The 461,373-nt window shown below is 64.6% G+C and carries 362 protein-coding genes, 9 tRNA genes, 1 other RNA gene, 20 pseudogenes and 1 riboswitch (1 of these 393 only partly in view); of the genes and pseudogenes, 165 read left to right on the top strand and 227 right to left on the bottom strand.

Annotation, left to right across the window (positions count from 1 at the left end):
- Window positions 1–1,211 carry the 3' end of a discoidin domain-containing protein gene (locus ACCQ00_RS11800; protein ID WP_039571197.1) on the top strand. Its footprint begins 1,927 nt before the window's first position, so 1,211 of the gene's 3,138 nt are visible here — the last part of the coding sequence; the start codon falls outside the window, past its left edge; the stop codon is at window positions 1,209–1,211.
- 62 nt (window positions 1,212–1,273) lie between these two features.
- Window positions 1,274–2,188 carry an endonuclease/exonuclease/phosphatase family protein gene (locus ACCQ00_RS11795; protein WP_039571195.1) on the top strand — a complete coding sequence of 305 codons (915 nt, stop codon included), beginning with the start codon at window positions 1,274–1,276 and terminating at the stop codon, window positions 2,186–2,188.
- 249 nt (window positions 2,189–2,437) lie between these two features.
- On the opposite strand, the gene ACCQ00_RS11790 is transcribed toward ACCQ00_RS11795, so the two are convergent.
- The 6 genes from ACCQ00_RS11790 to ykgO form a co-directional block, all read right to left on the bottom strand.
- Entirely contained in the window at window positions 2,438–3,658 is a 1,221-nt protein-coding gene (locus ACCQ00_RS11790) for a TraB/GumN family protein (protein ID WP_039571193.1), read from the bottom strand.
- Window positions 3,655–4,194, bottom strand: coding sequence for a GNAT family N-acetyltransferase (locus tag ACCQ00_RS11785; RefSeq protein WP_017159565.1), 540 nt, complete (start codon window positions 4,192–4,194; stop codon window positions 3,655–3,657). Before ACCQ00_RS11785 ends, ACCQ00_RS11790 begins: the two co-directional genes overlap by 4 nt.
- A 3-nt stretch (window positions 4,195–4,197) precedes the next feature.
- Window positions 4,198–5,082 (bottom strand): carbon-nitrogen hydrolase, encoded by an 885-nt coding sequence (locus tag ACCQ00_RS11780; protein WP_039571190.1) that lies wholly within the window; start codon window positions 5,080–5,082, stop codon window positions 4,198–4,200.
- A 125-nt stretch (window positions 5,083–5,207) separates the two neighbouring features.
- Window positions 5,208–6,242: an agmatine deiminase family protein gene (locus tag ACCQ00_RS11775; RefSeq protein ID WP_039571188.1), complete on the bottom strand. Its 1,035-nt coding sequence runs from the start codon at window positions 6,240–6,242 to the stop codon at window positions 5,208–5,210.
- A gap of 233 nt (window positions 6,243–6,475) precedes the next feature.
- On the bottom strand, window positions 6,476–6,817 hold the full coding sequence (locus tag ACCQ00_RS11770; protein ID WP_039571185.1) for a hypothetical protein: 342 nt from the start codon (window positions 6,815–6,817) through the stop codon (window positions 6,476–6,478).
- Window positions 6,818–7,061: 244 nt separating this feature from the next.
- Window positions 7,062–7,187: a type B 50S ribosomal protein L36 gene (gene ykgO, locus ACCQ00_RS11765; protein WP_005913193.1), complete on the bottom strand. Its 126-nt coding sequence runs from the start codon at window positions 7,185–7,187 to the stop codon at window positions 7,062–7,064.
- A gap of 172 nt (window positions 7,188–7,359) precedes the next feature.
- Between ykgO and cmk the strand changes: the two genes are divergently transcribed.
- The 9 genes from cmk (at window position 7,360) to ACCQ00_RS11720 (ending at window position 17,674) form a co-directional block, all read left to right on the top strand.
- Window positions 7,360–8,043 (top strand): (d)CMP kinase, encoded by a 684-nt coding sequence (cmk, locus tag ACCQ00_RS11760; RefSeq protein ID WP_017157597.1) that lies wholly within the window; start codon window positions 7,360–7,362, stop codon window positions 8,041–8,043.
- Window positions 8,044–8,225: 182 nt separating this feature from the next.
- Entirely contained in the window at window positions 8,226–9,911 is a 1,686-nt protein-coding gene (gene rpsA / locus ACCQ00_RS11755; RefSeq protein ID WP_039571182.1) for a 30S ribosomal protein S1, read from the top strand.
- Between the two features lie 88 nt (window positions 9,912–9,999).
- A complete protein-coding gene (locus tag ACCQ00_RS11750) occupies window positions 10,000–10,311 on the top strand; it encodes an integration host factor subunit beta (protein WP_003489651.1) in 312 nt (103 codons plus the stop codon).
- A 66-nt stretch (window positions 10,312–10,377) separates the two neighbouring features.
- Window positions 10,378–10,683: a lipopolysaccharide assembly protein LapA domain-containing protein gene (locus ACCQ00_RS11745; RefSeq protein WP_017157595.1), complete on the top strand. Its 306-nt coding sequence runs from the start codon at window positions 10,378–10,380 to the stop codon at window positions 10,681–10,683.
- Window positions 10,684–10,689: 6 nt separating this feature from the next.
- Window positions 10,690–11,868 (top strand): lipopolysaccharide assembly protein LapB, encoded by a 1,179-nt coding sequence (gene lapB / locus ACCQ00_RS11740; RefSeq protein ID WP_039571179.1) that lies wholly within the window; start codon window positions 10,690–10,692, stop codon window positions 11,866–11,868.
- Window positions 11,868–12,836: an MraY family glycosyltransferase gene (locus ACCQ00_RS11735; protein WP_039571177.1), complete on the top strand. Its 969-nt coding sequence runs from the start codon at window positions 11,868–11,870 to the stop codon at window positions 12,834–12,836. Before lapB ends, ACCQ00_RS11735 begins: the two co-directional genes overlap by 1 nt.
- A 13-nt stretch (window positions 12,837–12,849) precedes the next feature.
- Window positions 12,850–14,757, top strand: coding sequence for a polysaccharide biosynthesis protein (locus tag ACCQ00_RS11730; RefSeq protein WP_039571176.1), 1,908 nt, complete (start codon window positions 12,850–12,852; stop codon window positions 14,755–14,757).
- The gene (gene galU / locus ACCQ00_RS11725; protein ID WP_039571175.1) at window positions 14,757–15,650 is read left to right on the top strand and encodes a UTP--glucose-1-phosphate uridylyltransferase GalU; all 894 of its coding nucleotides are present in this window, start codon (window positions 14,757–14,759) and stop codon (window positions 15,648–15,650) included. Before ACCQ00_RS11730 ends, galU begins: the two co-directional genes overlap by 1 nt.
- A gap of 173 nt (window positions 15,651–15,823) precedes the next feature.
- Entirely contained in the window at window positions 15,824–17,674 is a 1,851-nt protein-coding gene (locus ACCQ00_RS11720; RefSeq protein ID WP_039583563.1) for a monovalent cation:proton antiporter-2 (CPA2) family protein, read from the top strand.
- Between the two features lie 592 nt (window positions 17,675–18,266).
- Here ACCQ00_RS11720 and ACCQ00_RS11715 read toward each other — a convergent pair.
- On the bottom strand, window positions 18,267–18,587 hold the full coding sequence (locus ACCQ00_RS11715; RefSeq protein WP_039571171.1) for a DUF1244 domain-containing protein: 321 nt from the start codon (window positions 18,585–18,587) through the stop codon (window positions 18,267–18,269).
- 49 nt (window positions 18,588–18,636) lie between these two features.
- Here ACCQ00_RS11715 and folD point away from each other — a divergent pair, with 49 nt between their 5' ends.
- The 4 genes and pseudogenes from folD to ACCQ00_RS11695 form a co-directional block, all read left to right on the top strand.
- Window positions 18,637–19,548, top strand: a complete 912-nt coding sequence (folD, locus tag ACCQ00_RS11710; protein WP_039571166.1) for a bifunctional methylenetetrahydrofolate dehydrogenase/methenyltetrahydrofolate cyclohydrolase FolD — start codon at window positions 18,637–18,639, stop codon at window positions 19,546–19,548.
- A 177-nt stretch (window positions 19,549–19,725) separates the two neighbouring features.
- Window positions 19,726–21,183 (top strand): IMP dehydrogenase, encoded by a 1,458-nt coding sequence (guaB, locus tag ACCQ00_RS11705; protein ID WP_007963221.1) that lies wholly within the window; start codon window positions 19,726–19,728, stop codon window positions 21,181–21,183.
- A 128-nt stretch (window positions 21,184–21,311) separates the two neighbouring features.
- Window positions 21,312–22,877, top strand: a complete 1,566-nt coding sequence (gene guaA / locus ACCQ00_RS11700; RefSeq protein ID WP_017157587.1) for a glutamine-hydrolyzing GMP synthase — start codon at window positions 21,312–21,314, stop codon at window positions 22,875–22,877.
- 307 nt (window positions 22,878–23,184) lie between these two features.
- Window positions 23,185–24,207, top strand: a pseudogene (locus ACCQ00_RS11695) (tyrosine-type recombinase/integrase); the annotation flags it as partial.
- A gap of 37 nt (window positions 24,208–24,244) precedes the next feature.
- Here ACCQ00_RS11695 and ACCQ00_RS11690 read toward each other — a convergent pair.
- Window positions 24,245–25,332, bottom strand: a protein-coding gene (locus ACCQ00_RS11690; protein ID WP_087944778.1) for an IS3-like element ISXac2 family transposase whose coding sequence is annotated in 2 segments (ribosomal slippage) — window positions 24,245–25,080 and window positions 25,080–25,332 — 1,089 coding nt in all. Because the reading frame shifts where the segments join, the coding sequence is not laid out codon by codon here.
- 196 nt (window positions 25,333–25,528) lie between these two features.
- On the opposite strand from ACCQ00_RS11690, the gene ACCQ00_RS11685 reads away from it, so the two are divergent.
- The 8 genes and pseudogenes from ACCQ00_RS11685 to ACCQ00_RS11650 all read left to right on the top strand — a co-directional run bounded on the left by ACCQ00_RS11685 (window position 25,529) and on the right by ACCQ00_RS11650 (window position 33,967).
- Window positions 25,529–26,350, top strand: coding sequence for a type IV toxin-antitoxin system AbiEi family antitoxin domain-containing protein (locus tag ACCQ00_RS11685; RefSeq protein WP_039575253.1), 822 nt, complete (start codon window positions 25,529–25,531; stop codon window positions 26,348–26,350).
- The gene (locus tag ACCQ00_RS11680) at window positions 26,334–27,278 is read left to right on the top strand and encodes a nucleotidyl transferase AbiEii/AbiGii toxin family protein (protein WP_039575252.1); all 945 of its coding nucleotides are present in this window, start codon (window positions 26,334–26,336) and stop codon (window positions 27,276–27,278) included. Before ACCQ00_RS11685 ends, ACCQ00_RS11680 begins: the two co-directional genes overlap by 17 nt.
- 34 nt (window positions 27,279–27,312) lie before the next feature.
- On the top strand, window positions 27,313–27,474 hold the full coding sequence (locus tag ACCQ00_RS11675) for a transcriptional regulator (RefSeq protein WP_099770692.1): 162 nt from the start codon (window positions 27,313–27,315) through the stop codon (window positions 27,472–27,474).
- A gap of 167 nt (window positions 27,475–27,641) precedes the next feature.
- A complete protein-coding gene (locus ACCQ00_RS11670; protein WP_157926028.1) occupies window positions 27,642–27,797 on the top strand; it encodes a hypothetical protein in 156 nt (51 codons plus the stop codon).
- A gap of 64 nt (window positions 27,798–27,861) precedes the next feature.
- A protein-coding gene (locus ACCQ00_RS11665) for an IS3-like element ISXac2 family transposase (RefSeq protein WP_087944778.1) occupies window positions 27,862–28,949 on the top strand; the annotation gives its coding sequence in 2 pieces (ribosomal slippage) (window positions 27,862–28,114 and window positions 28,114–28,949; 1,089 coding nt in all).
- 38 nt (window positions 28,950–28,987) lie between these two features.
- Window positions 28,988–30,067: pseudogene (locus ACCQ00_RS11660) on the top strand (IS256-like element ISXax1 family transposase); the annotation flags it as partial.
- A gap of 454 nt (window positions 30,068–30,521) precedes the next feature.
- The gene (gene thrA, locus ACCQ00_RS11655) at window positions 30,522–33,029 is read left to right on the top strand and encodes a bifunctional aspartate kinase/homoserine dehydrogenase I (protein ID WP_039572534.1); all 2,508 of its coding nucleotides are present in this window, start codon (window positions 30,522–30,524) and stop codon (window positions 33,027–33,029) included.
- Window positions 33,026–33,967, top strand: coding sequence for a homoserine kinase (locus tag ACCQ00_RS11650; RefSeq protein ID WP_039572531.1), 942 nt, complete (start codon window positions 33,026–33,028; stop codon window positions 33,965–33,967). The genes thrA and ACCQ00_RS11650 overlap by 4 nt, the downstream gene beginning before the upstream one ends.
- A 129-nt stretch (window positions 33,968–34,096) precedes the next feature.
- Here ACCQ00_RS11650 and ACCQ00_RS11645 read toward each other — a convergent pair whose 3' ends face one another.
- Window positions 34,097–34,291, bottom strand: a complete 195-nt coding sequence (locus ACCQ00_RS11645) for a hypothetical protein (protein WP_039572528.1) — start codon at window positions 34,289–34,291, stop codon at window positions 34,097–34,099.
- A gap of 230 nt (window positions 34,292–34,521) precedes the next feature.
- Between ACCQ00_RS11645 and ACCQ00_RS11640 the strand changes: the two genes are divergently transcribed.
- Entirely contained in the window at window positions 34,522–36,177 is a 1,656-nt protein-coding gene (locus ACCQ00_RS11640; RefSeq protein WP_039583530.1) for a tannase/feruloyl esterase family alpha/beta hydrolase, read from the top strand.
- A 745-nt stretch (window positions 36,178–36,922) separates the two neighbouring features.
- Here the strand turns inward: ACCQ00_RS11640 and ACCQ00_RS11635 are convergent.
- On the bottom strand, window positions 36,923–37,237 hold the full coding sequence (locus tag ACCQ00_RS11635; RefSeq protein ID WP_039572526.1) for an EthD family reductase: 315 nt from the start codon (window positions 37,235–37,237) through the stop codon (window positions 36,923–36,925).
- A gap of 155 nt (window positions 37,238–37,392) precedes the next feature.
- Between ACCQ00_RS11635 and thrC the strand changes: the two genes are divergently transcribed.
- Together thrC and ACCQ00_RS11625 are read left to right on the top strand one after the other, a co-directional pair.
- On the top strand, window positions 37,393–38,703 hold the full coding sequence (thrC, locus tag ACCQ00_RS11630; protein ID WP_173644143.1) for a threonine synthase: 1,311 nt from the start codon (window positions 37,393–37,395) through the stop codon (window positions 38,701–38,703).
- Window positions 38,704–38,803: 100 nt separating this feature from the next.
- Window positions 38,804–39,547 (top strand): murein L,D-transpeptidase catalytic domain family protein, encoded by a 744-nt coding sequence (locus ACCQ00_RS11625; RefSeq protein WP_372353933.1) that lies wholly within the window; start codon window positions 38,804–38,806, stop codon window positions 39,545–39,547.
- A gap of 85 nt (window positions 39,548–39,632) precedes the next feature.
- Here the strand turns inward: ACCQ00_RS11625 and ACCQ00_RS11620 are convergent, their stop codons facing one another.
- Window positions 39,633–40,298: a Crp/Fnr family transcriptional regulator gene (locus ACCQ00_RS11620; protein ID WP_172955836.1), complete on the bottom strand. Its 666-nt coding sequence runs from the start codon at window positions 40,296–40,298 to the stop codon at window positions 39,633–39,635.
- A gap of 203 nt (window positions 40,299–40,501) precedes the next feature.
- Here ACCQ00_RS11620 and hisS point away from each other — a divergent pair, with 203 nt between their 5' ends.
- From hisS to ACCQ00_RS11565, 11 genes are all read left to right on the top strand, one after another.
- The gene (hisS, locus tag ACCQ00_RS11615) at window positions 40,502–41,914 is read left to right on the top strand and encodes a histidine--tRNA ligase (RefSeq protein WP_022559048.1); all 1,413 of its coding nucleotides are present in this window, start codon (window positions 40,502–40,504) and stop codon (window positions 41,912–41,914) included.
- Window positions 41,915–42,531: 617 nt separating this feature from the next.
- Window positions 42,532–42,855, top strand: coding sequence for a YerC/YecD family TrpR-related protein (locus ACCQ00_RS11610; RefSeq protein ID WP_007963919.1), 324 nt, complete (start codon window positions 42,532–42,534; stop codon window positions 42,853–42,855).
- Between the two features lie 9 nt (window positions 42,856–42,864).
- Window positions 42,865–43,779 carry an ATP phosphoribosyltransferase gene (gene hisG, locus ACCQ00_RS11605; protein ID WP_022559049.1) on the top strand — a complete coding sequence of 305 codons (915 nt, stop codon included), beginning with the start codon at window positions 42,865–42,867 and terminating at the stop codon, window positions 43,777–43,779.
- Window positions 43,776–45,071, top strand: coding sequence for a histidinol dehydrogenase (gene hisD, locus ACCQ00_RS11600; RefSeq protein ID WP_022559050.1), 1,296 nt, complete (start codon window positions 43,776–43,778; stop codon window positions 45,069–45,071). Before hisG ends, hisD begins: the two co-directional genes overlap by 4 nt.
- Window positions 45,068–46,159, top strand: coding sequence for a histidinol-phosphate transaminase (gene hisC, locus ACCQ00_RS11595; RefSeq protein ID WP_372353932.1), 1,092 nt, complete (start codon window positions 45,068–45,070; stop codon window positions 46,157–46,159). Before hisD ends, hisC begins: the two co-directional genes overlap by 4 nt.
- Window positions 46,156–47,283, top strand: coding sequence for a bifunctional histidinol-phosphatase/imidazoleglycerol-phosphate dehydratase HisB (gene hisB / locus ACCQ00_RS11590; RefSeq protein WP_007963926.1), 1,128 nt, complete (start codon window positions 46,156–46,158; stop codon window positions 47,281–47,283). The genes hisC and hisB overlap by 4 nt, the downstream gene beginning before the upstream one ends.
- Window positions 47,280–47,882 (top strand): imidazole glycerol phosphate synthase subunit HisH, encoded by a 603-nt coding sequence (hisH, locus tag ACCQ00_RS11585; protein WP_007963930.1) that lies wholly within the window; start codon window positions 47,280–47,282, stop codon window positions 47,880–47,882. The genes hisB and hisH overlap by 4 nt, the downstream gene beginning before the upstream one ends.
- A complete protein-coding gene (gene hisA, locus ACCQ00_RS11580) occupies window positions 47,879–48,613 on the top strand; it encodes a 1-(5-phosphoribosyl)-5-[(5-phosphoribosylamino)methylideneamino]imidazole-4-carboxamide isomerase (RefSeq protein ID WP_039583526.1) in 735 nt (244 codons plus the stop codon). Before hisH ends, hisA begins: the two co-directional genes overlap by 4 nt.
- Complete coding sequence (hisF, locus tag ACCQ00_RS11575) at window positions 48,607–49,383, top strand: imidazole glycerol phosphate synthase subunit HisF (protein ID WP_017155312.1); 777 nt, start codon at window positions 48,607–48,609, stop codon at window positions 49,381–49,383. The genes hisA and hisF overlap by 7 nt, the downstream gene beginning before the upstream one ends.
- Complete coding sequence (hisIE, locus tag ACCQ00_RS11570) at window positions 49,373–49,993, top strand: bifunctional phosphoribosyl-AMP cyclohydrolase/phosphoribosyl-ATP diphosphatase HisIE (protein ID WP_039572508.1); 621 nt, start codon at window positions 49,373–49,375, stop codon at window positions 49,991–49,993. The genes hisF and hisIE overlap by 11 nt, the downstream gene beginning before the upstream one ends.
- Window positions 49,994–50,161: 168 nt before the next feature.
- Window positions 50,162–51,748 (top strand): calcineurin-like phosphoesterase C-terminal domain-containing protein, encoded by a 1,587-nt coding sequence (locus ACCQ00_RS11565; RefSeq protein ID WP_039572505.1) that lies wholly within the window; start codon window positions 50,162–50,164, stop codon window positions 51,746–51,748.
- 447 nt (window positions 51,749–52,195) lie between these two features.
- Here the strand turns inward: ACCQ00_RS11565 and ACCQ00_RS11560 are convergent, their stop codons facing one another.
- The 6 genes from ACCQ00_RS11560 to ACCQ00_RS11535 form a co-directional block, all read right to left on the bottom strand.
- The gene (locus ACCQ00_RS11560) at window positions 52,196–53,272 is read right to left on the bottom strand and encodes a C13 family peptidase (RefSeq protein ID WP_039572502.1); all 1,077 of its coding nucleotides are present in this window, start codon (window positions 53,270–53,272) and stop codon (window positions 52,196–52,198) included.
- Window positions 53,273–53,455: 183 nt separating this feature from the next.
- Window positions 53,456–54,154, bottom strand: coding sequence for an acireductone synthase (gene mtnC / locus ACCQ00_RS11555; RefSeq protein ID WP_017155309.1), 699 nt, complete (start codon window positions 54,152–54,154; stop codon window positions 53,456–53,458).
- A gap of 2 nt (window positions 54,155–54,156) precedes the next feature.
- Window positions 54,157–54,723 carry a 1,2-dihydroxy-3-keto-5-methylthiopentene dioxygenase gene (locus ACCQ00_RS11550; protein WP_017155308.1) on the bottom strand — a complete coding sequence of 189 codons (567 nt, stop codon included), beginning with the start codon at window positions 54,721–54,723 and terminating at the stop codon, window positions 54,157–54,159.
- Window positions 54,724–54,758: 35 nt separating this feature from the next.
- Window positions 54,759–55,412, bottom strand: coding sequence for a methylthioribulose 1-phosphate dehydratase (locus ACCQ00_RS11545; RefSeq protein WP_017155307.1), 654 nt, complete (start codon window positions 55,410–55,412; stop codon window positions 54,759–54,761).
- Window positions 55,413–55,501: 89 nt separating this feature from the next.
- Entirely contained in the window at window positions 55,502–56,932 is a 1,431-nt protein-coding gene (locus ACCQ00_RS11540; protein WP_039572496.1) for an amino acid permease, read from the bottom strand.
- 76 nt (window positions 56,933–57,008) lie between these two features.
- Complete coding sequence (locus ACCQ00_RS11535) at window positions 57,009–58,481, bottom strand: amino acid permease (protein ID WP_372353931.1); 1,473 nt, start codon at window positions 58,479–58,481, stop codon at window positions 57,009–57,011.
- A gap of 142 nt (window positions 58,482–58,623) precedes the next feature.
- Between ACCQ00_RS11535 and ACCQ00_RS11530 the strand changes: the two genes are divergently transcribed.
- Complete coding sequence (locus ACCQ00_RS11530; RefSeq protein ID WP_039572493.1) at window positions 58,624–59,214, top strand: NUDIX hydrolase; 591 nt, start codon at window positions 58,624–58,626, stop codon at window positions 59,212–59,214.
- Window positions 59,215–59,359: 145 nt separating this feature from the next.
- Here the strand turns inward: ACCQ00_RS11530 and serA are convergent, their stop codons facing one another.
- Entirely contained in the window at window positions 59,360–60,601 is a 1,242-nt protein-coding gene (gene serA, locus ACCQ00_RS11525; RefSeq protein ID WP_039572491.1) for a phosphoglycerate dehydrogenase, read from the bottom strand.
- A gap of 208 nt (window positions 60,602–60,809) precedes the next feature.
- On the opposite strand from serA, the gene ACCQ00_RS11520 reads away from it, so the two are divergent.
- Genes ACCQ00_RS11520 through ACCQ00_RS11510 form a run of 3 tightly spaced genes read left to right on the top strand, consistent with a single transcriptional unit; the run spans window position 60,810 to window position 64,421 of the window.
- Window positions 60,810–62,228, top strand: coding sequence for a D-2-hydroxyglutarate dehydrogenase (locus ACCQ00_RS11520; RefSeq protein ID WP_039572488.1), 1,419 nt, complete (start codon window positions 60,810–60,812; stop codon window positions 62,226–62,228).
- 34 nt (window positions 62,229–62,262) lie between these two features.
- Complete coding sequence (locus ACCQ00_RS11515; protein WP_039572485.1) at window positions 62,263–62,562, top strand: DUF2388 domain-containing protein; 300 nt, start codon at window positions 62,263–62,265, stop codon at window positions 62,560–62,562.
- Window positions 62,559–64,421, top strand: coding sequence for a DUF7844 domain-containing protein (locus ACCQ00_RS11510; protein ID WP_039572482.1), 1,863 nt, complete (start codon window positions 62,559–62,561; stop codon window positions 64,419–64,421). The genes ACCQ00_RS11515 and ACCQ00_RS11510 overlap by 4 nt, the downstream gene beginning before the upstream one ends.
- Before the next feature lie 454 nt (window positions 64,422–64,875).
- Here ACCQ00_RS11510 and ACCQ00_RS11505 read toward each other — a convergent pair.
- From ACCQ00_RS11505 to ACCQ00_RS11480, 6 genes and pseudogenes are all read right to left on the bottom strand, one after another.
- Window positions 64,876–65,261 (bottom strand): annotated as a pseudogene (locus ACCQ00_RS11505) (hypothetical protein).
- The gene (gene yeiP / locus ACCQ00_RS11500) at window positions 65,261–65,827 is read right to left on the bottom strand and encodes an elongation factor P-like protein YeiP (RefSeq protein ID WP_039572480.1); all 567 of its coding nucleotides are present in this window, start codon (window positions 65,825–65,827) and stop codon (window positions 65,261–65,263) included. Before yeiP ends, ACCQ00_RS11505 begins: the two are co-directional and overlap by 1 nt.
- 121 nt (window positions 65,828–65,948) lie before the next feature.
- Window positions 65,949–66,719, bottom strand: a complete 771-nt coding sequence (locus ACCQ00_RS11495; RefSeq protein ID WP_039572476.1) for an SDR family NAD(P)-dependent oxidoreductase — start codon at window positions 66,717–66,719, stop codon at window positions 65,949–65,951.
- Between the two features lie 136 nt (window positions 66,720–66,855).
- A complete protein-coding gene (locus ACCQ00_RS11490) occupies window positions 66,856–67,752 on the bottom strand; it encodes a hydroxymethylglutaryl-CoA lyase (RefSeq protein WP_039572475.1) in 897 nt (298 codons plus the stop codon).
- Between the two features lie 106 nt (window positions 67,753–67,858).
- Window positions 67,859–68,248 (bottom strand): VOC family protein, encoded by a 390-nt coding sequence (locus ACCQ00_RS11485; protein WP_039572473.1) that lies wholly within the window; start codon window positions 68,246–68,248, stop codon window positions 67,859–67,861.
- Window positions 68,245–69,042 (bottom strand): enoyl-CoA hydratase-related protein, encoded by a 798-nt coding sequence (locus tag ACCQ00_RS11480; RefSeq protein WP_039572471.1) that lies wholly within the window; start codon window positions 69,040–69,042, stop codon window positions 68,245–68,247. Before ACCQ00_RS11480 ends, ACCQ00_RS11485 begins: the two co-directional genes overlap by 4 nt.
- 114 nt (window positions 69,043–69,156) lie before the next feature.
- Here ACCQ00_RS11480 and ACCQ00_RS11475 point away from each other — a divergent pair, with 114 nt between their 5' ends.
- The 13 genes from ACCQ00_RS11475 (at window position 69,157) to recJ (ending at window position 83,604) form a co-directional block, all read left to right on the top strand.
- Entirely contained in the window at window positions 69,157–69,405 is a 249-nt protein-coding gene (locus ACCQ00_RS11475; RefSeq protein ID WP_003486267.1) for a FeoA family protein, read from the top strand.
- Window positions 69,402–71,261 carry a ferrous iron transporter B gene (gene feoB / locus ACCQ00_RS11470; RefSeq protein WP_017155295.1) on the top strand — a complete coding sequence of 620 codons (1,860 nt, stop codon included), beginning with the start codon at window positions 69,402–69,404 and terminating at the stop codon, window positions 71,259–71,261. Before ACCQ00_RS11475 ends, feoB begins: the two co-directional genes overlap by 4 nt.
- Before the next feature lies 1 nt (window position 71,262).
- A complete protein-coding gene (locus ACCQ00_RS11465; RefSeq protein ID WP_039572469.1) occupies window positions 71,263–71,517 on the top strand; it encodes a DUF6587 family protein in 255 nt (84 codons plus the stop codon).
- Window positions 71,518–71,577: 60 nt separating this feature from the next.
- Window positions 71,578–72,078 (top strand): autotransporter outer membrane beta-barrel domain-containing protein, encoded by a 501-nt coding sequence (locus tag ACCQ00_RS11460; protein WP_039572465.1) that lies wholly within the window; start codon window positions 71,578–71,580, stop codon window positions 72,076–72,078.
- A gap of 227 nt (window positions 72,079–72,305) precedes the next feature.
- Entirely contained in the window at window positions 72,306–73,508 is a 1,203-nt protein-coding gene (locus ACCQ00_RS11455; RefSeq protein ID WP_039572463.1) for an aminotransferase-like domain-containing protein, read from the top strand.
- Window positions 73,505–74,224, top strand: a complete 720-nt coding sequence (locus ACCQ00_RS11450) for an MOSC domain-containing protein (RefSeq protein ID WP_017155292.1) — start codon at window positions 73,505–73,507, stop codon at window positions 74,222–74,224. The genes ACCQ00_RS11455 and ACCQ00_RS11450 overlap by 4 nt, the downstream gene beginning before the upstream one ends.
- Before the next feature lie 408 nt (window positions 74,225–74,632).
- The gene (gene dapB / locus ACCQ00_RS11445; RefSeq protein ID WP_017155291.1) at window positions 74,633–75,349 is read left to right on the top strand and encodes a 4-hydroxy-tetrahydrodipicolinate reductase; all 717 of its coding nucleotides are present in this window, start codon (window positions 74,633–74,635) and stop codon (window positions 75,347–75,349) included.
- A 239-nt stretch (window positions 75,350–75,588) separates the two neighbouring features.
- On the top strand, window positions 75,589–76,764 hold the full coding sequence (gene carA / locus ACCQ00_RS11440) for a glutamine-hydrolyzing carbamoyl-phosphate synthase small subunit (RefSeq protein WP_039572460.1): 1,176 nt from the start codon (window positions 75,589–75,591) through the stop codon (window positions 76,762–76,764).
- Complete coding sequence (locus ACCQ00_RS11435) at window positions 76,764–77,207, top strand: DUF6973 domain-containing protein (RefSeq protein WP_039572457.1); 444 nt, start codon at window positions 76,764–76,766, stop codon at window positions 77,205–77,207. The genes carA and ACCQ00_RS11435 overlap by 1 nt, the downstream gene beginning before the upstream one ends.
- A gap of 8 nt (window positions 77,208–77,215) precedes the next feature.
- Window positions 77,216–80,458 (top strand): carbamoyl-phosphate synthase large subunit, encoded by a 3,243-nt coding sequence (carB, locus tag ACCQ00_RS11430; protein ID WP_017155288.1) that lies wholly within the window; start codon window positions 77,216–77,218, stop codon window positions 80,456–80,458.
- An 8-nt stretch (window positions 80,459–80,466) separates the two neighbouring features.
- On the top strand, window positions 80,467–80,931 hold the full coding sequence (gene greA, locus ACCQ00_RS11425; RefSeq protein WP_170922320.1) for a transcription elongation factor GreA: 465 nt from the start codon (window positions 80,467–80,469) through the stop codon (window positions 80,929–80,931).
- Window positions 80,932–80,947: 16 nt separating this feature from the next.
- The gene (locus ACCQ00_RS11420; protein WP_039572448.1) at window positions 80,948–81,868 is read left to right on the top strand and encodes a phosphoglycerate mutase; all 921 of its coding nucleotides are present in this window, start codon (window positions 80,948–80,950) and stop codon (window positions 81,866–81,868) included.
- Window positions 81,865–83,604 (top strand): single-stranded-DNA-specific exonuclease RecJ, encoded by a 1,740-nt coding sequence (gene recJ, locus ACCQ00_RS11415; protein WP_039572445.1) that lies wholly within the window; start codon window positions 81,865–81,867, stop codon window positions 83,602–83,604. The genes ACCQ00_RS11420 and recJ overlap by 4 nt, the downstream gene beginning before the upstream one ends.
- Window positions 83,605–83,928: 324 nt before the next feature.
- Here recJ and ACCQ00_RS11410 read toward each other — a convergent pair whose 3' ends face one another.
- Window positions 83,929–85,143, bottom strand: a complete 1,215-nt coding sequence (locus tag ACCQ00_RS11410; RefSeq protein WP_017159453.1) for an acyltransferase family protein — start codon at window positions 85,141–85,143, stop codon at window positions 83,929–83,931.
- Between the two features lie 159 nt (window positions 85,144–85,302).
- On the opposite strand from ACCQ00_RS11410, the pseudogene ACCQ00_RS11405 reads away from it, so the two are divergent.
- From ACCQ00_RS11405 to rpfC, 6 genes and pseudogenes are all read left to right on the top strand, one after another.
- A pseudogene (locus tag ACCQ00_RS11405) lies at window positions 85,303–86,250 on the top strand (LytTR family DNA-binding domain-containing protein).
- Between the two features lie 251 nt (window positions 86,251–86,501).
- Window positions 86,502–87,627, top strand: a protein-coding gene (prfB, locus tag ACCQ00_RS11400) for a peptide chain release factor 2 (RefSeq protein WP_099770689.1) whose coding sequence is annotated in 2 segments (ribosomal slippage) — window positions 86,502–86,576 and window positions 86,578–87,627 — 1,125 coding nt in all. Because the reading frame shifts where the segments join, the coding sequence is not laid out codon by codon here.
- Window positions 87,628–87,833: 206 nt separating this feature from the next.
- Entirely contained in the window at window positions 87,834–89,351 is a 1,518-nt protein-coding gene (gene lysS / locus ACCQ00_RS11395; protein WP_017155281.1) for a lysine--tRNA ligase, read from the top strand.
- 140 nt (window positions 89,352–89,491) lie between these two features.
- On the top strand, window positions 89,492–90,628 hold the full coding sequence (gene rpfG / locus ACCQ00_RS11390; RefSeq protein WP_372353930.1) for a cyclic di-GMP phosphodiesterase response regulator RpfG: 1,137 nt from the start codon (window positions 89,492–89,494) through the stop codon (window positions 90,626–90,628).
- A 10-nt stretch (window positions 90,629–90,638) separates the two neighbouring features.
- On the top strand, window positions 90,639–91,259 hold the full coding sequence (locus ACCQ00_RS11385) for an RpfH protein (RefSeq protein WP_017159452.1): 621 nt from the start codon (window positions 90,639–90,641) through the stop codon (window positions 91,257–91,259).
- A 7-nt stretch (window positions 91,260–91,266) separates the two neighbouring features.
- Window positions 91,267–93,447, top strand: coding sequence for a sensor histidine kinase RpfC (gene rpfC / locus ACCQ00_RS11380; protein WP_017159451.1), 2,181 nt, complete (start codon window positions 91,267–91,269; stop codon window positions 93,445–93,447).
- A gap of 12 nt (window positions 93,448–93,459) precedes the next feature.
- Here rpfC and rpfF read toward each other — a convergent pair whose 3' ends face one another.
- Window positions 93,460–94,329, bottom strand: a complete 870-nt coding sequence (gene rpfF / locus ACCQ00_RS11375; RefSeq protein ID WP_039572442.1) for a diffusible signal factor synthase RpfF — start codon at window positions 94,327–94,329, stop codon at window positions 93,460–93,462.
- A gap of 176 nt (window positions 94,330–94,505) precedes the next feature.
- Window positions 94,506–96,188 carry a fatty acyl-CoA ligase RpfB gene (gene rpfB, locus ACCQ00_RS11370; RefSeq protein ID WP_372353929.1) on the bottom strand — a complete coding sequence of 561 codons (1,683 nt, stop codon included), beginning with the start codon at window positions 96,186–96,188 and terminating at the stop codon, window positions 94,506–94,508.
- Window positions 96,189–96,285: 97 nt separating this feature from the next.
- Between rpfB and ACCQ00_RS11365 the strand changes: the two genes are divergently transcribed.
- Window positions 96,286–96,735, top strand: a complete 450-nt coding sequence (locus tag ACCQ00_RS11365) for a hypothetical protein (RefSeq protein ID WP_039572438.1) — start codon at window positions 96,286–96,288, stop codon at window positions 96,733–96,735.
- A 35-nt stretch (window positions 96,736–96,770) separates the two neighbouring features.
- Here ACCQ00_RS11365 and ACCQ00_RS11360 read toward each other — a convergent pair.
- Window positions 96,771–96,967: pseudogene (locus ACCQ00_RS11360) on the bottom strand (hypothetical protein).
- Between the two features lie 180 nt (window positions 96,968–97,147).
- Window positions 97,148–99,916, bottom strand: a complete 2,769-nt coding sequence (gene acnA / locus ACCQ00_RS11355) for an aconitate hydratase AcnA (RefSeq protein WP_039572434.1) — start codon at window positions 99,914–99,916, stop codon at window positions 97,148–97,150.
- A gap of 147 nt (window positions 99,917–100,063) precedes the next feature.
- On the opposite strand from acnA, the gene ACCQ00_RS11350 reads away from it, so the two are divergent.
- The 4 genes from ACCQ00_RS11350 (at window position 100,064) to ACCQ00_RS11335 (ending at window position 104,401) form a co-directional block, all read left to right on the top strand.
- Entirely contained in the window at window positions 100,064–100,312 is a 249-nt protein-coding gene (locus tag ACCQ00_RS11350; protein WP_016903180.1) for an AbrB/MazE/SpoVT family DNA-binding domain-containing protein, read from the top strand.
- Window positions 100,309–100,719 (top strand): type II toxin-antitoxin system VapC family toxin, encoded by a 411-nt coding sequence (locus ACCQ00_RS11345; protein WP_017155271.1) that lies wholly within the window; start codon window positions 100,309–100,311, stop codon window positions 100,717–100,719. Before ACCQ00_RS11350 ends, ACCQ00_RS11345 begins: the two co-directional genes overlap by 4 nt.
- Window positions 100,720–100,771: 52 nt before the next feature.
- Window positions 100,772–103,363, top strand: a complete 2,592-nt coding sequence (acnB, locus tag ACCQ00_RS11340; RefSeq protein ID WP_017155270.1) for a bifunctional aconitate hydratase 2/2-methylisocitrate dehydratase — start codon at window positions 100,772–100,774, stop codon at window positions 103,361–103,363.
- A 195-nt stretch (window positions 103,364–103,558) separates the two neighbouring features.
- Complete coding sequence (locus ACCQ00_RS11335) at window positions 103,559–104,401, top strand: alpha/beta fold hydrolase (RefSeq protein WP_039572432.1); 843 nt, start codon at window positions 103,559–103,561, stop codon at window positions 104,399–104,401.
- 521 nt (window positions 104,402–104,922) lie between these two features.
- Here ACCQ00_RS11335 and ACCQ00_RS11330 read toward each other — a convergent pair.
- The 32 genes and pseudogenes from ACCQ00_RS11330 to ACCQ00_RS11175 form a co-directional block, all read right to left on the bottom strand.
- Window positions 104,923–107,208 (bottom strand): EAL domain-containing protein, encoded by a 2,286-nt coding sequence (locus ACCQ00_RS11330; protein ID WP_039572429.1) that lies wholly within the window; start codon window positions 107,206–107,208, stop codon window positions 104,923–104,925.
- Between the two features lie 72 nt (window positions 107,209–107,280).
- Window positions 107,281–108,357 (bottom strand): protein-glutamate methylesterase/protein-glutamine glutaminase, encoded by a 1,077-nt coding sequence (locus ACCQ00_RS11325; RefSeq protein ID WP_003486327.1) that lies wholly within the window; start codon window positions 108,355–108,357, stop codon window positions 107,281–107,283.
- The gene (cheD, locus tag ACCQ00_RS11320) at window positions 108,354–108,950 is read right to left on the bottom strand and encodes a chemoreceptor glutamine deamidase CheD (protein WP_003486330.1); all 597 of its coding nucleotides are present in this window, start codon (window positions 108,948–108,950) and stop codon (window positions 108,354–108,356) included. Before cheD ends, ACCQ00_RS11325 begins: the two co-directional genes overlap by 4 nt.
- Window positions 108,951–108,952: 2 nt before the next feature.
- Window positions 108,953–109,813, bottom strand: a complete 861-nt coding sequence (locus ACCQ00_RS11315) for a CheR family methyltransferase (protein WP_017159447.1) — start codon at window positions 109,811–109,813, stop codon at window positions 108,953–108,955.
- Window positions 109,814–110,053: 240 nt separating this feature from the next.
- Window positions 110,054–112,435, bottom strand: a complete 2,382-nt coding sequence (locus ACCQ00_RS11310; RefSeq protein ID WP_039572426.1) for a methyl-accepting chemotaxis protein — start codon at window positions 112,433–112,435, stop codon at window positions 110,054–110,056.
- A gap of 83 nt (window positions 112,436–112,518) precedes the next feature.
- Window positions 112,519–112,902 (bottom strand): hypothetical protein, encoded by a 384-nt coding sequence (locus ACCQ00_RS11305; protein WP_003486337.1) that lies wholly within the window; start codon window positions 112,900–112,902, stop codon window positions 112,519–112,521.
- A 455-nt stretch (window positions 112,903–113,357) separates the two neighbouring features.
- Entirely contained in the window at window positions 113,358–113,840 is a 483-nt protein-coding gene (locus ACCQ00_RS11300; RefSeq protein WP_003486339.1) for a chemotaxis protein CheW, read from the bottom strand.
- A gap of 134 nt (window positions 113,841–113,974) precedes the next feature.
- A complete protein-coding gene (locus ACCQ00_RS11295) occupies window positions 113,975–114,760 on the bottom strand; it encodes a flagellar brake protein (RefSeq protein ID WP_007963584.1) in 786 nt (261 codons plus the stop codon).
- 671 nt (window positions 114,761–115,431) lie between these two features.
- On the bottom strand, window positions 115,432–118,101 hold the full coding sequence (locus ACCQ00_RS11290) for a methyl-accepting chemotaxis protein (protein WP_372353928.1): 2,670 nt from the start codon (window positions 118,099–118,101) through the stop codon (window positions 115,432–115,434).
- A 650-nt stretch (window positions 118,102–118,751) separates the two neighbouring features.
- On the bottom strand, window positions 118,752–121,013 hold the full coding sequence (locus ACCQ00_RS11285; protein ID WP_039572419.1) for a methyl-accepting chemotaxis protein: 2,262 nt from the start codon (window positions 121,011–121,013) through the stop codon (window positions 118,752–118,754).
- 207 nt (window positions 121,014–121,220) lie between these two features.
- Complete coding sequence (locus tag ACCQ00_RS11280; protein ID WP_039572416.1) at window positions 121,221–123,482, bottom strand: methyl-accepting chemotaxis protein; 2,262 nt, start codon at window positions 123,480–123,482, stop codon at window positions 121,221–121,223.
- Window positions 123,483–124,066: 584 nt separating this feature from the next.
- Window positions 124,067–126,541 (bottom strand): methyl-accepting chemotaxis protein, encoded by a 2,475-nt coding sequence (locus ACCQ00_RS11275; RefSeq protein ID WP_039584298.1) that lies wholly within the window; start codon window positions 126,539–126,541, stop codon window positions 124,067–124,069.
- Window positions 126,542–126,648: 107 nt separating this feature from the next.
- Window positions 126,649–128,895 (bottom strand): methyl-accepting chemotaxis protein, encoded by a 2,247-nt coding sequence (locus ACCQ00_RS11270; RefSeq protein WP_372353927.1) that lies wholly within the window; start codon window positions 128,893–128,895, stop codon window positions 126,649–126,651.
- Window positions 128,896–129,084: 189 nt separating this feature from the next.
- Window positions 129,085–129,384, bottom strand: coding sequence for a hypothetical protein (locus ACCQ00_RS11265; RefSeq protein WP_039572538.1), 300 nt, complete (start codon window positions 129,382–129,384; stop codon window positions 129,085–129,087).
- Window positions 129,385–129,546: 162 nt separating this feature from the next.
- Window positions 129,547–129,783: pseudogene (locus ACCQ00_RS11260) on the bottom strand (DapH/DapD/GlmU-related protein); the annotation flags it as partial.
- The gene (locus ACCQ00_RS11255) at window positions 129,771–131,882 is read right to left on the bottom strand and encodes a methyl-accepting chemotaxis protein (protein WP_039575018.1); all 2,112 of its coding nucleotides are present in this window, start codon (window positions 131,880–131,882) and stop codon (window positions 129,771–129,773) included. The pseudogene ACCQ00_RS11260 and the gene ACCQ00_RS11255, both read right to left, overlap by 13 nt.
- 575 nt (window positions 131,883–132,457) lie before the next feature.
- Window positions 132,458–134,716 (bottom strand): methyl-accepting chemotaxis protein, encoded by a 2,259-nt coding sequence (locus ACCQ00_RS11250; RefSeq protein WP_039575016.1) that lies wholly within the window; start codon window positions 134,714–134,716, stop codon window positions 132,458–132,460.
- A 500-nt stretch (window positions 134,717–135,216) separates the two neighbouring features.
- Window positions 135,217–137,475, bottom strand: a complete 2,259-nt coding sequence (locus ACCQ00_RS11245) for a methyl-accepting chemotaxis protein (RefSeq protein ID WP_039575015.1) — start codon at window positions 137,473–137,475, stop codon at window positions 135,217–135,219.
- 186 nt (window positions 137,476–137,661) lie between these two features.
- A complete protein-coding gene (locus ACCQ00_RS11240) occupies window positions 137,662–140,034 on the bottom strand; it encodes a methyl-accepting chemotaxis protein (RefSeq protein ID WP_039575012.1) in 2,373 nt (790 codons plus the stop codon).
- Between the two features lie 13 nt (window positions 140,035–140,047).
- A complete protein-coding gene (locus ACCQ00_RS11235; RefSeq protein WP_039575010.1) occupies window positions 140,048–140,809 on the bottom strand; it encodes a transporter in 762 nt (253 codons plus the stop codon).
- Window positions 140,810–141,109: 300 nt separating this feature from the next.
- Window positions 141,110–143,899: a methyl-accepting chemotaxis protein gene (locus tag ACCQ00_RS11230; protein WP_039575009.1), complete on the bottom strand. Its 2,790-nt coding sequence runs from the start codon at window positions 143,897–143,899 to the stop codon at window positions 141,110–141,112.
- A gap of 74 nt (window positions 143,900–143,973) precedes the next feature.
- Window positions 143,974–146,151 (bottom strand): methyl-accepting chemotaxis protein, encoded by a 2,178-nt coding sequence (locus ACCQ00_RS11225; protein WP_017155253.1) that lies wholly within the window; start codon window positions 146,149–146,151, stop codon window positions 143,974–143,976.
- A 538-nt stretch (window positions 146,152–146,689) separates the two neighbouring features.
- Window positions 146,690–147,223 carry a hypothetical protein gene (locus tag ACCQ00_RS11220; RefSeq protein WP_039575007.1) on the bottom strand — a complete coding sequence of 178 codons (534 nt, stop codon included), beginning with the start codon at window positions 147,221–147,223 and terminating at the stop codon, window positions 146,690–146,692.
- A gap of 321 nt (window positions 147,224–147,544) precedes the next feature.
- On the bottom strand, window positions 147,545–149,818 hold the full coding sequence (locus ACCQ00_RS11215) for a methyl-accepting chemotaxis protein (protein WP_372353926.1): 2,274 nt from the start codon (window positions 149,816–149,818) through the stop codon (window positions 147,545–147,547).
- A gap of 302 nt (window positions 149,819–150,120) precedes the next feature.
- Complete coding sequence (locus ACCQ00_RS11210; RefSeq protein ID WP_046830608.1) at window positions 150,121–152,412, bottom strand: methyl-accepting chemotaxis protein; 2,292 nt, start codon at window positions 152,410–152,412, stop codon at window positions 150,121–150,123.
- Window positions 152,413–152,656: 244 nt separating this feature from the next.
- Entirely contained in the window at window positions 152,657–154,666 is a 2,010-nt protein-coding gene (locus tag ACCQ00_RS11205) for a chemotaxis protein CheA (RefSeq protein WP_039574998.1), read from the bottom strand.
- A gap of 33 nt (window positions 154,667–154,699) precedes the next feature.
- On the bottom strand, window positions 154,700–155,065 hold the full coding sequence (locus ACCQ00_RS11200; RefSeq protein WP_002806565.1) for a response regulator: 366 nt from the start codon (window positions 155,063–155,065) through the stop codon (window positions 154,700–154,702).
- A complete protein-coding gene (locus ACCQ00_RS11195; RefSeq protein WP_003489692.1) occupies window positions 155,062–155,370 on the bottom strand; it encodes an STAS domain-containing protein in 309 nt (102 codons plus the stop codon). Before ACCQ00_RS11195 ends, ACCQ00_RS11200 begins: the two co-directional genes overlap by 4 nt.
- A 102-nt stretch (window positions 155,371–155,472) precedes the next feature.
- The gene (locus ACCQ00_RS11190; protein WP_046830607.1) at window positions 155,473–156,747 is read right to left on the bottom strand and encodes a chemotaxis protein CheW; all 1,275 of its coding nucleotides are present in this window, start codon (window positions 156,745–156,747) and stop codon (window positions 155,473–155,475) included.
- On the bottom strand, window positions 156,744–157,526 hold the full coding sequence (locus tag ACCQ00_RS11185; RefSeq protein ID WP_017155249.1) for a ParA family protein: 783 nt from the start codon (window positions 157,524–157,526) through the stop codon (window positions 156,744–156,746). Before ACCQ00_RS11185 ends, ACCQ00_RS11190 begins: the two co-directional genes overlap by 4 nt.
- A 1-nt stretch (window position 157,527) precedes the next feature.
- Window positions 157,528–158,502 carry a flagellar motor protein MotD gene (gene motD, locus ACCQ00_RS11180; protein WP_011347247.1) on the bottom strand — a complete coding sequence of 325 codons (975 nt, stop codon included), beginning with the start codon at window positions 158,500–158,502 and terminating at the stop codon, window positions 157,528–157,530.
- A 6-nt stretch (window positions 158,503–158,508) separates the two neighbouring features.
- Complete coding sequence (locus ACCQ00_RS11175) at window positions 158,509–159,249, bottom strand: flagellar motor protein (protein WP_005914940.1); 741 nt, start codon at window positions 159,247–159,249, stop codon at window positions 158,509–158,511.
- An 837-nt stretch (window positions 159,250–160,086) separates the two neighbouring features.
- On the opposite strand from ACCQ00_RS11175, the gene ACCQ00_RS11170 reads away from it, so the two are divergent.
- The 5 genes and pseudogenes from ACCQ00_RS11170 to ACCQ00_RS11150 all read left to right on the top strand — a co-directional run.
- Complete coding sequence (locus ACCQ00_RS11170) at window positions 160,087–163,242, top strand: TonB-dependent receptor (protein ID WP_372353925.1); 3,156 nt, start codon at window positions 160,087–160,089, stop codon at window positions 163,240–163,242.
- A 142-nt stretch (window positions 163,243–163,384) separates the two neighbouring features.
- A complete protein-coding gene (locus ACCQ00_RS11165; protein ID WP_039574994.1) occupies window positions 163,385–163,795 on the top strand; it encodes a hypothetical protein in 411 nt (136 codons plus the stop codon).
- 138 nt (window positions 163,796–163,933) lie between these two features.
- Window positions 163,934–164,482 (top strand): hypothetical protein, encoded by a 549-nt coding sequence (locus tag ACCQ00_RS11160; RefSeq protein ID WP_127446478.1) that lies wholly within the window; start codon window positions 163,934–163,936, stop codon window positions 164,480–164,482.
- Between the two features lie 53 nt (window positions 164,483–164,535).
- A pseudogene (locus ACCQ00_RS11155) lies at window positions 164,536–165,339 on the top strand (IS5-like element ISXfu1 family transposase); the annotation flags it as partial.
- Between the two features lie 54 nt (window positions 165,340–165,393).
- A pseudogene (locus tag ACCQ00_RS11150) lies at window positions 165,394–165,743 on the top strand (transposase); the annotation flags it as partial.
- Window positions 165,744–165,780: 37 nt separating this feature from the next.
- On the opposite strand, the gene ACCQ00_RS11145 reads toward ACCQ00_RS11150, so the two are convergent.
- Window positions 165,781–167,007 carry an IS256-like element ISXax1 family transposase gene (locus tag ACCQ00_RS11145; protein WP_011345585.1) on the bottom strand — a complete coding sequence of 409 codons (1,227 nt, stop codon included), beginning with the start codon at window positions 167,005–167,007 and terminating at the stop codon, window positions 165,781–165,783.
- Between the two features lie 64 nt (window positions 167,008–167,071).
- Here ACCQ00_RS11145 and ACCQ00_RS11140 point away from each other — a divergent pair.
- Together ACCQ00_RS11140 and ACCQ00_RS11135 are read left to right on the top strand one after the other, a co-directional pair.
- A pseudogene (locus ACCQ00_RS11140) lies at window positions 167,072–167,818 on the top strand (IS3-like element ISXac2 family transposase); the annotation flags it as partial.
- A gap of 35 nt (window positions 167,819–167,853) precedes the next feature.
- Window positions 167,854–168,459: pseudogene (locus ACCQ00_RS11135) on the top strand (IS3 family transposase); the annotation flags it as partial.
- A gap of 42 nt (window positions 168,460–168,501) precedes the next feature.
- Here the strand turns inward: ACCQ00_RS11135 and ACCQ00_RS11130 are convergent.
- From ACCQ00_RS11130 to ACCQ00_RS10995, 28 genes and pseudogenes are all read right to left on the bottom strand, one after another.
- Window positions 168,502–168,636 (bottom strand): hypothetical protein, encoded by a 135-nt coding sequence (locus ACCQ00_RS11130; RefSeq protein WP_256359346.1) that lies wholly within the window; start codon window positions 168,634–168,636, stop codon window positions 168,502–168,504.
- 210 nt (window positions 168,637–168,846) lie between these two features.
- Entirely contained in the window at window positions 168,847–170,505 is a 1,659-nt protein-coding gene (locus tag ACCQ00_RS11125; RefSeq protein ID WP_039573489.1) for a chemotaxis protein CheA, read from the bottom strand.
- A 2-nt stretch (window positions 170,506–170,507) separates the two neighbouring features.
- Window positions 170,508–171,134, bottom strand: a complete 627-nt coding sequence (locus tag ACCQ00_RS11120) for a protein phosphatase CheZ (RefSeq protein ID WP_017154802.1) — start codon at window positions 171,132–171,134, stop codon at window positions 170,508–170,510.
- Window positions 171,134–171,526 (bottom strand): chemotaxis response regulator CheY, encoded by a 393-nt coding sequence (cheY, locus tag ACCQ00_RS11115; protein WP_002813536.1) that lies wholly within the window; start codon window positions 171,524–171,526, stop codon window positions 171,134–171,136. The genes ACCQ00_RS11120 and cheY overlap by 1 nt, the downstream gene beginning before the upstream one ends.
- Before the next feature lie 35 nt (window positions 171,527–171,561).
- Window positions 171,562–172,329: an RNA polymerase sigma factor FliA gene (locus tag ACCQ00_RS11110; protein WP_008576048.1), complete on the bottom strand. Its 768-nt coding sequence runs from the start codon at window positions 172,327–172,329 to the stop codon at window positions 171,562–171,564.
- Window positions 172,326–173,210 (bottom strand): MinD/ParA family protein, encoded by an 885-nt coding sequence (locus tag ACCQ00_RS11105; RefSeq protein ID WP_005918202.1) that lies wholly within the window; start codon window positions 173,208–173,210, stop codon window positions 172,326–172,328. Before ACCQ00_RS11105 ends, ACCQ00_RS11110 begins: the two co-directional genes overlap by 4 nt.
- On the bottom strand, window positions 173,197–174,888 hold the full coding sequence (flhF, locus tag ACCQ00_RS11100) for a flagellar biosynthesis GTPase FlhF (RefSeq protein WP_039573484.1): 1,692 nt from the start codon (window positions 174,886–174,888) through the stop codon (window positions 173,197–173,199). Before flhF ends, ACCQ00_RS11105 begins: the two co-directional genes overlap by 14 nt.
- Before the next feature lie 751 nt (window positions 174,889–175,639).
- Window positions 175,640–177,712, bottom strand: coding sequence for a flagellar biosynthesis protein FlhA (gene flhA / locus ACCQ00_RS11095; protein WP_017154938.1), 2,073 nt, complete (start codon window positions 177,710–177,712; stop codon window positions 175,640–175,642).
- Window positions 177,713–177,729: 17 nt separating this feature from the next.
- A complete protein-coding gene (gene flhB / locus ACCQ00_RS11090; protein WP_039573479.1) occupies window positions 177,730–178,860 on the bottom strand; it encodes a flagellar biosynthesis protein FlhB in 1,131 nt (376 codons plus the stop codon).
- A gap of 340 nt (window positions 178,861–179,200) precedes the next feature.
- Entirely contained in the window at window positions 179,201–181,288 is a 2,088-nt protein-coding gene (locus ACCQ00_RS11085) for a putative bifunctional diguanylate cyclase/phosphodiesterase (protein ID WP_039573476.1), read from the bottom strand.
- Window positions 181,289–181,556: 268 nt separating this feature from the next.
- A pseudogene (locus ACCQ00_RS11080) lies at window positions 181,557–184,477 on the bottom strand (diguanylate cyclase).
- Window positions 184,478–184,721: 244 nt separating this feature from the next.
- The gene (locus ACCQ00_RS11075) at window positions 184,722–185,705 is read right to left on the bottom strand and encodes an IS5-like element ISXfu1 family transposase (protein ID WP_022557821.1); all 984 of its coding nucleotides are present in this window, start codon (window positions 185,703–185,705) and stop codon (window positions 184,722–184,724) included.
- 315 nt (window positions 185,706–186,020) lie between these two features.
- Window positions 186,021–188,941: pseudogene (locus ACCQ00_RS11070) on the bottom strand (diguanylate cyclase domain-containing protein).
- A 230-nt stretch (window positions 188,942–189,171) separates the two neighbouring features.
- A complete protein-coding gene (gene fliR, locus ACCQ00_RS11065) occupies window positions 189,172–189,963 on the bottom strand; it encodes a flagellar biosynthetic protein FliR (RefSeq protein ID WP_008572484.1) in 792 nt (263 codons plus the stop codon).
- A 13-nt stretch (window positions 189,964–189,976) separates the two neighbouring features.
- Entirely contained in the window at window positions 189,977–190,246 is a 270-nt protein-coding gene (locus ACCQ00_RS11060) for a flagellar biosynthetic protein FliQ (protein ID WP_005917968.1), read from the bottom strand.
- Window positions 190,247–191,171: 925 nt separating this feature from the next.
- The gene (fliP, locus tag ACCQ00_RS11055) at window positions 191,172–192,017 is read right to left on the bottom strand and encodes a flagellar type III secretion system pore protein FliP (protein ID WP_033483637.1); all 846 of its coding nucleotides are present in this window, start codon (window positions 192,015–192,017) and stop codon (window positions 191,172–191,174) included.
- Window position 192,018: 1 nt separating this feature from the next.
- Window positions 192,019–192,426, bottom strand: coding sequence for a flagellar biosynthetic protein FliO (fliO, locus tag ACCQ00_RS11050; RefSeq protein WP_039575627.1), 408 nt, complete (start codon window positions 192,424–192,426; stop codon window positions 192,019–192,021).
- Window positions 192,423–192,761 (bottom strand): flagellar motor switch protein FliN, encoded by a 339-nt coding sequence (gene fliN, locus ACCQ00_RS11045; RefSeq protein WP_039575625.1) that lies wholly within the window; start codon window positions 192,759–192,761, stop codon window positions 192,423–192,425. The genes fliO and fliN overlap by 4 nt, the downstream gene beginning before the upstream one ends.
- A complete protein-coding gene (gene fliM / locus ACCQ00_RS11040) occupies window positions 192,758–193,771 on the bottom strand; it encodes a flagellar motor switch protein FliM (protein ID WP_039575621.1) in 1,014 nt (337 codons plus the stop codon). Before fliM ends, fliN begins: the two co-directional genes overlap by 4 nt.
- Before the next feature lie 10 nt (window positions 193,772–193,781).
- Window positions 193,782–194,333, bottom strand: coding sequence for a flagellar basal body-associated FliL family protein (locus ACCQ00_RS11035; protein WP_017158026.1), 552 nt, complete (start codon window positions 194,331–194,333; stop codon window positions 193,782–193,784).
- 166 nt (window positions 194,334–194,499) lie between these two features.
- On the bottom strand, window positions 194,500–195,792 hold the full coding sequence (locus ACCQ00_RS11030; protein WP_039584193.1) for a flagellar hook-length control protein FliK: 1,293 nt from the start codon (window positions 195,790–195,792) through the stop codon (window positions 194,500–194,502).
- Window positions 195,789–196,244, bottom strand: a complete 456-nt coding sequence (fliJ, locus tag ACCQ00_RS11025) for a flagellar export protein FliJ (protein ID WP_017158028.1) — start codon at window positions 196,242–196,244, stop codon at window positions 195,789–195,791. The genes ACCQ00_RS11030 and fliJ overlap by 4 nt, the downstream gene beginning before the upstream one ends.
- Before the next feature lie 3 nt (window positions 196,245–196,247).
- Window positions 196,248–197,624, bottom strand: coding sequence for a FliI/YscN family ATPase (locus ACCQ00_RS11020; RefSeq protein ID WP_005918170.1), 1,377 nt, complete (start codon window positions 197,622–197,624; stop codon window positions 196,248–196,250).
- A complete protein-coding gene (locus tag ACCQ00_RS11015) occupies window positions 197,621–198,241 on the bottom strand; it encodes a FliH/SctL family protein (protein ID WP_011347268.1) in 621 nt (206 codons plus the stop codon). Before ACCQ00_RS11015 ends, ACCQ00_RS11020 begins: the two co-directional genes overlap by 4 nt.
- Complete coding sequence (gene fliG, locus ACCQ00_RS11010; protein ID WP_017158030.1) at window positions 198,238–199,227, bottom strand: flagellar motor switch protein FliG; 990 nt, start codon at window positions 199,225–199,227, stop codon at window positions 198,238–198,240. Before fliG ends, ACCQ00_RS11015 begins: the two co-directional genes overlap by 4 nt.
- A gap of 10 nt (window positions 199,228–199,237) precedes the next feature.
- Window positions 199,238–200,962, bottom strand: coding sequence for a flagellar basal-body MS-ring/collar protein FliF (fliF, locus tag ACCQ00_RS11005; RefSeq protein ID WP_039573936.1), 1,725 nt, complete (start codon window positions 200,960–200,962; stop codon window positions 199,238–199,240).
- 13 nt (window positions 200,963–200,975) lie between these two features.
- Window positions 200,976–201,347 carry a flagellar hook-basal body complex protein FliE gene (gene fliE / locus ACCQ00_RS11000; RefSeq protein WP_017159591.1) on the bottom strand — a complete coding sequence of 124 codons (372 nt, stop codon included), beginning with the start codon at window positions 201,345–201,347 and terminating at the stop codon, window positions 200,976–200,978.
- Window positions 201,348–201,795: 448 nt separating this feature from the next.
- Window positions 201,796–205,290 carry a glycosyltransferase gene (locus ACCQ00_RS10995; RefSeq protein ID WP_039584192.1) on the bottom strand — a complete coding sequence of 1,165 codons (3,495 nt, stop codon included), beginning with the start codon at window positions 205,288–205,290 and terminating at the stop codon, window positions 201,796–201,798.
- Window positions 205,291–205,736: 446 nt separating this feature from the next.
- Between ACCQ00_RS10995 and ACCQ00_RS10990 the strand changes: the two genes are divergently transcribed.
- On the top strand, window positions 205,737–205,982 hold the full coding sequence (locus ACCQ00_RS10990; RefSeq protein ID WP_039573930.1) for a hypothetical protein: 246 nt from the start codon (window positions 205,737–205,739) through the stop codon (window positions 205,980–205,982).
- Window positions 205,983–206,085: 103 nt separating this feature from the next.
- Here ACCQ00_RS10990 and ACCQ00_RS10985 read toward each other — a convergent pair.
- The 16 genes from ACCQ00_RS10985 to ACCQ00_RS10910 form a co-directional block, all read right to left on the bottom strand.
- Window positions 206,086–207,068, bottom strand: a protein-coding gene (locus ACCQ00_RS10985; RefSeq protein ID WP_022557821.1) for an IS5-like element ISXfu1 family transposase whose coding sequence is annotated in 2 segments (ribosomal slippage) — window positions 206,086–206,723 and window positions 206,723–207,068 — 984 coding nt in all. Because the reading frame shifts where the segments join, the coding sequence is not laid out codon by codon here.
- A gap of 1,302 nt (window positions 207,069–208,370) precedes the next feature.
- Complete coding sequence (locus tag ACCQ00_RS10980) at window positions 208,371–209,114, bottom strand: FkbM family methyltransferase (protein ID WP_236493330.1); 744 nt, start codon at window positions 209,112–209,114, stop codon at window positions 208,371–208,373.
- Window positions 209,111–209,860 (bottom strand): 3-deoxy-manno-octulosonate cytidylyltransferase, encoded by a 750-nt coding sequence (locus tag ACCQ00_RS10975; protein WP_039584542.1) that lies wholly within the window; start codon window positions 209,858–209,860, stop codon window positions 209,111–209,113. Before ACCQ00_RS10975 ends, ACCQ00_RS10980 begins: the two co-directional genes overlap by 4 nt.
- Before the next feature lie 43 nt (window positions 209,861–209,903).
- Window positions 209,904–211,178: a hypothetical protein gene (locus ACCQ00_RS10970; protein ID WP_039584291.1), complete on the bottom strand. Its 1,275-nt coding sequence runs from the start codon at window positions 211,176–211,178 to the stop codon at window positions 209,904–209,906.
- A gap of 113 nt (window positions 211,179–211,291) precedes the next feature.
- Entirely contained in the window at window positions 211,292–212,602 is a 1,311-nt protein-coding gene (locus ACCQ00_RS10965; RefSeq protein WP_372354133.1) for an FkbM family methyltransferase, read from the bottom strand.
- Window positions 212,603–212,703: 101 nt separating this feature from the next.
- On the bottom strand, window positions 212,704–213,321 hold the full coding sequence (locus tag ACCQ00_RS10960) for an LbetaH domain-containing protein (RefSeq protein WP_039575464.1): 618 nt from the start codon (window positions 213,319–213,321) through the stop codon (window positions 212,704–212,706).
- Complete coding sequence (locus ACCQ00_RS10955; RefSeq protein ID WP_039575462.1) at window positions 213,318–214,448, bottom strand: aromatic ring-hydroxylating oxygenase subunit alpha; 1,131 nt, start codon at window positions 214,446–214,448, stop codon at window positions 213,318–213,320. Before ACCQ00_RS10955 ends, ACCQ00_RS10960 begins: the two co-directional genes overlap by 4 nt.
- 37 nt (window positions 214,449–214,485) lie before the next feature.
- Complete coding sequence (locus ACCQ00_RS10950; protein ID WP_039575460.1) at window positions 214,486–215,133, bottom strand: acetyltransferase; 648 nt, start codon at window positions 215,131–215,133, stop codon at window positions 214,486–214,488.
- Window positions 215,134–215,142: 9 nt separating this feature from the next.
- Window positions 215,143–215,910, bottom strand: a complete 768-nt coding sequence (locus tag ACCQ00_RS10945; protein ID WP_039575458.1) for an SDR family NAD(P)-dependent oxidoreductase — start codon at window positions 215,908–215,910, stop codon at window positions 215,143–215,145.
- Between the two features lie 34 nt (window positions 215,911–215,944).
- On the bottom strand, window positions 215,945–216,985 hold the full coding sequence (locus ACCQ00_RS10940) for a ketoacyl-ACP synthase III (RefSeq protein ID WP_039575456.1): 1,041 nt from the start codon (window positions 216,983–216,985) through the stop codon (window positions 215,945–215,947).
- Between the two features lie 5 nt (window positions 216,986–216,990).
- Window positions 216,991–217,215 (bottom strand): acyl carrier protein, encoded by a 225-nt coding sequence (locus tag ACCQ00_RS10935; protein WP_039575455.1) that lies wholly within the window; start codon window positions 217,213–217,215, stop codon window positions 216,991–216,993.
- Window positions 217,216–217,279: 64 nt separating this feature from the next.
- Window positions 217,280–218,389 carry a DegT/DnrJ/EryC1/StrS family aminotransferase gene (locus tag ACCQ00_RS10930; protein ID WP_039575454.1) on the bottom strand — a complete coding sequence of 370 codons (1,110 nt, stop codon included), beginning with the start codon at window positions 218,387–218,389 and terminating at the stop codon, window positions 217,280–217,282.
- Window positions 218,390–218,506: 117 nt separating this feature from the next.
- Entirely contained in the window at window positions 218,507–219,991 is a 1,485-nt protein-coding gene (locus tag ACCQ00_RS10925; protein ID WP_017154660.1) for a sigma-54 dependent transcriptional regulator, read from the bottom strand.
- The gene (locus ACCQ00_RS10920; protein ID WP_016904817.1) at window positions 219,984–220,367 is read right to left on the bottom strand and encodes a response regulator; all 384 of its coding nucleotides are present in this window, start codon (window positions 220,365–220,367) and stop codon (window positions 219,984–219,986) included. The genes ACCQ00_RS10925 and ACCQ00_RS10920 overlap by 8 nt, the downstream gene beginning before the upstream one ends.
- An 8-nt stretch (window positions 220,368–220,375) precedes the next feature.
- Window positions 220,376–221,779 carry an RNA polymerase factor sigma-54 gene (gene rpoN / locus ACCQ00_RS10915; protein ID WP_039575453.1) on the bottom strand — a complete coding sequence of 468 codons (1,404 nt, stop codon included), beginning with the start codon at window positions 221,777–221,779 and terminating at the stop codon, window positions 220,376–220,378.
- A 216-nt stretch (window positions 221,780–221,995) separates the two neighbouring features.
- Window positions 221,996–222,574, bottom strand: a complete 579-nt coding sequence (locus tag ACCQ00_RS10910) for a response regulator (RefSeq protein WP_229014455.1) — start codon at window positions 222,572–222,574, stop codon at window positions 221,996–221,998.
- Between ACCQ00_RS10910 and ACCQ00_RS10905 the strand changes: the two genes are divergently transcribed.
- Window positions 222,494–222,670 (top strand): hypothetical protein, encoded by a 177-nt coding sequence (locus tag ACCQ00_RS10905; RefSeq protein WP_229014464.1) that lies wholly within the window; start codon window positions 222,494–222,496, stop codon window positions 222,668–222,670. The two genes, ACCQ00_RS10910 and ACCQ00_RS10905, sit on opposite strands and share 81 nt — an antisense overlap.
- 26 nt (window positions 222,671–222,696) lie before the next feature.
- Here ACCQ00_RS10905 and ACCQ00_RS10900 read toward each other — a convergent pair whose 3' ends face one another.
- The 5 genes from ACCQ00_RS10900 to ACCQ00_RS10880 all read right to left on the bottom strand — a co-directional run bounded on the left by ACCQ00_RS10900 (window position 222,697) and on the right by ACCQ00_RS10880 (window position 226,925).
- On the bottom strand, window positions 222,697–223,263 hold the full coding sequence (locus ACCQ00_RS10900) for a PilZ domain-containing protein (RefSeq protein WP_039575452.1): 567 nt from the start codon (window positions 223,261–223,263) through the stop codon (window positions 222,697–222,699).
- Window positions 223,263–223,556, bottom strand: coding sequence for a hypothetical protein (locus ACCQ00_RS10895; RefSeq protein WP_039575451.1), 294 nt, complete (start codon window positions 223,554–223,556; stop codon window positions 223,263–223,265). The genes ACCQ00_RS10900 and ACCQ00_RS10895 overlap by 1 nt, the downstream gene beginning before the upstream one ends.
- 8 nt (window positions 223,557–223,564) lie before the next feature.
- Window positions 223,565–223,978, bottom strand: coding sequence for a flagellar export chaperone FliS (gene fliS / locus ACCQ00_RS10890; RefSeq protein WP_014090121.1), 414 nt, complete (start codon window positions 223,976–223,978; stop codon window positions 223,565–223,567).
- 150 nt (window positions 223,979–224,128) lie between these two features.
- Entirely contained in the window at window positions 224,129–225,454 is a 1,326-nt protein-coding gene (fliD, locus tag ACCQ00_RS10885) for a flagellar filament capping protein FliD (protein WP_039575449.1), read from the bottom strand.
- Window positions 225,455–225,725: 271 nt separating this feature from the next.
- Window positions 225,726–226,925, bottom strand: a complete 1,200-nt coding sequence (locus ACCQ00_RS10880; RefSeq protein ID WP_017154654.1) for a flagellin — start codon at window positions 226,923–226,925, stop codon at window positions 225,726–225,728.
- A gap of 187 nt (window positions 226,926–227,112) precedes the next feature.
- Between ACCQ00_RS10880 and ACCQ00_RS10875 the strand changes: the two genes are divergently transcribed.
- Window positions 227,113–228,096, top strand: coding sequence for an IS5-like element ISXfu1 family transposase (locus ACCQ00_RS10875; RefSeq protein WP_503291517.1), 984 nt, complete (start codon window positions 227,113–227,115; stop codon window positions 228,094–228,096).
- A 312-nt stretch (window positions 228,097–228,408) separates the two neighbouring features.
- Here the strand turns inward: ACCQ00_RS10875 and flgL are convergent, their stop codons facing one another.
- The 12 genes from flgL to ACCQ00_RS10815 form a co-directional block, all read right to left on the bottom strand.
- A complete protein-coding gene (gene flgL / locus ACCQ00_RS10870; RefSeq protein ID WP_039575589.1) occupies window positions 228,409–229,614 on the bottom strand; it encodes a flagellar hook-associated protein FlgL in 1,206 nt (401 codons plus the stop codon).
- On the bottom strand, window positions 229,614–231,488 hold the full coding sequence (gene flgK / locus ACCQ00_RS10865) for a flagellar hook-associated protein FlgK (RefSeq protein WP_017154652.1): 1,875 nt from the start codon (window positions 231,486–231,488) through the stop codon (window positions 229,614–229,616). The genes flgL and flgK overlap by 1 nt, the downstream gene beginning before the upstream one ends.
- Window positions 231,489–231,499: 11 nt before the next feature.
- On the bottom strand, window positions 231,500–232,678 hold the full coding sequence (gene flgJ / locus ACCQ00_RS10860) for a flagellar assembly peptidoglycan hydrolase FlgJ (RefSeq protein ID WP_039575587.1): 1,179 nt from the start codon (window positions 232,676–232,678) through the stop codon (window positions 231,500–231,502).
- Window position 232,679: 1 nt separating this feature from the next.
- On the bottom strand, window positions 232,680–233,798 hold the full coding sequence (locus tag ACCQ00_RS10855; RefSeq protein ID WP_039584006.1) for a flagellar basal body P-ring protein FlgI: 1,119 nt from the start codon (window positions 233,796–233,798) through the stop codon (window positions 232,680–232,682).
- Window positions 233,799–233,808: 10 nt separating this feature from the next.
- Window positions 233,809–234,501 carry a flagellar basal body L-ring protein FlgH gene (gene flgH / locus ACCQ00_RS10850; RefSeq protein ID WP_017154649.1) on the bottom strand — a complete coding sequence of 231 codons (693 nt, stop codon included), beginning with the start codon at window positions 234,499–234,501 and terminating at the stop codon, window positions 233,809–233,811.
- Between the two features lie 38 nt (window positions 234,502–234,539).
- On the bottom strand, window positions 234,540–235,325 hold the full coding sequence (gene flgG / locus ACCQ00_RS10845; protein ID WP_003482961.1) for a flagellar basal-body rod protein FlgG: 786 nt from the start codon (window positions 235,323–235,325) through the stop codon (window positions 234,540–234,542).
- A gap of 754 nt (window positions 235,326–236,079) precedes the next feature.
- Window positions 236,080–236,835 (bottom strand): flagellar basal-body rod protein FlgF, encoded by a 756-nt coding sequence (flgF, locus tag ACCQ00_RS10840; RefSeq protein ID WP_019300290.1) that lies wholly within the window; start codon window positions 236,833–236,835, stop codon window positions 236,080–236,082.
- A 140-nt stretch (window positions 236,836–236,975) separates the two neighbouring features.
- Entirely contained in the window at window positions 236,976–238,199 is a 1,224-nt protein-coding gene (flgE, locus tag ACCQ00_RS10835; RefSeq protein ID WP_003482957.1) for a flagellar hook protein FlgE, read from the bottom strand.
- 31 nt (window positions 238,200–238,230) lie between these two features.
- Entirely contained in the window at window positions 238,231–238,896 is a 666-nt protein-coding gene (locus ACCQ00_RS10830; RefSeq protein WP_003482955.1) for a flagellar hook assembly protein FlgD, read from the bottom strand.
- Window positions 238,897–238,933: 37 nt separating this feature from the next.
- Window positions 238,934–239,341 carry a flagellar basal body rod protein FlgC gene (gene flgC / locus ACCQ00_RS10825; RefSeq protein ID WP_005914451.1) on the bottom strand — a complete coding sequence of 136 codons (408 nt, stop codon included), beginning with the start codon at window positions 239,339–239,341 and terminating at the stop codon, window positions 238,934–238,936.
- Window positions 239,342–239,344: 3 nt separating this feature from the next.
- On the bottom strand, window positions 239,345–239,746 hold the full coding sequence (flgB, locus tag ACCQ00_RS10820) for a flagellar basal body rod protein FlgB (RefSeq protein WP_003482950.1): 402 nt from the start codon (window positions 239,744–239,746) through the stop codon (window positions 239,345–239,347).
- Window positions 239,747–240,061: 315 nt separating this feature from the next.
- A complete protein-coding gene (locus tag ACCQ00_RS10815) occupies window positions 240,062–241,006 on the bottom strand; it encodes a chemotaxis protein (protein ID WP_017154647.1) in 945 nt (314 codons plus the stop codon).
- Between the two features lie 386 nt (window positions 241,007–241,392).
- On the opposite strand from ACCQ00_RS10815, the gene flgA reads away from it, so the two are divergent.
- From flgA to ACCQ00_RS10795, 4 genes are all read left to right on the top strand, one after another.
- The gene (gene flgA, locus ACCQ00_RS10810; RefSeq protein WP_017154646.1) at window positions 241,393–242,037 is read left to right on the top strand and encodes a flagellar basal body P-ring formation chaperone FlgA; all 645 of its coding nucleotides are present in this window, start codon (window positions 241,393–241,395) and stop codon (window positions 242,035–242,037) included.
- Window positions 242,038–242,103: 66 nt separating this feature from the next.
- A complete protein-coding gene (gene flgM / locus ACCQ00_RS10805) occupies window positions 242,104–242,415 on the top strand; it encodes a flagellar biosynthesis anti-sigma factor FlgM (protein ID WP_003482943.1) in 312 nt (103 codons plus the stop codon).
- Window positions 242,416–242,430: 15 nt separating this feature from the next.
- Window positions 242,431–242,763: a flagella protein gene (locus ACCQ00_RS10800; protein WP_003482942.1), complete on the top strand. Its 333-nt coding sequence runs from the start codon at window positions 242,431–242,433 to the stop codon at window positions 242,761–242,763.
- Between the two features lie 166 nt (window positions 242,764–242,929).
- Window positions 242,930–244,156, top strand: a complete 1,227-nt coding sequence (locus ACCQ00_RS10795) for an ATP-binding protein (protein ID WP_039569870.1) — start codon at window positions 242,930–242,932, stop codon at window positions 244,154–244,156.
- Window positions 244,157–244,316: 160 nt separating this feature from the next.
- Here ACCQ00_RS10795 and ACCQ00_RS10790 read toward each other — a convergent pair whose 3' ends face one another.
- Both ACCQ00_RS10790 and ACCQ00_RS10785 read right to left on the bottom strand, forming a co-directional pair.
- Window positions 244,317–246,038 (bottom strand): EAL domain-containing protein, encoded by a 1,722-nt coding sequence (locus ACCQ00_RS10790; RefSeq protein WP_017154643.1) that lies wholly within the window; start codon window positions 246,036–246,038, stop codon window positions 244,317–244,319.
- A gap of 3 nt (window positions 246,039–246,041) precedes the next feature.
- Window positions 246,042–248,174: a sensor histidine kinase gene (locus ACCQ00_RS10785; RefSeq protein ID WP_039569868.1), complete on the bottom strand. Its 2,133-nt coding sequence runs from the start codon at window positions 248,172–248,174 to the stop codon at window positions 246,042–246,044.
- Between the two features lie 120 nt (window positions 248,175–248,294).
- On the opposite strand from ACCQ00_RS10785, the gene ACCQ00_RS10780 reads away from it, so the two are divergent.
- Window positions 248,295–251,081, top strand: coding sequence for a sensor domain-containing protein (locus ACCQ00_RS10780; RefSeq protein ID WP_017154641.1), 2,787 nt, complete (start codon window positions 248,295–248,297; stop codon window positions 251,079–251,081).
- 961 nt (window positions 251,082–252,042) lie between these two features.
- Here the strand turns inward: ACCQ00_RS10780 and ACCQ00_RS10775 are convergent.
- The 6 genes from ACCQ00_RS10775 to ACCQ00_RS10750 form a co-directional block, all read right to left on the bottom strand.
- Window positions 252,043–252,327, bottom strand: a complete 285-nt coding sequence (locus ACCQ00_RS10775) for a hypothetical protein (RefSeq protein ID WP_039569866.1) — start codon at window positions 252,325–252,327, stop codon at window positions 252,043–252,045.
- Window positions 252,328–252,413: 86 nt separating this feature from the next.
- Window positions 252,414–253,691, bottom strand: coding sequence for a methyl-accepting chemotaxis protein (locus ACCQ00_RS10770; protein ID WP_014090132.1), 1,278 nt, complete (start codon window positions 253,689–253,691; stop codon window positions 252,414–252,416).
- Between the two features lie 60 nt (window positions 253,692–253,751).
- Window positions 253,752–254,366 carry a high frequency lysogenization protein HflD gene (gene hflD / locus ACCQ00_RS10765; protein WP_017158324.1) on the bottom strand — a complete coding sequence of 205 codons (615 nt, stop codon included), beginning with the start codon at window positions 254,364–254,366 and terminating at the stop codon, window positions 253,752–253,754.
- Window positions 254,366–255,502: a tRNA 2-thiouridine(34) synthase MnmA gene (gene mnmA, locus ACCQ00_RS10760; RefSeq protein ID WP_039569865.1), complete on the bottom strand. Its 1,137-nt coding sequence runs from the start codon at window positions 255,500–255,502 to the stop codon at window positions 254,366–254,368. Before mnmA ends, hflD begins: the two co-directional genes overlap by 1 nt.
- Entirely contained in the window at window positions 255,499–255,957 is a 459-nt protein-coding gene (locus ACCQ00_RS10755; RefSeq protein ID WP_039569862.1) for an NUDIX hydrolase, read from the bottom strand. Before ACCQ00_RS10755 ends, mnmA begins: the two co-directional genes overlap by 4 nt.
- On the bottom strand, window positions 255,954–256,106 hold the full coding sequence (locus ACCQ00_RS10750; protein WP_162292270.1) for a hypothetical protein: 153 nt from the start codon (window positions 256,104–256,106) through the stop codon (window positions 255,954–255,956). The genes ACCQ00_RS10755 and ACCQ00_RS10750 overlap by 4 nt, the downstream gene beginning before the upstream one ends.
- 101 nt (window positions 256,107–256,207) lie before the next feature.
- Between ACCQ00_RS10750 and clpS the strand changes: the two genes are divergently transcribed.
- Both clpS and clpA read left to right on the top strand, forming a co-directional pair.
- Complete coding sequence (clpS, locus tag ACCQ00_RS10745) at window positions 256,208–256,528, top strand: ATP-dependent Clp protease adapter ClpS (protein ID WP_017158321.1); 321 nt, start codon at window positions 256,208–256,210, stop codon at window positions 256,526–256,528.
- Between the two features lie 142 nt (window positions 256,529–256,670).
- Complete coding sequence (gene clpA / locus ACCQ00_RS10740) at window positions 256,671–258,953, top strand: ATP-dependent Clp protease ATP-binding subunit ClpA (RefSeq protein WP_039569859.1); 2,283 nt, start codon at window positions 256,671–256,673, stop codon at window positions 258,951–258,953.
- Window positions 258,954–259,237: 284 nt separating this feature from the next.
- Here the strand turns inward: clpA and infA are convergent, their stop codons facing one another.
- The 4 genes from infA to trxB all read right to left on the bottom strand — a co-directional run bounded on the left by infA (window position 259,238) and on the right by trxB (window position 262,696).
- The gene (gene infA / locus ACCQ00_RS10735; RefSeq protein ID WP_002813418.1) at window positions 259,238–259,456 is read right to left on the bottom strand and encodes a translation initiation factor IF-1; all 219 of its coding nucleotides are present in this window, start codon (window positions 259,454–259,456) and stop codon (window positions 259,238–259,240) included.
- An 80-nt stretch (window positions 259,457–259,536) separates the two neighbouring features.
- On the bottom strand, window positions 259,537–260,286 hold the full coding sequence (gene aat / locus ACCQ00_RS10730) for a leucyl/phenylalanyl-tRNA--protein transferase (RefSeq protein ID WP_039569857.1): 750 nt from the start codon (window positions 260,284–260,286) through the stop codon (window positions 259,537–259,539).
- A 265-nt stretch (window positions 260,287–260,551) separates the two neighbouring features.
- Window positions 260,552–261,670: a GNAT family N-acetyltransferase gene (locus tag ACCQ00_RS10725; protein WP_039588113.1), complete on the bottom strand. Its 1,119-nt coding sequence runs from the start codon at window positions 261,668–261,670 to the stop codon at window positions 260,552–260,554.
- Between the two features lie 57 nt (window positions 261,671–261,727).
- On the bottom strand, window positions 261,728–262,696 hold the full coding sequence (gene trxB, locus ACCQ00_RS10720) for a thioredoxin-disulfide reductase (RefSeq protein WP_039569853.1): 969 nt from the start codon (window positions 262,694–262,696) through the stop codon (window positions 261,728–261,730).
- A gap of 283 nt (window positions 262,697–262,979) precedes the next feature.
- Here trxB and ACCQ00_RS10715 point away from each other — a divergent pair, with 283 nt between their 5' ends.
- From ACCQ00_RS10715 to lolA, 3 genes are all read left to right on the top strand, one after another.
- On the top strand, window positions 262,980–265,337 hold the full coding sequence (locus ACCQ00_RS10715) for a DNA translocase FtsK (RefSeq protein ID WP_017158316.1): 2,358 nt from the start codon (window positions 262,980–262,982) through the stop codon (window positions 265,335–265,337).
- A 150-nt stretch (window positions 265,338–265,487) separates the two neighbouring features.
- Window positions 265,488–267,416, top strand: a complete 1,929-nt coding sequence (locus tag ACCQ00_RS10710) for a DUF3857 domain-containing transglutaminase family protein (protein WP_039569848.1) — start codon at window positions 265,488–265,490, stop codon at window positions 267,414–267,416.
- Window positions 267,417–267,480: 64 nt separating this feature from the next.
- Window positions 267,481–268,152: an outer membrane lipoprotein periplasmic chaperone LolA gene (gene lolA / locus ACCQ00_RS10705; protein WP_039569846.1), complete on the top strand. Its 672-nt coding sequence runs from the start codon at window positions 267,481–267,483 to the stop codon at window positions 268,150–268,152.
- A gap of 126 nt (window positions 268,153–268,278) precedes the next feature.
- Here lolA and xopZ read toward each other — a convergent pair whose 3' ends face one another.
- Complete coding sequence (gene xopZ, locus ACCQ00_RS10700; protein WP_039569845.1) at window positions 268,279–272,514, bottom strand: XopZ family type III secretion system effector; 4,236 nt, start codon at window positions 272,512–272,514, stop codon at window positions 268,279–268,281.
- A 164-nt stretch (window positions 272,515–272,678) separates the two neighbouring features.
- Here xopZ and ACCQ00_RS10695 point away from each other — a divergent pair, with 164 nt between their 5' ends.
- Entirely contained in the window at window positions 272,679–274,052 is a 1,374-nt protein-coding gene (locus tag ACCQ00_RS10695) for a replication-associated recombination protein A (protein ID WP_039569843.1), read from the top strand.
- A 2-nt stretch (window positions 274,053–274,054) separates the two neighbouring features.
- Window positions 274,055–274,123: riboswitch (Fluoride riboswitch) on the top strand.
- Window positions 274,124–274,231: 108 nt separating this feature from the next.
- Window positions 274,232–274,633 carry a fluoride efflux transporter CrcB gene (gene crcB / locus ACCQ00_RS10690; RefSeq protein ID WP_039569841.1) on the top strand — a complete coding sequence of 134 codons (402 nt, stop codon included), beginning with the start codon at window positions 274,232–274,234 and terminating at the stop codon, window positions 274,631–274,633.
- A gap of 359 nt (window positions 274,634–274,992) precedes the next feature.
- On the opposite strand, the gene ACCQ00_RS10685 is transcribed toward crcB, so the two are convergent.
- The 3 genes from ACCQ00_RS10685 to ACCQ00_RS10675 form a co-directional block, all read right to left on the bottom strand.
- Window positions 274,993–276,198, bottom strand: a complete 1,206-nt coding sequence (locus tag ACCQ00_RS10685; protein WP_003482893.1) for an acetyl-CoA C-acyltransferase — start codon at window positions 276,196–276,198, stop codon at window positions 274,993–274,995.
- A 156-nt stretch (window positions 276,199–276,354) separates the two neighbouring features.
- A complete protein-coding gene (locus tag ACCQ00_RS10680; protein WP_039569838.1) occupies window positions 276,355–278,727 on the bottom strand; it encodes a 3-hydroxyacyl-CoA dehydrogenase/enoyl-CoA hydratase family protein in 2,373 nt (790 codons plus the stop codon).
- 24 nt (window positions 278,728–278,751) lie between these two features.
- On the bottom strand, window positions 278,752–279,384 hold the full coding sequence (locus ACCQ00_RS10675) for a TetR/AcrR family transcriptional regulator (protein ID WP_039569836.1): 633 nt from the start codon (window positions 279,382–279,384) through the stop codon (window positions 278,752–278,754).
- Between the two features lie 218 nt (window positions 279,385–279,602).
- Here ACCQ00_RS10675 and ndk point away from each other — a divergent pair, with 218 nt between their 5' ends.
- The 8 genes from ndk (at window position 279,603) to ACCQ00_RS10635 (ending at window position 287,770) form a co-directional block, all read left to right on the top strand.
- Window positions 279,603–280,028 (top strand): nucleoside-diphosphate kinase, encoded by a 426-nt coding sequence (ndk, locus tag ACCQ00_RS10670; protein WP_039569834.1) that lies wholly within the window; start codon window positions 279,603–279,605, stop codon window positions 280,026–280,028.
- Window positions 280,029–280,046: 18 nt separating this feature from the next.
- The gene (rlmN, locus tag ACCQ00_RS10665) at window positions 280,047–281,252 is read left to right on the top strand and encodes a dual-specificity RNA methyltransferase RlmN (protein ID WP_017172769.1); all 1,206 of its coding nucleotides are present in this window, start codon (window positions 280,047–280,049) and stop codon (window positions 281,250–281,252) included.
- Window positions 281,253–281,262: 10 nt separating this feature from the next.
- On the top strand, window positions 281,263–282,051 hold the full coding sequence (gene pilW / locus ACCQ00_RS10660; protein ID WP_039569832.1) for a type IV pilus biogenesis/stability protein PilW: 789 nt from the start codon (window positions 281,263–281,265) through the stop codon (window positions 282,049–282,051).
- Window positions 282,048–282,908 (top strand): helix-turn-helix domain-containing protein, encoded by an 861-nt coding sequence (locus tag ACCQ00_RS10655; protein WP_039569831.1) that lies wholly within the window; start codon window positions 282,048–282,050, stop codon window positions 282,906–282,908. The genes pilW and ACCQ00_RS10655 overlap by 4 nt, the downstream gene beginning before the upstream one ends.
- Before the next feature lie 70 nt (window positions 282,909–282,978).
- Entirely contained in the window at window positions 282,979–283,617 is a 639-nt protein-coding gene (locus tag ACCQ00_RS10650) for a YfgM family protein (RefSeq protein WP_039569829.1), read from the top strand.
- Complete coding sequence (gene bamB, locus ACCQ00_RS10645) at window positions 283,617–284,834, top strand: outer membrane protein assembly factor BamB (protein ID WP_017158303.1); 1,218 nt, start codon at window positions 283,617–283,619, stop codon at window positions 284,832–284,834. The genes ACCQ00_RS10650 and bamB overlap by 1 nt, the downstream gene beginning before the upstream one ends.
- Before the next feature lie 10 nt (window positions 284,835–284,844).
- Window positions 284,845–286,242, top strand: coding sequence for a ribosome biogenesis GTPase Der (gene der / locus ACCQ00_RS10640; RefSeq protein ID WP_017158302.1), 1,398 nt, complete (start codon window positions 284,845–284,847; stop codon window positions 286,240–286,242).
- 307 nt (window positions 286,243–286,549) lie between these two features.
- On the top strand, window positions 286,550–287,770 hold the full coding sequence (locus ACCQ00_RS10635; RefSeq protein WP_039584015.1) for a molybdopterin molybdotransferase MoeA: 1,221 nt from the start codon (window positions 286,550–286,552) through the stop codon (window positions 287,768–287,770).
- Between the two features lie 379 nt (window positions 287,771–288,149).
- Here the strand turns inward: ACCQ00_RS10635 and moeB are convergent, their stop codons facing one another.
- The gene (gene moeB, locus ACCQ00_RS10630; RefSeq protein ID WP_180301698.1) at window positions 288,150–289,355 is read right to left on the bottom strand and encodes a molybdopterin-synthase adenylyltransferase MoeB; all 1,206 of its coding nucleotides are present in this window, start codon (window positions 289,353–289,355) and stop codon (window positions 288,150–288,152) included.
- A gap of 187 nt (window positions 289,356–289,542) precedes the next feature.
- Here moeB and ACCQ00_RS10625 point away from each other — a divergent pair.
- The 5 genes and pseudogenes from ACCQ00_RS10625 to ACCQ00_RS10605 form a co-directional block, all read left to right on the top strand.
- Window positions 289,543–289,922 (top strand): annotated as a pseudogene (locus tag ACCQ00_RS10625) (TonB-dependent receptor); the annotation flags it as partial.
- Window positions 289,923–290,134: 212 nt separating this feature from the next.
- Window positions 290,135–290,350 carry a hypothetical protein gene (locus ACCQ00_RS10620; protein WP_039569875.1) on the top strand — a complete coding sequence of 72 codons (216 nt, stop codon included), beginning with the start codon at window positions 290,135–290,137 and terminating at the stop codon, window positions 290,348–290,350.
- Between the two features lie 573 nt (window positions 290,351–290,923).
- Window positions 290,924–291,502, top strand: coding sequence for a DUF4142 domain-containing protein (locus tag ACCQ00_RS10615; protein ID WP_039569827.1), 579 nt, complete (start codon window positions 290,924–290,926; stop codon window positions 291,500–291,502).
- A gap of 3 nt (window positions 291,503–291,505) precedes the next feature.
- Window positions 291,506–292,036: an SRPBCC family protein gene (locus ACCQ00_RS10610; RefSeq protein WP_039569825.1), complete on the top strand. Its 531-nt coding sequence runs from the start codon at window positions 291,506–291,508 to the stop codon at window positions 292,034–292,036.
- Window positions 292,037–292,048: 12 nt separating this feature from the next.
- Complete coding sequence (locus ACCQ00_RS10605) at window positions 292,049–293,218, top strand: zinc-dependent alcohol dehydrogenase (protein WP_039569824.1); 1,170 nt, start codon at window positions 292,049–292,051, stop codon at window positions 293,216–293,218.
- A 203-nt stretch (window positions 293,219–293,421) separates the two neighbouring features.
- On the opposite strand, the gene ACCQ00_RS10600 is transcribed toward ACCQ00_RS10605, so the two are convergent.
- Window positions 293,422–294,192: an OBAP family protein gene (locus ACCQ00_RS10600; RefSeq protein WP_372354132.1), complete on the bottom strand. Its 771-nt coding sequence runs from the start codon at window positions 294,190–294,192 to the stop codon at window positions 293,422–293,424.
- Window positions 294,193–294,336: 144 nt separating this feature from the next.
- Between ACCQ00_RS10600 and xth the strand changes: the two genes are divergently transcribed.
- Entirely contained in the window at window positions 294,337–295,332 is a 996-nt protein-coding gene (gene xth / locus ACCQ00_RS10595) for an exodeoxyribonuclease III (RefSeq protein ID WP_039569821.1), read from the top strand.
- A gap of 37 nt (window positions 295,333–295,369) precedes the next feature.
- Here the strand turns inward: xth and ACCQ00_RS10590 are convergent, their stop codons facing one another.
- Window positions 295,370–295,645 (bottom strand): PQ-loop domain-containing transporter, encoded by a 276-nt coding sequence (locus tag ACCQ00_RS10590; RefSeq protein ID WP_039569819.1) that lies wholly within the window; start codon window positions 295,643–295,645, stop codon window positions 295,370–295,372.
- Between the two features lie 200 nt (window positions 295,646–295,845).
- Here ACCQ00_RS10590 and ACCQ00_RS10585 point away from each other — a divergent pair, with 200 nt between their 5' ends.
- The 4 genes from ACCQ00_RS10585 (at window position 295,846) to ACCQ00_RS10570 (ending at window position 299,361) form a co-directional block, all read left to right on the top strand.
- Complete coding sequence (locus tag ACCQ00_RS10585) at window positions 295,846–297,099, top strand: molybdopterin molybdotransferase MoeA (protein ID WP_039569817.1); 1,254 nt, start codon at window positions 295,846–295,848, stop codon at window positions 297,097–297,099.
- Window positions 297,100–297,136: 37 nt separating this feature from the next.
- Window positions 297,137–297,706: a molybdenum cofactor guanylyltransferase gene (gene mobA, locus ACCQ00_RS10580; protein WP_007970069.1), complete on the top strand. Its 570-nt coding sequence runs from the start codon at window positions 297,137–297,139 to the stop codon at window positions 297,704–297,706.
- Window positions 297,690–298,052, top strand: a complete 363-nt coding sequence (locus ACCQ00_RS10575) for a hypothetical protein (RefSeq protein WP_007963788.1) — start codon at window positions 297,690–297,692, stop codon at window positions 298,050–298,052. Before mobA ends, ACCQ00_RS10575 begins: the two co-directional genes overlap by 17 nt.
- Window positions 298,053–298,278: 226 nt before the next feature.
- Window positions 298,279–299,361 carry an AraC family transcriptional regulator gene (locus ACCQ00_RS10570; RefSeq protein WP_039569812.1) on the top strand — a complete coding sequence of 361 codons (1,083 nt, stop codon included), beginning with the start codon at window positions 298,279–298,281 and terminating at the stop codon, window positions 299,359–299,361.
- 111 nt (window positions 299,362–299,472) lie between these two features.
- On the opposite strand, the gene ACCQ00_RS10565 is transcribed toward ACCQ00_RS10570, so the two are convergent.
- The 3 genes from ACCQ00_RS10565 to ACCQ00_RS10555 all read right to left on the bottom strand — a co-directional run bounded on the left by ACCQ00_RS10565 (window position 299,473) and on the right by ACCQ00_RS10555 (window position 303,145).
- Window positions 299,473–300,399, bottom strand: a complete 927-nt coding sequence (locus ACCQ00_RS10565; RefSeq protein WP_039569809.1) for an SDR family NAD(P)-dependent oxidoreductase — start codon at window positions 300,397–300,399, stop codon at window positions 299,473–299,475.
- Window positions 300,392–301,825, bottom strand: a complete 1,434-nt coding sequence (locus ACCQ00_RS10560) for a flavin-containing monooxygenase (RefSeq protein WP_372354131.1) — start codon at window positions 301,823–301,825, stop codon at window positions 300,392–300,394. The genes ACCQ00_RS10565 and ACCQ00_RS10560 overlap by 8 nt, the downstream gene beginning before the upstream one ends.
- A 342-nt stretch (window positions 301,826–302,167) precedes the next feature.
- Window positions 302,168–303,145, bottom strand: coding sequence for an NAD(P)-dependent oxidoreductase (locus tag ACCQ00_RS10555; protein ID WP_039569804.1), 978 nt, complete (start codon window positions 303,143–303,145; stop codon window positions 302,168–302,170).
- A gap of 82 nt (window positions 303,146–303,227) precedes the next feature.
- Here ACCQ00_RS10555 and ACCQ00_RS10550 point away from each other — a divergent pair, with 82 nt between their 5' ends.
- From ACCQ00_RS10550 to ACCQ00_RS10515, 8 genes are all read left to right on the top strand, one after another.
- A complete protein-coding gene (locus tag ACCQ00_RS10550) occupies window positions 303,228–303,800 on the top strand; it encodes an ANTAR domain-containing response regulator (protein ID WP_039569802.1) in 573 nt (190 codons plus the stop codon).
- A 4-nt stretch (window positions 303,801–303,804) separates the two neighbouring features.
- The gene (locus tag ACCQ00_RS10545) at window positions 303,805–304,893 is read left to right on the top strand and encodes a CmpA/NrtA family ABC transporter substrate-binding protein (protein ID WP_039569800.1); all 1,089 of its coding nucleotides are present in this window, start codon (window positions 303,805–303,807) and stop codon (window positions 304,891–304,893) included.
- 914 nt (window positions 304,894–305,807) lie between these two features.
- The gene (locus tag ACCQ00_RS10540) at window positions 305,808–306,977 is read left to right on the top strand and encodes a nitrate/nitrite transporter (RefSeq protein ID WP_180301696.1); all 1,170 of its coding nucleotides are present in this window, start codon (window positions 305,808–305,810) and stop codon (window positions 306,975–306,977) included.
- Between the two features lie 58 nt (window positions 306,978–307,035).
- Complete coding sequence (nirB, locus tag ACCQ00_RS10535) at window positions 307,036–309,453, top strand: nitrite reductase large subunit NirB (protein WP_236493360.1); 2,418 nt, start codon at window positions 307,036–307,038, stop codon at window positions 309,451–309,453.
- The gene (gene nirD, locus ACCQ00_RS10530) at window positions 309,450–309,815 is read left to right on the top strand and encodes a nitrite reductase small subunit NirD (protein WP_017158280.1); all 366 of its coding nucleotides are present in this window, start codon (window positions 309,450–309,452) and stop codon (window positions 309,813–309,815) included. The genes nirB and nirD overlap by 4 nt, the downstream gene beginning before the upstream one ends.
- Window positions 309,812–312,622: a nitrate reductase gene (locus ACCQ00_RS10525; protein ID WP_039569794.1), complete on the top strand. Its 2,811-nt coding sequence runs from the start codon at window positions 309,812–309,814 to the stop codon at window positions 312,620–312,622. Before nirD ends, ACCQ00_RS10525 begins: the two co-directional genes overlap by 4 nt.
- A gap of 81 nt (window positions 312,623–312,703) precedes the next feature.
- The gene (cobA, locus tag ACCQ00_RS10520) at window positions 312,704–313,450 is read left to right on the top strand and encodes a uroporphyrinogen-III C-methyltransferase (protein ID WP_180301694.1); all 747 of its coding nucleotides are present in this window, start codon (window positions 312,704–312,706) and stop codon (window positions 313,448–313,450) included.
- 787 nt (window positions 313,451–314,237) lie between these two features.
- Complete coding sequence (locus ACCQ00_RS10515) at window positions 314,238–314,495, top strand: KGG domain-containing protein (protein ID WP_005916070.1); 258 nt, start codon at window positions 314,238–314,240, stop codon at window positions 314,493–314,495.
- 123 nt (window positions 314,496–314,618) lie between these two features.
- Here the strand turns inward: ACCQ00_RS10515 and ACCQ00_RS10510 are convergent, their stop codons facing one another.
- Complete coding sequence (locus ACCQ00_RS10510; RefSeq protein ID WP_162292271.1) at window positions 314,619–314,768, bottom strand: hypothetical protein; 150 nt, start codon at window positions 314,766–314,768, stop codon at window positions 314,619–314,621.
- A 370-nt stretch (window positions 314,769–315,138) separates the two neighbouring features.
- Here ACCQ00_RS10510 and ACCQ00_RS10505 point away from each other — a divergent pair, with 370 nt between their 5' ends.
- The 4 genes from ACCQ00_RS10505 to ACCQ00_RS10490 all read left to right on the top strand — a co-directional run bounded on the left by ACCQ00_RS10505 (window position 315,139) and on the right by ACCQ00_RS10490 (window position 317,763).
- On the top strand, window positions 315,139–315,648 hold the full coding sequence (locus ACCQ00_RS10505) for a ferritin-like domain-containing protein (RefSeq protein ID WP_039569790.1): 510 nt from the start codon (window positions 315,139–315,141) through the stop codon (window positions 315,646–315,648).
- Window positions 315,649–315,749: 101 nt separating this feature from the next.
- Entirely contained in the window at window positions 315,750–316,670 is a 921-nt protein-coding gene (locus ACCQ00_RS10500; RefSeq protein ID WP_039569788.1) for a M14 family metallopeptidase, read from the top strand.
- 75 nt (window positions 316,671–316,745) lie between these two features.
- A non-coding RNA gene (locus tag ACCQ00_RS10495) (sX9 sRNA) lies at window positions 316,746–316,817 on the top strand.
- A 247-nt stretch (window positions 316,818–317,064) separates the two neighbouring features.
- Window positions 317,065–317,763, top strand: coding sequence for a DUF1349 domain-containing protein (locus tag ACCQ00_RS10490; protein ID WP_039569787.1), 699 nt, complete (start codon window positions 317,065–317,067; stop codon window positions 317,761–317,763).
- A 136-nt stretch (window positions 317,764–317,899) separates the two neighbouring features.
- Here ACCQ00_RS10490 and ACCQ00_RS10485 read toward each other — a convergent pair whose 3' ends face one another.
- Window positions 317,900–319,711 (bottom strand): EAL domain-containing protein, encoded by a 1,812-nt coding sequence (locus tag ACCQ00_RS10485; protein ID WP_039569785.1) that lies wholly within the window; start codon window positions 319,709–319,711, stop codon window positions 317,900–317,902.
- A gap of 743 nt (window positions 319,712–320,454) precedes the next feature.
- Between ACCQ00_RS10485 and ACCQ00_RS10480 the strand changes: the two genes are divergently transcribed.
- Complete coding sequence (locus ACCQ00_RS10480; protein WP_039569782.1) at window positions 320,455–330,648, top strand: autotransporter-associated beta strand repeat-containing protein; 10,194 nt, start codon at window positions 320,455–320,457, stop codon at window positions 330,646–330,648.
- Window positions 330,649–330,942: 294 nt separating this feature from the next.
- On the opposite strand, the gene ACCQ00_RS10475 is transcribed toward ACCQ00_RS10480, so the two are convergent.
- The 6 genes and pseudogenes from ACCQ00_RS10475 to ACCQ00_RS10450 all read right to left on the bottom strand — a co-directional run bounded on the left by ACCQ00_RS10475 (window position 330,943) and on the right by ACCQ00_RS10450 (window position 341,599).
- Window positions 330,943–331,554: a response regulator transcription factor gene (locus tag ACCQ00_RS10475; protein ID WP_039569779.1), complete on the bottom strand. Its 612-nt coding sequence runs from the start codon at window positions 331,552–331,554 to the stop codon at window positions 330,943–330,945.
- Window positions 331,551–332,573 carry a sensor histidine kinase gene (locus tag ACCQ00_RS10470; RefSeq protein WP_039583811.1) on the bottom strand — a complete coding sequence of 341 codons (1,023 nt, stop codon included), beginning with the start codon at window positions 332,571–332,573 and terminating at the stop codon, window positions 331,551–331,553. The genes ACCQ00_RS10475 and ACCQ00_RS10470 overlap by 4 nt, the downstream gene beginning before the upstream one ends.
- A gap of 118 nt (window positions 332,574–332,691) precedes the next feature.
- Window positions 332,692–334,176, bottom strand: a pseudogene (locus tag ACCQ00_RS10465) (efflux transporter outer membrane subunit).
- The gene (locus tag ACCQ00_RS10460) at window positions 334,173–337,265 is read right to left on the bottom strand and encodes an efflux RND transporter permease subunit (RefSeq protein WP_372354130.1); all 3,093 of its coding nucleotides are present in this window, start codon (window positions 337,263–337,265) and stop codon (window positions 334,173–334,175) included. Before ACCQ00_RS10460 ends, ACCQ00_RS10465 begins: the two are co-directional and overlap by 4 nt.
- Entirely contained in the window at window positions 337,258–338,373 is a 1,116-nt protein-coding gene (locus tag ACCQ00_RS10455) for an efflux RND transporter periplasmic adaptor subunit (protein ID WP_039569770.1), read from the bottom strand. The genes ACCQ00_RS10460 and ACCQ00_RS10455 overlap by 8 nt, the downstream gene beginning before the upstream one ends.
- Before the next feature lie 490 nt (window positions 338,374–338,863).
- Window positions 338,864–341,599: a S8 family serine peptidase gene (locus ACCQ00_RS10450; RefSeq protein ID WP_039569766.1), complete on the bottom strand. Its 2,736-nt coding sequence runs from the start codon at window positions 341,597–341,599 to the stop codon at window positions 338,864–338,866.
- Between the two features lie 1,123 nt (window positions 341,600–342,722).
- On the opposite strand from ACCQ00_RS10450, the gene ACCQ00_RS10445 reads away from it, so the two are divergent.
- Window positions 342,723–342,998: a hypothetical protein gene (locus ACCQ00_RS10445; protein WP_039569764.1), complete on the top strand. Its 276-nt coding sequence runs from the start codon at window positions 342,723–342,725 to the stop codon at window positions 342,996–342,998.
- 350 nt (window positions 342,999–343,348) lie between these two features.
- On the opposite strand, the gene ACCQ00_RS10440 is transcribed toward ACCQ00_RS10445, so the two are convergent.
- Both ACCQ00_RS10440 and ACCQ00_RS10435 read right to left on the bottom strand, forming a co-directional pair.
- Window positions 343,349–344,575, bottom strand: coding sequence for an IS256-like element ISXax1 family transposase (locus ACCQ00_RS10440; protein WP_011345585.1), 1,227 nt, complete (start codon window positions 344,573–344,575; stop codon window positions 343,349–343,351).
- 49 nt (window positions 344,576–344,624) lie between these two features.
- A pseudogene (locus ACCQ00_RS10435) lies at window positions 344,625–345,275 on the bottom strand (IS256 family transposase); the annotation flags it as partial.
- 443 nt (window positions 345,276–345,718) lie between these two features.
- Between ACCQ00_RS10435 and ACCQ00_RS10430 the strand changes: the two are divergent.
- The gene (locus ACCQ00_RS10430) at window positions 345,719–346,039 is read left to right on the top strand and encodes an SEC-C metal-binding domain-containing protein (RefSeq protein ID WP_039584204.1); all 321 of its coding nucleotides are present in this window, start codon (window positions 345,719–345,721) and stop codon (window positions 346,037–346,039) included.
- Window positions 346,040–346,574: 535 nt separating this feature from the next.
- Here the strand turns inward: ACCQ00_RS10430 and ACCQ00_RS10425 are convergent.
- A complete protein-coding gene (locus tag ACCQ00_RS10425) occupies window positions 346,575–347,060 on the bottom strand; it encodes a DUF3693 domain-containing protein (RefSeq protein ID WP_372354129.1) in 486 nt (161 codons plus the stop codon).
- Between the two features lie 127 nt (window positions 347,061–347,187).
- Between ACCQ00_RS10425 and ACCQ00_RS10420 the strand changes: the two genes are divergently transcribed.
- The 11 genes from ACCQ00_RS10420 (at window position 347,188) to ACCQ00_RS10370 (ending at window position 352,842) form a co-directional block, all read left to right on the top strand.
- Window positions 347,188–347,460 (top strand): hypothetical protein, encoded by a 273-nt coding sequence (locus ACCQ00_RS10420; RefSeq protein ID WP_372354128.1) that lies wholly within the window; start codon window positions 347,188–347,190, stop codon window positions 347,458–347,460.
- The gene (locus ACCQ00_RS10415; protein WP_372354127.1) at window positions 347,457–347,702 is read left to right on the top strand and encodes a hypothetical protein; all 246 of its coding nucleotides are present in this window, start codon (window positions 347,457–347,459) and stop codon (window positions 347,700–347,702) included. Before ACCQ00_RS10420 ends, ACCQ00_RS10415 begins: the two co-directional genes overlap by 4 nt.
- The gene (locus ACCQ00_RS10410) at window positions 347,699–347,872 is read left to right on the top strand and encodes a hypothetical protein (RefSeq protein WP_218503189.1); all 174 of its coding nucleotides are present in this window, start codon (window positions 347,699–347,701) and stop codon (window positions 347,870–347,872) included. The genes ACCQ00_RS10415 and ACCQ00_RS10410 overlap by 4 nt, the downstream gene beginning before the upstream one ends.
- Window positions 347,865–348,044, top strand: a complete 180-nt coding sequence (locus tag ACCQ00_RS10405) for a hypothetical protein (protein ID WP_372354126.1) — start codon at window positions 347,865–347,867, stop codon at window positions 348,042–348,044. The genes ACCQ00_RS10410 and ACCQ00_RS10405 overlap by 8 nt, the downstream gene beginning before the upstream one ends.
- Entirely contained in the window at window positions 348,037–349,143 is a 1,107-nt protein-coding gene (locus ACCQ00_RS10400; protein ID WP_372354125.1) for a replication initiation factor domain-containing protein, read from the top strand. The genes ACCQ00_RS10405 and ACCQ00_RS10400 overlap by 8 nt, the downstream gene beginning before the upstream one ends.
- A complete protein-coding gene (locus ACCQ00_RS10395; RefSeq protein WP_005918136.1) occupies window positions 349,140–349,436 on the top strand; it encodes a single-stranded DNA-binding protein in 297 nt (98 codons plus the stop codon). The genes ACCQ00_RS10400 and ACCQ00_RS10395 overlap by 4 nt, the downstream gene beginning before the upstream one ends.
- 3 nt (window positions 349,437–349,439) lie before the next feature.
- The gene (locus ACCQ00_RS10390; RefSeq protein ID WP_015471907.1) at window positions 349,440–349,691 is read left to right on the top strand and encodes a hypothetical protein; all 252 of its coding nucleotides are present in this window, start codon (window positions 349,440–349,442) and stop codon (window positions 349,689–349,691) included.
- 27 nt (window positions 349,692–349,718) lie between these two features.
- On the top strand, window positions 349,719–349,847 hold the full coding sequence (locus ACCQ00_RS10385) for a hypothetical protein (protein ID WP_015471906.1): 129 nt from the start codon (window positions 349,719–349,721) through the stop codon (window positions 349,845–349,847).
- A 131-nt stretch (window positions 349,848–349,978) separates the two neighbouring features.
- Window positions 349,979–351,175, top strand: a complete 1,197-nt coding sequence (locus tag ACCQ00_RS10380; protein ID WP_372354124.1) for a hypothetical protein — start codon at window positions 349,979–349,981, stop codon at window positions 351,173–351,175.
- Between the two features lie 10 nt (window positions 351,176–351,185).
- Window positions 351,186–351,506, top strand: a complete 321-nt coding sequence (locus ACCQ00_RS10375) for a hypothetical protein (protein ID WP_015471904.1) — start codon at window positions 351,186–351,188, stop codon at window positions 351,504–351,506.
- 1 nt (window position 351,507) lies between these two features.
- Entirely contained in the window at window positions 351,508–352,842 is a 1,335-nt protein-coding gene (locus ACCQ00_RS10370; protein WP_372354123.1) for a zonular occludens toxin domain-containing protein, read from the top strand.
- A gap of 19 nt (window positions 352,843–352,861) precedes the next feature.
- On the opposite strand, the gene ACCQ00_RS10365 is transcribed toward ACCQ00_RS10370, so the two are convergent.
- From ACCQ00_RS10365 to ACCQ00_RS10350, 4 genes are all read right to left on the bottom strand, one after another.
- Window positions 352,862–353,173 carry a chloride channel protein gene (locus tag ACCQ00_RS10365; protein ID WP_372354122.1) on the bottom strand — a complete coding sequence of 104 codons (312 nt, stop codon included), beginning with the start codon at window positions 353,171–353,173 and terminating at the stop codon, window positions 352,862–352,864.
- Window positions 353,174–353,239: 66 nt separating this feature from the next.
- Window positions 353,240–353,566 carry a DUF3653 domain-containing protein gene (locus ACCQ00_RS10360; protein ID WP_372354121.1) on the bottom strand — a complete coding sequence of 109 codons (327 nt, stop codon included), beginning with the start codon at window positions 353,564–353,566 and terminating at the stop codon, window positions 353,240–353,242.
- Between the two features lie 1,187 nt (window positions 353,567–354,753).
- Window positions 354,754–355,737, bottom strand: coding sequence for an IS5-like element ISXfu1 family transposase (locus ACCQ00_RS10355; RefSeq protein WP_022557821.1), 984 nt, complete (start codon window positions 355,735–355,737; stop codon window positions 354,754–354,756).
- Window positions 355,738–355,921: 184 nt separating this feature from the next.
- Window positions 355,922–356,092 carry a hypothetical protein gene (locus tag ACCQ00_RS10350; RefSeq protein ID WP_157926051.1) on the bottom strand — a complete coding sequence of 57 codons (171 nt, stop codon included), beginning with the start codon at window positions 356,090–356,092 and terminating at the stop codon, window positions 355,922–355,924.
- Between the two features lie 319 nt (window positions 356,093–356,411).
- On the opposite strand from ACCQ00_RS10350, the gene ACCQ00_RS10345 reads away from it, so the two are divergent.
- Complete coding sequence (locus ACCQ00_RS10345; RefSeq protein ID WP_039575861.1) at window positions 356,412–357,440, top strand: hypothetical protein; 1,029 nt, start codon at window positions 356,412–356,414, stop codon at window positions 357,438–357,440.
- A 42-nt stretch (window positions 357,441–357,482) separates the two neighbouring features.
- The gene (locus ACCQ00_RS10340; protein ID WP_011345585.1) at window positions 357,483–358,709 is read left to right on the top strand and encodes an IS256-like element ISXax1 family transposase; all 1,227 of its coding nucleotides are present in this window, start codon (window positions 357,483–357,485) and stop codon (window positions 358,707–358,709) included.
- A gap of 22 nt (window positions 358,710–358,731) precedes the next feature.
- Here ACCQ00_RS10340 and ACCQ00_RS10335 read toward each other — a convergent pair.
- The 9 genes and pseudogenes from ACCQ00_RS10335 to ACCQ00_RS10295 form a co-directional block, all read right to left on the bottom strand.
- Window positions 358,732–359,550 (bottom strand): annotated as a pseudogene (locus ACCQ00_RS10335) (GMC family oxidoreductase N-terminal domain-containing protein); the annotation flags it as partial.
- Window positions 359,547–360,911, bottom strand: coding sequence for an alpha/beta hydrolase (locus ACCQ00_RS10330; protein ID WP_039575197.1), 1,365 nt, complete (start codon window positions 360,909–360,911; stop codon window positions 359,547–359,549). The gene ACCQ00_RS10330 and the pseudogene ACCQ00_RS10335, both read right to left, overlap by 4 nt.
- Window positions 360,912–361,205: 294 nt before the next feature.
- The gene (locus ACCQ00_RS10325; RefSeq protein ID WP_039575199.1) at window positions 361,206–361,874 is read right to left on the bottom strand and encodes a glycosyltransferase family 2 protein; all 669 of its coding nucleotides are present in this window, start codon (window positions 361,872–361,874) and stop codon (window positions 361,206–361,208) included.
- Window positions 361,871–362,473: a class I SAM-dependent DNA methyltransferase gene (locus ACCQ00_RS10320; RefSeq protein ID WP_039575201.1), complete on the bottom strand. Its 603-nt coding sequence runs from the start codon at window positions 362,471–362,473 to the stop codon at window positions 361,871–361,873. The genes ACCQ00_RS10325 and ACCQ00_RS10320 overlap by 4 nt, the downstream gene beginning before the upstream one ends.
- The gene (locus ACCQ00_RS10315) at window positions 362,470–363,228 is read right to left on the bottom strand and encodes a PIG-L deacetylase family protein (protein WP_039575203.1); all 759 of its coding nucleotides are present in this window, start codon (window positions 363,226–363,228) and stop codon (window positions 362,470–362,472) included. Before ACCQ00_RS10315 ends, ACCQ00_RS10320 begins: the two co-directional genes overlap by 4 nt.
- Window positions 363,216–363,734, bottom strand: a complete 519-nt coding sequence (locus ACCQ00_RS10310; protein ID WP_039575205.1) for an acyl-CoA dehydrogenase family protein — start codon at window positions 363,732–363,734, stop codon at window positions 363,216–363,218. Before ACCQ00_RS10310 ends, ACCQ00_RS10315 begins: the two co-directional genes overlap by 13 nt.
- 932 nt (window positions 363,735–364,666) lie before the next feature.
- The gene (locus tag ACCQ00_RS10305) at window positions 364,667–365,893 is read right to left on the bottom strand and encodes an IS256-like element ISXax1 family transposase (protein WP_011345585.1); all 1,227 of its coding nucleotides are present in this window, start codon (window positions 365,891–365,893) and stop codon (window positions 364,667–364,669) included.
- A gap of 53 nt (window positions 365,894–365,946) precedes the next feature.
- On the bottom strand, window positions 365,947–366,516 hold the full coding sequence (locus tag ACCQ00_RS10300) for an O-methyltransferase (RefSeq protein WP_039574580.1): 570 nt from the start codon (window positions 366,514–366,516) through the stop codon (window positions 365,947–365,949).
- 272 nt (window positions 366,517–366,788) lie between these two features.
- On the bottom strand, window positions 366,789–367,268 hold the full coding sequence (locus tag ACCQ00_RS10295) for a BLUF domain-containing protein (RefSeq protein WP_017156640.1): 480 nt from the start codon (window positions 367,266–367,268) through the stop codon (window positions 366,789–366,791).
- A 328-nt stretch (window positions 367,269–367,596) separates the two neighbouring features.
- Here ACCQ00_RS10295 and ACCQ00_RS10290 point away from each other — a divergent pair, with 328 nt between their 5' ends.
- Window positions 367,597–368,013, top strand: coding sequence for a hypothetical protein (locus ACCQ00_RS10290; protein WP_039574597.1), 417 nt, complete (start codon window positions 367,597–367,599; stop codon window positions 368,011–368,013).
- A gap of 148 nt (window positions 368,014–368,161) precedes the next feature.
- Here the strand turns inward: ACCQ00_RS10290 and ACCQ00_RS10285 are convergent.
- Both ACCQ00_RS10285 and ACCQ00_RS10280 read right to left on the bottom strand, forming a co-directional pair.
- A pseudogene (locus tag ACCQ00_RS10285) lies at window positions 368,162–369,094 on the bottom strand (epoxide hydrolase family protein); the annotation flags it as partial.
- An 18-nt stretch (window positions 369,095–369,112) separates the two neighbouring features.
- Window positions 369,113–370,027, bottom strand: coding sequence for an NmrA family NAD(P)-binding protein (locus ACCQ00_RS10280; RefSeq protein ID WP_039574581.1), 915 nt, complete (start codon window positions 370,025–370,027; stop codon window positions 369,113–369,115).
- A 178-nt stretch (window positions 370,028–370,205) separates the two neighbouring features.
- Here ACCQ00_RS10280 and ACCQ00_RS10275 point away from each other — a divergent pair, with 178 nt between their 5' ends.
- Entirely contained in the window at window positions 370,206–370,847 is a 642-nt protein-coding gene (locus ACCQ00_RS10275) for a TetR/AcrR family transcriptional regulator (RefSeq protein WP_039574584.1), read from the top strand.
- A gap of 216 nt (window positions 370,848–371,063) precedes the next feature.
- Here ACCQ00_RS10275 and ACCQ00_RS10270 read toward each other — a convergent pair whose 3' ends face one another.
- Window positions 371,064–372,884 (bottom strand): hypothetical protein, encoded by a 1,821-nt coding sequence (locus ACCQ00_RS10270; protein WP_039574587.1) that lies wholly within the window; start codon window positions 372,882–372,884, stop codon window positions 371,064–371,066.
- A gap of 13 nt (window positions 372,885–372,897) precedes the next feature.
- Window positions 372,898–373,497, bottom strand: coding sequence for an NfuA family Fe-S biogenesis protein (locus tag ACCQ00_RS10265; RefSeq protein ID WP_011408965.1), 600 nt, complete (start codon window positions 373,495–373,497; stop codon window positions 372,898–372,900).
- Window positions 373,498–373,585: 88 nt separating this feature from the next.
- Here ACCQ00_RS10265 and ACCQ00_RS10260 point away from each other — a divergent pair, with 88 nt between their 5' ends.
- The 4 genes from ACCQ00_RS10260 (at window position 373,586) to ACCQ00_RS10245 (ending at window position 377,553) form a co-directional block, all read left to right on the top strand.
- Window positions 373,586–373,942 carry a 4a-hydroxytetrahydrobiopterin dehydratase gene (locus tag ACCQ00_RS10260; RefSeq protein ID WP_017156633.1) on the top strand — a complete coding sequence of 119 codons (357 nt, stop codon included), beginning with the start codon at window positions 373,586–373,588 and terminating at the stop codon, window positions 373,940–373,942.
- Window positions 373,939–374,361, top strand: a complete 423-nt coding sequence (locus ACCQ00_RS10255) for an energy transducer TonB (protein ID WP_017156632.1) — start codon at window positions 373,939–373,941, stop codon at window positions 374,359–374,361. The genes ACCQ00_RS10260 and ACCQ00_RS10255 overlap by 4 nt, the downstream gene beginning before the upstream one ends.
- Window positions 374,362–374,625: 264 nt before the next feature.
- On the top strand, window positions 374,626–375,444 hold the full coding sequence (gene zupT / locus ACCQ00_RS10250; RefSeq protein WP_039574590.1) for a zinc transporter ZupT: 819 nt from the start codon (window positions 374,626–374,628) through the stop codon (window positions 375,442–375,444).
- A 291-nt stretch (window positions 375,445–375,735) separates the two neighbouring features.
- The gene (locus ACCQ00_RS10245; protein WP_039574592.1) at window positions 375,736–377,553 is read left to right on the top strand and encodes a DUF3300 domain-containing protein; all 1,818 of its coding nucleotides are present in this window, start codon (window positions 375,736–375,738) and stop codon (window positions 377,551–377,553) included.
- A gap of 32 nt (window positions 377,554–377,585) precedes the next feature.
- Here ACCQ00_RS10245 and ACCQ00_RS10240 read toward each other — a convergent pair whose 3' ends face one another.
- Entirely contained in the window at window positions 377,586–378,572 is a 987-nt protein-coding gene (locus ACCQ00_RS10240; RefSeq protein WP_039574594.1) for an RluA family pseudouridine synthase, read from the bottom strand.
- Between the two features lie 409 nt (window positions 378,573–378,981).
- Between ACCQ00_RS10240 and ACCQ00_RS10235 the strand changes: the two genes are divergently transcribed.
- Together ACCQ00_RS10235 and ACCQ00_RS10230 are read left to right on the top strand one after the other, a co-directional pair.
- Window positions 378,982–382,641, top strand: a complete 3,660-nt coding sequence (locus ACCQ00_RS10235; protein WP_039574596.1) for a ribonuclease E/G — start codon at window positions 378,982–378,984, stop codon at window positions 382,639–382,641.
- A gap of 101 nt (window positions 382,642–382,742) precedes the next feature.
- Complete coding sequence (locus tag ACCQ00_RS10230; protein ID WP_022557821.1) at window positions 382,743–383,726, top strand: IS5-like element ISXfu1 family transposase; 984 nt, start codon at window positions 382,743–382,745, stop codon at window positions 383,724–383,726.
- A 601-nt stretch (window positions 383,727–384,327) separates the two neighbouring features.
- Here the strand turns inward: ACCQ00_RS10230 and ACCQ00_RS10225 are convergent.
- The 3 genes from ACCQ00_RS10225 to ACCQ00_RS10215 form a co-directional block, all read right to left on the bottom strand.
- Entirely contained in the window at window positions 384,328–384,975 is a 648-nt protein-coding gene (locus ACCQ00_RS10225; RefSeq protein WP_003489223.1) for a response regulator, read from the bottom strand.
- Between the two features lie 224 nt (window positions 384,976–385,199).
- Window positions 385,200–385,961 (bottom strand): sulfurtransferase, encoded by a 762-nt coding sequence (locus tag ACCQ00_RS10220; RefSeq protein ID WP_039574225.1) that lies wholly within the window; start codon window positions 385,959–385,961, stop codon window positions 385,200–385,202.
- 99 nt (window positions 385,962–386,060) lie between these two features.
- On the bottom strand, window positions 386,061–386,426 hold the full coding sequence (locus tag ACCQ00_RS10215; protein WP_039583896.1) for a DUF6164 family protein: 366 nt from the start codon (window positions 386,424–386,426) through the stop codon (window positions 386,061–386,063).
- 59 nt (window positions 386,427–386,485) lie between these two features.
- Between ACCQ00_RS10215 and ACCQ00_RS10210 the strand changes: the two genes are divergently transcribed.
- Both ACCQ00_RS10210 and ACCQ00_RS10205 read left to right on the top strand, forming a co-directional pair.
- Window positions 386,486–386,917, top strand: coding sequence for an FKBP-type peptidyl-prolyl cis-trans isomerase (locus ACCQ00_RS10210; protein WP_017156625.1), 432 nt, complete (start codon window positions 386,486–386,488; stop codon window positions 386,915–386,917).
- 10 nt (window positions 386,918–386,927) lie between these two features.
- The gene (locus ACCQ00_RS10205; RefSeq protein WP_039583895.1) at window positions 386,928–388,190 is read left to right on the top strand and encodes a TIGR03862 family flavoprotein; all 1,263 of its coding nucleotides are present in this window, start codon (window positions 386,928–386,930) and stop codon (window positions 388,188–388,190) included.
- Here ACCQ00_RS10205 and ACCQ00_RS10200 read toward each other — a convergent pair.
- A complete protein-coding gene (locus ACCQ00_RS10200) occupies window positions 388,174–389,466 on the bottom strand; it encodes a nucleotide sugar dehydrogenase (RefSeq protein ID WP_039574233.1) in 1,293 nt (430 codons plus the stop codon). The two genes, ACCQ00_RS10205 and ACCQ00_RS10200, sit on opposite strands and share 17 nt — an antisense overlap.
- A gap of 138 nt (window positions 389,467–389,604) precedes the next feature.
- On the opposite strand from ACCQ00_RS10200, the gene ACCQ00_RS10195 reads away from it, so the two are divergent.
- Window positions 389,605–389,688, top strand: a tRNA-Leu gene (locus ACCQ00_RS10195).
- Between the two features lie 373 nt (window positions 389,689–390,061).
- Here ACCQ00_RS10195 and ACCQ00_RS10190 read toward each other — a convergent pair.
- The 13 genes from ACCQ00_RS10190 to ACCQ00_RS10130 form a co-directional block, all read right to left on the bottom strand.
- Window positions 390,062–390,137, bottom strand: a tRNA-Gly gene (locus tag ACCQ00_RS10190).
- A gap of 78 nt (window positions 390,138–390,215) precedes the next feature.
- Window positions 390,216–390,289, bottom strand: a tRNA-Cys gene (locus ACCQ00_RS10185).
- Between the two features lie 67 nt (window positions 390,290–390,356).
- Window positions 390,357–390,432 (bottom strand) — tRNA-Gly (locus ACCQ00_RS10180).
- Window positions 390,433–390,468: 36 nt separating this feature from the next.
- Entirely contained in the window at window positions 390,469–391,101 is a 633-nt protein-coding gene (gene pgsA, locus ACCQ00_RS10175) for a CDP-diacylglycerol--glycerol-3-phosphate 3-phosphatidyltransferase (RefSeq protein WP_039574235.1), read from the bottom strand.
- Window positions 391,098–392,957 carry an excinuclease ABC subunit UvrC gene (gene uvrC, locus ACCQ00_RS10170; protein WP_017156622.1) on the bottom strand — a complete coding sequence of 620 codons (1,860 nt, stop codon included), beginning with the start codon at window positions 392,955–392,957 and terminating at the stop codon, window positions 391,098–391,100. Before uvrC ends, pgsA begins: the two co-directional genes overlap by 4 nt.
- Window positions 392,954–394,372 carry a nhl repeat protein gene (locus ACCQ00_RS10165; protein ID WP_039574238.1) on the bottom strand — a complete coding sequence of 473 codons (1,419 nt, stop codon included), beginning with the start codon at window positions 394,370–394,372 and terminating at the stop codon, window positions 392,954–392,956. Before ACCQ00_RS10165 ends, uvrC begins: the two co-directional genes overlap by 4 nt.
- A 23-nt stretch (window positions 394,373–394,395) precedes the next feature.
- Entirely contained in the window at window positions 394,396–394,860 is a 465-nt protein-coding gene (locus tag ACCQ00_RS10160; RefSeq protein ID WP_039574241.1) for a low molecular weight protein-tyrosine-phosphatase, read from the bottom strand.
- The gene (gene kdsB, locus ACCQ00_RS10155) at window positions 394,857–395,636 is read right to left on the bottom strand and encodes a 3-deoxy-manno-octulosonate cytidylyltransferase (protein WP_039583894.1); all 780 of its coding nucleotides are present in this window, start codon (window positions 395,634–395,636) and stop codon (window positions 394,857–394,859) included. The genes ACCQ00_RS10160 and kdsB overlap by 4 nt, the downstream gene beginning before the upstream one ends.
- A 307-nt stretch (window positions 395,637–395,943) precedes the next feature.
- On the bottom strand, window positions 395,944–396,981 hold the full coding sequence (gene lpxK / locus ACCQ00_RS10150; protein WP_039574246.1) for a tetraacyldisaccharide 4'-kinase: 1,038 nt from the start codon (window positions 396,979–396,981) through the stop codon (window positions 395,944–395,946).
- Window positions 396,978–398,747 (bottom strand): lipid A export permease/ATP-binding protein MsbA, encoded by a 1,770-nt coding sequence (msbA, locus tag ACCQ00_RS10145; protein WP_017158537.1) that lies wholly within the window; start codon window positions 398,745–398,747, stop codon window positions 396,978–396,980. Before msbA ends, lpxK begins: the two co-directional genes overlap by 4 nt.
- Window positions 398,744–399,208 (bottom strand): ExbD/TolR family protein, encoded by a 465-nt coding sequence (locus ACCQ00_RS10140; RefSeq protein WP_017156616.1) that lies wholly within the window; start codon window positions 399,206–399,208, stop codon window positions 398,744–398,746. Before ACCQ00_RS10140 ends, msbA begins: the two co-directional genes overlap by 4 nt.
- Before the next feature lie 3 nt (window positions 399,209–399,211).
- Window positions 399,212–399,874, bottom strand: a complete 663-nt coding sequence (locus tag ACCQ00_RS10135) for a MotA/TolQ/ExbB proton channel family protein (protein WP_039574250.1) — start codon at window positions 399,872–399,874, stop codon at window positions 399,212–399,214.
- On the bottom strand, window positions 399,765–402,311 hold the full coding sequence (locus ACCQ00_RS10130) for a DNA internalization-related competence protein ComEC/Rec2 (RefSeq protein WP_372354120.1): 2,547 nt from the start codon (window positions 402,309–402,311) through the stop codon (window positions 399,765–399,767). Before ACCQ00_RS10130 ends, ACCQ00_RS10135 begins: the two co-directional genes overlap by 110 nt.
- A gap of 295 nt (window positions 402,312–402,606) precedes the next feature.
- Here ACCQ00_RS10130 and ACCQ00_RS10125 point away from each other — a divergent pair.
- Window positions 402,607–403,672, top strand: a pseudogene (locus tag ACCQ00_RS10125) (SDR family oxidoreductase).
- Between the two features lie 208 nt (window positions 403,673–403,880).
- Here the strand turns inward: ACCQ00_RS10125 and lolD are convergent.
- The 10 genes from lolD to ACCQ00_RS10075 form a co-directional block, all read right to left on the bottom strand.
- Window positions 403,881–404,615 carry a lipoprotein-releasing ABC transporter ATP-binding protein LolD gene (gene lolD, locus ACCQ00_RS10120; RefSeq protein WP_039574255.1) on the bottom strand — a complete coding sequence of 245 codons (735 nt, stop codon included), beginning with the start codon at window positions 404,613–404,615 and terminating at the stop codon, window positions 403,881–403,883.
- Window positions 404,608–405,849, bottom strand: a complete 1,242-nt coding sequence (locus ACCQ00_RS10115; RefSeq protein WP_017156611.1) for a lipoprotein-releasing ABC transporter permease subunit — start codon at window positions 405,847–405,849, stop codon at window positions 404,608–404,610. The genes lolD and ACCQ00_RS10115 overlap by 8 nt, the downstream gene beginning before the upstream one ends.
- A 23-nt stretch (window positions 405,850–405,872) precedes the next feature.
- The gene (locus tag ACCQ00_RS10110) at window positions 405,873–406,325 is read right to left on the bottom strand and encodes a hypothetical protein (protein ID WP_039574259.1); all 453 of its coding nucleotides are present in this window, start codon (window positions 406,323–406,325) and stop codon (window positions 405,873–405,875) included.
- Window positions 406,276–406,524, bottom strand: a complete 249-nt coding sequence (locus ACCQ00_RS10105) for an FAD assembly factor SdhE (protein WP_017156609.1) — start codon at window positions 406,522–406,524, stop codon at window positions 406,276–406,278. The genes ACCQ00_RS10110 and ACCQ00_RS10105 overlap by 50 nt, the downstream gene beginning before the upstream one ends.
- Window positions 406,525–406,634: 110 nt before the next feature.
- On the bottom strand, window positions 406,635–407,417 hold the full coding sequence (locus tag ACCQ00_RS10100) for a succinate dehydrogenase iron-sulfur subunit (RefSeq protein WP_003482787.1): 783 nt from the start codon (window positions 407,415–407,417) through the stop codon (window positions 406,635–406,637).
- Window positions 407,418–407,433: 16 nt separating this feature from the next.
- On the bottom strand, window positions 407,434–407,637 hold the full coding sequence (locus tag ACCQ00_RS10095) for a hypothetical protein (RefSeq protein WP_039574276.1): 204 nt from the start codon (window positions 407,635–407,637) through the stop codon (window positions 407,434–407,436).
- A gap of 9 nt (window positions 407,638–407,646) precedes the next feature.
- A complete protein-coding gene (sdhA, locus tag ACCQ00_RS10090) occupies window positions 407,647–409,437 on the bottom strand; it encodes a succinate dehydrogenase flavoprotein subunit (RefSeq protein ID WP_039574263.1) in 1,791 nt (596 codons plus the stop codon).
- 33 nt (window positions 409,438–409,470) lie between these two features.
- Window positions 409,471–409,857: a succinate dehydrogenase, hydrophobic membrane anchor protein gene (gene sdhD, locus ACCQ00_RS10085; RefSeq protein ID WP_003482790.1), complete on the bottom strand. Its 387-nt coding sequence runs from the start codon at window positions 409,855–409,857 to the stop codon at window positions 409,471–409,473.
- On the bottom strand, window positions 409,854–410,249 hold the full coding sequence (gene sdhC / locus ACCQ00_RS10080; RefSeq protein ID WP_372354119.1) for a succinate dehydrogenase, cytochrome b556 subunit: 396 nt from the start codon (window positions 410,247–410,249) through the stop codon (window positions 409,854–409,856). Before sdhC ends, sdhD begins: the two co-directional genes overlap by 4 nt.
- 56 nt (window positions 410,250–410,305) lie before the next feature.
- Window positions 410,306–410,476, bottom strand: coding sequence for a DUF1674 domain-containing protein (locus ACCQ00_RS10075; RefSeq protein ID WP_005929790.1), 171 nt, complete (start codon window positions 410,474–410,476; stop codon window positions 410,306–410,308).
- Between the two features lie 39 nt (window positions 410,477–410,515).
- Here ACCQ00_RS10075 and ygfZ point away from each other — a divergent pair, with 39 nt between their 5' ends.
- Window positions 410,516–411,388, top strand: a complete 873-nt coding sequence (gene ygfZ / locus ACCQ00_RS10070) for a CAF17-like 4Fe-4S cluster assembly/insertion protein YgfZ (RefSeq protein ID WP_039583890.1) — start codon at window positions 410,516–410,518, stop codon at window positions 411,386–411,388.
- Between the two features lie 130 nt (window positions 411,389–411,518).
- On the opposite strand, the gene ACCQ00_RS10065 is transcribed toward ygfZ, so the two are convergent.
- Window positions 411,519–412,607 (bottom strand): ABC transporter ATP-binding protein, encoded by a 1,089-nt coding sequence (locus ACCQ00_RS10065; protein ID WP_372354118.1) that lies wholly within the window; start codon window positions 412,605–412,607, stop codon window positions 411,519–411,521.
- A gap of 421 nt (window positions 412,608–413,028) precedes the next feature.
- Between ACCQ00_RS10065 and zwf the strand changes: the two genes are divergently transcribed.
- From zwf to ACCQ00_RS10040, 5 genes are all read left to right on the top strand, one after another.
- The gene (gene zwf / locus ACCQ00_RS10060) at window positions 413,029–414,459 is read left to right on the top strand and encodes a glucose-6-phosphate dehydrogenase (protein ID WP_025990624.1); all 1,431 of its coding nucleotides are present in this window, start codon (window positions 413,029–413,031) and stop codon (window positions 414,457–414,459) included.
- On the top strand, window positions 414,456–415,463 hold the full coding sequence (gene glk / locus ACCQ00_RS10055; RefSeq protein ID WP_017156603.1) for a glucokinase: 1,008 nt from the start codon (window positions 414,456–414,458) through the stop codon (window positions 415,461–415,463). Before zwf ends, glk begins: the two co-directional genes overlap by 4 nt.
- A complete protein-coding gene (pgl, locus tag ACCQ00_RS10050) occupies window positions 415,460–416,179 on the top strand; it encodes a 6-phosphogluconolactonase (RefSeq protein ID WP_039574274.1) in 720 nt (239 codons plus the stop codon). Before glk ends, pgl begins: the two co-directional genes overlap by 4 nt.
- Before the next feature lie 134 nt (window positions 416,180–416,313).
- Window positions 416,314–418,230: a phosphogluconate dehydratase gene (gene edd, locus ACCQ00_RS10045; RefSeq protein ID WP_017156601.1), complete on the top strand. Its 1,917-nt coding sequence runs from the start codon at window positions 416,314–416,316 to the stop codon at window positions 418,228–418,230.
- A gap of 52 nt (window positions 418,231–418,282) precedes the next feature.
- Window positions 418,283–418,942, top strand: coding sequence for a bifunctional 4-hydroxy-2-oxoglutarate aldolase/2-dehydro-3-deoxy-phosphogluconate aldolase (locus ACCQ00_RS10040; RefSeq protein ID WP_017156600.1), 660 nt, complete (start codon window positions 418,283–418,285; stop codon window positions 418,940–418,942).
- A gap of 913 nt (window positions 418,943–419,855) precedes the next feature.
- Here the strand turns inward: ACCQ00_RS10040 and ACCQ00_RS10035 are convergent.
- The 3 genes and pseudogenes from ACCQ00_RS10035 to ACCQ00_RS10025 all read right to left on the bottom strand — a co-directional run bounded on the left by ACCQ00_RS10035 (window position 419,856) and on the right by ACCQ00_RS10025 (window position 427,578).
- Window positions 419,856–422,942, bottom strand: a complete 3,087-nt coding sequence (locus tag ACCQ00_RS10035; protein ID WP_039583482.1) for an efflux RND transporter permease subunit — start codon at window positions 422,940–422,942, stop codon at window positions 419,856–419,858.
- Window positions 422,939–426,448 (bottom strand): annotated as a pseudogene (locus tag ACCQ00_RS10030) (efflux RND transporter permease subunit). Before ACCQ00_RS10030 ends, ACCQ00_RS10035 begins: the two are co-directional and overlap by 4 nt.
- Window positions 426,445–427,578 (bottom strand): efflux RND transporter periplasmic adaptor subunit, encoded by a 1,134-nt coding sequence (locus ACCQ00_RS10025; RefSeq protein ID WP_039567505.1) that lies wholly within the window; start codon window positions 427,576–427,578, stop codon window positions 426,445–426,447. Before ACCQ00_RS10025 ends, ACCQ00_RS10030 begins: the two are co-directional and overlap by 4 nt.
- 204 nt (window positions 427,579–427,782) lie before the next feature.
- Here ACCQ00_RS10025 and ACCQ00_RS10020 point away from each other — a divergent pair, with 204 nt between their 5' ends.
- The 6 genes from ACCQ00_RS10020 (at window position 427,783) to ACCQ00_RS09995 (ending at window position 429,887) form a co-directional block, all read left to right on the top strand.
- Window positions 427,783–428,175, top strand: coding sequence for a c-type cytochrome (locus ACCQ00_RS10020; protein WP_033473913.1), 393 nt, complete (start codon window positions 427,783–427,785; stop codon window positions 428,173–428,175).
- 8 nt (window positions 428,176–428,183) lie between these two features.
- Window positions 428,184–428,645, top strand: coding sequence for a c-type cytochrome (locus ACCQ00_RS10015; protein WP_039567510.1), 462 nt, complete (start codon window positions 428,184–428,186; stop codon window positions 428,643–428,645).
- Between the two features lie 91 nt (window positions 428,646–428,736).
- Window positions 428,737–428,812 (top strand) — tRNA-Ala (locus ACCQ00_RS10010).
- A 47-nt stretch (window positions 428,813–428,859) separates the two neighbouring features.
- A tRNA-Glu gene (locus tag ACCQ00_RS10005) sits at window positions 428,860–428,935 on the top strand.
- A gap of 753 nt (window positions 428,936–429,688) precedes the next feature.
- Window positions 429,689–429,764, top strand: a tRNA-Ala gene (locus tag ACCQ00_RS10000).
- A gap of 47 nt (window positions 429,765–429,811) precedes the next feature.
- Window positions 429,812–429,887 (top strand) — tRNA-Glu (locus tag ACCQ00_RS09995).
- 290 nt (window positions 429,888–430,177) lie between these two features.
- Here the strand turns inward: ACCQ00_RS09995 and ACCQ00_RS09990 are convergent.
- Window positions 430,178–430,354, bottom strand: coding sequence for a hypothetical protein (locus ACCQ00_RS09990; protein ID WP_017157544.1), 177 nt, complete (start codon window positions 430,352–430,354; stop codon window positions 430,178–430,180).
- 388 nt (window positions 430,355–430,742) lie between these two features.
- Window positions 430,743–430,829, bottom strand: a tRNA-Leu gene (locus tag ACCQ00_RS09985).
- 138 nt (window positions 430,830–430,967) lie between these two features.
- Between ACCQ00_RS09985 and ACCQ00_RS09980 the strand changes: the two genes are divergently transcribed.
- On the top strand, window positions 430,968–431,348 hold the full coding sequence (locus tag ACCQ00_RS09980) for a response regulator (RefSeq protein ID WP_017157545.1): 381 nt from the start codon (window positions 430,968–430,970) through the stop codon (window positions 431,346–431,348).
- A 191-nt stretch (window positions 431,349–431,539) separates the two neighbouring features.
- The gene (locus ACCQ00_RS09975; RefSeq protein WP_372354117.1) at window positions 431,540–434,935 is read left to right on the top strand and encodes a PAS domain S-box protein; all 3,396 of its coding nucleotides are present in this window, start codon (window positions 431,540–431,542) and stop codon (window positions 434,933–434,935) included.
- 739 nt (window positions 434,936–435,674) lie between these two features.
- Here ACCQ00_RS09975 and ACCQ00_RS09970 read toward each other — a convergent pair.
- Both ACCQ00_RS09970 and ACCQ00_RS09965 read right to left on the bottom strand, forming a co-directional pair.
- A complete protein-coding gene (locus ACCQ00_RS09970; protein WP_039567823.1) occupies window positions 435,675–438,038 on the bottom strand; it encodes a Tex family protein in 2,364 nt (787 codons plus the stop codon).
- Window positions 438,039–438,140: 102 nt separating this feature from the next.
- Entirely contained in the window at window positions 438,141–438,368 is a 228-nt protein-coding gene (locus tag ACCQ00_RS09965; RefSeq protein ID WP_039567825.1) for a hypothetical protein, read from the bottom strand.
- A gap of 192 nt (window positions 438,369–438,560) precedes the next feature.
- On the opposite strand from ACCQ00_RS09965, the gene ACCQ00_RS09960 reads away from it, so the two are divergent.
- Window positions 438,561–439,772, top strand: a complete 1,212-nt coding sequence (locus ACCQ00_RS09960) for an NAD(P)/FAD-dependent oxidoreductase (RefSeq protein WP_039567826.1) — start codon at window positions 438,561–438,563, stop codon at window positions 439,770–439,772.
- On the opposite strand, the gene ACCQ00_RS09955 is transcribed toward ACCQ00_RS09960, so the two are convergent.
- The 5 genes from ACCQ00_RS09955 to ACCQ00_RS09935 all read right to left on the bottom strand — a co-directional run bounded on the left by ACCQ00_RS09955 (window position 439,730) and on the right by ACCQ00_RS09935 (window position 443,544).
- A complete protein-coding gene (locus ACCQ00_RS09955; RefSeq protein ID WP_039567828.1) occupies window positions 439,730–440,206 on the bottom strand; it encodes a hypothetical protein in 477 nt (158 codons plus the stop codon). The two genes, ACCQ00_RS09960 and ACCQ00_RS09955, sit on opposite strands and share 43 nt — an antisense overlap.
- A gap of 8 nt (window positions 440,207–440,214) precedes the next feature.
- Entirely contained in the window at window positions 440,215–440,412 is a 198-nt protein-coding gene (locus tag ACCQ00_RS09950) for a PspC domain-containing protein (protein ID WP_017157551.1), read from the bottom strand.
- A 115-nt stretch (window positions 440,413–440,527) separates the two neighbouring features.
- Window positions 440,528–441,604, bottom strand: coding sequence for a class III poly(R)-hydroxyalkanoic acid synthase subunit PhaC (locus ACCQ00_RS09945; protein ID WP_039567829.1), 1,077 nt, complete (start codon window positions 441,602–441,604; stop codon window positions 440,528–440,530).
- On the bottom strand, window positions 441,601–442,827 hold the full coding sequence (phaE, locus tag ACCQ00_RS09940; RefSeq protein ID WP_039567831.1) for a class III poly(R)-hydroxyalkanoic acid synthase subunit PhaE: 1,227 nt from the start codon (window positions 442,825–442,827) through the stop codon (window positions 441,601–441,603). The genes ACCQ00_RS09945 and phaE overlap by 4 nt, the downstream gene beginning before the upstream one ends.
- Before the next feature lie 54 nt (window positions 442,828–442,881).
- Entirely contained in the window at window positions 442,882–443,544 is a 663-nt protein-coding gene (locus tag ACCQ00_RS09935) for a CDP-alcohol phosphatidyltransferase family protein (RefSeq protein ID WP_016849130.1), read from the bottom strand.
- A gap of 84 nt (window positions 443,545–443,628) precedes the next feature.
- Between ACCQ00_RS09935 and ACCQ00_RS09930 the strand changes: the two genes are divergently transcribed.
- The gene (locus ACCQ00_RS09930) at window positions 443,629–444,387 is read left to right on the top strand and encodes a 3-hydroxybutyrate dehydrogenase (RefSeq protein WP_039567833.1); all 759 of its coding nucleotides are present in this window, start codon (window positions 443,629–443,631) and stop codon (window positions 444,385–444,387) included.
- A 360-nt stretch (window positions 444,388–444,747) separates the two neighbouring features.
- Here the strand turns inward: ACCQ00_RS09930 and ACCQ00_RS09925 are convergent, their stop codons facing one another.
- From ACCQ00_RS09925 to ppsR, 3 genes are all read right to left on the bottom strand, one after another.
- Window positions 444,748–445,236 carry an NUDIX hydrolase gene (locus ACCQ00_RS09925; protein WP_039567836.1) on the bottom strand — a complete coding sequence of 163 codons (489 nt, stop codon included), beginning with the start codon at window positions 445,234–445,236 and terminating at the stop codon, window positions 444,748–444,750.
- Window positions 445,237–445,306: 70 nt separating this feature from the next.
- Window positions 445,307–445,816 carry a DUF1249 domain-containing protein gene (locus ACCQ00_RS09920; protein WP_008573198.1) on the bottom strand — a complete coding sequence of 170 codons (510 nt, stop codon included), beginning with the start codon at window positions 445,814–445,816 and terminating at the stop codon, window positions 445,307–445,309.
- A 229-nt stretch (window positions 445,817–446,045) separates the two neighbouring features.
- A complete protein-coding gene (ppsR, locus tag ACCQ00_RS09915) occupies window positions 446,046–446,867 on the bottom strand; it encodes a posphoenolpyruvate synthetase regulatory kinase/phosphorylase PpsR (RefSeq protein ID WP_017168777.1) in 822 nt (273 codons plus the stop codon).
- A 142-nt stretch (window positions 446,868–447,009) separates the two neighbouring features.
- Between ppsR and ppsA the strand changes: the two genes are divergently transcribed.
- A complete protein-coding gene (gene ppsA / locus ACCQ00_RS09910) occupies window positions 447,010–449,388 on the top strand; it encodes a phosphoenolpyruvate synthase (protein WP_039567845.1) in 2,379 nt (792 codons plus the stop codon).
- Window positions 449,388–450,364 (top strand): annotated as a pseudogene (locus tag ACCQ00_RS09905) (mechanosensitive ion channel family protein). Before ppsA ends, ACCQ00_RS09905 begins: the two are co-directional and overlap by 1 nt.
- 214 nt (window positions 450,365–450,578) lie before the next feature.
- On the opposite strand, the gene orn reads toward ACCQ00_RS09905, so the two are convergent.
- The 3 genes from orn to mntR all read right to left on the bottom strand — a co-directional run bounded on the left by orn (window position 450,579) and on the right by mntR (window position 452,214).
- On the bottom strand, window positions 450,579–451,163 hold the full coding sequence (orn, locus tag ACCQ00_RS09900) for an oligoribonuclease (RefSeq protein WP_017157561.1): 585 nt from the start codon (window positions 451,161–451,163) through the stop codon (window positions 450,579–450,581).
- A 71-nt stretch (window positions 451,164–451,234) separates the two neighbouring features.
- Window positions 451,235–451,750: a tRNA adenosine(34) deaminase TadA gene (gene tadA, locus ACCQ00_RS09895; protein ID WP_017157562.1), complete on the bottom strand. Its 516-nt coding sequence runs from the start codon at window positions 451,748–451,750 to the stop codon at window positions 451,235–451,237.
- Window positions 451,747–452,214, bottom strand: a complete 468-nt coding sequence (gene mntR, locus ACCQ00_RS09890; RefSeq protein WP_017159578.1) for a manganese-binding transcriptional regulator MntR — start codon at window positions 452,212–452,214, stop codon at window positions 451,747–451,749. The genes tadA and mntR overlap by 4 nt, the downstream gene beginning before the upstream one ends.
- Before the next feature lie 142 nt (window positions 452,215–452,356).
- Between mntR and ACCQ00_RS09885 the strand changes: the two genes are divergently transcribed.
- Together ACCQ00_RS09885 and ACCQ00_RS09880 are read left to right on the top strand one after the other, a co-directional pair.
- Window positions 452,357–453,691 (top strand): Nramp family divalent metal transporter, encoded by a 1,335-nt coding sequence (locus ACCQ00_RS09885; RefSeq protein WP_039567853.1) that lies wholly within the window; start codon window positions 452,357–452,359, stop codon window positions 453,689–453,691.
- A 778-nt stretch (window positions 453,692–454,469) separates the two neighbouring features.
- Window positions 454,470–455,294 carry an alpha/beta fold hydrolase gene (locus ACCQ00_RS09880; protein WP_039567872.1) on the top strand — a complete coding sequence of 275 codons (825 nt, stop codon included), beginning with the start codon at window positions 454,470–454,472 and terminating at the stop codon, window positions 455,292–455,294.
- A 303-nt stretch (window positions 455,295–455,597) separates the two neighbouring features.
- Here ACCQ00_RS09880 and ACCQ00_RS09875 read toward each other — a convergent pair whose 3' ends face one another.
- From ACCQ00_RS09875 to ACCQ00_RS09845, 7 genes are all read right to left on the bottom strand, one after another.
- The gene (locus ACCQ00_RS09875) at window positions 455,598–455,756 is read right to left on the bottom strand and encodes a XapX domain-containing protein (protein WP_017157566.1); all 159 of its coding nucleotides are present in this window, start codon (window positions 455,754–455,756) and stop codon (window positions 455,598–455,600) included.
- Window positions 455,753–455,983, bottom strand: coding sequence for a DUF1427 family protein (locus ACCQ00_RS09870; RefSeq protein ID WP_017157567.1), 231 nt, complete (start codon window positions 455,981–455,983; stop codon window positions 455,753–455,755). Before ACCQ00_RS09870 ends, ACCQ00_RS09875 begins: the two co-directional genes overlap by 4 nt.
- 5 nt (window positions 455,984–455,988) lie before the next feature.
- The gene (locus ACCQ00_RS09865; protein ID WP_039567856.1) at window positions 455,989–457,617 is read right to left on the bottom strand and encodes an MFS transporter; all 1,629 of its coding nucleotides are present in this window, start codon (window positions 457,615–457,617) and stop codon (window positions 455,989–455,991) included.
- A gap of 94 nt (window positions 457,618–457,711) precedes the next feature.
- Window positions 457,712–459,559, bottom strand: coding sequence for an amidohydrolase (locus ACCQ00_RS09860; protein ID WP_180301688.1), 1,848 nt, complete (start codon window positions 459,557–459,559; stop codon window positions 457,712–457,714).
- Window positions 459,560–459,672: 113 nt separating this feature from the next.
- The gene (locus tag ACCQ00_RS09855) at window positions 459,673–460,107 is read right to left on the bottom strand and encodes a DoxX family protein (protein ID WP_039567859.1); all 435 of its coding nucleotides are present in this window, start codon (window positions 460,105–460,107) and stop codon (window positions 459,673–459,675) included.
- A complete protein-coding gene (locus ACCQ00_RS09850) occupies window positions 460,104–460,760 on the bottom strand; it encodes a hydrolase (protein WP_039567862.1) in 657 nt (218 codons plus the stop codon). Before ACCQ00_RS09850 ends, ACCQ00_RS09855 begins: the two co-directional genes overlap by 4 nt.
- The gene (locus tag ACCQ00_RS09845; RefSeq protein WP_099770610.1) at window positions 460,757–461,197 is read right to left on the bottom strand and encodes a helix-turn-helix transcriptional regulator; all 441 of its coding nucleotides are present in this window, start codon (window positions 461,195–461,197) and stop codon (window positions 460,757–460,759) included. Before ACCQ00_RS09845 ends, ACCQ00_RS09850 begins: the two co-directional genes overlap by 4 nt.
- Window positions 461,198–461,373: the final 176 nt, after the last annotated feature.

Here is a 461,373-nt window from a genome sequence, read left to right as displayed (position 1 = left end):
CGCCGTATCAGTTCGCCGACGGCATGGTGCCTTGCTGCGTGGACGACCGTGGCAGCGACCCGGTGCCGGAAAACGACAGCCACGGCGAGCTGATCTACAACATCGCCGAGTACTACCGTTATACCGGCGATAAGGCCTTCCTGGAAAAGATGTGGCCGCATGTCAGCGGCGCCTACGACTACATGGAAACGCTGCGCGCCAGCGAGCGCACCGAAGACAACTTCATGCGCAACCCGGCCTTCTACGGAATGATGCCGGTGTCGATCAGCCATGAGGGCTATTCGGCCAAGCCGGTGCATTCGTACTGGGACAACTTCTGGGCACTGCGCGGCTACAAGGACGCGGCGATGCTGGCCGGGGTGCTGGACAAACCGGAGGAGGCGGCACGCTTCAGCGCCGCGCGCGATGAATTCAGCGGCGATCTGGTCGCATCGTTGGGCGCGGCCGTGCGTCAGCACAACCTGGATTTCCTGCCGGGCTCCGCAGAACTGGGCGACTTCGATGCGACCTCGACCACCATTGCGTTGACGCCAGGCGGCGAGCAGCAGCGTCTGCCGCAGGATCTGCTGACCAAGACCTTCGAGCGTTACTGGAAGGAATTCTCTGACCGCCGCGACGGCAAGCGCGAATGGAAGGATTACACGCCGTACGAGTGGCGCAACGTGGCCGCGTTCGTGCGTCTGGGCTGGCGCGACCGCGCCTGGGATGCGACTGCGTTCTTCTTCAAGGACCGCGCGCCACAGCCGTGGAACCAATGGGCCGAAGTGGTCTCGCGCACGCCGCGCGCACCGTTCTTCGTCGGCGACCTGCCGCATGCCTGGGTCGCCTCGGACTTCGTACGCTCGGTGCTGGACATGTTCGCCTACGGTCGCGAATCCGATGCCAGCCTGGTCATCGCGGCCGGCACCCCGACGCGCTGGTTCGAAGGCAAGGGAATCGGCATCGCCGAACTGCGCACACCGTACGGGCGCCTGAGTTACACCTTGCAGCGCACCGACAAGCAACTGGTGCTGCAGCTGCAGCCTGGGCTGATCCTGCCGCCGGGCGGCGTGGTGCTGCCGTGGCCGTATCAGGGCGCCCCCGGCAAGGCGACCATCAACGGCGAATCGGCCGAGTGGCAGAACGGCGAACTGCGCATCCAGCAACTGCCGGCCAATGTGCAGATCGATGTGCCCAGTGCGGTGCGGCGGGCCGAGCGCGCCACGCAATGAGGCTGGCGTGGCGGCCGTCCCGGGCAGCGCCAGTACGGCGACATGCCGGATGGCCGGTCGCGGTGCTCGTGCTGCTGCTGTGCTCGACTGGCGCGCGGGCCGGGCAGCTGGCTCAGGGCGTCAATCCTGCGCAAGCCATGCAACGCGGCAAGACCGATCGGTCACTGCCAGCTGTCGGGCAGTCACCGAGTGCGGCGTTGCGTGAAATGACCCTGGTCACGCTCAACCTGCATCACGATCGCGAAGACTGGCCGGCACGACGCGCTTATATCGCCAGGCAACTCAAGCAACTGGCGCCAGATGTGATTGCGTTGCAGGAAGTGATCGAGCGCCGCGGCAGCGTGGAAAATCAGGCTGCCTGGCTGGCGCGCAAGCTCGGCTACGACTACACCTTCGCCTCGGTCGATCCGGTCGGCGCGCCCAAGCGCTACGGCAACGCGTTGCTGAGTCGCCGCAAGGTGCTGGCCACGCACCAGCGCCTGCTGCAGCCGCTGGACGACTACCGTGTCGCCGCGCATCTGCAGATCGATGTCGACGGCCAGCCGGTCAACGTCTACGTCACCCATCTCAATGAACGCGCCGACCCACGCGGTACCGGCATCCGCACGCGCCAGGTAGCCGATCTACTGGACTTCATCGCCTCCAACAGCGCGCAGGCGCCGGTGGTGATCGCCGGCGATTTCAATACCGCCGCCGACACGCTCGATCTGCAAGCGCTACGCAAGGGCTACGGCGACAGCTATGGCAGCGTGCATCGCAATAGCGATGCCACGGTCAGCACCTTGAACATGCACGTCTTCGACAGGCCTGCGCGTATCGACCATGTGTTTTTCCAGCAGAACCGCCTGCTGGCCCGCGAAGCCCGCATCCTGTTCGAGGCGCCTTATGCCGAAGGCCGCTGGGCATCGGATCACTATGGGGTGTGGGTACGCCTGCAGCTCGCGCCGGAGCGTCCGGCAATTAACCGCATGCCCTAGGAGCGCACCCGGGCGCGACGGGGATTGACCGGGAAAGCCTCATCGCGCCCAGGTGCGCTTCTACCAAGAAGCATCGACGCCCCCCGTGCATCTCCGCACGGCGCCTGTGTACACCTGCAGCTCGCGCCGGGCATCCACCAACCCACCGTATGTCGTAGGAGCGCACCCGGGCGCGACGGGGATTGGCTGGGAAAGCCTCATCGCGCCCAGGTGTGTTCCTGCGAACGGCCTGGACCAAGCGGCTTAAGCTCACCCATGCAGACGGTTGAAGATCTGCACCCCGGCCAGCCATACACCGGCCATGCTGCCGAAATTGGTCAGCAGGAATGTCAGCACCACCCGCGAGACGCGGTTGCGATACCAGCCGCGCAGCGTCTGCGCATCGTCGCGCAGCGACAGAAAATCGCCGTAGGCCGGCTTGCGCATATGCACTTCGACCAACGCCGCGAATGCGCCTGTCGGCACGCTCAGGCGGAATGGTTTGAACGGCGCGACGACCGCGGCGGTGAGAATGCTCAACGGGTGGCTACCGGCCAGCAAACAGCCGAGCGCGGCCATGCCGCCGGTATACATGGCCCACTGCAGCAACAGGTCCGCGCCCATGCTCAGGCCGCCACGCCAGAACCCGATGCCGATGCCGGTGATGATGATCGCCAGGATGCCCAGCGTGATCCACGGAATGCGCTTGCGCTGCTGCACGTATTCCAGCGATTCGCGCAGCGGGCCGGGTGCTGCGGTGTCCTGTTCCAGATGGCGCGCAAGCCCGGCCAGATGCCCGGCGCCGACGACCGCCAAGATCTCGCGCTGATCTGCGCCGACTTCTTCGCGCAGGCGCGTGGCCATGTATTGATCGCGCTCGGCAATGACGGTCTCGTACAGTTCCGGGCTTTCGCTGGCGAAATCGCCGAAGCTTGCCTCCAGCATGTCGCCTTGCTTGAGCTTTTCGATTTCCTCTTCGCCGACCTCATCGGCAGCGAACAGGCCGCCGAGCAATCCGCCGGCCAGTTTCATCTTGCCGAAGAAGCCCAGGCGCCCGGACGCACGTTTGAAGGTCAGGCCAACCTCGCGATCGATCAGATGCACCGGCAAGCCCTGCGCGCGTGCCAGGTTCACCGCCTCTTTCAGTTCTGCACCCGGCTCGATGCCCAGTTGCTTGGCCAGGCGGCGTTGGTACGCGGCAAGCGCCAAATTCGCCGCGAACAAGGCCACGCGTCCTTTGCGGATCACCTGTACCAGGTCCAGGCGGGCGAGGGCATCCGGGTCGCTGAGCGCCTGCAGGCGCTGCGCATCCAGTTCCACCGCCACTGCGTCGTAACGCCCGCTGCCGATCGCCCGTTGCACGGCGGCAACGCTGGCCAGCGACACATGCGCGGTGCCGAGCAAGGTATAGCGCACGCCGTCGCGTTCGACGATGCGATGCGGCTGGCCGGACAGCGCATCGTCCAGAACGTGGGGGGGCTGCTCAGTCATGTGGCTTTTTTTTCATCAGAAGGAGGGGCGGTGTCGCCGGAGCCGAGCGCGCGTTGCATCTGCACGCCGTCCAGCCAGCGACCGTGTTTGCGGCCGATTCCGTTGAAGACTCCGACCGTGCGAAATCCAAAACGTTCATGCAAGCGGCGCGACGCCAGATTCTCGGCATCGCCAATCACCGCGATCATCTGCCTGAAGCCGCGCTGCTCGCACACCGCGATCAGCTCGCCCAGCAGCGCTTTGCCGATGCCGCGGCGCTGCATCGCGGCGGCCAGGTAGATCGAGTTCTCCACCGTCCAGCGATATCCGGCACGCGCGCGAAATGCGCTGGCATAGGCATAGCCCGCGACCACGCCATCGAGCTCTGCCACCAGATAGGGGTAGCCCGCATCCACGATCGCGCTCACCCGCGCGCGCATCTCGTCGAGCGACGGCGCGTTGTATTCGTAGGTGTTGACCCCGGCGATCTGCTCCGCGTAAATCGCAGTGATCGCCGGAATGTCCGCATCGCGGACTGCACGCAGCTCCAATGGCATGCGTCAGTCGATGTAGCGCTTGAGCAGATCGCCGTACGCATCGATGCGGCGGTCGCGCAGGAACGGCCAAATGCGGCGCACATGTTCGCTGCGCTGCAGGTCGACATCGCAGATCAGCACGGTCGGGTCCTGGCCGGCTTCGGCAATGAACTCGCCCTGCGGCCCCAGCACATGGCTGTTGCCCCAGAACTGGATGCCCGATGCGCCCAGCGGGGAGGGCTCATGGCCGACGCGGTTGCACGACAGCACCGGCACGCCGTTGGCGACCGCATGGCCGCGATGGCTGAGGATCCAGGCATCGCGCTGGCGCTCCTGCTCGGCCTGTTGGTCGTCCGGATCCCAACCGATCGCCGTGGGGTAGAGCAGCAGTTCCGCACCGGCCAGCGCCATCAGGCGTGCCGCTTCCGGATACCACTGGTCCCAGCACACCAGCACGCCCAGGCGGCCCACTGAGGTATCGATCGGCGTAAAGCCCAGGTCGCCCGGAGTGAAATAGAACTTCTCGTAGAAGCCCGGATCGTCGGGGATGTGCATCTTGCGGTACTTGCCGAGCAGCCGGCCGTCCTTTTCGAACACCACCGCGGTGTTGTGATACAGGCCGGCCGCGCGACGTTCGAACAGCGAGGCGACCAGCACCACGCCGTGCTCCTTGGCCAGCGCGCTCAGGCGCTCGGTGCTGGGACCGGGAATCGGCTCGGCCAGGTTGAACTCGTCCACCGACTCGTGCTGGCAGAAATACGCACCGTTGTGCAGTTCCTGCAGCAGCACCAGCTTTGCGCCCTGCGCGGCGGCTTCGGCCACGCGCGATGCGATGACGGCCAGGTTGGCCTCGGCGTCGCCGTGGTTGCGCTCCTGGATCAGCGCGACGGGAAGGAGATGACGGGTCATGGCAGCATCCAACGTAAGTGGCGCACTAAGGTAGCGCGCCATGGCGTAACACCGGCCTGCCGGCCGGAACAGGAAGCCACGCGCGGTCGGCGCGGCCGCGACGCAGGCGAGGTTTGCGACTGCGCTTAGGCCGCGAGCAGGCCGGCCGGCAATTGCATGGTCAGGCAATGCAGGCTGCCGTTCTGCCAGATCAGCGCACGACACGGCACCGGCACGATCTCGTGCTGCGGAAACGCCTGCGCCAGCACTGCCTGCGCGGTTGCGTCGGCGGCATCGCCATAGGCCGGCATCAACACCGCGCCGTTGACGATCAGGAAATTGGCATACGACGCAGCCAACCGGCGGCCTTCGTCGAGAATGGGCTGTGCCCACGGCAGCACGAACAGCCGATACGGTTGCCCGTCGGCGGTGCGCAGCGCGGCCAGTTCGGCCCCCATCGCCTGCAGCTCGGCGTAATGCGAATCGCTGGCCACATCGCAGCCCTGATAGACGATCGCATCCGGGCCGGTAAAGCGCGCCAGCGTATCGATATGAGCATCGGTATCGTCGCCTTCCAGGTAGCCGTGATCCAGCCACAGCACGCGCTCCTGTGCCAGCCACGCGGCCAGATCGCTGCTGAGCGATTCGCGCGTGCGCTGCGGATGGCGCTCATGCAGGCACTTCCAGGTGGTCAGCAGGGTGCCGGCACCATCGGTCTCGATTGCGCCGCCTTCCAGGGCGAAGTCGACCGTCTCCACCTGCGCCGGCACGAACACCTGCGCGGCATCCAGCGAGCTCACCAGCTGATCGTCCAGGCTGGCTTCGAACTTGCCGCCCCAACCGGTGAAACGGAAATCCATCAACCGGAAGCCGGCGTCCTGGCGCAGCGTGATCGGGCCCGAATCGCGCAGCCAGGTGTCGTTGTAGGCGGCGATCACGAAACGCACCCGCGTCATGTCCACCCGCGCCGAACGCAGCCGCGCCTCGGCATAGATCTGCAGGTCGTCGTCGGCCACGCAGACGACCACCGGTTCGAAGCGGGAGATCGCCGTGACCAGCGCGATGTAGGTTTCCTCTACATCGGCCAGGCGCTCGGCCCAATCGGTACCGGCGTGCGGCCACGCGAGCAACACGGCGGATTGGGGTTCCCACTCGGCGGGAAAGCGAAGACGGTCGGTCATGCCAGGCAAATACTCATCTAGGTGTGCGGGCCATCGCCCGCACGTTCATCGATATCCCGCGTATTGCCGCGGGCTCTTGCGATCCAGGCGCCGCTCGCCGCGCCCGGCTTTGTGACAGCATTGCAGCAACGCATGTCCGGCTGCTGACGGACCCGGTCCAGCTTGCGATGCGAATCGTGACGGCCGGCGTGCGATGACCAGATGCCACTTTCGGCCGAGCCGTCGCCGACGCCTCAGCGGATCGGCGGCTTGGGCCCGATCTCGTTGGCATCGGCCTTGTTGGCCACCACGTCGATCACCTTGCTCTTTTCGAAGTACACGGTGAAGGCCGGATACGCCCAGCGATGGATGGTCGGCCACTGGCGCTTCTGGCCGCCGCGCGGGTCGAGCTTTTCCTGCGGCGCGCCGTAGCGGCCTTCGACCTGGCTCATGCTCTCGCCGCGCAAGGGCAGGGCAGCGGCAGGCTTCTGCTGTGCGCGGTCGACCAGCAGCGTATCGGCCGAAGCGACGGCACTGATCCCCATCAGCGCGATTGTCAGCACGACCGGCGGCATCACAAACAAACGGTTACGCATGTCATCTACTCCCCAGTGGACAAGATTTCAGATGGTGATTACAGCAAAAAACGACGACAGGCGCTGTTGCGACACGGCTGACCTGGCGGGGCCGCGATTGCCCGGGCGCCCCGGCCCAGTCACGACAATGTCCTGACTGGGTCGGCCGGCGGCAGGGACGTAGGGCAACCAGTGCTGTGAAGCAGCGGCCAAGAAAAAACCGCCCGGAGGCGGCTTTCTCGGGTCTTGCGCACGCCGCAGGGGCTTAGCGCTGACGCGCCTTGAAACGCGGATTCGACTTGCAGATCACGAAGACCTTACCGCGGCGGCGGACCACCTTGCAGTCGCGGTGACGGGTCTTCGCAGACTTCAGGGAGGACAGGACTTTCATGGCACACCTCGGCGTAAACGGTTGGATTCGATGGAAGAGTGCCCGCAATCGAGGGTGCACCCGGAATGAAGCCGGCGATTCTAACCGGCTTTTCGTCGTGCTTTCAAGTGGTTGCGGCGCAATCGCTGCGAGCGGCGCTACACTACGGCCTGATGACCTTCCGGAAACCTGAATGACCGACCTGTCGCCCGTTCTCACCATCGATGGCCCCTCCGGCGCCGGCAAGGGCACCGTGAGCCGGATCGTGGCTGCCCGGCTGGGCTGGCACTACCTCGATTCGGGCGCACTGTATCGCGCTGTCGGGGTTGCGGCGAGCTGGGCCGATCTGGATGTCTCCGATCCGGCCGCGCTGGTGCGCTGCACCTTCGACACCAAGGTGGAATTCGACGATGCGGGCGAGGCAGGGCTGCGCGTGCTGGTCAACGGCGCGGATGCGACCAGCGAGTTGCGGCTGGAAACGACCGGAGCGCTGGCCTCGGCCATTGCGGCCATTCCCGAGGTGCGCAGCGCCCTCAAGGAGCGCCAGCGCGCATTCAGGCGCTCGCCCGGGCTGGTGGCCGATGGGCGCGACATGGGCACGGTGATCTTCCCCGACGCTGCCTACAAGGTGTTTCTGACCGCCAGTGCCGAAGAACGTGCGGGCCGTCGCCATAAACAGTTGATGGAAAAGGGTGTTTCGGTTATCTTTGACGACCTGCTGCGCGAGATCATGGCCCGTGATGCCCGTGATGCGCAGCGGGTGGTGGCGCCATTGCGGCCGGCCGAAGACGCCGTGCTGATCGATACCAGCGGAATGGGAATCGAAGATGTCGTCCAGCGTGTGGTCGGGTTGCTCGCAGACCGCGCACCGTCGTAAGCGTTTCGCAAGCGGGTTTGTCCCGCCGACCGTAAGGCGTTCCAAAGCTCCGTCGCGCATCCTGCGTGGCGGTTCTATGACTTCCAACCGACTCGCTGTGTGGAGTCGACCAACAGGCTGGGCGGTTCGCATCTGTCGCACTCCGACGATCGGCGCCCGTGTGTTCAACTGAGTAAATTCAAATGACAGAATCTTTTGCAGAACTGTTCGAAGCCAGCCAAGCCAATCTGGCGAAGCTGAAGCCGGGCTCCATCGTCACCGGTACCGTCGTGGAAGTTCGCGGCGACGTGGTGGTGATCAACGCTGGCCTGAAGTCCGAAGGCATCGTGCCGATCGAGCAGTTCCGTAACGACGCTGGCGAGATCGATGTCGGCGTAGGCGACCAGGTCAAGGTCGCCCTCGATTCCATCGAGAACGGCTTCGGCGAAACCGTGTTGTCGCGCGAGAAGGCCAAGCGCGCGATGGTGTGGGACGAGCTGGAAGAAGCGTTGGAAAAGAACGAAACCATCACCGGCCGCATCAGCGGCAAGGTCAAGGGTGGTTTCACCGTGGACATCAAGGATGTCCGCGCGTTCCTGCCTGGTTCGCTGGTGGATGTGCGCCCGGTGCGCGACCCGGCCTACCTGGAAGGCAAGGAACTTGAGTTCAAGCTGATCAAGCTGGACCGCAAGCGCAACAACGTCGTTGTTTCGCGTCGTGCAGTGGTCGAGAGCGAGCACTCGGAAGAGCGCGAGCAGCTGATGGACAAGCTGCAGGAAGGCGCCATCCTGAAGGGTGTCGTCAAGAACCTGACCGACTACGGTGCGTTCGTGGACCTGGGCGGCATCGACGGCCTGCTGCACATCACCGACATGGCCTGGAAGCGCGTGCGCCATCCGTCCGAAGTGGTCAACGTCGGCGACGAGCTGGACGTGCGCGTGCTGAAGTTCGATCGCGAGCGTAACCGCGTCAGCCTCGGCCTGAAGCAGCTGGGCGAAGATCCGTGGGACAACATCGCCCGTCGTTACCCGGCCAACAGCCGCGTGTTCGGCAAGGTCTCCAACGTCACCGATTACGGCGCATTCGTCGAGATCGAGCCGGGCGTCGAAGGTCTGGTGCACGTCTCCGAAATGGATTGGACCAACAAAAACGTCAACCCGTCCAAGGTTGTGCAGGTCGGTGACGAAGTCGAAGTCATGGTCCTGGACGTGGACGAGGAGCGTCGCCGCATCTCGCTGGGCATGAAGCAGGTTGCCGCCAATCCGTGGGAAACCTTCGCTGCGACCCACAAGAAGAACGACAAGGTGTCCGGTCAGATCAAGTCGATCACCGACTTCGGCATCTTCATCGGTCTGGACGGCGGCATCGACGGTCTGGTCCACCTGTCCGACATCAGCTGGAACACCACCGGCGAAGATGTCGTGCGCAGCTACAAGAAGGGCGACACGCTGGAAGCCGTCGTGCTGGCAGTGGACCCGGAGCGCGAGCGCATCAGCCTGGGCGTCAAGCAGCTGGAGCAGGACCCGTTCGGTCAGTACATGGCGTCCAACCCGAAGGGTTCGAAGGTCGAAGGCGTGGTGCGTGAAGTGGATGCCAAGGGCGCCACGATCGACCTGGCCGATGGCATCGAAGGCTACGTCGCTGCACGCGACATCGCCAACGAGCGCGTGGACGACGCCACCCAGCACCTGAAGGTCGGCGACAAGATCGAAGCCAAGTTCGTGGGCATGGACCGCAAGGGCCGCACCCTGCAGCTGTCGATCAAGGCCAAGGACGATGCCGAAATGCGCGAAACGTTGGAGGACTACCAGTCCGCCTCCGCGTCGGGCGGCATGACTCAGCTGGGCGCGCTGCTGCGTGCGCAGTTGAACAACAACAAGTCCGAGTAAGCGCGTAGCGCTCGCAAGAGCGTAACGGGTCGGCCCGGGCTTGCCCGGGCCGATTCCGATGTGTCAGTCGAAAAAAGCAAGTCTTCCCATGACCAAGTCCGAATTGATTGAAATCCTGGCGCGACGCCAAGCGCATCTGAAGTCGGACGACGTGGATCTGGCAGTCAAGTCGCTGCTGGAAATGATGGGGCAGGCGCTCTCCGATGGTGATCGGATCGAAATTCGCGGGTTCGGCAGTTTTTCGCTGCATTACCGTCCGCCACGGTTGGGACGTAACCCCAAGACCGGCGAGTCGGTCGCGCTGCCGGGCAAGCATGTTCCCCACTTCAAGCCGGGCAAGGAATTGCGTGAGCGTGTCAGCTCCGTGGTGCCTGTGGATGTGGCCGATACGGCAGACTGAAGCCATTCTGGCGCTGCGTTTATGTGGTCTCGGTTAAGCTAGTCCGCCTCCCGACGGAGTCTCGCCATGAAGGTGCTTCGCTTGCTGGTGATGTTGGCCTTCCTGCTGGTCGGTCTGATCATCGGTGCGGTCAATTCCCAGGACGTCACGCTCGATTTCCTGTTCTCCAGCGTGCATACCAGTTCAGGCGTCGCGATCATCGTCGCGCTGCTGGTCGGTGTGTTGATCGGTGCCGGCATGGTGCTGGTCAGTGTGGTCATTCCCCTCTATTCCAAACTGCGCCAGGCCAACAAGGCTGTTGCGGTCAGTCGCGCCGACGCCAGGGCTGTCACGCCTGCGACCGTCGAGCCGCGCCCCATCGATGGACTGTAACGACGTATGGACTTTCTGACCGAGTGGATCTGGTTCTTCCTGTTCGTGCCGCTGGCTGCGTTAGGCGGCTGGATCGTCGGCCGTCGTGGCGGTCAACGCCATGGCGACACGCAGGTCAGTCGTCTTTCCAGTACCTATTTCCGCGGGTTGAACTATCTGCTCAACGAACAGCCGGACAAAGCGATCGAGCTGTTTTTGCACATCGCCGAACTAGACAAGGAAACCTTCGAGACCCAGGTCGCGTTGGGGCATCTGTTCCGCCGCCGTGGTGAAGTGGACCGTGCGATCCGCCTGCACCAGGGCCTGGTGCAGCGCGGCGACCTGACCGATCAGCAGCGCGTCCAGGCCTTGCTGGCGCTCGGCGAGGACTACATGAAGTCGGGTCTGCTGGATCGTGCCGAAACGGTCTTTACGGAGTTGGCGCAACTTGACCAGCGCGCGCCGCAGGCGCTGCGTCACCTGATCGGTATCTATCAGGCCGAGCGCGATTGGGAAAAGGCGATCGACAACTCCACCCGCTACGAAGAGGTGACCGGCGAGCCGATGGGCAAGCTGATCTCGCAATTCGAATGCGAACTGGCTGATCGCTATCGCGGCCTGGGCAAAACCGACGATGCACTGCAAGCGATCGCACGTGCCTACCAGGCCGATGGCACCTCCGTGCGTGCCGGCATTCTGGAAGGACGCATCGAAGCCGAGCGCGGTCACGACGAAGCGGCGGTGCGCGCGTTCGAACGGGCTGCCCGGCATGATCCGGAATATCTGCCCGAGATCATTCCTGCATTGATGGCCGCGTATCGACGGGTCGGCGATATCGCCGGCGCGCGCAACTTCCTGTCGGAGATGACCGAGCACTATCGCGGCATCGCTCCGGTGCTGGCGCTGACCCAGTTGATGGAAGCCCAGGATGGCGTCGCGCCTGCGCTTGCCTATCTCGGCCGCCAGCTCAAGGACCGCCCGTCGGTGCGCGGTGAGTCGGCGTTGATCGATCTCACCCTGGCCGAGGGGAGCGACCCGGTCGGCACCTTGCAGGACCTCAAGCACATCACCGACCAGTTGCTGGTGCGCAATCCGAGCTATCGATGCACGCGCTGCGGCTTCGGTGCCAAGACGCATCACTGGCAATGCCCGAGCTGCAAGGAATGGGGCACGGTCAAACCGCTGTTGAACTACGCGGTGGTCTGATGGCGTGGCTGTGGTGCGCGCTGCACCTGCTGGTCGCAGCACTGGGCACCTTTGGGCTGCGGCGCTATGCCTTGCACCGGCGCCTGCTCGATCATCCCGGTGAACGGCGTAGCCACCTGGTGGCGACCCCGCGCGGCGGCGGCATGGCGATTGTGGCGGCGATCTTGCTGGGCTGCGTTGCGGCGTGCGCGCTATGGCCGACATCCCGGTTGACGGTCTGCTGGTTCGCAGCGGGCTTGGTCGCAGTGGCCGGCGTGGGCTGGTGGGACGACCACCGTCCGCTCTCGGCAAGGCTGCGGTTTTCGATTCACCTGGCCGCATCGGCGGCATTGGGCGCCGTGGTTTGGCACGCGACGGGCAGCGTGTGGGATGGATTGCTGACTGCCGCTGCATCCGTGGTGCTGATCAATGTCTGGAATTTCATGGATGGCATCAACGGGCTCGCCAGCACCCAGGCGGCGTTGGCCGCGCTGGGATTCTCGCTGGTAGCGCCTGCCGGTTGGTCGTGGGCAGGTCTGGCGGTTGCAGCAGCGTGCCTCGGGTTTGTGCCGTTCAATTTCCCACGTGCGCGCATCTTTATGGGCGATGGCGGCAGCGGCGCGCTCGGCTATGTGCTGGCGGCGCTGCTGGCGCTGAACGTGGCAAGTGGTCAGGTGAGCTGGTGGATCAGCTGGTTCCCGTTGACGGCCTTTCTTGTAGATGCCGGCTTCACGCTGCTTGCTCGCATGCTGTCCGGCCAACGCTGGTGGGAGCCGCATGCTCAACACCTCTACCAACGTCTGGCGCGTCGTCTTGAGACGCACGTCCCGGTAACGGGCGTTTATTTCGCTTTCAGCCTCATTGCCGTCTGCTTGTACCTGTTAATCCGTCATGATCCGTTCTGGCTGCAGGTGTCCGGCGCGCTGGTGTGGGGCATGGGCGCCACTGCAATCTGGCTTTTTCTGCGCGATGGACTGCGCAATTCCTGAGTAATGGACTTTTATGATTTCCTGGCGTGACCGTTTGACCAAGGCCCTGCCGCAGATAGCGGTCGTGGTGCATGACCTGCTGATGGTGTGGGTGTGCTGGCAGTTGTTGCATGCCGGCCGCTACTCGATGCTACGCGACGCGCCGGATCTGCCGCTGTGGGACTGGCGCACTGCGGTGGTGTTGGTGGCGCAGGGCCTGGTGTTCTGGAAGATGGGGTTGTACCGCGGGTTGTGGCGCTTCGCCTCGGTGCCGGACCTGTGGAACATCTTCAAGTCGAGTTTTCTTGGGCTGGTCACGATCGTGCTGGCGTTGGCGTACGACCGTCTGGATGGCGTGCCGCTGTCGGTGCTGGTGGTCTATCCGTTTGCGTTGTCGGCACTGCTTGGAACGCCACGGCTGTTGTATCGCGCCTGGAAGGACTACCAGATTGCGCATTCCGGTGACGCGGGGCAGCGCGTGCTGATCCTCGGCGCAGGGCGCGCTGCTGAAGGGTTGGTGCGCGATCTGCGCCGTACCGGCACATTCGTGCCGATCGGCTATCTGGACGATGCCAGCAACCTGCATGGCGCCAAGATCCAGGGTCTCAATGTGCTGGGCAATCTGGATCAGGCCGCCGCGATTGCCAAAGAGACCGCTGCCAAATTGCTGGTGATCGCGATCCCGTCGTTGGACGCTTCCGGCATGCAGCGCGTGGTGGCGATCTGCGAAAGCACCGGCCTGCCGTTCCGCATGGTGCCCAAGCTGATCAACGTGCTGGAGGGGCGCTCGTTGCCGGGCGAGTTGAAGGAGGTCGCGATCGAGGACCTGCTCAACCGCAAGCCGGTCACGCCCGACTGGCGCCTGATCCGCAATTGGCTGACCAACAAGACCGTGATGGTGACCGGCGCCGGTGGATCGATTGGTTCGGAAGTCTGCCGTCAGTGTGCGCGCCACGGCGCGCGCCGGATCGTGCTGCTGGAAATCGACGAACTGGCGCTACTGACCATCGACTCGGATCTGCGCCGGCTGTTCCCGGATATCGAGGTCGTGCGCGTGCTCGGCGACTGCGGCGATCCGGCGGTCGTGGCGCATGCGTTGAACACCGCCACGCCGGACGCGGTGTTCCATGCCGCCGCGTATAAGCAGGTGCCGTTGCTGGAAGAGCAGTTGCGCGAGGCGGTGCGCAACAATGTGCTGGCGACCGAGAACGTGGCGCGCGCCTGTCAGCGTGCCCGTATCGAGACCTTCGTCTTCATTTCCACCGACAAGGCGGTGGAGCCGGTCAACGTGCTGGGCGCGAGCAAGCGCTATGCGGAAATGATCTGCCAGAGCCTTGACGCGCGCGATGCGCCGACGCGTTTCATCACCGTGCGCTTCGGCAACGTGCTCGATTCGGCCGGCAGCGTAGTGCCGTTATTCCGCGAGCAGATCCGCCAGGGCGGCCCGGTGACCGTGACGCATCCGGATGTCACGCGTTACTTCATGACCATCCCCGAAGCCTGCCAGTTGGTCATCCAGGCGGCCGCATCCGCGTCGCATGGTGCGATCTATACGCTGGACATGGGCGAGCCGGTGCCAATTCGATTGCTTGCCGAGCAGATGATCCGTCTGGCCGGCAAGCAGCCCGGCAAGGACGTGGCGATTCTCTACACCGGCCTGCGGCCGGGCGAGAAGCTGCATGAGACGCTGTTCTATTCCGACGAAGACTATCGTCCCACCGCGCACCCCAAGATCCTGGAAGCCGGTGTGCGCGAGTTCTCGCATGAGCAGGTGCTGCAGCTGGTGACGCGCTTGCGCGAGGCCGTTAACCGCTATGACATCAAAGCGATGGAGACTGTCTTGGGTAGCCTGATGCCGGATTTCGCGGCTGCTCGACGGAAAGTCGACGCGCGATCTGATACGGTCGTTCCATTCCCCGCACGTGAGGTCAGAAGACTGTAATGAGTCAGCGTATTCGCAAGGCCGTATTCCCCGTCGCAGGTCTTGGGACCCGCTTTCTTCCGGCTACCAAGACGGTGCCGAAGGAAATGCTGCCAATCATCGACAAACCATTGATCCAATACGCTGTCGACGAGGCCATCCAGGCTGGCTGCGATACGCTGATCTTCGTCACCAACCGCTACAAGCACTCCATTGCCGACTACTTCGACAAGGCCTACGAGCTGGAGCAGAAGCTCGAGCGCGCCGGCAAGCTGGAGCAGCTGGAGCTGGTCCGTCATGCATTGCCGGAAGGCGTGCGCGCCATTTTCGTGACGCAGGCCGAAGCGCTGGGCCTGGGGCACGCGGTGTTGTGTGCCAAGGCGGTGGTCGGTGATGAGCCGTTCGCCGTGCTGCTGCCCGACGACCTGATGTGGAACCGGGGCGACGCCGCGTTGACCCAGATGGCCGATGTGGCCGAAGCATCCGGCGGCAGCGTCATCGCCGTGGAAGATGTGCCGCACGACAAGACGGCCAGCTATGGCATCGTCTCCACCGATGCCTTCGACGGCCGCAAGGGTCGCATCAACGCCATCGTCGAAAAGCCCAAGCCGGAAGTGGCGCCGAGCAATCTGGCGGTGGTTGGCCGGTACGTGCTCAGCCCGAAGATCTTCGAATTGCTGGAGTCCACTGGCGCAGGCGCGGGCGGCGAAATCCAGCTGACCGACGCAATTGCCGAGCTGCTGAAGCAGGAGCAAGTTGATGCCTTCCGTTTCGAAGGCCGACGTTTCGATTGCGGCGCACATATCGGCCTGATCGAGGCCACTGTGCACTTCGCGCTCGAGCACGAGAAGCATGGCGGCCCGGCCAAGGAAATCATCCGCGAAGCACTGGCCAAGGCCGACGCGCACGGTTGATTGTTGCCTGATCGCTGTTTCCACGAACGACGCCAGCTGGCGTCGTTCGTCGTTTTCGGGGCTCGCCGTACGCATTGCCGCGCCTGCAGAGCCCGGCTTGGCAACGCCAAGCAGGGGTAGGGATGCGCACCCTGATGCAGGCCGGGCCGCGCAAGTGCCGCTAGACTCGGCCCATGAGTCAACCTGGCCAATCCAGTGAACTGATCAACGTGGTGGTGCTGCTCGGCGCTGCCGTGGTTGCGATCCCGTTGTTCCGGCGTCTGGGCCTGGGCTCGGTGTTGGGTTATCTGGCGGCGGGACTGGCAATTGGTCCGTTCGGGCTGGGCCTGTTCAACGAGCCGCAAGCCATCCTGCATGTGGCCGAGTTGGGCGTGGTGATGTTTCTGTTCGTGATCGGGCTGGAAATGCGTCCCTCGCACCTGTGGAGTTTGCGCAAGGACATCTTCGGACTCGGCACGCTGCAGATCGCGGTCTGTGCGCTGGTGTTGACCGGCATCGGCCTGTTGCTCGGCTTTGCGCCATCGGTGGCGTTCGTGGCGGCGTCGGGTTTCGTGCTGACGTCCACTGCGGTGGTGATGCAGCTCTTGGCAGAGCGTGGCGACGTCGCCTTGCCGCCCGGGCAAAAGATCGTGGCGATCCTGCTGTTCGAAGATCTGTTGATCGTGCCATTGCTGGCGATCGTGGCCTGGATGGGCGCCAGCGGCGACCCGCAGGCCGCATCGCAGCGTTGGCAGGGTATCGGCCTCGGCCTGGCTTGCATCGTCGGATTGCTGGTGGCCGGGCGTTGGCTGCTCAATCCCTTGTTCCGCATCCTGGCCGCGTCCAAGGCGCGCGAGGTGATGACGGCAGCAGCATTGCTGGTGGTGCTGGGCGCGGCACTGTTGATGCAAGTGGGCGGGCTGTCGATGGCGATGGGGGCGTTCCTGGCGGGCGTACTGTTGTCCGAATCCACGTTCCGGCATCAGATCGAAGCAGATATCGAGCCTTTTCGCGGCATCCTGCTGGGGCTGTTTTTTCTCGGCGTCGGCATGAGCCTGGACTTGCGCGTGGTGGCGGCAGACTGGCGCCTGATCGTGCTGGGCGTGCTGGCCCTGATGGTGGGCAAGGGCGTGTGCATCTACGCGGTGGCGCGGCTGATGCGCAGCGACCATCGCCAGGCGCTGGACCGTGGCGTGCTGATGGCACAAGGCGGCGAATTCGCATTCGTGCTGTTTGCCGCCGCGTCGGCCTCCGGGGTCATCGATGCCCAGGTCAATGCCAGCCTGACCGCCATCGTGGTGTTGTCGATGGCACTGACGCCGTTGTTCGTGCTGCTGCAGCGGCGGCTGACGCCGGCCGCGGCGGTTTCGCTGGATGGCGTGGAAGCAGCCAGTGGCCAGACCGGCAGTGTATTGATCATCGGCTTCGGGCGCTTTGGGCAGGTGGCCAGTCAGTCGCTGCTGGCGCGCGATGTGGATGTGACCATCATCGATAACGACATCGAGATGATCCAGAGTGCGGAAGAATTTGGTTTCAAGATCTACTACGGCGACGGCACCCGGCTCGATGTGTTGCATGCCTCCGGCGCGCACAGCGCACGTGCGATTGCGGTGTGCGTCGACAACCAGGAGGCGGCCAATCGCATCGTCGAGCTGGCAACGCGCGAGTTTCCGCATGCCAAGCTGCTGGTGCGTTCGTACGACCGCCAGCATTCGCTGCAGTTGGTCGCGGCGGGAGTGGATTACCAGATCCGCGAGACCTTCGAGTCGGCGGTAATCTTCGGCAAGGTGGCGCTGATGGAGCTGGGGGTGGACGAGGACGAAGCCGGCATGATTTCGCGTCAGATCCGCCGCCGCGATGCCGAGCGTTTCGAACTGGAGATTGCTGCCGGCGATGCACGGGCCGGAGCCGGGCTGATGTATGGCAACACCCTGCCGCCCGCACCCCGGCCCACGCCATTCACGCGGCCGCGTCGCGGCAGTCGCACGTTGAATCCCGATGCGGTGCCGCAGGCTGAGCAAGTAGAGACACAGACACGCGACTAGAGCGGGTCATGCACGTTGAGTTGAGTGCCAGGCGCGCCATAGGGCACAGGGCGCTTGCCGGAGGGTTGGCCCCCAGCGGCACGCAACGCGCGCCGCGCGGCGTGCCTTGGCACCACAGCCAAGCTGGAGCCACCCAGCACCCGCTCCGCACCGCTGGCGGACAAGGCATCTCATCTCAACGTGCACGACACGCTCTGAGGGGGCCGACACACGCGCTGTGCAGAAGCCAAGCCGGCGCTACCCAGCACCCGCTCCGCACCGCTGGCGGACAAGGCATTTCATCTCAACGTGCACGACACGTTCTGAGCGCGGCCGATACACGCGCTGTGCAGACGCTCAGCGGCATGGCCAGTGCGCGATGCGTGCGCCATTAGCACAGTACGATGGCCGCGACCGGACGACTGCTCGCCATTTCGTGTTGGCCGCTAGCAGCGGGCACACGCGACTGCGTGGGCGTCGGGCGCGCCACACATGCTCGATGCGTTACGGATCGCTGCGGTACGGATCGCTCTTGCCGTCCGGCTCCTCGGCGCGCCTACATCCCGCCGAAGATCGCTCGGGACGTCCTGGCGGCCGCGCCCACTGATGCCTACTAGCCATGCTTGCGCTGGGCGGCGGCGAAGGCTTCCAGTTGCTCGGGCGTGGCGTCTTTCTGATGCTGCTGTTTCCATTGGGCAAATGGCATGCCGTACACGGCTTCGCGCGCCTGTTCCTTGGTCATGGTCTGGCCTTGCGCTTCGGCCGCTTCGCGGTACCAATCGCCCAGGCAGTTGCGGCAGAAGCCGGCGAGAATCATCAGGTCGATGTTCTGCACATCGGTGCGGTCCTGGTTGAGATGCTGCAAGAGACGGCGAAATGCTGCCGCTTCGATCGAAGTGGTGCTCGTATCGGTGCGTGAGGTGGTGTCGGTCATGGCGGAATCGGGGACAATAGACGGCCTTCGACTCTACACCTGACGCCCCATGACCGCTTCTGCGCCAGCTGCCTCCGCTTCGGCCCGCCTTCTCGATGGTCGCCGCATTGCCGAGGAATTGCTCGACGGATTGAAGCTGCGGGTGGATGCGCGGCTGGCCGCCGGCAAGGCGCGCCCCGGGCTGGCGGTGGTGCTGGTCGGTGGCGATCCGGCATCGTCGGTGTATGTGCGCAACAAGCGGCGCGCGGCCGAGAAGGTCGGCATCGAAGCCTTCGATTACGACCTGCCGCAGGGCACCAGCGAAGCCCAGTTGGCGTCGCTGATCGATGAGCTCAATGCCGACCCCAAGATCCACGGCATCCTGATCCAGCTGCCGCTGCCGGGCATTCCCGATGCCAACCGGCTGATTCAGCGCATCGACCCGCGCAAGGACGTGGACGGATTCCATCCGCAGAATGTCGGGCATCTGGCCTTGCGCGAATTCGGGCTGCGACCGTGCACGCCGCGCGGCATCGTGACCTTGCTCGGGCACACCGACCAACCGGTGCGCGGCCGCAATGCCACCATCGTCGGGGTAAGCAACCACGTTGGCCGGCCGATGGGGCTGGAGCTGCTGATCGCCGGCTGCACGGTCACCAGTTGCCACAAATTCACCCCGCCCGATGTGCTGGAAGCGAGCGTGCGCAATGCCGACATCCTGGTGGTGGCAGTCGGGCGCCCGGGGCTGATTCCGGGCGAATGGGTCAAGCCGGGCGCGGTGGTGATCGATGTCGGCATCAACCGGCTCGATGATGGCCGCCTGGTGGGCGACGTCGGCTTCGACGCCGCCGCGCAGCGCGCGGCCTGGATCACCCCGGTGCCGGGCGGGGTAGGGCCGATGACGGTGGCCACGTTGATGCAGAACACCATCGAGGCCGCCGATGCGGCCGGGATTGGGGATTCGGGATTGGGGATTCGTTAAAGGCAGCGGCCAAGCGCACGTGTCGGCCGATCCGGATTGCGTCCGGGATCAGCTGGCCACCGGCATCCTGGCGAACGGCGGGTGCTCGGCGGCGCCTTGGCCACTCCCGAATCTCGACTCCCCACTCCCGGCGCCAATGCGTTAAAATATCGCGCTTCCCCACACTCGGGTCCGCCGATGCTACGCATCCAGGCTGAAGCTCTCACCTACGACGACGTTTCGCTCGTCCCCGCTCATTCGATCGTCCTGCCCAAGGACGTCAGCCTGGAAACCCGGCTGACGCGCGACCTGCGCCTGAAACTGCCGATCCTGTCGGCGGCAATGGACACAGTGACCGAGCACCGTCTTGCGGTGGCCATGGCCCAGTTGGGCGGCATCGGCATCATCCACAAGAACCTGACCCCGCAGCAGCAGGCCGGCGAAGTGGCACGGGTCAAGAAGTTCGAATCCGGCGTGATCACCGAACCATTCACCGTCAGCCCGGACACGACCATCGGCGAAGTGCTGGCACTGACGCGCGCGCGCAACATCTCCGGCGTGCCGGTGGTGGATGGCAGCGAACTGGTCGGTATCGTCACCAGCCGCGACATGCGTTTCGAAAAGAAGCTCGACGATCCGGTCCGCCATATCATGACCAAGAAGGACCGGCTGATCACCGTGCGCGAGGGCGCCAGCGACGAGGAAGTGCTCGAGCTGCTGCATCGCAACCGGATCGAAAAGGTCTTGGTGGTCAACGACAGTTTCGAGCTGCGTGGCCTGATCACGGTCAAGGACATCCAGAAGAAGACCGACAACCCCAACGCCGCCAAGGACAGCGCCAAGCGGTTGCTGGTGGGCGCGGCAGTGGGCGTGGGCGGCGATACCGAACAGCGCATCGAGCTGCTTGCCGCAGCCGGCGTGGACGTGGTGATTGTCGATACCGCGCATGGCCATTCGCAGGGCGTGATCGATCGCGTGGCGTGGGTCAAGAAGACCTATCCGCAGCTGCAGGTGATCGGCGGCAACATCGTGACCGGCGATGCGGCATTGGCATTGATGGATGCCGGTGCGGACGCGGTCAAGGTTGGCGTGGGCCCGGGCTCGATCTGCACCACGCGCGTGGTTGCTGGCGTGGGCGTGCCGCAGATCACTGCGGTGGACATGGTGGCCGAAGCGCTGCAGGACCGCATCCCCTTGATCGCCGACGGCGGCATCCGCTATTCCGGCGACATCGGCAAGGCGCTGGTGGCCGGTGCCTCGACGGTCATGGTCGGCGGCCTGTTGGCCGGTACCGAAGAAGCGCCGGGCGAGGTCGAACTGTTCCAGGGCCGCAGCTACAAGAGCTACCGCGGCATGGGCAGCCTGGGTGCGATGGAAAAGGGGTCCAAGGACCGCTACTTCCAGGATGCCTCCGATGCCGACAAGCTGGTTCCCGAAGGCATCGAGGGCCGCGTGCCGTATCGCGGGCCGGTCGGCGGCATCATCCATCAGCTCATCGGTGGCCTGCGCGCGACCATGGGCTACGTGGGCTGCGCCACCATCGAAGAGATGCGCAGCAAGCCCAAGTTCGTCAAGATCACCGGCGCCGGTCAGCGCGAAAGCCACGTCCACGACGTACAGATCACCAAAGAGCCGCCGAACTATCGCGCTGGATGATCGGGAATGGGGAATCGCGAATCGGGAATCGGGAATCGTAAGAGCCCGCCGCTTCCTCGTCCGATAGCGGCTGGTGCTGCGTTTGCTGTTGCGATTCCCCAATCCCGATTCTCGATTCCCGGCTCTCAATGACCAACATCCATACCGACAAGATCCTCATCCTCGATTTCGGCGCGCAGTACACCCAGCTGATTGCGCGGCGTATCCGCGAGATCGGGGTCTATTGCGAGATCTGGGCGTGGGATCATGATCCGTCGGAGATCGCCGGTTTCGGTGCCAAGGGCATCATCCTGTCCGGCGGCCCGGAGTCGACCACGTTGCCGGGCGCACCGGTGGCGCCGCAGGAAGTGTTCGATAGCGGCCTGCCGGTGTTCGGTATCTGCTACGGCATGCAGACGCTCGCCGCGCAGTTGGGTGGGGCGACCGAAGCGGCGGATCAGCGCGAATTCGGCCATGCCGAAGTGGATGTGGTGGCCGCCGATGCGTTGTTCTCCGGTCTGACCGACCACGCCGGCGCGTCGCGTTTGAACGTGTGGATGAGCCACGGCGACCACGTGTCGCAGGTGCCGCCGGGCTTCACCATTACCGCCACGACCGACCGCATTCCGGTCGCGGCGATGTCCAACGAAGCCAAGCGTTGGTACGGCGTGCAGTTCCATCCGGAGGTGACGCATACCTTGCAGGGACAGACCTTGCTGCGTCGCTTCGTGGTGGATGTCTGCGGCTGCCAGACGCTGTGGACCGCGGCCAACATCATCGAGGACCAGATCGCGCGCGTGCGCGAACAGGTGGGCGATGACGAAGTGATCTTGGGCCTGTCCGGTGGCGTGGATTCGTCGGTGGTGGCCGCGCTGCTCCACAAGGCGATCGGCGACAAGCTGACCTGCGTGTTCGTCGACACCGGCCTGCTGCGCTGGCAGGAAGGCGACCAGGTGATGGCGATGTTCGCCGAGCACATGGGCGTCAAGGTGATCCGCGTCAACGCCGCCGACCGTTATTTCGCCAAGCTGGAAGGCGTGAGCGACCCGGAAGCCAAGCGCAAGATCATCGGCAACCTGTTCGTGGACATCTTCGACGAAGAGTCCAGCAAGCTGGCCAATGCCAAGTGGCTGGCACAGGGTACGATCTACCCGGACGTGATCGAGTCGGCCGGCAGCAAGACCGGCAAGGCGCACGTGATCAAGAGCCATCACAACGTCGGTGGCCTGCCCGAGCACATGAAGCTGGGCCTGGTCGAACCGTTGCGCGAATTGTTCAAGGACGAAGTGCGACGCCTGGGCGTCGAGCTTGGCCTGCCGCGCACGATGGTGTATCGCCACCCGTTCCCGGGCCCGGGCCTGGGCGTGCGCATCCTCGGCGAAGTAAAGCGCGAGTACGCCGAGCTGCTGGCCAAGGCCGATGCGATCTTCATCGACGAACTGCGCAAGGCCGATCTCTACGACAAGACCAGCCAGGCCTTCGCGGTGTTCCTGCCGGTGAAATCGGTCGGCGTGGTCGGCGATGCACGCGCCTACGAATGGGTGATCGCCTTGCGCGCGGTGGAGACCATCGACTTCATGACCGCGCACTGGGCGCACCTGCCGTACGACTTCCTCGGCACGGTGAGCAACCGCATCATCAACGAACTGCGTGGTGTTTCGCGGGTGGTCTACGATATTTCCGGCAAGCCGCCTGCGACGATCGAGTGGGAGTGATCGGGAGTCTGGCACTGGCTGGCACCTAGTGGCACGAAAACACATCTAAGCCCGCGTCACCGCGGGCTTTTTTGTGATTTTATTCGGCACTGCCTGGCAACATTTGGCATCGCCAAGCACCGTTTCTTCATGGCATGATGGATGGCATTGAATGCTTCTATGCCATGAGAAGTCGCCGATACCATGCAACCACCTTGCGGATGTTCATGGTATTGAGATGGCGTAACACAATGATTTTGTTGTTGTTTTACGCCATGATAGACCGATTTTCGGATCATGGTATTTGAGCTGAATCAGGGCGAGAACCATGCTGACCGATACCAAGCTGCGCAACCTCAAGCCGAAGGACAAGCTTTACAAGGTGAATGACCGTGACGGCCTCTATGTAGCCGTGACGGCCGCCGGAGCGATCTCATTCCGCTACAACTACTCGATCCACGGTAGGCAGGAGACCATCACCTTCGGCCGCTACGGTGTCGGCGGCATCACCCTGGCGGAAGCCCGCGAGCGGTTGGGCGAGGCCAAGAAGATGGTCGCGGCCGGGAAGTCACCGGCCAAGGAGAAGGCGCGGGATAAGGCCCGCGTCAAGGACGCGGAGACATTCGGGGCCTGGGCGGAAAAGTGGTTGCGCGGCTACCAGATGGCCGAGTCCACCCGGGATATGCGCCGCTCGGTTTACGAGCGCGAGCTAAAGCCCAAATTTGGTAACCACAAGTTAGCGGAGATTACCCACGAAGACCTGCGAGCGCTGACCGATGCCATCGTGGAGAGAGGCGCACCGGCAACGGCAGTGCATACAAGAGAGATTGTCTTGCAGGTCTACCGCTGGGCTATCGAACGCGGCCAGAAGGTCGAGAACCCGGCCGATTTAGTGCGTCCCACGACCATCGCAAAGTTCGAGCCGCGAGATCGAGCGCTGACACCCGCTGAAATCGGCTTGATGTACCAGTACATGGAACGCATTGGCACTACGCCTTCCATCCGAGCAGCCGCCAAGCTGCTGTTGCTGACGATGGTGCGCAAGAGCGAGCTGACCAACGCCACGTGGAGCGAAATAAATTTCACTGAGGCACTCTGGACGATCCCCAAGGAGCGGATGAAGCGTCGCAATTCCCATTTGGTGTTCCTATCTAAGCAGGCGCTGGACATTTTCATTGCCCTGAAAACCTTCGCGGGCGGCTCGGAGTACGTGCTGCCATCTCGCTATGACTCGGACTTGCCGATGAGCAGCGCCACGCTCAATCAGGTGCTAACGCTGACCTATCGTCTGGCTCAGAAGGAAGGGCTGTCTCTTGGCAAGTTCGGCCCGCACGACTTACGGCGCACAGCGGTAATCCCCCCACTTCTAGCGGTCGCCAGAAGTGGAGCTAAGCGGCCATCGCCAACTTCATGGCAGGCGTGATGCCGCCGAGCGCCATATTCGGACGCTCGTGGTTGTACGTCCATAGCCAGCGGGTGGCTTTGTCCTGCACCTGGTCGATGGTGTCGAACAGGGTTTGGGCGAGCCAGGCGTAGCGGATGGTGCGGTTGTAGCGTTCAACGTAGGCGTTCTGCTGTGGCTTGCCCGGCTGGATGTGCTCGACCCGGATACCATGCCGCTGCGCCCAGGACAGCAACGCGCCACTGATGTATTCAGGGCCGTTGTCGCAGCGGATCACGGCGGGCTTGCCGCGCCACTCGATGATCTGCTCCAGCGATCGGATCACACGGGCTGACGGCAGCGACAGATCCACCTCGATCCCCAGCCCCTCGCGATTGAAGTCGTCGAGCACATTGAACAGCCGGAAGCTGCGGCCGTCGGCCAACTGGTCGTGCATGAAGTCCATCGACCAGACCTGGTTGATAGCCTCCGGCACCGCCAGAGGCTCGGGCCGCTCACGCACCAGCCGCTTCCTCGGCTTGATCCGCAGGTTCAACTCCAGCTCGCGGTAGATCCGGTAGACCCGCTTGTGATTCCAGCCAAAGCCCTTCACGTTGCGCAGGTACAGGTAGCACAGGCCAAAGCCCCAGTCGCGATGGGCGGTCGTCAGGCGGACCAGCCAGTCGGCGATCCGGGCGTTCTGCTCGCTGGCCTTGGCCTGGTAGCGGAAGCAGGTCTCGCTCACCGCGAAGGCCTGGCAGGCGTGGCGGATGTTCGTACGCCCGCTCGTGACTGCCGATTGGGCCATCTCGCGTCGCTGAGATGGCCTCACCATTTTTTTGCGAGCGCTTCCTTCAGCAGGTCGGTACTGAGCTGCGCCTCGGCGTACATCTTCTTGAGCCGGCGGTTCTCCTCCTCCAGCTCCTTCATGCGCGCGACCATGGACACGTCCATGCCGCCGAACTTGCTGCGCCACTTGTAGAACGTGGCCGAGCTGATGCCGTGCTCGCGGCACAGCTCCGGCACGGGCGCACCGGCCTGGGCCTGCTTGAGCACGGCGATGATCTGGCTGTCGGTAAAGCGGGACTTCTTCATGGAACCTCCTCGGGAAAGGGGACGAGAAAATTCCACTTCTGGCGTCTGCTAATGGGCGGGGGGATTACCAATCGCTTCTGGTGGGCAGACCGGGGTTTGCATTTGTCAAAAAAAGATCACTCTGGATGATCTTTTCACCGAAGTTTCAAACTCATGGTCCTTGGCGGCGGTTTATAAAACTGATATTTTGAACACTATGGATGCTCAAAATTCAGGAAAATTGAACCGGTTGCTGGCTGAACTGGGCGATACGCGCCTGGTGTCCAGCCGCTGGCTGCGCGCGCATGACTACTCCAACAGCCTGGTCGCGCGCTATGTCGGCAGCGGCTGGCTGGTGTCGCCGGCGCGTGGCGTGTACATGCGCGCCGGCGGGCGGCTGCAATGGGATGGGGTGGTCCGCAGCCTGCAGGTCGGGGAGGGCATGCCACTGCATGTCGGGGGACACTTTGCGCTTGCCTTGCAAGGGCACGAGCACTACTTGCGCCTGGGCGATGCCGGGACGATCACGCTTTACGGACCGACGCCTCCGCCGGGCTGGGTCGGCAAGCTGTCCATGGAGCAGCGCTTCGAATACCAAGGCAAGGGGCCGTTCGATCTGCCAGTTGTGTCCTTCACTGCGGAAGTCTCCGAGACGGCGCTATCCAAGGTGGGTCTGGCCTTGCACTCTGCTGCACCTGGTGTCGATGCCTTGGTCTGCTCGACGCCCGAGCGGGCCATGCTGGAGTTGTGCGATGGCGTACCGGATGCGGCAGGGGTCTACGAGGCCGATGCGCTGATGCAGGCCATGACGACACTGCGACCACAGCGCGTCGCTCTGCTGCTACGCCACTGCGGCAGCATCAAGGCCAAGCGGCTGTTCCTGGCGCTGGCCGATCGCCATCGGCATGCATGGCTGCCGCATGTGCCGTTGGATGGCGTCGATCTGGGCCGGGGCAAGCGTGCGCTGGTGCCCGGCGGGCGCCTGCATCCGACCTACCAGATCACCTTGCCAGGAGACCTCGATGAGCACCTGGCTTGACCACTGGGACCGGCGCTACACCGACCGTGTGCGGCTGCTGGTCGAGATCCTGCCGGTGCTGGCCCAGGAACCGCGCTTCGCTCTCAAGGGCGGTACCGCCATCAACCTGTTCGAACATGACCTGCCGCGCCTGTCGGTGGACATCGACCTGGCCTGGCTGCCGGTGCATGACTATGCCGAGGATGCGAAGCTGATCGCCGAAGCACTCGGACGACTGGCCGAAGCGATGCGCGCCCGGCCTTTGCAATTGCAGGTTCAAGCTTCAGCGGGCGAAGGCGGGGCGGTCACCCGGCTGGTGGCCAGTCGCGGCCGCGCGCGGGTGCAGATCGAGACGACGCCGGTGATGCGCGGGACGGTCCATCCAGTGCGAACCATGGTCGTGCGGCCACGGGTGGAGGAGGCGTTCGGCTTCGCCGAAGTCCAGGTGCTGGATTTCGCCGACCTGTATGCCGGAAAGCTGGCGGCGGCGCTGTCGCGGCAGCATCCGCGCGATCTGTTCGACGTGGGTCTGCTGCTGGAGGATGAGCGGGCGGATGCGCACCTTTGGCGGACCTTTCTCGTGTACCTGACATGCAGCCCCAAGCCAGCATGGGAGATGCTGGCGCCACGTGTGCCCACGGATTTCGAGGCCACCTTCGAGGCCCACTTCAAGGGCATGACCACCGAGTCCATCAACGCGGTGGCATTGCTGGAGAGCCGCGAGCGCCTGTTGGCGCGCGTGGCGCATTGGCTGGATGCGCCGTCGCGCGCCTTTCTGCAATCGGTCGAGGATGAGCAGCCGGATTTCGGGTTGATCGGCTTTGCGCATGCGGCAGATCTGCCCGGTGTGCGGCGCAAGCTGCATAACCTGGCGCAGCGCACGGCGGCCAAACGCGCTGCTGATCGTGGTCAGTTGGCGGAAGTGCTGGCGCGCATCAAGGTGCGATGACGTGGCGGCAATACAAGCGGATGGAGCGATCGCGATGGTTCACGACTTCACATTGGTCTATGCGCTGAATCCCGAACTGGATTCGCAGGATGAGGTCCTGCGCCGACTGGCCGGCAGCGACTGTGCCGACGCCACGGTGGGCTGGGGTCGGCCTGGACACGTCGCGCTGGCCTTTAGCCGGGAGGCACGAGACTGAGAAGTGACGGTCACGTTTGCTGTAGCTCAGATGGCACGAGTGCTGCCCGGGGCAAAACTGGTCAGGGTGGATGCCGGGTAGTCGCCGTGGACGCCAGATGGGGGCGTGTCCTAGATTTTGTGTAACCGGGCCACAGGCAGGAGACTGCCACCTAACCCGGAGACACCATGAGCCCACGCACACATGAGGTACCCGACGAGCTGCTTAGCAGCCTGTTGGTCAACTACACCAAACCCGAGGATCTGATCGGCGAGAACGGCCTGCTCAAGCAGCTGACCAAGCGGTTGGTGGAGCGGGCGCTGGACGCGGAGATGACCGGGTAATCCCCCCGCCCATTAGCAGACGCCAGAAGTGGAATTTTCTCGTATCCTTTCTCGAGGAGGTTCCATGAAGAAGTCCCGCTTTACCGACAGCCAGATCATCGCCGTGCTCAAGCAGGCCCAGGCCGGTGCGCCCGTGCCGGAGCTGTGCCGCGAGCACGGCATCAGCTCGGCCACGTTCTACAAGTGGCGCAGCAAGTTCGGCGGCATGGACGTGTCCATGGTCGCGCGCATGAAGGAGCTGGAGGAGGAGAACCGCCGGCTCAAGAAGATGTACGCCGAGGCGCAGCTCAGTACCGACCTGCTGAAGGAAGCGCTCGCAAAAAAATGGTGAGGCCATCTCAGCGACGCGAGATGGCCCAATCGGCAGTCACGAGCGGGCGTACGAACATCCGCCACGCCTGCCAGGCCTTCGCGGTGAGCGAGACCTGCTTCCGCTACCAGGCCAAGGCCAGCGAGCAGAACGCCCGGATCGCCGACTGGCTGGTCCGCCTGACGACCGCCCATCGCGACTGGGGCTTTGGCCTGTGCTACCTGTACCTGCGCAACGTGAAGGGCTTTGGCTGGAATCACAAGCGGGTCTACCGGATCTACCGCGAGCTGGAGTTGAACCTGCGGATCAAGCCGAGGAAGCGGCTGGTGCGTGAGCGGCCCGAGCCTCTGGCGGTGCCGGAGGCTATCAACCAGGTCTGGTCGATGGACTTCATGCACGACCAGTTGGCCGACGGCCGCAGCTTCCGGCTGTTCAATGTGCTCGACGACTTCAATCGCGAGGGGCTGGGGATCGAGGTGGATCTGTCGCTGCCGTCAGCCCGTGTGATCCGATCGCTGGAGCAGATCATCGAGTGGCGCGGCAAGCCCGCCGTGATCCGCTGCGACAACGGCCCTGAATACATCAGTGGCGCGTTGCTGTCCTGGGCGCAGCGGCATGGCATCCGGGTCGAGCACATCCAGCCGGGCAAGCCACAGCAGAACGCCTACGTTGAACGCTACAACCGCACCATCCGCTACGCCTGGCTCGCCCAAACCCTGTTCGACACCATCGACCAGGTGCAGGACAAAGCCACCCGCTGGCTATGGACGTACAACCACGAGCGTCCGAATATGGCGCTCGGCGGCATCACGCCTGCCATGAAGTTGGCGATGGCCGCTTAGCTCCACTTCTGGCGACCGCTAGAAGTGGGGGGATTACCACCGAACACCTCGGTCATGACAAGCATGAGCCGGTCGCCAACGCGGCCGGCAACACGCGCAACGGACGCAGCCGCAAGACGCTCAAGGGCGAGTTCGGCGAGCTGCCGATCGAGATTCCGCGTGATCGCCACGGCAGCTTCGCGCCACAGCTGATCCCCAAGCACCAGACCCGCTGGGCCGGCTTCGATGACAAGATCTTGTCGTTGTACGCGCGCGGCATGACCGTGCGCGAGATCCAGTCGCACCTGGAGGAGATGTACGGCACCGAGGTGTCGCCGAGTCTGATTTCCTCAGTCACCGATGCGGTCGTCGAGGAGGTCAAGGCGTGGCAGGCGCGGCCACTGGATCCGGTCTATCCGATCGTCTATCTGGACTGCATCCACGTCAAAGTGCGCGAGGGCGCGGTGCGGGTCAAGGCGGTGTACCTGGCCATCGGCATCACCATGGGCGGCGAGAAGGAAGTGCTGGGCCTATGGCTGGCGCAGGCCGAGGGTGCCAAGTTTTGGCTGCAAGTCGTGACGGAGCTACGCAACCGCGGGGTGCAGGACATCTTCATTGCCTGCGTCGATGGCCTGAAGGGGTTTCCCGAGGCGATCGAGGCGGTGTTCCCGCAGACCACCGTGCAGCTGTGCATCGTGCACATGGTGCGGCACAGCCTGAACTACGTCTCGTGGAAACGCCGCGCCGAGGTTGCCGCCGATCTCAAGCGCATTTACGCCTGCGCCACCGTCGAGGAGGCCGAGCAGGCACTGACCGAGTTCGAGGCCAAGTGGGACGCCCAGTACCCGCCCATCAGCCAGTCATGGCGGCGCAATTGGTCACGACTGATCCCGTTCTTCGACTACCCACCGGAGATCCGCAAGGTGATCTATACGACCAACGCCATCGAGTCGGTCAACATGAGCCTGCGCAAGCTGACCAAGAACCGCGGCGCGTTCCCCAGCGACGAAGCCTTGATGAAACTGTTCTACCTGGCTCTGCGCAACATCACCAAGAAATGGACGCTGCCGATCCGCGACTGGAAGGCTGCGCTGAACCGCTTTACGATCCAGTTCGAGGGGCGACTTCCTCAGCGGTAACCCAAACCACGGTTACACAAAATTCTGCACACGCTCGACAGGTGTGCCAAAGCTGCGCACGGCGATCCGCCAAGGTCGCCGTAAAAGTTTCCATGGCAATCAATTGCTTGCGAGCGCGGCGGCTAAATCCCTGAGCGGCAAGGTTTTCTGTTCCGTGCGCCCAACGCATGCGCCTGCCCATTCACGCAATGCTTGACAGGTCTCGGCCAGGTGATGTCTTTTGCATGCATGGGTAACGCCTCCGCCACCGTCTCGCCTCTCTGCCGGCCGCTGTTGCGGGCCGGTGCGGGCGCGGCCGGCATTACCACCATCATTACTACCGCCACCATTCGCCCGGTGCGGCCCGTCGTCTTCGCGTAACTTCCGAAAACAACGGCCCCGCACCCGGATCAGGATGCGGGGGTTTCCCTCTCTCATCCGATACGGACGGGGCCTCCCTCAACGAGGTCTGTCGATGTCATCGCCCGCTGTTTCGTTTGAACCCGCTGCTGTCCTTGCGTCCTCTGCGCGCACTGTCGTGCACAAATTCGGCGGCACCTCGGTGGCCGATGCCGACCGGTATCGGCATGTGGCGCAGTTGCTGCTTGCACGCGACGAGACGGTGCAGGTCACCGTGGTCTCGGCAATGAAGGGCGTCACCGATGCCTTGATCGAACTGGCCGAACTGGCGGCGAAAAATCGTTCCGAATGGCGCGAGCGCTGGCACGAAACCCGCGCACGCCATCGCGGTGCGGCGGTCGCCTTGCTCGGCGAGCATTCCGGGCCGACGGTGGAATGGCTGGACGAACGTTTCGAACACCTGTCGCAGATCCTTGGTGCACTGGCGGTGATCGGCGAATTGCCGCGCGAAGTGCTCGACCGCGTGCAAGGCCTGGGCGAGGTGTATTCGGCGCAGTTGCTGGGCGATCACTTTCGCGCCATCGGTGAAGACTGCGCGGTGCTGGACGCGCGCGATGTGCTGGTGGTCAACCGCGGCGAACTCGGTGTGGATGTGGATTGGGAGGCGAGTGCGCAGCGCCTGGCAACCTGGCGGCAGGCGCATCCGCAAACGCGTGTGGTGGTCACCGGCTTCGTGGCGCGCGACCGCGCCGACCGCATAACCACGCTTGGGCGCAATGGCAGCGACTATTCCGGTGCGATCTTCGCGGCGCTATTCAATGCCGACGAGCTGCATATCTGGACCGATGTGGATGGTGTGCTGTCGGCCGACCCGCGCGTGGTGCCAGAAGCGGTGCAACTGGAGACGCTGAGCTACGACGAGGCGTGCGAGCTGGCGTATTTCGGCGCCAAGGTGGTGCATCCGCAAACGATGTCGCCGGCGATCGAACGCGGCTTGCCGATCATCATCCGCAATACCTTCCAGCCCGAACACCCGGGCACGCGCATCACCGCCAGCAGCGCGGTGAGCGGGCCGATCAAGGGGCTGACGCTCAGTCCGGATCTTGCCGTCCTCAACTTGGAAGGCACCGGCCTGATCGGCGTGCCCGGTACGGCCGAGCGCGTGTTTGCGGCGCTGCGCACCGCGAAGGTGTCGGTGGTGATGATCTCGCAAGGGTCGTCGGAACATTCGATCTGCTGCGTGGTCAAGCAGCACGAGTCCGAGCGTGCGCGCAATGCGTTGTTGCAGGCGTTCGCGCATGAACTCACGGTCGGCCAGGTGCAGCGCGTGCAACTGACCACCGGCATCAGCGTGCTGGCAGCGGTGGGCGATGGCATGGCCGGGCAGCCGGGCGTGGCTGCGCGCTTGTTCGAATCGTTGGGGCGAGCCCAGGTCAATATTCTGGCAATTGCGCAGGGCTCTTCCGAGCGCAATATCTCGGTGGCCATCGATGCAGCGCATGCGACCAAGGCGTTGCGCGCGGCGCATGCCGGTTTCTGGTTGTCGCCGCAAACCTTTTCGGTGGGCGTGATCGGGCCGGGCAATGTGGGTGCGGCGTTGCTGGATCAACTGCGCATCGCGCAACCGCAGTTGCTGGGCAAGGCCAATCTGGACCTGCGCCTGCGTGCGGTGGTCTCGCGCGGTCGCATGCTGCTGGACGAGCGTGGCCTGGTCGGCGATTGGCGCGATGCGTTTGCATCGGCGTCCGCGCCCACCGATCTGGAGCGTTTCACCACGCATCTGCTGTCTGCGCACCTGCCGCATGCGGTGATCATCGATTGCAGCGGCAGCGCCGAAGTGGCCGACCGTTATGCGGGTTGGCTGGCCGCTGGCATCCATGTGGTGACGCCGAACAAGCAGGCCGGGTCCGGCCCGCTGGCGCGTTATGAGGCGATCCGCGCGGCGGCCGACGCCAGCGGTGCGCGCTTCCGTTATGAAGCCACCGTGGGCGCCGGTTTGCCGGTGATCACCACGCTGCGCGACCTGGTCGATACCGGCGATACGGTGACCTCGATCGAAGGCATCTTCTCCGGCACGCTCGCCTGGCTGTTCAACAAATACGACGGCAGTGTGCCGTTCGCCGAACTGGTGACGCAGGCGCGCGGCATGGGCTATACCGAACCGGACCCGCGCGACGATCTGTCCGGTGTGGACGTGGCGCGCAAGTTGGTGATCCTGGCGCGCGAAGCGGGGCGCGCGATCAGCCTGAAAGACGTGCAGGTTGAAAGCCTGGTGCCGGAAGCGCTGCGCCAGGCCAGCGTGGACGATTTCATGGCGCGGCTTTCCGAAGTGGATGCGGTGTTCGCGCAGCGCCTGAGCGACGCACGTGCGCGCGGCAACGTGCTGCGCTATGTGGCGCAGCTGCCGCCGGACCGCGCGCCCAGCGTGGGCCTGGTGGAATTGCCCGCAGATCACGCCTTCGCCAATCTGCGCCTCACCGACAACGTGGTGCAGTTCACCACGCGTCGCTACTGCGAGAATCCGTTGGTGGTGCAGGGCCCGGGCGCGGGGCCGGAAGTGACCGCGGCAGGCGTGTTCGCCGATCTGCTGCGCGTGGCGGCGGGCGAGGGCGCGCGACTATGAGCCATACAGGCGTGTCCTCGCTGCGCGAGGCGCGAGCGTTCGCTCCGGCCTCGGTGGCCAACGTGGCGGTCGGGTTCGATCTGCTCGGCTATGCGCTGGAAGGAATCGGCGATACGGTGGCCGTGCGCCGTATCGATGCGCCGCACGTGCGCATCGCCGCGATCCGTGGGACCGCCGTCGCGCTCCCGCTGGAGGCCGAACGCAATACTGCTGGCGCGGCATTGATTGCGCTGCGCACCTCATTGGCATTGCCGTTCGGCTTCGAGTTGGAGATCGACAAGGGGATTGCGCTCAGTTCCGGCATGGGCGGGTCTGCGGCATCGTGCGTGGCGGCGCTGGTGGCGGCCAACGCGCTGTTGGATGTCCCGCTGTCGCGCGATCAGCTCTATCTGCATGCGCTCGACGGCGAGGCGGTGGCCAGCGGCAGCCGGCATGGCGACAACCTTGGTCCGATGTTGCTGGGCGGTCTGGTGCTGTCCACGTTGGAGCGCATGGTGCCGGTGCCGGTACCCTCGGCGTGGCATAGCCTGGTGGTGCATCCGGATGCGGTGCTGGAAACGCGCCGTGCGCGTGCTGCTCTGGCTGGCGACTATCGTCTCGATGAATTCGTCGCGCAGAGCGGCAATCTTGCACTGGTGTTGGCGGGCTCCCACGCCGGCGACGAATCGCTGGTGCGCGCAGGCTTGCGCGATGTGCTGATCGAGCCGCGGCGTGCGCCGTTGATCTGCGGCTTCGACGCAGCCAAAGCCGCCGCGTTGGCTGCGGGGGCGATGGGTGCGGGCATTTCCGGAGCTGGCCCCAGCGTGTTTGCCTGGTTCGCCACCCGCGCGGCAGCCGAGGCAGCCGCAGTGCCTGTACAGGCGGCATTCGCAAATGCCGGCTTCGGCAGCCAGAGTTGGGTGTCTGCGCTGAACTGCCCGGGCGCCAGGCTGCTGTAGCGCCCGCCGGACCAGTTGGGGGCGCGCCACGTCTGCGGCGTGCGGTTACTGCAATGCCGTCGGCGCGGCAACGTGATCGAGCGCGCGTTCTGCACGCAAGGGACCTGAGTTGACCTGTGCATGCAGACCCTACGCTGGCACCGATGCATGCGTGCGGCAGCTGCGCATGCCGATGATCTGTGACCCGGACATCGCTTTGAATTGCGAGTCCACTGCACTGTGCGTACAGACATTTGCGCGCTTCGTTTCCACATAGCAGCGTTCGTTTCTGCCTTCTGGCATTTTGCGGTCGCCGCTAGCATCCAAGCCCACGTCCATGCCCATGGGCATTGCGATCGATCGACAGGCAAAGCTGTGTCACCTGCGGCGGACAGGGGCTTACATCCCGACGCAGGGCGACATCGTGATGTGCGCGCCGTGAGATGCCATGTGGAGTGTTCGGTGTCCCGACCGCCCGGTCGAGACGGTAAATCCGCTTCTGACCTGACGAGGAATTGTTCATGGCTCGATTGGACTGGCCGAGGGTGCTCGGCCCAGTGGTGGTTGCAACCGGTTTGTACTTCGCGGCGACATCGGCGTTTGCTTCCTGCGCGGATCTGCTGAAATTGTCGGTGCCGTCGACGACGATCAGCACGGCCGACGATGTGCCTGCAGGCAATTTCACCGCGCCCGATGGCACCGTTCTCAAAGGATTGCCGGCGTTCTGCCGCGTGGTCGGCGTTGCGCGGCCAAACAGCGATTCGGAGATCGGTTTCGAAGTCTGGATCCCTTCTTCCGGCTGGAACGCAAAATATCTGCAGGTCGGTACGGTGGTGTTTGCCGGCACGATCCAGTACAACTCGCTAGGTTTCGCCTTGCGCCGTGGCTACGCCACCGCCACCACCGATGGCGGTCATCGTGCGACCGTCGGCGATGCAAGTTTCGCGCTCAACCACCCCCAGAAAATCATCGACTGGGGATACCGTGCGCTGATCAAGACGGCCGTCGACAGCAAGCAGATCGTGTCTGCGTATACGCAGAGCGCACCGCGCTATTCCTACTTTTTTGGCTCCTCCAACGGTGGCCGCGATGCGCTGATGGCCGTGCAGCGCTATCCGAATGCGTTCGATGGCGTGATTGCCGATGCGCCGTCCGCCGACTGGACCCACAACGCATTTTCCTGGCTGTGGTCCGAAGATGCCGAGTTCGGCAATCCGGCGGCCACCATCACGATGGCCAAGCTGCCGGCGATCCAGGCCGCGGCACTTGCCCAATGCGATGCCAAGGATCTGACCGCAGACGGGGTGGTCAACGATCCGCGCCTGTGCCACTTCGATCCCAGCGTGCTGCTGTGCGCTGCCGCCGAAACCGACAGTTGCCTGACTGCAGACCAGATCATGGCACTGGATTCGATTCTGGGCGGTCCGGTCAATCCGCGGACCGGACAGCGCATTTACTATGGGTTCGAGCCATTCGCCGTCGCCCTGCCGACCTTCTGGGACCGTTGGGTCACCGGCAACGCCACGATACCGGGCGGTGGGCATGCGCTGCTGGCCAATCAGTTCTTCGCCAACATGGTGTTCAACACCGCTAGCGCCTCGTTCGACCATACCAAGGTCAACTTCGACAGCGATGTCGCCCTCACCAACCGTACCTCCATCGCCGGTCAGCGGCTGGCCCACGTGATCAACGCGACCTCGCCGGATCTGAGCCGGTTCCGTGCGCGCAACGGCAAGCTTCTGCTGTATATCGGCTGGGAAGATCCCGTGGTGCCGCCGCGCGGAATGATCGCCTATTACGAATCGGTCGTTGCAAAGCTGCGTGCGGACAGCGCATCTGCAATCAGCGACGACCAGGCATTGCAGCAGACGCAGCAGTTCTTCCGCCTGTTCATGGTGCCCGGGATGGGCCATTTCACCGGTGGCCCGGGCGCGACAGCGTTTGGCGCGCTGTATGGCGCACCCGGGTTGGCGGTCGATCGCCAGCACGATGTGTTGTCGGCGATGGAAGCCTGGGTCGAGCAGGGCGTCGCGCCCAATCGCATCATCGCCGCCAAATACATCAACGACGACCAAACCCAAGGCGTGTTGCGTACGCGCCCGCTGTGCAGCTATCCGCAATCGGCGCAGTGGACCGGCCAGGGCGATTCCAACCAGGAGCAGAACTTCGTCTGTCTCGATGGTCCCCGCGGCGCGTACCCTGACAGTGCGGAGGCTGGACTGTCGCGCTGAGCAGACCGATCTGTTCGTCGCTTCCATAGCGCGCGCATGGTCGAGCATGCGCGTGGGCGAGCACGTCGATCAGACGTGCAGGCAGAAAGTCCGCACTGGTTAGGGTGCGCATTGGCCTGTGTTGGCGTCCCCACTCCTGCTGTCTTGCCGGCGTCGAGCTGCCGTACTGCAGCGGTAGCTCGCGCTGGTTGTGTGACTGCGCAGGCGGATCAGGCGCGCAGGAAGTTCAGAAGGGCCTGGCCGCAGCGGATCGTTCGCTCGCTGGCGCCAGATGCCGATGCGCGTCTCATCGCGAAGCGATGCGTCGCAAGCACGGCGCGTATGCGCTCGTCATCTGGTAACGTTCGTGGTCGAACGCGCGCGGATGGCGCCGCTGCGAAGATGCGCTTGGCGGCGGACGGATCCCGATGGCCGGCGTCGGTGGATTGGGCGCGCGGCGCATGCCGGACCGGCTGCTGCGCTCGCTGAGTCGAGCCGTGCCAGCCCTTAGAGAAGATGAGTCAGAACAAGTGATGTGTGGATCGAGTCATTGTCGTCCTGGATCGACGACGCACCGAGCACAGTGGCGTCATCCGGGCTGTACGGGTCGCCTCGTCGTGCATGCGATTTCGGCGTGATGCCATCCGGTCGCTGCGCGTCGGGTGTAGTTGCTCGACAGTGCGCTGCCGCGGCACGGCGCCTGCGACGTGGTGTGGGCGCAGGGCCGTGCGATGCACGGCATGTTGCACTGCACGCGCCGCGCGGCTCAGCCCACCATGACCTCGCTGATCTGCATTACCGGGGTCAGGTCGGTGTAGTTGGCGATGTCGCCCAGGATCTCGGCCGCATGCGGCCCGAAGCCGGCGTTGAAGGTCTCCACCGACCCGCAAAAGATGTGGCACATGCCGATGAACGCCGGCGGGCTGCCGGCCTCCCCGCCGCTGATGCCCTTGTCCACGGTGTATTTCAAACAGGCCGCGCCCATGCGCGCGCTCACCAGCGGCATGTGCTGGTCGCGGTAGTAGGCGTGATCGAAGCGGGCGCCGTCGCGGTACGGGTACATCACACTGACCTTGATCATCTGCCGACTCCACGGAAGGGTGCGCGCAGCATAGCCCCGCGCCATCGACCGTACGCAACCCTTCGGCCGAACGCCGGTGCAACGCGACGCCCGGCTACCTCACACGCGGCACCCCTTGTCATGGGTGCCGCCCAGCCTTCGCTTTATCTGGAGTCATGCTGATGTTTATCTCCACCCGTGGCGGTGCCCCCGCTGCAAGCCTGAGCCAGGCCATTGCCGCCGGGCTGGCGCCCGATGGCGGCCTCTACGTGCCGCAGACCCTGCCACCTGCCCGTACGCTGGTTGCGGGCGCCGGCCTGGCCGACACCGCCACTGCGCTGTTGCAGCCATTTTTCGAGGGCGACGCACTGGCGGCCGAACTGCCTGCCATCTGTGCCGAAGCCTTCGATTTCCCGGCGCCGTTGGTGGCGCTGGGTACGCCGGGCGATTACGCGCTGGAGCTGTTTCATGGCCCCACGGCCGCGTTCAAGGATTTCGGTGCGCGCTTCCTGGCTACCTGCCTGACCCGCTTGCGCCGTGCTGAAGACCGCCCGCTCACCATCCTGGTCGCCACCTCCGGCGACACCGGCGCCGCCGTGGCCGCCGCGTTCCATCGCCAGCCCGGCCTGCGCGTGGTGGTGCTGTATCCGGACAGCCGCGTGTCGCCGCGGCAGGCGCATCAGTTGGGGTGTTTCGGCGACAACATCCAGGCCCTGCGCGTGGCCGGCTCGTTCGACGACTGCCAGGCAATGGTCAAGCAGGCCTTGAACGATGCCGCGTTGCAGACGCAGGTGCCGCTGAGTTCGGCCAACAGCATCAGTCTGGGCCGGCTGCTGCCGCAGATGAGTTACTACGCGCATGCCGCGCTGGAGCACCATGCAGCGTCGGGTAGCGTGCTCAATCTGGTGGTGCCCACCGGTAACCTGGGCAATGCCCTGGCGGCGATCATCGCGCGCGCGCTCGGGGTGCCGTTGGGCCGCATCGCGCTGGCGTCCAACGCCAATCATGTGTTGCCGGACTATTTCGCGGGCGATGCCTACGTACCGCAGCCCAGCGTGGCCACGCTGGCCAATGCGATGGACGTGGGGGCGCCGAGCAATTTCGAACGGCTGCGCTGGCTCTACAACGGCGACGACGCCGCCTTGCGTGAGGAATTCCGGGCCTTGTCCGTGGACGATGCGGCGATTCGCCACACCGTGCAGCAGCGCTTCGCGCGCTACGGCGAGGTGCATTGCCCGCATACCGCCACCGCGGTGCATGTGCTCGAACAACTGCGTGCAGAAGGCGCGGAGGGCGGCACTGGCGACTGGGCGGTAGCGGCCACCGCGCATCCGGCCAAGTTCGAGGGCGTGGTGGAGCCGCTGATTGGCCGTGCCGTAGAGGTTCCGCCGGCACTGGCTGCACTGCTGCAGCGCCCAGCGCAGGCCGAAGCACTGGCGGCGGACTACGCCGCCCTTCGGCAGCGCTTGCTTGCCGATGCCGCCTGACCCAACGCGTTCAGCCACCGGGGTTGGAAAGTGGCCCATATGCGGCTATTTCTAGGGGGTGCGGCCCCGCTGTGGCGCCGCGTCCGCTGTGGGTTGTTGCATGTCTGATCGAATGATCGCCGTTGCCGCCGTCTTGTGCGGGTGGGCAGCGGCCGGTGCGGCCAATGCGGCCGAGGCATTGTCTGCGTCACCGGTGCCGCCGCTGGGCGCCCCGCGTGTGGGTCTGGTCGAGGCGCTGGCGCGCCAGGCGCCGTCGCTGGACCGCCAGGTGCTGGCCCTGGCCACCGAGGCACTGCAATGCGCGCGACAGCGCCAGCAGGTGGGTGCCGAACGGGTGCTCAGCGTCATCGACTACAGCCGCCCCTCGACCGAGCGCCGGCTCTGGGTATTCGATCTGGACAAGCAACGCCTGTTGTTTCGCGAATGGGTCGCGCACGGGCGCAATACCGGCGAGAACCTGGCGGCGAAGTTCTCCAATAACGACGGCAGCTTCCAGTCCAGCCTGGGCGCATTCACCGCGCAGGAGTCGTACACCGGGCACAACGGTTACTCGTTGCGGCTCAAGGGTCTGGAGCCCGGTTTCAACGACCACGCGCGCGACCGTGCCATCGTGATCCACGGCGCACCCTATGTCAGCGAAGCCATCATCCGCACCCAGGGCCGGCTCGGCCGCAGCCTGGGCTGCCCGGCGGTGCGGCCAGCGGTGGCCAAGCAGTTGATCGATACCTTGCGCGACGGTGCGTTCGTGTTCGCCTACTACCCGGATCGCGCCTGGCTGCGCCAATCGCGGCTGCTGAGCGGTGGCTGTAGCGGTGCGGCAGCGCGTTCAGTGGCCGGGCGCTGAGCGATTGCGCGTCACCGACCCGACCGACTGCTTCGACAAGCACGCACCGACGCATCAATGAAATCCATCAATCAGCCGCCAATCCTCACACCGTATCGCCGGCCAGACGGCGCAGTGCGGCGTAATCCAGGATCTGCACCAGATGCAGTTGCGGCAGCGCGATCAATTGCTGCTGCCGCAGTTTGGTGAAGGTGCGGCTCACCGTTTCCACGGTCAGCCCCAAGTGGTCGGCGATGTCGCTGCGGCTCATCGGCAGCGCCACCGTGTCGCCGCTGGCGCCGGGTTGGGTGGAGCGGGCGGCCAGCCGTAGCAGGAAATGCGCCAGCCGTTCGCTGGGGTGCAGGCGCGCCAGCAACAGGCCGGTGTCCTGCGCGGCGGCGAGCTCCATGCTGGCGCGTTGCAGCAGCTTGCGTTCCAGCTGTGGGTAGCGCTCGCGTAGCTGGCGCATTTGCGCCATCGGCGTGCGGCACACCCGGCTGTCGACGATGGCTTCGATATCGTGGCGGTGCTGCGCGGTTTCGGTGAGCCCGACGTAGTCGCCGGGCAGCACGAAGCCGGTGATCTGGCGGCGTCCGTCGGCCAGCGTGCGCACCATGCGCAACGCGCCGGAGGTCACGGTATAGACGTTGTGCCGGGTCTCGCCCGCACGCACCAGGGTGCTGCCGGGCGCGTAGGCCGCCGCGTGGGTGACCTGGTCCAGCGCGTCCATTTCCTGCGCCGAGAGCGCCGCACAAATGGCCCGGCCGCGCACGGTGCAAAGGGCGCAATCTGAGTTGGGCGTTCCGCTGGCGGATGCCGCGCTGGGCGCCGGGCAGGTCGCGCTGGGGTCGGAGAGCTGCCGGTACATGGGCCACGCACTGCTGGGACGCATTGAATGATACGCCATGCGGTCAGCGTGGCCGCCCAGCCGTTAGAATTGTGCGTTCGCCACATTGTCCTGCAGGAGTTTCGCTCGTGATCAAGCCCCGTACGCCGCCCGGCATCATGGAATTGCTGCCGCGCGAGCAGATCGCGTTCCAGCGCATGCTGGACGTCATCCGCCGCAACTACGAGCGGTTCGGGTTCCTGCCGGTCGAGACCCCGGTGTTCGAGCTCTCCGATGTGCTGCTGACCAAATCCGGCGGCGAGACCGAGCGCCAGGTGTATTTCGTGCAGTCCACCGGCGCGCTGGCCAATGCCGCCGCTGCGGCCGATGAGGGCGCCGAGAACGGCGGCTTGCCGGAGCTTGCGCTGCGCTTCGACCTGACCGTGCCGCTGGCACGCTACGTCGCCGAGCACGAGCATGACTTGAGCTTCCCGTTCCGTCGCTACCAGATGCAGCGCGTGTATCGCGGCGAGCGTGCGCAGCGTGGGCGATTCCGCGAGTTCTACCAGTGCGACATCGACGTCATCGGCAAGGATGCGTTGAGCATCCGCTACGACGCCGAAGTGCTGGCAGTCATCCATGCGGTGTTTGCCGAGCTGGGCATCGGCGACTTCAAGGTGCAGTTGAACAATCGCAAGCTGCTGCGCGGCTTCTTCGAAAGCCTGGGCGTGGCCGAAGGCGAGTTGCAGCTGGCGGTGCTGCGCGAGGTCGACAAGATCGACAAGCGTGGCGCCGATTACGTGCACGACACGCTGGTGGGCGAGGGCTTCGGCATTCCTGCCGAGCAGGTGGCCAGGATTCTCGCCTTCGTAGCGGTGCGCTCTGAAGGGCATGCCGATGCGCTGGCGCAATTGCAGGCGCTGGAAGGCTCGGTCGGGACCAGCGCGACGCTGGGCGAGGGCATCGCCGAGTTGCGTGAAGTGCTGGAGCTGGTCAAGGCGCTGGGCGTGCCGGAGAGCGCGTACTGCCTGAATTTCTCCATCGCGCGCGGGCTGGATTACTACACCGGCACCGTCTACGAAACCACGCTGACCGACCACCCGCAGATCGGCTCGATCTGTTCGGGCGGCCGTTACGAGAGCCTGGCCAGCCACTACACCAAGTCCAAATTGCCCGGTGTGGGCATTTCGATCGGCCTGACCCGCCTGTTCTGGCAGCTGCGCGAGGCCGGCCTGATCCAGGGCATCGCCGAAAGCAGCGTGCAGGCGATGGTGGCGCTGATGGACGAGACCCGCCTGGACGACGCGCTGGATATCGCGCGCCGGCTGCGCATCGGTGGCATCAACACCGAGGTGCAGATGGAGCCGAAGAAGGTCGGCAAGCAGTTCCAGTATGCCGCTCGTGCCGGCATCCGCTTCGTGGTGCTGGCCGGCGACGACGAACTGGCACGCGGCGTGGTGGCGGTGAAGGACCTGGTCCGCGAGCAGCAATTCGATGTCGCCCGCGACGAGCTGGCCAGCACTTTGCTGGTTGAGCTGGAACAGGCCAAGGCGATGCCGTGAGGCGGAGCTGGTCGTTTCTGATTGCCTGATTTGAAGGGCGCTACAGTTGCTTGCCGTGCGAGTCCGGCGGGCATGCTTTGTGTCATCCATGTAAGAGCGGCGGCGCATCGGATGTGTGCCGAAATGGTGAACATCGTGCCTCTGCGCCACGTTGCCGCTTGCGACAAACCGGAGCGGGCCTGCCTGGGCTGATGGCTCGCGGCTCTCTGGCGGCGACGGAAGAACCCAACGTGCGCAGACCAGCCCTTGGTCCTTCTCCCGTCAACGGGAGAAGGTGGCGCGTAGCGCCGGAGGAGTGGCTTCGGAGCTTCCCGGCAGCGCAGTTGAGAAGTGTGGCGCAGCGTTCGGCTAAGGCTTCGTTGCTGGCTTTGCGATGGAAGGGCGCGCAATCCACATATGAAGCGGTGTGTTGCTGTACGAGATCCCGCCCCCATCCGCCCTTCGGGCACCTTCCCCGCAGGCGGAAGGGAGCCGCCTGCTTTTCTTCGTCCGCCTGCGGAGAGATGGCGCGAAACGCCGGATGAGGGCCACCCGAACGAGCGCTCTCCACACCATTCGAACAGGTGACAAGTCCCGTCGTTTGCGTTAATGTACTAACACGCTATTACATTAACGCAATGAAACAACGATCTGCCCCCGAAACTACCGACGTCGCCGCCTCGCTGACGATGCTGGCCGACGCACTGGCATGCCTGCGCGAGCCTGGGGCCGTCGAAGCGTTTCTGCGTGACCTATGCACGCCCGCCGAGCTGGAAGCCATGGCCGACCGCTGGCGGGTGGTGCCGCTGCTGGTCAAGGGCGTGCCGTATCGCGAAATCCACGAGCTGACCCAGGTCAGCGTGACCACCATCGGGCGCGTTGCACGCACCCTGGACCACGGCGCCGGCGGCTATGCCGCGGCCCTGCGCGAGCAGTCGTCGCGCCCTGACGACTCCCACTGAGAGAACAAGATGAGTGCTTCCACGGCAGCGCCGGCACGTGACCGGTTGCGTATCGCCATCCAGAAGAGCGGCCGTCTGGCCGAGCCGGCGCGCAGCCTGTTGGCCGCCTGCGGGCTGAGCTGGCGGCAGAGCCGCGACAAGCTGTTCTGCTACGGCGAGTCGTTGCCGGTGGACCTGCTGCTGGTACGCGACGACGATATCCCCGGCTTGATCGCCGATGGCGTCTGCGACTTGGGCATCGTCGGCCAGAACGAGCTGGAAGAGCAGGCCGCCGAGCGCCGCCGCAATGGCTTGCCGGCCGCCTACCACGCGGTACGTGGGGTGGGCTTCGGCCAGTGCCGCCTGATGCTCGCCGTGCCGGAAGAATGGGACTGGCACGGCGTGGCGCAACTGGCGGGCAAGCGTATCGCCACCAGCTACCCGGCGATTTTGGCCCATTGGCTGGGGCGGCAGGGCATCGACGCGGCGGTGGTGGAGTTGTCCGGCTCGGTGGAAATCGCCCCGCGCCTGGGCACCGCCGATCTGATCTGCGATCTGGTCTCCAGCGGCGCCACCCTGGCCGCCAACCAGCTCAAGCCGGTCGAACTGGTGATGGAAAGCGAAGCGGTGCTGGCCGGCGCGGTGCGCGAACCTGCCGATGCGCGTGCCGGCCTTCTGGCAATGCTGCTGCGGCGCATGGACGGCGTACTCAAGCTGCGCGACAGCAAGCTGCTGATGTTCCGTGCCGAGCACGGCAACGTGGATGCGCTGCGCCGCCTGCTGCCCGATGCCGATCCGCTGGTGCAGTTGCCCGACGACGGCAACGGCGCGCTGCGCTTGCAGACCATGTGCCACGGCGCGGTGACCTGGCAGCGCCTGGAAGAACTCGAACGCGCAGGTGCGCAAGGCTTGATGGTGTTGACGGTGGAGCGCTCGCTGGCATGAAGATTCTCGATTGGTCCCAACTCGACGGTGCTGCACGCACCGACGCATTGACCCGCCCGGTGCAGACCGTGGCCGCACGAACGCGCGATGCGGTCGCCGCGTTGATTGCCGACGTACGCACGCGCGGCGATGCGGCGTTGCGCGAGATCACCGCGCGTTTCGATGGCGTGTCGCTGGACAGCTTCGCAGTGAGCGAAGCCGAATTCGTCACCGCCGAAGCGGCCGTCCCACCGGAGCTGCGCCAGGCAATGCAGGATGCGGTCGCACGCATCGACACCTTCCACCGCGCCGGGATGAGCCAGGGCTATGCGGTGGAAACCGCGCCCGGGGTAGTGTGCGAAAAGATCGTGCGGCCGATCGGCCGTGTGGGCCTGTATGTGCCTGCAGGCAGTGCGCCGCTGCCATCGACGGCCTTGATGCTGGGCGTGCCGGCGCGTCTGGCCGGATGCCGCGAGGTGGTGTTGTGCACGCCGCCGCGCAAGGACGGCAGCGTGGACCCGGCGGTGCTGGTGGCCGCGCAACTCACCGGCGTGCGCCGCGTGTTCAAGCTCGGCGGTGCGCAGGCGATCGCGGCGATGGCGTATGGCACCGAATCGCTGCCCAGCTGCGACAAGCTGTTTGGCCCGGGCAACAGCTATGTCACCGAAGCCAAGCAGCAGGTGGCCCAGTCCGGTGCGGCGGCGATCGACATGCCGGCCGGCCCCTCGGAAGTCTTGGTCATCGCCGATGCGGGTGCGCAGCCGGCGTTCGTGGCTGCTGATCTGTTGTCGCAGGCCGAACACGGCCCCGATTCGCAGGTGCTGTTGCTCTCCGACAGCGACGCGTTGATCGATGCGGTGCAAGCGCAGCTGGAAGTTCAGCTGGCGCAACTCTCGCGCGCGGACATTGCGCGCCAGGCGCTGGCGCAATCGCGGCTGATCAAGGTGCAGACGCTGGATGAGGCGTTTGCGATCAGTAATCGCTATGCGCCGGAGCATCTGATTCTTGCGCTGCGCGAACCGCGCGCGTGGTTGGAGCACGTCGAAGCGGCCGGTTCGGTGTTTCTCGGCGATTACACGCCCGAAGCGCTGGGCGACTACTGCAGCGGCACCAATCATGTATTGCCGACCAGCGGTGCGGCGCGCGCCTACAGCGGCGTGAGCGTGGCCAGCTTCCAGAACATGGTCAGCGTGCAGGCGGCCAGCAAGGCCGGCATCGACGGCATCGGCGAATGCGCGTTGCTCCTCGCGCGGGCCGAGGGGCTGGATGCCCATGCCAATGCGGTGGCGCTACGCATGGGAGCGGCAGCATGAGCACGTCGTCGATTCTGGATCTGGTGCGCGAAGACCTGCGTGCATTCGCGGGCTATTCGTCGGCGCGCACCAGTGCGTTGCAGGGCGATGTGTGGCTCAACGCCAACGAGTCTGCCTGGGCCAATCCCGCCGATCCCGCTGCCAGCACGCGGCGCTATCCCGACCCGCAACCCAAGGGCCTGCGCAGCGCGCTTGCGGCGCTGTACGGTTGCGCCTCGGAGCAGCTGTTGATCGGTCGCGGTAGCGACGAGGCGATCGATTTGCTGGTCCGTGGCCTGTGCGTGCCAGAGCGCGACGCGGTGCTGGTCACGCCGCCGGTGTTCGGCATGTACGCCGTGTGCGCACGGCTGCAGAACGCGCCGCTGGTGGACGTGCCGCTGGTCGACGGGCCCGACGGTTTCCATGCGGATATCCCGGCGATCGTGGCAGCGGCATTGTCTTCGAACGCCAAGTTGGTGTTCCTGTGTTCGCCGTCCAATCCTGCTGGTTCGGCCATTGCGCTGGACGAAATCGAACAAGCGCTGCAGGCTTTGCAATGCAAGGCGCTGGTGGTGGTGGATGAGGCCTACGGCGAATTTTCCGATGTGCCTTCGGCGGTCGGCCTGCTCGGGCGTTACGACAATCTCGCCGTGTTGCGCACGCTTTCCAAAGCGCATGCATTGGCGGCGGCGCGTATCGGCACGCTGATCGCCAATGCCGATCTGATCGCCTTGCTGCGCCGCTGCCAGGCGCCGTATCCGGTGCCCACACCATGTGCAGCCATGGCCGAGCAGGCCTTGTCTGCGCCAGCGCTGGAGGTTACACGCCGCCGCATCGCCGAGGTGCGTAGCGAACGCGAACGTGTGCACAAGGCGTTGGTGCAGCTGCCTGGCGTGCGTCAGGTCTATCCCTCGCAAGGCAACTTCCTGCTGGTGCGTTTCGACGACGCCGAAGGCGCATTCCAGGCGCTGCTGGAGGCCGGGGTGGTGGTGCGCGATCAACGCGCAGTGCCGCGCCTGGCCGACGCGTTGCGGATCACGCTGGGCACGCACGAACAGAACCAGCGCGTGCTGAGCGCGCTGCAACGCACGCAGGAGGCCGCCGCATGACCCCGATTCTTTTTGTCGACCGCGACGGCACGCTGATCACCGAGCCGGCCGATTACCAGATCGACGCCTACGAGAAATTGCGCTTTGTCGATCATGTGATTCCGGCGATGCTCAAGCTACGCGATGCCGGCTATCAGTTCGTCATCGTCAGCAACCAGGATGGGCTGGGCAGCGAGAGCTACCCACGCGCGTCCTTCGACGGCCCGAACAATCTGATGCTGCAGATCTTCGCCAGCCAGGGCATCGTATTTCGCGAAGTACTGATCGATTGCAGCTGGCCTGCCGACAATGCGCCCACGCGCAAGCCAGGTGTCGGCCTGATGGTGCCGTATCTGCAGGACCGCAGCATCGACTGGGCACGCTCGGCAATGGTGGGCGACCGCATCACCGACATCCAGTTCGCGCAAAACCTGAATATCCGCGGGTTTCAGCTGCGCACCGATGAGTTCGGCGGCGAGTGGGACTGGCCAGGCATCGCCCACGAGCTGGCCGATGCGCCGCGCCGCGCGGTGGTCCAGCGCAACACCAAGGAGACCAAGATCCGCGTGGAACTGGATCTGGACCGTGTGGCCGAGCCGAAAACCGCCACCGGTCTGCCGTTCTTCGACCACATGCTGGAACAGATCGGCAAGCACGGCGGTTTTGCGCTGGAGATCCGCGCCGAAGGCGATCTGCATATCGATGAGCATCACACCATCGAAGACACCGGCCTTGCACTGGGCCAGGCGCTGCGTGAAGCGCTGGGCGACAAGCGCGGCATCGGCCGTTACGGCTTCGATCCGGAAAGCAGCCCATGGCAAGTTGCCGGCGACACTGCGCAACATGGCTTCACGTTGCCGATGGACGAAACCATCGCCAGTGCGGCGCTGGATTTCAGCGGCCGCCCGTATTTCGTCTTCGACGGCGAGTTCAAGCGCGAGCGCGTCGGCGACATGCCCACCGAACTGGTGCCGCATTTCTTCCGCTCGATCTGCGATGCGTCCGGCTTGAATCTGCATCTGACCGTGCGCGGTGAGAACGATCACCACAAGGTGGAAGCCTGCTTCAAGGCCTTGGCGCGTGCATTGCGCCAGGCGATTCGCCGTGAGGGCACTGCGTTGCCGACCACCAAGGGCGCGCTATGACCGACGTTGCGCTGATCGACGCCGGTGGCGCCAACCTGGGCTCGGTGCGCTATGCGTTGGAGCGCTTGGGCGTCGACGCACGCGTGGTGCGCGATGCGGCTGGCCTGCAGGGCGCGCAGCGGGTGATCCTGCCCGGCGTCGGGGCGGCGCCAGAGGCGATGTCGCGTCTGCGCGCGCAGGGCTTGGTCGAGCCATTGCGGGAATTGCAGGTGCCGTTGATCGGCATCTGCTTAGGGATGCAGTTGCTGTTCGAACATTCCGAAGAAGGCGATGTCGAGTGCCTGGGCCTGCTGCCGGGCATCGTGCGGCACATGACGCCGGCACTTGGCATTCGCGTGCCGCATATGGGCTGGAATCAGCTGGTGCCGATGCGCGATTCCGCGTTGCTGGCCGGTCTGCCCGAGCGTGCCAGTGCGTATTTCGTGCACGGCTATGCGGCGCCGGTGACCGCCGACACCGTTGCCGCCTGCGATCACGGCGGATTGTTCACTGCCGTCGTGCAGAACGGGCTGCGCTGTGGCGCGCAATTCCACCCTGAGCGTTCGGCCGATACCGGTGCACGCATCCTGCGCAATTTTCTTGAGATGAGCTTCCCATGAGTTTTACCGTTTACCCGGCGCTGGATATCCGCAACGGTCGTGTGGTGCGCCTGCTGCAAGGCGATTACGCGCGCGAAACGCAGTACGGCGACGACGTGCTGCCGCGTGCGCAGGCATTCGCCGCTGCCGGTGCGCAGTGGATGCATCTTGTCGATCTGGATGCTGCCAAAGCAGGCGGCTACACCTTGGCCAGCACACTCGGAGAGATTGCGCGAGCCACCGGCTTGCGCGTGCAGACCGGCGGCGGTGTGCGCTCGCGCGAGGATGTGGCGCGCATCCTCGACGCAGGCGCCGCACGCGTGGTGATCGGCTCGTTGGCAGTGCGCGATAGCGAGATGGTGATTGGCTGGCTGCAGGAATTCGGTGCCGATCGCCTGACGATCGCGCTGGACACGCGCCAGGACGCCGAGGGCATCTGGCAGTTGCCGGTGCACGGCTGGACCGAAACGGCAGACGCCACGCTGGACCAATTGGCCGTGCGCTACGCACAAGCCGGGCTGCAGCATCTGCTATGCACCGACATCGCCCGCGACGGCATGCTGTCCGGCCCCAACATGGCGTTGTACGCGCATCTGCGCGCGCTGACGCCGCAGCTGCAGGTGCAGGTCTCCGGTGGCGCGCGCAATCTTGCCGATGTCGCCGCGGCCAAGGCGGCAGGCTGCGCCGGCATCGTGCTCGGCAAGGCCTTGCTGGAAGGCCACCTGGATCTGGACGAGGCACTGGCATGCTGAGCCGTCGCATCATTCCGTGCCTGGACGTACGCGATGGCCGCGTGGTCAAGGGCGTCAAGTTCCGCGACCACATCGACATGGGCGACATCGTCGAACTGGCCTTGCGCTACCGCGCGCAGGGCGCCGATGAGCTGGTGTTCTACGACATCGGTGCCAGCCCGGAAGGGCGTTCGGTCGACTACACCTGGGTCGAGCGGGTGGCACGATTGATCGATATTCCGTTCTGCGTTGCCGGAGGCATTGGCGATGTGGAAACGGCCCGTGCGGTGCTACACGCCGGTGCCGACAAGATATCGATCAACTCGCCTGCGTTAGGTCGCCCGCAACTGATCTCCGAACTGGCCGATGCCTTCGGCGTGCAGTGTGTCGTGGTCGGCATCGATTCGATCCGTGAGGAAGATGGGCAGTGGCGCGTGCGCCGCTACACCGGCGACCCGAGCAAGACCCAGGCGCTGCCAATGCGCACGCTGGATTGGGTGGCCGAAGCGCAGCGCTTGGGCGCAGGCGAGATCGTGCTCAATTGCATGGACAACGATGGGGTGCGCCGCGGCTACGATATCGCCCAACTGCGCCAGGTGCGCGCATTGTGCCGGGTGCCCCTGATCGCTTCCGGCGGTGCGGGCCAGATGCAGCACTTTGCCGACGTCTTCGACCAGGCCGATGTGGATGGCGCACTGGCCGCCAGCGTGTTTCACAGCGGCGCAATTCCGATCCCGGAACTCAAGCAATTCTTGCGCGCGCAACAGATCGAGGTACGCGATGGGCAGTAACCAAGTGGCGACGGGCGAGACGCTCGCAACGCTGGATTGGAGCAAGGGCGATGGTCTGTTGCCGGCAATCGTGCAGGACGCCGACACCCTGCGCGTGCTGATGCTGGGCTACATGAATGCCCAAGCGTTGGCCGTGACCCAGCAGCGCGGCGAAGTCACGTTCTTCAGCCGCAGCAAGCAACGCTTGTGGACCAAGGGCGAAAGTTCGGGAAACGTGTTGCGCGTGGTCTCGATCGAAACTGATTGCGATGCCGACACCCTGTTGGTGCAGGCACGTCCGCATGGCCCGACCTGTCATCTGGGCCGCACCAGCTGTTTTCCGAGTGCGCCTGGGCAGTTCTTGGGCAGCCTGGATGCACTGGTGGCCGAGCGCGAGCGTGAGCGCCCGCAAGGGAGCTACACCACCAAGCTGTTCGAACAAGGCATCCGCCGCATTGCGCAGAAGGTGGGCGAGGAAGGCGTTGAAACCGCGCTGGCCGGCGTGGTGCAGGACGATGACGCGTTGCTCGGCGAATCTGCCGATCTGCTGTACCACCTGATCGTGCTGCTGCGCGCACGTGGGCTGGGCCTTGGCGATGCGGTGGCGTTGCTGGAGTCGCGACATCGATAACGTAGCCGCGTAGGCGCGCACCCGGGCGCGACAGGCGTTATTGGGATGCCCCGTCGCACCCAGGCACGTGTCCACGGATGTGTCGCCGTGTTTTGCTACCTTCGTACACGCGCCGTGCGTCTTGCGATGGCATGTACAATTTCCGCTGATCTTCGCGCGGGAACACGCATGTATCGTCGCTTCGCTTTGTTGGCACTGGGCTTGCTCACGGCAAGCGCATACGCGCGCGCGACCACGGTCGACGGCATCGTGTACGAAGAACGCGATGGGCGTGCCGGCCGCAGCGCGGATGAGCCGGGCGTGGCCGGCGTGTCGGTTTCCAATGGCGAGCAGATCGTGCGTACCGATGCGCAGGGCCGCTACCGACTGCCGGTACGCGACGGGCAGACGGTCTTCGTGATCAAGCCGGGCGACCGCGGCTTTTTGCCCGCCGCCGACGGCCTGCCCGCATTCTGGCGCCACTACGCACCGCGTGGTTCTGCCAAGCATCGCTACAGCGGCGTCGCCGCGACCGGCCGCAACACGCGCAACTGGGATTTCGCGCTGACGCCGCGCGCAGACACCGCGGCCGATGGCTTCCAGATGCTGGTATTTGCCGACAGCCAGACCGCCAGCCTGGCCGACGTTGGTTATTACCAGCGCGACATCGTGGAGCCGATCATCGGCAAGACCACCGCCAGGCTGGGCACCACGCTGGGAGATATCGTCAGCGACGATCTAAGCCTGTATCCGGCCTTGAACAAGGTCACCACGCAGCTGGGCGTGCCGTGGTTCCATGTGCCGGGCAACCACGATCTCAACCTGGACGCGCACGACGATGCGCAGTCGCTGGACACTTGGCACGCGGTCTACGGTCCGGACACCTATGCGGTGGAAGAGGCCAATGCCAGCTTCGTGTTCCTGGACGATGTGATCTACACGCCCGGCGGAAAGCAGGCCTATATCGGTGGACTGCGCGAAGAGCAATTTGCGTTCCTGCAGAATTACCTGGCGCAGCTGCCACGCGAACGGCTGTTGGTGCTGGGCATGCATATCCACCTGTTCGATGCAGTGCCGGGGCAGGACACCTTCCGGCATGCCGATCGCCGCCGCCTGTTCGCATTGCTGAAAGAATTTCCGCATGTGTTGGTGCTCAGCGGCCATAGCCACACGCAGCGCCAGGTGGAGCATGGTGCCGACGAAGGCTGGCAAGGCGCACGCCCGCTGCACGAATACAATGTGGGGGCGGCCTGCGGTGCGTTCTGGTCGGGCGCCAAGGATGCCGAGGGCATTCCCGATGCGACCATGAGCGACGGCACTCCCAATGGCTATGCGGTGCTGCAGGTTGCCCCCAGCGGCAACTACACGCTGGCTTATCACGCTGCGCGCTCGGCCGACGATGCGCAATTGTTGCTGCACGCGCCCAAGGTGCTGCGCAAGGGCGCGTATGCGGCGTGGGGCGTCTACGCCAATGTTTTCATGGGCCAGGACGACACCGTGGTCGAGATGCGCATCGATAACGGCGCATGGCAGCCGATGAAGCGGGTAGAGCGTGGCGATCCGCGGGTGCTGGCAGAGAACGTGCGCGACGATGCGGCCGACGCACTACGCGGTTACGACCGCTCGCCAGAGGCTACGCCGTCCACGCATCTGTGGCGCGGCGCATTGCCGACCACGCTGGCGGTGGGCGAACACACCGTCCAGGTGCGCGCGACCCTGCCCACCGGGCAGTACAGCGCCAGCACCGTGTACCGCCTGCAAACTGCTGAGCCGTGAGCCGGGCCACAGCCACGCCTCGCCCAGCGCCCTTCTCCCACCGGGGAGAAGGGGCCGCCATGGGGCGAGGGTGCGCACAATGCCTGACATCACCCAGTCCCTGAAGCACCTTGCGCCAGGGGAATCCGGCTTGCACCAAACGATTGCTTGTGACCGTGTGTAGCGGCGTTTGATGCAGCGATAGGGAGCCGGCTCGTCGTGATAGCCAGCAGACAGAAGCGCGGGTGCGAGATCGCGACGTTGAAGCATGCGTCGGCTGCGGCGCAGTGGCCTGATCGCCAAAAACACAAACGCCTCCACACGGGAGGCGTTTCGGGATCCGGGCTGGCAGGCGTTGGCGCGCTGGCGAGGATCGGTGCTGGCTGGCGGTTGCTGGCTGGCTGGGCGAGTGTAGCGAGCCCTGGTTGAGGCTGACGAAATGAGAATTAGTCTCAGCACTAACCGTGGTTATCGATTGGATGCTGCAGGTGCGGGCGGGGTGTGCCTCGACGGGGTTGCGGTTGCCGGGGCATTTGAACGCGGCACGTCGCTCACCGGCGCATCGCCCGTCGAGTCGGTCGAATCCACGCCCTGGTCCGGCTCCGCATCCATGTCCACCGGCGGGTACGGATACGCAACCGCCGGCCCCAGATGCACGCCGGCACGCCAACGCGCCAGCACCGGCGCGATGCGCTTGCCCAGCGATTGCTGCGGCAACGAGGGAAGCTCGCCTTCCTGCTTTTCGCGTGCGGTGATGGCGGCTTTGGCAATGTCGAATGCCGCCAACGGGTCATTGCTCTGGTTCATTGCATCGATCAACCATGCCTGCCCGAAATAGGTGACATTGGAGGTATTGCCGCAGCCGAACGAGGGCCGATCGGCACGCGCAGCGGTGAGAATCAGCGTTTGCGGCGAGCGCAGTGCGGGAATGAAACCTCCCGAATAGCAGGCCGACAGCACGATGATGCGATTGTCGATGCCGGCATCGTCCAGCGCCTTGCGCAGATCCTGCGGGCTGATGAAATCCTCTTCCTTGTCGTCGACCTGCACGTACAGGCTATGGTCTTCGGTACCGTGGGTGGTGACGAACAACAGCAGCGCGTCTTCCGTGCGATCCATGCGCTTGCCGATTGCGGCAAGCGTGTCGTAGAGATTGTCGTAGGTTGCCAGCGGCGCGTACGGATGCTCGCCCAGGTTGTCCGGGTTGTTGACCAGCGTGACCACGCGCCCACGCGCATCGAAGCGTTGCTCGAACAGCTGTTTGAGGTAAAGCGTCTCGTTGCGGAAGACATCGTCGCTGGCATCGCCGGCAAAACCCACCACGTACAGATCGGTGACGCCGGGGCGCTGCGGTTGCAAGGTCTTCAGCGCCTGCGCCAGGGCGGCCCGATCGACCGGATCGACCGCATCGTGGTTCTCGGCAGGCTGAGCCTGCAACGCCGCACCAGCGTCCGGGTGGCAGCCGGCCATCAACGCCACCACGACGATCAGCGTGGAAAGGCGTCGCCATACTGCATGTGGCGCAAAAGGGGAGTGCAGCGACATGGCGCGCGCAGAGGTCCAGGAAAGACGGGGTAAGTGGCGGAGCGCGGTGCCCGCAGCGCAGACCACTATCCCGTCGGATAGATGCAGGCGGCGCGTCGCAGCTGGAACAGAGCAGCTGCATGGGTAGCGCAAACCACCGATTGCGCTCAACGGCAAGGAGCGCAATCGGCTTGCGGATCGTGCTTACAGCACCAACTGGCTAAAACTCTCCACACGCTGGTGGCTGCCGACATCCTCGGCCGAACGCGGCGTGGGATAGTCCTCCCGGCGGTCCAGAAGCGCGGTGCGCATGCCAGCGCGCTTGGCGGCATCGAGCTCTTCGATCACATCCGACAGGAACAGGATCTCCGGCCCCGGCACGCCAATGCGTTCAGCGATGCGGCGGTAGCTGGCGCTTTCGCGCTTGGGGCCGACTTCGGTGTCGAACCAGTCGGTAATCAGTCCGCTCAGGTCGCCCGCGTCGCTGTGCGCGAAGAACAGTTTCTGCGCCGGCACCGAGCCGGACGAATACACATACAGCGGAATGCCGGCCGCGTGCCAGGCTTTGAGCTGGATCGCCGCATCGGCGTAGATATGCGCAGTGAAGTCGGCCGTCTTGTAGCCGTCGCCCCAGATCAGTCCCTGCAAGGCCTTGAGCGCGGTGTGCTTGCGATCCTCGTCGATCCAGGTCTGCAGCGTGCTGATCAGCACCTCGTCCGGCACGTCCTCGCCGATTTCATCGGCCACCTGGTTGAGCCAGTGACGCACCTGCGGATGATTGCCGTGCTCGCGCACGTACGCCGGCATGGCGCGGCGCGCATACGGGAACAAGACGTCCTTGACGAACGAAATGCTGCTGGTCGTACCTTCGATATCGGTGAGGATCGCTTGCGGTCGTGTCATCGTCAGCTGGCCTTGTGAGGTTTCTCGGGGGCGTAGCGGGGGAATTGTTTGGCGATTTCGGTGCCGGTGAAATGTCCGACCCAGCCGTCCGGCTCGGTGAAGAAACGGATCGCCACGAAGTGCGGCTCCGGCCCCATGTCGAACCAGTGCAAGGTGCCGTCGGGCACGGCAATCAGGTCGTCCTTGACGCATTCGATCTCATAGACCTTGGCATCGACGTGCAGCGTGAACAGGCCCGAGCCGGCGACGAAAAACCGCACCTCGTCTTCCTTGTGGAAGTGCTCGTCCAGAAACTTGGCGCGCATTTCCTCGCGCTTGGGGTTGTCCGGCGCGATGCTGACCACGTCCACGGTCTTGAAGCCGCGCTCGGCGCTGATGCGGTCGATATCGGCGCGATAGGCCGCCATCACCTGCTCGGGCGTGGCGCCCGGTTCGACCGGCGCGCTGGCATGCCAGCGTTCGAAGGTCACGCCAATCTTCTGCAACTGGGCGGCGATCGCATCGCCGTCGCGGCTGTCGAACTCGGGGGTGGCGGGATTGGTGTCGGCGAAGATACGCAGTCGGCTCATGGCGGTCTGGCTCACGAATGGGGGACGGACAGTGCTCAGCGCATGCCGCGCAGTTTCAGCAGTTCGAGTTCGCAATGCAGCAGGAATTCGAACGCTTCCAGATGACGACGTGCCTCGGCCATGTTGCGGCCCCAGGCATACAGGCCGTGTCCTTCGATGAGATACCCCCACATGCTCTGTTTGTCCAGCAAGGCCTCGACCTGCGCGGCCAGCACCTGCATGTCCTGGGTATTGGCGAAGACCGGCACGTCCACCGCGGTTTCGTGGGTGGTGTTGCCATCGAAGGCCTTGAGCAGTTCGTAGCCTTCGAGCCGGATCACACCGCTGCCTGCATACAGGCGGGAAGCAATCGTCTGCACCGGCGAGTGCGTATGCAGCACGCAACCGATCTCCGGAAACCGGCGATACAGCTGGGTGTGCAGCAGGGTTTCGGCAGACGGGCGCAACGGGCGGCCGACGGCCAGGCCATCGAAGTCCACCACCATGATGTCTTCTTCGACCAGACGACCCTTGTCGCGGCCGGAGACGGTGATGGCCGCGTGCTGTTCGTCCAGCCGATGGGAAAAATTGCTGCTGGTCGCAGGCGTCCAGCCGGCATGGGCCAGCTCGCGGATATTGGCGATCAGCAGGTGCGCCAGCTCGTGTAGCCGCGTGGTGCTGTAGGGCAGGGGGGCAGTGGTCGCATTCATGGACCTATTCTACTGCGCCCCCGGTGCATGGGCAGGTGCAGCGCAGCAGGCGTCGTCCTGCCGCGCCCGACACCGGATCATGCGTGGGCTCAGCGGCCGTCGCGCACACGGCTGTGGCGATACCCGTAGCCGAAGTAGATCACCAGCCCGACCAGCGTCCACAAGCCCATCAGCATCCAGTTGTGCAGCGTCATCGCCGACAGCAGCGCAAGGCAGCTCAATACGCCGGCGCTGCAGATCAGCCAGGCGGCCGGCATGCGGAACGGACGCGGCAGTTCCGGGTGGGTGCGACGCAGGATCAGCACGCCGGCGCAGACCGCCGCGAAGGCGATCAGCGTGCCCATCGAGGTCAATTCGCCCAGCACATCCAGCGGGAACACCGCTGCCAGCAGCGCGATGCCGACACCGGTGATGACGGTATTGACATGCGGGGTGCGGTACTTGGGGTGGATGCGGGTGAAAATCGACGGCAGCAGGCCATCGCGCGCAATGATCATGAAGATGCGCGGCTGCCCGATGATCATCACCAGCACCACCGACGACAGCCCGATCAACGCGCCCACTTCCACGACCACGCGTAGCCAGGCCAGCTGCGGATGCGCCGCCACGGCGGTCACCACCGGCTCGTCGGTGCCGAGCAGGGTGTACGGCACCAGGCCGGTCATGACTGCCGCCATGGCGATGTAGAGCACGGTGCAGATCACCAGCGACAGGATCATGCCGATCGGCAGGTCGCGTTGCGGGCGATGCGATTCCTGCGCTGCCACCGACACCGCTTCGAAGCCGATATAGGCGAAGAACACCATCGCCGCGCCGCGCAGCACGCCCTCCATGCCGTACTTGCCCGGGCCTTCGTTGGACGGAATGAACGGGTGCCAGTTGGCCGTGTCCACGTATTTCCAGCCCACCGCGATCACCAGCAGGATCAGGCCGGTCTTGAGGATCACCATGGCCATGTTCATTGCCGACGACTTGCGGATGCCGACATAGCACAGCCAGGTCAGCAGCAGCACGATGCCGGCCGCCGGCAGGTTGGCGATCGCCCCGGTGGGTTGCAGCTTGCCGTCCAGCGGCGCGCTGACAAGTGCGGCCGGCAGGTGGATGTCGAAATGCTCGAGCAGGCTCAGGAAGTAGCCGGTCCAGCTGACCGCCACTGCCGAGGCGGACACGCCATATTCCAGCACCAGCATCCAGCCGATGAACCACGCGGCCAGCTCGCCGAAGGTGGCGTAGGTGTAGGTGTAGGCGCTGCCGGAGACCGGCACCATCGCAGCGAATTCTGCGTAGGCCATCGCACAGAACGCACAGCACACCGCTGCGAGCACGAACGAGAGCATGATCGCCGGTCCGGCATGGTCGGCCGCCGCCTGGCCGGTGATGACGAAGATGCCGCCGCCGATCACCGCGCCGATTCCCAGGGCGGTCAGCCCCCATGGGCCAAGCGCGCGTTGCAGGCCCAGCCCGTCGGCCGCCTCATGGCTGGCGTGCGGGTGTTTGGTGGCCCAAAGTTGTTTGAACATGAAGCGGTTCCGGCTTGGCGCTACGCGCGATCATTGAACAAGAAGACCGGCGTCGCGCGCCGGTCTTGAGAGAAGCTTAGGCCCGTTTCGCGAGGCGACTGTGGTGGACGCCGTAGCCGAAGTAGATCGCCAGGCCGATCACGGTCCAGCCTACGAACACCTTCCAGTGTTCCTGGAAGGCCTGGAAGAACAGGAACAGACAGGCCAACGCGCCCAGGGGACAGATCACCATCGCCAGCGGCACCCGGAACGGGCGCGGCAGGTCGGGCTTGGTGAAGCGCAGCACCAGCACGCCGGCGCAGACCGTGGCGAAGGCGAGCAGGGTGCCCATCGAGACGAGTTCGCCCAGTACGTTCAACGGGATCACCCCGGCCAGCAGCGCGGCGACCACGCCCACGAAGAGCGTGCCGACGTAGGGCGTGCGGAATTTCGGGTGCACCTTGCCGAACAGCTTGGGCATCAGCCCATCCTTGGCCATGGTGTAGAAGATGCGCGGCTGCGCTATCAGCATCACCAGCACCACCGACGACAAACCGGCGATGGCACCGATTTCCACCGCGGTCTTGAGCCAGGTCAGTTGCGGGTGGGCCTCCAGCGCGGTGGCCACCGGCTTGGCGGTGCCAAGCTGGGTGTAGGGCAGCAGGCCGGTCAGCACCGCGCAGACGATGATGTAGATGACGGTGCAGATGGCCAGCGACACCAGGATGCCGATCGGCATGTTCTTCTGCGGATCCTTGGTCTCGCCGGCGGAGGTGGAAACCGCGTCGAAGCCGATGTAGGAGAAGAACACGATGGACGCGGCGCGAAACACCCCGTCCCAGCCGAACTGGCCGGGGCCGGTGTTTTCCGGGATGAAGGGGTGCCAGTTCGCCGGGTCGATATAGGAAATGCCAAAGCCCACGAACAGGCAGATCACCACGACCTTGATCGCCACCACGATCGCGTTGGCGAACGCCGACTGGGTGACGCCGACGTAGCACAGGATGCTCACCGCCGCGACGATCAGCACGGCCGGCAGGTTGACCAGATTCCCGGAGCTGACAAAGCCGTGGCCGTCCCAGGCCAGCGGCGCACCCGCCAACTCGGCGGGGAACGGCAACCCGAGGGTGCCGGTGATGAAGCTGATCAGGTAGGCAGACCAGCCGACTGCAACGCTGGACCCGGCGAACAGGTATTCCAGCACCAGACACCAGCCGATGAACCAGGCGATGCCTTCGCCGAGCGTGGCGTAGGAATACGAATAGGCGCTACCGGAGACCGGCATCATCGCGGCGAATTCGGCATAGCACAGGCCGGCGAAGGCACAGGCGATACCGGCGAACACGAACGACAGCATCACCGCTGGCCCAGCATGGTTGGCAGCCACCTGGCCGGTCAGCACGAAGATGCCGGCGCCGATCACCGCGCCGATACCGAGCATGATCAGGTGCTTGGCTGTGAGGGTCCGTTGCAGCGTGGCTTCGCCTTGCAGGCTGCCTTCGACCGGTTCGCCCGCATCGACGTGGCCGGCGGGCTCGATCGGTTTGACCCTCAACAGAGACTTCAGCATTCGGTACATCCCGTAAGTGGCAAAGCGCAGGCGCATGCGCCCGGACGAATTGGTGCGCCGCATCCCGGTGGGACAGGCAAGCGGCCTACCTTGCCAAAGCTACACGCTCACGACAAGCGCGTACGCAGCATGAATGGCGATAATGGCCGCCTGGCCCGCACCGGGCGACCGAGAACGCGCGATGGTAGATGCAACCCTGCAGCAGCAATTGGCGGCGTACCGCCTGCGTTGGCCGGAGGAGGCCGCGCTGGCAGAGCAGTTCGCACAATTGCTGGACGATGCCACCGATCCGTTCGTGCGCGAGCGTGTCGAAGGTCATTTCACCGGCTCGGCGTGGGTGGTCAGCGCCGACGGCACACGCACCTTGCTGACCCATCACCGCAAGCTGCAGCGCTGGCTGCAGCTGGGCGGGCACGCCGATGGCGACCGCGATCTGGCGCAGGTGGCGCTCCGCGAAGCTGAAGAAGAATCCGGTTTGCCTGGCCTGAGGCTGGCGGATGCAGACCTATTCGATCTGGACCGCCACTGGATCCCGGCACGCGGCGAGGTGGCAGGCCACTGGCACTACGACGCGCGCTACGTGGTGGTGGCCGGCGCGGACGAAGACTTCCAGGTCAGCGAGGAATCGCTGGCCCTGGCCTGGCGCCCGATTGTTGAGCTGCTTGCAGAACCGGAGCTGGACCCGTCGCTGCGGCGCATGGCGGAGAAGTGGTTGGAGAGCCGGGAGGCGTGATTCGGGATTCGGGATTGGCAGAAGCTGGCGGCCGACGCCGATCCACCTAGGGCTTGTCTGCTTCCCACAGCGTGGTTGGACCGACGAACCCACCGGTTGCGGCGAAGCGCTGTACGAATCCCGAATCCCGATTCCCAAATCCCGCTTAATAAAGTACCCGCGTCCGCAAGGTGCCGGTGATCTGTCCCAGCTCGTCCTTCAGTACGCCGGCAAGCTCCTCGCTGGCGCTGACATCGATGACCACATAGCCCACCTTGGGGTCGGTGCGCAGGAACTGGCCGTCGATGTTGACGTTATGGCGCGAGAACAATTCGTTGATCTGCGACAGCACGCCCGGCACGTTGCGATGGATATGCAGCAACCGCAGGCTTTCGGCGTGCTCGGGCAGGGTGACCTCCGGGAAGTTCACCGCCGACAAGGTGCTGCCGTTGTCGCTATAGCGCACCAGTTTGGCGGCGACCTCGATCCCGATGTTGTCCTGCGCCTCCAGCGTGCTGCCGCCCACGTGCGGGGTCAGGATCACATTGTCGTGCGCAGTGAGCGGCGATTCGAACGCGTCGCCATTGCCCTTGGGCTCGATCGGGAACACGTCCACCGCCGCGCCGCCGATCTGGCCGGAGGTGAGCGCCGCATCCAGCGCGTCGATGTCGATGACGGTGCCGCGCGAGGCGTTGATCAGGTGCGCGCCAGGCTTCATGCGGGCGATTTCGGCTGCGCCGATCATGTCCTTGGTCGACGGCGTTTCCGGCACGTGCAAGGTGACCACGTCCGAGCGCGCCAGCAGGTCGTCCAGGTCGATGGCCGCGCGTGCGTTGCCCAACGACAGCTTGGTTTCGATGTCGTGAAAGATCACCTGCATCCCTAACGATTCGGCCAGCACGCCGACCTGGGTGCCGATATGCCCGTAGCCGACGATGCCCAGCACCTTGCCGCGCGTTTCGTGGCTGCCGGCGGCCGATTTCGACCAGCCGCCGCGATGGCATTGCGCGTTCTTCTGCGGAATGCCACGCAGCAACAGGATCGCCTCGGCGATGACCAGTTCGGCCACGCTGCGGGTGTTGGAGTAGGGCGCGTTGAAGACCGGGATGCCGGCCAGCTCGGCCGCGTCCAGGTCCACCTGGTTGGTGCCGATGCAGAAACAGCCGATGGCGATCAGGCGCTTGGCGTGGGCCAGCACTTCGGCGCTCAGCTGCGTGCGCGAGCGGATACCGACGATATGCGCGTCGGCGATGCGGGCGATCAACTCGTCTTCCGGCAGCGATTTGGCGTGCAGTTCGATCTGCGAGTAGCCGGCGGCGCGGAACACGTCGACGGCGGTCGGGCTGATGCCTTCCAGCAACAGCACGCGGATGTCCTGCTTGGGAAACGAGGTTTTCTTCGGCGACATGGGGGAACGCAATGCAGCAATCGGGTCGGCAACTATGCCAGATGGGGTGCGCGATTGGGTGGCCGCCACGCGATGTTCGCGCCGGCAAAGCCCTTGCGGCGCAACGGTTTCAGCTGAATCCAACGCGGCGTCGGCCACGCGTGCGCCGGCTGGACGAGCCGGGCCGGCACTGGCACGCTGTGCGGTTCCTACCGCAGCGCCGCGTGCCATGACCGATCCCCGCATCCTTTCGTTGCAACAGGCCGTGCCTGCGTTGCGTTTGAAGACCGAGCCGGCCGACCTGGAGCATTACGGTCGCGACTGGACCCGCCGCTGGACGCCGAACCCACTCGCGATCGCCTTGCCGGGCTCGGTGGAGGAAGTGCAGGCGGTCGTGCGTTGGGCAAATGCGCAAGGCGTGGCGGTGGTGCCGTCGGGCGGGCGCACGGGCTTGTCCGGCGGCGCAGTGGCGGCCAACGGCGAGTTGGTGCTGAGCGTGGAGCGCTTGAACAAACCGCTGGATTTCAACGCAGTGGATCGCACGCTCACCGTGCAGGGCGGCATGCCGCTGGAAGCGGTGCACAACGCCGCGCGCGAGCATGGGCTGGTGTACCCGGTGGATTTTGCCGCACGCGGCTCGTGTTCGATCGGCGGCAACATCGCCACCAATGCCGGCGGCATCCGGGTGATCCGCTACGGCAATACGCGCGAATGGGTGGCCGGGTTGAAGGTGGTCACCGGTGGCGGCGAGTTGCTGGAACTCAACAATGCGCTGGTGAAGAATTCCAGCGGCTACGACTTCCGCCACCTGATGATCGGCTCCGAAGGCACGCTCGGCATCATCGTCGAGGCCACGCTGCGGCTGACCGACCCGCCGCCGCCCAGCAACGTGATGTTGCTGGCATTGCCATCCTTCGACGTGCTGATGCAGGTGTTCGCCGCGTTCCGCGCGCAGCTGCGCCTGGAGGCTTTCGAATTTTTTACCGATCGCGCGCTGGAGCATGTGCTTGCGCATGGCGCGCAGGCGCCGTTCGCGCAGGTGCACCCGTATTACGTGGTCACTGAATTCGCTGCAGGCGATCAGGCGCAGGAAGCGGCCGCGATGGCGGCCTTCGAGACCTGCATGGAGCAGGGCTGGGTCAGCGATGGCGTGATCAGCCAGAGCGATGCGCAGGCCGCGCAGCTGTGGCGTCTGCGCGAAGGCATCACCGAGGCGCTGGCGCGCTACACGCCGTACAAGAACGATGTGTCGGTGCGCATTTCGGCGATGCCCGCCTTCCTGGCCGAAACCCAGGCCTTGCTGCACGATGCGTATCCGCATTTCGATGTGGTGTGGTTCGGGCATATCGGCGATGGCAACCTGCACATCAACGTGCTCAAGCCCGATGGCACCAGCCAGGCCGATTTCGTTGCAGCCTGCGATCAGGTCACCAAGTTGCTGGCGCAGGCCTTGCAGCGTTTCGACGGCAGCATTTCCGCCGAACACGGCATCGGCCTGGTCAAGAAGGCGTATCTGTGGAGCACGCGCTCTGCCGAGGAAATCGCCTTGATGCGCGGCATCAAACATGTGCTCGATCCTCATCTTTTGCTGAATCCCGGCAAGCTGTTCGAGATGCATGACGCACCTGCCGACACGCGCGCCGGTTAGTCTTCCAGCACCTTCACACGGAATCGATCAGCCCATGATGCGCTCCCTCGTGTTCTGCGCTTTGACGCTGCTGCCGCTGGCAGCGTTCGCATCCAGCCTGGCCGGGACGTCGGCAGGTGCCTCGTCGGCTGGCTCGTCCAATTCGTCCGGCAGCAGCTCCGGCGACGACAAGGTGGTGGCCGACGCCCGCGAAGATGCGGCCGGTTTTGTCGCCAGCGGCGGCGTCATTCGCGGTGCGCGTCTGGAAGCGGCGTTGGTGCAGTTGCGTAGCCGTAGCGACGCGGCGCGGCTGGCCAGCGACCTGGAGCTGGCGCAGTCCATCCTGGCCCAGTGAGTCTGCGCCGGCGGTGCGGCTGGCTGCTGCCGGCGGCCTTGATCGCCCCGCAGGCGCAGGCCGAACTGTTGGTCGAGGTTGTTCCGTCGGACTTGCCTGCGGCGGAGATCGAAGCGAGCAATGCGCTGGTGCAGCTGGTTGCACGGCGATTGCCGCAGGGCTGGACGCAGCGGATGACCGCCCCGATCCAGCTGCAATGGCGCACCGATCTGCCGGCGCAGGTACATGGCCGTGCCATCGGCAATCGCATCCTGCTCGATCGCGCGCTGTTGCAGGCGTGGAGCGCGCAATCGGACGAAGCACGTTCCGATCGCAACGCAGCTGCCACGCGCGCGGCGATGGCAGCGCTCATACACGAACTGGCGCATGTGCTCGATCGCGGCGCAGGCAGCGCGTTGTCGCGCGATCGGCGCCTGCGCGATCTCGCCGGCTGGCAGGTGCGGCCGTGGCGGCTGGGGCGCGGCGCAAACCGGTTTAGCGACCGCAGCCCGGACGGGTACGAGCGCCGCAGCCCGGCCGAGTTCGTTGCGGTCAATCTCGAGCATTACGTGCTGGACGCCGACTATGCGTGCCGGCGCCCTGCGCTGGCGGCGTGGTTTGCGCAGCGCCTCGGGCCGCCGCAGGGCGCTGTGCGCTGCGAGAGCGCATTGCCGTACCTGCAGGCCGACAACGATGCCGGTGCGATGTCGTTGCTGTCGCTGGATCCGGCACGCGTGTACGCGGTGGATTATCTGCTTGCCGAGGGTAACGAGCAGCCGATGAGCCGTTGGGGCCATAGCATGTTGCGCCTGGTGATCTGCGCCCCCGGCCGTGCGCCGGGCCCGGCATGCCGGCTGGATCTGCAATATCACCGCGTGCTGTCGTTCCGCGCCTTCGTGGGCGATGTGCAGATTTCCAGCTGGCGTGGGCTCACCGGTTCGTACCCGTCGCGGCTGTTCGTGCTGCCGTTGAACCAGGTCGTCGACGAATACACCAAGGTGGAATTGCGCGCCCTGTCGTCGGTGCCGCTGACGCTGGCGCCCGATGAGATCGCGGCCCTGCTCAAGCGCGCCGCGCAGGTGCATTGGAGTTACGACGGGCGCTATTACTTCATCAGCAACAACTGCGCGGTGGAAACCTACAAGTTGCTGCATGACGGGGTGCCGCGTCTGGCTGCAGCGAACTTGTCTTCGATCATGCCGCGCGGTCTGCGGCAACGATTGCAGCGTGCCGGCATCGCCGATCTGCGGGTGCTGGACGACCCTGCACACGCCATCCGCCAGGGCTATTACTTCGAATCGGCGGCAGCGCATTACCAGGCCATGTTCGATGTGCTTCGGCGTGGCATCGCAGTGCCGCAAACTACTGTCGCGCAGTGGCTGGATGCCGCGCCCGAGGTGCGCGCGCAATGGTTCGACCGCGGTGGTCTGCGCGAAACTGCAGCGGCGCTGTTGCTGGAACAGGCGGCCCTGCGTCGTCAGGAATTGCTGGCGCGCGATGCGCTCAAGCGCCTGGTGCAACAACCGGGCATGGCCGCGCGCGACGCGGTGCAGGGCCAGCTGCAGGCGCTGTTCGCACGGCAGGCGCAACTCAGTCATCCGGCGGTGCTGTCGGGCAGCACGGGGTATGGCTTGCCGCAAGCGGAGGAGCAGCAACGGCTGAGTGCGCGCGTGGCGCAGGAAAGCGCGGTGTTGGTCGATGGCTGGAAGCAGCTGCAGCGGGCTGGACGCCAGCAATTGCCCGCCGACGTACGCAATGGCTTGGAGCAGGGCGAAGCGAATGTGGAACGTTTGCGTGCGCACCTGCGTGTGCTTGCGCGCGGCGATGCGGCGGCCGACAACGTGCAGCCGGACATGCGCATGCCTTTGCAGGTGCAATAGCGATCGGGCGACGCGAGGGGCGCAGTGGGAGCCTCTCTCCCGCCGGGGCGAAAAGGCAGGGCTTGCGCGGCACTGGCACGCAGGCCTTCGTGCGCCCGCATTGCAGGCGCGGGTAGGGGTGCGGGGTAGTGCGTGAAGCCGTCGGTGATTCACCTCTGACGACGCGTGGCGACACGTTCATCATCGCGGCTACTGACAGTTCTCTGCGGCGCCCCTCATCTGGCGCTACGCTCCATCTTCTCCCTTATCAAGGTGATGGGAGACGGGATACACCGCGCGCACCTCAGTACGTGCGGCGAGCGCTTCTCCCGTCGGGAGAGGGGGTGGGGTCAGGGTACGGCTCGACGCTATCGTGCAGGTCCAACTGCACGAGGCTTCGCCTTACTTTCATACGGCGCTAAGCGCCACCGTCTCCCCATGAAGTGACCAATGTCCCGAGTGGAGAAGGGATACCTCAGCCGGCGGGTTGCAGCTCCGCTTGCACCGCATACTGGCGCAGCCACTGGCTGATGTGCGCATCGTTGCGGTACTGCTGCATCAGCTTGGCCAGACGTGCCGGTGCAGGCGTGCAGAACTGCGCAACTGCCACTTCGATCTCGTGGCGGCGATCGGCGTCGTAGGTTCTTCGCCAGCGAAATGCACGCAGGTGTCGTAGTCGTCCACCAGCGCGCGTACGTCGTCGGGCATGCCGCACAGGCCGGCCGGGTGCTGCAGCCATTCTTCCTCCACCTTGGGGTCGGTGCAGGTTGCCGCAGCCGGCGCCGCCGCGGGCGTCGGTACCGGTCTGGCGGTGCAGGCAGCCAGCAGCCCCAGCGACAGGGCTGCGAGCAGGCGACGCATCAGTCGGCGCGACCGGCAAATTCGCCCGTGGTGGTGTTGACCAGCACGCGTTCGCCGTTGGTGATGTACTCGGGCACCATGATTTCCATGCCGGTGTTGAGCTTGGCCGGCTTGGGCCGTTTGGTGGCGGTGCCGCCCTTCAATTCCGGCGGAGTCTCCACCACTTCCAGCGTCACCGTCTGCGGCAGTTGCACGGCTACCGGCTGGTCGTCGATCACTTGCACATAGATGCCGGTCAGGCCATCGGTGATGTAGCCGGCGTCGGTGCCGATCACGTCCGCATCCAGCGTGTACGGGGTGAAGTCTTCATCGTCCATGAACACGAACGCTTCGCCGTCCTTGTACGAGAACGTGGACTGTCGGCGCAGCAGCTCGACTTCCGGCAGGTTGTCGTCTGCATCGAAGCTGGCGTCGGTTTTGATCCCGCCCGGCACGCTGTACATGATGAAACGAAAGCGCACATTGCCGCCGCGGCCCTGCGGCGAGCTGCGTTCGATGTCGCGGATCTGGTAAATGCCGCCGTTGTATTCGACGACGTTGCCTTTCTTGATGTCGTTGGCTTTCATGGGCTGAGTCAGAGATTAGGGATTGGGGATTTTGGGATTGGCAAGAACAGGATTGCAGGAGGCGGGGAGGGCACGGGGTTCTCGCTGTGACGAATCCCCACTCCCGAACCCCCAATCCCGGCTACTTCGGTGCCAACCGCACGCCGCCGTCCAGGCGGATCACTTCGCCGTTGAGGTAGCGGTTGCGCAGGATAAAGGCGACGGTGTCGGCGTATTCGTCGGGCTGGCCGAGGCGCGAGGGGAACGGGATGGAGGCGGCCAGCGATTGCTGCACGGCCTCGGGCATGCCGTCGACCATCGGGGTCCAGAACACGCCCGGCGCGATCGTCATCACGCGGATGCCGAAGCGCGCCAGTTCGCGTGCCATCGGCAAGGTCATGCCGACCACGCCGCCTTTGCTGGCCGCATACGCGGCCTGGCCGATCTGGCCCTCGAATGCGGCGACCGAGGCGGTATTGACGATCACGCCGCGTTCGCCGTCATCGCCGGTGGTGTTGTGTTGCATGACATCGGCCGCAGCCTTGGCCACATTGAAGCTGCCGACCAGATTCACCAGCACGGTGTTGCGAAAGGTGGCCAACGGCATCGGCGCTTCCTTGCCCAACACGCGGCCGGCGCCGAGGATGCCGGCGCAATTGACCACCAGATTCAATCCGCCCAGCGCCTGCGCAGCTTGCGTCACATTGGCCGCGACCTGGGCCTCATCGGTGACGTCGGTGGCGAGGTAATGCGCGTTGCCGGCACCGAGCAGCGCCAGCGCCGCCTCGGCCCTGTCGGCGTTGACGTCGAACAGCGCGACCTTGCCGCCGTCGGCCACCAGGCGCTGTGCGACGGCCAGGCCGAGGCCGGAAACGCCGCCGGTCACGATGGCAAGAACAGAAGATGGCTGCATGCGGTGGTTCCCTGAGTAACGTTGATGGCCGGTGGTAGCGGCAAACGAACGAGCGGCGGAGCGGGCGGCAATTCTAGCCGAAGCCCCTGCGTGATCGCGGTGGTAGGTGATGCACGATTGCGCGGGCAGCAATCCCTCAGTCGGCGGCAGCCAGCGCCTTGCCGACCTTGCTGCCGGTGTCGCGACCGAGCAGCTGCGCCAGCCAGCGGCCGGTGCGGGCCAGGGCGGGCAGGTCGATGCCGGTGGGCATGCCCAGCCCGTGCAACAGGTACACCACGTCTTCGCTGGCAACGTTGCCGCTGGCGCCCTTGGCATACGGGCAGCCGCCCGCACCGGACACGGCCGCATCGATCACGCGGACGCCTTGCTCCAGGCATGCAGCGATATTGGCCAGCGCCTGCCCATAGGTATCGTGGAAATGCACCGCCAACGCCTGCATCGGCACCGCCTGCGCCACTGCGGCCAGCATCTGACGCGCCTTGAGCGGCGTGCCCACGCCGATGGTGTCGCCCAGCGAGATTTCATAGCAGCCGAGCGCGTGCAGACGTTGCGCCACATCGACCACATCGGCCACCGGCACCTCGCCCTGGTACGGGCAGCCCAGCACGGTGGAGACGTAGCCGCGCACGCGCACACCGTCGAGCGCGGCCTGCTGCAGGATCGGCCGGAACCGTTCGATCGATTCGTCGATGCCGGCGTTGGTATTGGTGCGATTGAACGCCTCCGACGCGGCGGTGAAGACCGCCACTTCCTGCGCCCCGGCCGCGCGTGCGCGTTCGTAGCCCTGCAGGTTGGGCACCAGCACCGGATATGCGATGCCCGGCACCTGCGCGATGCCGGCAAACACCGCGGCGGCGTCGGCCAGCTGCGGTACCCAGCGTGGGCTGACGAAGCTGGTCGCTTCGATCGTGCGCAGCCCGGTGGCCGAGAGTTGATCGATCAACGCGATCTTGTCGGCAGTGGCGATCGGTTGCGCTTCGTTTTGCAGGCCATCGCGTGGGCCAACTTCGACAATGCGGACGAAGTGGCTCATGCGCTTACATCGCTGTGCGCATGACGGCGTGCAGACATCGCCGCAACCTCATGCAAGGTGGCGGTCGAATGCGCGAACAAGGAAACCAGGGACATCGGAAAGAGACTCATGCGGGGAGGTGGCAGACCGCTTCGCAATTGTTGCCGTCAGGGTCGAGCACGAAAGCGCTGTAATAGTGGGCGTGGTAATGCGGGCGCAGGCCGGGTGCACCGTGATCGCGGCCACCGGCGGCCAGCGCAGCGCGATGAAACGCATCGACGCTGTCGCGGTCGGTCGCCGTCAGCGCGACATGGGTGCTGCCCGGCGTCTGCGCGTGGGAGCCCAGCCAGAGAAACGGGCGCTCGGTGCCGAAACCGGCATGCGCGTGGCCGCCGGTTTGCGCGGCCGTCAACTCCACCAGCAGCGTGATGCCCAGTGGCGCAAGCGCGGCCCGGTAGAAGGCGGTGCTGGTTTGCAGATCGCTGCAGGCCAGGCCGATATGGTCGATGGCGCTCACGCCAGGCTCTCCGGCATCCACGCGGCGCTGCGCTTGTCGAGAAACGCATCCAGGCCTTCCTGGCCTTCGGGGGACACGCGCAGACGGGCGATCAACGCCGCATTGGCGGCATCGATGGCATCGCGGTCGGCAGCTGGCAGCACCGAGCGCACCAGCGCCTTGGCGTTGCCAGCGGCCAGCGGCGCCGCAGCCAGCAGCAGGCGAACCTGGCGCTCCACGGCGATATCCAGCTGATCGGCAGCCACCAGCTGGTGCAGCAGACCCAGCAACTGCGCGGTGCCGGCATCGAAGATCTCGGCGGTGGCGAACCAGCGCCGCGCCTGGCGCGCGCCGATTGCTGCAACCACATAGGGCGAGATGACCGCCGGCAGCAGGCCGAGCTTGCTTTCGGTCAGTCCGAAGCGCGCCTCGGTACAACCGATGGCGATATCGCAGCACGCCACCAGGCCGACACCGCCGCCGAAGGCGGCGCCGTTGACGCGCGCGATGGTGGGCTTGGGCAGTTCATCCAGGGTGCGCATCAGCTGCGCCAGCGCCAGTGCGTCGGCGGCGTTCTCGGCTTCGCTGGCGCTGGCCATGCCACGCATCCAGTTCAGGTCTGCGCCGGCCGAAAAGGCCGCGCCATCACCGGTCAGCACGACCACCCGGGTCTGGGACGCCCGGCCCGCCTCGCGTAATGCATCGGTCAGCGCGGCGATCAGCGTCGCATCGAAGGCGTTGTGGATTGCGGGGCGACGCAATCGCAGGGTACGGACCGCTCCGTGGTCTTCGACGATCAAGCCGGTGTCCTGCATTGCGTACGTCCATGAATGGGATGCGAACCATGATAGCGGGCCGGGTCGCCGGAGCCATGACGCGGTGCGTCGATGCTAGAATTGAGAACCATTCCTAACAATCAGGCCGTCTTTGTGACGCTGTCCGACATGCCTTTGCATCGCGCCGCCATCGTGGACTCCGTGGAGGATCGTCTCCCCAACGACACGATCGCCCGGCGCTTGCGGGAGCTGGGGTTCGTCGCTGGCGAGGAAGTCACGGTGCTGGCCACCGGGCCGGTCGGCCGCGAGCCGTTGTTGGTGCAGGTGGGCTATACGCGCTTTGCCCTGCGGCGCAGCGAGGCTGCGCGCGTACAGGTGCGCCATGCAGGAGGATCGGCATGAGCGCGGCCACCGTCCCGCTGCGCCTGGCGCTGGTCGGCAACCCCAACAGCGGCAAGACCGCACTGTTCAACCAGCTGACCGGCAGCCGGCAAAAGGTGGCCAATTACACCGGCGTCACCGTCGAGCGTAAGGAAGGGCACTTCCGCGCACCCTCCGGACGCGAGTTTGCGGTGCTGGATCTGCCCGGCGCCTACAGCCTGCAACCGGCGAGCCTGGATGAGGCGATCACCCGCGACCTGTGCCGTGGCTTCTATCCGGGCGAGCCGGCGCCGGACGTGCTGGTCTATGTAATGGATGCGACCAATCTGCGCCTGCATCTGCGCTTTGCGTTGGAGTTGCGCGAGCTCGGCCGGCCGATGATCGTGGCGCTGAACATGATGGATGCCGCGCAGCGGCGCGGCATCGTCATCGACCTGCCGGCACTGGAGCAGGCGCTCGGCGTGCCGGTGGTCGAAACGGTGGCGGTGCGGCGCGGTGGTGCCAAGGTGCTGGTCGAGCGGCTCGATGCACAGGCGGCACGCCTGGCGGCGCCCGCCGCCAATCCGCCGGCCGACGGTAATTATCACGCGCTGGTGCGGCAGATCCTCGGCGCAGCGGTGACCATGCCCACCCGCACCTCGCGGGTGGACGACGCGCTGGACCGCTGGCTGCTGCATCCGGTCTGGGGCCTGGTCACCCTGGCGGTGGTGATGTTCCTGATCTTCCAGGCGGTCTATGCCTGGGCCGCGCCGGTCATGGACCTGATCGACGGCGGCACCGCTGCCCTGGGCGATTGGGTCGGCGCGACGTTGCCGGAAGGTCCGCTCAACAGCTTGCTCAAGGATGGCGTCATCGCCGGGCTGGGCGGGGTGATCGTGTTCCTGCCGCAGATCCTGATCCTGTTCGCCTTCATCCTGGCATTGGAAGAATCCGGCTATCTGCCGCGTGCGGCGTTTCTGCTTGATCGCATGATGTCGGTGGCCGGTTTGTCGGGGCGCTCGTTCATTCCGCTGTTGTCGAGTTTTGCGTGTGCGGTGCCGGGCATCATGTCCACGCGCAGCATCCAGGACCCGCGCGACCGGCTCGCCACCATCATGGTCGCGCCGCTGATGACGTGTTCGGCGCGGCTGCCGGTGTATGCGTTGTTGATTGGCGCCTTCATTCCGCAGAAGACGGTGTGGGGCATCTTCAACCAGCAGGGGCTGGTGCTGTTCGGTCTGTACGCTGCGGCCATCGTCAGTGCGCTGCTGGTCTCGTGGACGATGAAGAAATGGCGGCGCGACAAGAGCGAGCACCCGTTGATGCTGGAGCTGCCGTCCTACCGCGTGCCGCAGGTACGCGACTTGGCGCTGGGGCTGTGGGAGCGCGCCTGGATCTTCCTCAAGCGCGTGGGCGGCATCATCCTGGCGCTGACCATCCTGCTGTGGTTCCTGCTGTCGTTTCCCGAGGCGCCGGCCAACGCCACCTTGCCGCCAATCGACTACAGCTTCGCCGGTCGTATCGGCCACGCAATGGCGGTGTTCTTCGCACCGCTGGGCTTCAACTGGCAGATCTGCATCGCGTTGATTCCCGGCCTGGCCGCGCGCGAAGTGGCGGTGGCCTCGCTGGCCACGGTGTACGCGTTGTCAGCAGCCGACGATGACGCGGCAGCGCAGGCGTTGTCGCCGCTGATCAGCGACGGGTGGTCGCTGGCCACCGCGTTGTCGCTGCTGGTCTGGTACATCTACGCACCGATGTGCATTTCCACGCTGGCCACGATCAAGCGCGAAACCAACTCGTGGAAACAGATGACCATCAGCGCGGTGTACCTGTTCGCGCTGGCCTACCTGGCCTCGCTGGTGACCTACCAGCTGGCCGTGCTGCTGGGAGCTGGCTGAGATGACGCTTTCGCTCACGCTGCAATACCTGGTGATCGCCATCGCCGTGCTGGTCAGCCTGTGGGTGGTGATGAAGAAACAGTTTCCCGGTGTGCTGCGTCGCCTGCGTGGCGCGCTTGCGCTTGGGCTGGTGCGTCGCGGGCGACCGGCGTGGATGCAGGCGCTGGGGCGCCGGGTGGCACCGCCGGCCAGCCAAAACGTCTCGGCCTGCGGCGGTTGCGACAGCTGTGGCCCGACCCCGCCCCGCAGCCACTGACATACGTCGTCTGGTCTACACTTGCGCGGCCGCAGGACGCGGCAAGACAAGGGGGCGGTGATGCGATTGCTGGTGTTGTTGGCGGTGCTGGCCGCCGTTGCGGGCCTTTATAACTATGGCGGCAACGCGCTCGACGAGAAGCAGGTGCGCGATTTCTATGCCGCGCACGACAAGGCGATGTTGAGCCAGGACGGCGAGGCGCTCTGCGCGATGACCGCGCCGGAATTCGAAATGGTGGTGCTGTACCGCATGGATTCGCATCAGCAGCGGCAAACCGCCACCCGCGAGAAATATTGCAAATCCAACGGCGAATGGGCACAGGTGCTGCGGCAGATGAGCCACGTGGCCGATCCGGAAGAGCTGATCGACTACAAGCAGTCGATCACCAAGATCGACATCGCCGCAGACGAACACTCGGCGATGGTCGAAACCCGCGTCACGCTCGGTCTGCCGGGCGTGCGCATGACCTTTCGCACCCGCGACAAGGTGATCCGCAAGCGCTGGAAGACGCTCATCGCCCACAGCGAAGGCACCGCCTGGGTCGGCCCGGCGTACCAATAAGCGCCGCTAGCCAGGCGTCTGCGCTTGCTGCCCGGCGGCGCGGTCGGCGCTGGGTGCGGCCTGTGCGATGCGGACAGGACAGGTGCAGTGCGCCCTCCACGGTTGGCTGATGATTGCCGGCGACGTGCCGCTGGCCTCTGGACTCCGTACCGGGCAAGACGGGCGGCCAGCGATGCGTCGCTGCATTGCACAGCGCCGCAACCACTGGCGTTCGCTATGCTTGCGCCATGACGACCTCCTTCCAGATCTCCCGACGTGCGCAGGCGCTGACCAGTTCGGCGATTCGCGAAATTCTCAAGGTGACCGAACGGCCGGAGGTCATTTCCTTCGCCGGCGGCCTGCCGTCGCCAGCTACCTTTCCGGTGGAGCGCATGCGCGCTGCCAGCGACCAGGTGCTGCGCGACGCCCCGCAGGCGGCCTTGCAATACGGCCCCACCGAGGGTTATGCGCCGCTGCGCGAATGGGTGGCTGCGCGGCTGAGTCGCGATGGCGCCAGCATCCGCCCCAGCCAGGTGCTGATCACCACCGGCTCGCAACAAGGTCTGGACCTGCTCGGCAAGGTCTTCATCGACGAAGGCAGCAAGGTGTTGGTGGAAACGCCGAGCTACCTGGGCGCGTTGCAGGCATTTTCGTTGTTCCAGCCGGCATTCGTCGGCATGCCCTCGGACGCGGATGGCGTGGTGGTGGATGCGCTGGATCCGTCGTTGCTGGCCGATGCGCGCTTTCTGTACTGCCTGCCGAATTTTCAAAATCCCACCGGCCGGCGCTTGCCGTTGGCGCGTCGCCAGGCCTTGGTGGCGCGTGCGGCCGAGGCAGGCGTGCCGGTAGTCGAAGACGACCCGTACGGCGAGCTGTATTACAGCGGTGAGCCGCTGCCGAGCCTGTTGTCGATGAACTCCGAAGGCGTCATCTACATGGGCTCGTTTTCCAAGGTGCTCGCGCCCGGCCTGCGGCTGGGTTACGTGGTGGCGCCCGAGGCAGTGCTGGGCAAGCTGATCCAGGCCAAGCAGGCAGCCGATCTGCATACGCCATCGTTCACCCAGCGCGTGGTGTACCAGACCTTGCAGGACGATTTTCTCCAGACCCATATTCCGCAGATCCGGGCGCTGTACGCGCGTCAGTGCAGCCTGATGCTGGAGGCACTGGACCGGCACTTCCCGGCGCAGGTGCAGTGGAATCGCCCGGAGGGCGGCATGTTCTTGTGGGTGACCTTGCCACCGGGGCTGGATGGAACCGCGTTGCTGGCGCGAGCCATCGCACGCAATGTCGCGTTCGTACCCGGCGCGCCGTTCTACGCCACCTTGCCGCAGACCAATACGCTGCGCCTGTCGTTCGTCACCGTCCCCGGCGAGAAGATCGATGCCGGCATCCAGGTGCTGGGCGAGTTGCTGCGCGAGGCGCTGGCCGAATTGCCAGGCCAGGGCGCGTGACAGGGGCGACGGCGGAGCAGGGTGCGCCGATGGCGATCAGGATCGACCACGTCGCCATCGGCAGCGCGCGCGACTTCACGCGCCCTGGCAGCCGCAGCGCGATCGACAAACGTCCGCTGCAGGGGGCGGTGCAGGTGGGCATCGAAGGCCTGGAGGGCGACGAGCAGGGCGACCGGCGCGTGCATGGCGGGCCGGACAAGGCCATCCATCACTACCCGCGCGATCACTACGCTGCCTGGCGCGAGGAACTTGGTCCGCACATGTTGCTGGAGGCGGCAGGTGCCTTCGGCGAAAACCTCAGCAGCGTGGGCGTGACCGAAGCCGATGTCTGTCTCGGCGATCGCTTCACCTTGGGCACGGCAGTGGTGGAGGTGTCGCAGTTGCGACAACCGTGCTGGAAGCTGTCGGACCGCTTTGGCGTGCGCGAGCTGGCGCGGCGCGTGCAGGAAACCGGCCGTACCGGCTGGTATTACCGCGTGTTGCAGCCGGGCAGCGTTGCGGCGGGCGACCTGCTGACCCTGCAGACGCGGCCGCATCCGGATTGGCCGCTGTCCCGTCTGCAGCAGGTACTGTACGCGCGCCAGGTCGACGTTGCAGCCGTCACCGCGGTACTGCAGCTGCCGCTGGTGCCGTCCTGGCGCACGCTTTTCGAACGCCGCCTGCAGCGCAGCGAAGTGGAAAGCTGGAGCAAGCGGCTGGAGGGTATCGGCGATTAAGCGCGGCAAACAAAGCTGCTGCGCAGTGCCAGGCGGATGTGGTCGCTGCTTGCGTCGGCTGGTGCGGCACGTATAGGCGCTTGCGCCGGGCGTCTCCCACGCCGGGATGAAAGATGTACGCTCCTTGCGATAGCCATGCTTAGAGCGGCCGACATCACTGCTTTATATAGGTGGGCGTGCAGCTCGCGAAGTCGGCAGAGTCCAGTTGCATTCCTGCGGCTCTCCACTCCTCGCTACCTATCCAAGAACCCTTCGCCACGCCTCGTCGCCCGCCACGAAAGCGACCAGTCGCGCGACCCCGCAACGCCGCATCGTGCGCAGTGCGGCACTGCGGCGACGAATCGCTAATCCCAACTCCCCAATCCCGGCTATCGTGTACCCCCCCACATCGCCAAGCCAGCCGCCGCCATGACAACCTCTGCTGTGAAAGTTCTGATCCACGGCGCCTCCGGGCGGATGGGCAAGGCCTTGCTGCGATTGGCCGCCGAAGACCAGGCCTTGCAGGTGGTCGGGGCCGTGGTGGGTCGCTCGCCCTCCCAGCGCGTGGTCGATGGGGTGCCGTTCTTCGCTGCCAGCGAACTCGGTGGCGCGCCTGCGTTCGATGTGGCCATCGATTTCAGTTTGCCGCAGGGCTTTGCACCGATCCTGGCGTTGTGCGCGCAGCGGGGCAAGCCGCTGGTGTCCGGCACCACCGGGCTCGACGAGGCGCAGCGTGCGGCCTTGCGCGATGCCGCCCAGCAGATTGCGCTGGTGTGGGCGTCCAACTTCAGTCTCGGCGTTGCGGTGCTGACGGAGCTGGTGGAGCGCGCGGCCGGCACCTTGCCGGGTTGGGACTGCGACATCCTCGAAGCGCATCACGTGCACAAGCAGGACGCGCCCTCCGGCACCGCGTTGACGCTGGGCGAAGCGGCGACCGGCAGCGGCGCACAGCCGCGCTATGTCAGCCTGCGCGCCGGCGACATCGTCGGCGAACACACCGTGCAGTTCACCGGGCTGGGCGAGCGGGTCGAGCTGGTGCATCGCGCGACCAACCGCGACATCTTCGCGCGTGGTGCCTTGCATGCGGCCAAGCGGCTGATCGGCAAGCCGGCAGGCAGCTACCGCGTGCGCGATCTGGTGCTGTAAGCACGCCCGCAGCCATGCATGAACGGTAGCCGCACGTCGCGGCCATTCATGCCTCGGCGTTGACGCCGCGCCTGCATCCGATGCTCTTCAGACTGGCATGGCAGGGCAGTTGCCTTTACAATTCTCGCTTGCCCGAACCAGCGTCGGACCGGTCCCCAGCACCGCGTCCGCGCTTTGCTGCAACCGGAATTTGGCCGGGAGCGCATCGGAGTCCCAGGCAGCCAGAGCGAGACCCCCACGTGACCCAACCCGCAATCCTTGTCCTCGAAGACGGCACCGTGTTCGAGGGCGAATCCGTAGGCGCCAACGGGCTTTCCGTCGGTGAAGTGGTGTTCAACACCGCCATGACCGGCTATCAGGAAGTCCTGACCGATCCCTCCTACGCCCGCCAGATGGTCACGCTGACCTATCCGCATATCGGCAACACGGGCTTTACCGATCAGGACGACGAAGCCCGCAAGATCTGGGCGGCCGGCCTGATCGTGCGCGATGTGCCGCGCCGCCCCAGCAACTGGCGCAGCCAGGTGGCCTTGCCGGAATGGCTGCAGGCCCGCGGTGTGGTTGCCATCTCCGGCATCGACACCCGCAAGCTGACCCGCCTGCTGCGGCAGAGGGGCGCCCAGAACGGCGCGCTGATGGCCGGGGAGATCGACGTCGAAAAAGCGCTGGAAGCCGCACGCAAGTTCCCCGGCCTGAAAGGCATGGACTTGGCCAAGGTGGTCTCGACCGAGAGCAGCTACAACTGGAAGGAAGGTTCGCTGGATCTGAACTCGGACAGCTTTCCGGGTCTGGGTGCGTTGAATAGTGGAAAGTCCGCGCAGGGAAGTACCGGCTCTGGCGAGGGACTCGCATTCAAGGTCGTGGCCTACGACTACGGCGTCAAGCTCAACATCCTGCGCATGCTGGCCGAGCGCGGCTGCGATGTCACCGTGGTGCCGGCGCAGACCCCGGTGGCAGAGGTGCTGGCGATGAACCCGGATGGCGTGTTCCTGTCCAACGGCCCGGGCGACCCGGAGCCGTGCGACTACGCGATCGCTGCGATCAAGGAGTTGGTGGCGCACAAGGTGCCGACCTTCGGCATCTGTCTGGGCCATCAGTTGCTGGCGCTGGCTGCCGGCGCCAAGACGCTCAAGATGACCACCGGCCACCACGGCGCCAACCACCCGGTGCAGGATCTGGACGGCGGCCGGGTGATGATCACCTCGCAGAACCACGGTTTTGCAGTGGATGAAAGCACCTTGCCGGCCAATGTGCGGGTCACTCACCGCTCGTTGTTCGACGGCACCAACCAGGGCATCGCGCTCACCGACGCACCGGCATTCTCGTTCCAGGGCCACCCGGAAGCCTCGCCGGGACCGCGCGATGTGGGGCCGCTGTTCGACCGGTTCGTGGATCTGATGGCGGCACGCGCCTGATGAAAACAGGGCTGGCCTCGCTGCCGCGCGCACGCCACTGGCGGGTGTTTGCGTTGGCGATGCTGGCGCTGCTTGCGTATCCGGCGTTCGTGTTGATTGCGGTGTATTCGCAGTGGTTGGGTTCGGGCCTGCCCGGCGGGCGCAACGGCCCGGCCGATGCCTACCGGCACAGCCTTGCGAGTGCCATCGTCGCCTACAACTTGTCTCCGCGTTGCGTGGATTGGGTGACTGCCGTGATGGAACGCGGTGGCGTTGGCACGCCGAGCCGCGCGATGGATGCGCATAACAACCGGATCGGCGCGCGCATCGGCGCCGCCGCTCCCAGCTGGGCCGCGATGCAGCGAGAGGTTCGCGCCGCGGTCGACCATGGCGCGATCGATGCCCGATCGCCCGACCAAATCACCTGGCTCGCCGCTACGGCGTGGCAGGACCGACTTTACTGAGGACCCCCATGCCAAAGCGCACCGACCTTAAGACCATCCTCATCATCGGCGCCGGCCCGATCGTCATTGGCCAGGCCTGCGAGTTCGACTACTCCGGCGCGCAGGCGTGCAAGGCGTTGCGCGACGAGGGCTACCGCGTGGTGCTGGTCAACAGCAACCCGGCCACCATCATGACCGACCCGAACATGGCAGATGCCGTGTACATCGAGCCGATCAACTGGCAGACGGTCGAAAAGATCATCGCCAAGGAACAGCCCGACGCGCTGTTGCCGACCATGGGCGGGCAGACCGCGCTGAACTGCGCGCTGGACCTGGCCGACCACGGCGTGCTGGAGAAGTACAACGTCGAGCTGATCGGCGCCAAGCGCGAGGCCATCCGCATGGCCGAAGACCGCGAGCTGTTCCGCGTGGCGATGGGCGAGATTGGCCTGGAATGCCCGAAGGCCGCGGTCGCCCACACGCTGGAAGAAGCGCTGGAGATCCAGACCCGCGTCGGTTACCCGACCATCATCCGTCCCAGCTTCACCCTGGGCGGTAGCGGTGGCGGCATCGCCTACAACCGCGAAGAGCTGATCGAGATCGTCGGTCGCGGCCTGGAACTGTCGCCGACCACCGAAGTGCTGGTGGAAGAGTCGGTGCTGGGCTGGAAGGAATTCGAGATGGAAGTGGTCCGCGACACCGCGGACAACTGCATCATCGTCTGCTCGATCGAGAACCTGGATCCGATGGGCGTGCACACCGGCGACTCGATCACCGTGGCCCCGGCGCAGACCTTGACCGACAAGGAATACCAGCGCCTGCGCGATGCCTCGATCGCGGTGCTGCGCAAGATCGGCGTGGACACCGGCGGCTCGAACGTGCAGTTCGGCATCAGCCCGACCACCGGCCGCGTGGTCGTCATCGAAATGAACCCGCGCGTGTCGCGCTCCTCGGCGCTGGCCTCCAAGGCCACAGGCTTCCCGATCGCCAAGGTCGCCGCCAAGCTGGCCGTGGGCTACACGCTGGACGAATTGAAGAACGAGATCACCGGTGGCCTGACCCCGGCCTCGTTCGAACCGTCGATCGACTACGTGGTCACCAAGATTCCGCGTTTCGCCTTCGAAAAATTCCCGCAGGCTGATGCGCGCCTGACCACGCAGATGAAGTCGGTCGGCGAAGTGATGGCGATGGGCCGCACCTTCTCCGAATCGCTGCAGAAGGCGCTGCGTGGCCTGGAAACCGGCAAGATCGGCCTGGACCCGACCGGCCTGGACCTGGGCAACGAGGACGACATCGCCACGCTCAAGCGCGAGCTCAAGGCACCGGGCCCGGAACGGCTGTTCTACGTGGCCGATGCCTTCCGCGCCGGTATGACGGTGGCCGATGTGTATGCGCTGTCGTTCATCGACCCCTGGTTCCTGGACCAGATCGAAGAAATCATCAGCCACGAACAGCAGCTGGCCGACGACGGCATGGCGGCGCTGGATGCGCCGCGCCTGCGCATGCTCAAGCGTGCCGGCTTCTCCGATGCGCGCATGGCGCAGCTGATCGGCAGCAACGAAGAATCGGTGCGCACCTTGCGCCGCGCGCTGAAGGTGCGCCCGGTCTACAAGCGCGTGGATTCGTGCGCGGCCGAATTCGCCACCAGCACGGCCTATCTGTATTCGACCTACGAGGACGAATGCGAGGCGCTGCCGACCGATCGCGACAAGATCATGATCCTGGGCGGTGGCCCCAACCGCATCGGCCAGGGCATCGAGTTCGATTACTGCTGCGTGCACGCGGCACTGGCGCTGCGTGACGATGGCTTCGAAACCATCATGGTCAACTGCAATCCGGAAACCGTCTCCACCGACTACGACACTTCCGACCGCCTGTACTTCGAGCCGCTGACGCTGGAAGACGTGCTGGAAATCGTCGAGCTGGAAAAACCCAAGGGCGTGATCGTGCAGTACGGCGGGCAGACTCCGCTGAAGCTGGCTCGCGCGCTGGAAGCTAACGGCGTGCCGGTGATCGGCACCTCGCCGGACTCGATCGACCTGGCCGAAGACCGCGAGCGTTTCCAGCAGCTGGTCGACAAGCTTGGCCTGAAGCAGCCGCCGAACCGCATCGCGCGCAATGCCGAAGAAGCCTTGGTGCTGGCGCGCGAAATCGGCTACCCGCTGGTGGTGCGCCCGAGCTACGTGCTGGGCGGCCGCGCAATGGAAATCGTCTACGGCGAATCCGACCTGGCGCGCTATGTGCGCGATGCGGTCAAGGTCTCCAACGATTCGCCGGTGCTGCTGGACCGCTTCCTCGACAACGCGGTGGAAGTGGACGTGGACATCATTGCCGACAAGGACGGCAACGTGCTGATCGGCGGGGTGATGGAACACATCGAGGAGGCCGGCGTGCATTCGGGCGATTCGTCGTGCTCGCTGCCGCCATATTCGCTCTCGCCGCAGACCCAGGCCGAGCTGCGTCGCCAGGTGGTGATGCTGGCCGAAGGCTTGAACGTGGTCGGCCTGATGAACACCCAGTTCGCGGTGCAGGTCAACGAGGCGGGCGACGACATCGTGTACCTGCTGGAAGTGAACCCGCGTGCCTCGCGCACGGTGCCGTTCGTGTCCAAGGCGATCGGCATGCCGCTGGCCAAGATCGCCGCACGTTGCATGGCCGGCAAGACGCTGGCCGAGCAGGGCGCCACCAAGGAAATCGTGCCGGACTATTACTCGGTGAAGGAAGCGATCTTCCCGTTCGCCAAGTTCCAGGGCGTGGACCCGATCCTCGGGCCGGAGATGCGCTCCACCGGTGAGGTGATGGGCGTGGGCCGCAGCTTCAGCGCCGCGTTCGCACGCGCGCAGGAAGCCGGTGGCATCAAGGCGCCGCCGGTCGGCAAGGCCTTCGTCTCGGTGCGCGACCCGGACAAGCAGCGTGTGTTGCCGGTGGCGCAGGCGCTGGTGGAGCGTGGCTTCACGCTGGTGGCCACGCGCGGTACCGGTGCCTGGCTGCAGCAGAACGGGCTGAGCTGCGAAATCGTCAACAAGGTGGCCGAAGGCCGCCCGCACATCGTCGATTCGATCAAGAACGGCGAGATCGTCTACATCGTCAACACCACTGAAGGTCGCGCTGCCATTTCGGATTCGTTCTCGATCCGCCGCGAAGCGCTGCAGCATCGCGTGACCTATTCGACCACTGTCGCCGGCGCCAAGGCGCTGGTGCAATCGCTGGAATTCCGCGGCACCGGCCCCGTGTGGTCGCTGCAGGAACTGCACAAGGAGCTGGAAGCATGAGAGCACCCATGACATCGAAGGGCGCGCAGCGCCTGCGCGAAGAGCTGGAGCATTTGAAGTCGGTCAAGCGCCCGGAGGTGATCAATGCCATCGCCGAAGCGCGTGCGCACGGCGACCTGAAGGAAAATGCCGAATACCACGCTGCGCGCGAGCAGCAGAGCTTTATCGAAGGCCGCATCAAGCAGCTGGAAAGCGAGCTTTCGCATGCCGAAATCATCGACATCACCAAGTTGTCGGCCGGTAACAAGATCGTGTTCGGCGCCACGGTGACGCTGGCCGATACCGAAACCGACGAAGAGAAGCGCTACCAGATCGTCGGCGACCTGGAAGCGGACATCAAGATGGGCCTGATCGCGATCTCCTCGCCGCTGGCACGTGCGTTGATCGGCAAGCTGGAAGGCGATTCGGTCACCATCGATGCGCCGGCCGGCCAGCGCGAGTACGAAGTCGTCAGCGTCGCCTACCTGGACTGACCGGCATCACTGCGCGATGACCACCGCCACGCTGCTGCTGCCGGAAAAACGCCGCCTGCCCGGAACCCTGGGCGACACGGCAGTGGCGCGTGCGCTTGCGCGCGCCGACGGGCACACCGCCGATGCCGGCGAAGTGGCGCAATTGCAGCGCCATTTCAGCCTGACCCCGGCGCACTGGCCGGTGGCCGCGTTGACGCGCCAGCTGGATGCCGGCGATGCCGCCGGCGCCACCTGGGTGCGCGCGGATCCGGCCTACGTGGTGCCGGACATGCAGGGTGCGCGGTTGATGGGCTACGGCGAGGCGCTCGGTCCCACCGCCGACGATCTGGCGGTGCTCTTGCCCATCCTCAAGCCGATGTTCGGCGATGCCGGCTTTTTGCTGGATGCGCCCACGCCGTCGCGTTGGTATCTGCGCCTGTCGCCAGATGCGAAATTGCCGGACTTCGCACCGCCCGATGTCGCCATTGGCGACGACTTGTTCGAGCACCTGCCGGCCGGCGACAGCGGGCGCCGCTGGCGCGCCTTGCTGACCGAAGCGCAGGTGCTGCTGCATCAACATCCGTGGAACGAGGGCCGCGTCGCCAGCGGCAAGCCGGCCATCAATTCGCTGTGGTTCTGGGGCGGCGGCGTGCTGCCGCACGCGGTGAGTTCGCCGCATCGGCAGGTGCGCAGCCGTGAATCGCTGCTGCGGGCGCTGGCGCTGGCGGCAGGCGCCGATGCGCAGGGCGAACAACGCGTCGATGCGCTGGTGGATCTGCGTCATCTGCGTTCGCTGCAGCAGTTCAGCGACGATGCGGTGGCGCCGCTGTTGGCGGCGATGGCGCGCGGCGAACTGGATCGGCTGGTGTTGGACTTCCAGGACGGCGAGAGCGTAGCGCTCACCCATGCGCAGCGCTGGCGTTTCTGGCGCACGCCGCGGGTGCAGCTGGCGCAATGACGTCGCCTCCACGGATCGTCCGGCGCCCCGCCGGGCAGGCCGGCAGTTGGCCCGAGACCATGTTGCCGCTGCTGCGCCGCATCTATGCAGCGCGTGGTGTCACCGATGCGCAAGGCGCGCAGCCGCGACTGGCCCAGTTGTTGTCGCCGGAATTGCTGCACAACAGCGGCGTGGCCGCCGAGCTATTGGCCGATGCGATCGCGCAGCAACGGCGCATCCTGGTGGTGGGCGATTTCGACTGCGATGGCGCCACTGCCTGCGCCGTCGGCGTGCGTGGCTTGCGCATGCTCGGCGCGCTGGATGTGCACCACGCCGTGCCCAATCGCATGGTGCATGGCTATGGCTTGTCGCCTGCGTTGGTCGACGAACTGGCAGCGTTGCAGCCGGATGTGCTGGTCACCGTCGATCACGGCATCGCCTGTCACGCCGGCGTGGCCGCAGCCAAGGCGCGCGGCTGGACGGTGCTGGTCACCGACCACCATCTGCCGGGCGAGGCGCTGCCGCCGGCCGATGCGATCGTCGACCCGAACCTGGCCGAAGACACCTTCCCCAGCAAGACCCTGGCCGGGGTCGGGGTGATCTTCTATGTGTTGCTGGCGCTGCGGAAAGTGTTGCGCGCGCGCGGCGCCTTTGCCGAGCGCGCCGAGCCTGACCTGCCGGTGCTGCTGGATCTGGTCGCAGTCGGTACCGTTGCCGATCTGGTACCGCTGGATACCAACAACCGTGCGCTGGTGTCGGCCGGATTGCGTCGCCTGCGCGAGGGCAAGGGCTGCATCGGGTTGCGTGCCTTGATCGATGCCAGCGGCCGCGATGTGGCGCGTCTGAGCGCCAGCGATATCGGGTTTGCGCTCGGGCCGCGCCTCAATGCGGCCGGTCGGCTCGAGGACATGGCGCTGGGTATCGAACTGTTGCTCAGTGAAGACTGGAGCCAGGCCCGCGAGATCGCCGGCACGTTGGAAGAGATCAACGCCGAACGCCGCGCGGTGCAGCAGTTGATGACCGACGATGCCGAGCACGCTGTCGCCAAGGTGGTGCTGGATGGCGATGGCGCATTGCCGATCGCCGCATGCCTGTTCGATGCCGAATGGCACCCGGGCGTGATCGGCCTGGTGGCCTCCAAACTCAAGGACCGCCTGCACCGTCCGGTGATCGCGCTGGCGCCGGCCGAGCCGGGCAGCAGCCAGTTGCGTGGCTCGGCGCGCTCGATTCCCGGCCTGCATATCCGCGATGTGCTGGCGGCGGTGGATGCGCGGCATCCCGGATTGATCCAGAAGTTCGGCGGCCATGCGATGGCAGCCGGCTTGAGTATCGAGCATGCGGCATTGGCCACGTTCGAGCAGGCCTTCCAGGCGCAGGTGACGGCGATGGTGGATGCCTCGCTGCTGCATGCCCAATTGCACAGCGACGGCGAACTGGCCGCGCACGAACTCGATCACCTGCATGCCGAAGCGCTGCGCGTGGCCGGTCCGTGGGGGCAGGGCTTTCCCGAGCCGCTGTTCGATGGTCAGTTCGAGGTGCTGCAGCACCGCGTGCTCAAGGAACGCCACCTCAAGTTGACCCTGCGGTGCCCCGGACGCGCGGAACCGCTCAATGCCATCCAGTTCAATGGCTGGCGCGGCAGCGACCCCGCGCGCCTGGTGCGGCTTGCGTATCGGTTGGTGGCCGACGACTACCGCGGCGGCACGGCGGTGCAGTTGATCGTCGAGCATTGCGAGCCGGCGACAGTCACCGACTGATCTGCGGTCCTGGCGCCGCCCAGGTTGGTGACATTCGTACTTGACGTTATCCCCATGCAAATACGCTGGAGGCTGCCGAACGCGATCGCTGGGCAACTCGATAGCGGATCAGGCATCGGCCCAGCGTTTCGAGCGCGCCTGCTGCTAGCCACTTGATCAGCGAAGCAGTGCTCGGGGCAAGCAGTACGGCGGCGCGAGCAGGGCGGGGCAAGTGGTGGTTCCAAGCGCACCGCGACGCGCAACCTGGATTGCGCCAGATGGCGCGTCCTGAGATGGCCCGCCGAATGAAGCGCACGTTGCAAGCGACGTGCGTCCCGCAGATTGTTACGACGCAACGGCCATAGCACCGAGCCGGCGGCTGACCGCTTGCGTGCGTCCACGCAAGCCGAACAACGGCCGCAGCCAACCCACCCGCCGAATCACGTACTCATGCAGTGCCAGGCAGCCGACCACCGTGGCGGCAATCACCAGCGCCGGTTCCAGCCAGGCGTTCAACTGCAACGGCATCACCCAGTACAGCGCCACGATGATCAGGCTCTGATGCAGGATGTACCAGGGAAACACCGCGTCCGTGCAATAAGGCAGCCAGCGGAACGGCCGGTTCAAACGCTGCTTGGCCCAGCCCAGCAGGGTCAGCAGCGCCAGCCAGGTATAGGCCGCGCGTGCGACGTGTTCCAGGTTTTGCCATGGCAGTGCGGCCAGTGCCGGCGGCAGCTGCGCCGGCTGCACCTGCATGCCCAGAAAACGAATGCCCAACTCGGTGGTGATGGCCAGCACCGCAGTGACCAGGGTGAGCCAGCGCAGTTGCACGGCCAACTGCCAGAAGCGCTCGCTGCGTGCCAGCAGGTAGCCCAAGAGGAAGAGCGGGAACGATTCGGCATGCACGAACCAGTCGCCGACCAACGCATGGGTCGGCGGATGGCGCGGCATCACCCACATCACGCAGAACGCTTCCCACAAGATCGGCACCACCAGCAGGGCCGGCACCACCACTGTGGCGGGAAGCGGCGGTAAGGCCGGCAGCCGCACCAGCTTGGCCAGCGACACCAGCGCCATCAAGGCCACGGTGTAGGGCAGCAGGTAGGCCAGGTACCACAGGTGATTCCAGGTGATGCCGTGTTCCCAGCCATCGAAACTGCCGGCCGGCCACGGGCGCACCTGCCAGTAGCGCAGCAGGAAGCTGCCGAAGCCGGTGGCGACCTTGCCGTTGCTCACGCCCTGGCAGTAGGCCTGCACCGCCACCACCACGAACATGCCGAACAGCAGGGGCGGCAGCAACCGCCCGCAGCGACGCAGTGCGAAGCGCCAGGGCGCGGCTTGCGGCTGCGACAACCCGATCGCAATGCCGGAGATCATGAACAGCAACGGCATTCGCCACCGGTTGAGCACGATCATCGGCCACTGCAACCACTCGGCCGTGTGCACGCTCTTGAGGTGGAACCCCCAGTCGGCCACATAGGCCATGCCCACGTGGTAGAGGATCAGCAGGGCGAAGGCGAAAACGCGCAAGGCATCGATATCGTGGCGGCGCTCGGTCATGGTCGGTGGCTGGTGAAGGAGTGGCTGCATCCTGCTCGCGGCCCCGCTCCAGCAGTGGTGTCAGGGGCGGAAAGCCCGGCCCGCGGTGACCAGTTGTGCCCACCCAGGGACGAATGGGGCCGGCAGGGATGGCGGTTTCGCCTTGTAGCGCAGGCCTCTATGATCGGCAGCTGCCAACTGCGGACGTGTGCCATGCAATCGACCGGGACGCGCCCGCCAATCCTCCACGACAGCGCCAGCCGCGCTGCCACACGCTGGGCGGTGGTGATCTGGTCGCTGGTGTTCTATTTAAGTGCGCTGGGCAATGTCTGGACCGCCTGGCTTGCCGCACGCCGCGATGGCCAGCCCGTCGTGGTGTGGCAGGTGCTGAGCTGGGAGCTGAGCAGCGCCACTGCAGCGCTGCTGCTGTTGCCGGCGGTGGTGTGGCTCTGCGCACGCTGGCCATTGCATGCCGACGTCTGGGTGCGACGCCTGCCGGCGTATGTGATGGCTGCACTGGGCTGGTGGCTGCTGCATGTCGCCGGCATGGTGGTGCTGCGCATGCTGGTCTATGCCCTGGCCGGCGCACACTACGATTTCGGCGGCTGGCTGCAGTGGGTCTATGAGCTGTCCAAGGACCTGCGCACCTTTGCGTTGCTGGTGGCGGTGCAGCACACAATGGCCTGGTAAGCACGGCGCCGTCAGGGCGAGGCACATCTGCTCGCCGCACCTGACGAAGGACCGCCAGTGGAGCCGCTGGATCGCCCGGAGCGTTTTCTGGTGCGCAAGCTGGGACGCGATTTCCTGGTCGCGACCGCCGATATCGAGTGGATCCAGGCCTCGGGCAACTACGTCAACCTGCATGTGCGCGGCCACGATTACCCGTTGCGCAGCACCATGGCGGCAATCGAGGCCAAGCTGGATCCGGCCGTATTCGTGCGCATCCACCGCAGCTATCTGGTCAATCTGGGGCAGGTGCAGGCGATCGAACCGTCCGATTCCGGCGACGCGCGCGTGCACCTGCGCGATGCCAGCGTGTTGCCATGCAGTCGCAGCCACCTGGCTGGTTTGCGTACCCATGCCGGGCAGGGCGCCGCTGCGCCCAGACCTGACGCACTGGTGGCGTAACCCCCTGCTGCGTGCCCGTTGGTCACCGGCGTCTGGTCCCAAATTCGTCCCTGGCCCAGGCGCCGCCGGGTCGCAGCTGCTGCGATATCGACGCGCAACGGTGGCCATCGGCGGAACCTGCGGTCGCGCGTGGCAGCCAGGCGCCTGGCGTGCCGCAGGTGTTGCAGCACGCGCGGCCACGGCTCCACCGCGTTCCGCCGCCGCCGCCGCCCGCTTGCTAAACTAGCCCGCTTGTTTGCCGGAAGTCCGTCATGATCGAAACCAATCCGATCCGCCAGCGCATCACCGATCTGAACGATCGCGTGCTCTCGCTCAGGGGGTATCTTTGACTACGACGCCAAGAAAGAGCGTCTAGAGGAAGTCAGCCGGGAGCTCGAAAGCCCGGATGTGTGGAACGATGCCGAACGCGCGCAGGCCCTGGGCCGCGAGCGTTCGATGCTGGAAAAGACCGTGATCGGCATTGCCGATGTGCTGTCGGGCCTGGCCGATGCGGGCGACCTGCTGGAGCTGGCCGAGAGCGAACAGGACGAAGACACTGCGGTGGCGGTGATCGCCGATCTGGACAGCTACCAGGCGCATGTCGAGAAGCTGGAATTCCAGCGCATGTTCTCCGGCCAGATGGACAGCGCCAACGCGTTCGTCGACATCCAGGCAGGCGCTGGCGGCACCGAGGCGCAGGACTGGGCCGAAATCCTGCTGCGCATGTACCTGCGCTGGGCCGAGTCGCGCGGCTGGAAGACCGAGCTGATGGAAGTTTCCGGTGGCGAAGTGGCGGGCATCAAGTCGGCCACCGTGCGCATCGAGGGCGAATACGCCTACGGCTGGCTGAAGACCGAGATCGGCGTGCACCGGCTGGTGCGCAAATCGCCGTTCGACTCGGACAACCGCCGGCATACCAGCTTCACCTCGGTGTTCGTGTCGCCGGAGGTGGACGACAACATCGAGATCGACATCAACCCGGCCGACCTGCGTACCGACGTGTATCGCTCCTCGGGTGCCGGTGGTCAGCACGTCAACAAGACCGAATCGGCGGTGCGTATCACGCACATCCCGACCAACACCGTGGTCGCCTGCCAGACCGGCCGCAGCCAGCACCAGAACCGCGACAACGCGATGAAGATGCTGGCCGCCAAGTTGTACGAGCTGGAAGTGCAGAAGCGCAACGCCGAGAAGGACGCCCTGGAAGCGACCAAGTCCGACATCGGCTGGGGCAGCCAGATCCGCAACTATGTGCTCGACCAGAGCCGCATCAAGGACCTGCGTACCGGCATCGAACGCAGCGATACGCAGAAGGTGCTGGACGGCGACCTGGACGAATTCGTCGAGGCCAGCCTGAAGGCCGGCCTGGCAGCAGGTTCCAAACGCCTGGATGCCTGACCGCCGCGCCAGGACGCCGTCGCGACGGTATCCTGGCGCATCGCTGCGGTGCCTGTGACGCAGCCGTGGTGATGGACTGCGGCTCTCGGGTAACCCGGTGACCGCGTGCCTTCGTCACATCGTCGTTGTAAATCAGCGTGCCGGCACCGCCGGTTCCTCATTCCCCACCGGGCATCCGCCCGACCCACAGCAGATCGACTCCCGCCATGACCGAGCAGACCCCCGCGCCGCAGATCCCCGCCGACGAGAACAGCCTCATCGCCGAGCGTCGCGCGAAACTGGGCGCGTTGCGCGGGCAGGGCATCGCCTACCCGAACGACTTCGTGCGCGAACACTTCGCCGGCGACCTGCAGGCCGAATTCGCCGACGCCGACACCTGGACCCCTGAAGCACTGGAAGCCAGCGGGCGCACGGTCCGGATGGCCGGCCGCCTGATGGCCAAGCGGGTCATGGGCAAGGCCAGCTTTGCGCAGATCCAGGACGAGTCCGGGCGTGTGCAGCTGTTCCTGCAGGGCAATGTGCTGGGCGATGCCTATGCCGCGTTCAAGGGCTGGGATGTGGGCGACATCGTGGCGGTGGAGGGCGGGCTCACCCGCACCAAGACCGGCGAGCTGTCGGTCAAGGCCAGCGCGCTACGGCTGCTGACCAAGTCGCTGCGTCCGTTGCCGGACAAGTGGCATGGCCTGTCGGACGTTGAGCAGCGTTACCGCCAGCGTTATGTCGACCTGATCGTGACCCCGGAAGCGCGCGAGGTCTTCATCAAGCGCTCCAAGATCATCCGCGCCATGCGCGCCTGGCTGGATGCGCGCCGCTTCCTGGAAGTGGAAACGCCGATGATGCATTACATCCCCGGCGGCGCCACCGCCAAGCCATTCACCACCCACCACAACGCGCTGGACCTGGACCTGTACCTGCGCGTGGCACCGGAGCTGTATCTCAAGCGCCTGGTGGTCGGTGGCCTGGAGCGCGTCTACGAGATCAACCGCAATTTCCGCAACGAAGGCGTGTCGACCCGGCACAACCCCGAGTTCACCATGCTCGAGCTCTACGAGGCGTATGCCACGTACCACCAGATCATGGACCTGACCGAGCAGGTGATCCGCGACACCGCGCAGTCGGTGCTGGGCACCACGCAGGTGAGCTGGGATGGTGCCGACATCGATCTGGCGCCGGCTTTCCGGCGCTGGCGCATGGATGAGGCCGTCCGTCACCACAACCCGGAGATCAGCGCCGCCGACTGCACCGACCGCGCCGCGCTGCTGCGCCATTGCGAGCGCCTCAAGATCCGGGTCAAGCCATCCTATGGCTGGGGCAAGCTGCTGCTGGAGATTTTCGAGGCCACCGTGGAACACACCCTGGTGCAGCCGACCTTCATCACCGACCACCCGGTCGAAGTGTCGCCGCTGGCGCGTTCCAGCGACACCGAGCCGGGGTACACCGACCGCTTCGAGCTGTTCATCAATGGCAAGGAGCTAGCCAACGGCTTCTCCGAACTCAACGATCCCGAGGACCAGGCCGCGCGTTTCCAGGCGCAGGTGCAGGCCAAGGACGGCGGCGACGACGAAGCGATGCATTTCGATGCCGACTACATCCGTGCGTTGGAGTACGGCATGGCGCCGACCGGCGGGCTGGGCATCGGGATCGATCGTCTGGTGATGCTGCTGACCGGCAGCACCTCGATCCGCGATGTCCTGCTGTTCCCGTATATGCGCCCGGAAGCCTGATTTTTTTGCGTCGGCGGCGTGCCGGCGGCACAGATACTGCATATGCTAGGGCGGAGCCCCGGACGGCGTATCGTTCGGGGGAGTCGGCACAGGGGCCGGCGTCATCGCTTTTCCGTTCTCGAGATAGAGGAGCAACGGCTATGCAGGATGTTTTTGGGGGTCCGGGCGGCGCATTGTCGACGGATACATGGGGAAGCTGGGCGGAAAAGGCGGATCTGGGATTGAACATCGTCATTGTCGATGACCAGATGTCCGCGCGGACGATGCTGCGCCATGTCATCGAGGACATTGCGCCGGAGCTCAAGGTCTACGACTTCGGCGATCCGCTCGACGCCCTGGCCTGGTGCGAGGCCGGGCGCGTGGACCTGTTGCTGCTGGACTATCGCATGCCGGGCATGGACGGCCTGGAATTCGCACGTCGGCTGCGCCGGCTGCCCAGCCACCGCGATATTCCGATCATTCTGATCACTATCGTGGGCGACGAACCGATCCGTCAGGCGGCGCTGGAAGCCGGCGTGATCGACTTCCTGGTCAAGCCGATCCGTCCGCGCGAGTTGCGGGCGCGCTGCTCCAACCTGCTGCAGCTGCGCCAGCAGAGCGAAAGCGTCAAGCAACGCGCCTTGTCGCTGGAGCAGCGCCTGCTGGCCAGCATGAACGAGGTCGAAGAGCGCGAGCGCGAAACCTTGTCGCGGCTTGCGCGCGCGATCGAATATCGCGATTCGGGCACCAGCGCGTTCCTGGAGCGCATGTCGCACGTGGCCGGCCTGATCGCCGAGCAACTGGGGCTGTCGGAAGAGGAGGTGCGCATCATCGAGATGGCCGCACCGCTGCACGACATGGGCAAGATCGCCATTCCCGATTCGGTGCTGCTCAAGCCCGGCAAGCTCACCGATGACGAAATGAGCGTGATGCGGCGCCATCCGCGCATCGGCTATGAGCTGCTCAGCGGCAGCCAGAACCGTTTCATCCAGGTCGGCGCGTTGATTGCGCTGCGTCACCACGAACGTTATGACGGCACCGGCTATCCGGATGGCCTGGTCGGCGAGGCGATTCCGCTGGAAGCGCGCATCGTCGCAGTGGCGGACGTGTTTGACGCCTTGCTGTCGCCGCGCCCGTACAAGGAGGCCTGGACCATGGACGCTGCGTTGGCCTATCTGTATGCCCAACGTGGCCGCCTGTTCGACCCGCGCTGCGTGGACGCGCTGTTGCGCGGCCGTGCGCAGTTGGAGCAGATCTGCGGCGAGTTCTCCACCGCATCGGCGCGGCCCGGGGTGTGAGGTGAGGGCCGTGCTTGCCCAGCTGCGTCGGCGACTCGCACGGCGCCCCGACAGCGAGCACGGTCAGGCGTTGGTGCGCATCGTGATGCTCTGGCTGATCCTGGGTTACACGCTGGTCTGCGCCTCGCAGTGGCAACTGGGCGATGGCCATCTGCAGCGATTGCTGCGCCTGATCGCGATCGGGCACGCTGGGGCATTGCTGCTGTTTGCGTGGATCGTTGCAAGGCCGCGGCCCTCGCACCTGCGCCGGACGCTCGGCATGCTGTCGGACTACGGCCTGCTCAGTCTGGCGATGACCTGGTTCGCCGCGCCGATGGCCTGCCTCTACGTCGTGGTGATGTGGGTCACGATCGGCAATGGTCTGCGCTTTGGCAGGCATGCACTGCACACGGCGGTGGCCATGGCCGTGCTCAGTTTCGGGGCGACGCTTGCCAACAGTCCGTACTGGCAACAGCGGATCGAGCTCGGGATCGCCCTGCTGGCGGCGCTGGTGGTGATTCCCCTGTCGTTGCTGCGGCTGATGCGAGACAGTGCCGATGCCGCTGCGCGTATCGCCGCATACGCCCCTGGCGCCGATGCTGCAGTACCGCGCGGCCCACTTTCATCCCCATCGAAGCGACCGCAGGTCTGAGGCGTCTATGAAGTCTCCATTGCCATGGTTGAAGCGGCGTCTTTCGGGGCGGGCGGATTCGGAACACGCGCAGAACCTGATCCGCATCATCATCACCACGCTGTTCATTTCCTACCTGGGGTGGCGCTACCACCACACCCATGGCGACACGTTGATGGCCACCTGGTTGATCCTGGTGGGCGAGCTGGTGGTGTCGCTGGGACTGATGGTGGCCATCCTGCTGCGGCCGCACGTGTCGCACACGCGGCGCCTGATCGGCATGGTGCTCGACTACACCTGCACCGGCGCAATCATGGCAATCCAGGGCGAACCGGCTTCGCCGCTGTATGCGGTCTGCATGTGGGTGACCATCGGCAATGGCTTGCGCTACGGCAGTCCCTATCTGCGTGCCGCCACCGCGATGGCCAGCCTGAGTTTTCTCAGTGCCATCCTGATTTCGCCTTACTGGAAGGCCAACCCCTATCTCAGCTGGGGTTTGTTGCTGGGCTTGATCGCCGTGCCGCTGTACTTCGACTCGTTGTTGCGTGCGATGACGCGCGCGGTACGCGAGGCCCGGCATGCCAACCAGGCCAAGAGCCGCTTCCTGGCCAATATGAGTCACGAATTCCGCACCCCGTTGAATGGGTTGTCGGGCATGACCGAAGTGCTGGCCACCACGCGCCTGGATGCAGAGCAGAAGGAATGCCTGAATACCATCCAGGCCTCGGCGCGCAGCCTGCTGTCGCTGGTGGAAGAGGTGCTCGATATTTCGGCGATCGAGGCGGGCAAGATCCGCATCGATCGCCGCGATTTCTCGCTGCGCGAGATGATCGGCTCGGTCAACATGATTCTGCAGCCGCAGGCCAAGACGCGCGGTCTGGATTACGGCACCGAGGTCGCCACCGACGTACCGGACCTGCTCAAGGGCGACACCGGTCATCTGCGCCAGGTGTTGCTCAACCTGTTGGGCAATGCGGTCAAGTTCACCGAGCACGGGCATGTACTGCTGCGGGTCGCGCGGGTCTCCGGCAATGGTGCCGACACGATGCGGCTGCGTTTCGAGGTCGAGGACAGCGGCATCGGCGTGCCGATGGACATGCGTCCGCGCCTGTTCGAGGCGTTCGAGCAGGCGGACGTGGGCTTGTCGCGCCGTTATGAGGGCACCGGCCTGGGCACCACGATCGCCAAGGGCCTGGTCGAGGCCATGGGCGGCGCGATTGGCTTTGCGCCCAATCAAGCCGGCGGCAGCGTGTTCTGGTTCGAGCTACCGCTGGAGATCGGCGTATTGGAGACCGCGGCGCCGGCTCGCTCGCCGGTCGGGGCGCTGCTGGAGGCTCCCGACGAGCTGGAAGCCTCCAACGTCATCGCCTTTTCCAACCCGTTCCTGCGTCACCGCGCGCGCGTGCGCAGCATGCGCATGCTGGTGGCCGACGACCATGAAGCCAATCGCATGGTGTTGCAGCGATTGCTGGAAAAGGCGGGGCATAAGGTGATGTGCGTCAACGGCGCCGAGCAGGTGCTGGACGCGATGGCCGACGAGGATTTCGATGCGGTGATCGTGGATTTGCATATGCCAGGCATGAGCGGTCTGGACATGCTCAAGCAGTTGCGCGTGATGCAGGCCAGCGGCATGCGCTACACCCCGGTGGTGGTACTCAGTGCCGACGTTACGCCTGACGCAATCCGCGCCTGCGAACAAGCTGGCGCACGCGCGTTCCTGGCCAAGCCCGTCGTGGCTGCCAAGCTGCTCGATACGCTGGCCGAACTCGCGGTCAGCACCCGTGCGTTGGCAACGCCGGCCACGGTGGTGCAGGCATCGACCAGTTTCGAGGGCGTGCTCGATGCCAGCGTGCTGGACGAACTCGCTGCGTTGGGCATGGGCGAAGAATTCGAACGTCAGTTCGTCCGGCAGTGTCTGGATGATGCGCACAACTGCGTGAGCGCGATCGAGCGCGATGGCACGCGCTCGGATTGGGAACAACTGCGCGAAAGCGCCCACGCATTGCGCGGGGTTGCCAGCAATCTGGGGCTGGCGCAGTTGGCTGGCAGCGGCGGTGAGCTGATGCGCATGGCCGATTGGCAGTTGCAGGCCGAATGGCGACAGCGGCTGTCGGCGTTGCGCGACCAATTGCAGACCGGAAAGGACGCACTCGCCGCGCGCGTACAAGGCGCCAACGACGACGAGCGCTCCCCCCGGAGTAGCGAATAGCCCGCCGACCCATCAGCCGGCGTCAAGCCCTGAGCGGCGCGATTGCGCGCGGACCAGGCGGTCCATGGTGCGCAACGACTTTTCGCCCAACTGCATCGCCGTATCGACCCAGATTTCGGTGATGCGCATCATTTCCTCCAGCGGTACCGCCGTGGTCATTTCGCGCACTTGCTGCATTGCCGCCCAGGCATGCGGCGTGCGCTTGCTTTCGCGGATCACTTGTTCGACGGCCGCCGCGCCCTGACCGCGCGGCACTACGCGATCGACCAGGCCCATGCCAAGCAATTCTTCGGCGGAGTACAGATTGCCTTCGAGCATGATTTTTTGCGCCAGTTGCGCACTGACACGCTGGCACATGAAAGAGTAGGCGCCCATCCCCGGGAACAGGTCGAACAGCACTTCGGGCAATCCCATCATCACCCCTTCCTCGGCGACGATGGTGTGGCAGCTCAACGCCGCTTCGAATCCGCCGCCGAGCGCATTGCCCTGCACCAGGGCGATGCTGTGCGCGCGTGCGCCGAGGCCGACATGGAACGCGTGCACGCCGCGTACACAGCGTTGGGCGTATTCAAGCAGTCGAGCACGGTCGCCTTCGCGAATGAGTTGGCAAAACAACGCCAGGTCGCCGCCCAGGTTGAACACGTCGCTGTCGGATGCCAGCACCACGTGCGGGGCCAGCACGCCGGCGTTGTTCAGGCGTTGACCCAGGTTGGTCTGGTAGCCGGTGATGTCGTCGACCAGGCGCGTCGAAAAGCAGGCACGCCCCGGGTTGGTGGCCAGGTCGGCATGCATATGGATCCAGTACACGTCACGCTGCGGTTCTTCGATGATGCGTAGGGTCGAGCCGATGTTGGTGCGAATGAAGGGTTGAACTGCAGACATGGTGGTTCTCCGTGATGACCGTCCGGCCGGCCGCCTTTCGGACGGAGATGAGGTTGAACGCGTGAGCGTGCGCCGACACCGGATTCTATGCGTGCAAAAGCGAACGCCCGCAAGGCCTTGCGGCAATGCGGGCGTCGAAGAAGGCTGAACGCCTTCGGGCTGCGGCATAAGCGGTATTACGTCTTCGGCGCGTCCCGTAACTCACGGCGCAGGATCTTGCCGACGTTGGTCTTGGGCAACTGCTTGCGGAATTCGATCACGCGCGGCTGCTTGTAGCCGGTGAGGTTGGCGCGGCAATGTGCCTTCACATCCTCGGCCGTCAGGGCCGGGTCCTTCTTCACGATGACCGCCTTGACGATCTCGCCAGACTTGTCGTCCGGCACGCCGACCGCCGCCACTTCCAGCACGCCGGGCATCTCGGCAATCACGTCCTCGATCTCGTTGGGGTACACGTTGAAGCCGGACACCAGAATCATGTCCTTCTTGCGATCGACGATGTAGACGAAGCCCTGTGCGTCCATGCGCGCGATGTCGCCGGTATGCAGCCAGCCTTCGGCGTCCATGACCTTGGCGGTTTCATCGGGTTTCTTCCAGTAGCCCTTCATGACCTGCGGGCCCCTGATGCACAGCTCGCCGATCTCGCCCAGGGGCAGTTCCGCGCCGGCGTCGTCCTTGATACAGGCATCGGTGGACGGAATCGGCAGGCCGATCGAACCGTTGTAGTCCTTCAGGTCCATCGGGTTGATGCATGCGGCCGGCGAGGTTTCGGTCAGGCCGTAGGCTTCGACCAAGGTCAGGCCGGTGACTTTCTTCCAACGCTCGGCGACCGAGCGCTGGACGGCCATGCCGCCGCCAAGGGTCATCTTGAGCGAGGAGAAATCCACCTGATCGAATCCGGGCGTGTTGAGCAGCCCGTTGAACAGCGTGTTGACGCCGGTGAACGCGGTGAAGCGGGTCTTTTTCAGCTCCTTGACGAAGCCCGGCATGTCGCGCGGGTTGCTGATCAGGTGATTGCAGCCGCCGATCTTCATGAAGACCAGGCCGTTCGCGGTCAATGCGAAGATGTGGTACAGCGGCAGCGCGGTGATCACCACTTCATGGCCTTCTTCCAGCTTGCCGGTGCCCGCCAGCCACTGGTGCGCCTGCTGCATGTTGGCGACCAGATTGCGGTGGGTCAGCATGGCGCCCTTGGCCACGCCGGTGGTGCCGCCGGTGTACTGCAGGAAGGCGATGTCGTCGGGTTCGATCTGCAGCGTCGGCACGCGGTGCTTGCGGCCCAGCGCCAGCGCCTCGCGGAAGCGAATCGCACCGTTGATGCGGTAATCGGGCACCAGCTTCTTGACGTACTTGACCACGAAGTTGAGCAGCGCCGCCTTCGGGAAGCCCAGCATGTCGCCCAGGCCGGTGGTGATGACTTGCTTGACCGGCGTGTCGGCGATGACCTGCTGCACGGTGGTGCCGAAGTTGTCGATGACCACCAGCACGCTGGCGCCGGAGTCGATCAACTGATGCTTGAGTTCGCGCGGGGTGTACAGCGGATTGACATTGACCACGGTCAGGCCGGCACGCAGCACGCCGAAGGTCGCGATGGGGTATTGCAGGCAGTTGGGCATCATCAAGGCGACGCGGTCGCCTTTCTTCAACTGCAACTCGCCAAGCAGGTAGGCTGCGAATTGCTCGACCAGCTGATCCGCCTCGCGGTAGGTGATGGTCTTGCCGAAGCTGTGGTACGCAGGCCGGTCGGCGAAGCGTTTCACGGAGGTGGCAAACACCTCGGCCACCGTGCGGAACTGCTCAAGATCGATTTCGGCGGCAACGCCGGCCGGATAACTTTGCAACCAAGGACGTGCCTGATTCATCTGCCCCCCTCCAGGGTGTTCTCGACGCGCCGCAGTGTGTTCCACGGCGCTACAACAGCTGGCAGCATACCGTCATGCATGGAAAAGGCGAAGCGTGATGCAGAGCAGCATTCAAGTGCCGTGGCGCGTGGTGTGGGTGGGGTTTTGCATGCTGGTCTTGCTCGGGTGCACACGTGCTGCGCCCGAGCAACGTCTGCGCGCCACGCTGGAGCAGATGCATCAGGCAATCGAAGCGCGCCAGATCGGCGATGCAATGGCGCCGGTGGCCGAGGATTTTGTTGGCGAAAACGGGCTGGACGCCGCCGGATTACGGCGCTTGATGCAAGTGCAGATGTTGGGCAACCAACAGGTCGGCGTGACCATGGGGCCAGTCGATGTGGCACTGCGCGGCGATACGGCCACTGTGCGCTTTACCGCGTTGTTGACCGGCGGCAACGGGCGTTGGGTGCCCGATCAGGCGCAGACCTATCAGGTCACCACCGGTTGGCGATTGCAGGACAGCGACTGGCAGCTGTATCACGCGCAATGGGTGCCGGCAGCGCGTTGACCGCGCCGATGCGGTGGGGTGCGGCTGGCTGCTTGTTACGGCCGGACGCATGGCGCCAGTGCATGGATGGGGGGCGTCAGGCATTTGGCCGAAGCGCGGGTTGCCCGGTGATGACGGTGCATGGCGCTGAGTTAGCGGGTGGCGCATCCGGCTGGCCGCCGTTGGCTGGGTAATACGGCGTGTTGCCGCCTTCTTTTCCGCCACCCATCTTGGTGGTGGGACCGATGTCCATGGTGCCGGAGATGGCATGCTCGCCACCAACGGCCGGAAGCCAGGTAATTCCGTTCGACGTCGGGATGCACGCGCCCTTTGTTCGCTAGGGCGTAATCGCCGTTGTCCAAGAGGCCGGAAATGCCACTCCCGCCGAGCGGCGGGAGTGGGGTGCATCGTTGCAGCGCGATGCGCGCTACGGTCAGGCCGCCTTGCGGGCCGCCAACTGCCGCAGCACATACTGCAGCAGGCCGCCGTGCTTGAAGTACTCCACTTCCTTGGGTGTCAGCAGCAGCACCTTGACCTGGAACTGCTTGACGCTGCCATCGGACTTTTTCGCATTGACGGTGGCACGGCGGCTGGCACCGTCCTGCAGGCCGGTGATGTCCAGCACTTCCGAGCCATCGAGGCCGAGGCTCTGCGCGTTCTCGTTTTCCAGGAACTGCAGCGGCAACACGCCCATGCCCACCAGGTTGGAACGGTGGATGCGCTCGAAGCTCTCGGCGATCACCGCCTTGATCCCAAGCAGGTTGGTGCCCTTGGCCGCCCAGTCGCGCGAGGAGCCGGTGCCGTATTCCTTGCCGGCCAGCACCACCAGCGGCACGCCGTCGGCCTTGTACTTCATTGCGGCATCGTAGATGGCCAGCTTTTCGGGCTGGCCGCCGCCGGCTGGGTAGTAAAGCGTGTTGCCGCCTTCTTCGCCGCCGAACATCAGGTTCTTGATGCGGATGTTGGCGAAGGTGCCGCGCACCATCACATCGTCGTTGCCGCGGCGGCTGCCATAGCTGTTGAAGTCGGCCGGCTGCACGCCGCGTTCCTGCAGGAAGCGACCTGCCGGCGAATCCTTCTTGATGTTGCCGGCCGGCGAGATGTGGTCGGTGGTGATCGAGTCGCCGAACAGGCCCATGATGCGTGCACCGTGCACATCGTCCACGTTGCCGACCTGCATGGTCATGCCATCGAAGTAGGGCGGGTTCTTGATGTAGGTCGAGGCTTCGTCCCACGCGTAGAGCGCGCCATCGGGCGAAGCGATGGTGTTCCAGCGCGTGTCGCCCTTGAACACGTCGGCATAGTTCTGCTTGAACATTTCCGGGCCGACGGTGGCGGCGATGGTGTCGCCGATTTCCTTGTTGCTCGGCCAGATGTCGCGCAGGTAGACCGGTTGCCCGTCGCTGCCGGTGCCCAGCGGCTCGGTGGTCAGGTCGATGTCGGTGGTGCCGGCGATGGCATAGGCCACCACCAGCGGCGGCGAGGCCAGATAGTTCATCTTGACCTCGGGGTGCACGCGGCCTTCGAAGTTACGGTTGCCCGACAACACCGAGGTCACCACCAGATCGTCCTTGGCGATGGCCGCAGACACGTCTTCCGGCAGCGGGCCGGAGTTGCCGATGCAGGTGGTGCAGCCGTAGCCGACCACGTAGAACCCGAGCTTTTCCAGGTCGGTGAGCACGCCGGCCTTTTCGAGGTAGTCGGTGACCACGCGCGAGCCCGGCCCGAGCGAGGTCTTGACCCACGGTTGCGCCTTCAGCCCCTTGGCCGCCGCGTTGCGCGCGAGCAGGCCGGCGCCCAGCATCACTGCCGGATTGGAGGTGTTGGTGCACGAGGTGATCGCGGCGATGACCACCGAGCCATCGCGCAGCTGCCAACCGGCGCCGCTGGCGTTGGCGCTTTCTGCCTGCGACGCCTTCGCACCGACGGCGGTGCCGCCGCCGCCTTCGTTCTTGAGGCGGTCTTCCTGCTTGAGATCGGCCAGCTTCTTGCTGCGCGCCTCGGCAAACGGCTTGAGGCTTTCGCGGTAGTTGGACTGCATGTCTTCCAGCAGCACCCGGTCCTGCGGGCGCTTGGGGCCGGCCAGCGACGGCTTGACCTGGCCCATATCCAGTTCCAGCGTCGCGCTGTACCGGGCGGGTGGGGTGGCGGCGTCGTGCCACAGGCCCTGCGCCTTGGCATAGGCCTCGACCAACGCAATCTGCTCCTCGCTGCGGCCGGACAGGCGCAGGTAGGTCAGCGATTCTTCGTCGACCGGAAAGATGCCGCAGGTGGCGCCGTATTCCGGTGCCATGTTGCCGATGGTGGCGCGGTCGGCCAGCGGCAGGTGTTGCAGGCCGTCGCCATAGAACTCGACGAACTTGCCCACCACGCCGGCCTTGCGCAGCATCTGGGTGACCGTCAGCACCAGGTCGGTGGCAGTGGCGCCCTCGGGCAGCTTGCCGGTGAGCTTGAAGCCGACCACCTGCGGAATCAGCATCGAGGAGGGCTGGCCCAGCATCGCGGCCTCGGCCTCGATGCCGCCCACGCCCCAGCCCAGCACGCCGATGCCATTGATCATGGTGGTGTGGCTGTCGGTGCCGAACACGGTGTCGGGGTAGGCGACCAGCGTGCCGTCCTTGTCCGCGCTCATCACCACGCGGGCGAGATTTTCCAGATTGACCTGATGGACGATGCCGGTGTTGGGCGGCACCACCTTGAAGTTCTCGAACGCCTTCTGGCCCCAGCGCAGGAAGCCGTAGCGTTCCTGGTTGCGCTGGAATTCGATCTTGCCGTTGAGGTCGAGCGCGTCCGGCTTGCCGAATACATCGACCTGCACGGAGTGGTCGATGACCAGTTCGGAAGGAATCTGCGGGTTGATCTGGTCGGCGTTGCCGCCCAGCTTGACTACCGCATCGCGCATTGCGGCCAGGTCCACCACGCAGGGCACGCCGGTGAAATCCTGCAGCACCACGCGTGCGGGCATGAAGGCGACTTCGGTATCGGGCTCGGCAGTGGGGTCCCACTTGGCGACTGCTTCGATGTGGTCCTTGCCGACGGTCACGCCACCGTCTTCATGACGGAGCAGGTTCTCCAGCAGGATCTTCATCGAATAGGGCAGGTGGCCGATATCGAAGCGCTCGCCCAGCTTCGGCAGGCTGTAGTACGCGTAGTGCTTGCCGTGGACCTCAAGTGAGGTGCGAGTGGAAAAGGAATCGCGCATGCATCACTCCTATGGCATCGAAGGCTTTAGGTAGGCGCACATTCTGAGCGATTCAGTGTGTACGTACGGTGTGTCCAGGCCGATCTGCCGACTTGAGTAGGACGGCGCAAGTACGTATCATGCGTGCATACTTTCTGGAGCATGCTCATGGAAGCCACCGTTGCCGAACGTGGACAGATCACGCTGCCAAAGGCCGTGCGCGATGCCCTGGGCCTGACCAAGGGCACGACGTTGAAGATCGAACTCGACGGCGGACGCATCATCTTGCGCAAGGACGTCAGCGAAGCGCTGCGCAAGGTGCGCGGCAAGTTCAAGTTGGTCGACGGCCTGACCAGCACCGACGAGGCCATGCGCGCCATCCGTGGCCGCGCCCCCGGAGACCCGTTCGACCCATGATCGCCCTGGATTCCTCGGTTCTGCTGGACATCCTGATCGGCGATCCGGTCTATGGCGAAGTGTCGGAGGTCTGCATCGGCGACGCCCTGGCGCGCGACGAAGTGGTGGTCTGCGATGCGGTGGTGGCCGAGGTTCTGGCCATGCTCGACACCCAGGTCGACCTGATGGAAACCCTGGCCTCGATCGGCGTGCGCTACGAAGCCACCCAGGAAGCGGCCGCAGTCCGCGCCGGCCATATGAACAAGCGCTTTCGCGCGCGCGGCGGCAAGCGTGAGCGGGTGGTGGCCGACTTCCTGATCGGCGCCCACGCCATGCTCCAGTGCGACGGGTTGATCACCCGTGACGAGGGCTTCTTCCGCGATTACTTCAAGGGTTTGAAGATCGTCGTTCCCAAACCCGCACCCTGATCCACGTTTCGCGCTTTATCACCTTCACCGCTGTTTTTTTTGGAGAACCCGCATGTTGGAAGCCTATCGCCACCACGTTGCAGAGCGCGCCGCGCTTGGTATCCCGCCGCTGCCGCTGACCGCGCAGCAGACCGCCGAGGTCATCGAGCTGCTCAAGGCGCCGCCTGCCGGCGAAGAGGAGTTCCTGGTCGAACTGCTCAGCCAGCGCGTACCGGCCGGCGTCGACGATGCCGCCAAGGTCAAGGCCTCGTACCTGGCCGCGGTGGCCTTCGGCACCGAGACCACCGCGCTGATCAGCCCGACCCGCGCCACCGAACTGCTCGGCACCATGCTGGGCGGCTACAACATCCAGCCGCTGATCGACCTGCTGGACAACGCCGAGCTGGGCGCTACCGCCGCCGAAGCGCTCAAGCACACCTTGCTGGTGTTCGATGCGTTCCACGACGTGCAGGAAAAGGCGCAAGCCGGTAATGCGCACGCCAAGGCCGTGCTGCAGAGCTGGGCCGATGCCGAGTGGTTCACCAGCAAGCCGGAAGTGCCGCAGAGCCTGACCGTCACCGTGTTCAAGGTGCCGGGCGAAACCAATACCGACGACCTGTCGCCGGCGCCGGACGCCACCACCCGCCCGGACATCCCGCTGCATGCGCTGGCGATGCTGAAGAACAAGCGCGATGGCGCGGCGTTCGAGCCGGAAGAAGACGGCAAGCGCGGCCCGATCCAGGCCATTGCCGACCTCAAGGACAAGGGCCACCTGGTCGCCTATGTGGGCGACGTGGTCGGTACCGGTTCCTCGCGCAAGTCGGCCACCAACTCGGTGCTGTGGTGGACCGGCGAAGACATTCCGTACATCCCGAACAAGCGCTTCGGCGGCGTGTGCCTGGGCAGCAAGATCGCCCCGATCTTCTACAACACCATGGAAGACGCCGGCGCATTGCCGATCGAGCTGGACGTGTCGCAGATGGAGCACGGCGACGTGGTCGAACTGCGTCCCTACGACGGCAAGGCGCTGAAGAATGGGCAGGTGATCGCCGAGTTCGCGATGAAGTCGGACGTGCTGTTCGATGAAGTGCGCGCCGGTGGCCGCATTCCGCTGATCGTTGGCCGTGGCCTGACCGCCAAGGCGCGCGAGCTCCTCGGCCTGCCGGCCTCGGACCTGTTCCGCCTGCCGATGGACCCGCCGGACACCGGCAAGGGCTTCTCGCTGGCGCAGAAGATGGTCGGCCGCGCCTGTGGGCTGCCGGAAGGCCAGGGCATGCGCCCGGGCACCTACTGCGAACCGAAGATGACCTCGGTGGGCTCGCAGGACACCACCGGCCCGATGACCCGCGACGAGCTGAAGGACCTGGCCTGCCTGGGCTTCTCGTCCGACCTGGTGATGCAGTCGTTCTGCCACACCGCCGCCTATCCGAAGCCGGTTGACGTCAAGACCCACCACACCTTGCCGGAATTCATCTCCACCCGCGGTGGCGTGTCGCTGCGTCCGGGCGATGGCGTGATCCACAGCTGGCTCAATCGCATGCTGCTGCCCGACACCGTGGGCACCGGCGGCGACTCGCACACCCGCTTCCCGATCGGCATTTCGTTCCCGGCCGGCTCCGGCCTGGTGGCCTTCGCCGCCGCCACCGGCGTGATGCCGCTGGACATGCCCGAGAGCGTGCTGGTGCGCTTCAAGGGTGAAATGCAGCCGGGCGTGACCTTGCGTGACCTGGTCAACGCGATCCCGCTGTACGCGATCAAGGACGGTCTGCTGACCGTGGCCAAGCAGGGCAAGAAGAACATCTTCTCCGGCCGCATCCTGGAAATCGAAGGCTTGCCGAACCTGAAGGTGGAGCAGGCGTTCGAATTGTCCGATGCCTCGGCCGAACGTTCGGCGGCCGGTTGCACCGTGCACCTGGACAAGGCGCCGATCATCGAATATCTGACCAGCAACATCACCCTGCTGCGCTGGATGATTGCCGAGGGTTACGCCGATGCGCGTACGCTGGGCCGGCGCATCAAGAAGATGGAAGACTGGCTGGCCGACCCGCAGCTGCTGCAGCCCGATGCCGACGCCGAGTACGCGGCGGTCATCGAGATCGACCTGGCCGACATCCATGAGCCGATCGTGGCATGCCCGAACGACCCGGACGACGTGAAGACGCTGTCGGACGTGGCCGGTGCGGCGATCGACGAAGTGTTCATCGGTTCGTGCATGACCAACATCGGTCACTTCCGTGCCGCTGCCAAGTTGCTGGAAGGCAAGCGCGACATCCCGACCCGCCTGTGGGTGGCACCGCCGACCAAGATGGACGCTTCGGAGCTGACCAAGGAAGGCCATTACGGCACCTTCGGCGCGGCCGGCGCGCGCATGGAAATGCCCGGTTGCTCGCTGTGCATGGGCAACCAGGCGCAGGCACGCGAGGGCGCCACGGTGTTCTCCACCTCCACGCGTAACTTCCCCAACCGGTTGGGCCGCAATACCAATGTGTACCTGGGCTCGGCGGAACTGGCGGCGATCTGCTCGCGCCTGGGCCGGATTCCGACCAAGGAGGAGTACATGGCCGATGTGGGCGTGATCAAGACCAGTGGCGAGCAGATCTACCGCTACATGAACTTCGATCAGATCCAGGAGTATCAGAACGTGGCAGAGACCGTCGCCGCCTGATTCGTCCAGCAGGTTTGTTGCCCCCGAAATGCCCGGCACTGCCCGGCATTTCGCTTTTCGGGCAATAGCTTCGCGTTGTAGTCACGATGCCCGGCGTTAAAGCAAATACCAGCTGACTGGATTGTGGCATTGCAACAAAAATCTGAAGTCGGCAGGTCTAGAGTCCCGCCGCTCCACCACTGCCCGTTGATGCCCATGCCCACTTGCACAATCTCCGGTCAAACCCTGCATTACACGCAACATGGCCGCGGTTTCCCGGTCCTGCTTGGCCACAGTTATCTCTGGGACGCTGCGATGTGGGAGCCGCAGATCCAGGCACTGTCGCAGCACTACCAGGTCATCGTTCCCGAGCTGTGGGGACACGGGCAGTCAGGCCCGTTGCCGCACGGCACGCAGCAGATCGGCGATCTTGCCCGGCACATGCTGGCCCTGTTGGACGCACTGAAGTTGCCGCAGTGCGCGGTGGTCGGCCTGTCGGTGGGCGGCATGTGGGCCGCCGAGCTTGCCCTGATGGCGCCGGAGCGCGTGCGCAGCCTGGTGTTGATGGACACCTTCCTGGGTGCCGAGCCGGCCGCCACGCGTGCGCGTTATTTCGGCTTGCTCGATGCGATCGAGACGGCCGGGCAGGTGACGCCTGCGCTGATCGAGGCGATCGTTCCGATCTTCTTCCGCCCCGGCATCGACCTGGGATCGGCATTGCCGGCCGCCTTTGCGCAGCGTCTGGCGGCGATGTCGGCCGAGCAGTTGCGCGCGTCCGTCGTGCCACTGGGCCGGCTGATCTTCGGTCGAGCCGATCGACTGGATGCCCTGTCTGGACTGGATCCGGCCAACACGTTCCTGCTCGGTGGCGCCGAGGACATTCCGCGCCCGCCCGAAGAGGTGTGGATGATGGCCGAGGCCATCTGCTGCGATTACGAGCTGATCCCGGACGCAGGCCATATCGCCTCGCTGGAAAACCCGGCCTTTGTCAATGCGCAGTTGCTGGGCTGGTTGAAGCGGACGGTAGCCGAGGCCGAGGTGGAACTGATGCGTGCGTGATGAGGGTAGTGGGCTCGCCTGACGTGGGATTAGGTGCGTGGTTCCCTCTCAACTTCTCACTTCTTTACTGACAGGAGAGGAGCTTGAGGCACTCTCTTTCGCAAGGAGGACTCTCGCAGCGGAGGAGCTCGAAGCGCTCTCTCGTGGGAGAGGGGCTGAAGCGCTGCAGTTGTCAGGATGATGTTTCCCTTTTCCACCGGGATCTTTGTTCTCCTTTGTGGAGGAGAGGGTGCCTGCAGGGGGGATGATAATTCGGGCGCGGCCACGTGCTGTTTGACGTGTGATTGGCTTCGCCACCGTGCCCTCACCCCAACCCCTCTCCCGCTGGGAGAGGGGCTTGAAGCACTTTCTCGCAGGCTAGGGGCTTGAAGCACTGTCCTCGCAGGCGGGGAGCTTGAGGCGCTTTCGGGGGAGCGCTTGCTGCGTTGCTCTCCGCATGAGGGGCGCATGACTTGCCACGTCGTGGCCCGCCTTTCCTGGATGGAACGGAGTTCGACGCTGTGATCGTGCGGCGGTTGCGTCTACGGTTGCGTGCCCAGCCAGGCTTCCAGTGCCGGGGCCGGTAGGGGCCGCGAGAACAGGTAGCCCTGCAGCACCTCGCAGCCCAGGTCGGCCAGGAACAGGCGCTGCGCTTCGTTTTCCACACCTTCGGCGACCACGTGCTTGCGCAGGTGCTCGCCGATGCGCAGCACGGAGGTGGTGAGTGCGCGCGCGTCTTCGCTGTGTTCGATGTCGCGCACGAAGCTCATGTCCAATTTGAGTTCGTCGATCGGCAGGCGATGCAGATGGCTCAGGCTGGAATAGCCGGTGCCGAAATCGTCCAGCGACAGCGAGATGCCGGCTTCGCGAATGGCGTGCAGGTTTTCCAGCACGCCTGGTTGCCCGGACAGCATCACGCTTTCGGTCAGTTCCAGGGTCAGGTCGGAGGGCTGTACGCCCATCTCGGCGATGAGCCGGAGCAGGTCCGACAGCATGCGCGGACTTTCGAAACCGCTCGCCGACAGGTTCACCGACACGCGTGCGACCGGCACGCCACGCTGGCGCCAGTCGGCAACCTGCTGGCACGCGCTGCGCAGGACCCATGCGTTGATCTGCGGCATCATGCCTTGCTCTTCGGCCACGGGCAGGAACCGCGCCGGCGACACGGCGCCCAACTGCGGGTGATTCCAGCGCAGCAGCGCTTCCACGCCATAGAGCGTGTGCGGGGCGGCGCTGTGCATCTGCGGTTGGTAGTGCAGTTGCAGCTGATTGCGTTCGATGGCCTGGCGCAGTTCTGCTTCCAGCGCAACGCGTTCTTGCGCCATGCGGTTCATGTCTGAACTGAAGAAACGAAAGCGCCCGCCGCCTTCCTTCTTGGCGCGATTCATCGCCAGGTCGGCATGGCGCAGCAGGATGTTGATGTCCTGCCCATCTTCGGGAAACATCGCCACGCCGATACTGGCCGAGGGATGCACGGTCATATGGCCGACCGGCAGCGGGCTGGCGATGCTGACCAGCAACCGCTCGGCGGCGGCGCTGGCCTGCTCTGCGCTGCATTGCGGCAGCGCGAGCGCGAACTCGTCGCCGGACAGTCGCGCCAGCATTGCCGTGGCGCTGACCTGCTCATTGACGCGCAAGGCGATATCGCGCAGCAGGCCATCGCCTGCGGCGTGACCCTGGCTATCGTTGATGAGCTTGAAGCGGTCGATGTTGATGAACATCAACGCGGCCGGTTCGCCCGCGTATTCGGCCTGCGTCAGCGCCTGCTCGGCGCGGGCGCTGAACATGATGCGGTTGGGAAGGCCCGTGAGCGTGTCGTAGAACGCCAGTTGATGCACGCGCTGGCGGATCTGCTCGCGTTCCAGCGCCAAGGTGCACAGCTGCTGGCACAAATCGGTGAGCCGCATATGCCAGGCATCTGCACGTTGCGGCTTGCGGTAGTACAGCGCAAAGGTGCCGAGCACGCGCGCGCTGTTGGAGCGGATCGGTGTGCTCCAGCAGGCGCGCAGGCCCCATGGCAGGAGCGTGTCTCGATACGGCTCGAACAAGGGGTCGGTGGCGATGTCTTCCACCATCACCGCGCGACCGCGCCAGGCCGCGGTGCCGCAGGCGCCTGTGCCCGGGCCGATCTTCAAGCCGTTGACCGCATCGGCGTATTCGGGCGGCAGGCTGGGCGCAGCCAGCGAATGCAGGCGGCCTTGATTGTCCGCACTCATCACCGTGGCCAGCACGTCCGGTGCGATGCGTTCGACCTCGGTGCAAATCAGGGTCATCACCTCGATCAACGGGCGTTCCTGCACCAAGGCCTCCAGCACGCGGTGCTGCAATACCTCGTGCATCTTGGTGTCGGTGATGTCGGTCAATACCGCCACGTAATGCGAGGGAGCATTGTTGGTGTCGTAGATCGGGTTGAAGTTGAGCGAGATCCACAGCGGGGTGCCGTCCTTGCGATAGACCAGCAAGTCGGCGCGGGTGTGCTGCAAGGCGTCTGCGCGATCGCGAACGCGGGCAACCTCGTTTTGGTCGCTTTGCGCGCGGGTCAAGACATCGGAAGGACGCAGACCGACCAGCTCGGCTTCGGTGTAGCCGAACATGCGCTGGAAGCCGTCGTTGGCGTACAGCAGGCGTGATTGCAGGTCGCAGATGAGGATGGCGCTGCTACTGCCATCGAGTGCTTCTGCGAGCAGGCGCGCACGGCGCTGCTCGGGTTGCTCGCCGTCCTTGGCCATGCCGGCGGTGACCGGGCCGGGCCTGATCTGCCCGGCGCTTGGTACGTCGGCATGGATCGGCTCGGACGTCAGCGGCGTGCGGTCCACCGCTGCATCCACGCCAGCGCCCGTCGCGCTTCCTGGAGGAAGCGTTGGGTTGGTCGGGTGCGAGGGATGCGCGGCCATGCCGGGTCAGCGCGCCTGCGCCGACAATGCGAGCAAGCGCTCGGCCACGCGGTCCAGCGGCACCACTTCCTGTGCGGCGCCAAGTTTGTACGCCGCACCGGGCATGCCCCAGACCACGCTGCTGGCTTCGTCCTGCACCAGCGTCGGCGCGCCGGCCTGCAGCATTTCCAGCAGGCCGCGCGCGCCGTCGTCGCCCATGCCGGTGAGGATGGCGCCCACCGCATTCGGCCCGGCATTGGCGGCAACGGAACGAAACAGCACGTCCACTGCCGGCTTGTGGCGATTGACCGGCGGGCCATCGTCGATGCGGCAGCGCCAACGCGCACCGTCGCGAATGATGCGCAGATGCTGGCCACCCGGCGGTAGATACGCATGACCCGGCAGGATCGCCTCGCCATCGGTGGCTTCGCGCACCGACATGGCCGAATGGCGGTTGAGGCGCTCGGCGAATGCGGTGCTGAAGCTGGCGGGCAGATGCTGGGTCATCACCACCGCGGGCGCATCGGCAGGCATGTGTTCAAGCACCACGCGCAGCGCTTCGGTCCCGCCGGCCGAGGCGCCGATGGCGATCAGGCGGTCGGTGGTGCGAAAGCGCAGCGCGCTGCCGGCCACCGGTGCCGATTGCATATCCAGCGTGACTTTGGGCGCGCTCGGGCGATTGAGTGCGCTGACCTTGGCTTTGGCGGCCATCTTGACCTTGCTGACGATCTCTTCGGCGTAGCCTTCCAGCCCGCGTGCGACGTCGATCTTGGGCTTGGACACGAAGTCCACGGCGCCCAGCGACAGGGCCTGCAAGGTGGTGTCGGCGCCGCGCTCGGTCAGCGACGAAATCATCACCACCGGGGTAGGGCGCAGGCGCATGAGGTTTTCCAGAAACACCAGGCCGTCCATGCGCGGCATTTCCACATCCAGCGTAATGACGTCCGGATTGAGGCGCTTGATCTTTTCGCGCGCCAGCAACGGGTCGGCGGCCGAGCCGACCACTTCGATGCCGGCGTCGCGCGACAAGATTTCGGTGAGCATCTGACGCACGACCGCCGAATCGTCGACGATCAATACACGCACAGGAGTTTCCAACGTCATTCGAACAACTCCACTCCACCGGTAACCGGTGCTTTGGACAGACGGGCGCGCACGGCCGATTCGGTGGCGGCGACTTCGGCTTCGTGCGCGTGCGGCAAACGCTGCACGACGACGCGGCCAGTCGTCGCGAAGAACCATACCTTGCGCGGATGGATGCCACACAGATCTTCAGCGATGATGGGAATATGTTCGGCCTGCAGGTACTGGCGCACGAACTCGGCGTTGCGGGTGCCGACCGGGTTGCTGGTGAAGCCCTTCAGCACGTTGGCGCCGCCAAAGACCTTGGCCTCGATGCGTTTGCGGTGCGCGCCGCGCTTGAGCATGTCGTTGATCAGCAGCTCCATGGCATAACTGCCGTAGCGCGTGGGTGCGCCATCGCCGACCTGGCCTTCGGGCAGCAGAAAGTGGTTCATGCCACCAATCTTGAGCACCGGGTCGCGCAGGCAGGCTGCAACGCACGATCCCAAGGTGGTCGTCAATGCGGTGTCGTCGTCCACCACCAGGTATTGGGTGGGCAGCAGTTTGGCGGCAATGGTCTGGAACCGCGAATCGCGGTAGCGCATGACGTCGTCGACTTGCACGGCAGTACTCATGCTCAGGCTCCTGCGCGCGGTGCGCGCCGATACAGCGTGCGCCCGCACGGCTGGATCAGGTCGGCCGCGTGCAGGTAGTTCTCCGAGTGCCCGGTGTAGAGCAGACCGTCCTCGCCCATGTGGCTGACCAGGCGCGACAGGATGCCGCGCTGGGTGGGCTTGTCGAAGTAGATCATCACGTTGCGGCAGAACAGTGCCGCATACGGACCGCCGACGTCGTAACGCGGCGCCAGCAGATTCAACTGGCGGTATTCGATGAGCTGGCGCAGCGCCGGAATGACCCGGCATTTGCCTTCGTTGGGGCCGCTGCCGCGCTGGAAGTACTTGCGCTTGATCGCTGCATCCAGCGAGGCGACGCGGTCGATGGCATAGACGCCGCGCGATGCGGTTTCCAGGACCTGGGTGTCGACGTCGGTGGCCACGATGCTCACCGGCGGGGTCAGCGTGCCGAAGGCTTCGCAGGCGGTGATGGCGATAGAGTAGGGCTCCTCGCCGGTGGAGGCGGCGCACGACCAGATCTTCAACGGCGCCTGCGAGGCGCGCTTTTGCAGTTCTTCGCGCAGCTTGTCGAAATGGTGCGGCTCGCGGAAGAACGAGGTCAGGTTGGTGGTCAGCGCATTGGTGAACGCCTGCCATTCTTCTTCATCGTTGCCGGCTTCGAGCTGGTCGAGGTAATCGCGGAACGAGCGCAGGCCGAGCACGCGCAGACGACGCGACAGGCGGCCATACACCATGTCGCGCTTGGCTGGCGCCAATGCGATGCCGACACGCTGGTAGATCAGGTCGCAGACGCGCTTGAAGTCGCGGTCGCCGAAATCAAATTCGCGTGTGTCTGAAGCGGGAATCGTAGTCGTCATATCCATACGCGTCGTGAGCTATAACTGGATATCGGCCACGGAGTCGCGCAACTGAAGCGCCAATGCGTGGATTGGAAGCGGTTGGGTTCGCTGGCGCGTGCGATGGGGCGGCGGCTGGTGGTGGGCCGCTCAGAGGGCAAGGACGACCGCCAGGTGTCCCGGCATCTACCTACGAGGATCACCCCAGGTGCCTGGCCAAAATGCACAACGCCCCGGCAAGCCGGGGCGTTGGGTGACAGCGGTGAATCAGAACTCTTGCCAGTTACCGTCGGCCAGCGCGGCCTGGGATTGGGCTGGCCTCGACGCGCTTGCCGCTGCGCGTGCCACCGGCTTGGCGGCGCTTTTGACTGCAACCGGGCGCGAGGCGATCGGCCGGACGCGCGCACTCTGCGGCGCCTGCGTCGCCGAGTCGTCCAGCTTGAACACCGACACCGCTTCGGCCAGATGACCCGCCTGCTCTTCCATCGAGCGGGCGGCGGCAGTGGCTTCTTCCACCAGCGCGGCGTTCTGCTGGGTGGTTTCGTCCATCTGGGTGATGGTCTGGTTGACCTGCTCGATCCCGGATGACTGCTCCTGCGAAGCGGCAGAGATCTCGCCCATGATGTCGGTCACGCGCTGCACGCTGGCCACGATGTCGGCCATGGTGGCGCCCGCCTTGCGCACCAGTGCCGAGCCCTCGGCTACCTTGTGCACGGAGTCGTCGATCAGGCCCTTGATCTCCTTCGCCGCACCGGCCGAACGCTGGGCCAGCGTGCGCACCTCGGAGGCCACCACGGCAAAACCGCGACCCTGTTCGCCGGCACGTGCCGCTTCCACTGCGGCATTCAACGCCAGGATATTGGTCTGGAACGCGATGCCGTCGATGACGCTGATGATGTCGGCGATCTTCTTGGACGAGGCTTCGATGCCGGACATGGTGGTGACCACCTGCGACACCACTTCACCGCCTTGCGAGGCCACGCCGGTGGCGCCGATGGCAAGCTGGTTGGCCTGACGGGCGCTTTCGGCATTCTGCTTGACGGTGGAGGTGAGCTCCTCCATCGAGGCGGCGGTTTCTTCCAGGTTGGCGGCCTGCTGCTCGGTGCGGTGCGACAGGTCGCTGTTGCCCGACGCGATTTCGCCAGCGGCCGAATTGATCGCAGTGGACGACAGCTTGATGCGTCCGACGATGTCGGCCAGCTGCTCGGCGGTGGCATTGGCATCGTCACGCATCTGCGCGAACACGCCGCTGAACTCGCCATGCATGCGCACGGTCAGGTCGCCACGCGACAGCGCGGACAGCAGGGTCGAAATCTGTTCCAGGCTGCCGGCATTGGCATCCAGCAAGCCGTTGAGCTGCTGCGCCAGCTGCAGGAAGAAGCCCTGCTTGCCATCGGTTTCCACACGCCCGCTCATGTCGCCACTGGCGGCGGCGCGCACGATGCGGGCCACTTCTTCTTCCACCTGCACTTCGATGGTGCGGTCGCGCCATTCGCAGACTTCGCCGCTGGTCTCGCCCTGTTCGTTCTTGATGGAGGTGACGGTCTGCGCCAGCACCACTTCGCCAAAACGCTCTTCGAAGCTGGTGACGCCATCGCGTTCCAGTGCGGCAATGGCCTTGCGCACGGTCGCATCCGACAAACCCAGGTAGCTGATGTGCTGGCCGATGACCTTGCTCGCATCGAACTCGGGCGATGCCAGGCGGATGCTGCTTTCGTACTGCGCCACGATCTTCTTGAAGGCGTCGTTGGCGTAGATCATCACGCGCTCGGGATCGGTGATGAAGGTGCCGGTCGAGGACTTGTCCAGCGCGGTGCGGATGCGCAGGTTTTCGTCGGCAATCTCCTGGTCGCGTTCGATGCGTTCCTTCAGGTCGCGCTGCATGCGCTGCATGGAGCGCATCAATTCGCCTACTTCGTCCTGGCCCTGCACGTTGATCTGGCCGTCCAGCTTGCCGCCGGCAATTTCGGTGGCCGTGGTGACCGCACTGCGCATGCTCTTGACGATGGAACGGGCGAACAGGAAGGCCAGGCCCAGGCCGCCGGCGATGCCGATCAACAGCACCACCAGGGTCAGCGTGACGGAGGTGGCGTGGACCTTTTCGGCCTTGGTCTTGGCAGCCTGCGCGAGCAGGTTGTCTTCGGCGATCAAGGCAGCCAGCGAATCCTTGGCCTTGTTATGCAGGGTACGGGTCTCGCCGACGAAGGTGTCGATGGCGTCGTCGGGCAGGTTCAGCTCCATCATTTCGTCGACGCTGGCATAGGAGGCCGACGCCTTCTTCCAGTCCGCCACGAACACATCGAACAGCTTCTTCTGTTGCGGGCTTTCGATCAGGCGCGGGTAGCCCTTGATGGTGGCTTCGATCTCGCCATTGAGCCTCTTGGCGCGGACCTTGGCTTCCTGCTTGACCGAGTCGCTGGCGCGCACCAGGTTCTGGTAGGCCGCATTCCGGTATTCGCCGAGCATGCCGCGCAGATCGCCTGCCTCGCGCACGCTGGACATGGTGTTGCCAGCCAGGTCGCGGGTGACGTTATTGAGCGAGGCCAGGCCCGAATAGGCGATGACGCCCTGGACGAGCATGATCAGCAGCACGATGCCGAACGCCAGCATCAGCTTGGGCATCAGTTTCAGATTGTTGATCCATTGCATTGACACGATTCCCCATAGAAGTCAGTCCGCATAGCCGCAACAGCACATCGCCACGCGCGAGGGCGTGGCGATGTGCGAAGCGATTACTTGATGGTGGCGAGCTTCAGGCTGGCCGGGGAGCTGACTTCGATTTCGGCGCGCGAACTGTCGCGCTGGATCTTGCCCAGGACGCAGACGTCCTTACCTTCGAGCGTTTCCGGGGCGAAGCTGAACTTGCCGCGGTTGGCGCCGTCGATGCGTGCGGAGAAGGTGTGGCGCGGGAACATGCCGCCCATGTACAGGAAGGTGGGTTCGCCTTCAGAGCTCTGCGCGTACTTGGCCTTTTCGACCTTGCCGCACACCATGCCGTCCTTGCCGACGAAGCGCGTCGCCATTTCCGGCGGAATCATTTCCTGCGACTGGGCCGACAGCGTGGGAGCAACGATCACGAGAGCAGCGACGGGGAGGAGCGAGAGCAGGAACTTCATAGGATTCTCCAGAAATCAAAAGTCGAACGGTGACCCGTTGTGTGGACGCGGGCTTCATTCAGCTATCGGCTAGCCGCCGTTCAACTTGAATCCGGAAAACGTGATTTTTATCTCAGTTCTATCGAGTGGTGCGTCGCGTGTCGGGAGCATCCCGACACGCGATGGTCGTAGATGCGGTTGCACAGACGCGTTGCGGCCGCCGGAGCGGTGCAATGGGTGCAGGAACATGCCGCATACGCCCAAAAGCGGCTACCGAAACGGAGCAAGTCGGCCACCAGGTGGGGCGCGGGGCACAGAAGCCGGAGTGCACGCATGCGACATCAGGATTCAGTGCGCCGACCACGCGCCTTCTGGCGGCTTGGCAGTCGTTTGGTAGCCGCCTGTCGTAGACGGCGGCTCCTGCATTCCTCTACACCTCTCCGGCGACCGCAGGCGAGGCAACGCAGCCGTTTGAATCAGGCGGCTTCTTCCACCAGCTGCTGACCCAGCTCGGTGCTGTCGAGCAAGGTTTCGATATCCAGCAGGATCAACATGCGATCGTCCTGGGTGCCGATACCGGAGATGAAGCGGGTGTCGACCGACGCACCGAATTCGGGGGTGGGGCGGATCTGGTCGTCGTTGAGCGGAATCACGTCGGACACGCTGTCCACGACGATGCCGACCACGCGGTCTTCGACGTTGAGCACGATCATCACGGTGAAGGCGTCGTAGCGCGCCTCTTTCAGGCGCAGCTTCAGGCGCAGGTCGATCACCGGCACGATGGTGCCGCGCAGGTTGATCACACCCTTGATGTAATCCGGCGCGTCGGGCAGGCGGGTGACCGAATCGTAGCCGCGGATTTCCTGCACTTTCAGGATATCCACGCCGTAGTGTTCTTCGCCCAGGGCGAAGCTGAGGAATTCACCACCGGTGCCGGTGGCAGTGCTTTTGTCGTTCATGGAAACTCCGGGCGTTGCGGCTAAGTGTCAGGTTAGGCAGGACTGCGGCAGCAGAGACGGATGCGGGATGCCCTAGCAACATCGGCGGGGTCGGCGGCAACTTTAGGTGCCGGCCCCGCGTGGTAGATGAGGGTTCAGAACACGCCGCTCTTGCGCGCATTGCGCTGGCGGTCGACACGGAAAATGTAGCGCTGGATGGTTTCGTCGGCGCCGCGCGGCAGGTCGCTGAACTGCATGCCGATCCGGAAGCCTTCGCTGCCGTTGGGCAGGGTCTGCTTGTGCTGGCTGCATACCGTCAGCGGCAGCGTGATCGGGGCGGTGTCGGGCAATTGCAGGATGCAGTTGCGGTAGGTGCGTTGCGGTTCGAGCAAGGGCATGCCGTCGGTGAGCGACACCGCCAGGCCGCCGCTGCTGATGTCGATCACGCGCAGCTGCAGGTTGAACTCGTTTCCCTGCGCGGCTTCCTGGCGGATGGTGCAGACGGGCGAATCGGTGATCGGCGTTTCCAGCCGGTACGATTCGCGCCGCTGCATGTGGTACATCGCAGCAGGCAGGTCGACGCGGAAGGCGACGTGGATGTCGCGCTCGATCCGTTCGGCCTTTTCCAGGCGGAAGCGGATGTTCACCCGTTCCAGTTGGGCGTAGCACAGCAGGTATTTGGCGCCTTCGATGGCGCGGTTGGAGGCGTCGTTATGGCTGCCGTCCAGGATCACGCAGTCGTCGTCTTCGTCCACTTCCAGCACGGCGGTGGGCACGGCCATGTCGCGGCCGGCCACATGCATGGTCACGATGGCGCGTTGGTCGAGCAGCTGGCGCAGCAATCCACGGATCTGCCGCTTGTTGCGCAGCAGGTAGCGCTCGTCACCTTCGGCGAGGTGATCGGCGTCGTGGTCCAGCTCTGAGGTATCGCCTTGGGACATGGGCACAAGCACAGTGGAAGCGGGAAGGCGCCTGGCGGGTTGTCCTGGCGTCGCCTTGATATCGGCGGCAACGCCAAATCTTTAAGGCGGCTGACGAAACTCGTCTGCGTGCCCCGCGAGCGTGTGCGGGCAAGTGCCCGTCGCGTTGGTCGGTGTGCGGCGTTTCGACAGGCGACCAGCAGGCCACGGGCGCGGTCCGCGTTGTTCAGTCGCGCCACCAGACAGCTGTGTGGGGCGGTGTCCTCGCCGCTTGTGCGATCGATGGACGGGTCTACGGCGCCTGCGGCGAGCGGTGCGCCTACGACGTCTTCGCGCTTGCTGCAAGGCCTTGCCCGCCCACCATCGCAGGACACGCTGCAAATACGTCCATGTCAGCTCCCTGGCGGCATGCATGCCGCCAAGGGTCCCGCGACGGTGGGCAGGCAAGGACCATTCGCCTTGGTCGGTGCAGGGGTTTCAAAGCAGCCAACATCCGCCGACGCGGTGTTCCTCGCTCGTCAACACACCGCCAGCCAGCGCTTTGGTGCGGTGTCCTGGCTGCTTGCGCGACCGTTGGCGGCATGGATGCCGCCATCGAGCCCCATGGATGGCTTCACGGCGTATCCCGCGGGCGGCGAGGGCACCGCGCCCTCACCGCTGTGAATAGGCTGCAATGCGTCGCCGTTGCCGTCTCAGCTGTAGGCGTGGCGTGCGTTGGCCAGCAAGGTGCTCAGGCGGTCCTGCGGCTCCAGGCGGAACACTGCGACCGCATCGACCAGCTGCGCGGCCTGGTCTTCCATCGAGCGTGCGGCGGCGGTGGCTTCTTCCACCAGCGCAGCGTTCTGCTGGGTGGTTTCGTCCATCTGGGTCACGGTCTGGTTGACCTGGGTGATGCCTGCGGCCTGTTCGCGCGAAGCGCTGGTGATTTCGCCCATGATGTCGGTGACGCGCTGCACCGAGGTCACCACCTGCTGCATGGTGCTGCCGGCTTCGGAAGCCAGTGCCGCACCGTTGCCGATGCGGGTCACCGAGTCTTCGATCAGGTGCTTGATCTCCTTGGCTGCGCCGGCCGAGCGCTGTGCCAGCGTGCGGACCTCCGAGGCCACCACGGCAAAGCCACGGCCCTGCTCGCCGGCGCGCGCCGCTTCCACCGCCGCGTTCAATGCGAGGATATTGGTCTGGAAGGCGATGCCGTCGATGACGCTGATGATCTCGGCAATCTTTTTCGACGAGGCGTCGATGTCGGCCATGGTGGTGACCACGCGGTTCACCACGTCGCCGCCCTTTGCCGCGACACCGGCAGCATCCAGCACCAGACGATTGGCCTGGTCGGCATTGTCGGCGTTCTGCTTGACGGTGGCAGTGAGTTCTTCCATGGAGGCTGCGGTTTCCTCCAGCGCGGCCGCCTGCTGTTCGGTGCGACGCGACAGGTCGCCGTTGCCGGTGGCGATTTCGGTGGCGGCCGAATTGATCGTCAGCGAGGAGTCCTTGATACGACGCACGATGCCGGCGAGCTGGTCGGCGGTGGCGTTGGCGTCGTCGCGGATGGTGGCGAAGACGCCCTGCAGCGCGCCGTCCATGCGTGCGGTCAAGTCGCCTTGCGACAGCGAGGAGAGCAGGGCGGAGACGCGCGACAGGCCGTCGGAGTTGTTGTCCAGCAGCGTGTTGAGCTGTTGGGCCAGCAGCAACAGGAAGCCCTGCTTGCCGCGCACGTCGATCCGCTCGCTGAGGTCGCCGGCCGCGGCGGCTTCCACCACGTGCGCGACTTCCTGTTCCACCTGCACTTCCTGGGTACGGTCGCTCCATTCGACCACGTAGCCCATGCGCTCGCCGGTGGCAGCCACGACCGGGCTGACCACTTCCTGCACGATGCGGCCACCGATTTCGATCTGTGCGGTGTGCGCGTTCTTGAGTTGATCCAGCAGGCGCGCGTGCTCGGGATTGCGATGGAACTGGTCGATGCGGGTATTGCCCAGTGCGGTGGCATCGAAATCGGGCAGGTCGTGCCGCAGGACGTCCTGCATTTCCGACAGCATGCGTTGCAGCGGGCGATTGACGTAGATGATGCGGCGCTCGGCGTCGGCGATCATCACATTGGTGCTGACGTCGTCCAAGGCGGTGCGCACGCGCAGTGCTTCGCTGGCGATCAGGTGGTCGCGTTCCAGGCGCGCGCGCAGGTCATCGCGCATGGTGCGCGCGTTGAGCAGCAGGCGGCCGAGTTCGTCATGCCGGTCGATTTCAATCGGGTTGTCCAGGCGACCGGCCGCCACGTCGCCAAGCACGCGTTCCACTGCCAGCAACGGGCGGGTGACCATCTTGCGCGCGGCAATGAACACCACCGCGATGCACAGTGCAAGCACCACCAATGAGAACAGCAGCATGCTGCCCATCAGTGCATCCAGCGGGCCGTCGATGGCGCTGCGCGGCTGCGCGCCGATCACCGCCCACTGCCACGGCGCGTAACGTTGTGCGGTGACTTCGAACGCCTGGCTGGCGCCCTTGGCATCGCGCAGCTGCAGGTTGGCGCTGGGCTGCTTGCCGTCCAGCACCGCCTGCAACAGGGCCTGCTGTTCGGCCGGCACCAGTGCCGCCAACGTGGCCGGGGTGCCGGCCGGGGCCGCAATGATCTGGCCCTGGTGATCGCCCGGCGCCATGTCGACGATGACGAAATAGCCGTCCTGGCCCAGTTTGGTGGTGCTGACCTGGGCCTTGAGCGCGGCCAGGCCTTGGGTATAGTTGCGCCCGACGAACAGCGCACCGATGACCTCGCCGGCGGCATCGCGCAGCGGCTGGTAATGGGTCATGTATTGCTCGCCGAATAGCTGCGCCTGGCCGGTGAAGCTCTTGCCCTGCGACAGGGCGGCGTAGGCCTTGCCCTTGCGATCGAGCAGGGTGCCGATGACACGTTCGTTCTGCTTGTTACGCAGCGAGGTGGTGATGCGCACGAAGTCGTCGCCGGTACGGGCGAAGATCGTGGCAACGCCGCCGGTCGCCTTGGCAAAGCGGTCCACGGCGTCGAAATTGAGATTCAAGGCCTGCTTGCCGGCACGCAGCGACGGCGTGTTCTGTTCGCCGATGGTGACCGTGCTGGCGCTATCGAGTTCGCGCGTCCCGGCCGGGAGCATGTCGTCGAACACGCTGCCCAAACGTTGGGTGCCTTCGCTGAGGGTGACGTCGTACATCGCCACCGACTGCTGCATCAGCCGGGTACTGGAGCGCAGCTCGGCCTTGACCTGCGATTCGATATCGCCAGCGGACTGGCGGTAGATGGTCAGGGCCAACAGACCCAGCGAGATGGCAATGACCAGCGTGAGCAGTGCGGAGAGCCGCGTACCGACCGAAAGGCGGTTGAAGGAATGCATGAGGAATCGACCTTGCCCGGGGGAGGGCGTTACGAATGCGTGAGCTTGGTAGCGGCCGTTTATGCTCGAAATTGATTGTTGCCGTTGAAATCAGCACAAAATTGGGCGTTTCATTCAGCAATCGGTGGCTGAAAGCGGTTTCACAACGCTCGCGTGATCGCTAGCGATTGTAAATATCGGGTGAAATTTGGCGCGCCCACGAGGCGAGTAACCCGTTGCGTCAGGCGGGCGAAAAGCATGCCTTGCTGCCGCCCGATCGCAGCGAAATCTTGGCCAGCCAATGCGATGGCTGCGCAGCCGCCAAGCGCTTGCAGCCGGAGTCGGCGTTCGCACCTATCCTCGGGGTGGACGCAACGTTCTGCCTGAAGATCGCGCGTGCGGTCTGTGTGTCGTGCCCGGGACTGCAGCAAAAAAAAAGGGCCGCTTCCCCTCGCAAGGGAAGCGGCCCACAAGATCTGCGGAGCGCGGATCAAAGGCTCTCGAAACGTGTGTGTTGCTGGACAACGGTGTTGCGTGAAACGCGCATGGGCAGCTGCGATCGGGTGACGATGCGCAAGGCGGCCGGTTGCACTACAGGGACCAAACACGATCCCGGTGTCTGTACCGGTCGCCCGCCACTGCCGGCGACCGGTGGGCGCGGGCGCCGCCGCTTAAAACTCCTGCCAATGGCCATCGCCAACGGTCGACGTGGTTGCACTGACTGCCACGCGCTGCGGTGTCGCCGCGGCCATGGCGGCACGTGCAACTGGGCGCGTTGCCGGCCGCTGGTGGCGCGCGGCGCCGGCGATGGCCGATAACCTGCGTGCCACCGGCGCGTTCGCATCGACCTTGAAGACCGCCACCGCTTCGGTGAGTTGCTGTGCCTGTTCTTCCATCGCGCGCGCGGCGGCAGTGGCTTCTTCCACCAGGGCCGCGTTCTGTTGGGTGGCTTCATCCATCTGCGTCACGGTGAGGTTGACCTGTTCGATGCCGGCCGATTGCTCCTGCGAGGCGGCGGAAATTTCGCCCATGATGTCGGTGACGCGCTGCACCGACGAGACGATTTCGGCCATGGTGCGGCCAGCCTGGTCCACCAGCTGCGAGCCGTCGGTGACGCGCTGCACCGAGTCGCCGATCAGATCCTTGATCTCCTTGGCGGCGGCCGAGGAACGCTGCGCCAGCGTGCGCACTTCACTGGCCACCACGGCAAAGCCGCGGCCTTGCTCGCCGGCACGTGCCGCTTCCACTGCCGCATTCAAGGCCAGGATATTGGTCTGGAAGGCGATGCCGTCGATGACGCTGATGATGTCGGCGATCTTCTTCGACGAAGCCTGGATGCCAGCCATGGTGTCGACGACCTTGCCGACGACCTCGCCGCCTTGCGAGGCCACACTGGCCGCACCGATCGCCAGTTGATTGGCCTGGCGTGCACCTTCGGCATTCTGCTTCACGGTGGAGGTGAGCTCTTCCATCGAGGCCGCGGTTTCTTCCAGGTTGGCGGCCTGCTGTTCGGTACGTTGCGACAGGTCGTTGTTGCCGGCGGCAATTTCGCTGGCAGCCGCATTGATCGAGACGGCCGAGGTCTGGATGTGCCCGACGATACCGGCCAGTTGCGTGACCGTGGCATTGGCATCGTCGCGCATCTGCGCGAACACGCCCTGGAATTGGCCTTCCATACGCGCAGTAAGATCGCCCGCAGCAATGGCCTGCAACATGCCCGACAACGCCTGCAGGCTGCCATCGGCGGTGGCCATCAGCTGGTTGAGGCTCTCGACCATGATGCGGAAGTCGTACTGGAACTGCGCTGCGTCGCCGCGTGCACTGAAGTCGCCGGCCGCAGCGGCCTGCGCCAGCTGCTTGATCTGCCGATTCATCGCGGCCAGGTTGTGTTTGACCTGCGCCATGGTCTGAGTGAGTTTGGCCTGTTCGCCGGGCAGGGCGTCCATGTCGTCGCTGAGGTCGCCGATCGCATAGCGGCCCATGATCTGCGCCAGGCGCGCGGTGACCTGGATGTGGCTGTCGACCAGCGCATTGGTGTCGCCGGCCATGCGGCCATAGTCGCCCGGAAACGTGCCGGCATCCATGCGAAAGCTCACCTGGCCGGCATCGTGGCGCTTGGCCATGTCCAGCTGGGCGGTGATCAGGTTGCGCACCTGCGACTGCATCGTGTCCATGGCCTGCAACAGGCGGCCGGTTTCGTCGCCGGCATCGCTATGCACGGCGTTATCGAGCTTGCCCTCGGCAATCGCTTCGGCGGCGCGGGTGGCGCGGCTCAGTGGCCGGGTGAGGCTGCGGGTGATCAGCAAGCCCAGCGTGCCGCTCAGCATTACCACCAGCAGCGAACCGCCGACCAGCAACTTGCGCGAATCGTCCATCGACTGCAGCGCCACTTCGGCTGCTTCGGAGGCGAGCTTGTCCTGAAGGGCAATGTTCTCGCCGATCTTGTCCTGCCATTTCTGCATCGCAGGTGCGGCCTGGGTGAGCATCAGCGGCAATGCTTCATCGCTGTGGCCAGACATCACCAGGTTGACGACCTTGTTGTTCAAGTCGCGCACGGGCTGCCCGAGGCGATCGATCTCCTCACGGATGCCAACGCCCTGCGGCGAAGAAGGAATGGCGTACAGCGCATCGCGCGCTTTGGTGTAGTCGGCGCGTGCCTGCTTGATGGATTCTATGAATCTCAGGTTGTCTTCGGCGCTGGTCGGCAAAACGACATTGCGCAGCTCCGAGGCGATGACGTAATTGGCATTCATCATGTCGTTGGAGAGGCGGATCTTGGTCATGTTCTGGTGCACCAAGGCATCCACAAGCGCACGTGCAGAGGTCAGCCCCCGGTAGCCGATGAAGGCGATGAACCCGGACAGCAAGATCAGCACAGTGAAGGCAGCAGCCAGGCGCGGCCCGACGTTGAAACGCAGCAAAAGAGAGTTCATGAAATCGCTCGGCTCTGAAGGTTGGATTGCGGTTGTGCTGACAGGCTGGAAAGACGCATGGCGCTCACTTTGCTTGCCGCCAAAGCAGCGTTATCGGCGCTGCCTGCAATCGATTGAGTGAGCTCGGATGTTTGATACAGTTGGGTCTCAGGAATAAACACGACAGTCGTTCGCAACCGACTGTCGTGCGTGACGCTGTCTTTGCGATCAGAACTCCTGCCAATCGCCCAGATCTGCGGCCGATGTGGCGTTGCTCGCAGTACTGCGAGGTGGTGACGCGGCCGCTGGAGTGACGCGTGCTGCCTGGCGCGGTGCGAAGCGGGCATTGGCCGGTGCCCTGGCAATGGCCGACAACTGGCGCGCCACCGGTGCCTGCGCAGCCACCTTGAAGACCGCCACCGCTTCGGTCAGCTGCTGCGCCTGTTCTTCCATCGCACGTGCGGCGGCGGTGGCTTCTTCCACCAGCGCGGCGTTCTGCTGGGTGGTTTCGTCCATCTGGGTCACGGTCTGGTTGACCTGCTCGATACCCGCATACTGCTCTTGCGAGGCCGAGGAAATCTCGCCCATGATGTTGGTGACGCGCTGCACGCTGGCGACGATATCGGCCATGGTGGTACCGGCCTGATCGACCAGGGTTGCGCCTTGCGCGACCTTTTCGACCGAGTCGTCGATCAGGTGCTTGATCTCTTTGGCAGCAGCGGCCGAACGCTGCGCCAGTGTGCGTACCTCAGAGGCGACCACCGCAAAACCGCGGCCCTGTTCGCCGGCACGCGCCGCTTCCACCGCTGCGTTCAAGGCCAGGATATTGGTCTGGAACGCGATGCCGTCGATGACGCTGATGATCTCGGCGATCTTCCTGGACGAGCCCTGGATGTCGGACATGGTGGTGACCACCTTTGCCACCACATCGCCGCCTTGCGAGGCCACCGCAGCGGCGCCGATGGCGAGCTGATTGGCCTGGCTGGCGTGTTCGGCGTTCTGCTTGACGGTGGAGGTGAGCTCTTCCATCGATGCGGCAGTTTCTTCCAGGTTGGCGGCCTGCTGTTCGGTGCGCTGCGACAGATCCTGATTGCCGGAGGCGATTTCGCCCGAGGCCAGGCCGATCGCGTCGGCCGCGACCTGGATGCGGCCGACGATGCTGGCCAGTTGTTCGGCAGTGGCATTGGCGTCGTCGCGCATCTGCGCGAACACACCCAGGTACTGGCCGCTCATGCGTGCGGTGAGGTCGCCGGCAGCGATCGACTGCAACAAGCCCGAGAGCGATTGCAGGTTGCCGTCGGCGGTGGCCATCAAGGTGTTGAGGCTTTCCACCATGACGCGGAAATCGAACTGGAACTGCTCGGCATTGCCGCGCGCGGTGAAGTCGCCATTGGCCGCCGCGTGCGCCAGCTGCTTGATCTCGGTGTTCATGGTCGACAGATTGTGCTTGACCTGGCTCATCGCCGCGGTGATGGCCGCCTTCTCGCCGGGCAACTGCTGCATATCTTCGGAGAGGTCGCCGATGGCATAACGCTCGATCAGGTGGATGGTCTGCATCTTCACCTTGATGTGCGCGGCCACCAGCTCGTTGGTGTCGTTGGCCATGCGGCCGAAATCGCCCGGGAATGCGCCGGCATCCATGCGGAAGCTGATCTGGCCTTCTTCATGGCGCTTGGCCATGCCCAGCTGTGCGGAAATCAGGTTGCGCAGCTGGCCCTGCATGCCGTCCATGGCGTGCAACAGGCGGCCGGTTTCGTCGTTGGAGTGCGTGCTGACGTCGTTGTCCAACTTGCCTTGGGCAATGGCTTCGGCGGCGCGGGTGGCGCGCGTCAGCGGAACCACCAGGCTGCGGGTGATCAGCCATGCAAGCACGCTGCTGATGAGCACCACCGCCAGGCCGCCACCGATCAACATGGCACGGCCGCGGGCCATCGCCGTGGTGGCCAGCGCATTGGCTTCCTGGGCGCGCTGGCGCTGCAGCGCCGAATATTCCAGCAGTTTGTCCTGCCATGCCTGCGTGGCCGGTGCGGCACGCTGCAACAGCAACGGCATGGCTTCTTCGTTCTTGTTGGCAAGACCCAGGTCGATCACCTGTTGGTTGAGCGCGCGGGCCGCCTTGTTGTTCGCGTCGATGCTCTCACGCAGCGCCTGGGCCGCAGGCGTTGCCGAGAAGGTGTAGAGCTTGTCGCGTGCTTCCTTGTAGATGCTGCGCTGCTCTTCGATGATCGCAGCGAAGCGGCGATTCTCCGCATCGCTGGTCGGCAACACGATATTGCGCAACTGCACGGCAATCACCGACACCGCGTTGTTCATTTCCTGCAGCCGCTGGACGATCACCATGTTGCGGTTGGTGAGCGTATCCAGGGTCTGGCGCGCCTGCGCCAGCGTGTACAGGCCAGCGACGACCAGCGCGCAGGACAGCAGGATCAGCGTGCCGAAGGCAAAGCCCAGGCGCTTGCCGACGTTGTAGCGTTGAAGAAGAGCAGTCATGTTGGGATCTCGAGAGCGATGGGCAGGAAAGGGGCAGTGCGCTGAGCGGCGAGGCGTACGGAGTACGCGGATGGCGCCGAAGCGGGCGCGCGTCGAGCCGATCCATCGAGCGTTGCGACATCCAAGGTCGCAACGCCAGCGATTGCAGGGCAGGTACGCGTGCTTGAGGTTGGTAACGGCGCACCGACACTGCTGCTGAACTCGCTAGGCCCCACGCGTATGGTTCGGCGTCACCGAGGTGAGCCTGGCGTGCACAACCGCCTGGAAATGCCTGTCAGCAGGGGCATCCCGATGGCTCCGGAAGATCGCGTCTTCACTTCCTGCTCACGGGCGTGACAGCCGCTCAGGCAGTTGGATACAGGACGGATGCCTTGGCGTGTGGTTGCATCCGCGCCATCGCGCAGGGCCGATCGATACCGGCGCACTCGCGGGAGAGCTGCTGATGGCACTGGGCCAAACGCGTGCGCGTTGGTGATGTGCAAACGCTACGCCGTTGCCTGACAGATGCAGGCAGCGGGGACTGAATCAGGTGGGACGCGGGCGTGCGCGCCGCGTCCCAGGCAGGCCTGCCGCCAGGCGTTGCCTCAGGCGGCGTGGCCCAGGCGGCTGCGCGCAGGCTCGGCCTGCAACTGGAACACCGAAACGGCATCGCGCAATTGCTGCGCCTGCTCTTCCATCGAACGGGCGGCGGCGGTGGCTTCTTCCACCAGCGCGGCGTTCTGCTGGGTGGCCTGATCCATCTGCGCGACGGTCTGGCCAACCTGTTCGATGCCTTGCGACTGCTGCTGCGAGGCCTCGCTGATCTCATGCATGATGGTGGTGACGTTCTGCACCGAATCGACGATGTCCTGCATGGTGCGACCGGCCTGGCCCACCAGCTGGCTGCCGTGTTCGACCCGGCTGACCGAATCCTCGATCAGTTGCTTGATCTCTTTTGCCGCACCGGCCGAGCGTTGCGCCAGCGTGCGCACTTCACTGGCCACCACGGCAAAACCACGGCCTTGTTCGCCGGCACGTGCCGCTTCCACCGCTGCGTTCAGGGCCAGGATATTGGTCTGGAAGGCGATGCCGTCGATGACGCTGATGATGTCGGCAATCTTTTTGGATGCTGCCTGGATGCCGGCCATGGTGCCCACGACCTCACCCACCACCGCACCGCCTTGCGAGGCGACCGTGGCCGCACCGACCACGAGCTGGTTTGCGCGGCGCGCATGTTCGGCGTTGTTGCGCACGGTGGAGGTGAGTTCTTCCATCGAGGCAGCGGTTTCTTCCAGATTGGCCGCTTGCTGCTCGGTGCGCTGCGACAGGTCCTGATTGCCGGTGGCAATTTCGCTGGCGGCGTCGTTGATGGCATTGGTGGACTGCTGGATGCGCCCGACGATATTGGCCAGCTGGGTCACGGTGGTATTGGCATCGTCGCGCATGCGCGCGAACACGCCATGGAAGTCGCCGTGCATGCGGGCGGTCAGGTCGCCCGCCGCGATGGCCTGCAGGACCGTCGAGAGCGCGTGCAGGTTCGCATCGGCGGTGGCCATCAACTGATTGAGGCTGTCCACCATTGCGCGGAAATCGTACTGGAAGCGCTGTGCGTCGCCGCGTACGCTGAAATCGCCATTGGCGGCGGCCTGCGCAAGCAGCTTGATCTCGCTGTTCATCGCCGACAGGTTGGCCTTGACGGTATCCATGGTGTCGGTGAGCACGGCCTTTTCGCCAGGCAGGCGCTCCATGTCCTGGCTCAGGTCGCCGATGGCGTAGCGCGACATGATCTGCGCAAGCTTCATCTTGACCGCAATGTGCGAGCCCACCAGCGCGTTGGTGTCGTGCACCATGGTGGCGTAGGCACCGGGGAAACTGTCTGCCTGCATGCGGTAGCTGATCTGGCCGGCATCGTGGCGCTGCGCCATTTCACTTTGCGCGCTGAGCACGCGCTGCAGTTGCCCCTGCATCTGGCGCATGGTGTCGAGCAATTGACCGGTTTCGTCGCGGCCGGCGGCACTGACCTGATCGTCCAGCCGACCCTGCGCGATATTGGCGGCCACCGTCGCGGCGCGGCGCACATTGCGCGTCAGGCGCGACAAGGTGTACCAGCACAGCGCGGCGATCAGCAGCGCCAGCACCGACAGGCCGGCGATCGCTTGCCACATCGCGTTGCGTGCGTCGACCAGGTGACGTTCGGATTGCCGCTGCAGCGCCTGCAGCGAGACATTGCTGAGGTCACGCATGGTCTGGCCCAGCGCATCGAGCGCGGCATTCCACTGGGCGTCCGCCTTGGCATCGCTGCCGTGCAGGGCGGACCCCAGTGCGGCCAGTGCGGCGCTTGCCTGGGTGGCTTCGGCCTTGGCGGCATCGGCCAGCGCGGGGTCGGGCTGTTCCAGCAAGCCCATCGCCTTGTCCAGCTCATGGCGGAAACGCACATGGTTTCGAGCAAGTTGATCGAGCTGCTCGCGCAGCATGGCGCGGCTGTCGCCCGCCTGCGAGGGGTCGCTGGCGGCGTCCAGACGGGTCAGCGATTCGGTGGTCTCGGGGCTGTAGATCAGCGTGGACACCACCAGGTGGTAACTCTCGATGTACGGGGTGTAGACCAGCTGGCTGTCGTCGCGCAATGCATCGAGCGCGGCAAAGGCCTGTTCGCTCACGGCGGCGTAGCCCTCCGCGGCGGCCCCTGATACATGGCGCTGCTGCAGGGCCAGCAATTGCTTCTGGCTGCGCTCGAAGCCGGGCATGCCGGCCGTGGTGGCGAGTAGTTGGGCGAGATCGCGCTCGGCGCGCTGCGCGGCGTCTTTGGCGGCGCTGCCGCGATCTACGTGGGCTGCATGCAGGTCGGTGATCAGGCCCAGCATTTGGCCAAGCGGCGCATAGCTGCGCAATTCGTTGCTGCTGATGGCAACGCTTTCGTTGAGCTTGCCGCTATAGAGCAGCACCGGAATGACCAGCCCCACCAACGCAAGCACGCCGATGCTGCCGAGTTTCCTGGCGATGGCCAGGTCGTCCCAACGGCTGGTCCAGCGGCGTGGCGAAGCTGGAATGGTCTGCGGCGACAGCGCGGGTGAGGTGGTCATTGATGCGTCTCATGGATGTAAGCAGGCTATCGGCTAACGACGTGCACGCCTTTAGCGGGCCGGCAGCGCTGCCGACCCGTCCGGTTCAGTCAGTGCTGGCGATCTGTTCAGAACTCCTGCCAACTGCTGTCGTTGCCTGGCGCGGCGACCACGGCGCGCAGCTTGGCGGGAGCGCGGCCGGTTGCCGTCGCCTCGGCCGCAAGCGCGGGCGTTGCTGCCGGGCGCCGTGATGCTGCACGCGATGCCTGCGATGCGTCGCTGCTGTCGGTCTTGAAGACCGCCACTGCCTCGGTCAATCCGAGCGCCTGTTCTTCCAGTGCGCGTGCGGCGGCGGTGGCTTCTTCCACCAGCGCGGCGTTCTGCTGGGTGGTTTCGTCCATCTGGGTCACGGTCTGGTTGACCTGCTCGATGCCGGTCGACTGCTCCTGCGAGGCCGCGGAGATCTCGCCCATGATGTCAGTGACGCGCTGCACGCTGGACACGATCTCGGCCATGGTGGTGCCGGCACTGTGCACCAGCAGCGAGCCTTCGGCCACGCGTTGCACCGAATCGTCGATCAGGCTCTTGATCTCCTTGGCCGCCGCGGTGGAGCGCTGCGCCAGCGTGCGCACTTCGCTGGCCACCACGGCAAAGCCGCGGCCTTGTTCGCCGGCGCGCGCCGCTTCCACCGCGGCGTTGAGTGCCAGGATGTTGGTCTGGAACGAGATGCCATCGATGACGCTGATGATGTCGGCGATCTTCTTGGACGACGACTCGATCCCGCTCATGGTCTGGACCACCTTGCTGGCGATCTCGCCGCCCTGCGACGCCACGCGGGCGGCGCCGATGGCAAGCTGGTTGGCCTGGCGTGCGCTTTCGGCGTTCTGCTTGACGGTGGAGGTGAGCTCTTCCATCGAGGCCGCGGTTTCTTCCAGGTTGGCGGCCTGTTGTTCGGTGCGCTGCGACAGATCCTGGTTGCCGGCGGCGATTTCGCCGGTGGCTGCGCTGATGTTGCCGGCCGCGCCCTGGATCCGCATCACGATGCGCGTGAGCTGTTCGGTGGTGGCGTTGGCGTCGTCGCGCATCGTGGCGAACACACCGTGGAAGTTGCCGTGCATGCGGGCGGTGAGATCGCCGGCGGCGATCGACTGCAACAGCGCCGACAAGCTGCCCAGGCTGGTGTCGCTGACCTCCATCATCGCGTTGAGGTCCTGCACCATGCGCAGGAAATCGTGCTCGAAGCGCTGCGCATCGCCGCGCGCGCTGAAGTCGCCGGCCGCTGCCGCGCTGGCCAGGCGCTGGATCTCGGTATTGATCGCCAGCAGGCTGGCCTTGGCCGCATCCATCGATTCGTGCAGTACCGCGCGGCTGCCCGGCAGGCGCCGTGCATCGCGGCGCAGATCGCCGCGGGCGTATTCGTTGAGCACTTCGATGGCATCGACGATGGCGTCCAGGTGCTCGAACATCATCGTGTTGATGCCCTTGCTCAGCTCGCCGTACACGCCGGGGAAGTCCTGCGGCATACGGTGCGTCACGTCCTTGTCGGCGTGCAGCGCGATCATCCGCGTGGTTTCGCCGGAGAAACGCTGCAACTGGGCCTGCATCCTGGCCATGGCGCTGAGCAGCCGGCCGGGCTCGTCGGTGGCGGTGGTGTGCACGTCGCTGTCCAGGCGGCCTTCGGCGATGGCCTCGGCGGCACGGGTGGCACGGCTCAACGGCTGGGTCAGGCTGCGGGTGATCAACCAGGCCAGCAGGCTGCTGATCACCACGACCGCAATGCCGCCGGCGATCAGCAATGCCCGGCCACGCTCCATTGCGGCGTTGGCGTCGGCATAGGCTGCCGCGCCACGGCTGCGCTGGCGCGCGGCATACGCATCGAGCGCGTCCTGCCACTGCTGGTTCGCCGGTGCGGCCTGTTGCATCAGTGCCTTGAGCGCCTCGTCGGGCTTGTAATTCATGCCCAGGTCCAGCACCTGCTGATTGGCGACACGCGCCTTTTCGCGGGCAAGATCGATCTGCCGACGCATTGCTGCACCATTGGCGTCGGATGGCGGGATGGCGTACAGCTTGTCGTGGATGTTGCTGTAGTACTGCCGCTGCTGCTCGACGATTTTTGCGAAACCGATGTTCTCTTCCTGCGTGGTCGGCAGCACGATGTTGCGCAGGTTGATTGCGATGTCCGCACTGGCGCTGCGCATCTCGCCGACATATTCCAGGATCGTCATGTTGCGCTTGACGATCGAGTCCATGCGCCCGCGCGCTTGCGCCAGGGTCATCAGGCCCGCGACCACCAGGCCGCAGGACAGCAGGATCAGAAAGCCGAACGCGGCCGAAAGGCGGGTGCCGACGTTATAGCGTTGGAGAAAGCCCATCATGAAACATACCTGCCGGGAAGGAGGAGAAGGAGGCGGTTGGAGGCACGACGGCGGGCGGCCTTGCGATCACAGTCGGCATCCGCTGCAAGCGAGGGACGGCCGCACGACGCTTGGCGCGGGTAGCGCGTCGGCTCCTTCCCGATTGCAGGGCAGGTAGCGGCGGCCTGGCCGTATACTTGAGCTCGCTATTTAGCTTTTGTTATAGCTGCCATCGTTCAAGGAAGCAGGCAACGCCGCTTGCCGATGCAAGGCCATGCCGGGTGCAGCGGCGATGGATGCGCGTGCGCAGGGGAGGGCGCCCGACATGCAGGCCGGTCGTGGCGCCAGTGCCACCTCGCGGCTGGCGTTCCAGTTGGTCTTTGCGAAGCGACCGATCAGACAGGGGGCAGGTGAGCGGATGCGTGCCGGCGGGATCGGCTGCGGCCGAGTGTCGCCTTGGCGGTTCGAGTTGGAAGTCGACGCCAGCCAGGGCGCGGCGGTCTGGCCCATCGTCAGCGGGGCCGCCAATGCAATGAGGGCCCAAGCTCGCGCATGCGGGTTGCATGTGCTGGCTCGGGCCCTGCGTGTTGCAACGACTGATGTGTGGAGCGGTTGCCTGGCGCACTGGCGTCGGTGAGCTTCCCACCGACGCCAGTGCGTTACCCCGCGGCACTACGGCGACTTCTTGGTCGGCCGCTTCCAGCCTTCGATCACGGTCTGACGCGCACGCGTCACGGTGAGTTGGCCCGCGGGCGCATCGCTGGTGACCACCGCCCCGGCACCGATGGTGGAATTGGCGCCAATCTCGATCGGCGCCACCAACGCGCTGTTGGAGCCGACAAACGCACCATCGCCGATGGTGGTCTGCGACTTGTTCACCCCGTCGTAGTTGGCGGTCAGAACTCCTGCCAGCTGGTCTCGACGGTCGTCGATGCCGCAACCGCGCGCGGCTTGGCGGCAGCGGTACCGCCGATCGAGGTCAGCTTGGCGCGCACAGCCGGCGCCGCCTTGGCGAGTGATGCCGTGCGGGCAGTGCTGGTGGTGCCTTGCTCGGTCTTGAACACCGCCACGGCTTCGGTCAACCCAACCGCCTGTTCTTCCAGCGAGCGCGCGGCGGCAGTGGCTTCTTCCACCAGCGCGGCGTTCTGTTGGGTGGTTTCGTCCATCTGGGTGACGGTCTGGTTGACCTGTTCGATTCCGGCCGACTGTTCCTGCGAGGCCGCGGAGATCTCGCCCATGATGTCGGTGACCCGCTGCACGCTGGTCACCAGCTCGCCCATGGTCTTGCCAGCGGTGTTGACCAGCACCGAACCGGCGGCCACTCGTTCGACCGAGTCGGCAATCAGGTCCTTGATCTCCTTGGCGGCGCCGGAAGAGCGCTGGGCCAGCGTACGCACTTCAGACGCCACCACGGCGAAGCCGCGACCCTGCTCGCCGGCACGTGCCGCTTCCACCGCCGCGTTCAAGGCCAGGATATTGGTCTGGAAGGCGATGCCGTCGATGACGGAGATGATGTCGGCGATCTTCTTGGACGAAGCTTCGATCCCGGCCATGGTCTCGACCACCTGACCGACAATCTCGCCGCCCTGGGTGGCCACGCCGGCCGCGCCGATGGCGAGCTGGTTGGCCTGGCGTGCGCTTTCGGCGTTCTGCTTGACGGTGGAGGTGAGCTCTTCCATCGAAGCGGCAGTTTCTTCCAGGCTGGCGGCCTGCTGTTCGGTGCGCTGCGACAGGTCGCTGTTGCCGGCAGCGATCTCGCTGGCGGCGCCCTTGATCGAGATGGCCGATGCCTTGATGCCGGTGACGATCTCGGCCAGTTGCACGGCGGTGGCATTGGCATCGTCGCGCATCTGCGCAAACACGCCGTGGAACTCGCCGCTCATGCGTGCGGTGAGATCGCCGGCCGCGATCGCCTGCAACAGGCCCGAAAGCGACTGCAGGTTGCCGTCGGCGGTGGCCATCAGGGTATTGAGGCTTTCCACCATCACGCGGAAGTCGTGCTGGAAGTTGTCGGCATCGCCGCGGGCGCTGAAGTCGCCATTGGCCGCGCATTGGGAAAGATGCTTGATGGCGTGATTGACCGAAGACAGGTTGCCCTTGACCTTGGCCATGGTGTCGCTGAGCACGGCCTTGTCGCCGGGCAGCGCTTCCATGTCTTCGCGCAGGTCGCCGATCGCGTATTGGCCCATGATCTGCGCCAACCGCATCATCACGGCCACATGCGAGGCGGCCAGGTCGTTGTTGCCACGCACGATGGTGGCGTAATCGCCAGGAAACGCTGCCTCGTCCAGGCGGAAGTTCAGCTCGCCCTGATCGTGCCGGCGCTTCATTTCCTGCTGGCCATGCAAGACCTTCTGCAACTGCTGCTGCATCTTGCTCATGCTGGCGAGCAGACGGCCGGTCTCGTCGGTGCCGCTGCCGTCCACGCTGATCGACAGATTGCCAGCCGCGATGGAATCGGCCACCTGCGAAGCGGTGCCGAGGCGGTTGATCAGGCGACGACGGATCAACCCGCCGCTGACCAGCGCCGCCAGCACGGCGATGCCGCTGCCGACAATCATCGACCAACGGCTGCGGGCCTTTGCGGCGGCCAATGTCGCGCTGCGCTTGACCAGCAACTGGTTTTCCTGCGCTTCGAAGTCGGCCAGGTGCTGGCGGATCTGCCCCATCGCCACGCGTTCATGGCCGGCCTTGAACTGCGTGAGCAAGGCGGACAGATCGGTGTCGCTGGTTTTGCCGCGCAGCGCGATCAGATTGTCCTCAAAGCCCATGAACTGCTCGTATGACGCATGCAGGCGCTGCAGGCGTTCCTGCTGCACCGGGTTGTCGGCGGTCAACGTCTTGGCGTTGGTGAATTCCTGTTCGAACTGCGCCTTGCCCTTGTTGTAGGGGGTGAGATGCGTTTCCTGCCCGGACAGCAGAAAGCCGCGCGCGCCCGTCTCGATATTGACCGTGGCAATGGACATGGCGCGGCCGGTGCCGATCACCTGGTAGGTGTGGTCGTTCATGGCCACCGCGTCCGACAGCTGGGACTGCCCATGAAGCCCTACTGCTGCGACGATCAAGAGCACAAGAACAACTGTGCCAAAGCCCAGTGCCAGTTGTGTCGAAAGACTTAGCTGTTTCATCGAATGTGCCTTGAGCTGATAACAATCTGAATAGTGGAAGCCACCCGTTCGGCCCCCCGAGATCGGCCGTGCGATGGCGCGGTGCAGTGAGGCGTCTTGGCGCTCGCATGGGTGCCTCGTTGCTGACATAGCTAGCGGCGCAACCACGCTCGACTGAAGGGTTTCGTCACACACTCATCACGCAATTTCGATGGCGTTTATGTTGGAGAAAAACCGGGCTCTACTGGTGTGGGCTGCTGGTGAGGGCAGCACGGTCCGATAAGGCGCATGCAACGCCGGGGCAGGTGTCAGTGCAGGCTCCGCCAAAGGCTGTTGCGCGCGTGCGCAAGACCGATGCCGTCATGCTGCAGCGACCCGCGCCGCACCCGGCGATGCGCCTGGTGCCGGCAGCACTGCACGTAAAAAAAACCGCGCTCGTTGCGAGCGCGGTGTCCAGTGCGGTTCCTGGGCCGATCCTAGAACTCGGCCCAATTGGACGCGTCGGCTGCGACCGACACGGCAGCGGGGCGCGCCGTCGGGCGTGCGACAGGCGGCTTGATCGCAGGCTTGCTGGCCGCAACCGGACGCTTGGCGGCAATCTGGCGCACCGCCGGTGCGGTGCGGGCTACCGTTTCCATGTCGGCCGACAGCCGGAACAGCGCCACCGCTTCGGTCAGTTGCTGGGCTTGTTCTTCCATCGCGCGTGCGGCGGCGGTGGCTTCTTCCACCAGCGCGGCGTTCTGCTGGGTGGTTTCGTCCATGCTGGTCACGGTCTGGTTGACCTGCTCGATCCCGGCAGACTGCTCCTGCGAGGCCGCGGAGATCTCGCCCATGATGTCGGTGACGCGCTGCACGCTGGACACGATCTCGCCCATGGTGGTGCCGGCGCTGTGCACCAGCACCGAGCCTTCGGCCACCCGCTGCACGGAGTCGTCGATCAGGTCCTTGATCTCCTTGGCTGCGCCGGAGGAACGTTGCGCCAACGTGCGCACTTCAGACGCCACGACCGCAAAGCCGCGGCCCTGTTCACCGGCGCGTGCGGCTTCCACTGCCGCGTTCAAGGCCAGGATATTGGTCTGGAAGGCGATGCCGTCGATGACGGAGATGATGTCGGCGATCTTCTTGGACGAGGCTTCGATCCCGCTCATGGTGCCGACCACCTTGCTGACGATCTCGCCGCCCTGCGAGGCGACGCTGGCCGCGCCGATGGCGAGCTGGTTGGCCTGGCGTGCGCTTTCGGCGTTCTGCTTGACGGTGGAGGTGAGTTCCTCCATCGAGGCCGCGGTTTCTTCCAGGTTGGCGGCCTGCTGTTCGGTGCGCTGCGACAGGTCTTGATTGCCGGCGGCGATTTCGCTTGCCGCGCCCCTGATCGACGTGGCCGAGGCCTTGATGCCGCTGACGATTTCGGCCAGCTGGGTGGCGGTGGCATTGGCGTCGTCGCGCATCTGCGCAAACACGCCGTGGAACTCGCCGCTCATGCGGGCGGTGAGGTCGCCGGCAGCGATCGACTGCAACAAGCCAGAGAGCGACTGGAGGTTGCCGTCTGCGGTGGCCATCAAGGTGTTGAGGCTTTCCACCATCACGCGGAAGTCGTACTGGAAACGCTCGGCATCGCCGCGGGCGCTGAAGTCGCCATTGGCCGCCGATGTCGCCAGGTGCTTGATCTCGGTGTTCATCGCCGACAGATTGGATTTGACCTGTGCCATGGTGTCGGTGAGCACGGCCTTTTCGCCGGGCAGCTTGTCCATGTCCTCGCTGAGATCGCCGATGGCGTAGCGACCCATGATCTGCGCAAGCTTCATCTTCACCGCGATATGCGATGCGACCAGATTGTTGGTATCGCTGGCCATGCGGCCGTAGTCGCCCGGGAACGCCTCGGCATCGATGCGGTAGCTGATCTGGCCCTCATCGTGGCGACGGGCCATGTCGGTCTGCGCGCTGAGCAGGTTGCGCAACTGCTGTTGCATCTTGCTCATCGCCTTGAGCAGGCGCCCGGCTTCGTCGTTGAAATGGGTGTCGACGTCGTTATCCAGCTGGCCGCCGGCGATGGATTCTGCAGCGCAGGTCGCGCGGCGCAACGGCTGGGTCAGGCTGCGAGTGATCAGCACGCCCAGGGCGCCGCTCAACAGCACGACTAGTAGCGAGCCGCCGATCAGCAGCTTGCGCGAGTCGTCCATGGATTTGAATGCCACAGCCGATGCATCGGCTGCCTGCTTTTCCTGCAGGGCAATGTTTTCGGCAATCCGGTCCTGCCAGCCCTGCATGGCGGGCGCCGCCTTGTTCAGCAGAAAGGGAAGTGCTTCGTCGCTGTGACCGGTCATCACCAGATCCATGACCTTGTCATTGAAACCCTTGACCTCGGCGCGGCGCGCATCGATTTCTGCACGCAGGATCTTGCCTTGCTCCGAGGCCGGCATGGCATACAACGCCTCGCGCGCTTTGGTGTAGTCGGCACGCGCAGACTGGATCTTGGCGACGAACTGGCGATTCTCTTCATCGCTGGTCGGCAAGACCAGATTGCGCAGCTGCGTGCCGATAATGAAATTGGCGTTCATCATGTCGTTGGACAGGCGGACCTTGGCCATGTTCTGGTTCACGATGTCGTCGACCAACGCGCGTGCCGAGGTCAATCCGCGATAACCGATCAAGGCGATCAGGCCCGACAGCACGATCAGGACAGCGAAGGCGGCCGCTAGCCGTGGGCCGACGTTGTAACGTTGAAGAAGTGAGGTCATGACAGGGTTCCTGGCAAGCGTTGCGCGATAAAAGCAAGCGATGCGGTGCCGCCAGTCAAGTGCAGTCTGACGTCCCGCTATGCCCAGTAACGGCGCTTGAACGCATCTGCTGAATACCTCGATATCAAAAAAAATATAACTCAATTTAGGATCGTGAAATAAACCATTGAATTATTGAATCGAGGTCATCCGGATATTCAATGGATAATGCGGGCGCTACTATTAGCCTATTTATACATTTGTAAAATGTATACCGATAATCTGTTTGATGCGTTGATGGGTTTATCTGGTCCTGCGACGCAATAAAAAAGCCGCGCTCCAGAGAGCGCGGCTTGCATGGGGGCGACTATTCGGCGCAGGTGGCGTTCGAGACGATGGCGAGTTCCCCACCAGCAGGTGCCAGCCGCGGAAGGGCGCTGCACCCGCAGCGCACATGGAGCATTGCCATCCTGTGTACAGGCCGCGCCCACCTGGCGGCGAGCGCGGCCGTCTTGCCGCTGTTAGAACTCGGACCAATCGGATTCATTGGACGGCGCCACTGCCACTGCGGCACGGCCCACCTGACGCGCAGCCTGCGGCTTGATGGCCGGCGTGCTGGCCGCAACCGGGCGCTTGGCGGCGATCTGGCGTACCACCGGCGTTGCGCGGGTGACCGCTTCCAGTTCGGCCGAGAGGCGGAACTGCGCCACCGCTTCGGTGAGCTGCTGCGCCTGCTCTTCCATCGAGCGTGCAGCGGCGGTGGCTTCTTCCACCAATGCGGCGTTCTGCTGGGTGGCCTCGTCCATGTGGGTGACGGTCTGGTTGACCTGCTCGATGCCGGCCGATTGTTCCTGCGATGCTGCGGAGATTTCGCTCATGATGTCGGTGACGCGCTGCACCGAAGAGACGATCTCGGCCATGGTGCTGCCGGCCTGATTCACCAGCGCCGAGCCTTCGGCCACCTTGCTCACCGAGTCGTCGATCAGGCCCTTGATCTCCTTCGCTGCACCGGCCGAGCGCTGCGCCAGCGTGCGTACTTCCGAGGCGACCACGGCAAAGCCACGGCCCTGCTCGCCGGCGCGCGCCGCTTCCACCGCGGCATTCAACGCCAGGATGTTGGTCTGGAAGGCGATGCCGTCGATGACGCTGATGATTTCAGCAATCTTCTTGGACGAGGTTTCGATGCCGGACATGGTGGTGACCACCTGGCCGACCACGTTGCCGCCGTGCGATGCCACGCCTGCTGCGCCGATGGCGAGCTGGTTGGCCTGACGCGCATGCTCGGCGTTCTGCTTGACGGTGGAGGTGAGCTCTTCCATCGACGCGGCGGTTTCTTCCAGGTTGGCCGCCTGCTGCTCGGTGCGCTGCGACAGGTCATTGTTACCGGCGGCAATCTCGCCGGCGGCCGTGTTGATGGCCAGGGTGGAGTGCTTGATGCGGCCCACGATGTCGGTCAGGCGCTGGGTGGTCGCGTTGGCATCGTCGCGCAGCCGTGCGAATACGCCGTGGAATTGCCCGTCCATGCGCGCGGTCAGGTCGCCATCGGCCACGGCGCCGAGCAGCTGCGACAGCTTGCCCAGGTTGCGGTCGCTGACTTCCATCATCGAGTTCAGATCCGACACCATCACGGCGAAGTCGTACTTGAAGCGCTGCGCATCGCCGCGCGCACTGAAGTCGCCGGAGGCAGCCGCCTGCGCCAGGTGCTTGATCTCGGTGTTGATCGACAACAAGCTGGCCTTGGCTGCGTCCATCGCCTCATGCAGCACCGCGCGGCTGGCCGGCAGGCGACGCGCATCTTCGCTCAGGTCGCCCTGTGCATATTGATTGAGGATGTGCACCGCATCGACGATGGCGTCGAGATGCTCGAAGATCATCGTGTTGATGCCGGTGGCAAGGTTGCCGTACACGCCGGGGAAATCTTCCGGCATGCGGTGGGTGATGTCTTCGGCGGAATGCAGGTGCGACATGCGCGCGGTTTCGTCGGAGAAACGGCGCAGCATCTGGGTCATGCCACCGGTGGCCTCCAGCATCTGGCCGATTTCGTCCTTGCTGGTCCTGCCGACCTGTACGCCCAGATCGCCGCGCGAAACCGCCTGGATGGCGCCCAGCGCCTTGGCGAGCGGGCTGGTGATGCTGCGTGCGATCAACCAACCGAAGGTGACCGACAAGGCGGCCATCAACAAGGTGCCGATCAGCAGCACCGCGCTGGTCAGCTTGAACGAGCTGGCGCTGGCAGTCACCATGTCGCCCAGCGCCTTGGACTGCTGTGCATACAGCTTGTCCACCGAGGCGAACAGTTCCTTGCGGATCTCGCCCGACTGCTTGCGCGAAAACTCCATCGCCGCGGCGCGGTCGGGCTCTGCGTAGAGCTTGCGCAGCTGCTGGTTGGCCGCGAAATAGCGTGCGCTGGCATCGGTGAGCTTGGCGTACTCGGCCTTCAACGGCGATGCCGCATCGATCTTGGCGTCCAGCTGCTTCTGCGTGTCGGCGTACTTGGCCTGGATTTCATCCATGCGCTTGAAGAAATACGCGTAGCGCTCCGGGTCTTCCAGATTGAGGAACTGGCCCACTTCGTAGACACGGAACTCGCCGGCAAAACCGCGCAACTCGGACAGGCGGCTCAATACCGGCACCACGTCCTGGTTGATCAAGGTGGTTTCGCTCTGCATCTGCTTCATGCGCGAAAAACCCAAGCCGCCCAGTAATGCGGTGAGCACGGCACTCAGGCAGAAGGCAAACATCAGTTTGCGGCGGATTGGCCAGTCGTTGAACTTATTCATCACTTGCTCCGGAGCATTGCTTAGCGTCGTTATCCAGCAAGCTAACGGCCGAAACGCCAAGTTCTTTAGTTGTGAAGTATTAACGGGCTGGCAAACGCCGGCCAGCTAGGCCCTAATGCCGCAACGCTGGTCTTGCGGCGATGCGTCACAGCGCCAGATCCGGCCGCCGTTGCGCACCGTCCTTGCTCAAAAATCCTGCCACTGGCTGTCGTTGCCGGCGGTGGCCGCGGGCGCGTTCACTGCCGGCTTGCGCGCGCTCGGCGCACGCGTGCCGGTCTTGTGTGCCCGCGCTACTGCGACCACGGTAGGCGTTGTCGGCGCAGGCGTTGCAGTCTGCGACGGCGGCGCATCGGCCAGGGTAAAGCGCGACACTGCGTGCGCCAGCTGGCTGGCCTGGTCTTCCATGGTGCGCGCCGCGGCAGTGGCTTCTTCCACCAATGCGGCGTTCTGCTGGGTCGCTTCATCCATCTGGGTGATGGTGAGGTTGACCTGCTCGATGCCCGACGACTGTTCCTGCGAGGCGGCGGCGATCTCGCCCATGATGTCGGTCACGCGCTGCACGCTGGCGACGATATCGGCCATGGTGGTGCCGGCCTGATGCACCAGTTGCGAGCCCTCGGCGACCTTGCTCACCGAATCGTCGATCAAGTGTTTGATCTCTTTGGCGGCACCGGCCGAGCGCTGCGCCAGTGTGCGCACCTCGGAGGCCACCACGGCAAAACCGCGGCCCTGTTCGCCGGCACGCGCCGCTTCCACGGCGGCGTTGAGCGCCAGGATGTTGGTCTGGAACGCGATGCCGTCGATCACGCTGATGATCTCGGCGATCTTCTTCGATGAGACTTCGATGCCGGACATGGTGGTGACCACCTGCGCCACCACCGCGCCGCCCTGCGACGCCACGCCGGCCGCACCGATCGCCAGCTGGTTGGCCCGGCGTGCGCTCTCGGCATTCTGTTTGACGGTGGAGGTGAGCTCCTCCATCGAGGCGGCAGTCTCTTCCAGATTTGCCGCCTGTTGTTCGGTGCGCTGCGACAGGTCGTTGTTGCCGGCGGCGATTTCGCTGGAGGCAGTGTGAATGCTGCCGGCGGCCTGCTGGATGCGCCCGATCACCAGCGCCAGCTGCTCGGCGGTGGTATTTGCGTCGTCGCGCATCGCGGCGAAAACGCCATGGAACTGGCCCTGCATGCGCGCACTCAGGTCGCCGTCGGCCAGTGCGCTGAGCAGGCGCGACACTTCGGCGATGCTGACCGCGTTGGCATCGAGCAAGGCATTGAGCTGCTGCGCCAGTTGCAGGAAAAAGCCTTGTTTTCCGGTGCTGTCGATGCGCTTGGAAAGATCGCCGGCAGCGGCGCTACGCACCACGTCGGCAACGTCGATTTCCACGCGCGCCTCCGCCGTGCGGTCGCGCCACTCGCAGACAAAACCCAGGTGCGCGCCGGCCTCGTCGCGAATTGCCGAAACGTTCTGTGCGATGCAGGTGGTGCGGTACTGCACCTCGCGTTGGGCAGCGCCCTGGCGGTCCAGACGCTGGTAGATCTCCGCGTCCTGTGCGTTGCCCACCTCCAGCAGCGAGACCGGTTGGCCGACCAGGTTGGCGGTGCGCTTGAACGCGGGCGCGCAGGCCTGGATATCGTCTGCGTAGGTGTGCAGCAGGTTTTGCAGCGCACTATTGGTATAGATGATGGTGAGATCCGGGTCGGCGATGTACATGCCGGTGGATGCGTTATCCAGCGCGGTACGGATGCGCAGGTTTTCGGCCGCGATGCTGCGCTCGCGCTCCAGGCGCTCGCGCAGGTCGCGCTGCATGCGCGCCAGGGCGGCCATCAGGCTGCGCGAGTGCTTTGCGGCGACCGGGATCGGTTGATCCAGGCGGCCTTCGGCGATGTGCTGCGCAGCTGCCATGGCCAGCTGCGGCTCGCCGCCGAGCAGGCCGAACACCGAGCGCAGAATCCAGCCGGCCGCCAGCGCCAGGCACACGAATGCCAGCACCACGGCGCTACCTTGCTGCCACATCACCCGGTGGCTGTATTGCTCGGCCTGGCGGCGGCTGGCCTCGTTCAAGGCCAGGATGCGCTCGCTGATGGTGCCCATGCGGGTTTCGAGCTGGCTGAACTTGTCGTTGAAATCCGCGTAAGCCGCTGCGCTGTCCGCATGCGTCTCGGCAGCTTTCACCACCTGGTCGGCAGAGGCGATATAGGCCTGCAGCGCCGGTGTCACCGCATCCAGATCGCTGCGCAATGCAGGGTCCAGCGGCAGTTTGCGGTTGGCGGCCAGCGATTGGCGGAATTCGCCGGCATGTTCGCCCAGTGCGGTGCGTGCGGCTGCAACTGCTTTATCGTCTTTCGTGGAGGCAGCAAGCAACGCTGCGGTGACATCGCCGCGCAGGGCGTCGTGCATCATGTCCGCCTGCATGTGGTTGCGCAGCGCATCGGAGGAGATGACCTGTGCGGCGATCGCATCGAGCAGGCCGCGTTGGCCGTTATAGCCCACGCCACCCAGGGCGAGCAGCGCCAAAGCGGCCACCAGCACCAGGACGCCCAGCATATGCATGATCTTCATGGTGCAACCCGTGTCAGAAGCGGAAAGACAGGCCCACGCCGAGCGCGTGATCCGGTGAGCGGTCGTTGAGTCCGCGGCTGTAGACCGCGTCCAGTTGGACGTCGTTGCTCAGCAGCCAGGCCGAGCCGATATCGAGCAGGGCGACAGTGCCGCCATCGTCGCTCTTGGCGATCTGCGGCAACGCCACTTCGACGAACGAGCGCACGCGGTCGTTCCAGGCCTTGCCAAGAACCGCGCCGAAGATGCCGGCGGTATATCGGTTGCCCTGGCCATCGTCGTCCCAGATCACGCCGGGCATCATGCCCGCGGAAATACTGTCGCTGAGCTCCCATTCGGCTACCAGCCGGAACGAGGGGCGTGCACCATGGCCGCGCAACGCTTGCGCGCCGCTGGGCAGGTCCACATGCAGCAACCAGGCCAGCGAGGTCTTGCCGACGTCGGAGCTGGCCAGGTGATGCTTGATGCCAAGCGAGACGTCGGACATGCCGCTCACCTGCGCATCGCCGGGCAGGTCGATGCGCTGCCAGCCATCGGTTTCCAGCCGCAATTCCCAGGTCTGGCCCAGGCCGTAGCGCAGGAGCGTGGGTGTGGAATACGCATCCACCGCGTCATCGCGTTCCCACGCGACGCTGGTTTCCACCTGCACGCGGCGGTCGCCAACGGTGAGGCTGGATTCCACGAAATCCGGGCGGTCGGTCGCGATCGGGTCTTCGGCGCGGGCATGACCCATCGCACCCAACAGCACAAAACAGCTGGCGATAACAGACGGCTTCATGGCATCCCTTGCGTGGCAACGTGCGGAAACACATATCCGGATGCATGCGCTGGCTGCGTTGGCTGCCACAGCAGGCATGGATTGCTGGACCGGCTGCTGCGGCGGGGCGCAGGCAGTCGATGTCATCCACACTAACGGCAACGCCGCATGATTCTTGATGCGCGTCGGACGAGCGGAAGGGGCAGGGCACGCACAGCGCGCCGAGGACGCGCCGCGGTGGATGCAGCTGTGGAATGCAAGTGACGCTGCGTGCTTACGACGACGCTAGTGTTCGCTTGCAATCCACGTTTCACGGGGCGGTCAGAAATCCTGCCACTGGCTGTCGTGACCGGCAGTCCCGGAGGACTTGCCCACGTCATGACGCAGCGGTGTCGCCGCGCGCTTGCCGCGGGCCGGTGCCGGCTTGGTGGTGACGACCGCGCGCACCACTGGTTTGCCAGTGGCCGCAGCCGGCACGGGTTTGACCGCATGGTGGAGCTTGAAGACCGCCACCGCCTCGGTCAGCTGGCCCGCCTGTTCTTCCATCGCACGCGCTGCGGCAGTGGCTTCTTCCACCAACGCGGCATTCTGCTGCGTGGCTTCATCCATCTGCGTCACGGTGAGATTGACCTGCTCGATGCCGGACGATTGCTCCTGCGAAGCGGCGGAGATTTCGCCCATGATGTCGGTGACGCGCTGCACGCTGGCGACGATCTCGCTCATCGTGGTGCCGGCCTGCTGCACCAGCGACGCGCCTTGTTCCACCTTGCTCACCGAATCGTCGATCAGGTGCTTGATCTCTTTGGCCGCACCAGCCGAACGCTGCGCCAGCGTGCGTACCTCGGAGGCGACCACGGCAAATCCGCGGCCCTGTTCGCCGGCACGCGCCGCTTCCACGGCGGCATTCAAGGCCAGGATGTTGGTCTGGAACGCGATCCCGTCGATGACGCTGATGATCTCTGCGATCTTCTTGGACGAGGTCTCGATGCCCGACATCGTGGTGACGACCTGCGCCACCACCGAGCCGCGGTGCGAGGCCACGTCGGCTGCGCCGATGGCCAGCTGGTTGGCCTGACGCGCATGCTCGGCATTCTGTTTGACGGTGGAGGTGAGTTCCTCCATCGAGGCCGCGGTTTCTTCCAGATTGGCGGCCTGTTGTTCGGTGCGTTGGGAAAGATCGTTGTTGCCGGCGGCAATTTCGCTTGCGGCTGCGCTGATGTGCGTGGCCGAAGTCTGGATGCCGGAGACAATGCCGGTGAGCTGCGCCACCGTGGCATTGGCATCGTCGCGCATGCGGGCGAACACGCCCTGGAAGTCGCCGTCCATGCGGGCGGTGAGGTCGCCTTCGGCCAGCGCACTGAGCAGACTGGAAATCCGCTCCAGGCTCAGCGAGGTGGTTTCCAGCAGGCCATTGAGCTGGCGGCCGAATTCCAGATAGAACCCATGCTTGTCTTCCAGCGCCAGGCGCTGGCCGAAATCGCCCATCAAGGCGGACTGCACCAGTTCGGCCACTTCCTGTTGGGTGCTCACTTCGGCGCTGATATTGCGCCACAGCAGCATGCTGCCGCTACGACGGCCATCAGGGGCATACAGCGGGGTCATGGTCAGATCCAGTGTCACCGGCCCGAAGCGGTAGCGCTCGGTGGTGGTGGACTGCAGCTCCCGCAGACGCTGCGTACGTTCAGTGCCTTCGCTGTCGTTGCCGAACACGTAGTCGATCGGCTTGCCGACCACCGCATCGGCACTGAAGCCGGGCTGGCCCTTGGCATGGAACGCGGGCTCGCCCTGCTTGAAGGAAGCGTGCAGCGCCTGGGTGATGAATACCGCGTTGTGCTGTTCGTCGGCCAGCAACACTTCCATTTCCGAATGTTCCAGCGCGGTGCGGATGCGCAGGTTTTCGTTGGCCACTTGCGCATCGCGTTCGATGCGCTCGCGCAGGTCGCTCTGCATGCGTTGCATGGCGCCCATCAGGCGGCCCACTTCGTCCTGGCGCTGCACGGTGATCTGGTTGTCGAGCTTGCCCGAGGCGATCGCATCGGCCACGTGCGCGGCGGCCTCCAGCGGCCGCACCACTTGGCGACGCAGCAGCGCGAACAATGCCACGCTGAGCACGAGCGCCGAGCCAAGGCCGACCGCAAGGATGGTCCACAGCAGGTGGTGCGCCTGCTGCATGATCGTGGCATACGGCACCACCACGCCCAGCGCGAAGCGCTCCTGCGCCTTGCCGATCTGTAGCGGAACGTAGGCGCTGACCGCACCGTCTGCATCGGGGCTGAAATCCAGCGCGTCCTTGCCGGCCTTGATCGCCTCCAGCATGCTGCGATGGCGTGCGTCGGTGACCTGCTTGCCGATGCGCGCGGTGTCGTGCGATGCCAGCACCACGCCGGCGGGCGAGAGCAGTTCGACATAACCGTCCTGCATCGGGCGCAAGGCGCCAAGGCGCTGCTGCAGGGCCGCCAATGCCACATCCACGGTCACCGCGCCCAGATACTTGCCGTCCTGCAGGATCGGCGTGGACAAGGTGGTCATCAGCACGGTCTTGCCGCCGATCTTGTAATCGTAGGGTTCGGCCACGGTCTGTCGCAGCAGCGCACGTGGTTTCAGATTCCAGTCGCCCAGGCCGGGGGTTTCGTAATCGGTGAGCGGTTCGCGGACCAGGGTCTGGTCGCTGCGCCCCCAGTAGGTCATGAAGCGGCCGGTGGCGTCGTGGCCCTTGGCATTGGCGAATGCGCTGTCCTTGCCATCGAAGGCCTGCGGCTCCCACAAGGTGCCCATGCCGACCCATTCGGGGTGATCCAGCAATTGGTCGTGCACCACTGCCGCGGCACTGTCGCGGCTGATGCCGCCATTGGCGCGTTGCACCAGCAAGGTGGTGGCCAGCGATTGGCCGGTCGTCAACGCCTGGCCCAGGTCGCTGCCGATCTGCTCGGCCTGGTAACGCGCGGCGTTTTGCATCGTGGCCTGCGCAGAGGCGCTCAATGCGCGACTGCTTTGCCAATAGGTGATGGCCGCGGTCAAACCGAAGCACAGCGACGCAATGACCGCCGTACCGAACATCAGGCGGTACGCCAGGCGTCCGCTGAAACGTGAGTGGGTGGAAGGCGAGGTCATGGGCGTAGCCGCGGAAGGAAAAAGCGAAAAGGGAGAACGGACAAGGCAACCCCGCCGGAGCGGGGTAGGTACGGTCAGTAGGTGGCCAGCGCAACCCGCGCCGGGGCGCGTGCACCGGTACCGGCGAACTGGTTGGAGGTGGCGGCAACGATGCGGAAGCTCGACACCGCTTCATCCAACTGCTGCGCCTGCTGCTGCATGGCATTGGCCGCAGCGGTGGCTTCTTCCACCAGCGCCGCGTTCTGCTGGGTGCTCTCGTCCATCTGGGTGACGGTGAGGTTGACCTGTTCGATGCCGGCCGACTGTTCCTGCGAGGCGGCAGAAATTTCGCTCATGATGTCGGTGACGCGCTGCACCGAAGAGACGATCTCGGCCATGGTCTTGCCGGCCTGATCCACCAGCAGCGAGCCCTCGGACACCTTGCCCACCGAATCCTCGATGAGGTGCTTGATCTCCTTGGCCGCGCTGGCCGACCGCTGGGCCAGCGTGCGTACTTCCGAAGCGACCACCGCGAATCCGCGGCCTTGTTCGCCGGCACGTGCGGCTTCCACCGCAGCATTCAACGCCAGGATATTGGTCTGGAAGGCGATGCCATCGATGACGCTGATGATCTCGGCGATCTTCCTGGACGAGGTCTGGATACCGGACATGGTGTCCACCACCTGGCTCACCACCTGGCCGCCCTGCGAGGCCACGCTGGCGGCGCCGATCGCCAACTGGTTGGCCTGACGCGCGCTCTCGGCATTCTGCTTGACGGTGGAGGTGAGTTCCTCCATCGAGGCGGCGGTTTCTTCCAGGTTGGCGGCCTGCTGTTCGGTGCGCTGCGACAGATCGTTGTTGCCGGCGGCGATTTCGCTGGCCGAGCCGGTGATGGAACTGGCCGCCTGCTGGATGCGTCCCACGATGCCGGCCAGCTGGGTGGCCGTGGCATTGGCGTCATCGCGCATGCGCGCGAACACGCCATGGTATTGGCCATCCAGGCGCGCGGTGAGGTCGCCTTCGGCCAGGGATGCCAGCAGCTCGGACAGCTTGCCCAGGTTGCGGTCGCTGACCTCCATCATTGCGTTGAGGTCGTGGATCATGCGCGCCGAGTCGTGCTTGAAGCGCGTCGCATCGCCGCGTTGACTGAAGTCGCCGTTGGCCGCGGCCTGGGCCAGGCGTTTGATCTCGGTGTTGATCGCCAGCAGGCTGGCCTTGGCCGCATCCATCGCTTCGTGCAGCACCGCACGGGTGCCGGGCAGGCGCGCGGCATTGCGCGACAGGTCGCCTTGCGCATACTCGTTGAGGATGCCGATCGCATCGACGATGGCATCCAGGTGCTCGAAGATCATCGTGTTGATGCCGCTGGCCAGCTCGCCGTAGACGCCCGGGAAATCGGTCGGCATGCGGTGGGTGACATCGTCGCCGGCATGCATGTGCACCATCACCTTGGTCTGTGCGGAGAAGCGCTCCAGGGTGTGAACCATCTCGTCGGTGGCCTTGAGCATCTGGCCGATTTCATCGGTGCCGTGCTCGGCAGTCCGCACGCTCAGGTCGCCGCGCGCCACCCCCTTGATGGCCGCCAGGGCACGCGACACCGGCTCCAGGATGGAGTTGCCGATCATCCAGCCCACCAGCAGGTTGATCAGCACCAGGGCGCCACCGGCGAGCGCAACGATGCCGGTGAAAACCAGCGCCTGCGATTGGGTGTCGTCCAGGTACACGCCGGTGCCGATCACCCAGCCCCACGGCTTGTACAGCGCCGCGTACGAGGTTTTCTGCACCGGATCCTTCTGCCCTGGCTTGGCCCAGGTGTAGTCGACATAGCCGCCGCCGGCCTGCGCTGCGGTGACGAACGCTGGAAATACGCGCTTGCCGTCCGGGCTGAGCACATCGCTCAACGGCTTGCCGACCAGGTCCGGGCGGGTGGGGTGCATCAGCATCGTCGGCGCCTGGTCGGTGACGTAGATGTAATCCACACCGCCACGTGCGCGCATGGTCGACAGGGTGTGCAGCGCACTCTTCTTGGCGGTCTCCACGTCGATCTCGCCCTTTTCGGCGCGTTCGGCATAGCCATTGACCACCGCAATCGCCATCTCGATCTGGCTCTTGAGACCATCGCGGCGCGTATCGGTCAGGTCGACGTACTGCATGCGTGCGGCGATCACCGCCAACGCGATGATGCCCAGCGCAACCAGGGCGGTCTGGGCGAAAAACTTGCGCTTGAGCGGCACATTGGCCAGCGTTCTTGCAAGCGTGGTCTTCAGCGTCATGGCAGATATCCAGCAAAGGAATGTGACCGGTGTAAGTCGAATAGCGACCTGACCGCGAAAATGTTGAGTTGACACGACACGGCGGACGCACGACCGGTGGCGATGTCGACGTGCGAATGGTCTGCCTTTGCTAGTGCGTTAACGCGCTGACACGGCGCGTTGCGTCCTCGGCGCAGTGGCAGCGTGCTGGGCATGAGAGCGGACCAGGCAGTGCCTGGAAGACATGCGGTGACGTCATCGCCGACCGCGCGCAGTGGCGGTTGGCACTTTCGGCGCGCATTGAGCGGCTTATATCTGCCTGGCGAATCCACCAGGCAATATGGTGGGAGCGCTTAGCGTCCTGGTGGAGTCGCCGCGCATGCAGCACCGAGCATCGGGCATGGTGTGAACGGCACCGGCGGGTCGGCCCGGCGTTTGTGCAGTCGCCTCGCTGATGACCTCAGCCGCAGAAGGCGTGATAGTTCAGCGCAACGTGGAGCGCGCTGATCGCGATGCTGCCCGGTCGCTGCGTGGCCACGTCTGGGCTGCCTGCAGCGGCTCAGTTGCGCTGCGCACCGTTCACGCTGGCGACCGATTGCTGCAGGCTCTGCAGTTCGGTCCACAAGACCTGGCGGGTATCGCCGCTGTGGCCCAGCGACAAGGCTTGTGCGTATTGCAGGTCGCCCTCGTGCAGGGCGCGATTGGCCTGGCGGTGCTGTGCCAGATACTTGCCTAGCTGCTGCTGCACCAGCGCGAATTTACGTGCCTGTTCGCCCTGCGGCGCGGAGGCCTGGAAGTAGCCGGCATGCCGTGCGATCCGCTGGTGCAGATTGCCCAGACGCTCGTCGTAGGCTTCGATACGCGCCGCATCGTGTCTGGCGGCAAGCTGTGCACGCTGATCGTCGCGCAGCTGCGCCAGATCCACCGCCAGCGCCTGCAATGCGGTAACCGGCACATTGTCCAGAAGCACCGAGACCGGCGCTGCCGGGGCGGCGAAGGAGGGCGGCAACGAGACGCCCGCAGCCAGCAGCGCGGCAGTGAACACGCAGCCCAGCACGGTGCGGGCAGAGCGGTTGGAGTTGGCGGTGTGCATGCGGACGTCCTTCGATCTAGCGCGGGCAATGCGGCCCTCAGTGCTTGCTGTATCGGCCGCAAGAGCCTGCGCTTGACCGATTTTCGACCAGCGGCACGTTTGCATGGATGCCGCAGCCACTTCCTACTCCTGCGGGAGAAGCTGGCGCGCGGTGCCGGGTGAGGGCACGCGCGCAGCCTCATGCGCCCAAGCGCAAGCTGTCGACAACGGCACGCCAATTGCCTCGGCAGAGTTTCCTCGCCAAAAAAAGCCCCGACATGGCTGTCGGGGCTTGGGGCGCACCTGCCGTCTGATCGGGCGGCACGTGTCCCTGCAGTGCGCTTAGAACTCCTGCCAGTTCGACTCGCTGTTGCCGGCTGTGGCAACCACCGGGCGTTGCGCTGGGGTGAGATTGGCTTTGGGTTTTGCGTTAGCCGAGCCGGTCACGCGTTTGGCAGCGCTGGCCGACGTGGCAGCGGCCAGGCGCAGCGGCGCAGGGCGCTTGGCTGCCGTCGCAACGGCAGCGACCTGCTGCACCTTGAAGATCGACACCGTATCGGACAACTGACCGGCCTGCTCTTCCATCGCACGTGCCGCGGCCGTGGCTTCTTCCACCAATGCGGCGTTCTGCTGGGTGGCTTCGTCCATCTGCGTCACGGTCAGGTTGACCTGCTCGATCCCGGCCGACTGTTCCTGCGAGGCGGCAGAAATCTCGCCCATGATGTCGGTGACGCGCTGCACGCTGGCGACGATGTCGGCCATGGTCTTGCCGGCCTGGTCTACCAGGACCGAGCCTTCGGCGACCTTGCTCACCGAGTCGTCGATCAGGTGCTTGATCTCCTTGGCCGCACCGGCCGAACGCTGCGCCAGCGTGCGCACTTCGCTGGCCACCACTGCGAATCCGCGGCCCTGGTCGCCTGCGCGCGCCGCTTCCACGGCGGCGTTCAAGGCCAGGATATTGGTCTGGAACGCAATGCCGTCGATGACCGAGATGATATCGGCGATCTTCTTCGACGAAACTTCGATGTCGCCCATGGTGGCCACCACCTTGCCGACCACGTCGCCGCCTTGCGACGCCACAGCCGCCGCGCCGATCGCAAGCTGGTTGGCCTGGCGTGCGCCTTCGGCGTTCTGCCTGACGGTGGAGGTGAGTTCTTCCATCGAGGCCGCGGTTTCTTCCAGGTTCGCAGCCTGTTGTTCGGTGCGCTGCGACAGGTCGCTGTTACCGGCGGCGATCTCGCTGGCCGCGGTATTGATCGATACGGTGGCGTGCTGGATGCGCCCGACGATGCTGGAGAGCTGCTCGGTGGTGGCGTTGGCATCGTCGCGCATCCGGGCGAACACGCCGTTGAACTCGCCCTGCATGCGCTGGGTGAGATCACCTGCAGCAATGGCCTGCAGCACCTTCGACAGCGCGCCCAAATTACCGTCGGCGGTGGCCATCAGCCGGTTGAGGCTTTCCACCATGGCCAGGAAATCATGCTGGAAACGCGCGGTGTCGCCGCGCACGCTGAAGTCGCCATCGGCCGCAGCCTGGGCCAGCAACTTGATCGCGCTGTTCATTGCCGTCAGGTTGGATTTGACGGTGTCCATGGTCTGGCTCAACACGGCTTCTTCGCCCGGCAGGCGGTCCATGTCCTGGCTCAGGTCGCCGATGGCGTAGCGCGACATGATCTGCGCGAGCTTGAGTTTGACCGCGATATGCGCGTCGACCAGGGCATTGGTATCGCGCACCATGCTGCCGTATTGCCCGGGAAACGCGTCCTGGTCCATGCGGAAGCTGATCTTGCCGCTGTCGTGCTGGCGGGCCATCTCCTGCTGCGCGGCGGCAACGGCCTTGAGCTGCTCCTGCATGCCGCGCATGCTGGTCAGCAACTGGCCGGGCTCATCGCCCGGCTGCGGGCCGATCGGGTTATCCAGATCGCCGTGGGCGATCGCATCGGCGACCTGCGTGGCCTGCTTCAGCGGCCGCACCAGGCTGCGCGAAATCAGCCATGCCAACGCGGCAGCCAGGCCGGCGGCGAGCAGGCCGAAGGCGATCAAGGCACGGTTTGCCAGCGCCACGCTGCCGAGGATGGTGGCAGCACCGGCGGCATTCTGTTGATTCTGCAATTCCACCGCCGCAGCAATCGCCTTGGAGCGGCGCTCCAGCAACGGTTGCGCCTGCCCACTGAGCAGCTGCTTTGCGGCCTCCAGGTCGCCTTCGCGGACCAGGCCCAGCAGTCGGTTGTTGGTGGCGCGGGCGGCGGTGAGGCTGTCTTCGATGGCCTGCCGTGCACGCATGCCGTCGCTGTTGGTCGGCAGCTGTTTCAACGCGGCCCACAGCTGCGCGTAATGTTCGCGATTGGCCTTGAGCTGCGCATCGACAGCGGGTCGCTGCTGCGGGGTCGCCAGCATGAAGTCGCGGATGTAGCGCTCGCCGAGCATGTTGCTCTCGCGCATCTGATTGAGCAGCGCTGCCTTGCGGTTATTGACCTCGACGATGATCGCGACCTGATGTTGAACGGTTTTGAATTGGGACAGCGCCAGGGTGGTGGAGCCGGCAAGTAACGCGATCAACAAGGCGAACGCCACCGCCAGGCGTCGCCCGACGGTCATGGAATGCAGGAATTTCATGGTGCTTCTCTATGGGGAGGGTGGAAAAGAGATACACCGGTAGCGTTCGCCACCCGGAATTCTGAAGTTGCATGCTGCATTGCAGCATGCTGGCGTTCATGGTGTTCGGTGGGCCAGCGCGAGACGCTGCCAAGCGACGCACCGCGCAGGCATCCCGGCTGCGAAACGTTGCTGGTCTGTTGGATGCAGGGATGCGTGCGCGTGAGCATTGCCGGAACGCGCATGCGCAAAAAGCCCCGACATTGCTGTCGGGGCTTGCGCATGTTGGTCACGTTGTCGTCCGCTCGACGCAGACGGGGCGGTCAGAACTCCTGCCAGCTCGAGTCGCCGTTGGCGGCTACGGCAGTCACCGGGCGCGGCGTTGCGGTGGGTTTGGCTTTGGCCGCGACCCCGGCTGGTGCGGGTGCGCGCTTGGTCGCGGTCGGTCTGGCAGCGCCTGGCTTTATGGTGGCCAGACGCGACGGCGCAGGGCGCTTGGCTGCAGTCGCAACGGCAGCAACCTGCTGCACCTTGAAGATCGACACCGCATCGGACAGCTGACCGGCTTGCTCTTCCATCGCACGTGCCGCGGCCGTGGCTTCTTCCACCAGTGCGGCGTTCTGCTGGGTGGCTTCGTCCATCTGGGTGACGGTGAGGTTGACCTGCTCGATCCCGGCCGACTGTTCCTGCGAGGCGGCAGAAATCTCGCCCATGATGTCGGTGACGCGCTGCACGCTGGCGACGATGTCGGCCATGGTCTTGCCGGCCTGGTCTACCAGGACCGAGCCTTCGGCGACCTTGCTCACCGAGTCGTCGATCAGGTGCTTGATCTCCTTGGCCGCGCCGGCCGAACGCTGCGCCAGCGTGCGCACTTCCGATGCAACGACGGCAAAGCCACGGCCCTGTTCGCCGGCGCGTGCCGCTTCCACCGCGGCATTCAAGGCCAGGATATTGGTCTGGAACGCAATGCCATCGATGACGCTGATGATGTCGGCGATCTTCTTCGACGACACCTCGATGCCGGACATGGTGGTCACCACCTGCGCCACCACGCTGCCGCCTTGCGAGGCCACCGTGGCCGCGCCGATGGCGAGTTGGTTGGCCTGGCGTGCATGCTCGGCATTCTGGCGGACGGTGGAGGTGAGCTCCTCCATCGAGGCGGCGGTTTCTTCCAGGTTCGCAGCCTGTTGTTCGGTGCGCTGCGACAGGTCGTTGTTACCGGCGGCAATCTCGCTGGCCGCGGTATTGATCGACAAGCTGGCGTGCTGGATGCGCCCGACGATATCGGCAAGTTGCGCGGTGGTGGTATTGGCATCGTCGCGCATCCGGGCGAACACGCCATTGAACTGGCCTTGCATGCGCTCGGTGAGATCGCCTGCGGCAATGGCCTGCAACAGCTTGGACAGCGCGCCGAGGTTGGCATCGGCGGTGGCCATCAGCTGGTTGAGGCTCTCCACCATCGCCTGGAAATCGTACTGGAAGCGCTGTGTGTCGCCGCGCACGCTGAAGTCGCCGTTGGCAGCAGCCTGCGCCAACAGCTTGATCTCGCTGTTCATCGCCGACAGGTTGGCCTTGACGGTATCCATGGTGGAACTGAGCACGGCCTTTTCGCCGGGCAGGCGGTCCATGTCCTGACTGAAGTCGCCGATCGCATAGTGCGACATGATCTGTGCGAGCTTCATCTTGACCGCGATATGCGAGCCGACCAGGCTATTTGTGTCGCGCACCATGGTGCCGTAGTCGCCTGGAAACGCATCGTGATCCATCCGGTAGCTGATCTGGCCGGCATCGTGGCGCTTGGCCATTTCCGATTGCGCGGCGAGCACGGCCTGCAGTTGCCGCTGCATGCCTTCCATGCTGTGCAGCAGTTGCCCGGCTTCGTCGCGGCTGTCGACGTGGATGGCGTTGTCCAGTTTGCCCTGTGCGATGGCACTGGCCACCCGCGTGGCGCGAGCGAGCGGGACTGCGATGCTGCGGGCGATGAACCAGCCGGCAAATGCAGCCAGCAGCACGAACAACGCCATCGCCACGAGCATCACTTGCACCGAACGCTGGTAGGTTGCCTCGGCCTGCGCGATCTCGCTGTCCATGTGGGCGACGTTGAACTTGGTCAGTTCCACCAACTTTGCGAACAGGTCGCGCCGCGCCGGACGCGATTGCTCATCGGAAACGCGATTGGCAGTGACCAGATCGCCGGCACGCACCGCGGCGCTGAGTGCGGCGTTGGCCTTGTAGTACGCGGCCAGTTTCAGTTTGACCTCGTCGTACAACTCGGTCTCCCTGCCTGCGGTGGTGGTCTTGGCGTAGGCGTCCTGCGCCGTCGCGACGTCGGCGCGCGCCTTGTCCATGCGTTCGAAATAATTCTGCACCGCCTTCGGATCGTCGGCATGCGCCAGCTGGGCAAGTTCGTAGGTGCGGAATTCGCCGAGCAATGCGCGCATTTCGCTCAGTTGCTGCACGGCCGGTGCCCACACGGTGCCGATCTCGCGCAACAGATGTGCGCTCGATTGCATCCGCACAAGCGCAAACCCACCCAGGCCCAAGGTGATCAATGCGGTAAAGGAAAACGCCACGGCCAACTTGCGGGCGACGGCAAGATTACGGAACCAGTTCATAGCGGTCTTCTCGTATTGCAGAGAACGACTGGCCTCGTGGGCGCCCGTCAGTGGTTGGGCGAGTGACGATGGCAGAGTCGAAAGATCCGGACAAAGGGCCAGAATCTCCCGCCGGTCGTGTCGGGCCGGACGGGTGTTACTGATGCCGGCAGTCCCCATACGGCCGGCGATCGCCCCAGCACCCATCGTGCATCGATGGCGTGGTGGGGCATTGCGCCGCGGCATCCGGGCCGCGGCGAGTGCATTACGCGGCTTGCGGCACCTTGAGCGAGCGCACCAGGCCACCGATGTCCACGATCAGCGACACCCGCCCATCGCCGAGGATGGTGGCGCCGGAAACGCCCGGAATGCGCCGGTAATTGTTCTCGATGTTCTTAACCACCACCTGCTGCTGGCCGAGCAGCTCGTCCACTTCCAGCGCGATCTTCTGGCCGTCGCCTTCGACCACCACCACCAGCGATTCCTTGGAGGACTGTTGCCCGCCGAAGCCGTAGTAATTGGTGAGCGAAAGGATCGGCAGATACTCGCCACGCACCCGCAGCACCCGACCGTCGCCGGCCATCGCGCGGACGTCTTCCGGTGCCGGCTGCAGGGCTTCGAGCACGTAGGACAGCGGCAGGATCAGGGTTTCGCCGGCGACCGAGACGGTCATGCCGTCCAGAATGGCCAGGGTCAGCGGCAGACGGATCAACACGCGGGTACCGCTGCCGGCGTTGCTTTCCAGCTGCACTTCGCCACCCAGGCCCTGGATGTTGCGGCGGACCACGTCCATGCCCACGCCACGACCGGACAGGTCGGTCACCGCATCGGCGGTGGAGAAGCCAGGTGCGAAGATCAAGTCCCACACCTGCGCATCGGTCGGGTTGTCCGGCACGGCGATGCCGCGTTCGGCTGCTTTTTCCAGGATCTTGGCGCGATTGAGGCCGCGGCCGTCGTCGCTGACTTCGATCACGATGTGGCCACCCTGATGCGAGGCCGCCAGAGTAATCGTGCCGGTTTCGTCCTTGCCGGAGGCGCGGCGCGCATCGGGCATTTCCAGGCCATGGTCGATCGAGTTGCGCACCAGGTGCACCAACGGATCGGCAATCTTTTCGATCAGCCCCTTGTCCAGCTCGGTGCTTTCGCCAATCGTGCGCAGGCGCACCTGCTTGCCGAGGCGGCTGGAGAGGTCGCGCACCAGGCGCGGGAAGCGGCGGAACACGGCATCGACGGGCAGCATGCGCACGCCGATGACCGCTTCCTGCAGATCGCGGGTATTGCGTTCGAGCAGATCCAGTCCGGCGAACAGCTGTTCGGCATGCGCCGGGTCCAGGCCGGTGGAGACCTGCTTGAGCATGGCTTGGGTGATCACCAGCTCGCCGACCAGGTTGATCAATGCATCGACCTTGTCGACGCTGACGCGGATCGAGCTTTCGGCTTCGGCAGCGGCGGCCTTGGCCGGTGTCGCTGCGGCGGCAGCCGGTTCGGCAGCGGCGCTCGCTGCAGCGGCGGCGGCGGCAACCGGTGCGGCCGCCGGAGCGTCCACGGCCAGGCTCGGCGGCGGGCCGGGCACGGCCATCGGGCGGATGTCCAGCTCGCAGTCGTCCACCACCCAGGCAAAGCTGTCTTCGATCTTGCTGCGCGGGATCTTGCCGATCAGGCCCAGGTCCCACGCCAGATAGGCTTCCAGCGGGTCGATGTTTTCAAAGCCCGGCATGCGCTCCAGACGCGCGGCGATCTGCAGCGGGCCCAGGTGTTCGAGCTCGCGGATGATGCGCAACGGGTCGTTGCCGCTCATGAACAGCGAAGGCGCCGGGGTGAAACCGATGTGCCAGGCTTCGGGTTCTTCTTCCTTCGGCTTGGCAACCGCCGCGGCCGCCGGTGCTTCGCCAGCGAGCACGGCATTCAAGCGGGTGTGCACGGCCTTGACCGCAGCCGGGTCGGCCGGGGTGCCGTGTTCGGCTTCGCGCAACAGGGCGCGCAGCACGTCGACCGAGCCCAGCATGGCATCGACCGCATTGGGCTCGAGCTGGCGCTTGTTGGAGCGCAGCTCGTCCAGCAGCGTCTCCAGCACGTGGGTCAGCCCTGCGACGGCGTCGAAACCGAAGGTGGCGGCGCCGCCCTTGATCGAGTGCGCGGCGCGGAACACCGAGTTGATGATTTCCGGGTCGCGGTTGCCTTCTTCAAGCGACAGCAGCCCGGCCTCCATCGCGTCGAGCCCTTCACGGCTTTCCTCGAAAAAGGTGGCGTGGAAACGTTGCAGGTCCATGCTCATGGGCGTGACATCCGAAGCTGAAGCGAGGAGGGTTTAACCGAGAACTTTCTGCACGGTTGCGATCAGCTGTTCCGGGTTGAACGGCTTGACCAGCCAGCCGGTCGCGCCGGCCGCCTTGCCTTCGGACTTCTTGTCGGCCGCCGACTCGGTGGTGAGCATGAGCATCGGGGTGAACTTGTAGTCCGGCAGCTGGCGCAGTTCGCGGATCAGCGAGATGCCGTCCATGTTGGGCATGTTCACGTCGGTGACCACCGCATTGAAGCGCTGGCCCTTCGCGCGGCCCAGCGCAACGGCGCCGTCTTCGGCTTCTTCGACGGCAAAGCCGGCAGAGGTGAGGGCGAAAGAGACCATCTGGCGCATCGACGCCGAATCGTCCACCACCAAGATACGTGCGCTCATGCGGCGTTCTCCACAGATTTCAGGTTGTCATTGGATGCGGGGAGTCCGAGCGCGTCGGTGACGCCGAGCAGACGCGCTGCATCCCTAAAAGTGTCGTTGCAGCCATCGAATTCGGTGTGCAGGCCGGCCTGGCGGCGGCTTTGCACAAAGGCGCAGAGCAACTGCACGCTGGCGGTGTGGATGCGCCGGACTTCACCGGCATCAAGCACCAGGTCGCCGTCCTGGGTGAGGAATCCGGCAAGCTTTTGCTTGAGGTCGGCGCTGGTCTCGATGCCGAGATCCTCACCCAATGTCACTGTGCTCATTGTTGCTCCGAACGGATGGTTCTATGCGTACTAACGGCGGGGGGCGGAAAAGCTTTAACGGTGAATCGTCGTGCGTGCAGGTGCGAGCAAGCTAGGCGCGCATCAATGCAGCAGATGGGTGGCATCGAGCAGGATCATCGGCTGATGGCCCAGACGTGCCACACCGCGGAACAAGTTGTTGTAGATGCGGCACAGGCGCGCGTTGTCCGGCGGCTCGATCTGCTGATCGGTGAGGCTGGTGACGTCTTCCACGGCCGACACGCGCAGGCCCATGGTTTCGCCGTTTTCTTCCAGCACCACCACGCGGGTCTGCAGGTCCATGTCCACCGGCGATGAGCCCAAGTGGATGCCCAGATCGATCACCGGGACCACCTGGCCCCGCAGGTTCATGATGCCCAGCATGGCGCTGGGCGTGCCGCGCAGCGGCAGCAGCGGCACGGGCAACACCACTTCCTGCACCTTGAGCAATTCCAGCGCATAGGTCTGTTCGCCGCAGCGCAGACGCAGCCAGCGGGTGCTGCGTTCGCTGGCGCGGCGTTCAGCGTGAATCTTGTCGGCCTGGCCGGGCGCCAGCAGTGCCTGCAGCCCGGTCGGTGCCGGCGCCCGGGCCGGCGCGGGTACTGCACGCGGGGGCGGAGCGGGCGCGAGGACCGGGGCTGGTGCGGGCGCCGCGACCGGTGCGGCCTCCATCCCGAAGGCCGGGTCGGCATCCATTTCTGCCAGCAGATCGGCTGTGATCAGGTCCACTGCGGTGGGCGCGGTTCCGAACGCCGGATCGGCATCCATTTCGGCCAGGAAGTCGGCGGCGATATCGGCGGCGCTGGGCGCGGCCTTGACAGGCGGGGCGAACGCCGGGTCGGCATCCATTTCGGCCAGGAAGTCGGCAGCGATGTCGGCGGCGCTGGGCGCGGCCTTGGCCGGCGGTGCGAAGGCCGGGTCGGCATCCATTTCGGCCAGGAAGTCGGCGGCGATGTCGGCGGCGCTGGGCGCGGCCTTGACCGGCGGAGCGAAGGCCGGGTCGGCATCCATTTCGGCCAGGAAGTCGGCGGCGATGTCGGCGGCGCTGGGCGCGGCCTTGACCGGCGGAGCGAAGGCCGGATCGGCATCCATTTCGGCCAGGAAATCGGCGGCGATCGCATCGGCGCTGCGCACCGCGGCAATCGCATTGGAAGTGGCGGCCTCGGAGACGGTGGCGGCTTCGGGAACTGCAGCAGTCTCGAACGGCGGCTCGGCCAGCGCGAGATCAGCATGCGCAAGTGCCGGCGTTTCGACCGTGGCTGCGGCGGCCGCAGGCGGGGCGACGATCTCCACGCCCGCATCGTGCAGCAGGCCTTCCAGATAATCGTCCAATTCACCGTTGGCGGTGGGGTTGCTCATGCGGCTTGCTCCATACGCATCGCGTCATCGGCCAGCACCCAATCCAGCGCGCGGCGATAGGCGGACAGGCCGCGGCCCTGATAGTCGCCGCCGGTGGCGGGAACGGTGAGTGCGGCGGCATTGCAAATACGGGTGTCCATCGGAACGGCGTCTTCCCACACCACCGGGCCGTAGGTGGTCTGCATCTCTTTGAGCGTTTCGTTGCCGGCGCGGGTGCGGCGGTCGAACAGCGTGGGCAGGATCGACACCGGCAGCTCGCGGCGACGCGAGCGCTGCACCATGTCGGCCGTGCGTACCATGCTGGCCAGACCATGCAGGGCAAGCGGCTCGGCCTGGGTCGGCACCACCACGCGGTCGCAGGCGGCCAGGGCGTTGATCATCAGCAGGCCCAGGGTGGGCGGGCAGTCCAGCAGGATGTAGTCGTGCTGGCCGGCATGCCGGGTCATGGCGTTCTGCAACGCCAGGCCCAGGCCGGGCTGGTTGGCGCTGCGGCGTTCCAGCGTGGCCAATGCGGCTTGCGCGCACACGTACGACAGGCCCGGAATGCTGCTCTCATGCGCCAGGCTGGCCAGATCGCTCGGCGGGGTGCCGAACAGGTCCAGCACCCCGCGCGGCGGCGGGTCGACCGCCACGCCGAACGCGCGGGTGAGCGAGGAGTGCGGATCGAGGTCGATCAACAAGACGCGGTGGCCGAGCGCGGCCAGGCCGCGACCCAATGCCAGCGTCGTGGTGGTCTTGCCGACGCCGCCCTTTTGGTTGGCGATTGCCCAGATACGCATGTCACTGCACTCCTTGAATTACGGCGGGGACGGAACTTGTGCCGCTTTCGGTGGTGACGGCCGTTTGGCCGCCGTCAGACTTGGGAAGCTTGGGCGCCCCGGCGGCGGTCGCATTTAATTGCGATGGCGGATCGGGTGCGAGTGAGCCAGCCGAGTCAGCGAGGATGATCAACACCACACGCCGGTTCGCATTCCGTCCCGCCTCAGTGCTGTTATCGGCACGTGCGCGGAATTCTCCATAGCCCACCATCGCCAATCGTTGCGGGGCGATGCCGTCGTCGGCGAACAGGTGCACCACGCTGGCCGCGCGCGCCGCCGACAGTTCCCAGTTGGAGGGAAATTGGGCGGTCGCGATCGGCTGGTTGTCGGTATAGCCCTCCACGCGCACGCCATTGGGCGCATCGCGCAGCACCGAGGCTAGCGTGGACAGCGTCCCGCGCGCGCCGCCGGCCAGGGTGGCCGAGCCGGTGCCGAACAGGATGTCGCTGTTGATCTCCACCTCGATCCACAGATCGTTGCGGCGGATGGTGATGAGTTGCTTGTCGATCAGCGGGGCCAGCGTCTTGCTCAGCTGTTGCTCCACTGCATCCATCTGCCGCTGTGCGCGCGCCAGTTGCGCCTGGTTGCGCAGCGACACCGGCATGCGCATCTGCGCAGCCATCGACGGCAGCAGGGTGGGGTCGGTCGGGCCGTTGGAGGCCGCCATCGGCGCACCGGCCTTGATCACGGATGGGCGGTCGTAATCGGCGCCCAGGGTCTGGGTCTTGCCCAGCTGCACCGGGCTGGCCTTGTTCGACGAGCCGCCGAAGGCGCTGGTCAGCGCCTGTGCCATGACCTTGTATTTGCCTTCGTTGAGCGAAGAAATGGCGTACATCACCACGAAGAACGCCAGCAGCAGCGTCATCAGATCGGCATACGGAATCGCCCACGCTTCGTGGTTGCCATGTTCTTCGTGGTGTTTGCGACGACGGGCCATAACGCGCTAATGCAAGTAGCCTGCCAATTTCGATTCGATGTTGCGCGGGTTCTCGCCCTGGGCGATCGCAATCAGCCCTTCGATCGCCATTTCGCGCTCGTTGGTGCTGCAATGGATCACGCTCTTGAGCTTGGCGGCGACCGGCAGGAACAGCAGGTTGGCCGAGGCGATGCCGTAGATGGTGGCGGTGAAGGCCGCCGCGATGCCGTGCCCGAGCATGGCCGGGTCGGCCAGGTTCTTCATCACCGCCATCAGGCCCAGCACCGCGCCGATGATGCCCAGCGTGGGGGCATAGATGCCCATGCCCTCGAACACCTTGGCCGCGGCAAGATCCTGACGCTCCTGGTTGTCCACCTCGATCTCGAGCATGTTGCGCATGGCTTCCGGCTCCACGCCATCGACCAGCATCTGCAGGCCCTTGCGCAGGAAGGCATCGTCCTGACGCGGCAATTGGTCTTCCAGGCCCAGCAGGCCCTGGCGACGGGCGATATTGCTCCACTCGACGATACGCGCCACCAGTTGCGGGCGGTCGCTGGCCGGCGGCTGGATCACCCAGCGCAGGATCTTGAACGCGCGCCGGAAAACCGCCGGCGAGGTGTGCAGCAGGATTGCGGCCACCGTGCCGACAATGACGATCACGAAGGCAGCCGGCGACCATAGCGACGAAATGCCGGCACCTTTCAACACGCTGCCGCCCACGATCGCCACGATCGCCAGCACCAGTCCGATTACGCTGAGTCTGTCCATGCATGCGGTATCGGCCCAGGCCCGGCGGACTTGATAGATGCGCCCGGTTGGCGCGCCAGAAAGTTGTCGTTCTGGAGGAGGGGTCTTCAATTGCCGGCTTGGGTGCGGGCGGTACGCGCGGCTGCGGATCGGTTCTGGGTCGGAAAAGTCTCGATTAACTCAGCGATACCTAGCGTTGGCCCTGCTTTTTAGGAGGGCAGAGCAAGCGCAAGGCCTGCGCGGTCTTGAGCCCCTCTGCTGCGGGAGAGGGGTTGGGGTGAGGTACGTCCAGGCGCAGGGTTCGGTCCCCGGCTTCGCTGACGAGCGCGAGCGCGGCCGGGAACCGTCTCTTCGACCCTGCAACATTCTTGATAACTCGCCATCACTGCACATCCCTGTAATGGCGCTCGCCATCACCGCACATCCCTGCATGGCGATAGCCGGCAAGCGACGTGCAGTGGCCATGTAGAAGAGGTGCCGACACGCAGGTCGACCCTGCTTCTCGCTGAGCTCGGTTGTGAATGGTGAAACGCGCGCAGGCGCCGCGATAAGCCGCTTGCGCCTGGTTGCGGGCGAGGGCGCAAGTGGGTCGCGATCAAGCTGCTGCCGCAGCAGCAGACAGGCTGTACCGTGCCGCGCGCAAACGTGGCGAGCCCGACCGCAATCGCGCGCTTGCAACGCCGCGGGCCTGCTGCGCGGCAGAATGCGTTGGCGCATGCGCTGTGCTACTTAGGGTCCCCCTGCATTAGAACGATCTAATTGCATTCGCGCGGACGGGGAGAGAAGACGAGGGAAACCGGGCGCCGCAACGGTGCCGGACATTTTTGCGTTACTTCGCGCGGCGTTCTTGTCCGATCGTTGGATCGATACAAAGCCGCCGAGGCCGATCACTATTGGGAGAGCACGATCGAAATGAACTGCACGCCATTCGCACGCAACCGCAGCACGCTGTCGGCCGGTATCGCCATCGCCTTGTTGGCGAGCGCCGCCTCCACCCACGTCTCCGCCCAGCAGGCCGACGGCACGCCGGCGCCTGCGGGCCAGGCCGCGTTGCAGGCCACGGACCTGGACGCGGTGACGGTGACCGGCTACCGCTACGCGATCGAGAAGAGCCTGGAGCAGAAGCGCAACGCCAACGCCGTGGTCGATGTGATCACCGCCGAGGACGTGGGCAAGTTCCCCGACAAGAACGTGGCCGATGCGCTGCAGCGCGTGCCCGGCGTGGTCATCAGCCGCGACGGCGGCGAAGGCAAGAACGTCAGTGTGCGCGGCCTGTCCTCGGAGCTGGTGCTGACCGAATTGAACGGCAACTACATCGCCACCGCCGAATCCAACGGCGACCCGACGCGCTCGTTCAACTACACGCTGCTGCCGTCGAACCTGTTGGGCAGCGCGGAGCTGTACAAGACCCCGGAAGCACGCATCGACGAAGGCGGCATCGGCGGCACGGTGATCCTGCAGACGCGGCGCCCGCTGGAACTGGAGCCACATTCCGGCTTCGTCTCGGCCGAGGGCACCTGGTCGGATACCAGCAAGAAGACCGACGGCCAGTTCTCCGGGTCGTACTCGTGGCACGACAAGGACAACCGCTTCGGTGTCTTCGTGGGCTACACGCAGCAGAAGCGCACCGCGCGCACGCTCAATGCCAGTACCGAGAGCTGGCAGTGGTACGGCCGCGACGAAGTCGGCCCGGCGGTCGACGTGAATGGAGATCCGTCGGACTTCAACGCCAACTGGTGGGGCGGTACCGGTTTCTGGGACCAGAACAGCAATTACTACACCGGTTTCATGATGCCGACGGCGGTCAGCCTGGACGCCAAACGCGAGGAGCGCGAGCGCAAGGGCGGGCAACTGACCTTGCAGTTCAAGCCCACCGACGACCTGACGCTGACCGCGAACTACTTCCGCTTCGACCTGTCGCAGAATTCGCAGACCAATACCATCAAGATTCCCGAGTGGAACATCGCGCGCTACTTCGGCGACGGCAACTGGCGCGGCGGGCGCCTGCTCGACCGGCTGCAGTTCGATCCCAGCGGCACGATCGTCACTGGCGCCGCCTACAGCCTGCGTCCGGGCAAGACCTACTATTGCAGCGAGGCGCAGGCCGCCGCGGCCGGCCTGCCGCCGGGTGGCTGGGGTTCGGATGACTGCACGGTACCGACGCCGCAGATCACCGGCAGCTACAACATCGAAAAATCGCAGTCGCAGACGGTGGACCTGGGCGGCGAATGGCGTGGCGAGCAGGTGGACGTGGCGTTCAAGGCCGGCCGCACCTGGGCCAAGGGCGGGCCGGAGCTGCAGTTTTCCCTGCCGATCAAGCCGCGCCTGCAGAACGCCGACGGCAGCTGGAGCAACGGCAACTTCGCCAGCGCCTGGGACCTGACCGGCACACCGAGCATGACATTCTCGCCGGAGCTGATGCAGAACCTGCGCGACGGCATCCTGCAGGTCGATCTGGGCTCCACCGGCTCGTCCTGGACCCGCAACACCAATCAGCAGCAGTACGCACAGATCGATACCACCTGGCATATGGATGGCAACTTCTTCGACTCGCTGCAGTTCGGCATCAAACGGCGCGACGGCGGTATCCACCGCAATACCGGCAACAACTACTGGGTGTGCCCAGGCACCGACCCGGGCGACTACGACAACCGCTACTGGAACGGGCGCTGCAATGCCATCGCCACGCAGTTCTCGCCGGGCCTGCTGTTCGCGCAGGACAACCTGGCCGGTGGATTCAACGCCAGCGCGTTTCCGTCGATCAACTTCCCGGGCTACATCGGCTACTTGAACCAAACCTACGGCGCGATGCAGACCCGCAGCGAAGACAACTTCGTCTACAACGTGGACGAGGAAATCTATTCCAGCTATCTGCAGCTCAACTTCCACACCGAGCGGCTGCGTGGCAACGTCGGCGTGCGGGTGGCGCGCACCGGGCAGCGTGCCGATTCCACCGACAAGGTGACCGCCTACAACGACTACTTCTTCGACGGCGCCGACGGCAATCCGCTGGCCTGCCAGCAGGGCGCCGCCGCCCCCGGCGGCGCACCGGCCGATACCTATTGCGGCACCGAAGGCTATTGGCGTTTGGCCGACAGCGTGCAACGCACCGAGTCGTTCGTGGTCAGCGGGCTGGACCGCAATTACACCGACGTGCTGCCGAGTTTCAACCTGGCTTGCGACCTGACCGAAAACCTGTTGCTGCGCGCGGCAGCGTCGAAAGTGATCGCACGCCCCAGCTACAACGACATCGCCGCGCCTGGCAGCCTGGAGTTTTACAGCGCCGAGTACGTGGCCGACCGGCGCCTGACCGGCGGTGCCAGCGAGCAGGGCTGGTACGGCTCGGGCAGCAACAAGAACCTGGAGCCGTACAAGGCCAACCAGTTCGACCTGGGGCTGGAATGGTATTTCCAGCCGGGCTCGGTGGCAGGTGTGGGACTGTTCCGCAAGAACGTGGAGAACTTCGCGGTCGACGTGATCAGCGACGTCAACATGATGGTCGACGGACAACTGGTCACCGTGCAGAACTACAGCACCCAGGCCGGCGGCCAGGACGCGGTCTCGCAGGGTGTGGAGCTGTACGCGCAGCACACGCTGCCGTCCGGCCTCGGTGTGCAGTTCAACTACACCTACAACGATGCCAGCAAGGCGGCGGTGCGGCTGGAGGACGGCACCCAGGCCGGCGAGACCGCCATGCCGGGCAGCGCCAGGAACCAGACCAACCTCACCGTGTTCTACGAGACCGACAGCCTGCTGCTGCGCGCCTCATACAACCGCCGCGGTGAGCTGGTGCAAGGCCTGGTCAACGGGCTGAACGTCTTCGAGGAGCCGTACTACCAGATCGATGTCAACGCGGCCTACAACATCACCCCGGCGCTCAGCCTCACCGCCTCGGTGCTGAATCTGACCAAGCAGGAGTCCCGCTCGCACCTGGGCGAGGACACCCGCGCCCGCTTCTATACTGGCGGCTACGCAGGCCGGCTGGCGTATCTGGGGCTGACCTATAAGTTCTAGGTCCCAGCGTGTCGCGCCCATGCCTGCCGCGTGGCGGTATGGGCGCGATGGTTTGGCGGCGGCCGGGCTGCGGTGGAAGTTATTATTTCGAAGCAGGGACCCCTTGAGATATCCTTTTGGCTTCCTACGGAAAGCGAAGCACATGAAGGGATTTGCAGGGGTTCTCTTGCTCCTGGCTGCATTTTCAGCACACGGCCAAGGCAAGATCGACTACGACGGTGTAGCCAAAAATATGGACGCCTACAAGCAGGCCGCTGAGCAGGCGTCAGACGCGCTCCAGAAGCGCATTGCAGGAGTTGTTGTTGCGCCCGGTGCATGGGAAAAGAAGAGCACAAAGATTTGCTCTGAGCTGGGCCATGCTTTGAGGCACGCAGTGGAGATGCGGATAAGTGACGGCGTACTAGTCATGGCCGCAATTTCGATGGATGGCGATAAGCCGGCTGATCAGACACGGCACTATCGCTATGCCGCGGCCCAGATTTTTCATGGTGCCATTCGTGACGCGAAAGACGCCACTGAGGCCCTAGATAAATGCTTGGCCGATTATAATTAAGGATCTTGCCGGGATATGTGTCTGTGGAACAAGTGCACCTGGAACCGTTCTTGCTTGGGCGACGATTGCGCGCGCTCGGCCAATAGCGAAGCAAAAGGCTCGTTGTCTGGCAGAATTCGATAAAAGAGCAGGATGACCATGGACCCTAAGCTATACCCCCAGGTACTAACCGGCACATTCGGCCTCATTGGCGTGATCATCGGAGGCCTGCTCCAAGCCGCCATAGCATGGCTGCGGGAACGGAAGCACAGAGATGAAGACCTGATCTACTTGGCGATCACAGTCGCTAGTGCACTGAACGCCTTCGCGAGCGGATGTGCCGACGTCGCAATCGATGTCGGTTTCCGTAACTTGGACGGAGAGCAGGACAGTTCCGTGAAGTCACCGATGCTCGATCTGAGTCCCCTTGCGGTTAATTGGAAATCGCTCCCCCTCGGCCTTCTTGACCGAGTCTTCGCGCTTCCGACTGCATACAGGCAAGCAGGGGAGTTGATCGCATTCGAGGGGGATCAAGACCCCGATGCTGGATTTCTCCAACGCCGACTTCAATACGGCCGGCTCGGCATAGAAGCGTATGAATTAGCTATAGCGCTTCGAAGCTATTCTGGTCTGCCGCCGCGCATACCTTCGGCGTACGACATGATGCCGCAACTTCGTAAACGGGTTGCTGAATTAGGGAAACTCTGAACAATCCGTCCTGATCTGCCACAATCGATCATCGACCCGAGTAGACGATTTCGATGCAGCTGACCTTCGGCGACGCGGAGTACGACGGCAAGCGCAAGCGGACGCGGCGTGAGGTGTTTTTGGCCGAGATGGAGCAGGTCGTGCCGTGGAAGGAGCTGCTGGGGCTGATCGAGCCGCACTATCCGAAGTCGGGGCAACCGGGACGACAGCCGTATCGGCTGGAGACGATGCTGCGCATCCACTTTTTGCAGCAGTGGTATGCATTGAGCGATCCATCGGCGGAAGAAGCCTTGTACGACACGGTGTCGATGCGCCGTTTCGCCAAGATCGGCGGGCTGGATGAGGTGCCGGACGAGACGACGATTCTCAACTTTCGCCATCTGCTGGAGCAGCACGATTTGGCGCGCAAGCTGTTCAATCGGGTGAACGCGCATCTGTCGCGCAAGGGTCAGAGCCTGCGCGGCGGGACGATTGTGGATGCCACGATTATCTCTGCGCCCAGTTCGACCAAGAACAAGGACGGTGAGCGCGATCCGGAGATGCGCCAGACCAAGAAGGGCAACCAATACTTCTTCGGGATGAAGGCGCACATTGGAGTGGATGATGAATCCGGCCTAGTGCACCACGTGGAATGCACGGCAGCCAACGTGGCGGACATCACGCAAGCGCACAAGCTGCTGCATGGCAAGGAAGACACGGTGTGTGGGGACAGCGGCTACACCGGGCTTGAGAAGCGCGATGAGATCAAGGGCAAGCGCAAGCTACGCTACCTGATCGCGGAGAAGCCCTCGAAGCTGAAGCAGATCAAGAACAAGCGCGAACTGAAGTTGGCCAAGCGCTGGGGTAATCCCCCCGCCCATTAGCAGACGCCAGAAGTGGAATTTTCTCGTATCCTTTCTCGAGGAGGTTCCATGAAGAAGTCCCGCTTTACCGACAGCCAGATCATCGCCGTGCTCAAGCAGGCCCAGGCCGGTGCGCCCGTGCCGGAGCTGTGCCGCGAGCACGGCATCAGCTCGGCCACGTTCTACAAGTGGCGCAGCAAGTTCGGCGGCATGGACGTGTCCATGGTCGCGCGCATGAAGGAGCTGGAGGAGGAGAACCGCCGGCTCAAGAAGATGTACGCCGAGGCGCAGCTCAGTACCGACCTGCTGAAGGAAGCGCTCGCAAAAAAATGGTGAGGCCATCTCAGCGACGCGAGATGGCCCAATCGGCAGTCACGAGCGGGCGTACGAACATCCGCCACGCCTGCCAGGCCTTCGCGGGAGCGTGTGCAGAATTTTGTGTAACCGTGGTTTGGGTTACCGCTGAGGAAGTCGCCCCTCGAACTGGATCGTAAAGCGGTTCAGCGCAGCCTTCCAGTCGCGGATCGGCAGCGTCCATTTCTTGGTGATGTTGCGCAGAGCCAGGTAGAACAGTTTCATCAAGGCTTCGTCGCTGGGGAACGCGCCGCGGTTCTTGGTCAGCTTGCGCAGGCTCATGTTGACCGACTCGATGGCGTTGGTCGTATAGATCACCTTGCGGATCTCCGGTGGGTAGTCGAAGAACGGGATCAGTCGTGACCAATTGCGCCGCCATGACTGGCTGATGGGCGGGTACTGGGCGTCCCACTTGGCCTCGAACTCGGTCAGTGCCTGCTCGGCCTCCTCGACGGTGGCGCAGGCGTAAATGCGCTTGAGATCGGCGGCAACCTCGGCGCGGCGTTTCCACGAGACGTAGTTCAGGCTGTGCCGCACCATGTGCACGATGCACAGCTGCACGGTGGTCTGCGGGAACACCGCCTCGATCGCCTCGGGAAACCCCTTCAGGCCATCGACGCAGGCAATGAAGATGTCCTGCACCCCGCGGTTGCGTAGCTCCGTCACGACTTGCAGCCAAAACTTGGCACCCTCGGCCTGCGCCAGCCATAGGCCCAGCACTTCCTTCTCGCCGCCCATGGTGATGCCGATGGCCAGGTACACCGCCTTGACCCGCACCGCGCCCTCGCGCACTTTGACGTGGATGCAGTCCAGATAGACGATCGGATAGACCGGATCCAGTGGCCGCGCCTGCCACGCCTTGACCTCCTCGACGACCGCATCGGTGACTGAGGAAATCAGACTCGGCGACACCTCGGTGCCGTACATCTCCTCCAGGTGCGACTGGATCTCGCGCACGGTCATGCCGCGCGCGTACAACGACAAGATCTTGTCATCGAAGCCGGCCCAGCGGGTCTGGTGCTTGGGGATCAGCTGTGGCGCGAAGCTGCCGTGGCGATCACGCGGAATCTCGATCGGCAGCTCGCCGAACTCGCCCTTGAGCGTCTTGCGGCTGCGTCCGTTGCGCGTGTTGCCGGCCGCGTTGGCGACCGGCTCATGCTTGTCATGACCGAGGTGTTCGGTCATCTCCGCGTCCAGCGCCCGCTCCACCAACCGCTTGGTCAGCTGCTTGAGCAGGCCGTTCTCGCCGATCAGATCCTCGGGTTTGGTGTAGTTGACCAACAGGCTGCTAAGCAGCTCGTCGGGTACCTCATGTGTGCGTGGGCTCATGGTGTCTCCGGGTTAGGTGGCAGTCTCCTGCCTGTGGCCCGGTTACACAAAATCTAGGACACGCCCCTTCGCGGTGAGCCAGACCTGCTTCCGCTACCAGGCCAAGGCCAGCGAGCAGAACGCCCGGATCGCCGACTGGCTGGTCCGCCTGACGACCGCCCATCGCGACTGGGGCTTTGGCCTGTGCTACCTGTACCTGCGCAACGTGAAGGGCTTTGGCTGGAATCACAAGCGGGTCTACCGGATCTACCGCGAGCTGGAGTTGAACCTGCGGATCAAGCCGAGGAAGCGGCTGGTGCGTGAGCGGCCCGAGCCTCTGGCGGTGCCGGAGGCTATCAACCAGGTCTGGTCGATGGACTTCATGCACGACCAGTTGGCCGACGGCCGCAGCTTCCGGCTGTTCAATGTGCTCGACGACTTCAATCGCGAGGGGCTGGGGATCGAGGTGGATCTGTCGCTGCCGTCAGCCCGTGTGATCCGATCGCTGGAGCAGATCATCGAGTGGCGCGGCAAGCCCGCCGTGATCCGCTGCGACAACGGCCCTGAATACATCAGTGGCGCGTTGCTGTCCTGGGCGCAGCGGCATGGTATCCGGGTCGAGCACATCCAGCCGGGCAAGCCACAGCAGAACGCCTACGTTGAACGCTACAACCGCACCATCCGCTACGCCTGGCTCGCCCAAACCCTGTTCGACACCATCGACCAGGTGCAGGACAAAGCCACCCGCTGGCTATGGACGTACAACCACGAGCGTCCGAATATGGCGCTCGGCGGCATCACGCCTGCCATGAAGTTGGCGATGGCCGCTTAGCTCCACTTCTGGCGACCGCTAGAAGTGGGGGGATTACCGAGGGATTGCGTGCCCAGGTGGGCTATGGTCGCAAACCGCGCTTCCATGGAGGGATGCAGTGCAAGGCGGCGGCCAACCTGCTTGACCGACAGTTCGACGTGACCGAGCCGGACACGGCCTGGGCGAGCGATTTCACCTTCATCCGCACGCACGAAGGCTGGATGTACCTGGCTGTGGTGATCGATCTGTTTTCCAGGCAGGTCGTCGGCTGGGCGATGCGCGATCGGGCCGACACCGAGTTGGTCGTGCAGGCCTTGTTGTCTGCGGTGTGGCGGCGCAAACCCAATGCTGGTTGCTTGGTTCACTCAGACCAAGGGTCGGTCTACACCAGCGATGACTGGCAGAGTTTCCTGGCGTCCCATGGCTTGGTGTGCAGCATGAGTCGGCGTGGCAACTGCCACGACAACGCACCCGTGGAGAGCTTCTTCGGCCTGCTCAAACGCGAGCGGATCAGGCGACGAATCTATCCCACCAAGGACGCCGCACGCGCCGAGGTATTCGACTACATCGAGATGTTCTACAACCCCAACCGCCGCCACGGTTCAACTGGTGACCTGTCCCCTGTAGAGTTTGAACGGCGCTACGCGCAACGAGGGTCTTGAGTGTCTACGGAACCCTGGGCGTATCAGTCGTTGGCGCCTGTCTCACGCGGCCATCTGAGGTTTTGTTGTAGCTGCCACGGCGCTTTCTTTTTCCGGATTCAAGGCAATCGCCTCGATGCGCCTCCAGTTTCGGGTTTGCAATAACGGTTCCAATACCGGTTCCAGCTTCAATTCCACGGCAGCCTAGCCGTCGCTAAACCATCGCGTCCATGCTTGCGCGCGTGGCGGCATCGATCGGCAGCGATGCTGGTAGTGAAACGACAACGGCCGCAGTACGCGACCGTTGTCGTTAGATCAGGCAACCAGGATCGTCTTCCCGATTCCCGATTCCCGATTCTCCCAATCCCGAATCCCGAATCCCGAATCCCGAATCCCGAATCCCCAACCTCAATGATCGCTGGAACGCAGCCCGTCCACATCCAGGATCAGCGCCATGCGGCCGTCACCGATCAGGGTGGCGCCGGCGTAGCCGGGCAGGCCGCGCAGGGCACGGGGCAGGGGCTTGATCACCACTTCCTCGCGGCCGCGGACCTGGTCCACCACCAGGCCGAAGCGGGTTTCGCCAGCTTGCAGCAGCACCACGGTCAGTAGCGGCGGTTGTTCGGCAGGCACGCCCAGCCAGCGGCGCAGGTCGATCAGGGGCAGGGTGTGCGAGCGGCGGTCGAGCACGGCGCGGCCGTCGAACCAGCCCAGCGAGGTCTGCGGTGCGTGCAGCACTTCGACCACGCGTGCCAGCGGCAACGCATAGACCGCTTCGCCGGCTTGCACCAGCAGGGTCGGCAAAATCGCCAGGGTCAGCGGAACGCGGATCATGAAGCGGCTGCCGCGGCCCAGTTCGGACTGGATCTGGATCTGCCCGCTGAGTTCGCGGATGCGCGACTGCACCACGTCCATGCCCACGCCACGGCCGGAGATGTCGGTGACTTCCACCTTGGTCGAGAAGCCCGGCATGAAGATCAGGTGCAAGCACTCGTCGGTGCTCAGGCGTGCGGCAGCTTCGGCGTCGATCAGGCCCTTGTTGCGGGCGATCTCGCGCAGGCGCTCCGGGTCGATGCCGGCGCCGTCGTCCTGGATTTCGATACTGACGTAGTCGCCTTCCTGCTGCGCCGACAGGCGCACATGGCCGCTACGCGGTTTGCCGGTGGCTTCGCGCAGGGCCGGCGATTCGATGCCGTGGTCGATGGCGTTGCGCACCAGGTGCACCAAGGGGTCGGCCAGGGCTTCGACCAGATTGCGGTCCAGCTCCGTTTCGGCGCCGATCAGTTCCAGTTCCACTTCCTTGGACAAGGTGCGCGCAACGTCGCGGGCCACCTTGGGGAAGCGGGCGAACACCTTGCTGACCGGTTGCATGCGGGTGCGCATGACCGCGGTCTGCAAGCGTGCGGTAGCGATGTCCAGCGTGCTGACCGCGCGGTCGAGTTCTTCGTCGCGCAGGCGGGTGCGCAAGGTCTTCAAGCGGTTGCGCGAGAGCACCAGTTCGCCGATCAGGTTGACGATGGCGTCCAGGCGCTTGGTGTCCACGCGCACGGTCTGTTCGGCTTCGGCGCCAGTCTTGGCCGCGGCCTTGCCGGCCGCCTTGGGGGCGGGCGCATGCGCATCGTCGCCATGTGCGGCAGCAGCCGGCTTGGCAGCGGCCGCCTGCGGTGCGGCCTTGATCGCCGGCGGGGCGCTCTTGGCGTCGAACTGCGCGATCAACGTGGCCGGCGCATGCGGCACGGCTTCGCCCGAGCCCATGGCATCCAGCATGGCCTGCAGATAATCCAGCGATTGTTGTGCGGCATCGAAGTGATGCGCCTGCAGCACCGCCTGGCCCGAGCGCGCCATGCCCAGGGTTTCTTCCGCGGCGTGGCACAGCTCCACCATGGGCTTGATCGCCAGGAAGCCGGCGCCGCCCTTGAGCGTGTGGAAGCCGCGGAACACCGCGTTGAGCTGGTCGGCTTCTTCTGGCGCCTGTTCCAGCGAGACCAGCTGTTCGCCGAGGCGATCCAGGATTTCCTGGGCCTCGACGATGAAATCGGCAGCAATATCGTCTGGAACAGCACTCATGGTTACAGCCCCAATCCGGACAGCAGGTCGTCGGCGTCGTCTTGCGACACCGCATGACGGTCCAGGCCCTTGATTGCAGGACCGGCAAGACCGCCGTCGTCTTTCTTCGGCTCGGGATTCTTCGGCGGCAAGCCGAGCGCGCCGAAGCCTTCATGCACACGCCGCACGATGCCGGCCACGCGCCGGATGATCTGGCCGCTCAAATCCTGATAGCTCTGCGCCAGCGACAGTTCGGTCAGGTTATGGCGCATCTTTTCCAGCAGCGCGCCCTGGTCCTGATTGAGCCCGCCGCTGCGCAGCTGGTTGGCCAGCTCGCGGCATTCTTCGACCAGATCCAATGTGCGGTGGCTGGCCTTTTCGGTCATCTCCACCACATGGTCCAGGCGCGAGCAGGCATCGTCCAGCTCGCCGGCTTCTTCGGGCACGGTGGGCAGTTCGCCCAGGGCCTGGCCGAGTTCGCGGGCGAGCCGGCTCAGGCTCTGCATCATCGGGCGCGTGCGCAGGGCGGCGAGGTGATCCACCTCGCGACGCCAGGCGACCTGGTCACCGCTTTCCAGTGCATCGAGTGCGTTCTGCAGGCGCTCGATCAAGGCGGCACGTTCGGCATCGGTTTCCACGGTCGCGTTCATCAGGCGGTCGCCGCCAGACGTTCGAACACCTTGCCCAGCTTTTCTTCCAGCGTCTGGGCGGTGAACGGCTTGATGATGTAGCCGTTCACGCCGCACTGGGCTGCTTCGATGATCTGCTCGCGCTTGGCTTCGGCGGTCACCATCATCACCGGCAGGTGCTTGAGCTTGGCGTCGGCGCGGATGTTGCGCAGCAGGTCGATGCCGGTCATGCCGGGCATGTTCCAGTCGGTGACCACGAAATCGAACGGGCCGGCACGCAACGCGGCCAGGGCGCTGTTGCCGTCTTCGGCCTCTGCGGTATTGGTGAAGCCGAGATCGCCCAACAGGTTCTTGACGATACGTCGCATCGTCGAGAAGTCGTCCACGATCAGGATCCGCATGTTCTTGTTCACATCAAGCTCCTAACACGAAAAATTACGCGAAAAATTCAGTCGTCGACTTCGACGCCGGCATCGGCCAGTTCGAAGACTTTGAGGCGGCCACGCAAACGCACCACCGCCTGGCCGTGGATCTGGCACACGCGCGATTCGCTGACGCCGAGCACGGCGCCGATTTCCTTCAGGTTCAATTCCTGCTCGTAATACAACGACAGCACCAGCTGCTCGCGCTCGGGCAACTGGCCGATGGCCTTGCCCAGCTCGCGGCCGAATTCGCCACGCTCCATCATCTGCTGCGGATTGGGGCCACCCTTGGCGGTGGTGTCCAGCTCGCCGTGATCTTCGATGCGCGATTCCAGGCTCAGCACCTGGCCACGTGCGGCATCTTCCATCAGGCGCAGGTAATCGGGCAGCGGCATTTCCATGGCGGCGGCCACTTCGGTGGCAGCGGCGGCGCGGCCAGTGTTCTGTTCGATCTTGCGCACGGCGGCGGCGGCATCGCGGGCGCGGCGGTGCACCGAACGCGGCACCCAGTCGCCCCTGCGAATCTCGTCGATCATCGAGCCGCGGATACGGATCGAGGCATAGGTTTCGAACGATGCGCCCTGTTCGGAGTCGTAGCTGCGCGAGGCTTCGATCAGGCCGATCATGCCGGCCTGGATCAGGTCGTCCACTTCCACGCTGGCTGGCAGGCGCGCCGCCAGATGGTGGGCGATGCGGCGGACCAGGTCGGCGTGCTGGGTCACCACGTCGTTGGCGTTGTTGCGCTGCACGGCGCGGTACTGCGCGCTGGCCGTGGTTGCGGTAGCGGTGCTCATGCGGCCACTCCCCGTTGGATGATGCGTTCGACAAAGAACTCGACGTTGCCGCGCGGCACGGTCGGGGCCTGCCAGCGCGAGGTACGGCGTGCGATTTCTGCGATGGCCTGCGCCGACGGACTGGCGGGGTAGGCCTTGATGACCGGTTGCTGGCGCTGCACCGACAGGCGCAGCCAGTCGTCCTGCGGCACATGGCCGAGATAGTTCAGCGAGACATCGCCGAGGAACTTCTCGCAGACGCGGGAGAGCTTGTCGTACAGCAGGCGGCCTTCGTTGGGGTCGCGCACCATATTGGCGATGATCTGCAGGCGGTCCACGCCGCGTTCGCGCGAGAGCACCTTGATCAGCGCGTAGGCGTCGGTGATCGAGGCCGGCTCGTCGCAGACCACCACTACGGTGTCCTGGGCGGCCTGGCAGAAGGTCAGCACGCTGTCGGTGATGCCGGCGGCGGTGTCGATGACCATCACGTCCAGGTCGCGTTCCAGTTCGGAGAACACGTTGACCAGGCCGATGTGCTGGGCCGGGGCCAGTTCGGCCATGTGGCGGCGACCGGAGGCGGCCGGCACCACCAGCACGCCGCCGGGGCCTTCGATGATGACTTCATCGAGCGTGCAACGGCCGGCGATCAGGTCGGCCAGGGTGTACTTGGGCGCCAGGCCCAAGACCACGTCCAGGTTGGCCAGGCCGAGGTCGGCGTCCAGCAGCAGGGTGCGTTTGCCCATGTCGGCGAGCGCCACGGCCAGGTTGGCGGAGATGTTGGTCTTGCCCACGCCACCCTTGCCGCCGGTCACGGCAATGGTGCGCACCGGGCCCAAGGGCTCGGGACGGGTCGCCGACAGGGGGAAGGCGTTGGTCAGCTTGGCGTATTCACGCGACTGCATGGTTGTGCTCCGGAGTACAGGGCTTATCGGCAGCGCGCCGCAAATCTTCAAGGCGAAGAACGAGACTGGCGGCATTGGCGCGGTGCAGGTCGTCGGGGACCCGCTGTCCGTCAGTCACCCAGGTGATGGGCATTTGGTGGTCGACCACCACCGACAAGGCGCTGCCGAAGCGGCCGGTCTCGTCGAGTTTGGTCAGCACCACGCCTTGGGGCTTGGCGTGGGCGAAGCGGCGTACGACCTCGTCGAGGTCGGAAAAATGGGCGTTGGCGGGCAGTACCAGCAGCGAGGTGACCTGCTGGGCGGCGCGCAGCCATTTCAGCTGGGCGGCCAGGGCGCGGTCGCGCTGGCCCATGCCGGCGGTGTCGATCAGCACCAGCTTGTAGTCGCGCAGGCGCTCGAGCAGCTCGAGCAGGCTTTCGGCGCTGTCGGCCTCGTGCACCGCGATGCCGAGCTGGCGGCCGTAGCTGTGCAGCTGTTCGCGGCCGCCGACGCGCTGGGTGTCGGTGGTGACCAGGGCCACGTCGCGCGGGGCGTGCTGGGCGGCAAAGCGCTGGGCGAGCTTGGCGATGGTGGTGGTCTTGCCGGCGCCGGTCGGGCCGACCAGGGCGATCACGCCACCGCGTTCCAGCGGATCCACCGGGGCCACCGGCAGGCGCTTGGACAGCAAGCCCAGCATCAGGCCGCGGCCACGGTGCAATTCGGTATCGGCGGGGATCTGCAGGGCGATATCGCGGGTCAGGCCGGCGTCGAAACCGTAGTCGTCCATCAGTTCCAGCGCCTGGGCGCGCACCGGCGAGCCACGCAGGCGCTCGTCGGTGAGGCGGTTCATCTCGCGCTCGATCATCTGCCGCATCAGCGCCAGTTCGCCGCGCAGCTGCTTGAGTTCTTCGTCGTTCTGCGGCGCCGGCGTGGCGGCAACCGGCACGGCGGCCAGGGCCGGCGGGGCGACCACGATCGGCGGCAGCGCGGCCGGCGGCAGGATCTGCGGCAGGGCGTCGTCCAGATCGAAGTCGGCCTCGTCGGCGAAGGCGTCGTCGTCCTGGTCCTGGGCGGCGTAGGCGGGGGCGGCAACCGTGGCCGCCACGACCGGAGCCGGCGCCTGGACCGGGGCGGCCTGCATGGCCGGGCGCTGCACCGGGGCAGTGGTCAAAAAGTCGGCGAACAGCTGTTCCGGCACGGCCGACAGCGCGTGTTCCTGGCGCGGCGCGGCGGTGACGGCAACCGCGTGGGCGAGTGCCTGGGCAGCGGGCGAAGGAATGCTGGCGGTACGCACCGGGGCGGCGACCGGCGCCTGGCGCGGCACGCTGACCGGCTGGCGCAGCGCCATGGCGGCAATCATGTCGTCGGCGGCGCTGGCGACGCGCTGGCGCTGGCTTGCCTCGGCGTCGGCAGACGGCTTGAGCAACGCGTGCACCGGAGCAGCGGGCTTGGCCGGGGCTTGCGGGGCGGCTGCCGGCTGGGCGGGAGCCTGCTGGTGCTGGGTGGAGGCCGGAGTGTCGGAGCGCGCGGTTTCCAGGGCGCGCTGCACGAGCTCTTCGTCGTAGTTGCTGGCAGCGACGATCTCGATGCCTTCGGCGGTGCGACGGTTGGACAGGATCACCGCGTCCGGGCCGTGTTCCTCACGCACCATGCGGAATGCGGTGCGCATGTCCGGGGCGACAAAGCGTTTGATTTTCATGCGAAGTGCCTCCAGGAACGGGACCCGCCGGACGCCGGACGGGTGTGCGATGAATGTGGGTGTGTTGCCAGCGTCATGAGTTGCCTGTCCCGTTTGTGTTCCAAGTCCTGCCATCCGCCCCGCAGCGGTGGAGCTGTCTGCGGTCTCGCCAGAGCTAATGCATGCGGTGTGCCAAAACCGCAGTGCTGGATTTCTGGCGCTCGATCAGGAGGGTTGCGCGTGCGGCGGCTGCCCCTGTTGCCCCCATCCGCCCTTCGGGCACCTTCCCCCGCAGGCGGGGGAAGGGAGGCGTTGGTGCAACGCCGCTGCAGCGCTGGCAACCCGTTGCCTTCTCGCGCGGGCGGGAGAAGGTGGCGCGTAGCGCCGGATGAGGGCGGTTGGTGCCGTGAGAGTCACACCTGCGGGAACATCGCGAGACGGCAGCCCCCATCCGCCCTTCGGGTACCTTCCCCCGCAGGCGGGGGAAGGGAGGCGTTGGTGCAACGCCGCTGCAGCGCTGGCAACCCGTTGCCTTCTCGCGCGGGCGGGAGAAGGTAGCGCGTAGCGCCGGATGAGGGCGGTTGGTGCCGTGAGAGTCACACCTGCGGGAACATCGCGAGACGGCAGCCCCCCATCCGCCCTTCGGGCACCTTCCCCCGCAGGTGGTGGAAGGGAGGGGTTGGTGCAACGCCGCTGCAGCGCTGGCAACCCGTTGCCTTCTCCCGCAGGCGGGAGAAGGTGGCGCGCAGCGCCGGATGAGGGGCGCTAGTCTTTAGCTGATCGTGCCGACCAGCTTCAGGCGCTTGTCTTCCGGCACTTCGCTATAGGCCAGCACCGACAGGCTCGGCACGCTGTGGCGCACCAGACGGGCCAGCGCGGCGCGCACCTGGCCAGGCACCAGCACCACCGCCGGTTCGTTGCGGGCTTCCTGCTTGCCCACGCAATCGGCCAGGCTCTGGTGCAGGCGTTCGGCCAGCCCGGGTTCCAGCGCCACGCCGTTGCCGTGGGTGGATTCCTGCAGCACGCGCTCCAGCTGCGGGGCCAGGGTGAACACCGGCAGCTCGGCCGACATGCCGGCGATTTCCTGCACGATGAAGCGGCCCAGCGAGGTACGCACGGCGGCGGTGAGGGTAGCCGGGTCCTGGCTATGCGGGGCGTGTTCGACCAGCGCCTCGACGATCTTGCGCAGCTGCCGCACCGGGATCTTCTCGATCAGCAGGTTCTGCAGCACGCGCACCACCACCGACAGCGGCAGCGCCTTCGGAGTGAGGTCTTCCACCATCTTCGGCGCGGTCTTGGCCAGGGTCGCCAGCAACTGCTGGACCTCCTCGTGACCGAGCAGTTCGGGGGCATGTTCGCGGATCAGGTGCGACAGGTGGGTGGCGACCACGGTCGCCGGGTCGACCACGGTGTAGCCCATCGATTCGGCATAGGCGCGCTGGTGCGGCTGGATCCAGGTGGCATCCAGGCCGAATGCCGGGTCCTTGCCGGGAATGCCATCGAGCTGGCCGAGCGCACCGCCCGGGTCCAGCGCCAGTTCGCGGTCGGAATAGATTTCTGCGGTGGCCACCGGCACGCCATGCACCAGCAGCCGGTAGGCATTGGCCGATAGCTCCAGGTTGTCGCGGATATGCACCGGCGGCACCAGGAACCCGATGTCCTGGGTGAGCTTGCGGCGTACGCCCTTGATGCGCGCCATCAGTTCGCCGCCCTGGTTTTTGTCCACCAGCGGGATCAGCCGGTAGCCCACTTCCAGGCCCAGCGGGTCGATCGGGCGCAGCTCGTCCCAGCTCAGTTCGGCGCTGGCCTGGGCGGCGGTCGCAGCGGCCGCCGCCTGCGGATCGGCCGCCGGATCGCCGGAGGCCGGTTTTGCCAGGCTGCGCTTGTACAACTTCCAGGCGATCACGCCCAGGATCAGGCCCAGCGTCAAAAACGCGACGTTCGGCATGCCCGGCACCAGGCCGACCAGGCCGAGGATGGCCGCAGCCACCGCCAACGCGCGGTGCTGGCCGAACACCTGGCTGACCATGGCCCCGCGCATGTCCTGCGCACGCGAGGCGCGGGTCACCAGCAAGGCGACCGAAGAGGAGACCAGCAAGGCCGGCAGCTGCGCCACCAGGCCGTCGCCGATGGACAGCAGGGTGTAGGTGGAGGCGGCATCCATGAAGCTCATGCCGTGCTGGAGCATGCCCACCGCCATGCCGCCGATGAGGTTGATGAACAGGATCAGGATGGCGGCGATGGCGTCGCCGCGGATGAACTTGTTGGCACCGTCCATTGCGCCGTAGAAGTCGGCTTCCTCGCGGACTTCCTCGCGGCGGGCCTTGGCCTCCTCGCGCGTCAGCAAACCGGCGTTGAGGTCGGCGTCGATGGCCATCTGCTTGCCGGGCATGGCGTCCAGGATGAAGCGCGCGGTCACTTCCGACACGCGCCCGGCACCCTTGGTGATGACCACGAAGTTGATGATGGTCAGGATCGCGAACACCACGATACCCACGGCGTAGTTGCCGCCGATCACGAACTGGCCGAAGGCCTCGATGACCTTGCCGGCCGCGGCATGGCCGTCCTGGCCGTTGATCAGGATCACGCGGCTGGAGGCGACGTTCAGCGCCAGCCGCAGCATCGTGGTCATCAACAGCACGATCGGGAAAATGGTGAATTCCAGCGGGCGCTGCACGTACACCACCGCCAGCAGCACCATCAGCGAGATGGCGATGTTGAAGGTGAACAGCGCATCCAGCACCGGCGCGGCCAGCGGTACCATCAGCATGGCCAGCATGGCCATCAGCGCCAGCGGGGCGCCCAGGCCGTTGCGCAGCAACTCCATGACGCGGCGGGCGTTCATCGGGGCGGGGCGGGCGCTCATGCGCTGGCTCCCTTGCCGAACTCATCCACCTCGAGCGACGGCAGTTCCGGCATCGGGCCGCCGTTCCAGCCTCGCAGCTGGTAGACGTAGGAAAGCACCTGGGCCACGACCGAATAGAGTCTCACGGGAATTTCCTTGCCGATTTGGGCTTCCCTATACAAGGCGCGTGCCAAAGGCGGCGCAGTGACGATCGCCACCCGGTGCTGCTCGCCGGCTTCGCGGATGCGGAAGGCCATTTCGTCCACCCCCTTGGCCACCACGATCGGGGCGCGCATCTTGCCGCCTTCGTACTTGAGCGCCACCGCGTAGTGGGTCGGATTCATCAGCACCACGTCGGCCTTGGGCACCGCTTCCATCATCTGGCGCTGCGACATCTGCATCTGCATCTGGCGGATGCGGCCCTTCACTTCCGGGCTGCCCTCGCTTTCCTTCATCTCGCGCTTGATCTCTTCGCGCGTCATCTTCAGCTTCCGCAGCCAGTTCCACTTCTGGTACGGCGCGTCGATGGCGGCCAGCAGCACCAGGGCGCCGGCGGTGTAGAACAGCAGGCTCTTGGTGAAATCCAGCCCGTTGCCGATGGCCTGTTCCAGCGGCTGGTTCACCAGCGAGCGCAGGCCGTGCAGGCCCTTGGAGATGCAGAAGCTGGCGGCCAGCCCGACAAACAGCAGGCGCAGCACCGACTTGATCAGCTCGGTCAGGCTGTTGCTGCCCCACATGCGCTTGATCCCGTTGGCCGGGTTGAGCTTGCTGAGGTCGGGCATGATCGCTTTGCCGGAAAAGCGCAGGCCGCTCATCATCAGCGGGCCAGCCAGCCCGGCAGCCAGGCAGATGCCGATCAGCGGCAGCATCACCCACAGCAACTGCAGCAGCAGATCGCCGAAATGGCCGAACAACGCCATCGGGTTCTCGCGCATCTTCGGGTCCGGGCTGAGCGCGGTCTTCATCCACACCGCAGCGCCATCGCCGATGCCGCGGGCCAGCACCATCAGCGCAAACACGCCGGCACCGAACACCGCCGCGGTCGACAACTCGCGCGACTGCGGGATGTTGCCCTGCTCACGGGCCTCGCGCAGGCGTTTTTCGGTGGGAAGCTCTGTACGCTCGCCGCCGTCTTCGGACTCGGACATGGACGTGCCGGTGGGGGATTAGCCTGGCTTTTGCAAGCGGCGTGCCAGGTTGGGGATTCGGGATTCGGGATTCGGGATTCGGGATTCGGGATTCGGGATTAGGGAATCGGGGATCGGGAGTCGGGAATCGAGAATCGGGAATCGAGAATCGAGAATCGGGAATCGGGAATCGGGAATCGGGAATCGGGAGTCGGGAATCGGGAATCGGGAATCGGAAGAGCGTGGCCGCGGGCTGGACCGCGCGCGCCGGAGCTTGTGCGATTCCACGGCGGTTCGGCCTGGTGCTCGGCTTGGCCGCGGGCGTTGAGCGGTCGAGTGGGTGTTCTGAGTCGTGCGTTGCTCAGCTGGCCAGGCGGCGCGGGCCGTCGCGCTCGGCGACCACGGTGGCGATGAAGCGTTCGGCGTCCATCGGGCGGCCCAGCAGATAGCCTTGCAGCTGGTCGCAGCCCAGCCGTTCCAGGGTGTTGCGCTGGGCGAGGGTTTCCACGCCTTCGGCCACCACTTGCAGGCGCATGGTGTGCGCCAGCGCCACCACGGCGGCCACGATGGCGATGTCTTCGGCGCTGCCGTCCATGGCCTGGACGAAGCTGCGGTCGATCTTGAGCTCGTGCGCTGGCAGCTTGCGCAGGTACAGCAGGTTGGAATAGCCGGTGCCGAAGTCGTCGATGGCGATGCGCACGCCCAGCGCGTTGAGCTGGCCCAGGGTGCGCAGGCAGGCCTCGGCGTCGCGCATGGCCATGGTTTCGGTGATTTCCAGGGTGAGCTGGCCAGGGGCCAGCGCGTATTCGCTCAGCGTGGTGGCCACTTCGTCCAGCAGGCTCGGCGAGGCCAGCTGGAGGGCCGACAGGTTGACCGCCACCCGCCAGTCGCCGTGTCCGGCCTGCCGCCAGTCGCGCATCTGGCGGCAGGCCTGCCGCAGCACCCAGCTGCCGAGCAGGCCGATCATGCCGCTGCGTTCGGCCAGCGGAATGAAGCTGTCCGGCGGCACCAGGCCGCGTTCCGGGTGCTGCCAGCGGATCAGCGCTTCGGCGCCGATCGGGCGGCCGTCCTCGGCGCAGTACTTGGGCTGGTAATGCAGCACGAACTGCCCCAGTTCCAGCGCGCGCGGCAGTTCCTGCAGCAGCTGCAGGCGGTCGCGGGTGGTGGCCGTCATCGAGCGTTCGAAAAAGCTGTAGCGGTTGCGGCCGGCATGTTTGGCATGGGTCATTGCCGCATCGGCATGCGTCAGCAGCTGGTGCTCGCTACCGGCGTCTTCCGGGTACAGCGCAATGCCGATGCTGCTGCTCAGGCGCAGCTCGTGGTTGGCCACCAGGAACGGCACCGCCAGCGCCTGCACCAGATGCGCGGCCAGCGCGGCGGCGTCTTCCGGGTCGGCAATGTCGGCCATCAGCACGAATTCGTCGGCGCCCAGCCGCGCCAGGCTGCCATGCGCGCGTTGGTGCGCGTTCAAACGCTCGGCCACCACCACCAGCAGGCGGTCGCCCAACGCATGACCATAGCCATCGTTGATCACCTTGAAGCCGTCCAGGTTGATCAGCAAGACCGCAAAGCGCTGCCCCTGGCGCTGGGCGCGCTCGATGTTCTGCACGAGATGCTCGTGCAGCAGGATGCGGTTGGGCAGCCGGGTGAGTGGGTCGTGCAGCGTCGCCAGCGCCAGTTCGGCATTGGCCTTGGCCAGCGATTGGGCCAGCACGTCGGTGCGCTGTTGAAAGCGGCGCGACAGCAACGAAATGACCAGCGCCAGCATCAGCAGGACCAAGGTCACCAGCACCACCACCGCCGTCAGCCACGACAACGGCAGATGCATCTCGGCAACCGCGCCGCACACGCTGCCGGGCGCGAACTGGGCGGCGGCCATGCCGGTGTAATGCATGCCCACGATCGCCACGCCCATGATCGAGGCGGCGATCAAGCGCAGGCTGGAGCGCTGCCCATCGTGGCGCAGCCGGAACGCGATCCACAACGCGGCGGCGGAGGCGCCGACGGCGATGGCGATCGACAGCCCGAACAGCAGCGGGTCATAGCGAATGGCCGGCACCATGCGCAGCGCATCCATGCCCATGTAATGCATCAGCGCGATGCCAAGCCCCATCAGCAGCGCACCCAGGCCCAACCGGAGCAACGGCAGGTCCGCGCGCGAGGTCAGCCAGAGCGCCAGCGCCGAGGTCAGGATCGCCGCCAGCATCGAATAGCACGTCAGCGCCAGGTCGTAGCCCACCGGAATCGGCAGGCGGAACGCCAGCATGCCGACGAAGTGCATCGACCAGATGCCGATGCCCATGGCAATGGCGCCGCCCACCAGCCACGCAGCCGCGATGCCGCCGCGACTGGCAGTGGTGCGTGCAGCCAGATACAGCGCGGTGTAGGAAGCCAGCACGGCCACTACCAGCGACAGCATCACCATGCCAGGGTTGTAGGTTCCGACCACCTATCCACTTCCCACGTCGAAAGACGCGTTGCCCAAGACCTAGCGACCCCTTGCGCGACCTCTTGAGCGCGGGACAGCGGCCAATGCCGTCAATCCCGCGTTGCCGCCAGAGACGGCACGTTCGAAGGTCCTGCGATCGCCGTGCGTGCGCAGCCGGCGCACGCGATCACGGCATGTTTGCCACATCGACTGCCGGTGCGCCGTGGCTTGCCAATGACGCGTGCCTGACTGCCTGCGCGTGCCGACCTGGCCTGGCCACCTGCGCGGCTCATGCCACCGAACTTTCCGGTTCCTCCGGTTCGATCCGGTTACGGCCGGAGCGCTTGGCCCGATACAGCGCCTCGTCCGCACGTGCCAGCAGCGAGGCGGCGGTGTCGCCGACACGGAACCAGGACACGCCCACCGAACAGGTCACCTGCAGCGGGCGTGCGGTACCCACCTCGTAGGGAGCAAGGCTGAGCGCTTCGTGGATGGCGCGTAGCCGGTGCTGGCTCTGTTGGCTCATGCCCGGCAGCAACAGCAGCAATTCTTCGCCGCCGTAGCGGCCCACCTTGTCCGAATCGCGCAGGCAGGCCGTCAACCGTGCGCCCACCTTGGCCAGCACCGCATCGCCGACCAGATGCCCGTGTTCGTCGTTGACCTGTTTGAAGTGGTCCAGATCGATCAACACCACCGCCAGCGGATGCTCGCCGTGCGCGCAGCCTGCAGTTCTTCGGACATCGCTTCCAGGATGCCGGAGCGGTTGAGCAGGCCGGTCAGCGCGTCATGGCTGGCCTTCAAGGCCAGCGCCGCACGTGCGTTTTCCAGTTCGCGTTTTTCGCGCTCCAACTGGTAAGTGCGCTCGGACACCAATTCGGCCAGCATGCGTTCGCGCGCCACCAGATGGCGGTGCCGCCAGCGCCACAGGCCGATCAGCAGTCCGCTGCCGATCAACACATACAGCGCGATCGCCGGCAGGCTGCGCCACCACAGTGGCGCGACCGCAAAGGGCAGGTCGGCGATCGGCGAGGCGGTGCGACGGTAGCGGTCCAGCACCTGGACCTGCAGGCGGAAGTGCCCGGAGGGCAGCGGTGGCTGGTCGATGGACAGGTTGTCGCTCTGGATCCATTGGTCGTGCAGGCCGAGCAGGCGGTAACGCACCGTCAGGCGGCTGGGGTCGTCGTAGACCTCCATCGTCGACAGCTCGATGTGCAAGGGCTTGTCGCTCCAGCCCAGTAGCTGCCCGCGCTGCACCGGCATGCCGCCGCGGCTGACGCTGTCGATGCGCACTCTGGGCTGGCGTTCGTCGAACAGGCGCGCCGGGTCGCTCACGTGGCTCACCCCGCGTGCGGTGCCGATCCACACCGAACCATCCGGATCTTCTGCAAATGCAGCCTCGGAAACGTCGTCCCAGATCAGCCCCTGCGACTGCGACAGATGCGCCCAGCGCTCGCCGTCGTAGACCTCGACGCCGCGTGCATGGCCCACCCAGACCCGGCCGACGCTGTCGCCGCGCAGCAGGTACACGCCCACATCGCGCAGCGCTTCGTCGCTGATTTCCTGCAGGTCCAGGCCGTCGTGCAACAACATGCCGTGCCACAGGCCGGGGCGATAGAACGCCAGCCACACCTCACCGCTGTCGCTGATGTGGAACTTGGCGATCCATGGCTCCGGCGCGCCGCCGTTGACCTTGACCTTGACCTTGGACCACCGCCCATCGCGCAACTGGAACAAGCCGTTGGAGCTGGAAACCCATAGCGTGCCGTCGGCGGTTTGCTGGATGTCGGTATAGGCGATGGCAGGCACGTCGGCCACGGCCTGCATGCTGCCGCCCTCGAGCGGGTGTTCGATCACGAACAAGCCGCCGGCGCTGAGCATCCACAGCCGGCTCTGGCGGTCGATCAGCAGGCGACGCGCGGTGCGCGGCAACTTGGCGATCTGCGCGTTGCGCCCATCCGGCCAGGTGCGGCGCAGGACACCGGCCGAATTGAGCGTCCACAAGCTGCCGTCTGCGCTGCGCTGCATGCCCACGACCTGGATCCCGGCGCTTTGCAGGGCCGGGACAAAGCGCTTATCCGGCTCGGCCTGGCGGCCGATGCCGTGCTCGTTGCCGACCAGCAATGCGCCTTGCGTGTCGCGGGCGATCGACCAGGTCGGCGCGGCCGGCATGCCTTGCGAGGCGTCCCAGTTTTCGATCCATTCGTAGCCGGCCCAGCGCACCAGCCCTTCGCCGTCCACGGTCATCCAGATATCGCCGTCGCGGTCCACCAGGATCGCATCGCTGCTGCCCGGTGGTAGGCCATTGTCTGCGCCGAACGTGCGCCAGTGGCCGTTTTCCCAACGCGCTAGCCCGTCGTTACGACGCACCAACATGCGCCCTTCGCGGTCCATCACCAGCGATGCTGGCCGCCCGACCGTGCTGCCATCCAGCAGCGGCAGCGCGCGAACACTGAAGGCGCTCGCCCCGCGCGCGCGATAGAGCAGGTTGCCCGCACCGCGCACCCACAGCCCGCCGTCGTGGTCGCGCAACACGCTGTACCACCGGTCGTCCGGCACCCCGTGTTCGGGCCCGAACACCTGCACCTTGCGCTGCGCATCGATGGCGCACAGCTTGCGCGCGCAGCCCACCCACAGCGTGTCGCCGTCCACCGACAGGCTCAGCGACTTGGACAACTCCGGAACGCGGACCCGGGTTGCGGTGTCCAGCAATGGTTCGCTGTGCCAGCGATCGTTGGCGCGGACCTGCAGGATTTCCAGCGTGCCGCCATTGGCCAGCACCGTGCCCCAGGGCAGGCTGGCCAGTTGCATCTGGTCCCCCAGGTGCTCGGCTTCATCCGGCTGCAGTTTGCGGAAGCCGCGCTCGTCGCCGACGAACAAGGCCTGGAAGCCGGCCACCCATAACCGCCCATCGGCGGTTTCGGTGATCGAGGTGGTGGGCTCGTTGCGCAGGCCATCCAGCGGAATCTGTTGGAAGATGCGCCCGTTGTAGCGATACAGCCCGCTCTCGGTGCACACCCACAGCAAGGTGGCGCGGGTCTGCAGCAGGCAGGTACCGGCCAGCCCGAGCAGGCCCTGGTCGTGGGCATAGCGGCGGATGCTGGCGCTTTGCGCACCGGCCAGGTCGGCCAATGACAGCAACGCGAACAGCACCACGACGGCAAACGGTGCACGCCGGTGCGACGACCTCCATTGGCGGTGCTCAAACCCCACGGACGTTGCAGTCTCCACGCATCGGCAATGCGGTCCGCGCCCCTCGCGCGGTGTCTCAGGCTTGCCTCGGCAGCCCCCCATCGCAGGCCGCATTGGAACAACTAGCGGCTGCCAACGCGTAATCCTTTAAGGATGGTCTGATCAATGCGGCCAGAGGATGCGTCGACCCGCATCGGTAGCGCTGACTACGCTCACACCTTCGGTTTTTCGCTGTTTCCAGCGCATTCTCGGGGCGTTCTCCCCATTACAGGCACAACTTCCCAACGGCAGGCATCAACTGCTTCCGCTTCAGCCACAGGTTCGACAGCGCAAAGAGCGTCAGCACCTGCGCGGTGTTTTTGACCAGGCCGCGATAGCGCACCTTGGCATAGCCAAACTGGCGCTTGATCACCCGAAACGGATGTTCCACCTTCGCACGCAGGCTGGCCTTGGTGTGCTCCCAGCGCTTGGCCAACTTCAGTTCGCGCTTGTTCTTGATCTGCTTCAGCTTCGAGGGCTTCTCCGCGATCAGGTAGCGTAGCTTGCGCTTGCCCTTGATCTCATCGCGCTTCTCAAGCCCGGTGTAGCCGCTGTCCCCACACACCGTGTCTTCCTTGCCATGCAGCAGCTTGTGCGCTTGCGTGATGTCCGCCACGTTGGCTGCCGTGCATTCCACGTGGTGCACTAGGCCGGATTCATCATCCACTCCAATGTGCGCCTTCATCCCGAAGAAGTATTGGTTGCCCTTCTTGGTCTGGCGCATCTCCGGATCGCGCTCACCGTCCTTGTTCTTGGTCGAACTGGGCGCAGAGATAATCGTGGCATCCACAATCGTCCCGCCGCGCAGGCTCTGACCCTTGCGCGACAGATGCGCGTTCACCCGATTGAACAGCTTGCGCGCCAAATCGTGCTGCTCCAGCAGATGGCGAAAGTTGAGAATCGTCGTCTCGTCCGGCACCTCATCCAGCCCGCCGATCTTGGCGAAACGGCGCATCGACACCGTGTCGTACAAGGCTTCTTCCGCCGATGGATCGCTCAATGCATACCACTGCTGCAAAAAGTGGATGCGCAGCATCGTCTCCAGCCGATACGGCTGTCGTCCCGGTTGCCCCGACTTCGGATAGTGCGGCTCGATCAGCCCCAGCAGCTCCTTCCACGGCACGACCTGCTCCATCTCGGCCAAAAACACCTCACGCCGCGTCCGCTTGCGCTTGCCGTCGTACTCCGCGTCGCCGAAGGTCAGCTGCATCGAAATCGTCTACTCGGGTCGATGATCGATTGTGGCAGATCAGGACGGATTGTTCAGAGTTTCCTTAATGCTTGAGCGAGCACGACGGCGTGAGGAACTGGCGAACGCCTCTGTTTGTTGGCGTATTGCAGGGCACCGGTCACACGTTTGCGCAAGCGCGATGCACCTGTCATCGCTGCCGAGCTCTCCACAGCGCGGTAGTTGGCCGGCGCAGGCGTGCGCTTGACCCGGCGTTGCAATCGATTGCCGGCGCATGTGCGCCTTCAGTGTGCGGGTCGAACGGTGCAACGCGCAGCAAGCTCACCTGCGCTGCGGTCACACCTGATCGAAGGTATCCAGCGGCACGTGGTCGTAATCGACACGATTGCGGCCACTGCGCTTGGCCCTGTACAGCGCTGCGTCGGCGCGTGCCAGCAATTGCTCGAGCGTTTCGCCACGCTGGAACCAGGCCACGCCGACCGAACAGGTGACATGCAGCCAGCCGCCATCGATGGGGTAGTCGCCGCAGATGCCGCGGTGCAGGGCGTCCAGCCGATGGGTGGCATCCAGGTTCAGGCCTGGCAGCAGCGCCAGCAGTTCTTCGCCGCCGTAACGGCCGATGCGGTCGTCGCCGCGCATCAGGGTGTCCATGCGGCGGCCGACCCCGGCCAGGACGGCGTCGCCGGCCAGATGGCCGTGTTGGTCGTTGACCAGTTTGAAGTGGTCCAGATCGATCAACACCACTGCCAGCGGACGCCCGGTGTGTTCGGCATGCAGCAGCATTTCGCGCAACGCGGCCAGGATGCCGGCGCGATTGAGCAAACCGGTGAGTTCGTCGTGGGTGGCCTTGAGCGAGAGTTCGGCGCGCGCCGCTTCCAGGTCGCGCTTGTCCTGTTCAAGCTCGGCGGTGCGCTTGGCCACCAGCTGCTCCAGTTCACGCTTGCGTCGCAGCAGTTTGGCGGTGCGCCAACGCAGCAGCGCGATCACTGCCGCGATGCTCAGCAGCACGTACCCGACCATGGCCGGAACGCCCCGCCACCACGGTGGCACCAACTCGAATCCGAAGCGGGTGATCGGGCTGCTGCTGCGCTGGTAGGCATCCAGTGCCTGCACTTCCAGCGTGTAACTGCCTGGCGGCAGCAGCGGGTAGGTCAGGTGGCTGAGCGAGGTGCTGGTCCAGCTGGCCTGATGGCCTTCGACCCGGTAACGGAAGCTGACGCGGTCCGGGCCACCCTCCGCTCCCGGGGTACTGATGTCCACATCCAGCGGCACTTGCGACCACGCCACCCGGGCTTGCGGCAACAGCGGCTGGTCGCCGCGGCGCACATGCAAGATCGCCACCCGCAGCGGCGGTGCGGCGAACAGGCGCATCGGATCCAGCAGGTGGGTCAGGCCACGGCTGCTGCCGAGCCAGACGCTGCCATCGGTATCTTCGAAAAACGCATTGGCCGACATGTCGTCCCACAACAGCCCTTCGGTGCGCGTGGCCCGCGACCAACGACCGTTCTGGTACACATCCAGGCCCTGGCTGCTGCCCAGCCACAGCCGGCCCTTGCTGTCGTGGCGCAGGATGAAGGGCATCACCCGTGCCACCAGCGGGTCGTCCACCGCGGCAAGCGTCAGTACGCCGTCGGCTTGCAGCCGGCCATGCCACAACCCGGTGTCGCGCAGCGATAGCCAGACCTCGCCATCGGCGCTGAAATCGAGCAGGAAGAAATCCTGGCTAGGCAGGTCGCCGCGCACCTGTACGCGCTGCCAGTTGCGTCTTTTGCCTGCAGGAACAGGCCTTCGCGCGTGCTGGCCCACAGCCGTCCCTGCGGATCCAGGTCGATATCGCCCACGAAGGCCGCCGGCAGCGCCATTTCGCGCTCGGCTCGCAGTGGGGTGCCACGCCGTACCCGGTACAGCCCGCGCGGGGTGGTGATCCACAAGGTGCCGGCGGTGTCGAACATCAGCCGGTTGATCGGCAGGTCGAGCTGCAGCACATCGGTGGTCTTGCCGCTGCGCGGGTCGCGCCGCGCCACGGCCCCGGACGAGCGCGCCACCCAGGCCGCACCATCGTCCGGCGACAGTGCGATGGAAATGGACTGCAGCAGGGGTTGGCCGTCCTCCAGCGTCCACGGCTGCATGCGCCCGCTGCGCGGATCGAGCACATTGGATCCCGCATCGCCACCGACCAACAGCTCACCGCTGGGCAGCCGCTGGCTGACCCAGGTCGGCGCTTCGGCCAGCCCCTGGCTTTGGTCCCAGTGCTCGATGGTGCCGTAGCCCAGCCAGCGCTGCACCCCCAGTCCGCGCGTGCCGATCCATAGCTGGCCGGTGCTCTGCATCATCAACGGGCCGACCATGGGGCTGATCTGCAACCCCTGGCTTTGGCCGAAGTAGCGCCAGTGGTCGCCTTCCCAGCGCACCAGGCCGCGGTCCGAGCGGGTCAGCAGGCGGCCTTGCGCATCTTCCGACAGCGTGGTGGCACCGGAGAGGGTGTCGAATCGGGTGCCGGCCGGCGCCGGACGATTGCGGAACACGCGCTCGCCGGCAGCACGTGAGAGCACCAGCCCGCCACCGCGCAACCACAAGGTGCCCAGGTGATCGCGAAAGATCGCGCGCCATTGCCGTTCGGGTACGCCATCGTCCTCGGACAGCAAGGTGATCTTGCCGCTGGCATCGATTCGGCAGACGTGCTGGCCGCAGCTGGCCCATAACGCGGTTCCATCGGCCAGCAAGGCCCTGCCGGCCGGCAGGAGACGGCCATCGTCCAACTGCAAGGGCAGGGAGTGGACCGACCAGCCGCCTGCGGCACCAGGCGACAGCCGCAGCAGGCTGTTTTCGCTGACCACCACCACGCCATCGGCGTAGGCGGCAACGACATTGCCGCTGTCGGCGCGGATCGGTTTGCCATCGCGCAGCACCTGCACGAAGTCGTTGCCCTCGCGCACGAACAGGCCATTGGCGCTGGACACCCACAGACGGCCGGCCGCATCCAGCCCGAGTGCGCGGATATAGCGCGCATCCAGCCCGCTCTCCTTGCCGACCGGGGTGAAGCGTTCGCGTTCGAAACGGTGCAGCGCCAGCTCGGTGCCGACCCAGACCACGCCCTGGCGGTCTTCGAGCAGGCTGTTGACGGTCATGCCCTGCAGGCCATCGGCCTGGGCGTAATCGCGGAAGCTGTAGGTTTGCGCCCAACTTGGGCCGCAGGCCAGCACCGCTGCCAGCAACAGCCACGCCGTTGCACGCAGGCGAGCGCCTTGCAATCGCATCGGGGCCAACAGCGCAGGCACAGTGAGCATCGATTCCCGTGGGTGGGTCAGTGTTGGACGACGGTACGCAGCGTCAATCGTGTAGGGGCGTTGACGGCTGCGCGGCCAGAAACTTGAGGCGTGTCACGGTTTGGCAGGGTGCAGGATGGGGCGGCCACGTCGAAGCGGCGTCGGCACGGGTGAGCCGGCCCCTGCCTTGCTTGCTGTGGTCGGCGGTTGTCTAGTGTGGATCAGGCCGTCAGCTCCCTGGCGGCATCGAAGGCGGTATCGAACATGCGTTGCACCGGAGGAGCGAATTCGCTGGCGAAACTCGACAGCAGGAACAGCCCCAGCAGCACCGTCAGCGGCAGGCCCAGTTGCATGGGATTCAATGCCGGGGCCGCCTTGGCCAGCGCGCCGAAAGCCAGATTCACCGCCAGCATCGCCACCATCATCGGCAAGGCCAGGGTCAGTCCGCCGCGCAGGATCTGCAGGAACAGGGTGGGCGCCACTTCGGCGAATGCGCCGGCATCGGGCAACGCGGTCCCGATCGGCAACGCCTTGTAGCTGTCCACCAGCAATGCGATCACCGCCAGATGCCCGTTGGCCGCGAAGAACAGCAGCCCGAAGCCGAGATAGAACCACTGGGCGATCACCCCCGAGGTCACGCCGCGCATCGGGTCGGACATCTGCGCGAACGACAGGCCGGTGGACTGCGAGACCAGTTCGCCGGCCAATGCGCCGGCTTCGAAAATGAGCTTCAGCATGAAGCCCATGCTGGCCCCGACTGCCAGTTCGCGCGCAATGCTCAGCACTGCCTGGGCGGTAAAGCCGTCCCACTCCGGCACCGGCGGCAGGATCGGTGCCAGCACCATCGCCAGCGTCCCGGCCAGCATCACCCGCACCCGTCCGGGCACCGCCCGCGTGCCGATCAACGGCATGGCGGTCAGCAACGCACCGGTGCGCAGCATGGTCCACATGATCGCCCCGACCATCGCGAACGCGCGCTGGCCATCGATCACCATCTGGGTGGCGGAATCCATCCGGTCCGGCCCGCTAGCCGATCAGATGCGGAATGCGCTGGAACAGCGCAATGGTGAACTCCACCAGATGCCCCAGCAGCATGCTGCCGGTGGCAAACAGCGTGGCCGTCAGCGCGACCGCCTTGGCCACGAAGGCGATGGTCGGTTCGTTCAACTGGGTGGCGGCTTGCACCACGCCAATCACCACGCCGACCACCAGCACGGCCAGCAACATCGGCCCGGCGATCCACAGGACGGTGACCAGGCCACCACGCAATTCAGTCAGGGCGATTTCAGGGCTCATGGGAGGTGCTGATGCAAGTGGGGTGCCAAAGGGGCGGGGATTGGGGAATTGGGAGTCGGGATTTGCGACCTGGCTGGCGGTTTGGTGAGGAGGAGGTCGGTTTCATCCTCGCGATTGGCCGTGCCTTGCCTTGCCTTGCTGTTAGCGTGTCGCTGTCGCTGTCGCTGTCGCTGTCGCTGTCGCTGTCGCTGTGCTCTTGCTCTGGTTTGCTGGTGCTTTGCTGTCGGCTTTTCGGGCCCCATACCGCAGCGGCAGGCCACGTGGGTCAAACCCCGAAGGGGCGGCGCGCATGGATGCGCGACGTTTTTCTAAGGGACATGGATGTCCCTTAGAAAAATTCCCACGTGGACTGCGTACCCGTAGCGCCTTGGCGCGTAGGGGCGCGAGGACGGGGGTGTGTTTCTTTGGTTACTTTCTTTGCACAAGCAAAGAAAGTGACTCGCCCCCCGAAGGGGGACGAAAGCTCTGCACTTGCTTGTGTTTAAGCTTATGTCTCCGTTTTTTATGGGCGCAACGTCAAGTAAGGGGCTTTCACGCCCTGTGGGCGCGAGTCACTTTTCTTTGCTTGTGCAAAGAAAAGTAACCAAAAGAAAGCACACCCCGTCCTCGCGCCTTCCGCGCTACGCGCTCCAGGTCCGCATGCCATCCGGGAATTTTTCAAAGGGACGTCCATGTCCCTTTGAAAAACGTCGCGCATCCATGCGCGCCGCCCCTGCGGGGTTTGACCCGGATGGCCTGCCGCTGCGGTATGGGGGCCCGGAGAAGCAAGAACCTAGAAGCACGAACCTAAAAGCTAGAACCTAAAAGCTAGAACCAAGCACGGGGCTGCAAGCGCTTGAGTACTACAGCTGTGCTGTGTGGCGGCTTCCAACAAAACACACTCCACTAGCCGGCAAGCGCTACCGCGCGCAACGCGCCCCCACACCTACGACGCATTGAAGCTGGCAGCCAGCGTCCCCACCACCAGCACCCACCCATCCACCAGGATGAACAGCAAAATCTTGAACGGTGCCGAGATCAGCATCGGCGACAGCATCATCATGCCCATCGACATCAGCACGCTGGCCACCACCAGGTCGATGATCACGAACGGGATGAAGATCAGGAAACCGATTTCGAAGGCGGTCTTCAGCTCGCTGGTCACGAACGAGGCCACCAGCACCGGGAACGGTACCGCGTCCGGGCCGGCGTACTTGCCGTCGCCGGCCATGCCGGCGAAGGTCATCAGGTCGGTCTCGCGGATCTGCGCCAGCATGAAAGCGCGCAGCGGCTGCGTGGTGAGCGTCCAGGCAGTGGAGAAATCGATCTGGTTATTGAGGTAGGGCTGCAGGCCGGCGCCCCACATTTTTTGCCACACCGGCATCATCACCAGCGCGGTCAGGAACATCGCCAGGCCCAGCAGCACCTGATTGGACGGGGTCTGGCCGGTACCCAGCGCCTGGCGCAGCAGGCCCAGCACGATGGTGATGCGGGTGAAGGCGGTCAGCACCAGCAGCATCGACGGCAGCAGGGTGATCGCCGTCATCAGCAGCAAGGTCTGCAGCGGCAGGCTCACCGGCTGGTCGCCGATGCGGCCCACGCTCACGTTCGGCAGCGACGGCAACTGGTTGGAACCGGCCGGCACCGCGGCAGGGGGCGCCGCTGGTGCCGCGGCCTGCGCCATTGCCGGCAGCGCGGCCGGGCTGGCCGCGGCCAGCAGCGGGCAACTCATCACCAGCAGGATCAGCACCAGGCGCACACTGCGCCCCCAACGATTCCAACGGCTCAACATGTCACGGGTCCTTGCGCAGCTTCTGGGCAAGCAGCTGGGCGAAATTGGGAAGTTGCTTGAACGTAGGCAGGGTGGGTGCGGGCGCGGGCGGCAGCGGTTCTGGCAGGGTGTGCAGGGTGCTGATGCCGCCGGCGGTGACGCCCAGCAACAACTGCTGGCCGTTCACCTCCACCACCACCACACGTTCCTTGGCACCGACTGCCAGGCTGGTCACCACACGCAGGCCCTCGGTGCTGCGGAATCCGCTGCCGGGCATGCGCTTGAGCAACCAGCCCAGGCCGACGATCAGCGCGAGCACCAACAGCAATGCAAAGACTGCGCCAAACAGGCTGGGCGAGGACGGCGCCTGCGCGCCGACCTGGGTCGCCTTGGCCGCGACCGGCGCGGCAGCGGCCAGCAGGCCGATCACCGCAGCCTCCGGATCCGTTCGCTGGGGCTGACCACGTCGGTCAGGCGAATGCCGAAGCGGTCGTTGATGACCACCACTTCGCCGTGCGCGATCAGGGTGCCGTTGACGTAGACGTCCAGCGGTTCGCCAGCGCCGCGTTCCAGTTCCACCACCGAGCCCTGGTTGAGCTGCAGTAGGTTACGGATCGGAATGCGGGCGCGGCCCACTTCCAGCGACAGGGTCACCGGTACGTCGAGGATCACGTCCAGGTTGAGGTCGGCAGGGTTCTGGTCCTGCTCGGCCTGCAGGCTGTCGAAGGTGGCAGGCGAGGCGTCGAGGATGTCGGAGTTGATCATGTGCTGGAGTCCTGGGAGGGAACGGCGCGTGGGGCTTGCACGCCGGGCGGGCGTACGGCGGTGATCTTGACGGCGTTGTTGCCATTGGAAACGCCGAATTCGCCGGTGAACAACGGGATGTCTTCCACGCACAGCGGCACCTGGGCGGGCAGGTCGATCGGCAGGATGTCGCCGACCTTCAACCCGGTGAGCTGGCGCAGGCTCATGCGCTTGCTGGCCAGCACACTGGAGAGGGTGACCTCGGCGGTATCCAGCTGCTCGCGCAGCATCACGTTCCAGGAGTCGTCGCGGTCGTTGCGGTCGCTCTGGATGCCGGCATCGAGCAGTTCGCGGATCGGCTCCAGCATCGAATACGGCAGGGTGATGTGGATCTCGCCGCCGCCGCCTTCCAGCTCTACATGGAACCGGCACACCACCACGTACTCGCGCGGGGTGACGATGTTGGCGAAGTGCGGGTTGATCTCCGAGTTGATGTACTCGAAGTCCACGTCCATCACCGGTGCCCAGGCTTCCTTCAGGTCGGCGAAGGTCTGCTTGAGCATCAGCTGGATCACGCGCATCTCGGTGGCGGTGAATTCGCGGCCTTCGATGCGGGTGTGGAAGCGGCCGTCGCCACCGAAGAAGTTGTCCACCACGGTGAACACCAGGGTCGGTTCGAACACGATCAGGCCGGTGCCGCGCAGCGGCTTGAAACGGATCAGGTTGAGGTTGGTCGGCACATACAGCGAGTGCATGTACTCGTTGAACTTGACCAGGTCGATGCCGCGCACCGACAGGTCGGCCGAGCGCCGGATCAGGTTGAACAGGCCGATGCGCCACAGCCGCGCGAAGCGCTCGTTGACCATCTCCAGGGTCGGCATGCGCCCACGGATGATGCGGTCCTGGCTGGACAGATCGTATTGGCGCGCCTCGCCGGGCAGCGGCTCCGGCTCGGTGTTGACCGCGCCCGAATCCACGCCATGCAACAGGGCATCGATCTCGTCTTGGGAAAGCAGATCACTGACGCTCATCGGGCAGGCCTTACTGGGTCACGAAACTGGTGAACAGCAATTCTTCGACGCACTTCTTGCCGGTCTCGCTGGTCATGACCTTCTGCGCTTCGGCCAGGGCGGACTTCTGCAGCTTCTGCTTGCCGGCCAGGTCGGCCACGTCGGTGGCCTTGACCTGCGACAGCAGCATCAACAGGTGCGCGCGGATGGCCGGCGCGTTCTCGGTGATGAGCTTGAGCTCTTCGGGGTCGCGGGTGACCAGCTGCACTTCGACCTGCAGATACTGCGGGCCATCGCCGGGGTCGGCCAGGTTGACCACGATCGCCGGGTCCATCGGGAAGTACTGCGCCGGCTTGGGCACTTCGGCCACCTTGGGGGCGTCGTGCTTGCCGCCTTTTTCCTCGCCCTTGTGGCCCAGGAAGAACCAGGCGCCGCCGCCAGCGGCGGCCAGCACCACCACGCCGATGGCGATGAGCAGGATAGGCTTCTTGCCGCCCTTCTTCTTCTCGCCCTTGTCGTCTTTGTCGTCGGTCTTCTTGGATTTTTCAGCCGCTGCCACGTTCTGCTCCAGGGGAATGCTCACCCTGTCGATGCAACTGGCATGCCAAAACCGCGTCGGTTTCCTGGCGCGGGCTGCGTGAGAACCAAAAAACCCCCGCAGGCCTTGCGCTGCAGGGGTGGAAGGGCGTCATCGGCCCCCGGCCGGGGGGCGAGGATCAGCGGTGCCGGGGTGTGCCCGGCGGGTCGTCTCAGGCGTAGGCGTCCAGCAATCCACGCTGGCGTAACACCACCGACGGAATTCCGACGGGCGGGACATCGTCCAGGGTCAGGCCGTTGCCGCTGTCGTTGCCGCCATTGCGATTGCCCGAGGAGTTGCGCTGTTGCTGGCCGACATCGGCCTGGCCAAGCTGGAAGCCGTTCTGGCCGAGCATTTCGCGCAGCCGCGGCAGGCTCTGTTCCAGTGCCTGGCGGGTGTCGGCATTGGCGGCGGTGAAGCTGGCATTGACCTTGTCGCCCTCCAGATGCAGGCGCACCTCGACCGGGCCCATCTCGTTCGGGGTCACCTTGATGTGGGCATGGCCGATCTTCTGGTCGGCCAGCCAGCTCATGCGCGCACCGATGGCGTCGTCGAACGTGTCGCTGCCCAGCTCCGGGGTGGGGGTAGGCGAGGCGCTGAAGATCGGGGCGGGGTCCTGCAGGCGGGAGAGTGCCGGCGCAGTGGTGGTCGGCAGCACGAACGCCGGGGCGTCCGGCGCTGCCGCGGCGGCGCTGTCGTCGGCGGCCGGTTCCAGCGCCTTGGCGGCCATGCTCATCAACGCGGCGGTCTGCGCATCGCCGCTTACGGCGGTGGTCGAGGTGGGCTTGGCGCCTGCGGCGGCAGCCGGCACCAGCGCTCCCAACGCGGGCAGGGTGGTGCCCGCGTTGGCAGTGGCGGCGGCTGCGGTTGCATCGGTGGGCGTTGCGGTGGCCGTGCCCGCGGCATTGGCTGCGCCGGCCATGCTGGCCGTCAGCGCCGCTGCTGCGGCCGCCAGCACGTCGCCGCCCGGCAGCGCCTGCGTCAGCAGGCCCATGCCGAAGCCACCCAGGCCAGCCGGCGGCCAGCCGGCATCGGTTGCGGTGGTCGTTTCTGCGGGCGCCTCTTCACTGCTCGCGGCGGCCTTGGCGGCTGTGCCCGTCTTGCCGGCAGTGGCCGCTGTGCTCTTGTCGGTGGTAGCCGCGTCCTTGGCGGTACTTGGCTTGGCCTGCTTGGCATCGCCGTCCTGCGCCCGCGGCCGGGCAGTGGCATCGCCGGCCGCGTCGTCGTGGGCGTCCTCGTCGCTGCGGTTCCTGTCGGACTGGTTGGGCTTGGGCGCGGCCTGCTTGGCAGGCACGCGCTCGGGTGCCTGCGGCGGGGCCTGGTTCGGCGTGTTGGCCGGATTGAGCATGCGCGCAAACTGGTCCTGGCCCGCGTCCGGTTCGGAGGAGGGGTCGCTGTAGCTGGATTTCTTGCCGGTGCCGGCAAGCGCACCAAGGCCGGCGGCGAAGGCGGACAAGGGGTTCATGCGGATTCTCCGTGGGTGTCTTGGCTGCGGGCCAGGCGCGCACGACGCGCGCCGAGGTCGTCCATCTCACGCTGGTCGCGGCGTTCGATCACTTTGTTTTCCTGGGCACGGTAGCTGGCGGCCAGTTGCTCCAGCACCTGCTTCTCGCGGCTGGCCAGCAGCAGCCGGGTGCGTTCGGCTTCGACCTTGGCGATGTTGCTTTGCACGGTCTGCGCCTGCTGCAGCACGGCGCTGTCCAGGCGGTCCAGGAACGCGCGGCGGTTGCTCAGCGCCACCGCACTGGTGCCGGCCATCTGGCTGTTGGCGTATTCCTCGGCGTAGCGGCGCAATTCTTCCAGGCGCGACTGGTGGGTTTCCAGCACGCGCTGGCGCTCGGCCAAGTCGCGGGCGACCTTGTCTTCCTGTTCCTGCGCGCGGCGCAGCAGTGGGTCGATCCGTTTGGACTGCATCATGGATTAGTTCTCGGGTTCGACCAGTTGTTGCAGGGCGGACAGGCTGTCGCTCAGCAGCGAGGCCTTGTGCACGTCCTGGCCGAGGAATTCGACGATTTCCGGCCAGCGTGCCAGCGCCTCGTCGGTGGCCGGGTCGCTGCCGCGCTGGTAGGCGCCGATGGCGATCAGGTCGCGGTTGGCGGTGTAGGCCGAGAGCAGCCGCTTGAGCTTGCGGATGCGCAGGCGCCAGGTGTCGTCGGCGATGTCCTGCACCACGCGGCTGACCGAGGATTCCAGGTCGATGGCCGGATACAGGCCGCTGTCGGCCACCCGACGCGAGAGCAGGATGTGGCCGTCCAGGATGGCGCGGGCGGCGTCGGCGATCGGGTCCTGCGGGTCGTCGCCTTCGGTCAGCACGGTGTAGAAGGCGGTGATCGAGCCGCGGCCCTTGGCGCCGTTGCCGGCACGCTCCACCAGCGCCGGCAATTTGGCGAACACCGACGGCGGGTAGCCGCGGGTGGTCGGCGGCTCGCCGACCGACAGGCCGATCTCGCGCTGCGCCTGCGCAAAGCGGGTCAGCGAGTCCATCAGCAGCAGCACGTTCAAGCCCTGGTCGCGGAACCATTCGGCAATGGCAGTGGCGCGGTAGGCGCCATGCAGGCGTGCCAGCGGCGGGCGGTCGGCCGGTGCGGCCACCACCACGGCGCGGCGCAGGCCTTCTTCGCCCAGGGTGGTTTCGACGAAGTCGCGCACTTCGCGGCCACGTTCGCCGATCAGCCCGACCACGATGACATCGGCCGAGGTGAAGCGGGTCATCATGCCGAGCAGTGTCGACTTGCCGACGCCGGAACCGGCGAACAGGCCCACGCGCTGGCCGCGGCCGATCGGCAGCATGGCGTTGATGGCGCGCACGCCGACGTCCAGCGAGGTGGTGATGGGTTCGCGCGCCAGCGGGTTGATCGACACGCCAGCCATGCCGATGCTGCCTTCGGCGCGGATCGGGCCCTTGCCGTCCAGCGGGGTGCCGTCGCTGTCGATGACGCGGCCGAGCAGGCCTTCGCCCACTTCCACGCCGCCGCGGCGCCGCGAAGGCACCACCCGCGCATTTGGCAGCAGGCCATGCAGTTCGGCGCTGGGCATCAGGTAGGTGCGCTCGCCGGCGAAGCCGACCACTTCGGCGTCGACCCAGCCGCCATCGACCTCGACCTTGCAGGTCGCGCCCATCGGCGCTTCGCAGCCGGTGGCTTCCAGGGTCAGGCCGACCGCGCGGCGCAGGATGCCTTCGCGGATCAGGGTGCGGCCGGCGGTGGGTTCCAGACCCAGCGTGCCCAGCCGGGTGGCCAGGCGCAGATTGCGTGCATCCAGCCAATCGGCCGGGGTGGCACCGAACAGGGCGCTCACAGGCCCGCTCCGGATTTGCGCATGACCGTCTCCAGCGCAGCCCGCAGGCGCGCGTCCAGGGTGCCGTCGATGCGCACGCTTTCGGCGTGCACACGCAGGTCGCCGCGGCTCAGGCTCATGTCCGGGGCCACGCGGGTGGTGCTGCTGGGCGCCAGATGCGGCAGCAGCGCGGTGATGTCGTCCGGATGCAGGCGCACTTCGACTTCGCGGCCGGCGCCGCCCACCGCATCGACCGCCTCGCCGACCAGGTCGGCCAGCAGCTGCGGGTCGGCCTGGTAGGCACGGCCGACCAGCTGGCCGGCGATGCGCACGGCCAATTCGCCGAGCGCACCGACCACTTCGTTTTCCAACCGCGCCAGCGGGCGGGTGAAGTTGTCCAGGATGCCGTCGATCTGCGCGGTGAGCCGACGCACTTCCGACTGGCCCTGGGCGAAGCCTTCGGCATGCCCGCGCGCGAAACCTTCGTGCTGGGCAGCGTCTTCGATGGCCTGGATCTCTTCCAGGGTCGGCGGGCGCAGCACCGGCTCGAGCATGGCCGGTTCTTCGTAGTCCGGTTCGGGCAGGGCCGGGACAAGCTGCAGGTCCGGGGCCAGCCAGCGGGTGACCACCTCGTTCATACCATGGCCTCCGCACCGGCGCCGCCCAGGCTGATGGCGCCTTCGTCAGCCAGGCGGCGGACGATGGTGAGGATTTCCTTCTGCGCCGCTTCCACGTCGGCAAGGCGCACCGGGCCGCGCGCTTCCATGTCCTCGAGCAGGATTTCGGCCGCGCGCTGGGACATGTTGCGGGTGATCTTTTCGCGCACCTTGACGTCGGCGCCGCGCAGGGCCAGGCCCAGTCGCTCGCCGGAGACTTCGCGCAGCAGCGTCTGCAGGCCGCGGTCGTCCAGGTCCACCAGGTTGTCGAACACGAACATCAGGTCCTGGATCTTGCCGGCCAGGTCGGCATCGATCTTGCCGATCTCGCCCAGCACGCCCTGGTCGGAGCCGGTGTCCAGGAAGTTGAGGATGTTGGCCGCCACCTTGATGCCGCCCACGTTGGACGACTTCAGGTTCTGGTTGCCGGCAAATTGACGCTCCATGATGTCGTTGAGCTCGCTCAGCGCGTTCGGCGGAATGCCGTCCAGGGTGGCGATGCGCAGCAGCACGTCGGCGCGGGTGCGCTCGGGCAGCAGCTTCAGCGCCTCGGCGGCCTGGTCGCTGTCCAGATGCGCCATGACGATGGCGATGATCTGCGGGTGTTCGTTGCGCACCAGGTCGGCGACCGCGCGCGGGTCCATCCACTTCAACGTATCCAGGCCGGTGGTGTTGCGGCCCAGCAGGATGCGGTCGATCAGTCCACCGGCCTTGTCGGCGCCCAGCGCCTGGATCAGCACGTTGCGGATGTAGTCGTCGGCGCCCACGCCCAGCGAGGTCTTGCCCGCCAGTTCGCCGTTGAACTCGTCCATCACCTTTTCGACCTGGTCGCGCGAGATGCCGGTCATGGTGGCCATGGCGATGCCGATCTTCTGCACCTCCTTGGGGTCCATGTGCTTGAGCACTTCTGCGGCGTCGCTCTCACCCAGCGACAGCAACAGCACCGCAGCGCGCTGTACTCCGGTCATCGGTTGTGTATCAGGCTTCACTGGCGACCCATCCCTTCACGACTTGTGCGACACGTTTTGAATCGGCTTTGACTGCCTCGCGCGCCAGGCGCATGCGCTCTTCGTAGGCGTCTGGCAGAGCGATCGGGGTCTTCTTGTCCTGACCGATCTGCGCGGTGTCTTCTTCCAGGCGGGGCATCAGGTCGTCATCGTCCTCGACCATCCGCACGTCGGCGCTCTGTGGAGTGCCATCCTTGCCAGCCTTGCCTTGCTTGTCCTTGACCGCGGTCACGCCGGTGAGCTGACGCAGGGTGGGGCGCACCACACCGAACAGCAGCGCCAGCACCACCACCGCACCGACCAGCAGGCGCAGACCGTTCTGCACGCGCGGGTCTTCCCACCACTTCGGACCTTCTTCACCGGCCACCGCTTCGCGCACGAACGGGGCATTCATCACCGACACCGTGTCGCCGCGTGCCGCGTCGAAACCCACTGCCTGCTTGACCAGGCCTTCGATACGGGTGAGCTCGGCAGCGGTGAGCGGCTGCTCGACCATCTTGCCCTTGGCGCCCGGGCGCGGGACGTTGTCCAGCAGCACCGCCACCGAGACGCGCTTGATGCGACCGGCCGGCTGACGGGTGTGTTGCAAGGTTCGGTCCAATTCGTAGTTCCGGGTGGCGCTCTTGGAACTTTCGGTCGGCGTGGCCGGTGCGGCGGCCTGGCCATTGGCGGCGGCCGGGGTACCCGGCGCGCCGGCCACGGCCGGTGCCGGCGGCTGGCCGGGGCTATTGCTGGTAGCGCCCGGAGGGCCCTGCGGGCCGGTGGCGCTGGTGCTGGTGTCGCTGACCTGCTCGCTGCGCAGCTTGGCCGGCTCGCCGTTGTAGAGCTCGCGGGCTTCTTCGACCACCGAGAAATCCATGTCCACGCTGGTTTCCGGATTGACCCGGCCCGGGCCGGTCATCGGCTCGAGCAGTTCGCGGATGCGCTGGTTGTAGGAGCTCTCCTGGCGGCGCACCTGTTCGAACTGGGCGGCGTGCTGGGCCGCGTCACTGTTCGGGTCGGCGATGGAGAGCATGCGCCCGCTCTGGTCGACCACGGTGACGCGTTCGGGGGTCATGTCCGGAATGCTGGACGCCACCAGATTGACGATGGCATCGACCTGGTTGCGCTCCAGGCCCTGGCCGCCGCGCAGTTCCAGCACCACCGAGGCGCTGGCCACATCGCGCTGGCGGGTGAAGGCGCTGGGCTTGGGAATGGCCAGGTGCACACGCGCCTCGCGCACCGGGCGCAGGGTGCCGATGGTGCGCGAGAGTTCAGTTTCCAGCGCGTGCTGGTAGCGGGCGCTTTCCACGAACTGGCTGACGCCAAAGCCCGGGTCCTTTTCCATCAGCTCGAAGCCGCCGCCGGTTTCCTTGCCGGTCAGGCCGGAGCCGGCCAGCTTGAGGCGGGCGTCGTACAGACGGTCCTGCGGCACCGAAATGGCGCCGGTGGCCTGGTCGATCTTGTAGGGGATCTGCGCGGTGCGCAGCAGGTCGGCCGCTTCGGCATTGCCCTTTTCATCCAGGCCGGTGTACAGCGACTGATAGCCAGGCTTCTGCGACCAGAAGAACACCGCCAGACCGGCTGCGACCGCCAGGGCGATCATCGCCATCATGGTCAGCTTGCGGGTGATCTGCAGGCTGCGGACACGGTCGAACCATTGCCCCGCCTTTTCGGCGTTCTGGTTCATGTTTTCTTTGCTGATCGCGAGTGCCATGTGTCGTCAACCTTTACAGCGGCATGTTCATGACGTCCTGATAAGCCTGGACGAGACGGTTGCGGACTTCCACGGTGGCGCGGAAGGCCACCTGGGACTGCTGGGAGGCGACCATGACCCGTGCCAGATCGGCATTGGGGTCGCCCATTTCGAATGCCTTGGACAGCGCGCCGGCCTTCTGCTGGGCCTCGTTGACGCCGCCGATGGCGCCGCGCAAGGTCTCGCTGAAGCTCGGTGCCTGGGTCGCCGGTGTTCCCTGTGCGCCGGCCAGCCCCTGGATCTGGTTGCCACGCGCCGCATCGCCCACCGCGCCCATCGAGCCTTGGCCCATCTGCGTCTGGTAGCTGCGGATCTGCGAGAGGATGGAGGTAACGGAGTCGCTCATGGGTGCGGTCAGCCAGGGAGGCAGTGACACCAATGCAAGCGGCGTGCCGAAATGGCGCCGGGATTCCGGCGCGCTGTATCAAAGCACCCAGACCGTCCTTCTCCCGCCTACGGGAGAAGGTGGCGCGCAGCGCCGGATGAGGGTGCTACCCTCGGTGCCATGAGCTGCAGGCATGGCAACCCGCAGGCGCTGGAGTGTCGCGCGCCCCCATCCGCCCTTCGGGCACCTTCCCCCGCACGCGGGAGAAGGGAGCCAGGAGGCCGCCAATTGCAGTGCGACCGGCAGGTTGCAGTGCGACCGGCAGGTTGCAGTGCGACCGCCATTTTGCAGTGCAATCGCCAGATCAAACGCACCCAGGCTGTCCTTCTCCCGCCTGCGGGAGAAAGGTGGCGCGCAGCGCCGGATGAGGGCAACCCGGTGGATGGTCAGCTGAAGCAGCGCATCCGCATCAGTCCGGCAACCACGCGGCTCGCCAGGTGTCCAAGTTGCTACCGCTCAACATCCAGTCGCGGCGCACTGCCTCGCGCAACGCTGCGCCTTGCGCGCGCGCTGCGCCCAGGTCGGCCAGGTGCTCGCGGATGGCGCCGATCCAGTCGCGGTAGCGGTTCTTCACCAGCGTCACCGGCAGGCTGCCCTGGTAACAACGGACATCGCTGGCGATCACTGGATAACCACAGGCGCCGTACTCCAACAGCCGCAGATTGCTCTTGCATTCGTTGAACAGGTTCTGCTCCACCGGCGCCAGCGCCAGATCCAGGTCCAGCGCCGCCAGCGCGGCCGGGTACTGGTCGATCGGCACGCCCGGCTGGAACTGGTGGATATGCTGGCGCAGCGCGAACGGGTACATCCCCATGAACACCCATTCCACCTCGTCAGCCAGCTCCTTCACTACATCGGCAATCAGCTCCAGATCGCCGGTATGGCTGGCACCGCCGGCCCAACCCACCCGCGGCTTGCCACCCTGGCGCTCGCCTCGCGCCGGCAGATGTTCCCACCAATGCGGCGGCAGGCGGTTTTCGGCCACCCGGATATCGCTGTGCAACCCGGCGAACGCCTCGGCCAGGGCAGGGGTGGAGACCACGAAGCGGTCCACCATGCCCAGCCCGCGCCGCACCGTCTTGAGGATGTCCTTGGGCATATGCTCGCGGTGGGCGTTCTTCAGCGGCAGATTGGGCAGGTAGTCGTCCAGCTCATAGACCTTGAAGGCGCGCGACAGCGCCTTCATCCGCCGCATCGCCTCCAGCCGCGCTTCGCCGACCTGGCGTTGCAGGATCACCACGTCGGGATCCTGGCGCGCCAGCTCGCTTATCTCCAGATAGCCGTTGAACAATACCCCTTCGGCCATTCCGGCCTCGCGCAAGGCGCGCAGCGGCTGGATCACCCGGTAGTGGCCGCAGCCCTCGATATCGGCCGGCAGCGCGATCACGCTCGGTAGCGGACGCCACGACTGCAACGGCCGCCAACTGGCGCGCGGGTCGGCCAGCTGGAAGCCGGCGCCGGGGTCCAGCGAAAACCCCGGGTTATAGGCCGGGTCGTTGGCCATCACCGGCAGCCACCGCGCATACATCGCTTCTTCGTCCAGCGCGGTGGCGGCAGGCGCGTCCAGCGGGTCGATCAGTAGTTGCGCGCGCGCTGCGAACACATTGAGGTAGCCGGCCTGATGCAGGCGCAGGCACAGGTCCGCATCGCTCCACGGCGCCAGTTCCGGCTCAAGCGCAAAACCGCCCGCGTCCAGGAACAGCTGGCGCGGCAGCATCAGGCACTCGCCACTCAGCGCGGCGTAGTTCTGGTCCAGCTGCAGGCGTTGCAGGTAACCGGAGTCGTCGAAGGCACTGCCTTCGAACGCGCGTGCCACCGGCGCCCCCAGGCCCAGCAGCAGGCCGGCATGGTGCACGGTGCCATCGCCGCGCAGCAGCTTGCCGGCCACCGCGCCCACCTCCGGCCGCAGTGCGTGGTTGAGCAACTGCTCCAGCCAGTATGCCTTCATCACTGCCGCGCCTGCGGCCAGCCACAGCAGCACGTCCCCACGCGCATGCTCGGCGGCGGCATTGCAGACTGCTTCGCGCGACGGCTCGGCGGCAAAGCGCAGCACACGGATTTGTTGCATCCCCAACGCATCGATGCCGGCCAGCCAGTCGCGCAATTCCGGCTGGCTGCTGGCGCGGTCCAGCAGCAGCACTTCGTAGTGCGGGTACGCCGTGTTGGCCAGGATGCTCTCCAGACAGCGCTGCACCTGCGCCAGCCGGCCATCGACCAGCACCAGAATGCTCACCAAGGGCTGCTGCGCATGCCGGTACTCCAGCGCATGACGGCCAGGGCCGGCGCTGTGCACCTGCGCGTCCACATAACTGCGTGCAGCGAGATGACGCGCAATGGCCTGGTGTTCGTCGACATCGCCGTGCCGGGTTTGGGAGGAGGCCGCCAGCAGCGGCTCGGCGATATGCTGCACACCTGCCAGCCCGTGGCGTTCGACCAGACCCAACTGGTAATTCAGCTCGAAGGCCGCGCCCGGACCTGGCGGAAATCCGCCATCGGCCACCAGCGTGGTCTGGCGGAACAGCCAGTGCCGCGACAGCGTGGAAGGTGCGCTCAGCAACGCGTCCAGGTACAGCGCTGGCCGCAGCGCCAGCCCCAGTTGGCGGTCGTCCAGCGCCACCACTTCGTCCGCGTACACCGCCTGGCAGGTATCCGGCAGCGCGAGCAGGCCCAACGCCACCACGGTCAGCCCGCTGAGGGTGAACACGGCACCGGCATCGACCAGCAACACCCAGTCGATCTCCCGCTGCGCGGCAATGGCCTGATTGAGTGCCGGCACCAGGCCGTCGTTGTCGATCAGCACCCCGCGTTCGGCGTCGCCGACCTGCGCCGGCGAGGTGCTGAGCACCCAGGTCTGCTGGTTTGGATAGCTGTTGGGCGCCTGCAGGCTGGCCAGCGTAGCGGCCACGGCCTGGGTATCGCCATCGCGGTCGATCAGCATCACCGCAATCCGTGGCCCGCCGGCATGCGCCTGCAGGCGCGCATCGATCAACGCGCGCTGCACATCGCTGGGGTGCCGCACGCCCAGCCAGGTGGCCGGCGACACTTGTTCGGTCATGCCGGCGCTGCGCATCAGCGCATTGACCAGATCCACCGACTTGAACACCCGCGCCTTGTGCGGGCTGAGCGGCGCCACGCGCACCTGCCGGTTGTCGCCGCTCTCGCGCCGCCAACCGAGCTGGCGGATGCCTTGGCGCAGGTCCTCATGCCCCTGATCGCCGACCCCGACCTGATCGCGGCCGGCCTGGCTGAACTGCGCGCTGGACACGCGGAAGCGCGTGAGCGGGCAGGCCAGAAACGCCAGGTTGCCGTGGCGTAGCAGCTTGACGTAGATCGCCAGATCGCCCACCCAATGGATCGGCTTGCCGTTCAACATCATCAGCGTGTCGCCCAATGCCACCAGGTCGGCGCGCCGGCACAGCACGCAGCTGGGCTCGCCGATGAAGTTGATGGCGTGGTCGGACAGGAACGACACCAGTTCCGGCCCATCGATCAGCACGTCGTCGTCGAACGGAAAGCTGGTGGCCAGAATGTCCGGCAACGGCGCGCCATCGTCGTCGATGCGTTGACGCCGCGAGGACGCCATCGCCGTGCCCGGGTTGCGCTCGATCGCTTCCACCAGCTGCGCGACGCAGTCCGGCTGCAACACGTCGTCGTCGTGCAGAAACTTGACGTACTCGCCCTGCGCCAGCCCGATGCCCTTGATGGTGCTGCCGAGTTCGCCCAGCCGCGTCGGGTTGCGGTAGTAGCGGATCGGGAAGGGAGCGGACGACAGGCGCGGCGCCAGGAGAGACTCGATCGCGCCATCGCCATTGTCGTCGCAGATCACCAGCTCCAGCGCCGGGTAAGTCTGCGCCAGCACGCTGTCCAGTGCCTGCGCGAAGTAGCGCGGCTTGTAGGTCGGCATGACGATGCTAACTAGGGTGGTGGAAGTCATGCAGGGCTGACCGTGTTCGAGGGTTGGGGAACTGGAATTCATAGCATTGTCGGGGCTGCGGCAACCAAACGTATACAGGCATCGTCGCGAGCGCGAGCTTCCACTTGGAACATGCCTATTTCGGCTGTCTGGCGTGAGGGGCCGACTTCAGCCAAGCCTGAAATGCGCGGGTGCGCGAGTGGCCGCTCCGATGCCGACCTTCAAATGAGGGCTGGCTCTCAAAAATCGATCGATCCCAATGCTAATTTGACGAGGCCGCTAGCCGCTGCTGGAGTGTTCAAGGTCAAGACAATATCCGCCACTGGAAGGATTGTTGATTCAAAAGTTCCAGATTCACACTAATAATTTTCACGTAATCTTAAATTAATGTAGAAATTAATGTAGCTATGAACTAACTATTTAAGGAGTTTCATGTTATGTCGGATGCAATCTCGGGCGCCAATATTTATGTGAAGCGCGGGACGCGCGCACAGTTTGATGCTGCTGCGACAGCCGGTGAACTCGCTGCAAGCGAGCCGTATTTCATCAGCGATGAAGGTCGGTTCGCGATGGGTACTAGCGCGAATAGCTACGTCACTTACGCAATTGCCTTGACTCAGGATTTGTCTTTGTACGTTTCCAGCACGGGTAGCGATTCCAATGATGGGTTAAGGATGGTCTGATCAATGCGGCCAGAGGATGCGTCGACCCGCATCGGTAGCGCTGACTACGCTCACACCTTCGGTTTTTCGCTGTTTCCAGCGCATTCTCGGGGCGTTCTCCCCATTACAGGCACAACTTCCCAACGGCAGGCATCAACTGCTTCCGCTTCAGCCACAGGTTCGACAGCGCAAAGAGCGTCAGCACCTGCGCGGTGTTTTTGACCAGGCCGCGATAGCGCACCTTGGCATAGCCAAACTGGCGCTTGATCACCCGAAACGGATGTTCCACCTTCGCACGCAGGCTGGCCTTGGTGTGCTCCCAGCGCTTGGCCAACTTCAGTTCGCGCTTGTTCTTGATCTGCTTCAGCTTCGAGGGCTTCTCCGCGATCAGGTAGCGTAGCTTGCGCTTGCCCTTGATCTCATCGCGCTTCTCAAGCCCGGTGTAGCCGCTGTCCCCACACACCGTGTCTTCCTTGCCATGCAGCAGCTTGTGCGCTTGCGTGATGTCCGCCACGTTGGCTGCCGTGCATTCCACGTGGTGCACTAGGCCGGATTCATCATCCACTCCAATGTGCGCCTTCATCCCGAAGAAGTATTGGTTGCCCTTCTTGGTCTGGCGCATCTCCGGATCGCGCTCACCGTCCTTGTTCTTGGTCGAACTGGGCGCAGAGATAATCGTGGCATCCACAATCGTCCCGCCGCGCAGGCTCTGACCCTTGCGCGACAGATGCGCGTTCACCCGATTGAACAGCTTGCGCGCCAATCGTGCTGCTCCAGCAGATGGCGAAAGTTGAGAATCGTCGTCTCGTCCGGCACCTCATCCAGCCCGCCGATCTTGGCGAAACGGCGCATCGACACCGTGTCGTACAAGGCTTCTTCCGCCGATGGATCGCTCAATGCATACCACTGCTGCAAAAAGTGGATGCGCAGCATCGTCTCCAGCCGATACGGCTGTCGTCCCGGTTGCCCCGACTTCGGATAGTGCGGCTCGATCAGCCCCAGCAGCTCCTTCCACGGCACGACCTGCTCCATCTCGGCCAAAAACACCTCACGCCGCGTCCGCTTGCGCTTGCCGTCGTACTCCGCGTCGCCGAAGGTCAGCTGCATCGAAATCGTCTACTCGGGTCGATGATCGATTGTGGCAGATCAGGACGGATTGTTCAGAGTTTCCTTAAGCGCTGCGACGGCATTTCAGACCATCCAGCGTGCTGTCAATGTGGTGAGAGCACGCTATTCGCTATGTGGATATACAGTATCTATTAATGTCGCAGACGGGACTTATGTAGAAAATGTTTCGATGGGCAACGTGACAGGTGGCGTCGTGCGGTTTGTAGGTAGCTCATCTGCTATTTGGCGCAACACCACGGGGTGGGTGCTCGTGGTGGATGCTGGCAGTACAGTTCAGATCTCTGGCTTCGCTTTTGGGGGAGGTTCCACAGCAAACGGCATAGTGATTAGTTATAGGGCGTCGTGTACTTTCCAGGGTGGGCATGTGTTCGCAGCGATGACGGGTTCCCAAATAGTTGTCACAGGGAATGGCGTCTGCTACGTCGCAGGCAACTACAGTATCACGGGAGGTGGTGTTTGCCATTATGGGGTATTCGACGGCGGTCAACTCGTTCTCCGTAGCATCACCGTTACCTTGATAAGTACGCCGGCCTTCACTAATGCCTTCGCTAACGCTGGCCGCGTGGGTAGTATAAATGGTGGTGACGCAACATTTACGTTTTCCGGAGCAGCCACAGGTGCGCGGTATGGAATCAATGCAAATGGTGTGATCTGGGTGAATGGGAAGGGTCCGAGTGCTTTTCCAGGAAGTGTGGCTGGATACGTGAATACTGGCGGGAGTTATTCTTGATAATGGATCTTATGAAAGCTACTAACTCCTGAGGGCCGGCATTGCTCCTTCAGCCCGGTGATTTGCGAAGCTGATCCGCTGCCAGCCTATTTTTCATACTTCCTTCTGGAAATCGATATAACCCTAATAGCCAGTGCTCGGCTGGTTGCTGGTAGCGAACGGAGAAGGGCGTTACCAGCAACTTGGACTCCAGCACCGCCTCAGTGGCGCCATTGGCATTGGCATCAAGATCACCAGCTGCAGTGCTGCATAGGCACGCTGTCCAGCGCCTGCGCGAAATGGCGCAGCTTGAAGGTCGGCATGACGAAGCTAACCAGGGCGTTCGAAGTCAGCGGTTATTGAGCGTCTTGAACAGTCCAAAGGTGCATCCACGGCGCGCGGCGACAGGAGCGTGAAAAGGGGGGGGGAGGCTCCACATTGCGCCGATGGGTGGCGAACCTGGGCGTGCTCAGCCTAGCCGAAGACGCAACAAGCGCGCCGTTGGTGCAGAAGGCGGCAACTGACCCGGCGGCGGCACTCCGTTGCGCGCATTGCCATGGAGAATCTTGCAGCTATACGGAGTCCTTGCGATACACCACCTCGATCCAGTCAGTGCGCAAGCTCTTCGGGTTCTTAGACAGCTTGGCGATGTCCCATAGCGAAAATCCGGCCGCGTGCATCAAGTTGACGACTTCGACGAAGCTGGTCGTCCTGCCATAGAAGTCGTACAGTCCGATTTCGATCACTGCGCAGTCGGTGTGCCGCAGGAGCGCCGTCGCGCCCTCGAGCACTTGACGCTCGAACCCCTGCACATCGATCTTTAGGATATGCACATGGGAAATCCCCAGTTCGGCGCATGCGTTGTCGAGGGTGGTCTTGCTGACTGCAATCTGCTCATTCGACGCTTGGCGCGCATACCCAAGCGAGTCGCTGGAATCCGCGTTGATCGGCAGTAGTCCACCCAGGTGCGAGATGCCTTGCCGGTAGTAAGGACTGATCTCTTCGTTCTCGCCTAGCGCCACGCACACGGCTTTGCTGCCAAATTGCGCGGCCACGTCTTCTAGCGCGGCAAAGTTCTGCGGATCCGGCTCGAACGAATACAGCTGGGAATTCGGATAGATCGATTTGAAATACCGGATCGACTCGCCGCGATGCGCGCCCACGTCCAGCACGACTGGTGCATCCGTTGCCAGTAATTGGTCGAAGAACCGGCGAGGCGAATACGCCTGTGCATGCTCTTCATTTCTGAGATCGGAAGTGCCACAGATGGGCGAATGCATGCCGGGCTGTGTGTGGGGCATTGTATCCTGGGTCATGGCGCGTTCTGCTCGCTGAGCTGCATCATGCGCAGCGCCGCTTCCACCCGCACGACATCAGCCGGGGTATCTACCGCGATCGATTGGTTGCTCATCTGCACCATACGCACCTCGAAGCCCAATTCCAGAAAACGCAGGATCTCGATGTCTTCGATCTCTTCCAGCGTGGTCTTGGACGTCACAGAAGCAAACGCTTGCAATGCCCGCTTCGGAAATGCATACGCGCAGACCTGCCGCCATGCGCGCCGGAATTCGCCTTGCTTGGTGATCGGGATCGCCGCACGCGACATGTACAGTAGACGCCCGTCCGGACGCACGACCACCTTGGGGACGCTCGGATTACGGAACTCGTCGATGTTAGTCACCGGGCAGTAACCGTTGATCACATCATTCGGCGCCGCTAATGCAGCGTCGATCAGCAAGCGCACGTCTTGCGGATTGAATAGCGGGTCATCGCCTTGCACATTGATGTAGCTGTCCACATCGAGCTGCTGCGCGACCTCGGCGACACGATCGGTGCCGGTCAGACAGTCACTGGAGGTCATCAGGGTGCGGATGCCAGCCTTTGCGCAGGTACGTTGAATCACATCGCAATCGGTGGCGACCAGAATGTGCTCGGCCGGCGCCGCCTTGGCGCACTGTTGATAGGTGCGCACGATCATGGGCACGCCGCCCAGTTCGATCAACGGTTTTCCGGGCAGTCGCGAAGAGTCGCGCCGCGCGGGGATGATGATGGCGTAAGTCATACAAGCCTCCTGGCAACCGATGGCGTTGAGCAGCGAGGGCGGCTCAGCCGACTCTGCCTTGCCAAAAATCGGTGGAGTTAAGATTCAGCCGGCTGACTGCCTCGGCAGCCTCCAGCACTGCATCGCTGTCGGTAAATAGCCGGTTCCATAAGTCCATCGAGAAACCGTAGCTAGTGTCACGAGCCACATTGAATAAAGGGGTGAACTTCAACGACGACCAGCTCAGGTGAGGCTCTAGCGCGAGCAGTCTCGACTGCGCAAAACGATAGCTATCCACCAGGGTTTCTGACGGGAAGCCAAGCCGGCGCGCGTAGTTCTCCCACAAAAAGGATTCGAATGTGTATTGGCTTATTTCTCGAAAATGACGATTGGGTGTAAGTTCGTTCATTGGAGAGAATTCGGCGTCCGCATAATTTGCTGGTCGCGGATCCTCTGGGATCGACCACAATGCCAGCATGTCTTGCGTCCTACCAAGCATAGTTTTCTCGGTGAAATGGAACGGGATGTTTCGACACCCCCCTACCAAAGAAATTGCGATCTTTCCTTGATTACGTTTGCCTCTAAAATGGACATTGATTGCGTCGTGGGTTGAGCCGGTCAGCACGTTGTCGCTACGGCAACGCACCGCAAAGTCGATACCTTGCTCAGCCAGATGCTCCACGCCCAGGCGTGCGGAGCGCAGCACCGCATTGCGGTATTGCAGACCCAGGTTGTCCGGCTGAGGCACCAAGATCAGCTCATCCAGCCAGGGCCTGCAGCGGTCCAGAAGCGCACTTGGTTGGTGATCCCAGGTCACCATGCACTGATACGTCCAAGGAAAACGCAGGCGATTCCAGGCCAGCACCAAGGGCGTAAAGTCGAACGCGAGTCCTTGCACGAAGATTCCGGTATCCGCCTTAGTTAGTTGGCGCGACAGGTGCAGTTGGGGCAACAAGCGCGAGAAATCCTGCAATTCTTGCAGCAGTGCAATGCTGCTCTCGTCGCAATCGACGGCACGCACCGTGCGGAAGCGGCCATGTGCCTTTGCAATCTGGTTCATTACCTCCGCCGCGTGATTGGAGAAGATGACGATCAGCACATCATCGACCAATTCGTCCTCCAGCGCCGAAGGTGATCTGACCGAAAGGCCATGGACAGTCGTGCCCTGATTTTCAGGCCGTGGGCAGATGGTGTAATGCAAATTCAACTGCTGGGCGATCGCTGGATAGAAATCGCGAAAAAACTGTCCCGCACCCCAGCCGATCAACTTAGTGTTGCGCGGATTCAGTCCTGGATATTTGATGGTGGCTCGCTCGATCGAGCCGATTGCTAACGCCATAAAAGGGCTTCCTTGTGTGCTTTGCTAAGAAGGCGTGACCATGCCATCGCTACCTACGCAATAAAATTGCGTGATTTTATTGCTGTGATCCATAAAGGCTATTAATCATGTGCCTAGAAGTAATATAGAACCATCGCATCGGGGCATAACCGGTTGTGTTGCCGGAAGCCAATTTGATAATCCTTTTCCATTTCTTTAACGAATTTCGTTAGTGTTAACAGATCCTCCGGCTTATGATAGGCTGAGATCGCCATTTTGGGGCGGTTTTTCTCGATTGTTTCCCTTGCGCCGTGTAACGCCTTGAGCTCGGATCCTTCGATCTCTAATTTGATGAATGTCGCCGTCCTTTCCGTAGCCTCGTCAATAGTTGTGACCGGAACGGTTATCGCCACGTCTTCTTCGCGCGATTTTTCATATATATGGCCGATGATGTTGGATTCTACTAGGTGCGCAGACTGGGTTTGAAAAAGACCGGGAATTTCGAAATCTGGAACAATTTGCCCTGGGTTAAATTTCAATGTTGTGTTGCTATCCCACAACCCTTTCTCGTGCAAAGTGATAGCTGGCGCCAACGGTTTCAGGTATTGATCCTGTAGTAAATTGAGGCGCGAGCGGATTAAATTATTGTTGTGAATGGATGGTTCGAAAGAATGAATTCTTTTGAAATCCCCCTTGCATGCGCGCAAAAAGCCCTCGATGGTGTCGCCATTGAAGGCGCCACCATCAACATAAACTTCTTCGTCATTAAACTTGAAAAATTGGCGGTTGGTGGAGTATGAGTTGAGGCCGAAATTATCCGCTCCATGTCCGACAGCACATGCTTCAAGATAAAATGGATTTAGTGTCAGTCTATAAAGCAGAATGCACAGCCATGAAATTTGCGAATATTCATCAGTAAGATCGTTGGAAAATTCAACTAGGTAATCAACATTGTTAAGGGTGGCATTGAAGAATTCGTAACCGTACCAGAAAAAGCGGCCGGTTTCCCCGCTATGGTCGACACCGCATTTCTCCAATAAATGCAAAAACTGCAACGGAAGTAGTGTTGGCAAGTTACATTGATTGGCTGTTTTGGTGAAGTGCTGAAAAGCAGTTCCGCCTGGAGTCAGAATGCAAGATGTCACATCGGCCTGGCCTACGGCCAGCTCGACCCAAGTATCCGAGCTGATGACAGGGATTCCGAATATGTGCCTTTGACGCTCGCGCAGGAAGTCGTCAACAATGGCAATAACATTGGCTGATTTTGCCAGTACTCGAATCTCTGATCTGCACACCGATCCGCAAATAATAAAATTTTGTTTTTTAAGGAAATCCGATGGCGCCCGATCGAGCAAGGCGGGGAAGACTCCGTGTGGTTGCGCAAGCGCATCACGTAGTTCAAAGACATCCCTAATAAGCTGTTGTTTGGAAAGAAATGGGTACATAAATATTAGCTCAGTCTGGATGACGGGAAATCTAAGAGTCGATTAAATGGAGGCTGCGATATGCTTTTAGGGATAAGCGCAGGGAGTGAGCTTTTCATTTTTTAGTAAAGGATGCGCGCGCCGTCCGGCATCAGGGAGTCGTAGAAACATCGGTCAGGCAGTACATCGGGCAACACGGAGTGCAGCAGCCATTCACAGCGCCGACCAATGCGTGCTTGGCGAGGTGCCACACTGCCACTGCCTAGGGTGCTGCCCTGGCCGATTTGCACCCCTTGCCCTAGTTGTACGCCGGCATGCAATGTCACACTGGAGCCTACGCGGACATCCGCCTCGACGATAATCTGGCGATCCAGCCAGCTACCTGCACCGATGCGGCTACCCGGTGCCAAATTGCAGCCTGGACCGATGTATACATTGCCCATCAGTTCCACTCCATCGGCAATGATGGTCTGCGGCGAAATCAGATTAATCGTGCGATAGCCAGCCAATCTCACCTCTGCGAGCAGCTTGTGCCGGGCATAGTTCACCGCGCGCTCGTCTAGCGCTACGAACACTTCAGTCTGTGCCGCAGGAAAACGGGCGAACAGTTCGCCCAGATCGAAGGTGTAGCGATCCGCCGTCGGCAGTTCGAGCGTGGTGTGTTCCAGGCTACAGGCTTGCGCAGTAGCTTGGGCTTTTGCCAGCGCCGCGCCATGGCCTAACAACACTAGTGCTTTCAAGCAGTCTCTCCCAGCACGTTTTCCCGATACCAGAGATGCTGCTGCACCAGATGCGCTTCGTAGTCACCATGCATGAACGAACCGGAATAGGGGCCAAGTCCCTGCTGTAGGCGTTCCAGTACCAGCGTGTCTTCGGCGATAACGGTTCGTTCGCCGCGAATCAGCGTACTCAGCAGCGCGGTAAAGTCGGTGCTCGCACTCTTGCGACGGGCGGTCATCATCCACAGGTGGTAGTTAGTCACGCCTGGAGACACCGGTTCGTATTGCTGCAGCAGGAAGTGCTCACCACGGACGCTGCAGAAGTTGACGTTCGGATAGATGAACCAGTTGTAATAGATATGATCAGCGCCATAGGTGTCGCACAGCGCGTTGAACCACGATACATAAGGTTGCAAGGGCGCTTTCGTCGGGTAGCTGAGCGTGCTCAGTGCTGGCGCCTGGCCATGTTGAACCAATTGCTTCACGATCGATGGCGCACCTGTGGCAGTGCCTGTCGATTTGACCTGTGTCGTCAGGGCGGGCAGGAAGGTCTTCGGATGAACGAATGGGACATGGTTGTAGTCCTTCACGTTCTCCATATTGAGCTTCCAGTTGTAGTGAACCCGGTGCCGGCTATGGATCACCTGCGTGTCCAGGTGCGAGGACGCTTCGCGCAACTGCTGCAGGAAAGAAGCGGTGAACTGCGTCTCCAGCGGCAACGGTTGCTCGGCCAGGTTGACGAACAACAACCCACCGACTTCCTCCAGCGCCAACTTACGCAGGCAGATGCCTGCACGTTCGTGCTCATCGAAGCGATAGAGCTCGGCGTTAGGCATGGCGCGCAGCTCGCCTTCCGGGCCAAACGACCAGGCGTGATAGGGGCAGACCAGCGGGCGCTGGCCGACATCGCTGATCTGGATCGCAGACAACCGGTGCGGACATTGGTTAACGAAGGCGCGCACACCTGCGCTGGTTCGCTGCACCAGCACCGGCACACCGGCGATCGTGCGGGTGAAGAATTGGTTGCGCTCGCGCACCATCGTGCTGAAACCAACAAAGTTCCATAGCTGTCCGAACAGGCGTTCGCGTTCCAGCGCGAAGGTCTTTTCGCTGGTGTAGTGCCGCGCGTCCAGCGCGTGGCGCGTCATCGGCTGCACCGGCGCGGGCAGTCTGGCGTCCTCATGCTCATGAGCTGGAGACCGGTTTGTTGAAGATCGCGCGTGCCGGGTTGCCGACCACAGTCTGGCCCGGCGCGACATCGTGAAACACTACAGCTCCCATGCCCACTACCGATCGTTCGCCGATGGTGATGCCTCGTGCTATCAGGGCTCCGGAATTGATCACCGCGCCATGGCCGACGGTGACGTGGCCGGCGAGCACGCAGCGCGGCGCGATGTGTGCGTAATCGCCGACCACCACGTCGTGGCCCAGCAGCACTTCCTGGTCGATGAAGGCGTAGCTGCCGATGCGACAATCGACGCCACAGTTCACGTCATAGCCGAAATAAGTCGGCCCGTACACGGTGCGTGTGCCGAGGCTGCAGCGGGTGCGGATCGAGACGAACTCGGCTCCCCCTGCCACCAGTGGTGTGACCTGACGTTCGCGTGAAAGCGGGTCGCCGATCGCGGCAACGAACAATTGATCCGCACGCGGAGCGAACTCGGCCGGGTGACCCAGCCAGGGGTAGTACAGCGCGGCTGGCACAGTGTCTGGGCCACGCTCGTCCAAGAAGCCGGCAATGACCCAGTCGATGCCGTGGCTATGGTCCACCTGCAGTTGTGCCAACACTTGGCGTCCCAATCCGCCGGCTCCGAGGATGACGATCTGCTTCATGCGTGCTCCTCAGCTAATTGTCAGCCCGCCGTCCATCACCAGGCTCGTGCCGGTGATCCAGCGGCTGGCACCGGATAGCAGGAAGATGGCGGCATTGGCCACGTCGTCGGGTCGCCCGAAACCAAGCGGATAATTGCTGCGTTCGGTCTCAAGCGAGCCCACCACCTGGGCAGTGGCGTCTAGCAACGGGGTATCGACCAGCGCCGGCGACAGGCAGTTGACGCGGATGTGTCGCTTGACTACTTCCATCGCCAGGCAGCGGGCGTAAGCAATCAGCGCAGCCTTGGAAGCGGAATAGGCACCTACCCCTGCCACACCGATATGCGCGGCGATCGATGCGATGAACACGATGGCGCCATCGGCGGCGATCAGGTTCCGTTTGAGCAGACCCTGGGTCAGCAGAATGGGCGCATCGACGTTGGTCGCCTGGACCTCGCGCAGGTGCGCCTCACCGACCATCCGTGCTGGACATAGCCGCGAGATGCCGGCGCTATGGACCACGCCATGCAGCGGCGCCGAAAGCGCGGCGACGAGCGAAGCGCGCTCGGTGGCCACCGTCAGGTCAGCACGCAGCGCCTGGTGGGGCCGCTCGCTGATGGCCCGTAGATCAGCCAGGGTGGCGTCCAGGCGTCGCGGATCGCGTCCACTGACGATCAACTCGCCGCCCATGCGTGCGCAGCCTAGGGCGATCGCGCGGCCCAGCCCTGAACTGGCGCCGCTGACCAGGATGCGCTTATCGGCAAGGCTGAAAGGATTGAAGGATAGGGAGTCGTTCACGGGATCTCGTTTTCTGCAGCGGCGACCGGAGAGCTCAAGATTCGATCAAATCGGGGAAGACTGCACCTTCGATCTCCACCAGGCAGCTGCCCCACGAAAGGCCGATGCCGAAGCCGCACAGCAACACGCGCTTGGGTCCTGACTCGAGTTCCTTGTTGATCCGCGCAGTCATCGTGACCGGCAACGAGGCGCCGCTGGTGTTGCCGAAGTCGCGCAGCGTCGAAGGCACCTTTTCCACCGGCAGGCCAAGCTTCTTGCGGATGGTCTCGTTGATCATGCGGTTGGCCTGGTGGAAGACGAAGTAATCCACCTCCTCCTTAGACGCGCCGGTGTAGTCAAGCAGCTTCTGTACCGCAGGCGGAATGCGTTGGGTAGAAAAGCTCAGCACCGCCACGCCATCCAGTTGCAGGTCCACGCCACGCTTCCACGCACCTTCCGGCTCCTCTCGATAGGGCACCAAGTGCTGGATGCCGACCGGCTCACGATGCCCACCCACCGGCAGGATAATGGCTTTGTAGCCGCTGCCATCGCTGTTGAGGTCGAAATACATCGGCGGCGCGTCAGCACTGAATTCCAGCGCAGTGGCCGTGCCGGAGTCGGAGAAGATCGGGTCTTCCAAATTGGCACTACGGTCACCCACCAGCAGCAGGCCCTTCCTGACGCCGCCGGCGGCGATCATCGAGCCGAGCAGGTTGATGCCGAACGGGTAGGCCGAGCAGCCCAGATTGACGTCGAAGGCGACGGTGGCATGCGACAGCCCCAGCCGGTCCTGCAGGATGATGGCAGTGGCCGGGATCGGGTAATCCGGTGACTGGGTCACCACGATCAATGCATCGATCTCCTCGCGCTTCCATTGCAGCCGCTCCAGCAGCACTTCGGTCGCATCGAAGGCCAGGTCGGAAAAGCACTGCCACTCCGACGCCATGCGGCGTGTCTCGATGCCGATGTTGCGCACCAGACGCTCGCGCTCGGAACGTATCTGCGGCCGGCAATCGGTGAGATTGGACACCACGCGCTTGGGCACGCAGGTCGCCATGCCGGCAAAGCGAACATTGTGCAGCGTGGAGGTCGGCATGGTGCTTAGGCCTCGGTCAGTTTGTAGAGATCGCCCACGGTGACGGCGGCAGACAGATCTTCGCCGGTGATGGTCTTGCTGTACTCCATGTCGAACATGACGATCACGCCCAGCGCGGCCAGCGAATCCCACTCCGGCAATTCCAACAGGACGGTGTCCATGGTGACCTCCACCGGTTCCTGAAAGTCGGTGGCGGAGAGGAAGTTCTCGATAAATGTTGCCTGGGTCATGCGAGCTCGCCTGGTTGCCTGTTGTAGAGATGTGAGGTTGAAATGCAGGTGCAGCGTGATACGGTCATGTCGCCCGTTGGCCGGCAATGAGATCGGCGATGGTATCCACCTGGTCGCTGCTCAAGCCAGGAAAGATCGGCAGGCACAGCACCTGCGCGGCGACTGAGCGCGCCACCGGCAACCGTGCCGGCGCCGACGAGGGTAGGGCACGATACATCGGGAAGTCGCTGATCAACGGATAGAAGTAGCGCCGCACCAGGATGCCGTGCTCGCGCATCAATTGGTATAGCGCATCGCGCGACAGCGGGTAGTCGTCCTGCACCAGGATCGGAAAGTACGCGTAATTGGGCGTGGAGTGATCGAGCCTTGCAACGCAATGGATGCCGCGAATGTCGCTCAATCGTTGCCGGTACTGCGCATCGATGGTGCTGCGTTGCGCAATGGCCTCATCAATGTGCTTGAGCTGCAGCAGGCCGAACGCCGCGCTGATTTCGTTCATCTTGCCGTTGATGCCCGGTGCCACCACCGTGGTTTCGTCGACGAAGCCGAAGTTCTTCAGGTGCCCGATGCGCTGGTAGGTTCTTTCGTCGGGACAGACAATCGCACCGCCTTCGAAGGTATTGAAGACCTTGGTCGCATGGAAGCTCAACACGCTCAGGTCGCCATGGCGCAGGATCGATCCGCCTTCGTCGCGCACGCCGAACGCGTGCGCCGCGTCGTAGATCACCTTGAGGTTGTAGATGTCGGCGATGCGCGTGATCGCGCTGGTGTCGCAGGCAGTGCCATAGCAGTGCACCGGCATGATCGCAGTGGTTTGCGGGGTGATGGCCGCTTCGATCTTCGAAGGGTCCATGTTGAGCGTCACCGGGTCGATGTCCACGAACACCGGGGTGATGCTTTTCCACAGCAGCGAATGCGCGGTGGCAACGAACGAGTAGGGTGTGGTGATCACTTCGCCGGTGATGCGCAGCGCCTGCAGCGCGGTGATCAGGGCGGTGGTGCCGTTGGTCAGCAATGCCAGGTGCGGTACGCCCAGGTAATCGCAGAGCGCGCGTTCGAGGGCATGGTGCATCTCGCCGCCGTTGCTGACGATGCGGCTGGTCCAGATCCGCTCCAGATAAGGCAGGAACTCTTCCAGCGGCGGCAGCAGCGGACTGGTGACGGGGATGGGCATCAATGCCTCGCTGGTGCGGGTGGATGTCGGGATTCCGTCGCAGCCGGCAGCTGCGAACGGAGTGATCCTGCTGAAGCAAGCGCTATGCCAGCGAGCGGAACCTGGGCGTGTGCTGGCTCAGTTGGCCAGCTCGGTCTGCTCGCGATCGATGCCGTACTTGCGCAGCTTCTCCACCAACGTGGTGCGGCGCAGGCCCAGCAGCTGAGCGGCATGCGCCACCACGCCCTGCGTGCGTTCCAGTGCTTCGTTGATTAGCGCCAACTCGATGTTGGCCATATGCCCGCGCAAATCGATGCCGTCGTCCGGCAGGCTGGACGTGGCGGAGAGCTCGGCATCGGCAGTCTTTGGTTGCAGCGTCACCACATTGTTCGGCAGGGCGCCGACCTCGACCGGCGCAGCCAACAACTCCGGCTCCGGCGGCAGCTCGACCGGACTGGCCGAAGCGAAATCGCCGCGATAACGCGCCGGCAGATCCTGCACCCGCACCAGCCCGCCGGGATGCAGCACCGCCAGGCGCTCGACCAGATTGGTGAGCTCGCGCACATTGCCGGGCCACTCGTAGCTGCGCAGCGCCTGCAGTGCCTCGTCGGCAAAGCGCACTTCGCCGCGACCGGTGCGTGCCAGCTGGCCCGCAATAGTCTGCACCAGCATGGCCAGATCGTCCACGCGCTCGCGCAGTGCCGGCATTTCGATCGGAAACACATTGAGGCGATAGAACAGGTCCTCGCGGAACTGGCCATCGCTGATGCGCGATTCCAGATTGCGGTGGGTCGCGGCGATCACGCGCACGTTGCAGCGGATGGTCTGCCCGCCGCCAACGCGCTCGAAGCTGCGCTCCTGCAGCACGCGCAGCAGCTTGACCTGCATCGGCAGGCTCATGTCGCCAATTTCGTCCAGCAGCAGCGTGCCGCCCTCGGCCATCTCGAAGCGACCCTTGCGGGTGGTCAGCGCACCGGTGAAGGCGCCTTTTTCGTGGCCGAACAGTTCGCTTTCCAGCAAATCCGGCGGGATCGCGCCGCAGTTGATCGCCACGAACGGCCCGTCGCGCCGCGGCGAGTGCTGGTGGATGGCGCGCGCCACCACTTCCTTGCCGGTCCCGGATTCGCCCAGGACCAGCACGGTGGTATCGAATGCAGCCACCTGGTCGATCAGCCGGCGCAGGCGGGTCACCGCCTCGCTGTTGCCGGTCGGACCGGAGTCTTGCTGCACGCCGGCCTGATGCTCGGCGTCGAGCCGCTTGAGGCTTGCGCGGCGCAACAAGGCTTCCAGCTGCGCATGACGCAGGGGAGTGTCCAAGGCCCACACATTGGCTTCGTGCAGGCCATGGGTCTGCGCAAACGCGCTCGGGCTGCCCTCCATCAGCAGCACCGGTGGCGGCAGCTTGGCATCGGCCAGCCAGTCGAAGAATTTGTCGGCCTGTGCAGCGTCCTGTGCCGAGCCCACCATCACCGCCATCCATTCATCGTGGCGGTGACGGCCAGGATTGATGTCGGCGCCGTCGGTGACCCAGCGGGGATTGAAGTCCATGAATTCGAGCAGCGACACCGTGCGCTCGGCGCGCACGGCGTCGCTGTCGATCAACAGAATGCGGGACTCACTCATTCCTGGCTCCTTCCGTCAGGCCCTCCAGGATTGGCATGACTTCCTGGATATAGGACAGCTTGCTGACAAAATTGTCAGCACCCGCGCGAAGAGCGTGTTCACGATGCTCGGCATCATCGAAGTGGCTCGCGATGACAATATACGGCGGATCGTCCTGCGTCTTGATCAGACGCGTGGCCTGCAGCCCGCCCATCTCCGGCATGGCCAGGTCCATCAGCACGACATTGGGGCGCAGCGACTCAGAGCGCTCGATCGCTTCCAGCCCATTGGCGGCGCTGCCCACGATATCGAGCCACTCGACCTTGCGAAAATGACGCATCGCAGCGTTGATGAAGCCCTCGTGGTCGTCGACCAGCAGCACGGTGAGTTTGCTCATAGTAGTCCTTATCCTGCCCGGGCAAGCAGCGGTTTAGTGGTGCGGCGGCGCTCGCGTGCCGGTGCGATATCAAGTTGTTCGCGGTACTTGGCCACGGTGCGGCGCGCAATGTTAACGCCTTGCCGCGACAGCAAGCCGGCAATCGCCTCGTCGGCCAGCGGCCGGCCGGCCGGCTCGCTTTCGATCAAGCGGCGCACCATCGCCTTGACGGCCTGGCCGGAGACGCTGGCGCCTTCCAGCCGCACGGCGAAGAAATGCTTGAGCTCGAAGGTGCCGCGCGGGGTCTGGATGTATTTGCCGGTGGTGATGCGCGAAATGGTCGATTCGTGCATGCCGATCTCGTCGGCGATTTCCTTCAGCGTCAGCGGTGCCATCGCTTCTTCGCCACGCGCCAGGAAGGCGGCCTGGCGTTCGACGATGGCGCGCGTGGCGCGCAGCAGGGTCTCATAGCGCATCGACAGGCCGCGGGTCAGCCAGCGCGCTTCCTGCAGCATGTCGCGCAGCGGCTGCGCGGCCTCGCCGGCGTCGGCCAGTGCGCGTTCGTGCACCGGGTTGATGCTGACGCGATGGGTGGTGGCCGGGTTGAGTGCGACGCGCCAGCTGTCGTCGGCATGCCAGGCGAGCACATCCGGGATCACGCTGGCATTGCTTTCCTGCAGCAGGTCGTCGCCCGGGCGCGGTTGCAGCGACAGGATCAGCCGCACTGCTTCACGGACATCGTCCACTTCGGCATCGTGCGCGCGCGCCAGCACCGTGTAGTCGTGCGCGGCCAGCAGCTCCAGATCGCCGTCGAGGATGCGCGCAGCCAGGTGGCGTGCCGGCACGCGGCCGGGCAGGGCGCTCAACTGGGCCTGCAGGCACTCGCGCAGATCGCAGGCGGCCAGACCGGCCGGGTCGCCGTGCAGCAACCGCTGCCGGATCGCTTCGACCGCCTGCACGGTCATGCCCAGACGGGTGGCGCCCAGCTGTTGCAGCGTCGACAGCGCTTCGGTCAGATAACCGGCGTCGTCGGTCTGTTCCAGCCAGAACGCAGCGGCCCCCAGCGCCGCCTCGTCCAGGTCCAGCGCCAGCTCGCGCAGGATGCGCACATGCGGGTCGGTCGACTCGCCGGCGGCCACGCGCTGCATGCGATCGTCGTCGCCGTCGTTCCAACTGCCGCCCTGCACGTCCCACATCGTGCTTTCCGGTAGCTCGTCGAACGCGGCGATATCGCTGGCGCCATCGTTGTTGGTGGCGGCCTCGTCCCCGTTATCGGCCAGCTCTTCCAACTCCAGCAACGGATTGGTTTCCAGGGCGCGACGGATTTCCAGTTCCAATTGCATGCCGTCCAGTTGCAACAGACGGATCGACTGCAGCAACTGCGGGGTGAGGTGCAGTTGCTGGCCAAGCTGGGCGGAAATGGTCGTCTTCATGGAAGCGCTTCCGATGGGCGCTGCACGCAGCAGCGATGGAATGCATCTTGCAGGACAACGCGACGGGTTTCTAATCAGGGAGTCAGGTGAGGCGACTCATGATTTTCCCGACAGTTTGTCGGGAGTCTCCTGACATTGCAGGCAGGCTCAAGCGTGCCCGCCGGAATTCCGTCACTGTTTTAACCATCGCTGGCCCACGCGTGCCCGGCTGGCGGGTCAGACCAACTCGTTGTGATGCTTGGCGGCCAGCAGCACCAGATCGTTGGCGCGACGGCAGCCGAGCGATTCCATCATGCGGGCGCGATGGGTTTCCACGGTCTTGACGCTGATGCCCAAATCGGCGGCGATTTCCTTGTTGCTCTGGCCGCGGCCGATTTCGCGCAGGATCTCGCGCTGACGCGGCGACAGCGCAGCAATGCCGACCGGCTTTTCGCGGCCCAGCATCGGCGCAATCATCTTGGACGAGATCTGCGGGCTCAGGAACACCTGGCCGGCGGCGGCAGCACGCAACGCCAATTCCAGCTCCAACGGCGCGGCATCCTTGACCACGAAGCCAACCGCGCCGCGATCGAGCGCATCGCGCACATGCACCGGGTCGTCGTGCATCGACATCATCACCACGTGCGTGCGCGGCGCGGCGCGCAGCACGTCGGTCATGGCATCCAGGCCGCTGCGACCGGGCAAGGACAGGTCCATCAGCACCAGGTCGGGTCGGTGCAGGGACGTCATGTCCAGGGCTTGTTGCGCATTGCTGGCTTCGCCCACGACATCGATGCCAGCGAAGGTTTGCAGCAGCCTGGACAGGCCGGCACGGACAAGGGTGTGATCGTCGACGATGATGACTCGCACGGCGCAGAAGAGACCTTTTTCAGTAAAGGGCACCTTAGCTGACCCGGCGCCCGGCGCCAACTATCGGATCAACGCTGGCGGCGGGCGTCGGCGATCTGACGGCGATGCAAGCGAAACAGGTGACGTTCCAGGGCGTCCTGCAGGCCCGGGGCGAGCGGGGCAAAGCGCAGCCATAGCCAGACATCATGGCCATCGCTCGCGTTCGCCAGCACAGTAGCAGGAAGCTGTACAAGTTCAGGAAGCCAGTCGGACGGCTGCAGGCAAACGCTGCCGGCCGTGCCCGGCGGGTGGCTGGTTGCGCAACTCAGGCGGATCCCGCGCACCGACCAGTGCACCATTCCCTGGCTCAGGCCGCTGTCGCCCTGGCGCACCAGGCGGCCGATCAGCGCCAGCATCAAATCCAGTTTGGCGTCCATGCGCTGCACCAGCAGCGGCAGTTCGCCGCGATCTTCGCTGGTTTCTTCGCTACGCAGGTCTTCGACCTGGCCGAGACTGCGCAACAGGGTTTCTGCGGCGCTGTGTGCGCCGGCATCGCTCCCGGCCCGGAAGCCGGCCGGCAACTGCAATTGGCAACTGAGCGTATCGGCAAACAGCTCGGCATCGGCCGATGGCGCGAGTGTGCCGATCGCGCTCATCAGATGCGTCCGACCCGCGCGTAGGCGCGGCTGGCCGACGATGAGGTGCGTTGTGCGCGGATCAGCTCCAGCAGCTTGCGCTGCCGCTCGCGCATCATCCGCATCAGGTCCTGGTGCATGCCCAGCAAGGCCTGCAGCGCGTCGCGGTCCTGCTGGATGTCCACCTGCTGCGCGTATTCGCGCAGGTGCAGGTCGTGGTTGTCCAGCATTTGCGGCATCGCCTCGAATTCCTCTTGCGCCATGGCCAGGCGAAGGTCGGCGATTTCTGCTTGAAGGCTTTGCACGCTATGCATGGCAGGACTCACGAAACGGCGGAAAGGCCGCGTTGTTCGAGGGGAATGGAGTTCCACGCCGAGTCGATTTCGCTGAGCAACCCCAGCGCTTCGGTCAACGCGGTCTCGTCGTTGTGCAGGTTGGCTGCGGTCAGCCGCTGCATCACGTAGTCGTACAGGGCCGAGAGGTTACCAGCGATCTCGCCACCGGCTTCGTGATCGAGCGAGCCGTTCAAGTGACCGACGATCGCGCACGCCTCGCCGATGGCCTTGCCCTTGCGCGCCTGGTCGCCCTGCGCCAGGCAGGCCTGGGCCAGACGAATGCGCTGGCAAGCGCCGGCAAACAGCAACGAGACCAGCTTGTGCGGATCGGCTTCGGTCACGCTGGTGGACACGCCGACCTTGCGATATTGCTCGGCATACTGACGATTGGAACCGTACATGGATGACTCCTCAATGGGCTGACCTTCGCTGGTCCCGGAGCGCTGCGCTCCTGCGACGACGCTCCTGCCGGAAGGCAAGGCCGAAATCACGATAGGCCTTACTTGTATCGGCAATACCCTGACAGGACTTGAGGATCGTCATCACGGAAATCAGCTTGTCAGCAGGCTGCTGAGCGAGCTGGTGCTGCTCTGCAACTGGGTGATCATGGTTTCCATTGCGGTGAATTGCGCGGTGTAGCGGTCGCTGAGTTTTTCCATGCGCGCATCGAGATCGTCCAGCTCCGACTCATAGCCCTTGATGGTCTTGTTCAAGCTGTCCGAGCGCAGGGTCAGCGTGCCGTTGGTGACATTGACGTTGCTGTCGAGAATTTTGCTCAGCGTGCCGCTGAACTTGCTGTCCTTGCCGAACACCTCGGCCGCCGCGCCACCGTCCGAGGCGATCGCGGTGTCGAACTTGGCGCCGTCGAAACTCATCACGCCATCCTTGTCGATGGTCAGGCCCAGGGCCTTGAGTTCGTTGACGTTGCCGCTGACCTGGCCGCGCAGCTGCTGCTGCAGATTGCGCACCAGCGAATCGCCGGTCAGCGCCGAAGCGGTCTTGGTGGTGGCGTCGTAGCTGCTGCTCTTGGCCAGCAGCGTGTTGGCGGTGTTGTAGGCCGCGGCGAACGCGGTGAGGTTGCCCTTGAGGCCGCTGGTGTCGGCTGTCACGCCCAGATTGAACTTGGTGCCTTCAGCCGCCTTGGTCAGCGTAAGCACCACGCCGGGCACGATGTCGCTGACGGTATTGGAGCTGGACGTGCGCTCGAAACCGTCCACGCGGACCAACGCGTCGGCGGCGGCGACGGTCTGGTTCAGCCCGCCGGTGACGCCGGGGCCGTAGGTCAGGCTGCTCAGGCTGGGGTCGCTGGCGCTGATGGTCAGTGCGCCCTTGGTGCCGGAATCGACCGCATTGAAGACCAGATGCTGGCCATCGTTGGCGGTGACCACACTGGCAGTCACGCCCTTGCCGCCGGCAGCCTTGTTGATGGCCGCGGCGATGTCGGCGAGCTTGTCGGTGCCGCTGATGTCCACGGTGACGCTCTGATCGCCATAGCCGATGGTCAGCGTGCCGCTGCCCACCGTGGCGTCGGCAGCGAACGCACCGGAGGCCAGTTTCTGCGAGGTCGCCAGCGAGACCACTTCCACCGAATAGTTGCCCGGCGCCGCCGAGCTGGTGGTGGTGGCGGTGAAGCCGGCATCGGTTGGCACCGTGGCCTTGTAGGCGTTTGTGTCGGCGCTGCTGATCACCTTGTCCAGCGCAGACTTGAGCGTGGTCATGCTGCTCTTGATCTGGCTGATCGCCGACAACTGCGTGGTCGCAGCGGTGCCGGCCTTGTTGATGCGCGCCTGCTCGGGGTCTTTCTGCCGGGACACCAGGGTGGACACCACGGTGGGGATGTCCAATCCGGAGCCAGAAGTGCTGATCACCGATGCCATGTTGCATTCCTCGTCTGGGCGTCCGAAACACACGGACGCATGGGATTACGTGACGGGTATCGGCCGCATCCGCGAGGACTTTAGCGGCAGCGATGGGGTACGTGCACAAGGGCTATCGAAGCAAATTCCATGCCTGCCGAATCGGCCGCGCGCGTCAACAATCCGTCAAAGGCTGGCGCAGCCGGGCTGCGGCCACAAAAAAGCCCCTCCGAAGAGGGGCTTTGGGTTTGCTGCGGAGCGCTGCCGCGTTGCGGCGGCAGCTAACTGCCGGTTACTGCAGCAGGCTCAGCACGTTCTGCGGAACCGACTTGGCCTGGGCCAGCATCGCGGTACCGGCCTGCTGCAGGATCTGCGTGCGGGTCAGTTCGGCGGTTTCCTTGGCGTAGTCGGTGTCGCGGATACGGCTACGCGAGGCCGACAAGTTTTCCGAGGTCGCGCTCAGGTTGGCGATGGTGGAGGTGAAGCGGTTCTGCACCGCACCCATGTCGGCGCGCGAGGAGTTGACCGCGGTCAGCGCCTTGTCGACGATTTCCAGGGCCTGCTGCGAGCCGGCGAAGGTGGAGATGTCCAGGTTGGTCAGGGTGACTGCGGTAGAGCCGGAGGCTGCCGAAGCGGTGGTGAGGCCGGCGCCGACGGTGACGCCGGTGGCGCTGGAGGTGCCCATGCTCAGCGAGGTGAAGTCCTGGCCGGCCTTGAGCGATTCGAGCTTGAGGTTGCCGCTGGTGTCGATCGAGGCATACATGCCGGTCTGGTCCAGCTTGTCGTTGATCGCCGCCGCGACCTTCTTGTTGATCGCCGCCGCGTCGTCGCCGTTGGCAACTTTGACGTCGCCGATGGTGACGGTCTTGGCGGTGCCGCTGGCATCGTTGAAGGCCAGCGAAATACCGGTGATCGAGCCGGAAGCCGTGGCGGTGCCGGTGACGCCGGCGCCGGAAACGGAGGCGGCGAAGTTGGCCTTGCCCAGCGAATCGACGTTGGCGTCGACGATGCTGTTGATGCCGATGGTCTGGCCGGCGTCGGCGCCGACCTGGAACAGCGCGCCGGAGAACGAACCGTCCAGCAGCTTGGTGCCGTTGAAGTTGGTCTGGTTGGCAACGCGGTCGATTTCAGCGGTCAGCTGCTTGACTTCCGAGTTCAGCGCGTCGCGGTCGGTCGAGGAGTTGGTGGCGTTGGACGACTGCACCGACAGTTCGCGGATACGCTGCAGGTTGTTGCCGATTTCCACCATCGCGCCTTCGGCGGTCTGGGCCAGCGAGATGCCGTCGTTGGCGTTGCGCGAGGCAACGTCCAGGCCGCGGATCTGCGTGGTGAAACGCTCGGAGATCGCCAGACCTGCGGCGTCGTCCTTGGCGCTGTTGATGCGCAGACCAGACGACAGACGCTGGATGCTCGTCGACATGCTGGCGCTGCTGGTGTTGAGGTTACGCTGAGCGTTCAGCGACATTACGTTGGTGTTGATTACCTGTGCCATTTTGATTTCTCCTAAGCGATTTTTCCGGCAAGGGGGACTTGCCTGGAGCCTCCGCAGGGGGGCCATCAAGTTGGCCGTTGCCGCTGCTGAGATGAATAACGGCGTTGCGTCGGGAACCTTTAGGGAAACTCTGAACAATCCGTCCTGATCTGCCACAATCGATCATCGACCCGAGTAGACGATTTCGATGCAGCTGACCTTCGGCGACGCGGAGTACGACGGCAAGCGCAAGCGGACGCGGCGTGAGGTGTTTTTGGCCGAGATGGAGCAGGTCGTGCCGTGGAAGGAGCTGCTGGGGCTGATCGAGCCGCACTACCCGAAGTCGGGGCAACCGGGACGACAGCCGTATCGGCTGGAGACGATGCTGCGCATCCACTTTTTGCAGCAGTGGTATGCATTGAGCGATCCATCGGCGGAAGAAGCCTTGTACGACACGGTGTCGATGCGCCGTTTCGCCAAGATCGGCGGGCTGGATGAGGTGCCGGACGAGACGACGATTCTCAACTTTCGCCATCTGCTGGAGCAGCACGATTTGGCGCGCAAGCTGTTCAATCGGGTGAACGCGCATCTGTCGCGCAAGGGTCAGAGCCTGCGCGGCGGGACGATTGTGGATGCCACGATTATCTCTGCGCCCAGTTCGACCAAGAACAAGGACGGTGAGCGCGATCCGGAGATGCGCCAGACCAAGAAGGGCAACCAATACTTCTTCGGGATGAAGGCGCACATTGGAGTGGATGATGAATCCGGCCTAGTGCACCACGTGGAATGCACGGCAGCCAACGTGGCGGACATCACGCAAGCGCACAAGCTGCTGCATGGCAAGGAAGACACGGTGTGTGGGGACAGCGGCTACACCGGGCTTGAGAAGCGCGATGAGATCAAGGGCAAGCGCAAGCTACGCTACCTGATCGCGGAGAAGCCCTCGAAGCTGAAGCAGATCAAGAACAAGCGCGAACTGAAGTTGGCCAAGCGCTGGGAGCACACCAAGGCCAGCCTGCGTGCGAAGGTGGAACATCCGTTTCGGGTGATCAAGCGCCAGTTTGGCTATGCCAAGGTGCGCTATCGCGGCCTGGTCAAAAACACCGCGCAGGTGCTGACGCTCTTTGCGCTGTCGAACCTGTGGCTGAAGCGGAAGCAGTTGATGGCTGCCGTTGGGAAGTTGTGCCTGTAATGGGGAGAATGCCCCGAGAATGCGCTGGAAACAGCGAAAAACCGAAGGTGTGAGCGTAGTCAGCGCTACCGATGCGGGTCGACGCATCCTCTGGCCGCATTGATCAGACCATCCTTAGCGAAATTCAGTATTTTTTACTGTCTTTCTGCGTCGGGACGAAATACGTAAGCGTTGTGTATCAAGGGGTTTGGTTTATTCGGCAGCACCCCGTCAATCTTTAGCGTTGGTATAACTCTTCGAAAAATAAACTCCGTCCGCCTGCGCAAGTGCTCATGTGCAGGAGCGAAGAAACCCCGGTTTTCTGCGGCAAAATCAGCGGATGATGTTGAACAACGACGACGACTGCATCTGCTGAAAAATCGTTTGAGCGGCCTGCAACGAGGCCTTCTCGAGTTGGTACTGCCCAATCGCCGAGGCGTAGTCCAGGTCGCGGATCGACGACAGGCTGGTCTTGAGCGTGACTTCGTTGGATTCGAGCAACGCGTTGGCATTGTCGATGGCCGACAACTGCGCGCCGCCGGAGGCACGCGCATCGATCATCTTCGAGGACGCCTGGGTGATGTCGCGCATCGACGTCTGCAGCGTGTTGATCATCGCTGCCTTCTGCGGCGCGGTCAGCGTGTCCGAATTGAGCGCGCCGACCAGGTCGTCGATGGTGGAGAACACATCCTTGGTGCCGGAGGCGCCAATCTGGAAACTGTCGCCTACCGCCGGGGCGCCGCTGATGCGCATGCGCACGCCGGCGGCGTTGATGTCTTCGCCTTCCTTGTAGGTGCCGGTGCCGACCACCGTATTGGTGCTGTCGCGCACTTCATAGGTGTCGGCGGCGGTGAACTGCACGCTGTAACTTCCACCGTTCCAGCTGCCGGTGCTGGCATCGCGGCTGAAATCCAGCAGCAAGCCGGTCCCGGTGTTGGCGGCATTGGCGTGCGCATCCACGGTGCCGTCGCCGGTGCGGATGCGCATGAAGATTTCGCTGCCGGGCAGGGTGTCGCTGACGAAGGTGTCCGGCGCCACTTCGACCTGCTTCTGGGTCTGGTCGCCGTTGTAGGTGACGCTGCCATTGCTCTTGATGAAGGGCGCACTGCCATCGGCGGTGCCACCAAACAGGTAGCGCCCGGTGCCGTCGGTGCTGTTGGCCAGGCTCACCATGCTCTCGCGCAGCGCTGTCAGTTCCGAGGCGATCGCCTTGCGGTCATCAGGGCTGAGCGAAGAATTGCTGGCCTGCACCGCCAATTCGGTGACGCGCGCCATTTTGTCGCCGGCTTGCGAGAGCGCGTTTTCCTGCAGACCGAGCCGGTTCTGCACGTTGTTGGCGTTTTCGCCGAAGCGCGTGATCGCCGCCAGGGCGCGGTCCAGACCGACCGCCGTGCCTGCAGCCACCGGGTCGTCCTTGGCGGTGACCAGGCGCTGCCCACTGGAGAGCTGCGATTCGAGCTGGTTCAGCCGCGACTGCTTGGCGCCCATCGAGGCGACCGACTGGCTGTACATCATGCTGGTGGAGATACGGTCGGTCATCAGCGTACGGCACCCAGGATGGCTTGGAAGATGGTGTCGGCGGTCGAGATCATCTGTGCAGCGGCCTGGTAGGCCTGCTGCAGTTTCAACATGTTGGCGGCTTCCTCATCGAGGTTGACGCCGGAAATCGAATCGCGGCTGGCCTGCGCCTGGTCGTTGATGACCTTCTGCGCATCGGCCGAATAGCTGGCCGCACGCGCGGCCGAACCCACCGAGGTGGTCAGGCCGGAGAGCGCGCCATTGAGGGTGACCGTGCCACCGCTGAGCGCCTTGGCATCGTCGATGTTGGCCAGCAATTTGGCATTGCCGTTGTCGCTGGAGCCGGCGCCCATCGGGCCGACGCCGAAGGTGTCGCCGGCCTTGGGTGCGCCGTCCAGCGCGAAGCTCCAGCCGTTGGCGCTGATGGTCTGGCCGGCGGTGTAGGCGAACGGGCCGGCGCCATCGATGGTGTACTGGTTGGCGTCGATGAACTCGATCGAGGAGGGGGTCAGCAGCGCGGGGTTCTGCGCATTGGTGACCTTCACGTCGCTGATCTTGCCGGTGCCCAGGTTGGCGACCGTGGCAGTGGCCTTGACCGGAGTGGCCGCGGCGATGCGCGAAGGATCGGTAATGGCCACCGACAAGCTGCCAGCCAGCCCGGCGGTGGGCTGCAGCAGGAACTTGTCGCCGCTGGCTGGCGTGCCGCCCACCACCATGCTGACGCCATTGAGCACCAGCGGGTCGGCGGCGGTGCCGGTACCGGTCATCGGCACGGCAGAGCCGGTACTGGCGTTGATGGCCTTCCAGTTGGTGCCATCGAAGCTGAGCGTGACGTTCTGGCCGTCGACGGCACTCACGTTGCTGAAACTGGCGCTCAGCGATGCGCTGCCGGTATTGCTCGGATTGGCGGCAACGGCGGGCGAACCGATATTGAAGAAGTTGCCGCCCATCGCGCCATACAAGTCCATCCCCTGGCTATGGCCGGCATTGAAGGTGCTGGCCATGCCCACGGCCAGGCGGCCGAGTTCGGCCTGGGTCGGCTCGAGCACGCTGCTGCGGAATTCCAGCAGACCGCCGATCTGCCCGCCCAGCGAACTGGCGCTGAGGCTGACGTTCTGGCCCTGGGTCTGCATCGCCACCTGCAGCTTGGTCGGCTGATACGGGTCGGCAACGGTGACGAGTTTGGACGAGGTGGTACCGACCACCAGCGGCTGGCCGCCGGCGGTGAAAACGTTCATGAAGCCGCCGTCCTGGATCACCGCAGTACCGCCGGTAAAGCCGACCAGCTTGCTCACCAGCGCGTCGCGCTGGTCAAGCATGTCCGGCGCTGCCGCCTGGGCACTGCTGCCGATGGTGCCGTTGAGCTTGGCGATCTGCTGCGTCAAGCGGTTGACTTCGTCCACCGAGGAGGTCAGCCCGCTGTTGACTTCGTTGCTCAGGCTGTCCATCTGCCCGTTGAGCTGCTTGAAGCGCGTCGCCAGCGAATTGCCGCTGTCGAGCATGCTCTGGCGCTCGGCGGTGGAAGAGGCGTTGGACGACACTGCACTGGTGGAATCGAAGAAATTCGACCACAGCCCGGCCACGTTGGTGGCGGTATTGGAGTACAGCGCGTCGACGCGGTTGGACAGCGAGGACAGCTGCTGCAGGCGCGACAGTTCGCCGCCGCTGTCGAGCAGGCGCGAGATGGCCAGCTGATCGGCGACCCGGCCTACATCGGTGATCTTGGCGCCATTGCCCACGAACGCGTAGCCCATGTCGGTGGGCGTGCGCGTTGCAAATTCCACACGTTGGCGGCTATAGCCTTCGGTATTGATGTTGGCGACGTTATGGCTAACGGTCGACAACGCCCGTTGGAAGGCGATGAGCGCGCTGGTCCCGGTGGACATGATGGACATGAGCGTTTACCTCAGCGACGAATGGTGCCGAGCCCGGCCGGCTCGGCGGTACTGGCATAGCGGTTGGACAGATCGGCCGCCGCGTTGCCGATGGCGGCCACCGCACGGTCGATGGTCGGGCCGTTGGCGATCGCCGCGATCTTGGCCGCATAGCCCGGATCGGTGGCGTAGCCTGCTTGTTGCAAGCCGCGTGCAAAACCCTTGATATCGGTGCCGGCCTGCAGCGCGGTCTGGTAACGGCTGTTGTTCTTCAGCAGCCGCACGTAGTCGGCAAAGCTCTCCTCGGCCGAGCCATAGGCGCGGAAATCGGCGGTTTCGGTGGTTTTGACGCCGTTGACGTATTCGTGGGTGCCGGTGGTGACCTTGTCGCCGCTCCAGCCGGTGGCCTTGATGCCGAACAGGTTGTTGGAGTCGCCACCGTTGCCGATGCCGCGACGGCCCCAACCGGTTTCCAAGGCGGCCTGGGCCACCAGCGCGCGCGGGTCCACGCCCAGTTCGCGCGCGGCTTTTTGCGCATGCGTCCAGATCTTGGCGACAAAGCCTTCTGGGGTGCGCTCGCCCAGGCTGGCAGCGGCGCTGCTGGCGGCACTTGCATTGACCGCAGCATTGGCATCGGCGGCATCGCTGGCGGCCACATCGGCCCAGCGATCGTTGGCCGATGGCCAGCTCAGCGCTGAAGCATCGTCGCTGCCGGATTCGCCAGCGCCGGTACGTCCGGCGATCAGATCCAGCACCTGGCTCATGCCGATGCCGCTCAAGTTGCCTGCACCCAGTGCCGCCTTGGCCACGCTGCTGGTCGTGACGCCGGTGGCCGCGCCGTCGCGGGCGGGCAGCGGCAACGAGGCGTCGCGCTTGCCGGCAACCAGGGCGTACGCCTTGGCCGCTTCGGCGGTGTTCAACGAGGTATTCAGCGCCGGGCCGCCGGTGTCGCCGCTCAGCTGCTTGGAGATCATCGCCGACAGGCCCAGGCCCTTGCCGTCGGTCAACGCCTTGGCCATCTGCTGGTCGTACATTTCGCGGAACATCTGGTTTTGGCCCGGAAACATCGGGTCGCCGCCGCTCGCATCGCGCATGCTCTTGACCAGCATCTGCGCGAACTGACCTTCGAGCTGACGGGAGACCTTGTCGATCTTTGCCGGATCGGCCTTGGTGCTCGGGTTGAGATCAATGGGCGAGGCTGCGATACGCATATCAGATCACCTCTAGCTCCGCCGTGAGCGCACCGGCTTGCTTGAGCGCTTCCAGGATGGCCACCAGGTCGCCGGGGGCGGCGCCCACTTCGTTGACCGCACGTACGATCTGGTCGAGCGTGGTGCCGCCTTCGAACTTGAACATGCGGCTGCCTTCGGAGGTGGCCGTGATCGTCGACTGCTGGGTCACCGCGGTGCGGCCACCGCTGAAGGCGCCCGGCTGGCTGACGTTGGTGTTTTCGCTGATGGTGACGGTGAGCGAGCCATGCGCGATGGCGGCCGGCATCACCCGCACCAGCTGGCCGATGACCACGGTGCCGGTACGTGCATTGACCACCACCTTGGCCGGCGCATCGCCAGGGGAAAGTTCGACGTTTTCCAGTCGCGACAACAGGCCGATCCGCGCACCCGGGTCGGTCGGCGAGCGTACTGCCACGGTCACGCCGTCGACCGCACGTGCGGTGCCGGCGCCGAAGCTGCTGTCGATGGCCGCGACCATGCGCGAGACGGTGGTGAAATCGTTCTGGTGCAGGTTCAGGGTGATCTCGCCGGTGCCGGCGAACACGTCCGGCAACGCACGTTCGACGGTGGCGCCATTGGGAATGCGCCCGACGCTGGGCACATTGACCGAAACGCGCGAGCCGTCCTTGCCTTGCGCACCGAAGCCGCCGACCACCAGGTTGCCCTGGGCCATCGCATAGACCTGGCCATCGGCGCCTTTCAGCGGTGCCATCAGCAGCGAGCCGCCGCGCAACGACACGGCGTTGGCGATCGAGGAGACGGTGATGTCGATCGGCTGGCCGGGTTTGGCGAACGGCGGCAATTCGGCGTGGATGGCCACCGCCGCGACGTTTTTCAGCTGCGGGTTGACGTTCGCCGGAACATTGACGCCCAGTTCGCCAAGCAGGTTTTTCAGGCTCTGCACGGTGAAGGGCGCCTGGCTGGTGCGGTCGCCGCTGCCGTCCAGGCCAACCACCAGGCCGTAGCCGACCAGCGCGTTGCCGCGCACGCCGCCGACTTGGGCAAGATCCTTGATGCGCTCGGCGCTGGCCGGTGCGGCCATCGCGCACAGCGCGACGGCGGCAGCCAGCAGACGGAAGGGCAGGGAAGACAGGTTCATGGTCGCAGGCTCAGTAGGGCGACAGACGGGAATTGAAGAAGCGGCTCAGCCAGCCCATCGCATTGGACTGTGCAATCGCACCGCGGCCGCCGTAGGCGATGCGGGCATCGGCCACCTTGCTGGAGGGCACGGTGTTGTCCGGGGCGATGTCGGCCGCGCGCACGATGCCTTGCACCTGCACCAGTTCGTCGCCCTGGGTCAGGCGGAGCTGCTTCTGCCCCTGGATCACCAGGTTGCCGTTGGGCAGGCGCTGCATCACGGTGACGGTGACGCTGCCCTGCATGCGGTTGCTCTGCGCGGTATTGCCCTTGCCGGCAAAGCTGCGGTCGCCGCTGGTGCTGTTCTCAAGCACGTTCAAGCCACCGACGGTGAGTGGCGCGCCCAGCAGGGTTGGCGCGGCCATGGTGGTGGCGTCCTTCTTGCTGATGCTGGTATTGGCGGTGGACGAGGCGGTGGTGCTCTCGACCAGGTTGACCGTCAGCAGATCGCCGACATCGCGGGCACGGCGATCGCCATACAGATTCAGGCTGGGGCCGGCGGCGTAGATCGCACCGGCCGTCGGCTGCGCCACCGGTGCCACCACCGGCACGATCGGCGCCATTTCGGCGAACGGACGGACATCGCCGGCGGCCACGCAGCCACCCAGCAGCGCGCTGCAGGCGATGGCGAGGCACAGGCGGGAGAGAGAAGGCAGGCGTGACATGGGTTTGATTCCTGAGAGGGCGAGGAGCGGCGAGCCGATCAGACGTTGTTGTTCAAGTAACCGAGCATCGAGTCGGTGGTGGAGATCGCCTTGGCATTCATTTCGTAGGCGCGCTGCGTCTCGATCATGCTCACCAGCTCTTCCACCGTATTGACGTTGCTGCCTTCCAGCGCGCCCTGCACGGTGGTGCCAAGGCCATTGAGGCCAGGCGTGCCGTTTTGCGCGGGGCCCGAAGCGGTGGTTTCCACGAACAGGTTTTCACCCTTGGCCTGCAAGCCCGAGGGGTTGATGAAGTCGGTCAGCGTCAGTGCGCCGATTTCCTGCGCGGCGGCCTGGCCGGCCAGCGTCACGCTGATGGTGCCGTCGTTGCCGATGGTCAGCGACTGCGCGCCTTCCGGCACCTGGATGCCCGGCTGCAGCGGGTAGCCGCTGTTGGTGACCAGTTCGCCCTGCGCGTTGATCTGGAAGGTGCCGTCGCGGGTGTAGGCGGAGGTACCGTCGGGCATCTGCACTTCGAAGAAACCGCGGCCGTTGACCATCACGTCCAGCGCGCGGCCGGTCTGCTGCTGGCTGCCCTGGTCGAAACCCTTGAAGGTGGACACCACGCGCACGCCGGTCCCCAATTGCAGGCCGGTCGGCAGCTGCGTCTGCGCGGAGGTCGAGCCGCCGGGCGCACGCACCTGTTGGTACAACAGGTCTTCGAACGCGGCACGGTCGCGCTTGAAGCCGGTGGTATTGGTATTGGCCAGGTTGTTGGAAATGACCGACATGCGCGTCTGCTGCGCATCCAGTCCGGTTTTGGCGACCCACAAAGCCTGATTCATGACCCGATTCCTCGTTAGACCCGGGGATGTGTTCCGGGTACGGGTGGGTATATGCACGTGGCGTGCCAAAGCGGCGTCGGATTTCTGCCGGGTGTGCGCGGGATCACGCGCCTGGCTGCGCGGGGAGCCTGTGCTTCGTTAGCCGCGCTTTTGTGGATGTAGCAAAAATCCAGGGCTAAAGCTGAGTCGGTCGAGGGCGCGGTGCCCTCACCGCTCGCGGGACACGCCGTGAACCCGTCCATGGGGGCTCGTTGGCGGCATCCATGCCGCCAAGGGTCCCGCAATCGGCGAGGGCACCGCGCCAGACAGTTGGCTGGTGGTCAACCGGAAGCAAGTCATCGCATGCATCGGGCAGTTTGCTGCTCAGGATTGCTTGCTTGGGCATTCGACATGCGCTAGGCGCGATGAAGGGATAAGCGAGTAGCGGTCAACCAGCACGTCGAGCATTGCTTTCGCAAAGGCACCGACCATCTTCACTGGTCCTTGCCCGCTCACCCTCCCGGGACCTTACGCGGCATGGATGCCGCGTAAGAGCCTCCATGGACGGATTTACGGCGTGTCCCGGGAGGGTGAGCGGGCAAGGGCCCTCCAGCCAGGTCACGGACTAGCCGCTCTGCAGCCATGCCGCAGACCAGTCGCTCTGCAATGAAGCCCCGGATTTTTCGGTATGCCCAACGCGGGCGCCAACCACGCCTTACGGTTGGCGGCGGCGGTAGCAAAAAATTGGCAAGTTGGCCGGCGGCCTGCGCCGCGTTTAGCCACTCACCCGCAGCAGCGAATTGGCCGATTGCGCGTTGTCGTCGCCGTTCTTGATGATCTTGACCTGCATTTCGAACTGCCGTTGCAGCTGGATCATTTCCACCAGCGCGCCGGCCGCATCCACGTTGCTGCCTTCCAGCATGCCGCTGTTGATGGTCTTGCCGGTGGCCACCGCAAATGCCTGTGCCGGGTCGGTGCTGGTGTTGCGCATCAGTCCGTCGGGGCGCCGCGTCAAACGGTCGGCGGGCGCATCCACCACCTTCATCTTGCCGACGATGGCCATGGTCTGCGGGCCTTCGCCCTGCGGAATGATCGAAATACTGCCGTCGCTGCCGATCTCCATCGCCTGGTGCGGCGGGATCGTCATCGGGTTGCCGCCTTCGTCCAGCACCGCATGTCCGTTGGCGGTGACCAGCTGGCCATTGGCGGTGAGCGCCAATTCGCCGTTGCGGGTGTAGGCCTCGCTGCCGTCGGGCGACTGCACCGCCAGCCAGCGGTCCTGCTGCAGCGACACGTCCAGCGGGTTGCCGGTCACCTTCTGATGGCCCTGGCTACGATCGAAGCCCTGGTCCACATGCAGCGCATCGATCCGCGACGGATAGCCCTTGCCCTGGATCTTGAACGCCTCGGTATTGGCCAACGCAGCCTTGAATCCCACCGTATCGACGTTGGCAAGATTGTGCGACACGGTGCTCTGCGCCTGCAGGGAGGCACGAGCACCGGTCATCGCGACGTAGAGGGCTTTATCCATGAGGCACCGGGAATCGGGAATGGAGAATCGGGAATCGCAAAAGCGGGATTGCGGGGCTTGGGAGTAGGGAGCAAGACCGGCATCCGCTATGCGCGATGCCGGCTCTTACGATTCCCTATTCCCGATTCCCCACTCCCGACTTACCGAATATTGATGATCGTCTGGGTGACCTGATCCTGGGTCGAGATCATCTGCGAGTTGGCCTGGAAGTTGCGCTGGGCCACGATCATGTTCACCAGCTGCTCGGTCAGGTCCACCGTGGAGGCTTCCAGCGAGCCGGATTCGATCTGGCCCAGGTCCGAGGTGTCCGGCGCGCCGGTGCGGGCGGCACCGGAGGTGTAGCTCTCGGCCCACATGTTGTTGCCCTGCGACTGCAGCCCCTGCGGATTGACGAAGCTGCTCAGCGCGACCTGGCCCAGCGGCTTGTCGGCACCGTTGGAATAGCGTGCGAACACCACGCCGCTGGTGTCGATGCTGATCTCGTTGAGCTTGCCGCTGGCGTAGCCGTCCTGGCGCGTATCGCGCAGGGCGAAGGCTTCGCCGTACTGGGTGGAGCCAGTGACGTTGAGCTGCATGTTCAGCACGCCCGCGCCGGTGCTCGGGGTGAACGGGTCCATCGCGATGATGCCGTTGGCCGGGGTGGTCAGCGCGCCGGTATCGGAGAACTGCAGGGTGGTCGGGGCACCGACCGCAGCGCCGTCCACGTAGTTGTAGACCTGCCACTCGTTGGGGTTGGCGGTCTTGACGAAGTAGGAGGTCTGCACATGGCTGACGCCCAGCGAGTCGTAGACATTGATGCCGCCGGTGGAGTGGCTATAGGTCTTGTCGTCGGCCGGGTTGAACGGGGTCACCGTCGGCGCGGTGGCATTGCCGGGCAGGGTGAAGGCCAGGTTGACCGTCGAGGTGGATTTGGGCGGGCTGTCGGTGGTCAGCAGCTGCAGGTCCGACAGGCGGCCCACGTCGAACCCGTTACCGCTGGGGTTGGGCGCAAATACCTGCAGGCGTGCGCCCTGCGGGTTGACCACATAGCCGTTGGCGTCGGTCTGGAAATTGCCGGCGCGGGTATACATCTTGGCGCCGTTGGAAGAGACGGTGAAGAAGCCTTCGCCGGAGACCGCCAGGTCCAGGCTGCGTCCGGTCGGGTCGATATTGCCCTGCGAGAACTGCTGCGCCACGTTGCTGACGCGCACGCCCGAACCGACCGCATTGCGCGACAGGCCATAGCTGGTGCTCTGGAACATGTCGGCAAACTCGGCGCGCGATTCCTTGAACCCGGTCGTGTTGACGTTGGCGATGTTGTTGGAGGTGACGTTCAGATCGGCATTGGCTGCGTTGATGCCGGACAACGAGGTATTGAAGCCCATGGATGAGTTCCTTTAGATATTGGTTGCCGGCTCAGCTGACGCGGAGCACGTTGGCGAGCGGGGAAGTGCCCAGCCCGGTCAGGTTGAGATACAAACCGTCCGAGCCGATCGTGACGCTGTCCACCGGGGCCTGGACATAGGTAGACAACTTGCTTTTGGAGCCGGCGGTGTCGGTCTGGGTGGCCGTCACCCCGTATTTGCCGGCCGCCATGCGATTGCCGTTGGCGTCGGTGCCATCCCAGTCAAACGACACCTCACCGGCGGCGCTGGCCGGCACGCTGATCTGTTTGACGAAGGTGCCGTTGGCATCGGTGATTTCGAAATTGACGAAACCGGCCGAGGTCGCGGCGACCACGCCCTTGGCCGAGCCGGTGGCATCGATCGCCACCTGCGCCGAGGGCACCAGCACATTGTGGCCAACCAGGGCCGCCCCCTTGAGGACCTGGTCGCTGTTCATCGAATCGGAAAAGTTGCTGACCTTGGTATTGAGGTCGCCAATGCCCTGCACCGTGGAAAACTGCGCCAATTGCCCGAGAAACGCGCTGTTTTCCATCGGCTTGAGCGGGTCCTGGTGCTGCAGCTGTTCGGTCATCAATTTGAGGAAGTCGGCCTGGCCGAGTGCGTCTTCCTTCTTGGCGACGGTGCTGCTGGTACTCAGGCCAAGGCTTTTGTAGAGATCGCTGCCGATCGTGCTCATCTGGAGTATTCCGTTGGTAAGGGTCAGCTAGGATGGGTCAGCGACCCATGGTGAGGGTCGCGAGCGCCAGTTCCTTGGCGGTATTGAGCATTTCCACGCCTGCCTGGTAATTGCGCGAGGCGGAAATCATGTTGACCATCTGCGAAACCGGATCCACGTCGGGCGAGAACACATAGCCGTCGGCGTCAGCCAGCGGGTGGCCGGGTTCGTAGCGGCGGATCGGCGGTGCATTGGTGGTGGTGATCTCTTTGACGTTCACCGAGGTCAGGCTGGGGTCCTGCCGGCTTTGCTGGGCCTGGAAGATCGGCTCGATCGGCTTGTAGGTGGCCTCGGCCGAGCCTGCGACCGAATCGGCATTGGCCAGATTGGACGCGATGGTGCTCAGCCGCACCGACTGCGCGTGCAGGGCCGAGCCGGCCACATCGAAGATGGGAAGATTGCTCATGACTTATTGGCCCGTGATCGCGGTGAGCATCGAGCGCACCTTGGATTCGAGGAAGCTCAGCGACGCGCGGTATTCCAGCGCGGCGCGGCCGTAGGCGGCGCGTTCGGCGTCGGGATCGACGGTATTGCCGTCAAGGCTGGGCTGGTCGGCTTCGCGGGTGAACTGGAAGGGGTTGAGTCCGGCACCGCCGCCGACTTCGTAATGCTTGGCGTCGGTGGTCTGCAGCAGACCGCCGTCCTGCTCGCCCTGCGCCGACTTCAGCGCCGCCTCGAAGTTCAGGTCCTTGGCCTTGTACCCAGGCGTGTCCACATTGCTCAGGTTGCTGGCAATGAGCTTCATGCGCTGCTCGCGCAGCGTCAACGCGTCGCCATGGACGCCGAGGAACGAAGAGAAGGGACTGGACACGGTGCTCTCCCGCGAAGTGTTGCCAGGGAGGAAGCAATGTTTGTGCCAAATTGAAGTGGGGAGGAACCGCGCCGGGAGAGCACCCGGAGCAGCCGAAAACGGGCTTGCCCGGCAGAGATCGCGACATAGGTCGCCCGCTGGGCAGCTGCAGGGATTAGCTATGCAATGTGCAGGACGGCCAGCCTGCCTGGCAGGAATCAGGACCTAGCGAGGGGGCGCTCACGCCGCTGCAATTCCACCGCCGGGCGACTTTGTGCGGGAACAGGCGCGGGAGGGCGCCGCCCCGCTCAGCGACTGCACGGCCCAAAGGTGTGATCAGGCCGCTTCGGCGACCACTTTCAGGCGGGCCAGCACATAGTCGGCCAGTTCGTGGGCGCTGTACTTGGCCACGAAGGCGTTCGCGCCCACCTGCTCGACCATCGCGTTGTTGAACACGCCCGACAAAGAGGTGTGCAACAGCACGTACAGGCCTTGCAGGCCCGGGGTGCGCCGGATTTCCGTCGTCAGCGTATAGCCGTCCATTGCCGGCATTTCGATGTCGGAGATCACCATGGCGTAGCGGTCGGCCGGGTTTTCGCCCGAGGCAGCCACCTGCAGCAGATGGTCCAGCGCCTGGCGTCCGTCGGACAGCAGGGTGGCCGAAACGCCCAACTGGTCGAGCACGCTGCGGATCTGCTGGCGCGCCACCCGTGAATCGTCCACCACCAGTACCTGGAACTGGCGATCGTAGGCCACCAGCTGCAGCGAGGGATCCAATTGCACGTCCTTGCTGACCTTGGCGATATCGGCCAGCACGCTCTCCACGTCGATGACCTGGATCAGCTCGCCCTGGAAGCGCGTCACCGCCGTCAAATAAGTGGCTTCGGCACCGAGTTCCGGCGGCGGGTGGATATCTTCCACCGCAATATTGACGATGCGCTCCACGCCGCTGACCAGGAAACCCTGGACCGAGCGGTTGAACTCGGCAACGACCAAATAGCCGGGACCGTTGTCCGAATGCGAGTCGCGTTCCGGGTGGCCGATGGCTAAGCCCAGATCCAGCACCGGCACCGAACGCCCACGCACGTCGGCCACGCCGGCGAACTCGGTCGGCAAGCCGGGCACCTGGAACAATTCCGGCCGGCGCAGCACTTCCTGCACCTTGAAGACGTTGACGCCAAAAAGCTGGCGTCCGCCCAGCCGGAACAGCAGCAGGGCCAGTCGATTGTGGCCAGCCAGTCGCGTGCGCTGGTCGATGCGGTTGAGCAGATCGTGGGTCATGGGGCAGATATCGACAGCGCCATCGGGAAACTTGAGGGCTTTGTGGGTGGTTGGGGGCGCTGTCGGGATTGGGGATTCGCTCAAGCGCCGGGATTGGGGATTCGGGATTGGGGATTCGTTCAAGCGCCGGGATGAGGTGAGTGGGGATTAGGGATTCGCTCAAAAGCGTGCATTAGCGAGTTTGTCTGCCGCTGCCGCTTCTGCATCCTTGAGAGCTTCGGTGATGGTTGTCGGAGAGATCCGGTCGGTGAAGGGGCTTCGGCAGCGGATAAATGCATCACCCGCAAAGCCGCTTTTACGAATCCCCAAACCCGAATCCCCAATCCCGGCAAAAAACAGGCACGCCGCTTGCACTGTCTGTCCCGTCTTCCTCCGGATCTGGTCCCATGCGCCTGCTCCTGCTTGTCATCTTGTTGGCTGCCGCTCCGGCCTGGGCCCAGAGCTATCAGTCTGTCGACTCCATCCGTGCTGCGGCGTTGGCCACCGTCGGCCCGGACGCCGAGGCCGAGGCCACGCTCGATCCGGGCCTGCGCATGCCAGCTTGCCCGATCGCGCTGCAGGCGCAGCCCACCGGCACCAATACGGTGGAAGTGGCGTGCCCGCAGCCGGCCGGCTGGCGCCTGTTCGTGCCGTTGAAGGTGCGTCGCAATCAGGACGTGCTGGTCTTGCGCCGCGGCATCAGCGCTGGAGAAACCATCTCGCTGGCCGATATCAGTATCGAGAAGCGTGACGCCGCCCGCATCGTCGGCGCGGTGCTGGCCGATCCGGTGGCTGCGGTGGGCAAGACCGCCCGGCGCGTCCTGCCGGCCGGCTCGCTGCTTTCGGCCAACGATCTGGTGACGCAGCGGCTGGTCCGGCGCGGCGACACCGTCCCGCTGGTGGCGCGCAATGGCGGGCTGGAGGTGCGCATGAGTGGTCGCGCCCTGTCGGACGCCGGCGAAAACGAGCGCGTGTCGGTGGAAAATTCGTCCTCGCGCCGGGTGGTGCAGGGCATCGTTGAAGCGAGCGGAACCGTTGTGGTCTCCAGGTAAAAAATTTCTATAAAGTTTTTTTTCTGGGTGCCGTTATCCCCTACGACCTGTAGAGGAGTTCCTGACATGACCCAGAAAATCGAAGGCAATCTACCGACCGCTGCCACCCTTCGCACCACGGCCACCAGCAGCAAGATCGCTTCGGCCGGCGAAGATCGCGCGTCCCCGGTTGCCGCAACCCCGCCGACCGACAGCGTCAAGTTGACCGGCGAAGCCACCAACCTGCAGAACCTGCAGCGCGAGCTTTCGCAGTCCTCGGCGATTGACACCGGTCGTGTCCAGGCGGTGAAGGATGCATTGCAGAACGGCAGCTATTCCATCAACCCGGACGCCATCGCCAGCCGCATGATGGATCTGAATCAGCAACTGGCGGGTTGACCCCCGACTGAAAGGATGAACGTGAACGAGTTCCTGCAACGTCTCAGCGATGCGCTGGCCGGCGAACGCCAGGCATTACTCGAGAACGACATCGATGGGCTGATGCGACACACGCAGGACAAGCTGTCGGCGCTGCAAGCGCTGGAAGCGGCGATGCCTGCAGGCGAAGAAGAGCGGCTGCGTGAGCTGGCCGAAGCCAATCGCGCCAATGGCGCGCTGCTGGCACGCCGGCGCCGCGAAGTGAACTGGGCGCTGCGTCACCTGGGCCGCACCGAAAGTGCGCCGTCCTACGATGCCAAGGGGCAATCGAGCGTGTTGCGCGGCGGGCGTTCGTTGGCAGTGGCCTGAGTTGCAGGCTGTCTTGCAGCGCACCGGGCTGCAGATGGCGCCGCAGGCCTGGGCGAGCAGGCAGGTGCCGTTCGTTCTGCGTCGCATCGCCGGGTAATGCACGACGACGATACGGAGCGTCAATGGTTCGGCGTATATTGAGGCATCCTCTACGCCGCCTGCTCCCGTGACCGCCAAGTTTTTTCTCAATCAAGCCTTATTGCCGTCCCCGGACATCCTGCGCGCCTTCGGCGACCAGATGATGGAGGGGCTGCTGCTGTTCCGCGCAGACGGAAAGCTGATTCTGGCCAATGCCATCGCACGCCAGAGCCTGTGCAAGGAAGACCCCACCGACGATCGCAATCTGGGCGAACGCATCTCGCAGGTATTGCCATCGGACGCACTCAATCAAGCGCGCAGCAAGGGCAGCTGGACCGGCAGCCTGCCGGTCGCCGACCGGGTGGTCATTGCGCACCTGTATTACAACGAAGAGTACGGGGCCGGGCATTTTCTGGCGCTGTTCCACAACATCGAAGGCCAGCAGGATTACGAGCGCGAGCTGCAACAGCGCCACGCCGAATTACGCCAGGCCTATCTGCGCTTGAACGGTGCGCAGGACAAATTGCTGCAATCGGAAAAAATGGCTTCCATCGGCCAGTTGGCCGCAGGCGTGGCGCACGAGATCAATAATCCGATCGGTTATGTGCACTCCAATTTGGGCAGCCTGCAGGAATATCTGCGCAGCTTGTTCACCCTGATCGAAGCTTACGAGCGTGCGCTGCAGGCGCCGGACCCCAAGGCGCTGATTCCGGAAATCGACGAGATCCGCAACCGCGCCGACATCGACTTCATCAGTCGCGATCTGCCGCAATTGATGGCCGAATCGCGCGAAGGCATCGAGCGGGTGACCCGCATCGTGCGCGACCTCAAGGACTTCTCGTACTCGGACCGGTCCGAGTCGTGGAAGATGGTCGACCTGCATGCGGGCCTCGAATCCACCATCAACATCATCTGGAACGAGCTCAAGTACAAGGTCACGCTGGAGCGCAATTATGCCGAGCTGCCGCTGGTGGAGTGCCTGCCATCCGAGCTCAACCAGGTCTACATGAACATGCTGCTCAACGCCGGCCAGGCCATCGTCGAGCGCGGCACGATCACCGTGACCACCGGTCGCGATGAAGCGGAAAACGTCTGGATCCAGTTCCAGGACAGCGGCGCCGGCATCGCCCCGGATCTGCTGCAGCGCATCTTCGACCCCTTCTTCACCACCAAGCCGGTCGGCAGCGGCACCGGCCTGGGCCTGTCGATTTCCTACGGCATCATCAACAAGCACCACGGCCGCATCGACGTGGAAAGCACGCCGGGGCAGGGCGCCAGTTTCAGGATCACGCTACCGATCCGGCAGCCGCGCTGACGGGCTGGGATTGGTTGTTCGGGATTTGGGATTCGCAGTAGCGCTGAAGCGCGGGGATTGGGGATTCGCAGAAGCGGCTCTTGCTATTGCTGATCGCCAATGGGCTATTTGAAGCAATCGCGCAGCACTCTGCTTCTAACCAATCCCGAATCCCCAATCCCTATTCCCGGCCGTTACGCAACTCATCATGCGTGCGGAACGCCTGGCGAATATGCTCGCGCAGCTCGTCGTCGTTCCAGGGCTTGGTCAGGAATCGGTAAATCGCGCCGCGGTTGATCGCCTCGGTGACGGTGGCCAGGTCGGTGTAGCCGGACAGCACCAGGCGCACCGTGTCCGGGTAGAGCATCTTGACCCGGCCCAGGAACTCGGTGCCGCTCATGTCGCTCATGCGCTGGTCCGAAAGGATCACCTGCACATCGTTGGTGGCGAGCAGGTCGAAAGCGTCGCGCACGTTGCCGGCGGCCAGGATGCGGTAACCATCGCGGCGGAACAGGCGCACCAGCGAGCGCAGCACGTTTTCTTCGTCGTCCAGCAGCAAGAGCGTGCGGTCGGGGCGGCTTTCGGCGAACGATTCCGGGCGCAGATAGCGCCGGCGCAGTGCCATGCCGGCCGACTCGGCCGACATCGGCTCGCCGAACAGGTAGCCCTGGAAGATGTCGCAATCGTTGCGGCGCAAAAAGCCCAGCTGCGCCTGCGATTCCACGCCATTGGCAATCACCGTCATGCCGAGCTGGTGGCCCATGGCGATGATGGCGCGCGCAATCGCCGCCTCGCGGCTGCCGGCCGGTGCGCTCTTGATGAAGCTGCGGTCGATCTTGAGCCGGTCCACCGGGTAGCGCACCAGTGCGCTCAGGCTGGAATCGCCGGTGCCGAAGTTGTCCAGGCTCAGGCTGATGCCTTCATTGCGCAGGTTGGCCATCGTCTCGTGGACGAAGTTGACGTTGTTGGTCAACGCGCTTTCGTTGATCTCCAGCGTGACGAACTGCGCCGGCACGCCGGCGGTCTGCAGCATCGCCATCACTTCGTTGAAGAAGCCCGGGCGCAGCAGCTGCAGCGTGGAAACATTCACTGCGATGCTGAAATCGTCGAAACCCTGGTCGCGCCACAGCCGCGCCTGGCGTACTGCGTTCTGCAATACCCATTCGCCGATCTGCACGATCACGCCCAGGCGCTCGGCGGTACGCATGAAGCGTTCCGGCACCAGCATGCCCAGGGTGGGCGATTGCCAGCGCAGCAGCGCTTCCATGCCGACGATGCGGCCATCGCGCGCGCTCACCAGCGGTTGATAGCGCAGGCGCAGCTCGCCATGCGGAATGGCATCGACGATCTGTCGCGCAATGATGCTTTCGCTATGCGCGTTGGTGGCCGAGTTGCGCGTGTACAGCCGCACCGTGTTGCCGCCTTCGCGCGCGGCCTGGTAGCTGGCTTCTTCGGCGTAATCCAGCAGCGTGGACAATGAGGTGGAATGTTCCGGACACAGGCTGATGCCGACCTTGCCGGTCATGAACAAGGTGTACGGCAGCACCGACAGCGGCAGTTCCAGTTGCTGACGGATCTCCTCGGCAAAATCTTCCGGCAGCGGCGTGTCGTCGCGACGCACCGCCACGATCACCATTTCGTCGCTGCCGTGGCGCCACAGCTTGCCGCGCGTGCCGAGAAATTCCTGCAGCCTGCGCGCTGCCAGCGTCAACGCCTGGTCGCCGACCTCGCCACTCATGTTCTCGTTGATCGAGGCGAAGTGATCGATATCGACATGGAAGATCATCAGCGACGGGCCGCCGGACGCGGCCGCGTCTACCAGGTGCAGCAACTCGGGATTGCCCGCGCCAAGCCGGGTGGGCTTGACGATTTCCAGTCCGGGCGGGATTACGGGGCTCCACATGACTCAACGTCCACCATCGTCGTGGACGGACTCGCCGACCGGGTGATAGGGCAGGCGCAACGTCACGCGCGTGCCTGCTCCGGGAGCTGATTCTATCGCGAGCGTGCCGCCGACGGTTTGCGCACGCTCACGCATCACGATCAGTCCCAGCCCACGCGGACCCTCCGGCTCGAAGCCATCGCCGTCATCGCTGACTTCCAGGCGGAAACTGTCGGCATCGATCGAATGCAGACGCAGGTGCACTTCGCCGGCGCAGGCGTGTCGCAATGCATTGGTCAGGCTTTCCTGCGCGATCCGGAAGCAGGCCTGTTCGATCTCGTTGCCCGGCCTTTCTTCAAGCGCCTGAATATCGAGCTCCAGGCGCACTTGCGAGGCGCGAAACAGCATCGAGGCCTGCCAGCGCAGCGCTGCCTCCAGGCCCAGCGCATCGAGTTGTGGCGGACGCAACAGCATCGAGAGGTTGCGCAGCTTGGTCACCGTGGTGTCGGCCAGCGACACGACTTCCAGCAAGTCCTCGCGGCGCGCGTCCGCGTCCGGTTCATCCAGGGCCGCGTGCGCGGACAGCTTCATCGCAGTGATCGCTTGCCCGATGTCGTCATGCAGGTCGCGCGAGATGGCACGCCGCTCGTCTTCCTGCAACGAAAACAGACGCTTGGCCATCGCCTGCAGTTCGGCATTGCTCTCGGCCAGGGCGTCGCGCATGCGCTCGGGTTCGCTCAGATCGCGCACCACCAGCAACTTGCAGCTGCGTCCGCCATAGCGGATGTCGCCGGCCGACAGGCCTGCATAGAAGGTACTGCCGTCGCGACGACGCATCGCGCGTGCGCTGGACACCGGCTCATTGCGGTCGCTGCCTGCGCGCAGGTATTCGCGCACCACCGGCAGGTCGGTGTCGCCCACCAGGGTCTGCAGCGGTTCTCCCAGGATGGTTTCGCCCTGAAAGCCGAACTGGGCCGAGCCGGCCGCGTTGGCGTACATCACATGCTCGTCGGCGAGAATCAGCACACCGTCGGGCAGCACGCGCACCAACTCCCGAAACTGCTCCTCGCGTTCGCGCAGCAGCCGGCGCGATTGCTCGCGTTCGCTGACATCCTGCAAGGTGCCGTGCACATGGCGCACGCCGCTGGGGCTGGTCACGCTTTCGGCGCGCAGATGCACCGTGCGCGGTTGCGAATCGCCACCGGTCAGCGGCAGCAGCACATCGATCTGCACCTCGCCACCGGTACACATGTCTTCGATCATGCGTTCGATGCGCACCTGGGTCGCGCTGTCGGAGGCGGTCAGCAATTCCTCCAGCCGATGCTCACGACGATGCATCGGCACGCTGCGCCCCAGCAGGCGGTAGACCGCCGGCGAATAGCGTCCCAGGCCGGTCGTGCGATCCAGCTGCCAGGAGCCCAGCCGCGCGATGCTCTGCGCCTCCTCCAGACGCTCGAGCGCCTCGTCGCGCAGATCTTGCGCCCGGCGCTCCTCGCTGCGGTCTACGGTGACGACCAGGCGGGCAGGGCCGCTGGCCAGGTGCAGCTGGTTGCTGCGCACCTCGACATGTCGCGGGCCGCTGCGCGTCATCAGGTCTTCGTTCAACACGCACGTTGCATCTCCCTTGCCACGGATCTGCGCAATGATTTCTTCCAGCCGCTCGCCATCGGCATTGGGCCAGATCGCCTGCAGCGTCTGTTGCAGGAACTCGTCGCGCTCCCAGCCGAAGAATTCCAGCGCCGCCGGATTGGCGTCGAGGATGCGCATGGTGGCCAGGTCGTAGATGAAGGCCGGGCTGGGCAGTGCCAGGAACTTGGCCTGCAGCAACGCCTCGGACTGCGCCAGCTTGGCGTACTCGTCCACGATCAAGCCGGTGAAGCGGCGCAGCACCAGGTGGATGACGATGCTGGACAGCACCAGAAAGCTCGCGTCCGACCAACGCTCCGGCATGGCGGCGCCGGCCAGGTTGAGCAGCCGGTTGCCCAGCAGCAGCCAGATCACGCCAACCAGCAGGTACAGGCCGGTCAGTGTCCACAGGCCTTGCTGCAGGCGCTCGGCGAGACGAAGGCAGGAGACGGGGGCAGACGAAAATGCGGGCGCGGCGACGGGCTGTTGCATGGATCCGCGGACGACCTTGAGTGCTGGCGATGCGGCCATCTTATCCGTAACTCGGGCCGGTACGGTCCAGCTCGCATCAGGCCGCTCAACTATTCGCCGGCACGGCCGTTATCCATTGCGACTCCGAAGGCCGGGGTCGATTCTTCGGAGTGTTCCAGAGTGGACTCAGGCGTCATTGCAAGCATGCTGCAGCACCCGCTGACCTCGGCGGTGGTGTTGTTGGATGCGCATGGCCAGCCTCTGGCGGCCAACCGCGTTGCGCAATCCCTCGGATTGCCGGCAACCCTTGGCGCATACGCCGATGTGTTGGAAAGCAGCCGTGCCCAGCTGGCCGAGAGCGGGGGCATGGCGCCCTGCGTCTTGCCGGGCACCGGCGGCGGCCGGCTGGAAGGCTGGCTGCGTGCGGTCTGCGACGAGCACGGCCAGATCATGGCATTCACCCTGAGCATTCCCGAACCCAAGGGTGCCGATGGCACCAGTCGCTGGGAGATCGGCCTGGACAGCGCCGATCACGGTTTGTGGGATTGGGATATTCCGGCCGATGTGGTGTATCGCTCCGAGCGCTGGACACGCATGCTCGGGTATTCCGAGCAGCCGCTGCCGAACAATCTCACTGCCTTGTCCGGACTGATTCATCCGGAAGACCACGCGCATGTCAGCGCGGCGGTGCAGGCGCATCTGGAAGGCCGCACCGACACCTATGTGGCCGAATTTCGGCTACGCCAGCACGACGGCCAGTGGCGCTGGATCTTGGATCGTGGTCGCGTGGTCTCGCGCACTGCCGACGGACGTCCGTTGCGCATGGTCGGCACGCATACCGACGTGCACCATCACAAATTGCTCGAGCAGCAGCTGCGCGATCAGCAGGCACAGCTCGAAGAAGCCCAGCGCATCGCCAGCATGGGAAGCTGGAGCTGGGATTCGCATCACGATGCGCTGTGGGTGTCGCAGGATTTCCTGCAACAACTCGGCATGACCCAGGTTCGTCTGCAAGGCATCCGCGACATCCTGCGCCTGCTGGCCGGGCCTTCGGTTGCGCAGCTACGCAGCGCCTGGCGCAAGATCAAGCACGAAGGCATGCCGGTGCATTTCGAACTGGAAATCAACGGCCTGCTCGGCGCCAACCCGCATCATCTACGCGTGTGGGCACAGCCGGTGTTCGATGGCGACGGCAGCATGGTGCGCGTGCTCGGCCAGCTGCAGAACGTCACCGAACAACGCCAGACCGACGCGCTGATCCGTTGGCGCACCGAGCTGCTCAACCGCGTGTCCGCGTTGGGCAAGATCGGCGGCTGCGAGATCGAGGTCGACACCCGGCGCATGCAATGGACCGAGGAGTGTTATCGCATCCACGGCCTGCGCAAGGAAACCATCACCCTGGAGCAGGCGCTGTCGCTGTACACCCAGGATTCGCGCGACGCTTTCGAGGCGGCGCTGCTGCGTATCTCCGATGGCGGCCTGCCCGAGCAGCTGGAGCTGTGTTTCTATCGCAACTCCGGCCAGCGTGTCTGGGTGCAGGTGCTGATCGAGCTGGATCGTCGCGAGGGCTTGCCGCCGCGGTTTGTTGCCTTGTTCCGCGATATCACCCGCGAGCGCGAAGCCAACGAGCGCATCGAGCTGCTTGCCCACTACGACCGTCTGACCGGTTTGCCGAACCGCTTCTTGTTGCGCGAGCAGGCAGAAAACGCCATTCGCGAAGCGAACGAGCGCGGCCAGACATTGGCAATGCTGTTGATCGATCTGGATGGCTTCAAGAGCATCAACGATTCGTTCGGCCACGCCACCGGCGACAACCTGCTTAAGCTGGCCTCCTCGCGCCTGCATCAACATCTGCGCAATAGCGACCTGTTCGGTCGCTTCAGCGACGACGAATTCATCGTGCTGCTGCGCGATATGTCCGAGCCCGAAGATGCCGGCCACGTGGCGCGTAAATTGATTGCCGCGCTCGGCGAGCCGCTGCGCAAGGAGCATGTCACCCTCAAGCTCGGCGCCAGCATCGGCATCGCGCTGCAGGGCGAAGGGCTATCGGATTTCGACAGCCTGCTGCGCGCCGCCGATGCGGCGATGTATGCAGCCAAGGAATCCGGGCGCAATACGTACCATTACTACAGCCAGGACGTGCTGCTGCGGGCGCAGCGCCGCCTGGAGCTGGAGCATGCGCTGCAAGGCGCGCTCGAGCGCGAAGAATTTACGCTGGTCTACCAGCCGCTGGTCAACACCGTGGACGATGCATCGCCGGCCATCGAAGCGCTGATGCGCTGGAATCGCCCTGGCCACGGCCCCTGCAGCCCGGTCGAATTCATCCCGATCGCCGAAGAATGCGGCGAGATCGTGCGTCTGGGCGAATGGGTCATCGGCGAAGCGTGTCGTCAGGCCGTGGTTTGGGATCGAGCCGGGCTGCATTTCAGCCGCGTTGCGGTGAATGTGTCTGCGGTGCAATTGCGTGAACGCGGCTTTGCCGAGCGCGTGCTGGAAATCTGCCGCGACAATGGCTGGCCGCCTTCGCGCCTGGAGCTGGAGCTGACCGAATCTGCCTTGATTCGCGACTCCGATTCGCTGCGCCGCTGCTTCGAATTGTTCGAACAGAACGGCGTACTGCTGGCGGTGGACGACTTCGGCACCGGGTTCTCGAACCTGCATTACCTCAATCGCTTCCCGGTGCAGCGCCTGAAGATCGACCGCAGCTTCGTGCAAGGCATGCTCGACGACGCCAATACGGCCGAAGTCACCCAGGCCATCGTCCATTTGGGCCACGCCCTGGGCATGCAGGTAGTCGCAGAAGGCGTGGAAACCGTGCAGGAAGATGCACTGCTGCGCCAGCAGGGTTGCGACGAAATCCAGGGCTACTTCTACTCCCGCCCGCTCTCGCCGCGCGACATGGCGCAGTGGTTGCGCGAAGCCGACGCCGGCATGCGGTTGGGCGCGCGTCTGGTCATTGCCAACTGACCCAGTGTGCGGCATTGCGTGGGTTTAAGCTGCAGCAGCCGTCTTACGAGTAGCCGGTGTGTATTGCCCACTGGCTTGAAGACATCAGAGATGGCAGGCCGTCGCGGCGTTCGAACGCCGCTGATCACTTGTTAGGTCGGGCATGCCGCGCCTCGCCAGCCACAGGGCAACCTGTGAGGGCGTCCACACAGACGTTGTGGCGGCATCAACGACGCTCAAGCTGACGTAAGCTGCAAGACCACCACAACGTCCCAGCGTCGAAGTTGGCGCGATGCCTCACTGCTCGCAGGACAAGCTGCGGGTCCATCGATTGAAGTTCGATGGCGACCTCCATGCCGGTCCAACGCTTCCGCACTCGGGGAGGACATCGCACCCGGGACTTGCCTGGTTGGCAAGTGAAGAGCACAGATTGATGCACTCGCAGATCGCGCAGCGACCATCTCGATGGTCATTGCCCGCCCGCCATTGCAGGAACTCGAACGGAATGGATGCCGTGCAAGCTCTTCAGGCTGTAGTTGCATCTGTCCTGCGATGAGGCGCGCGCAAGGATCCCGCAGCCAGGCGACACATCAGCATCGCCGCAACTGACGGGTCGATTTCCACTGCTGAAATGACTTGGGGTGCTCAGGCGACAAGGACGTAGTTGGGTTTGCCCGGCAATAGAGCGTGAGGGAGTTGCGCCGCCACGTAGCGGACGCGCGATTGCCTCGCACAGGCTTCCGATAGGCGTAGCGACCCAAGGCGCACGTTCGGTCACAAGAATGGCTGAGCAGACGGGCAGGGGAGAGCTCACCCTGATGCTGCGCGCGAACAGTACCGCGTACGCAGAGTATTGCGAGTCGGCACGGGGTGATGCGGAAGCACCCTGGCGGCAATGCATGTGCAAAAAACGTCGATCTCGGGCAGTGGAAACAACCAGCGGAGCGCCTGCCGAGGCACGCCCCGCTGTACGGCGCTGGGCTTACCGCGCCGATCCGCTGACCGCGGCACCATCCAGGCCCAGATCCCAGGCCACCGTGGCGAACAACAGCTCTTCTTCGCTGCATACACGGCGCGGGTTGATCAGGGCCAGCAGCTCCGCGCGTGCGCTGTTTTCCAGCCGTTCCAGCGCGGCAGGCATGCGGACACGCCGCAGTGCAGGCCTGGCTGCATCGCTTTGCGCGATGCGCTCGGCGTGTGCGGCTGCCAGCGCAGCGGCCTGCAGTGCGGCGGTAGGGGCATCGATGCTCGGGGCAACAAGTGTCATGGGCGAAACACCAGGTCGTGACGGAACGACAAATCCCCGGAGGGCCGGGGAATGTCGGAATCAGCAGCTGCGTGGCGACATCGGTCTTAGAACAACTCGACCGTGCCGGCACCCATGCCTTGCTGCGCCACCGGCTTGTGCGGCGGGCGTTCCCACTCCACGCGCATGTCGCGCAGGCGGTTGGACACCTTGGCCAGCGCGGCGACCAGGTCGCTGTCGTACACGCCGCCATTGCGATGCAGCAGTTCCTGCAGCGCCACCGCTTCGCGGTTGATCGCGGTCAGGCGATCCAGGTGGGTGTGGATGCCGCTCAGCGTCTGCGTGGCGATGTCCTCGAACTGCAGGGCACGCACCGCTTCGGCCACGCTGCCATCGATCGAGCGTGCGCACTCGGAGATTTCGCGCATGCCATCGCCCAACGAGGCGTTGATCTGGGCGACGTTCTCCAGCATGGCGGCCGATTCGTGGCGCGCCTCGCGGGAGCGGTCCATATGGCGCGAGGCCAGCTGCGAGACCGTTTCACGCACCTTCGCGATCGATTCCTTGGAGCTGTGCGCCAGCTTGCGGATCTGCTCGTTGAAGGTGGTGGAGCGCTCGGACAGGTTGCGCACCTCGTCGGCGACCACCGCGAAGCCGCGACCGGCTTCACCGGCACGTGCTGCTTCGATGGCGGCGTTCAAGGCCAGCAGGTTGGTCTGGTCGGCGATCGACTTGACGTCTTCCAGCAGCGCGAAGATGCCGTCCAGGTGCTGCGCCATCTCATCGATGTGATGGACGGTGTTGGTGCTTTGACCGCTCACCTGTTCCAGCGCTTCCACCAACTGCTCCATGCGGGAGCTGGCATGCTGGGCGAAGCGGGCGACGTCGACGCCGGCGCTGCCATCGTCACCGGCGCGGTCGACGATGCGGGCCAGTGCCTGGCTTTGCTGACGCGATTTGCGGTTCATCGCTTCGAAGCTGCCACCCAGGCCGGACACGGCCTGGCGGATCAGTTCGCGGGCACGCTCGACTTCCGAGCGCGATCCGTCGACTTCGTTGCTGACAAACGTGCGCAGTTCGTTGAGCAGTTGATCCTGCTCGCGCAGGATGCGGGCCTGGTCCGGATTAGGCCGGAACTGGGAATACGTCACCCAGGCAGCGAAACCCAACCAACTGAGGGTCATGGTCGCCAGGATCGCCCAGCGCACCGAAGCGGGCCAGTCGAATCCGACAGCGAAAGGAAACAGCAAGGTCAGAGCCAAAGGGGCGGCTAGACGGATGAGTGGACGTGAATACATGGGCGTTCTCGGCAGAGTCACGGTTGCTGTATCGGCACTGCCCCCGTTGTCTTTAGCGACGATCGCTACATCGCCTGGCCCGTTCAACCGCCGTTGACGCGCCTCAGCGGCCGCTAGCGCGCAGATGTAGGCGGTTTTCCGCGCCCGTTAGCGCAACGCGCGGTCCACCGCTTCGATCATTGCGCGTTTGGCGAACAGGAAATCCCACAGGCTGCCGCCCATCTGCCGCCACAGCACCGCCGAGCGCACTGCCGCCAGCAACAGCGCGCGGATCTCCGCGACCACACCCGCCTGGCCCAGGTAGTGCGGGTTGCCTTGCACCATGACCTTGGGCCGCAGGTGGCTGATGGTCTGCGCGTACAGCCCGCCGAGCGCGCTCAACACATCGGGGTGGCTGCTGTCGCCCAGTTGCTGGGCCTGGCGCGCTGCCGCGTCGATTCCGCTGGCGACAGTGGCGACGGTGCTGGCATCGCGTACGAACCGACGCTCCAGCTGCAGCACGGCCAGTGCCAGGCGCGGCAGCACTTCGTCCTGGCCCTGGTTGCGGAAGTAGTTATGCAACAGGCGCAGGCCAGGTGCCAGCGCCGCTGCCGAGCCGTACACGGCCTCCGGCGAGGCAGCGTCCACACGGAACACGCTGTCCATGGCGGTGCGTACCGTCGCCGCTTCCGAATGCCCGGTCTCGGCGATCCGCCGCACTTGTTGCAGGGCCTGAGCAACCCCGGCAAGCGCCAGCACACGGTGATCCATGGAAACACTCATCAAGCCACTACCTCAGAGGAAAAAGAAGATCCCGCCAACTGGCGTTCCAGCGGTGCGTCGGTCGCCGCGATGACCGCGCCGCCCAGGCATTCCTGCCCGTCGTACAGCACCAGCGACTGCCCCGGCGTCACCGCCCGTTGCGGCCGTTCGAAGCGCACCTGCACGCTGCCATCGTCCTGCACATCCACCGTGCAGGGCTCGTCGGGCTGACGGTAGCGCGTCTGCGCAGTGCAGTTGAACCGGCGCGCCGGCGGCGCCCCGGTCACCCAGTGGGCTTGTTCGGACCGGAGCCAGCGCGATTGCAGCAGCGGGCTGTCGCGGTCCTGGTCCACATACAGCACATTGCTGGCCACATCCTTGCCAACCACGTACCACGGCGCGGCCGCCCGCCCGCGCACGCCGCCGATATTCAGCCCCTCGCGCTGGCCCAGGGTGAAGTAGAACACCCCCGGATGCTCGGCGATGCGCTGCCCCTGCGGATCGCGGATCTCGCCGGTGCGCGCCGGCAGATAGCGGCCCAGGAACTCGCGAAAATCGCGCTCGCCGATGAAACAGATGCCGGTGGAATCCTTCTTGGCATGGGTCGGCAAGCCGGCATCCTGGGCAATACGGCGCAACCTGCTTTTTTCCAGATCGCCGATCGGGAACAGGGTCGCTGCCAACTGCGTCTGCCCCAGCTGATGCAGGAAATAGCTCTGGTCCTTGCCGCGGTCGGCGCCACGCAGCAGCCGCCATCGCCCACCGCGATGCGCCACCTGCGCGTAGTGGCCGGTGGCGATGCGCTCGGCACCCAGCGCCTGTGCCGCATCCAGAAAATGCTTGAACTTCACTTCGCGATTGCACAACACGTCGGGGTTGGGCGTGCGTCCGGCCGCATACTCGGCCAGGAAATGCTCGAACACGCCGCTCCAGTATTCGCCGGAGAAGTCGCGAAAATGAAACGGGATGCCCAGCACGCCACACACCGCCACCGCATCGCGACGGTCGTCTTCGGCGCGGCAATCGCCGCTGCCGTCATCGGCCCAGTTCTGCATGAACAGCCCGGCGATTGGTTCGCCTTGCTGCGCCAGCTTCCACGCCGCCACGGACGAATCCACGCCGCCTGACACCCCCACCACAATGCGCGGCGTACTCATGCGATGTGCCGCACCAGGGAGAGTGGATGGCGCTGCCCGGCCAGGTAATCGGCGACCACCTCCCACACCAGCGGGCTGCGCAGGCGCCCGGTGGAGGCGCGCAGTTCGTCCGGGGTCATCCACAACGCGCGCACCACGCCGGTGTCCAGACTGCGTTCGGGGTGATGGGTCAGCGCATCGGCAACGAACGCAAAGCGCAAGAAGCACTGCCCGTTGGCCGCAACCCATTGGTAGGTCCCGATGAACTGGGTCAGGCGCACGTCCCAGCCAGTCTCCTCCAGGGTCTCGCGCACGGCGGCATCCTGCAGGCTTTCGTTCGGCTCCAGATGCCCGGCAGGCTGGTTCAGCAGCAAGCGGCCGCCGATGGCTTCTTCCACCTGCAACAAGCGTCCATCGCGCACCACGACTATGGCCACTGTCACATCGGGATGCCAGCGTTGCTCTGGTGTACTCATCGAATCTGCTCCAGCGCGGTAGGCCACCAGTGCGCCGCTCGTGCGACGTAACCGGCACTGCGGTACCACCCCGACACGACTGCGCCGTCGTGAACGGTGCGCATCAGGGCATCTGCGGTCGACGACGGCGCCAGCAACTGCGCGGTCATGGGGTCGGTCATCAAGGGCCAGCCAAGGAATTGGAGACAAATTGTGCGGGCCACAGCGTAAATCGTCCAATGCGCGCAAGGTTGAACCGTATAATGGCCGGATGCCTCGGAATACCTCACACGAACACGACCACGGCCTGATGGTCGAAGCCGGCAAGCCGGAAGTGGCGCCACCGCCGCGCTACCAGGTGCTGTTGCTGAACGACGACTACACCCCGATGGACTTCGTGGTGACCGTCCTGGAGCAGTTTTTCAACCTGAATCTGGAGCAGGCCACCCAGATCATGTTGCACGTTCACACCCGCGGGCGTGGCGTGTGCGGGGTCTACAGCCGTGAGGTCGCCGAGTCGAAAGTGGCCCAGGTCAACGAGTTTTCGCGCATGAACCAGCACCCGCTGCTGTGCACGATGGAACAGGCCTGAGGCGCCCGCTAGATCATTCCAGGAGCGCAACAGTGTGGCTGCGATCACGTGCTAACGCTGTCTGAACATGCCTATCCGATAGGGTTGTGGAAAATCCCAACAAAAGCCGCATATTGTTGGCAACAGCCGTTCGGAGTTACCAATGTTCAGCAAAGACCTAGAGCAAACCATCGGCCAGTGCTACAAGCGAGCACGCGAGGCGCGTCATGAGTTCATGACCGTCGAGCACCTGCTGCTCTCGCTGCTGGACAATCCTTCCGCCCAGGCCGTGCTCAAGGCCTGCGGGGCAGACCAGGTGCGCCTGCACAACGACCTGGAACAGGCAATCGAAGCCTCGGTCTCGCGCCTGGCCGAAGACGACGGGCGCGACACGCAGCCCACCCTGGGATTCCAGCGCGTGTTGCAGCGCGCGGTCTACCACGTCCAGTCCTCGGGCAAGAAGGAAGTCACCGGCGCCAACGTGCTGGTCGCGATCTTCGGCGAGAAGGACTCGCACGCGGTGTACTTCCTGAACCAACAGGACATCACCCGCCTCGATATCGTCAATTATCTCTCGCACGGCATCGCCAAGCTGGGCGAGGACGGCGAGCAGCCGTCCGCTCCGGATGGCGAGTCCAAGAGTGAGGGCGGGGAGGGCGAGGCCAAGGGCGACGCCCTGGCCGAGTTCGCCACCAATCTCAACGATCAGGCACGCAACGGGAAGATCGACCCGCTGGTCGGCCGTAGCGACGAGATCGAGCGCACCATCCAGGTCCTGTGCCGCCGGCGCAAGAACAACCCGCTGTACGTAGGCGAGGCTGGTGTGGGCAAGACCGCGATTGCCGAGGGCCTGGCCAAGCGCATCGTCGACAACGACGTGCCGGAAGTGCTGGCCGATGCGGTGATCTACTCGCTGGATCTGGGCGCGCTGGTGGCCGGCACCAAATACCGCGGCGATTTCGAAAAGCGTCTCAAGGGCGTGCTGGCCGCGTTGAAGAAGGTGCCCAATGCGGTGCTGTTCATCGACGAGATCCACACCATCATCGGTGCCGGCTCGGCGTCTGGCGGCACCATGGACGCTTCCAACCTGATCAAGCCCGCGCTGTCGTCGGGGGAGCTGCGCTGCATCGGCTCGACCACGTTTCAAGAATATCGCGGCATTTTCGAGAAGGATCGTGCGCTGGCGCGTCGGTTCCAGAAGATCGATATCGTCGAGCCGACCGTGGGCGAGACGTTCGAGATCCTGCAGGGCCTCAAGCCCAAGTACGAGGCGCATCACGGCGTGACCTACGCCGACGACGCGCTGCAGGCGGCCGTCGACCTGTCGGTGAAACATATCGGCGACCGCTTGCTGCCGGACAAGGCGATCGATGTGATCGACGAGGCCGGTGCGCGGCAGCGCCTGCTGCCGGAAGGCAAGCGCAAGGAACTGATCGATATCGAAGAAATCGAAACCATCGTCGCCAAGATGGCGCGGATTCCGGCCAAGCAAGTCAGCGCGACCGACAAGGATGTGCTGCAGCACCTGGAGCGCAACCTGAAGATGGTGATCTTCGGGCAGAATCCGGCGATCGAAACCCTGGCTGGCTCGATCAAGCTGGCCCGCTCGGGTTTGGCCAATCCGGAAAAGCCGATCGGCAACTTCCTGTTCGCCGGCCCCACCGGTGTCGGCAAGACCGAAGTCACCAAGCAGCTCGCGCTGCAGCTGGGCATCGAGCTGGTGCGTTTCGATATGTCCGAGTACATGGAAGCACATTCGATCAGCCGTCTCATCGGTGCGCCCCCGGGCTATGTCGGGTTCGATCAGGGCGGCTTGCTGACCGAGAAGATCGTCAAGACACCGCACTGCGTGCTGCTGCTGGACGAGGTGGAGAAGGCGCATCCGGACATCTTCAACATCCTGTTGCAGGTCATGGACCGCGGCATCCTGACCGACACCAACGGGCGCGAGGCCAACTTCAAGAACGTGATCCTGGTGATGACGACCAATGCCGGCGCCACCCAGGCGTCACGCCGGTCGATCGGCTTCACCAAGCAGGATCATTCCACCGATGCGATGGAGTCGATCCGTCGCGGTTTCACGCCCGAGTTCCGCAACCGCCTGGATGCGATCGTGCAGTTCCAGCCGCTGGCGTTCGACCACATCCTGCGGGTGGTGGACAAGTTCATCATAGAGCTGGAAATGCTGTTGCAGGAAAAGCACGTCTCCCTGTCGGCGACCCCGACCGCGCGCGACTGGCTGGCTCAGCACGGCTTCGATCCGCTGATGGGTGCGCGGCCGATGTCGCGGGTGATCCAGGAGAAGATCAAGCGCCCGCTCGCCGACGAACTGCTGTTCGGCAAGTTGGTGGACGGTGGCCGGGTCAACATCGACGTCAAGGACGGCGAACTGGTGGTCGAGGCGCATCCGGAACCGGAGCGTCTGCTGCCCGCGACTGTGGATTGATCGCCTTTAAGGTGTTTGGCAGGTAACGAAAAGCCGCTCGAAAGAGCGGCTTTTTTGCGTCTTCAGCGCGTATTGCAATCACGCGCCCTGACGATGGCCCGCCTGGCGGGAATGCCTGATGGTCGAGGCGGCAGTGATGCGTTCCTACGCTGCAGGCACGTTGCCGAGCAGCCGGTGCGGAGCGGGGCAGTGCCTCTCGGTTGGCGCCTTTTACCGTGCGCTCAAATTGCAGGCACGACAAAAAGCGGCCAATGGCCGCCTCGCGTCTGGCGTACCAGGACCGCTTACTTCATGCGGTAGGTAATACGACCCTTGGTCAGGTCGTAGGGAGTCATCTCAACTTTGACTCGGTCGCCGGTCAGGATGCGGATGTAGTTCTTGCGCATACGTCCGGAGATGTGGGCGATGATTTCATGCCCGTTCTCCAGCTTGACCCGGAACGTGGTGTTGGGAAGCGTCTCGCTGACGCTGCCTTCGAATTCAATGGAGTCGTCTTTCGACATGTAATCCTGTGCAATCACGGCTGGCCCGGCAGGGCCGTAAGGGGCGGCATTTTACGCGCCATCTCCCCGCGGTGCAAATTTTATGTTAAGCGGGTCTCACGCAGGTCGCTGGCAGCGTGCTCGCCGTAACGTCGAGACCAGCTACCCGGCGGTTCCGCCTGGGCAACCTGGCGTTGCACCTCGTGCAAAAAGTCAGTGCGCGGCCAGCGTTCGGCGCCCAGGCTCAGCAGGTGCGGATTTTCCACCTGCGCATCGATCAGTGGCCACCCTCGGCCATGCAGATTGGCGGCCAAGGCGGCCAGTGCCACCTTGGAGCCGCCGCTTTCCCCGCTGAACATGCTTTCGCCAAAAAACATCCGGCCAATCGCGACGCCGTAGATCCCCCCAACCAGGCGCGCGCCGTCGAACACCTCGATCGAATGCGCGTGGCCTAGACGGTGCAGGGCGATATAGGCCTGCTGCATTTCCGCGCTGATCCAGGTGCCGTCCTGGCCAGGACGCGGACTCGCGGCACAGGCGGCGATCACCTGCTCGAAGGCGGTATCGGCGCGAACCGTCCAGGTGCTTGCGCGAAGCTGGCGCTTGAAGCGGGACGACAGGCGCACGCCGTCAGTACGAAAGACCATGCGCGGATCCGGGCTCCACCACAGGATCGGTTGACCGTCCGAGTACCACGGGAAAATGCCATGCGCGTACGCGTTGAGCAGGCGTTGGGGCGACAGGTCGCCGCCGATGGCGAGCAGGCCGTCTGGGTCGCGCAGGGCCTGACCTGGTGCCGGAAACGGCGCCGCCGGAGCGGCATCGAGCAGAAAGGGGAGGTGGCGCGCCATCTATGCAGTGTAGGGCAGCTGGCAAACCGATGGCGTGGACCACGATGCGTGCTGTGCCCCATGGTGCGTCTGCGAGCGCTGCCCGGAATTAGCGCGACCAGATGCAGGCTCCGGTTCCTGCGCACAGTTCGCGTCCACCTGACGACTGCTCATGACATTTGTCGGCCGATCCAGCCTGCGTGCTGCTGGCGGGATGCGCCGCGCAGCAGGAACTACCCCGCAGCGCTGCGCATTCAATCCGCCTCGCTCATGCGCCCTGACTGGATCAACCGCGAAACGGGCTGTGCTCGGACAGTTCCCGTGCGTGCCCAGCGACTGCCTCGCGCTCGTCCGCACACCACTGTGCCAGCGGCTCGCGAAAGCCCGGGTCGGCGATCCAGTGCCTGCTGCGCACCAGGGTGGGCAGAAAGCCGCGCGCGATCTTGTGCTGGCCTTGGGCACCAGGCTCGAAGCGGGTCAGGCCTTCGCGCAGGCAATATTCGATGCCCTGGTAGTAGCAGGTCTCGAAATGCAGTCCGGGCAGGGCTTCACCGCCCCAGTAGCGGCCGTACAAGGTGTCGTGGCCGCGCAGGCAGAGTGCCCCGGCAATGGGATGGCCATCGAGGTCGGCCAGGAACATCACCAGCTGGCGCGGCATGGCCGTGGCCAGGTGCTGCAGGAACTGCGGCGTCAGCGCAGGCGAATTTCCGTATTCGTTGAAGGTCTTGAGATAGAAGCCATACATCGCGGCCAGATCCGCATCGCTGGCCTCATCGCCGTGCACCACGCGCAGTTGCACGCCGGCACGCTGCACCTTGGCGCGTTCCTGGCGAATGTTCTTGCGGTGCTTGTGATCCATCGCCGCTAGGAACGTCTCGAAATCGCTCCAGCCGCTGGCGTTGTGCCAGTGGTACTGCAGGTCGTTGCGCTCCAGCCAGTCGGCATCGAAGGCGGCGTCTTCATTGGCGGGATAAAAGTTCACATGCGCCGACGACAGTCCGCTGCGCTCCACCAGCTCGCGCATCGCCTTCAGCAGGTGGCCGCGCCACGTGGGCGCACCAAGCAGGCGCGGGCCGGTGACGGGCGAGTAGGGCACCCCGCACAGCCACTTGGGGAAGTATTCCTGACCATAGCGCGCGTATGCATGCGCCCAGGCGTGGTCGAACACGAACTCGCCGTGCGAGTTGTTCTTGAGGTAGCCGGGAGCCGCGGCCACCAGGGAGTCGCCTTCCCACAAGGTCAGGTGCAGCGGGTTCCAGCCCCAGTCCGGGCGCAGGCAGCCCTCGCGTTCAAGGCCTTGCAGAAATGCATAGCTGATAAAGGGATGGGTGCCATCGTGCAGCGCATCCCAGGCGCCGGCTGGCAGCTCGTCCAGCTGACGACACCAGCGTGCGGTCATACCCACGCGGGGAGCCCTTTGGCGATGCTGGCCGCGTGGCGCGGCCGGCAATCAGGCGCCATCTCAGGCGCTCTTGTCGAGATAACGCTCTGCATCCAGCGCGGCCATGCAGCCGAAGCCGGCCGAGGTGATGGCCTGCCGGTAATGCTGGTCGGCCACGTCGCCGGCGGCGAACACGCCGGCCACCGACGTTTCGGTCGCTGCACCGTTCAGCCCGGAACGGATCTCCAGGTAGCCGTTGTTCATTGCCAGCTGGCCATCGAACAACTGCGTGTTGGGGTGATGGCCGATCGCCACGAAGAAACCATGCGCATCGATGTCGCGGGTGCTGCCGTCGATAGTGGACTTGACCCGCACGCCGGTCACGCCGGCATCGTTGCCCAGCACTTCGTCCACCGCATGGTGCCAGACGGTCTCGATCTTGCCGGCGGCCACCTTGGCGAACAGCTTGTCCTGCATGATCTTTTCTGCGCGCAGCGTATCGCGGCGATGCACCAGGTAGACCTTGCGGGCGATGTTGGACAGGTACAGCGCCTCTTCGACCGCGGTGTTGCCGCCGCCGACGACGACCACGTCCTGGTCCTTGTAGAAGAAGCCGTCGCAAGTGGCGCAGGCGGAAACGCCGCGGCCCTTGAAGGCTTCTTCGGTGGGGATGCCCAGGTACTTGGCGGTCGCGCCGGTGGCGATGATGAGTGCGTCGCAGGTGTACTCGGCGCCATCACCGATCAGCCGGAACGGGCGCTGCGACAGGTCTGCCGTGTGGATGTGGTCGAAGATGACCTCGGTCTCGAAGCGCTCGGCGTGCGCCTGCATGCGGCTCATCAGGTCCGGACCCATCAGGCCATGGGGGTCGCCCGGCCAGTTGTCCACTTCGGTCGTGGTCATCAGCTGGCCGCCTTGTTGCAGCCCGGTGATCACCACCGGCTTGAGATTGGCGCGGGCGGCGTAGACCGCGGCGGTCCAGCCGGCCGGGCCGGAGCCCAGGATCAACAGGCGGGAGTGCTTGGCGGGGCTGGCAGAAGAGGCGCTCATGTATACTCGCGATCTAGGAATTGGGAGGGCAGGCGAAGTCATTCGCGCCCCCGTGGCGGCATAGAGTGGCGGTCCCCACCCGGTGAATCAAGGCGGCGCGATGGAACTGCTTGAACCGCAGATGGCATGCTCCGCTCAAACCACGTGCTCGACGCCGCCTTGTGCGGCGTTTTTCGTTACGCGGCGCCTGGCTGGATGGTCAGGGCGCATGCAACTGCTGAAACCGTGGCTTCAGTCGTTTATTATCAAACACTAACAGCATTTTTCTAAGGTCTGGCTACAGGTGGCAAAGCAGGTTCCCGAACGCAGCAGCAAGCCCGCAGAGGGCAAATCGTCGTCGCGCAAGACGGCGGCGGCGGACAATCCGCGGCGGCAGAAGCTCTGGCGCGATCTGGCCTTGATCGCGGTGGCGCCGTTGCTGCTGTATCTGCTGGCCAGCCTGTTCACTTACTCGGCGACCGATCCGGGTTGGTCGCGCACCGGCAATCTGGTTGCGCCGATCCATAACATGGGCGGCCGATTCGGCGCCCTGGCGGCCGACGTGTTGCTGCAGCTGTTCGGGTATGTGGCCTTCCTGCTGCCGGTGCTGTTGGGGGCGGTGGCCTGGATCGCCTTGATCGGCGAACGCGAAGAGCAAACCCAAAGCGATCTGGGGCCGGCGCTGCGCCTGGTCGGCATGGTGGGGTTCCTGATTTCCTCGACCGGCTTCCTGCATCTGCGCCTGTTCCAGGGCGAGGTGGCCGAGGCCGGCGGCATCCTGGGCAAGTTGGTCGCCGGCTCGCTCAGCTCCGGCTTCGGTGCCTTGGGCGCAAACCTGTTCGTGCTGGTGCTGCTGTTGGTGTCGATCACCCTGGCGACCGGTTTGTCGTGGTTTGCGGTGATGGAGCGCATCGGCAAGTGGGTGCTGGCGCTGGGGCCGCTGATGCAGCGCAAGACCCACCAGGCCACCGAGTGGCAGCAGACCCGGGTGATGCGCGAAGAGCGCGAGGAAGTGCGCAAGGTCGATGCGGTCAAGCAGGCCAAGCGCGAGCCGGTGAAGATCGAGCCGCCGCCGGCGCCGGTGGTGGAAAAAAGCGAGCGCGCCAAACGCGACACCCAGATTCCGATGTTCCAGGGCGTCAGCACCGATGGCTCGGACCTGCCGCCGCTGGCGCTGCTGGACGACCCCAAGCCGCAGACCAAGGGCTATTCGGAAGAGACGCTGGAAACGCTGTCGCGGCAGATCGAGTTCAAGCTCAAGGATTTCCGCATCGAAGCCCAGGTGGTCGGGGCCTATCCGGGCCCGGTGATCACCCGCTTCGAGATCGAGCCGGCGCCGGGCATCAAGGTCAGCCAGATCAGTTCGCTGGACAAGGACATCGCGCGCGGGCTGTCGGTCAAGTCGGTGCGCGTGGTGGACGTGATCCCGGGCAAGTCGGTGATCGGCCTGGAAATTCCCAACGTCAGCCGGGAGATGATCTTCCTCTCCGAATTGCTGCGCTCCAAGGAATACGACAAGTCGGCCAGTCCGCTGACGCTTGCGCTGGGCAAGGACATTGCCGGCCGGCCGACCGTGGCCGACCTGGCGCGTATGCCGCACTTGCTGGTGGCCGGTACCACCGGCTCGGGCAAGTCGGTGGCGGTCAATGCAATGGTGCTGAGCCTGCTGTTCAAGGCCTCGCACAAGGAACTGCGGATGCTGATGATCGACCCGAAGATGCTCGAACTGAGCGTCTACCAGGGCATCCCGCACCTGCTGGCGCCAGTGGTCACCGACATGAAGGAGGCGGCCAACGGCCTGCGTTGGTGCGTGGCCGAGATGGAGCGCCGCTACAAGCTGATGAGCGCGGTGGGCGTGCGCAACCTGGCCGGCTTCAACAAGAAGGTCAAGGACGCCATCGACGCCGGTCAGCCGATGATGGACCCGCTGTTCAAGCCGAACCCGGAACTGGGCGAAGCGCCGCGGCCGCTGGAGACGCTGCCGTTCATCGTCATCTTCATCGACGAATTCGCCGACATGATGATGATCGTCGGCAAGAAGGTCGAAGAGCTCATCGCGCGCCTGGCGCAGAAGGCGCGTGCAGCCGGCATCCACTTGATCCTGGCCACGCAGCGGCCGTCGGTGGACGTGATCACCGGCCTGATCAAGGCCAATATCCCGACCCGCGTGGCGTTCCAGGTCAGCTCCAAGATCGACTCGCGCACCATCCTGGACCAGTCCGGTGCCGAAGCGTTGTTGGGCAATGGCGACATGCTGTACCTGCCGCCGGGCACCGCATTGCCGGACCGCGTACACGGGGCTTTCGTCAGCGACGAGGAAGTGCATCGCGTGGTCGAGCATCTCAAGGCCAGCGGGCCGGTGTCCTATGTCGAAGGCGTGCTGGACGAAGTGCAGACCATGGGCGATGGCACCGTGGTCGGTGCCACCGGCCTGCCGGAAAGCAGTGGCGGTGGCGGCGACGAATCGGACCCGTTGTACGACGAGGCCTTGCGCATCGTCACCGAGACCCGGCGTGCCTCGATTTCCGGCGTACAGCGGCGTCTGAAGATCGGCTACAACCGCGCCGCGCGCCTGATCGAGGCGATGGAAGCGGCCGGCGTGGTCAGCCCGCCCGAGCACAATGGCGACCGTACCGTGCTGGCACCGCCGCCGCCGAAGTAGGCGCCGGCGATGTCGTGGCGCGTTTCAGGTGCAGCTCCCGATCGAGCGCCTGCAGCAATGCCGCATTGTTGGAAGCCCGTGCCTGCCATTGCCGGGCACAACGGCTACCCTGTGGGTAAGGGCCGCTCCGGCCCGCCGTGATCGAGACCCATGTTGCATCGTCCCTCGTTAGTGCTCCTGTTGCTGCTCTGTCTTCCATTGCTTGCCCAGGCACAGCAACGTCCTGCACCCGCTGCCAGTGCTGCAACACGCACGCAGGCCGACACCAATTACAGTTTTGTGCGCTACCGCGCCGACTACGAGGTGCGTGCCGACGCCAGCAGCATGGAAACCGACGAGTACGAGATCCTGCTCAAGACCAAGTCGGCCGTGGAGCAGTTCAGCCAGGTGAGGCTGAGCTATAGCGAGAAGATGGAAACGCTCGATGTGCTGCAGGCGTATACCGTCACGGCCGAAGGGCTGCGCCAGGACGTGGCGGCCGACAAGATCTATACCCAGGAAAGCTATTCCAGCGCCTCGGCAGCGATGTATGCCGACCGCAAGGTGAAAGTGGTGGTGTTCCCGAATCTGGCGCCGGGCGCGCGCATCGTGTACCGCGTGCGGCGGGCACAGAACACGCCATATTTCCCCGGTTACTTCAGCCTGTGGGAGACCTTCAGTGTCTTCGCGCAGTACGACGATGCCGTGATCACGTTGGTCGCGCCGAAGGGGCTGCCGATGCATCTTTCCGCACGCGGGCTGCAGGGCAGCACCAAGCCGGTGGTGCGCGGTGACCAGGCACGCTGGGAGTGGCGCTACCAGCGCACCGCGCCGATGAAGAACCAGAACTGGAGCGCGGCGACCTGGGAGTTCAGTCCCACCTTGATGGCCAGCACCTTCGATAGCTGGTCGCAGATGGGCCTGGCGTATCACGTCAAGGGCGGGCGCGCTGCGGCGGTGACGCCGGCAATCCAGGCGCTGGCCGATGAAGTCACGCGCGGTATCGATGCCCCGCGCGCGCAGGCTGCCGCGCTGTATGCGTGGGTGGCGCGCAATATCCGCTATGTGGCGGTGTATCTGGGCAATGGCGGGCTGGAACCCAACAGCGCCGAGAGCATCCTGGCCAACCATTACGGCGATTGCAAAGACCACACCGTGATCCTGGAGGCCCTGCTTGCAGCCAAGGGGATCGCCAGCACCCCGGTGCTGATCGGGGCGGAGGGCGGACCGACCTTGCCGCAGATCCCGGTACTGGGCCGCTTCAACCACGCCATCACCTACATTCCCGCATTCGATCTGTACGTGGACTCGACCAACCCCTACGCGCGCTTCGGCCAGCTGCCGGCAGGCGATCTCGGCGCGCCGGTGGTGCATACGCGCGATGGCAAGGTGACGCAGACGCCGCCGAACGACCGCAAGGTCAATCGCTATGTCGCGCTCACCGAATACCGCTTCACGCCGCAGGGCGACCTGCAGGGCACCACCACGCTCGACAGCGGGCAGACCGGCGAAGTGGGCTTGCGCGCGATGTTCGTGCAGCTCAATGCGCAAAATCGCAACCGGATCGAAGAGTCGATCCTTGCCCAGTCCGGTTTCGACGGCACCGGCGATCTGCTGATCCAGGGCGACCCGCTGGATCTGGATGCACCGTTCAACTACCGCTACACCTTCCAGGCCAAGGATGCGGTGGATTTCTCGGTGGTCGGCGGCATGACCTTGCCGGATATGCCAGGTGCCGAATCGACGCGCGCCATCTACACCACCACCTCGGCCGAAAACAATCTGACCCCGTTCTACTGCAACGACAGCGTGCGCGAGGAAACCTACGTGGTGAGCTTTCCCGAGACGGTGCCGATCATCGCCATTCCGCGCAGCAGCACCTTTCGCAATGCCGCCGGCCAATACGCGGTTGAGTGGACACGGCAGGGGCAGACGGTGACCGCCGTGCATCGCCTGCAGCGTGCCGCCGTGCGCGGGCCACAGGCGTTGTGCCAGCCGCAGGATTACCGTGCCTTTCGCGAGCTCTACCAACAGGTGCGGCGCGGGTTTCGCGGACAGATCGTCTATGGCGATCTGTCCAGGGTGCAGACGGCGCAGTGAGGCGAAGTGCCGCGCACATGCCGCCATCTGAACACGTCGTGCGATAGCGCTCGCCCATTCATCTATGAAGTATCAGAATCCACGCATGTCCTTCTGGAAGACCGCGATGCATCGCCAGCTCCGTTACGCCGTCCTTGCCACAGCTCTGTTCGCCAGCACCGCGTTTGCTGGTGCGCGCCAGGAGCTGGATACCTTCACGCGCGGATTGAAGGGTCTGGATGGGCAGTTCAACCAACGGGTGACCGACGCCAATGGCCGGGTCAAGGAAACCTCGAGCGGGCGGGTCGCACTGGCAACGCCGCGCCAGTTCCGTTGGGAATATGCCAAGCCCTATAAGCAGCTGATCGTGGCCGACGGCAAGAAGGTCTGGGTGTTCGACCCCGATCTGGAGCAGGTCACCGTGCGCGCACAGGGCAGCGAAGAGCAGAACAGCCCGCTGGTCGCATTGATCGACCCGGCGCTTCTGGACAAGAAGTACGACGTCAGCGAAGAAGCCACGCCACGCGACGGCCTGCAATGGTTGTCGCTGACGCCCAAGGTGGACACCGACGCCAGCTTCCAGATCGCCTCGCTGGGGTTCGGCAAGGATGGCCTGGCCCGGATGGAAGTGGTGGACGCGGTCGGCCAGCGCACTGCGATCAGCTTTAGCGGCTGGAAGCGCAATCCGGCGTTTGCCGCAGACACCTTCCGCTATACGCCAGCCAAGGGCGTGGATGTGGTGGGCGACGCGCAGTAGAAGCGTCTGCGGGCGCGCGCGATGAAGGCAAGGGCGAAGCGTGGTGCAGCGAGCGGCTGTGCCTGCGAGGGCGCGGCAGCGGTCGTGACCTGAGCGATGCACCCGCACAAGCGCGATGCCGGCGCGCTACGGGACTGGCTCGTACGGGATCCATTGACCAACCGTCCGCATCGCCTCCGCTGCCTGGTTGGTCTGGCGTTTGATGAAGAAATCGATGCCTCGCTCGCGCTGGCGTTTGCCTTTTTCGCGCAGGATCAGAATGGTCGGTTCCCAGATGCTTGGGTGGCTGATCAGCGCATCGAAGGCGCGATCGGCTTCCGCCGCTTGCGCGTCGCATCCGGCGATGCGCAATAGCTGGGCCTGCGCGCGCAATGCGTCCAGGCGCGGTGCAGCCTCTGCCTGCAACACCCAGTCCACGATCAGCGAGGCGAACTTGTTGTCTTGCATGTGGTGGCGGACCCGGTCGATGAAGTCCTGCAACTGGCGCTCGGCCACCATGTAGAGCCGCTGGTCGTCGACCTTGCCCTGCAGTTTGGAGATTCCGTAGTGGGTCCATAACTGCCAGTTGCGCTTCACTTCGCGTTCGAAAGAGGCGAAGTTGAAGAATTCGAAGCCACGATCCGTGCGCACAGGATCGATTTCGTTGTTGAACATCCACAAGGTGGAGAACGTATTGCTGCCGGCCGAGCGCAGTTCCCTGCTGTAGCCGAGCTCCAGGGTGGCCAGGGACAGCCGTGCCACTGGCGTGGGCGGCGCATTGCCGGTGCTTGGGTGCGTCCACTGCTGGGCGACGACACTGGCCGATGCGCGCCCTGCGATCTCTACCCTGGATTGCGCGCTTGAGTCCTTCAGCACCATCGTCATGTAGCCTTCGATCGGCGTTTGCGAACGGGAGGTTTCCCGCCGCGCTTTCACGCCGAGCGATGCCCCCAGGGTGGCGCGACGCGGTCGGCCGTCCATGTTTCCCACGCGCACGCCGGCTGCGACGCTGAGGCTGGATTCGGTGGCCGAAGCCTGGCGCTCAGCATGGCCGATCAAGCCAACGGTGATGCTGGGGTGGTGCGCCAGCAGCTCCCCCAGAAAGTCGCGCTCGCTCAACTGACCCGCATCGCCGCCGGATTGCTCGGCCAGTTGCAGCAAGTGTTCGAACATGGCGAGGAATTGCGCGCGCTGTTCCAGCTCCTGGCCCTTGCCCCGCCGTGGTACGCGGATTTGCACGCCATGCTCGATACCCGATTCCTTTTTCATGCGCCACTCGGCTGCGCCTGTGATGCCCACCGGTGCATGTTCGGTGCCCGGCAGCAGCACGCCCGCGCTCATGCCGGTAGTAGCGTTGAACTGCCGCGCCTTTTGCCGCCCGATCTGCAGCGACAGCCCGGTTCGCCCCATGTAGATCTCCACCGAGCGATCGGAACTGGTCTGGCCGCCGGCGGCGAGTTTCAGTCCCAGGCCGCTGGGAATGATCGCAAGCGCGGCCGACAGCGGCGCCGTATTGAGCCCGATCACCCGTTGTTCGGTGAGACGCAGCTTGTCGCGCCATTCCAGCCGTTCCATCAGGTTGCGTAGGCATTCGAACAGCGCACGCGGCGATCTGGCGCGGGAGGTGTCGCCCTCGTGCAGAAGACGACTGGCATGACCAATGGCCTGGTGAAAGTGGTTGCGCGCGTCCGACGCCAGGTCTTCAGCCAAGGGCGCTGCCCCCACCGGCAGCTCGCTCGGCTGTCCGGCGTGGTCGAGCAGTCCACGTTGGATCAGACGCAGCGTTTCCGGCAGACGCAGGCGGCCCGCGCGCACAGCACCCCAGGCGGACGCGATCGCCGGATGGCACGCCGCCGGCTGTAGATCGTCGGTCGCGCTCACCGAGGCCGCCACCGAGCGCTGAAGTTCCTGGGCACGCCGTTCGATCGTGCCCAGCACCTTGGCAGTGAAGGTCAGGTCGGCCGCGTTCTGCTCGTGTGGGAGCCATTGCGCGTATTCCAACAGCGCCTGCATCGCCAACTCCTCCTGCGACGGCATTCGCCCGCCCGCCAGCTGGATCTGGCGGCGCGCGACGAGCCAGCTGGTCAGGTGGCCGGCCGCCTCGCGAAAAGCGTCGTTGGCACGTCGCACGGCGGTGGGAAGCGCTTCTGAGGCGCCGACCTTCATTCCCAGCTCAAGTGCGTTGAAGGGATTGAGGGCGCGCTTTCCGCGCCTTCCGCTGCCTGCTACCGCCCACTGCGCAAACATCTGCAGGCATGCGTTGACGCGCGCATAGGGTGAGCCTGCCGCGGTGGTTTCGTAGCCATTGCGGAATGCGTGGAACGCGCTGCGCTGGGCATCGGTTGCAGACTGCAGGCCCTGCAGCGGCGAATCTCCGTGCACGGCGTGGCGCGCTCCCATTTGCGCATCGCCCAGCCAGGTGCGTTGCGCCTGTTCTGCGTCCGGCGTCAGTGCAAGCCGGTGGCTGGCACGCAGATGGACCTGTGCCGCCTCCAGCCATTCCCTGGAAGGGGGCGTGGGTTCTTCGCACAGCATGTGCGAAAGAACCTGCATGCCGCGCGGAACGCTGGCCAATAGGCCGACGCAGGCCGTGACCATCTCCATCGGCGGGACCGCCTCGGCAGCGATGGAGACCTGTGGCGGCGGAATCAGCGCACGCAAGTGCACCACGCTCAGGCGTTGCAGCACGTCGGCCGCTGCCGTGGCATCGCCCCCGCTGGCGATCGCCAAGACGTGCAGGGCAATGCGCAACGTGTCGACCGGCTGCAAGGCGTCGCTTCCGAACGCAGCGCTGCGGCCATGCAGGCCGTCAGCCCAGGCGCGCAGAACCTGTCGGCTCACGGGGTCGATGGTGTCCTCGCGAAAGCCGGGTAGGGCGTCGAGCAGGGCCTCCATTGTGTCGGCGGCGATATCGGCAGCGACGGGCCGGGCCTCATCGGCCGGCGGCTGTGCGGCTGCCTGTTGCACCAAGCGTTGCATGTCGTCGTTCGCAGCTTCCAGCGTGCTGACCGTCTGTTCGTGCTGCCACAACTCCTTGGTGTTGATCCGCGACGAATGCCGCGCCTGCTGCAGTTTTGCGTCGACCTGGGCGAGGCGCTGCTGTAGGCGCTGCGCATGCCGCTGGCAACGCTTGGCATGCTGGCGTTGCAGGGTCAGCATGTTCGCGTTGCGCCCCAGTCGTGTGCGCAGTGCCTCCATTTCTCGCTTCCGCTCTGCAGCAAGGTGCGAGCCGAGCGTGCGAGATGCCGGCTTGTTGGCAGAGCTACTTGCTTGATCTGACTGCAACGCATCGCGTGCTTGCGCATACGCGCTTTGCAATCGATCGATCTCCGCGTTGGCTTCCGCAAGTGCTTGCTCTGCGTGTGCTGCCTGTGCCGAGCCACGGCCGAAAAAGACCGTTTTTGCCAGCGCATCGCCGCGCGCGCGCGCCTGTTGCACTGCATGTTCGAGCTGGGTGCAGACGCGCTGCAGCTGTGCGCGATCGATGTCCTGCGGCGCGTTGGCCGAGGATGAGACCGCGTGCGCTGCGACAGCGCGCGACGGCTGATCGCCCGGTGGCGCGTTCAATGCCGCGCGTGCGCCGAGGATGTCCGACTCAAGATCGTGGATCGCGGCAGCCACTGCTTCAGTCTGCACATTGCATCCATGCAGCTGTTGCAATAGGTCGGCACGTTCGCGCGTCAGCGCGTTGATGCTGTCGCTGAGGTTGGCGGCGCGACGGGCCCTCAGGGCCAACTGCTCGCGTGCAGCCTGTAGCGTTTGTGCATGCGCGTAGGTCAGTTCGTCCTGGCGACGCCGGCAGATGCGTGCGGCCAGGTCGTCGTTGGATTGCTCCAGGCGGGCGATCAGCGCGTCATTGAGATGCTCGGTGGCATTGGGCAGCAGCGCGGAGGCTCGCAGGTCACGGGCGACGTTGGCGTTGCGATCCGCTGGGCCGGCTGGTGTGTCCCGCTCGTACTGCACCGAGCAATAGCGCAGCAGGGCCGTATGTGGTTCTGGCGAACCGCTACTGAGCCCCAATCGCTCTGCAGCCTTCCTGCAGGCGCGTGGGAGAGCGTGTCTGCGTTTGGGAGCGGCTTTCAATCCGGGTTCGAGGTTGCTTGGCTGTCTTGCTTGCTCAAGCAGCGTCGCGGACCAACCCAGCGGGTCTTGCTGTGCCTGGATCAGTTCCGCCTCGAACGCGCGTGGGTCCGGAGTCGCCAGTTTGTTGTGCGTCTGCCGCTGCGCAGAAGGCTTGGAGGGATGCGAGATGGTCTCGGCCATCCCTGGAAGGCAGGCGGCGATGACGGAGGGGCGAAGCGGAATGCGGGGCATGGTGGAATCCGTGCACTGGACGTGCCGCTTGCGCTGGCGCAGCGCGTGGCCGATACGGGATGCCGGCAAGCGATTGCGGTCACTCGTTACTGAGTAACACTATGTCGCTGCGCAGTTTATGCATTGCACGCGCGCGAAGTGGTCGCTTGGAAAGAGAACGTCGTTGTCTCTGCCAGCGCTGGCCGGACACTGCGTTTTGGAACGTCATCAGGCGCAGGCGGTAGAATGAAGGGGTGAGCAAAGCCAAACGTCCCGACTCGATCACACCCGATCTGCTGCATGTCGATCGCAGCGCCATGGGGCCCCTGGCAGAGCGGATGCGGCCGCGCACGCTTGACGAGATGGTGGGGCAGAAGCGCTTGCTGGCTCCCGACAGCGCCTTGCGGCGCGCGGTCGAATCCGGGCGCGTGCACTCGATGATCCTGTGGGGCCCGCCAGGATGCGGCAAGACCACATTGGCCTTGTTGCTGGCGCACTACGCAGACGCCGAATTCAAGGCGATCTCGGCCGTGCTGTCCGGCCTGCCGGACGTGCGGCAGGTGCTGGCAGAGGCGGCGCAGCGTTTTGCCGGTGGCCGCCGCACCGTGTTGTTCGTCGATGAGGTGCATCGCTTCAACAAGGCGCAGCAGGATGCGTTCTTGCCGCATATCGAACGCGGCACGATTCTGTTCGTCGGTGCGACCACTGAAAATCCATCCTTCGAGTTGAACTCAGCGTTGTTGTCGCGCTGCCGCGTGCATGTGCTGGAAGGCGTGTCGCCGCAGGACATCGTCGCGGCCTTGCAGCGTGCCTTGCGCGATGCCGAGCGCGGCTTGGGGACCGAGACGATCCAGGTCAGCGAAGCATCGCTGCTGGAAATCGCCAGCGCCGCCGACGGCGATGTGCGTCGGGCCCTGACGCTGTTGGAAATTGCTGCGGAACTGGCGGCAGGCGAGGGTGGCGAAATTACGCCGCAGACGTTGCTTCAGGTGCTGGCCGACCGTACGCGCCGCTTCGACAAGAACGGCGAGCAGTTCTACGACCAGATTTCGGCGCTGCATAAGTCCGTGCGCAGCTCCAACCCGGATGCAGCGCTGTACTGGCTGACGCGCATGCTCGATGGCGGGTGCGACCCGGCGTATCTGGCGCGTCGGTTGACCCGCATGGCAATCGAAGACATCGGCCTGGCCGATCCGCGCGCGCAGAGCATGGCGCTGGAAGCCTGGGACATCTACGAGCGCCTTGGCAGTCCGGAAGGCGAATTGGCATTCGCACAGCTGGTGCTGTACCTGGCCAGCACTGCCAAATCCAACGCCGGCTATGCTGCCTTCAATCAGGCCAAGGCCGAAGTGCGCGCCACCGGCACGCAGGAGGTGCCGCTGCATCTGCGCAACGCACCGACCAAGCTGATGAAGACGCTTGGCTACGGCCAGGATTACCAGTACGACCATGATGCCGAGGGCGGCATTGCGCTGGATCAGACCGGCTTCCCGGATGCGATGGGCGAGCGCGTCTACTACAACCCGGTGCCGCGCGGGATGGAGATCAAGCTGAAGGAAAAGCTCGATCGGCTGCGCGAGGCGCGCGCACAGGCAAGGGCTGACAAGGCCGGCAAGCCCACGGCATAATCGGCCGCACAGGAGATGGCATTCCTCCTCGAACCGCACGCACCCTGCGCGCTGATGATGCCTGCCCACCCCGCCGGGGCGGCAGGTCTGTGCCCCGGCATCGCTCTTGACTCTGGAAGGATGACGCCGATGCCGCACACTTTTTTTTCGAAGCCACGTTCTGGTCGCGGGGTGCGCGTATGAACGCACCGGTGTGGTGGCAGCAGCTGTTGCTGGCGATGACCGGTGGCGCACTGGGGTCGGGCTTGCGTTTTGCGATCGGTGCCTCGTTGATCCAGCGCTTTGGTACCGGCTTCCCGTGGGGAACGCTGACGGTGAACCTGCTCGGGTCGTTCGTGGCCGGCGTGTTGCTGGTCTGGCTGGATGCACGCGGGCCCTCGAGCTGGCCGCTGCGGGCCTTGTTGATCGTTGGCGTGATCGGTGGGCTGACCACGTTTTCGTCGCTGATGATGGAGTGCCTGGTGTTTGCGCGCAGCGACCGCTCGACCATGATCGGCATCTACCTGGCGGTGACGCTGGTGGCTGGGCTGGCATTGGTGTTTGCCGGTGCGCGCGCCGGACAGTGGCTGGTTGCTCGATAGGCTGCGGCCCGTGTCCTGGTGGCGGTAGCGCAAGGTCGGCAGATGTGCAGCGGTGCCTTGCTGCGACGGGTCGCCTGACACCCGTGTGCTGAGTTTCCTACGTGCCAACGACGCAACCGTCGCTGCAAGGCAGTCTGATTGGCAGCCTGTGGCGGCGGCACGTCGATGACCCCGCTGCCGATGTGCGCCTGGCACCTTTGGCCGATACGCAGCACCAATCTTTCGCTGCAGCGCGAATTGGCTGTTCGTCAGCACCGAGCAGAACGGACGAAGGCGTGCTTGCGCACGCCTTCGTTGACCGCTTGATCTGCAGCACGCCAGCGGCAGCGCCACCGATCCCGCATTGCCGGGCTCAGGCCTTACAGCGCTTCGATGATGCCCGCAGCGCCCATGCCGGTGCCGATGCACATGGTGACCATGCCGTACTTCTGCTGGCGACGGCGCAGGCCATGCACCAGCGTGGCAGCACGGATCGCGCCGGTGGCGCCCAGTGGGTGGCCGAGGGCGATTGCGCCGCCCAATGGATTGACCTTGGATGGGTCCAGCTCGCTGTCGCGGATCACGGCCAAGGCCTGTGCGGCGAAGGCTTCATTGAGTTCGATCCAGTCCAGCTGGTCCTTGGTCAGCCCGGCTTGCTTGAGCGCCTTGGGGATGGCGGCGATCGGGCCGATGCCCATGACTTCCGGGCGCACGCCGGCCACCGAGAAGCTGACAAAACGCGCAAGCGGGGTGAGGCCGTAATCCTTGATCGCCTGCTCGGAGGCCAGCAGTACCGCACCGGCGCCATCGCTCATCTGCGAGGAATTGCCGGCGGTGACGCTGCCGCCGAACTGGCCGTTGCGGAACACCGGGCGCAACTTGGCCAGGCCCTCGAGCGAGCTGTCCGGACGCGGGCCTTCGTCGGTGTCGACCAGGCGCTTGCGCAGGGCGATCACATTGCCGGCCAGGTCGGGCTGGTGCGAGTGGATTTCGTACGGGCTGATTTCGTCGCGGAACTCGCCGGCGGCAATCGCCGCGATCGCTTTCTGGTGCGAGGCCAGCGCGAACGCATCCTGGTCTTCGCGCGACACCTTCCACTCTTCTGCGACCTTCTCGGCAGTGATGCCCATGCCGTAGGCAATGGCCACATGGTCGTCGGCGAACACGCTTGGCGACATCGCCACCTTGTTGCCCATCATCGGCACCATCGACATCGACTCGGTGCCGCCGGCCAGCATCAGGTCGGCATTGCCCAGCCGGATCTGGTCGGCGGCCATGGCAATGGCCTGGATGCCGGACGAACAGAAGCGGTTGATGGTCTGGCCGGCCACCGAATTGGGCAGGCCCGCCAGCAACACGCCGATGCGTGCCACGTTCATGCCTTGCTCGCCTTCGGGCATGGCGCAGCCGATGATGGCATCGTCGATGCGCGAGGTATCGATGCCCGGCGCCTGCGCGACTACCGCGCGCAGCACGTGCGCCAGCATGTCGTCTGGACGGGTATTGCGGAACACGCCCTTCGGCGCCTTGCCGACCGGCGTACGCGTGGCGGCAACGATGTAGGCTTCTTGGATCTGCTTGCTCATTTGGCTATCTCCGATAGCCGGGAATGGGGAGTGGGGAATCGGGAATCGCAAGTGCGGATTCGCCTGAGTTCGCCATCTTCATCACCCGGCAGATAATTGGGAGAAGCGGGGAGTCGGTTGGGCTTTTACCCATTCCCGATTCCCCACTCCCGATTCTCAGTTCCTGAGTGGCTTGCCGGTCTTGAGCATGTGCCCAATCCGCGCCTGGGTCTTTTCCTGCTGGGCCAGTTCGACGAAGTGCTTGCGCTCCAGCTTCAGCAGCCACTCTTCGTCGACCAGTGCGCCGCGATCGACTTCGCCACCGCAGACCACCGTGGCGATGCGGCTGGCGATTTCGTAGTCGTATTCGCTGATGAAGCGGCCTTCCAGCATGTTGACCAGCAGCATCTTGAAGGTGGCGATGCCGACGTCGCCGGCGACCTGGATGCGGCGTGCCGGCAGCGGCGCGCGGTAGCCGCCCTCTGCCAGTGCGCGCGCTTCGGCCTTGGCGATGTGCAGGCTTTCGTAGCTGTTGAACACCACCTTGTCGGTGGCGCGCAGCAGGCCCAGTTCCTTGGCATTGACGGCTGAGTTGGAGACCTTGGCCATTGCCACGGTCTCGAAGGTCTTCTTCAGCTCGGCAAACACATCGCCGCCCGGACCTGCGGCGATCGAGGCACGCACCGCGATTTCCTTCAAACCACCACCGGCCGGCAGCAGGCCGACGCCGGCTTCGACCAGGCCGATGTAGCTCTCCAGCGAGGCCACGGTCTTGGCACTGTGCATCTGGAATTCGCAGCCGCCGCCCAGCGCCAGGCCACGCACGGCCGAGATCACCGGTACCTGTGCATACTTGATGCGCTGGCTGGTGGCCTGGAAATTGGCGACCAGGGCTTCGAACGCATCCACCTTGCCGGCCTGCAGCAAGCCCAGGGCGCCGGCCAGATCGGCACCGGCCGAGAAGGGCTCCTTCTGCTGCCAGATCACCAGACCGGCGAAATCCTTCTCCGCGCGGCCCACCACTTCCTGCAGGCCGTTGAGCACATGGTCGGAGACGGTGTTCATCTTGGTCTTGAAGCTAACCACCGCGATGTCGTCGCCGTCGTGCCACATGCGCACGCCGTCGTTTTCGAACACCGTCTCGCCCGGCGAGAACTGCTCGCCCAGCAGTGGATCGGGGAAGCGCTGGCGCTTGTACACCGAAAGCGACGAGCGCGGCAGCTTGGCGTCATGCGCCGGGCTGTACGAGCCTTCGGCGCCATGCACGCCATCGCGACCGTCGAACACCCAGTTCGGCAGCGGCGCGCTGCTCATGCTCTTGCCGTTGGAGATGTCTTCGGCAATCCACTGCGCCACCTGCTTCCAGCCCGCGGCCTGCCAGGTTTCGAACGGGCCCAGCGACCAGCCGTAGCCCCAGCGGATGGCCAGATCCACGTCGCGTGCGGTCTCGGCGATATCGGCCAAGTGGTAGGCGCTGTAGTGGAATAGGTCGCGGAAGGTGGCCCACAGGAACTGCGCCTGCGGGTGCTGGCTTTCGCGCAGCTTGGCGAACTTCTCGGCCGGGTTCTTGATCTTGAGGATCTCGACCACTTCCGGCGCGGCGGCCCGGTCAGCCGGACGGTAGTCCTGCTTCTCCAGGTCGACCACCACGATGTCCTTGCCGACCTTGCGGAAGATGCCGGCACCGACCTTCTGGCCCAGCGCGCCCTTGGCGATCAGCGCATCCAGCCACTTGGGTGATTTGAAGTACTGGTGCCACGGATCGTCGGGCAGGGTGTCGCCCATGGTCTTGATGACGTGCGCCATGGTGTCCAGGCCGACCACATCGGAGGTGCGATAGGTGGCCGACTTCGGGCGGCCGACCAGCGGGCCGGTCAGCGCATCGACTTCGTCGAAGCCCAGGCCGAATTCCTGCGTGTGGTGGATGGTGGACAGGATCGAGAACACGCCGATGCGGTTGCCGATGAAGTTCGGCGTGTCCTTGGCATACACCACGCCCTTGCCGAGCGTGGTGACCAGAAAGCTTTCCAGTCCTTCCAGCACCGCCTTGTCGGTGCCCTTGGCCGGAATCAGTTCGGCCAGGTGCATGTAGCGCGGCGGGTTGAAGAAGTGCACGCCGCAGAAACGGTGGCGCAGCTGCTCGGGCAGCACGTCGGAGAGCTTGTTGATGCCCAGGCCGGAAGTGTTGGACGCCAGCACGGCATGATCGGCCACGAACGGGGCGATCTTTTTGTACAGGTCCTGCTTCCAGTCCATGCGTTCGGCGATCGCTTCGATGATCAGGTCGCAGTCGCGCAACTGTTCCAGGCCACTCTCATAGTTGGCCGGCGTAATCGCCTCTGCCAGCGCCTTGCTGGCGAGCGGGGCGGGACTCAGCTTGCCGAGATTGGCGATCGCCTTGAGTACGATGCCGTCTTGCGGGCCTTCCTTGGCGGGCAGGTCGAACAACACGGTGTCGACACCGGCATTCGTGAGGTGCGCAGCGATCTGCGCACCCATGACGCCGGCACCGAGCACGGCGGCGCGACGGACTAGCAACGGGTTGGACATAGCGGTAGGCCTCTTGTGGAACGTTTACGGTGTGGAATGAGCGCGGAACCCGGGTTCCGCGAAACGAATGAGTTCGCGCGCCGCGCGCGCACGATGGTCGGCCTCGCTGACGCCCGCCGGCCGCTTGATGAGCCCGAAATCGGCCATGGCATAGGTCAATGCGCCGGCCAGGAAGTCCAGCCGCCAGTACAGCTCTTCCTTGCTCAAGCCCGGCACGCAGCCGGCGATGGCCTTGCCGAATTCGCGCAGCACATGCCCGTAGTGATCGGACAGGAACTTGCGCAGGTTGTCGTTCTTTTCTGCGTAAGCGCGCGCAATCACACGTACGAACGCGCCGCCGTTCTGGCGGTCCTGTGCCATGGCCAACGCCGGCTCGACGAAGGCAGCGAGCACGGCCGTGAGCTCGCCGGGCTGCGATTTCTTCGCCAGTTCCAGCTGCTGCAGGCGCGCGGCGGTCATTTCGTCCATGCGGCGGCGGAACACCTCGTTGACCAGGTTTTCCTTGGAGCCGAAGTGATAGTTGACCGCTGCGATATTGACGTCGGCCTGCGTGGTGAGCTGGCGCAGCGACGTGCCGGCGAACCCGTGCTGGGCGAACAGCTCCTCGGCCGCACCGAGAATGCGGTCCTTGGTGGAGAAGTGGGCGGGCTTGGGCATGCGCGAAGACAGGACTCAATCAAACGATTGTTTGAGTCTACGGGCTCGCCTGCAGGCTGGTCATGTCGCAACGCAGCACGATTCAGGGGGCGGTGTGCAAACGAATCGTTGACGAGATAGAATTGACCATCGCAAAGAAGCCTAAGCCCGCGTTTTGTCGCGGGTTTTTTTCATGATAACCTCGGGCCTTCAGTGGCCCGCCCAACGGAGAACTTCCCATGGCGCTGGAGCGCACCCTGTCCATCATCAAGCCCGACGCCGTTGCCAAGAACGTCATCGGCGAAATCTACAGCCGCTTCGAGAAGGCTGGCCTGAAGGTCGTGGCCGCCAAGTACAAGCAGCTGTCGCGTCGTGAGGCCGAAGGCTTCTACGCCGTGCATCGCGAGCGTCCGTTCTTCAACGCCCTGGTCGAGTTCATGATTTCCGGCCCGGTGATGATCCAGGCGCTGGAAGGCGAGAACGCCGTTGCCGTACACCGTGACCTGCTGGGCGCGACCAATCCCAAGGACGCTGCGCCGGGTACCATCCGCGCCGATTTCGCGGATTCAATCGATGCCAATGCCGCCCATGGCTCTGACTCGGTCGAGAACGCTGCCAACGAAGTCGCGTATTTCTTTGCTGCCACCGAAGTGGTCTCGCGCTGAGGCCGAGTGAGTCGAATCGTGAATGAGGTCGTGATCCCCTCCGTGCTGCAGGACGTTCCCGTCCCCGCATCGCCGGTGCGCAAGCAGAACCTGCTCGACCTCGATCGCGAGGGTTTGGAGCGCTTCTTCGCCGACACGCTCGGCGAGGCGCGCTACCGTGCCCATCAGGTGATGAAGTGGATCCACCATCGCTACGTCACCGATTTCGACCAGATGACCGACCTCGGCAAGGCGCTGCGTGCGAAGTTGCACCAGCACGCCGAGGTCCTGGTCCCGAACGTGGTGTTCGATAAACCTTCGGCTGACGGCACTCACAAATGGCTGTTGGCCATGGGGGCCGACGGCAAGAACGCCATCGAGACCGTATATATCCCCGACAAGGGCCGCGGCACGCTGTGCGTGTCCTCCCAGGTCGGCTGCGGCTTGAACTGCACCTTTTGTTCGACCGCCACCCAGGGCTTCAACCGCAACCTCACCACGGCCGAAATCATCGGTCAGGTGTGGGTCGCGGCGCGCCACCTGGGTAATGTGCCGCACCAGCAGCGCCGGCTCACCAATGTGGTGATGATGGGCATGGGCGAGCCGCTGATGAATTTCGATAACGTCGTGCGCGCGATGAGCGTGATGCGCGACGATCTTGGCTACGGGCTGGCCAGCAAGCGGGTCACGCTGTCGACCTCCGGCCTGGTGCCGATGATCGATCGGCTTTCCACCGAAAGCGACGTCTCGCTGGCGGTCTCGCTGCACGCGGCGAGCGACGCGCTGCGCGAGAGCCTGGTGCCATTGAACAAGAAATACCCGATCGCCGAGCTGATGGAGTCGTGCGCGCGCTATCTGCGCGGCAACAAGAAGCGCGATTCGGTGACCTTCGAATATACGTTGATGAAAGGCATCAACGACCAGCCGGAGCATGCGCGCCAGTTGGCCAGGCTGATGCGGCAGTTCGACAATGCCGTGCAGTCCAAGGACGCCGGCAAGGTCAATCTGATTCCGTTCAACCCGTTTCCTGGCACGCGCTATGAGCGCTCGGGCGAGACCGAGATTCGCGCGTTCCAGAAGATCCTGCTCGATGCGCAGGTGTTGACGATGGTTCGCCGCACCCGCGGCGACGACATCGACGCCGCATGCGGGCAGCTCAAGGGGCAGGTCATGGACCGTACCCGTCGCCAGGCGGAGTTCCGCCGCACATTGGAAGGGCAGGCCGATCGAGATGCGGCAGCGTGAACTTGCGTTAATGGCGGCCGTGGCGATCGCGCTGAGCGCGGTCGGTTGCGGTGGTCGCAATGCCAAGGCCGGCTCGGCCAAGAGCGTGGAAGAAGTCGCCCCGGTGTACTCCTTCCGCGACGACAAGGCCACCAAGAATCGCCTGGCTGTCCAGGAGAAATTAGGTCTGGCGCGCAACCGGCTGCAGACCGGCGATTACGCCAGCGCCGAAGAGCAGGTGCGCGCCGCCTTGAGAAAAGACCCGCAGTCGGTGGATGCGATCGGTCTGCTGGCCCTGATTCAGGGCGCCAGGGGCGATACGGCGGCGGCTGGTGCGTCGTATCGGCAGGCCGCAGACCTCGCGCCGCAACGCGGCGACGTGCTGAATAACTATGGTGCCTGGTTGTGCGCCAATGGCTCGCCTGCTGAAGCGTTGACCTGGTTCGATCGCGCACTGGCCGACCGCACATATGCCTCGCCTGCGTCTGCCTTGGGCAATGCGGGCGGTTGCGCGCTCAAGGCAGGACAGCCTGAGCGCGCAGCGGGCGATCTGCGCAAAGCGCTCGATCTCGATCCAAATAATCCGTATGCGCTCGAGTCGATGGCACGGCTGGAAGCCGGGCGCCGCAATTATTTCGAAGCCCGCGCTTTTATCGAACGCCGCCTTGCGGCTGCACCGGCAACTGCTTCCGTGTTACAACTCGCCATTCAGATTGAGCAAGGGCTAGGCGACAAGGTAGCTGCCGGCCGTTATCAACAGCGGTTGGTCAAGGAATTCCCTGACGCAGCGACCGCTACTCCCGGGGCCAGTGCATTGTGATCAGTGATTCCAATCCGAACCTTTTCGAGCAGGAAAAGGGCTGCGGACAGAACTTGCGCGAAGCGCGCGAGGCAGCAGGTCTGAGTGTGGACGAAGTGGCCGGCAAGCTACGCATGCCGGCACGTGTTGTGCACGCGTTGGAGCAGGAGGACTGGCAGCGGCTGGGCGCACCGGTGTTCGTGCGCGGGCAGCTGCGCAGCTATGCGCGCCTGTTGCAGGTCGATCTGGAGCCGCTGTTGCAGCAGGCCACCATTGCGCCGATCGAGCCGGTCAAGCTGGTCAGTCACACGCATACGCCGCGTGCACGGCGCATTCTCGAAAGCACCGCGCGCAAGGCCATGTATGTGGTCATTACCGGTGTATTTGCGGTGCCGGTCTGGTATGCGACGCGCTCGCATCTGGATGGCAAGGCGCCAAGCACGGTGTCCTTGGACAGCATGCCCGAGGCCGCAAAGTCCGCTGCACCAGGCAATCCAGCAACGCAGCCGGCCGCCGCGCCGCGCGAGCAGCCGGCGCCATATATCGCGTCGATGACCCCGGTGCCGCGTGCGACCGGCGATGCCCAGGCGCCAGCGGCGGCAGTTGCTCCCGGCGGCAGTTTGTCGCTGAGTTTCAGCGGCGACAGTTGGGTGCAGATCCTGGCACCGGATGGCAGTGCGGTCGAAAAAGCCCTGATACGTGCCGGTGAACAACGCACGTATTCGCCCGGTCAGGTGGGGCGCATCGTGCTGGGTAATGCCTCGGCGGTACAGGTTCAGCAAGGCGGCAGTATCGTCGACGTGAAACCGTTCCAGCGCGCTAACGTGGCCCGTTTTGCGGTATCCTCCGACGGCTCCGTGGTACCTGCTTCCGAGTGAAGCGGACTGCGGTTTTTCATTTATCCCTTTTGATGTTCCGCGCCTCCGGGATGACGGAGCGAGAGTACGCATGGCGATCGACGATCTGCTGGACGAACACGAACAAGGCGAACGCGTTCGTTCCTGGTTGAGAAAGAATGGCGCGGGTCTGGTGGGCGGCGTCCTGCTTGGTCTGGCACTGATCCTGGGCTGGCAGTGGTGGCAGACGCGCACCGACACCGCGTTGGTCGAGGCCAATGGCCGCTACGAGGCGGTGGTGAAGTCGATTCAGGCCAAGGACCTGGACAAGGCCGCCAAGGACATCGTGGCCCTGGACGACGGCAAGGGCGGTATTTACGCCGAGCTGGCGGCATTGCGGCTGGCCAAGGCCCAGGTCGATGCCGGCAAGAACGCCGAGGCGATCAAGACCTTGCGTGACGTGCCGGCCGAAGGCGAGCTCAAGCAGATCGTGCAGCAGCGCCTGGCGCGCGTGCTGACTGAAAGCGGCAAGCCCGACGAAGCGATCAAGCTGCTGGCCGATGCGCAGGACCACGCCAGCCTGGAGATTCGTGCAGACGCATTGGTCGCGCAGGGCAAGCCGGATGAGGCGCGAGCGCTGTACACCCGCGCCCTGACCACGGTGGATGTGGCCTCGCCGCAACGCCGTTTGCTGGAAACCAAGCTGATGGATGTGGGCGGCAAGGTGCCCGATCCGGCGGAGCAGATTTGATGAAGCAGGTTGATATGTACAAGCGCGTTGCGTTGATTGCCGTGATGGGTGTGTCGCTGGCTGGCTGCAGCACCGTCAAGGGCTGGTTCGCCGGGAAGGATGCTGCTGCGAAGAAGGCGCAGGAACCTGCCGAGCTGGTGAAGTTCGAGCCGTCGGTCAAGGTCGAGAAGATTTGGTCTGCCGGCGTCGGCAAGGGTGAAGGGCATATCGGCGTCCGTCAGCGCCCGGCCGTGGCCGATGGCAAGGTGTATGCAGCGGCGATCACCGGTGGCGTGGAGGCGCTCGACCTGCAGACCGGCAAGCGCGTCTGGGAATACAAGCCCAAGAAGGAAGAGCGTAACGACCGCAAGTTCAAGCAGCGTCTGTCCGGTGGTCCCGGTGTAGGCGAAGGCCTGGTGGTGATCGGTAGCCTGTCCGGTGATGTGATCGCCTTGAACCAGGCCGACGGCACTGAGAAGTGGCGTGCCAAGGTGCCGAACGAAGTGATCGCTGCGCCGGCCATTGCACAGAACCTGGTGCTGGTGCGAAGCAACGACGGTCGCGTGACCGCGTTCGATGCCGCAACCGGCGAGCGTCGCTGGTTTCATGCCGAAGAAGGCCCGACCTTGTCCGTTCGCGGCAACGCGCCGATCGTGACCGGGCCGGGCGTGGTGTTCGTCGGTAACGACAGCGGCACCTTGAGTGCGCTGGCGCTGCAGGACGGTCGCCCGTTGTGGGAGCAGGCCATCGGCGTGCCGGAAGGCCGTACCGAGCTGGAGCGCATGTCCGATGTGGATGGTGCGCCGGTGCTGGATGGCACCACGCTGTACGCGACCAGCTTCAAGAATGAAACCCTCGCGCTGGAAGGCCCGAGCGGCCGTCCGCTGTGGACGCGCGATCACGGCGGCGCCGGTGGCGTTGGAGTGTCGTCGGCCGTGGTGGTGGTGTCCGACAATGCCGGCTCGGTGTGGGGCCTGGACAAGAGCAGCGGTGCGGCGATGTGGTCGCAGGCTGCGTTGGCGCGCCGTTCGCTCACCGGTGTGGCCATCCAGGGCGATTACGCCGTGGTCGGCGACTACAAGGGCTATCTGCACTGGCTGAAACTCAGCGACGGAGCCCTGGCCGCGCGCGCACGTGCTGGACGCGATACGCTGCTGGCGCAGCCGCAGGTGGTCGACGGCATTTTGCTGGTACAAAACACCGACGGCGATCTCACCGCCTTCCGGTTGGCACAATAAGGACCTTGCGATGCTGCCCCTGGTCGCCCTGGTTGGACGGCCCAATGTCGGCAAGTCCACCATCTTCAATGCGCTGACGCGCACCCGTGACGCGCTGGTCCACGACCAGCCCGGCGTCACCCGCGACCGTAACTACGGGGTCTGCCGTCTCGACGAGCAGCAGCCCTTCATCGTCGTCGATACCGGTGGTATCGCCGGCGATGAGGAAGGTCTTGCTGGAGCCACGGCGCGCCAGGCACGCGCCGCCGCCGGCGAAGCCGATCTGGTGCTGTTTGTGGTCGATGGCCGCGAGGGCGCGTCATCGCTCGATGACGAGATCCTGGCCTGGTTGCGCAAATTGGCGCGGCCGACCGTGCTGGTGATCAACAAGATCGACGGCACCGACGAAGAAACCGTGCGCTCGGAATTCGCGCGCTACGGCTTCTCCGACGTGGTGGCGTTGTCTGCCGCGCATCGCCAGGGCATCGACGAGTTGCTCGACGAGGTGGGTGCGCGGCTGCCCGAGGAAGGAGCCGGCGAGCTGCTGGACAACGACCCGGCACGCGTGCGGATCGCCTTCGTGGGCCGCCCGAATGTCGGCAAGTCGACCCTGGTCAATCGCCTGCTGGGCGAAGAACGCATGATCGCCTCGGAAGTGCCGGGCACCACGCGTGATTCGATTGCGGTGGACCTGGAGCGCGATGGCCGTCAGTACCGTCTGATCGATACCGCGGGCCTGCGCCGGCGCGGCAAGGTGGAAGAGGCGGTCGAGAAATTCAGCGCGTTCAAGACGCTGCAGGCGATCGAGCAATGCCAGGTCGCGGTGCTGATGCTGGACGCCACCGAAGGCGTAACCGACCAGGATGCGACGATTCTCGGCGCGATCCTGGATGCCGGCCGTGCGCTGGTGGTGGCGATCAACAAGTGGGACGGGCAAAGCGATTACCAGCGTGCGCAGGCCGAAGACCTGCTGTCGCGCAAGCTGGGCTTCGTCAATTGGGCAGAGGCGGTGCGGATTTCTGCATTGCACGGCTCGGGCATGCGCGAGCTGTTCTTGGCGATTCATCGCGCACATGCATCGGCCACGCATGAGTTCAGCACCAGCGAAGTGAACCAGGCGCTGGAAATCGCTTATGAGACCAACCCGCCGCCGAGCATTCGCGGGCATGTCTCCAAGCTGCGCTATGTGCACCCGGGCGGCGCGAATCCGCCGACCTTCATCGTGCATGGCACGCGCCTGAAGGTGTTGCCGGAGTCGTACAAGCGCTATCTGGAAAACTTCTTCCGCAAGCGTTTCAAGCTGGTTGGTACGCCGGTGCGTTTCATCTTCCGCGAGGGCGCCAACCCGTACGAGGGCAAGAAGAATCCGCTCTCAGATCGCCAGGTGGCCCGCAAGCGGCGCCTGATGCGGCATGTCAAAGGGAAGTAACGGCGTCCAGGCCGCCTGAGGCGTGATGTTCAGGCGGTTGGGAGGCGCGCAGATCGGTTGGGCTGTGCGGCTAGCTCGCCGCTTGCAGGCAGGGCTCTAAACGTTCTGTGCATGCTCCCGATCGTTCGATCGACACGTGAGGCAGTTCCTGCCGCGTGCAGGTGTTCGTTCTTGGCACGGGTGGCGCCGCGTGCAGGCGCATTCGAAGTTCGCTCGTGGCGCAACGCGTTGTCAAAGCCCATCTCCTGTTGCCGACGCGTGGCGCCGCCACCCTTCGCGTTGGCGATGCGCTGGTATCCTGCGCGGCATGACCGATTATCCTTCCCGTATTCCGTATGCGCAGGCGCTGCAGATTCTGCGCAGCGTCGCGGCCAGCAACCGTTCGCCCGATGAAAACATCGCCACCTCGCGTGCCGATGGGCGGATCTCTGCCGGCGACCTGATCGCACCGCTGGCGCTGCCGCCGTTTGCCAACAGCGCGATGGATGGCTTTGCACTGCGGCACGCCGATGTTGCTGGCGGCGATGCGTCGTTGCAGCTGGTTGGCGAACAGTTTGCCGGCGAGCGCTGGGCCGGCACACTGGGCGCCGGGCAATGCCTGCGTATCACCACCGGCGCGCCATTGCCCGATGGCGCCGATACCGTGATTGCCAAGGAAGATGCCGACGAACGCGACGGCATGGTGCGGTTTCAGACCACGCCTGCACCGGGTGCAGCGGTGCGCCTGGCCGGCAGCGACGTGCGTGCCGGCGACCTGGTGATCCAGGCCGGGCAGGTGCTGACGCCGGCGCGGATTGGCCTGGCGGCGGCACTTGGCGTGTCGCGCCTTGCGGTGGCGCCACGCCCGACCATTGCGGTACTGGCCACCGGCGATGAACTGATCGAGCCAGGCATGCCGCTCGGCCCCGGACAGATCTACAACAGCAACCGCGACATGCTGATGGCGCAGCTGCGTGCGCTTGGCTATGCGCCCACCGCCTGGCCGACCTTGCCGGACGACCCGCAGCGCATCCGCACCATGCTGGAAGATGCGGCCGCCGCGTTCGATGTGGTGATCACCTGCGGCGGCGTGTCTGCTGGTGAAAAGGATTATCTGCCGCGGCTGATCGGCGAATTGGGGTGCATTCATTTCTGGCGCGTGCGCATGCGCCCGGGAATGCCGGCGGTGTTGGGGCAGATTGGGCGCTGCCTGGTGCTTGGCCTGCCGGGCAACCCGGTCTCGGTGCTGGCAACGCTGATTGCCTATGGCGTGCCGTTGCTGGATGGATTGCAGGGGCGCAGCGAGCCGCGCCCGGTCTGGCATGCCGCGTTGGCAAGCCCATGGGACAAGCGCCACGAACGGCTGGAATTCCTGCGTGGGCGATTGGAATGCGGCGAAGATGGGCGTCTGACCGCGCTGCCGCACCGTGGCGATGCCTCGCATCTACTGCGTGGCGCGGCCGACAGCAATGCATTGATCGTGCTGCCCGAGCAGGCGCGGCGCTTCGAGGCTGGCGAGATCGTGCGGGTGATTCCGTACGCGTTGTGAGCGTGTGCTCGATCGCTGGCGCCCGGCAGAATGATGCGCGCATTGTTGGAGGGTCTTCGTGATGCGCAGCGTATGCGACGTGCGGGGTGCGGGGTGCGGGGTGCGGGTGCGACGCTTCAATATGCAGGATGATCGTCGGCTGCTTTTAAGCGTTTTGAGCGTGGCGTGGAAGCGAGTGCCTTAGAAAAGCCAACGCCTCGACATCGAGCGCCAATCGCACGATAACCGCTCTCCCGGTGGGGACGGGATGAGGGTAGGGCGGAAGACGCCATCCACGCCTAGCTCGCCGAACTGCTGAATGCAGCGATGCACCTCGTATTGCATCGGCGGCAAGCCAATCAGTCAGCCGACCGACAGCACACGCTGCTGCGAGCTTCGCTCAACCAACCGCACTGCCGCAGAACGCCGCGTAATCCGCGTAACCGCGAAATACCGCGCCAGGCGCACACACCGGGCAATGCGGGTCCGGCGGCAGGCGAATGTCGCGGAAGCGCATCGCCATTGCATCGAAACTGAGCAGGCGGCCAGTCAGGCCGTCTCCGATGCCGAGCAGCAACTTGAGCGCTTCGGTGGCTTGCAAGAGTCCGATTACCCCGGGCAGTACGCCGAGCACTCCGGCCTCGGCACAACTGGGCGCAAATTCCGGCGGCGGTGGTTCGGGAAACAGGCAGCGGTAGCAGGGCGCGTGACCACGGTGCCGGCCGGCATCAAATACGCTGACCTGTCCTTCGAACTGCTGCACGGCGCCGTAGACCAGTGGTCTAGCGAGTTTGACGCATGCATCGTTGAGCAAATACCGCGCGGGAAAATTGTCTGCGCCATCCACCACCACATCCACATCCTGCAGCAGCGCTTCGACATTGTCGGCTGTCACGCGCGTTTGTACCGCCTCGATGTGCACCCGCGGGTTGAGCGCGGTGATGCGCTGTGCGGCGGAGTCGACCTTTGCAGTGCCGACGCTGTCTTCGGTGTGCAGGATCTGACGTTGCAGGTTGCTGCGGTCCACCACGTCGTCGTCGGCAATGCGCAGATGCCCAACACCGGCTGCGGCGAGATAGAACGCTGCCGGCGAGCCTAGTCCGCCTGCGCCAATCAGCAACACCCGTGCGTGCGCCAGGCGCCGCTGTCCTTCCAGGCCAACCTGGGACAGACGCAGATGACGTGAATAACGCTCAAGAAAATCCTGCTCGTCCACCGGCAATGTCGGGCGTACCAACGGCAGGCCGGCGCTGGCCCATGCGCTGGTGCCACCGGCCACCGACGCCACGTGCGCATAGCCGTGCGCGCGCAAGATCGCGGCCGTGTGCGCTGAGCGTTTGCCGCTCTGGCAAATCAACACGATTGCGCGGGCTTGCTCCGGCAAATGGACTGCAGGCTCGGTTTCCAGGGAGCTCTGTTCGATCGCCAACGCGCCTTCGGCCTGGCCGCTGGCACGCTCATGCAGTTGCCGGATGTCGATCAGCAGGGCGCCATGCAGGGCGCGGGCACGGGCGTCGGCGGGAGAGATGTCGTGGCTGCTCATGTGGCCATTGTCGCGCAAACGCAGCAGCTGCGATGTGCAGTTGTGCCCACGACACGCACGCACCTCGCTGTTGATGAAAGGCGCGTCATGATCGTGGCGCGATGACGGACGCGATCACGCTGCAGTGCGAGCGTCACGGCTGTAATTTCGGCCTTGTTCAACACCGTCGCGCGGCTCGTGCGGCCCGGTTTGCCTGTCTTGCGCAGCGCGCCCAGCCGCATTGTCGCAGTGCCTGCCCCAGGAGGCCATCATGCTTGTTCCACCGCAGCAGGCGTCTGGCGCGCGGCGTGCCGTCACGTATCGGCCGCGGGGGTTTATGCATCGGACTTGCCCTGAATTGCGATGCGGCGGCGCAACAGGCCGCGGCCAACGCCGATGGCGCGACGCCGGCCACGTCCACGTTGGAGGCGGTGCAGGCCAAAGGCGTGCGCAGCAGCGTAAAGGCGTCATCGCGATCAAGCAATCGAACGCGGAAATCAGCGATTCCATCGTCGCCGAAGACATCGGCAAGCTGCCCGACAACAGCGTGGCTGCGGCCTTGCAACGCGTGACCGGCATGCAGGTGGCGCGCGCCGGTGGCGAAGTGGGCAGGTGCTGGTGCGCTGCTCGCCAATCGTCATCAAGACCCTGGTTTGCTGAGGCCACCCATCTGCTCGGCATCACGGCCAGCGATTATTTCGGTCAGCGGCCTGGTGATTTCCCGCGCGAGATCGCATCGCCCGAGCGGACTTGCACACTCGGTGTTCGCTTCCGTTTGTGATGCGGATAACGCGGTCTGAGCGCGGCGTTGGCATCAGGCTCACCGGCGGAGCGTTAGCGTGAGCACAGCAGAGGAGACCGTGATGACACCTGACATCGATGCACAATTGAAGCAGCTTGCCGAGGCCCTGCCGGACATGCGCAGTCGGCACCCGGACGACTTCTGGGATGTGTTCCGGGCCCGCTCCGAGAAAATCATCGGTGCGGCGCAATCGCAGGAGCAGGCGGCGCAGATCGTCAAACGTATCGACGAGATATTGGCCGCCAATCAGCTGGGGCCGGCTGATCCTGGAGCATGACGTGGCTGCTGGCCAGATGCAGTAAGCCTGAGCATATGCCGTGATTTCGACGTTGCGGCGCTGCAATGCGCGCTTCCCGCTGGGCGACTGTGCCTTGATGCGGAACAGACCGGTTCGCGGTGCGCATGCACAGCCACTGTACTGCCAGTGCGGCGATTGCAGCACGGCATGCACGTATAGCGGCTGGACAACGATCCCCGCGCCTTTATCCGCGGCGCACTGCTGGTCGCCCCCGTGAGGCATGCGATGTAGGGCCAACGCGTGGATCACAGGCGCGCAGCTGCATCGATTCAGGCTTGAATACCCTCACACATTACAGCGTTCCTTGGCATCAGCACCAAGAGCAGCAAATCAGTCGTCACGCTACATCGCAGGTGAGCGCCGAGTTGATGCGGCGCGGTACTTGATCAGCGATTTCAAGGTTGGAGAAAACGGCAGCTGCGTGACCTTCATAAAATGTGACGATGCGTTGCGCTGCAGCAGGCGCCCTTCGCCAGCTCTCGACGCTGGCGCGACGATCGAGTCACGCAGTCAGGCCCAGCATCGAGCGACATCATCCAGCTGGAGACCTCCATGAACACACGTCGCCCGATCATTCTTGTCCTGGCCCTGTGCATTGGCGTCGGCCTATCTGCGCAGGCACAGAACCAGGTACAGCCTGCAATGCCCGCCGGTCCGCAAACCAAAGGAGCAGCGACCCCGAGCGAGGACGAGCGCGAAGCGCTCGGCATGCTGAGTGCCATCAACACCAGCGAAATCAACGCGGCAAATCTGGCATTGCAGAAGCAGGTGCAAGGCGGCGCGCGCGACTACGCCACGCGCATGATCAAGGAACACACGGACAACAACCAGAAGATCGCCAAGTGGCAACCGGATACCTCCGCCGCGGGTGCAAAGCTGCAGATGACGAAGGGCAAGGCGGAGTTGGCGAAGCTGCAGGAGCTGGACGGTCCTGCGTTCGAAACGGCCTATATCACCGCGATGGTGAAAGACCACACCGATGCATTGACGGCGCTCGACAAGAAGCTGATCCCGCAGGCGAAGACACCGCCGGTGCTCGAACACCTGCAGACAACGCGCCATCACGTCGCCGATCATCTGAGCAGTGCCAAGGAATTGCAGGCCGCCGGCAAGAATGCCGGAGCCCGCTAAGCCATGGCTGCATTACCGATCGATCCGGTACGCACCGACGATGACGGCACGCACATCGTGCGCAGCATGACCATCCGTGCCGAACCTCATCAGATACTGGATGCCTGGTGCGATGCCAAGGTGCAGCAACGCGTGTTAGAGGGCGCCGCCGAGCTGGTCTCCGGCGACGGCCACGCGTCCCGCTGGAAGCTGCATGCGCCATTGCATCAGGAGCTGACAGTGAACTTGCGCCGCGCAGATGCGCGGCTGGGTGAATCGGTGCGCTACGACGCCGACGGCGAACATGGTCTGCAGCTCACCATCGTCCTGCAGGTGCACCGTGCGCACGGACGCGAAGCCAGCGAAGCGACGCTCAGCCTGCACTATGCGGTCGAAGGCGTGCTGGCGCAGGTGTTGACCAAGCTGGTGAATCCCGCTCCGTACGTGTTGGCCGGCAAGGGGCTGCGGCGACTGCGCGCTTGGCTGGAAGCCGGCGAGGTGCCGACCTTGTTGCATAACCCATCGGCGCGGACATCGGCGCACGCGCATTCGTGAGGAGGGCTTTTTGTGCGAGCACTTTGCTGGAATGGCGTCAACGCTTTGCGCGTGGAAACCGTGCCCGACCCGGTACTGGTCAACCCCCGCGATGCGATCCTGAAAGTTGGGCTTACCACCACCTGCGGCTCTGATCTGCACTTTATCGACGGCTATCTGCCGACCATGCGCGAGGGCGATGTCATCGGCCACGAGTTCATGGGAACGGTGGTGGAAGTAGGCCCCGGGGTGAAGAACGTACGTGTGGGCCAGCGCGTGGTGGTGCCGTCGTTTATTTCCTGTGGCGGTTGCTGGCATTGCCAGCGCAAGGAATTTTCGTTGTGCGACAACACCAACCCCAACTGGGAAATGCAGGAGCCGTTGCTTGGGCATGCAACCGCCGGAATTTACGGCTATACGCACGCCTTTGGCGGCTACGCAGGTTCGCACGCAACCTACATTCGCGTGCCGCACGCGGATGTGGGGTGTTTCGAGGTGCCCGATGGTGTGTCCGATGAGGATGCGCTGTTTCTCTCGGATGCCGGGCCGACTGGCTTCATGGGTGCAGATTTTTGCGATATCCAGCCCGGCGACACGGTGGCGGTATGGGGGTGCGGTGGCGTGGGGCTGATGGCCCAGCAGAGTGCACGTATCTTGGGCGCAGCGCGCGTGATCGGCATCGACCGCTTGCCGGAGCGGTTGGCAATGGCGCGCGATGTGTTGGGTGTGGAAGTGATCGATTATTCGACGGTCGACAGCGTGGTGGATGTCCTGCGCGAAATGACCGGTGGGCGTGGCCCGGATGCCTGTATCGATGCGGTCGGCATGGAGGCGCATGGCACCGGCAACGGTCATGCCTACGATCGGGTCAAGCAGGCTTTGCACTTGCACACCGATCGCGGCCAGGCGCTACGCGAGGCGATTCTGGCCTGCCGCAAGGGCGGCATCCTGTCGATACTGGGCGTCTACGGGGTGATGGACAAGTTTCCGCTGGGTGCGGTGATGAACAAGGGACTGACGGTGCGGACTGCGCAGCAACATGGGCAGCGTTATGTGCCCAAGTTGCTGGAACTGGCACAGGCCGGGCGTTTGAAATCCGACTTTCTGCTGACCCACAAGATGCCGCTGGAAGACGCTGTGCGGGGCTACGACATGTTCAAGCACAAGCACGATGGTTGCGTGCGTGCAGGGTTTGTCCCTTAGCGGCAGAGACTCTCGCAGTACTGCGTTCACTGAGTGCGCTGCGAGCGCGGCGGGGAATCGCTCGACATCTGGCGCGCGTAACGTGTGCATGATACGTGCGCACTGCCGGTTGCATCGCGAGTTTTTCCAGGCTCGAGCGTTTTGCAAGTATGTGCGCCATGCCTGAACCTGGGGCACGTTCTGCGGCAGGGTCTTTTCAGGGCTCAGCGGTGCTTGCCGTCTGCGTCGGTCACCCCGGGAATGGGTTGGGCGTCGGGAAAATGTGCACGCAATGCATCCACACCCTCTTGTGGCTTTGCCAGCGGCACAAGATCTTGACGGTTGGCGCGGCGCTCTGCGGTGGACACCGAAACGGCCTGATCGCGTTGCGCAATCAACGCTTGCTGCAGCTCGCCATCGCGATTGAACGACCATGCCAGCATCGGCTCGCCCAGCGGCAAGGTGTCGCCGGGCGCGGTGCCCTTGCGCGAATGCCAGGTGTGCCAGGTCTTGCCGTAGCTGTTGATCTTGCTGCGCATCAGTTCCTTCTCTGCGATATGCGGCAGGTTGGGCGCAGAGAGCTGGCCGGAAAGAATTTCGCCGTTGTGCGGATGCCAAAAGTTGCGCTCGTGTGCCGGCAGCTGCGCAAACAAGCTCTCCGAGATGATGTATTCGATGCCGGTGAGGTTGGCGCGGTCGGTGTTGCCGTCGTAGAGCGCGCATTGCGCAAGATCTTCATTGACCTGCTGGCAATAGTGATGCGCCTCCATTTGCTCATCTGGTGCATCCTTCATCGGATGGAAGCCGACCAGATAGATGTCCAGCTTGCCGACCGGGCCGCTGGGCTGCAGGACCTTCGCGCCGGCTTCCAGCACATTGGTCTTGGGAGTTTCCGGTGCGCCGGGCGGGGTGACCGACGGCGGGCTGCGCGAGCAACTGGCGCAGAGCGCAAGGCCGATCAACAGAGCTGAATGTCGCATGGCAATTCCCGTCAATGCGTGTGCTTCAGGCTAAGAGCGCGGATGGTGTGCCAGGCGTGAGCGCGGGCTGGGGCACGTCGTGAAGCTTCACCTCGCTTGAGCATCTGCTTAATGACGCGGCGGTCATGCTGTCGCACCACGGAAGCGGCCACTTGCCCCATGTCAGCTACCTCACGCAAGATCGCGACGTTCAACGTCAATGGTATTACCAGCCGTTTGCCGCATCTGCTGGAATGGCTGCAGCGCGAGCAGCCGGACATCGTGGGCCTGCAGGAATTGAAATCGACGCAGGCCGCATTTCCGGAGCAGGCGATCCGCGATGCGGGGTACGGTGTGATTTGGCAGGGCGAGAAGTCCTGGAATGGCGTGGCCTTGCTCGCGCGGGGAACCGAACCAGTGGAAATTCGTCGCGGGTTGCCCTGGGATCCGCGCGACACGCAAAGCCGCTACCTGGAGGCGGCGATTCATGGCGTGGTGGTGGCCTGCCTGTATTTGCCTAACGGCAACCCGCAGCCCGGGCCGAAGTTCGACTACAAGCTTGCATGGTTCGAGCGCCTGATCCGGCACGCGAAAACGCTGGTGGACCTGCCGCATCCGGTGGCGCTGATCGGCGACTTCAATGTAGTGCCCACCGATGCGGATATCTACGACCCCAAGGGCTGGCGCAAGGATGCCTTGCTGCAGCCGGAGAGCCGGGCGGCCTACCAGACCCTGCTAGCACAGGGCTGGACCGACAGCCTGCTGGCAATCCATGGCCAGACGCCGATCTATACATTCTGGGATTACTTCCGTCAGCACTTTGCGCGCGACCGTGGGTTGCGCATCGACCATCTGCTGCTCAATCGCACGCTGGCGCCCGGCCTGCAGGACGCCGGCGTCCACAAGTGGGTACGTGCGCTGGAAAAGGCCAGCGATCATGCACCCACCTGGATCAGCGTGCGCGTGCCGGATGCCACCACTGAAGCAGCGGCCGATGCCAGGCTCATTGCCAACGTGCGCAAGCCGGGCGCAGCGAAAAAGGCGGCCTTGCCCAAGGCATCCGCCAAGAAGACGCTCGGTGGCACGGCAAAAAAGGCGGTCAAGAAAGTCGTTGCGAAGAAGGGCACAGCTGGATCGGCAAAACCACGCAAGTCGGTGAGAATACCAGCTGACTAGCTCAGCCGGCCGGCTGGCTGAAGGTCACGCAGCCTGTCTACGCTGCGCGTTCCAGCTTGCGGCGCTTGATCCGCTGCAATGCGTAGCCGGTCAGGGCCGTCAGCAGGATCAGCACGTTGCTGACGATAAATACCGCGTTGCCAACAAGATAGCTGTAGAGGATGAACAACACCGAGGCACTGATCTGGCCGAGGAACAACCAGCGCGAGACGCCCTGCGCGGCATCGGAGCGCCATTGTTTGTAGATCTGCCGGATCAAGGTGGCAATCAGGATGATGCTGGCGAGCCAGCCCACGACGTCGACGAATTGCATGCGTGCAGTTGCTCAAGGAAGGCCTGCAACCTAGCAGCGCACACTGTCTGCATACCGTTCGAGCAGCTTCAAGCGTAGTGCTCAGGGATGCCCAACACATGGCGGATAGACATACGCCGCCGCAACGGCCGCGCCTGTACCTGCTGCGCCAGGGGCCGGTATCCTAGCCGGGTCATCCATTTGTCGGCACCGTCCTGCACATGATCAGCTATGCCGAAGCACTCGCGCTGGTCCATGCGCACGTCGCAACCCTCGCCAGCGAGTGGGTGGCAAGCGCCGATGCCGAGGGCCGCGTGCTCGCCGACGCCTTGTCGAGCCAGGCAGAGTTGCCGCCCTTCGACAACAGCGCAATGGATGGGTTTGCACTGGCGACCGCGGGCATTGGTGCGTTGGCAGACAGCGAGCACGTGGTGAGCGGTACCGTTGCGGCAGGGCAGGATGCCGGTGCGACCGCGATCGGTGCAGCCTGGGAAATCATGACCGGCGCCGGCGTGCCCCCCGGTGCCGATGCGGTGGTGCCGATCGAGCAAGTGCAGATCCTCGAACACGATGGCGGGCGCCCCAGCCGCATCCGCCTGCATCAGCCGGTGCGTGCGGGCCAGCACATCCGCCGTCGCGGCGAAGACGTGCGCTTGCACGATCGCGTGATCGACGCCGGCACCGTACTGCGCGGTGCGCATCTGATGCTGCTCGCCGGCCTGGGCTGCGCGCATGTGCAGGTGGTGCGGCGGCCGCGCGTGGCCGTGATTGCCACGGGACGCGAGTTGATCGGCGACCCCGCACAACCCCTGCAGCCGGGGCAGATCCGCGATGGCACCAGCAGTTATCTGCTGGCTCAGTTGCGTGCCGCCGGCGCCGATGTCGTGTGGCGCGGGCAGGTGGGCGATGACGATGCTGCCTTCGATGCGGCACTGGCCCAGGCCCGCCATGCCGGTGCCGATCTCATCCTGAGCACCGGCGCCGTTTCGCGCGGTCGTTACGATTTCATCCCGGATGCGTTGGCGCGCCACGCTGCCGAAGTGCTGTTTCATAAGGTCGCGGTGCGACCGGGCAAACCGGTGCTGCTTGCACGCTTTAGCGATGGCACGCTGTATATGGGCTTGCCCGGCAACCCGATGGCCAGTGCGGCCGGGCTGCGCTTTTTCGTCGAGCCGGCATTGCGCGGTTTGTTGGGCATGCCGGTTGAGCGTGGGTTGCGCGTCGCGTTAGAGGCGCCGATGCAGGCCCGGCCGATCTGGCGGCAGCATCTGCGGGCACGGCTGCTGTGCAGCGTGGCCGGCGAGTTGTCGGTGCAGATCCTGCCGCAGCAAGAGTCTTTTCGTGTGGCGCCGTTGCTGCAGGCCAACGTCTGGGCAGTGCTGGAGCCGCAGGACGAAGGCGCCGCAGCGAGCACGCATGCCGAGGTCTTCGGCTTGGGCCATCTGCAATCGGCCGCGCCGGCCATCGCGCCATGAACCTGCCTGTGCGTGCCATCCATCCTGGGGCTGTTGCATGACGCTGCTGCGGCCGTGGACGGGCGTGGTGCTGGCCGGTGGACGTTCGTCGCGCATGGGGCAGGACAAGGCGTTGCTGCCCTGGCATGGGCGCCCGTTGCTGGAACGGATGCAGGCGTTGCTACGCCGGGCCGGTGCGCAGCACGTGGTGGTCAGCGGCAACCGGCCCGAGTACGCCGGCATTGCCGACCTCCAGCCCGATCTGGGCCCACTCGGCGGGCTGGCCAGCGTAATCGCGGTCGCGGACGACGCGACCACGCTGGTGGTGGTGCCTGTGGATATGCCGCTGTTGTCGGCCGCATTGCTGGGCAAGCTGCTGGCGCCGTCGCAGCACCGCTGTGTGGCCTTCGAGGACCAGATGCTGCCGATGTGCCTGCGCCTGGATGCCAGCGTGCGCGAGGCGTTGGCGGTGTTGATGGCGGGCGCTGCATCGTCACGCTCGCTGCGCGCCTTGCAGCATTCACTGCAGTGCCATCGCGTGACTGTCACTGCCAGCGAACGCGCTGCGTTCGTCAATTGCAACACGCCCGAGCAATGGAGCCGGCTGATCCATGAAAATCCAGATTGAAGGCCAACATCTGCGCTTTCGTATCGACGAAGACGAGCTGGCCAACCTGCTGGCCGGGCGCAGCGTCGACAATCTCAGCCGGTTGCCGAGCGGGCAAGGCGCACGATTGGTCAGACACAGCGTGAGCCTCACCGGCGGTCACGCCGCGTGCAATTGCGCGACCGATCATTGGCAACTGGCGATCCCGCGCGATGCGCTGGAGGAACACGCACGCCAGTTACCGCGCCGCGACGGGCTTCAGTTCAGTTTCGATGCGGGCGCTGGGCATGCCGAGGCGATGACCTTGCAGGTCACCTTCGACGTGGATGTGCGCGACAGCACGCGCAAGCGATTGTCGCGGGAGTGATGACCTGAGGCGTCGGTCCTTGCCGGGCGGACCTGCGCGCCATCACTTGCGCTAGAGTGCGGCCGAGCGGTCGAGGCCGCATTTTCGCGAGGACGCAACGCATGCAAGACGTTCAGCACCGGCCGGCTTGTACCCCCGCACGGCACGCATCGCATGGTGGGGCTGTTGGCTGCACGGCACGTTGTCACTGCATCGGTTGCGAACGCTCCGCGGAGCGCTGCTGAGCATGCCGCGCGTGCGCGCGGCCGTCATACGCAGGCAGCCCACCTCTGAGGTCGGCAAGGCGCGCCGTGCGCCGGCCGATACCCGCCGCATCGCCGACATTGTTCCCAATACCGTGTGCTCGCTGCTGGGCCTGGTCGAAGATCGCGGGCACGCGCCGGAGCGGCTGTGCAAGGGGTTGGGATTCACCGACCGCGACCTGCACGACCGGGATCTGCTGCTGTCTTACCAGCAGGTGCGTGCGCTGATCCTGCGCGCACGCCGGTTGCTGGAGGAGCCGGCGATGGGCCTGGCGGCCGGCATGCGGCAACGGCCAGTGTCCTGGGGCCTGACCGGGCTGGCCATGCTCACCTGCGAAACCTTCGGCGAAGCGATCGCCTATGGCCTGGGGCATCAGCACGAAGCCGGAGCGATGATGCAGCACCTGTTCGCACAGCAAGGCCCCGAAGCCTCCATCGAACTGGTGCCGCACGTGTTCGACCTGGAGATCGAGCCTTACCTCATCGAGGAAGCCTTCGCCGGCGCCCTCAATGTCAGTCGCTGCATGCTGGGGCCGGACATCCGACCGCGTGCGGTGGAACTGGCCTTCGCGCGATCGGCCCCGCTGGAGATCTATACGCGCTTTTTCCGCTGCCCGGTGCGGTTTGGCGCCGGCCGCAACAGGATGACGCTCGATGCCAAGTGGCTGGCCGCGCGGCTGCCGGGCTACGACCGCACCACCTGCGGGCTGTTGCGGCAACAATTGGAGACGCTGATCAAGCGGCCGCCGTCGCGCAATGAATTGGTCGAATCGATCGCACTGCGGCTGCGCAGCGATGCCGAGCGTGCGCCGCGGCAGCCCGAGCTTGCCCGCCAGGCCAATTGCAGCGAGCGCACGCTGCGGCGTCGGCTCGGCGCGCAGCAGGTCGGCTACCGGGCGCTGCGCGATGCCGCTCGCTACGAGCGCGCGCAGGATCTGCTGCGCAATTCGCAATTGACTGTCGCCGAGGTGGCGCAAGCGGTCGGCTACGCCGATGCACGGGCGTTTCGGCGTGCCTTTCAACGCTGGTCTGGCCGTTCGCCCGGACAGGCGCGCGGGTCGCGATGAGCCGATCAAGGCGTGCGGGGAGTCGGGACGACATGCGTGGCGGTGTCCTATGGGAGCTTCGGAATCCGCCAGCAGTGCTCCGCCACATGCCGGCAACGGAAGTGGTGACAATCAGATGCGTCGCGCGTTCGCTTGCACCGGAATGGGCGGGTCTGCGCATTGATCAGGCGGCACCACTTCCCAGCCATCCCGGCATGGGCGAATCAGGCCGCGTTGCTGCAGCGATGCAAGATAGGTGCGATGCCCGCGCTCGGCGCTGCGCGCGAACAGCGGCAGGGCGCGCGTCAGCAGGTTGGGCAGCAACATGGCCAGCCGCACCTTCCACGACTCGCTGGGGCGCACGAAGCGCTCCAGGCACGGCGCATCCAGGCAGCGCAGCACCTGCAGTGCGACTTCGTCAGGCTGTTGCGGCCGATCCATGAACTGTAGCTTGTTGCCGCCGTGGAGGGCCTCGCGCATCAGCATCGGGGTGTCGGTGGCCGACGGGTTGACGATGGAGACGCGAATGCCCAGGCGTACGCCATCCAGTCCCAGGCAGAGCATGGCACCACGCAGGCCGAACTTGCTGGCCGAGTAGACCGTCGACTCGGGCAACGGAAACATGCCGCCCAGCGAGACGATGTTCACCACGCGCCCGTCGCCAGCGCGCTGCAGTAGCGGCAGTAACCGGTGCGTCAGCAACAATGGCGCCAGCAGGTTCAACTCCAGTTCGCCGCGGATCGACTCGGGCGTGCGCTGTTCGAACGGCGTGGTGCCGACAATGCCGGCGTTGTTCACCAATAGCTGCAATTGCCCCCAGTCCGTGTCGAGTCGTTCGGCGAGCCGGTCGCGCGCAGTGGGGTCGGTCAGGTCGGCCACCTGCGCGCATGCCAATGGACCCAGCGCCTGCACCGCACGTGCCAGTGCATCGGCATCGATATCCACCAGCAGGCACCATACGCCGCGCTGGATCAGGCGCGCGGCGATCGCGCGTCCCAGTCCACCGGCGCCGCCGGTGATCACCGCATGCCAGTCGCGCAGATCCTGCGGCTTAGCCATGGGCAACCTCGCTGTCGGCCAGCCGTGGGTTGGCGGTAGTGCGCATGCGTGGGTCGCCACTGGCGTCGAGCTTGAGCGCGTCGTACATGTGTTCGCCCAGATCGCCCCAGCCCAGTTGTCTGCGCAGCTGCTGCAGATAGCGTTTGAATGCATGCGCCTCGATGTAGACGGCGTGGCGCTGCGATGCCACGAAACGGATGCCGCCGGACAGGTCCGGCGTATCGTTTTCGATCAACGCATCGAATCGGCGTGCGCTGGCCGGATCGCGGCGTTGCGCGGTCAGGTAAGACGCGATCATGTGGGCTTGGGTGTCGAACAGCTTGTACGCGCTGGAATTGGTTTCCAGGTAGCCGATCCCGAACAGGTTGCGATGCGTGCGGTTGAACATCGACAGGTACATCTGCGGGCGTCCGCCGTTCCAGAGGAAATACGCGCTGGCATACGGGCAGCTCCAGCGGTAGCCAGTGGCGCAGAGCAGCAGGTCGATCTGCTCGCGGCTGCCGTCCTTGAACACCACGTGCCTGCCGTCCAGTCGCTCGATATCGGGTTTGACGGCGATGTTGCCGTGCTGCAGATGGTGCAGCAGCTGGGCGTTGAGCAACGGGTGACTCTCGAACAAACGGTGGTCCGGCTTGGGCAACCCCAGCTTGGTCAGATCGCCGTTGACCAGGCGCAGCAGCGCCGAGAAGATCGGGCGCGCCAGCCATAACGGCAGGTGCGGGCCGGTCTCGGCGATCTGGTCGACCGGGATTCCCATCAAGTGCTTGGGAATGAAGTGATAGCCACGGCGCACGCTGAGAAAGGCGCGCTGCGCATGCATGGCCGCCTCGCAGGCGATGTCCGCGCCGGAGTTACCGGCGCCCAGCACCAGCACGCGCTTGCCACGAAATTCGTCGCCATGCCGGAAGCTCACCGAGTGGCGGAGCTCGCCATCGAAGTGGCCCGGCAACTGCGGCATGCTGGGGTCCCAGTTGACGCCCGATGCGCAAATCACTGCAGCGTAGGTGCGCTGCGAGCCATCGGCCAAGTCCACCTGCCAGCGCCCGTCCGCCTGTTTGTGGATGCGCAGCACGGCGGTGTCGAACTGGATCTTCTCGCGCAGCCCGAATGTCTCGGCGAAGCTGCGCAGGTAGGCCAGGATCTGCCGATGCGACGGGTAGTCGGGGTAATGGCGCGGCATGGGATGGCCGATGAAGGCCGATAGATCGCGCGAGGAAATGAAATTGGTGGAGTCGTAGATCGGCGAGCCGGGGTTGCTGGCGTCCCATATCCCGCCCAGGTCGCCGTGGCGTTCGAACTGGTCGTATTCCAGCCCCTGCGCCTTGAGCGCACGTGCCGCACTGAGCCCACCCGGGCCAGCACCGATGATGCAGACCGCCTCGCTGCGGTCGAGCGGGAACGTCTGGGACGGCGAAGGCATCTGCATGGCGTGGCGAAGTCCGAACCGGGATGACGTGCTCGACTGTAGGCGGACCAGCGCGCCATGCTGGGGACGTTTTCGGCCAGGCAGAGGGTGAAACCGGCCAAGCTGGACAGCCGGTGCTGCGTTCCTACGCGCCGTGACGCGGTGCCGATGACATGCGCTGGCGGGTGGCAGTCGAGCGCTATTGCGCGGCAGCCGGCATCATTTCCCGCCGATGCTAGGGGCGGGCACTCGGCGATCGGGATGGCCAACGCACGCCTTGGCAGCAGGACACCGCGCGCCGGGCGTTGCTGGCATGCGGTGCGCAGTGGCGCGCGTCGAACCCGGCAACGCGCTTGGAAAAACCTAATGGAGCGGCAACCCCGGAACCCGCACCGACAGGATGCCCTGCGCGTGCAGGGCAGCTTCCAGCTCCGCCGCGATGGCATCGCCGCTGCCCATGCGCAAGACCACGACCTGCAGACCGGCGCCGACCAACTCCACTACGACGGCCTGCTGCGCGCCCGGCGTCTCCGGCCAGCCGCGCCTTTGTGCATCTCGGCGTGCCAGTTCCACCACCTCGGCGGGCACGTCCGACGCCAGCAGCAGCACGTCGGCCAGGTTCAGGGCACGCAAGGCATTGAGCGTGAGCAGCCCCGGATCGCCCGGGCCGGCACCAACCCATTGCACGCTGCCGCGCGCCGGAACGCTGTCCACCGCATCCAACGCGGCGGCAAAGGCGGCTTCGGCGGCGACGGTATCGCCGGCCTGCAGCAATTGCGGCACCTTCCCATCGATGACCTGATCGAACCACCGCCGCCGCCGGTTCATGTCCGGCAACTGCTGACGAATGCGCTCGCGGTGCCGGGCGAACAAGGCCGCCAGCGTACCCACCGACGCATGCAGTTCGCGCTCCAGTCGCTCGCGCAGTCGGCGCGCCAGCATCGGCGCCGCGCCGGCCGACGAAATCGCAATCACCAGCGGATCGCGGTCGACAATGGCCGGCACCTGGTAGGTGGAGAGCTCGGCATCGTCCACGACATTGACCAGACGCTGGCGTGCGCCGGCCGCTGCGGCGACGCGTCGATTCAAATCCACATCATCGGTGGCGGCGACGACCAGCCACACGGTGTCGATCCAGCCCGGATCGAACTCGCCTGTCATCTGCTCGAAGCGCCCGGCCTGCAGCAACTGGGCAAGTTCGGGCGAAAGCGCATGCGCATACAGCCGGATGTGCGCCTGCGCCTTCAGCAGCGCCAGCACCTTGCGTGTGGCGACTTCGCCGCCACCGATGACCAGCACGGCACGCCCCTGCAGGTTGGCGAACAGCGGAAACAACGGCATTGGACACACTCCGAAAAGATGGCTCGCACCAGCCCCATGTTGCATGGCACCATCAGGCCACGTCCATGCCTCGCTGCTGTCAATGCGTGTTTTGCTGGTCAACGATACCGAAAAGCCCATCGGCGAACTGCGCCAGGCCCTGACGCGCGCCGGCTACACGGTGCTCGCTGACGTGGCCTCGGTCAGCGCGTTGCTGCATGCCGTCCAACGCCAGCAGCCGGATGTGGTGGTGATCGACGTGGATTCGCCTTCCCGCGACACCTTGGAGCAGCTGTCGATGTTGCATGCGCACGCGCCGCGGCCGGTGGTGATGTTTTCCGGCGATGGCGACGATGCGTTGATCCATGCCGCGGTCGGCGCGGGCGTGACGGCGTATGTGGTGGATGGCTTGGCGCCGGCGCGGTTGGCGCCGATCGTGCAGGTGGCGCTGGCGCGTTTTGCGCAGGAAAGCAGCATGCGCAAGCGCCTGGATGAGGTCCAGCAGGCGCTGCAGGACCGTAAGCAGATCGACCGCGCGAAGGGCTTGCTGATGGAAAAACGTGGGCTGAGCGAAGCCGACGCTTATGCGGCATTACGCCAGCAGGCAATGAAGCAGGGCGTCAAGCTGGCCGAAGTGGCGCGCCGCATCGTGGCCATGGCCGAGTTGTTGGGGTGAATCTATGAGTCAAGCCGAATATCCCGTCGTGCGCGTGGCCTATCTGCCATTGATCGACTGCGCGCCCCTGGTCGCTGCGCAACGCCTGGGTCTGGACCATCAACATGGCCTGCAGCTGGACTTGCAACGGCAGGCATCCTGGGCCGGCGTGCGCGACCGTTTGCTGGCCGGTGAGGTGGAAGCCGCGCACGCGCTGGCCAGTCTGGTGTATGCGATCGAGCTGGGCATCGCCGGGCCGCAATGCCCGATGGCGTTGCTGATGACGCTCAATCACAACGGCCAGGCGATCACGCTGGCGCCTGCACTCGCGCACGCGTTGGCGGCTGGCCGCACGCTGCCACAGGCATTGGCAGGATTGGGGCGGCGTGCGGTGTTCGCGCAGACCTTTCCGACCGGTACGCATGCGCTATGGCTGTACTACTGGCTGGCTGCAGGCGGGGTGGACCCGATCGGGGATGTGGATGTGCTCAGCATTCCGCCACCGCAGATGCCAGAGGCGCTGGCCAGCGGATTGGTCGACGGCTATTGCTCTGGCGAGCCGTGGGCGGCGGTGGCCGAGGCGCAGGGCACGGGGCGGCGCGTGATCCGCAGCGGCGAGTTGTGGCCTGGTCATCCGGAAAAAGTGCTCGCCTGCCGCCGTGAATTCGCAGCGCTGCAGCCGGAATTGAGCGAGCGCTTGACCGCTTGCGTGCTGGAGGCCTGCCGTTGGCTGGACGCGGCGCCAGCCAATCGCGCGCAATGTGCGCAGTGGCTGGCCGAGCCGCAGCATATCGGGGTGCCGGCGACGCATCTGGCGGTGTGTCTGGGTGCGCATCCCGAGGCTGAGTCGCATGTTGGTCGCGACGCTGCCGCCGGTGATGCGACTGCGCTGGCTTTCCACCGCGGCGGGGTGGTGAATATGCCGTGGCTATCGGACGGCGAGTGGTTTCTGGGCCAGTTCCAGCGCTGGGGGTGGCATGACGTTCAGGACGACGACATCGCCCGGCTCGGCGATATCCACCGACTCGACAACTATCGGCGTGCCGCCGCATCTGTGGGGGTCGCCGCGCCGGACAGCGATCATCGCGGCAATCGGTTGTTCGATACGCCGTAAAGCGATGGATCAGGCGTGTTGCACTCTGCGGTGAGGGTCGGAGTGCCTAGGGGACTGCTTAGAGAGCGGCTGGTCGGCAGTGTGGCTGGCAGGGCCCGTGCCCGCCCACCATCACGGAACACGCTGCGTAAGCTCTTACGTAGCATCCATGCCGCATAAGGTCCCGCGACGGTGGGCGGGTAAGGGCCGGTCGAGATGGTAGGTGCGCTAGGTGCAAACAGAGCAAACAGCAAGCCGCGCGACGCGGTTTCCTCGCTCTTCGACAAACTGCTAGCCAACCGTCTGGTGCGGTGCCCTCGCAACTTGCGGGACCGTTGGCGGCATGGATGCCGCCATCGAGCTTGCACGGACGTACTTGCGGCGTGTCCTGCGAGCGGTGAGGGCACCGTTCGCTCCGTCGGGCAGACATTTGATCTAGGCATTCGTGCCAATGCCTTCGACTGCACCCAGTAACGCCATCTCGGTTGCTGACGCGCAAGGCGCCGGCCTGGCGCCAGGGATCGCGCGTGGAGGGATGGCGTGTCGCAGGACTGTCTGTCAATCGCGCCCGCGAGTAACGCACGTTGTTGGTGCATTGCTGCACGAAAGCCGGGAATGGTGAGCTGCGCCAGTGGCGACCAAGTACCGCGCGCGATGCCCGCAGTCAGCCGCCAACCCTTGATTTCTCAAACACTTGCAGCGCGGTGAGGGCGCGGTGAACAAGTTGGCACGGTGATTGCGTAGGACGCACATGCAGGTACAACGGCGTGCCTGCAACAACATGCAGACGATGCCAGCGGCTCAACGGCGCGCCGCACGCATCCAGGACAACGGCGTCCTTCCGGTATACCGGAGGGCGCCGTTTTTTTTTTGCCATCGCACTCGAAGAGGTCTCTATGCAGCGCTCGTTCTGGCGATCAGGGCATACGCCCACGTTGTTCGCATCTTTCCTGTATTTCGACCTGAGCTTCATGGTGTGGTATCTGCTCGGTCCGCTGCAGGTGCCGATCGCGCAATCGCTGGGGCTGGATACGCAGCAGCGTGCCTTGATGGTGGCAGTGCCGATCCTGTGCGGCGCCGTGTTGCGCCTGGTACTGGGCATGTTCGCCGACCGTGTCGGCGCCAAGCGCGCCGGCATGCTCGCGCAGCTGGCGGTGATCGCAGCACTGTTCGGTGCATGGCAACTGGGCGTGCATAGCATGGGGCAGGTGCTGCTGCTGGGCGTGCTGTTGGGGATTGCCGGCGCCTCCTTCGCGGTGGCATTGCCGCTGGCATCGCGCTGGTATCCGCCCGAACATCAGGGCACCGCGATGGGCATTGCCGGTGCGGGTAATTCCGGCACGGTACTGGCGGCGCTGTTCGCCCCGATGCTGGCGGCCGCCTTCGGCTATCAGAACGTGTTCGGGCTGGCGTGCATTCCTTTGGTGCTGACGCTGATCGTGTTCGCAACCATCGCCAAGGAGGCGCCGGCGCCGGTGGCGCGCAAGCAGTGGTCCGACTACGGCCGCGTGCTGGTGGGCAACCGCGATGCGTGGCGCTTCATGTGTTTCTACGCGATCACCTTCGGTGGTTTCTCTGGCTTTGCCAGCGCTCTGCCTGGTTACTTTCACGACCAGTTCGATTTCGATGCGCGTACCGCGGGGTGGGCGACTGCAGCGTGCGTACTGGCGGGCTCGGTGATGCGCCCGCTCGGTGGCGTGATTGCCGACCGCCTCGGCGGTACGCGCGCCTTGCTGGCGGTGTATCTGCTGGTCGCCGCGCTGGTGGGCATCGCCGGATTTGGTGCGGGCGGCGCCACGATCACGTTGGCGCTGTTCGTGCTGACCTTGTTGTGCCTGGGCGCCGGCAATGGCGCGGTATTCCAACTGGTGCCGCAGCGCTTCGGTCAGGACATCGGCGTGATGACCGGCCTGATCGGCATGGCAGGCGGCATCGGTGGATTTGCGCTAGCCGCAGGGCTGGGCGTGCTCAAGCAGCACACCGGCAGCTACGCGATCGGCATGTGGTTGTTCGCTGCATTCGCGCTTGGCGGTTGGGCGTTGCTGGCCGGCGTGAAGGCGCAGTGGCGCAGCGAATGGACCACCGCTGGCGCGGCGCGCGTCTGATATGTCGACAGGAGCCCAGGCAATGAAGCAACCCAGACTCGTCGTCATCGGCAATGGCATGGCCGGTATCCGCACCGTGGAAGAACTGCTCAAGCTGATGCCGGGCATGTACCACATCACCGTGTTCGGCGCCGAGCCGCACCCCAACTACAACCGCATCCTGCTCTCGCCGGTATTGGCCGGCGAGCAGGACTTCGACGACATCGTGCTCAATCCGTTGCAGTGGTATCACGACAACGGCATCCGCCTGCACTTGAACAAGGAGGTCACGCGCATCGACCGCGTGCGCCGCCGGGTGATTGCGGCCGACGGTACCGAAGCCGAGTACGACCGCCTGTTGATCGCCACCGGCTCGGTGCCGTTCGTGCTGCCGATTCCCGGTAACGATTTGAAAGGGGTGATTGGGTATCGCGATATCCAGGACACGCGCACCATGATCGATACCGCGCGTACCAAGCAACACGCGGTGGTGATCGGTGGTGGGCTGCTCGGCCTGGAGGCGGCCAATGGCCTGAAGCTACGCGGCATGGAGGTCACCGTGGTGCACCTGGCCGGCTGGCTGCTGGAACGCCAGCTCGACCCGATGGCCGGCAACCTGCTGCAGCAAGCCCTGCGCGCGCGTGGCCTGCACTTCAAGCTGAGTACCGCCACCAGTGCGCTGCTGGGCAATGCGCAGGGCGAGGTGATCGGGGTGAAGTTTGCCGACGGCAGCGAGATTCCGGCCGATCTGGTGGTGATGGCGGCCGGCATTCGCCCGAACACGCGTCTTGCCGAAGAGGCGGGGATTCATTGCGCACGCGGCATCGTGGTCAACGACAGCCTGCAAAGTTTCGACCCACGCGTGTACGCGGTGGGCGAGTGTGCAAACCATCGCGGCATTGCCTACGGTTTGGTGGCGCCGTTGTTTGAGCAGGCCAAAGTGTGTGCGAACCATCTGGCGCAGTTCGGTATCGGCATTTATCGCGGTTCGGTGGCATCGACCAAACTCAAGGTCACCGGCATCGACCTGTTTTCTGCCGGTGATTTCATGGGCGGCGATGGCTGCGAAGAAATCGTGCTGTCCGATCCGGCCGGTGGTGTCTACAAGAAGCTGGTCGTCCGCGACGATGTCCTGGTGGGCGCGTGCCTGTATGGCGACACCAGCGACGGTGGGTGGTACTTCAAGTTGCTCAAGGACGGCACACCCATCCAGGCGCAGCGCGATCAACTGATCTTCGGCGAAAGCGCGCTGGGCGATGCCGGTACCGGTGGCCAGGATCGCGCCAGTGCGATGGCCGACAGCGATGAAGTGTGCGGCTGCAATGGCGTCTGCAAGGGCACGATCGTCAAGGCGATCAGCGAGCAAGGCCTGTTCACCGTGGACGAAGTGAAAAAGCACACCAAGGCGGCCAGTTCCTGCGGCTCGTGCACCGGCCTGGTCGAGCAGATCCTGATGAATTGCCTGGGCTCCAACTTTCAGGAAACCCCCAAAACCAAGGCGGTATGCGCCTGCACCGACCTCAGCCACGGCGAGGTGCGCCGCGCCATCCACGAGCACAAGCTGCTCACCCATGCACAGGCGTATGCCTTCATGGAATGGCGCACGCCCAACGGTTGCGCCACCTGCCGTCCGGCAATCAACTACTACATGCTGTCGACCTGGCCGCATGAGGCCATCGACGACCCGCAGTCGCGTTTCATCAACGAGCGTGCGCACGCCAATATCCAGAAAGACGGCACGTTTTCGGTGATTCCGCAAATGAAGGGCGGGGTGACCAACGCCAGCGAGCTGCGCCGGATTGCCGATGTCGCCGACAAGTATGCGGTGCCCATGGTCAAGGTGACCGGCGGCCAACGCATCGATCTGCTTGGGGTCAAGAAAGAAGACCTGGTCGATGTGTGGCGCGATCTGGGCATGCCCTCCGGCCATGCGTACGGCAAATCGATCCGCACGGTGAAGACCTGCGTCGGTAGCGAATTCTGCCGCTTCGGTACGCAGAACAGCACGCAGATGGGGATCGACCTGGAAACCATGCTCGCCAACATGTGGAGCCCGCACAAGGTCAAGCTGGCGGTGTCCGGATGCCCGCGCAATTGCGCCGAATCCGGCATCAAGGACGTGGGCATCATCGCGGTGGATTCGGGTTGGGAAATCCATATCGGCGGCAATGGCGGCATCAAGACCGAGGTGGCGCGCTTCCTGGTCAAGGTAACCACCGCCGACGAAGTGCGCGAATACACCGGCGCGTTCCTGCAGCTCTACCGCGAGCAGGCCTATTACCTGGATCGCACCGTGCACTACATCGCGCGGGTGGGGCTGGATTACATCCGTGCACACGTGGTGGACGATGCCGCCAACCGGCGTGCGCTATACGAGCGCCTGCTGTATTCGCTGGAGGGTCTGGTCGATCCGTGGAAGGCGCGTATCGCTGGCGAGCGCCGGCAGGAATACCAACCGCTGCGCGTTGCTGCGCCGGCCGCCACGGTGGAGCAATGAGCATGCCGCACGACGCATGGGTGCACGTGTGCGCCTTGCAGGACTTGCCGACACTGGGCGCGCGCGTGCTGGAGGTCGAGGGCCTGCCGCCGATCGCCATCTTCCGCACCGCCAGCGACCAGGTGTTCGCGTTGCGCGACCGCTGCCCGCACAAGGGTGGGCCGCTGTCGCAAGGCCTCGTGGCCGGCGACACCGTGACCTGCCCGTTGCATGGCTGGGCCATCGGGCTGCAGAGCGGGCAGGCGTGCGCACCGGATGTGGGCTGTGCGCCGCGTTACCCGGTAAAGGTGGAAGCCGATGCGGTATGGATCGTGTTGCAGCCGGTGATCGAGCCGGATGCCGTTGCCGAGCCCGCCGTATGAGTGAAGGCCTGCAGCATCTGTCGACCCACGAAGCCGCGCAGCCGCAGGCCGCGTTACCGATGCACCGCATCACGCGGTCGACCTGCTGCTACTGCGGGGTGGGGTGCGGTGTGCTGATCCACAGCGAGCACGACGCCGATGGCGAACGCATCGTCGGCATCGAAGGCGACCCGCTGCACCCGGCCAATTTCGGGCGCCTGTGCAGCAAGGGGCTGGCATTGCCGCAGACGGTGGCCAGCACGCAAGGGCGTGTGCTCGAACCGCAGCTACGCCGTCATCGCCAGGCGCCGCGTGCCGCAGTGAGTTGGGAGCAGGCACTGGACCATGTGACCCACAAGCTGGCCGCCATCATCCGGGAGCATGGCCCGGACGCGGTGGCGTTCTATCTCTCCGGGCAGCTGTTGACCGAAGACTATTACGTCTTCAACAAGCTGGCCAAAGGCTTGCTCGGTACCAACAACATCGACACCAATTCGCGGCTGTGCATGTCCAGCGCCGTGAGCGCCTACAAGCTTGCGCTGGGTGCCGATGGCCCGCCCACCTGTTACGACGATCTGGAGCTGGCGCACACCGTGCTGTTTGCCGGCAGCAACATGGCGTATGCGCATCCGGTGCTGTTCCGCCGGCTGGAAGAGGCACGCGTGCGCAACCCCGACATTCGCTGGATCGTGATCGATCCACGGCGTACCGACACGGCGGCCATGGCCGATCTGCACCTGGCGATCGAACCCGGCACCGACGTCGCCTTGTTCAACGGCATGCTGCATCACCTGATCTGGGAGAACCTGGTAGACGCGCGTTTCGTGGCGGCACACACCGAAGCGTTCGATGCCCTCAAGCGGATGCTGCGCGAATACACGCCGCGCATGAGTGCCGAGATCTGCGGCATTTCGCACGAGGATCTGGTGCAGGCGGCCGACTGGTTCGGGCGCAGCCCTGCAGCGTTGTCGCTGTATTGCATGGGCTTGAATCAGTCCGTGCACGGCACCGACAAGAACCTGGCGCTGATCAACCTGCATCTGGCCACCGGGCAGATCGGCAAGCCGGGCGCGGGACCGTTTTCGTTGACCGGCCAACCCAATGCGATGGGCGGGCGCGAGGTGGGCGGCATGGCGACCATGCTGGCGGCGCATCGCGAGATCGCACATGCCGACGACCGCGCCGAACTGGAACGGCTGTGGGGCGTGCCAGCGGGGCGAATCTCGCCAACGGCAGGCGCACCGGCCGTGCAGTTGTTCGAGCGGTTGCGCGCGGGCACGCTCAAGGCGGTGTGGATCGTGTGCACCAACCCCGTGCATTCGATGCCGGAGGTTGCCGGGATTCGCGCCGCGCTGGAAAACGCCGAGTTGGTGATCGTGCAGGAAGCCTTTTCCGGCACCGATACCGTGCCCTATGCCGACGTGTTGTTGCCGGCCGCCAGCTGGGGCGAAAAGGAAGGCACGGTGACCAACTCCGAACGCCGCATCACCCGCGTGCGCAAGGCGGTGGAAGCGCCCGGGCAGGCACGTGCGGATTGGTGGATTGCCAACGAAGTGGCGCGCCGGCTGGAAGCGCGCCTGGCACCAGCGCGCGGGCCGGGCCTGTTCGCATTCAACCACCCTGCGCAGATTTTCGACGAGTATCGCGCCCTCACGGTTGGCCGCGACCTGGATATCGGTGGTCTGGATTACGCGCTGCTGGATCATGGTCCGCAACAATGGCCGTTTCCGGCAGGTAATACGCAAGGGCAGGCGCGTCGTTACACCGACGGCATATTCACGCATGCCAACGGCCGTGCGCGCTTCCACGTCACGCCGTACCGCAAGGTGGCCGAGGCCACGTCGGCACGGTTCCCGATGCGGCTGCTCACCGGACGTCTGCGCGACCAGTGGCATGGCATGTCGCGCACCGGGCGGGTGGCGGCGGCATTCGCGCATAGTCCCGAACCGACGCTGCGCATGCATCCCGGCGATGCGCAGCGGCGTGGACTGGTGGCCGGCGAACTGGTGCAGATCGAAAGCAAGCGCGGCGCGCTGGTGCTGCCACTGGAATTGTCGGATGAGCTGCGCTCGGGCACGGTGTTTGCCCCCATGCACTGGAGCGGGCAGAATCTGTCCAGCGGCGGCATCAACGAAGTCAGCACGCCGGCAGTGGATGCGCGTTCGCAACAGCCCGAGCTCAAACACACGGCGGTGCGCGTGGAAAAGACCGCGTTCGGCTGGCATCTGCTGGCGGCGCGGCGCGGGGATACAATTGCGTTGCAGCAGGCGTTGCAGCCGCTGTTGCGCGACTGCGGCTATGCCTGCTTGCGCCTGCATGCCGAGCCCTCGAGCGGCACCAAGCGCCATGCAGCCGGGGATTGGGTCGTGCTGCATGCCGCCTGCGAACGCGTGCCCGATGCCAGCTGGCTGGATCGCCTGGTTGCCGCCTTGCAACTGCCAGCTGGTGCGGATGTGCTGGAGTACCGCGACCTGCGCCGCGGGCTGATGCGCCGCGTTGGCTGGCGCATGCAAGACGTGCATCACCATATCGACGGCGTGCTGCTCACTGCCGCGCAACCCAGCGACGCCGATCGATCGTTGCTTGCCACCGCACTGGCGGGTGAGCCGTGGCGTGGCGCGCGGCTGTCGGTCTTCGCGCATGCCCACAGCGCACCTGGCGACCCGATCGTGTGCACCTGCATGCAGGTCTCGACCGCTGCGATTCGCGCGGCCATCGAGGATGGCGCCGATGTTGCGCAGCTCAAGCAACGCCTGGGCTGCGGCACCGTGTGCGGCTCCTGCGTGCCGCAACTGACTCGGCTGTGCCGGCAAACGCGGCTTGCGTGAGCGCGCCTGTCCTCTCAATGCGCCGTCCCTCCACACCCAGCGAGATCTCCCATGTCAGTCACACCTTCCTGCGCCCGTGATGTGGTGCTGTTGTCCGCCGGCCCGGGCGATCTGGAGTTGCTCACCATCAAGGCGGTGAAGGCGCTGGGGTCGGCGCAGGTGCTGCTGCTCGACGATCTGGCCAACCCGGAGGTCGTCGAACTTGCACCGCAGGCGCGCGTGATCCGGGTCGGCAAACGTGGCGGATGCCGTTCGACACCGCAGGAATTCATCTGCCGGCTGATGCGTCGCTATGCGTTGCAGGGCCTGCGCGTGGTGCGCGTGAAAGGGGGCGATGCGCTGCTGTTCGGACGCGCTGGCGAAGAGATCGCCTTCCTGCGCCGTGCCGGTGTCGGGGTGCAGGTGATCAATGGCGTGAGTGCGGCATTCGCTGCGGCGGCCGCACTGGAGGTTTCGCTGACCCATCGCAGCCACTGCCATGGCATCACCTTCGTGACTGCGCACACCCACGACCACGGCGAGCCGAATTGGGGTGCGCTGGCGGCCAGCGGCACCACGCTGGGCATCTACATGGGCCTGCGCCGCGCAGATGTGCTGGCCGCTGCATTGCTGGCGCATTTGCCGGCCAGCACGCCCGCTGCCATCGTGCAGGCCGCCACACGGCCGGAGCAGCAACGTCGCCTCACCACCCTGGGCGACCTGGGGATGACAGCCAGCGCACTGCCGCCGGGTTTGCCGACCTTGTTGCTGGTGGGCGATGCGCTGTCCGAAGTTGCTGCCGGGTGCGACGACCGCGGTGGTCCGGTGGTGGTGCAGGCAATGGGGTGAGGGCAGCGCACTCCGGATGACGCGGCTGCAGGGCAGGGCGATTCGGGTTCACGGCGTCCGCGTGACATGGTGCGCGTGCGCCCGGGGACTGCTTGCCGGGGCTTGGGGCCAGCCGCATGCGTGCATGGACGGCACGGCACGCGTAATGGTTCCGGCCTGGCGTCGACCTCGGCCAGTGGTACTGACCTGCACGCAGTCGCAACGTCTTTCGCGGGGCATAAATGAACGCCTGGTGCGTTAAGGGCGCATCAGTGCGCGCCAGGATGTACGCGCAGTCTGTGTACGGGCACTGCCAGTTTTGTCCTGTGGCTGCGTCGCCGTCTTGGCATTCCAGTGGCAGATCGATCAAGCGATCTTGCGGGGTCACCAGCATGCGCGCTGCAAGGTGCTGCGCACACCATCGTTTAGGCGACTGCCTCACGCAGACGATCGAGTGAGCCGAACGCCAGGTCCGATGCCTGCCGTGCATGGCAATCCGACTACGCCAGATTCGAACGTGCCTGGATCAGGGCAGCCGCTTGATCTAGCACGGCCGCTGTTGCTGCGGCGCCACGCAAGCCGTCTCGCCACCTCCGCACCGCAGCAGCGCCACGTGATAGCGCTATCCACCTATGAGGTAGGCCCCATCGTCCGGCGACGCGAAGGTGTGCAAGATTTGCGCAGCGAGCGCAGCCGTTTTTTCCTGCATCCCTCTGCAATCCACCGCCGGGCCTGCCTTTCCGGGTTGGCACGAATGTTGCGGTTAGCCCAATACCCAGGCGTAACCGAAGCATCGAGAGGAGGCACAGTGGAAGACGGACAAAACACGACCCGTAGCCGGCGCGGCTTTGCCGCATTGGATCCGGAGAAGCGCCGCCTGCTGGCGAGTAGCGGCGGCAAAGCCGCGCATGCCAGCGGCAATGCGCACGAATTTACCAGCGACGAAGCGCGCGAAGCTGGCCGTAAGGGCGGTCAGGCGGTGAGCCGCGATCGCGATCACATGTCGCGGATCGGCAGCAAGGGCGGGCGTTCCAAGCAGGCCAAGCCGCAGGAAGAATCCGCTTAATCCAGCCATCGGCGCGCAATGACGCGCCGGTTTGGGAGCGAATTTTGCGGGTCGTTGGACACAGGCGCTACGCCCACGCGGCCAGCGCCTGTGTTGTTTTAGGCTTGAAGCCAATCGGTTGCATCACGCGGCAATGCGCAATCGATTGCAGATTTTTTGCACGTCATCGTTGCGCCTGATGTCCTGCGCACCACGAACGATCCACGAGCGCTTGGTGTGCAACGCATCAAGCGCAAGCGAGAAATTTTTGCACTCCTGCATGATGTTCGACATCGATTGCATGGAAAAATTTCCCGCGTGCCCGGTTGCAGCTCCCAGCCCCGGCAGGATTTGCAGCCCACCGGTTTGTGGCGCTCACCGCACTGCTTCGGCATGAAGCGTCCCCACGACTGGTAGCAGGGCATCGACCTCAGATGGGCAGCGCGGTCAGCGGCGCTACGCTGCATGCAGTGCCTCACTGATCGCCGCGCGGTCCCCAGTTCCGTTGCGATTGCGTACAACCGCCTTTGGATGGCGGAGCGTCGATCCCTCTGTGCCATGTCAATGCCACGTAGACGTCGCACGCAGCGTTCACTTGGAACAGGCGCGTCTTTCATCCACGCCGCTGCAGGCTGGATATATCGCAAACAAACAGGAGAACCCCATGGCCGAACCCCAAGAAAACCTGATGGACTGGCTGCGCGATGCGCATGCAATGGAGCAGCAGGCCGAGCAGATGCTCAAGGCCCAGGCTGCACGCATCGAGCACTACCCTCAGCTCAAGGCCCGCATCGAGCAACATCTGGAAGAGACGCTCGGGCAACAGCGCTTGGTCGAGTCGTGCATCGAGCGCCTGGGTGGATCACCGTCAATCATCAAGGACGCCATGGGCAAGATGGCCGCATTCGGGCAGGCGATGGGCGGCATGACCACCTCCGATGAAATCGTCAAGGGAGCGATGGCCAGCTACGTGTTCGAGAACCTTGAGATCGCCACCTATACCGCGTTACTGGGTGCCGCCAAGACGGTGGGCGATGTCGAAACGCAACGCGTGTGCGAGCAGATCCTGCCCCAGGAGCAGGCCATGGCCGATTGGCTGCTGGCACATCTGCCGGAGTTGACCGAAGAGTTCCTGGTGCGCGACGCCACTCCAGGGGTCACGGCAAAGAAATAAACGTCAACAACGCAAGTTTCACCGGCCCCGCACTGCGGGGCCTTTTTGCTTCTGTGCGCAGAGCGCTTACCCTAGGCGTCTTCTTGGCACCGGTATCTGCAATGACGACAACCCCCATGTATCCGATCGGTACGCCCGGGCAACCGTGGGGTGAGCCGGAACGCGCCATGTGGCGCGCACGCCAGCTGCGGCAGCGCAGCTATGCGGACGACGTCGTGCAGCAGGTCGCCGCACTGGCCGTGCGGTACCAGCGCGTGCAGTACGGCACCATTGCCCATGCGCAAGGGGAGTATCCCCTGCTGGCACTGCGCAGCGCGCAGTGGGACGACAGCCTGCCATGCGTGTTGGTCACTGGCGGCGTGCACGGCTACGAAACCAGCGGCGTGCAAGGTGCGCTGCAATTTCTGCATCAGCGTGCTGCCGACTACGCAGGCAAATGCAATTTACTGGTGGCGCCGTGCATCAATCCCTGGGGCTACGAACGCATCCAGCGTTGGAATGCCGATGCAGTCGATCCGAATCGCGCCTTTCGCCACGACAGCCCGGCCGAAGAGTCGGCTGCGCTGATGCAGCTGGTGGCTGCGAGCTCCGGGCGAATGCTGGTGCACATCGACCTGCACGAAACCACCGATAGCGACGAGAGCGAGTTTCGCCCTGCGTTGGCGGCGCGCGACGGTGCGGTGTTTGTGCCGGGGAGCATTCCTGACGGGTTTTATCTGGTCGGCGACAGTGAGGATCCGCAGCCGGCCTTCCAGCAGGCGGTGATCGCGGCGGTGGCCCAGGTGACGCATATCGCGCCTGCCGATGCGGATGGGCAACTCATCGGTGCACCGGTGGTGGGGCATGGGGTCATCAATTATCCGGTGCGGCGGCTGGGCTTGTGCGCCGGCGTCACCGATGCGCGGTATCGCACGACCACCGAGGTCTATCCGGACAGCCCACGCGCCACGCCCGACCAATGCAATGCTGCGCAGGTCGCGGCCATCTGCGCGGCAATCGACTACGCATTGGCGCAGCATTGAGGGTAGGGCATTTGGAGCAGCCAGCAACACTGCTGTGCAGCTGCCAGGCTGGCGCGGCCGGTGTTCGGAATCGACATGTACCGCGCGTACCCCGGTTTCTCCGCGACGTCCACACCACCTGACGACTGCTCGCTACGTTTGTTAGCCGCTCTCGGGCGTACACGACAGGATTGGCCGGCAGATCGCCGTACGCCGCGCGCAGCGATTGCGCGCGCGCGGATTCGGACCTGGGTTCTGCGGCTGCGTCGCCTGTCTGCGACGCGTCTGCACGGCTGCGCATCGTCGACGCACCGGCGCCTGACCCGTCTGGCGAACAGAGGACGGGCAGCACGCATGCAGCCTTGCGCGTACAGCTCGTAGACTACGCGTTCATAAGTCGCAGGAGCGCAGATCCATGCAACACGATGCATTCAATGGCGCACGCAGGCGCGTAGTGGCTGGCGTGGTCGGGATGACGTTCAGTGGTGGCGCGTTTGCACAACAGACCAACCCGAGGAACACCATGGCGCAGGACAGCAGCTGGCACGCCGGAACCTGGCTCAACCGGCCGAAAACACTCGCTATCAACAGCGAGACGTTGGATGTGGTGACCGACCAGGCGACCGACTTCTGGCGCAAGACCCACTATGGGTTCACCCGCGATAGCGGGCACTTTCTGGGCATCGAGACGGGCGCAGGCTTCACCGCGCAGTTGCGCGTGCGCGCGCAGTACGAAGCCTTGTACGACCAGGCAGGCATCATGGTGCGCGTGGACGAGCAGCACTGGGTCAAGGCCGGAATCGAACTGAGCGACGGGCGCGCCATGCTCAGCAGCGTGTTGACCAACCCGGTATCGGATTGGGCCACTGGTCCTTACGAGGCCGACCCCAAGGATTTCTGGATCCGTGCCACGGTTGCCGACGGTGTGCTACGCCTGCAGGTCTCCGCGGACGGCCGTCACTGGCCGCTGGTGCGGTTATGTCCGTTCCCGCCAGCAAGCGCCTATCGGGTCGGGCCGATGTGCTGCACGCCCGAGCGCGCCGGGCTGAAGGTGCGCTTCTCCGATTGGGCACTGAGCGCGCCGCTGGGCAAGGACCTGCACGATCTTAGTTGAGCGGTCGGTGTATTGCTCGAGTGCAGGTGACATGACAGGGTGGACGTGCATCGCATCGCGAGGCATCGCGCATCCATCCGCACAGCGCGGCGCGGTGTGATTGCCTGTGCGGCAGCATCCGCGCGCCGCCGCGGCTTTACGGCAGACGCTGCAGCGCCGCGGCCTGTGTGACGTAATCGGCCACCAGATGCGCTTCCATGGGTTTGGCGAGCAGATACCCCTGCGCTTCATCGCATCCCCAGCTCCGCAGCAAGGCAATCTCATCGGCATGCTCGATGCCCTCGGCCACGGTACGATAGCCCAATGCGTTGGCCAGGCGCACCACCGCTTCTGCGCGCATCTGCATGCCGGTTTTGGTGGCGATGCCGGTCACCAGCGACCGGTCCAGCTTGAGCACATTGACCGGCAACTCGGTGAGATAGCCGAAGTTGCTATAGCCGGTGCCGAAATCGTCGATGGCCACGCTCACGCCTGCATCGCGCAACGCGCGCAGCCGCGGCACCGCTTCGACATTGCTGCGCAGCCAGCGGCCTTCGGTGATTTCCAGCTCGATGCAGGTGGTGGGAATCGCCAGGTCCTTGCAGCGGTTGATGACATCCGCAGCCAGATTGATATTGCCGAAATCGCGCGAGGACAGGTTGATGGAGATGGAAAAATCCAAGCCCTGGGCACGCCATTTCGCCAGCTGGACCAACGCGCTTTCGATCACCCAATTGGTGACCGTGCACATCAGTGCGGTTTTTTCGAAGAGCGGGATGAACTCGTCGGGACCGATCGGGCCGAGGCTGGCGTGATGCCAGCGCAGCAATGCTTCGAAGCCGGTCACCGATAGGTCTTCAAGATTGATGCGCGGCTGGAACACCAGCCGGAAATCGCCGGCTTTCAGGGCCTGTTCGGCATCCAGCGCCAGGCGGTAGGAGCGTTGGATCGCATCGTCGTGCGACGCGCTGTACCAGCACACGATGGCATGGTTGTTGATGGCATCGCCCAGCGCCACCAGGCCCTTGCGCATCACATCGTTGGTATCCGGCTGCTGCGGGGCGAAGCGCACCACCCCGGCATGAAAGGTCAGCGACATCGGTACGCCGGCGGCATCCACCGGCTTGTGCAACATATCGCGCAGATCCAGCAGCAGGTCTTCCATCTCATCCGGCGCGGAGTTGAGCAGAAAGAACGCAAAGCGCATCGAGGCCACGTGGTAGACGGTGGCCTTGCCGCGCAGGGCGCGCGTCAATACGTAGCTGGCGTGGCGAACCAGCTCTTCCAACGGCTGCATGCCCAGCGCCTGGCGCGCCTCGTTGGCGGCCTGGGTGTCGTAGACCTCGATGAAAGCAGCAATGGTGGGCACGCTATGGCTGCCGAAGGCGAGGGCGTCCAGATCCGACTGCAGCTGACGCGCATTGAGCAAGCCGCTGTGCGGTTCGCGTCGGCCCGCACCGAACTGCAATTCCAGCTGTGCGGCAGCCACGTTGGCGAACATCAGCAGTTGCTGATGCTCCTGGCTTGCCAGCCGCCGCTCACGCGTGTCGATCACGCACAGGGTGCCGGAAATTCCCGTCTGCGGCGCACCCACGGGCACGCAGGCGATGAAGCGCGCGGGCAAGCCGGGGAAGGCAGCATCGCCGAGTTGCATTTGCGCAAGCGCTGCATGCTCGATCAACTCGATCACGCCATTGGGCGCTGGCGGTACCTGCTGGCACAGCTCCATGGCCTGCCTGACATGACTGCTGCTGATGCCACGTGCTGCCAGCACGCGCAGGCGCCCGCCCTCGGTGATGGTCAGCGCAGCAGCCGGTGCAACCAGGGCGTGGCAAAGCAATCGTGCGATTTGTTCAAGCGGCTCCATGCCGCCCAGGTCGATCGGCACGCCTGACCAGTCGAAGTGGCGATCCTGCGGTTTGTCGTCCGGGGCAAGCGTCATGGCATCGGGTTCCGTGTCGAAGATCACACTGCACCGCTACTAGAAACAAACCGAGGTCATCGATAGGTGACGGAATCTACCAATTGCGCGTCAGGCCGATCACCTGCTGGGTTGTCGCAAACGTCGAGCGGCCTGGTAGTGACGACAATAACCGCTGCTGTGGCGCTCGCGATATACAAATACCGTACTCGGCCGGTCGATGTCGACTACAAACTGGTCTTACCCTCTAAAACAAACTCATAAACTGATTGGCGCCCTGGTTCTATGATGAGTGGCCGTTGCGATGCGGCAATGTTCATTGAAGACGATTGGCAATAAGACAAGGCGCTGCCCTGGTTTAATCGCGCATCAGCCTGCGTTGTAGGATTCGGGCTCATCCAATCGCCAGCGATGAAAAGTTTCAAATCACCCTGTGAAAGCGCGGATTTCCGCAGATAGTGTGAGTGATTACAGATGAGGCTGCAGGAACCCCCATTAGCGGGCGCGAGCAAGCCAGTCCACAGATTTGGCCTTTGTCATGGATGAGATTGGAGTTAGTGATATTCAGCACAGTTTCAGGTGTACTGAATCGCCTATTAATTTAGCGGCGCGGTGATTTGAGATTGGTATTAACTCCACTACGCCCTGCAAATGCAGTCAGCGGCTGCTCGCCATGATCCGTCGATGCGGCCTGGCTGCCTAAACCGGCTCTACCGTTATTCCAATCCCGTCCTTGGAGGGGTGTGCCTGGGTGCGCGCCGGTCTCTGCTCGGCAATCAGGGGGAATTCAAATGAATCGTGCATTTGCGTTGGTCTGGAACGCAGCCATTGGCAATTGGGTAGTGACGCATGAGTTGGTGCGTCGGCGTCGCAAGCCTGGCTCAACCCGTCGTCAATTGCCGGCCCTGGTGGTCCTCGCGGCGGGGGCCGCCGCACCGATGCTGGCCTGGGGCGCATGCACGCCGGCCATCCCAGCGGCGGGCGCAACGGTCACCTGCTCGGGTACGCCGGTCACCAGTAACAGCTTTTCCAGTAGCGCCAACAACCTGACCGTGAATGTCGCCTCTGGCAGCCAGATGACCGCAGGTTTGTTGGGCGGCACCGCCATCGCCCTGAGCGGTACCAATTCCACACTCAACAATGCCGGCACCATCGACCCTTCCGTGCTTGGGCTGCTGTCGGTATTGAGCAGCGGCGTGACCATGGGCAATGCCAGCTCCACCGCCGTCACCATCAACAATCTTGCCAGCGGCACGCTCTATGGCACCGGTGGCGTGCTGGGCGCCAATCTGCTCAATCTCGATGGCATGGCGCTGGGGCTGACGTCGGCCAGCAACGGAACCGTGCAGATCAACAATGCCGGCCTGATCGATAGCCGTCCGTTGGCTGGGCTGTCGATTCTGGGAGCGGATACACCGGTGATCGCGGTAACTGGTGGCGGCACCGTCAACGCGGTCAATACCGGCACCATCAACGGACGGGTGGGCTTTCAGCGTTCGGCCACCGGCAATACGTTCGTCAACTCAGGCACCATCAACGGCAGTGTTTCGATGGGGGCGGGTAGCACCAACAGCTTCACTGCCGTCACCGGTGGCAGCGTCAACAGCGGGGGAGGGCTCGCCTTGGAATTGCTCGGCCCGGGCGGTTTGCTGAGCTTCGCGCAAACCGGTGTGGTGGATGGAGGCCTGGGCGGAAACAACACGCTGATCCTGCAGAACTCTGCGGTCGGTACCGGCAGTGGCAGCACCGGCACCGGGACGTTGAGTACCGCGCAATACATCAACTTCGGCAATTTGCGCGTCAATAGCGGCACGTGGTCGGTGGGCGGGGCGAGCAACTTCGCCAATAGCGCGCTCAATGGTGGCGTGTTGCAGTTCGCCAATCCTGCGCAGTTGGGCACCACCATCACCGCCAACGGCGGCACGCTCGAAGCCACGGCTGCCGGTCTGACCCTTGCACCGACCAATGGCATTGCGCTTGGCGCGGGCGGCCTGACCGTGCAGGGCACCAATAGCCTGACCGTCGGCAGCGCAATCACCGGCACCGGTGGATTGACCAAGACCGGTACCGGCGGACTGGCGCTAACCGGTACCAGCACGTTCAGCGGCGGCGTCAATCTGGTCAATGGCGCATTGACGGTGGGCGCCAACAACGCCTTGGGCACCGGCACGGTCGCCGCATCCGGCGGCAGCCTATTGGCAGGTGCTGCGGTGAACCTGGCCAATGCGTTTTCGCTGAGCAACACGGTTGGTATTGGTGGCGCAAACGCGCTGCGAATCGGAGGGACGATCAGTGGCACCGGGGCGCTCAACAAGATCGGCGCCGGCACGCTGACCTTGGGTGGCAGCAATACCTATAGCGGCGGCACCACGTTGGGTGCGGGTAGCGTGCTGCTGGAGACCTCCGGTGCGCTTGGCACTGGCACGGTCACTGCGGCAGGCGGTTTGCTGGATACCACTGCACCGCTGACCCTGACCAACAACTTTGCGCTCACCAATACACTGGGCCTGGGTACCAGCGGCAATGCGTTGACCTTGAGCGGCACGCTGGCCGGCGTTGGCGGTGTCAATAAACTCGGCACCGGGACGCTTTCACTCAGCGGCAGCAATAGCTACAGCGGCGGCACCACGCTGGCAGCGGGCACGCTGCAACTGGGTGCCGCGTCCGCGCTGGGCACGGGTGCATTGAATGTCACCGGCGCATCCAGCCTGAGCACCACTGCACCGTTGACGGTGGCCAATGGCATCAGCCTGGCTGCGCCGTTGAACTGGACCGGCGCACAAGCGCTCACGCTCAGCGGTGCCATCAACGGTGCCGGCAGTCTGATCAAGAGCGGCACTGGCGATCTCACGCTGACCAATGCCAACACCTACACCGGCGGCACCACGCTCAGCACCGGGCGACTGGTGGTCGGTTCGAATGCGGCCCTGGGCACCGGCACGCTCACCGCCAGCGGTGGTGAGCTCGATGCCACCGCAGCGTCCACGCTGGGCAACGCGATTGCGCTGACCGGAACCTTGGGCCTCGGCAGTAGCGGCAGTGCGTTGAATCTCACCGGCACCATCAGTGGCGCCGGCGCATTGAACAAACTTGGTGGCGGGACGCTGACGTTGGCTGGCCTGAACACCTATGCCGGCGGCACCAGCCTCAACGCCGGCACCTTGCAGGTGGCCAGCGGCAACGCACTGGGCACCGGGGCGTTGAATGTCGCTGGCTCTGCGACCTTGCAAAACACCGCCGCTGCCACGCTGAGCAACGCAGTGACGCTGAGCACCGGCGCGCTGACCCTCAATGGCGCGCAAGCGCTGACCCTGGGCGGCACCATCAGCGGTGCCGGCAGCCTCGTCAAGGCCGGCGGCGATCTCACGCTAACCGGCAACAGCACGTATAGCGGTGGTACCTCGCTCAATGCCGGCAAGCTCACGGTGGGCAGCAACACCGCGCTGGGTAGCGGAGCATTGACCGCAGCGGCCGGCACGACGTTGGACAGCGCAGCAGCGAGCACGCTCGCCAATGCAATTGCACTGGCAGGGCAGCTCACTGTGGCTGGCAGCAACGCGCTCACGCTGACCGGGGGCATCAGTGGCGCCGGCAGCCTGGACAAACTCGGCCCTGCCAGCTTGACCATCAACGGCAACAACACCTATCTGGACGGCACCCGCCTGACGGCCGGCAGCCTGATTCTGGGCAGCGATAGCGCGCTCGGGGCGGGCAGCCTGAGTGTGAGTGGCGGCCTGCTCGATAGCACTGCTGCACGCGTGGTGGCCAACAACGTGGTGCTGGATGCGGATCTGCAACTTGGCGGCAACCAAGACCTCACCCTCAATGGAGGCATCAGCGGCGCCGGTGGCCTGATCAAAGACGGCGCAGCAGCGCTGACACTGACCGGCGCCAACACCTTCAACGGCGGCGTGGATCTCAACGCGGGAAGCTTGTCGGTCGGCAGCGGCGCGGCGCTGGGCAGTGGTGTGTTGACCGCAGCCGGAGGCACGCAACTGCAGGCCACCACGGCCACCGCGCTTGGCAACGATGTAGTGCTCAATGGTGCGTTGTCGTTGACCGGCAACAACAACCTGGGCTTGAGCGGTACCGTGAGCGGTGCCGGCAGCCTGGTCAAGCAAGGCAGCGGAGCGCTCACGCTCAACGGAAACAACAGTTACACCGGCGGCACCTTGTTGAACGACGGTGCCCTGGTCGTGGGCAGCAATACTGCGCTCGGTATCGGCGCATTCACTGCTGCCAACGGCACGCGGCTCACCGCTGCCTCTGCGGTGACCCTGCAGAACGCGCTCACCACCAATGGTGCGCTGACGATCGATGGACAAAACCTCACGCTCGATGGCGTCATCGATGGCGCCGGCAGCCTGATCAAGACAGGCGCACAAACGCTCACCCTCAACGGCAACAACACCTGGAGCGGTGGGCTGCAACTGCAGAGCGGATCGTTGTTGGTTGGCAGCAACACGGCATTGGGCACGGGCACCTTGACCGCCGCAGGCGGTACCACGCTGGATGCAAGCACCGCCGTGGCGCTGGGCAATGCGGTCGCCTTGAATGGCACGCTGACCCTGCCTGGCACGCAGGCGATTGCGCTCGACGGCGTTATCAGCGGCATCGGTGGCATCAACAAGCAGGGCAGCGCCACCCTGACGTTGAGCAACGCCAATACCTTCAGTGGCGGCGTTGCGCTGGATGCGGGCAGGCTGGTGCTCGGGAACGATGCCGCGCTTGGCGTGGGTGACCTGCTGGTTAACGGCGCTGCCGAACTGGATGCCACGGCCGCGTTGACGGTAGGCAACAACCTCACGTTGAACGATCAAGTGACGCTGGTGGGCAGCAACGATCTGGCCTTGAACGGCAGCATCAGCGGCACCGGCAGCCTGGTCAAGAATGGCGCTGCCACGCTGTCGCTCACGGCCAGCAACAGCTACAGCGGCGGCACCGGCCTGACCGCAGGCACGATTGCGGTGGGCGCCGACAATGCACTCGGTACCGGCAGCCTGTCGGTGCTTGGCAATTCGGTGTTGAGCAATGCCGTTGCCGTGGCGCTGGGCAACGACATCGCGCTGGGCGCCGCGCTCACCGTGGATAACGCCGCAGACATGTTGGCCAGCGGTGCCATCAGCGGCAGCGGAAGCCTGGTCAAGACCGGCCTCGGCACGCTGACCTTAAGCGGCAACAACAGCTACACCGGGCCGCTGGCGATCCAGGCCGGTACCGTGGTGGCCAGCACCGCGGCCGCACTGGGCAACGCCAGCGCTGTCGATGTGGCGGCAGGCGCGCTGTTGAACCTGACCAATGGCGGGCTGATCAACGCGCTCAGCGGTGCGGGCGGTGTCGATACCGATACCGGCGCTACACTCCAGCTGGGCGGCGGCGATTTCGCCGGCAGCCTGGGCGGTGGCGGCAACCTGGACAAGGTGGGGACCGGCACCGTGCGTCTGCTCGGTACCAGTGCGATCGGTGGCAGCACGCAGGTCAGTGCGGGCACGCTCGATGTGGTCGGCAGTCTCGGCACCAGCGTCTTGAACGTGGCATCGGGCGGCACACTGACCGGCACCGGCGCCGCCGGCAATGTGGGTGCGGCGGTCACCGTCAGCGATGGCGGCAGGCTCGCACTCACCAGCGGTGCATCGTTGAGCGTGGGTGCGTTGACGCTCACGCCAGGCGCATTCGTCGATGTGGCGTTGGGTGCGCCAAGCGCAACCGGCTTGCTGGCCGTCAATGGCGATCTCACCCTGGACGGTACGCTCAACATCACCGATCTCGGCGGCTTCGGCACCGGCGTGTATCGCTTGATCGACTACACCGGCGCGCTCACCAACAACGGCATGCTGATCGGCCTGTTTCCGGGCAGCGTGGACATCAGCCAGCTCGCCCTGCAGACCGCCATCGGCCAGCAACTCAATCTGGTGGTGACCGCGCCGGGCAGCATCGTGCAATTCTGGGACGGTGTGCAGACCACGGCCAATGGCACTGTGGATGGCGGCGCCGGCACCTGGGGTGCAGCCACCAACTGGACCGGCCAGGACGGTAGCGCCAACAGCACCTGGCAAGGCGACTTCGCAGTGTTTTCGGGTACGGCAGGCACGGTGGGCGTGCAGGGCACGCAGGACATCGGCGGCTTGCAGTTCGTGACCGATGGATATCAGCTGGGCGATGCCGGCGCGGGCGCACTGGCAGTGACCGACCCGTTGACCGCCATCCGCGTCGACCCGGGTGCCACGGCGAGCATCGGCGTGGCCATCACCGGCACCGGCGGCGTGCAGAAGCTCGATACCGGCACGCTGGTGCTGAGTGGTCCCAACACCTACACCGGTGGCACTGCGCTGGGCGGCGGCAGCCTGGTGTTGGGCAATGCACAAGCGCTGGGCAGCGGCACGCTGACCGCCGCAGCGGGCACCGCGCTCGATACCAGCCAAGCGTTGGCGCTCGGCAACGCGGTGGTGCTCGATGGTGCGTTGACCCTGCCCGGCAGCAACGACCTGACATTAGCCGGCGCCGTCAGCGGTGCCGGCAGCTTGATCAAGAACGGCACCTCCACGCTGACGCTGGACGGCAGCAACGGCTACCTCGGCGGCAGCGTGTTGAATGCCGGCACTCTGGCAGTGGGCAGCAACACCGCACTTGGCACGGGCAGCCTGTCGGTGCTGGGCGATGCAAGGTTGAGCAATGCCATTGCCTTGGCCCTGGGCAACAACGTCAACCTGGGCGCCAACCTGACCATCGCCAGTGCAGACGATCTGGCGTTGACCGGCGTGCTCAGTGGCGCGGGCGCGCTGACCAAGACGGGCCTGGGCACCTTGACCTTGTCGGGCAGCAACCTGTTCAGTGGCCCGGTGTCGGTGCAGGGCGGCGTGCTGGCCACCTCCGCCTCCGGCACGTTGGGGACGACCGCCAGCGTGGATGTTGCGGCAGGGGCAGGGCTCTCGCTCGGCAGCAATACCGCGTTGAGCAGCGTCACCGGCCTGGGCAATGTGGCGATCCAGGGTGGCAGCACCTTGCAACTGGGCGTGGGCGACGTCAGCAGCACGTTTGCAGGTGCGTTGAACGATGCCGGCAATCTGGAAAAGGTCGGCACCGGCACCGTACAACTCACCGGCACCAGCGCGATCGGCGGCACCACACAGATCACGGCAGGCACGCTGGATGTGGATGGCTCGCTGGGCAGTGCCGGTGGCGTCACCGTGGGCACCGGCGGCACGCTGAGCGGCAGCGGCGTGGTCGATGCCGCGGTCACGGTGAATGATGGTGGCCGCCTGGTGGTGACCAGCGGTGCGCTGCTGACCACCGGCAGCCTGAGCATGGCATCCAATGCGACGCTCGATGCGTTGCTGGGAATCCCCAGCCAAACCGGGGTGCTTGCGGTCAACGGCGACCTCACGCTGGATGGCACGCTCAACATCACCGACATCGGCGGCTTCGGCACTGGCGTGTATCGCCTGATCGATTACACCGGCACCCTGACCAACAATGGCATGGGTTTTGGCACATTGCCGGGCACGGTCGACCCCGCCCAGCTCACGCTGCAGACCTCGCTGGCGCAGCAGGTCAATGTGGTGTTGTTGGCTTCCGGCAGCAACGTGCAGTTCTGGGATGGCGCGCAGACCGTCGCCAACGGCAGCGCCGATGGCGGGACTGGCACATGGACTGCCGGTTCCACCAATTGGACGTCGGTCGATGGGCTGACCAACAGCGATTGGCAGAACAGCTTTGCGGTCTTTGCAGGCACCGCGGGCAACGTGGGCGTGCAGGGCACCCAGGGCATCACCGGCATGCAATTCATCACCGATGGCTATGTGCTGAGCGATGCAGGCGGTGGCGCATTGAGCGCCAATGCAGCGAACACCATCATCCGTGTCGACCCCGGCGTGACCGGCACCATCGATGTCGCCATCGGCGGCACTGGCACGCTGCAAAAGCTCGATAGCGGCACGCTGGTGCTGACTGCTGCCAACACCTATACCGGCGGCACCGCGCTCGGCGGCGGCACCCTGGTGTTGGGCAATGCGCAAGCGCTGGGCACCGGCACGCTCACTGCCGCAGCGGGCACCACGCTCGATACCAATCAAGCATTGGCGCTCGGCAATGCGGTGGTGCTCGATGGCGCGCTGACGCTGCCGGGCAGCAACGATCTGGCATTGACCGGTGCGATCAGCGGTGCAGGCAGTTTGATCAAGAACGGCACGTCCACCCTCACGCTCAGCGGCAACAACAGCTATGCCGGCGGCACGACGCTCAGCGATGGCACGCTGGCGGTGGCCAGCAATACCGCCCTGGGCAGCGGCACCTTGTCGGTCACCGGCGATTCGGTGCTGAGCAATGCGGTTGCCGCGGCATTGGGCAACGCGGTCACGCTGGGCGCGGCGCTTACCGTCGACAACCCGGCCGACCTCACGCTTACCGGCAACATCAGCGGTAGCGGGAACTTGATCAAGACCAACACCGGCGTGCTGACGCTCGACGGCAGCAATACCTACAGCGGTGGCACCACGGTCGCTGCCGGCACGCTGGTGGGAGATGGCGCGAGCCTGCAAGGCGCCATCGTCGACAACGCAACCCTGGCGTTCAATCAGGTGACCGATGGCGTGTTTACCGGTTCGATTACCGGCACCGGTACGGTGATCAAGGAGGGCGCCGGCGCATTGCGGCTCAACGGCGCCAATGGCTACACCGGTGGCACCACCATTGCGGCCGGCACCCTGATCGGCGATACCGCCAGCTTGCAGGGCGATATCACCAACAATGCAGCGTTGGTGTTCGACCAGATCACCGGTGGCGTGTATGCCGGCGCGGTCAGCGGGAGCGGCTCGCTGGAAAAGACCGGCAGCGGCGTGCTGCAATTGCTTGGCGCCAACACGTATACCGGCGGCACCGTCATCAGCGCCGGTAGCCTGGTCGGCAACACCACCAGCGTGCAGGGCGATGTGGTCGACAACGCGACCTTGGTCTTCGATCAGGCCAGCGACGGCGCGTTCGCCGGGGTGGTCAGCGGCACCGGTAGCGTGATCAAGCAAGGCGCCGGCGCGTTGACCTTGTTGGCGCCCAACACCTACAGCGGCGGCACCACCATCGCCAGCGGTAGCTTGATCGGCACCACCGACAGCCTGCAGGGCAACATTGTCGACAACGCCGTGCTGGTGTTCGACCAGGCGACCGATGGGACCTACGCCGGCAACGTCACCGGCAGCGGCGTGCTGGTCAAGAACGGCACCGGTGCGCTCACCCTGGATGGCGTCAACGGCTACCTGGGCGGTACCACCGTCAACGCGGGCACGCTGGTTGGCAACACCGCCAGCCTGCAGGGCGACATCACCAACAACAGCACGCTGACCTTCCTGCAAAACAGTGCCGGCAGCTATGCAGGCAGGTTGTTCGGGGTCGGTCGCTTCATCAAGCTGGGAACCGGCACGCTATTGCTCACCGCCAACAGCAGCAGCTTCACCGGCCCGACCGAGGTCAATGCCGGCACCCTGAGTGTCGGCAACCTGGCCAACCCCGGCACGGCACTGGGCGGGCCGGTCACGGTGGGTCCGGGCGGCACGCTCACCGGCAGCGGCAGTGTCGGCAGCCTGGTGTCGTCGGGCACGGTCGCCATCGGTGGTGCCGGTGGCACCATCAGCGTCGGCGGCACTGCCACGTTTGCACCAGGCTCCACGTTGCAGATAACGCCTGGCGACGGCGGTGTGGTGACGCCGGTGACGGTGGGCGGTGCAGCCACGGTAGCAAGCGGCACCACCCTGGAGTTGGTGCGTGCGACCGATATGCCGCTGTTTACGGAGATTCCGGTGATCAGCGCCGGCGGCGGTCTCACCGGGCAGTTCACCAACGTCGTCTCCGACTACGCGTTTATCGAGCCGAACGTGAACACCACCGCCACTGCGTTGTCGGTGACCTTTGGGCGCAATACGGTGGGCATGGTGGACGCGGTCACCACACCGAACCAGCAATCCACGGCGGCAGCGGTGGACGGCTTGCCGAACACCAGCCCGATCTATCAGGCCGTGGTGCGTTTGCCCGACGACCCGGAAGCGGTGCGCACCGCGTTCGCCTCGTTGTCGGGCGAAAGCCATGCCAGCACGGCTACCGCCATGCTGGACAGCCGCTTCCTCAACAGCGGCATCGGCAACCATCTGCGTGGCGACAGCCAGGACACGCTGGTCGGCGATACCATGGTGTGGATCACCGGGCGCAGCCTGCCCACCCGTGTCGATGGCGATGCCAATGCGGTGTCGGTACGCCGCGAGGACAACGGGGTGATGGCCGGTGCGGAACGCCGCTTGGGCGAACGCAGCGTGGTGGGCATTGCGGTCGGCAACCAGGATATCGAGAGCTGGTCGCGCGAATGGGGCGACCGTGCCGATGTGGATGGCACGCATGCCGGCGTGTATGGCCGCGCCGACTGGTCTGCGTTCTCGCTGCAGGGCGCGGTGGATTACGCCAGCTACAGCGTCGACAGCACGCGCCGGGTGATGTTGCCCGACGTGCTCGCAGAGCGCCTGGTCAGCCGCTACGACGCCACCGCGGTCACGGTGTCGCTGGAAGCGGCCTGGAATCTGCGCACCGAGGGCGCCGTGTACAGCCCGTTCATTGCGGCCGATTACACCCGCCTGAAGACCGACGGCTTTACCGAACGCGGCGGCATTTCCGCGCTGTCGGTGGACAGCGCCAGCGACACCTTCAGTACCGCCACGCTGGGTATGCGTGGTCACTGGGACCTCGGGCAACAGGCGGCGTTGTATGCGTCGGCAGGCTGGCGGCATGCCTTCGGCGACCGTTCGGTGCAGCGCTCGGCCGGCTTCATCGGCACCGCCTCGGAGTTCTCGGTGCAAAGCGTCACCCTGGCCAAGAACGCGGCCATTGGCGAGCTGGGCGTGAGCCTGATCACCTCGCCACGCAGCCGGCTGGCACTGTCGCTGCAAGGCCTTAGCGGCGACGGGCAGACGGCGTACGGTGGCCAGGTGACCTGGGGAGTGAGCTTCTGAGCCTTGTCTTGCGGCTTGCTTGACACTCGCAATGCAAGAACGCCTCGGATGTCGGGGCGTTCTTTTTTGCCTGTGGTTCTGTGTCTATCGTGCGCGTCGCACGATGCGCACGCGAGCGTTCGTATGCGTTGCGGCGATCAGCTCAATGCATGGCCGAAAACGCGCTGCGCGCGTGCCGCTGCATGGCGCGCTGCCATCCCAAAGCACGCATGCCGTCACGATGGCTGGATGCCCGCCGATGGTGCGTGCGCTGTCATGCAGTACAGCACGCCAACACCGGTCACATCGCGCGCATCACAGTCCGATGCGTTCAGCCAGCCGCACCAGTTCGGCCAGCGATCCGGCCTGCATCTTGCGCATGGCCTGGCCACGCCGCACTTTCACGGTGATCTCGCTCAGGTGCAAGCGCGCGGCAATCTGCTTGTTCAACAGGCCTTGCACCACCAGTCGCGTGACATCCTGCTCGCCGCTGGTCAGCGACTCCCAACGTGCGCGCAAGGCTGCGGCCACCGCCTCGCTCTGGCGGCGCGCACGGTCGCGGCGGATGCCGTCCTGAATCGCATCCAGCAAGGCCTGATCGCGAAATGGCTTGGTCAGGAATTCGATCGCGCCGTTCTTCATCGCCTCCACGCTCATCGCGATATCGCCATGACCGGTGATGAAGATGGTGGGCAGGGCAACGCCGGATTCGGCCATGCGCCGATGGAACTCCATCCCGCTCTGGCCCGGCATGCGAATGTCCAGCACCAGGCAGGCGGGTACCTCGTGCAACCGATGCGCAAGGAATTGATCGGTGGAACCGAACGCGTAGACCTGCAAGCCGACCGAGGCGAACAGATCTTCAAGTGCAGCGCGCATCGAGGCATCGTCGTCGATGAGATATACCACCGGGGCCAGCTCGCTCATTGCCTGCGCTCCGTCGCGACCAGCGGCAGACGCAAGCCGAAGCGCGCGCCGCGTACGCCAGCCGGCTCGGCCCAGATCTGTCCGCCATTGGCTTCCATGATGGTGCGGCTGATGCTCAAGCCGATGCCCATGCCATCGTCCTTGGTGCTCCAGAACGCTTCGAACACATGCGCCAGTGCGTCGTCGGACAAACCTGGGCCGGTGTCGTCGATGCACAGGCATGCCCACGTTTCATCGGTGTGCGAGCGTACGTGGATGCTGCGCGCCTCGTCCGGCAGGGTGGTCAGTGCCTCCACTGCGTTGAGCAACAGATTGCCGATGACCTGCTGGATCTGTACGCCATCGGCCAGCACCGCGGGCAGGGCAGGGTCCAGCTCCAGCGACAGCGCGATGCCATGGCGCTCGGTTTCGCCGCGGGTGAGCGCGATCATGTCGAGCACGGTGCGGTTCAGATCCAGCCGCTGGCGTTGGCTGGCTTCGCCACGCGCCAGTGCACGCATGCGCGCGATGATGGCGCTGGCGCGGCCGGCGTCGGCGAGCATGCGCTCCAGTGCGGCATCGGCCTTGGCCAGGTTGGGCGGTTGCTGCGCCAACCAACGCTGGCAGGCATTGCCGCTGGTCACGATGGCGGCCAAGGGTTGATTGACTTCGTGCGCGATCGATGCGGCCAGCCCGCCCATGCTGCCGCTGCGCGTAAGCCGCAACAGCCGTGCCTGTGCGGCATGCGCGCTGGCTTTTGCCGCTTCCATCTGCACCGCCAGGTACGTGGTGACCGCCACCACCACCGCGCTGATGCAGGAGTTGATCACGCCCACGCGGTAGCTGCCGGCCGGGGTGAGATGGAAGCTGAGCACAATCAGCGCCAGACAAGTGGCAGCCAATGCAACCACGCCGGCGCGTGTGAGCAGGCGTACCGACAGCAGCACCACCAACGTATAGAACAAGGCTGCCGCCACCGCGTAGTCGGTGACGGTATCGGCCACGAAGATCGCCGCCATGCCGGCCACCAGCCCGACCATGCCAAGCAGGTCGGTACGCGTGGGTGGGGAGCGGAAGAGAGAGGTCATGCGCATGGCGGCGATTGTCTCAGCAGGCGACGCCGCCGTGACACAACCGGCGCTGGCTGCGGCGCGCGATTCATGGAACCGCGGGCTTGGGCGTCTGGGCCGCTGGCGACCACCACGGCCCGCCACCCAGGGCCTGGTACAGCGCGACGGTGTCGGCGTAGCGCGCGGCCTGTGCCTGGACCGTAGCGGCCTGCGTGCTTTGGAAGGCCTGCTGCGCCTGCAGCAGATCTGCCATGCCCACCGCACCGACCGCGTGTTGACGTTGCACCAGCGCCAGGGTGCGCTCGGCCAGCGCCTGTGCATCGGCACAGGCGCGCAGGCTCTGCGCGTCGCCCTGCAGCGCGGTCAGCGCGTTGGAAACCTCGCCGAATGCGTTCAGCACCACGCTGCGATAGTGCGCCATGGCCTGCATGTAGCCAGCTTCGGCCGCCCGTTGCTGATGCGCAAGCGCGCCGCCATGAAACAGCGGTTGCAGCAGGCTGCCGGCCACCGACCATTGCGTATTGCCGGCCGCGAACATGCGCCCGACACTGGATGCAGAGCCGCCGCTGGCCGCACTCAAGGTGATCTATGGCAAGCGTGCAGCCGCCGCCACGCCGATCAATGCGCTGGCAGCGTGCGCCTGTGCTTCGGCGGCGCGGATGTCCGGACGGCGGTCGACCAACCGCGAGGGCAGCGATAACGGCAGCTGCGCCGGAAGCTGCAACGTGTCCAGCGTCAATGCCTCACCCGCAGCGTCGCTGGGCAAGCGCCCGCCCAGAATCGCGAGCAGGGTCCGTTGCTGTTCCAGCAGTTTTTCCAGCCCCGGCACCGCGGCCTGCGCCTGTGCCAGCGCAGTGCGTTGGGCCAGCACCTGCGCTGCACCGACGGCGCCAAGCGCCTGCTGACGTTCGGTGAGCGTACAGAGCTGCTCGGCGATGGCGACCTGGGCGCGCGCCGCATCCAGTTGCGCGCGCACGGACGCCTCGCCAATGGCCGCGTTCACTACGTTGGCGGTGAGGCTCAGGTACGCCGCATCGCGCTGATCGCGCTGCGCCTGTGCCTGCGCATCGGCCGCTTCCACTTGCCGCCGCGTGCCGCCGAACACGTCCAGCGTATAGCTGACGCTGAGTTGGGCGGTGCGCAGCGCATACGGTGTGTCGATGCCGGCATCCGGCGCCGGCACCACCGAGTCGCGTTGCCGGCTGGCATCCACATGCAGATCCGCTTGCGGTAGCCAGGCACCGCGTTGCGCGGCCAGCGTCTGTTGCGCCTGGCGGAGCGCTGCGTCAGCGGCCTGCAGGTCCGGATTGGCACGCAATGCCTGCTCCACCACGGCATTGAGTTGCGGCGAACCGAAGGCGCGCCACCAGGCGGCCGGCACGTCCTGCCCGGGCTCGAACTGCTGCGCACCACCATGTGCGGTGCCGGCGGCCACGGTCGTTGCCGGTAACGCATTGGCGGTGTAGCGATCGGCAGCGGGTGGAGCGGGGCGATGAAAGTCCGGTCCCACTGCGCAGGCGGCGAGCGATACCGCCACGGCACTGGCGAGCAATGCGTTGCGAACGTTTTTCATGCGGTGGTCTCCTGGCGGCCTTGGCGCGTTGCGACGAAGGCTTCCATCAGGTAGTACAGCGATGGCAACAACACCAGGGTGAGCACTGTGGCGGTGACCAGTCCGCCAACCACCACCGTGGCCAACGGGCGCTGCACATCGCTGCCCAGGCCGGTGGCGAGCATTGCCGGTGCCAGGCCAAGCGCTGCCACCGTCGCGGTCATCAGCACCGGACGCATGCGGCTTACCGCGCCGGCCACCACCGCCTCGCGCAAGGACATGCCCACGTCGTGGCGCAGCCGGTTGATCTGCGCGAGCATCAGCACCGCGTTCAGGACCGCGACCCCGAACAGGGCGATGAAACCTACCGCGCTGGAGACATTGAGCGTCATCCCGCGCAGGTGCAATGCAGCCAGCCCGCCGATCATGGCCAGCGGCACGGCGGCAAGCACCAATGTCGGCTGGCGCAGGTTGCCGAACGCGCCAAACAGCAACACGAACATGATGCACAACGTGGTCGGCAGCACCACCAGCAGGCGCGCCTGGGCACGTTGCAGGTTCTCGAACTGGCCGCCCCACACCAGCTGCATGTGCTGCGGGTCGACGCGCACCTGCCGCGCGAGCGTGGCCTGCGCATCGCTCAGGAAACTGGACAGATCGCGCCCGCGCACGTTGAGCCGCACGATGATGTTGCGCCGGCCCATCTCGCGCACGATCACGCTCTGGCCGCTGGTGGTCGTGATGCTGGCCACCGCCGAGAGCGGTATCTCGGCACCGGTAGCGGTACGCAGGCGCAACGCGCCAATGGCCTGCGGATCGTTGCGATACCGTTGCGGAAAGCGCACGGTGAGGTCGTAACTCTTCTCGCCGAGATACATCTGCCCGATCGGGCTGCCGCCGATGCCGGTGGAAATCAGATCCGACACATCGGCCGCGTTGATGCCATAGCGTGCCGCCACCTCGCGGTCGAAGCGTACCTGCAGGTTCGGCAGGGGCGGCTCCACATCCACGGCGATGTCCGCAGCGCCCGGCACCTTGTGCAAGGTTGCGGCCACCTGGTCGGCAACGCCGCGCACCTGCTGCAGGTCGTCGCCGAACACCTTCACGGTCAGGTCGCTGTGCGCGCCGGAGAGCTTGTCCTGCACGCCGTCGATCATCGGCTGCATCATGCTCACCGTGTAACCGGGCATCTGCGCATAGCGCGCGCCGAGCGCAGCGATCAAGGCCTGCTTGTCCATGCCGGCCGGCCAGTCTTTGTAGGGACGCAAGCCCACGCTCGCTTCGATATGCGAAGGCGTCCAGTAGTCGGTGCCATCGTCGTTGCGCCCGGTCTGGGTCACCACGTACGACACCTCGGGAAATTCCAGCGTCGCCTTGCGCAAGGCATTGGCCATGGTGGCGGCCTTGTCCAGGGTGATGCCTGGCGGCATCTGCACCTGCAGCCACAGCGATCCTTCGTCGATATACGGCAAGAAGTCGCGGCCAATGCTGCCTCCCAACACCGTCAGCACGCACAGGGCCAGTACCGCGCATGCCAGCAGCCAACCGCGTCGGCCCACGCTGCGTTCCAGCACTGCGCGGTAGCGCTGCCCCAGTGTTTCCAGGACGCGGTTGTGCAGCATCTTGCGCGGCTTGCGGAACGCCAGCCACGCCAGGCCAGGAATTAGTGTCAACGCCACCAGCAGCGCACCGATCAAGGCCGCGCCCACCGCGTAGGCCATCGGCGAAAACAGCTTGTACTCGATGCGCTCGAACGCCAGCAGCGGCAGGTACGCACAGCCGATCACGGCCATGCCGAAAAAGATCGGCCGCGCCACCTGCAGCGTGGCGTCGATCGCATCGCGCGCCGTCAACGCACGCTGGCTGTTTTCTTCGCGCAGGCGCAAGACGTTTTCCACCAGCACCACCGCGCCATCGACCAGGATGCCGAAGTCGATCGCGCCCAACGATAGCAGATTGGCCGGAATCTTGAGGTGGTGCATGAAGATGAAGGCGATCAACAACGACAGCGGGATGGTCAACGACACGATCGCCGCCGCACGCGGGCTACCCAGGAAGATCAGCAGCACCACGCACACCAGCAGCATGCCTTCGGTCAGCGTGGCGCTCACCGTGTGCAACGTGGCGTCGATCAACGCGGTGCGGTCCAGGTACGGCACCACCTTGACGTCCTTGGGCAACACGCTGTTGTTGAGCTCCTCCACAGCGCTGTGGATGCCTTGCAAGGCCACCGACGGGTTGCTGTCCTTGAGCAGCAATGCGATGCCTTCGATCGTGTCCGGGTTGCCGTCCTTGCCCAGAATGCCGCGTCGCTCGACATTATCGTAGCGCACCTCTCCCAGGTCCTTGACCAGGACCGGCACGCCATTGCTGCTGCTCACCACCACGTTGCCGATGTCCTGCAACGAATGCAGCAGACCGATGCCGCGAATCACGTAGCTTTGTTCGCCACGATCCACCACGCTGCCGCCGCCATCGGCATTGTTGCTGGTGATGGCGCTCTTGACCTGCTGCAACGACACCCCGTAACGGGTCAAGCGGTCCGGCTCCAGCGCCAATGAAAATTGCGTGGTGAGGCCGCCGAAGTTGGTGACATCGGCCACGCCTGGCACCCTCTGCAGGCGTGGAATCACCGTCCAGAATTGCAGATCGGACAGCTCGCGCAGGCTGCGTGTCTTCGATTCCAGTGTATAGCGATAGATCTCGCCGGTGGGCGAGGTGTATGGGTCGAGCCCAGGAATCGCGCCATAGGGCAGGGTGACCGCCTGTATGCGTTCCAGCACGCGCTGGCGCGCGAAATAGCCTTCGGTTCCATCGTCGAAGACCAGCGTGATCAGCGACAGGGCGAACAAGCTGCGTGAGCGCAGCACATGCAGGCCTGGCGTGCCCATCAACGCGCGTTCCAACGGTACGGTGATTTGCTGTTCCACTTCTTCCGCACCCAGGCCCGGGACCTGCGTGACCACTTGCGAGGTGACATCTGCGATGTCCGGGTAAGCTTCCACCGGCAGCTGCGTCCAGCTCCATGTGCCGTATAACGCAATGAGTACGAAGACCAGCCAGACGATGCCGCGACGCTGGAAGCAGGTGGTGATGATCGCCTCAATCATTGAGCAGGGCTCCGTCCTGGATCACCACACGCTCGCCGGCCTTCAAGCCGGACAGGATCTCGGTATGCCCCTCCGTTGCGCGGCCGGTGGCCACGATGCGCGAGCGATACACGAACGGCGCGGTTTCGACAAAGACGCGCGTGTACAGCCCCATCTGCAAGAGGGCGCTATCGGGCACCAGCAACGCCTGCTGGGGGCGCGACTGGAACTGGGCGCGCGCAAACATGCCCGGCTTGAGCAGGCCGTCGCGGTTAGTCAAGGCCACCCTGACTTTCAACGTGCGGGTGGCGGGGTCGAGCAAATCATCGACGTGTTGCACGTGGCCGACGAAGCGTTGGCCGGGATAGGCATCCAGGCTGGCAGTGACCGGCTGACCTTCGAAGACCTGGCCGACTTCGCGTTCCGGCACGCTGGCGGTGAGCCACACCTGCGAGATATCGGCCACCGTCATCAGCGACGCTGATGTGTCGTTCCAGAAGCCGCCCAGCGCCGCGCTCAGGTCCACCACGCGACCGGCAATGGGCGCACGCAGGACATAGCGCCGATGCGAGCTTGCCTGCGCAGCCACACCCAGCTGGGCCAGACGATCGCTGGCCGCCCGCGCATCGTTCCCTGCGCTGTCGAAGGCCTGTTGCGCCGCCTGCAGATCGCGTGCAGCGGAAATGCTGTCTGCTGCCAGCGTCTTCTGCCGGGCAAGTTCCAGGCGCGCCTGTTCCAGCGTGGCGCGCGCCTTGCCGGCCTCGCTATACGCATTGGCAAGTTCGGCAGAATCCAGCACGCACAGCACATCGCCCGCATGCACCGTGTCGCCCAGGGTCTTGGGCAGTGCGACCACGCGCCCGGCCAAGGGCGGCACCACCCGCACCAGGCGCTCGGGCTGCACCTCGATCACGGCCGGCATCTGCAGCAGCGGGGCGATGGCTTGGCTGCGGACCGCCTGCACGCGCAGGCTGGCACGCAAGGGCGAGTGCGCCGGCACGCTCACCTGCGCGTTGGTGTGGATCAGCAGCGGCGAGGGAGCAGCCGGTGGCGGCGTGGCTCCGCAGCCAGCCAGCAAACTGCACACACAGGCAGCTGCCAGCGTAGAACGCAGGAAGAGGGACGACATGCGATGACTCGAACGGGGGAGAGGGAAGGCGTTGCACCCGCGGTCGGCGATGCGCGAACGCAGGCCGCGGGTGCAGTGGCAATGGATCTACGTTCGCTGCCGGCAGCGGCGTACATCGGCATCGCCTGGCACCCATGGCGCATCGCCACAGGTGTGAGGTTGCGCGCCAGCCATCGGGGCCGGCGCAGTTGCAACGCGTGCTGCAGCCGCGTCGACGGCGTGCATGGTGCCAGCCGTCGGCGCGCGAAACCAGGGGTTTCCGGGCGTTTTCGCCAGTCCATGGACATCGCATCGATATACCTTCGTATCGTCTGCGCGTGGCCGGTACGCAAGGCGCCGTAGCAGCCAGGCGCTTGGTCGTTCGGTATTGGCATGCGGCTAAAACGAAAAGGCCCCGGACATGCCGGGGCCTTTTTTGTTGATCTGTCACGCAACGGTCTGCGCGACCTCCTCACCTGCATCGCCTGCAGCACCGCTGCATCGGCTGCGATCAGAACTGCCAGCGCAGACCGATATTGGCATTGATGCTGTTGGTGTCCGCACGAGCGCGCTCGGCACCCACGTTGCCGTAGATGGAGAACGCATCGTTGAGCTGGTAACGCAGGCCAACCGAGGCGCGCAGCGACTGCTTGGACACCGGCTCGCCGGCAACATTGAAACGCGCTTCCGGCAATCCGGTGAACCACGCCGAGAAGTCGGCATTCGGGTTGCCCAGCAGCGAGCGATACGCCACCAGACCATCGAAGCCCCAGTTGCCGCGTGCCAGATGGCCACGCACACCCACCTCGCCGTACCCCGCGCGCAGGGTGTCGCCGTTCGCGCTCAGGCCCAGTCCTGTCACCGAGGCTTCGCTGAAGGCATCCTGGGTCTGGCTCACCACACCGGCGGCCACGAACGGCGACAACCCGGCCTGCGGCATCAGGCCGAATTCCGCGCGCGCCGACCAGTTGGTGTCGTGGCGACGGTCCTGCAAGCGCTCGCCGATACTGCCGGCCAGCACGTCGCGTTCGGTCTCGACGCTGCTCATGCCGTACGAACCGATCGCCGACAGATACGCCTTGCCGATCGGCTGGTACAGGTACGCGGTCATCGCGTACCGGTCCGAACGCAGACGGCTCGACGACGCCGCGATATGCGCACGGTCCTGACCGGAGGTCACCGCCGCACCGACGATGGTGCCGGCGTTGCCGATCGGCAGATCCACGCCGAAGGTGGTGGCCTGCTGGGTGTAATCGGCCGAATCGAAACCGCGACGGCCCAGGTTGCCGTCCAGGTAGCTGCCCTGCATCCAGGTGGTCAAGCTGGTGGTATCGGCCAGGTAGGGCAGGCGGTCGGCGGCCACACGTGCGTCGTTGAGCGCGGACTGGAAGCCCAGCGTACGCTCGATGCCATGCACCTGGCCGGTCAGGGTCGGCAGCGATGCGGCAACCTGCGCATCTGATGCTCCAATCAACGAACCGGTGGCGCTGATCAGGCCACCCAGGTTGTCGGTGTCGCCCGAGGCGACCCGCGTATCCAGCACATTGACCAACGCATCGGCCTGGTTGGCACCGTTGACCACCGACTGCGGCGCACCGGCTGCCTGTGCGCTGGCCGCGGAGGCATTGCGGGTCAGGGTCGCGGTGACGGTGGTCGGGTCGTAAGACAGTGCCGCGGTCCAGAAGAAATTGTTGGCGTACTGCACGCGGTCGAACGTGCCTTGCAGGACGCCGGCCTTGACGATCTTCTCGGTACTGCCGAGGGTGTAGCCGGCCGCTTCCGGCAGCAACAGCAGATTGCCCTTCAAGCTGGCCCGGCCGGTGACGGTGAGGCCCTTGCCCAACTCGAGCGCGGTGGTGCCGGTGTTGTTGACCAGGCTGTAGTTGCCGTTGATCACACCGCCGCGCGATTCGAACGTGGCCGAGTTCAACACGATCACATCCGAACGCAGGCTGCCGGACAGTACGAGCACGCCGTCGCTGATGCTGGTGCCGCCGGTATAGCTGTTGTTGCCGCTCAGGGTGAGCTTGCCGGTTCCGTTCTTGGTCAGGCTGCCCACGCCGGAGATGTCGTTGCTGAAGGTGCTGTCGTAGCCGGCGGTCACATTGGCCGCCCAGTTGCTTGCGAACTGGCCCGGGCCCTTGATCGCCTTGGCCGCATTGACCAAGCCCCAGCCGTACAGCGCGTCCACACCCGGGTCGCCCAGGTCGGTGGCGGTGGTCAGCAAGGTCTGCTGCAGGTTGGAGGCGCTCATCCACGGATACACGCCCAGCACCTGCGCGGCGACACCGCTGACGGCGGCAGTGGAGAACGAGGTGCCGGCAATCTGGCCCCCCAATTCGGTGCCGGCTAGCGCCGGGGCGGTGTAGGTGCCCGGAGCGACCAGGCACCACTGCGCAGCGGCGCCGCAGTGATTGGAATAGCTGGTCAAGCCGGCGGCATTGCCGGCGCTATCGATATTGATCGCGCCCACGGCCAGCCAGTTATTGCGCACGCTGGCTTCTTGCACCGGCGTTGCCGCCGGGTAGGAGGCTTCTGCCGCGCCTTCGTTGCCAGTGGAGGCCACGATCAGCGCATCGGCCTGCACCAACGGGGTCAGAGCGTACTTCCAGGCCAGCGCAGCGTTGGCACTGGCGGTGGCATCGGGGTAGGAGGCGCCGATGGACAGGTTGGCGATCCGCACGCCAGCCGCGGCCAGGTCCACCGCCGCGCGACGGGTCTGCTGCGTGCCGCAGGAATTTTCGGCGCAGATGCGCGCGTAGAACAGGTCCGCATCCGGCGCAACGCCACCGGCAAAGCCGTCCTGCGCGGAGCCCAGCACCAGCGCAGAGACGATCGTGCCATGACCGCGCAGGGCATTGGCCGACGATTCGGGCGTACCCGGGCTGGCGGTGTAATCGTTGAAGCTGTCGACCTTGCCGCTGATCGGTGCGTAGCTCGGCACCAGGTTGTCGTCCAGCACTGCCAGCTTCACGCCTTGGCCGCGCGCGCCCGCCTGCTGCGCCAGATCCGCATTGGTCGGCACCAGTAGATTGCTGCCTACGCCCTGATAGCGAGGCGGGGCCGGTGTCGGGGCAGGCGTGGTCTTGGGCAGCGGGTCCGCTGCCGGCGGCGGAGTCGTCGGAGTCGGCGCGATCACCGTGGTCTGCGGCGGGTCGCTACGCACGTTGCCGCCACCGCCACCGCCGCCACAGGCGGTCAGGACGAGGCAAGAGGCGATGGTGGTAGCCAGTAGCGAGCGATTCATTGGTTGGTCGGTTCCAGTTTTTGGGTGCGCCGCTGCTGCTGGTGATTCAAATTTGGCGCAGAAGGTCCCCACGCCGGCGATCGCCGACGAAGGCATTTAATTTCACGCGTTAATCATTTATCGAGCGCTGCGCCTTGTCCCCAACGAATGCGCCCGCCGAGCGTCTGAAAAATACGTTTGTAATACCCAGTGCTTGCGAAATTGTTTAACGGCGCTATCCAGGATCTCTGGAATCTGAACGGACAGTTGCTATTCAGAGAAAAGCTGTCCAAATAGGATCTGCCGATTTAATCGATAGCTGAAATGAATCAGGGGCGCATTAGCAGGTCACTCAGCAGATTAATGTCGGAGCGTGCCCAACAATAATGCGTCACAGATCTCGCGGGGCGGCAATCCTAAATGCGACTGTGGCCTTCGTGAATCAGGGAATGCCGTCACCTTTGTCGGTGAAACCACTACCCCCGATAGCGAATTCAAGTGCAAGTTAGCGGATCTAACGGACTCTAGCGCAGTGCATGCGTGGCCGGATTGATTGCCGAAAAATTATACTAATTTGCTCATTTTGGTTTTTTTGTTCCGCTGAATGTATTCCCGGTAATATACTGAGTAAGGTCAGGCGCAAAGGCCCATTGTGCGTAATCCAACATGCCAGGTGGGTCAAATCCACCAGTTCGGCACCTTGCTTGAGCATCCGGCACAAATTTCGAATGAAGCGAGCAACTTTAGGTCGTTGATCTTTCAGGCCGGGGGCAGCTGAATGGCGCGTGTTTTTTTCCTGCGCGTGGATTTAAATTCCGACACGCGCAGTTGCATTCCCCGACGGCAGGCGGGATCGAACGCCAGCGATAACGCTTATCGTGATGGGCCGGGAGCGTCGTGATGGGCCGGGAGCGCATCGCCTGCCGCTGCGCGGCTGCGTGCGGTGTCGCCGTTCAGCGCACGCTTGGGCCGAGTTCTGCCACGCCCCATTGCGGTTCTACAGTACGCAAGGCCGGTCGCCGCGCGACGCCACCTGCGCCGGCGACAGGTTTGGCGATACTCCCTGCAGCGCAGACTGCGGTCGTGTAAACGGTTCAAGGTGTGCCGCTGCCGCGCTGACCGATCGTCGCTATGCTCGGTGCGGATGAGCACCACCTCGCCCGAGGATCTGCTGACGATGGAAGGCACGCTGCATGGCATTGCCTATGCCGTGGTGGCCCGTCAGCTCGAGCGCCAGCGCGTGGTACTGGATACCTTGCAGGTGGGCGGGCAGCCCGTGCAATTGACGGGCTCTCCCACCTTCGGTTCGCTGCAGGCGGCGGTGGACATCGGCAGCAAACTGGCCGAGCAATACATTGGCGAACTGCTGAGGAAGCAAACGCGCCCGCGCTCGGCCCCGGCCAGCAACGCACAGGGCTAGCGTGCAGATGCCGTGTGGCGCGGGCCGTGCCGGCCATGCTCAGCGCGGTCGCCAGCAGCAGCATCGCAATTGTCTTCATACGCCTGCTCCTTCAGTAGATGGAGCGCAGCGTGGAAGCGGAGCCGTGCAGCGCCCAGCGATGCATGACGTGCGGTCGAGACAAGCATCGAACGGTCGGCGGAGTAGGTGAGCGGGAGCCGTGGGCAAAGGTCTGCACCGCATGTGGCCGGGCACTGCGTGTCGTCAGAGCGTGGGCGCCGCAGACGCGTGCGGCGCGCGTCCGCAGGCAGCCCGCCAGCAGGTTGCCCAGGGATGAGCGTGTGCAGAATTTTGTGTAACCGTGGTTTGGGTTACCGCTGAGGAAGTCGCCCCTCGAACTGGATCGTAAAGCGGTTCAGCGCAGCCTTCCAGTCGCGGATCGGCAGCGTCCATTTCTTGGTGATGTTGCGCAGAGCCAGGTAGAACAGTTTCATCAAGGCTTCGTCGCTGGGGAACGCGCCGCGGTTCTTGGTCAGCTTGCGCAGGCTCATGTTGACCGACTCGATGGCGTTGGTCGTATAGATCACCTTGCGGATCTCCGGTGGGTAGTCGAAGAACGGGATCAGTCGTGACCAATTGCGCCGCCATGACTGGCTGATGGGCGGGTACTGGGCGTCCCACTTGGCCTCGAACTCGGTCAGTGCCTGCTCGGCCTCCTCGACGGTGGCGCAGGCGTAAATGCGCTTGAGATCGGCGGCAACCTCGGCGCGGCGTTTCCACGAGACGTAGTTCAGGCTGTGCCGCACCATGTGCACGATGCACAGCTGCACGGTGGTCTGCGGGAACACCGCCTCGATCGCCTCGGGAAACCCCTTCAGGCCATCGACGCAGGCAATGAAGATGTCCTGCACCCCGCGGTTGCGTAGCTCCGTCACGACTTGCAGCCAAAACTTGGCACCCTCGGCCTGCGCCAGCCATAGGCCCAGCACTTCCTTCTCGCCGCCCATGGTGATGCCGATGGCCAGGTACACCGCCTTGACCCGCACCGCGCCCTCGCGCACTTTGACGTGGATGCAGTCCAGATAGACGATCGGATAGACCGGATCCAGTGGCCGCGCCTGCCACGCCTTGACCTCCTCGACGACCGCATCGGTGACTGAGGAAATCAGACTCGGCGACACCTCGGTGCCGTACATCTCCTCCAGGTGCGACTGGATCTCGCGCACGGTCATGCCGCGCGCGTACAACGACAAGATCTTGTCATCGAAGCCGGCCCAGCGGGTCTGGTGCTTGGGGATCAGCTGTGGCGCGAAGCTGCCGTGGCGATCACGCGGAATCTCGATCGGCAGCTCGCCGAACTCGCCCTTGAGCGTCTTGCGGCTGCGTCCGTTGCGCGTGTTGCCGGCCGCGTTGGCGACCGGCTCATGCTTGTCATGACCGAGGTGTTCGGTCATCTCCGCGTCCAGCGCCCGCTCCACCAACCGCTTGGTCAGCTGCTTGAGCAGGCCGTTCTCGCCGATCAGATCCTCGGGTTTGGTGTAGTTGACCAACAGGCTGCTAAGCAGCTCGTCGGGTACCTCATGTGTGCGTGGGCTCATGGTGTCTCCGGGTTAGGTGGCAGTCTCCTGCCTGTGGCCCGGTTACACAAAATCTAGGACACGCCCCCTGCGCCAGCCATAGGCCCAGCACTTCCTTCTCGCCGCCCATGGTGATGCCGATGGCCAGGTACACCGCCTTGACCCGCACCGCGCCCTCGCGCACTTTGACGTGGATGCAGTCCAGATAGACGATCGGATAGACCGGATCCAGTGGCCGCGCCTGCCACGCCTTGACCTCCTCGACGACCGCATCGGTGACTGAGGAAATCAGACTCGGCGACACCTCGGTGCCGTACATCTCCTCCAGGTGCGACTGGATCTCGCGCACGGTCATGCCGCGCGCGTACAACGACAAGATCTTGTCATCGAAGCCGGCCCAGCGGGTCTGGTGCTTGGGGATCAGCTGTGGCGCGAAGCTGCCGTGGCGATCACGCGGAATCTCGATCGGCAGCTCGCCGAACTCGCCCTTGAGCGTCTTGCGGCTGCGTCCGTTGCGCGTGTTGCCGGCCGCGTTGGCGACCGGCTCATGCTTGTCATGACCGAGGTGTTCGGTCATCTCCGCGTCCAGCGCCCGCTCCACCAACCGCTTGGTCAGCTGCTTGAGCAGGCCGTTCTCGCCGATCAGATCCTCGGGTTTGGTGTAGTTGACCAACAGGCTGCTAAGCAGCTCGTCGGGTACCTCATGTGTGCGTGGGCTCATGGTGTCTCCGGGTTAGGTGGCAGTCTCCTGCCTGTGGCCCGGTTACACAAAATCTAGGACACGCCCCCTTCGTGTGTATCGGCACGGCTCTCTGATCCATCCCGAGTGGTCCAGCTGCTTCATCAACCATCGTGGTGCCCTGGTGACCGCTGAGGGGCGTGAGATTAGGGCCACAGATCTCGACTGGCTTTCTCTGTTGTTCCGCCGCGCCGAGATGATGGGGCCTCTGCTTCGTGAGCGGGATCAGCTGCAGCGCCGTCTACAGGAAGTTGAACAGGCCTCGGCCGGCGAAGCCGGCCGGGGCCTTGGGCTTGTCTATTCTTCAACAAGTGACACGCACCGCGTGGATTCCTTGCAGCACAAGGCTTTCAGCGGGTTGCCCATTCTGGAAAGTGGCACCATAATGGCACCTAATTGGCACCTAAAGTCGAGTAAGTGGCACCATGTCGAAGACACAGACGGAACGGCTCAACCTTCGGCTACCGCCGGACGTGAAGGAGGGGCTTCAGGTCTATGCGGATGGTCTTGGAATCTCGCTCAACGCGGCTGCGATCTTGGCTATTCGCAATTTCTTGCCGTTCGCGATGAAGCAGGCTCAAGCCTTCGAAGAGGCTGTTCCCAAGGCCCGCAGATCGAAGGCCCAGTCCGCTGTGCCTCACCGAACTGCCGAGCCGGTATTGATTCGCAAGCGGGTTGGTCGCAACGAGGCGTGCCCGTGTTTCAGCGGCAAAAAGGCGAAGCACTGCCACCCCGAGTGGACCTAAATCATGACGCGTCACGAAACGTTGGGGGTGCTGTATGAAGCGTCAGACACCCATCGACTACCTGCGTTCATCGCTGGCTCGGTCTGAGCAGATGCTTTCCGTAGCTCAAGACATTCGAGCCGAACGCAACGCAGAGGGTCCGGTTTCATTGCAGGATCGAATTGCCATGGCAACCGTTGTCGATGACTGTCAGCGGTTCGTTTCCTACTATCGCCGTGAGCTGGCTATCGCTGAGCGTCGTTTGAGTTCCGGGCATCGTGCATACGCTGACCGGACCACGCCGCCGGCGCCTGCACCTGGCGCGAGCGGTGCTGCGGGCGGTGGCGGCCTGTCGTCCATCGGGTCTCACTCGTGACTCGTAGCGACGTCATCCTGTGGGCCTGGTTCTCGGTGTGCATCGTCTCGCTGCATACCGGGTGCAGGGGCCTTGCCCCTGCGGTTATGGCGCATGGATGCGCCGTTTCTTCATCAGCGGTTGGAACCGCGCAAGAGTGCGGGTCAGGCCGGGCGGCTACCTGGCTGCTGACCCGTTTCGTCATGCCCGTATGGGCAATTCTTGCCGATGGCAGCAGCCACCGGTAACACTCAAGGCCGCGTTGGAGGCGGCTCGACTATGAAGCCACAGAACTGTTCCAGACATAATATACAGACTATACGCACTCGACTCGCGCAAACCATTGATTTCAATGGTTTTCGCCTTCACCGTCGCTGGCGTCAGTGCCACTGCTAGCACCATCGCCCCGACCACCGTAGTGACCGGGGACAGTCTGTCCCACACTACGCTCCACGCCTTCCGCGCCTCTGGACTTTCGGCGCTTTCCGTTCGCACCAGCACTGCAAGTGCCGGGTCGGCTTGAGCTAGCCTGATCAGCGCCATCAGGTGTTCATCCTTGATCGGCTTCCCCTTACGCCACAGCGATATCGCGCTTGGCGATACATCCAAGTGCTTCGCCAGCTGACGGTCGGACTGCTCGTTACACGATTTTAGCGCCGTGTCAAGCAATTTGTTTATCGTCTGCATGATGAGTGTTACTTGACGTGGGTGTTGAGTTTTAGTTTATATCCACTCCGTGACGAGTGGTACTCGACACCGCGCACCCCCGGCTCCCCTCCGGGGTCCGCGTCAAGGGGCAGGGGATAGGGGCTTCATGGACACCAACGCACTTGCATTGCTCGGCGCTTCCGCGCTGACCGTGATCGTCGGCCTCGCCCGATTGGTCGCCTGGATTCTTGACCGTCGCGCCGAAGCTGCGCTGCGCGCACACCGCGAACAGGTCTTCATCATCGAAAGCTACGCCGATCTGGTCGTATCGTCTTTGGCGGTGGACTACGTTGATCCCTGTGTAGCTGCTGCTGAGGAACGCGCCGAACTCATGGCCGATGCGACCTCTGGCTATTGGTTTGGGCAGTCCGTCGCATGAGCGCCCCCGTCGATGTGCAAAGCCTTCGTGACCGCCTGGCATGGTGGATTTGGCTTGAACGCGGCACCTCCAGACGGGCTCGCTACTTCGAGCGCCGTGCGCTTAATCCACGCAATCCCAATCGTGACGCATCTGCAAAGGTAGCGGCTGGATACCAGCGCGATGCCGCCAAGGACCGCGTGTGCATTGCGGAGGCGCGTGAAGCCCTCGCTTCCCTGTGCGAGCTGGAGTTTGTCGAATGAAAGAGTTCGCAAAGTGCATCGGCTACGTGTGGGCGCTCGCTGCCTTCATCTCTCTTTTCATCATCGGTGCCTACTACCTGCCTGAGCCGTGGACATGGGTTTGTGGCGTGTTCTTGTTCCTCACGCCTGGCGGTCTGATCGCCTATTTCAGCGGGGTTGGTCATGACTGAGGTCGTCTCCCACATCGACACCTATCACACCGTGATCGGTGGTCGCCGCATTCGCCGTTTTCGCCTGACGGTGCGCCTCGCTGGCCGGCTGGTAGAGCAGAGCGTGCACGCCTCGCGCCGTGCCGCGCGTGCCTGTGAAACCGCTGCTGTGGAGTTCTACGCGCATGGCTGACGGATTGCGGGATCTGGGACTCCCCTCGTCTAACAGGGGAGTCAGTGAATTCAGGAATGCCGATGGCACCCTAACGGTCGCCATTGACTGGTTTTCCGCCTCTGTGGACTTGCGCGCCGTCCTGGGCGAAGCCGGTGTGTTCGTCAACGACGACCCCGAAGAGGTCCGCGAATGGATGGACGTCACCGCCGAGAACGCCCGTGCGGTCGCATTGCAAGTGTTCTGTTGGTTCTTCGCCGGTTTGGGCTTGGAACTTGACGAAAAGGCCGGGCCGGGGCGGTTTTATCTGTGGCGCGTGCGTATCACTGACCGCGACGGCCAGCACGTCGGGTTGATCGAGTTGGGGGGTGAACACTGCCGCCGCGCAGATGGCACCTACACCGCGCGTATTGAGTTGACCGGCACTGGGTGTGGAGTGTTGAGCGCAGCGCGCTGCGGCCATGCGCAGCGGTGGCTGGAGCTTCGAGCGAAGCTCGAAAGCTGCGCTGGGCGATTGACCCGTGTGGACGTTGCCGCAGATGACCTCTTGGGCAAATACCCCTTGAAACTCGCTCAGAGCTGGTACGCATCGGGCGAGTTCGACAACCGTGGACAGCGCCCCAAGGCGCAGACCGTGGATGATCACGATAGCGGCGATGGCAAGACCTTCTATGTCGGTGGCAAGAAGTCCGAGAAGCAGCTCCGCGTGTACGAGAAGGGCAGGGAGCAAGGTGACAAGGCCTCCGAATGGGTGCGCTATGAGGCGCAATTCCGCGCCACCAATCGCAAGGAATTGCCCTTGGATTTGCTGCGCGATCCTGCTGCCTATCTGCTCGGTGCCTATCCCGTTCTCAAGTTCCTGCACTGCGTCGCCACGCGCATCGACATTACGAAAGCTGCTGTCGATGCCACCTGGAAAAGTGCGCGTCGCCACATCAAGCGCCAATACGGCGCAACCCTCAATTTCATCGTGCGGCATTGCCCAACGCCAGACGCGTTGCATGCCGTCATCAGCACCTGCACGTCGCATCGGCTACCGGCGTGGGCAACAGCAGACGTAGCCAATCAATGGCCCGAAATCGCGGGCATCAATCAAACCTTAGAAGGGGTTACACCATGAGCGTAATCAAAGTCACTGTGTTGAGCGCCGAAGTCGATGAGCGTGCTGGCACGTTCAAGGATGACGAGGGCAAGGATCGGGAATACACCACCCGCAAGCAGAAAGCCAAGCTGGAAGCAGGCGGGTTTGCATATCCCCTGGATGTGCGTTTGGAGAAGGGTCAGCCTCCGTATCAGCCTGGTGATTATGAGCTCGATATCGAAGCCATGGTGACGGTCAACAAGGGCGCGATCAATTACAGCAAATTTCAGGTGTTGCGCGCTGTCAAAGCCCCTGCACGCGTGGCGGCTTAACCCATGGCCGTGTGCGTAGCCCTGCAAGCGGACGGCACGTTGGTGCCCACCGGTCAATCGGTCGGCGAGTGCAGCGGCTACGTGCTCGTCAGTGGTAGCGAGTACAGCGTGTATGCGCTGGTGCAAGAAGCGTTCGCAATGCCCAGCAAGGAGGACGCCGTAGCGTGGTCCACCGGCTGCTGTGGTGTGGTGATCGTGTGGTTCGTCCTGGGACGCCTCGCCGGCAGCGTTGCGGGCATGTTCAATGACCGGTAAATCAATCAATCAACGAGGAGAGAAAACATGGGTGACATTCTGTCGGGTCTGAGTGCGGCTGATGCCGTGACTGCTGTTGTGGGTGCTGCCGCTCTGATCGCGCTGGTCGGCTTCACCAAGTGGGGTGCAAAGAAGGTGGCCGGCTTCTTCGGCTAATGGCGGTGAGGGTAGGGCGGCGCTTCGGTGTCGCCCTCTCTCTTTCAGGGGGTCACGATGATCGTTCTACTTTTCTGTGCATTTATGGGCGCTCTGTGTGGATGGGCAGCGGTCAAGGGTTTGGATGCACCATGATGCGAGTGATTCTTTCGGCGCTGTGCACACTCGTGATTGCGCTATGCGCTATCTCTCCTGCGCACGCTGCTGATTCGCGTTCGCAGGCATTTGCCAAGTGCATGAACGATGCAAGCGCGTATCAGGTCAAAGATACGAACCTCATCACCAGTCCTGGCACCTGTGTAGATAAGGGTACTGAGGCCACCGGCAAGTATTACCAGTGCCAATACAGCGCGGCTGCTTACTATCAAGGTCCAGTCTCTGTTGTCACCTGTGGTGACTATCCTTATGACAACGAGAATAATTGCAAAAATGCGCCTCCGCTAACGAATGTCTCGGTGCGTGGTTCGATCTATGCTTGTTCGAATCAGTGCCAGTACACAATGAATTCCGCTGGCGGCGTTGATGTCTGCATGGGCGGTGGAGCTGACCTGTACTGCGCTGCCAAGAACTGGTCGCCAACTGGTCAGGAGTGTCAACAGGGCGATGCTGTTCCGTCTGGCATCCATGAGCCTGACAAGCAGACGTGTTCGTCTACTGGTGGCGCTTATGCCGAGTGCATCAGGTCGGACGGCACCCACTGTGTCACCGGCGCTGCTGGCTCCACGCTGTGTTGGAAGCCAGAGCTAACGGGCCCGCGTCAGACCGCCGATGGCACCTATGCCGGTGATCGGCAGAAGGCACCCGCTACGCCGACGCCTCCTCCTAATCTGAAAGATCCTAAGGAGGTTTCCAACACCACTACTACCGTCAATAACACCACTTACAACACGACCACGTGGAGTTCCAGCGGCAGCAAAGGTGGGCAGGGCAACGTGGGCGAGGGTGGCAAAGACAATGGTTCTGGCGGTTCTGGCGGTGGCTCTGGAAGTGGAGACGGCGACGGTGACGGTGATGGGGATAGCGACGATCCGGGAGAGGGTTCGCCCATCGGTGACCTCTACACCAAGAGCGATAAAACAGTGGAGTTTGTTGTGTCGAGGTTTGCAACGCAGGTTCGCGCCACACCTCTTGCTGGCGGGATTGCAAGCTTCATGACGGTTCCGTCTGGTGGTTCGTGTCCGGTGTTTAGCCTGGGTGCGTCGATGTGGTGGGATGCCATGACGATTGATTTTCACTGTAGCGGCACATTCCTCACGTTTTTGCGTGCGTGTGGATGGGTCATTTTGGCGATTGCTGCGTATGCGGCCATCCGCATCGCCGTGACATAAGGGGCAGGGCATGTACGCTGGTTGGTTCACCGATCTGACAGCCTGGATATGGAGAGCGGTCAAGGCGGTTTGGCAGGCGTTTGCTGATTTCATCGGCGATTTGTTTGTGATGTGGTTGGAACAGTCGCTGTCGGCGATCTTGTATGTCTTGAGCCTCTTGCCGATGCCCGACTTCATGAAAGGCCAGAGCATCGGCGCGATGCTGGGAAACGCTGGCAGTACAATCCTCTGGTTCGCTGACGTTTTCATGATTGGTCCGTCGCTCGTGGCTGTGGGTGCCGCCATGATTTTCTACTTGCTGCGTCGTGTCCTGACGCTTGGGATTTGGTGACATGCTCGTTTTCAACGAAGGTGTGCCGCGCGCCGGCAAGAGCTACGACGCGGTTAAAAATCACATCTTGCCTGCGATCAAAAAAGGTCGTCGCGTCTTTGCGCGTCTGAACGGCTTACGCCATGACCGCATTGCCAAGCATCTTGGCATGGATGAAAAGGACGTTCAGCACTGCCTCGTGCTTGTTGACACGAAGGACGTGGCGAAGCTCTTTGCGTGCACGCAAGATGCGTCCGGCAAGTGGTGTATTCCCGATGAGTTCAAAGACGCGTTAGTTGTGATCGATGAGGTCCACGAGTTCTACGTCAATGAGCGCAAGCCGCTGGAGCCGGCTGTTGAGAATTTTTGGGCGCTGCTTGGTCAGAACGGTGGCGATGCGGTCATCATGACGCAGTGGATCAACCGCTTGCATTCAGCGGTCAAAGCACGTATCGAGAAGAAAAACACGTTTCAGAAGCTCACTGCTGTCGGCATGAAAAGCCGGTATCGCGTGACGTATTTCCACACGACCTCGCCCGGTAAATTTGAAAAGGTCGGTGGTCAGACGCTCAAGTACGATCCCGTGATTTTTCCGCTCTATGACGGGTATGCGCCTGGCGCTGAGAATACTGAGGTCTACGAAGAGGGCGGCAAAAACGTATGGGCTGCGATGGCGGTGCGTGCGGTGATCTTCCTCGTTGTCGGTGGTGTTGGTCTGTATTTCTTCGCTGGCTTTTTCAGCAAGGGCAAGCAGGAGACGCATAAGCCTGCGGCGGCAGGGGCGACGGTTTGGCAGCAGTCCGACAAGGCAAGTGTGGGGGCTGGTCTCGCCAATGGTGCTCCTAGTGTGCCTGTTCAAGCTCCGCCGCCTGATCCGCTTGCCGATTTGACCGATGAGCAGCGGTACGTTGCGCAGCTGGCCGAGAAAGGGCGCATTCGGTTGGCTGCGCGTGCGCGTGTGGGATCAGATGAGCGTGCATGGGTGCAGTGGATTGATACTTCGAACAATGTCATTGAGCAGCTGGATATTGACCAGCTGCGGGCGCTTGGCTATTCCGTCACGATGGTTCCCTATGGCATGCGTCTGGTTGCTGGCAAACACGTCTTGGTCGCTACTCCGTGGCCGTGGCGCGAGCCGGTGCGCGAGCAGGATCCACGCCTCTATAACACCGCGTCTGATGGCAAGAGCGACGGCGCTGCTGGCGTTGCGACCGCAGGGAGTGACGCCGGCAGCGCTGATCGCGATCACCAAAGAAGCGTCGTGATTGGGCATGTTCCGCGCAGCCTCGGCACGTTCCCGGAAAGCAAGCCGTATCAGACGACCACAAGTACGCCGGCTACCACGTTGGACATGTAGTTTCGTGACGCGTCACGATTCAGCACGGATCGTTCGGCAATTCCTGCCAGCCATTCGACAGTCGTCGGAAGCGCTTGTGCTGAATGCATCGCTCGTTTGATTCCAGTTCGCGTAGTTGCAGCGGTTCCGGTACCACGCGCTGCGAGCGGGGCGTGTATAGCGGTCGCGGTGCGACTGCGGGTAGTGCTGCGCTGACACTGCGCATGGTGAAGTAGCCCAGGCACAGTGCCACCACGCCCGCAAGCGCTGCGGTCATCAGCTGGCCCACAAAGATGCCCAGGGCGATTTCCCACCATAGCCCGTCCTGGTTGTTCTGCGGTTTGTAGCTCATACGGCCCCCAATGATGATCAGCCGGCATTGTAGGGGTGTAGGGGCATCGCCCCTACGTGTAACGCTTCATACGCGGCCTTTACGTTTCCGCGCCTTCGGCAACGATGATCCTGCGCATTCCGCCGCAAAGCCGGTAGCCACCATCTGAGGACCGGGCTTTGTTTCAATCTTTTTTCTGAACCGATCCCTAATGAAAATGACGTTCGCTGGACGTTTTGGCCGGGTTTTCGACCGTCCCTCGGCCATCATCTTCGTCCACTCGCGTGCGATATCGCAGGTCAGTGATAGGTAGCTCAGCTGCCACGGCTCCATGGCTCGGCCCTCTGGTGTAATGAGGTATCCGTTCTGGAACGAAAAACCGGCCCATTGGCCGGTCAGTGTTCGATTACGCATGCACCGATCTCCATCCGGCGGGCCATCGTCGCCGCCACGGCGTGAGCGCAGCAGCAAACGAGCGCAACAAGCGCCGAATGCGTTTTGACATAATATACATTATGCGAAATGGTATGGAGGGCGGCACGGGCGCGACTCCGCTGGATCTGGGTGTGGATCAAATCTTGCCTGCCTAACCGGTCCCCTCGCGAAACGGAACTCGCAGCATGACCGATACCTACGACATTGACCGCCGCCCACCATGCTGGCCCGTTGGCGAGCAATGCCCAAACAACTGCGCAAAGGATCTGCATCGGCGCGTCGAGACCAACCATGTGGAACTCACAGGCCCGTGGGCTGACTAACGCCTAGCTGGGCGCGACCTGGTTCCACCGAGCGGCGAACGGATACCAGAACGCCGACTGCGCGGATTGCTCTGGCATGCGAATGCGAGCGACATCCGGGATTCGGCCCGCAGGCGCAACGCCAGACGCAAAGCGGTTCAGCAGTCGATGGTCAAGGTTGTTGTTGTGGATCTTGGCGAATGGCGAGAACGCCACTTCGGACGCTCTGCAGGATAGGCGTTATCCGTAGGGGCTATGCCCCTACACCCCAGGTCTACAATGCCAGCTCACAGAATGGGGGCGGCATGGAACGCAGATATCGAGAAGCAGACTCATCAGACCTATGGTGGCAGATTGCTGTGGGCGGCTTTATCGCCCTACTAGCGCATAGCATCGTCGTCGGGCTGTACACCAGATACGAGACGCGCCTAGCGCTAGCACAGCTTGAGAGAGAATCGAAACTGGCGACGCAGCAAATGCAGCGAGCAGTAGCGCGAAACGTGCAGACACCTAGCGTAGCGCCGACAGCGCGAGAATATGACCCACCAAGACCATTGAGCGACGGCGAACGTTGCTTACAAGGCCGCCGGTTCAAGCGCGTGTCGAACGGCTGGGTGCAGCTGCCGCACGATCCCTGCTGAAGCTCTACAGATCCTGAAGCTCTACAGATCAGCGGTGGTCGACGGAACGCTGGTAGTAGTAGCGTAAGGCTTCGACTCGGGGAGGTGCCGACCTCACGTATGCCCCTAGGGATGGTCTGATCAATGCGGCCAGAGGATGCGTCGACCCGCATCGGTAGCGCTGACTACGCTCACACCTTCGGTTTTTCGCTGTTTCCAGCGCATTCTCGGGGCGTTCTCCCCATTACAGGCACAACTTCCCAACGGCAGGCATCAACTGCTTCCGCTTCAGCCACAGGTTCGACAGCGCAAAGAGCGTCAGCACCTGCGCGGTGTTTTTGACCAGGCCGCGATAGCGCACCTTGGCATAGCCAAACTGGCGCTTGATCACCCGAAACGGATGTTCCACCTTCGCACGCAGGCTGGCCTTGGTGTGCTCCCAGCGCTTGGCCAACTTCAGTTCGCGCTTGTTCTTGATCTGCTTCAGCTTCGAGGGCTTCTCCGCGATCAGGTAGCGTAGCTTGCGCTTGCCCTTGATCTCATCGCGCTTCTCAAGCCCGGTGTAGCCGCTGTCCCCACACACCGTGTCTTCCTTGCCATGCAGCAGCTTGTGCGCTTGCGTGATGTCCGCCACGTTGGCTGCCGTGCATTCCACGTGGTGCACTAGGCCGGATTCATCATCCACTCCAATGTGCGCCTTCATCCCGAAGAAGTATTGGTTGCCCTTCTTGGTCTGGCGCATCTCCGGATCGCGCTCACCGTCCTTGTTCTTGGTCGAACTGGGCGCAGAGATAATCGTGGCATCCACAATCGTCCCGCCGCGCAGGCTCTGACCCTTGCGCGACAGATGCGCGTTCACCCGATTGAACAGCTTGCGCGCCAAATCGTGCTGCTCCAGCAGATGGCGAAAGTTGAGAATCGTCGTCTCGTCCGGCACCTCATCCAGCCCGCCGATCTTGGCGAAACGGCGCATCGACACCGTGTCGTACAAGGCTTCTTCCGCCGATGGATCGCTCAATGCATACCACTGCTGCAAAAAGTGGATGCGCAGCATCGTCTCCAGCCGATACGGCTGTCGTCCCGGTTGCCCCGACTTCGGATAGTGCGGCTCGATCAGCCCCAGCAGCTCCTTCCACGGCACGACCTGCTCCATCTCGGCCAAAAACACCTCACGCCGCGTCCGCTTGCGCTTGCCGTCGTACTCCGCGTCGCCGAAGGTCAGCTGCATCGAAATCGTCTACTCGGGTCGATGATCGATTGTGGCAGATCAGGACGGATTGTTCAGAGTTTCCCTAGCAATCACAGACGAGTTTTAGGGCGCGCCGTTGCGCGAGCGTCCGGCACATGGGCTGCGACAGCTCGTAACGAGTGCCCTGCTCTGTCATGCACATACAGCATGCCTCGCGAGGATCTTAGGCGGCCGGCATGCTCGACATGCAGAACACCTGCGGATCGGCAACGATCGGCCGCTGATCGAATACCTCAGCCGTCCACGGCATCGTGTCAAAAGGCGGTAGGCGCTTGGCAGCATAATCGTTCTTGCCGGCATATTTGACCTGGCCGTTGTTGTCGCCATCCAGCACGCCACACCCAGGCGCTGACGCGCCCGTGCCCGGCGTGCCGGCTTGCTCCTTATCACCGCCTCCATCAGATTCTTGCCGTTCCAGATCGCGTAGCCGACCAAGCACGCAGCAACGATGGCGAGCATGATGCTTCGCCTAGCCTTGCTGGAGAGCTTGCGCTTACCCAGGCCGGGCTAGCATGCATCCCTATGTGACTGAGCTCCGAGGTGATCCAATGAAGCCGATCTCCATCTAATTCGGTTGGGCAGAATCACGCAGTCCGCCTCTCAGAACCCGCTATGCTTGTAGAGTCTCATCAATCTGATGCAGGGGTGCCCAGATGGACAAGTTTCGGACCGAGCGCGGCGCGGTACTCGATTTGGGCGCTAACCACGATCAACTGAGAATTGAGCACGTATTGCAGAGGGACCGGGATGTCTGGAAGCTAGCGCCAGCGTGGCCGTATCTCGTGATCGACGAAGACCTGCTCCGCGCGCGGTTGCCGGGCCTGATCACGTTTCCGGTCTTCTCCTGCGCCCAGCTGTGGCAGAACTTTCGCGGTATGGATCTCGGGACTCGGTTGATCGGTAGCCTGGCCGGATCTGGAACAGACGCCGGCCTGGGCGCGAACAGTCGCGCATTTGTTGCGGGCAAGGCCAATGCCAAGGCGAACTTCCTGCTGAACTGGAACCCGCCGCTCACGGTCGGCAGTACCCCGTGGTGCGCCGAGGGCACGCACTTTATCTACGTAGACGGCGAGGATCGCTTCCAGCACAAGTTCGGCGAGCTGACGACTGTCAATACGACGAGCCGAACGAGTTCGCCACATTTCGACTTCACTACGCTTTCGGACTTACGGGACAGATTCAATGCCGACTATCTCAATGGGCCGCGGGACGGTTCCGCGGATCTGGATGCACTGTCCGCGCTGCTCGACAGGTCGTTTGAACAGAATGCGTTGAGCATTCGCGCGGCCAATGCACACCACGCGAGCCTGCGCGGCAGCCTGACCTCGACCGACTACGAGGCACCGGTCCTCACGAGATACGACCGAACGACGCACGATACAGCGGGCCAACCGAAAATCGAAGTCTCGTTTGCACTGCTCCACTACGAAAAGGCCATCATCGAGTTCAACGCCATGAAGAAGCGCCTGGCGGCCGATTGCCTGGACGAGGCGTTCGCGCATGGCGTCTATTGTGCGGTCGCCGTTGCGGCCTGCATCGAGGCCATCGCCAATGGTCTGGCCCACGTTCAGACCGCCACGCATCCCGATTACCGGGACAAACGCCCGCCTCTGACGAAAATCAACGCAGCGGCGTCCGCGATCGCCACGAGCAGCGGCGGGCGTGTCCTAGATTTTGTGTAACCGGGCCACAGGCAGGAGACTGCCACCTAACCCGGAGACACCATGAGCCCACGCACACATGAGGTACCCGACGAGCTGCTTAGCAGCCTGTTGGTCAACTACACCAAACCCGAGGATCTGATCGGCGAGAACGGCCTGCTCAAGCAGCTGACCAAGCGGTTGGTGGAGCGGGCGCTGGACGCGGAGATGACCGAACACCTCGGTCATGACAAGCATGAGCCGGTCGCCAACGCGGCCGGCAACACGCGCAACGGACGCAGCCGCAAGACGCTCAAGGGCGAGTTCGGCGAGCTGCCGATCGAGATTCCGCGTGATCGCCACGGCAGCTTCGCGCCACAGCTGATCCCCAAGCACCAGACCCGCTGGGCCGGCTTCGATGACAAGATCTTGTCGTTGTACGCGCGCGGCATGACCGTGCGCGAGATCCAGTCGCACCTGGAGGAGATGTACGGCACCGAGGTGTCGCCGAGTCTGATTTCCTCAGTCACCGATGCGGTCGTCGAGGAGGTCAAGGCGTGGCAGGCGCGGCCACTGGATCCGGTCTATCCGATCGTCTATCTGGACTGCATCCACGTCAAAGTGCGCGAGGGCGCGGTGCGGGTCAAGGCGGTGTACCTGGCCATCGGCATCACCATGGGCGGCGAGAAGGAAGTGCTGGGCCTATGGCTGGCGCAGGCCGAGGGTGCCAAGTTTTGGCTGCAAGTCGTGACGGAGCTACGCAACCGCGGGGTGCAGGACATCTTCATTGCCTGCGTCGATGGCCTGAAGGGGTTTCCCGAGGCGATCGAGGCGGTGTTCCCGCAGACCACCGTGCAGCTGTGCATCGTGCACATGGTGCGGCACAGCCTGAACTACGTCTCGTGGAAACGCCGCGCCGAGGTTGCCGCCGATCTCAAGCGCATTTACGCCTGCGCCACCGTCGAGGAGGCCGAGCAGGCACTGACCGAGTTCGAGGCCAAGTGGGACGCCCAGTACCCGCCCATCAGCCAGTCATGGCGGCGCAATTGGTCACGACTGATCCCGTTCTTCGACTACCCACCGGAGATCCGCAAGGTGATCTATACGACCAACGCCATCGAGTCGGTCAACATGAGCCTGCGCAAGCTGACCAAGAACCGCGGCGCGTTCCCCAGCGACGAAGCCTTGATGAAACTGTTCTACCTGGCTCTGCGCAACATCACCAAGAAATGGACGCTGCCGATCCGCGACTGGAAGGCTGCGCTGAACCGCTTTACGATCCAGTTCGAGGGGCGACTTCCTCAGCGGTAACCCAAACCACGGTTACACAAAATTCTGCACACGCTCCGCACAGGAAAACGGTGCTGCAGCGCTGGCGATGCTCCCGCCCCTGCTGGCGGTAGATCACCGCGGTCACCGCGCCGCGTCCGTCGCGTTCCAGATCGATCACCCGGCTGTCGGTGCGCAGTTGCGCACCATGCGTCCTGGCCAGCGGAAGCCATGTGGTGTCCACGCTCACCTTGGCGGCGTTGCTGCAACCCTGGTGACAGGCACCGCAGTTGTTGCACGCTGCACGTTGGCCCCAATGCGGCTGCTGATGTGGCCGGGTGACCAACGCGGCCGGTGCGTCGGTGGTCAGGATGCCAAGGGCGCTGCAGCCGTGCTCCATGGCGATGGCCGATGCATTGCGTTGCGGTGGCCGATAGGCATAGCTGCGCTCGGGGTCCCACGGGTAATGCACGGGACCGGAGACCCCGATGAAGGTCTCCACGCGACGCACGTAAGAGACCAGCTCATGGTGCGGGATCGGCCAATCGGCGCCCTTCCCGGTTTGGGTGCGAAGGCTGAGATCGCGCTTGTCCGGCCGAGGGCAGAACGCGCCCCAATGCAACGTCGAACCACCGAGCCCGGAGCCCGAATTGTTCGGCCCGAACGCAGTAGGCGTTTGCCCGCCGCTCAAGCGCTCGTCCATCCAGTAGATGCCGGTGGTCAACTCATCGGGAAGATGCGACTCCGGCGTAAATGCCGCGCCGGCTTCCAGCACGACCACCGAAACCCCCGCTTGTGCAAGCCGCGCTGCAAGCGGGCCGCCCCCCGCTCCGCTGCCGACCACCACCACATCGACGCTATCCTGGGCACCAGCGTTGCTCATTGCGCAGTCTCGGGCATACGCAGTTGCCAGTGTTCATGCCGGCCTGCTGCGGTTTCCACGTAGCCCACGGGGCCATTGCCGGTGTCGTTGCCGACGGCAAAACCGTCGTAGCCCAGCGCGGCCATGGTGGCGGGAAGGCTGGTCCAGGTGCGCACCACATCCGCACGTACATCCTCGAACCAATGCGCGAATTGCCCGGCGTCCAGGCCATGCGCAGCCGTGTTTACCACCATCACGTGCGCGATCTCCTGCAGCCAACGGTCCTGGCCCTGTGCCGACTGTTCGGCAAAGCCGCCGGCCAACGAATCGAGTGCATCCAGGCCGAGCGCAATCGCCAGGCAATCGTCTGGCAGGTCTGCATACCGCCAACCATCTCCCTTGCCTTCTGCAAGCTGCAGGTCGATACGCCGCGCAATCTGCGCCGCATCGCCCGCACCATCCAGCACGCGTGCAGCCACGGCCGCAAGCACGTTCAACTGCCGCGAGCTCAACACGCCCTTGGCCGAAGCCGGTGGACCGGAGTGACGGGCGAGCAAGATCTTGCGCATACGCGGCGCCACGCGTTCGGAGTTCAGCAAGGCAATGAAGTCCTCAGGCAGGCAGTTCTCAATGCAGCGCTCTACATGCGCTTCGATCAACTGCGCCAGTTCCTGCGGTTGTTCATAGGGAATCAGATGCGCGGCGTTGGCCACGGTGGCGAGCTGCGCATGCGCATAGTGCGGAGCGTTCAAGTGCCGCTGCGCAGTCTCGCCCAGATCGCCATCCTGGCCGCCTGCGACAATCACTGCCGGCACGCCGATGCATCCTGCCTGGGCGGTGCGGTCTTCGCGACTGCCGTGTGCGAGCCATGCCATCCATGCACTGGGTGCGGTGCGCAGAACGTCGTTGATCGCGGCGTCCCTGAGTTCATCAGGCAGCGGAGAGGCGCAGTTGGCATCCACGAACTGTGTAGCCTCCATGCGCGTGGGCTGCCCTGCTTCGAACCAGGCAAGCATGGTGCGCCGTCGCGATTCCTGCATCGGTTCGGGTGCTGGCGGCGATGCAGCAACCAGCACCACACCCGCCAGACCGGCAAGGCCCGCCACACCGTCGCGCGCCCGAGCTGCCGTCAACGTGGCGATCTTTCCGCCCATGCTATGCCCCACTACAAACCAGCATGCCGGTTGCCGCTTGATGACTTCAGCGCTGAACCAGTCGACAAGCGCGTTCGTGTCGAAGTGGTCCAGCGCAGGCGCATCGCCGAATCCAGGGATGTCCAGCGCAATACAGTCGAAGCGCCCACCGAACCGCGCGATGACACGGCTCCACTCATGCCGGCTGGCGCCAAGCGCATGCAGGAAGAACAACGTTGGCTTGGCCATGTCGCACCTTGTGTGTCGGTTCGGCATGGTGGCGCACGCTTCGTCCACGCCCCGTGCAGATGAGGTCGACAGCCGGTTAGCAGGCGTCAGGCGTTGGGCGGCGACAGGCCGTGGTTCGACTGCGGCGATGGAGAAGGCGCGGATGCACTTCAAATCGCTGGTCTGGCCAGCCTGTCGCACTGTAATGATTGAAGCGAACAACCCTCTGGCCAGCGGCGCCTGCTGAACGAATCCGAATCCATGCGGCAGGGCGTTGACGTTTCTAAAAGACAGTTCCAAGCATTGCGCCAGCCGCTACGCAGGCACGCAGGTCGCGGCTTCCAACTGTTTCAAAAAATCAGAGAAACCGCCGACTGCCCGTGCCTGCCTACGGGCACTGGTCCACACCACCGAGCGTGGCGACCAGGCGATCGCTGCATCGATCGCCTGCAGCGCGTGGACCAGCGCGACATCTTCGCTGCAGGTCAACGCAGAGAACCCACCGCATTGTTGATAGAGCGTGGTGCTCACACCGAGGTTGGCGCCGTGAATGCGACCATGACCTTGTCCGGTTGCCTGGGTCTGTTCGAACCTGCAGCGCACTTCATCGGAATAGTCCAGCCAATCCTCCACCTGCACGACACCGCAGAACACATCCGCGTCGGCTCTGCGCTGTTCCACCAGCCAATCGGCCGGGACGCGCGAATCGGCGTCGGTCACGGCCAGCCAATCGGCGCCCAGTGCAATGGCCTTGGAGGCTGCGGCCGCCCGCGCACTGCCGACACCGCCGGGTGCGGGTACGTCGATCACGTGCGCGCCCAACGCCAGTGCCAGCTCTGCGGTTGCATCCGTGCAACGGTCCACTGCGACGATCACCTCCACAGCTTCGTGCAATTCGGGATGCGATGCGGCGCAAAACACCGATGCGAGGCAGGCCGCCATGCACTCGGCCTCGTTATGCGCGGGAATGATGACGGCGATCATCGCAAGCCTTCGTGTTGTGCCACCGACAACGGTTGCGCGGTCCACGCTTCCAGCAGGAAATCGCTGTCTTCATAGCGATAATTCAGCGGCAAGGTGAGCCGTCGGGCGATACAGGCATGGACCGCGATGCCATCTTGTTGTGCCTGTTCGAAAGGATGCTTCCAGTGGCAGGCGACCAGCAGTCCCTCTGGCGTCAGCGCCTGCTGCAGACGCGCGATCAGCTCGTCGAGTTCGGACGCGGCGAGGTAGTAGCCGATCTCGCTCAGCACGATCAGGTCGAAACTGCCCACCGGCCACTGCTGCGGATGGCAGGCCTGCACGATTTCGACGTTACTTCGCTCCCCTACGCGTTGCTTGGCCTGTTGTACCGCAGCGGCCGACATGTCGGTTGCCAGCAAGCGCTCGCAGCGTGCAGCGAGCCCACAGGTTGCTTCGCCGTTTGAACACCCCAGTTCCCATCCGCGTGCAAACGCCTGCCGGGGCAAGGTTGCCAGCAGGATGTCGCGTTTGCGTTTTTCGTACCAACGTGTCGCATAGCCGAACGGATCGTGTTGCTGATAGATGCTGTCGAAATAATCGGCATTGGCCTGGGCGTTCATGGGAGATAGACCTCGAAATCGCGCCGAAACCTGGCCAGCGCCCAGTCGGGAAGGATGGGGTTGCGCAGCGCAGGCGTGACGTGACCGGTCTGCGTCTTGAACGCGGACATCGCCTGCATCTTTGCAGCATGCGCATCGGCAGAAAGCAACAGACGCGTGGCCGATGCCAGCATCTGACTGTGGTCGGGGTCATCCCAGTGCCATGCCCAGATCGGAAACTGGATCAATCGCGCTCGGCAGCGTGCAACTGCGTTGCTCGCTGCATCTGCACAAGCTTCGTGGTCGGGGTGGCCATCGCGCGCATACGTCACCAGCACCGCATCGCGCGGTTGCAGCAGATCGGCCAGCCGCTCACCGAGGGCGTCAACGCCCGCGCGTACCTGGCCATCTCCCGCATCCAGCCTGACGATGCTGCCTGCATCGATGTCCAGGCACGCCAACGCATCACGCAGCTCCTCACGACGCGCAGCTGCCAGCCGCGCGGGCGGCCATGCGTCGTCCTGCGGATAGGCCGCTTCGCCATCGGTAACGGAGACGATCAGGACCTGTCTTCCCGATGCGACCGCCATCGCAAGCAGCCCGCCACATCCCAGCACCTCGTCATCCGGATGCGGAGAAACCACCACGACACGGGTGGCGGTGCCCAGCAGCTGTTCGAGGCTGCTGATGGGCAGCGCAGTCAACTGGGGCGATGCGCGCCAGCGCTGTTCGCTGACGCCTTGCCCTGCGATCTGCTCGCCCCTCACAGCAGCCATGGGTCGACCTCGCTTGCGTGCAATCGCTCTCCCAGCCACTGCTCGTCTTTTTGGCCATGGGACTGGCGAACGAAGGCAGCCAGGTCGGCGCACCGCTGCGCGTGCCCGGCATCGCAGCACAGTGAGGCCGGCCCCAAGGCCAAGGCGGCACGTTCGATCACGTCCCGGCAGATGCGGTCCATCATGCTCCGTAACCGAATGACAGCCAGTTGATGGCTGTGGATTGGGGCGTCGTCGATCGCCTTCGCCAGGTCTTGCAGCATCAGCCGCGCACCGGTCAGCTGTTCGTCGATGGCGCCCAGGTGTGCTGCCGCAAAAGGGTTCTTCGCCACGCGGGGCGAGCGGCGTACATGCTCGGCAATGGCTGCGGCAGCGCCATACCAGCAGGCCGCGATGCCTGCCCCACCATGCCAAAAACCCGGCCGCTGCAAATAGAATTCCGGCTCACCGAGCAATCTTGCCGGCGCACTCGCGAAATGGCCGTTGCCAGTCGAAATGCCGAGCATGCCTGGTCCGTGCCACTGACTCGCATCGAGCGCGAAGCATCCCTGCGCTAGCGTCACGGCGGCAAGCGGCTGCCGATCACCGTCTCGGACGGTCACCAATGCGTGCGTCACAACGTCCAACTCCGCGCTGCACCACGGTTTGATACCGGATACCGTGCTTGAGTTCGCTTCGTACGTTGCAGTGTCATGCGGCCCGCCCGCTGCCCACACGGCCCACACCGCTCCATTCGAAGGTAATGGCTGGCCGGCCTCGGAAAAAATCGACACAGCGTCGTAATGCGCTTCCAGCACTTTGGCAAGCGGCAAGCTCGCGGCACCCAGCTTGCTCAGCGCCTGCCATCGCGCGTACGTGCGTCCTGCGCCAGGATTGGGAAGTTGCGGCGTCAGTCGTACGTACTCACGCACGCATTGCGCGAGCACTGGATTCGGCGATATCGAAGGTGTGCCCGGCAGATCGTCGCGGGCCGGTGCTGATTGATACATACGCCAACCTAAGCGATGGCTCGTCAATCCCAAGTGAGCCAATGACCAAGTCCATCACCGCAACAGCCGTTGGATAAAGCAGACTGCCTGGCGATGGGCGCACGTTGTCGATGCGACGTGGCTTTAAATCATCAGCACCCATCGCAACACCGCGCAAGCAATGTCACGCGGGGTCTATGTTCGTTCAAGAGTGCGAACAGAGGTTTTGCGATACGCTCGAACCGGACTCAGCCGAGAAGAGCAATCGTGCGGCCGGATGTCACATCAAGCCGGAAAGAATCGAGATGAACCGACGACTCAGCAGAACAACGCGCAACAGCGTCAGTTGGAATCGTCGGGCGCTTGGCCGCCGCGCAGACGCCGCGAGCACTTCAGTCTGCAACCCGCACCGCCATGAACTGTCCGTTGCCGACGAGCGTGTGCAGAATTTTGTGTAACCGTGGTTTGGGTTACCGCTGAGGAAGTCGCCCCTCGAACTGGATCGTAAAGCGGTTCAGCGCAGCCTTCCAGTCGCGGATCGGCAGCGTCCATTTCTTGGTGATGTTGCGCAGAGCCAGGTAGAACAGTTTCATCAAGGCTTCGTCGCTGGGGAACGCGCCGCGGTTCTTGGTCAGCTTGCGCAGGCTCATGTTGACCGACTCGATGGCGTTGGTCGTATAGATCACCTTGCGGATCTCCGGTGGGTAGTCGAAGAACGGGATCAGTCGTGACCAATTGCGCCGCCATGACTGGCTGATGGGCGGGTACTGGGCGTCCCACTTGGCCTCGAACTCGGTCAGTGCCTGCTCGGCCTCCTCGACGGTGGCGCAGGCGTAAATGCGCTTGAGATCGGCGGCAACCTCGGCGCGGCGTTTCCACGAGACGTAGTTCAGGCTGTGCCGCACCATGTGCACGATGCACAGCTGCACGGTGGTCTGCGGGAACACCGCCTCGATCGCCTCGGGAAACCCCTTCAGGCCATCGACGCAGGCAATGAAGATGTCCTGCACCCCGCGGTTGCGTAGCTCCGTCACGACTTGCAGCCAAAACTTGGCACCCTCGGCCTGCGCCAGCCATAGGCCCAGCACTTCCTTCTCGCCGCCCATGGTGATGCCGATGGCCAGGTACACCGCCTTGACCCGCACCGCGCCCTCGCGCACTTTGACGTGGATGCAGTCCAGATAGACGATCGGATAGACCGGATCCAGTGGCCGCGCCTGCCACGCCTTGACCTCCTCGACGACCGCATCGGTGACTGAGGAAATCAGACTCGGCGACACCTCGGTGCCGTACATCTCCTCCAGGTGCGACTGGATCTCGCGCACGGTCATGCCGCGCGCGTACAACGACAAGATCTTGTCATCGAAGCCGGCCCAGCGGGTCTGGTGCTTGGGGATCAGCTGTGGCGCGAAGCTGCCGTGGCGATCACGCGGAATCTCGATCGGCAGCTCGCCGAACTCGCCCTTGAGCGTCTTGCGGCTGCGTCCGTTGCGCGTGTTGCCGGCCGCGTTGGCGACCGGCTCATGCTTGTCATGACCGAGGTGTTCGGTCATCTCCGCGTCCAGCGCCCGCTCCACCAACCGCTTGGTCAGCTGCTTGAGCAGGCCGTTCTCGCCGATCAGATCCTCGGGTTTGGTGTAGTTGACCAACAGGCTGCTAAGCAGCTCGTCGGGTACCTCATGTGTGCGTGGGCTCATGGTGTCTCCGGGTTAGGTGGCAGTCTCCTGCCTGTGGCCCGGTTACACAAAATCTAGGACACGCCCTTGCCGACCGGTACCTCGCTGCACCGGAAGGAGATGTCGGCGCGGACAGCCCGTATGAAATCTGCCATCTCCGTTGCGTGCGAGGTGGCGTTGTCCACCACCATCAGGCCGGTGCCGGGCTTGAGCACACGGCGCAGCTGCGGCCACCACCGTGCATAGGCGCTGCGGTCCGAGTCCAAGAACAACAGATCCACGTTGCCATCGTCGGCGGTCTCCAACCACGCACCCGCATCGCCCAGCACCTGCGTGATGTGCGCCTGTAGTCCGGCACGCACGAAGTTCGCAGCCGCCAGGGCAGCCTTGTCTTCGGCATGCTCCAGCGTAGTGACATGTCCACCAATGGCGATGACAGCTTCGGCCAGCCACAGCGTGGAGTAGTCATTCGAAGTGCCCACCTCCAGCACCTGCCGCGCCCGCGTTGCATGTACCAGCAGGGCGAGCAGCTCGCCGGTTTCGGGGGTGATATTCAACATGCGTTTGCCACGCGCGGTTTCCACCGCGTCGTTGCTGGTTCCAAAACGCGATAGCTCCTCTTTCAGATCCTGCAACGCGCTCATGCCTTGACTGCTTGTTGACTGTTGCAGTGTGGGCGATGACCTAGGCAGCGCCCTCCAATGCCTGGTGCACCGCACCGCGATGCGAGCGAAGCGGATGCTCGACGCGCCTGATACAAGTGCTCGCTATTGGCTATTCTCCGCAAAGAACGCTCTACCTCGCTTTCAACATCGCTGGCAACAAAACAACTGCAGGCATGGCGCACGCAATCAGTCGCAAGAGCTTCCCAGCCTGCGCACTCTCACGATGGGGTACTCCGCCGACGCGCCCTCGGTCATAGATCAGCTGTCGGCGGCATGGCCCCCTCCCAGAATTCCAGCAACCGGGAGACAGGCTCCGGTTTTTTTCCCGCCGACCACAGCGCAAGGCGTGTGCGCGACCAGCGTTGTGCGCTGAGCTCGACAATCGACCCGGGAAGCACTTTGCGGCACGCCATCTGCCAGTCGGGAAAGTAACGCTCGACGATGGAGCCGTTGTAGACCTCCGCGATCACGTGATGGCGCGAAGACCGCTTGATGCGATCGTAGGTGTGCTGCACCCCGGCAGGCGGCCCCTCGAAATACTGGAAGAAGCGAGCGCCGTCGTAGAGCAGGACGCCAGTGATGGCGGCCAGCGAGTTGTGTGCACTGGAAGAGACAAGCAGCCGGTCGACCTCCCCCATCGACATGGGGCGACGCACCTCGCTCACGTAAGCGATGGCCTGCAGCGGTGGATTTGCCAAGAACTCGTCTCGATAGGTGATCTGCTCCAACATCCATTTCTGCAGAGTCGTCAGCGCCGGCTCCTCCTGAGGTCGCTGCGAGCGCCAGTATCAGGGCGCGACGCACCGATTGGCAATTCAGGCATTACAATTTAATTATACATAGCGGCGATGTGCGGCCACGGGCCAGCTCGCCCAACCCGTCTCGGCGCGTGCAGTGCCACGCTGGAAGGCCGGTCGATCCGATGAGCGCTGAGCGCTGAGCGATGACGCTGGCGCATTGCAGTGGCTGGCCGAAGACGTGGCCCGCGATATCATCAGAAGAAAGGCGATCAATGCGCGCATCGCTCCAAAGCCACCGCAACCTCAATCGGCCCAGACGATGATGACCGGCAACGATGAACTTCAGCGCGCCACGTTGCTGCCAGTGGCACTGCTCGCCGTCATGTCGCTTGGCGGATGCGTCACCACGTCCCCGGCGACGGGTCATCTCGTTGAGGGGCCTGTGCGCCTGGGGGAGATGGCAGCGGTCGATGGTCCCAGAGTGCGGCCCGACCGAATCGTCGAAGACAGCCGGTGCCCTGCTGATGTGCAGTGCATCGTGGAAGGCCGACTGATCGTGCGTGCGACGGTACTGGGTGGTGGCTGGTCCAGACAGGTTGACCTGACGTTGGGCATCCCGGTCCCGATTGCCGATGGCATGTTGACGCTGGTAGACGCCACGCCTGTGCCCATCGCCCCGGAAACCGCCGCCCGCGCTGCGGCACGCTTCACCTTTAGATTTCAAGGCGGTCGCTAGCCAAGCATGCCCCCAGGCTAACGATCCGCATCTTGCATTAGCGACCACTTCCACAGGTTCGCAGTGGTCCGCCCTGCGTTCGTCAAATTGCTCGACGCAGCCAAGTGCACTGGATTGCCGCTGCGAAGCCCAACCGACGAGTCGGCCTCTACCGCAGCGATCGAAAGGTTTCCCGGAGGTGGTCGACAAATGCAGGCGGATTTTCCATCGCAGCAAAATGCCCGCCCCGCTGCGCTTGTGCAAAAAAGCGAAGATCCGCGAAGCGTCGTTCTGCCCAGCGCCGGGAAATGCGCACTTGTTCCCCAGGGAACATGCTGATCCCGGTTGGCGTTGGCATCGGCTGCGTGGGCATCGCAGTCCCGGCTTCATGCGCAGCTTCCCAGTAAAAACGCACCGAGCTGGGCCCGGCATTGGGGAGCCAGTACAGCATGATGTCGTCGATGAGGTGATCTAGCGCGATCACGTTTTCCGGTTCGCCATCGCTTTGGGAAACGTCCTGGAAGAGCGCATACACCCACGCAGCGATGCCGGCTGGAGAATCAGCCAAGCTAAATGCCACCGATTGCGGTCGTGTGCTTTGCAGCCGCATGTAGCCTGCAAATTCGTTCTGATAGCGCTTTGCGTCGTCGAGCATCCGCTGCTCTGCTGGCGTGGCGTTGGCAATCTCTTCGGCGCTCGGGTCGAACATCACCATGTTCAGATGGATACCCAGCAAGCCGGGCGGCTGCATGAACCCGAGCGCGGTCGTGATCGCGCTGCCCCAATCGCCGCCCTGGGCAGTCCAGCGTTGGCCATACCCCAGCCGGCGCATCAGTTCGACCCAAGCCGCAGCCGTTCGCCCCACTCCCCAGCCGCGGGCAGTGGGTTTGCCAGAGAAACCAAAGCCGGGCAACGAAGGGATCACCAGATGAAACGCATCCGACGCCTTCCCACCGTGGGCCACCGGGTGACTTAGCGGGCCGATCACGTCGCGAAATTCCAGAATCGATCCCGGCCATCCATGCGTCAACAGCAGCGGCAGCGCGCCCGGCTCCGGCGAACGCACATGCAGAAAATGGATATCCAGCCCATCGATGAAGGTGTAATGCCGTCAGTCATCTCAAGCCTTCGGTGCGTAGGTGTGCGCCAAGGTCTGGCGGGCCGACTGCCACGCGCGCGCCCCGTAACGATCATTGTCCAGAGGGATCAACTTGCCGCGTCCACTCATCATGTCGCACAGGTATTGCATGCCCTGCCAGGGTGGGAACGGGTCATCGCTGGTCGGCGTCAGTGCACGCACGACACGGATGATGGCCGACATCGTGCCGAGTCCGCCTGGCCTGAGCATGCGATATCGCTCGCCCGTGAGCTCGGTGAGCAGATGTGCGATGTGGTGTGGCGAAATGCTGTTGCCGGCAATGCGCAGATCGCGTGGAGACTGCGGATCCAGTGCCGCCGCGGCGGTGTAGCTGGCGACATCGTCCTTGGCAGTGAAATCGAGTTTCTGGTTTGCGTCGCCAAAATGCAGGACGCGGCGGCCCGGTACGACCAGGCGCGCACTGCCCTCAAGCAATTCCAGAAAGCCGCCACACAGCACCGATGTGGCCGAAATGGGGGTGGCATCCAGCTGGTCCCTGAAGCGGCGCCGCAGGTCCAGATTGCGATTGTCGCCTGGCCGCGTCTTCGTGTAGTCCAGCGAGAAATCGGATGGGATGAAGCGAGGAACGCCCGCAGAAACCGCTGCACGCAACAGCTTTCCCTGTTGACCCAACATCACCTCTTCCAAGCCGTTGAGTGCGGAAACAACGCAGTCCGCACCCATGATCGCGTCGCGTAGCCGCTCGGCGTCGTCGAGCTCAACACGTCGAACCTGGACGCCCCGCCCTTCCAGCGCCGTAACGCGGCTCTGTCCTGCACCGTGCCGCACCAGTGCAACGACTGCCGCGCCCTGATCCTTGAGTGCAGCCGCGATCCGGTAACCCAGATCGCCGGTGGCACCTGCGACAACAATCTGCGAACTGGTCTGTGTATTCACGTGCTTCTCGCTTGATGGTTGGTGTGCCCAAGTGGCGGGCAGCCAATGCAACCGCGAGGCATTGGCGCCCTGTTACCTCGGCTGTCATGCGTTGCGCTGGCGGAAGCGATCGTGCAGCGAACAACTGAACGATATCGTTCAGTTGTTGAAAACACAAGCGGCGTGTAGCTTTTCGCCGATGAAGGCAGTCAAGCAAAAATCCAAAGGCGGCAGGCCGCCACCCGATAAAGCCGGCGATGTCGATCGGCGCCTCCTCGATGCGGCTTTACAGCTCTTCCTGGAGCGTGGCTTCGAGCACACCTCGTGCGAGGACATCGCGCGATTGGCAGGTGCGGGCAAGGCAAGCCTTTACGCCCGCTACGCCAACAAAGACGCCATTTTCGAGGCAGTGATTCGCCGTGATGTGCAGACCCAGCCCCTGCCAGCCGCCAGCAGCGCCCCGCTGGATCTTGAGGGTCGGCTAAGGCTCGCAGGTCGCGGAATACTTGCGCATGCGTTGCAGCCGCAAACCGTGGCGATGATGCGCTTGGTCGTCGGCACTTCCATCCGGGCGCCGGAGCTTGCTGCGGAAGTCAACCGCATCGGCTGGGAAGGCGGGCTGCAACGCGTGCGCATGGCGATCCTCGATGGCCCGGATCAACCCGCCGATCCCTCTGCGTTGGCAAGCCAATTCGTCGACCTGGTGTTTGCGCCGCATCAACTCCGTGCGCTGCTGGGAGAACACCCGGCACGCCTGGTCGACTCCGCAGCAGACCGCGTGGAGTGGGCACTGGGGTTGCTCAGCGCCGCAGGCCAGCTGAAGACGAAACGTCCTCGCTGACACGCGCTCGACGCCCGAAAACTGCATCGGGCCTTCGAGGCGCCTGCCAACCGGTTGCAGGCGCCATTACGTCGGCACAAACGCCATCGCGATTACTGCCGCCCTCTTCTCACGATCGACCGATGCCGCATGCAGTGGCCCGGCATGATCATGTGGGGCGCAGGGACCGATCTGCGCACTCAGGCAGACATCGCCGCACGTCAGCGTGCGTCACGCTTACCCGCCGCTGCGGGGCAGCGCGCCCTTGTCTTCCTGCAACTCACGCTTGAACGGCACATCCGGCGGCGGGCGTGCGGTCGCCGGTTGATCGTTGAGATTGGGATCGCTCAGGCCGCAACCGCCGCCCAATTGCAGAAGGGACACCACGCAGCTGATCTTGGTGGTCGTGCCAGGAATCGGAATCTCGATCTTCTTCAGGCCGCGCCGCACCCATTCCTGCAGCAGCGTCTGGTTCGGCATCCAGTACTTGTCCAGCGATGTCGGTGTATAGCCGTACGGCGGACGTTTAAGCCAGGTACCACCCTGCGCAATCTGGTCGCGGGTCCAGGTATCGGTCTCGCTGCCCGGTGGTCCGCGGTCACCTGCCCCCTTGCCGGCATCGCCCGCCCCGCTGGCCACTTTGACGCTGCCATCGGCATTGAACATGCCGTTGCGCTGCGCGTTGCCGCCTGTCGTGTCGCCTTGCCGATTGCGCTCGGATTTGCTCCAGTCGTCGGCGTTGGCGGCCACATCCCACCCGCCGCTGCGATCGGCAGGCGCCGGGCCGGCATGACTGCTGGCGGCTGGCTTGGCAGGCATCGATGCAGCGGCGGCCGCGCTGCTGGAACGCTCGGACTGGGCAGGACTGGCCTGCGCCGGTGCAGGTTGTGCGGCTGCCTGCGCAGATGGTGCCGCCACGGGTGCCGGCTGCGGGTCGGGAGTCGCAGGCGTCGCTGGCACGACAGGTGCCGCCGCCACTGGCGCAGGCGCCGGATCCGGTACGTTCGGCAGCTCTGCCGGACGCACCGCGACCTCAGGCATGCGCACCGTCGGCGAGATCTCACGCAGGCGTGCAGCCGGCGCGGCGATTTGCGGGCGCTCGGGGATGACGATGTCGCGCTCGCGCACCGCAGGGGCCGTGGCAGAGCGCACCGCCACATCCGTGGCCGGACGTTGCAGTTCGCGCACCTGCGGGCGCTCGGTCACCGTCTGGATGTCGCGTTGACGCACCTGGACCTGCGGTGCCGCCCGCTCGATTGCACGCGGCGTCAGCGTGATGGTTGGCGGCGGTGGGACGACAAAGTCGTTGGTGGCGACCGGGGTTTCGGTGACCTGCAGCGGCGATTCGATCGTCATCGGCGGCACCTGCACCGTCACCTGCGGAATCTCCGCGGTGATGGGTTCGCTGGCAGCTTGCACCGGTTCGGGCGCATTTTCCGCTGCCTGGGCCATGTCGGGGCGTTCCACAGGGTCGGTCGCTGGCTGCGTTGGCATGGGTGTCGGCGATGCAGCAGGTTCGCTTTTCGCCGCCGATACGCCTGCGTGCGCTGGCGAAGACGCCGCAGTTGCCGCCGCCTGCGTCGATGCCTCAGACGTAGGTTGGCCTTCCCCGCCGCCCTGCGCTTCAGCCCCATCGCCAATCAAGGTCATGCGCACCCGCGATTCCTCGCCGGGTTTGGTTTCATCCGGCGCCCAGCGCACGGTGACCACCCAGATAAGCAGCGCAATAAAACCGAGGTGGATGAGAAAACTGCCAAGCACCGCCAGCCAGTGCTGCCGGCGCTGATCCTTCGGCCGCGGGTCCCAGTGCTGCCACCACAGGCTGCGGAATGCCTGGAAGGGCGACAGCAGGGAGACGCCGGCCACATCGCGCCGAGCCGGTTGCCTGCGCGCCAACAGCACATCCATGACATGGTCATCGTTGAATGGCGCAGCCGCGTGCTTGCGGTTGCCCATCCAGATACCCCAGCCATACGGAAGGCCGGTGCGCCGATCCAGAATCAGCTTGCCGGGCATGCGCGCGCGCAGTGCCTGCAGCAGATCGGCAGCCGTTGTCACCGGTGGTGCGGAATCAGGCCGCGCTGTCGCGCGGAATGTAGGGGGCGTCGCCGGTGGCGTGGTCGGTCGCGTCGCGCACCGCAATCACGCCGGGCACGCGCCCCATCAAGGTCTTTTCGATGCCCTGCTTCAAGGTCACGTCGGCCATGCCGCAGCCGTGGCAACCGCCGCCGAAGCGCAGCAACACCACGCCGTCGGCGGAGACTTCCTGCACGGCCACGCGTCCGCCATGCGATGCCAGCTGCGGGTTGATCTCGTTTTCCACCACCCAGCGCACCCGCTCGACCATCGAAGCCGACTCTGCAGGCGCTTCGCCCTTGATCTTGGGCGCCTTGATGGTGAGTTGCTGGTTGCCGGTGGACTGGGTGACGTAGTCAATTTCGGCACCGTCCATCCACGGCACGCTGGCAGCGACCACATACAAGGTGAAACCGTCGCAGTCGATTGCCCATTCGTCGCCGCTCAGGTCCGCCGGTTCGGCGAACTCAAGCCGGGCATCGGCGCGTGGGGTGCCCGCGTCCACCGCGCTCAGGCGCACGCCCATGCCGGGCACACCCTCGCGTTCGATGAGCTTGCGGAAATAGGTCTGGGCTTTGTCGGATATCTGGATCATGCGGGTTATTCTACCGCTCAAAGCGCCCTCGCTCATGGAACACCGTGATCCTGGCGGGCGCGCCGTCCGCCACCCCTGCGAGACCGTCATGACCGATCTGATTCCCCTGGAGCAGGCCCATTGCCTCCCCCGCAAGGGCAGCGACCACAAGCTGGGCGAAGCGCGCCTGGCCGAGCTGCTGCCGCAGGTGCCTGGCTGGGAGCTGGCCGAGGCCGGCATGGCGCTCACGCGCACGTTCCGCTTCACCGACTATTACCGCACCCTGGCCTTTGTGAATGCGCTGGCCTGGATCGCACACCGCGAAGACCACCACCCCGACCTGGGCGTGCATTACGACCGCGTGGTGGTGCGCTATTCCACCCATGACGTGGGCGGGCTGAGCGAAAACGACTTCATCTGCGCGGCCAAGACCGCGCAACTCTACGACCAGGGAATCACTGCATGAACATGTATCGCGCTGCGCTCGCCGGCCTCATCGTCGCCACCGGCCTTGGCGGCTGCGGCAAGTCGCCCCAGCAGGCTGCCGCGCCCACCGTCGCGCCCACCGAGCTGGCTGCCGTGAAGACGCCTCCGCCGGAATATTCGCCGCAGCTGGCTTGCGCCGGCGTCGGCGGTACCACTGTGCTGCGGGTCGTGGTCGGCCCCCAAGGCTCGCCGACCGACGTCTCGGTGGCCCAGAGCAGTGGCCAGCCCGTACTCGACGAAGCGGCCCAGACGCGCGTGCGCGAGTGGCAATTCAAGGCCGCCACCCGCAATGGCCAGGCCGTGGCGCAGACCATCCAGGTGCCGGTCTCGTTCAAGCCGCCGGTGCCGCGTCCGAACGAGTGTTTCGCCATCGAGGAGCGCGCACGCCGCGGCGGCTGAGGACCGCGCAGGTCGGTGGCGCCTTGTTTCTGCACGGCACAAGCGCATCGACACCCGCGCATGAGCAACAGCGCCTTGTTCGCGCGCGCGTGTTTTGCCTGCGTCTGACGCTGGCGCGGATGCGTTGCTTTTCGTCCTCAACACGACGTCTTCGTCATCGCGGCATGGCCATCCTGCTTCCGCGGAGGGGCATGGGTATCTGGCGAGCTACGGTTGCCACGCTCTCTCCAGGAAGTTCTTCATTCCCCCAGGACGTCGCGCCACATGCTTGCAGTGTCATCGCACAATCTCTGGATCGCGCTTGCGGTCACGCTGGCGGCCGGGCTGGCAACCGGGCTCGGCAGCCTCATGGTGGTGTTTGCCAAAAAGCCCAACCCGCGGCTGTTGGCATTCGGCCTGGCCTTCGCCGGCGGCGCCATGGTGTACGTATCGCTCACCGAGATCCTCAACAAGTCGATCGCCGCGTTTTCCCAGGCCTACAACGACAAGCTCGGCTTTACCTTCGGCACACTGACCTTTCTTGGCGGCGTGCTGCTGATCATGGTGATCGACCGCCTGGTGCCGAATCCGCACCAGAGTTTGTCCAGCGACGATCCGCACTTTCGCGAAGACAACCGCGCCTATATCCGTCGGGTCGGCCTGATGACCGCCGTCGCGATCACCGCGCACAATTTCCCGGAAGGATTGGCGACTTTCTTCGCTACGCTTGAAAGCCCGGCGGTCGGCATGCCGCTGGCGTTCGCGATCGCCATCCACAATATTCCCGAAGGCATCGCGATCGCGGTGCCGGTGTATTTCGCCACGCGCAACAAGTTCTATGCGGTGGGCGCCAGCCTGCTCAGCGGGTTGGCCGAACCGATCGGTGCGGGCATCGGATATCTGGCCTTGGCCAGCGTGCTCTCGGATGCGGTCTTCGGCACCGTGTTCGGGCTGATCTCCGGGGTCATGGTGTTTCTGGCACTGGACGAGTTACTGCCGGCTGCCAAGCGCTACGCCCAGGGTCACGAGACTGTGTATGGCCTAGTTTCGGGCATGGGGACGCTGGCGATCAGCCTGGTGTTGTTCCGTTTCGCAACGCCGTGAAGCGCGTCGTGCGCTGGCAGCTCGTGATGACCTGGCCGCAAGCTCTGCTGCATGCGCGGCTGCAAGCTTCTTCAGCAATGCCATCGCTGGCTTTTGAATGACGAACCGATGCGCGCCGCCTGCCTGAACTCAAGCGCGCGTCGCAGTGCCCCTTCGTTGGCAAGCGGTTTCCCGCACGTCTGCTGAACACCGTCGCGCCTGGTTGACTGAAGCCAAGTTTTAGAAAGGTTCCAGACACTCAAGCCGGCGCATGGTACGCGCGTCATCAACGCACACACAGCGAGGTGCCGTATACAACGCACATGGTCACAAGGGCGCCTTGCCTTGGCGCTGTCGATCGCATCCACCGCCACGATTGCACTCTGCGGGTGTCAACGCACGGACGCACCGGCTCCGGCTGCAGCCGAGCCTCCGCCGCCTCCCAGCGCGACGGCAGCGCCGGCTTACACGCCGCCCACGGCGGACCAGCTCTACCAACTGGTTGCGCCAATTGCCCTGTTCCCAGATAAGTTGCTGGCGCAAACGCTGGCGGCGTCGGTCTATCCCGATCAGGTGGTCACCGCACAGGAATGGCTACGCAGCAATAGCGGCTTGAGCGCTGCCGATCGCGCCCAGGCCACGGTGTCGCAATCGTGGGATCCGAGCATCAAGGCACTGACCGCCTTTCCCGACGTGGTGGCCCAACTGGCCGGCAATCTGGATTGGACGCGTGCGCTCGGCGATGCCTATGCCCACGACCCCAACGATGTACTCAACGCGGTGCAGATCATGCGCCAACGCGCCCAGGCCAGCGGCCATCTGCGCAGTACGCCGCAACAGCAAGTGCAGGTGGCGCGCCATGTGGTGGTGACGCCCATTCTGGACGAGGGCCGCGTCCCGCCGCCCTCGCAGGTGATCACCATCGAACCGGCGCAACCGGACGTGGTGTACGTCCCGCGCTACGACCCCGGCGTGGTCTACGGCACGCCGGTCGATGTCTATCGGGAGTATCGCTACCGCCCAGTCCGCTGGTACGACGAAGGCGACGTCGTCACCACCGGCCTGGTGTCGTTCGGCGTCGGCGTGTTGGTGGGCGGCGCGCTCGAGCACCACCACGGTTGGTTCGGCTGGGCCGAGCCGGCGCCTGCCTGGCACCGCTGGGGCTGGAACAGCTGGGGCGTGGACTGGAACGCGCCGCCGGCCGCACCGCATTACGTGGTCTACCAGAACCATGTCTATGCCCCGCGCACCACCATCATCAACAACCGAAATACCTATATCGATTCGCGCGCGTATGTGAATCAGGATCAGCGCCATTGGTCCGCTTCGACCTTTGCGCCTGTGGCCGGGATCTCCCCAGCCAGCTTTCACGCAGCGCAGGCGGCCGCTCTACCTGCAGCAGTCGCCGGCGCGCGTGGGCTTGGTGCCTTTGCAGGAGCCACCACGCCAGCGCCCTCGCCTGCCCAGCCGCATCGTGCGCCCGACTATGCGCATCTGGCCACACCGCATTTCAATGCGCAGATGCTGCAGCCAGGGCGCCCGGTCGCGCTGAACGCATCGCCTTCGCCGCATGCTGCGCCCCTGACAACTGCTGCCCACCCGATGCAGCCAGTGCCCTCCGCACCGCGTTCACCGCGCGTGCAAGCACCGGCATTCGCATCGGCTGCAACGCCCGCACGGGTGAATGACTTGCAGGCCGCACCGCAGCATATGGCGCAGGCACGCGCAGAGCCGCGGGCAGCGCAGGAGCAGGCAGCTGCAGCTGCAGCCAGCCGCGCACATGCTGGCATGCCGCCGCGCGATGCATTCGCCGGCCGCGACGCCCGCGACAGCCAGTTCCGAGCGCAATCCCAACCTGCGCAATGGAAGCCGCCCGTGCAAGCACAGCGAGACCTGCCGCCCCATCAGCAGTTTGCGTCCGCAGCATTGCCGCGGGCCGAACATGCGCAGCAGTCGCGCCCGCGTGACGAACCGCGCCCGGTCATGAAGGCAGAGCCGCAGCAGCACATGCAGCGGATGGCGTCCTTCGCCCCACCGCGTGCCGCTCCGACACACCAGGCCGATATGCACCAGCAGCGCCCGCATCCGTCGGCGCAGCCGCAGCATCACGACCACCGCCACGAGGGCTGAGCCAGCGCGCTGGCGCAGCCGCCATGGCTGCGTCAGCGACCGAGCTGGTCCAGCGCCTCGGCCAGCTCTGGCGCCAGCGGCGCGCTCAACACGTACGGTGTCTTGCCCGCATCCAGTGCGAATTCCAGCGATGCGGCATGCAGGAACAGCCGCTTCAAACCAAGCTGGTCGCGTAGACGCTTGTTGACGTCTGCCGCACCGTATTTATCGTCGCCGGCCACCGGGTGCCCCAGGTGCTGGGCATGCACGCGAATCTGGTGGGTGCGACCGGTCTCGATGCGCACTTCGCAATAGGAATGCCCGCCGCGCCGTTCCAGCAACTTGAAATGGCTCAGCGATGGCTTGCCGATCGCATTCACCTGCACATGCCGCTCCCCTCCCTGGCGCAGTCCGATGTGCAGCGGCGCGTCCACGCTCATCACGCCGTCGGGCATGCGGCCCACCAGCAGGGTCAGGTAGCGCTTGGTGATGCCGCGCCCGTCGACGCGGTCGTCTTCACGCATCAAGGCCTGCAGCTCGGTGAGCGCCGAGCGTTTCTTGGCCACGATCAACAGGCCGGACGTATCGCGATCGAGCCGGTGCACCAGTTCCAGGCTCTGGTTCGGCCGCAGCGCCCGCAGGGTTTCGATGGCGCCGAAGCTAATCCCGCTACCGCCGTGGCTGGCAACCCCGGATGGCTTGTTCAGGGCGAGCAGTCGCGCGTCCTCGAAGACGATCGCCGCCTCCAGCCGGGCCATGAACGACGGCGGTGGCGCCGCCTTGTCGCCCTCTTCGTTGACCCGCACCGGCGGAATCCGCACTTCTTCGCCGCCCTCCAGCTTGCGCTCGGCCTTGGCCCGCCCGCCGTTGACCCGTACCTGGCCGCTGCGGACCAGCTTGTAGATCAGGCTGCGTGGAGCCCCCTTGAGCTGGCCAAGCAGGAAATTATCCAGCCGCTGCCCAGCACGGTCTTCCGGAACTTTGAGAATGCGCACGCCGACGCGGTCGGCCGGCGGCTTGGGGGGCTGGGGGTCGGTCATCCGGCTCTTTATTCTGTTACACTCGGCGAGCGAGATAAGGGTTTGATTTTGTTGGAAGTTGATTGGCCAGAAGCCTGACTTCCGATGATTCCGGCACAGTGCGCGACCACCGCCCCCGGGGCGGCCATGTTAGCGGCTCACCGGCCTACCCGGCCATCGCCGGCGGTTTTTGACCGCTGCGCTGAACATGTCCCGTGCGCTGCCCCGGTGTTTCCGGACGCGGCTGCCGGCCCTGAAACACCTATAAAACTTAAACAAGCGCTCCCGCGGCCTGCCGTGGTGTTGCAGCGCTGGAAACTCTGGTCAGGCCTGTCCGCGCGTTGCGCGAAGGGCCGACAAGCTGTTCCAGAGGCGAAACGTCACGGCGTTCCGCGCGGTAGAGCGCGTGAGGAACGCAACAATGAAGCGAATGCTGATCAACGCAACGCAGGCCGAAGAGCTGCGCGTGGCGATTGTGGACGGCCAGACCCTGTACGACATCGACATCGAACAGCCGTCCAAGGAACAAAAGAAGTCCAACATCTATAAGGGCCGCATCACCCGGCTCGAGCCTTCCCTGGAAGCGGCGTTCGTGGATTATGGCGCCGAGCGTCATGGGTTCCTGCCGTTGAAGGAAATTTCCCGCGACTATTTCCAGGCCGGCGTCGACCATAACAAGGCGACCATTCGCGAATTGCTGCGCGAAGGCCAGGAAATCGTGGTGCAGGTCGACAAGGAAGAGCGTGGCAACAAGGGCGCTGCCCTGACCACGTTCATCTCGCTGGCCGGCCGTTACATGGTGCTGATGCCCAATTCGCCGAGCGCCGGTGGCGTTTCGCGCCGCATCGAGGGCGAAGACCGCGCCGCGCTGAAGGAAGCGCTGGACAAGCTCGATATCCCCGACGACATGGGCGTGATCATCCGCACCGCCGGTGTCGGCCGTGACGCCGAAGAACTGCAGTGGGATCTGGACTATCTGCTGCAGACCTGGAAGGCGATTGCCGAAGCTGCGCTGAGCAAGCCGGCGGCCTTCCTGATCTACCAGGAATCGCGCCTGATCATCCGCGCCCTGCGCGACTACCTGCGCGCCGACGTCGGCGAAATCCTGGTCGACACGCCGGAGTTGTACGCCGACGCCCAGGAGTTCATGAAGCAGGTGATGCCGCAGAGCCTGCGCAAGCTCAAGCACTACACCGACGATATTCCGCTGTTCAATCGCTTCCAGATCGAATCGCAGATCGAAGGCGCCTATGAGCGCAACGTGCGCCTGCCCTCGGGCGGCTCCATCGTGGTGGACCAGACCGAAGCGCTGACCGCCGTCGACGTGAACTCCTCGCGCGCCACCAAGGGCAGCGATATCGAAGAAACCGCGTTCCAGACCAATCTGGAAGCGGCCGAAGAAGTCGCACGCCAGTTGCGCCTGCGCGACCTGGGTGGCCTGGTGGTCATCGACTTCATCGACATGGCCTCGTCCAAGCACCAGCGCGAAGTCGAAAACAGGCTGCAGAACGCGCTCAAATACGACCGCGCACGCGTGCAGCTTGGCCGTATCTCGCGCTTCGGCCTGATGGAAATGAGCCGCCAGCGCCTGCGTCCGAGCCTGGGCGAATCCAGCCAGATCGTCTGCCCGCGTTGCGACGGCCATGGCCGCATGCGCAGTGTCGAGTCGCTGTCGCTGTCGATCATTCGCGTGGCCGAAGAGCACGCCATGAAGGAAAACACCGGGCAGGTGCTGGTCCAGGCCCCGGTGGAAATCGCCAACTACCTGCTCAACGAAAAGCGCAGCGCGCTGCGTGAAATCGAGCAGCGCCATGAGTCGCCGATCATCATCGTCGCCGACGAGCAACTGCATACCCCGCACTACGAAGTCACGCGCCTGCGCGAGAACGAACTGGGCGAAGAAAGCGGCAAGCCGAGCTACCAGCGCGGCACCCCGCGCAAGTTGCCGGTGCATGCGCTGACCAAGGCGCAGTTGAACATCCCGGCCGCCCCGGCGGTGACTTCGATCAAGCCTAGCCAGCCCGCTCCGGTGCGCGAAGAGGCCCCTGCCCCGGTCGCGCCTGTCGCGGCGCCGGCGCCGGTGGTGACCGTGCCCATTCCGGCACCGGTCACCGGCGTGGTGGGCTGGCTGAAGCGGATCTTCGGCGGCGTCGAGCCCGTTGCCCCGGCCCCGGAGTCGGCCCCGCGTCCGCGCCAGAACGATGCTGGCCGCAATACCCGCAGCGAACGCGGCGAGCGTGGCGGTCAGCGCCGCGATGGTCGCGATGCCCGCAGCGGTGGTAATGGTGGCAACCAGCAACGCGGCAATGGTGGCAATGGCAACGGCGCCAACAAGGAACGCCGCGATGAACGCCGTCAGCCTGCCAACGGCCAGGGTGCGCAGAACGGCGCACAGGCACAGCAGCAGGTGCAGGCGCCCAAGCCGCCGCGCAATGAAACGCAGGCGCCAAAGCAGCAGCCGCAGCAGCAGAAGTCCAAGCCGCAGAACCAGAGCCCACGTCCGCCACGTGCGCCTGCGCAGCAGGACGGCGCCCCAGCCGAGCGGCAGCCGCGTCCGGCCCGCCAGGATGAGGGCACGGCAGCGGCGCAGACCCTGACCTCCACTGCCGCAACGGCAACCACGTCGAGCATGGTGTCCGCCATTGCCGATGCCGCTGCACCCACCAATACGCAGACCAACGCGAATGAAGCGGTCCAGGCGCATCCGGTCGATGTCACCGTGATCGAATCCACCGCTGATCGCGGTGCCGACGCAAATGCGACTGCACCGGCCCAGGATGCCGCAGGCGACGATGCTGCCAATGGCGAAGGCGGAAGCCGTCGCCGCCGCGGTCGTCGTGGTGGCCGTCGTCGTCGTCGTGGCGCCGGTGCCAACGGAGAAGGTGGTGCCAGCGTCGATGGCCTGGAAGGCGACGATCTGGACAGCGATACCGACAACGATCTCGATGGCGATAGCGAAGGCGACGACGCCGGTGCTCACGCGCATGTTTCGGGCGCACCGCGCGCCGGCCAGCCCGAGTTCGATTTCGACGATGACGCACCGGCACCGGCCGTGCGCGCCAAGTCGGAACCGGCAGCCCAGGCAGCCGCCAAGCCGCGTCCGGTTCCCAAGGAGCGTGCAGAGCCACAGCTCGGCAGTGATACAGCCTCGACCACCGCGCCGGTTTCCAATGCCGTGCCGGCATCGCAAGCGCCAGCAACAAAACCTGTTGCCAAGGCTGACACCGCTCAGGATCGCCCTGCTGCGCCCGCCGTTGCCACGGACACACCCGCCAAGCCTGCGCCGGCTGCGACCGCGTCGACTGCCGTCAGCACCGATGGTGAGGCCGCACAGGCTGCAGAGCAGCGCCCCGCGCCGGTCGCGCAGCAGGCATCCGCTGCCCCGGCCCCGGTTGCCGCCTCCGCACCTGTGGCATCCACGCCGGCACCTGCGGTGGCTCCAGCCGCCGGGACGGCACCGATGTCGGCTACCACGGCTTCGGCACCGGCTGTTGCATCGCCTGTGACCAACGATGCGGCGACAGGCAGCCAGCACCAGCCTGCGCCGGCAGATGCGGCTGCACCTGCCGCCGAGGCCGAGGCCGCGAAGGCCGACCAGCAGCGGCGCGCTGTGTCGGCGGACGTGGCAACGCCGTCGGTGCAAGCAGCGCCGGTGCAGACGGCACCTGCAACGCCCGCTGACGACCTACCGGCACCTGCGGCAGGTACGCCCGCGTCGCAGGCCGCAGTAGTCACGGTCACGTCGTCGCACGCCGAGCAATCTGTTTCGCAGGCGCCATCGGCCGAGGCGGCAACGACCTCGACCTCGACGGTTGTGCAGGCAAGCCCAGGGGCTGAGACCACGCCCGTGCGCAAGCCGTATGCTCCGGTACAGACCACCATGCTCGATGCGTTGAGCCCGAACGATGCTGCGCCAGCAGTCTCCTCGGCCAACGAGCCCCCGGCAGCCCCTGCAGCAGCGCAGCCATCGCAGGCAGACAAGCCGAAGTCGACGGTGGTTGTGTCCGAAGCAGTCAAGCCGGTTGCGCCATCGGACCAAGCCGAGCAGGCGCAGGATGACGACAGCAACAAGCCGCGTGGCGATCACTGATCGCCAGGTGACTGGATCGAGTGGCCTGGTCGGTTAAGGAAACTCTGAACAATCCGTCCTGATCTGCCACAATCGATCATCGACCCGAGTAGACGATTTCGATGCAGCTGACCTTCGGCGACGCGGAGTACGACGGCAAGCGCAAGCGGACGCGGCGTGAGGTGTTTTTGGCCGAGATGGAGCAGGTCGTGCCGTGGAAGGAGCTGCTGGGGCTGATCGAGCCGCACTACCCGAAGTCGGGGCAACCGGGACGACAGCCGTATCGGCTGGAGACGATGCTGCGCATCCACTTTTTGCAGCAGTGGTATGCATTGAGCGATCCATCGGCGGAAGAAGCCTTGTACGACACGGTGTCGATGCGCCGTTTCGCCAAGATCGGCGGGCTGGATGAGGTGCCGGACGAGACGACGATTCTCAACTTTCGCCATCTGCTGGAGCAGCACGATTTGGCGCGCAAGCTGTTCAATCGGGTGAACGCGCATCTGTCGCGCAAGGGTCAGAGCCTGCGCGGCGGGACGATTGTGGATGCCACGATTATCTCTGCGCCCAGTTCGACCAAGAACAAGGACGGTGAGCGCGATCCGGAGATGCGCCAGACCAAGAAGGGCAACCAATACTTCTTCGGGATGAAGGCGCACATTGGAGTGGATGATGAATCCGGCCTAGTGCACCACGTGGAATGCACGGCAGCCAACGTGGCGGACATCACGCAAGCGCACAAGCTGCTGCATGGCAAGGAAGACACGGTGTGTGGGGACAGCGGCTACACCGGGCTTGAGAAGCGCGATGAGATCAAGGGCAAGCGCAAGCTACGCTACCTGATCGCGGAGAAGCCCTCGAAGCTGAAGCAGATCAAGAACAAGCGCGAACTGAAGTTGGCCAAGCGCTGGGAGCACACCAAGGCCAGCCTGCGTGCGAAGGTGGAACATCCGTTTCGGGTGATCAAGCGCCAGTTTGGCTATGCCAAGGTGCGCTATCGCGGCCTGGTCAAAAACACCGCGCAGGTGCTGACGCTCTTTGCGCTGTCGAACCTGTGGCTGAAGCGGAAGCAGTTGATGCCTGCCGTTGGGAAGTTGTGCCTGTAATGGGGAGAATGCCCCGAGAATGCGCTGGAAACAGCGAAAAACCGAAGGTGTGAGCGTAGTCAGCGCTACCGATGCGGGTCGACGCATCCTCTGGCCGCATTGATCAGACCATCCTTAACAGGTCACGTCAACATCAAAAATAGCGGCCTTCGGGCCGCTGTTTTTTTTAGGCCCTGCACTAACGCCAAGCCGCATCCGCCGGTCGTGATCCCGGCGAGGCATCGACGCAACAGGTTCTTCCACATGAGCGGCGAGGTTTATCGCCACTGGTGGTGAGTGGTTGCAAAAAAACCTTCGATCAGAGAGTTCGGCGACGCCAGACCTACTGGCATATGACGACAATCAGCGCGGAAAGCTTCCTGTGCGGACGTGTATTCATGCGCATTGCAGGGACGTCAGGAATGACAATGCCTGTTTCGACGCCTGGCGCGCCTCCAGCAGGCCAGGCTATTTCGCGTACCTATGCGTTGACGCAATCCAGCAACCGCTGCTGAGTGAGAGGCGCGTCATTTCTCAGCACGCAATGAGCCTCTCTGCACGATGTGGTTCGCTCTGACCTTGCGATGCAGCGCAACCACTGCGCCGCACTCAAGGCAACGGTTCACAGCACCCTTGAGGGATCGGTCAGACCGTATTGATTGGCTAGCCGCGCCAGCGCAATGTTGTCCTGGATGCCGACCTTCTCAAACAGGCGTGCCTTGTGCGTGTTGATGGTCTTGGCGCTGAGGTTCAGGCGCTTGGCGATGTCTTCCTGGCGCAGGCCCTGGGTCAGCAGCAAGGCCACTTCCAGTTCGCGGGGCGACAACGCATCGAACGGTGAACCGCCACCTTCCAGATTGGACAGGGCCAGATTCTGCGCGATCGTGTTGCCGAGATAACGCCGCCCTAATGCGACTTCACGCACCGCGCGCAGCAACTCGTGCGCGTCACCGCCCTTGCCCACATAGCCGGAGGCGCCTGCCTCAAGCAAACGCTTGGGCAATGGCCCGTCTTCGAGTACGGAAACGATGATGACCCGCGTACCGTAGTCGCCCTTGACGATGCGCTCGGTAATTTCCAGGCCGCTGACGCCGGGCAAATGCAGGTCGCACAGCACGATGTCCGGTTTGAGTTGACGAATCTGCGGCAATGCGGCTTCGCCGCTCTCTGCTTCACCCACTACATCGACGTCCACTTCCTTGGACAGAATCATCTTCATGCCTGTACGCACGAGTGCATGATCGTCGATCAGAAAAACTCTGATGGTCATCCTTGTTGTCCTCGCTAGCGGCTGGCTGGTGCAGCCTATCTCCGTGAATAATTCAGGGCAAGCTCGATGCGACGTATTACGCCCAAGTTAGAGCGTTATGACGCCTCACTAGATCATGCATGACGTGCGCGTGGCGCGATGTCTCAAGGCAAGATGTTGCAACGTGTGCCGATGATGCGCCCGCCTGAGCCACCGGCGACATCGGGCAATGCAGTCGCGCTCGGTCAGATTTTGACTGGCGAGATGGTACGGTCGGCGTCCACCAGGGGTTTTAATTCGGGATCCAGCGCAACGCGTTCGTCGAAGACGAAGCAGCGGCCGTCGTAGCCTTCGCCACCGACCTCTTCGAAGTAGCCGAGGATGCCGCCCTCCAGTTGCAGCACGTTGTCCATGCCATCGGCCTGCATCCACACTGCGGCCTTTTCGCAACGGATGCCACCGGTGCAGAAGCTGACCACCGTGGCATCGGCCAACGCGCCACGATGCGGTTCCAGCGCGCCAGGCAAGTCGGTGAACTTGTCGATCGGCAATGTCAGCGCACCCTGGAAGGTGCCGTATGCCACTTCCTGCGCATTGCGCGTGTCCAGCATCACCAACGGGCGACCACGATCGTCATGCCCGTTGCGCAGCCACTCGCGCAGCACGGCAGGCGTCACCGACGGCGCACGACCTTGCAGCGGCGATGCATCGTCGCGACGAAAACTGATGATCTCCGGCTTGATCTTGACCTTGAGCCGCGCGAACGGCTGATGCGCGCTTTCGCTGTACTTGATACGCATCTGCGCAAACCGCGGATCGGCTTGCAGCCAGGTATAGAACGCGCCGATCTGCTCGGCAGCGCCTGCCAGGAACAGGTTGATGCCCTCTTCGGCCACCAGCACCGATCCTTTCAGCGCATGCTGCTCGGCCTGCGCGAGCACGCCGGCGGCAAGTGTCTGCGGATCCTGGATGGTGACGAACTGGTAGGCGGCGGTATTGGTAATCATGCGGCTATTTTAGGGCCGCAGGCAGCCCCTAGCGAGCGCTGTGAACGGGATACCCAGCACGTTGCAGCAACGTGCCTGCACCCGCGTCATGCCGCGACCTCAGCCGCGCAACAGCACAAACGGCAGCAACACCAGCGAGGCGACAATCAGCATGCCGATCAGCGTGACCAGCACGAAGACCGGTCGCCTGCGCAGCAACGCGCCAAAGGTCTCCGCCGTGCCGGCCGCAAGTTCCTCGTGGCGCTGGGCGCGCGCAATCGCGCCGCGCTGCGCCTGGTAGGCATCCATCGCCGCCTTGGCGCGCGGATAGTCGGCATCGTCGCTGAGCCAGATACCGCCGGCGGAAATCCCCCAGTTGCTCGGGCGCGTTTCATAGATCTGCACGCGCTGCTCGCGCATCAGCGCCCGCACCTCGTCGGCTTCGTCGTCGGGGACATTGCGCAGATTGAGCAGTAGCTTGGCCATGCCGCGATGATACCGGGAGCCAAGTGCGATAATGGCCGCCTTTCTCCGTGGACCCTGCCATGCGCTTTCTGTTGACGCTCATTGCCGCCCTGTTGCTCGCAAGCTGCGCACCTGCCCTGCCGCCCTCCGGCGGCACCATCGCCAGTTTCGAGCGGATCGACCGCACCGTTGGGACCGGTGCAGAGGCCACACCAGGCGCAATGGTCACCGTGCACTACACCGGCTGGCTCTACGACGAAAAAGCCGCCGACAAACATGGCAAGAAGTTCGACAGCTCGCTGGATCGCGCCGAGCCGTTCCAGTTCGTACTCGGCGGCCGCCAGGTCATCCGCGGCTGGGACGATGGCGTGGCCGGCATGCGTGTCGGCGGCAAGCGCACCTTGATGACCCCGCCCGATTACGGCTACGGCGACAACGGCGCCGGTGGCGTGATACCGCCCGGTGCATCGTTGGTGTTCGATGTGGAATTGCTGGGCGTGCAGCCGCGTTGAGTACCTGACGATGACTGATCTGAGCAGGCAGCGGCTGGCCGTGATCGGCGGTGGGCCGGCCGGTTTGATGGCGGCGGAAGTGGCTTGCGCAGCAGGCTTGGCGGTGGATCTGTACGAAGCCAAGGGCTCGGTGGGCCGCAAGTTCCTGATCGCTGGCAAAGGCGGCTTGAACCTCACGCATTCCGATTCGATGCCGCTGTTTGCGCAACGCTATCGCGAACGTGAGCAACCGGTTTCCGCGTGGTTGCAGGACTTCGATGCTGACGCGCTGCGCGACTGGGCGCGAGAGCTCGGTGTGGAGACCTACGTCGGTACTTCCGGCCGTGTCTTTCCAATGGACCGCAAGGCCGCACCCCTGCTACGTGGCTGGGTGCGCCGGCTCAAGGAACAAGGCGTCGTGTTTCATGTGCAGCACCGCTGGCAGGGCTGGACTGAAAACGGCGCACTCCGTTTCGACGCACCGACCGGCGCGGTGGAGTGCAGTGCAGAGGCAGTGGTGCTGGCGCTTGGTGGTGGCAGCTGGCCGCAGCTTGGCTCCGACGGCCAGTGGCAAGCAACATTGCAGCAGCGCGGCATCGCGGTTGCGCCTTTGCTGCCGGCCAATTGTGGTTTCGATATCGATTGGAGTGCGCACTTCGTGCAGCGGCATGCAGGTGCACCGCTGAAACCGGTCGTTGCGCACTGGCAGGATGGCAACGGCATGCAGCACGCGTTGCAGGGCGAATGCGTGGCCACTGCGAACGGCATCGAGGGCAGCTTGATCTACGCCTTGGCTGCGGACCTGCGCGAGCAGATCGACGCCCACGGCGTCGCCGAACTCGTGCTGGATCTGATTCCGGGCCGCTCGCTCGAACGCGTGCATGCCGAACTGGCCCAGCCGCGCAAGGGACGCAGTTTCAGCGAGCATCTGCGCCGCCAGGTCGGCATCGATGGCGTCAAAGCGGCGCTCCTCTACGAAGCACTCGGCAAGCAGGCGGGCGACGATGTGGCATTGGTCGCACGCACGCTCAAGCAGTTGCCGTTGCGCTTTTTGCGGCCACGTCCGCTGGCCGAAGCAATCAGTTCTGCAGGCGGCGTGCGGTTGGAGGCGCTGGACGACCAGCTGATGGCGCTCGCGCAACCAGGGGTATTTTGTGCTGGCGAAATGCTCGATTGGGAAGCGCCAACCGGCGGCTATCTGCTCACTGCCTGTTTCGCCAGCGGCCGACGCGCCGCACGCGGTGCGGTACGGTGGCTAGCGCAGCGCCACCCAAGCGCTACAGGCGATCGCTGACTGCCGCACGCGGCCATACCGATTTGACGTCGTATACCACCGCGCCCGGTTTGCCGAGCGCAGCGATCCGCGCGACGTCGTAGTCGCGATACTGCGCATGCGCCACCGCCAGCACCACGGCGTCGTAGCTGCCCTCTTCCGGCGTCTCGCGTAAGTGCACACCTCCGTGCTGCAGCGCTTCAGCCGGGTCTGCCCACGGGTCGCAGGTATCCACCTGCACACCCGCGGCCTGCAGCAGCTGCACCAATTCCAGGGCGCGGCTGTTGCGCAGATCCGGGCAGTTCTCCTTGAAGGTGGCGCCCAGCACCAGCACCCTCGCCTGCGCAAGCGCGACGCCACGCATGGCCAGCATGCCGCACACGCGTTCGGCCACATGTCGGCCGACACGATTGTTGACCTGCCGCGCAGTGTGGATCAGGTCCGGGTGATAGCCCACGCTTTCGGATTTGTGCATCAGGTAGTACGGATCCACACCGATGCAATGCCCACCGACCAGGCCAGGACGAAACGGCAGGAAATTCCACTTGGTTCCTGCGGCTTCGAGCACATCGAGCGTGTCGATTCCCAGCTTGTCGAAAATCAACGCCAACTCGTTGACTAGCGCGATATTGACGTCGCGCTGGATGTTTTCGACCACCTTTGCCGCTTCTGCCACGCGCATCGACGGAGCGCGCCAGGTGCCTGCAGCGATGATGCTGGTGTATAGCGCATCGACGGCATCGGCAGCGTCCGCTGTCGAGCCCGAGGTGATCTTGCGGATGTCGCGCAGACGCCGCTGGCGATCGCCGGGATTGACGCGTTCGGGGCTGTAACCGCAAAAGAAGTCGTAGTTGAAGCGCAGCCCAGAGCCTGCTTCGAGCAAGGGCACGCAAACTTCCTCGGTGGTTCCTGGATAAACCGTGGATTCGTAGATCACCAAGTCGCCGGGCTTGAGTGCGGCGGCGATCAAGGCCGTGGCGCTACGCAACGGCTCCAGATCCGGTTGCTCGAAGCTGTCGATCGGCGTCGGCACAGTCACGATGAAAATGCGGCACGTGGCCAGATCCGCAGCGTTTGCGCTGTAGCGCAACTGCGTTGCGGCAGCCAATTCGGCATCGTCCAGCTCCAGCGTGGCATCGTGGCCATCGCGCAATTGCGCAACACGCTGCGCATCGATGTCGAAGCCCAGGGTGTCACGTTGCTCCCCGAACGCAACCGCCAACGGCAGGCCGACATAACCTAAGCCGATGACGGCGATGCGCCCCTGTGCGGGGGCGAGAAGCGTAGTGCCAGACATGCGGTTCCTTGAATGGTGCGCAGCCGGTGGCGGCGCGCTATGCGGCGGCAGCATAGCGCAGGCCGCAGACGCCAGGCAGTGCAGGAAGTACGCTGCAAAGATTCACAATCGCCGCGCAATCAGGCACGCTATCGCAATGCCCGGGTGGCGAAATTGGTAGACGCAAGGGACTTAAAATCCCTCAGCCGCAAGGCTATGCGGGTTCGACCCCCGCCCCGGGCACGCCTCTATAAGGTAATCGAGTCGGCGCATGCGCACTCGTCTTCGCGCCGCGCGACGCTTGCCCGCATGATGTCCATGCCCAGTCATTCGCATCGTGCAGCCGACATGGTGGTCACCTGGCCCCGGATTGCATTCTCGATCTCGGCGTACACGCGACATCGCGTTGCGCCATCCTTCCCGACGCGATCAGTCACACGCATGTGTCCAAAGCACCCAAGCACATGTGCGCGCACTGGAACAGGCATTCGTTATCGGACACCGCAGCGCCACTGCTCTTAGTTCACGGCAGCCGCTTAGTGAACGAACGTCCCCGGCCAATAAAAAACGGCCGATAAAAAACCCCGGATATCGAGCGATATCCGGGGTTCGAATTTGGAGCGGGAAACGAGACTCGAACTCGCGACCTCAACCTTGGCAAGGTTGCGCTCTACCAACTGAGCTATTCCCGCGTGGAGCGAAATTGTACAGCGTGTTACTTCGTTGCGCTAGCCCTGTCGTCGTCGATGGCAGGAATACCGCATGCGATGTGGAGGCCTGGGCCGGAATTGAACCGGCGTACGCGGATTTGCAGTCCGCTGCATAACCACTCTACCACCAGGCCGAAACATCAAACCCAAGCATCCTGCCTTGAAACAACGAGACCCCTGACGCGGGGTCTTGTCTACATCTGGAGCGGGAAACGAGACTCGAACTCGCGACCTCAACCTTGGCAAGGTTGCGCTCTACCAACTGAGCTATTCCCGCTTGGGAGGCGAAATTCTACAGCGAACAGGATAGCTGTCAACTGTTGCTTTCGATTTTTTTCCGCTTGTTGCTGATCGCTGCTTTTTCGTCGGCGCGCAGACTTGGCCAAGCAGCCTGCAGATACTGAAACCCCGACCACAGCGTCAGCAAGGCGGCAATGGCCAATGTCCAGTAGCCCGCACGAAATATCAGATTGCCCAGCCAGATCTCATGCGTGGGCATCTGCCCGGGCGTGACCGAATACAACAAGCACAGCAAGGCCACCATTTGTGCGGTGGTCTTGATCTTGCCGATTGCCGCCACGCGCACCTTGGCGCGCTGGCCGATTTCGGCCATCCACTCGCGGAGTGCAGAGACGGCAATCTCGCGTCCGACGATGACTGCTGCCCAGAACGCCATCCACGGCGTGGGATGGCCCTGCACAATCAGGAACAGCGCCACGGCGACCATCAGCTTGTCGGCGACCGGGTCCAGAAATGCGCCGAATGCGGAATATTGGTGATAACGCCGCGCGACCCAGCCATCCAGCCAGTCGGTGATGGCGGCCAGCGCGAACACGCCGGCGGACGCGAAATTCGTCCACGTGTACGGCAGGTAGAACACCACGACCAACACCGGGATCATCACGATCCTCAGCAGTGTCAGCCACGTGGGGATGGTCAACTTCATTGCGGACTTGCCTCGCCTGCCGCATCGGGAAGCGCCAGCCCGTGCAGGTTAGCGTAGATTCGCGCGGCAAGTGCGGCATTGACCCCCTCCACCCGCGCAATCTCGGCCTCGCCAGCGGCCTTGAGCCCGACCAGGCCACCGAAGTGCTTGAGCAGACTCGCGCGGCGCCGGGGGCCGATGCCGGGGATATCCTCGAGCTTGCTGGTCATGCGCGCCTTCTGGCGGCGACCGCGGTGGCCGGTGATCGCAAAGCGGTGCGCTTCGTCACGCACTTGCTGGATAAATTGCAGCGCAGGCGACGCGGCGCCCGGCCGCAGCTCGCGGCCGTCGGCCATGATCAAGGCTTCGTGCCCTGCCCGGCGCTCTTCGCCCTTGGCCACGCCGACCAGCAAGACGTTCTCGACCCCAAGATCGGCCAGCGCGGCCTGCGCCTGCGCCAGCTGGCCCGCGCCACCGTCGATCAGCAGCACATCGGGCAGCACGCCATTCTCTTCCACGGCGCGCCGGAAGCGGCGTTCGATCGCCTGCCGCATGGCTGCGTAGTCGTCGCCCGGCGTGATGCCGGAAATATTGAAGCGCCGGTACTGGCCACGCACCGGGCCACTGGCGTCGAATACCACGCACGAGGCAACGGTCGCCTCGCCCATGGTGTGACTGATGTCGAAACACTCCACGCGCTTGACCGGCTCGGCAAGTCCAAGCATCTCGCGCAAGGCTTCGCTGCGTGCATGCTGCGCGCTCTGGCTGGTGAGCTCGGTGACCAGGGTCAGCTGCGCATTGCGCGTGGCCAGCAGCAGATAGCCGGCACGCTCGCCGCGCACGTTCCACTTCAGCGCCACCTTGTGCTCGGCGGCCGTACTGAGCGCGGCTTCGATCAGCTCGGCTTCCGGGATCTCGCGGTCGAGCAGGATTTCGCGCGGGGGCGAGTGCTCGGCGTAGTACTGCGATACGAATGCGCCAAGAATTTCGTCGGCGCTGTCCTCCCCGTTGGTCTTGGGAAAGAACGAGCGCGTGCCGAGATTGCGGCCGTCGCGAAAACTCAGCAACAAGACGCAGGCCTGGCTGGATTGCGTGGCGCAGGCCAGCACGTCCAGATCAGCGGCACGCCCGTCGACGTATTGACGGTTCTGCATGCTGCGCAGCGAGGAGAGCAAATCGCGCAAACGCGCGGCGCGCTCGAATTCCAGTGCCTCGCTGGCCTGCTGCATCGAGTGCATGATCTCTTCGCCGAGCTGATCGCTCTTGCCTTCGAGAAACATGGTGGCGCGGCGTACCGATTCGGCGTAATCCGGAGCGGCCACCAAATCCACGCATGGGCCGCTGCAACGCCCGATCTGGTATTGCAGGCAAGGCCGCGAACGGTTGCGGAACACGCTGTCCTCGCAACTGCGCAGCTTGAACAGCTTGTGCATCAGGCTCAGCGTTTCGCGTACACCGGTGACGCCGGTGTAAGGGCCGAAGTAACGCCCTTGCACCGCACGTGGACCGCGGTGCAAGGCAATACGGGGCCATTGTTCGCGGGTCAGCAGCACGTATGGGTAGCTCTTGTCGTCGCGCAACGACACGTTGTAGCGCGGCGACAACGATTTGATCAGCTGATTTTCCAGCAGTAGCGCTTCGGCTTCGCTGCGGGTGACGGTGACGTCCATGCGCGCGACCTGCGACAGCATCGAAGTCAACCGGGCGTTCTTCGGCGTCCCGTTGAAATAGCTGCCCACACGTTTGCGCAACGCGCCCGCCTTGCCGACATACAGCAAGGTGTCGTCGCCCGCATACATGCGATAGACGCCAGGCGCGGTGCTCAGTTGCGCAGCGAACGCTTTTCCATCGAAATCGTTTTGGGGCCTGGCGCTCATTCGTCTATCGAAACATCACTCAGTGCGCCGCTGGCAAGGTCGTATCGCAAGATGGCGTGCGCATCGGTTTCTGCAATCCAGACCGCATCTGCGGTGACCGCCAGCCCGGCCGGGCCATGCAGACGACGCGGCAGCGCGACCGTGGTCAATTCACCGCCGTCCAGGCGCAGGCAGCGCAGGCGGCCATTGCCGGTGTCGGCGATCCACAGCAGCGGCGAATCGGCCGCCAGTGCGATGCCCTGTGGGAATTGCAGGCGCGCCGTGCTGCGCGGACCGTCCTGATCTCCAAACTGCCAGGTGCCCTGCCCACCGACCAAGGTCTGTACCAGATCGCCCCGCAACTGCATGGTGCGGATCGACGAGCCCAGCCCGTCGCAGACATAGGCCACCTGCTGCACCGACGCCAAACCGGCCGGCTGTGCGAAAGCTGCGAGATGGCCGCTGCCGTCGCGGGTTTCAAGGGCACCGGTGCCTGCGCGCGCGGTCAGTGCGGCGCGGCCCAGGTGGTAACTCCAGATCCGGTTATCGCCGGCCATGGCGATCAATACCTGGTTGTCGGCGATCGCCAGACCTTGCGGGTAGTTCAGCGCAGAGGCACCGGGCGACGCCAGCGGGCCTTCGACCGGCTCGCCGGAGCGACCGGTGCCGCACAAGGTGTCCACCTGCCCGCTGCGCAGGTTGATACGACGCAGCGCATGGTTGCCGGTATCGGCGACATACAACTGATCGCGTTCCAACGCCAACCCTTGCGGACGCCGGAATGCCGCCTCGCCGACGCCGCCGTCGATGAGATCGGCATTGCCATGCCCGAACTGGCGCAGTACGCGTCCGCTGTGCGTGCACTCGAGCACGCGGTGGTGGCCGGTATCGGCGACATACAACCTGTCCTCGGTCGCGGCCAAGCCGGTGGGAAAACGCAACGCCAGATGCGGCTCGGGCTCGCGCTCGGCCACACCGTGGAGGTCGGCGTCCGACGGCGGCGGCTGGCCCTCGCAAAGCGCAGTCAGCGCCTTGTCCAGATCGCCGGTGACGCCCACCAGGCGCTGCCGCTCGCGGCCGTAGGCATCCAGCAGCACCAGCGTGGGCCAGGATTCGATACCGAAGCGACGCCAGGTTTCCCAATCCTTGTCGAGCAGGATCGGCGCACTCACGCCGTGTCCGCGCAGTTGTTTAAGCGAACGTTGCGGCAGGCGCTCGCTGTCGAAACGCGGCACCTGCACCACGATTACTTGGAGCCGGCCGGGGCTACGCGCCTGCCAGTGGGCAAGCTCGGCCAGGCGTTCGGCGCACCACACCGAGCTGGCGTTGACGAACGCCAGCACCAGCGCACGGCCGCGATGCTCCTGCAAGGTGGAGGGCCTGGCATTGAGCCAGGTGGGAAATTCCGGCAGTTCCTGGGTGAGCTGGGCGTTCATGTGGTGATTATGCCCAAGCGCGATTAGCCGCGGGTGAGTCTGGCCACGGTCAGGCGCGCGGCAGCGTCGACCAGCTGCCATACCTGCTCGAAGTCATCCATGCCGCCGGTATACGGGTCGGGGATGTCATCGCGCGCGTCGATGCCGGCCCAGGGCAGCCACAAGGCGAGCTTGTCGCGCTGCGCCGCCGGGGCGAGCCGCTGCAGATCGCGCAGATTGCTGCCGTCTGCGCACAACAGCCAATCGAAATGCTCGAAATCCGAGTGCTTGACCTGGCGCGCACGAAGACCGGAGATCTCCACGCCATGGCCGCGCGCGCAGCGGATCGCGCGCGGGTCCGGCGGATCGCCGGCATGCCAGTCGCCGGTCCCGGCGGAATCGACCTCGATGCGCCGCGACAGCCGCGCCTTGTCCAGTTGCGCGCGCAGGGCGCCCTCGCCCATCGGCGACCGGCAGATATTGCAAAGGCAGACGATCAGCACCTTCATGCCGAAGCCACCCGCATCTGTGCGCGGACCAGATCGTCGGGGGTATCGATGCCTGGCGGAAACGGCTCGGGCGTCACCGCCACGGCGATGCGATAGCCGGCTTCCATCGCGCGCAGCTGTTCCAGCGATTCGATGCGCTCCAGCATGCCGGGCGGCATGGCCGCGAAGCGTTGCAGGAAGCCTGCGCGGTAGGCGTAGATGCCAATGTGGCGCAGCCATTGACCCTCTGCAGGCACGCTATCGCGCTGGCTGGCGAAGCTGTCGCGGTGCCAGGGAATCGGCGCACGGCTGAAATACAGCGCGTCGCCGCCGGCCGTGCGCACCAGCTTCACCACGTTGGGATCGAACAGGTCATGCGCGTTATCCACCGGTACGGCCAGCGTGGCCATCTGTGCATCGGAATGCTGCAGCAGATCTGCCACGGCGCGGATGCCTGCAGCCGGCGCAAACGGTTCGTCGCCTTGCAGATTGACCACGCAGGTCTGCTCGTCCCAGCCGGCAATGCGTGCGCATTCGGCCAGGCGGTCGGTGCCGGAAAGATGCGCGGCGCCGGTCATCGCCACATGCACCCCGGGAAGATGCTCGATCGCCGCGGCGATACGCGTGTCATCGGTGGCCACCCACACCTCGCGCGCACCCGCCAGCAACGCACGCTCGGCCACATGCTGGATCATCGGGCGATCGCCGATTCGTTGTAGCGGTTTACCCGGCAGCCGCGTGGAGGCGTAACGGGCGGGAATGGCGACAACGAAATCGGCAGGCGTGGTGGGTGTCATACGTGCGCGCTCTGGAGACAGTGAGAAGTGGAGAAACGAGAGAACCGAATCGTTTGATGCCGATGTGTGATTGAACGGGGTCGCGGTATTCGTCGGCGCTGCGCTGCACGAGATCAGCACTCAGAACGCCTTTGCATGCGCGGCTTGCAGCCATGCGCACCGCTCTCCGAGTAGACCGTTGCCCGAGCACTGCGAGACGTCATGCAGCATGGATACCCATCGCAGCCGCAAGAGCGCACTCAACGCGTGGCGCGCGATGGTTGGCCAGCGACGTCAAGCTGCAAGCTCGCCACGGCCGGCGACGCACTCACACGCCCTGCCGGCTCGCCAGTTTGTTCAAGCGATCCAGCAGACTCACCCAGAACGCCGCCGGCAGCTCCGCCTTCAGTGGCACGCTGTACAGCCACTCGTCGGCGAACGGACGGCATTTCACCGCGTCTTTTTCGGTCATCAGCACCGGCAGGCGGCTTCCGAAGCTGAAATCCGCGGCGCGATAGACGTGATGATCCGGGAACGCGTGCGGCACAACGCCTATGCCGCGCGCGCGCAGCATGGCGAAGAAACGTTCCGGATGCGCGATGCCCGCCACCGCATGCACGCGCTGCCCGGCAAGCATGCTCAAGGGCTGCGCACGCTTGCCATCCATCGGCTGCACGGCGTCGATGCTCAAACGCATCTGCCACTCGCCGAAACCGGCATCATCGGGCACCTGAGGTGCGGCAGTCGCACTGGCCTGGCCAAGATTGACCACGCGGAAATCGCAATCGCGCGCCCGCACGGCCGGTTCGCGCAACGGCCCAGCAGGCAGCAGGCGTCCATTGCCGTAGCGCCGCTGGCCATCGACCACTTCGATTTCGACATCGCGCGCCAGACGGTAATGCTGCAGCCCATCGTCGCAGATCACGATGTCGCAGCCCGCCTCGACCAGCGCCTGTGCAGCAGCGAGCCGGTCGCTGTCGACACGCACGCGCGCACCGGTCTTCCAGGCGATCAACACCGGCTCATCGCCGCCGAGCGCCACCGGGGTATCCGCTTCGACCCAGCGTGCGGTGCCGGCGTCATCGCGGCCGTAGCCGCGGCTGGCAACGCCAGGCGTCCAGCCGGCTTCCTGCAGCTTTGCGACCAGGGCAATCGTCAGCGGCGTCTTGCCGGTGCCGCCAGCGGTGACATTGCCGACCACGATCACCGGCACCGGCACGCCGTGGCGCCTGCGCCAACCGCGGCGATACAGCGCCCGCCGCAATGCGATCGCAGCGCCGTAGACCGGCGCCAGCATGCGCGCCGGCAAGGGGATCGGCGTGTTTTCGTACCAATAGCCCGGCGTGCGGGTGCCGCGCTTGCTCATGCCTGGCGTTCGCGGAATTGCATGCCGTGCAAGTGCGAATACAGGCCGCCCTGCGCCAGCAATTGGTGGTGCGTACCGCGCTCGACGATCCGGCCCTGGTCCATCACCAGCACCTGATCGGCATGCTCGATGGTGGACAGGCGATGGGCGATGACCAGCGTGGTGCGGTCCGGCATCAGCTTGTGCAGGGCGTCCTGCACCAAGCGCTCGGATTCGTTGTCCAGCGCTGCGGTGGCCTCGTCCAGAATCAGGACCGGCGCATCCTTGAGCATGGCGCGTGCGATCGCCAGGCGCTGGCGCTGGCCGCCGGACAGGCGCCCCCCCTTGGTCCCGACATGCGACTGCAGACCTTCGGGCAGCTGCGCGACAAATTCCATTGCATTGGCGCCCAGGATCGCGCGCTCCAGCTGGCCGGCATCGGCGTTGCGCATTTCGCCGAACGCCACGTTGTCGGCGATGCTGCCGTCGAACAACATCACCTGCTGGCCCACCAGCGCAATCTGCCTGCGCAGATCCGCCAGGGCATACGCCTGCACCGGATGACCGTCGAGCAGGATCTGGCCGGCCTCGGCTTCGTAAAAACGCGGAATCAGCTTGATCAGACTGGATTTGCCGCTCCCGGAACGCCCGACGATGGCAGTGACGGTGCCCGGTTGCGCGACGAAGCTGACATCGGCCAGCGCCGGATTGACCTGGCCCGGGTAGCGCGCCGTGACATCGCGAAATTCGATCAAGCCCTTGGCACGCGTCAGCGGCACGGTTCCTTGATCCGGCTCGTCCGGGCTGTCGAGCACCGAAAACAGGCGCTCGGCCGATGCCAAACCGCGTTGCACCATGTTCTGCACGTTGGTGAGCTGCTTGAGGCCCGGAATGATGGTCAGCATCGACGTCATCAGCACCACGAAATCGCCGGCCGTCAGGCGCCCGGCCAAAGCCTGCGCACCGGCCACGAACAGCAATGCCGACAGGCCGATCGCACCGATCATCTGCACCGTCGCGGTGGAAATGCCGCGGGTGGATTCGACCTTCATTGCCAGCCGCAGGTTGCGATTGGCCAGCGCGCCATAGCGCTCCATTTCGGTCTGCTGGGCCCCGTAGATCTTGACCTCCTGATGGCTGGACAAGGTCTGGTCGGCAGCCTGCAGCAGCTGCGCACCGCTTTCCTGGATGCTGTGGCTGATACGGCGGTAGCGCCGCGCCACCTTGTCCATCACCCAGGCCAGCACCGGGGCGAGCACCAGGATGGTCAATGTCACCTGCCAGCTATGCCACAGCATCAGTGCCAGCGCACCGATCACCTGCAGCGATTGCTGGATCATGACCTTGACCGCATCCACTGCGGCCTGCGCGACCTGGTCCGAGTCCGAGCCCAGGCGTATCAGCATCGACGGCACCGGCTCCGAATCGAAGCGTGACCCCGGCAATCGCAGATACTTGGCCATCACCTTGATACGCAGATCGCGCGCGATGCTGCGTGCGGATTTGCCCATCGCCATGTCGGTGATGTAGCCGGCGACGCCGCGCACCACGAACAGCAGGATGATCTGCACCGGCAGCCAGCGGCTGACCTCGGCGTTCTTGTAGATGAAGGTCTCGTCGGTGATCGGCTTCATCAACGCCAGAAACCCGGTGGTGCCGGCCGCTTCGATCAACGCGGCGATCAGTGCGGCCACCAGCAACAAGCGATACGGCTTGGCGAATGCCAGCAGGCGACGGTACGTGCGCCAGGAAGACACTGGCGCCGGGCGGTCGGTGGAGAGGGTCACTGGCGGGTTCCGTTGGTGCTTGTCTTGCCGGTCGTACTGGTGGCGCTGGCCGGCGGCGCGGTGGCGATGGCAATGCGCCGGAAGCCGAGCTGGCCCAGCGCATCCTGCGCGGTCACCACGGCCTGGTACGGGGTCCGCGCATCGGCGCGCATCAGCACGGTCTGTTCGCGATCATCGCCGGCGATCTGGGCGATGGTCTGCTTGAGCGAATCCACATCCGAGCGCAGCACTTCCTGATCGTTGATGAAATAACGCCCATCGGCATTGACCAGCACGCTCAAGGAACGCGGCGGCGCACTGGTGTGCTGGTCGCTGGCGGTCGGCAACTGCAATTGCAGCGTGGAACGTGCGTCGAAGGTCGTGGTCACCACGAAAAAAATGATGAGGACGAGGATGACGTCAATCAATGGCACCAGGTCGATATGCGGCTCGTCCTGGCTTCGGTCGCTGCCGATGCGCATCCGTCAACCCTTCGCCGTGACGGGCTTGGCGCCCGCTGCGGCCGGGGCGACGGCTGCAGGCACGACTCGACCATCGATGGTGTCCAGCAACAAGGTGGCTTCCTGCTCCATCTCGATGATGTAACCGGCGATGCGCCCCTTGAAGAAGCGATGTGCCATCAATGCCGGCACAGCGATGATCATGCCGGTGGCAGTGCACACCAGCGCCTTGCCGATGCCGCCGGCGAGCTGATTCACATCGCCTACGCCGTGATCGAGGATGCCCAAGAACATCTGGATCATGCCGACCACGGTACCAAGCAGACCCAACAACGGCCCGGCCGATGCGATCGTGCCCAACGCGTTCAGATAGCGCTCCATGCGATGCACCACATGCCGGCCGGTGTCTTCGATACGTTCGCGAATCACATCGCGCGGGCGGCCGCGCACGTCCAGCGCGGCGGCCAGCAAGGCGCCCAGCGGCGAATTGCGGCGCAGCGACTCGATGTGGGTGGGATCCAGATTGCCGCGCGCGGCCCAATTGCGCACTTCCTCACCCAGGCCCGGCGGCGTCACCTCATTGCGGCGCAAGCTCCACAGACGCTCCAGCACGATCGCCAGGGCGATCACGCCCAGCAACAGCAACGGCACCATCGGCCAACCGCCTGCCTTGACCAGCTCCAACACGATTCGATTCCTCCGGCAACGCGGCCGCCTGTTCGCTGACCGATAGGATAGCAGCCGACCGCCGCCGTTCCGCAGCATCCCATAGCCGCGGCTGCCAGCGCCGTCGCTCGCGCAGTTGCAGGCCTGCGGCACCGAGCCAAACCCGGATCGCTCCCGCCTGGGCGGTGTCCAGCACCTCTGCTCCGCCCGACTTCCAGCGTTGCACGACCTCGGCGCGCGGATGGCCGAATCTGTTGCCATGACCGGACGAGACCAGCGCCAGGCGTGCTCCGGTCGCGGCGATGAAGGCGGCTTGCGAGCCGTCGGCGCTGCCGTGGTGCGGGACGATCACCAGGTCGGCACGCAGGTCCGCGGCGTGCCCGCGCAGCAGTCGGCGCTCGACGATTTCGCCAATATCGCCCGGCAACAGTGCGCTCGCAGACGCGGTCTCGACCCGCAGCACGCAGCTGGATTGATTGCGTAGGTAAGGAAAGCCAACATCGGGATGCAGGAAGCGGAAGCGCACCCCGTCCCACTCCCACTGCTGCCCGGCACGACAACGTGCAGTGACGTCCAACGGCGCACCCGGTGGCGCAGCCGTGCGTGCCACCGGAAGCCCTGTGCGCACCGCGGCATAGCCACCGGCATGATCGGCGTCGGCATGGCTGAGCACGATGGCGTCCAGCCGGCGCACGCCAAGCGCGCGCAACGCCGGCAGCACCACGCGCTCGCCAGCATCGAACCCGTCGCGTACCGCCGGACCGGTATCGAACAACAGCGCATGGCGTTGCGTGCGCACCAGCACCGCCAAGCCCTGGCCCACATCCAGCACCTGCACGTCCGCCTCGCCTGCGGCGGGTAGCTCGCGATCGGGCCAGAGCAGCGGCAACCACAGCAGCGCCGCCAAAGATTTACCCGGCGTCGCGCGCGGCAGCAACAGCCAGAACGCACCGAGCAAGGCGGCGATCAGGGCAACCCCATCGGACTCGGGCACCCACCACAACGCGACCGCGGTTTGCCCGAGCCAGACGAACCCCGGCCAGGTCAGCTCAAAGCACCAGCCGGCAAGCTGCCATGCCCACACGCCGCTACCTGGGTAGATCGCTTCGAGGGCGGTCCCCAACAGGCATAGCGGCACCACCACGAAGGTCCACCACGGAATGGCGACCAAATTGGCAAATGGCCCGACCAGCGACGCCTGCCCGAACAGGCTGACCGTCAACGGCAGCAGGCCAACGGTGGCCACGGTCTGCGCAGACAGGAAGCCGCGCACGATGGCGCGATCGTCGGACGGCAGGCACCAGACCAGCCATGCCACGCCGGCGAAGCTGAGCCAGAAGCCAGCCACCAGCACGCTGAGCGGGTCACACAGCAACACCGCCAACAAGGCGAGCGAGAGGACGTGCGCGGTCGAGGCGCGTCGCCGCAGCACCCTGGCGAGGGCCACCACCCCAATCATCAACACGGTGCGTACCGTGGGCAGCGCCAGACCAGCCAACAGCGCGTAGGCCGCAGCGCCGAGCAGCGCGGCAATCGATGCCGCATGCAGACGCGGCATGAATGTGCCCAGTCGCGGCTGCCAGCGCCAGATGCCAGCGACCAGCAGCACGAAGAATGCCCCGACCAGCCCGACATGAAATCCAGAGATGGCGATCAGATGACTGAGCCCGGTCGCGCGCAACGTTGCCCACGCCGTATCGTCCAGCCCGCGGGTATCTCCAAGCGCGAGCGCCTGCAGGTACGGCGCAGAGGGGCCGCCGACACGCTCGGCGATGCGTTGCGACATCCGTTCGCGCCACGCATCCACGCCTTGCGGCGGCGCGATCTGGCGTGCGGTAGCAGGCATGCGCACATAGCCCGTCGCAGCGATGCGTTGCGCCACTGCCTGGCGCTCGGCATCGAAGCCTCCGGGATTGCGCCAGCCGCGTGGCGCACGCAGCTTGAGCCGAAGCTGCCAACGCGCACCTGCATGTAGTGCCGCGCGCGGGCCGATGCGCTCGGCGCCAAAGTCGTCGTACCAGGCCAGCTGCAGGAGCTTGCCGCGCAGTGCCGCCGGCTGCGCCGGCGCCTGGTCCACGCGCAACTGAAAACGGGTACGGCGTTGCTCGGCGGTCGGTAGCCCGACAATCTGTCCGCGCACGGTGATATCGCGTGTTTCATCCTGCGGAGGCAGTTGCGACTGCAGGGCATCGGTTACCTGCCACCCCATCGTTCCGAATCCGAAGAGTGTCGCTGCCCCGGCCAGCAATAACGCACTCCGGCGCGGGCGCAGCCACACCGTCACGCCGCTGCCCAGCAACGCGACACACACGCAGACGACGTAAACCATGCGCGGAAGCAGTATGGGCGACCAGGCGCACGCCGCCACGCCCAGCAATAACGTGGCCGCACTGGCCACCGCCGATCCCATCTGCCGCGGCGCTACGTGCGCTGACACCTCAATGCTGTCGGTCGCCATCCCTGACCCTATCGATCAACGTCTTCACCTTAAATTGCGACACCTTCCGCGCACAGCGGAAATCTGCCCAAGCCTGGGTAGGAAGAACACGGCCGCGGCCGTCGCTGATTGCAAATACGAAAGAAGGACTGTGGCACCCAACCACTTGATGCAGTGCGTGGAACCGTGCACACGTGACGATGCATGCCGCACCAGCTCGAGGGATCAACGGCGCAGCACGCCCTGTGGCACAGCGTTCGCCCCGATTTCATGGTGTCGCCGCTAAGGTGAAATCCGTTTCTCAGGAGCCTCCCCCATGCGTAAAGGCATTGCATTGATCGTCGGTGTGACCGGCATCTCCGGTTACAACCTTGCCAACGTGCTGCTCGCCGACGGCTGGACCGTGTACGGCCTCGCACGCCGACCACTGCCCCACGACGGTGTCATTCCGGTCGCGGCGGATTTGCTGGACGCCGACAGCACCAACAGTGCGTTACGTGGTCTACCGATTACCCACGTGTTCTTCTGCACCTGGACCCGTCGCGATACCGAGCGCGAGAACGTCCAGGCCAATGGCGCGATGATGCGGCACCTGTGCGATGCGCTCAGCGATGCGCCGCTGCAGCACATGGCGCTGGTCACCGGCACCAAGCACTACCTTGGCGCGTTCGAAAATTACGGAAGCGGCAAGGCCGAGACGCCGTTTCGCGAAAGCGAGCCGCGCCAGCCGGGCGAAAACTTCTACTACACGCTGGAAGACCTGCTGTTTGCGCATGCGCAGCATGCATGGCTTCGGCTGGAGCGTACATCGCTCGCACACCATGATCGGCATGGCCAACGGCAGCAACGCCATGAACATGGGCGTGACGCTGGCGGTGTATGCATCGCTGTGCAAGCACACCGGGCAGCCGTTCGTGTTCCCCGGCTCGCAAGCGCAGTGGAACAGCCTCACCGACCTCACCGATGCCGGGCTGCTGGGCCGCCAACTGGCCTGGGCCGGGCTTAGTCCCGCGGCGCGCAATCAGGCCTTCAACACCGTCAATGGCGATGTGTTCCGCTGGCGCTGGATGTGGGGCGAGATTGCGAAGTTCTTCGAACTCGACGCTGCGCCCTGCCCCGCTGTGCCGGAACCGCTGGAGCCACGCATGAGCCAAACCGCACCTGCCCTGTGGGCTGAGGTGGCCGCGCAACACGCGTTGGTAGAGTCCGACGTCAATCGGCTTGCATCGTGGTGGCATACCGATGCCGACTTGGGCCGCGAGATCGAGTGCGTCAACGACATGACCAAGAGCCGCGAACTGGGCTTCCTGGACTTCTACGACAGCCGCGCCTCGTTCTTTGAACTGTTTACCCGCCTGCGGGCGCTGCGCATCATTCCTTGACCGATGCCGTGGCATCGCCGCAGGCTGCATTGGCCTGCGGCGAGCAGCGGCATGTGCCCTGGCAATCGCGCAGCATGCGATCGTATGCTGCCACTGCACTTCAAAAGCGCCACCATTTCGGCTAACGGTCACGGCACCGGCGCCCGCCGAAGTTTCCACGCTCATCGGCAATGCGATCGGTCTGCCAGCCGACCGCTTCGCCATGCGCTCACACCGCAGACGGCGCCAATTCGCGCAGCTTGCCCTGGTGTAGCTCCAGTACGCGGTCCAGGCGGCGTGCCAGGCCGCGGTCGTGCGTCACCAACACCAGGCTGGTGCGCTGGGCGCGGTTGAGCTCCAGCATCAGCTCGAACACGGTGCCCGCGGTCTTGTCGTCGAGATTGCCGGTGGGCTCGTCGCCCAACACGCAGCCTGGCCTGTTGACCAGTGCACGCGCCACCGCACAGCGCTGGCGCTCGCCGCCGGAGAGTTCGCTGGGCTTGTGTTCGACGCGATGCCCAAGCCCGACCGATTCCAGCAGTTGCAGCGCCTGACTTTTGGCAACGGCAACATCCTTGCCGGACAACAGCACCGGCATCATCACGTTCTCCAACGCGGTGAATTCCGGCAGCAGGTGATGGAACTGGTAGACGAAGCCAAGTGCCTGGTTACGCAGCTTGCCGCGCTGCGCGTCGGACAGCGCCGACATGCGCTCGCCGGCCACATACACTTCGCCGGAGGTCGGAATATCCAGCCCACCGAGCAGATGCAGCAAGGTGCTCTTGCCGGCGCCGGAGGCGCCCACGATCGCCACGGTTTCGCCGGTGGCCACCGACAGGTCCAGGCCATCGAATACCGGCGTGCGCATCTTGCCTTCGGCGTAGGTCTTGGCCAGCGCTTCGGCGCGGATCACCGCAGTTGCCTGTTCTGGTATTTGCACGGACGTTTCCCGGATCTCATTCATAACGCAGCGCCTCCGCCGGCTGGGTGCGCGAGGCGCGCCACGCCGGGTACAAGGTCGCCAGGAAACTCATCACCAATGCCACCACGGTGATCACCACCACGTCCTGGGTCTGCATATCGGTCGGCAGGCCGGTGATGTAGTACACGTCTTCGGGTAGCAACTTGACGCTGAAAATCGTCTCGATCACACCGAGGATGCGTTCAAGGTTGAGCGTCAGCACGATGCCGCCGATCACGCCCATGAAGGTACCCATGAAGCCGATCAACGAGCCCTGCACCATGAATACCTGCATCACCCCGCCCGGCGACAGCCCGAGCGTGCGCAAGATGGCGATATCGGCCTGCTTGTCGGTCACCAACATCACCTGCGAGGACACCAGGTTGAACGCCCCCATCGCCACGATCAGCGACAGCAGGATGCCCATCACGGTCTTTTCCATCTTCAACGAGTGATACAGGTTGGCGTTTTCCTGGGTCCAGTCGCTGACCCGATACGGGCCGTGCAACTTCACCGCCAGATCGCGCGCCACCGGCCAGGCCTGATCCATGTCATGCAGGCGCAGACGCACGCCGGTGACGCCATCCATGCGCAGCACGCGCGCCAGGTCCTGCATGTTCACCACGGCGAGGCCGCGGTCGATCTCGTTGTATCCGGCCTCGAAAATACCGCTCACGGTGAAACGCTTGAGCCGCGGCATCGCGCCCAGCGGCGTCGCCTGGGTGTCGCTGAGCAACACGACGATGCTGTCGCCGACATCCACGCCAAGCCACAACGCCAACTCCTTGCCGATGACGATGTTGTACGACCCAGGCGTCAGGCTGTCGACCGAGCCCTGTTGCATCTTCTTGGCCAGCACCGACACCTTGCCTTCTTCGGCAGGAATCACGCCGCGCACGATGGCCGGCTGCTTGCGCGGCCCCTGCAATAAGGATTCGGTTTCGATGTAGGGCGCGGCACCGGCTACGCGCGGATCGGACATGGCGACCTCGACCGCATGCTCCCAATCGCGCATCGGCGCACCTTCTGCACTGACCGTGGCGTGGGCAGCCATCTGCAACAGGCGGTCGCGGATTTCCTTCTGGAAACCGCTCATCACTGCAAGCGTGGTGATCAGCACGGTCACGCCCAGGGCGATCCCCAGGATCGACGCCATCGAAATAAACGAGATGAAGCCATTGCGCCGCTTGGCACGCAGATAGCGCAGGCCGATGGCAACCGGAATAGGTTTGAACATGCGGTTCAACCGGGAAAGGGACGCTATGGTGCCACTAGCGGCCGCCCGGACGAAATGGCGTGGGCCTGAGCGGCCAGACGCAGTTCACGTCGTTGCGGCGCCGGCAAGGTGTCCGGCCAGAAATGCAGGCGCTCGCGCCGGCCATCCGTTCGCCTCCACGACACCATCGCAAGCGGCCCGCGCCAGCGTACCTGCAGCCCTTCCACCTGCACATCGTCAATGCTGGCGGGTGTTTGCGTCCATGGCACCAGCACTCGCCTCACTGGCGAACGCAACAGCTGGTGCAATGCTCGCCCGCCTGCAAGCAGCGCGTACGCCGACAGCAACGCGGCCAGCCACAGTGGTGCGCCGCTGCGCCACACCGCCCACACGGCGAGCGCCACCAACACGCTCAACGCGCAAATCAGCCAGCGCGAGGGGCGCCACTCAAGCCGGCAAGGCGCGAATATCGGCGATGAGTGCGGCGTTGTCAGCATCGGGGCAAGCCTCGTATCCCATGAACCAGCGCCACAACTTATCGTCTTCGCAATCCAGTAGCTGTAGGAAAACCGCGCGCTCGGCGTCGGGAGCCTGCGCCCAGCGTTGATCGAGGTAGCGCCCGAACAATTGATCGAGTTCGCGCATGCCGCGCCGGCAACGCCAACGCAATTTTTTCAGCAGGGTTTGTTCGTCCATCTCAGTCTCCACCGCACCGCATGGCGGGCCAAAAACGACAGCGGCACCTGACCCAAGGGCCGGTGCCGCTGCGAACCACTTCCCCGTGGTGGGGAATCATTGCCGTGCGATCAGGCGCGACGCGCCATCATCAACTTCTTGATTTCGGCGATCGCCAACGCCGGGTTCAAGCCCTTCGGGCAGGTCCGTGCGCAGTTCATGATGGTGTGGCAGCGATACAGCTTGAACGGGTCTTCCAGATCGTCCAGACGCGCACCGGTGTCTTCGTCGCGCGAATCGATGATCCAGCGATAAGCCTGCAGCAGGATCGCCGGGCCCAGATACCGCTCGCCATTCCACCAGTAGCTTGGGCAACTGGTCGAGCAGCACGCGCACAGGATGCATTCGTACAATCCATCGAGCTTGCGGCGGTCTTCCGGCGACTGCAGGCGCTCTCGGTCCGGCGGCGGCGGCGTCTGGGTGCGGATCCACGGCTTGATCGACGCGTACTGCGCGTAGAAATGCGTCAGATCCGGCACCAGGTCCTTGATCACGCTCATGTGCGGCAGCGGGTAGATCGGCACCTCAGACTTGCCACACGCGGCAATCGCCTTGGTGCAGGCCAGCGTGTTGGTACCGTCGATGTTCATCGCGCACGAGCCGCAAATGCCCTCGCGGCAGGAGCGACGGAACGCCAGCGTCGGGTCGATCTCGTTCTTGATCTTGATCAGCGCGTCCAGGACCATCGGGCCGCATTTATCCAGATCGATCTCGTAGCTGTCGGTGCGCGGATTGGCGTCGACGTCCGGATCCCAGCGGTAGACCTTGAAGGTGCGCGTGTTCTTGGCGCCCTTTGCAGGGTAATGCTTGCCCTTGCCGATCTTTGAATTCTTGGGGAGGGTGAACTCTGCCATAGCTGCTCTCGTTGGCTCAGGCGATGCGCGGCGCGGACGACAACCGCACCGTGCGCATGAAGGTAAAGATGACGGATGCCACTGCCGAAGCAGTCGCGCAGCGGCCGGCCATGTGCCGGCGCTGCTCCAGCGTCATGCGACGACCAAACTGCTGCATCGACTCGGTGCCACGCGCAGAGGCGATGGCGGGCGATGCCAAGGCAACGGTGGGTCGCTGCATGCGCATCGATCAGTAAACGCGCGGCTTCGGCGGGACCACGTCCACGTCCTTGCTCAGCGTGTACATGTGCACAGGACGGTAATCGAACTCGCACTTGCCCTTGTCGTCGACGGTCACCAGCGTGTGCTTCTGCCAGTTGACATCGTCACGGTCCGGGAAGTCCTCGTGCGAATGCGCGCCACGGCTTTCCTTGCGCTGTTCGGCCGAATTGATCGTTGCTACCGCGTTGAGCAGCAGATTGTTCAATTCGTAGGTCTCGATCAGGTCCGAATTCCACACCAGCGAGCGGTCCGACACTTTGACGTCTTCGAAGGTGGCGAAGATCTCGGCCATCTTGTCCACGCCTTCCTTCAGCGTCTTGCTGGTGCGGAACACGGCGGCGTCCGACTGCATGGTGCGCTGCATGTTGTCGCGGATCACGGCCGTCGGCGTGGAGCCGTTGGCATGACGCAGCTTGTCCAGCAGGCCCAAGGCCTTGTCGCAGGCATCGGACGGCAGGGTCTTGTGCGGCTGATTGGGCTTGACCGTCTCGGCGCAGCGGTTGGCGACCGCGCGACCGAACACCACCAAGTCCAGCAGCGAGTTCGAACCCAGACGGTTTGCACCATGGACCGAGACGCACGCCGCCTCGCCGATGGCATACAGGCCCGGCACCACGGCATCCGCATCGTCACCCTGCTTGCGCACGACCTCGCCGTAGAAGTTGGTCGGAATGCCGCCCATGTTGTAGTGCACGGTCGGCAGCACCGGGATCGGCTGCTTGGTCACGTCCACGCCGGCAAAGATGTGTGCGCTTTCGGCGATACCGGGCAGCTTTTCGTTGATCACTTCCGGACCAAGGTGGGTCAGGTCGAGCAGGATGTGATCCTTGTGCTCGCCCACGCCACGGCCTTCGCGAATTTCCACCGTCATCGAACGCGACACCACGTCGCGCGACGCCAGATCCTTGTAATGCGGTGCGTAGCGCTCCATGAAGCGCTCGCCATTGCTGTTGCGCAGGATGCCGCCTTCGCCGCGCACGCCTTCGGTGATCAGGCAGCCCGCACCGTAGATGCCGGTGGGGTGGAACTGCACGAATTCCATGTCCTGCAAGGGCAGGCCGGCTCGCATCACCAGGCCGCCGCCGTCACCGGTGCAGGTGTGGGCGGAGGTGGCGCTGAAGTAGGCACGGCCGTAACCGCCGGTCGCCAGCACCACCCCGTGGGCGCGGAACAGATGCAGCGAACCTTCGGCCATGTCCAGTGCGAGCACGCCACGGCAAACGCCTTCTTCGTCGAAGATCAGATCGAGCGCGAAGTACTCGATCATGAAGCGTGCGTTGTGCGCCAACGACTGCTGATACAACGTATGCAGCATGGCATGGCCGGTCCGGTCGGCTGCGGCGCAGGTACGCTGCGCCGACGGGCCTTCGCCGTACTTGGTGGTCATGCCGCCGAACGGGCGCTGGTAGATCTTGCCCTCCTCGGTCCGCGAGAACGGCACACCGTAGTGTTCGAGTTCGATGATGGCCGGAATGGCTTCGCGACACATGTACTCGATCGCGTCCTGGTCGCCCAGCCAATCGGAGCCCTTGATGGTGTCGTAGAAGTGGTAACGCCAGTCGTCCTCGCCCATGTTGCCCAGCGCTGCAGAAATACCGCCCTGCGCTGCCACGGTGTGCGAACGGGTCGGAAAGACCTTGGTCAGGCAGACCGTCTGCAGGCCCTTCTGGGCCAGGCCGAACGTAGCGCGCAGGCCGGCGCCACCGGCGCCCACCACGACCATGTCGTACTTGTGTTCTGTGATCTTGTAAGCGGACATCGAATTATGGGTTCCTGTTTGGTCGCTGACGACTCAGCTCATGCCCAGCGCGATACGCGCCACGGCAAACACGCTGACGATGGCGCCCAGCACGGCAACAAAACGCACGAGGGTCTGCGCAATCAGTGCGAGCAGCGAGTCGTGTACGTAGTCTTCCAGTACCACCTGCATGCCCAGCTGCGCGTGCCAGAACGAGGCAATGAGGAACGCGACAAGCAGGATCGCATTCCACGGCTTGGCCACTGCGGCGCTGGCGGCGGCGTGATCGGCACCGATCAGGCTCAGCACGAAGATCAGGAACCAGATCGACAGCGGCACCAGTGCGGCCGCGGTCAAGCGCTGGATCACGAAGTGTTCGGTGCCGGTCTTGGCGGCACCCAGGCCGCGCACATTCTTCAGCGGGGTACGGTAGCGGCTCATACGGCACCTCCAGACAGCAGGACGTAAGCCCAGATGGCGGCGGTCAGCACAAGGCTCAGAACCACCGACAGCCAGCCCATGCTGATGAACGAGCGTACGGCATAGCCTTGCCCGAAGTCCTGCAGCAAGTGGCGCAGGCCACCGAACAGGTGGAAGGCGAACGACCAGGTCCAGCCGATCAGGAAGACCTGCCCATACCAGGTTGCGGCCTGGTAACGGAAACAATTCCAATGGTCGGGACCAAGCATCAAGGTGAGCAAGGCAGCGGCAATTCCCAGTGCGCCGACGGACAGTACGATGCCGGTGGCTCGATTGAGAATCGAGGTCACCATCTGTATCTGCCAGCGGTATACCTGGAGATGCGGGGAGAGAGGACGTTCGCGGATCGCCATTCGCTGGGCTCGTTTTCTCGGCTGGGCGGCACTAGGCCGCTGTGGCTAAAGGCTGCTCAAAAATCGATGCAGCGTCCATTTTTTTCCCAGTCGCCGTAGCGCGTTGGCTCGGGGCCGTCGCGCCCACCAATCTCCTTCGGCAGTGGCTTTTTCTCGGGAATATGCTCCTGAGAAGAAGGCTGCGTCTCGGAATCCTGCGCTGGGGTGGGGGTTGGATGGCCTATCATAGTGCTCTCACAACTTGGCGATTTTAGTCCTCCCCTTCCGTGGCTGACAACCTGAATCTTATTCCGCAGGGTTTTGGCTCCCTGCACAACATGCAATACGTCCGATTGGCCGGTACGGATGCAGTGGCGTTTGCGCATGCCCAATTTGCCAACGACGTACAGGCGCTGGCGGTTGGGCAGTGGCAGTGGAACGCGTGGCTGACGGCGAAGGGGCGCGTGATTGCCATCTTCGCACTCCTGCGTGAGGACGACGCACACTTGCTGATGCTGCTGCCGGACGGCAACGCGGCCGAGATCGCCGCGCAACTCAGCCGTTTCGTGTTCCGTCGCAAGCTGAAAATCAGTACTGCCGTGCTGTTTGCCTACGGCAGCTTCGTCGCGCCGGAGCACGCGCACGCCGCGCAAGCCGATATCGGAACGCAGCGTATCGAGCTGGATCTGGGTAGCGCCGCGCTGCCGCGCACGCTATTGCTTTACAGCCCGGATGCATTGGCGACGCCTATCGAACTGCCGAGCGTAGAGGCGCAGTGGCGGAGGACCGATCTGCAACTGGGACTCGCCCGCCTGGTCGAGTCCCAGCGCGAACAGTGGACGCCGCAGCAGTTGGCACTGGACCGCCTGCAGGCGTACAGCGTCAAGAAAGGCTGCTACCCGGGCCAGGAAATCGTGGCGCGGACGCATTTCCTGGGCAAGGCCAAGCGCGCCTTGCAGCTGCTGGAAACGGATGCGGCCGTGGACGCAGGCGCTGCCGTCGCATTGGACGGTAGCGCGATCGGCACAGTGGTGAGCGTGGCCGGCAACCTTGCGCTGGCGGTATTGCCGTTGGAGCTGACGCTGGACGCGGGCACCGTGTTGCAGGCTGGCACCCAGGGCGCCCGGCCACGCGCACTCACGACGGGACTGGAGCGTTAGCGGCAAGACCTAGCGGGCCGTGCCAGGCGGGTGAGACCTCGCGCAGCAACGGCAATGACCGAGCGTACCCGCCGAATCCGCGTGCCAGCCCTGTTCGTCTGACGGCCAGTTCGCTGTTTGACAGGTTGGCCTAAGCCGCCTCCAGCCGCTGGCCGGTGGCTGGATCGAAAAAGTGCAGGGCCTCGCTACGCAATGCCAGGCGCAACGGCTGGCCCACCGCCGGCAAGCGTTGCGGCGGGACACGGATCACCAGCGGCTGACCGCCACGGTCGAGATTGAGGAAGATTTCGTTGCCGACCGGCTCGATCACATCGATCCGCGCATCGAAGCCCAGTACCGCATCGTCGGAAGGCTGCAAATGCTCGGGACGCACGCCGACGATCACGTCCTGGCCGAACCAAGCCGCATCGACCCGCGCCGCGCCCAGCGGCACGCGCCACCCATCGGCCATGACCAGATGCAGGCCGTCCTGCGCGTCCAGGCGCCCCTGCATCACGTTCATCGCCGGGCTGCCGAGGAAACCGGCCACGAACAGATTGGCCGGACTGTCGTACAGCGCCATCGGACTGTCGATCTGCTGGATCACGCCATCCTTGAGCACCACGATGCGCTGGCCAAGCGTCATCGCTTCCACCTGATCGTGGGTGACATAGATCATGGTGGTGCCCAGCTTGCGGTGCAGCTGCGCAATCTCGGTGCGCACGCTGTGGCGCAACTTGGCGTCCAGGTTGGACAGCGGCTCGTCGAGCAGGAACACCGAGGATTCGCGCACCATCGCCCGGCCCAGCGCCACGCGCTGACGCTGGCCGCCGGACATCGCCTTGGGCAGCTTGTCCAGCATCGGGGTCAGGCCCAACAACTCTGCGGCGTTGTTGACGCGTTCGGCGATGACCTGCTTCGGATGCCCGCGCAGCTTGAGCCCGAACGCCAGGTTCTCGGCCACGGTCATATGCGGATACAGCGCGTAGCTCTGGAACACCATGGCGATATCGCGATCCTTCGGCGCCACGTCGTTGACCACGCGCTCGCCGATCTTCAGCGTGCCGGCACTGATGTCTTCAAGCCCGGCGATCATGCGCAACAGGGTCGATTTGCCGCAGCCGGACGGTCCCACCAGCACCATCAGCTCGCCGTCGGCGACTTCGAAGTTCGCGCCCTGCACCGCCACCTGGCCATTGTCGTAGACCTTGCGGACACCTTCCAACTGCACTTTCGCCATCGTTTGGCCTCAACGTAAAGTTGTGCGCCCTGCCCTCGGCCCTCCCGATGGCGGTGACGCCGCACGCGCTTGCCAGGAATTACCTGCAAACGAATGCATTGGTTTATTCTGACATGTAATCGTTTTCACATGGCAACATCGAACTCCGGAGGACTATGCCGCCAGGCAGCTAGGACGCTATTGCCCGCAGTGCGGCACGCCGTACGAAGCATGGCATGCCGTCACGCAGGTGCAGCTATGCCGCCATGGCGCTAACCGCTGGTCGCCAGTTGCTGCAACAATCCGGGATTGGGTGTCAGCGTCCATCCCCCGCTGCGCGCACGCAAGTGTCGCTCAGGAACAGACGTACCGACCGCCGGCCGACCGGCGCCTTTCCGACAAGCTGCTGATAACGATGTCTCCAGAATCTGAAACGCGGTCCATGCACAACACCCTGATCCTGTTTGGCGCCACCGGCGATCTTGCCCAGCGCTATCTGTTTCCCTCCCTGCTGCGTCTGTTCATCGACGGCCTGCTGCCGGAGGACTTCCGCATCCGTGCGTTGGCGCTGTCGCCGCACGACACCGATGCATTTCGCCAAGTGCTGCGGCCGCGTTTGACCGAAGCATTGCCGATCGCGACCGCCGAACAGATCGACACGTTGCTGCAGCGGGTCGACTATCGCTCGGTGGATCTGCGCGATGCCGATTCGGTGGCCAACGCGGTCCGCGAACTGGCCAGCCGCCGGTGTGTGAGCTATCTGGCGATCCCGCCGGGCCTGTACATCAGCACCTGCCAGGGCCTGGCGCTGGGTGGCGCGCTGGCGGCACCGCATCGCTTGATGCTGGAAAAACCGATCGGCCACGACTCGGACAGCGCCCGCGACATCCTGCAATCGATCGGTGCGCTGATCGACGAAGACCGCGTGTTCCGCCTAGACCATTACCTGGGCAAGGCGGCCGTGCAGAACCTGATCGCGCTGCGCTTCGGCAACACGCTGCTGGAAGCGGTCTGGAACCGGACCTACATCGAGTCGGTGCAGATCCTAGTCGCCGAAAGCGAAGGCGTCGACGGGCGCGATGCCTACTACGCCCGCTCCGGCGCACTGCGCGACATGGTGCAGAGCCATATCCTGCAGCTGTTGTGCCTGGTGGCAATGGAGCCGCCGGCCTCGCTGGAGGCCGACCGCATCCGCGATGAGAAGGTCAAGGTGCTGCGCGCCCTGCGCCCGATGACCGCCGAGCATGCCGCGCATGACTGCGTGCGCGGCCGCTACACCGCCGGCAGCATCAACGGCCAGCCGGCGCAGGCCTATCACCCGCCGGAAGGCAGCGATGTGGAGACCTTCGTCGCGGTGACCGCGCATATCGACAACTGGCGCTGGGCCGGAGTGCCGTTCCACCTGTGCACCGGCAAGCGCCTGGCCGAGCGCTCCACCCGCATCGTGGTGACGCTCAAGCCGGTGACGCACTGGCTGTTCGAACGCCCCGACCGTCAGAACGCGGTACCCAACCGCCTGACCTTCCAGTTGCAGCCGCAGGAAAACATCGAACTCGGCCTGATGAGCAGCCTGGCTGGCCCGGAATGGGGCGCGATCGAACTGCAGCCGCTGGAACTGGAACTGTCGGTGCCGACCGGCCTGCACCGTCGTATCGCCTACGAACGCCTGTTTGTGGACGCCTTCAACGGCAACCCCGCACTGTTCGTGCGCGACGACGAGGTCAAGGCGGCGTGGTCGTGGATCGACAGCGTCAGCGACGCCTGGAAAGACGCCGCGCTGCCGCTGCAGCCCTACCCGGCCGGCAGCTGGGGTCCCGAATCCGCCGCCCACTTTCTGCCTCCGGCCACCGACGCACAGGGAAACAACGCATGACCGCTCCTTCCAAGCCGGTGCTGGTTGCCGATATCGGCGGAACCAATGCGCGCTTCGCGCTGGCCGATGTCGACGCTTCGGTGCCGTTGCTGGATGACACCTCGCGCGAATTTGCCGTGGTGGACTTCGGTTCGCTGGGCGAAGCGGCGCGCTATTACCTCGACCAGATCGGCGTGACGGCCACCCAGGGCGTGTTCGCCGTGGCAGGCCGCGTGGATGGCGACGAGGCGCGCATCACCAACCATCCATGGGTGATCTCGCGCACGCGCACCGCCACCATGCTGGGTTTCAGTACCTTGCATTTGATCAACGACTTTGCCGCGCAGGCAATGGCCATCAGCCTGCTGCGTCCACAGGACGTGGTGCAGGTGGGCGGCGCCAGCTGGCGGCCGGCACCGATCGATCAGCCGCGCAACTACGGCGTGATCGGCCCGGGCACCGGCCTGGGTGTGGGTGGCCTGATCATCCGCAACGGGCGCTGCTTTCCGCTGGAAACCGAAGGCGGCCATGTCAGCTTTCCGCCCGGCACACCGGAAGAAATCCGGATCCTGGAAATCCTGTCCGAGCAGTTCGGCCGGGTGTCCAACGAGCGCCTGATCTGCGGCCCTGGCCTGGTCAACATCCATCGTGCGCTCAGCGAGATCGCCGGCGTCGATCCCGGCCCGCTGCAACCCAAGGACATCACCGCACGCGCGGCCGCGGGCGACCCGCGTTCGTCGCGCACCATCGATCTGTTCTGCGCCATCTTCGGTGCGATCGCCGGCGACATGGTGCTGATGCAGGGCGCCTGGGACGGCGTGTTCCTCACCGGCGGGCTGGTGCCCAAGGTGCTGGATTCGCTGCAGCATTCCGGCTTTCGCCAGCGCTTCGAACACAAGGGCCGTTTCTCCGCGATCATGTCGAAGGTGCCGTCGCTGGCGGTCATGCACCCGCATGCCGGCCTGCTGGGCGCCGCCGCGTACGCAGTGGATGCACAACGTCAGCACCCCGGGGAGCAGCGATGAACCTGCAGGACAACCCGCGCATCGCGCTGGTGCGCTACGACGACCCGGCCGAGTGGACCGAGGCGGTGGCCAGCGAGATGGCCGACCTGCTGGAACAGGAAATCTCCCGGCGCGGTCAGGCACGCATGCTGTTGTCCGGCGGTACCACCCCTGCGCCGGTGTACGAGTCCCTCGCCCATCGGCCGCTGGACTGGTCGCGGGTGGAGGTGGGCCTGGTGGATGAGCGCTGGCTCTCGCCGCAGGATCAGGACAGCAATGCCTGGCTGGTGAATCACAGCTTCCTGACCCACGCACCGGCGGCGACCTTCATCCCGCTGGTTCGCCCGGGCAAGCAACTGCCCGAATGCGTGCATACCGCCAACCTGCAGGCCACCCATGCCGAACCGGCCTGCCTGGCGGTGCTGGGCATGGGCGGCGACGGGCATACCGCTTCGTTGTTCCCGGGGGCCACCGACCTGCCCAAGGCGCTCGCCAGCCCGCAGCCGTATGCGTCGCTGGATGCCACCGGCTGCCCGGGCTCGAACCAATGGCCGTTGCGCATCACCCTGACGCCCGCCGGGCTTGCCAGCATTCCAACGCGCCTGCTGCTGTTGCGTGGCAAGCAGAAGCTGGACGTGCTGCAGGCTGCGCTGGAAGGCGACGATGTCAACGAGTATCCCATCCGCGTGGCGCTGCAGCAGCCTGGTCCGCGGTTGCGGGTACATTGGTGTGCTTGAGTGCGAGTGGTTTGTTGCGAGTCCCTCGCAACAGCCGATGTGATGCGAGTCCCTCGCAAGAACCCGCACATCCATGTGCGGGGAATTAAAAGAGCATTTCGTTCCTTCCCCCCGTTTCTCATAGCCGGTAGCCAATGAGCCTGCATCCGAATATCCAAGCCGTCACCGACCGTATCCGCAAGCGCAGCGCTCCCTCGCGCGCGGCGTATCTGGCCGGTCTCGATGCCGCCCTGCGTGAGGGTCCGTTCCGTAGCCGGTTGAGCTGCGGCAATCTCGCGCACGGCTTCGCTGCGTCCGAACCGGGCGACAAATCGCGCCTGCGCGGTGCGGCCACGCCGAACCTGGGCATCATCACTGCCTATAACGACATGTTGTCGGCACATCAGCCGTTCGAGCACTACCCCCAGCTGATCCGCGAGACGGCCCGCGCGCTCGGTGCCACCGCACAAGTGGCTGGCGGTGTGCCGGCGATGTGCGACGGCGTGACCCAGGGCCGCGCGGGCATGGAGCTGTCGCTGTTTTCGCGCGACAACATCGCCCAGGCGACAGCCATCGGCCTGAGCCACGACATGTTCGACAGCGTGGTGTACCTGGGCGTGTGCGACAAGATCGTGCCGGGCCTGCTGATCGGTGCGCTGGCGTTCGGCCATTTGCCGGCGATCTTCATGCCGGCCGGCCCGATGACGCCGGGCATTCCGAACAAGCAGAAGGCCGAAGTGCGCGAACGCTACGCCGCTGGCGAAGCCACGCGCGCCGAGCTGCTGGAAGCCGAAGCCTCGTCCTACCACTCGCCCGGGACCTGCACCTTCTACGGCACAGCCAACTCCAACCAGGTATTGCTCGAAGCAATGGGCGTGCAGCTGCCCGGCGCCTCGTTCGTCAATCCGGAGCTGCCGTTGCGTGATGCGTTGACCCGCGAAGGCACCGCACGTGCATTGGCGATCTCTGCGCTGGGTCAGGATTTCCGTCCGTTCGGTCGCCTGATCGACGAGCGCGCCATCGTCAACGCCGTGGTCGCGCTGATGGCGACCGGTGGCTCGACCAACCACACCATCCACTGGATCGCGGTGGCGCGTGCAGCCGGCATCGTGCTGACCTGGGACGACATGGACCTGATCTCGCAGACGGTACCGCTGTTGACGCGCATCTACCCGAACGGCGAAGCCGACGTGAATCGCTTCCAGGCCGCGGGCGGCACGGCGTTCGTGTTCCGCGAGCTGATGGACGCCGGCTATATGCACGATGATCTGCCCACCGTGGTGGAAGGCGGCATGCGTGCCTACATCAATGAGCCGCGCCTGCAGGACGGCAAGGTGAGCTACGTGCCGGGCACTGCCACCACCGCCGACGACAGCGTGGCGCGTCCGGTCGGCGATGCCTTCGAATCGCAAGGCGGGCTGCGCCTGCTGCGCGGCAACCTCGGCCGCTCGTTGATCAAGCTGTCGGCCGTCAAGCCGCAGCACCGCAGCATCCAGGCACCGGCCGTGGTGATCGACACCCCGCAGGTGCTCAACAAGCTGCACGCCGCCGGCGTGCTGCCGCACGATTTCGTGGTGGTCTTGCGCTATCAGGGCCCGCGCGCAAACGGCATGCCGGAGCTGCATTCGATGGCGCCGCTGCTGGGCCTGCTGCAGAACCAGGGCCGGCGGGTGGCATTGGTCACCGACGGTCGCCTGTCCGGTGCATCGGGCAAGTTCCCGGCCGCAATCCACCTGACGCCCGAAGCGGCGCGCGGCGGCCCGATCGGCCGCGTACGCGAAGGCGACATCGTGCGCCTGGACGGCGAAGCCGGCACGCTGGAAGTGCTGGTCTCGGCCGAAGAATGGGCATCGCGCGAGGTTGCACCCAATACGTCCGTTGCCGGCAACGACCTGGGACGCAATCTGTTCGCCATCAACCGCCAGGTTGTCGGCCCCGCCGACCAGGGCGCGATTTCGATTTCCTGCGGCCCGACCCATCCGGACGGCGCGCTGTGGAGCTACGACGCCGAGTACGAACTCGGTGCCGATGCCGCTGCCGCGGCAGCACCGCACGAGTCCAAGGACGCCTGACCCCTTTCCCTCTCTGCGACCGCTCCGGCGGTCGCCGTCACCCGGAGTTGCAATGACGATCGCCCAGACCCAGAACACCGCCGAACAGTTGCTACGCGATGCCGGCATCTTGCCGGTAGTCACCGTGGACACGCTGGACCAGGCGCGCCGCGTCGCCGATGCGCTGCTCGAAGGCGGCCTGCCTGCGATCGAGCTGACCCTGCGCACGCCGGTGGCGATCGACGCGCTGGCGATGCTCAAGCGCGAACTGCCCAACATCGTGATCGGTGCCGGCACCGTGCTCAGCGAGCTGCAACTGCGCCAGTCGGTGGATGCCGGTGCAGACTTCCTGGTGACCCCGGGCACACCGGCGCCGCTGGCGCGCCTGCTGGCGGATGCGCCGATTCCCGCCGTACCTGGCGCAGCCACGCCGACCGAACTGTTGACCCTGATGGGCCTGGGCTTCCGCGTCTGCAAGCTGTTCCCGGCCACCGCCGTGGGCGGTCTGCAGATGCTCAAGGGCCTGGCCGGTCCGTTGTCCGAGCTCAAGCTCTGCCCCACCGGCGGCATCAGCGAGGCCAACGCGGCCGAGTTCCTGGCGCAGCCGAACGTGCTGTGCATCGGCGGTTCGTGGATGGTGCCCAAGGACTGGCTGGCGCAAGGCCAGTGGGACAAGGTCAAGGAAAGTTCGGCCAAGGCGGCCGCGATCGTGCGGCAGGTGCGGGCGGGCTGATTGGCTGGCCGGCGTATCCAGCGGCTTGGAAGCCAGGTTGCCGGGAACGCTGGAGAGCCGAGGGAAAGTTGATCCGCTGGCGCTTTGGTTTTGAATGAGGAACGCCGGGTTTGCTGGCGCTTTGCTTTTGGTCGAGGAAAGATTGCTGGCGGACGCCTTTGTTTCATACGTGGGAGCGGCCCGCGGGCGCCGGGGCAGGACACGCCGTGAACCCATCCATGGGGGCTCTTACACGACATCCTTGTCGTGTAAGGTCCTGCCCCGGCGCCCGCGGACCACTCTTCGCATGTTCCTGCGTTGGCGGAACGGTGAGCAGCGATGGCCGCAGGGCATGCTCGACCTAGATGTTGATCGTTGCCTCGGCTGTTGAGGCAGGAGCCTCTTCGCGTCCCTCTTGAAGGCGGCGGATTAGGAGCGGCGGAAAAAACCGCGCGCTTCTAAATAGTTGGCGTCGGGGCGGTTTGTCTGAAGCTGCGAAGTCAAGGTCCGGAAGACGTGCAGCGAATTTGGCGGATGATTGGCACGTACCAAAGTCGAACACTGAATCAGCTGCCTTTTCTTCTCACTCAACGCGATAACGACTCGCAGAGGCGGCAGCGTGGCCGGGGATTGGCGGAGAGCGGCACAGGGATGTGCCGCGACGGCGCGTCAGACAGGATGTCTGCCGCGCCGAAGAGCCGATGCCCGGCCGCGCTGCCGCCTGCTGCCGAAGTCAGTGTCTGACAGCCGCATACTTGGCACGAACCGGGAAACCGCACCCTCACCCCAACCCCCGCTCCGCGCCCCGGCCCGCGCTAACGTCGCGGGCGCTCCAAGGCACGCGCGCCGGTGGCGCGCAAGCTGTGCCTTCTCGCCCCAAGGGGAGAGGGGCTTCAGACGCCTCACGTCGTTCAAGACTTCAGCACGGTTGATTTCAAGACTCTAACGCGGCGTTCGCTGGCGTTGTCTTCGGCACTCCACGCGCACGGCGTACCAGTGCCGCTGCGCCGCTGCTCATGTCGTCGAGGATCGCGTAGATCGTCGGCAGGAACAGCAGGCTCACCACCGTCGAAAACGCCAGGCCGCCGGCGATGGCGCGCGCCATCGGGAAGTACGGCGGGCCATCGCTGAACATCGTGGTGCTGGTCAGCGAAATCGGCACCATCGCCAGGATCGCAGTGCCCATCGTCATCATGATGGGACGCAAACGCTCGCGGGAGCCTTCGACCAGGGCCTGTGTCCGCCCCATCCCGCGACGGCGCAGGTTGTTGATGTGCTCGATCATCACGATGCCGTTGTTCACCACCACGCCCATCAGCACCAGGATGCCGATGAAGGACATGATGCCGAACGAGGTACCGGTGATCCAGAACAGCCAGAACACCCCGAAAATCGAAAACAGCACCGCGCTCATGATCGCCGCCGGGAACAGCAGCGACTCGAACACCGCGGCCATCACCACGTAGATCATCACCAACGCAATCACCAGGTTGAACACCATCTGGTTCATTGCCTCGCCGTCGTTCTGGTAATCGCCGCCATCGAAGGTGTAGCTGTAGCCGGCGGGAAAACTCATCGCCTTGAGCGGCGCTTCCATCGCCGCGCGCGCTTCCGGCATCGTGACCTTTTCGGCGAGATTGGCCTTGATGGTCAACGTGGTCTGCCGATTGGTTCGCCCGATCTGGGTGGCGGCCGGACGGATTTGCACCTCCACCAGACTCAGCAACGGCACGCTGCGGCCATCCTTGGTGCGCACGGTGAAGCTGGCCAGATCTTCCGGCTTGCTCTGCTCGGCGCCGGCGAACCGTACCCACACCGGCACTTCGTTGTCGCCGCGGCGGAACTCGCGCAGCGGTGTGCCGCGCAAGGCCAACCCGACGAAGCTGGCCACCTGCTCGACACTGAACCCGAACGCAGCTGCGCGCTCGCGGTCGACGCGAATCGCCAGCTCGCTGGTGCGGTCGCCCGTATCCACATGCACGTCGCGCAGCTCCTTGCGCTGCGCCAGCAGTGGAATCACATCGTCGGCCAGCGCTTTCAGTGCGTCCGTGGAATCGCCAACCAACTGCACTTGCACGCCTTGGTTGCCATTGCCGCCATCGCCCTGGTTACCGATGCTGTAATCGGCACGCGCAGAGCGCGGCAGCTCCTTGCGGATTTTTTCCAGCAGCGGCGGCAGGTCCTTGACCTTGCTCGCATCGAAGGTCACCACCGTATTGCTGCCTTCCACCTCGCTGAACCACGAATAGATCTGCGTGATGTGGTACTTGGCGCGATTGGCTTGGAGGTAGTTTTCGACACGGCCGATCTCTTCTCCCAGCTGCTCGCGCGTGTACGAGCCTTTCCACTGGTATTGGATGAAGGCCTCGTTGCCGCCGTCGCCACCGAACATGTCGACCTTGGTCAACTTCATGGGCACCAGGCTGATCGCGCTGACCAGGATGATGCCGGCCACGCTCCAGCCGCGATGCGCCAACGTCCACGCCAGCACCTTGGCGTAACGGCGCTGCAGCCGCGCAATCACGCCGTGCTCGGAGGTCACCATAGGCGGCGTTTTCATGCGTGCCGACAACATCGGAATCAAGCTGATGGCCACCAGCCACGACGCCAGCAACGACACCGAGATGGTGATCGCAATCTGCGCCATGAAAATGCTGATGTTGTTGGTTTCGCCGAACAAATTCGGCACGAACACGATGCAATGGCATAAGGTGCCGGCGCTGAGCGCAATGGCCACGCTGCGCGTTCCCAGCAGCGCGGCAAGCTGCGGTTGATCGGGCATGCGCTCGCGTTCCTGGTAGATGCTTTCCACCACCACCACCGCGTTGTCCACCAACATGCCCACTGCCAGCAGCAAGCCCATCATGGTCAGGATGTTGAGCGTGACTCCGACGAAATACATGAAGCCCAGCGTGATCGCAAAGCAGATCGGAATCGCCAGCGTCACCATCAGCGTCGATGGCCAATGCCGCAGGAAGAAGAACAGCACCGTGATCGACAGCAGCAGCCCCACCGCGCCGGCTTCGGCCAGTTCGGCCAGCGACGAGGTCACCGCCTTGCCCTGGTTGTCGATCACCTTGACCTGCACGTCGCGGAGCGCCGGTTGGGCGCGGATGTCTTCAACCTCTTTCAACGCCGCCTTCGATACCTCCACCAGATTGGCGCTGCGCTCCTTGTAGACATCCAGGCCGATGGCCGGGCGCCCGTCCAGGCGCCGCCCGTAATTCATGCGCGTCGGCTTGAGCCGCACCTCGGCAATGTCGCCCAGCCGCACGCCCTTGGCATTGAGCACCAGCTCGCGCAATTCCTGCAGGTCGCGCAGCTCGCCGATCGGCTGCACCCGGATGCGCTGGCCGTTGTCGTCGATCTGGCCTGCAGACACCGAGAAATTCAGCTTGCCCAGGCGCTCGCTCAGGTCGTTGAGGCTGAGATCGTGCGCGGTGAGCCGATCCGGTGCGATCGCGATCTCGACCTCGTTCGGCGGCGCACCGGAAATCTCCACCTTGGCCACGCCGGGGATACGCTCGATGCGCCGCTTGAACTCCCGATCGAGCATGTCGTACGCGCCGGTCAGATCGGTTTGGCTGGCCAGGCGCACCTTGAGCACCGGCTCGTCGCTGCTGGACCATTTGAAGACGTGGAAGCGCTGCAGATCCTCCGGGAAATCGTCGCGCACCGCGTCCAATCGCTCGCGCGCATCGGATGCGGCGATGGCGATATCGCGGTCCCAGTCGGAGAATTCGATGAAGATGTTCGCGCCGTCGGCGGTGGCGGTCGAGCGCATGCGCTTGATGCCGGTCATCGTCGCCAGCGCTTCCTCGGCGGGCCGCACCAGGTTGCGTTCCACCTCGTCCGGCGTGGAGCCGGTGTAGGGCAATTGCACGAACAGGAATGGCGCGGAAATATCCGGCAGCGCCTCCAGCGGCAGGCGGAACGCCGCGATCAAGCCCACCACCACCAGCGACACGAAGCACATGATGGTGGTGACCGGCCGGCGGATGCTGAAGGCGGCAACGCTCATAGTGCCTCCAGCCCGTCGGGGTTGCCCGCCGCCTGCGTGCGTTGCCCGGCCATGCGCCGGCCACGCTCCAGGTAATACGCATCGGCACGGCGATCCAGCAGGTCGTAGACCACCGGTATCACCAGCAGGGTCAGCAAGGTCGAGACCAGCAACCCGCCGATCACGGTAATGGCCATCGGCGCGCGCACCTCAGCGCCTTCGCCCATCGCCACCGCCAGCGGCAGGAAGCCGAACAGGGTGCACAAGGTGGTCATGATGATCGGCCGCAGGCGTGAACGCGCGCCTTCGATCAGCGCCTCGCGCTTGGGCACGCCGTCTTCGCGCAGCTGGTTGACCTTGTCGATCAGGATGATCGCGTTCTTGGTCACCAGGCCCACCAGCAAGATCAGGCCGATGAACACCACCACCGAGATCGGCTTGCCGGTCATCAGCAGGGCCAGCACCGCACCGACCATTGCCAGCGGGATCGTGAACAGGATGACGAACGGATGCAGCAGCGACTCGAACTGCGAAGCCATCACCAGGTACACCAGGAAGATCGCCAGCCCGAACGCGAACAGCAACGACTTCACCGATTGCGCCAGCTCCTCGCCCTGCCCGCCGATGTGCATGCCCACGCCGGCCGCAAGCGGGTCCTTGCGCACCATCGTTTCCACTTCGCGCACCGCACCGCCCAGGTCGATGTCCTTCAGGCTGGCCGACACGATCGCCACGCGGGTCTGGTCGGCACGATGGATCTCGCTCGGCCCCGTCGTCGCCAACACCTCGGCAACCGCCGCCAAGCGCACCGGACGGCTGCTACCCGGGTTGACGATCAGCTGACGGATCGCATCCACACTGGCGCGGTCGGCTTGCTGCGCACGCACCAGCACATCGATCTTGCGATCGCGGAAGCTGTAGCGCGTGGCCACATCGCCGCGCACCTTTTTGACGATGACATCGGCGATCTGCCGCGTGGTCAGCCCCAAGGCACCGGCGCGCTCCTGGTCCTAACGGATCTGGATTTCCGGGAAGCCCTCTTCTACCGTCGATTTGACGTCGGCGTAGTGGCCGTTGGCGCGCAGCATCGCGGCCAACTTCTGCCCGGCGCGTTCCAGCTCGCCCAGATCCTGGCCGCGCAGTTCCACTTCCAGCGGTGTCGAAAAGCTGAACAACGCCGGCCGCGCGAAATCCACCTGCGCGCCCGGGTGCCCGACCATGCTGCTGCGCAGCCGCTCGGTCGCCGCCGCTTCCACCGCCGGGCTACCGCCGCCAGCCATCACCACGGTGAGCTTGCCGATGTTCTCGCCGCTCTCGGTGGGGTTGGCATCCAACCGCGTGCCGCTACCGCTGACGCCGTACAGCGAGGCAACGCCCGGGTCCTTGTCGTGCGCCAGCTGCAACTCGCGCACCACTGCATCGGTCTGCGCCAGCGGCGTGCCGGAGGGCAGCTTGACGGTCATTTCGAAGCGGTCCTGCGCCAGCTGCGGAATCAGATCCGCGCCCAGCATCGGCACCAGAAACACCGTCCCGATGAACGCCGCCGCGGCCAGTCCCAGCACCAACCAGGGCCGCCGCAGCGCCGCCGGCAACATCCCCAGATAGCCACGCTCGGCACGGGCATACGGCGCCATCGCCAGGTCGCTGGCCTTGCGCATTACCGGCCCCACCACGCGGCTCAACCCGCGCCACACCTTCACCACGGCCCACGCCGCAGCGAAAAAGCCATAGCGCACGCTCGCACCTGCACCACGCCGGCCAGCCGCCACCGGCTTGAGCCAACGCTGCTCGGGCTGCCAATCCGGATGGCTCGGCTCGTCCGGGAACGCCATCGGCGGCGCACCCTTGAGCGAGCTCAGCATCGGGATCAGCGTCATCGACACCACCAGCGAGATCGCGATCGCGATCGCCACTGTCAATGCCTGGTCGCGGAACAGCTGCCCGGCGATGCCTTCGACGAACACCAATGGCAGGAATACCGCAATGGTGGTCAAGGTGGATGCCATCACCGCCATGCTCACTTCGCGGGTGCCGGCGATGGCCGCATCCAGCACGCTCAAGCCGCGTTCGCGCGCCTTGGCAATGCTCTCCAGTACCACGATCGAATCGTCCACCACCAGGCCGGTGGCCAGCGCCAGCCCGCCCAGCGACATCACGTTGAGGCTCAGCCCCAGCTGGCCCATGAAGAAGAACGTGGTGATGATCGACACCGGCAACGACAGGCTGATCACGAACGTGCTCCAGCCATCGCGCAGGAACAGGAAGATGATCAGGATCGCCAGCACGCCGCCAATCACCGCATCTTTTTTGACATCGCTGATCGCATGCTCGATGAAGTGCGATTGGTCCTCGATCGTGGTGATTTCCACATCGCCCGGCACGGTCGCCTTGAGCTGCTCCAGGCGCTTGCGCAGCGCCGCCGCCGTGGACACGGTATTGGCATCGCCTTCCTTGTAGATCGCCAGCTCCACCGCTTCCTTGCCGCCAAGCCGGATGATCGCTTCGCGTTCCTTGTAGCCCTGGCGCACCTGCGCCACGTCCTTCAGCCGTACCGGCATGCCACCGGCAATGCTGCTGCTGGACGACGACGAGGTGCTCTGCACTTCGGCCGCTGCCGCCAGCGCCGCCTGCGAACCGGTGGACGCTGCAATGGCATACATCTGCTGCATCGCCGCTTCGGCCGCGCTGCCGCTGCTGCTTTGCGTGGTCACCAGCATGTTGCGAATCTCGTCCAGATCCACGAACTGATTCACCGTCCGCACCAGATAGCGCTGCGAGCCTTCTTCCAGCCGGCCGCCGGAGATGTTGACGTTCTCCTCCTTGAGCCGGGTGATCACGTTGTCGATCGGCAGATTGAGCTGGGCCAGCTTCTGTTGGTCGATGTCGACCTGGATCTCGTCCTCCAGCCCACCGCCGACCTTCACCGCGGCCACGCCGGCCACTGGTTCGAGCTTCTTTTTCAGGTCTTCGTCGGCATAGCGACGCAAGCCGGTGAGCTGGCGGATCGCATCGGTGTCGGAGGCGGGCGCCTGCCTGGGCGACAACGCCAGCCGCATGATCGGCTCGGTGGAGGGATTGAAGCGCAGCAGTACCGGCGGCTTGGTTTCCAGCGGCAGCGACAAGGCTTCCATCTTGTCGCGCACTTCCAGGCTGGCCTGGTCCATATTGGTGCCCCAGGCAAACTCCAGCACCACATCGCTCTGCCCGGTACGCGAGATCGACTTGAGCTTGCGCAGGTTCTTGACCACGCCGACGGCTTCTTCCACCGGCTCGGTCACCAGCGTTTCGATTTCCGCCGGCGCAGCGCCGGTGTATTCGGTGCGTACGGTGAGTGTGGGATAGCTTAGATCGGGCAGCAGATTGACCTTGAGGCTGCGCAACGCGATCAGCCCGAACAGCAGCATGGTCACGGTGATCATGGCGATGGTCACACGCCGCCGCGTGGCGAAGGCCACCAGGCCACCGCCGCCAGGCAGTGGCGCATGCGGATCGTGCACGGGTCCGTGCGGGTTGCCGTTCTCGCTCATGCGTGCGTCTCGTCATGTGCGGGTGCAGCGGCCTTGGTCGCGACCGGCTTGCGATCGGGTTGGCCGATCACTTGCACCGCAGTGCCGTCGCGCAGCGCCACCTTGCCGGCAGTCACCACCTGGTCGCCTTCCTTCAGGCCCTGCCGCACTTCCAGCCACGGCCCTTCGGCATAGCCCAGTTTCACCGGAACGCGGCTGGCCTTGCCGTTGCGCACCACGAAGACAGCCGGTTCGCCATCGTCCAACAACGCCAGGCGCGGAATCACCAACGCGTCCTTGCGCTGGTCGTAATCGATGCGGATGCGCCCGAACATGCCCGGCTGCAACGCTTCGGCCCCCTGGCCGAATGCGCAGACCACACGAAACGTGCCGCTGCCCGAGTCCACCACCGGCGCGATACGGTCCACCTTGCCGACGAATTGTTGGCCCGGCAGCGCATCAGCCAGCAAGGTGACCGGCTGGCCCGATTTGAGCGTGGCCAATTCGCGTTCGGGCACGTTGAGCGTGGCCTCCAGCTGCGAATCGTCGACGATGCGGAAGATCGGCGTGTTGATCTGCACGAAGTTGCCGGTCTTGATCGAGCGCGATGCGATCACGCCGGAGATCGGCGCCTGCACCGTGGTGTACGACAGCTCCAACGATGCAAGCCGGTGCTGTGCACGGATGTTTTCGACATCGAATTTAAGTTGGTCCACATCTGCGGCGCTGACCAACTGCTGCCCCACCAACTGCGTGGCGCGGCGATAGCTGTTTTCCAGTTTGCGCAGCTGCGCTTCGCTCTGCGCCACCGCCAGATGCGCGCGATCCGGATCCAGGCGCACCAGCGCCTGGCCCGCCGACACCTTCTGCCCCTCTTCCACCATCACCGACAGCGCAACGCCCGAGGTCTTGGCCACCACTTGCGCCTCGGCGCGTGGCTCCAGCGCAGCGGTGCCGGTGTAACTGGCGGCCACCGCACGGCGCGCAACCTTGGCGATTTCCACCGGCACTGCATCGACGGCCTTCTTTTCCTCGGCCGCCTTGGCCTCTCCCTCTCCAGCCTTGCAACCGCCCAGCAACAGGCTCGTGGTGATCAACAATGCAGCGGCGCAGGTTCCGCTGCGGCCCGGCAAAAAGGAGAGTGGCGACATCGTCGTGTCCTAGTGGATGCGTGAACAGGTGTTGTAGGCAAGTAGACCACCCAAATGCACATGCCGCCAATGCGCCAAAGGTCATGGTCTATTCAACTTGGCCTATTCACCCGGTTTGCGCCGCGCCAATTCGCAGGCATACTCGGTCCGGTTCCGTCACGCCCCCACGTGCGGACGCTCAATCAGTCTTCCGGATACGAAACCATGCGCCCGCAGCCGCTCGCCGCTTGTCTCGCTCTGGTCGTCTTCCTGCCGTTTGGGGGCGCATCAGCAACACCGCAAGCCACACCCGCAGCTCCGGCCACCCCGGCGCCCGCTGCCACGGTGGCAACCCCTGCCGCGCCGACCGGCAACCCGTCGAATGGGCGCTTGCTCGCCTATACCTGCCAGGGCTGTCACGGCGTTACCGGCTATAAGAACGCCTACCCCAGTTATCGCGTGCCCAAGATCGGCGGCCAGACCAGCCAGTATCTGACCCAGGCATTGACCGAATACCGCCAGGGCAAGCGCAAACATCCAACCATGCAGGCACAGGCGCAGAGCTTTTCTGAGCAGGACATCGCCGACATCTCCGCCTTTCTGTCCACCCTCAAGTAAGCGCCCACATGCCGAACGCCCTGCACGCTCCGCGTCTAGCCATCGTCCTGGTCGCTGCCCTTACGTTGGCGGCCTGCTCCCAATCCCAGGTTGAGTCCACCGACCACTCCGCGGGGGATCCCGGCCACGCCAGCGGCGAGCACGGCTCCGGCTCGTCGGCAGGTCTGCCCACCGGCCGCGCCGACGCTGGCGACAAACTCGCCCATGCCAAGGGCAAGGCGACCGGCCAGAGCTGCGTGGACTGCCACGGTGCCGATGGCAATGCGCCGATCGATCCCAGCTATCCCAAACTCGGCGGCCAATACGGCGACTACCTTGCGCATGCGCTTCAGGCCTATCGCAGCGGTGACCGCCAGCACCCGTTGATGACCGCGCAGGCCACCGCGCTCAGCGATCAGGACATCGCCGACCTGGCGGCGTACTTCGGCGCGCGTCAGACGCAGTTGCGCGATCTGCACGGCGTCAACTGAGTCCGAGGCGGACGCCGCACCGTCTCATTCGGAATGAAAAAGCGCTTGCGCGAACATTAACAGGCCGCTATCATTTCGTTCTCAGTTTCGTGGGGCCATAGCTCAGCTGGGAGAGCGCCTGCATGGCATGCAGGAGGTCGGCGGTTCGATCCCGCCTGGCTCCACCACTTCAGACATTAGGCCGTCTCAAGTGGACAACGAGGTTTTGATACGCGTCCCCATCGTCTAGAGGCCTAGGACACCACCCTTTCACGGTGGACACCGGGGTTCGAATCCCCGTGGGGACGCCAATCATCCAGAAGCCCCGGCACTGCCGGGGCTTTTTTTTGCCGCTCACCAGGCCGAATCTGGTTCCAAGGGACGTTGGACATACCCTGCTTCATCAGCATGATGCAGCGGATAGAAAGAGTCGAATGTCTCCCGCGGATGCCGCGGCGCTTTGGTGCTGGTCGATCGAGCGCACGGCTGGTCGATAGGCCAGCGCTGCCAACGCCTGCTTGATCCAAGCAACTGACGAGTTGCAGCATTCCTCAAACCTACGAGCGTTCGCATGTCGGCTTCCCCCTGCCAAAGATGGCGCTGCCCACCATCGCAGTTGCACGTTGTGACCTTTCCAGCGACGTCGCTAAAGATCGCGACGCCGAGAACGCAATGTGCGCGATGGTCGTGCTCTAACGCAGGCCATGATAACGGCGAGCACGGGACGCAAGATCTGGTGCCGCGTGTAACCAGGCGCAGCGCACCTGACGCGCGGGGCCGCATAGCCGTTGCTCGCAAATCGACAGCTGAGAAGTAAGCGCACACTGGCATCAATGCATCCAGTGCGCCCATTTCGCTACCTCCGCAATCCATTGCGACGCAAGCACCGAAGAATTGAGGTGCTCCATGCACTCCAGGTGCGCGCCGTTGCTATTCAATCGATGCACTCGACGCGTGCGACCCAGCAGCTCGTCCGGCGGCGGTGCTTTTTGCCAAAACTTTTTTGCTCAGACCACTTCCCATCGCGTGGCGATGTCGCTATGATTGCCGGCTCGCAGCAACGCGGGGCCATAGCTCAGCTGGGAGAGCGCCTGCATGGCATGCAGGAGGTCGGCGGTTCGATCTCGCCTGGCTCCACCACTTCAGACATTAGGCCGTCTCAAGTGGACAACGAGGTTTTGATACGCGTCCCCATCGTCTAGAGGCCTAGGACACCACCCTTTCACGGTGGACACCGGGGTTCGAATCCCCGTGGGGACGCCAATCATCTAAAAGCCCCGGCACTGCCGGGGTTTTTTTTGCCTGTGCCTCACCTGCGTGCGGACGCATTGCGGCCCTTGCGGGCTGGAGCCAGTGCACGTGCAAGCGCGTCTGGCTGGCGAAAGTTGCATGTAACACCCCGCTGCACGCGCAAGCCGCTACATCGCTGGCTGATCATCTCGCCACCTCGCAATACGTTCTGAGCGCGATGCAGGAACCCATCGCAGGCTATTGCAATAAATAAAGCCTCCGCTCGATCTCAACGCCAGCGCACAAAGCACTGTGCGGAAGGCTCAGGTCTGCCCGCTATCCAGCGCCTTGCGACCCTCGTGCGTCAGGTCGATGTCGCCATCTTCGGCTTGCGTGGCATAGCCGGCGCGTACCGCCCAGTTTCCCTCTTCGTCGGCTACCGGCTTGGTGTCGTGGATGTCGCGCAGGATGCGCAGCTGTTGCGAAGTATCGAAGTCCATGGGGTCACCTGCTCGAAAGAGACTCCCACGGTACGCAAGCAGCGTGACGGTCGCGTGCCTGCCACGTCATCCACTGCCTGCACACTGCATGGCGCGCGGCAGCTGTGTGCCTGATGCGTTGCGTGCCGATGGACGAACTTGGCAATCAGGCATCTGCGCCACGCAGAAGCACTTGCAAGCGAATCGACTCCCGACGCCAGTCGTAAACCATGCGCCGATCACGCCCCCCGCTCTCGTGCTCAGCTCTTCCGCGTCCCGGGTGCGCCGAGGTCGCCATCCTCGTTGGCTGCGCAATGGTCAACGACGCCCTACATCCTGCCGAAACGCCACACAGCAAAAAGCCCCACCGGACTTCTCCAGAAGGGCTTTCGCTGGTGCTGCAATAACTTGGTGCCGAAGGTGGGACTCGAACCCACACGCTTTTAAGGGCGGCGGATTTTGAGTCCGCTGCGTCTACCGATTCCGCCACTTCGGCGTGGCCGCGCAGTATAGCGACTTGTTGTTGAAACGAACAGTGTCAGTTTGCGCCTGACGAATTCAGGTGCAAGCGGGGTCTGCAGCGCTGCGTACGGGCAGTCCCGATATACTGGCCGACTAAGTGAAGGAGTAAGCAATGTCGGTGTTGCGTGGAGTTCGGGTACTCGTGGTCGAAAACGATGACATGAATGCCATGCTGCTCGATCTGCAGCTAGTTCAGGCCGGTGCCGTCGTCATGGGCCCGGTCGGCGAAGTGCGCGATGCCCTGCAGCTGATCAACACCGACGCACCGGATATCGCAGTGCTGGACTATCGCCTGGGCAATGGCGAAACCAGCGAACCGGTCGCACGCCTGTTGTCCGAGCGCGGTATCCCGTTTGTGCTGGCGACCGGCGTTGCCATTGGCAGCATCCCGAGCGGATTCGAACATGGCGTCATCCTGATCAAGCCGTATCTGTCCGAAGAACTGGTTGGCGCCCTGTCCAGAGCGCGCGAGTTGCGCGACGCCGGGGGCTGAGCAGCAACGCCTGCCGCACTGCCCCGGTGCGGGCCGCATGCCCGCCCCCCAATACCCGATCTTCCTGCCATCGACGCGCTGTTCTGCAGTGCGCGGGCATCGATTAGCTGAATCGCCGCTTCCGCGGCGCTGCCGGTGCAGGCCGGTTACTACTAGAATTTGCCATCTAAGAATGACGGGCGGGTCGCTGGATGGAGATCGCCGTGTCGCCGTTGGCCGGCTTGCTGCCGGAGACGAGCGAAACTGCAGCATTGCTAGCCGCTTCCGTGCACGCTGCGGATGCGCTGTTGGGCAACAGCCCCGCGCTGCGCACAGCACTATCGATCTGCTTGCATGCGCACGTTCCGATGCTGCTCGTCTGGGGCCGCGACGATCGCTGCATCTACAACGATGCCTGCATTGAACGACTGGGGCCACGCCATCCGGCCGCTTTCGGGCAGCCGCTTGCGGCGCTGAAGTGTGCTGCTGATGGCGATGGCGAGCCAGTGGCGACAATGGCCCTGGATCTGGCGAGTTGGTCATGCAGCCCAGTGCTGCAAACGGGCGAGCAGTTAGGCACGCTCTACATCGGCGTTGCAGGCTCAACGCCTCATGTCAGCGAACAACGTCGCAGCGATAGTCGCGACAGTTTTTTATTGATGCTGGAAGACGCACTGCAGCATGTGTCCGATCCGCGGCAGATCATCGACACCAGCGTGCGCTTGCTTGGCGAACATCTACAGGCGAACCGTTGCGCATTCGGTCTGGTCGCTGCCGATGGCAGTACCATGCATGTCATCAGCGACCATGTGCAGGATATGCCGAGCCTCCAGGGCGATTTCCCGCTGGAGGCCGCACAAGGCCTACGCGATGCGCTGCTGGAAAACCGCCCCTGGTTCACGACCGATGCGATGGCGCCGGGTGCACCGGACTATGTGGCCGAGCAGTACCGTCGCTCCGGCTTGCGCGCCTCGCTGGCCATCCCGTTGCACAAGCACGACCGATTGGTGGCCGCGATCGGCGTCCATCAGCGTGCACCACGGCGCTGGCTGTCGGCGGAGATCGAACTGGTGCGATTGGTCGTGGCCCGCTGCTGGGAATCGATGCAACGGGCCAAGGCGCAGCAGCAACTCGCGGCCAACGAAGCGCGCCTGCGCCGCCTCGCCAATACGCTGCCGCAGATCATCTTCATTGCCGATCCGGACGGACGGCCGCACTACTTCAATCAGCGCTGGTACGAGTACACCGGCCTGGATCCTTCCAACAACGAAGATGCCGCCTGGCACCGCGCGCACACTGCCGATGGTCTGCGCCTGTCCGAGCAGGCCTGGAGCCTGGCATTGAAGGGCCAGCGTGCCTTCGAGGTAGAGTGCGAACTGCTGCGTCACGATGGGCAATCGCGCTGGCACCTGGTACGCGCGCTACCGGTGCGCGGCGACGATGGCAGCATCAGCGAGTGGATCGGTACCTACACCGACATTCATGACCGGCGCGCATTCGAACAGCAGTTACGCGAAAGCGAAGTGCGCTTCCGTGCGCTCTGCGAGACGGTGCCCGCGATGATCTGGATGGCCGACGCACAGGGCGATTGCGTGTACTGGAATCCACGCTGGTACAACTTCACCGGACAGGGGGAAGACCAGGCACTGGACCAGGGCTGGTGGGATGTGATGCATCCCGACGATGCGGCACGCGTGCGGCATGCCTTCGAACAGGCCCTCAATCAACGCGGCGAATTCCTCGCCGAATACCGCGTGCGCCGCCACGACGGGCAATACCGCTGGTGCATCGACACTGCGTCGCCGCACTTCGCCAGCGACGGACGGTTTCTGGGGCACATCGGCTCGCTCACCGACATCTCCGAACGCAAGCACATCGAAGACGCCACCGCTTCCGACCGCGCGATCCTGAGTTTGATCACCACCGGCGCACCATTGCCGGTAGTGCTGGATGCGATCGCATTGAGTGTGGAGGCACGCGGGGAAATCCCGTTTTACTGCTCGGTGATGGTGCGTGATGAGGTCCGCCACACCTTGAGTTTCGGCTCGGCACCGCATTTTCCGATCGAGTACAGCGGGCACTTCGAGCCATCGCCGATCGGACCGGAGGGTCCGCCTTGCGCCCTGTCGGCGCACTTGGGTCGTCAGGTGATCTGTGCCGATATCCAGGCCGATGCAAGCTTCAGCAGCCACCATGCGATCTCGGCGGCGATGGGCATCGCCGCGTGTTGCGTCACCCCGATCCTGGCCAGCAACGGGCAGGTATTGGGCACGCTCAATATCTATTACGACCGCCCTCACCTGCCGTCATTACGCGAGCAGGCGATGGCGCGCTCGGCCTCGCACCTGGCCGGCATCGTGATCGAACGCACGCGGGTGGATGCCAAGCTCAAGCTGTCGTTGCAGGCGGAAACCGCCGCGCGCGCACAGGCCGAACATGCCAACCGGGTCAAGGACGAATTCCTGGCCACGCTCAGCCATGAGTTGCGCACGCCACTCAACGCAATCCTGGGTTGGTCGCGGTTGATGCAGTCGGACATCGCAGATCCGGCCAATCTTGGCCGGGGCCTGGTGATCATCGAACGCAGTGCACGCGCGCAGACGCAGATCATCGACGACCTGCTGGATATGAGCGCGATCCTGTCCGGCAAGATCCGCCTGCAGGCCGAGCATTTCGATATTGCAGGGTTGGTGCGCAGCGTGCTGGAACTCATGCAACCCACTGCGTTGACGCGCAAGATCGCGCTGGAGCTGGATGCGCCTTGCGATGGCGAACTGTGGTTCTTCGGCGATGCCGGGCGACTGCAGCAGGTGTTGACCAACCTGCTCAGCAATGCGCTGAAGTTCACCCCTGCCGGCGGCACGGTGCGAGTGGCGATGGACGTCGAAGTCGAGCGCCTGCGGCTGTGCGTGCAGGACACCGGGATCGGCATTGCGGCGGATTTCCTGCCGCATGTGTTCGACCGTTTTCGTCAGGCCGATGCAGGCACTACCCGGCGCGTGGGCGGCCTGGGGTTAGGCCTGTCGATCTCGCGTCAGTTGGTGGACCTGCATGGCGGCAACCTGGGCGCCTCCAGCGCAGGCGAAGGCCAGGGCGCGCGATTCACCATCGTGTTGCCGTTCCAGCACGGCGTGAGCGACCTGCGCCCTGCCTCGGCAGACACCACCCATGTGGGCGCCCTGCCGGACGAGTGCCGCGACCGCCTGGCTGGCGTGCGCGTCCTGCTGGTCGACGACGATCAGGATTCGCGCGAAGCGGTGATGCAGTTCCTGATGCTGGCCGGGGCGCAGGTGCAGGCTGCCGGGTCGGTGGACGCGGCCGAGCACTGCTTGGCGAACGCGCACTTCGATGTATTGGTCAGCGATATCGCAATGCCCTTGCGCGATGGCTACGACTTGATCCGCACCGTGCGTTCGGGCCGCGCCGATCTGCCGCGCCATATCCCGGCCATCGCCCTTACCGCCTATGTCCGCGAAGAAGACCGCGACCGCGCGGTAGTCGCTGGCTTCGATGCGCACATGGGCAAGCCGGTGGAACCACCCGGGCTAGTCGATCTGATCGAACGCCTGATCTTGCCCACGCACGCGGTGCGGGCTGCGCTGGAATAGCACTGGAGCGTGCTCGGTCGATGACTTCGTCGCCGACCGGCAGACTCAGGATGCTTGCCTGTACCGAAGTCGTTTACTTATTGCAGTGTTGAGACGGTGAAACGCTTGGTGAGTCGGGGGTGCGATGCCTCGCCGCTCGCGTAGGTAGCTCAGCAAATCACCTTGTCACTGATCGGCCAAATTGACGAAGCCTGGCTGCACGGCGTGCGCTCACTTTCTAGTTCGGCTGGTCGAGCTGGCAGTGCCCTCGCCACGTGCGGGATACGCCGTGAACCCATCCCTAGGGGCTCGATGGCGGCATCCATGCCATCAACGGTCCCGCAAGTGGCGAGGACACCGTACCAGGCAGCTGGCGGGTGGTTTGTTTAAAAGACAGGGACACCGCGTCGCTGGTTGTCAGCTGCTTTGAAGCGCTGCACACCGACCAACGCAACTGGTCTTTGCCGGTCCACCGTCCGGGACCCTTGGCGGCATGGATGCCGCCACGGAGCTTACAAGGACGTACTTGCAGCGTGTCCAGCGATGGCGGGCGAAGACACTGCAGCCAAGCCGCAGATCACCCCATGACGTCAGGTGGCGTACCAGCCGCCAAGGAACCCAACCAGGGTTGCTCCCCACCTATCGCGTCATGATCTGCGGCCAAGACATTGAAGCCAAACCGCAGACCACTCCATCGCCGCACTAGATCAACGCCACGCCACCCAACCACGCCGATCACCCGACAAATCAAACGCGCGACTTAGCTACGTTTGGCACGCGCGAATGCGGCGGCCAGCGCATTGTCGGCCGGCGGCGCGGTGATCCGCGGTTTGTTGTTGGCCTGCGCCTGAGCACGCCCGCCACCGTCGCGCCTGCCCTGCCCCGGACCGCCGCTGCCACGGGCTTCACGCGGTTGCGCTGCGCCATCGGCCGCTGGCGGCGTGTCGGACAGACGACAGGTCAGCGCGATGCGCTTGCGCGCCACATCCACTTCCAGCACCTTGACCTTGACGATGTCGCCGGCCTTGACCACGTCGCGCGGGTCCTTGACGAAGGTTTCCGACAACGCCGAGATGTGCACCAGCCCATCCTGATGCACGCCGATATCGACGAAGGCACCGAACGCGGCCACATTGCTGACCACACCTTCGAGCACCATGCCCGGCTTGAGGTGCTTGATGTCCTCGACGCCTTCGGCGAACTGCGCCGCCTTGAACTCGGGACGCGGATCGCGGCCGGGTTTTTCCAGCTCCTTGAGGATGTCGCGCACCGTCGGCACACCGAATTGGTCGTCGGTGAACGTCTCCGGCTTCAGGCCACGCAGAAAACTGCCGTCGCCCAGCAATGCCTTGATCGGCTTGCCGGTGCTGCTGACGATGCGTTCCACCACCGGATACGCTTCCGGATGCACCGCCGAGACGTCCAGCGGCTCGTCGCCATCGGCAATGCGCAGGAAACCGGCGCACTGCTCGAAGGTCTTCTCGCCCAGCCGCGGCACCTTGAGCAAGTCCTTGCGTCGCTTGAACGGGCCATTGTCGTCGCGATGACGCACGATATTTTCCGCCACCGTGCTGGACAGCCCGGACACGCGCGACAGCAATGCCGCCGAGGCGGTATTGACGTACACGCCGACCGCGTTGACGCAGTCTTCCACCCGCGCTTCCAACGCCTTGGCCAGACGGTATTGATCCACATCGTGCTGGTACTGGCCCACGCCGATCGCCTTGGGCTCGATCTTCACCAATTCGGCTAATGGATCCTGCAGACGGCGCGCGATCGACACGGCACCACGCAGCGACACATCCAGATTCGGGAATTCCTTGGCCGCGAACTCCGAGGCCGAATACACCGACGCGCCCGCCTCGCTCACCACCACCTTCTGCAACTTGGCAGGGCCGCACAGCGCGATCGCCTCGCCGGCCAGCTTGTCGGTCTCGCGGCTGGCGGTGCCGTTGCCGATCGCGATCAGCTCCACGTTGTGCTGCATGCACAACTTTTTGATGGTCTGCAGCGACTGGTCCCACTGCCGCTTGGGCTCGTGCGGATAGATCGTTTCGGTGGCCACCAGCTTGCCGGTGGCATCGACCACGGCGATCTTGCAACCGGTGCGGATGCCCGGATCCAGCCCAAGCACCACGCGCGGACCGGCCGGCGCCGCCAGCATCAGGTCCTTCAGATTGTCGCCGAACACCGCGATCGCTTCGGCCTCGGCCTTCTCGCGTGCCTGGTTGAACAGGTCCAGCAGCAAGTGCATATGCAGCTTGGCCCGCCAGGTCAGCCGGCACGCGTCCAGCAACCAGCGATCGGCCGCACGGCCTTCGTTGGAGATACCGGCATTGCGGGCCACGCGGCCTTCGGCGTACTGGTGCCCGGCTTCGGCATCGCTGCCCGGATCAAGATCCAGGTAAAGGATTTCTTCGCGGCGTGCGCGAAACAGCGCCAGCAAGCGGTGCGAAGGAATCTTCGCCAGTGTTTCGGCATGGTCGAAGTAATCGCGGTACTTGGCACCGGCCTCTTCCTTGCCCTCGGCAACCCGCGCGCGGATCACGCCGTTGTCGCTCAGCCAGCTGCGCAATTCACCGACCAGCGCCGCATCTTCACCCCAGCGCTCCATCAGGATGGCGCGTGCGCCTTCCAGCGCCGCCTTGCCGTCGGCAACGCCCTTCTCGGCATCGACGAAGGCTGCCGCGGCCACGTCCGGGGACTGTGTCGGGTCCGCCAACAGACCGTCGGCCAGTGGCTCCAGCCCGGCTTCGCGCGCGATCTGCGCGCGGGTGCGGCGCTTGGGCTTGTAGGGCAGGTACAGGTCTTCCAGCCGCGACTTGGTGTCGGCCGCCACGATCTCGTTGCGCAATTCGTCGCTCAGCTTGCCCTGCTCGCCAATGCTAGACAGGATCGTCGCGCGGCGCTCTTCCAGCTCGCGCAGATAGGTCAGGCGCGTTTCCAGATTGCGTAGCTGGGTGTCGTCCAGGCCGCCAGTAACTTCCTTGCGATAGCGGGCGATGAAGGGGACGCTGGCGCCTTCGTCGAGCAGGGCGATGGCGGCGTGCGCCTGGGCGGGCTGGGCACCGATCTCATCGGCGATGGTGCGAGCAATCTGCTGGGCAAGCTGGCTATCGTGCATGACGGCGCGGGATGACCCGCTTCACTGAAAAATGCATTTTCGCAGTGCTGGCCCGCCACGGAAACCCGTTGACAACGCCGCCGTGAACCTATGCTGCCGTGCTCAGCTGACCTGACGTGCGTAATGGGTGGCGGCGCGTTCGACCAGAATGCTTTCGTGCAGCGATTCCAGCGCCATCACGCGGACCTTGCCGACATCCTTCAGCGGCACCATGCGTTCGACATATACCTCCGGGCCAGCATCGGTCATCGCACGCGACTTGCTGAAACCGTAAGGCATCACGCCCTTGTCGCCATCTTTGCTGCCACCGACGTACAGGACAATCGACATACCCACACCCTCTTCTGCTGCTGTTGCTGCGTTGTGGCGGCAGGATAACCAGCACGCCGTGAGGAGCTTTCCACGCACGTTAACGCTGGCTGTTTGCCGTTTGGTGACGGCGGCAAGGCCGGGCTCGCCTCACGGCCGCTTCACCCCGCTTGACGGTCAATCGCCGTCCATCTGCTTGCTGATCGACACCACATGGACCTCAAAAGTGGCTACCCGTTCTGGTCGATCCGCAATGGATTGATGCGCGCCTACCCGCGCCTGGAGCAAGACACCGCCTGCGAAGTCGCCATCGTCGGTGGTGGGGTGACGGCCGCACTGATCGCGCACGAATTGCTACGCCATGGGCACGAGGTGGTGGTGATCGAACAGCGCGACATCGGCTGGGGCAGCACCTCGGCCAGCACCGCATTGCTCCAGTACGAAATCGATACGCCGATGATCGAACTTGCCAAACGACACGGCATGCAGGCAGCGGCGCTGGCCTATGGCGCGTGCGCGCAGGCCATCCTCGACCTGCAGGGCCTGTGCAACACCTTCGGCGGAACCGACTTCACGCGCCAGGACAGCCTGTACTACGCCAGCCGCTCGCGCGATATAAAAGACCTGCGCAGCGAACTGGAGACCCGCAAGGCACACAGACTGCCGGTGGAATGGATCGAACGCGAGCCGCTTTGGCATCACTACGGCGTACATTCGGACGGTGCAATTCTGAGCCGCCTGGCCGCCAGCGTGGACCCGTACCGCCTTTGCTACCGCCTGTTTTCCGAGTGCGAGCAATACGGCGCACGCATCTACGACCGCACCGCCATTGCCTCGATCGAACCGCATCACCTGCACGTCGACCTGCGCATTGAAGACGGCGTGAGCGTGCGTGCCCGTCACGTGATCCTGGCAGCCGGATATGGCAACCAGCGCTGGCTCTCACAGCCGGTGGCGCGCAATCGCAGCAGCTACGCCTTCGTGACCGACCCGCTGCACGACAGCGAAATGGGCGCACTCAAGCACACCATGATGTGGGAGACCGCGCGCCCGTACCTGTATTTGCGCAGCACACCGGACGGACGCGTGGTCGCGGGTGGCGAAGACGACAACATCGACATTCCTGCGCGCCGCGACGCACGCGTGCAGGGCAAGCTCAAGACGCTGCTGAAGAAAATTGGCAAGTCCATGCCGGACATGCGCCTGCGCCCGGCGTTCGCATGGGCCGGCACCTTCGCAGAGACTGCCGATGGATTGCCGTTCTTCGGGCCGCATGCCGAACTGGGGCCACGCGTGTCGTTCGCGATGGCCTATGGCGGCAACGGCATCACCTATAGCGCCATTGGCGCAGGCTTGCTGCGCGCACAACTGGAGGGCACGCCTCACCCGCTGTCCGAATTGTTCGGCTTCGCGCGCCTGGGCTGAAACCACCACGGCCACCAACCGTGGCCGTGCATCGCATACGCATCGGCAGCCTGCTCCAGCGGATTGCGCACATGGATACCGCCGCACAGGAAATACACGGGCAAAAACAGCGGCCCCAGCAGCATGTACTGATAGACATGTGCGCGCTCGTGGTCGCCCAGGCGCACCGGTGGATGCTCGCAACGGCCTGCAGCGTGCGCGTAGGTACTGCACTGCAGGTCCAGCGTTGCACCCTTCAGCAGGATCACGTTGCCCAACGTCATTGCGCCACCCGGGCCCCATGGCCAGGCGTGGAAGACCACGGCATGCTCCCGCGGCGACCAGACCGGACGCGCACCAAAGCACGCCCCGGCCGCGCCGATCACAAGCCCGATCAAGGTGTTGGGCAGCGTCCACAACGCGCCCAGCGCCTGCACTGCAGGCAGGCCACGCATTACCGGCTTCAGTCGGCCTGGTTGGGGATCAGCAGCCACAGAATCAGATACACCAGGATGCCGGGAAACGCAGCCGAGGCAATCGACACGATGACGAACAGCACACGCAGCAGCGTCGCGCTCCAGCCGAAACGACGCGCAATGCCGCCAACCACACCGGCGATCATGCGGTCGTTGAGGGAGCGGGACAGCGTGGTGGTAGACATGGCAAGACTCCTGCAAAACGTAGCCAACAGTCTAGAAAACGCGGCCGCTGCAGATCGTGACGGCCGCGTGGCCTGCTCAGCGCGGCGTCACCCGCCCGGCGTGCAGGCAGCAATCTCAGGCAGTGCCGCCACGTTCCTGCAGCCAGCGATGGATCGCCACCGGCACCTCGCGCTGCGCACGCCCGGAGACGTAGATTCCGATGTGGCCGCCACGGAAGCTCAGTTCGCTGTAGTCGTCGCTGCCGACCAGCCCACCGAGCGCCCGTGAGGCATCCGGCGGCACCAGGTGGTCGTGTTCGGCGTAGATATTCAGCACCGGCATGTCGAGCGCCTGCAGATCGACCACCTGCCCCCCAATGCTCACCTGCCCGGTGACCAGCCCGTTGCGCTGATAGAACAACGTGACAAATTCGCGGAAAGCCTCGCCGGCCAGGTCGGGCGAATCGAAGATCCACTTTTCCATGCGCAGAAAATCTTCCAGCGCCTGCTTGTCGTCGAGGATGTCGAGCAGGCCCACGTATTTCTGCAGATTCAGCCGGAACGGCTTGAGCATCAGGTAGCTGGCGTTCATCAGGTCCGCCGGCACGTTGCCCATGGTGTCCACGAACAGATCCACATCGACCATGCGTGCCCAGTTGGACAGCATGTTGTCCGGCGTATGGAAATCCACCGGCGTCACCATGGTGATCAGGTTGCGCACCTTGTCGCGTTGCAGCGCGGCGTAGCACAACGAAAACGTGCCGCCCTGACAGATGCCGAGCACATCGACCGCTTCCAGGCCCGACTGCGCCCGCAGATGATCCACCGCGCCGTCGATGTAGCGCAGCAAATAGTCTTCCAGGGTGAGGTAGCGCTCGGAGCGGTCCGGATAGCCCCAATCCAGCACGTAGACATCCTGGCCGTGACTCAATAACCCCTTCACCAGCGAGCGATCCGCCTGCAGATCGACCATGTAGGGGCGATTGACCAGTGCATACACGATCAACAGCGGCGTCTTGGCCACCGGCGCCTGCTCGCCGATGAAGCGGTATAGCACCACCTTGCCATCGCGCCAGATTTCTTCGCGCTCGGTGACGCCGTAATCCACATCGTCCACGCCCGGCAGCAGCTTGAGCCCCTCGCGCAACTTGCGTTGCATCGACAAGGTTTCCTGCATCAGGTCTTCGGCACTGAATCCCAGTGGACCTTTCATGCCTGCGCTCCACGTTTTTTACCTGCCACGGGTTTACCAGCCGCAGGCTTGGGCGAGGATGTCGCGCCACCGCCCTTCTTGACCGAGGGCGTTGTCGGCGACGTGGAGACGGCTGGCGCCTTTTTCGGAGCCGCCTTCCTAGGCGCAGCGCTGCCGACGGACGCCTTCTTCGATGCGCCCGGCTTGACCGCCTGCGCCGCGCGGGCCGGCCGCACGACCGTGCTTGCCCTGGCGGACGGCGCGCGCTTGCCGGCTGCCGGCGTCACCGGTTCAGGCTGCGCCGCTGCAGCGGGCCTGCTGGCCGGTGAAGTTGCATTACGCAGCATCCGCCTGACCAGGCGCTCCAGCTCGGCAATGCGGCGATGCGCGGCGTCCATCTCCGAGCGCGTGGGCATGCCGAAGCGTTCGCTGAGTTGCTCGACCTCTTCCTGCAGCGCAGCGCGCAGGCGCATGTGCGCGTTGGCAAAACCGCCGTACACCTTGCGGAACTGCTCCGACAAGGCGACATCGGCATAGGACTCTTCGGCCGCCTCGATCCACAGATCGAACAGGGCACGGGCGCTGGTCAGCTGGCTGCCGCTGCTCTCGTGCTCGCTCAGCTTGGACGCGAAGCGCGCAAACGCCTGCTCGATCGCCGCCTTGAGTTGCTCGCCATAGGCCTCCGACTGGGCCTGGAACTCCTGTTGCGCACGCGCAAGCTTCTGCAGGCGCGACTGGTGATTGCGGTTCAACCCGAACGCCGGCATGTCCAGCCAGGGCGCATTTTCCTCGCGCCACTTTTGCAGCGTCTGCGCCGCGTCCTGCAGCCACGGGTCGAACCCGCCCGGGCTGCCGCCGCGCAGCGACCCCAGCATCCATTGCATCAACTGTTCGCCCTGCCCTTGTACGGCCTGGCGCCAGGCATCGGCCACTTCATTGGCCGAGGTGTCGCGCCCAGCAAACTGCGCGGCCACCTGCTGCATGGTGCCGAACCAGTCGCCGGCCTGGGTACGAAAGCGGTCGATGGCCTCCTGCGCCTGCGGGGCCGCCTGGGTGGGCAGCAACTGCGACCACCAATCAACGGCCTTGCGCCAATCCTGCGGGGCATCGCTACCGGACGCGGGCGGTGGTTGTTGCGCAGCGGCGCCGGCCTGGCCGTGGCGCATGGCATCTCCCCAGGCAGCCCAGTATTGGCGCGCCTTGTCGTCGAAGTTGCCGTTGTCCGAACCGCTGCTTGCCATCATCCCGTCCAGTGACCTCTACCAAGCCATCCTACCGCGTGCAAGGCGGTGCGCCGCTCAGGGTTTGGGGATACGCAGCGTCTTGCTGATCATCAGCGAGCCGGACACCGCAAACAGCAGCACCAGCGGATGGAGCTGCCACGGCCCCAGCTGCCATTGCCCCCACCACAAGGTGTCGCCGATATGGCCGCTGCTGGCGGCAACCGCGAGCAGGATCACCAGTACCAGGCTGGTCGGAATGGGCGTGCCTTCGAAATACGGCACCTTGTCGGCCTCGCCAGCGATCTCTTCGGCAGTGACGTTGTAGCGCGCCAGCCGGCTGACCCCGCAGCAGACGAAATAGCTCAGCACCAGCCAGTCCCAACCGCCGCGCATGCCGCAGGCATAGCCCAGCGCCGCCGGCGCCACGCCGAAGGAGATCACGTCCGCCAACGAATCCAGTTCGCGGCCCAGCGTGGAAGACGCTTTGCGCCAGCGTGCCACGTGCCCGTCCAGCGCATCGAACACGAACGCCAGCGGGATCAATGCCATGCCAAGCAGCAGATCGCCGCGATGCCCCTCTTGCAGGAACCGCATGGCCGCAAACACCGCACCGGTGCCGCAGAACGCGTTGGCAAGCGTGAACCAGTCCGCGAGTTGGAAATCGCGCAGCATCGAAAAATGGCGTTTCATGCGGAACCTAAGGTGAGCAAGACACAAAGGGTAACGCGCGCGCGCCATGCAGGCGACCGTTTCGCTGCACTCGGCTAGGCTGGCGATCCGCGTGACCGCTCCCGGCCGCGCACGACTTCACGAGGACATCCGATGCGCAGCATCCTGATCACCGGCGCGGGCAGCGGCATTGGCGCCGGTATCGCCACCCAACTGGCGGCCGACGGCCATCATCTGCTCGTCAGCGATGTGCAGCTAGCGGCCGCCGAGCGCACGGCGGATGCATTGCGCCAGGCAGGCGGCTCGGCGGAGGCGCTGGCGTTGGACGTGACCGATGCAGACAGCATTGCGCGGGCACTGGCCAATGCATCGCGCGCCCCGCAGGTACTGGTGAACAACGCCGGCCTGCAGCATGTGGCCGCACTCGAGGAGTTCCCGCTGCAGCAGTGGGCGCTGCTGGTGGATGTGATGCTCACCGGCGCCGCACGCCTCAGTCGCGCCGTGCTGCCCGGCATGCGTACGGCCGGCTATGGCCGCATCGTCAATATCGGCAGCATCCACTCGCTGGTGGCCAGCCCATACAAAAGTGCGTACGTGGCCGCCAAGCATGGCCTGGTCGGCCTGGCCAAAGTCATCGCGCTGGAAACCGCCGATTGCGACATCACCGTCAACACGCTCTGCCCCAGCTATGTGCGTACGCCGCTGGTGGAACGGCAGATTGCCGATCAGGCGCGCATCCGCGGCATCCCCGAGGACGCGGTGGTGCGCGATGTGATGCTCAAGCCGATGCCCAAGGGCGCCTTCATCGACTATGACGAGCTGGCCGGCACCGTGGCGTTTCTGATGTCGCATGCCGCGCGCAACATCACCGGGCAGGCTATCGCCATCGATGGCGGCTGGACGGCCCAATGATCACACTGGCGAAATTTTGATCAGCCATCGCGCGTGCCAGATGGCGCAAGGGGTCCGCGCACTTGTCCACAGACTTGCGCAGTGTCCATCCACAGGGGGTGTGGAGAAGTGGACCAGACCGGCCATTCCTCGGAGCACCGGAACGCTCTGCAACGTTCGATGTTTAATCCCGGACGGTTGAGCCTGGCTGGACTCGGTGCTGCGCTGCTAGCAGCATGGGCCGCTGATCGGAGGGAAGCGCTGGTCCGCTGACCCATAGTGCGCGCCGAGGATGTCGACCTGCAGCAGTCGGGCTCGGTTAGCTGTCCGACGGTGCTGTGTCGGCGGCAAGCAACCCATTGCGCTGCGCACGCGCAGCGATCAGAGCCGCGAATACGTCCACGACTGCATGCGCCCGTCGCGATACGGCATGACGCCGTGGAACGGGCGTGGGTCGCCATCGAATACCAGCGGCAGGAAATAGCGGTCGCCTTCCCACATTGGCACCTGGTCCATCCGTTCGATCGCAATCCACTCCAGCGTCCCCTCCGGATTGGCGGTGTGGGGTGTGCCGTCGAAGCTGTGGATCAGGAACACGAAGCCCAGCCAGTCTTCGCCCTGCTTGCCGAAGCCCGGCCAGCTGATGGTGCCGCGCAACTGCATCCGGCCGCAGTCGACGCCGGCCTCCTCGCGTATCTCGCGGCGCATGCAGGCCAGCACGTCTTCGTCCGGCTCCATCTTTCCGCCCAGGCCGTTGTATTTGCCCAGATGCTGGTCGCCGGGACGGGCATTGCGATGGATCATCAGCACCTGGGTGCCGTCCGGCGACAACAGGTAGCCGAGCGTGGCGACAATCGGGGTATAGGGCATGGCATGCGATCTGACACGAAGCGCATCAGTATGACCGAAGCGGCCCGCCGCACGCGGCGGTAACGCCGGCTCAGCCGACCGCGGCCTGCGGGTTCGGGCGCGGCGGTGCCACGTGATCGGTATCCAGCCGCAGGGTCGCGACGCCGTGGCCGCGTTCGGCCAGGTACTCCAGCCACTTGCCCAGGAACGTATTCATACGCATGCGGTGGCTGATCAGCTCGGCCGGCGGCGGGAACATGCCCATCACGTCCTGCCAGCGCCGACCGACATAGCAATGCGTGGTCTCGGCCTGGCGCGCATCGCGATACAGCCGCACATACGCCGACGGGTCCGGCTCGCCGGTGACCGGGTCGCACAGGTCGTAGGTCAGGCGCAGTTCCACCGTGTAGCGGTGGCATTCGATCACGTCCAGCCGCAGGTTCAGGCCATCGCCGATCGAGGACACGTACGAGCCCGGCGCCAGATCGGCCGGGGCGAACAACCGGGTCAGATGTTGGAAGTTTTCTGCATACAAGCCCATTAGCCAGCCAAAGCGGCTCAGTTTGGGAATGCGTTCGAGTTTGCTCAGTGCTTGCGCCATGGACCGATCCTACACGCTGCGCTGCCGCACGGGCAGCATTGACGAGGGCCCAACGGCAGGCCTACGTTGGCGGAGTACTGCCCCGCCCGTTTCGTCTCCCCCAGCCACCAACCACTGCCGGTCGCTCTTTCGACCGATGGGCACGGCGGCCGAAACGTGAGTAACGGCTACCGATCCCGAAGATCCGATCCCGAAGATCCGATCCCGAAGATCCGATCCCGATCTCCGCTCAGAACATCTCGCGCTGCAGGCCCAGGGTGGACAACACCTTGCTGGAGATTTCCTCGATCGAGGTATTGGTAGTGCTGAGCGAGGGAATGCGCTCCATCTGGAACATGCGCTCGGCGATCGCGACTTCGCGCCGGCAGGTCTCTGCCGCGCTGTAGCGCGAATTGGCGCGCCGCTCCTGACGAATTTGCTGCAACCGCTCGGGATCAATGGTCAAACCAAACAACTTGCTGCGGTAATTACGCAACCGCGGGGGCAACTGCTCGTTTTCCAGATCTTCCTCGGTGAGCGGATAATTGGCGGCGCGAATGCCGTAATGCAAGGCCAAATAGATGCAGGTCGGTGTCTTGCCCGCGCGCGACACCGCCACCAGGATCACATCGGCTTCGTCGTAATTGAGCGCAATGCCATCGTCGTGACTGAGCGCGAAGTTCATCGCGTTGATGCGGCGGTGATAGGTTTCGAAGTCGACCATCCCGTGCGCGCGGCCCACACGCGAGTGACGCGGCGCATTGAGCTCGCGCTCCAGCGGCTCGATGAAGGGCGCGAACACATCCAGCATCAGTGCGCCACTTTCGGCCAGGATCATGCTCAATTGTGGATCGACGCACGAATTGACCACGACCGGGCGCACCTGGTACCGCTCGCCTGCGGCGCGCACACGCATCGCGGCATCGCGCGCTTTATCTGCATCGTCAATGAACGACATGCGGTCGGTGACGAAGTTGAAACCGCTGAACTGCGTGAGCAGGCTATGCCCAATCGTTTCAGCGGTGATACCGGTTCCATCGGAGACGTAAAACACCGGCCGAATTGTTGACATCAAGACCACCTCTTTGAAATGGTGTCCAAAACTTACGGATTCATGCTTGTGCAGGCTCCGCTGTGCACTGCATGATAGCGGCTTCTTCCTACGGTCGCGGCCATTCAGCCCGCTCGGGCGATGGCCTTACGGAGCATCGCGCTTGAACGAGAATATCCTGTGGTTGCATGAGCTACGCCTGGCCGACCTGGCCCGCGTAGGCGGTAAAAATTCCTCGCTTGGCGAGATGATCGGCAACCTGGCTGGGTTGGGCGTCTCGGTTCCCGGTGGATATGCGACGACCGCGGAAGCTTTCAAGGACTTCATCGCGCACAACGATCTGTCCAAGCGCATCTTCGACAAGCTGGCAACGCTGGATGTCGAAGACGTCAACGCACTCACGTTGGCCGGCAAGGAAATCCGCGGCTGGGTGATCGACGCCCCGCTGCAGCCGGAACTGGACCGCGACATCCGCACCGCCTACGCGCAGTTGTGCGCCGAAAACGGCGGCGGCGACGTTGCCGTGGCCGTGCGCTCCTCGGCAACCGCCGAAGACCTGCCGGACGCCTCCTTCGCAGGCCAGCAGGAGACCTTCCTCAATGTGACCGGCGCCGACGATGTGGTGCACAAGGTCAAGGAAGTGTTCGCCAGCCTCTATAACGATCGTGCGATTGCCTACCGCGTGCATCACGGCTTCAAGCATGAAGACGTGTTCCTGTCGGCCGGCGTGCAGCTGATGGTGCGCTCGGGCGTCGGCGCGGCAGGCGTGTTGTTTACGCTGGACACCGAGTCCGGCTTCCGCGACGTGGTGTTCGTCACCTCCAGCTTCGGCCTGGGCGAGATGGTCGTGCAGGGCGCGGTCAATCCGGACGAGTTCTACGTCTACAAGCCCACGCTCACTGCGGGCAAGCCGGCAATCCTGCGCCGGTCGCTCGGCAGCAAGGCCATCCGCATGGTGTATTCGGATGTGCCCGGCGAGCGCGTGCGCACCGAAGATACCCCGGCGGAACTGCGCAGCACCTTCTCGATCAGCGACGAAGACGTGCAGGAGCTGTCCAAGCAGGCACTGGTGATCGAAAAGCATTACGGCCGCCCGATGGACATCGAGTGGGCCAAGGACGGTGTCAGCGGCAAGTTGTTCATCGTGCAGGCGCGTCCGGAAACCGTGAAATCGCGTAGCCACGCGACCCAGATCGAGCGGTTTGCGCTGGAGGCCAAGGACGCCAAGATCCTGGCCGAAGGCCGCGCCGTCGGCGCCAAGATCGGTAGCGGCGTGGCACGCGTGGTGCGCTCGCTGGACGACATGAATCGTGTCCAGGCCGGCGATGTGCTGATTGCGGACATGACCGACCCCGATTGGGAGCCGGTGATGAAGCGCGCCTCGGCCATCGTCACCAACCGCGGCGGTCGCACCTGCCATGCGGCGATCATCGCGCGTGAGCTGGGCGTGCCGGCCGTGGTCGGCTCGGGCAATGCGACCGCCGTAATCAAGGATGGCCAGGAAGTCACCGTCAGCTGCGCCGAGGGCGACACCGGCTTCATTTACGAAGGCAAGCTGGCGTTCGAGCGCACCACGACCGATCTGGGCAACATGCCGCCTGCCCCGCTGAAGATCATGATGAACGTCGCCAACCCGGAGCGTGCGTTCGATTTCGGTCAGCTGCCCAACGCCGGCATCGGCCTGGCGCGCCTGGAGATGATCATCGCCTCGCATATCGGCGTGCATCCCAACGCCCTGCTGGAATACGACAAGCAGGACGCCGACGTCCGCAAGAAGATCGACGCCAAGATCGCCGGCTATGGCGACCCGGTCAGCTTCTACGTCAACCGCCTGGCCGAAGGCATCGCCACGCTGACCGCCTCGGTGGCGCCGAATACGGTGATCGTGCGCTTGTCGGACTTCAAGTCCAACGAGTACGCCAACCTGATCGGCGGGTCGCGTTACGAGCCGCATGAAGAGAACCCGATGATCGGCTTCCGTGGCGCCAGCCGCTACGTCGACCCGTCCTTCACCAAGGCCTTCGCGATGGAGTGCAAGGCGGTGCTGAAGGTGCGAAACGAGATGGGCCTGGACAACCTCTGGGTGATGATCCCGTTCGTGCGCACGCTGGAGGAAGGCCGCAAGGTGATCGAAGTGCTGGAGCAGAACGGGCTCAAGCAAGGCGAGAACGGTTTGAAGATCATCATGATGTGCGAGCTGCCGTCCAACGCGCTGCTGGCCGACGAGTTCCTGGAGATCTTCGACGGCTTCTCGATCGGCTCCAACGACCTGACCCAGCTCACCCTGGGCCTGGACCGCGATTCGTCGATCGTCGCGCACCTGTTCGATGAGCGGAACCCGGCGGTCAAGAAGCTGCTGTCGATGGCGATCAAGTCGGCGCGCGCCAAGGGCAAGTACGTGGGTATCTGCGGCCAGGGGCCGTCGGATCATCCGGAACTGGCCGAGTGGCTGATGCAGGAAGGGATCGAGTCGGTGTCGCTGAATCCTGACACCGTGGTCGACACCTGGCTGCGCCTGGCCAAGCTCAAGAGCGAGGGCTGATGGGACTGATGGGTGCGATGTGGGCAGCAGCTGCAGGAGCGGCTGCTGCAAAGCCGGTTGCTGCAGCGGGAGCGGCAGCTGCGAAGCCGGCCGCCACCAGCGAGCCGGCATTCCGTGGGCGCAGTACGCGGTCAACTGGGGAGTGGCATTGCTGATCGTCGTGGTCGGCATGTGGCTGGCCCGGCAACTCAGTCAATGGCTGCACCGTGCGCTCACCCGCGCGCGCGTCGAGATCACGCTGACCAACTTCCTGCGCAACGTGATGTACGCGTTGCTGCTGGTGTTGGTCTTCGTCAGCGCATTGAGTCAGATCGGTGTGCCACCGACCTCGCTGATCGCAGTGCTCGGCGCGGCAGGTTTGGCGGTTGGCCTTGCACTGAAGGATTCGCTGTCCAACATTGCTGCCGGCGTGATGCTCATCGTGCTGCGGCCGATGCGCGATGGCGATCACGTGTTGATCGCCGGCCAGGAAGGCATCGTCGACGAGATCCGGATCTTCCAGACCCGGATCCGTTCGTTCGACGAACGCATGATCACCCCGCCGAACAGCACGATTACCACCGCCCCCATCGTCAACTACAGCACCCTGCCCAACCGCCGCCTGGAAGTGACGGTCGGCGTGGGCTACGAAGACGATCTGAAGAAGGCGCAGCAACTGTTGCTGCAGATTGCCAAGGACAACCCGAACATCCTGGAGTCGCCTGCACCATTCGTGCAGGTGACCAACCTGGGCGAGAGTACGGTCGACCTGATGCTGTTCGCGTATGCGACCAACGGCAACTTCGGCGCCGCCAAGAGCACCACGCTGGAGCAGATCCGCAACCAGCTGCTGGAAAACGGACTCAACATCCCCTATCCGCAGCGCGACCTGCACGTGTATCACCACGATGCCGATGGCAAGCCGATCTCCGACCTGTTACTGAAAGGCATCGCCGACGATGGCGACCTGGGCAAGGGACCTTCGTTGGCGCGCTGACGTACACAGTGGCATGATGGAAAGCAAAAGGCCGCATCGAACGATGCGGCCTTTTTGTTGATGTTTTTTATTGGATGCTTTTGTTGGACGCATCGCCACCGAGTGGTTTGTAACCCGCGCGGTCGGCTGAGAAATTAAGCGACGTACGCAGGCGTACCATTGGGATGGGACACCGCCGACACGCCCACACATGCAACGACGCCATGGCCAGCGCTCAGGCCTGCACGTCGGCCTGGGAATCGCCACCGAGCGCGCCCATGAACTGACGATAGTGGCGCAGCTCGTCGATCGAATCGCGCACATCGCTCAGGGCGGTATGCGCCGAACTCTTGGCGAACCCGTTGGCGACCGTCGGCGCCCAACGTCGCGCGAGCTCCTTGATGGTGGACACGTCCAGGTTGCGGTAATGGAAATAGCGCTCCAGGCGCGACATCTGTCGGTGCAGGAAGCGGCGATCCTGGCAGATCGAGTTGCCGCACATCGGCGAGGCGCCGGCACGGATCCACTCGCTCAGGAATGCCACGGTCTGCGCTTCAGCCTGCGCGTGGGTCACCTGGCTGTCGAGCACGCGCTGCCACAGACCCGAACGGCGGTGCTGATTGCGGTTCCACTCGTCCATCGCTTCCAGGGTTTCCAGCGGATGCGCAATGGCCAGTTCCGGTCCCTCGGCAAGCACGTTCAACTGCGCATCGGTCACGATGGTGGCGATCTCGATGATGGAATCGCGATCGGTATCCAGGCCGGTCATTTCCAGATCGATCCAGATCAGTCGGTCGTTGCCTGCAAGGTTCTCTGCCATATCGCCGTCCTGTGGAGGCCGTCGCCGGCCGGATGATGAAGAGGGCGCGCATCATACCGCGGCCACGTCGCTCAGGGCGCAAGTGGCGGCTTGCCGCGCTTGGCCCTGAAGTAATTGGTCAGGCGCAAGCTCGCCTCGGCTGCAAGTACGCCACCGCACACCTGCACGCGATGATTGTGGCGCGGGTCGGCCAGAAGGTCGAAGACGCTGCCGCAGGCGCCGGTCTTGGGATCGCTGGCGGCGAACACCACGCGCGCGATCCGCGCATGAATCATCGCCATCGCGCACATCGCGCACGGCTCCAGGGTGACGTACAGAGTGCAGCCGATCAGGCGGTGATTGGCCAGGCGGCGCCCGGCTTGTCGCATTGCCACGATTTCGGCATGCGCGCTGGGATCGTGGCTGGCGATATTGAAATTCCAGCCTTCGCCAAGCACGTTGCCTTGCGCATCGACCAGCAGCGCGCCGACCGGGATTTCGTCATAGTCGCGCTCGGCACGCTCTGCCAATTGCAAGGCGTGCTGCATCCAGTGCACGTCGATCGCCGCGTGCGGCGTGTGGGTCGGCGCATCGGTGGGCACGCTCACGTGCCCGAACCGCCCTGGCGGTCCAGGAACGCGGCGAACGCGGCAACCGTGGCTTCGCTGACGTGGTGTTCGATGCCCTCCGCGTCGCGGCGCGCGGTGGCCTCGTCGATGCCAAGCGCAAGCAAAAAGCGCTCCACGATCTGGTGGCGCTGCCGGCTGGAGGCGGCCAGCGCCTCGCCGGCAGGGGTCAGGAACACCCCGCGGTAGGGACGCTGCACGACCCACCCATCGCGCACCAGCCGCTTGAGCATCTTGGCCACGGTGGGCTGCGCCACGCCCAGGCGCGCAGCGATATCGACCTGACGTGCCTCGCCGCCGTCCACCAGCAGATCGGAGATCAGCTCCACGTAGTCTTCGACCAGCTCGGCGCGGCGCGCTTCGCGCACCTGACGGAAGCTCTCCATATGCACCTGCGCATCGATCAGGACCGGCGCGGCCGCTTCCACCTTTTCGCTCTTGCCCACCCTCTTCCTCGTCATCGTCGCCGGCGTCGATGCCGGGGCGCATAGTTTGAAGCACGCAGCAGATCAATACGATTGAAATTGCCAATGCTCAACAGCATAGCAACTGCTATATCATGGGTTTAACCCGTCTCTACCTACCTGCATGTCCGCCGACACCGCCGCCTCAGCGCCATCGTCAGCCACCGCCACCGGCGGTCTGGGCGACCACCAGGCCAGCGTCGCCGTGCCCAAGGGCGGCCATTGGTGGTTCCGCCTGCTGGCCTTCCTGGGACCGGGCTACATGGTGTCGGTGGGCTATATGGACCCGGGCAATTGGGCCACCGATCTGGCCGGCGGCTCGCAATTCGGCTACCTGCTGCTGTCGGTGATCCTGTTGTCGAACCTGATGGCGATCGTGCTGCAGGGCTTGTCGGCGCGGCTGGGCATCGCGACCGGGCTGGACCTGGCACAGGCCTGTCGCGTGCGTTATCCGCGTGGCGTCAATCTGGCGCTGTGGGGCATCTGCGAGCTGGCCATCATCGCGTGCGATCTGGCCGAGGTCATCGGTACCGCGATTGCGTTGAAGCTCTTGTTAGGGATTCCGCTCACCATGGGCGCGATCATCACCGCGGTGGATGTAGTGCTGGTGTTGTTGCTGATGAACCGCGGTTTCCGGGCGCTGGAAGCGTTCGTGATCGCGCTGCTGTTGATCATCTTCGTGTGTTTTGGCATCCAGATCGCGCTGGCCGCACCGCCGATCGCGGCGGTCCTGGGCGGTTTCATCCCGCGCGCGCAGGTGGTCACCGACCCGAAGGCGCTGTATCTGGCGATCGGCATCATCGGGGCGACGGTGATGCCGCACAACCTGTATCTGCACTCGTCGATCGTGCAGACGCGCGCGTATCCACGGACCGATATCGGCCGGAAATCTGCGCTGCGTTGGGCGGTCACCGACAGCACGGTGGCGTTGATGTTCGCGTTGTTCATCAATGCCTCGATCCTGATCCTGGCCGCGGCGGTGTTCCATGCGCAGGGCCGCACCGACGTGCAGGAGATCGAACAGGCGCATGCGTTGCTGGCGCCGATGCTGGGCGTTGGCCTGGCCTCGACACTGTTTGCGGTGGCGCTGCTCGCCTCGGGCATCAACTCCACCGTGACCGCAACGCTGGCCGGGCAGATCGTGATGGAAGGGTTCCTGCAATTACGCCTGCCGCCGTGGATACGACGCTTGCTCACCCGCGGCATCGCCATCGTGCCGGTGGTCATCGTGACCTGGTTGTACGGCGAGGCTGGTACGGCGCGGTTGCTGGTGCTCAGCCAGGTGGTGTTGTCGATGCAGCTGCCGTTTGCGGTGATTCCGCTGGTGCGCTTCGTATCCGACCGGCAGTTGATGGGCGCGCTGGTGGCGCCAGCGTGGCTGGTACGCATCGCGTGGGGGATTGCGGCGGTGATCGTCTGCCTCAATCTGAAGCTGCTGTGGGATACCGCGCTGCATTGAAATGCGGCATCGGCCCGGGCGTTGCGCCTGTGCGGGATCAATTGCTTCGTATCGCCAGCACAGCTGCAGGACGATGCCGCGCTTTCCTGCCTCAACGCGCACCAGCGCTGTGGATGATGTTTGAGAGCTTACAAGGTCTGTCCTGCACTGGTGGGAGGCGAGGTCTCTTCAGCAGACTCGACTGAGCCCAGGGCGCGGTGCGCTCGCCGCGCGCGGGACACGCCGCAAGGACATCCATGCAGGCTCGATGGCGGCATCCATGCCGTCGAAAGTCCCGCACGCGGCAAGCACACCGCAGCAGACAGTGATGGGTGACATCGAAGAGCGCAATGCGGCGCCAGACGCGCTCGAGACCGCTGCAAGCGCTACGCGCCTGCTGACGCGTCTTCCACTACGGCCTGCGCATCGCTCGAATCGATTACATTCTGCGCCAGTTCGCGCACTGCGCACGCGCGTGCAATCTACCTCGCGCCGCACGCGCTCTACTTGGCGCATGCACCGGTTTGTCCGTTGCCTGCAGTGGCCTTGCGCTGCGTGGGCATGCCATACATGACGCGTCAACGCGCGCATGCGACCGCCGGGCTGCATGCCCTCGCCTGCAGGAGTTCTTATGGATCCGTTCGAGGCGCATCCGGCCGATGCCGGGCGCCGCCACTTTCTCATTTCCGGCACGGCAGCCGTGGCAGCGTTGTCGCTGCCACATCTCGCCAGCGCCGCCGCAGCCAGGCGCATGCCATCCACCTCGTCGCCCCACTCTTCCACTCACGGAGTCAAGCAGATGTCCAATTTCGTCAAACGTCCCGACGGCGCCAACATTTTTTACAAGGACTGGGGCAAGGGCCAACCGGTCGTGTTTTCGCACGGCTGGCCGCTCAGTGCCGATGCCTGGGATGCGCAGATGTTGTTCATGGGCCAGCACGGTTTCCGCGTGATTGCGCATGACCGCCGCAGCCACGGCCGTTCGTCGCAGACCTGGGACGGCAACGATATGGATACCTATGCCGACGATCTGGCTGCGGTGATCGAGGCACTGGATCTGAAGGACGCGATCCTGGTGGGCCATTCCACCGGCGGTGGCGAAGTGGCGCATTACGTTGGCCGCCATGGCAGCAAGCGCGTGGCCAAGGTGGTGCTGGTAGGCGCCGTGCCGCCGCAGATGGTCAAGAGTGCGACCAACCCGGGTGGCCTGCCGATGAGCGTGTTCGACGGCATTCGCGACGGTGTGGCCAAGGATCGTTCGCAGTTTTATCAAGACCTGACCACGCCATTCTTTGGCGCCAACCGCGATGGCAACAAGGTCACCCAGGGCATGCGCGATGCGTTCTGGCTGCAGGGCATGTTGGGTGGGCACAAGGGTCAGTACGACTGCATCAGGGAATTTTCCGAAGTCGATTACACGCCCGACCTGAAGAAGATCGATGTGCCGGCGTTGGTGGTACACGGCGACGACGATCAAATCGTGCCGATCGATGCATCCGGCAAGATGTCGGCAAAGATCATCAAGAATGCCGAACTGAAGATCTACGCCGGCGCGCCGCACGGTCTGACCTTTACCCACACGGACCAGTTCAACAAGGATCTGTTGGCGTTCGCAAAAGCCTGATCGAGGTGAATGGATCAGCGAAGGGCCGGCTCGAGAGAGCCGGCCTTTTTTGATCTGGCGCTAGTGATCGTGCAAGAACAGCTCACGCACCCGGATAGATTGTTGTCATGCGGTATCGATGCGCTCGGAGCCGCACATTGGCAGTGACAGATCCCGATTCGCATACCGGCGACGTTCGCCTGATGGTGAATGTCGTCGCTGTTCGCTGCGCTTCCCAGACTCAGTCGAGATGTTGGTTTGGCTAAGGGCATCACGCGCTCACCGCCTTCAGGACACGTCGCGTGCTACCGACACCTTGCCGCTTCAGCGCAGCAACCAGTCGGCCAGCAGGAACCCGCCGCTCATCGCCACGACGAGCAATGCACCGGTCAGACGTGGCGGAGCGGGCAACGGCAAGTCGAGCAACCGGCAGCCGATGCCGATCGCCAATGCGAGCAGTACCCCGAGCACTGCCAGGCTCATGCGTCGCCCTGCCGGCCAACGCGGCCGCTGGGTCCGCCGCAATGCCTCAGGTTCCTTGCGGCATGCCGGGCCAGGAAGCGGTCGGCCAGTGCATAGCCGCACGTCATTGCCAGCACCAGCAGCGCGCCGACAAAGGCCGTGGGTGCAGGCGATGGAATGCCGGCCACACGGCAGCCGAAGCCGATCGCCACGCCCAGCGCGACACCGCTGATGAACTTCCAATTCATGGGCATCAGATATCCGAGTGCGCGTGCGGCGGCAGCGCCGCACCGCCGTCACCGACGAAGTGGCGCACCACCGGTGCGCGCTCGCCGTGATGCAGGGCGCGGATCTGCTCCTGTAACTGACGGTCGTCGCCGGTGACGCGTTCGTGCTGCCGCAGATGTTCCAGCCATGAGGCGACGAGGAAGTATTCCAGTTGCACACCCGGCGTTGCAGCGTCTTCGGCAATGCCCCAGACCACGGCGCCGTCGCGGCGGCGCGCGTTGCCCAGTTGCGTCATCAACTGCAGGAACATGACGCGTGCCTCGGCAGCGATACGGTATTCCACCGTGACCAGCACCGGGCCGCGGTCATGCTCGAGGCGATCGGCTTGCGCAGGCGCAGGCCAATGTCCGCCGGGGGCGAGGTCCAGCTGTTCGGTCCCGGCAATCCGCGCGCGTTTGACCAATAGCGCGGCGATCACTGCACCGGCCGCGGCGATCTGCAGCGCCGTGGCAATCGACGTGCGTTGCGCCAACGCGCCCCATACCAGCGAGCCGCTGGCCATGCCTGCGGAAAACACCACGATGTACAACGACAATGCACGCGCACGCACCCAGGCAGGGACGGCGGTCTGTGCGGCGATCTGCAACGACGACAGCACCGTGATCCAGGCCAGGCCGTTCACCACCATCACCACGCACAACACGCCAAGCAGCCGCGACAACGCCAAGCCCAGCAGCGATGCGGCGCACACCAGGGTGGCGACGAACACCAGCAGATCGCGGTCGTAGCGCGCACGCAGGCGCGGCAACAACAAGGCGCCGCTGATCGCGCCCATGCCGATACAGCCCAGCAAAATGCCGTAGCTGCCGGCGCCCAGCTGCATGTCGCGGCGGACCACCAACGGCAGCAGCGCGGTCAACGCGCTGGCGAACACGAAAAATCCGGCGGCCTTGATCAGCACCGCCTGCAGGCGACCTGCGCGCGCGGCGTAGCGCAACCCTGCGCGCAGGCCTGCGCCAAAGCTCTCCGGCGGCAGCGCCGAGGCATGCACATCGCGGCGCCATCGCCACAGCACGTACAGCATCATGCCGAAGGTCAGCCCGTTGAGCAGAAAGGCCCACGGCGGGCCGAACTGGGCCACGATCAGCCCACCCACGGCCGGGCCGATCGATCGGGCGATGTTCATGCCGATCGAATTGAGCGCCACCGCCGAAGCCAGCATCTGGCGCGGCACCAGTTCCGACACGATCGCCGCCTGCGCCGGCATCGCCATTGCTGCGCCCACGCCCATTGCAAAGGTGAGCGCCACCAAGACCCAAGGCGTCAGCAGCTGCAGAAGCGCCAGTAATGCGAGCAGACCGGCCACCAGCAGCATCCAGGCCTGGGTCAACAGCAAGTAGCGACGACGGTCGACGATGTCGGCCAGCGTGCCGGCGACCAGTGCCAATAGCACCACCGGCAAGGTGGTCGCCGACTGCACCGCCGCCACCATCAACGGCGAGCCGGTCTGTTCGGCCATCACCCAGGACGCGGCGACATCGTTGATCCAGGTCCCGATATTGCTGCCCAGGATCGCCAGCCACAAGGCGCGAAAGACCGACTCACGCAGCGGCGCCCAGGCACCACCTTCGGCAGGTGCGGCAGAAACAGTCATCGCGGCAAGGCTCCAGGCAATGGGATGAAACAGACAAGGCGAAGGTGTGCCGCGCGCCACGTGCAGGCACGCAGATGTGCTGCCGATGACGCCATCAGAACGCGAAGCACGCGCATCCCAAGGCGCCCCAGAAGCTACGTAGATCATCGCTGGGGACAGCGTGTTGCCCCGCATGCGCGTGCGCGCCGTGGGCGCGACACGCGTGGCCGTGCGCATGCGTGTGCGTTGCAGCGGACAGCCCGCTTACCCCGCCTCCAACCTGGTAGCCGCCGAATCGATTCACCGGCGACCAGTCCGGCATGGCAGGCGGCAACGTGGGGGCGAGCGCGGCAAAGTCGCCATCGCCATGCACGACACGCCCGCCCAGCACGGTCAGCACGCTGGTGATGTCGGCGATGGCCGCATCGTCGATGCGGAAGTAATCGTCAGACAACACGATGAAGTCGGCCAACTGCCCCACCGCCAAGGTGCCCTTGCGGGTCTCGTCGCCGGAAAACCAGGCGCTGCCCTGTGTCCACAAGCGCAACGCCTGTTCGCGATCGAGCAGATTCTCGTCGCCGTACAGGGCCAGACCGCCCACCGTGCGGCCGGTGACCAGCCACGACAGCGCCACCCAGGGGTTGTAGCTGGCCACGCGCGTGGCATCGGTGCCTGCGCCGACCGGAATTCCCGCTGCGAGCATGCGTTGCACTGGCGGCGTCTGCCTTGCAGCCTGCACGCCGTAGCGCTGCACGAACGCCTCGCCCTGGTAGGCCATGCGATGTTGCACGGCGATGCCGCCGTTCAAGGCGCGGATGCGCTCGATATTGCGCGGGGTAATCGTTTCGGCATGGTCGATGAACCAGTGCAAGCCATCGAACGGGATGTCGGCGTTGACCTTTTCGTAGACATCGAGAATGCGCGCGATGCTTTCGTCGTATGTCGCATGGATACGGAACGGCCAGCGTTTTTCCACCAGCAGCCACACCACTTGCTCCAGCTCGGGTTCCAGCTCCGCCGGCAGCTCCGGGCGCGGTTCGCTGAATTGTTCGAAGTCTGCAGCGGAAAACACCAGCATCTCGCCGGCGCCGTTGTGACGCAGCAGGTCATCGCCCTTGCGCACCGGCAGCAATTCGGTCCAGCCGCGGAAGTCGTCGACCTCTTTGCCCTTGTTCTGGGTGAACAGGTTGTAGGCAATGCGCACGCTCAGTTGGCCGGCTGCGTGCAGCTGTTCGATGACCTGGTAATCCTCCGGATAGTTCTGGAAACCACCACCGGCATCGATCACCGAGGTAATCCCGAGCCGGTTGAGCTCGCGCATGAAATGGCGAGTGGAGTTGGCCTGGTAGTCCAGCGGAAGACGCGGGCCCTTGGCCAGGCTCGCGTACAGGATCAACGCGTTGGGCTTGGCCAGCAGCAGACCCGTGGGGTTGCCCAACTTGTCGCGCTCGATGCGCCCGCCCGGCGGATCCGGCGTGGTCTTGTCGTAGCCGCAGGCTCGCAGCGCGGCACGATTGAGCAAGGCACGGTCGTACAGATGCAACAGAAACACCGGTGTGTCCGGCGCGATGGCGTTGATCTCCTCGAGCGTAGGCAAGCGTTTCTCAGCGAACTGATATGCAGTGAAGCCGCCCACCACGCGCACCCACTGCGGCGCCGGCGTGCGATCGACCTGCGCCTTCAGCATCGCCATCGCATCGGCCAGCGAGCGCACGCCATCCCAGCGCAGCTCCAGGTTGTAGTTCAGACCACCCCGGATCAGATGGGTGTGGCTGTCGTTGAGGCCGGGCAGCAGACGCCGCCCCTGCGCATCGATGGTGCGCACGCCCTGCGCCAAGGCCATGATCTTTGCATCGTCGCCGACTCCCACGATGCGTCCATCGGCAACGGCGATGGCCGTGGCACTGGGCTGGCGCGGATCGAGCGTGGTGATGCGCGCATTGCGAACGACGAGATCGACCATTGGAGACTTTCCTGGCGCAGACGAGGCAGCCGGCAATGCACCCAACGCAAGACCGGCTGCGGCGCCCTGCATCCACCAGCGTCGACCGGCATCGTGATCGCCCGGTGTGCGACTCATGCCGCAGGCCTGCGCAGACGATCCAGCGACCAGTCGCCCCCACCGGCTGCAGCGACTGCCAGCAACACCACCATCCACATCAGCGGATATTCCATACCGCCGTGCATCCAGAACCATCCCTTGGGCACGGCCACCAGCACGGTGGTTGCGATGAACAGCGCTGCCAGTGCGGCGCTGGCACGCGTCCACACCCCGAGCAAGACCGCCAGCCCGGACAGGCTCTGTACCAGGGCCAGCAGCAGCGGCAACGGTGCAGCGGATGGAAGGCCGAACTGCTGCAACTCAGCGGCAAACCCGGTCAAGCCCGGTCCACCGAACCAGCCCAGCAACTTCCCAAGCCCGTGCGGCAGCAGGAAGCCGCCACCAGCGATGCGCAGCATCAGCAACGCTGACGAAAGTCCGGCGCTGCCACGTGGTGCCGATCGATTCAATGCCCGCCTTCCTGCGCGCCGAACATGCTCTTGGCGTACTGGATGCCGATGCCGTAGCCGCCGGCATGCGTGCGTGCAATGCCGGTGGTCAGCGCATAGGTGTCGCTACGTGCCCAGTCGCGCTGCAATTCCAGCAGGTACTGCACACTGGTCATGGGCGCAGCGCCGGCCTGCACCATGCGCGTGACGGCACGTTCGTGCGCCTCGTCGCTCACATCGCCGCAAGCATCGGTGATGACGTACACCTGGAACCCTTGTTCGATCGCCGACAGTGTCGGGCCCACGATGCACACGCTGGTCCATAGGCCGGCGATCACCAGGCGCTGCTTGCCGAGTGCGTTGATGCGATCGATCACGCCCTGGTCTTCCCAGGCGTTCATGCTGGTGCGATCGAATACCGGCTCACCCGGAAAGATGTCCGGCAACTCTGGGAACAACGGGCCGGAAAACGATTTTTCTGCGACGGTGGTCAGGATCACCGGCACCTTGAACCCTTTGGCACCCTTTGCAATCAAGGACACGTTGTTGCGCAGCGCCGAAATGTCGATGGTGTGCGTGGCGAACGCCATCTGCGATTGATGGTCGATCAGAATCAGGGTGTGATCGCCAGGCGATAGCAAGGATGCGCCGGGCACGGCAGTTGCAGTGGTCATGCGGGTTGCTCCATGGAAAGTGAAACCGGTTCACCGCCGCGCCGCTGCGTTGGGGGCATGTGTGCAGCGCCGCATGCTTGCATTGCCATCTGCGCGGCGAAACGCGCCGGCGTGCACCCGGTGGCATTGCGGAAACTGCGAACGAAGTGGCTTTGATCGAAGAAGCATAGATCGGTCGCGATCTGGCTGATGGTGTGGCCGCCTTCGCGCAACATTGCCTGGGCACGTTCGAGCCGACGAAGACGCAGGTATTCCATTGGACTGGCCCCGACCGCATCGCGAAACACGCGGGCGAAATGGAAACGGCTCATGCAGGCCGCTTGCGCAAGATGCGCCACGCTGACAGGTTCGTACAGATGCGTATCGATGTACTGCATTGCGCGCGCAATAGCGCGCACACGCGGCGCCTGCGTTTGCATGCGCCCTGCAGCACGCATATCGGGGCAGGCAACGGCAAGCAGAGGTGCCATGGGGCGTCTCCGGGGGGAATGAGCGCATGGTGACGGGAACAGCCGCGCCGCCCTACCCCTGATGGTGAGGCGAATCGTTCCCTCTTTCGGGGGAGCGCTTGCTCGTCTTCGCCGCAGGCAGCCGCCTGGATGCGATGCGCGTT

The organism is Xanthomonas sp. NCPPB 3761, from assembly GCF_041475705.2.
GTDB classification, from domain to species: Bacteria; Pseudomonadota; Gammaproteobacteria; order Xanthomonadales; family Xanthomonadaceae; genus Xanthomonas; species Xanthomonas phaseoli.
Note: the sequence above shows the minus strand (reverse complement) of the source record. Positions and strands in the feature narration are given on the sequence as shown.

Coding starts and splice junctions, on each gene's coding strand:
- ACCQ00_RS11790 (WP_039571193.1), bottom strand. CDS start 3,658: ATGACTGAGCAGCCCCCCCACGTTCTGGACGATGCGCTGTCCGGCCAG.
- ACCQ00_RS11785 (WP_017159565.1), bottom strand. CDS start 4,194: ATGCCATTGGAGCTGCGTGCAGTCCGCGATGCGGACATTCCGGCGATC.
- ACCQ00_RS11780 (WP_039571190.1), bottom strand. CDS start 5,082: ATGACCCGTCATCTCCTTCCCGTCGCGCTGATCCAGGAGCGCAACCAC.
- ACCQ00_RS11775 (WP_039571188.1), bottom strand. CDS start 6,242: ATGACCGACCGTCTTCGCTTTCCCGCCGAGTGGGAACCCCAATCCGCC.
- ACCQ00_RS11770 (WP_039571185.1), bottom strand. CDS start 6,817: ATGCGTAACCGTTTGTTTGTGATGCCGCCGGTCGTGCTGACAATCGCG.
- ykgO (WP_005913193.1), bottom strand. CDS start 7,187: ATGAAAGTCCTGTCCTCCCTGAAGTCTGCGAAGACCCGTCACCGCGAC.
- cmk (WP_017157597.1), top strand. CDS start 7,360: ATGACCGACCTGTCGCCCGTTCTCACCATCGATGGCCCCTCCGGCGCC.
- rpsA (WP_039571182.1), top strand. CDS start 8,226: ATGACAGAATCTTTTGCAGAACTGTTCGAAGCCAGCCAAGCCAATCTG.
- ACCQ00_RS11750 (WP_003489651.1), top strand. CDS start 10,000: ATGACCAAGTCCGAATTGATTGAAATCCTGGCGCGACGCCAAGCGCAT.
- ACCQ00_RS11745 (WP_017157595.1), top strand. CDS start 10,378: ATGAAGGTGCTTCGCTTGCTGGTGATGTTGGCCTTCCTGCTGGTCGGT.
- lapB (WP_039571179.1), top strand. CDS start 10,690: ATGGACTTTCTGACCGAGTGGATCTGGTTCTTCCTGTTCGTGCCGCTG.
- ACCQ00_RS11735 (WP_039571177.1), top strand. CDS start 11,868: ATGGCGTGGCTGTGGTGCGCGCTGCACCTGCTGGTCGCAGCACTGGGC.
- ACCQ00_RS11730 (WP_039571176.1), top strand. CDS start 12,850: ATGATTTCCTGGCGTGACCGTTTGACCAAGGCCCTGCCGCAGATAGCG.
- galU (WP_039571175.1), top strand. CDS start 14,757: ATGAGTCAGCGTATTCGCAAGGCCGTATTCCCCGTCGCAGGTCTTGGG.
- ACCQ00_RS11720 (WP_039583563.1), top strand. CDS start 15,824: ATGAGTCAACCTGGCCAATCCAGTGAACTGATCAACGTGGTGGTGCTG.
- ACCQ00_RS11715 (WP_039571171.1), bottom strand. CDS start 18,587: ATGACCGACACCACCTCACGCACCGATACGAGCACCACTTCGATCGAA.
- folD (WP_039571166.1), top strand. CDS start 18,637: ATGACCGCTTCTGCGCCAGCTGCCTCCGCTTCGGCCCGCCTTCTCGAT.
- guaB (WP_007963221.1), top strand. CDS start 19,726: ATGCTACGCATCCAGGCTGAAGCTCTCACCTACGACGACGTTTCGCTC.
- guaA (WP_017157587.1), top strand. CDS start 21,312: ATGACCAACATCCATACCGACAAGATCCTCATCCTCGATTTCGGCGCG.
- ACCQ00_RS11685 (WP_039575253.1), top strand. CDS start 25,529: ATGGATGCTCAAAATTCAGGAAAATTGAACCGGTTGCTGGCTGAACTG.
- ACCQ00_RS11680 (WP_039575252.1), top strand. CDS start 26,334: ATGAGCACCTGGCTTGACCACTGGGACCGGCGCTACACCGACCGTGTG.
- ACCQ00_RS11675 (WP_099770692.1), top strand. CDS start 27,313: ATGGTTCACGACTTCACATTGGTCTATGCGCTGAATCCCGAACTGGAT.
- ACCQ00_RS11670 (WP_157926028.1), top strand. CDS start 27,642: ATGAGCCCACGCACACATGAGGTACCCGACGAGCTGCTTAGCAGCCTG.
- thrA (WP_039572534.1), top strand. CDS start 30,522: ATGTCATCGCCCGCTGTTTCGTTTGAACCCGCTGCTGTCCTTGCGTCC.
- ACCQ00_RS11650 (WP_039572531.1), top strand. CDS start 33,026: ATGAGCCATACAGGCGTGTCCTCGCTGCGCGAGGCGCGAGCGTTCGCT.
- ACCQ00_RS11645 (WP_039572528.1), bottom strand. CDS start 34,291: ATGGGCATGGACGTGGGCTTGGATGCTAGCGGCGACCGCAAAATGCCA.
- ACCQ00_RS11635 (WP_039572526.1), bottom strand. CDS start 37,237: ATGATCAAGGTCAGTGTGATGTACCCGTACCGCGACGGCGCCCGCTTC.
- thrC (WP_173644143.1), top strand. CDS start 37,393: ATGCTGATGTTTATCTCCACCCGTGGCGGTGCCCCCGCTGCAAGCCTG.
- ACCQ00_RS11625 (WP_372353933.1), top strand. CDS start 38,804: ATGTCTGATCGAATGATCGCCGTTGCCGCCGTCTTGTGCGGGTGGGCA.
- ACCQ00_RS11610 (WP_007963919.1), top strand. CDS start 42,532: ATGAAACAACGATCTGCCCCCGAAACTACCGACGTCGCCGCCTCGCTG.
- hisG (WP_022559049.1), top strand. CDS start 42,865: ATGAGTGCTTCCACGGCAGCGCCGGCACGTGACCGGTTGCGTATCGCC.
- hisD (WP_022559050.1), top strand. CDS start 43,776: ATGAAGATTCTCGATTGGTCCCAACTCGACGGTGCTGCACGCACCGAC.
- hisC (WP_372353932.1), top strand. CDS start 45,068: ATGAGCACGTCGTCGATTCTGGATCTGGTGCGCGAAGACCTGCGTGCA.
- hisB (WP_007963926.1), top strand. CDS start 46,156: ATGACCCCGATTCTTTTTGTCGACCGCGACGGCACGCTGATCACCGAG.
- hisH (WP_007963930.1), top strand. CDS start 47,280: ATGACCGACGTTGCGCTGATCGACGCCGGTGGCGCCAACCTGGGCTCG.
- hisA (WP_039583526.1), top strand. CDS start 47,879: ATGAGTTTTACCGTTTACCCGGCGCTGGATATCCGCAACGGTCGTGTG.
- hisF (WP_017155312.1), top strand. CDS start 48,607: ATGCTGAGCCGTCGCATCATTCCGTGCCTGGACGTACGCGATGGCCGC.
- hisIE (WP_039572508.1), top strand. CDS start 49,373: ATGGGCAGTAACCAAGTGGCGACGGGCGAGACGCTCGCAACGCTGGAT.
- ACCQ00_RS11565 (WP_039572505.1), top strand. CDS start 50,162: ATGTATCGTCGCTTCGCTTTGTTGGCACTGGGCTTGCTCACGGCAAGC.
- ACCQ00_RS11560 (WP_039572502.1), bottom strand. CDS start 53,272: ATGTCGCTGCACTCCCCTTTTGCGCCACATGCAGTATGGCGACGCCTT.
- mtnC (WP_017155309.1), bottom strand. CDS start 54,154: ATGACACGACCGCAAGCGATCCTCACCGATATCGAAGGTACGACCAGC.
- ACCQ00_RS11550 (WP_017155308.1), bottom strand. CDS start 54,723: ATGAGCCGACTGCGTATCTTCGCCGACACCAATCCCGCCACCCCCGAG.
- ACCQ00_RS11545 (WP_017155307.1), bottom strand. CDS start 55,412: ATGAATGCGACCACTGCCCCCCTGCCCTACAGCACCACGCGGCTACAC.
- ACCQ00_RS11540 (WP_039572496.1), bottom strand. CDS start 56,932: ATGTTCAAACAACTTTGGGCCACCAAACACCCGCACGCCAGCCATGAG.
- ACCQ00_RS11535 (WP_372353931.1), bottom strand. CDS start 58,481: ATGCTGAAGTCTCTGTTGAGGGTCAAACCGATCGAGCCCGCCGGCCAC.
- ACCQ00_RS11530 (WP_039572493.1), top strand. CDS start 58,624: ATGGCCGCCTGGCCCGCACCGGGCGACCGAGAACGCGCGATGGTAGAT.
- serA (WP_039572491.1), bottom strand. CDS start 60,601: ATGTCGCCGAAGAAAACCTCGTTTCCCAAGCAGGACATCCGCGTGCTG.
- ACCQ00_RS11520 (WP_039572488.1), top strand. CDS start 60,810: ATGACCGATCCCCGCATCCTTTCGTTGCAACAGGCCGTGCCTGCGTTG.
- ACCQ00_RS11515 (WP_039572485.1), top strand. CDS start 62,263: ATGATGCGCTCCCTCGTGTTCTGCGCTTTGACGCTGCTGCCGCTGGCA.
- yeiP (WP_039572480.1), bottom strand. CDS start 65,827: ATGAAAGCCAACGACATCAAGAAAGGCAACGTCGTCGAATACAACGGC.
- ACCQ00_RS11495 (WP_039572476.1), bottom strand. CDS start 66,719: ATGCAGCCATCTTCTGTTCTTGCCATCGTGACCGGCGGCGTTTCCGGC.
- ACCQ00_RS11490 (WP_039572475.1), bottom strand. CDS start 67,752: ATGAGCCACTTCGTCCGCATTGTCGAAGTTGGCCCACGCGATGGCCTG.
- ACCQ00_RS11480 (WP_039572471.1), bottom strand. CDS start 69,042: ATGCAGGACACCGGCTTGATCGTCGAAGACCACGGAGCGGTCCGTACC.
- feoB (WP_017155295.1), top strand. CDS start 69,402: ATGAGCGCGGCCACCGTCCCGCTGCGCCTGGCGCTGGTCGGCAACCCC.
- ACCQ00_RS11465 (WP_039572469.1), top strand. CDS start 71,263: ATGACGCTTTCGCTCACGCTGCAATACCTGGTGATCGCCATCGCCGTG.
- ACCQ00_RS11460 (WP_039572465.1), top strand. CDS start 71,578: ATGCGATTGCTGGTGTTGTTGGCGGTGCTGGCCGCCGTTGCGGGCCTT.
- ACCQ00_RS11455 (WP_039572463.1), top strand. CDS start 72,306: ATGACGACCTCCTTCCAGATCTCCCGACGTGCGCAGGCGCTGACCAGT.
- dapB (WP_017155291.1), top strand. CDS start 74,633: ATGACAACCTCTGCTGTGAAAGTTCTGATCCACGGCGCCTCCGGGCGG.
- ACCQ00_RS11435 (WP_039572457.1), top strand. CDS start 76,764: ATGAAAACAGGGCTGGCCTCGCTGCCGCGCGCACGCCACTGGCGGGTG.
- carB (WP_017155288.1), top strand. CDS start 77,216: ATGCCAAAGCGCACCGACCTTAAGACCATCCTCATCATCGGCGCCGGC.
- greA (WP_170922320.1), top strand. CDS start 80,467: ATGACATCGAAGGGCGCGCAGCGCCTGCGCGAAGAGCTGGAGCATTTG.
- ACCQ00_RS11420 (WP_039572448.1), top strand. CDS start 80,948: ATGACCACCGCCACGCTGCTGCTGCCGGAAAAACGCCGCCTGCCCGGA.
- recJ (WP_039572445.1), top strand. CDS start 81,865: ATGACGTCGCCTCCACGGATCGTCCGGCGCCCCGCCGGGCAGGCCGGC.
- ACCQ00_RS11410 (WP_017159453.1), bottom strand. CDS start 85,143: ATGACCGAGCGCCGCCACGATATCGATGCCTTGCGCGTTTTCGCCTTC.
- lysS (WP_017155281.1), top strand. CDS start 87,834: ATGACCGAGCAGACCCCCGCGCCGCAGATCCCCGCCGACGAGAACAGC.
- rpfG (WP_372353930.1), top strand. CDS start 89,492: ATGCAGGATGTTTTTGGGGGTCCGGGCGGCGCATTGTCGACGGATACA.
- rpfC (WP_017159451.1), top strand. CDS start 91,267: ATGAAGTCTCCATTGCCATGGTTGAAGCGGCGTCTTTCGGGGCGGGCG.
- rpfF (WP_039572442.1), bottom strand. CDS start 94,329: ATGTCTGCAGTTCAACCCTTCATTCGCACCAACATCGGCTCGACCCTA.
- rpfB (WP_372353929.1), bottom strand. CDS start 96,188: ATGAATCAGGCACGTCCTTGGTTGCAAAGTTATCCGGCCGGCGTTGCC.
- ACCQ00_RS11365 (WP_039572438.1), top strand. CDS start 96,286: ATGCAGAGCAGCATTCAAGTGCCGTGGCGCGTGGTGTGGGTGGGGTTT.
- acnA (WP_039572434.1), bottom strand. CDS start 99,916: ATGCGCGATTCCTTTTCCACTCGCACCTCACTTGAGGTCCACGGCAAG.
- ACCQ00_RS11350 (WP_016903180.1), top strand. CDS start 100,064: ATGGAAGCCACCGTTGCCGAACGTGGACAGATCACGCTGCCAAAGGCC.
- ACCQ00_RS11345 (WP_017155271.1), top strand. CDS start 100,309: ATGATCGCCCTGGATTCCTCGGTTCTGCTGGACATCCTGATCGGCGAT.
- acnB (WP_017155270.1), top strand. CDS start 100,772: ATGTTGGAAGCCTATCGCCACCACGTTGCAGAGCGCGCCGCGCTTGGT.
- ACCQ00_RS11335 (WP_039572432.1), top strand. CDS start 103,559: ATGCCCACTTGCACAATCTCCGGTCAAACCCTGCATTACACGCAACAT.
- ACCQ00_RS11325 (WP_003486327.1), bottom strand. CDS start 108,357: ATGACGTTGGAAACTCCTGTGCGTGTATTGATCGTCGACGATTCGGCG.
- cheD (WP_003486330.1), bottom strand. CDS start 108,950: ATGAGTACTGCCGTGCAAGTCGACGACGTCATGCGCTACCGCGATTCG.
- ACCQ00_RS11315 (WP_017159447.1), bottom strand. CDS start 109,813: ATGGATATGACGACTACGATTCCCGCTTCAGACACACGCGAATTTGAT.
- ACCQ00_RS11310 (WP_039572426.1), bottom strand. CDS start 112,435: ATGCAATGGATCAACAATCTGAAACTGATGCCCAAGCTGATGCTGGCG.
- ACCQ00_RS11305 (WP_003486337.1), bottom strand. CDS start 112,902: ATGAAGTTCCTGCTCTCGCTCCTCCCCGTCGCTGCTCTCGTGATCGTT.
- ACCQ00_RS11300 (WP_003486339.1), bottom strand. CDS start 113,840: ATGAACGACAAAAGCACTGCCACCGGCACCGGTGGTGAATTCCTCAGC.
- ACCQ00_RS11295 (WP_007963584.1), bottom strand. CDS start 114,760: ATGTCCCAAGGCGATACCTCAGAGCTGGACCACGACGCCGATCACCTC.
- ACCQ00_RS11290 (WP_372353928.1), bottom strand. CDS start 118,101: ATGCATTCCTTCAACCGCCTTTCGGTCGGTACGCGGCTCTCCGCACTG.
- ACCQ00_RS11285 (WP_039572419.1), bottom strand. CDS start 121,013: ATGAACTCTCTTTTGCTGCGTTTCAACGTCGGGCCGCGCCTGGCTGCT.
- ACCQ00_RS11280 (WP_039572416.1), bottom strand. CDS start 123,482: ATGACTGCTCTTCTTCAACGCTACAACGTCGGCAAGCGCCTGGGCTTT.
- ACCQ00_RS11275 (WP_039584298.1), bottom strand. CDS start 126,541: ATGACCACCTCACCCGCGCTGTCGCCGCAGACCATTCCAGCTTCGCCA.
- ACCQ00_RS11270 (WP_372353927.1), bottom strand. CDS start 128,895: ATGATGGGCTTTCTCCAACGCTATAACGTCGGCACCCGCCTTTCGGCC.
- ACCQ00_RS11265 (WP_039572538.1), bottom strand. CDS start 129,384: ATGGGCCAGACCGCCGCGCCCTGGCTGGCGTCGACTTCCAACTCGAAC.
- ACCQ00_RS11255 (WP_039575018.1), bottom strand. CDS start 131,882: ATGAACGACCACACCTACCAGGTGATCGGCACCGGCCGCGCCATGTCC.
- ACCQ00_RS11250 (WP_039575016.1), bottom strand. CDS start 134,716: ATGACCTCACTTCTTCAACGTTACAACGTCGGCCCACGGCTAGCGGCC.
- ACCQ00_RS11245 (WP_039575015.1), bottom strand. CDS start 137,475: ATGAATAAGTTCAACGACTGGCCAATCCGCCGCAAACTGATGTTTGCC.
- ACCQ00_RS11240 (WP_039575012.1), bottom strand. CDS start 140,034: ATGAAGATCATGCATATGCTGGGCGTCCTGGTGCTGGTGGCCGCTTTG.
- ACCQ00_RS11235 (WP_039575010.1), bottom strand. CDS start 140,809: ATGAAGCCGTCTGTTATCGCCAGCTGTTTTGTGCTGTTGGGTGCGATG.
- ACCQ00_RS11230 (WP_039575009.1), bottom strand. CDS start 143,899: ATGACCTCGCCTTCCACCCACTCACGTTTCAGCGGACGCCTGGCGTAC.
- ACCQ00_RS11225 (WP_017155253.1), bottom strand. CDS start 146,151: ATGACGCTGAAGACCACGCTTGCAAGAACGCTGGCCAATGTGCCGCTC.
- ACCQ00_RS11220 (WP_039575007.1), bottom strand. CDS start 147,223: ATGCACACCGCCAACTCCAACCGCTCTGCCCGCACCGTGCTGGGCTGC.
- ACCQ00_RS11215 (WP_372353926.1), bottom strand. CDS start 149,818: ATGAAATTCCTGCATTCCATGACCGTCGGGCGACGCCTGGCGGTGGCG.
- ACCQ00_RS11210 (WP_046830608.1), bottom strand. CDS start 152,412: ATGAACTGGTTCCGTAATCTTGCCGTCGCCCGCAAGTTGGCCGTGGCG.
- ACCQ00_RS11205 (WP_039574998.1), bottom strand. CDS start 154,666: ATGAGCATGGACCTGCAACGTTTCCACGCCACCTTTTTCGAGGAAAGC.
- ACCQ00_RS11200 (WP_002806565.1), bottom strand. CDS start 155,065: ATGAGCGCACGTATCTTGGTGGTGGACGATTCGGCGTCGATGCGCCAG.
- ACCQ00_RS11195 (WP_003489692.1), bottom strand. CDS start 155,370: ATGAGCACAGTGACATTGGGTGAGGATCTCGGCATCGAGACCAGCGCC.
- ACCQ00_RS11190 (WP_046830607.1), bottom strand. CDS start 156,747: ATGAGCAACCCCACCGCCAACGGTGAATTGGACGATTATCTGGAAGGC.
- ACCQ00_RS11185 (WP_017155249.1), bottom strand. CDS start 157,526: ATGCGTATCTGGGCAATCGCCAACCAAAAGGGCGGCGTCGGCAAGACC.
- motD (WP_011347247.1), bottom strand. CDS start 158,502: ATGGCCCGTCGTCGCAAACACCACGAAGAACATGGCAACCACGAAGCG.
- ACCQ00_RS11175 (WP_005914940.1), bottom strand. CDS start 159,249: ATGGACAGACTCAGCGTAATCGGACTGGTGCTGGCGATCGTGGCGATC.
- ACCQ00_RS11165 (WP_039574994.1), top strand. CDS start 163,385: ATGAAGGGATTTGCAGGGGTTCTCTTGCTCCTGGCTGCATTTTCAGCA.
- ACCQ00_RS11160 (WP_127446478.1), top strand. CDS start 163,934: ATGGACCCTAAGCTATACCCCCAGGTACTAACCGGCACATTCGGCCTC.
- ACCQ00_RS11145 (WP_011345585.1), bottom strand. CDS start 167,007: ATGAGCCCACGCACACATGAGGTACCCGACGAGCTGCTTAGCAGCCTG.
- ACCQ00_RS11125 (WP_039573489.1), bottom strand. CDS start 170,505: ATGAGTGCTGTTCCAGACGATATTGCTGCCGATTTCATCGTCGAGGCC.
- ACCQ00_RS11120 (WP_017154802.1), bottom strand. CDS start 171,134: ATGAACGCGACCGTGGAAACCGATGCCGAACGTGCCGCCTTGATCGAG.
- ACCQ00_RS11110 (WP_008576048.1), bottom strand. CDS start 172,329: ATGAGCACCGCTACCGCAACCACGGCCAGCGCGCAGTACCGCGCCGTG.
- ACCQ00_RS11105 (WP_005918202.1), bottom strand. CDS start 173,210: ATGCAGTCGCGTGAATACGCCAAGCTGACCAACGCCTTCCCCCTGTCG.
- flhF (WP_039573484.1), bottom strand. CDS start 174,888: ATGAAAATCAAACGCTTTGTCGCCCCGGACATGCGCACCGCATTCCGC.
- flhA (WP_017154938.1), bottom strand. CDS start 177,712: ATGAACGCCCGCCGCGTCATGGAGTTGCTGCGCAACGGCCTGGGCGCC.
- flhB (WP_039573479.1), bottom strand. CDS start 178,860: ATGTCCGAGTCCGAAGACGGCGGCGAGCGTACAGAGCTTCCCACCGAA.
- ACCQ00_RS11075 (WP_022557821.1), bottom strand. CDS start 185,705: ATGCAGCTGACCTTCGGCGACGCGGAGTACGACGGCAAGCGCAAGCGG.
- fliR (WP_008572484.1), bottom strand. CDS start 189,963: ATGGATTCCGCCACCCAGATGGTGATCGATGGCCAGCGCGCGTTCGCG.
- ACCQ00_RS11060 (WP_005917968.1), bottom strand. CDS start 190,246: ATGAGCCCTGAAATCGCCCTGACTGAATTGCGTGGTGGCCTGGTCACC.
- fliP (WP_033483637.1), bottom strand. CDS start 192,017: ATGTTGAGCCGTTGGAATCGTTGGGGGCGCAGTGTGCGCCTGGTGCTG.
- fliN (WP_039575625.1), bottom strand. CDS start 192,761: ATGATCAACTCCGACATCCTCGACGCCTCGCCTGCCACCTTCGACAGC.
- fliM (WP_039575621.1), bottom strand. CDS start 193,771: ATGAGCGTCAGTGATCTGCTTTCCCAAGACGAGATCGATGCCCTGTTG.
- ACCQ00_RS11030 (WP_039584193.1), bottom strand. CDS start 195,792: ATGAACCCCTTGTCCGCCTTCGCCGCCGGCCTTGGTGCGCTTGCCGGC.
- fliJ (WP_017158028.1), bottom strand. CDS start 196,244: ATGATGCAGTCCAAACGGATCGACCCACTGCTGCGCCGCGCGCAGGAA.
- ACCQ00_RS11015 (WP_011347268.1), bottom strand. CDS start 198,241: ATGAACGAGGTGGTCACCCGCTGGCTGGCCCCGGACCTGCAGCTTGTC.
- fliG (WP_017158030.1), bottom strand. CDS start 199,227: ATGACCGGAGTACAGCGCGCTGCGGTGCTGTTGCTGTCGCTGGGTGAG.
- fliF (WP_039573936.1), bottom strand. CDS start 200,962: ATGGCACTCGCGATCAGCAAAGAAAACATGAACCAGAACGCCGAAAAG.
- fliE (WP_017159591.1), bottom strand. CDS start 201,347: ATGAGCGACTCCGTTACCTCCATCCTCTCGCAGATCCGCAGCTACCAG.
- ACCQ00_RS10995 (WP_039584192.1), bottom strand. CDS start 205,290: ATGCCGACCTACAAGCCGCGCTACTTCGCGCAGGCACTGGACAGCGTG.
- ACCQ00_RS10990 (WP_039573930.1), top strand. CDS start 205,737: ATGTCGGATGCAATCTCGGGCGCCAATATTTATGTGAAGCGCGGGACG.
- ACCQ00_RS10980 (WP_236493330.1), bottom strand. CDS start 209,114: ATGACCCAGGATACAATGCCCCACACACAGCCCGGCATGCATTCGCCC.
- ACCQ00_RS10975 (WP_039584542.1), bottom strand. CDS start 209,860: ATGACTTACGCCATCATCATCCCCGCGCGGCGCGACTCTTCGCGACTG.
- ACCQ00_RS10970 (WP_039584291.1), bottom strand. CDS start 211,178: ATGGCGTTAGCAATCGGCTCGATCGAGCGAGCCACCATCAAATATCCA.
- ACCQ00_RS10965 (WP_372354133.1), bottom strand. CDS start 212,602: ATGTACCCATTTCTTTCCAAACAACAGCTTATTAGGGATGTCTTTGAA.
- ACCQ00_RS10955 (WP_039575462.1), bottom strand. CDS start 214,448: ATGACGCGCCACGCGCTGGACGCGCGGCACTACACCAGCGAAAAGACC.
- ACCQ00_RS10950 (WP_039575460.1), bottom strand. CDS start 215,133: ATGAAGCAGATCGTCATCCTCGGAGCCGGCGGATTGGGACGCCAAGTG.
- ACCQ00_RS10940 (WP_039575456.1), bottom strand. CDS start 216,985: ATGCCGACCTCCACGCTGCACAATGTTCGCTTTGCCGGCATGGCGACC.
- ACCQ00_RS10935 (WP_039575455.1), bottom strand. CDS start 217,215: ATGACCCAGGCAACATTTATCGAGAACTTCCTCTCCGCCACCGACTTT.
- ACCQ00_RS10930 (WP_039575454.1), bottom strand. CDS start 218,389: ATGCCCATCCCCGTCACCAGTCCGCTGCTGCCGCCGCTGGAAGAGTTC.
- ACCQ00_RS10925 (WP_017154660.1), bottom strand. CDS start 219,991: ATGAGTGAGTCCCGCATTCTGTTGATCGACAGCGACGCCGTGCGCGCC.
- ACCQ00_RS10920 (WP_016904817.1), bottom strand. CDS start 220,367: ATGAGCAAACTCACCGTGCTGCTGGTCGACGACCACGAGGGCTTCATC.
- rpoN (WP_039575453.1), bottom strand. CDS start 221,779: ATGAAGACGACCATTTCCGCCCAGCTTGGCCAGCAACTGCACCTCACC.
- ACCQ00_RS10900 (WP_039575452.1), bottom strand. CDS start 223,263: ATGAGCGCGATCGGCACACTCGCGCCATCGGCCGATGCCGAGCTGTTT.
- ACCQ00_RS10895 (WP_039575451.1), bottom strand. CDS start 223,556: ATGCATAGCGTGCAAAGCCTTCAAGCAGAAATCGCCGACCTTCGCCTG.
- fliS (WP_014090121.1), bottom strand. CDS start 223,978: ATGTACGGTTCCAATCGTCAGTATGCCGAGCAATATCGCAAGGTCGGC.
- fliD (WP_039575449.1), bottom strand. CDS start 225,454: ATGGCATCGGTGATCAGCACTTCTGGCTCCGGATTGGACATCCCCACC.
- ACCQ00_RS10880 (WP_017154654.1), bottom strand. CDS start 226,925: ATGGCACAGGTAATCAACACCAACGTAATGTCGCTGAACGCTCAGCGT.
- ACCQ00_RS10875 (WP_503291517.1), top strand. CDS start 227,113: ATGCAGCTGACCTTCGGCGACGCGGAGTACGACGGCAAGCGCAAGCGG.
- flgL (WP_039575589.1), bottom strand. CDS start 229,614: ATGACCGACCGTATCTCCACCAGCATGATGTACAGCCAGTCGGTCGCC.
- flgK (WP_017154652.1), bottom strand. CDS start 231,488: ATGTCCATCATGTCCACCGGGACCAGCGCGCTCATCGCCTTCCAACGG.
- flgJ (WP_039575587.1), bottom strand. CDS start 232,678: ATGCGTATCGCAGCCTCGCCCATTGATCTCAACCCGAGCACCAAGGCC.
- ACCQ00_RS10855 (WP_039584006.1), bottom strand. CDS start 233,798: ATGAACCTGTCTTCCCTGCCCTTCCGTCTGCTGGCTGCCGCCGTCGCG.
- flgH (WP_017154649.1), bottom strand. CDS start 234,501: ATGTCACGCCTGCCTTCTCTCTCCCGCCTGTGCCTCGCCATCGCCTGC.
- flgG (WP_003482961.1), bottom strand. CDS start 235,325: ATGAATCAGGCTTTGTGGGTCGCCAAAACCGGACTGGATGCGCAGCAG.
- flgF (WP_019300290.1), bottom strand. CDS start 236,835: ATGGATAAAGCCCTCTACGTCGCGATGACCGGTGCTCGTGCCTCCCTG.
- flgE (WP_003482957.1), bottom strand. CDS start 238,199: ATGGGCTTCAATACCTCGTTGTCCGGCATCAACGCAGCCAATGCCGAT.
- ACCQ00_RS10830 (WP_003482955.1), bottom strand. CDS start 238,896: ATGAGCACGATCGGCAGCGATCTCTACAAAAGCCTTGGCCTGAGTACC.
- flgC (WP_005914451.1), bottom strand. CDS start 239,341: ATGAGCAATCTTCCCATCTTCGATGTGGCCGGCTCGGCCCTGCACGCG.
- ACCQ00_RS10815 (WP_017154647.1), bottom strand. CDS start 241,006: ATGACCCACGATCTGCTCAACCGCATCGACCAGCGCACGCGACTGGCT.
- flgA (WP_017154646.1), top strand. CDS start 241,393: ATGCGCCTGCTCCTGCTTGTCATCTTGTTGGCTGCCGCTCCGGCCTGG.
- flgM (WP_003482943.1), top strand. CDS start 242,104: ATGACCCAGAAAATCGAAGGCAATCTACCGACCGCTGCCACCCTTCGC.
- ACCQ00_RS10800 (WP_003482942.1), top strand. CDS start 242,431: ATGAACGTGAACGAGTTCCTGCAACGTCTCAGCGATGCGCTGGCCGGC.
- ACCQ00_RS10790 (WP_017154643.1), bottom strand. CDS start 246,038: ATGTGGAGCCCCGTAATCCCGCCCGGACTGGAAATCGTCAAGCCCACC.
- ACCQ00_RS10785 (WP_039569868.1), bottom strand. CDS start 248,174: ATGGCCGCATCGCCAGCACTCAAGGTCGTCCGCGGATCCATGCAACAG.
- ACCQ00_RS10775 (WP_039569866.1), bottom strand. CDS start 252,327: ATGACACTTGTTGCCCCGAGCATCGATGCCCCTACCGCCGCACTGCAG.
- hflD (WP_017158324.1), bottom strand. CDS start 254,366: ATGAGTGTTTCCATGGATCACCGTGTGCTGGCGCTTGCCGGGGTTGCT.
- mnmA (WP_039569865.1), bottom strand. CDS start 255,502: ATGAGTACGCCGCGCATTGTGGTGGGGGTGTCAGGCGGCGTGGATTCG.
- ACCQ00_RS10755 (WP_039569862.1), bottom strand. CDS start 255,957: ATGAGTACACCAGAGCAACGCTGGCATCCCGATGTGACAGTGGCCATA.
- ACCQ00_RS10750 (WP_162292270.1), bottom strand. CDS start 256,106: ATGACCGCGCAGTTGCTGGCGCCGTCGTCGACCGCAGATGCCCTGATG.
- clpS (WP_017158321.1), top strand. CDS start 256,208: ATGCCTCGGAATACCTCACACGAACACGACCACGGCCTGATGGTCGAA.
- clpA (WP_039569859.1), top strand. CDS start 256,671: ATGTTCAGCAAAGACCTAGAGCAAACCATCGGCCAGTGCTACAAGCGA.
- infA (WP_002813418.1), bottom strand. CDS start 259,456: ATGTCGAAAGACGACTCCATTGAATTCGAAGGCAGCGTCAGCGAGACG.
- aat (WP_039569857.1), bottom strand. CDS start 260,286: ATGGCGCGCCACCTCCCCTTTCTGCTCGATGCCGCTCCGGCGGCGCCG.
- trxB (WP_039569853.1), bottom strand. CDS start 262,696: ATGAGCGCCTCTTCTGCCAGCCCCGCCAAGCACTCCCGCCTGTTGATC.
- ACCQ00_RS10710 (WP_039569848.1), top strand. CDS start 265,488: ATGTTGCATCGTCCCTCGTTAGTGCTCCTGTTGCTGCTCTGTCTTCCA.
- lolA (WP_039569846.1), top strand. CDS start 267,481: ATGAAGTATCAGAATCCACGCATGTCCTTCTGGAAGACCGCGATGCAT.
- crcB (WP_039569841.1), top strand. CDS start 274,232: ATGAACGCACCGGTGTGGTGGCAGCAGCTGTTGCTGGCGATGACCGGT.
- ACCQ00_RS10685 (WP_003482893.1), bottom strand. CDS start 276,198: ATGAGCAAGCAGATCCAAGAAGCCTACATCGTTGCCGCCACGCGTACG.
- ACCQ00_RS10680 (WP_039569838.1), bottom strand. CDS start 278,727: ATGTCCAACCCGTTGCTAGTCCGTCGCGCCGCCGTGCTCGGTGCCGGC.
- ACCQ00_RS10675 (WP_039569836.1), bottom strand. CDS start 279,384: ATGCCCAAGCCCGCCCACTTCTCCACCAAGGACCGCATTCTCGGTGCG.
- ndk (WP_039569834.1), top strand. CDS start 279,603: ATGGCGCTGGAGCGCACCCTGTCCATCATCAAGCCCGACGCCGTTGCC.
- pilW (WP_039569832.1), top strand. CDS start 281,263: ATGGCGGCCGTGGCGATCGCGCTGAGCGCGGTCGGTTGCGGTGGTCGC.
- ACCQ00_RS10650 (WP_039569829.1), top strand. CDS start 282,979: ATGGCGATCGACGATCTGCTGGACGAACACGAACAAGGCGAACGCGTT.
- bamB (WP_017158303.1), top strand. CDS start 283,617: ATGAAGCAGGTTGATATGTACAAGCGCGTTGCGTTGATTGCCGTGATG.
- der (WP_017158302.1), top strand. CDS start 284,845: ATGCTGCCCCTGGTCGCCCTGGTTGGACGGCCCAATGTCGGCAAGTCC.
- ACCQ00_RS10635 (WP_039584015.1), top strand. CDS start 286,550: ATGACCGATTATCCTTCCCGTATTCCGTATGCGCAGGCGCTGCAGATT.
- ACCQ00_RS10620 (WP_039569875.1), top strand. CDS start 290,135: ATGACACCTGACATCGATGCACAATTGAAGCAGCTTGCCGAGGCCCTG.
- ACCQ00_RS10615 (WP_039569827.1), top strand. CDS start 290,924: ATGAACACACGTCGCCCGATCATTCTTGTCCTGGCCCTGTGCATTGGC.
- ACCQ00_RS10610 (WP_039569825.1), top strand. CDS start 291,506: ATGGCTGCATTACCGATCGATCCGGTACGCACCGACGATGACGGCACG.
- xth (WP_039569821.1), top strand. CDS start 294,337: ATGTCAGCTACCTCACGCAAGATCGCGACGTTCAACGTCAATGGTATT.
- ACCQ00_RS10590 (WP_039569819.1), bottom strand. CDS start 295,645: ATGCAATTCGTCGACGTCGTGGGCTGGCTCGCCAGCATCATCCTGATT.
- ACCQ00_RS10585 (WP_039569817.1), top strand. CDS start 295,846: ATGATCAGCTATGCCGAAGCACTCGCGCTGGTCCATGCGCACGTCGCA.
- mobA (WP_007970069.1), top strand. CDS start 297,137: ATGACGCTGCTGCGGCCGTGGACGGGCGTGGTGCTGGCCGGTGGACGT.
- ACCQ00_RS10575 (WP_007963788.1), top strand. CDS start 297,690: ATGAAAATCCAGATTGAAGGCCAACATCTGCGCTTTCGTATCGACGAA.
- ACCQ00_RS10570 (WP_039569812.1), top strand. CDS start 298,279: ATGCCGCGCGTGCGCGCGGCCGTCATACGCAGGCAGCCCACCTCTGAG.
- ACCQ00_RS10565 (WP_039569809.1), bottom strand. CDS start 300,399: ATGGCTAAGCCGCAGGATCTGCGCGACTGGCATGCGGTGATCACCGGC.
- ACCQ00_RS10560 (WP_372354131.1), bottom strand. CDS start 301,825: ATGCAGATGCCTTCGCCGTCCCAGACGTTCCCGCTCGACCGCAGCGAG.
- ACCQ00_RS10555 (WP_039569804.1), bottom strand. CDS start 303,145: ATGCCGTTGTTTCCGCTGTTCGCCAACCTGCAGGGGCGTGCCGTGCTG.
- ACCQ00_RS10550 (WP_039569802.1), top strand. CDS start 303,228: ATGCGTGTTTTGCTGGTCAACGATACCGAAAAGCCCATCGGCGAACTG.
- ACCQ00_RS10545 (WP_039569800.1), top strand. CDS start 303,805: ATGAGTCAAGCCGAATATCCCGTCGTGCGCGTGGCCTATCTGCCATTG.
- nirB (WP_236493360.1), top strand. CDS start 307,036: ATGGCCGGTATCCGCACCGTGGAAGAACTGCTCAAGCTGATGCCGGGC.
- nirD (WP_017158280.1), top strand. CDS start 309,450: ATGAGCATGCCGCACGACGCATGGGTGCACGTGTGCGCCTTGCAGGAC.
- ACCQ00_RS10525 (WP_039569794.1), top strand. CDS start 309,812: ATGAGTGAAGGCCTGCAGCATCTGTCGACCCACGAAGCCGCGCAGCCG.
- ACCQ00_RS10510 (WP_162292271.1), bottom strand. CDS start 314,768: ATGTCGAACATCATGCAGGAGTGCAAAAATTTCTCGCTTGCGCTTGAT.
- ACCQ00_RS10505 (WP_039569790.1), top strand. CDS start 315,139: ATGGCCGAACCCCAAGAAAACCTGATGGACTGGCTGCGCGATGCGCAT.
- ACCQ00_RS10500 (WP_039569788.1), top strand. CDS start 315,750: ATGACGACAACCCCCATGTATCCGATCGGTACGCCCGGGCAACCGTGG.
- ACCQ00_RS10490 (WP_039569787.1), top strand. CDS start 317,065: ATGCAACACGATGCATTCAATGGCGCACGCAGGCGCGTAGTGGCTGGC.
- ACCQ00_RS10480 (WP_039569782.1), top strand. CDS start 320,455: ATGAATCGTGCATTTGCGTTGGTCTGGAACGCAGCCATTGGCAATTGG.
- ACCQ00_RS10475 (WP_039569779.1), bottom strand. CDS start 331,554: ATGAGCGAGCTGGCCCCGGTGGTATATCTCATCGACGACGATGCCTCG.
- ACCQ00_RS10470 (WP_039583811.1), bottom strand. CDS start 332,573: ATGGTCGGGCTGGTGGCCGGCATGGCGGCGATCTTCGTGGCCGATACC.
- ACCQ00_RS10460 (WP_372354130.1), bottom strand. CDS start 337,265: ATGATTGAGGCGATCATCACCACCTGCTTCCAGCGTCGCGGCATCGTC.
- ACCQ00_RS10455 (WP_039569770.1), bottom strand. CDS start 338,373: ATGTCGTCCCTCTTCCTGCGTTCTACGCTGGCAGCTGCCTGTGTGTGC.
- ACCQ00_RS10450 (WP_039569766.1), bottom strand. CDS start 341,599: ATGAATCGCTCGCTACTGGCTACCACCATCGCCTCTTGCCTCGTCCTG.
- ACCQ00_RS10445 (WP_039569764.1), top strand. CDS start 342,723: ATGAGCACCACCTCGCCCGAGGATCTGCTGACGATGGAAGGCACGCTG.
- ACCQ00_RS10440 (WP_011345585.1), bottom strand. CDS start 344,575: ATGAGCCCACGCACACATGAGGTACCCGACGAGCTGCTTAGCAGCCTG.
- ACCQ00_RS10430 (WP_039584204.1), top strand. CDS start 345,719: ATGTCGAAGACACAGACGGAACGGCTCAACCTTCGGCTACCGCCGGAC.
- ACCQ00_RS10425 (WP_372354129.1), bottom strand. CDS start 347,060: ATGCAGACGATAAACAAATTGCTTGACACGGCGCTAAAATCGTGTAAC.
- ACCQ00_RS10420 (WP_372354128.1), top strand. CDS start 347,188: ATGGACACCAACGCACTTGCATTGCTCGGCGCTTCCGCGCTGACCGTG.
- ACCQ00_RS10415 (WP_372354127.1), top strand. CDS start 347,457: ATGAGCGCCCCCGTCGATGTGCAAAGCCTTCGTGACCGCCTGGCATGG.
- ACCQ00_RS10410 (WP_218503189.1), top strand. CDS start 347,699: ATGAAAGAGTTCGCAAAGTGCATCGGCTACGTGTGGGCGCTCGCTGCC.
- ACCQ00_RS10405 (WP_372354126.1), top strand. CDS start 347,865: ATGACTGAGGTCGTCTCCCACATCGACACCTATCACACCGTGATCGGT.
- ACCQ00_RS10400 (WP_372354125.1), top strand. CDS start 348,037: ATGGCTGACGGATTGCGGGATCTGGGACTCCCCTCGTCTAACAGGGGA.
- ACCQ00_RS10395 (WP_005918136.1), top strand. CDS start 349,140: ATGAGCGTAATCAAAGTCACTGTGTTGAGCGCCGAAGTCGATGAGCGT.
- ACCQ00_RS10390 (WP_015471907.1), top strand. CDS start 349,440: ATGGCCGTGTGCGTAGCCCTGCAAGCGGACGGCACGTTGGTGCCCACC.
- ACCQ00_RS10385 (WP_015471906.1), top strand. CDS start 349,719: ATGGGTGACATTCTGTCGGGTCTGAGTGCGGCTGATGCCGTGACTGCT.
- ACCQ00_RS10380 (WP_372354124.1), top strand. CDS start 349,979: ATGATGCGAGTGATTCTTTCGGCGCTGTGCACACTCGTGATTGCGCTA.
- ACCQ00_RS10375 (WP_015471904.1), top strand. CDS start 351,186: ATGTACGCTGGTTGGTTCACCGATCTGACAGCCTGGATATGGAGAGCG.
- ACCQ00_RS10370 (WP_372354123.1), top strand. CDS start 351,508: ATGCTCGTTTTCAACGAAGGTGTGCCGCGCGCCGGCAAGAGCTACGAC.
- ACCQ00_RS10365 (WP_372354122.1), bottom strand. CDS start 353,173: ATGAGCTACAAACCGCAGAACAACCAGGACGGGCTATGGTGGGAAATC.
- ACCQ00_RS10360 (WP_372354121.1), bottom strand. CDS start 353,566: ATGCGTAATCGAACACTGACCGGCCAATGGGCCGGTTTTTCGTTCCAG.
- ACCQ00_RS10355 (WP_022557821.1), bottom strand. CDS start 355,737: ATGCAGCTGACCTTCGGCGACGCGGAGTACGACGGCAAGCGCAAGCGG.
- ACCQ00_RS10345 (WP_039575861.1), top strand. CDS start 356,412: ATGGACAAGTTTCGGACCGAGCGCGGCGCGGTACTCGATTTGGGCGCT.
- ACCQ00_RS10340 (WP_011345585.1), top strand. CDS start 357,483: ATGAGCCCACGCACACATGAGGTACCCGACGAGCTGCTTAGCAGCCTG.
- ACCQ00_RS10330 (WP_039575197.1), bottom strand. CDS start 360,911: ATGGCCAAGCCAACGTTGTTCTTCCTGCATGCGCTTGGCGCCAGCCGG.
- ACCQ00_RS10325 (WP_039575199.1), bottom strand. CDS start 361,874: ATGATCGCCGTCATCATTCCCGCGCATAACGAGGCCGAGTGCATGGCG.
- ACCQ00_RS10320 (WP_039575201.1), bottom strand. CDS start 362,473: ATGAACGCCCAGGCCAATGCCGATTATTTCGACAGCATCTATCAGCAA.
- ACCQ00_RS10315 (WP_039575203.1), bottom strand. CDS start 363,228: ATGGCTGCTGTGAGGGGCGAGCAGATCGCAGGGCAAGGCGTCAGCGAA.
- ACCQ00_RS10310 (WP_039575205.1), bottom strand. CDS start 363,734: ATGCTCGGCATTTCGACTGGCAACGGCCATTTCGCGAGTGCGCCGGCA.
- ACCQ00_RS10305 (WP_011345585.1), bottom strand. CDS start 365,893: ATGAGCCCACGCACACATGAGGTACCCGACGAGCTGCTTAGCAGCCTG.
- ACCQ00_RS10300 (WP_039574580.1), bottom strand. CDS start 366,516: ATGAGCGCGTTGCAGGATCTGAAAGAGGAGCTATCGCGTTTTGGAACC.
- ACCQ00_RS10295 (WP_017156640.1), bottom strand. CDS start 367,268: ATGTTGGAGCAGATCACCTATCGAGACGAGTTCTTGGCAAATCCACCG.
- ACCQ00_RS10290 (WP_039574597.1), top strand. CDS start 367,597: ATGATGACCGGCAACGATGAACTTCAGCGCGCCACGTTGCTGCCAGTG.
- ACCQ00_RS10275 (WP_039574584.1), top strand. CDS start 370,206: ATGAAGGCAGTCAAGCAAAAATCCAAAGGCGGCAGGCCGCCACCCGAT.
- ACCQ00_RS10265 (WP_011408965.1), bottom strand. CDS start 373,497: ATGATCCAGATATCCGACAAAGCCCAGACCTATTTCCGCAAGCTCATC.
- ACCQ00_RS10260 (WP_017156633.1), top strand. CDS start 373,586: ATGACCGATCTGATTCCCCTGGAGCAGGCCCATTGCCTCCCCCGCAAG.
- ACCQ00_RS10255 (WP_017156632.1), top strand. CDS start 373,939: ATGAACATGTATCGCGCTGCGCTCGCCGGCCTCATCGTCGCCACCGGC.
- zupT (WP_039574590.1), top strand. CDS start 374,626: ATGCTTGCAGTGTCATCGCACAATCTCTGGATCGCGCTTGCGGTCACG.
- ACCQ00_RS10240 (WP_039574594.1), bottom strand. CDS start 378,572: ATGACCGACCCCCAGCCCCCCAAGCCGCCGGCCGACCGCGTCGGCGTG.
- ACCQ00_RS10235 (WP_039574596.1), top strand. CDS start 378,982: ATGCTGATCAACGCAACGCAGGCCGAAGAGCTGCGCGTGGCGATTGTG.
- ACCQ00_RS10230 (WP_022557821.1), top strand. CDS start 382,743: ATGCAGCTGACCTTCGGCGACGCGGAGTACGACGGCAAGCGCAAGCGG.
- ACCQ00_RS10225 (WP_003489223.1), bottom strand. CDS start 384,975: ATGACCATCAGAGTTTTTCTGATCGACGATCATGCACTCGTGCGTACA.
- ACCQ00_RS10220 (WP_039574225.1), bottom strand. CDS start 385,961: ATGATTACCAATACCGCCGCCTACCAGTTCGTCACCATCCAGGATCCG.
- ACCQ00_RS10215 (WP_039583896.1), bottom strand. CDS start 386,426: ATGGCCAAGCTACTGCTCAATCTGCGCAATGTCCCCGACGACGAAGCC.
- ACCQ00_RS10210 (WP_017156625.1), top strand. CDS start 386,486: ATGCGCTTTCTGTTGACGCTCATTGCCGCCCTGTTGCTCGCAAGCTGC.
- ACCQ00_RS10205 (WP_039583895.1), top strand. CDS start 386,928: ATGACTGATCTGAGCAGGCAGCGGCTGGCCGTGATCGGCGGTGGGCCG.
- ACCQ00_RS10200 (WP_039574233.1), bottom strand. CDS start 389,466: ATGTCTGGCACTACGCTTCTCGCCCCCGCACAGGGGCGCATCGCCGTC.
- pgsA (WP_039574235.1), bottom strand. CDS start 391,101: ATGAAGTTGACCATCCCCACGTGGCTGACACTGCTGAGGATCGTGATG.
- uvrC (WP_017156622.1), bottom strand. CDS start 392,957: ATGAGCGCCAGGCCCCAAAACGATTTCGATGGAAAAGCGTTCGCTGCG.
- ACCQ00_RS10165 (WP_039574238.1), bottom strand. CDS start 394,372: ATGAACGCCCAGCTCACCCAGGAACTGCCGGAATTTCCCACCTGGCTC.
- ACCQ00_RS10160 (WP_039574241.1), bottom strand. CDS start 394,860: ATGAAGGTGCTGATCGTCTGCCTTTGCAATATCTGCCGGTCGCCGATG.
- kdsB (WP_039583894.1), bottom strand. CDS start 395,636: ATGACACCCACCACGCCTGCCGATTTCGTTGTCGCCATTCCCGCCCGT.
- lpxK (WP_039574246.1), bottom strand. CDS start 396,981: ATGAGCAAGCGCGGCACCCGCACGCCGGGCTATTGGTACGAAAACACG.
- ACCQ00_RS10140 (WP_017156616.1), bottom strand. CDS start 399,208: ATGCGCATCGGCAGCGACCGAAGCCAGGACGAGCCGCATATCGACCTG.
- ACCQ00_RS10130 (WP_372354120.1), bottom strand. CDS start 402,311: ATGGCGACCGACAGCATTGAGGTGTCAGCGCACGTAGCGCCGCGGCAG.
- lolD (WP_039574255.1), bottom strand. CDS start 404,615: ATGAATGAGATCCGGGAAACGTCCGTGCAAATACCAGAACAGGCAACT.
- ACCQ00_RS10115 (WP_017156611.1), bottom strand. CDS start 405,849: ATGTTCAAACCTATTCCGGTTGCCATCGGCCTGCGCTATCTGCGTGCC.
- ACCQ00_RS10110 (WP_039574259.1), bottom strand. CDS start 406,325: ATGCTGACAACGCCGCACTCATCGCCGATATTCGCGCCTTGCCGGCTT.
- ACCQ00_RS10105 (WP_017156609.1), bottom strand. CDS start 406,524: ATGGACGAACAAACCCTGCTGAAAAAATTGCGTTGGCGTTGCCGGCGC.
- ACCQ00_RS10100 (WP_003482787.1), bottom strand. CDS start 407,417: ATGGCAGAGTTCACCCTCCCCAAGAATTCAAAGATCGGCAAGGGCAAG.
- ACCQ00_RS10095 (WP_039574276.1), bottom strand. CDS start 407,637: ATGCAGCGACCCACCGTTGCCTTGGCATCGCCCGCCATCGCCTCTGCG.
- sdhA (WP_039574263.1), bottom strand. CDS start 409,437: ATGTCCGCTTACAAGATCACAGAACACAAGTACGACATGGTCGTGGTG.
- sdhD (WP_003482790.1), bottom strand. CDS start 409,857: ATGAGCCGCTACCGTACCCCGCTGAAGAATGTGCGCGGCCTGGGTGCC.
- sdhC (WP_372354119.1), bottom strand. CDS start 410,249: ATGGCGATCCGCGAACGTCCTCTCTCCCCGCATCTCCAGGTATACCGC.
- ACCQ00_RS10075 (WP_005929790.1), bottom strand. CDS start 410,476: ATGATAGGCCATCCAACCCCCACCCCAGCGCAGGATTCCGAGACGCAG.
- ACCQ00_RS10065 (WP_372354118.1), bottom strand. CDS start 412,607: ATGGCGAAAGTGCAGTTGGAAGGTGTCCGCAAGGTCTACGACAATGGC.
- zwf (WP_025990624.1), top strand. CDS start 413,029: ATGCACAACACCCTGATCCTGTTTGGCGCCACCGGCGATCTTGCCCAG.
- glk (WP_017156603.1), top strand. CDS start 414,456: ATGACCGCTCCTTCCAAGCCGGTGCTGGTTGCCGATATCGGCGGAACC.
- pgl (WP_039574274.1), top strand. CDS start 415,460: ATGAACCTGCAGGACAACCCGCGCATCGCGCTGGTGCGCTACGACGAC.
- edd (WP_017156601.1), top strand. CDS start 416,314: ATGAGCCTGCATCCGAATATCCAAGCCGTCACCGACCGTATCCGCAAG.
- ACCQ00_RS10040 (WP_017156600.1), top strand. CDS start 418,283: ATGACGATCGCCCAGACCCAGAACACCGCCGAACAGTTGCTACGCGAT.
- ACCQ00_RS10035 (WP_039583482.1), bottom strand. CDS start 422,942: ATGAGCGTTGCCGCCTTCAGCATCCGCCGGCCGGTCACCACCATCATG.
- ACCQ00_RS10025 (WP_039567505.1), bottom strand. CDS start 427,578: ATGTCGCCACTCTCCTTTTTGCCGGGCCGCAGCGGAACCTGCGCCGCT.
- ACCQ00_RS10020 (WP_033473913.1), top strand. CDS start 427,783: ATGCGCCCGCAGCCGCTCGCCGCTTGTCTCGCTCTGGTCGTCTTCCTG.
- ACCQ00_RS10015 (WP_039567510.1), top strand. CDS start 428,184: ATGCCGAACGCCCTGCACGCTCCGCGTCTAGCCATCGTCCTGGTCGCT.
- ACCQ00_RS09990 (WP_017157544.1), bottom strand. CDS start 430,354: ATGGACTTCGATACTTCGCAACAGCTGCGCATCCTGCGCGACATCCAC.
- ACCQ00_RS09980 (WP_017157545.1), top strand. CDS start 430,968: ATGTCGGTGTTGCGTGGAGTTCGGGTACTCGTGGTCGAAAACGATGAC.
- ACCQ00_RS09975 (WP_372354117.1), top strand. CDS start 431,540: ATGGAGATCGCCGTGTCGCCGTTGGCCGGCTTGCTGCCGGAGACGAGC.
- ACCQ00_RS09970 (WP_039567823.1), bottom strand. CDS start 438,038: ATGCACGATAGCCAGCTTGCCCAGCAGATTGCTCGCACCATCGCCGAT.
- ACCQ00_RS09965 (WP_039567825.1), bottom strand. CDS start 438,368: ATGTCGATTGTCCTGTACGTCGGTGGCAGCAAAGATGGCGACAAGGGC.
- ACCQ00_RS09960 (WP_039567826.1), top strand. CDS start 438,561: ATGGACCTCAAAAGTGGCTACCCGTTCTGGTCGATCCGCAATGGATTG.
- ACCQ00_RS09955 (WP_039567828.1), bottom strand. CDS start 440,206: ATGCGTGGCCTGCCTGCAGTGCAGGCGCTGGGCGCGTTGTGGACGCTG.
- ACCQ00_RS09950 (WP_017157551.1), bottom strand. CDS start 440,412: ATGTCTACCACCACGCTGTCCCGCTCCCTCAACGACCGCATGATCGCC.
- ACCQ00_RS09945 (WP_039567829.1), bottom strand. CDS start 441,604: ATGAAAGGTCCACTGGGATTCAGTGCCGAAGACCTGATGCAGGAAACC.
- phaE (WP_039567831.1), bottom strand. CDS start 442,827: ATGATGGCAAGCAGCGGTTCGGACAACGGCAACTTCGACGACAAGGCG.
- ACCQ00_RS09935 (WP_016849130.1), bottom strand. CDS start 443,544: ATGGCGCGCGCGCGTTACCCTTTGTGTCTTGCTCACCTTAGGTTCCGC.
- ACCQ00_RS09930 (WP_039567833.1), top strand. CDS start 443,629: ATGCGCAGCATCCTGATCACCGGCGCGGGCAGCGGCATTGGCGCCGGT.
- ACCQ00_RS09925 (WP_039567836.1), bottom strand. CDS start 445,236: ATGCCCTATACCCCGATTGTCGCCACGCTCGGCTACCTGTTGTCGCCG.
- ACCQ00_RS09920 (WP_008573198.1), bottom strand. CDS start 445,816: ATGGCGCAAGCACTGAGCAAACTCGAACGCATTCCCAAACTGAGCCGC.
- ppsR (WP_017168777.1), bottom strand. CDS start 446,867: ATGTCAACAATTCGGCCGGTGTTTTACGTCTCCGATGGAACCGGTATC.
- orn (WP_017157561.1), bottom strand. CDS start 451,163: ATGGCAGAGAACCTTGCAGGCAACGACCGACTGATCTGGATCGATCTG.
- ACCQ00_RS09885 (WP_039567853.1), top strand. CDS start 452,357: ATGTCCGCCGACACCGCCGCCTCAGCGCCATCGTCAGCCACCGCCACC.
- ACCQ00_RS09880 (WP_039567872.1), top strand. CDS start 454,470: ATGTCCAATTTCGTCAAACGTCCCGACGGCGCCAACATTTTTTACAAG.
- ACCQ00_RS09875 (WP_017157566.1), bottom strand. CDS start 455,756: ATGAGCCTGGCAGTGCTCGGGGTACTGCTCGCATTGGCGATCGGCATC.
- ACCQ00_RS09870 (WP_017157567.1), bottom strand. CDS start 455,983: ATGAATTGGAAGTTCATCAGCGGTGTCGCGCTGGGCGTGGCGATCGGC.
- ACCQ00_RS09865 (WP_039567856.1), bottom strand. CDS start 457,617: ATGACTGTTTCTGCCGCACCTGCCGAAGGTGGTGCCTGGGCGCCGCTG.
- ACCQ00_RS09860 (WP_180301688.1), bottom strand. CDS start 459,559: ATGGTCGATCTCGTCGTTCGCAATGCGCGCATCACCACGCTCGATCCG.
- ACCQ00_RS09850 (WP_039567862.1), bottom strand. CDS start 460,760: ATGACCACTGCAACTGCCGTGCCCGGCGCATCCTTGCTATCGCCTGGC.
- ACCQ00_RS09845 (WP_099770610.1), bottom strand. CDS start 461,197: ATGCGTGCTGCAGGGCGCATGCAAACGCAGGCGCCGCGTGTGCGCGCT.